The organism is Kitasatospora herbaricolor (assembly GCF_030813695.1).
GTDB classification, from domain to species: domain Bacteria; phylum Actinomycetota; class Actinomycetes; order Streptomycetales; family Streptomycetaceae; genus Kitasatospora; species Kitasatospora herbaricolor.
The window spans coordinates 8,199,361-8,660,733 of the sequence record NZ_JAUSVA010000002.1 but is presented as its reverse complement, the minus strand read 5'-3'; the positions used below and the strand labels follow the sequence as shown (position 1 = coordinate 8,660,733).

The 461,373-nt window shown below is 73.7% G+C and carries 367 protein-coding genes, 12 pseudogenes and 1 riboswitch (2 of these 380 cut by a window edge); of the genes and pseudogenes, 161 read left to right on the top strand and 218 right to left on the bottom strand.

The genetic code is table 11. The features are described 5' to 3' along the window. Positions 1 to 624 carry the 5' portion of a YihY/virulence factor BrkB family protein gene (locus J2S46_RS37445; RefSeq protein ID WP_191294509.1) on the bottom strand. 375 nt of this gene lie to the left of the window's left edge, so only the first 624 of its 999 coding nucleotides appear in the window; its start codon is at positions 622 to 624; the stop codon falls past the left edge of the window. Beyond that, positions 624 to 2,264: a bifunctional phosphatase PAP2/diacylglycerol kinase family protein gene (locus J2S46_RS37440; RefSeq protein WP_191294510.1), complete on the bottom strand. Its 1,641-nt coding sequence runs from the start codon at positions 2,262 to 2,264 to the stop codon at positions 624 to 626. The genes J2S46_RS37445 and J2S46_RS37440 overlap by 1 nt, the downstream gene beginning before the upstream one ends. 218 nt (positions 2,265 to 2,482) lie before the next feature. Here J2S46_RS37440 and J2S46_RS37435 point away from each other — a divergent pair, with 218 nt between their 5' ends. Then, positions 2,483 to 2,704 carry a hypothetical protein gene (locus J2S46_RS37435; protein ID WP_191294511.1) on the top strand — a complete coding sequence of 74 codons (222 nt, stop codon included), beginning with the start codon at positions 2,483 to 2,485 and terminating at the stop codon, positions 2,702 to 2,704. A gap of 119 nt (positions 2,705 to 2,823) precedes the next feature. On the opposite strand, the gene J2S46_RS37430 is transcribed toward J2S46_RS37435, so the two are convergent. Continuing rightward, positions 2,824 to 3,267, bottom strand: coding sequence for a DoxX family protein (locus J2S46_RS37430; RefSeq protein ID WP_191294512.1), 444 nt, complete (start codon positions 3,265 to 3,267; stop codon positions 2,824 to 2,826). Between the two features lie 164 nt (positions 3,268 to 3,431). Then, positions 3,432 to 5,219 carry a thiamine pyrophosphate-requiring protein gene (locus tag J2S46_RS37425; protein ID WP_191294513.1) on the bottom strand — a complete coding sequence of 596 codons (1,788 nt, stop codon included), beginning with the start codon at positions 5,217 to 5,219 and terminating at the stop codon, positions 3,432 to 3,434. Between the two features lie 204 nt (positions 5,220 to 5,423). On the opposite strand from J2S46_RS37425, the gene J2S46_RS37420 reads away from it, so the two are divergent. Further along, entirely contained in the window at positions 5,424 to 5,957 is a 534-nt protein-coding gene (locus J2S46_RS37420) for a SixA phosphatase family protein (protein ID WP_191294514.1), read from the top strand. Between the two features lie 149 nt (positions 5,958 to 6,106). Further along, positions 6,107 to 6,472 carry a PRC-barrel domain-containing protein gene (locus J2S46_RS37415; protein WP_191294515.1) on the top strand — a complete coding sequence of 122 codons (366 nt, stop codon included), beginning with the start codon at positions 6,107 to 6,109 and terminating at the stop codon, positions 6,470 to 6,472. A gap of 535 nt (positions 6,473 to 7,007) precedes the next feature. Here the strand turns inward: J2S46_RS37415 and J2S46_RS37410 are convergent. The 3 genes from J2S46_RS37410 to J2S46_RS37400 form a co-directional block, all read right to left on the bottom strand. Next, positions 7,008 to 7,442, bottom strand: a complete 435-nt coding sequence (locus J2S46_RS37410; protein ID WP_191294516.1) for an ATP-binding protein — start codon at positions 7,440 to 7,442, stop codon at positions 7,008 to 7,010. Beyond that, positions 7,442 to 7,807, bottom strand: a complete 366-nt coding sequence (locus J2S46_RS37405) for an STAS domain-containing protein (protein WP_191294517.1) — start codon at positions 7,805 to 7,807, stop codon at positions 7,442 to 7,444. Before J2S46_RS37405 ends, J2S46_RS37410 begins: the two co-directional genes overlap by 1 nt. Positions 7,808 to 7,933: 126 nt before the next feature. Next, positions 7,934 to 8,860 (bottom strand): SigB/SigF/SigG family RNA polymerase sigma factor, encoded by a 927-nt coding sequence (locus J2S46_RS37400; RefSeq protein ID WP_307352539.1) that lies wholly within the window; start codon positions 8,858 to 8,860, stop codon positions 7,934 to 7,936. 342 nt (positions 8,861 to 9,202) lie between these two features. Between J2S46_RS37400 and J2S46_RS37395 the strand changes: the two genes are divergently transcribed. After that, the gene (locus tag J2S46_RS37395; protein WP_191294844.1) at positions 9,203 to 9,547 is read left to right on the top strand and encodes a hypothetical protein; all 345 of its coding nucleotides are present in this window, start codon (positions 9,203 to 9,205) and stop codon (positions 9,545 to 9,547) included. Between the two features lie 60 nt (positions 9,548 to 9,607). Here the strand turns inward: J2S46_RS37395 and J2S46_RS37390 are convergent, their stop codons facing one another. Next, the gene (locus J2S46_RS37390; protein WP_191294845.1) at positions 9,608 to 10,039 is read right to left on the bottom strand and encodes an ATP-binding protein; all 432 of its coding nucleotides are present in this window, start codon (positions 10,037 to 10,039) and stop codon (positions 9,608 to 9,610) included. Positions 10,040 to 10,397: 358 nt separating this feature from the next. On the opposite strand from J2S46_RS37390, the gene J2S46_RS37385 reads away from it, so the two are divergent. Further along, the gene (locus tag J2S46_RS37385; RefSeq protein WP_191294846.1) at positions 10,398 to 11,351 is read left to right on the top strand and encodes an SMP-30/gluconolactonase/LRE family protein; all 954 of its coding nucleotides are present in this window, start codon (positions 10,398 to 10,400) and stop codon (positions 11,349 to 11,351) included. 220 nt (positions 11,352 to 11,571) lie between these two features. Here J2S46_RS37385 and sigJ read toward each other — a convergent pair whose 3' ends face one another. Continuing rightward, on the bottom strand, positions 11,572 to 12,531 hold the full coding sequence (gene sigJ, locus J2S46_RS37380; protein WP_191294847.1) for an RNA polymerase sigma factor SigJ: 960 nt from the start codon (positions 12,529 to 12,531) through the stop codon (positions 11,572 to 11,574). Between the two features lie 168 nt (positions 12,532 to 12,699). Between sigJ and J2S46_RS37375 the strand changes: the two genes are divergently transcribed. Further along, positions 12,700 to 13,134, top strand: coding sequence for a hypothetical protein (locus tag J2S46_RS37375; RefSeq protein ID WP_191294848.1), 435 nt, complete (start codon positions 12,700 to 12,702; stop codon positions 13,132 to 13,134). A gap of 174 nt (positions 13,135 to 13,308) precedes the next feature. On the opposite strand, the gene J2S46_RS37370 is transcribed toward J2S46_RS37375, so the two are convergent. After that, positions 13,309 to 14,397: an ABC transporter substrate-binding protein gene (locus J2S46_RS37370; protein ID WP_370882344.1), complete on the bottom strand. Its 1,089-nt coding sequence runs from the start codon at positions 14,395 to 14,397 to the stop codon at positions 13,309 to 13,311. A gap of 429 nt (positions 14,398 to 14,826) precedes the next feature. On the opposite strand from J2S46_RS37370, the gene J2S46_RS37365 reads away from it, so the two are divergent. The 3 genes from J2S46_RS37365 to J2S46_RS37355 all read left to right on the top strand — a co-directional run bounded on the left by J2S46_RS37365 (position 14,827) and on the right by J2S46_RS37355 (position 17,444). Then, positions 14,827 to 15,540: a VanZ family protein gene (locus J2S46_RS37365; RefSeq protein WP_191292925.1), complete on the top strand. Its 714-nt coding sequence runs from the start codon at positions 14,827 to 14,829 to the stop codon at positions 15,538 to 15,540. Positions 15,541 to 15,610: 70 nt separating this feature from the next. Continuing rightward, complete coding sequence (locus J2S46_RS37360; RefSeq protein ID WP_191292926.1) at positions 15,611 to 16,348, top strand: response regulator transcription factor; 738 nt, start codon at positions 15,611 to 15,613, stop codon at positions 16,346 to 16,348. Continuing rightward, a complete protein-coding gene (locus J2S46_RS37355) occupies positions 16,341 to 17,444 on the top strand; it encodes a sensor histidine kinase (RefSeq protein ID WP_191292927.1) in 1,104 nt (367 codons plus the stop codon). Before J2S46_RS37360 ends, J2S46_RS37355 begins: the two co-directional genes overlap by 8 nt. 217 nt (positions 17,445 to 17,661) lie before the next feature. Here J2S46_RS37355 and J2S46_RS37350 read toward each other — a convergent pair whose 3' ends face one another. After that, a complete protein-coding gene (locus J2S46_RS37350) occupies positions 17,662 to 20,562 on the bottom strand; it encodes a glycosyl hydrolase family 95 catalytic domain-containing protein (protein WP_191292928.1) in 2,901 nt (966 codons plus the stop codon). A gap of 335 nt (positions 20,563 to 20,897) precedes the next feature. On the opposite strand from J2S46_RS37350, the pseudogene J2S46_RS37345 reads away from it, so the two are divergent. Next, a pseudogene (locus J2S46_RS37345) lies at positions 20,898 to 21,167 on the top strand (helix-turn-helix domain-containing protein); the annotation flags it as partial. 91 nt (positions 21,168 to 21,258) lie between these two features. Here J2S46_RS37345 and J2S46_RS37340 read toward each other — a convergent pair. After that, on the bottom strand, positions 21,259 to 21,759 hold the full coding sequence (locus J2S46_RS37340) for a hypothetical protein (protein ID WP_191292929.1): 501 nt from the start codon (positions 21,757 to 21,759) through the stop codon (positions 21,259 to 21,261). 236 nt (positions 21,760 to 21,995) lie between these two features. Between J2S46_RS37340 and J2S46_RS37335 the strand changes: the two genes are divergently transcribed. Then, the gene (locus J2S46_RS37335; RefSeq protein WP_229913176.1) at positions 21,996 to 23,336 is read left to right on the top strand and encodes a helix-turn-helix domain-containing protein; all 1,341 of its coding nucleotides are present in this window, start codon (positions 21,996 to 21,998) and stop codon (positions 23,334 to 23,336) included. A 68-nt stretch (positions 23,337 to 23,404) separates the two neighbouring features. Continuing rightward, positions 23,405 to 23,716 (top strand): annotated as a pseudogene (locus J2S46_RS37330) (hypothetical protein); the annotation flags it as partial. On the opposite strand, the gene J2S46_RS37325 reads toward J2S46_RS37330, so the two are convergent. Both J2S46_RS37325 and J2S46_RS37320 read right to left on the bottom strand, forming a co-directional pair. Further along, positions 23,703 to 24,683 (bottom strand): zinc-binding dehydrogenase, encoded by a 981-nt coding sequence (locus tag J2S46_RS37325; protein WP_191292931.1) that lies wholly within the window; start codon positions 24,681 to 24,683, stop codon positions 23,703 to 23,705. The pseudogene J2S46_RS37330 and the gene J2S46_RS37325 overlap by 14 nt on opposite strands. Before the next feature lie 139 nt (positions 24,684 to 24,822). After that, entirely contained in the window at positions 24,823 to 25,407 is a 585-nt protein-coding gene (locus J2S46_RS37320) for a TetR/AcrR family transcriptional regulator (RefSeq protein ID WP_191292932.1), read from the bottom strand. A gap of 161 nt (positions 25,408 to 25,568) precedes the next feature. On the opposite strand from J2S46_RS37320, the gene J2S46_RS37315 reads away from it, so the two are divergent. Then, complete coding sequence (locus tag J2S46_RS37315) at positions 25,569 to 26,801, top strand: serine hydrolase domain-containing protein (RefSeq protein ID WP_191292933.1); 1,233 nt, start codon at positions 25,569 to 25,571, stop codon at positions 26,799 to 26,801. Between the two features lie 249 nt (positions 26,802 to 27,050). Here J2S46_RS37315 and J2S46_RS37310 read toward each other — a convergent pair whose 3' ends face one another. The 8 genes from J2S46_RS37310 to J2S46_RS37275 all read right to left on the bottom strand — a co-directional run bounded on the left by J2S46_RS37310 (position 27,051) and on the right by J2S46_RS37275 (position 35,736). Beyond that, on the bottom strand, positions 27,051 to 27,872 hold the full coding sequence (locus J2S46_RS37310; protein ID WP_191292934.1) for an RNA polymerase sigma factor: 822 nt from the start codon (positions 27,870 to 27,872) through the stop codon (positions 27,051 to 27,053). Between the two features lie 687 nt (positions 27,873 to 28,559). Continuing rightward, entirely contained in the window at positions 28,560 to 29,024 is a 465-nt protein-coding gene (locus J2S46_RS37305; RefSeq protein WP_191292935.1) for a hypothetical protein, read from the bottom strand. Continuing rightward, positions 29,021 to 30,049 carry an SCO0930 family lipoprotein gene (locus tag J2S46_RS37300; RefSeq protein WP_229913178.1) on the bottom strand — a complete coding sequence of 343 codons (1,029 nt, stop codon included), beginning with the start codon at positions 30,047 to 30,049 and terminating at the stop codon, positions 29,021 to 29,023. Before J2S46_RS37300 ends, J2S46_RS37305 begins: the two co-directional genes overlap by 4 nt. 142 nt (positions 30,050 to 30,191) lie before the next feature. Further along, entirely contained in the window at positions 30,192 to 31,628 is a 1,437-nt protein-coding gene (locus J2S46_RS37295; protein WP_191292936.1) for an NADH-quinone oxidoreductase subunit NuoF family protein, read from the bottom strand. Next, positions 31,625 to 32,431 carry a hypothetical protein gene (locus J2S46_RS37290; protein ID WP_191292937.1) on the bottom strand — a complete coding sequence of 269 codons (807 nt, stop codon included), beginning with the start codon at positions 32,429 to 32,431 and terminating at the stop codon, positions 31,625 to 31,627. Before J2S46_RS37290 ends, J2S46_RS37295 begins: the two co-directional genes overlap by 4 nt. A 135-nt stretch (positions 32,432 to 32,566) precedes the next feature. Continuing rightward, a complete protein-coding gene (locus J2S46_RS37285; RefSeq protein WP_191292938.1) occupies positions 32,567 to 33,958 on the bottom strand; it encodes a DUF1996 domain-containing protein in 1,392 nt (463 codons plus the stop codon). A 68-nt stretch (positions 33,959 to 34,026) separates the two neighbouring features. After that, entirely contained in the window at positions 34,027 to 34,650 is a 624-nt protein-coding gene (locus J2S46_RS37280; protein ID WP_229913189.1) for a DUF4142 domain-containing protein, read from the bottom strand. Positions 34,651 to 34,965: 315 nt separating this feature from the next. After that, positions 34,966 to 35,736 (bottom strand): helix-turn-helix domain-containing protein, encoded by a 771-nt coding sequence (locus J2S46_RS37275; RefSeq protein WP_191292940.1) that lies wholly within the window; start codon positions 35,734 to 35,736, stop codon positions 34,966 to 34,968. Between the two features lie 484 nt (positions 35,737 to 36,220). On the opposite strand from J2S46_RS37275, the gene J2S46_RS37270 reads away from it, so the two are divergent. The 5 genes from J2S46_RS37270 (at position 36,221) to J2S46_RS37250 (ending at position 40,916) form a co-directional block, all read left to right on the top strand. Next, entirely contained in the window at positions 36,221 to 37,150 is a 930-nt protein-coding gene (locus J2S46_RS37270; protein ID WP_191292941.1) for a LysR family transcriptional regulator, read from the top strand. A gap of 431 nt (positions 37,151 to 37,581) precedes the next feature. After that, a complete protein-coding gene (gene tsaA / locus J2S46_RS37265) occupies positions 37,582 to 37,998 on the top strand; it encodes a tRNA (N6-threonylcarbamoyladenosine(37)-N6)-methyltransferase TrmO (RefSeq protein WP_191292942.1) in 417 nt (138 codons plus the stop codon). An 81-nt stretch (positions 37,999 to 38,079) separates the two neighbouring features. Beyond that, positions 38,080 to 38,886, top strand: a complete 807-nt coding sequence (locus tag J2S46_RS37260) for an SDR family oxidoreductase (RefSeq protein WP_229913179.1) — start codon at positions 38,080 to 38,082, stop codon at positions 38,884 to 38,886. A 144-nt stretch (positions 38,887 to 39,030) separates the two neighbouring features. Then, positions 39,031 to 40,278: a sensor histidine kinase gene (locus J2S46_RS37255; RefSeq protein ID WP_191292944.1), complete on the top strand. Its 1,248-nt coding sequence runs from the start codon at positions 39,031 to 39,033 to the stop codon at positions 40,276 to 40,278. After that, entirely contained in the window at positions 40,266 to 40,916 is a 651-nt protein-coding gene (locus J2S46_RS37250) for a response regulator (protein WP_191292945.1), read from the top strand. The genes J2S46_RS37255 and J2S46_RS37250 overlap by 13 nt, the downstream gene beginning before the upstream one ends. 124 nt (positions 40,917 to 41,040) lie before the next feature. Here the strand turns inward: J2S46_RS37250 and J2S46_RS37245 are convergent, their stop codons facing one another. The 4 genes from J2S46_RS37245 to J2S46_RS37230 all read right to left on the bottom strand — a co-directional run bounded on the left by J2S46_RS37245 (position 41,041) and on the right by J2S46_RS37230 (position 43,728). Continuing rightward, complete coding sequence (locus J2S46_RS37245; protein WP_191292946.1) at positions 41,041 to 41,802, bottom strand: bestrophin-like domain; 762 nt, start codon at positions 41,800 to 41,802, stop codon at positions 41,041 to 41,043. A gap of 203 nt (positions 41,803 to 42,005) precedes the next feature. After that, on the bottom strand, positions 42,006 to 42,356 hold the full coding sequence (locus tag J2S46_RS37240; protein WP_191292947.1) for a VOC family protein: 351 nt from the start codon (positions 42,354 to 42,356) through the stop codon (positions 42,006 to 42,008). 90 nt (positions 42,357 to 42,446) lie between these two features. Further along, positions 42,447 to 42,884, bottom strand: a complete 438-nt coding sequence (locus J2S46_RS37235) for a glutaredoxin domain-containing protein (RefSeq protein ID WP_191292948.1) — start codon at positions 42,882 to 42,884, stop codon at positions 42,447 to 42,449. 115 nt (positions 42,885 to 42,999) lie between these two features. Continuing rightward, a complete protein-coding gene (locus J2S46_RS37230) occupies positions 43,000 to 43,728 on the bottom strand; it encodes a DUF4232 domain-containing protein (RefSeq protein WP_191292949.1) in 729 nt (242 codons plus the stop codon). Positions 43,729 to 43,974: 246 nt separating this feature from the next. Between J2S46_RS37230 and J2S46_RS37225 the strand changes: the two genes are divergently transcribed. Beyond that, positions 43,975 to 44,631, top strand: coding sequence for a class I SAM-dependent methyltransferase (locus J2S46_RS37225; RefSeq protein WP_191292950.1), 657 nt, complete (start codon positions 43,975 to 43,977; stop codon positions 44,629 to 44,631). An 86-nt stretch (positions 44,632 to 44,717) separates the two neighbouring features. Here the strand turns inward: J2S46_RS37225 and J2S46_RS37220 are convergent, their stop codons facing one another. After that, a complete protein-coding gene (locus J2S46_RS37220) occupies positions 44,718 to 45,041 on the bottom strand; it encodes a hypothetical protein (RefSeq protein ID WP_191292998.1) in 324 nt (107 codons plus the stop codon). Between the two features lie 35 nt (positions 45,042 to 45,076). Next, positions 45,077 to 45,676 carry an RNA polymerase sigma factor gene (locus J2S46_RS37215; protein WP_191292951.1) on the bottom strand — a complete coding sequence of 200 codons (600 nt, stop codon included), beginning with the start codon at positions 45,674 to 45,676 and terminating at the stop codon, positions 45,077 to 45,079. Positions 45,677 to 46,078: 402 nt separating this feature from the next. On the opposite strand from J2S46_RS37215, the gene J2S46_RS37210 reads away from it, so the two are divergent. From J2S46_RS37210 to J2S46_RS37180, 7 genes are all read left to right on the top strand, one after another. Further along, entirely contained in the window at positions 46,079 to 46,912 is an 834-nt protein-coding gene (locus J2S46_RS37210) for a PIG-L family deacetylase (protein ID WP_191292952.1), read from the top strand. A gap of 412 nt (positions 46,913 to 47,324) precedes the next feature. After that, positions 47,325 to 48,491 (top strand): ATP-binding protein, encoded by a 1,167-nt coding sequence (locus J2S46_RS37205; RefSeq protein ID WP_191292953.1) that lies wholly within the window; start codon positions 47,325 to 47,327, stop codon positions 48,489 to 48,491. After that, complete coding sequence (locus J2S46_RS37200; protein WP_073928441.1) at positions 48,488 to 48,889, top strand: roadblock/LC7 domain-containing protein; 402 nt, start codon at positions 48,488 to 48,490, stop codon at positions 48,887 to 48,889. Before J2S46_RS37205 ends, J2S46_RS37200 begins: the two co-directional genes overlap by 4 nt. Next, positions 48,886 to 49,263, top strand: coding sequence for a DUF742 domain-containing protein (locus J2S46_RS37195; protein ID WP_191292954.1), 378 nt, complete (start codon positions 48,886 to 48,888; stop codon positions 49,261 to 49,263). The genes J2S46_RS37200 and J2S46_RS37195 overlap by 4 nt, the downstream gene beginning before the upstream one ends. Further along, positions 49,238 to 49,849, top strand: coding sequence for a GTP-binding protein (locus tag J2S46_RS37190; protein WP_191292955.1), 612 nt, complete (start codon positions 49,238 to 49,240; stop codon positions 49,847 to 49,849). Before J2S46_RS37195 ends, J2S46_RS37190 begins: the two co-directional genes overlap by 26 nt. Before the next feature lie 15 nt (positions 49,850 to 49,864). Beyond that, on the top strand, positions 49,865 to 51,214 hold the full coding sequence (locus J2S46_RS37185) for a cytochrome P450 (RefSeq protein ID WP_191292956.1): 1,350 nt from the start codon (positions 49,865 to 49,867) through the stop codon (positions 51,212 to 51,214). Positions 51,215 to 51,440: 226 nt separating this feature from the next. Next, the gene (locus tag J2S46_RS37180; protein ID WP_229913180.1) at positions 51,441 to 52,604 is read left to right on the top strand and encodes a tryptophan dimethylallyltransferase family protein; all 1,164 of its coding nucleotides are present in this window, start codon (positions 51,441 to 51,443) and stop codon (positions 52,602 to 52,604) included. 87 nt (positions 52,605 to 52,691) lie between these two features. On the opposite strand, the gene J2S46_RS37175 is transcribed toward J2S46_RS37180, so the two are convergent. Beyond that, positions 52,692 to 53,969, bottom strand: coding sequence for a flavin-containing monooxygenase (locus J2S46_RS37175; protein WP_503129181.1), 1,278 nt, complete (start codon positions 53,967 to 53,969; stop codon positions 52,692 to 52,694). 288 nt (positions 53,970 to 54,257) lie between these two features. Between J2S46_RS37175 and J2S46_RS37170 the strand changes: the two genes are divergently transcribed. Continuing rightward, the gene (locus tag J2S46_RS37170) at positions 54,258 to 54,671 is read left to right on the top strand and encodes a VOC family protein (RefSeq protein ID WP_191292958.1); all 414 of its coding nucleotides are present in this window, start codon (positions 54,258 to 54,260) and stop codon (positions 54,669 to 54,671) included. Between the two features lie 88 nt (positions 54,672 to 54,759). Here the strand turns inward: J2S46_RS37170 and J2S46_RS37165 are convergent, their stop codons facing one another. The 5 genes from J2S46_RS37165 to J2S46_RS37145 all read right to left on the bottom strand — a co-directional run bounded on the left by J2S46_RS37165 (position 54,760) and on the right by J2S46_RS37145 (position 59,222). Then, a complete protein-coding gene (locus tag J2S46_RS37165) occupies positions 54,760 to 55,077 on the bottom strand; it encodes a putative quinol monooxygenase (protein ID WP_191292959.1) in 318 nt (105 codons plus the stop codon). A gap of 173 nt (positions 55,078 to 55,250) precedes the next feature. Beyond that, positions 55,251 to 57,323 carry a DUF11 domain-containing protein gene (locus J2S46_RS37160; protein WP_191292960.1) on the bottom strand — a complete coding sequence of 691 codons (2,073 nt, stop codon included), beginning with the start codon at positions 57,321 to 57,323 and terminating at the stop codon, positions 55,251 to 55,253. 324 nt (positions 57,324 to 57,647) lie between these two features. Continuing rightward, positions 57,648 to 57,821: a hypothetical protein gene (locus tag J2S46_RS37155; RefSeq protein WP_191292961.1), complete on the bottom strand. Its 174-nt coding sequence runs from the start codon at positions 57,819 to 57,821 to the stop codon at positions 57,648 to 57,650. Then, positions 57,814 to 58,233 (bottom strand): VOC family protein, encoded by a 420-nt coding sequence (locus tag J2S46_RS37150; RefSeq protein WP_191292962.1) that lies wholly within the window; start codon positions 58,231 to 58,233, stop codon positions 57,814 to 57,816. Before J2S46_RS37150 ends, J2S46_RS37155 begins: the two co-directional genes overlap by 8 nt. Positions 58,234 to 58,334: 101 nt before the next feature. Continuing rightward, positions 58,335 to 59,222 carry a LysR family transcriptional regulator gene (locus J2S46_RS37145; RefSeq protein WP_191292963.1) on the bottom strand — a complete coding sequence of 296 codons (888 nt, stop codon included), beginning with the start codon at positions 59,220 to 59,222 and terminating at the stop codon, positions 58,335 to 58,337. 189 nt (positions 59,223 to 59,411) lie between these two features. Here J2S46_RS37145 and J2S46_RS37140 point away from each other — a divergent pair, with 189 nt between their 5' ends. After that, positions 59,412 to 60,587: a cytochrome P450 family protein gene (locus J2S46_RS37140; protein ID WP_191292964.1), complete on the top strand. Its 1,176-nt coding sequence runs from the start codon at positions 59,412 to 59,414 to the stop codon at positions 60,585 to 60,587. 78 nt (positions 60,588 to 60,665) lie between these two features. Here the strand turns inward: J2S46_RS37140 and J2S46_RS37135 are convergent, their stop codons facing one another. Together J2S46_RS37135 and J2S46_RS37130 are read right to left on the bottom strand one after the other, a co-directional pair. Beyond that, positions 60,666 to 62,219, bottom strand: a complete 1,554-nt coding sequence (locus tag J2S46_RS37135; protein WP_191292965.1) for a glycerol-3-phosphate dehydrogenase/oxidase — start codon at positions 62,217 to 62,219, stop codon at positions 60,666 to 60,668. Beyond that, positions 62,216 to 62,794 (bottom strand): TetR/AcrR family transcriptional regulator, encoded by a 579-nt coding sequence (locus tag J2S46_RS37130; RefSeq protein ID WP_191292966.1) that lies wholly within the window; start codon positions 62,792 to 62,794, stop codon positions 62,216 to 62,218. The genes J2S46_RS37135 and J2S46_RS37130 overlap by 4 nt, the downstream gene beginning before the upstream one ends. Before the next feature lie 20 nt (positions 62,795 to 62,814). On the opposite strand from J2S46_RS37130, the gene J2S46_RS37125 reads away from it, so the two are divergent. Together J2S46_RS37125 and J2S46_RS37120 are read left to right on the top strand one after the other, a co-directional pair. Further along, a complete protein-coding gene (locus J2S46_RS37125) occupies positions 62,815 to 64,455 on the top strand; it encodes an FAD-binding oxidoreductase (RefSeq protein ID WP_370882287.1) in 1,641 nt (546 codons plus the stop codon). Further along, complete coding sequence (locus tag J2S46_RS37120) at positions 64,452 to 65,384, top strand: diacylglycerol kinase (protein ID WP_229913181.1); 933 nt, start codon at positions 64,452 to 64,454, stop codon at positions 65,382 to 65,384. The genes J2S46_RS37125 and J2S46_RS37120 overlap by 4 nt, the downstream gene beginning before the upstream one ends. Positions 65,385 to 65,524: 140 nt before the next feature. Here the strand turns inward: J2S46_RS37120 and J2S46_RS37115 are convergent, their stop codons facing one another. The 4 genes from J2S46_RS37115 to J2S46_RS37100 form a co-directional block, all read right to left on the bottom strand. Continuing rightward, the gene (locus tag J2S46_RS37115) at positions 65,525 to 66,325 is read right to left on the bottom strand and encodes an NRDE family protein (RefSeq protein ID WP_229913182.1); all 801 of its coding nucleotides are present in this window, start codon (positions 66,323 to 66,325) and stop codon (positions 65,525 to 65,527) included. A 225-nt stretch (positions 66,326 to 66,550) separates the two neighbouring features. Next, the gene (locus J2S46_RS37110; protein WP_191292968.1) at positions 66,551 to 67,090 is read right to left on the bottom strand and encodes a DinB family protein; all 540 of its coding nucleotides are present in this window, start codon (positions 67,088 to 67,090) and stop codon (positions 66,551 to 66,553) included. A gap of 172 nt (positions 67,091 to 67,262) precedes the next feature. Beyond that, a complete protein-coding gene (locus J2S46_RS37105) occupies positions 67,263 to 67,634 on the bottom strand; it encodes a VOC family protein (RefSeq protein ID WP_191292969.1) in 372 nt (123 codons plus the stop codon). A 151-nt stretch (positions 67,635 to 67,785) separates the two neighbouring features. Next, the gene (locus J2S46_RS37100) at positions 67,786 to 68,214 is read right to left on the bottom strand and encodes an Ohr family peroxiredoxin (RefSeq protein ID WP_191292970.1); all 429 of its coding nucleotides are present in this window, start codon (positions 68,212 to 68,214) and stop codon (positions 67,786 to 67,788) included. A gap of 196 nt (positions 68,215 to 68,410) precedes the next feature. Here J2S46_RS37100 and J2S46_RS37095 point away from each other — a divergent pair, with 196 nt between their 5' ends. The 5 genes from J2S46_RS37095 (at position 68,411) to J2S46_RS37075 (ending at position 74,670) form a co-directional block, all read left to right on the top strand. After that, positions 68,411 to 69,112 carry an alpha/beta fold hydrolase gene (locus J2S46_RS37095; protein WP_191292971.1) on the top strand — a complete coding sequence of 234 codons (702 nt, stop codon included), beginning with the start codon at positions 68,411 to 68,413 and terminating at the stop codon, positions 69,110 to 69,112. Positions 69,113 to 69,286: 174 nt separating this feature from the next. Further along, the gene (locus tag J2S46_RS37090; protein ID WP_191292972.1) at positions 69,287 to 69,727 is read left to right on the top strand and encodes a VOC family protein; all 441 of its coding nucleotides are present in this window, start codon (positions 69,287 to 69,289) and stop codon (positions 69,725 to 69,727) included. Between the two features lie 73 nt (positions 69,728 to 69,800). Further along, positions 69,801 to 70,484, top strand: coding sequence for a winged helix-turn-helix transcriptional regulator (locus tag J2S46_RS37085; protein WP_191292973.1), 684 nt, complete (start codon positions 69,801 to 69,803; stop codon positions 70,482 to 70,484). 336 nt (positions 70,485 to 70,820) lie between these two features. Continuing rightward, positions 70,821 to 72,794 (top strand): lamin tail domain-containing protein, encoded by a 1,974-nt coding sequence (locus J2S46_RS37080; protein ID WP_229913183.1) that lies wholly within the window; start codon positions 70,821 to 70,823, stop codon positions 72,792 to 72,794. Between the two features lie 358 nt (positions 72,795 to 73,152). Continuing rightward, on the top strand, positions 73,153 to 74,670 hold the full coding sequence (locus J2S46_RS37075) for a flavin-containing monooxygenase (protein WP_191292975.1): 1,518 nt from the start codon (positions 73,153 to 73,155) through the stop codon (positions 74,668 to 74,670). Between the two features lie 89 nt (positions 74,671 to 74,759). Here J2S46_RS37075 and J2S46_RS37070 read toward each other — a convergent pair whose 3' ends face one another. Beyond that, positions 74,760 to 75,422, bottom strand: a complete 663-nt coding sequence (locus tag J2S46_RS37070) for a TetR/AcrR family transcriptional regulator (protein WP_073928463.1) — start codon at positions 75,420 to 75,422, stop codon at positions 74,760 to 74,762. 109 nt (positions 75,423 to 75,531) lie between these two features. Here J2S46_RS37070 and J2S46_RS37065 point away from each other — a divergent pair, with 109 nt between their 5' ends. The 8 genes from J2S46_RS37065 (at position 75,532) to J2S46_RS37030 (ending at position 85,316) form a co-directional block, all read left to right on the top strand. After that, positions 75,532 to 76,482, top strand: a complete 951-nt coding sequence (locus J2S46_RS37065; RefSeq protein WP_191292976.1) for an alpha/beta hydrolase — start codon at positions 75,532 to 75,534, stop codon at positions 76,480 to 76,482. Positions 76,483 to 76,809: 327 nt separating this feature from the next. Continuing rightward, positions 76,810 to 78,576 (top strand): ABC transporter substrate-binding protein, encoded by a 1,767-nt coding sequence (locus J2S46_RS37060; RefSeq protein ID WP_191292977.1) that lies wholly within the window; start codon positions 76,810 to 76,812, stop codon positions 78,574 to 78,576. Next, positions 78,573 to 79,499, top strand: coding sequence for an ABC transporter permease (locus tag J2S46_RS37055; RefSeq protein WP_191292978.1), 927 nt, complete (start codon positions 78,573 to 78,575; stop codon positions 79,497 to 79,499). Before J2S46_RS37060 ends, J2S46_RS37055 begins: the two co-directional genes overlap by 4 nt. Positions 79,500 to 79,509: 10 nt before the next feature. Next, positions 79,510 to 80,328 carry an ABC transporter permease gene (locus J2S46_RS37050; protein WP_229913184.1) on the top strand — a complete coding sequence of 273 codons (819 nt, stop codon included), beginning with the start codon at positions 79,510 to 79,512 and terminating at the stop codon, positions 80,326 to 80,328. Further along, positions 80,325 to 82,061: a dipeptide ABC transporter ATP-binding protein gene (locus J2S46_RS37045; protein ID WP_191292979.1), complete on the top strand. Its 1,737-nt coding sequence runs from the start codon at positions 80,325 to 80,327 to the stop codon at positions 82,059 to 82,061. The genes J2S46_RS37050 and J2S46_RS37045 overlap by 4 nt, the downstream gene beginning before the upstream one ends. Then, on the top strand, positions 82,045 to 83,202 hold the full coding sequence (locus J2S46_RS37040; RefSeq protein WP_191292980.1) for an NtaA/DmoA family FMN-dependent monooxygenase: 1,158 nt from the start codon (positions 82,045 to 82,047) through the stop codon (positions 83,200 to 83,202). Before J2S46_RS37045 ends, J2S46_RS37040 begins: the two co-directional genes overlap by 17 nt. A 124-nt stretch (positions 83,203 to 83,326) precedes the next feature. After that, the gene (locus J2S46_RS37035; protein ID WP_191292981.1) at positions 83,327 to 84,352 is read left to right on the top strand and encodes an LLM class flavin-dependent oxidoreductase; all 1,026 of its coding nucleotides are present in this window, start codon (positions 83,327 to 83,329) and stop codon (positions 84,350 to 84,352) included. A 259-nt stretch (positions 84,353 to 84,611) separates the two neighbouring features. Beyond that, positions 84,612 to 85,316, top strand: coding sequence for a CPCC family cysteine-rich protein (locus J2S46_RS37030; protein ID WP_229913185.1), 705 nt, complete (start codon positions 84,612 to 84,614; stop codon positions 85,314 to 85,316). 34 nt (positions 85,317 to 85,350) lie between these two features. Here the strand turns inward: J2S46_RS37030 and J2S46_RS37025 are convergent, their stop codons facing one another. Further along, positions 85,351 to 86,214, bottom strand: coding sequence for a class I SAM-dependent methyltransferase (locus J2S46_RS37025; RefSeq protein WP_191292982.1), 864 nt, complete (start codon positions 86,212 to 86,214; stop codon positions 85,351 to 85,353). Between the two features lie 307 nt (positions 86,215 to 86,521). Between J2S46_RS37025 and J2S46_RS37020 the strand changes: the two genes are divergently transcribed. Next, complete coding sequence (locus tag J2S46_RS37020) at positions 86,522 to 88,630, top strand: cellulose binding domain-containing protein (RefSeq protein WP_191292983.1); 2,109 nt, start codon at positions 86,522 to 86,524, stop codon at positions 88,628 to 88,630. Positions 88,631 to 88,805: 175 nt separating this feature from the next. On the opposite strand, the gene J2S46_RS37015 is transcribed toward J2S46_RS37020, so the two are convergent. Beyond that, positions 88,806 to 89,906 carry a calcium:cation antiporter gene (locus tag J2S46_RS37015; RefSeq protein WP_191292984.1) on the bottom strand — a complete coding sequence of 367 codons (1,101 nt, stop codon included), beginning with the start codon at positions 89,904 to 89,906 and terminating at the stop codon, positions 88,806 to 88,808. Positions 89,907 to 90,184: 278 nt separating this feature from the next. Here J2S46_RS37015 and J2S46_RS37010 point away from each other — a divergent pair, with 278 nt between their 5' ends. Then, a complete protein-coding gene (locus J2S46_RS37010; RefSeq protein WP_191292985.1) occupies positions 90,185 to 91,138 on the top strand; it encodes a 2-hydroxyacid dehydrogenase in 954 nt (317 codons plus the stop codon). 189 nt (positions 91,139 to 91,327) lie between these two features. On the opposite strand, the gene J2S46_RS37005 is transcribed toward J2S46_RS37010, so the two are convergent. From J2S46_RS37005 to J2S46_RS36980, 6 genes are all read right to left on the bottom strand, one after another. Next, on the bottom strand, positions 91,328 to 91,762 hold the full coding sequence (locus J2S46_RS37005) for a DUF7144 family membrane protein (RefSeq protein WP_191292986.1): 435 nt from the start codon (positions 91,760 to 91,762) through the stop codon (positions 91,328 to 91,330). A gap of 205 nt (positions 91,763 to 91,967) precedes the next feature. After that, the gene (locus tag J2S46_RS37000) at positions 91,968 to 93,791 is read right to left on the bottom strand and encodes a glycoside hydrolase family 15 protein (protein WP_191292987.1); all 1,824 of its coding nucleotides are present in this window, start codon (positions 93,789 to 93,791) and stop codon (positions 91,968 to 91,970) included. 75 nt (positions 93,792 to 93,866) lie between these two features. Beyond that, positions 93,867 to 95,231 carry a glutamate decarboxylase gene (gene gad / locus J2S46_RS36995; protein ID WP_191292988.1) on the bottom strand — a complete coding sequence of 455 codons (1,365 nt, stop codon included), beginning with the start codon at positions 95,229 to 95,231 and terminating at the stop codon, positions 93,867 to 93,869. Positions 95,232 to 95,447: 216 nt separating this feature from the next. Further along, entirely contained in the window at positions 95,448 to 95,984 is a 537-nt protein-coding gene (locus J2S46_RS36990) for an NUDIX hydrolase family protein (protein WP_191292989.1), read from the bottom strand. A 255-nt stretch (positions 95,985 to 96,239) separates the two neighbouring features. Further along, positions 96,240 to 97,244: a hypothetical protein gene (locus tag J2S46_RS36985; protein WP_191292990.1), complete on the bottom strand. Its 1,005-nt coding sequence runs from the start codon at positions 97,242 to 97,244 to the stop codon at positions 96,240 to 96,242. Between the two features lie 262 nt (positions 97,245 to 97,506). Beyond that, positions 97,507 to 98,064 carry a TetR/AcrR family transcriptional regulator gene (locus tag J2S46_RS36980; protein ID WP_307352516.1) on the bottom strand — a complete coding sequence of 186 codons (558 nt, stop codon included), beginning with the start codon at positions 98,062 to 98,064 and terminating at the stop codon, positions 97,507 to 97,509. 307 nt (positions 98,065 to 98,371) lie between these two features. Between J2S46_RS36980 and J2S46_RS36975 the strand changes: the two genes are divergently transcribed. Together J2S46_RS36975 and J2S46_RS36970 are read left to right on the top strand one after the other, a co-directional pair. Further along, positions 98,372 to 100,108: an amidase gene (locus tag J2S46_RS36975; RefSeq protein WP_191292992.1), complete on the top strand. Its 1,737-nt coding sequence runs from the start codon at positions 98,372 to 98,374 to the stop codon at positions 100,106 to 100,108. Between the two features lie 383 nt (positions 100,109 to 100,491). Further along, positions 100,492 to 100,611: pseudogene (locus tag J2S46_RS36970) on the top strand (3-hydroxyacyl-CoA dehydrogenase family protein); the annotation flags it as partial. Positions 100,612 to 100,747: 136 nt separating this feature from the next. Here J2S46_RS36970 and J2S46_RS36965 read toward each other — a convergent pair. The 3 genes from J2S46_RS36965 to J2S46_RS36955 form a co-directional block, all read right to left on the bottom strand. Next, positions 100,748 to 101,227, bottom strand: coding sequence for an acyl-CoA thioesterase (locus tag J2S46_RS36965; RefSeq protein ID WP_191293004.1), 480 nt, complete (start codon positions 101,225 to 101,227; stop codon positions 100,748 to 100,750). Positions 101,228 to 101,489: 262 nt separating this feature from the next. Continuing rightward, a riboswitch (cobalamin riboswitch) is annotated at positions 101,490 to 101,712 on the bottom strand. A 328-nt stretch (positions 101,713 to 102,040) separates the two neighbouring features. Then, on the bottom strand, positions 102,041 to 103,303 hold the full coding sequence (locus J2S46_RS36960) for a hypothetical protein (RefSeq protein WP_191292993.1): 1,263 nt from the start codon (positions 103,301 to 103,303) through the stop codon (positions 102,041 to 102,043). Then, entirely contained in the window at positions 103,296 to 104,837 is a 1,542-nt protein-coding gene (locus J2S46_RS36955; RefSeq protein ID WP_191292994.1) for an alkaline phosphatase D family protein, read from the bottom strand. The genes J2S46_RS36960 and J2S46_RS36955 overlap by 8 nt, the downstream gene beginning before the upstream one ends. A 548-nt stretch (positions 104,838 to 105,385) precedes the next feature. Between J2S46_RS36955 and J2S46_RS36950 the strand changes: the two genes are divergently transcribed. From J2S46_RS36950 to J2S46_RS36940, 3 genes are read left to right on the top strand one after another with little or no spacing between them, the layout of a single operon-like run. Then, positions 105,386 to 105,691, top strand: coding sequence for a GNAT family N-acetyltransferase (locus J2S46_RS36950; RefSeq protein ID WP_191292995.1), 306 nt, complete (start codon positions 105,386 to 105,388; stop codon positions 105,689 to 105,691). Beyond that, positions 105,688 to 106,173: an OsmC family protein gene (locus J2S46_RS36945; RefSeq protein WP_229913187.1), complete on the top strand. Its 486-nt coding sequence runs from the start codon at positions 105,688 to 105,690 to the stop codon at positions 106,171 to 106,173. Before J2S46_RS36950 ends, J2S46_RS36945 begins: the two co-directional genes overlap by 4 nt. Beyond that, positions 106,170 to 107,132, top strand: a complete 963-nt coding sequence (locus tag J2S46_RS36940) for a pirin family protein (RefSeq protein ID WP_307352513.1) — start codon at positions 106,170 to 106,172, stop codon at positions 107,130 to 107,132. The genes J2S46_RS36945 and J2S46_RS36940 overlap by 4 nt, the downstream gene beginning before the upstream one ends. 93 nt (positions 107,133 to 107,225) lie before the next feature. Here J2S46_RS36940 and J2S46_RS36935 read toward each other — a convergent pair whose 3' ends face one another. Further along, on the bottom strand, positions 107,226 to 108,197 hold the full coding sequence (locus J2S46_RS36935) for an alpha/beta hydrolase (protein WP_191294827.1): 972 nt from the start codon (positions 108,195 to 108,197) through the stop codon (positions 107,226 to 107,228). A 204-nt stretch (positions 108,198 to 108,401) separates the two neighbouring features. On the opposite strand from J2S46_RS36935, the gene J2S46_RS36930 reads away from it, so the two are divergent. Further along, positions 108,402 to 109,178: a pirin family protein gene (locus J2S46_RS36930; protein WP_229913454.1), complete on the top strand. Its 777-nt coding sequence runs from the start codon at positions 108,402 to 108,404 to the stop codon at positions 109,176 to 109,178. Positions 109,179 to 109,335: 157 nt separating this feature from the next. On the opposite strand, the gene J2S46_RS36925 is transcribed toward J2S46_RS36930, so the two are convergent. Beyond that, positions 109,336 to 109,956: a hypothetical protein gene (locus tag J2S46_RS36925; RefSeq protein ID WP_191294825.1), complete on the bottom strand. Its 621-nt coding sequence runs from the start codon at positions 109,954 to 109,956 to the stop codon at positions 109,336 to 109,338. Between the two features lie 497 nt (positions 109,957 to 110,453). On the opposite strand from J2S46_RS36925, the gene J2S46_RS36920 reads away from it, so the two are divergent. Then, on the top strand, positions 110,454 to 111,749 hold the full coding sequence (locus J2S46_RS36920; RefSeq protein WP_191294824.1) for an ABC transporter substrate-binding protein: 1,296 nt from the start codon (positions 110,454 to 110,456) through the stop codon (positions 111,747 to 111,749). A 344-nt stretch (positions 111,750 to 112,093) separates the two neighbouring features. On the opposite strand, the gene J2S46_RS36915 is transcribed toward J2S46_RS36920, so the two are convergent. The 4 genes from J2S46_RS36915 to J2S46_RS36900 form a co-directional block, all read right to left on the bottom strand. After that, positions 112,094 to 114,058: a DUF5107 domain-containing protein gene (locus tag J2S46_RS36915; RefSeq protein ID WP_307352507.1), complete on the bottom strand. Its 1,965-nt coding sequence runs from the start codon at positions 114,056 to 114,058 to the stop codon at positions 112,094 to 112,096. A 281-nt stretch (positions 114,059 to 114,339) separates the two neighbouring features. Beyond that, positions 114,340 to 115,212, bottom strand: coding sequence for a carbohydrate ABC transporter permease (locus tag J2S46_RS36910; RefSeq protein ID WP_307352504.1), 873 nt, complete (start codon positions 115,210 to 115,212; stop codon positions 114,340 to 114,342). A 20-nt stretch (positions 115,213 to 115,232) separates the two neighbouring features. Beyond that, positions 115,233 to 116,234 (bottom strand): carbohydrate ABC transporter permease, encoded by a 1,002-nt coding sequence (locus tag J2S46_RS36905; protein WP_307352501.1) that lies wholly within the window; start codon positions 116,232 to 116,234, stop codon positions 115,233 to 115,235. Positions 116,235 to 116,236: 2 nt separating this feature from the next. Next, positions 116,237 to 117,427, bottom strand: coding sequence for an ABC transporter substrate-binding protein (locus J2S46_RS36900; RefSeq protein WP_307352498.1), 1,191 nt, complete (start codon positions 117,425 to 117,427; stop codon positions 116,237 to 116,239). Between the two features lie 478 nt (positions 117,428 to 117,905). Between J2S46_RS36900 and J2S46_RS36895 the strand changes: the two genes are divergently transcribed. The 5 genes from J2S46_RS36895 (at position 117,906) to J2S46_RS36875 (ending at position 127,347) form a co-directional block, all read left to right on the top strand. After that, positions 117,906 to 119,252 (top strand): ROK family transcriptional regulator, encoded by a 1,347-nt coding sequence (locus J2S46_RS36895; protein WP_307352496.1) that lies wholly within the window; start codon positions 117,906 to 117,908, stop codon positions 119,250 to 119,252. 778 nt (positions 119,253 to 120,030) lie between these two features. After that, complete coding sequence (locus tag J2S46_RS36890) at positions 120,031 to 122,505, top strand: RICIN domain-containing protein (RefSeq protein ID WP_370882286.1); 2,475 nt, start codon at positions 120,031 to 120,033, stop codon at positions 122,503 to 122,505. 165 nt (positions 122,506 to 122,670) lie between these two features. Continuing rightward, positions 122,671 to 123,837, top strand: a complete 1,167-nt coding sequence (locus tag J2S46_RS36885) for a helix-turn-helix domain-containing protein (RefSeq protein WP_307352493.1) — start codon at positions 122,671 to 122,673, stop codon at positions 123,835 to 123,837. Further along, a complete protein-coding gene (locus J2S46_RS36880) occupies positions 123,767 to 124,552 on the top strand; it encodes a DeoR/GlpR family DNA-binding transcription regulator (RefSeq protein ID WP_191294653.1) in 786 nt (261 codons plus the stop codon). Before J2S46_RS36885 ends, J2S46_RS36880 begins: the two co-directional genes overlap by 71 nt. 308 nt (positions 124,553 to 124,860) lie before the next feature. After that, positions 124,861 to 127,347 (top strand): RICIN domain-containing protein, encoded by a 2,487-nt coding sequence (locus J2S46_RS36875; protein ID WP_191294652.1) that lies wholly within the window; start codon positions 124,861 to 124,863, stop codon positions 127,345 to 127,347. A 110-nt stretch (positions 127,348 to 127,457) separates the two neighbouring features. Here the strand turns inward: J2S46_RS36875 and J2S46_RS36870 are convergent, their stop codons facing one another. The 7 genes and pseudogenes from J2S46_RS36870 to J2S46_RS36840 form a co-directional block, all read right to left on the bottom strand. Continuing rightward, on the bottom strand, positions 127,458 to 129,536 hold the full coding sequence (locus J2S46_RS36870; protein ID WP_191294651.1) for a hypothetical protein: 2,079 nt from the start codon (positions 129,534 to 129,536) through the stop codon (positions 127,458 to 127,460). A 237-nt stretch (positions 129,537 to 129,773) separates the two neighbouring features. After that, entirely contained in the window at positions 129,774 to 131,501 is a 1,728-nt protein-coding gene (locus J2S46_RS36865) for a ricin-type beta-trefoil lectin domain protein (RefSeq protein ID WP_191294650.1), read from the bottom strand. Positions 131,502 to 132,111: 610 nt separating this feature from the next. After that, positions 132,112 to 133,173 carry an LLM class flavin-dependent oxidoreductase gene (locus J2S46_RS36860; RefSeq protein WP_191294649.1) on the bottom strand — a complete coding sequence of 354 codons (1,062 nt, stop codon included), beginning with the start codon at positions 133,171 to 133,173 and terminating at the stop codon, positions 132,112 to 132,114. Between the two features lie 154 nt (positions 133,174 to 133,327). Beyond that, positions 133,328 to 136,468 (bottom strand): annotated as a pseudogene (locus J2S46_RS36855) (type I polyketide synthase); the annotation flags it as partial. A gap of 82 nt (positions 136,469 to 136,550) precedes the next feature. Then, entirely contained in the window at positions 136,551 to 147,071 is a 10,521-nt protein-coding gene (locus J2S46_RS36850) for an SDR family NAD(P)-dependent oxidoreductase (protein ID WP_307352487.1), read from the bottom strand. A gap of 210 nt (positions 147,072 to 147,281) precedes the next feature. Continuing rightward, positions 147,282 to 148,313, bottom strand: a complete 1,032-nt coding sequence (locus tag J2S46_RS36845; RefSeq protein WP_191294605.1) for a 3-oxoacyl-ACP synthase III family protein — start codon at positions 148,311 to 148,313, stop codon at positions 147,282 to 147,284. Positions 148,314 to 148,384: 71 nt separating this feature from the next. Then, a complete protein-coding gene (locus J2S46_RS36840; protein ID WP_229913418.1) occupies positions 148,385 to 148,924 on the bottom strand; it encodes an allene oxide cyclase barrel-like domain-containing protein in 540 nt (179 codons plus the stop codon). 332 nt (positions 148,925 to 149,256) lie between these two features. On the opposite strand from J2S46_RS36840, the gene J2S46_RS36835 reads away from it, so the two are divergent. Next, positions 149,257 to 150,387: a cytochrome P450 gene (locus tag J2S46_RS36835; RefSeq protein WP_307352482.1), complete on the top strand. Its 1,131-nt coding sequence runs from the start codon at positions 149,257 to 149,259 to the stop codon at positions 150,385 to 150,387. A 10-nt stretch (positions 150,388 to 150,397) separates the two neighbouring features. Further along, positions 150,398 to 150,607 carry a ferredoxin gene (locus J2S46_RS36830; protein ID WP_073928505.1) on the top strand — a complete coding sequence of 70 codons (210 nt, stop codon included), beginning with the start codon at positions 150,398 to 150,400 and terminating at the stop codon, positions 150,605 to 150,607. A 435-nt stretch (positions 150,608 to 151,042) separates the two neighbouring features. On the opposite strand, the gene J2S46_RS36825 is transcribed toward J2S46_RS36830, so the two are convergent. The 6 genes from J2S46_RS36825 to J2S46_RS36800 all read right to left on the bottom strand — a co-directional run bounded on the left by J2S46_RS36825 (position 151,043) and on the right by J2S46_RS36800 (position 159,625). Continuing rightward, positions 151,043 to 152,212: an acyltransferase family protein gene (locus J2S46_RS36825; RefSeq protein WP_191294603.1), complete on the bottom strand. Its 1,170-nt coding sequence runs from the start codon at positions 152,210 to 152,212 to the stop codon at positions 151,043 to 151,045. A gap of 255 nt (positions 152,213 to 152,467) precedes the next feature. Continuing rightward, on the bottom strand, positions 152,468 to 153,460 hold the full coding sequence (locus J2S46_RS36820) for an aldo/keto reductase (RefSeq protein ID WP_191294602.1): 993 nt from the start codon (positions 153,458 to 153,460) through the stop codon (positions 152,468 to 152,470). A gap of 328 nt (positions 153,461 to 153,788) precedes the next feature. After that, the gene (locus tag J2S46_RS36815) at positions 153,789 to 155,231 is read right to left on the bottom strand and encodes an MFS transporter (RefSeq protein WP_191294601.1); all 1,443 of its coding nucleotides are present in this window, start codon (positions 155,229 to 155,231) and stop codon (positions 153,789 to 153,791) included. Then, positions 155,228 to 156,493, bottom strand: coding sequence for an NtaA/DmoA family FMN-dependent monooxygenase (locus J2S46_RS36810; RefSeq protein ID WP_191294600.1), 1,266 nt, complete (start codon positions 156,491 to 156,493; stop codon positions 155,228 to 155,230). Before J2S46_RS36810 ends, J2S46_RS36815 begins: the two co-directional genes overlap by 4 nt. A 46-nt stretch (positions 156,494 to 156,539) precedes the next feature. Then, positions 156,540 to 157,607, bottom strand: coding sequence for an LLM class flavin-dependent oxidoreductase (locus J2S46_RS36805; RefSeq protein WP_191294599.1), 1,068 nt, complete (start codon positions 157,605 to 157,607; stop codon positions 156,540 to 156,542). Positions 157,608 to 157,873: 266 nt separating this feature from the next. Next, positions 157,874 to 159,625 carry a helix-turn-helix transcriptional regulator gene (locus J2S46_RS36800; RefSeq protein WP_191294598.1) on the bottom strand — a complete coding sequence of 584 codons (1,752 nt, stop codon included), beginning with the start codon at positions 159,623 to 159,625 and terminating at the stop codon, positions 157,874 to 157,876. Between the two features lie 208 nt (positions 159,626 to 159,833). Between J2S46_RS36800 and J2S46_RS36795 the strand changes: the two genes are divergently transcribed. The 4 genes from J2S46_RS36795 to J2S46_RS36780 all read left to right on the top strand — a co-directional run bounded on the left by J2S46_RS36795 (position 159,834) and on the right by J2S46_RS36780 (position 163,666). Beyond that, the gene (locus J2S46_RS36795; RefSeq protein WP_191294597.1) at positions 159,834 to 160,661 is read left to right on the top strand and encodes a 2-oxo acid dehydrogenase subunit E2; all 828 of its coding nucleotides are present in this window, start codon (positions 159,834 to 159,836) and stop codon (positions 160,659 to 160,661) included. 76 nt (positions 160,662 to 160,737) lie between these two features. Then, positions 160,738 to 161,826 carry an alpha/beta hydrolase gene (locus J2S46_RS36790; RefSeq protein ID WP_191294596.1) on the top strand — a complete coding sequence of 363 codons (1,089 nt, stop codon included), beginning with the start codon at positions 160,738 to 160,740 and terminating at the stop codon, positions 161,824 to 161,826. 134 nt (positions 161,827 to 161,960) lie between these two features. Then, positions 161,961 to 162,848 (top strand): AfsR/SARP family transcriptional regulator, encoded by an 888-nt coding sequence (locus J2S46_RS36785; RefSeq protein ID WP_191294595.1) that lies wholly within the window; start codon positions 161,961 to 161,963, stop codon positions 162,846 to 162,848. After that, entirely contained in the window at positions 162,845 to 163,666 is an 822-nt protein-coding gene (locus tag J2S46_RS36780; RefSeq protein WP_191294594.1) for a thioesterase II family protein, read from the top strand. The genes J2S46_RS36785 and J2S46_RS36780 overlap by 4 nt, the downstream gene beginning before the upstream one ends. Before the next feature lie 163 nt (positions 163,667 to 163,829). Here J2S46_RS36780 and J2S46_RS36775 read toward each other — a convergent pair whose 3' ends face one another. Both J2S46_RS36775 and J2S46_RS36770 read right to left on the bottom strand, forming a co-directional pair. After that, entirely contained in the window at positions 163,830 to 183,116 is a 19,287-nt protein-coding gene (locus J2S46_RS36775; protein ID WP_307352476.1) for a type I polyketide synthase, read from the bottom strand. Between the two features lie 128 nt (positions 183,117 to 183,244). Further along, the gene (locus tag J2S46_RS36770) at positions 183,245 to 183,568 is read right to left on the bottom strand and encodes a DUF6059 family protein (protein WP_191292912.1); all 324 of its coding nucleotides are present in this window, start codon (positions 183,566 to 183,568) and stop codon (positions 183,245 to 183,247) included. A 298-nt stretch (positions 183,569 to 183,866) separates the two neighbouring features. Here J2S46_RS36770 and J2S46_RS36765 point away from each other — a divergent pair, with 298 nt between their 5' ends. From J2S46_RS36765 to J2S46_RS36750, 4 genes are all read left to right on the top strand, one after another. After that, positions 183,867 to 185,786 (top strand): HAD-IIIC family phosphatase, encoded by a 1,920-nt coding sequence (locus tag J2S46_RS36765; protein WP_191292911.1) that lies wholly within the window; start codon positions 183,867 to 183,869, stop codon positions 185,784 to 185,786. Then, entirely contained in the window at positions 185,783 to 186,028 is a 246-nt protein-coding gene (locus J2S46_RS36760) for a phosphopantetheine-binding protein (RefSeq protein WP_073928517.1), read from the top strand. Before J2S46_RS36765 ends, J2S46_RS36760 begins: the two co-directional genes overlap by 4 nt. Positions 186,029 to 186,121: 93 nt before the next feature. Beyond that, positions 186,122 to 186,661, top strand: coding sequence for an NADPH-dependent FMN reductase (ssuE, locus tag J2S46_RS36755; protein WP_191292910.1), 540 nt, complete (start codon positions 186,122 to 186,124; stop codon positions 186,659 to 186,661). Between the two features lie 44 nt (positions 186,662 to 186,705). Then, positions 186,706 to 186,924 carry a DUF5988 family protein gene (locus J2S46_RS36750; protein WP_191292909.1) on the top strand — a complete coding sequence of 73 codons (219 nt, stop codon included), beginning with the start codon at positions 186,706 to 186,708 and terminating at the stop codon, positions 186,922 to 186,924. A 156-nt stretch (positions 186,925 to 187,080) separates the two neighbouring features. On the opposite strand, the gene J2S46_RS36745 is transcribed toward J2S46_RS36750, so the two are convergent. From J2S46_RS36745 to J2S46_RS36730, 4 genes are all read right to left on the bottom strand, one after another. After that, complete coding sequence (locus J2S46_RS36745) at positions 187,081 to 187,608, bottom strand: hypothetical protein (RefSeq protein ID WP_191292908.1); 528 nt, start codon at positions 187,606 to 187,608, stop codon at positions 187,081 to 187,083. Positions 187,609 to 187,696: 88 nt separating this feature from the next. Beyond that, the gene (locus tag J2S46_RS36740) at positions 187,697 to 188,737 is read right to left on the bottom strand and encodes a cation diffusion facilitator family transporter (protein WP_191292907.1); all 1,041 of its coding nucleotides are present in this window, start codon (positions 188,735 to 188,737) and stop codon (positions 187,697 to 187,699) included. 108 nt (positions 188,738 to 188,845) lie between these two features. Then, a complete protein-coding gene (locus tag J2S46_RS36735) occupies positions 188,846 to 190,213 on the bottom strand; it encodes a mycothione reductase (protein ID WP_191292906.1) in 1,368 nt (455 codons plus the stop codon). Between the two features lie 278 nt (positions 190,214 to 190,491). Beyond that, positions 190,492 to 190,902 (bottom strand): VOC family protein, encoded by a 411-nt coding sequence (locus J2S46_RS36730; protein ID WP_191292905.1) that lies wholly within the window; start codon positions 190,900 to 190,902, stop codon positions 190,492 to 190,494. 329 nt (positions 190,903 to 191,231) lie between these two features. On the opposite strand from J2S46_RS36730, the gene J2S46_RS36725 reads away from it, so the two are divergent. Continuing rightward, positions 191,232 to 191,549, top strand: coding sequence for a hypothetical protein (locus J2S46_RS36725; protein WP_191292904.1), 318 nt, complete (start codon positions 191,232 to 191,234; stop codon positions 191,547 to 191,549). A 108-nt stretch (positions 191,550 to 191,657) separates the two neighbouring features. Here J2S46_RS36725 and J2S46_RS36720 read toward each other — a convergent pair whose 3' ends face one another. Beyond that, entirely contained in the window at positions 191,658 to 192,512 is an 855-nt protein-coding gene (locus J2S46_RS36720; protein ID WP_191292903.1) for a helix-turn-helix transcriptional regulator, read from the bottom strand. Between J2S46_RS36720 and J2S46_RS36715 the strand changes: the two genes are divergently transcribed. Further along, the gene (locus tag J2S46_RS36715; RefSeq protein ID WP_191292902.1) at positions 192,511 to 192,999 is read left to right on the top strand and encodes a DUF2000 domain-containing protein; all 489 of its coding nucleotides are present in this window, start codon (positions 192,511 to 192,513) and stop codon (positions 192,997 to 192,999) included. The two genes, J2S46_RS36720 and J2S46_RS36715, sit on opposite strands and share 2 nt — an antisense overlap. A gap of 200 nt (positions 193,000 to 193,199) precedes the next feature. Here the strand turns inward: J2S46_RS36715 and J2S46_RS36710 are convergent, their stop codons facing one another. Then, positions 193,200 to 193,616 carry a nuclear transport factor 2 family protein gene (locus J2S46_RS36710; RefSeq protein ID WP_191292901.1) on the bottom strand — a complete coding sequence of 139 codons (417 nt, stop codon included), beginning with the start codon at positions 193,614 to 193,616 and terminating at the stop codon, positions 193,200 to 193,202. A gap of 119 nt (positions 193,617 to 193,735) precedes the next feature. On the opposite strand from J2S46_RS36710, the gene J2S46_RS36705 reads away from it, so the two are divergent. Further along, positions 193,736 to 194,191 (top strand): MarR family winged helix-turn-helix transcriptional regulator, encoded by a 456-nt coding sequence (locus J2S46_RS36705; protein ID WP_191292900.1) that lies wholly within the window; start codon positions 193,736 to 193,738, stop codon positions 194,189 to 194,191. 161 nt (positions 194,192 to 194,352) lie between these two features. On the opposite strand, the gene J2S46_RS36700 is transcribed toward J2S46_RS36705, so the two are convergent. Further along, positions 194,353 to 195,609: a L,D-transpeptidase gene (locus J2S46_RS36700; protein WP_229913173.1), complete on the bottom strand. Its 1,257-nt coding sequence runs from the start codon at positions 195,607 to 195,609 to the stop codon at positions 194,353 to 194,355. Positions 195,610 to 195,924: 315 nt separating this feature from the next. Here J2S46_RS36700 and J2S46_RS36695 point away from each other — a divergent pair, with 315 nt between their 5' ends. The 4 genes from J2S46_RS36695 (at position 195,925) to J2S46_RS36680 (ending at position 200,156) form a co-directional block, all read left to right on the top strand. Further along, positions 195,925 to 196,776, top strand: coding sequence for a helix-turn-helix domain-containing protein (locus tag J2S46_RS36695; protein WP_229913172.1), 852 nt, complete (start codon positions 195,925 to 195,927; stop codon positions 196,774 to 196,776). Then, entirely contained in the window at positions 196,773 to 197,354 is a 582-nt protein-coding gene (locus J2S46_RS36690; protein ID WP_229913171.1) for a hypothetical protein, read from the top strand. The genes J2S46_RS36695 and J2S46_RS36690 overlap by 4 nt, the downstream gene beginning before the upstream one ends. A 1,037-nt stretch (positions 197,355 to 198,391) precedes the next feature. Next, a complete protein-coding gene (locus tag J2S46_RS36685) occupies positions 198,392 to 198,514 on the top strand; it encodes a hypothetical protein (protein WP_268255727.1) in 123 nt (40 codons plus the stop codon). Between the two features lie 190 nt (positions 198,515 to 198,704). After that, the gene (locus tag J2S46_RS36680; protein ID WP_191292899.1) at positions 198,705 to 200,156 is read left to right on the top strand and encodes a HAMP domain-containing sensor histidine kinase; all 1,452 of its coding nucleotides are present in this window, start codon (positions 198,705 to 198,707) and stop codon (positions 200,154 to 200,156) included. Between the two features lie 90 nt (positions 200,157 to 200,246). On the opposite strand, the gene J2S46_RS36675 is transcribed toward J2S46_RS36680, so the two are convergent. Next, entirely contained in the window at positions 200,247 to 200,924 is a 678-nt protein-coding gene (locus J2S46_RS36675) for a response regulator transcription factor (protein ID WP_191292898.1), read from the bottom strand. A gap of 151 nt (positions 200,925 to 201,075) precedes the next feature. Between J2S46_RS36675 and J2S46_RS36670 the strand changes: the two genes are divergently transcribed. From J2S46_RS36670 to J2S46_RS36660, 3 genes are all read left to right on the top strand, one after another. Then, the gene (locus J2S46_RS36670; protein ID WP_194506028.1) at positions 201,076 to 201,594 is read left to right on the top strand and encodes a hypothetical protein; all 519 of its coding nucleotides are present in this window, start codon (positions 201,076 to 201,078) and stop codon (positions 201,592 to 201,594) included. 164 nt (positions 201,595 to 201,758) lie between these two features. Continuing rightward, a complete protein-coding gene (locus tag J2S46_RS36665) occupies positions 201,759 to 202,406 on the top strand; it encodes a DedA family protein (RefSeq protein ID WP_191292922.1) in 648 nt (215 codons plus the stop codon). Next, positions 202,403 to 203,020: a phosphatase PAP2 family protein gene (locus J2S46_RS36660; protein ID WP_191292896.1), complete on the top strand. Its 618-nt coding sequence runs from the start codon at positions 202,403 to 202,405 to the stop codon at positions 203,018 to 203,020. Before J2S46_RS36665 ends, J2S46_RS36660 begins: the two co-directional genes overlap by 4 nt. A 55-nt stretch (positions 203,021 to 203,075) precedes the next feature. On the opposite strand, the gene J2S46_RS36655 is transcribed toward J2S46_RS36660, so the two are convergent. The 4 genes from J2S46_RS36655 to J2S46_RS36640 all read right to left on the bottom strand — a co-directional run bounded on the left by J2S46_RS36655 (position 203,076) and on the right by J2S46_RS36640 (position 206,933). After that, complete coding sequence (locus tag J2S46_RS36655; RefSeq protein ID WP_191292895.1) at positions 203,076 to 203,744, bottom strand: response regulator; 669 nt, start codon at positions 203,742 to 203,744, stop codon at positions 203,076 to 203,078. Next, positions 203,741 to 204,994 (bottom strand): sensor histidine kinase, encoded by a 1,254-nt coding sequence (locus tag J2S46_RS36650; RefSeq protein WP_191292921.1) that lies wholly within the window; start codon positions 204,992 to 204,994, stop codon positions 203,741 to 203,743. The genes J2S46_RS36655 and J2S46_RS36650 overlap by 4 nt, the downstream gene beginning before the upstream one ends. A gap of 155 nt (positions 204,995 to 205,149) precedes the next feature. After that, a complete protein-coding gene (locus J2S46_RS36645; protein ID WP_191292894.1) occupies positions 205,150 to 205,998 on the bottom strand; it encodes an ABC transporter permease in 849 nt (282 codons plus the stop codon). Further along, on the bottom strand, positions 205,995 to 206,933 hold the full coding sequence (locus J2S46_RS36640) for an ABC transporter ATP-binding protein (RefSeq protein WP_191292893.1): 939 nt from the start codon (positions 206,931 to 206,933) through the stop codon (positions 205,995 to 205,997). Before J2S46_RS36640 ends, J2S46_RS36645 begins: the two co-directional genes overlap by 4 nt. Positions 206,934 to 207,721: 788 nt before the next feature. On the opposite strand from J2S46_RS36640, the gene J2S46_RS36635 reads away from it, so the two are divergent. Together J2S46_RS36635 and J2S46_RS36630 are read left to right on the top strand one after the other, a co-directional pair. Then, positions 207,722 to 207,949 (top strand): DUF1918 domain-containing protein, encoded by a 228-nt coding sequence (locus J2S46_RS36635; protein ID WP_191292892.1) that lies wholly within the window; start codon positions 207,722 to 207,724, stop codon positions 207,947 to 207,949. Between the two features lie 134 nt (positions 207,950 to 208,083). Continuing rightward, entirely contained in the window at positions 208,084 to 208,617 is a 534-nt protein-coding gene (locus J2S46_RS36630; RefSeq protein ID WP_191292891.1) for a flavodoxin family protein, read from the top strand. A 298-nt stretch (positions 208,618 to 208,915) separates the two neighbouring features. Here the strand turns inward: J2S46_RS36630 and J2S46_RS36625 are convergent, their stop codons facing one another. From J2S46_RS36625 to J2S46_RS36615, 3 genes are read right to left on the bottom strand one after another with little or no spacing between them, the layout of a single operon-like run. After that, positions 208,916 to 209,677, bottom strand: coding sequence for an FAD:protein FMN transferase (locus tag J2S46_RS36625; RefSeq protein WP_191292920.1), 762 nt, complete (start codon positions 209,675 to 209,677; stop codon positions 208,916 to 208,918). A 59-nt stretch (positions 209,678 to 209,736) separates the two neighbouring features. Further along, positions 209,737 to 210,213, bottom strand: coding sequence for an FMN-binding protein (locus tag J2S46_RS36620; RefSeq protein ID WP_191292890.1), 477 nt, complete (start codon positions 210,211 to 210,213; stop codon positions 209,737 to 209,739). Between the two features lie 58 nt (positions 210,214 to 210,271). Continuing rightward, positions 210,272 to 211,642: a ferredoxin reductase family protein gene (locus tag J2S46_RS36615; protein ID WP_191292919.1), complete on the bottom strand. Its 1,371-nt coding sequence runs from the start codon at positions 211,640 to 211,642 to the stop codon at positions 210,272 to 210,274. Positions 211,643 to 211,874: 232 nt separating this feature from the next. Between J2S46_RS36615 and J2S46_RS36610 the strand changes: the two genes are divergently transcribed. Both J2S46_RS36610 and J2S46_RS36605 read left to right on the top strand, forming a co-directional pair. Continuing rightward, the gene (locus J2S46_RS36610) at positions 211,875 to 212,600 is read left to right on the top strand and encodes a response regulator transcription factor (RefSeq protein ID WP_191292889.1); all 726 of its coding nucleotides are present in this window, start codon (positions 211,875 to 211,877) and stop codon (positions 212,598 to 212,600) included. Beyond that, entirely contained in the window at positions 212,597 to 214,138 is a 1,542-nt protein-coding gene (locus J2S46_RS36605) for a sensor histidine kinase (RefSeq protein ID WP_229913168.1), read from the top strand. The genes J2S46_RS36610 and J2S46_RS36605 overlap by 4 nt, the downstream gene beginning before the upstream one ends. A gap of 30 nt (positions 214,139 to 214,168) precedes the next feature. Here the strand turns inward: J2S46_RS36605 and J2S46_RS36600 are convergent, their stop codons facing one another. The 4 genes from J2S46_RS36600 to J2S46_RS36585 all read right to left on the bottom strand — a co-directional run bounded on the left by J2S46_RS36600 (position 214,169) and on the right by J2S46_RS36585 (position 217,356). Continuing rightward, positions 214,169 to 214,717: a pyridoxamine 5'-phosphate oxidase family protein gene (locus J2S46_RS36600; RefSeq protein WP_307352459.1), complete on the bottom strand. Its 549-nt coding sequence runs from the start codon at positions 214,715 to 214,717 to the stop codon at positions 214,169 to 214,171. A 221-nt stretch (positions 214,718 to 214,938) separates the two neighbouring features. Then, complete coding sequence (locus J2S46_RS36595; RefSeq protein ID WP_191292887.1) at positions 214,939 to 215,583, bottom strand: Rv1733c family protein; 645 nt, start codon at positions 215,581 to 215,583, stop codon at positions 214,939 to 214,941. Positions 215,584 to 215,664: 81 nt separating this feature from the next. Beyond that, on the bottom strand, positions 215,665 to 216,114 hold the full coding sequence (locus J2S46_RS36590) for a pyridoxamine 5'-phosphate oxidase family protein (RefSeq protein ID WP_191292886.1): 450 nt from the start codon (positions 216,112 to 216,114) through the stop codon (positions 215,665 to 215,667). Between the two features lie 387 nt (positions 216,115 to 216,501). Continuing rightward, the gene (locus tag J2S46_RS36585; protein WP_191292885.1) at positions 216,502 to 217,356 is read right to left on the bottom strand and encodes a universal stress protein; all 855 of its coding nucleotides are present in this window, start codon (positions 217,354 to 217,356) and stop codon (positions 216,502 to 216,504) included. Between the two features lie 262 nt (positions 217,357 to 217,618). Here J2S46_RS36585 and J2S46_RS40960 point away from each other — a divergent pair. Continuing rightward, positions 217,619 to 217,939 (top strand): annotated as a pseudogene (locus tag J2S46_RS40960) (alcohol dehydrogenase catalytic domain-containing protein); the annotation flags it as partial. Next, positions 217,939 to 218,649 carry a zinc-binding alcohol dehydrogenase family protein gene (locus J2S46_RS36580; RefSeq protein ID WP_370882285.1) on the top strand — a complete coding sequence of 237 codons (711 nt, stop codon included), beginning with the start codon at positions 217,939 to 217,941 and terminating at the stop codon, positions 218,647 to 218,649. The pseudogene J2S46_RS40960 and the gene J2S46_RS36580, both read left to right, overlap by 1 nt. 30 nt (positions 218,650 to 218,679) lie before the next feature. Here J2S46_RS36580 and J2S46_RS36575 read toward each other — a convergent pair whose 3' ends face one another. The 10 genes from J2S46_RS36575 to J2S46_RS36530 all read right to left on the bottom strand — a co-directional run bounded on the left by J2S46_RS36575 (position 218,680) and on the right by J2S46_RS36530 (position 229,472). Beyond that, a complete protein-coding gene (locus J2S46_RS36575) occupies positions 218,680 to 220,425 on the bottom strand; it encodes a GAF domain-containing sensor histidine kinase (protein WP_191292884.1) in 1,746 nt (581 codons plus the stop codon). Between the two features lie 191 nt (positions 220,426 to 220,616). Next, positions 220,617 to 221,285: a DUF4389 domain-containing protein gene (locus J2S46_RS36570; protein ID WP_191292883.1), complete on the bottom strand. Its 669-nt coding sequence runs from the start codon at positions 221,283 to 221,285 to the stop codon at positions 220,617 to 220,619. Positions 221,286 to 221,432: 147 nt separating this feature from the next. After that, the gene (locus tag J2S46_RS36565; RefSeq protein ID WP_191292882.1) at positions 221,433 to 222,434 is read right to left on the bottom strand and encodes an Acg family FMN-binding oxidoreductase; all 1,002 of its coding nucleotides are present in this window, start codon (positions 222,432 to 222,434) and stop codon (positions 221,433 to 221,435) included. A 24-nt stretch (positions 222,435 to 222,458) separates the two neighbouring features. Beyond that, entirely contained in the window at positions 222,459 to 222,740 is a 282-nt protein-coding gene (locus J2S46_RS36560) for an SHOCT domain-containing protein (protein WP_191292881.1), read from the bottom strand. Between the two features lie 101 nt (positions 222,741 to 222,841). After that, positions 222,842 to 223,540 carry a response regulator gene (locus J2S46_RS36555; protein WP_191292880.1) on the bottom strand — a complete coding sequence of 233 codons (699 nt, stop codon included), beginning with the start codon at positions 223,538 to 223,540 and terminating at the stop codon, positions 222,842 to 222,844. 139 nt (positions 223,541 to 223,679) lie between these two features. Next, positions 223,680 to 224,282 (bottom strand): CBS domain-containing protein, encoded by a 603-nt coding sequence (locus J2S46_RS36550; protein ID WP_191292879.1) that lies wholly within the window; start codon positions 224,280 to 224,282, stop codon positions 223,680 to 223,682. Further along, complete coding sequence (locus J2S46_RS36545) at positions 224,254 to 224,751, bottom strand: CBS domain-containing protein (RefSeq protein WP_191292878.1); 498 nt, start codon at positions 224,749 to 224,751, stop codon at positions 224,254 to 224,256. Before J2S46_RS36545 ends, J2S46_RS36550 begins: the two co-directional genes overlap by 29 nt. A 306-nt stretch (positions 224,752 to 225,057) precedes the next feature. After that, complete coding sequence (locus J2S46_RS36540; RefSeq protein ID WP_191292877.1) at positions 225,058 to 225,753, bottom strand: CBS domain-containing protein; 696 nt, start codon at positions 225,751 to 225,753, stop codon at positions 225,058 to 225,060. 189 nt (positions 225,754 to 225,942) lie between these two features. Continuing rightward, complete coding sequence (locus J2S46_RS36535; RefSeq protein WP_191292876.1) at positions 225,943 to 226,731, bottom strand: CBS domain-containing protein; 789 nt, start codon at positions 226,729 to 226,731, stop codon at positions 225,943 to 225,945. After that, positions 226,728 to 229,472 carry a bifunctional acetate--CoA ligase family protein/GNAT family N-acetyltransferase gene (locus J2S46_RS36530; RefSeq protein WP_191292875.1) on the bottom strand — a complete coding sequence of 915 codons (2,745 nt, stop codon included), beginning with the start codon at positions 229,470 to 229,472 and terminating at the stop codon, positions 226,728 to 226,730. Before J2S46_RS36530 ends, J2S46_RS36535 begins: the two co-directional genes overlap by 4 nt. A 287-nt stretch (positions 229,473 to 229,759) precedes the next feature. On the opposite strand from J2S46_RS36530, the gene J2S46_RS36525 reads away from it, so the two are divergent. Beyond that, positions 229,760 to 230,425, top strand: coding sequence for a pyridoxamine 5'-phosphate oxidase family protein (locus J2S46_RS36525; protein ID WP_229913167.1), 666 nt, complete (start codon positions 229,760 to 229,762; stop codon positions 230,423 to 230,425). Further along, the gene (locus J2S46_RS36520) at positions 230,422 to 232,836 is read left to right on the top strand and encodes a glycoside hydrolase family 65 protein (RefSeq protein ID WP_191292924.1); all 2,415 of its coding nucleotides are present in this window, start codon (positions 230,422 to 230,424) and stop codon (positions 232,834 to 232,836) included. Before J2S46_RS36525 ends, J2S46_RS36520 begins: the two co-directional genes overlap by 4 nt. A gap of 40 nt (positions 232,837 to 232,876) precedes the next feature. On the opposite strand, the gene J2S46_RS36515 is transcribed toward J2S46_RS36520, so the two are convergent. Both J2S46_RS36515 and J2S46_RS36510 read right to left on the bottom strand, forming a co-directional pair. Next, positions 232,877 to 233,698: an ABC transporter permease subunit gene (locus J2S46_RS36515; protein WP_191292873.1), complete on the bottom strand. Its 822-nt coding sequence runs from the start codon at positions 233,696 to 233,698 to the stop codon at positions 232,877 to 232,879. Further along, positions 233,695 to 235,146: an ATP-binding cassette domain-containing protein gene (locus tag J2S46_RS36510; RefSeq protein WP_229913166.1), complete on the bottom strand. Its 1,452-nt coding sequence runs from the start codon at positions 235,144 to 235,146 to the stop codon at positions 233,695 to 233,697. Before J2S46_RS36510 ends, J2S46_RS36515 begins: the two co-directional genes overlap by 4 nt. Positions 235,147 to 235,343: 197 nt before the next feature. On the opposite strand from J2S46_RS36510, the gene J2S46_RS36505 reads away from it, so the two are divergent. From J2S46_RS36505 to J2S46_RS36495, 3 genes are read left to right on the top strand one after another with little or no spacing between them, the layout of a single operon-like run. Further along, the gene (locus J2S46_RS36505; protein ID WP_191292872.1) at positions 235,344 to 236,222 is read left to right on the top strand and encodes a universal stress protein; all 879 of its coding nucleotides are present in this window, start codon (positions 235,344 to 235,346) and stop codon (positions 236,220 to 236,222) included. Next, positions 236,219 to 238,381: a cation-translocating P-type ATPase gene (locus J2S46_RS36500; RefSeq protein ID WP_229913165.1), complete on the top strand. Its 2,163-nt coding sequence runs from the start codon at positions 236,219 to 236,221 to the stop codon at positions 238,379 to 238,381. The genes J2S46_RS36505 and J2S46_RS36500 overlap by 4 nt, the downstream gene beginning before the upstream one ends. Then, a complete protein-coding gene (locus tag J2S46_RS36495) occupies positions 238,381 to 239,157 on the top strand; it encodes a cation transporting ATPase C-terminal domain-containing protein (RefSeq protein WP_229913164.1) in 777 nt (258 codons plus the stop codon). Before J2S46_RS36500 ends, J2S46_RS36495 begins: the two co-directional genes overlap by 1 nt. 29 nt (positions 239,158 to 239,186) lie before the next feature. Here the strand turns inward: J2S46_RS36495 and J2S46_RS36490 are convergent, their stop codons facing one another. Genes J2S46_RS36490 through J2S46_RS36470 form a run of 5 tightly spaced genes read right to left on the bottom strand, consistent with a single transcriptional unit; the run spans position 239,187 to position 243,828 of the window. Next, on the bottom strand, positions 239,187 to 240,566 hold the full coding sequence (locus J2S46_RS36490) for a Ni/Fe hydrogenase subunit alpha (protein ID WP_191292871.1): 1,380 nt from the start codon (positions 240,564 to 240,566) through the stop codon (positions 239,187 to 239,189). Continuing rightward, positions 240,563 to 241,351: an NADH-quinone oxidoreductase subunit B family protein gene (locus J2S46_RS36485; RefSeq protein WP_191292870.1), complete on the bottom strand. Its 789-nt coding sequence runs from the start codon at positions 241,349 to 241,351 to the stop codon at positions 240,563 to 240,565. The genes J2S46_RS36490 and J2S46_RS36485 overlap by 4 nt, the downstream gene beginning before the upstream one ends. Before the next feature lies 1 nt (position 241,352). Continuing rightward, positions 241,353 to 242,186 (bottom strand): FAD/NAD(P)-binding protein, encoded by an 834-nt coding sequence (locus J2S46_RS36480; protein ID WP_191292869.1) that lies wholly within the window; start codon positions 242,184 to 242,186, stop codon positions 241,353 to 241,355. Further along, entirely contained in the window at positions 242,183 to 242,653 is a 471-nt protein-coding gene (locus tag J2S46_RS36475) for a cyclic nucleotide-binding domain-containing protein (protein ID WP_191292868.1), read from the bottom strand. Before J2S46_RS36475 ends, J2S46_RS36480 begins: the two co-directional genes overlap by 4 nt. Further along, a complete protein-coding gene (locus J2S46_RS36470) occupies positions 242,650 to 243,828 on the bottom strand; it encodes a 4Fe-4S dicluster domain-containing protein (RefSeq protein ID WP_229913163.1) in 1,179 nt (392 codons plus the stop codon). Before J2S46_RS36470 ends, J2S46_RS36475 begins: the two co-directional genes overlap by 4 nt. Before the next feature lie 169 nt (positions 243,829 to 243,997). Between J2S46_RS36470 and J2S46_RS36465 the strand changes: the two genes are divergently transcribed. The 8 genes from J2S46_RS36465 to J2S46_RS36430 all read left to right on the top strand — a co-directional run bounded on the left by J2S46_RS36465 (position 243,998) and on the right by J2S46_RS36430 (position 249,142). Further along, positions 243,998 to 244,501, top strand: a complete 504-nt coding sequence (locus tag J2S46_RS36465) for a hydrogenase maturation protease (RefSeq protein WP_229913162.1) — start codon at positions 243,998 to 244,000, stop codon at positions 244,499 to 244,501. A 127-nt stretch (positions 244,502 to 244,628) separates the two neighbouring features. Next, on the top strand, positions 244,629 to 245,309 hold the full coding sequence (locus tag J2S46_RS36460; protein ID WP_191292866.1) for a CBS domain-containing protein: 681 nt from the start codon (positions 244,629 to 244,631) through the stop codon (positions 245,307 to 245,309). Between the two features lie 55 nt (positions 245,310 to 245,364). Then, on the top strand, positions 245,365 to 245,808 hold the full coding sequence (locus J2S46_RS36455; protein ID WP_229913161.1) for a universal stress protein: 444 nt from the start codon (positions 245,365 to 245,367) through the stop codon (positions 245,806 to 245,808). A 171-nt stretch (positions 245,809 to 245,979) separates the two neighbouring features. Continuing rightward, positions 245,980 to 246,261: a DUF1876 domain-containing protein gene (locus tag J2S46_RS36450; protein ID WP_191292864.1), complete on the top strand. Its 282-nt coding sequence runs from the start codon at positions 245,980 to 245,982 to the stop codon at positions 246,259 to 246,261. A gap of 56 nt (positions 246,262 to 246,317) precedes the next feature. Beyond that, complete coding sequence (locus J2S46_RS36445; RefSeq protein WP_191292863.1) at positions 246,318 to 247,334, top strand: Acg family FMN-binding oxidoreductase; 1,017 nt, start codon at positions 246,318 to 246,320, stop codon at positions 247,332 to 247,334. Beyond that, entirely contained in the window at positions 247,328 to 248,035 is a 708-nt protein-coding gene (locus J2S46_RS36440) for a CBS domain-containing protein (protein ID WP_307352438.1), read from the top strand. Before J2S46_RS36445 ends, J2S46_RS36440 begins: the two co-directional genes overlap by 7 nt. Next, the gene (locus J2S46_RS36435; RefSeq protein WP_191292862.1) at positions 248,019 to 248,462 is read left to right on the top strand and encodes a universal stress protein; all 444 of its coding nucleotides are present in this window, start codon (positions 248,019 to 248,021) and stop codon (positions 248,460 to 248,462) included. Before J2S46_RS36440 ends, J2S46_RS36435 begins: the two co-directional genes overlap by 17 nt. A gap of 149 nt (positions 248,463 to 248,611) precedes the next feature. After that, complete coding sequence (locus J2S46_RS36430) at positions 248,612 to 249,142, top strand: flavodoxin family protein (protein WP_191292861.1); 531 nt, start codon at positions 248,612 to 248,614, stop codon at positions 249,140 to 249,142. A gap of 92 nt (positions 249,143 to 249,234) precedes the next feature. Here J2S46_RS36430 and pflA read toward each other — a convergent pair whose 3' ends face one another. The 6 genes from pflA to J2S46_RS36400 form a co-directional block, all read right to left on the bottom strand. Next, the gene (gene pflA, locus J2S46_RS36425; protein ID WP_191292860.1) at positions 249,235 to 250,011 is read right to left on the bottom strand and encodes a pyruvate formate-lyase-activating protein; all 777 of its coding nucleotides are present in this window, start codon (positions 250,009 to 250,011) and stop codon (positions 249,235 to 249,237) included. A 20-nt stretch (positions 250,012 to 250,031) separates the two neighbouring features. After that, entirely contained in the window at positions 250,032 to 252,299 is a 2,268-nt protein-coding gene (gene pflB / locus J2S46_RS36420; RefSeq protein WP_191292859.1) for a formate C-acetyltransferase, read from the bottom strand. A gap of 93 nt (positions 252,300 to 252,392) precedes the next feature. Beyond that, positions 252,393 to 255,110, bottom strand: coding sequence for a bifunctional acetaldehyde-CoA/alcohol dehydrogenase (gene adhE, locus J2S46_RS36415; RefSeq protein WP_191292858.1), 2,718 nt, complete (start codon positions 255,108 to 255,110; stop codon positions 252,393 to 252,395). A 255-nt stretch (positions 255,111 to 255,365) separates the two neighbouring features. Continuing rightward, the gene (locus J2S46_RS36410) at positions 255,366 to 255,605 is read right to left on the bottom strand and encodes a universal stress protein (protein ID WP_191292857.1); all 240 of its coding nucleotides are present in this window, start codon (positions 255,603 to 255,605) and stop codon (positions 255,366 to 255,368) included. Positions 255,606 to 255,619: 14 nt separating this feature from the next. Beyond that, a complete protein-coding gene (locus tag J2S46_RS36405) occupies positions 255,620 to 256,228 on the bottom strand; it encodes a universal stress protein (protein ID WP_191292856.1) in 609 nt (202 codons plus the stop codon). A 140-nt stretch (positions 256,229 to 256,368) separates the two neighbouring features. Beyond that, complete coding sequence (locus tag J2S46_RS36400; protein ID WP_191292855.1) at positions 256,369 to 257,187, bottom strand: universal stress protein; 819 nt, start codon at positions 257,185 to 257,187, stop codon at positions 256,369 to 256,371. A gap of 584 nt (positions 257,188 to 257,771) precedes the next feature. On the opposite strand from J2S46_RS36400, the gene J2S46_RS36395 reads away from it, so the two are divergent. Next, positions 257,772 to 258,644, top strand: coding sequence for a universal stress protein (locus J2S46_RS36395; protein WP_191292854.1), 873 nt, complete (start codon positions 257,772 to 257,774; stop codon positions 258,642 to 258,644). A 468-nt stretch (positions 258,645 to 259,112) separates the two neighbouring features. Here the strand turns inward: J2S46_RS36395 and J2S46_RS36390 are convergent, their stop codons facing one another. Beyond that, entirely contained in the window at positions 259,113 to 259,907 is a 795-nt protein-coding gene (locus J2S46_RS36390) for a ribosome hibernation promotion factor (protein ID WP_191292853.1), read from the bottom strand. 337 nt (positions 259,908 to 260,244) lie between these two features. Here J2S46_RS36390 and J2S46_RS36385 point away from each other — a divergent pair, with 337 nt between their 5' ends. Both J2S46_RS36385 and J2S46_RS36380 read left to right on the top strand, forming a co-directional pair. Next, positions 260,245 to 260,946: a response regulator gene (locus J2S46_RS36385; RefSeq protein WP_191292852.1), complete on the top strand. Its 702-nt coding sequence runs from the start codon at positions 260,245 to 260,247 to the stop codon at positions 260,944 to 260,946. Between the two features lie 109 nt (positions 260,947 to 261,055). Beyond that, positions 261,056 to 261,472: a pyridoxamine 5'-phosphate oxidase family protein gene (locus J2S46_RS36380; RefSeq protein ID WP_191292851.1), complete on the top strand. Its 417-nt coding sequence runs from the start codon at positions 261,056 to 261,058 to the stop codon at positions 261,470 to 261,472. 67 nt (positions 261,473 to 261,539) lie between these two features. Here the strand turns inward: J2S46_RS36380 and J2S46_RS36375 are convergent, their stop codons facing one another. The 3 genes from J2S46_RS36375 to J2S46_RS36365 form a co-directional block, all read right to left on the bottom strand. Continuing rightward, the gene (locus J2S46_RS36375; protein ID WP_191292850.1) at positions 261,540 to 263,255 is read right to left on the bottom strand and encodes a sensor histidine kinase; all 1,716 of its coding nucleotides are present in this window, start codon (positions 263,253 to 263,255) and stop codon (positions 261,540 to 261,542) included. 412 nt (positions 263,256 to 263,667) lie between these two features. Further along, entirely contained in the window at positions 263,668 to 263,973 is a 306-nt protein-coding gene (locus J2S46_RS36370; RefSeq protein WP_191292849.1) for a DUF3040 domain-containing protein, read from the bottom strand. Between the two features lie 280 nt (positions 263,974 to 264,253). Further along, a complete protein-coding gene (locus J2S46_RS36365) occupies positions 264,254 to 265,222 on the bottom strand; it encodes an NmrA/HSCARG family protein (protein WP_191292848.1) in 969 nt (322 codons plus the stop codon). 331 nt (positions 265,223 to 265,553) lie between these two features. On the opposite strand from J2S46_RS36365, the gene J2S46_RS36360 reads away from it, so the two are divergent. From J2S46_RS36360 to J2S46_RS36345, 4 genes are all read left to right on the top strand, one after another. Beyond that, positions 265,554 to 265,925 carry a hypothetical protein gene (locus J2S46_RS36360; protein WP_191292847.1) on the top strand — a complete coding sequence of 124 codons (372 nt, stop codon included), beginning with the start codon at positions 265,554 to 265,556 and terminating at the stop codon, positions 265,923 to 265,925. Positions 265,926 to 267,139: 1,214 nt separating this feature from the next. After that, positions 267,140 to 269,293 carry an NPCBM/NEW2 domain-containing protein gene (locus tag J2S46_RS36355; RefSeq protein ID WP_191292846.1) on the top strand — a complete coding sequence of 718 codons (2,154 nt, stop codon included), beginning with the start codon at positions 267,140 to 267,142 and terminating at the stop codon, positions 269,291 to 269,293. 849 nt (positions 269,294 to 270,142) lie between these two features. After that, positions 270,143 to 271,294, top strand: a complete 1,152-nt coding sequence (locus J2S46_RS36350; protein WP_191292845.1) for a PAS domain-containing protein — start codon at positions 270,143 to 270,145, stop codon at positions 271,292 to 271,294. Then, the gene (locus tag J2S46_RS36345) at positions 271,291 to 271,863 is read left to right on the top strand and encodes a PP2C family protein-serine/threonine phosphatase (protein WP_229913175.1); all 573 of its coding nucleotides are present in this window, start codon (positions 271,291 to 271,293) and stop codon (positions 271,861 to 271,863) included. The genes J2S46_RS36350 and J2S46_RS36345 overlap by 4 nt, the downstream gene beginning before the upstream one ends. Before the next feature lie 71 nt (positions 271,864 to 271,934). Here the strand turns inward: J2S46_RS36345 and J2S46_RS36340 are convergent, their stop codons facing one another. Together J2S46_RS36340 and J2S46_RS36335 are read right to left on the bottom strand one after the other, a co-directional pair. Continuing rightward, positions 271,935 to 272,186, bottom strand: coding sequence for a hypothetical protein (locus tag J2S46_RS36340; RefSeq protein WP_191292844.1), 252 nt, complete (start codon positions 272,184 to 272,186; stop codon positions 271,935 to 271,937). 197 nt (positions 272,187 to 272,383) lie between these two features. Further along, positions 272,384 to 273,022 carry a hypothetical protein gene (locus J2S46_RS36335; protein WP_191292843.1) on the bottom strand — a complete coding sequence of 213 codons (639 nt, stop codon included), beginning with the start codon at positions 273,020 to 273,022 and terminating at the stop codon, positions 272,384 to 272,386. Positions 273,023 to 273,492: 470 nt separating this feature from the next. Between J2S46_RS36335 and J2S46_RS36330 the strand changes: the two genes are divergently transcribed. After that, a complete protein-coding gene (locus J2S46_RS36330; protein WP_191292842.1) occupies positions 273,493 to 274,437 on the top strand; it encodes a DUF5996 family protein in 945 nt (314 codons plus the stop codon). 5 nt (positions 274,438 to 274,442) lie between these two features. Here the strand turns inward: J2S46_RS36330 and J2S46_RS36325 are convergent, their stop codons facing one another. Then, the gene (locus J2S46_RS36325; protein WP_191292841.1) at positions 274,443 to 274,802 is read right to left on the bottom strand and encodes a UBP-type zinc finger domain-containing protein; all 360 of its coding nucleotides are present in this window, start codon (positions 274,800 to 274,802) and stop codon (positions 274,443 to 274,445) included. Positions 274,803 to 275,094: 292 nt separating this feature from the next. Here J2S46_RS36325 and J2S46_RS36320 point away from each other — a divergent pair, with 292 nt between their 5' ends. After that, positions 275,095 to 275,955, top strand: a complete 861-nt coding sequence (locus J2S46_RS36320; RefSeq protein ID WP_229913160.1) for an NAD(+)/NADH kinase — start codon at positions 275,095 to 275,097, stop codon at positions 275,953 to 275,955. Between the two features lie 234 nt (positions 275,956 to 276,189). Beyond that, the gene (locus J2S46_RS36315) at positions 276,190 to 276,453 is read left to right on the top strand and encodes a GlsB/YeaQ/YmgE family stress response membrane protein (RefSeq protein ID WP_307352430.1); all 264 of its coding nucleotides are present in this window, start codon (positions 276,190 to 276,192) and stop codon (positions 276,451 to 276,453) included. A 235-nt stretch (positions 276,454 to 276,688) separates the two neighbouring features. Here J2S46_RS36315 and J2S46_RS36310 read toward each other — a convergent pair whose 3' ends face one another. Further along, positions 276,689 to 278,056: a lipase family protein gene (locus tag J2S46_RS36310; protein WP_191293252.1), complete on the bottom strand. Its 1,368-nt coding sequence runs from the start codon at positions 278,054 to 278,056 to the stop codon at positions 276,689 to 276,691. A 706-nt stretch (positions 278,057 to 278,762) separates the two neighbouring features. Continuing rightward, a complete protein-coding gene (locus J2S46_RS36305) occupies positions 278,763 to 279,326 on the bottom strand; it encodes a winged helix-turn-helix transcriptional regulator (protein ID WP_229913225.1) in 564 nt (187 codons plus the stop codon). A gap of 59 nt (positions 279,327 to 279,385) precedes the next feature. On the opposite strand from J2S46_RS36305, the gene J2S46_RS36300 reads away from it, so the two are divergent. Next, positions 279,386 to 280,834, top strand: a complete 1,449-nt coding sequence (locus J2S46_RS36300; protein ID WP_191293253.1) for an MFS transporter — start codon at positions 279,386 to 279,388, stop codon at positions 280,832 to 280,834. Between the two features lie 189 nt (positions 280,835 to 281,023). Here J2S46_RS36300 and J2S46_RS36295 read toward each other — a convergent pair whose 3' ends face one another. The 5 genes from J2S46_RS36295 to J2S46_RS36275 form a co-directional block, all read right to left on the bottom strand. After that, positions 281,024 to 281,194 (bottom strand): hypothetical protein, encoded by a 171-nt coding sequence (locus J2S46_RS36295; protein ID WP_191293254.1) that lies wholly within the window; start codon positions 281,192 to 281,194, stop codon positions 281,024 to 281,026. Between the two features lie 7 nt (positions 281,195 to 281,201). Beyond that, positions 281,202 to 281,423: a helix-turn-helix domain-containing protein gene (locus tag J2S46_RS36290; RefSeq protein ID WP_229913226.1), complete on the bottom strand. Its 222-nt coding sequence runs from the start codon at positions 281,421 to 281,423 to the stop codon at positions 281,202 to 281,204. 165 nt (positions 281,424 to 281,588) lie between these two features. After that, a complete protein-coding gene (gene tkt / locus J2S46_RS36285) occupies positions 281,589 to 283,733 on the bottom strand; it encodes a transketolase (RefSeq protein WP_191293255.1) in 2,145 nt (714 codons plus the stop codon). A 286-nt stretch (positions 283,734 to 284,019) separates the two neighbouring features. Further along, positions 284,020 to 286,005, bottom strand: coding sequence for an APC family permease (locus J2S46_RS36280; protein ID WP_229913227.1), 1,986 nt, complete (start codon positions 286,003 to 286,005; stop codon positions 284,020 to 284,022). 435 nt (positions 286,006 to 286,440) lie between these two features. Next, positions 286,441 to 287,427, bottom strand: a complete 987-nt coding sequence (locus J2S46_RS36275) for a helix-turn-helix transcriptional regulator (RefSeq protein WP_191293302.1) — start codon at positions 287,425 to 287,427, stop codon at positions 286,441 to 286,443. Positions 287,428 to 287,760: 333 nt separating this feature from the next. Here J2S46_RS36275 and J2S46_RS36270 point away from each other — a divergent pair, with 333 nt between their 5' ends. From J2S46_RS36270 to J2S46_RS36260, 3 genes are all read left to right on the top strand, one after another. Beyond that, positions 287,761 to 288,030, top strand: a complete 270-nt coding sequence (locus tag J2S46_RS36270; protein WP_191293256.1) for a hypothetical protein — start codon at positions 287,761 to 287,763, stop codon at positions 288,028 to 288,030. A 6-nt stretch (positions 288,031 to 288,036) separates the two neighbouring features. Further along, positions 288,037 to 288,342: a hypothetical protein gene (locus tag J2S46_RS36265; protein ID WP_191293257.1), complete on the top strand. Its 306-nt coding sequence runs from the start codon at positions 288,037 to 288,039 to the stop codon at positions 288,340 to 288,342. Between the two features lie 145 nt (positions 288,343 to 288,487). Continuing rightward, positions 288,488 to 294,685: a DNRLRE domain-containing protein gene (locus J2S46_RS36260; protein WP_191293258.1), complete on the top strand. Its 6,198-nt coding sequence runs from the start codon at positions 288,488 to 288,490 to the stop codon at positions 294,683 to 294,685. A 195-nt stretch (positions 294,686 to 294,880) separates the two neighbouring features. On the opposite strand, the gene J2S46_RS36255 is transcribed toward J2S46_RS36260, so the two are convergent. From J2S46_RS36255 to J2S46_RS36240, 4 genes are all read right to left on the bottom strand, one after another. Beyond that, a complete protein-coding gene (locus tag J2S46_RS36255; RefSeq protein ID WP_229913228.1) occupies positions 294,881 to 296,074 on the bottom strand; it encodes a hypothetical protein in 1,194 nt (397 codons plus the stop codon). A gap of 326 nt (positions 296,075 to 296,400) precedes the next feature. Then, positions 296,401 to 297,162, bottom strand: a complete 762-nt coding sequence (locus tag J2S46_RS36250) for an isocitrate lyase/PEP mutase family protein (protein WP_191293259.1) — start codon at positions 297,160 to 297,162, stop codon at positions 296,401 to 296,403. Positions 297,163 to 297,376: 214 nt separating this feature from the next. Then, positions 297,377 to 297,535, bottom strand: coding sequence for a hypothetical protein (locus J2S46_RS36245; protein WP_191293260.1), 159 nt, complete (start codon positions 297,533 to 297,535; stop codon positions 297,377 to 297,379). After that, positions 297,523 to 297,675, bottom strand: a complete 153-nt coding sequence (locus J2S46_RS36240; protein WP_229913229.1) for a hypothetical protein — start codon at positions 297,673 to 297,675, stop codon at positions 297,523 to 297,525. Before J2S46_RS36240 ends, J2S46_RS36245 begins: the two co-directional genes overlap by 13 nt. Positions 297,676 to 297,724: 49 nt before the next feature. Here J2S46_RS36240 and J2S46_RS36235 point away from each other — a divergent pair, with 49 nt between their 5' ends. Continuing rightward, positions 297,725 to 298,402, top strand: a complete 678-nt coding sequence (locus tag J2S46_RS36235) for a GntR family transcriptional regulator (RefSeq protein ID WP_229913230.1) — start codon at positions 297,725 to 297,727, stop codon at positions 298,400 to 298,402. 415 nt (positions 298,403 to 298,817) lie between these two features. Here J2S46_RS36235 and J2S46_RS36230 read toward each other — a convergent pair whose 3' ends face one another. The 4 genes from J2S46_RS36230 to J2S46_RS36215 form a co-directional block, all read right to left on the bottom strand. Further along, complete coding sequence (locus tag J2S46_RS36230; protein WP_191293261.1) at positions 298,818 to 299,117, bottom strand: hypothetical protein; 300 nt, start codon at positions 299,115 to 299,117, stop codon at positions 298,818 to 298,820. 190 nt (positions 299,118 to 299,307) lie between these two features. Continuing rightward, on the bottom strand, positions 299,308 to 300,213 hold the full coding sequence (locus tag J2S46_RS36225) for a S41 family peptidase (RefSeq protein WP_191293262.1): 906 nt from the start codon (positions 300,211 to 300,213) through the stop codon (positions 299,308 to 299,310). Between the two features lie 387 nt (positions 300,214 to 300,600). After that, positions 300,601 to 301,896 carry a glycoside hydrolase family 6 protein gene (locus J2S46_RS36220; protein ID WP_191293263.1) on the bottom strand — a complete coding sequence of 432 codons (1,296 nt, stop codon included), beginning with the start codon at positions 301,894 to 301,896 and terminating at the stop codon, positions 300,601 to 300,603. A 212-nt stretch (positions 301,897 to 302,108) separates the two neighbouring features. Continuing rightward, positions 302,109 to 303,071 carry a glycoside hydrolase family 6 protein gene (locus J2S46_RS36215; protein ID WP_191293264.1) on the bottom strand — a complete coding sequence of 321 codons (963 nt, stop codon included), beginning with the start codon at positions 303,069 to 303,071 and terminating at the stop codon, positions 302,109 to 302,111. Between the two features lie 394 nt (positions 303,072 to 303,465). Here J2S46_RS36215 and J2S46_RS36210 point away from each other — a divergent pair, with 394 nt between their 5' ends. Both J2S46_RS36210 and J2S46_RS36205 read left to right on the top strand, forming a co-directional pair. Next, positions 303,466 to 304,479 carry a LacI family DNA-binding transcriptional regulator gene (locus tag J2S46_RS36210; protein ID WP_370882284.1) on the top strand — a complete coding sequence of 338 codons (1,014 nt, stop codon included), beginning with the start codon at positions 303,466 to 303,468 and terminating at the stop codon, positions 304,477 to 304,479. 125 nt (positions 304,480 to 304,604) lie between these two features. Further along, a complete protein-coding gene (locus J2S46_RS36205) occupies positions 304,605 to 304,751 on the top strand; it encodes a hypothetical protein (RefSeq protein ID WP_191293265.1) in 147 nt (48 codons plus the stop codon). Positions 304,752 to 304,949: 198 nt separating this feature from the next. Here J2S46_RS36205 and J2S46_RS36200 read toward each other — a convergent pair whose 3' ends face one another. After that, positions 304,950 to 305,693 carry a hypothetical protein gene (locus J2S46_RS36200; RefSeq protein WP_191293266.1) on the bottom strand — a complete coding sequence of 248 codons (744 nt, stop codon included), beginning with the start codon at positions 305,691 to 305,693 and terminating at the stop codon, positions 304,950 to 304,952. 319 nt (positions 305,694 to 306,012) lie between these two features. On the opposite strand from J2S46_RS36200, the gene J2S46_RS40955 reads away from it, so the two are divergent. Further along, positions 306,013 to 306,168, top strand: coding sequence for a response regulator (locus tag J2S46_RS40955; RefSeq protein ID WP_191293267.1), 156 nt, complete (start codon positions 306,013 to 306,015; stop codon positions 306,166 to 306,168). Between the two features lie 75 nt (positions 306,169 to 306,243). On the opposite strand, the gene J2S46_RS36190 is transcribed toward J2S46_RS40955, so the two are convergent. Then, positions 306,244 to 307,152, bottom strand: a complete 909-nt coding sequence (locus J2S46_RS36190; protein WP_191293305.1) for a helix-turn-helix transcriptional regulator — start codon at positions 307,150 to 307,152, stop codon at positions 306,244 to 306,246. 209 nt (positions 307,153 to 307,361) lie between these two features. Here J2S46_RS36190 and J2S46_RS36185 point away from each other — a divergent pair, with 209 nt between their 5' ends. The 3 genes and pseudogenes from J2S46_RS36185 (at position 307,362) to J2S46_RS36175 (ending at position 310,327) form a co-directional block, all read left to right on the top strand. Beyond that, on the top strand, positions 307,362 to 308,096 hold the full coding sequence (locus J2S46_RS36185; RefSeq protein ID WP_191293268.1) for an SDR family oxidoreductase: 735 nt from the start codon (positions 307,362 to 307,364) through the stop codon (positions 308,094 to 308,096). A 70-nt stretch (positions 308,097 to 308,166) separates the two neighbouring features. After that, a pseudogene (locus J2S46_RS36180) lies at positions 308,167 to 309,140 on the top strand (aldo/keto reductase). Positions 309,141 to 309,475: 335 nt separating this feature from the next. Beyond that, positions 309,476 to 310,327 (top strand): aldo/keto reductase, encoded by an 852-nt coding sequence (locus J2S46_RS36175; protein WP_191293269.1) that lies wholly within the window; start codon positions 309,476 to 309,478, stop codon positions 310,325 to 310,327. 78 nt (positions 310,328 to 310,405) lie between these two features. On the opposite strand, the gene J2S46_RS36170 is transcribed toward J2S46_RS36175, so the two are convergent. Next, positions 310,406 to 311,653 (bottom strand): FAD-binding protein, encoded by a 1,248-nt coding sequence (locus tag J2S46_RS36170; RefSeq protein ID WP_191293270.1) that lies wholly within the window; start codon positions 311,651 to 311,653, stop codon positions 310,406 to 310,408. A 405-nt stretch (positions 311,654 to 312,058) separates the two neighbouring features. Then, positions 312,059 to 312,793 (bottom strand): YqjF family protein, encoded by a 735-nt coding sequence (locus J2S46_RS36165; RefSeq protein ID WP_229913231.1) that lies wholly within the window; start codon positions 312,791 to 312,793, stop codon positions 312,059 to 312,061. Between the two features lie 454 nt (positions 312,794 to 313,247). Here J2S46_RS36165 and J2S46_RS40950 point away from each other — a divergent pair. The 5 genes and pseudogenes from J2S46_RS40950 to J2S46_RS36140 form a co-directional block, all read left to right on the top strand. Further along, positions 313,248 to 313,313, top strand: a pseudogene (locus J2S46_RS40950) (CorA family divalent cation transporter); the annotation flags it as partial. 29 nt (positions 313,314 to 313,342) lie between these two features. After that, positions 313,343 to 313,759 carry a hypothetical protein gene (locus J2S46_RS36155; RefSeq protein WP_229913232.1) on the top strand — a complete coding sequence of 139 codons (417 nt, stop codon included), beginning with the start codon at positions 313,343 to 313,345 and terminating at the stop codon, positions 313,757 to 313,759. Positions 313,760 to 313,919: 160 nt separating this feature from the next. Next, a complete protein-coding gene (locus J2S46_RS36150) occupies positions 313,920 to 314,285 on the top strand; it encodes a PRC-barrel domain-containing protein (protein WP_191293272.1) in 366 nt (121 codons plus the stop codon). A gap of 178 nt (positions 314,286 to 314,463) precedes the next feature. Continuing rightward, positions 314,464 to 316,047: an FMN-binding glutamate synthase family protein gene (locus tag J2S46_RS36145; protein WP_370882283.1), complete on the top strand. Its 1,584-nt coding sequence runs from the start codon at positions 314,464 to 314,466 to the stop codon at positions 316,045 to 316,047. 62 nt (positions 316,048 to 316,109) lie between these two features. Next, a complete protein-coding gene (locus J2S46_RS36140) occupies positions 316,110 to 317,840 on the top strand; it encodes a thiamine pyrophosphate-dependent enzyme (protein WP_191293273.1) in 1,731 nt (576 codons plus the stop codon). A gap of 54 nt (positions 317,841 to 317,894) precedes the next feature. Here J2S46_RS36140 and J2S46_RS36135 read toward each other — a convergent pair whose 3' ends face one another. Genes J2S46_RS36135 through J2S46_RS36125 form a run of 3 tightly spaced genes read right to left on the bottom strand, consistent with a single transcriptional unit; the run spans position 317,895 to position 321,426 of the window. After that, complete coding sequence (locus tag J2S46_RS36135) at positions 317,895 to 319,958, bottom strand: xanthine dehydrogenase family protein molybdopterin-binding subunit (RefSeq protein ID WP_191293274.1); 2,064 nt, start codon at positions 319,956 to 319,958, stop codon at positions 317,895 to 317,897. Further along, positions 319,955 to 320,947, bottom strand: coding sequence for an FAD binding domain-containing protein (locus J2S46_RS36130; RefSeq protein WP_191293275.1), 993 nt, complete (start codon positions 320,945 to 320,947; stop codon positions 319,955 to 319,957). Before J2S46_RS36130 ends, J2S46_RS36135 begins: the two co-directional genes overlap by 4 nt. Further along, positions 320,944 to 321,426: a (2Fe-2S)-binding protein gene (locus J2S46_RS36125; protein WP_191293276.1), complete on the bottom strand. Its 483-nt coding sequence runs from the start codon at positions 321,424 to 321,426 to the stop codon at positions 320,944 to 320,946. The genes J2S46_RS36130 and J2S46_RS36125 overlap by 4 nt, the downstream gene beginning before the upstream one ends. Positions 321,427 to 321,653: 227 nt before the next feature. Between J2S46_RS36125 and J2S46_RS36120 the strand changes: the two genes are divergently transcribed. Continuing rightward, positions 321,654 to 323,210, top strand: coding sequence for a CYTH and CHAD domain-containing protein (locus J2S46_RS36120; RefSeq protein ID WP_191293277.1), 1,557 nt, complete (start codon positions 321,654 to 321,656; stop codon positions 323,208 to 323,210). A gap of 48 nt (positions 323,211 to 323,258) precedes the next feature. Here J2S46_RS36120 and J2S46_RS36115 read toward each other — a convergent pair whose 3' ends face one another. Together J2S46_RS36115 and J2S46_RS36110 are read right to left on the bottom strand one after the other, a co-directional pair. Further along, positions 323,259 to 323,630, bottom strand: a complete 372-nt coding sequence (locus J2S46_RS36115; protein WP_191293278.1) for an STAS domain-containing protein — start codon at positions 323,628 to 323,630, stop codon at positions 323,259 to 323,261. Between the two features lie 375 nt (positions 323,631 to 324,005). After that, positions 324,006 to 324,350, bottom strand: a complete 345-nt coding sequence (locus J2S46_RS36110) for a hypothetical protein (protein WP_191293279.1) — start codon at positions 324,348 to 324,350, stop codon at positions 324,006 to 324,008. A 174-nt stretch (positions 324,351 to 324,524) separates the two neighbouring features. Between J2S46_RS36110 and J2S46_RS36105 the strand changes: the two genes are divergently transcribed. Further along, positions 324,525 to 325,325, top strand: a complete 801-nt coding sequence (locus tag J2S46_RS36105; protein ID WP_191293280.1) for a nucleotidyltransferase domain-containing protein — start codon at positions 324,525 to 324,527, stop codon at positions 325,323 to 325,325. A gap of 255 nt (positions 325,326 to 325,580) precedes the next feature. Here J2S46_RS36105 and J2S46_RS36100 read toward each other — a convergent pair whose 3' ends face one another. From J2S46_RS36100 to J2S46_RS36085, 4 genes are all read right to left on the bottom strand, one after another. Further along, positions 325,581 to 326,000 (bottom strand): hypothetical protein, encoded by a 420-nt coding sequence (locus J2S46_RS36100; protein ID WP_191293281.1) that lies wholly within the window; start codon positions 325,998 to 326,000, stop codon positions 325,581 to 325,583. A 115-nt stretch (positions 326,001 to 326,115) separates the two neighbouring features. Then, positions 326,116 to 326,991: a hypothetical protein gene (locus J2S46_RS36095; RefSeq protein WP_191293282.1), complete on the bottom strand. Its 876-nt coding sequence runs from the start codon at positions 326,989 to 326,991 to the stop codon at positions 326,116 to 326,118. A gap of 284 nt (positions 326,992 to 327,275) precedes the next feature. Next, positions 327,276 to 327,998 carry a dienelactone hydrolase family protein gene (locus J2S46_RS36090; protein ID WP_191293283.1) on the bottom strand — a complete coding sequence of 241 codons (723 nt, stop codon included), beginning with the start codon at positions 327,996 to 327,998 and terminating at the stop codon, positions 327,276 to 327,278. Between the two features lie 214 nt (positions 327,999 to 328,212). Continuing rightward, positions 328,213 to 328,851 (bottom strand): carbonic anhydrase, encoded by a 639-nt coding sequence (locus J2S46_RS36085; protein ID WP_191293284.1) that lies wholly within the window; start codon positions 328,849 to 328,851, stop codon positions 328,213 to 328,215. A 110-nt stretch (positions 328,852 to 328,961) separates the two neighbouring features. Here J2S46_RS36085 and J2S46_RS36080 point away from each other — a divergent pair, with 110 nt between their 5' ends. Further along, the gene (locus tag J2S46_RS36080) at positions 328,962 to 329,510 is read left to right on the top strand and encodes a hypothetical protein (protein WP_191293285.1); all 549 of its coding nucleotides are present in this window, start codon (positions 328,962 to 328,964) and stop codon (positions 329,508 to 329,510) included. Positions 329,511 to 329,776: 266 nt separating this feature from the next. On the opposite strand, the gene J2S46_RS36075 is transcribed toward J2S46_RS36080, so the two are convergent. Beyond that, complete coding sequence (locus J2S46_RS36075; RefSeq protein ID WP_191293286.1) at positions 329,777 to 329,974, bottom strand: hypothetical protein; 198 nt, start codon at positions 329,972 to 329,974, stop codon at positions 329,777 to 329,779. A gap of 515 nt (positions 329,975 to 330,489) precedes the next feature. Then, a complete protein-coding gene (locus J2S46_RS36070) occupies positions 330,490 to 330,810 on the bottom strand; it encodes a hypothetical protein (protein WP_191293287.1) in 321 nt (106 codons plus the stop codon). 316 nt (positions 330,811 to 331,126) lie between these two features. On the opposite strand from J2S46_RS36070, the gene J2S46_RS36065 reads away from it, so the two are divergent. Then, the gene (locus J2S46_RS36065) at positions 331,127 to 333,832 is read left to right on the top strand and encodes a SpoIIE family protein phosphatase (protein ID WP_191293288.1); all 2,706 of its coding nucleotides are present in this window, start codon (positions 331,127 to 331,129) and stop codon (positions 333,830 to 333,832) included. A gap of 281 nt (positions 333,833 to 334,113) precedes the next feature. On the opposite strand, the gene J2S46_RS36060 is transcribed toward J2S46_RS36065, so the two are convergent. Genes J2S46_RS36060 through J2S46_RS36050 form a run of 3 tightly spaced genes read right to left on the bottom strand, consistent with a single transcriptional unit; the run spans position 334,114 to position 339,268 of the window. After that, on the bottom strand, positions 334,114 to 334,917 hold the full coding sequence (locus J2S46_RS36060) for a hypothetical protein (RefSeq protein WP_191293289.1): 804 nt from the start codon (positions 334,915 to 334,917) through the stop codon (positions 334,114 to 334,116). A gap of 26 nt (positions 334,918 to 334,943) precedes the next feature. Beyond that, on the bottom strand, positions 334,944 to 337,070 hold the full coding sequence (locus J2S46_RS36055; protein WP_191293290.1) for a protein kinase domain-containing protein: 2,127 nt from the start codon (positions 337,068 to 337,070) through the stop codon (positions 334,944 to 334,946). Continuing rightward, the gene (locus J2S46_RS36050) at positions 337,067 to 339,268 is read right to left on the bottom strand and encodes a protein kinase domain-containing protein (RefSeq protein WP_191293291.1); all 2,202 of its coding nucleotides are present in this window, start codon (positions 339,266 to 339,268) and stop codon (positions 337,067 to 337,069) included. Before J2S46_RS36050 ends, J2S46_RS36055 begins: the two co-directional genes overlap by 4 nt. A gap of 822 nt (positions 339,269 to 340,090) precedes the next feature. Between J2S46_RS36050 and J2S46_RS36045 the strand changes: the two genes are divergently transcribed. Further along, the gene (locus tag J2S46_RS36045) at positions 340,091 to 342,709 is read left to right on the top strand and encodes a CBM35 domain-containing protein (RefSeq protein WP_191293292.1); all 2,619 of its coding nucleotides are present in this window, start codon (positions 340,091 to 340,093) and stop codon (positions 342,707 to 342,709) included. Positions 342,710 to 343,597: 888 nt separating this feature from the next. On the opposite strand, the gene J2S46_RS36040 is transcribed toward J2S46_RS36045, so the two are convergent. From J2S46_RS36040 to J2S46_RS36010, 7 genes are all read right to left on the bottom strand, one after another. Beyond that, positions 343,598 to 344,275: a histidine phosphatase family protein gene (locus J2S46_RS36040; RefSeq protein ID WP_191293293.1), complete on the bottom strand. Its 678-nt coding sequence runs from the start codon at positions 344,273 to 344,275 to the stop codon at positions 343,598 to 343,600. A 91-nt stretch (positions 344,276 to 344,366) separates the two neighbouring features. Continuing rightward, the gene (locus J2S46_RS36035; RefSeq protein ID WP_191293294.1) at positions 344,367 to 345,248 is read right to left on the bottom strand and encodes a class II fructose-bisphosphate aldolase; all 882 of its coding nucleotides are present in this window, start codon (positions 345,246 to 345,248) and stop codon (positions 344,367 to 344,369) included. A 33-nt stretch (positions 345,249 to 345,281) separates the two neighbouring features. After that, positions 345,282 to 346,196: a 1-phosphofructokinase family hexose kinase gene (locus J2S46_RS36030; RefSeq protein WP_191293295.1), complete on the bottom strand. Its 915-nt coding sequence runs from the start codon at positions 346,194 to 346,196 to the stop codon at positions 345,282 to 345,284. After that, positions 346,193 to 346,561 (bottom strand): ROK family protein, encoded by a 369-nt coding sequence (locus J2S46_RS36025; RefSeq protein WP_191293296.1) that lies wholly within the window; start codon positions 346,559 to 346,561, stop codon positions 346,193 to 346,195. The genes J2S46_RS36030 and J2S46_RS36025 overlap by 4 nt, the downstream gene beginning before the upstream one ends. 163 nt (positions 346,562 to 346,724) lie before the next feature. Continuing rightward, a complete protein-coding gene (locus J2S46_RS36020) occupies positions 346,725 to 347,624 on the bottom strand; it encodes a carbohydrate ABC transporter permease (protein ID WP_191293297.1) in 900 nt (299 codons plus the stop codon). Further along, positions 347,624 to 348,565, bottom strand: a complete 942-nt coding sequence (locus J2S46_RS36015; RefSeq protein ID WP_307352405.1) for a carbohydrate ABC transporter permease — start codon at positions 348,563 to 348,565, stop codon at positions 347,624 to 347,626. Before J2S46_RS36015 ends, J2S46_RS36020 begins: the two co-directional genes overlap by 1 nt. A gap of 106 nt (positions 348,566 to 348,671) precedes the next feature. After that, positions 348,672 to 349,946 carry an ABC transporter substrate-binding protein gene (locus J2S46_RS36010; RefSeq protein ID WP_191292118.1) on the bottom strand — a complete coding sequence of 425 codons (1,275 nt, stop codon included), beginning with the start codon at positions 349,944 to 349,946 and terminating at the stop codon, positions 348,672 to 348,674. Positions 349,947 to 350,585: 639 nt separating this feature from the next. Here J2S46_RS36010 and J2S46_RS36005 point away from each other — a divergent pair. The 5 genes and pseudogenes from J2S46_RS36005 to J2S46_RS41060 all read left to right on the top strand — a co-directional run bounded on the left by J2S46_RS36005 (position 350,586) and on the right by J2S46_RS41060 (position 356,367). Beyond that, positions 350,586 to 350,804 (top strand): hypothetical protein, encoded by a 219-nt coding sequence (locus J2S46_RS36005; protein WP_191292119.1) that lies wholly within the window; start codon positions 350,586 to 350,588, stop codon positions 350,802 to 350,804. 114 nt (positions 350,805 to 350,918) lie between these two features. Next, complete coding sequence (locus tag J2S46_RS36000; protein WP_229913042.1) at positions 350,919 to 353,807, top strand: helix-turn-helix transcriptional regulator; 2,889 nt, start codon at positions 350,919 to 350,921, stop codon at positions 353,805 to 353,807. Positions 353,808 to 355,155: 1,348 nt separating this feature from the next. Beyond that, complete coding sequence (locus J2S46_RS35995; RefSeq protein WP_191292121.1) at positions 355,156 to 355,332, top strand: hypothetical protein; 177 nt, start codon at positions 355,156 to 355,158, stop codon at positions 355,330 to 355,332. A 290-nt stretch (positions 355,333 to 355,622) separates the two neighbouring features. Beyond that, positions 355,623 to 355,754, top strand: a pseudogene (locus J2S46_RS41065) (hypothetical protein); the annotation flags it as partial. Positions 355,755 to 356,067: 313 nt separating this feature from the next. After that, complete coding sequence (locus tag J2S46_RS41060) at positions 356,068 to 356,367, top strand: hypothetical protein (protein WP_442358325.1); 300 nt, start codon at positions 356,068 to 356,070, stop codon at positions 356,365 to 356,367. Between the two features lie 159 nt (positions 356,368 to 356,526). Here the strand turns inward: J2S46_RS41060 and J2S46_RS35985 are convergent. Both J2S46_RS35985 and J2S46_RS35980 read right to left on the bottom strand, forming a co-directional pair. Continuing rightward, positions 356,527 to 356,676 (bottom strand): annotated as a pseudogene (locus J2S46_RS35985) (response regulator transcription factor); the annotation flags it as partial. Positions 356,677 to 356,683: 7 nt separating this feature from the next. Beyond that, positions 356,684 to 356,866, bottom strand: a complete 183-nt coding sequence (locus J2S46_RS35980) for a hypothetical protein (protein WP_191292123.1) — start codon at positions 356,864 to 356,866, stop codon at positions 356,684 to 356,686. A gap of 673 nt (positions 356,867 to 357,539) precedes the next feature. Here J2S46_RS35980 and J2S46_RS35975 point away from each other — a divergent pair. Next, positions 357,540 to 359,543 carry an alpha-galactosidase gene (locus J2S46_RS35975; protein ID WP_191292124.1) on the top strand — a complete coding sequence of 668 codons (2,004 nt, stop codon included), beginning with the start codon at positions 357,540 to 357,542 and terminating at the stop codon, positions 359,541 to 359,543. Positions 359,544 to 359,664: 121 nt separating this feature from the next. Here the strand turns inward: J2S46_RS35975 and J2S46_RS35970 are convergent. The 4 genes and pseudogenes from J2S46_RS35970 to J2S46_RS35955 all read right to left on the bottom strand — a co-directional run. Next, positions 359,665 to 359,822: pseudogene (locus tag J2S46_RS35970) on the bottom strand (NF041680 family putative transposase); the annotation flags it as partial. Between the two features lie 74 nt (positions 359,823 to 359,896). Next, positions 359,897 to 360,130 (bottom strand): annotated as a pseudogene (locus tag J2S46_RS35965) (CinA family protein); the annotation flags it as partial. Between the two features lie 171 nt (positions 360,131 to 360,301). After that, complete coding sequence (locus J2S46_RS35960; protein WP_191292125.1) at positions 360,302 to 362,347, bottom strand: glycoside hydrolase family 27 protein; 2,046 nt, start codon at positions 362,345 to 362,347, stop codon at positions 360,302 to 360,304. A 588-nt stretch (positions 362,348 to 362,935) separates the two neighbouring features. Beyond that, on the bottom strand, positions 362,936 to 364,282 hold the full coding sequence (locus J2S46_RS35955) for a hypothetical protein (RefSeq protein WP_191292126.1): 1,347 nt from the start codon (positions 364,280 to 364,282) through the stop codon (positions 362,936 to 362,938). A 1,129-nt stretch (positions 364,283 to 365,411) separates the two neighbouring features. Between J2S46_RS35955 and J2S46_RS35950 the strand changes: the two genes are divergently transcribed. Further along, positions 365,412 to 367,127, top strand: a complete 1,716-nt coding sequence (locus J2S46_RS35950) for an alpha-galactosidase (protein ID WP_191292127.1) — start codon at positions 365,412 to 365,414, stop codon at positions 367,125 to 367,127. Between the two features lie 180 nt (positions 367,128 to 367,307). After that, positions 367,308 to 369,722 (top strand): DUF8189 domain-containing protein, encoded by a 2,415-nt coding sequence (locus tag J2S46_RS35945; protein WP_191292128.1) that lies wholly within the window; start codon positions 367,308 to 367,310, stop codon positions 369,720 to 369,722. A gap of 376 nt (positions 369,723 to 370,098) precedes the next feature. On the opposite strand, the gene J2S46_RS35940 is transcribed toward J2S46_RS35945, so the two are convergent. The 7 genes from J2S46_RS35940 to J2S46_RS35910 all read right to left on the bottom strand — a co-directional run bounded on the left by J2S46_RS35940 (position 370,099) and on the right by J2S46_RS35910 (position 377,696). Beyond that, a complete protein-coding gene (locus tag J2S46_RS35940; protein ID WP_229913044.1) occupies positions 370,099 to 370,842 on the bottom strand; it encodes a hypothetical protein in 744 nt (247 codons plus the stop codon). Between the two features lie 72 nt (positions 370,843 to 370,914). Further along, complete coding sequence (locus tag J2S46_RS35935) at positions 370,915 to 371,553, bottom strand: hypothetical protein (protein WP_191292129.1); 639 nt, start codon at positions 371,551 to 371,553, stop codon at positions 370,915 to 370,917. Between the two features lie 67 nt (positions 371,554 to 371,620). Further along, positions 371,621 to 372,928, bottom strand: coding sequence for a glycoside hydrolase family 16 protein (locus J2S46_RS35930; protein ID WP_191292130.1), 1,308 nt, complete (start codon positions 372,926 to 372,928; stop codon positions 371,621 to 371,623). Positions 372,929 to 373,200: 272 nt separating this feature from the next. After that, positions 373,201 to 374,484 carry a Gfo/Idh/MocA family protein gene (locus J2S46_RS35925; protein ID WP_191292131.1) on the bottom strand — a complete coding sequence of 428 codons (1,284 nt, stop codon included), beginning with the start codon at positions 374,482 to 374,484 and terminating at the stop codon, positions 373,201 to 373,203. Positions 374,485 to 374,548: 64 nt separating this feature from the next. Further along, a complete protein-coding gene (locus J2S46_RS35920; protein ID WP_191292132.1) occupies positions 374,549 to 375,370 on the bottom strand; it encodes a carbohydrate ABC transporter permease in 822 nt (273 codons plus the stop codon). Further along, complete coding sequence (locus tag J2S46_RS35915; protein WP_191292133.1) at positions 375,367 to 376,368, bottom strand: carbohydrate ABC transporter permease; 1,002 nt, start codon at positions 376,366 to 376,368, stop codon at positions 375,367 to 375,369. Before J2S46_RS35915 ends, J2S46_RS35920 begins: the two co-directional genes overlap by 4 nt. After that, a complete protein-coding gene (locus J2S46_RS35910; RefSeq protein ID WP_191292134.1) occupies positions 376,365 to 377,696 on the bottom strand; it encodes an ABC transporter substrate-binding protein in 1,332 nt (443 codons plus the stop codon). The genes J2S46_RS35915 and J2S46_RS35910 overlap by 4 nt, the downstream gene beginning before the upstream one ends. Positions 377,697 to 377,904: 208 nt before the next feature. Between J2S46_RS35910 and J2S46_RS35905 the strand changes: the two genes are divergently transcribed. Next, positions 377,905 to 379,107, top strand: a complete 1,203-nt coding sequence (locus tag J2S46_RS35905; protein ID WP_191292135.1) for an ROK family transcriptional regulator — start codon at positions 377,905 to 377,907, stop codon at positions 379,105 to 379,107. A 563-nt stretch (positions 379,108 to 379,670) separates the two neighbouring features. Here the strand turns inward: J2S46_RS35905 and J2S46_RS35900 are convergent. From J2S46_RS35900 to J2S46_RS35875, 6 genes and pseudogenes are all read right to left on the bottom strand, one after another. Then, positions 379,671 to 379,805, bottom strand: a complete 135-nt coding sequence (locus J2S46_RS35900; RefSeq protein ID WP_268255717.1) for a hypothetical protein — start codon at positions 379,803 to 379,805, stop codon at positions 379,671 to 379,673. Positions 379,806 to 380,699: 894 nt separating this feature from the next. Continuing rightward, the gene (locus J2S46_RS35895) at positions 380,700 to 381,245 is read right to left on the bottom strand and encodes an MOSC domain-containing protein (RefSeq protein ID WP_191292206.1); all 546 of its coding nucleotides are present in this window, start codon (positions 381,243 to 381,245) and stop codon (positions 380,700 to 380,702) included. Between the two features lie 116 nt (positions 381,246 to 381,361). Continuing rightward, positions 381,362 to 381,752 (bottom strand): annotated as a pseudogene (locus J2S46_RS35890) (glycoside hydrolase family protein); the annotation flags it as partial. A gap of 329 nt (positions 381,753 to 382,081) precedes the next feature. Further along, complete coding sequence (locus tag J2S46_RS35885; protein WP_191292136.1) at positions 382,082 to 382,882, bottom strand: maleylpyruvate isomerase family mycothiol-dependent enzyme; 801 nt, start codon at positions 382,880 to 382,882, stop codon at positions 382,082 to 382,084. A gap of 311 nt (positions 382,883 to 383,193) precedes the next feature. Beyond that, positions 383,194 to 383,658, bottom strand: a complete 465-nt coding sequence (locus J2S46_RS35880; RefSeq protein WP_191292137.1) for a DUF8821 family protein — start codon at positions 383,656 to 383,658, stop codon at positions 383,194 to 383,196. Positions 383,659 to 383,784: 126 nt separating this feature from the next. Next, positions 383,785 to 384,504 (bottom strand): flavodoxin family protein, encoded by a 720-nt coding sequence (locus tag J2S46_RS35875; RefSeq protein WP_191292138.1) that lies wholly within the window; start codon positions 384,502 to 384,504, stop codon positions 383,785 to 383,787. Positions 384,505 to 384,930: 426 nt separating this feature from the next. On the opposite strand from J2S46_RS35875, the gene J2S46_RS35870 reads away from it, so the two are divergent. Both J2S46_RS35870 and J2S46_RS35865 read left to right on the top strand, forming a co-directional pair. Next, positions 384,931 to 385,383, top strand: coding sequence for a hypothetical protein (locus J2S46_RS35870; RefSeq protein WP_191292139.1), 453 nt, complete (start codon positions 384,931 to 384,933; stop codon positions 385,381 to 385,383). A 58-nt stretch (positions 385,384 to 385,441) separates the two neighbouring features. After that, positions 385,442 to 385,747 carry a hypothetical protein gene (locus tag J2S46_RS35865; RefSeq protein ID WP_191292140.1) on the top strand — a complete coding sequence of 102 codons (306 nt, stop codon included), beginning with the start codon at positions 385,442 to 385,444 and terminating at the stop codon, positions 385,745 to 385,747. A gap of 142 nt (positions 385,748 to 385,889) precedes the next feature. On the opposite strand, the gene pip is transcribed toward J2S46_RS35865, so the two are convergent. The 5 genes from pip to J2S46_RS35840 form a co-directional block, all read right to left on the bottom strand. Then, on the bottom strand, positions 385,890 to 386,888 hold the full coding sequence (gene pip, locus J2S46_RS35860) for a prolyl aminopeptidase (RefSeq protein ID WP_191292141.1): 999 nt from the start codon (positions 386,886 to 386,888) through the stop codon (positions 385,890 to 385,892). Between the two features lie 113 nt (positions 386,889 to 387,001). After that, a complete protein-coding gene (locus J2S46_RS35855) occupies positions 387,002 to 388,366 on the bottom strand; it encodes an AI-2E family transporter (protein ID WP_229913045.1) in 1,365 nt (454 codons plus the stop codon). A 139-nt stretch (positions 388,367 to 388,505) separates the two neighbouring features. Next, positions 388,506 to 389,720 (bottom strand): winged helix DNA-binding domain-containing protein, encoded by a 1,215-nt coding sequence (locus J2S46_RS35850; protein ID WP_229913046.1) that lies wholly within the window; start codon positions 389,718 to 389,720, stop codon positions 388,506 to 388,508. After that, the gene (locus tag J2S46_RS35845; protein ID WP_191292142.1) at positions 389,717 to 390,478 is read right to left on the bottom strand and encodes a glycerophosphodiester phosphodiesterase; all 762 of its coding nucleotides are present in this window, start codon (positions 390,476 to 390,478) and stop codon (positions 389,717 to 389,719) included. Before J2S46_RS35845 ends, J2S46_RS35850 begins: the two co-directional genes overlap by 4 nt. 166 nt (positions 390,479 to 390,644) lie before the next feature. Next, a complete protein-coding gene (locus tag J2S46_RS35840) occupies positions 390,645 to 391,058 on the bottom strand; it encodes a TOBE domain-containing protein (RefSeq protein WP_191292143.1) in 414 nt (137 codons plus the stop codon). Positions 391,059 to 391,473: 415 nt separating this feature from the next. Here J2S46_RS35840 and J2S46_RS40945 point away from each other — a divergent pair, with 415 nt between their 5' ends. Further along, a complete protein-coding gene (locus J2S46_RS40945; protein ID WP_370882282.1) occupies positions 391,474 to 391,659 on the top strand; it encodes a hypothetical protein in 186 nt (61 codons plus the stop codon). Positions 391,660 to 391,768: 109 nt separating this feature from the next. Here the strand turns inward: J2S46_RS40945 and J2S46_RS35830 are convergent, their stop codons facing one another. Then, on the bottom strand, positions 391,769 to 392,962 hold the full coding sequence (locus J2S46_RS35830; protein WP_191292144.1) for an ROK family transcriptional regulator: 1,194 nt from the start codon (positions 392,960 to 392,962) through the stop codon (positions 391,769 to 391,771). A gap of 145 nt (positions 392,963 to 393,107) precedes the next feature. On the opposite strand from J2S46_RS35830, the gene J2S46_RS35825 reads away from it, so the two are divergent. From J2S46_RS35825 to J2S46_RS35800, 6 genes are all read left to right on the top strand, one after another. Then, on the top strand, positions 393,108 to 394,334 hold the full coding sequence (locus J2S46_RS35825; RefSeq protein WP_191292145.1) for an MFS transporter: 1,227 nt from the start codon (positions 393,108 to 393,110) through the stop codon (positions 394,332 to 394,334). 82 nt (positions 394,335 to 394,416) lie between these two features. Next, positions 394,417 to 395,142, top strand: a complete 726-nt coding sequence (locus J2S46_RS35820; protein ID WP_229913048.1) for a TVP38/TMEM64 family protein — start codon at positions 394,417 to 394,419, stop codon at positions 395,140 to 395,142. A gap of 82 nt (positions 395,143 to 395,224) precedes the next feature. Next, positions 395,225 to 395,749, top strand: coding sequence for a DinB family protein (locus tag J2S46_RS35815; protein ID WP_191292146.1), 525 nt, complete (start codon positions 395,225 to 395,227; stop codon positions 395,747 to 395,749). Between the two features lie 270 nt (positions 395,750 to 396,019). Beyond that, positions 396,020 to 396,412 carry a cell division protein SepF gene (locus J2S46_RS35810; RefSeq protein WP_190215149.1) on the top strand — a complete coding sequence of 131 codons (393 nt, stop codon included), beginning with the start codon at positions 396,020 to 396,022 and terminating at the stop codon, positions 396,410 to 396,412. A 360-nt stretch (positions 396,413 to 396,772) separates the two neighbouring features. Further along, on the top strand, positions 396,773 to 397,327 hold the full coding sequence (locus J2S46_RS35805) for a TetR/AcrR family transcriptional regulator (protein ID WP_229913049.1): 555 nt from the start codon (positions 396,773 to 396,775) through the stop codon (positions 397,325 to 397,327). Further along, positions 397,324 to 398,943: an MFS transporter gene (locus J2S46_RS35800; RefSeq protein WP_191292148.1), complete on the top strand. Its 1,620-nt coding sequence runs from the start codon at positions 397,324 to 397,326 to the stop codon at positions 398,941 to 398,943. Before J2S46_RS35805 ends, J2S46_RS35800 begins: the two co-directional genes overlap by 4 nt. A 99-nt stretch (positions 398,944 to 399,042) precedes the next feature. On the opposite strand, the gene J2S46_RS35795 is transcribed toward J2S46_RS35800, so the two are convergent. Then, a complete protein-coding gene (locus J2S46_RS35795) occupies positions 399,043 to 401,514 on the bottom strand; it encodes a SpoIIE family protein phosphatase (RefSeq protein WP_191292149.1) in 2,472 nt (823 codons plus the stop codon). A 128-nt stretch (positions 401,515 to 401,642) separates the two neighbouring features. Then, positions 401,643 to 401,843: a DUF6011 domain-containing protein gene (locus J2S46_RS35790; protein WP_191292150.1), complete on the bottom strand. Its 201-nt coding sequence runs from the start codon at positions 401,841 to 401,843 to the stop codon at positions 401,643 to 401,645. A gap of 145 nt (positions 401,844 to 401,988) precedes the next feature. Here J2S46_RS35790 and pgm point away from each other — a divergent pair, with 145 nt between their 5' ends. Continuing rightward, the gene (pgm, locus tag J2S46_RS35785) at positions 401,989 to 403,629 is read left to right on the top strand and encodes a phosphoglucomutase (alpha-D-glucose-1,6-bisphosphate-dependent) (protein ID WP_191292151.1); all 1,641 of its coding nucleotides are present in this window, start codon (positions 401,989 to 401,991) and stop codon (positions 403,627 to 403,629) included. Between the two features lie 75 nt (positions 403,630 to 403,704). Here pgm and galK read toward each other — a convergent pair whose 3' ends face one another. The 5 genes from galK to J2S46_RS35760 all read right to left on the bottom strand — a co-directional run bounded on the left by galK (position 403,705) and on the right by J2S46_RS35760 (position 408,968). Further along, entirely contained in the window at positions 403,705 to 404,856 is a 1,152-nt protein-coding gene (gene galK, locus J2S46_RS35780; RefSeq protein ID WP_191292152.1) for a galactokinase, read from the bottom strand. Next, positions 404,853 to 405,995, bottom strand: a complete 1,143-nt coding sequence (gene galT / locus J2S46_RS35775; protein WP_191292153.1) for a galactose-1-phosphate uridylyltransferase — start codon at positions 405,993 to 405,995, stop codon at positions 404,853 to 404,855. Before galT ends, galK begins: the two co-directional genes overlap by 4 nt. Before the next feature lie 160 nt (positions 405,996 to 406,155). Beyond that, positions 406,156 to 406,554, bottom strand: coding sequence for a hypothetical protein (locus J2S46_RS35770; protein ID WP_191292154.1), 399 nt, complete (start codon positions 406,552 to 406,554; stop codon positions 406,156 to 406,158). Positions 406,555 to 406,633: 79 nt separating this feature from the next. Continuing rightward, positions 406,634 to 407,281 (bottom strand): TetR/AcrR family transcriptional regulator, encoded by a 648-nt coding sequence (locus J2S46_RS35765; RefSeq protein ID WP_191292155.1) that lies wholly within the window; start codon positions 407,279 to 407,281, stop codon positions 406,634 to 406,636. Between the two features lie 73 nt (positions 407,282 to 407,354). After that, on the bottom strand, positions 407,355 to 408,968 hold the full coding sequence (locus J2S46_RS35760) for an AMP-binding protein (protein ID WP_191292156.1): 1,614 nt from the start codon (positions 408,966 to 408,968) through the stop codon (positions 407,355 to 407,357). A 193-nt stretch (positions 408,969 to 409,161) separates the two neighbouring features. Here J2S46_RS35760 and J2S46_RS35755 point away from each other — a divergent pair, with 193 nt between their 5' ends. After that, positions 409,162 to 409,881, top strand: coding sequence for a hypothetical protein (locus J2S46_RS35755; protein ID WP_191292157.1), 720 nt, complete (start codon positions 409,162 to 409,164; stop codon positions 409,879 to 409,881). After that, complete coding sequence (locus J2S46_RS35750) at positions 409,868 to 410,566, top strand: class F sortase (protein WP_191292158.1); 699 nt, start codon at positions 409,868 to 409,870, stop codon at positions 410,564 to 410,566. The genes J2S46_RS35755 and J2S46_RS35750 overlap by 14 nt, the downstream gene beginning before the upstream one ends. Positions 410,567 to 410,635: 69 nt before the next feature. On the opposite strand, the gene J2S46_RS35745 is transcribed toward J2S46_RS35750, so the two are convergent. The 5 genes from J2S46_RS35745 to J2S46_RS35725 all read right to left on the bottom strand — a co-directional run bounded on the left by J2S46_RS35745 (position 410,636) and on the right by J2S46_RS35725 (position 418,195). After that, entirely contained in the window at positions 410,636 to 411,856 is a 1,221-nt protein-coding gene (locus J2S46_RS35745; RefSeq protein WP_191292159.1) for an acyl-CoA dehydrogenase family protein, read from the bottom strand. Positions 411,857 to 411,939: 83 nt separating this feature from the next. After that, entirely contained in the window at positions 411,940 to 413,886 is a 1,947-nt protein-coding gene (locus J2S46_RS35740) for an acetyl/propionyl/methylcrotonyl-CoA carboxylase subunit alpha (protein WP_191292160.1), read from the bottom strand. A gap of 14 nt (positions 413,887 to 413,900) precedes the next feature. Continuing rightward, on the bottom strand, positions 413,901 to 415,499 hold the full coding sequence (locus J2S46_RS35735) for an acyl-CoA carboxylase subunit beta (RefSeq protein WP_191292161.1): 1,599 nt from the start codon (positions 415,497 to 415,499) through the stop codon (positions 413,901 to 413,903). After that, a complete protein-coding gene (locus tag J2S46_RS35730) occupies positions 415,496 to 417,184 on the bottom strand; it encodes an acyclic terpene utilization AtuA family protein (RefSeq protein ID WP_191292210.1) in 1,689 nt (562 codons plus the stop codon). The genes J2S46_RS35735 and J2S46_RS35730 overlap by 4 nt, the downstream gene beginning before the upstream one ends. A gap of 123 nt (positions 417,185 to 417,307) precedes the next feature. Further along, positions 417,308 to 418,195: a LysR family transcriptional regulator gene (locus J2S46_RS35725; RefSeq protein WP_191292162.1), complete on the bottom strand. Its 888-nt coding sequence runs from the start codon at positions 418,193 to 418,195 to the stop codon at positions 417,308 to 417,310. 92 nt (positions 418,196 to 418,287) lie between these two features. Here J2S46_RS35725 and J2S46_RS35720 point away from each other — a divergent pair, with 92 nt between their 5' ends. The 5 genes from J2S46_RS35720 (at position 418,288) to J2S46_RS35700 (ending at position 423,419) form a co-directional block, all read left to right on the top strand. Further along, entirely contained in the window at positions 418,288 to 419,025 is a 738-nt protein-coding gene (locus J2S46_RS35720; RefSeq protein ID WP_191292163.1) for an SDR family oxidoreductase, read from the top strand. 245 nt (positions 419,026 to 419,270) lie between these two features. After that, the gene (locus J2S46_RS35715) at positions 419,271 to 420,644 is read left to right on the top strand and encodes an FAD-dependent oxidoreductase (protein WP_191292164.1); all 1,374 of its coding nucleotides are present in this window, start codon (positions 419,271 to 419,273) and stop codon (positions 420,642 to 420,644) included. A 338-nt stretch (positions 420,645 to 420,982) separates the two neighbouring features. Continuing rightward, positions 420,983 to 421,315: a YciI family protein gene (locus J2S46_RS35710; protein ID WP_191292165.1), complete on the top strand. Its 333-nt coding sequence runs from the start codon at positions 420,983 to 420,985 to the stop codon at positions 421,313 to 421,315. Next, positions 421,312 to 422,559: an RNA polymerase sigma factor gene (locus tag J2S46_RS35705; protein WP_191292166.1), complete on the top strand. Its 1,248-nt coding sequence runs from the start codon at positions 421,312 to 421,314 to the stop codon at positions 422,557 to 422,559. The genes J2S46_RS35710 and J2S46_RS35705 overlap by 4 nt, the downstream gene beginning before the upstream one ends. 299 nt (positions 422,560 to 422,858) lie before the next feature. After that, positions 422,859 to 423,419, top strand: a complete 561-nt coding sequence (locus J2S46_RS35700) for a DinB family protein (RefSeq protein WP_191292211.1) — start codon at positions 422,859 to 422,861, stop codon at positions 423,417 to 423,419. Positions 423,420 to 423,469: 50 nt separating this feature from the next. On the opposite strand, the gene J2S46_RS35695 is transcribed toward J2S46_RS35700, so the two are convergent. Beyond that, positions 423,470 to 423,709, bottom strand: coding sequence for a hypothetical protein (locus J2S46_RS35695; RefSeq protein WP_191292167.1), 240 nt, complete (start codon positions 423,707 to 423,709; stop codon positions 423,470 to 423,472). Between the two features lie 248 nt (positions 423,710 to 423,957). Continuing rightward, the gene (map, locus tag J2S46_RS35690; protein ID WP_191292168.1) at positions 423,958 to 424,725 is read right to left on the bottom strand and encodes a type I methionyl aminopeptidase; all 768 of its coding nucleotides are present in this window, start codon (positions 424,723 to 424,725) and stop codon (positions 423,958 to 423,960) included. Positions 424,726 to 424,784: 59 nt separating this feature from the next. Between map and J2S46_RS35685 the strand changes: the two genes are divergently transcribed. Further along, positions 424,785 to 425,060 carry a helix-turn-helix domain-containing protein gene (locus J2S46_RS35685; RefSeq protein ID WP_191292169.1) on the top strand — a complete coding sequence of 92 codons (276 nt, stop codon included), beginning with the start codon at positions 424,785 to 424,787 and terminating at the stop codon, positions 425,058 to 425,060. Between the two features lie 22 nt (positions 425,061 to 425,082). On the opposite strand, the gene J2S46_RS35680 is transcribed toward J2S46_RS35685, so the two are convergent. Together J2S46_RS35680 and J2S46_RS35675 are read right to left on the bottom strand one after the other, a co-directional pair. Beyond that, positions 425,083 to 426,591, bottom strand: a complete 1,509-nt coding sequence (locus tag J2S46_RS35680; protein ID WP_191292170.1) for an MFS transporter — start codon at positions 426,589 to 426,591, stop codon at positions 425,083 to 425,085. A 249-nt stretch (positions 426,592 to 426,840) separates the two neighbouring features. Further along, a complete protein-coding gene (locus J2S46_RS35675) occupies positions 426,841 to 427,815 on the bottom strand; it encodes a class I SAM-dependent methyltransferase (protein ID WP_191292171.1) in 975 nt (324 codons plus the stop codon). A 76-nt stretch (positions 427,816 to 427,891) separates the two neighbouring features. Between J2S46_RS35675 and J2S46_RS35670 the strand changes: the two genes are divergently transcribed. Together J2S46_RS35670 and J2S46_RS35665 are read left to right on the top strand one after the other, a co-directional pair. Continuing rightward, positions 427,892 to 428,476: a helix-turn-helix domain-containing protein gene (locus J2S46_RS35670; protein WP_191292172.1), complete on the top strand. Its 585-nt coding sequence runs from the start codon at positions 427,892 to 427,894 to the stop codon at positions 428,474 to 428,476. A 120-nt stretch (positions 428,477 to 428,596) separates the two neighbouring features. Further along, complete coding sequence (locus J2S46_RS35665; RefSeq protein WP_191292212.1) at positions 428,597 to 429,751, top strand: serine hydrolase domain-containing protein; 1,155 nt, start codon at positions 428,597 to 428,599, stop codon at positions 429,749 to 429,751. A gap of 85 nt (positions 429,752 to 429,836) precedes the next feature. Here J2S46_RS35665 and J2S46_RS35660 read toward each other — a convergent pair whose 3' ends face one another. Continuing rightward, on the bottom strand, positions 429,837 to 430,382 hold the full coding sequence (locus tag J2S46_RS35660) for a VanZ family protein (RefSeq protein WP_370882281.1): 546 nt from the start codon (positions 430,380 to 430,382) through the stop codon (positions 429,837 to 429,839). Positions 430,383 to 430,781: 399 nt separating this feature from the next. Here J2S46_RS35660 and J2S46_RS35655 point away from each other — a divergent pair, with 399 nt between their 5' ends. Next, positions 430,782 to 431,114 carry a YkvA family protein gene (locus J2S46_RS35655; protein ID WP_229913051.1) on the top strand — a complete coding sequence of 111 codons (333 nt, stop codon included), beginning with the start codon at positions 430,782 to 430,784 and terminating at the stop codon, positions 431,112 to 431,114. Positions 431,115 to 431,186: 72 nt separating this feature from the next. Here J2S46_RS35655 and J2S46_RS35650 read toward each other — a convergent pair whose 3' ends face one another. From J2S46_RS35650 to J2S46_RS35630, 5 genes are all read right to left on the bottom strand, one after another. Then, positions 431,187 to 432,140 carry a Gfo/Idh/MocA family protein gene (locus J2S46_RS35650; RefSeq protein WP_191292173.1) on the bottom strand — a complete coding sequence of 318 codons (954 nt, stop codon included), beginning with the start codon at positions 432,138 to 432,140 and terminating at the stop codon, positions 431,187 to 431,189. Between the two features lie 227 nt (positions 432,141 to 432,367). Continuing rightward, the gene (locus tag J2S46_RS35645) at positions 432,368 to 432,523 is read right to left on the bottom strand and encodes a DUF6131 family protein (protein ID WP_191292174.1); all 156 of its coding nucleotides are present in this window, start codon (positions 432,521 to 432,523) and stop codon (positions 432,368 to 432,370) included. A gap of 242 nt (positions 432,524 to 432,765) precedes the next feature. Continuing rightward, entirely contained in the window at positions 432,766 to 434,010 is a 1,245-nt protein-coding gene (locus tag J2S46_RS35640) for a PP2C family protein-serine/threonine phosphatase (protein ID WP_191292215.1), read from the bottom strand. 183 nt (positions 434,011 to 434,193) lie between these two features. Beyond that, positions 434,194 to 435,114: a LysR family transcriptional regulator gene (locus J2S46_RS35635; protein ID WP_073923390.1), complete on the bottom strand. Its 921-nt coding sequence runs from the start codon at positions 435,112 to 435,114 to the stop codon at positions 434,194 to 434,196. Positions 435,115 to 435,211: 97 nt separating this feature from the next. After that, on the bottom strand, positions 435,212 to 435,988 hold the full coding sequence (locus J2S46_RS35630) for a DUF3159 domain-containing protein (protein ID WP_229913062.1): 777 nt from the start codon (positions 435,986 to 435,988) through the stop codon (positions 435,212 to 435,214). 312 nt (positions 435,989 to 436,300) lie between these two features. Here J2S46_RS35630 and J2S46_RS35625 point away from each other — a divergent pair, with 312 nt between their 5' ends. Continuing rightward, on the top strand, positions 436,301 to 437,194 hold the full coding sequence (locus J2S46_RS35625) for an SDR family oxidoreductase (protein ID WP_191292175.1): 894 nt from the start codon (positions 436,301 to 436,303) through the stop codon (positions 437,192 to 437,194). A 175-nt stretch (positions 437,195 to 437,369) separates the two neighbouring features. Here the strand turns inward: J2S46_RS35625 and J2S46_RS35620 are convergent, their stop codons facing one another. From J2S46_RS35620 to J2S46_RS35610, 3 genes are all read right to left on the bottom strand, one after another. Beyond that, the gene (locus tag J2S46_RS35620; protein WP_191292176.1) at positions 437,370 to 438,563 is read right to left on the bottom strand and encodes a glycine C-acetyltransferase; all 1,194 of its coding nucleotides are present in this window, start codon (positions 438,561 to 438,563) and stop codon (positions 437,370 to 437,372) included. 24 nt (positions 438,564 to 438,587) lie between these two features. Then, the gene (gene tdh, locus J2S46_RS35615) at positions 438,588 to 439,616 is read right to left on the bottom strand and encodes an L-threonine 3-dehydrogenase (protein WP_191292177.1); all 1,029 of its coding nucleotides are present in this window, start codon (positions 439,614 to 439,616) and stop codon (positions 438,588 to 438,590) included. 423 nt (positions 439,617 to 440,039) lie between these two features. Further along, positions 440,040 to 440,495 carry a hypothetical protein gene (locus J2S46_RS35610; protein WP_191292178.1) on the bottom strand — a complete coding sequence of 152 codons (456 nt, stop codon included), beginning with the start codon at positions 440,493 to 440,495 and terminating at the stop codon, positions 440,040 to 440,042. 383 nt (positions 440,496 to 440,878) lie between these two features. Between J2S46_RS35610 and J2S46_RS35605 the strand changes: the two genes are divergently transcribed. Continuing rightward, positions 440,879 to 444,130 (top strand): AMP-binding protein, encoded by a 3,252-nt coding sequence (locus J2S46_RS35605; protein WP_229913060.1) that lies wholly within the window; start codon positions 440,879 to 440,881, stop codon positions 444,128 to 444,130. 107 nt (positions 444,131 to 444,237) lie between these two features. Next, on the top strand, positions 444,238 to 445,062 hold the full coding sequence (locus J2S46_RS35600; protein WP_229913052.1) for a 4a-hydroxytetrahydrobiopterin dehydratase family protein: 825 nt from the start codon (positions 444,238 to 444,240) through the stop codon (positions 445,060 to 445,062). Between the two features lie 74 nt (positions 445,063 to 445,136). Here the strand turns inward: J2S46_RS35600 and J2S46_RS35595 are convergent, their stop codons facing one another. The 6 genes from J2S46_RS35595 to J2S46_RS35570 form a co-directional block, all read right to left on the bottom strand. After that, a complete protein-coding gene (locus tag J2S46_RS35595) occupies positions 445,137 to 445,598 on the bottom strand; it encodes a hypothetical protein (RefSeq protein WP_229913053.1) in 462 nt (153 codons plus the stop codon). Further along, a complete protein-coding gene (locus J2S46_RS35590; protein WP_229913054.1) occupies positions 445,591 to 446,361 on the bottom strand; it encodes an SMI1/KNR4 family protein in 771 nt (256 codons plus the stop codon). The genes J2S46_RS35595 and J2S46_RS35590 overlap by 8 nt, the downstream gene beginning before the upstream one ends. Before the next feature lie 203 nt (positions 446,362 to 446,564). Further along, positions 446,565 to 447,128: a hypothetical protein gene (locus J2S46_RS35585; protein WP_191292179.1), complete on the bottom strand. Its 564-nt coding sequence runs from the start codon at positions 447,126 to 447,128 to the stop codon at positions 446,565 to 446,567. 256 nt (positions 447,129 to 447,384) lie between these two features. Beyond that, entirely contained in the window at positions 447,385 to 450,597 is a 3,213-nt protein-coding gene (locus J2S46_RS35580; RefSeq protein WP_191292180.1) for a non-ribosomal peptide synthetase, read from the bottom strand. After that, on the bottom strand, positions 450,584 to 456,163 hold the full coding sequence (locus tag J2S46_RS35575) for a non-ribosomal peptide synthetase/MFS transporter (protein ID WP_191292181.1): 5,580 nt from the start codon (positions 456,161 to 456,163) through the stop codon (positions 450,584 to 450,586). Before J2S46_RS35575 ends, J2S46_RS35580 begins: the two co-directional genes overlap by 14 nt. 211 nt (positions 456,164 to 456,374) lie before the next feature. Next, positions 456,375 to 459,494 (bottom strand): non-ribosomal peptide synthetase, encoded by a 3,120-nt coding sequence (locus tag J2S46_RS35570; protein WP_191292182.1) that lies wholly within the window; start codon positions 459,492 to 459,494, stop codon positions 456,375 to 456,377. 783 nt (positions 459,495 to 460,277) lie between these two features. On the opposite strand from J2S46_RS35570, the gene J2S46_RS35565 reads away from it, so the two are divergent. Further along, a protein-coding gene (locus tag J2S46_RS35565; RefSeq protein WP_229913055.1) for a beta-xylosidase family glycoside hydrolase crosses the window boundary here: on the top strand, positions 460,278 to 461,373 show its 5' portion. Its footprint extends 59 nt past the window's final position; the window shows 1,096 of its 1,155 coding nt (coding positions 1–1,096); the start codon lies at positions 460,278 to 460,280; the stop codon falls past the right edge of the window.

Sequence of the window (461,373 nt, the reverse complement as noted above, 5' to 3'; positions counted from 1 at the left end):
GCGCAGCACCGCCCAGGCGAGAGCGGCCCGGTGACCGCCAGGTCCCCCGGCCTCGGCGACCGCGGCGGCGATCTCCCCGCCCGCCACCAGCAGGACGAACCCGAGGCCGAGCGGCAGGCCCGCGAGCACGGCCATCAGCAGCCCGCGCGCGTACTTGCGGTGGAAGGGCCGGTCGCGCTCGATGCCGTAGATCCGGTTGGCGCCCCGCTCGATCTGGCACATCGCGGTGGCCACGTTGACCAGGGAGAACAGTGCGCCGCCCCACAGGGCGACGCTGCCGCCGTCCCCCGCGCGCTCGCGGCTGCGCCGCAGCACCTCGCCGACCAATTCGGAGCTCGGACCCGCGGTGAGCCGGGAGATGGTCAGCTCGGTCACCCGGCCGAGCCACTGGGTGTGCAGCACGGAGGACAGGCCGACCACGGCGATCGCGAAGGGCACGAGGGCCAGCACGGTCTGGAAGGCGAGGGCCCGGGCGTGGCTGAAGCCGTCGGCGTAGCGGAACCGCAGGAAGGCGTCCCTGAGCAGCTGCCACCCTCCGTACGCGCGCAGGGTCGTGACGGCCTCGTCGGCGGAGAGCTCCTCCTGGGAGCCGTTCCTGCGCCCGACCCGGGTGGCGGTTCCCATCAGCTGCCCCCTTCTCGGGTGCGGACCGCCCCGCTGCCCGCCTGCTGCCGCTCGGCGGCCGGCGGCAGGTGGACGAGCAGGGCGGCGGGCCGCACGGCCAGCCGCAGCGTCCGGCCGGCGGGCAGGGACTCCCCGTCCAGTTCGCGGGGTTGGTCCCGGTCGGCGGTGATGAGTATCCGCCGCCCCCGGAAGTGCTCGAACGGCGCCGCGCTGTCGGCGGAGCCGCCGCCGACCCGCCCGGTGAGCAGCCGCGCCGCCGCCTCGGGCCAGCCGGTCAGACCGCGGGGGTGGACGAGGACGAGGTCGAGCACGCCGTCGTCCGGCCGGGCGTCCGGCAGCAGCCTGATCCCGCCCTGGAGCGCGCCGACGTTGCCGATCACCGCCATCGCGGCCCGCCGGTGGACGGGCGGCGCCTCGTCCAGCGTGACGGTGAGCCGCATCCGCCGGTCGCGCAGGTGCCGGAGCAGCGGCGGCAGGTAGGCGGGCCACCCGTAGCGGTCCTTGGCACTGCGCCGGGTGTCCGCCATCGTCGCGGCGTCGAGGCCGATGCCGGCCATCGCGCTGACCACGGTCTCGCCGATGCCGTCCCCGTCGGCCATCGCGAGGTCGATCCGCCGGGGCTCGCCGCCGAGCGCCGCCGCCAGGGCCCGCGCCGGGTCGGAGGGCAGGCCCAGGTTGCGGGCGAGCAGGTTCCCGGTGCCGCAGGGCACGATCGCGAGGGCGACGCCCGTCCCGGCGAGGGCGTGCGCGCAGGCCGTGACGGTGCCGTCGCCGCCGCAGGCCACCACCAGGTCGGCCCCGGCCTCGACGGCGCCCGTGGCGGCTCCGCGGCCGGGGTCCTCGGCGCTGGTGGCGGCGTGGACCGGCGCCGGCCAGCCGTGCTCGGCGAGCACGCGGTCGATCCGGTCGAGGGTGTCGACGTCGACCAGCAAGGGGTTGAACACCACCACGGCCGCCCGGCCGCCCGACGGACGGGGAGCGGCCGCGGCGGCCGTGGACGGCCCCCGGTCGGCCAGGAAGGCCCGCCACATGACCAGGAGCACCACGACTCCGTTCACCAGGCCCGCCAGGACGTCGGTCGGGTGGTGCATCCCGCGGTACAGCCGTCCGGCGGCGACCAGCATCGGCATGACCGCCGCCAGGGCGCACAGGGGCAGCCGCAGTGGTCCCCGCAGCCGCAGGGCGGCGAGGACCGCCAGCGCGCCGTACAGCGCGACGGCCGCGCCGACGTGGCCGGACGGGAAGCTGGACGTCGGCGGCGCGGCGTCCAGGTGCGGCGCGGACGGCCGGGGCCGGTTGACGCACAGGGTGACCAGCAGGAACACCGCGGACTGTGCCGCGACCGCGCCACCGAGGAACGCCGCCTCCCGCCACCCGGCCCTGAGCAGCAGCACGAGCACCGCGACCGCCGCCAGGGTCACCACGACCCCGGTGCCGGCCAGCACCGAGAGCCAGGAGGTGACGGTGTCCAGTGCGGGAACGCGGCTCGCGGCCAGCCGGTCGGTCACCGTGTTCTCCCCCGGACGCCAGAGGTGCAGCGGGGGGTGGGTGATGACGAGACCGGCCAGCACCATGAGGATCGTCTGGCCGACCAGCGGCGGTGCGATCCGGCGGATCGGGTGATGTACCCCTGTTGTCATGCGCCTCGTGTGCCCGGGTGCGGCCGCTTCATCCATGCGATCCGCGACGGGGTGGGGAACTCGGGCGGCCGGCCGCCGGCGCGGCCCGGTCCGGGTGCGGAGCAGCCTCTCGGCGCTCGTACCCGATCGATCCCGTTCAGGTCCGCCGATCGGGACATCCGAGCGCGAAGTGCGGGCAGGCGCACCGGGACACGCACCCCCGTCCCAGGAGTTCTTCCATGCTCGTGCTCGCTCTGCTGATACCTCCGGTGCTCCTCGCCGCGGTGGTCCTGCTGGCCCGCTTCGAGGAGCGGGTGTTCACCCGGCCCGAAACGCCGCAGCTGCCGGCCCTGCCGCAACGGCCGCAACTGCGGCTGGTCGTCCAGGAACCCGGGACGCCGGGAGCGCCCGGGACGCCCGGGACGCCCACCGGGCAGCTCCCGGCCCGGCACGCGGCCTGAAGCTCCTTCAGCCGCGAGCCGCCGGCCGCCTGCCGCGGCGCCGGACGGCCGCGCCGGACGGGGGCCAGGGCCGGCGCGGCACCTTCGCAGCCGTCGCCGGCCCGGCGGCACGGTGTTCGTCAGCCCCGGTGCAGGCGGTGCCGGGCGCGCCAGGCCAGCGACGGCTGCGCGCCGGTGTCGGCGGCCACGATCAGCAGCCCGCCGAACAGCGACAGGTTCTTCAGGAAGTGGATGCGCTGCTGGGCGCGCCGGTCCTCGTCCCTCTCCTCCCAGAAGCGGTGACCCGCCCAGGTGACGGGGACCAGGGTGGCGGCCAGGGCCAGGGCGGCCGGGCGGGGGAGGTGACCGGTCGCGAGCAGCGCGCCGGCCGTGACCTGGACGGCGGCGTTGAGCCGGATCGCGATGTCGGTCAGCTCCGGCGCGGCGGGTGCGTGCCCGGCGAGGGTGTCGACGACGGGTTCGGCCAGTGGTTCCAGCGGCCGGGGGTTCAGCAGGGCGTCGGCGCCGCTGCAGAGGAACACCGAGGCGAGCATCGGGCGGGCACAGGCTCTCACAAGGGACATGTCCCGCGTCTTTCCGGAACGCCGCCGGCCAATCGGCGTCGGCGCCCCCGGGCGGACGGACCGCACGGGGGCGCCGACGGCGGGCGGATTCCCGGGTCTTTCGCGGGTTCAGCCCCGCTTCCGACCCCGAACGGTCCCCGGGAGGACTGTCCGGCTCACCCGGCTCACTCCTTGCCGTTCCCCGGCAGGAACTCCTGGATCTTCGCCTTGAAGCCCTGCTTCAGCATCGAACCGCGGTCGCTGTCGCCGTGCACGACCGCCGAGGCGGCGGCCGTGATCTGGGCGAGCGAGGCGTGCGGCGGGATCGGCGGCACCGCCGGGTCGGTCCGGAAGTCGATGACGTACGGCCGGTCCGAGGCGAGCGCCTGCCGCCACACCGGCTCCACCTCGGCCGGGTCCTCCACCCTGGTCCCGTAGAGCCCGAGCTGGACGGCGAAGTTGGCGTAGCGGACGTCCGGGAGGCTCTGCGAGGGCTCGAACTGCGGGGCGCCCTGCATCGCCCGCATCTCCCAGGTGACCTGGTTGAGGTCCTGGTTGTTCAGGACGGCGACGATCAGGCGCGGGTCCGACCACTGCTGGTAGTACTTGGCGACGGTGATCAGTTCGGCGAGGCCGTTCATCTGCATCGCGCCGTCCCCGACGATCGCGACGGCGGGGCGGTCGGGGTGCGCGAACTTGGCCCCGATCAGGTAGGGGACACCGGGGCCCATGCTGGCCAGGGTGCCCGAGAGGGAGCCGCGCATCGTGCCGCGCATCCGCAGGTGGCGGGCGTACCAGTTCGCGGCGGAGCCGGAGTCCGCGGCGATCATGGCGTCCTCGGGCAGCAGGGCGTCCAGGGTGTGCACCACCTGCTCGGGGTTGAGCGGGTCGGCGGTGACGGCGGCGCGGCGCTCCATCACCTCCCACCACCGGGCGGTGTTCTCCTCGACGGTCTCCCGCCAGCTCCGGTCCTCCTTGCGCTCCAGCAGGGGCAGCAGACGCCTCAGGGTCTCCGCGGCGTCCCCCACCACGTTCAGCTCGAACGGGTACCGCAGCCCGACCATCGACGGGTCCACGTCGATCTGCACCGCCCTGGCCCGGCCGAACTCGGGCAGGAACTGCGTGTAGGGGAAGCTGGAGCCGATCACCAGCAGGGTGTCGCAGTCACGCATCAGCTCGTACGACGCGCGGGTGCCGAGCAGGCCGATCGCGCCGGTGACGTACGGGAGCGTGTCCGGCAGCACGTCCTTGCCGAGCAGTGCCTTCGCCACCCCGGCCCCGAGGGTCTGGGCGAGCTGCTCGACCTCGGGGCGGGCGTGCCGCGCGCCCTGGCCGACCAGGACGGCCACCTTCTCGCCCGCGTTGAGGATCTCGGCGCAGCGCACCAGGTCCCCGTCGGAGGGCACGGGCGCGTAGCGGCCCACGCCGAGGCTGGAGGGCACCATTTTGAAAGCGTGGGCCGGCGGCCGGTAGTCCAGTTCCTGGACGTCGGCGGGGACGATCACCGCCGTCACCGTCCGGCTCGTCGCGGCGATCCGCATCGCGCGGTCCAGCACGTCGGGCAGCTGCTCGGGGACGGTGACCATCGCGCAGTAGGCCGAGGCCACGTCCTTGTACAGCGACAGCAGGTCGACCTCCTGCTGGTAGGAGCCGCCCATCGCGCTGCGGTCGGTCTGCCCGACGATCGCGACCACCGGCACGTGGTCGAGCTTGGCGTCGTACAGACCGTTCAGCAGATGGATCGCCCCCGGCCCCGAGGTCGCCGCGCACACGCCGGTACGACCGGAGAACTTCGCGTAGCCGACCGCCGCGAACGCCGCCATCTCCTCGTGCCGCGTCTGTACGAACTGCGGCTTGTCACCGGCCCTGCCCCAGGCGGCGAGCAGGCCGTTGATGCCGTCACCGGGGTAGGCGAAGACCTGCTCGACGTCCCACTGCCGCAGGCGTTCCAGGATGTGGTCCGAGACCTTCATCTGAGCGACTCCGTTCGTGAGTGCGGCCCGCGACGGGCCGCGACGGCTGTTCGCCACCGTCTGACCGGCCCGGGCCGCCCGAAACACGGTCCCGGACGGCTGCCGGGCACCCCCGGGCACTCCCGGCCGCGAGCGGCCGCCACGCGCCGCCGGGCGGTCCGCCGGTATCCTCAAGGCGCCCAGGAAAACGTGGGAGGGCCCGAATTGAGCGAGGATCCGACGCGCACGATCGTCCTGCTGCGGCATGCCAAGGCGGACCCGAAGGACCGGACCGTGCACCCGGACCACGAACGCCCGCTGACCGGGCGCGGCAGGCTGGACGCGGCCCGCACCGGACGGTGGCTCGCCGGACCGGGCCCCGATCTGGGCCTGGACCAGGTGCTGGTCTCGACCTCGGTGCGGACCAGGGAGACCTGGGAGCTGACGGCCGCCGAACTGCCCGAACAGCCCCCGGCCGTGTTCGAACCGGGCCTCTACCGGGCCGGGGCCGGCGAACTCCTCACCCTGCTCGGTCGGCTCCCGGAGACCACCGCCACGGTGCTGGTCGTCGGCCACAACCCGGGGTTCCGGGACCTGGCGGACAGTCTCGCCGGCCGCGGGCCCGAGGAGTTGCGGGAGCGCCTGGAGCACTCCGGCTTCCACACCGCGGGCGTCGCCGTCCTCAGCTTCCCGGGGTCCTGGGCGGACCTCGGCCCCGGGCGGGCGAGCCTCGACGCCTACTGGTCCCCGCGCCTCTGACGGCCGGTCGGGTGGGGGCGCCGGCGCGGCCGGCGGGGGGCAGCGGCGCGATCAGCAGGTGTGGGACGCGAGGTCCAGGGCAGGCGGAGGGCCGGGAGCGCGCCGCACCGGGAACAGCCCGAGCGGCGCCGCAACACGAAGGAGACGCGATGAGCAGCATCGAGATCTGGGAGTTCCGCACCACGTCCGGCCACGTCTCCGGCACCGATCTGGTCGGCTTCCACGTGGAGGCGACCGACGGCGCCATCGGGAAGGTCGACAAGCTGTCCGAGGAGGTCGGCGCCCAGTACCTGGTCGTCGACACCGGTCCGTGGATCTTCGGTCGGCACGTGCTGATCCCGGCCGGCACGGTGATCCGGGTCGACCAGGCCGAGAAGAAGGTCTACCTCGACCGGACCAAGGACGAGGTCAAGGGCAGCCCCGAGTTCGAACGGGAGACGCACGACGCGGACACCGGCTACCAGGAGCGGTACGCGGGCTACTACGGCCCGTTCTACGGCGGCCCGGTGATCTGACCCGCCGCCCCAGGACCCGCTGCGGGCCGCCACCGACTCCGGTGGCGGCCCGCACGGCTGTCCGGGGCCGGCTCCACCCGCCGGGACCGGGGCCGGCGACGACGGGGACGGACCGTCCGGTCCGCCGGCCCGGTCGGTGCGGACGGCGAGGACGGTACGGGCCGGGCCCGAGGTGTCGGGCTCCGCGGGCCGGGTAGGCGCCTGGCATGGACGAGCCCGGCTCGCGAGAGCGCCGGGCGGACGAGGCAGGTGAGCGTCATGACCGTTCCCGTTCCCCCCGACCCGGACACCCGTCCGCCGAAACCGGATCCGCAGCCCCCGGTGCCCGACCCCTGGCCCGGTCCCCCGCCCGATCCGCAGGAGCCGCGGCCGACACCGCCGCTGCCCGGTCCGGACCCGGTCCCGCCACCGCTGCCGCTGCCGCTGCCGCTGCCGACACCGCCCACGGCGCGCTGACCGGGCGAGGGGCCCAGCGGAACGGGAGCGGGCCGGAACAGGGGCGCGCAGCGGGACCGGCCCCGGTCGCGCGGCGCGCTCAGCCCGGGGGCCGCAGGTCGGCGGGCGGGGCCGCGATCTCGGACCAGACCGTCTTGCCGTCCTCGTGCGGCCGGCTGCCCCACGACCAGGAGAGCAGGTCGACCACCCGCAGCCCGTGACCACCGGGCAGCACGGGGTCACCGCCGCGCCGCAGCACCGGGGGTTCGGGGTTGCAGTCCGCCACCTCCACCCGCAGCCCGACGGCGGAGCGGGTGAGGCTCAGTTCGACGGGGCCGTCGGCGTGCTGGGCCGCGTTCGTGACGAGTTCGCTGACGACCAGCAGGACGTCCCGGGCGACCTCGCCCCGCTCCCCGTCGCCGGTGAGCGGCCAGTCCCAGCGGACCAGCGCGTCCCGGGCGAACGCCCGACACCGGCCCAGCGCTCCCCGGCCGGAGGCGAGGACCAGCCGTCGGGTGTCGGTGTCCGGGAGCATCAGAGATCCGGTGCGGCGAGCGCCTCGGCGACGGACGGATAGATGTGGAAGACCGCCCTGACACCGGTGATGTCCAGCATCCTGGAGACCATCGGGCCCGGGTGGGCGAGCATCAGCAGCAGCCCGGCTTCCTCGGCGTCGAGCCTGGTGTGCAGCAGCAGGTTCAGCCCGGTGGAGTCGCAGAAGTCGAGCCCGGCGCAGTCGATCACCACCCGGCCGAGGCCCTCCTCGACGGCGCTGCGGAGCGCCGCGCGCAGCGGTTCGGCGGTGTCGTGGTCGAGTTCGCCCTCGGGCCGCACGACCACCCCCTGTGCGGAGGTCCGCACGGCCACCGTCAGCTCGGACGCGGTGCTTTCGGGCTCCATCGGCACAACTCCTCCCGCTCCTCCCGCTTCCACGGGCTCGACAGGCCCCGGTTCCCACCATAGGCCGGGTCCGCCACGACGGGCCCGCTGCGCCACGAGGGGCCGGGTCCGCCGGGGCAGGCCCGGTCAGGGCGCGTCCGACGAGCCCGGTCGGAGCCCGTCCGCGCCCGGTCCGGGTGCGTCCGCCGCTGGTTCCTCCAGCCGGGCGCGGAGCGAGCCGAGGGTGGCGGCGAGCAGCCGGGAGACCTGCATCTGGGAGCAGTCGATCCGCTCGGCGATCTCGGACTGGGTGCAGCCGCCCCAGAAGCGCAGCATCAGGACGGTGCGTTCGCGGGGGGTGAGGTCCGCCAGCAGGGGCCGGACGGACTCGCGGAAGTCGACCAGGGTGAGGTTGCCGTCCTCGTCGCCGAGCCGGTCGAGCAGGGTGCTGCCCGTCTCGTCGTCGTGGTCGTCGTGCAGGGCGTCCAGCGAGCCGGCCCGGTAGGCGCGGCCGACACGCAGGGCGGCGTCCACGTCCGCGACGTCCAGGCCCAGGTCGGCGGCGAGCTCCTCGGGCTCCGGCGACCGGCCGAGGCGCTGTTCCAGCCGGTCGGAGCAGCGGATCACCCGCAGGTAGAGCTCCTGGAGGCCGCGCGGCACCCGGACCGGCCAGGAGGTGTCCCGGAAGAACCGCTTGATCTCGCCGGCGATGGTGGGGATCGCGTAGGTCAGGAACTCCACCCCGCGCCGGTGGTCGTAGCCGTCCACGGCCTTGATCAGGCCGACCGTGCCGACCTGCAGGATGTCGTCCGGCTCGGCGGCGCGGTGGCGGAAGCCGGCCGCGACGAAGCGCACCAGCGGCATGTTGAGCTCGATCACGGTGCCGCGCACGTAGCTGTAGGCGGCGGACCCGCGCTCCAGGCCGGCCAGCCGCTCGAAGAGCGCGTCGCTCAGCTCGCGGGCCTCGGTCTTGCCCATGGCCCGCATCTCCTGGCGGGTCGGCCGGCGGAATTCGACGGACTCCGGGGCCACGGCGGGCGGTACGAAGGTCGCAGGGGTGAGAAGGGCGGACACGGAGGTCTCCCTGGGTCGTCCCCGCAGGGCGTCCCGCCCAGGGCGGGCAGGCAGGCGGGGATCGGGGTGGGAGGCCCTGGCGCCCGGCTTCTTCAGGCAGCGGCGTCCCGGTGTGATGGACGTGTCACGGCCCGGCGGTCGGCCGGGCGGGAGCGGGGGCAGCAGGCCCCGGACGCTCCGTCCCTCCTGATACCCCGCTGGCGCCGGGGCAACCCCCGCCGCCGGGATCTCGGCCGGTCCACGATCCCGTCGAAGGCGCCGGATCAGCCGTGCGAGGTCCCGAAGGGAGCCTCCGGGGCGGTGGAACTGACGTCTGCCGGGCGGTGCGGTGGCGTCACGAGGGTGACCGAGACGACGCGTGATCGATCGCCGCACGCGGCCGGAGCTTCCGGCTCTCCGCCCACCCCCCGGGCCACCGCGCCCAGCGGCCGCGACGAGGTGCCGGCGGAGTACCGGCGACTCTCCGCCGCCTACCCGCAGGACCTCCCCTGCCCGCCCGGCCGGACCTTGTACGCCGTCGTCCCGGGCGAGCCGGGGTTCTGGGAGGCCGGCACCGACCGGATCCACACCCGGGTCCGCCACCTGCGCCCGGCCGGCGGTCGAGGCGGCGTCGCGACCGCTGCCGGGATGGGGGCTCCGGCCCCCGCGGCGCCCGTCGGCCGGCACACGGGGAACCTCTGGCCGTGACCGGCCCGCCCGGACCGGTCCGAGGTGCCGGTGGCGGACCCGGACGTGGAACCGCCCTGGCTAGGCACCCGCCTCGGTGGTCTCCGGGTTCCGGTGGCCGGGGCGGCCGGGCGGGTGGAAGCAGGCGGTCACCGTCTTGCCGCGGTCACCGGTCCGGGTCTGCCAGTTGTCGGCGAGGGCCTCCAACAGGGCCATCCCACGGCCGGAGACCGCTTCGGCGCCGGCCTCACGCGGGCGGGGCGCCTCCGAGGAGGAGTCGTGGACGCTGACGTACAGGCAGGTGCCGTCCCAGGTCAGCACCAGATCGGCGCTGCTGCCGGCGTGCACATGGGCGTTGGTGACCAGCTCGGAGACGATCAGCACCACCGCGTCGGCGGTGTCCGGCGCGGTCGACGTCCAGCCCAGCTCCTCCAGGTGGCGCCGGACCCACTGCCGGCCGGCCCGCACCCCACTGGCGACGGGCAGCGTCCGCGCCCAGCCCGTCGCCCTCATCGATTGACCCTGTCCGTCCACCCTCGCCACCTCCAGCGTCCTGCTCCCACCCCTCGACTGCCCCCGACACGCCGAAGCACGCGTCAACCGCGCACCGACCCGTGCCCGGGCCGCTCCCGCTCACGGATCCACCGGCGGCCGACCCGGGAGCGGCCGGATTGCTCCGCCCCGGTGCCGTCCGCCCGGGCGAACCCGGGACCCGGCCGGCCCTGGCTTCGCCGCCCTGGCGCGGCACCGGCCCGGACGTCCGCCGCGCACCCGCCCGAGCCGCCGGGCCGACCCCGGTCCGCCGTGCTCTGCTGGAAGCGCCGCCGGATCACGCCCCGTCAGCCGGCGCCCCCTCGACCAGGAGACCCCCGTGCCCCGCATTCCCCGTCCGGCCTGCGCCGCAGGCATCGCGGCCGCCGTACTGGCGCTGCTCGCCACCTCGCCCGCCATCGCGGTCGCGCCACCCCTGTCCGACGCCAGGATTCTGGTCCATCTGGATCTGGCGGCCGGTCAGATGCCGGAGAACAGCGCTCCCGAGCCGGACGGCTCCCTGGACGTCACCTTCCTCTCGGCCCACCAGATCGCCCGGATCGCCCCCGACGGCGGCGTGCGGATCCTGGCGACCATGCCGACGGAGGAGCACCCGAACACCCCGCTGGTCGGCTTCGCCGCGGCCACCGGCATCGCCCGCGCGCACGACGGCACCCTCTACGCCACGTACGCCACCGGGACCGAACTGACCGGCGTGTACCGGCTCGACTGCGACGGCACCCTGCGGCGGATCGCGCAGCTGCCGCCGGAGGGCCTGCCCAACGGGCTCGCCCTCGACGAGAAGGCGGGCTTCCTCTACTCCGCCGACTCCGTCCTGGGCGTGGTCCGGCGCATCCCGGTGGACGGCGGCGAGCCGACCGTCTGGGCCACCGGACCCGCGCTGCGGCCGTCCGGCTTCATCGGCGCCAACGGCATCAAGGTCCACCAGGGCGCCGTCTGGGTCAGCAACACCGACCTGGGCACCGTGCTGCGCATCCCGGTCCGGCAGGACGGCAGCGCCGGCCCGATCGGGACGCGGGCGGACGGGCTCGCCGGCATCGACGACTTCACCTTCACCGACGCCCACGAGGACACCGTCCTGGCCGCGGTGAACAGCGCCGACCAGGTGGTACGCCTCGCCCCGGACGGCTCCCGGTCCGTCGTGCTCACCGCCGACGACGGCCTGACCAGCCCCACCTCGGTGGCCGTCCACCGGCACACCGTCTTCGTCACCAGCGCCGCCTTCGCCCCGCCGCCGGACCCCAATGTGCTGACCGCTCGTCTCCACCGCTGAGCCGCGACGGGATCGGTCCCGTCGGCCGCACCCGACGCAGGGCGACCGACAGGACCGACCGAACCGACGGAAGACGCAGAGGCCCACCACCAGGGAGTACGCCGCAGGACCCCACCCGTAGGCGCACGCCGGCCCGGCCCCGGCAACGGCCGGGCCGAGTAGAGCCGGGCCGGTCACGGCCGTCTCCCGGCGCCGACCGTCCGGACCCGGGACCGGGGGTTCAGCCCGACGCCGGTCCGAGCCCGCCCCACGGGCCGAGCTTCTCCGGGTTGCGGACGGCCCAGATACGGGCGATCCGGCCGCCCGCCAGGTCGAAGGCGGCCACGGTCACGGTGACGCCGGTGTGCTGGGCGACCAGCCCGGGCCGGCCGTTCACCGTCCGCTCCAGGAGGACCAGCCCCGGGGCCCTGCCGGCGATGTGGAGCAGGTACTGGGCGATCCGTTCACTGCCCTCGACCGGCCGCAGGGCGGCGCCGACCAGTCCGCCGCCGTCGGCGACCATGGTGGCGTCCGGGTCCAGGAGGCCGACCAGGGCCTTGATGTCCCCGGCCTCCCAGGCCTCCTTGAAGTGCCGGACCAGGCCGGCCTGCCCGGCCTTCGGGGCCGCCGGGGCCTGCGCGGCACGGGTTCGGCGCCGCCCCGAGGAGGCCAGTTGCCGGCAGGCCGCCGGTGTCCGGCCGACGATCCCGGCGATCTCGGCGAAGGGGTACCGGAAGACGTCGTGCAGGATGAACGCCACGCGCTCCGCCGGTGTCATCGACTCCAGGACGACGAGGAAGGCCATGTTCACCGACTCGTCCAGGGTGATCCGGTCCGCGGGGTCGGCCATCGCCACCCCGCCGCCGCCCGCCGGCCCGCTGACCCACTCCGTCCGGTCCGGCAGCGGCTCGGGTATCCACTCGCCGACGTAGCGTTCGCGCCGGGCCCGCGCGGAGCCGAGCAGGTCGAGGCAGATCCGGCTCGCCACCGTGGTCAGCCAGGCGCCGGGCGACTCGACGGCCTCCTGCTGCTGCTTCGTCATCGCGTACCAGCGGGCGTAGGCCTCCTGCACGGCGTCCTCGGCCTCGGCCAGCGAACCGAGCAGCCGGTAGGCGATGTTGATCAGCCGGCGCCGCTCGCCGACGATCGCGCCCGGCCCCGGTCCGGACCCGTCCTGCCCTGCCGCCGGCGGGGTGTTCATGCTGCTGGCCGCTCCCTGTCGCTCTCGTCCGCCGCCGACCCGTCACCTCGGCGGGCGGCGCACCGGACCCTGCGCCCGACGACCCGCCTCACATTTCGCGGGCCTGCGTCGTCAAGCCGTCGAGACACTACCGATCCACCGCCGCGAGGCAGAACAGGGGACCCAACCATGGCCACCCGGACCACGTCAGAACCCGGCGGTCGCACCTTCCTTCAGGTCGCGATCGCCCTGCAGACCCTGGCCATCCTCTTCCAGGCGACCACTGCCGGACTGCTGCTGTCCTCCTCCCACGGCGAGGTGCTGCACAGCGTGGGGGCTCGGGTGATGTACGGCGCGACGATGGTGTACGTGCTCGCGGCGATCCTGGCCTGGCGGCCGGGCGGCGGGAGTCCCCGTCCCGTCCTGCACTCCACCGGCTTCCTGCTGCTCGCCTCCGTCCAGGTGGTGCTGGGCGTCGCGCACCGCCCGGCCTTCCATGTCCCCCTGGGCGTCCTGATGTTCGGCCTGAGCGTGCTGGCGCTGGGCCGGGAGCTGTCGGACCGGACCCGGTCCGGACGGGTGCGGCCGGGCCCGGTGCAGGTGCCCGCTGGCAAGCGGTCGTAGCGGCCCCACCGCGACGCACCGTCACCACGGCGGCGGACCACCGACCGGCCCGGCGGCCCCGATCGCCGGACCGGACACCCCGTCGGGCCGGACACCCCGTCGGGCCGGTCGGCCGGGCCGTCAGGCAGGCAGGCCGACCGACCGGCCCGTCGGTCGGGCAGGGGCGTGGGCCCGTCAGTCGGGCACGGCCGTGGGCCAGTTGGTCCGCACGGTCTCGTGCGCCTTGGCCAGTTGCGCCTCGGTCGGGAAGGCGGGAGTGCCTTCGACGGTCGGCAGCCTGTCGGCGAGTGCGGTGTCGAGAGTGCCGTTCTTCGCCATCGCGTCCATCAGCACCGGGCGGGCGAAGTCCACCAGCCGCAGGTTCTGGCCCTCCGGGCCGGCGAGGTACTCCTCCCACAGGCGGGCCGCGGCGGGGTGCGGGGCGTCCTTGTTGACGGCCTGCGCGTAGTACTGGGAGAAGCTGCCGTCGAACGGGATGGAGACCTTCCACTGCACGCCCGACTTCTTGAGCTCGTCGGCGTGCTGGAGGTTGAGGAAGTCCCACTCGATGACGATGGGTGTCTGGCCGCCGGCGATCGCGCTGACCGAGGCGTTGGCGCGGTTGTAGTTTCCGGCCTTGTCCAGCTCGGCGAAGAAGTCGATCCCCGGCTGGATGTTGTCGAACGAGCCGCCGTTCGCCAGGGCGGCCGCGTACACGGCCGCGAAGGCCGACCCGGCGGTCGCCGGCTTGCCGGTCAGCGCGACCATGCCCTTGTACTCGGGCTTGAGCAGGTCGTTGAACGACACGGGACAGGTGGCGACGCGGCTGGCGTCGCACCCGATGGAGACGTAACCGCCGTAGCTGTTGACCCAGCGGGCCTTGCCGTCCTTCTGGGAGGACGGGATCTGGTCGTACACGACGGTCCGGTACGGGGCGAGCAGGTCCTCCCGCGCCGCGGACTGGGCGAAGGAGTCGCCGAGGTCGAGCACGTCGGGTGCGTTCTCCTGCCCCCGGAGGCGCTTGATGTCGTCGATCTCCTGCTGGCTGGAGCCGTCCGGGTTGTCGTTGACGACCTGGATCCCGTACTTCTTCGCGAACCCGTCCATCAGGGCGCCGTAGCTCGCCCAGTGCGGCAGCAGCGTGGTCGTGTTCAGCCGGCCCTCGGCCTGCGCCGCCTTGACCAGGGCGTCCATCCCCCCCACGTCCGCGGCGGACGCCGCCCGGGAGGGGGCCACCGGTTGCCCGGCCCCCTCCGAGGCGCAGCCGCCGAGCCCGAGGGCCATGGCGCAGAGGCAGGCGGCGAGGGCGTACACGCCGCGCCGACGGGAAACAGCCACGATGCCTGCCTTCGAACGCGTGCCGTCGGAAGGGTTCGGGAGCCTGTCGGAACGCTCCGCCCTTCCGAGGCGGCGGAAACGTCCCCGGTGGCCGCGGGCCACGCGGCGTGGCCTTGAGCACCGAAGGCCGTCGTCACGCCGCGCACAGACCCGGACGTGTCGGCAACGACCTCGCCCGGACGCGCCGCCGGCCGGTCTCCCGGTCGCGGTGACGGTGACGGTGACGGTGAGTTCCAGCATACTCGGGCGACCTGCGGTTCTTCTGCCCGGCGGTCGCGGACGGTAGCCCGCGCCGGGGGCAGCGACCTCCCTGTATCGCGGGCATATCGAAAACCGCATACGCCGTCGCGACGGCCCGCCGTGTGGAATGGAGGCATGAACGACCACCCAGCCCTGTCGGCGCTGCCCGGCCCCGCGCGCCGCCCGCTCCGGATCGTGTCCCTCGGCCTGGCGGTCCTCGCCCTGGCGGGCGCCGCGTTCGTGCTGCGGCGGCCGCTCATGATGTCCGCCCCGACCTGCATGGCCGGGCGGTGGCACGGCTGCTACGACACCTTCAACGGTGTGGTGCTGATGACCCTGGTCGCGGTGCCGCCGGCCCTGCTGGTGGTGTGGGTGCTGGCACGCCTCCGGCGTTCGGCCGGCGTCGCGGCGCCGTGGCGGCTGTCGCTGGCCGAGGCGGGCATGGTCCACGGGACCGTGCCGTTCCTGTGGCTGACCATGATGCCGGGCGCCGGGGCCGGCGTCGTCCCCGGCCGGACGAGCCTGGTGCCGCTGCGGGACCTGGCCACCATGGGGGCGCTCGGCATCGCCGGCAACCTGCTGGTCTTCGCGGCGCTGGGATTCTTCGCCCCGATGCGGTTCGCGCCGCTGGCGTCCGTACCGCGCGTCCTGGCGCTCGGGGCGGGCTGCTCGGTCCTGGTCGAGACCGCTCAGTACGTCCTGCGGCTGGACCGGGTCTCCTCGGTGGACGACGTCCTGGTCAACGCGGCCGGCGCCGCGCTGGCCGCGCTGGCGTCGCGCCGCTGGTGGCGCGGCGCCGCGCCATCGCCCTCGGACCTGTCGCGCCCCGTCCCGGCACCGGCGGGCTGAGCCCGGTGCCCGCCGTGTCCGTCCGCCGTCGCATGCGTCGGCGACAGGTGCCGCTGCTTAGGCTTCGGGCATGCGTGTGCTGATCGTGGAGGACGAGCCCTTCCTGGCCGAAGCCGTGCGGGACGGCCTCCGGCTGGAGGCGATCGCCGCCGACATCGCCGGCGACGGGGACAGCGCCCTGGAGCTGCTCAGCGTCAACTCCTACGACCTCGCGGTCCTCGACCGCGACATCCCCGGCCCCTCCGGCGACGAGGTGGCCCGGCGGATCGTCGCCTCCGGCAGCGGCATCCCGATCCTCATGCTGACCGCTGCCGACCGGATCGACGACAAGGCCTCCGGGTTCCAGCTCGGCGCCGACGACTACCTCACCAAGCCGTTCGAACTGCGGGAGCTCGTCCTTCGGCTGCGGGCGCTGGACCGCCGGCGCGGATACGCCCGGCCACCGGTCCGGGAGCTCGCGGGCCTGCGGCTCGACCCCTTCCGCCGGGAGGTGTTCCGGGACGGCCGCTACGTGGCGCTCACCCGCAAGCAGTTCGCGGTGCTGGAGGTCCTCGTCGCTGCCGAGGGCGGTGTCGTCAGCGCCGAGGAGCTGCTGGAACGGGCCTGGGACGAGAACGCCGACCCGCTCACCAACGCCGTCCGCATCACCGTCTCGGCCCTGCGCAAGCGGCTCGGCGAACCCTGGGTCATCGCCACGCTGCCCGGCGTCGGCTACCGGATCGACGCGCGGCCGGCGGGAGAGGACCGTCGGACGGGCCCGGCGGGAGCCGACGCCGGGACCCGGCCGGCGGGAGACGACCGTGGATAGGGCGCCCGGGTTCAGCATCCGCCTCAAGCTCACCCTCAGCTACGCCGGATTCCTCATGCTGGCCGGGGTCCTGCTGCTCGCGGCGGTCTGGGTGTTCCTGCTGCGGTACGTCCCCGACCGGGCGCTCATCGTTCCCGGCTCCACGGGCACCCTCACCCCCGGGGTCTTCCCCATCCGGTCCAACCTGCTGCACGTCTTCGCCCCGAGGGCGGCCGGGGTGATGGCGTTCCTGCTGGTGCTCGGCCTGGTGGGAGGGTGGATCCTGGCCGGCCGGATGCTCGCGCCGCTGCGACAGATCACGGCGGCGGCCCGGACGGCAGGGACGGGGTCGCTCGGGCACCGGATCCGCATGAAGGGCCGCCGGGACGAGTTCCGCGAACTGTCCGACGCGTTCGACTCGATGCTCGGACAGCTCGAATCCCACGTCGCCGAGCAGCAGCGGTTCGCCGCGAACGCCTCCCACGAACTGCGCACCCCGTTGGCGATCTCGCGGGCGCTCCTGGAGGTCGCCCGCAAGGACCCCGGCCGGGACCGGGGCGAGCTCGTCGAACGCCTGCACGCCGTCAACACGCGGGCGATCGACCTCACCGAGGCCCTCCTGCTGCTCAGCCGCGGCGATCGCGGCGATTTCACCCGCGAGGGCGTCGACCTCTCGCTGCTCGCCGAAGAGGCCGCCGAGACGCTGCTCCCCCTGGCCGAGCAGCGCCGGATCACGCTCGACGTCACCGGCGGGGCGGCGCGGACGAGCGGCTCCGCGGAACTCCTGCTGCGGATGGTGACGAACCTCGTCCAGAACGCCGTCGTCCACAACCTCCCCGCCGGCGGCACGGTGACGGTCCGCACCGAGGCGGACGGCGACAGCAGCGTGCTGCGGGTCGAGAACACCGGCCGCCGGCTGCCGCCGGACCTGGTGCCGACCCTCACCGAGCCCTTCCGGCGCGGCACGGAGCGCGTCCGGACCGGCGAGCACGCCGGCGCGGGCCTCGGCCTGGCCATCGTGCACAGCATCGTCCGCGCCCATGACGGGACCCTCGACCTCCTCCCCCGCCCCGCCGGCGGTCTCCTCGTCACGGTCCGGCTTCCCGGCACGCCGTAGGCACCGACCCGGCCGGGCCACGAACCCGGACCGGACCGGGCCCAGGACGGGGCCCGCACCGGGTTCCGGCGGCCCGTCCGCACAGGTGGGGGCGGTCCGCGCAGGTCGGGGCCGGGTCGCTCCCGTCAGGGCCCGGGCAGCGCGAAGGCGGGCGCGAGCGTGGCTGGCCGCGCCCCCTTCACCGCACCGACCAGGCCTGCTGCTCGGTGGCCTCCGGTCAGATCGCCTCGAGTTTCCACTCCTGGCTGGTCCCGCTGCCGGCGGCCAGCTGCACGACCTGGGCGCCGTCGGCGACGGAGGCCCCGGCCACATCGAGGCAGAGGCCGCTGGAGACGTTGGCCAGCTTGTAGTAGCCGGCCGTCGCGCTGGGGACGAGCTTCCACCACTGGTTGGGGGCCTTGGTGTCGGTCCACTGGTCCAGGGCCTGGCCCGGGGTGGTGGACGCGCCCGGGTTGTCGAGGATCTTGCCGCTGTTCAGGTTGGACAGGCGGAAGGTGCCGTCGTAGCCGGGCACCAGCTGCCACTTCTGGTTGGCGCCGGCGGTCCAGTACCACTGGATGACGGGGGCGCCGTCGGACTGCGAGGTGCCCGAGACGTCCAGGACCTTGCCGCTGTTGCGGTTGATCAGGCGGTAGGTCCCGGCGAGCGTCTTCAGCGTGATCGTGGTGCGGGTGCCCGCGGTCAGGGCCACGTTCCTGGCGTGGGCGCCGAGCGGGGAGGGGGTGACGGTCGCCGCGGTGGCGACCGAGGTGATGCCGCGGCGGCAGACCAGTGAGACGTTCTGGGTGATGTCCGAGGTGAGGATGACGGTGGCGGTGCGGGCGGCGGTGTCCCAGGCGAGGCTCTCGATGCGGAGTCGGCCCCGTCCCTGCACGCCCTTGATGGTGCCCTTGGCGAGCTGGTCGGGCAGGGCGGGCAGGAGTTCCAGGACGCCCGGCCGGGTGTAGAGGAGGGCTTCGGCGAGCACGGCCGGCAGGGTGTTGGCGGCGTCGCAGTTGTAGATGTCCAGGCCGGGGTTGTGGGAGGTCATCAGCGAGCGCCAGACCATGTTGCTGCCGAGGATCTTCCGGATGTTGTCGTAGACGCCGGCGCCGTCCTTCAGCCGGGCCCTGGCCAGCGCCCGGTGCAGGCTGCCGTGCGCCGAGTAGTTCTCGTCGCCGCGCAGGTCCAGCGCCCGGCCGGCGGCGCGGACCAGGTCGGGCCGGTCCTCGGGGTTGATCTCGTGCAGGGGCCAGGCACCGTACATGTGGTGGGCGTGGCGGTGGTTGTAGCGGTCGGTGAGGCCGGGCCAGGACCACTCGGCGAGCGCGCCGTCGCCGTTGACGGTGTAGTCGGGCAGCTGGGCCAGCAACGCCGTCCAGCGTGCGACGCCCTGCCCGGCGCCCTGTTCGGTGCCGAGGGTGTTGGCGGCGTCGACGGCGGCCTGCAGGGCGTGCCGGCCGGCCATGATGTCGCCGGTGGCGTTGACCGAGAGCATCTGTCCGGTGCTGGAGGGGGAGTTCTCCATGGAGAAGGACGGGACGAAGGCCTTCTTCCCGTCGGCGCCGGTCCGGGAGAGGAAGTCCTCGTAGAAGAGGGCGAGCTCCATCAGGGCCGGGCCGAGCTTGTCCCGCAGGAAGGCGGCGTCGCCGGTGACCTGGTAGTACTCCAGCAGCGGGTGGAGGAGCCAGTCGGCGCCGCCGGTCCAGCACTGGCCCGGGAACGAGCCGTCGTTGAAGTGGAGCATGTGCCCGTGTTCGCCGTCGGTGCGGGTCGGGGCGAGGAAGCCGCGGGCACCGTAGATCTTGGTGGCGTTGTCGCGCCAGTCGGCGAGCTGGCCGAGGACCAGGTCGAAGTAGCCCTGCATGGCCGTACCGTGGCTGAGGATGTTGCCGCCGGCGACCTGGAAGTTCACGTTGGCGTCGGTGGTGAAGTCGTCGGCCCACGCCCCGCCCCAGCTGCCGGACCAGATGCCCGTCAGGCGAGGGGGCAGCACCCCGCTGGAGCTCACGAACAGGTACCGGCCGGAGTCGTACATCCGCTCCAGCAGCGCGAGGTCGACCACCGACCGGTTGCCGTTCTGGCGCGCCGTCAGCTCGGCGGTGGACAGCTTGCGGTCGGCGGCGGAGACGTTGAGGTCCAGGCTGGAGCCGTCGAACATCGCCTGGTGCAGCGGCTTGTGCCGGCCGAGCAGCGTGGTGTAGTCCGGGCCCAGGGCCGCCAGTGCGCTCTGCAACGGGTTGCCGCTCCAGCCGCCGGCGGTGTCGTAGCGGGCCAGCTTGGTCAGCAGCAGCACCTTGGCGGCCTTGGCGACGACCAGGGTGGAGCCGGCGACGGTGACGGTGGCCTTGGTGCCGGTGGCGACGAGCCGGGTGACGCCCTCGTAGCCGTAGGCGCCCTGGCCGGCGGGGTAGGTGCCGCGCAGGTTCAGGTAGCCTTCGCGGCCGCTCGCGGTGGCGGTGGTGGCGTAGGAGACGCTGCCCGGCACGCCGTCGAGGGCGGTGTTGACGCTGAGCGTGGTGTCGACGGTGCGGCCGGTGGCGGGGAGCAGCTCGTGGACGACGACCTGGTCGGCCCGGGAGGTGAAGACCCGCCGCTTCCAGGTCCCGGCGCTGTCGGTCCAGGTGTGGGTGACCTCCCCGGTGCGGAAGTCGGTGATCCGGGCGTAGTTGTCGGCGGTGGTGGCACCCGGGGTGCTGAGCTGCAGTTCGTAGCCGGGGTGGAAGGTCTGGGTCCACTGGAGCTCCCACCCGGCGGCGAAGGTGGCCGCCGCACCGCCGTAGTCGCCGGCGAGGGCCATGCTCTGCGCCTGGGACAGCTGGGTGGAGATCCTGGGGGGATCCATGTCGCGGGTGCCGTTGGGCATCACGAAGCGGTGGTGGTTGACGATCACCTTCTCCAGCGTCGGCGACCCGTGGTAGACGGCGCCGTACTCGCCGTTGCCGGTGAGGAAGCCGTCGGTCCACGCCGGCGCGGGGGTGGTGTCGTAGATGCCGCGGGCGGGCAGCGTGACCTGCGGCGGTACGGCGGCCGCGGCCCGGGAGGGGACGAGGCAGCCGTTCAGCACGACGGCACCGGCGGTCAGAGCGGCCCCGCCGAGAAAGTGTCTGCGGCCCAGGGGCAGGTCGGGCATGGTCATGGCGTTGGCTCCGTTCGCCGGAAAAAGGTGGGGCAGCGGTCCCGGGTGCGAGGCGTTGATCGGGCGGTGGGCGTGGCCACGGCGTCCCGGCCGGACCGGCTCACCGCTGACGCGTCGTCACCCCAGGGACGGATGTTTGCGCTGCCATCGCCGCATAGTGCAGCATTCGGGCCAAGGAGTGTCAATATCTGTGGACAAAAGTGCGTATTTGTTTAGTGCGCCGCCGAATGGGACCGGGGGCCACCACGGACCCGGGGCGACGGCCGGCGCACGGAGAGGCGGACGGATCCACCCACCGGGGCTGACGGCTCATCGAATGGCGCACGATCACCGGGGACATGGCCGCCCACGCCGGGATGAGCGTGCGCACCTTCACCCGGCGCTTCCGGGAGGAGGTCGGCACCAGTCCCGGCCAGTGGCTCACCCGCCAACGCGTCGACCTGGCGCGCCACTTGCTGGAGAGCACCCCGTGGCCGGTGGACACCGTCGCCGACCGGGCCGGGTTCGGCACCGGCGTCTCCCTGCGCCGGCACCTCCATGCCGCGATCGGCGTCACCCCGCACTCCTACCGGCGCACGTTCCGCACGGCCGGCACACCCGGCTGACCACACCGGCTCCGGTGATCCGCCCCGCGGATCCCGGAGCCGGAGGGCCGGGCCCGCGGTGCGCGGGCCCGGCTGCGGACGGCGGAGGCGGTCAGTTCCCGCCGGCGCCCGGAGCGCCGATGTGGGTGATCTTGTGATTGCGGTCCAGGTCCACCACGAGCCTGGTGGTGGCCGCCTGACCCCAGGCGAGGGTGATGCCGACCTGGCCGGGGGCGCCGTTCTCCTTCACCGTCCACTTCAGCGGGACGTTCTGGGCACGCAGGATGCCGTCCGCCTGGTTGGCCTCCTCCCACTTCGCCACCTCGCCGAGGTAGTCCGCCCGGACGTAGAACTTCCGGAGCTCGGCGGCCAGGCCGCCGTCCTCCGCGTCGAGCCGGGCGTCGATGTAGGCGCCGTAGAAGTCGGCGACCCGGGTCAGGTCGTCCGAGGACTTGCCGCTGACCGTCCGGTGCGCGACGGCGCCGGCCGCGGCACCGCCCGTGGTCGCCCGCGCCGACGCCGTGAGCCCCGTCGGCAGGGCCACGGCGGCGACCAGGGTGGTGATCAGGACGGTGCGGCGGACGTGCGTGCGGGTGGTCGTGTTGCTGTTCATCAGTGTGCTTCCCCGATGTCGATGGGTTCGGACGTGCGTCGCCGCGTGCGGGCCGGCCCCTTCGACCCCGCTGGTGCGGGGGCGGTTCCGGCGACAACGAGAGCATCGGCGGCCCCGCGGGGCGGGCACAACGACCGGCACCCGATCCGCAACGGTGGAACCGTCCCAGGCCTTCCGACCTCTCCTTATGAGGAGTGCCCGGGATGCCGTCCCGGGACGCGAGACAAGGGGAACGTGTGTCGTCCCAGGACGAGGTGGAGGAGTTCGCGGCGCAGCTTCGGCACCTGAAGGCCCGTACCGGCCGCAGTTACGCGCAACTCGCGCGCCGCCTGGACATGAACGCCTCGACGCTGCACCGGTACTGCTCGGGGGAGGTCGTGCCGCTCGGCTTCGCGTCCGTGGAGCGGTTCGCCGCGGTCTGCGGGGCCGGTCCGGCCGAACGGATCGAGCTGCACCGGCGGTGGGTCCTGGCGGTGGCGGCACGTCAACGGGCCAGAACGGCAGCCGAGTCCGTACCGGAGGCCGCCGGATCCCGCCCGGCGGGCGGCAAGGAACATCGCCCGGCCGGCGGGACGGCCGAGCCGGTGTCCGCGGTGGCGGCCGAGCCGGATTCCGCGGTCGCCGGCGACCCCGTCCCCGCGGTGGCGGCCGGCCCGTCGCCGGACCTCGGGGGATCCCCCGCGGAAGGACGCCCCGGCCCGGCGCACGAGCGGGGCGCGGCCGGGCACCCCGCCACCGGCAGGCCCTGGTACCGGCGTCGCCCCGCGGCCACCGCATCCGTCGCGACGGTGCTGGTCGCCACGGCCCTGGGCGCCCTGTCCACCCTGCCGACCGGATCCTCCTCGGCCGACGTCGGCAGCCGGGCGTCCGGCTCGACGACCGAGCGGCCGGCGGGCGCACCGCCCGGCTCCCCGGCATCACCCAGCTCCCCCGCATCGTCCGCACCCGCCGGGACCGCCGCCGTCGCGCCCCTCACCTGGACTGTGAACTCCCGGCTCTGGGGCACCGGTTGCGGCTACGACTACGTGATCGACAAGGCACCCCGACAGGTCCCCCCGCCCCCGGCCCCGCAGGACGCCGCGCCCTGGGCGCGTGCCGAAGGCGCGGTGCACGGCGGCCGGACGCCGGTGGACATCACCGTGCAGGGACGGACGGAGGCGGCCGTCGTCCTGGAGGCGCTGCGGGTCCGCGTGGTGGGACGAGCCGCCCCGGCACGGGGCACCGTCTACTCCACCGGTCAGGGCTGCGGCGGCGACCTGGATCCCCGCTCCTTCGCCGTGGACCTGGACCTGGACCGACCGATCGCCCGCCCGGTCCAGGGTGCCGAGGCCGGAGCGAGCAGCCCGGCAAGGCAGCTGCCCTACCGGGTCTCCTCGACGGATCCCGAGGTCCTGATGGTCGACGCCCGGGCCGTCGGCTGCGACTGCCTCTGGTACCTGGAACTGGAGTGGTCCTCGCAGGGCCGAACCGGCACCGAGCGGATCGACGACCACGGCCTCCCGTTCCGCACCAGCGGCATCGACGGCCTGCCGCACTACTGGTACGCGGGCCAGGGCTGGGCTCCGCTCACCGGCTGAGCGGGGCCGACGACGACACGTCGGGCCGGCGGCGGCCGGGCTGCGGTTCGTCGTGACCCGTCCCCGACCGCGCCGTCCCCGACCTCGGCGCGATCCTGCCCACCCTGCACCGGCTCGCCGCGCAACTCCACGACGGCGCCCACGTGGTGACCCGCTGCCGGGCCGGCATCGGACGTTCCTCGCTCCTCGCGGCGGCACTCCTCGTCCTGGGCGGTGCCGACCCCGACACCGTCCTGGGCGGTGCCGACCCCGACACCGCCTGGCACCGGATCGAACGAGCCCGCGGGCTCGCCGTCCCGGACACCGCCGAGCAGCGGGAGCGGCCGACGGCACTGCTCGAACAGCGGCGGAAGGCGGGCGGGTTGCTCAGTCGACCGTGACGGTCATCTTTCCCAGGGCCGCACCCGCCTCCAGGACCCGGTGGGCCTCGACGATCTCACCGAAACGGAAGGTCCGCACCGGGCCTGCCGCCAGGGCGCCCGACTCGACCTGGGCGTAGATCGCGTCCAACGGAACGTCGGCGAGCGGAAACTCGGAGCTACCCAGGACGAAGGCACTGCCGAAGAAGCTGAGCTGCACGCCGGACGGAAGGTCGGTGATCGGGTCGAAATCGCGGACCGGCTCGAACCCGCCGAGAAAGCCGAGTTGGCAGACCCGGCCGCGGGGGCGGACGACGGCGAGGGAGTCACGCAGGGCGTTGTTGCCGACGAGATCGAAGACCGCGTCGACGACGAGCCCGCCCCTGCCGACCTGGGCGGCCAGGTACCCGTCGTCGATGAGGACCTCCTCGGCCCCGAGTCCCTTCAGGAGCGGTGCGTGCGCTGGGTTGCGGGTGGTGGCGAGGACGCTCGCGCCGTGGGCGACGGCGAGGTTGACGGCGGCCTGGCCCAGCGAGGACGTCGCCCCGCGCACCAGGACCCGCTCACCCGGGCGCATCCCGAGGTTGCCGAACAGCCCGTTCCACGCTGTCGCGTAGACCTCGGGCACGGCCGCCAGTTCGGCCCAGTCGAGTCGCGAGTCCACGGCGGCCACGTTGCCGGCCGGCACCGTGACCAGCTCGGCGTAGCTGCCGTTCCGGGTGCGGCCCATGCCGCCGAGGATCGCCACGACCCGGGTGCCGGGGGCGAGCCGGCCCGACGGGTCGGCCTCGACCAGCCCCGCGCACTCGATCCCCGGGACGGCCGCGACATCGCCCCAGGCACCCGCGCGCATGTAGGCCTCGGCGTGGTTGAGGCCGAATGCCTTGACCCGGATCAGCACCTCTCCCTGCGCGGGCACCGGGTCGGGCAGGTCGGTGACGCGCAGCATCTCGGGACCGCCGTAGGCGGATATGACGATGGCCTTCATCGAGAAGACTCCATTCCTGAGTGGTCGTTCTTGGACGGTCGTGTTCGGACGTCGTTCTTGGACGGTCGTTCTTGAGTGGTCATTCAAGTATTGGGCCCGAAAAAGAGCCACCGCAGGCGGTGACCCCTGGACGGACCCGTCAGAGGAGGACGGCGAAGGCGTTGTCGACGACCGCGCGCAGCACGGCTTCGTCGGGATTCGCCTTCCCCACGACCATCAGCCCCTGGCAGGTCGCGACCAGCAGCTTGGCACTGCCGCCCGGTTCGACCGAGGCGCGCACCTCGCCGGCGTCGCGAGCGTTGCGAAGCGCGGTGGCCATGCACTGCTCCAGGCGCGCCAGATGGCCACGCACGACGGCGGCGGCCTCGTCGTCCTCGGCCGCATTCTCGATCGCGGTGTTCACCAGCAGGCACCCCTGCCGGCCCTCCGGGCTGAGCAGATCGCTCACCAACCCGTCGAAGTAGCCGCGCAGCTCGGCCAGCGAAGCACCGGGCGCCGCCAGTTCGCCCAGCTTCTGCGGGACGACCAGCTTCGAGTACCGCTCCAGCGACCTCAGGAAGAGCGTGCGCTTGCCGCCGGGGAAGGCACTGTAGAGGCTGCCGGGCTTCACGCCGGTCGCCTTCACGAGATCCTCGATCGAGGTGGCCCGATAGCCCTGCCACCAGAATCGCAGCATGGCCTGGTGCAGCACGGCGTCGGGCTCGAACTCGCGGGGGCGGGGCATGACGCAAAAATACCTGAGCGACCATTCAAGAACAAGCCCGCACGGAGCGAGGGGCGAGAACCACCGCCGCTCCAGCGTCCGCGCGGGCCCGACGGGTGATGTTCGCGCGGGTCGCCGGCCGCCGCGCCGGTTCCCGCACGCCGCCGTCCGATACTGCGGCCATGAGACCCACGCGTCCGACGTCACTGCTCTGCCTCGCCGCGGTCACCGCGCTCGTCTCCCTCAGCACCCCGGTCACGACCGCCACCGGTGCGGCGGGCGAGGGCGGCGGTCACCGCCGGCCCTGCGTCAGTTCCCCGCTGCCGGAGGACGGCCCGGCCCGCGACATCCTGCGGATCGCCGAGCAGGCCAAGGCGGAGATGGGCCTCAAGTCCGTGATCCTGCGGGTCACCGTCGACGGTCGCGAGGTCGTCACGGCCGCGCTGGGCGAGTCGATGACAGGGGTCCCGGCCGACCCCGCCATGCACTTCCGGAACGGCAACATCGCGATCAGCTACCTGGGCACGGCACTGCTGCGGCTGGTCGACGAGGGGCGGGTCGGCCTCGACGACACGGTCGGACGCTGGCTGCCGGACCTCCCGGACCACCTGGGCGACCGGATCACCCTGCGGATGCTCGCCGACTCCACCTCCGGTCTCGTCGACTACGTCACCGCCCCCGGCTTCGGCGACACCGTCTACGCGAACCCGTTCCGCGCCTGGACGGCGGACGAGCTGGTGGCCGTCTCGACCGGCAGGCCGCTGTGGTACGACCCGGGAACCAACTGGAGCTACTCGCACGCCAACTTCGTCCTGCTCGGCGCCGCCCTGGAGAAGATCACCGGGACTCGGCTGGACGCGCTGCTCCAGCAGAAGATCATGGGCCCGCTCGGGCTGGACGAGACCCGCAACAGCTTCACGCCCGACATCCCGACGCCCGTCCTGCACGCCTTCACCTCCGACCGGGGGACGTACGAGGAGTCCACCTTCTGGAACCCCTCGTGGACCACCGCCCCCGGCGCCGTGCAGACCACCGACATCTGCGACCTGGCCCGCTCGGCCGTGGGCATCGGTTCGGGCGAACTGCTCTCGCCGTCCGCCCGCCAGGAGCTGCTGGACCCGGGGACGGTGGGCCTGGGCCGGCCGACCTCCGTCTGCCCGGAGACGGTGTGCCTGGCGCAAACCGAGGCCACCCACTACGGCATGGGTCTGCTGGTGCTGAACGACTGGGTGGTCCAGCACCCGCTGTTCTTCGGCTACTCCGCCTCCCAGGCCTACCTCCCGTGCGAGCACCTGGCCATCGCGGTCTCGACCACGACGGGCCCCGACGCCCCGGGCGGTCACAGCGCCCAGCTGGTCGGCCAGCGGATCGCCGCCGCCCTCGCCCCGGACCACCCGATCCCCGACTTCGGCTGAGCCGACCTGGACCGACCCGGCTCGCGGCCCGGCCGCGCGACGGTCGGACCGGGGGCCAGTCGGACCGGGGGACGGTCGGGCCGGGGACGGGTGATCGCCAGGTGATCGCCGGGGACATCGGGTGGTCACCGGGTGGTCACCGGGAGCGGGCGGGCGCCCGGAGCCGGCGCACCCGCCGGCTCCGGGCCGCCGCGCACCGGCCCTACCGGCCCGAGCCGTGCGGTGCCCCCGCTCCCCCGCCACCACGGCTCAGCAGGACCGCACCGCCTCGGGCTTGGCGGGCTCCGCCGACCCGCTCTCCAGGTGGTGGTTGGCCCGGCGGAAGTCCTCCGCCACCCGCCCGCAGCGCGGGCACTCCCCCAGGTGGCGGGCCAGCTCCCGGCCCCGCCGCCGGCCCGGGCGGCGGGCGGTACCGGTCAGCAGCGAGGTGAAGTATCGGCACTCCGGGGCGGTGTCCTCGTCCACGTGCGCCCGCAGGTACGCCTCGCGCAGCCCCGCGCGGGCGCGGGCGGCGAGGGAGCGTACACCGCTCGGGGTCATGCTCATCCGCTGGGCGACGGTGGCGGCCGACTCGCCCTCCACCACGAAGAACCAGAGCAGCACCTGCCAGCGCTCGGGCAGCGCGCGATAGGCCCTGGCCACCATGGCCGTCTCCTCGGCCGCGAGCAGCGCGCCGTCGGTCTCCGCCTCGTCCGCCAGTCGCTCGGCCCATTCGGTGAAGTCCTCGGGCAGCAGGACGCGGTCCCTGGTCTGCGCGCTCCACTCCATCGCGGTCCGGCGGACGACCGCCATCAGATAGGGGCGCCAGGCGTGCCGGGGGCCGCAGCCGCGGGCGACGGACGAGTAGGTGCTGGCGTAGGCCTCGGCGGCGAGGTCCTGGGCGGTCTGCGGGTCGCGGCAGTAGCCGCGGGCGTAGGCGAGCACGGCGCCGTGGTGGCGGGTGAACACCTCGGCCATCACCTCCCGGATGCGGGAGCCGCCGGTCGCGGTGGAGCCGGCGAGCGCCGCCGAGAGTTCGGCGTCGCTCAGCGCGCTCAAACCCGGTTCACGGGTGCTGGTACGAAGGGTCAACTTGTTCCTCCTCAGCTCTGGCCTTCTCACGGTGGGGAGTTCGCGGGCCTGACCGGCGTGACGGCCGCACGGGCCGGAAACGGGAACTGCCCGGATGAAGGGCATCGACGGCGGTCTGCTGCTGCCGTCGGGACGGTGTGGCAGGAAGGGCCACAGCACACCAGTCCCACGGGTTTCAGGGCAACAGTTCCGGGAACGGCCACCCGCCCGGTGATTCCGGATCCGAATGTGAGGAATCTGCGTGCAGGGCGGCTCGGCGCCGCGCCGCTCCCGCCGCAGGCCCACTGGTGGGACGCGGCCGCGCGCACCGACACCGTGGCGAAGCCCCGTCAAGTGCGGCAGCCGGTGAATAACAGAAAAGTGCATACGGCATTCGCATGGTTGGACACCCCTGCCGCCGGCGGTCCATGACGCCGCGACGGATCGGCGGGCGCTACTTCGACGCTCCGGCACCCCGACGCTCCGGCCCGCAGCGGGCCACAACAGGGCGAGGGCCCCCGCCGGCCCGTGCCGGGGGAGCCCTCGCCCTGTTGTCGTCGCCTGTCGGTTCTGTTGCCGGTTTTCGTGCCCGTTGTCGGTTCGTGCCCGTTGTCGGTTCGGGTCTGCTGTCGGTTCGGGTCTCCTGTCGGTTCGGGTCTGCTGTCGGTCGTGGTCCCTGAAATCGCCGGTCGGCTCCGTTGTCGCTGCTCACCCCCCGTCGGGCAGGTGCGTGCCGACGTGTCCGGCACCGCCGACCACGACCCCGCCGAGCAGCCCGTGCAGGACGTCCGCCGTGGTGTCGGACAGCACCACCACCCACCCGTCGCCCACCAGGTAGGACCCCCCGTAGGCCTGCGCCTCCGAGGTCCAGGCCTCCTGTGCGCGAGCGGTCGGGAAGCTGGCGATCCAGATCTCCTCCCCGGCCGAGGTGCACATGCCCTGCCGGAGGTCGGCCGCGTCGGTGGTGATCTCGGCCGTGCAGCCGATCCGGCGGGCCAGCTCCTCCACCGAGCTCGGTCCTGGGCGCTGCGCCGCCTGCGAGGCTCCGGCCAACCCGCCCGGGCCCCAGAGGAGTTCGACGACTCCGAGCAGGAAGAACAGGATCAGCGCGGCCCACCGGACGGCGGTGCGGTGGATCCGGGGCGGCGCGGGGCCGGTGCCCGGGGCCCTCACCTGCCGGCCGGCTTGCCCTGCGGGTTGATGGCCGACCACTGGTTGTCGATCCCGTTCCCGAGCGCGTCGCCGTAGCCCTGGTCGCCCGAGTAGTAGTACGCGGGCAGGCAGTTGATGCTCAGCTGCCAGGTGCCGTCCGGCCGCTGCAGCTTGCCGATCAGCTTCGGGTCGACGCCCTTGACCTTGTCGGCGTCCACCGGCGGGGCCGGCGGCCAGGTCTTGAGGCACTGCCCCTCGCAGTTGGAGCGCATCGGCCAGGCGGTGTCCTTGCCGAAGTGGTACAGGGTCCGGCCGTGGCCGTCCACCATGATCTGGCCGAGCTGGGGGTTGGTGACGACCGATATCTGGACCTTGACCTGGGGCTGCTGGGACGGCTGCGGCATCATGGTGGCCGTGGCCTGGGCCGTCGGCGCGGCGGACGCCGAGGCGTCGGCGCCGGCGGCCTTGGCCTTCGTCCCGTCGGGCGCCAGGGCGAACCAGGTGCCGCCCACGCCCTGGCCCTTGGTGTCACCGGGTGCGGCGTCCTGCGCGTAGCGGTAGGCCGGCCAACCGCCCACCGTCAGCTGCTGCGTGCCGTCGGCCCGGGCGACCTGACCGAGCTTGCCCTGGTCGATGCCGGTGCCCGGGGCGGTGGTGCTGTCGTTGACGACGGGCGGCCAGGTGCTGGCGCAGGCGCCGGAGCAGTTGGACGCCGGTGGCTTGCTGGTGTCCTTGTCGAAGCGGTACAGGGTGAAACCCTGACCGTCCGTCAGGACCGGGCCGAGCTGGTCGTCCACCCGGACGGCCAGCGCCCCGGCGGGCCGGCCGCCGGCGCCGCCCGCCGAAGGCGAGGCGGAGGCGTCGCCGTAGGAGCCGTACGCGCCGTACCCGCCGGCCGGGGAGGGCGTCGAACCGGCCAGCTGGGTGGAATCGGACGCCCCGGAGGACGGGCTGGCGCTGCTGCTGACGCTCCCGAGGGCCGCCATGAACACGAGGCCGGCCAGCAGGAGGCAGACCGCCACGAGTCCGTATCGTTTCGTTGTCAAGATCTTCCTTGCCTTTCCATCGGTGGAGCCTGGGCCTGCGAGGGATCGCGGGGCAGGGTCGGGTGATCGGCGGGACGGATCAGGGTCCGGCCGGAGCTTGTGGTGAAGGTGGCCGGCGCGCTCGCGGGGCGCCGGGCGGCACTCACCGGATGCGCAGCGCCAGTGCGGGGCAGCGGTCGACCGCCCGGGCCGCCTGCTGGAGCAGCCGCGGCGGAACGGGCATGACGCCGGCGGCCGGGAAGCCGTCCGCCCCCAGGCCGATGACCTCGGGCAGGACGCTGGTACAGAGCCCGTGGGCCTCGCAGAGCGTCCAGTCCACGACGATGCTGCCGGCGCTCTCCATGACCGGCATCGGCAGGACGCCCTCCACGGAGCGGCCGCAGCCGTACTGGTAGGAGTGCAGTTGCAGGTCTTCGTCGAAGACCTCCAGCGCCGAGGCCACGAACCGGGAGGCGGCGTCGGGATGGCTGCAGGCGCCGCGGCCGGTGACGGCCTTCATCCGGGTCTCGACCACGTCCAGGGCGGCCCGGCCGCCGCCCCGCACCACCTCCTCCAGCGCTTTGACCAGGGCGGGCAGTCCGAGGTAGCACGGGCCGCACTGGCCGGCCGTCTCGTCGGCCATCCAGCGGGCGACCCGGAGCGCTTCGCCGAGCGGGCAGGTGGTGTCCGGCAGCGGCAGGATCGCGCCGGCGCCGAGCGCCCCGCCGAGGCTCTGGAAGGACTCGCGGGACACCACCGCCATGGCGGCCGCCGCGGGCGTCAGCCACTTGCCGTGGTAGCCGCCGACCAGGACGCCCTGTCCGGCGTCCAGGCCGAACATCGCCAGCAGTTCGCCGAGCGGGACGCCGGTGGGCGTCTCCACCACCTGGGAGCCGGCCAGGGTGAGCAGGACCGTCCCCGGCTCGGACGGGAGACCGACCTCGCGGTAGGGCAGCGCCCCCAGCCGGGCGGCGACGGCGAGCTGCGCGTACGTCTCGGCGTTGGACAGCAGGGTCGGCATGCCCCCGACCCCGCTGTCGCTGGTCCGTACGCCGCCGCCGCGCGGGAGGGCGATCCCGCTGGTGATGCCGCGGGCCAGCGCGCTCCCCTCGCCGGAGACGAAGCGCTCGGGCAGCCGGGTGACGGTGACGGCCGGCCGGGTGGACCTGCGTTCGCTCAGGGCCCGGCGCAGGGACTGCTCGACGTCGGCCCGGGTGACCCCGAGCACCACCTGCTCCGCGTCGAGCGCGGCGGCCGCCAGCAGCGCACCGTCCAGCACCAGGTGCGGGGTGCGCAGCAGCAGCGCGGCGTCCTTCAGGCAACTGGGTTCTCCTTCCGTACCGTTGACCACCACGACCGGGCGGCCCTTGCGCCGGGCGGCCGCTTTGACGACGGCCCGGACCTTCCTGGCGAACGGGAAGCCGGCCCCGCCCCGGCCGCGCAGGTTGACGTTCTCGGCCAGGTCGGCCAGCTCGTCGGCCGGCATCGCCGTCGGCCGGTCGTGGACCAGCAGGTGCGAGCGGTAGTCCAGCCGCTCCTCGTGCTCCAGCCCGGCGAACAGGACCGGCCGGCCGAGCCAGGCGATGGGTGCGCCGGTCATCCGTCCAGCCACCGCCGAGCGGATCCGGCGCCGACCGGCGGCCGGCCGGCCGCCTCGGGCCGGAGGGGGACGGCGCTGCGGCGGGGCGAACCCCGGTCCTGGAAGGCCAGGCGCAGTCCGAGCGCGACGACCACACCGGCCACCGCGACCGTGTACAGGACGGACACCCAGGGGGCCGGCAGCCGGCCGGCGTTGAGCCCGTGCACCAGCGCGGCGCCCCAGGCGGGGTAGGCGCAGATGTGGACGATCCGCCACCGGCTCGCCTCGCCGGTCCTGGCCAGCACCCCGCGGGCCGCCCCGGCGAGGGCCACGGCCAGCAGCAGGTAGCCGGCCAGCACCCCGAGGCCGAGCACGACCGGCCGGTGCGGGTCGGCGAACGGCACGAAGGCCGGGAGCACGCCGATCCGGTCCTGGATCAGGTTCATCCAGACGTGCAGGACGAGGAAGACCACGCCCGCGACGCCCATCGTCCGGTGCACCGCCTGCGCGGCCAGCCGGTGCACCGGATGCAGCAGCAGCCGGTCGGTCGCCGCGAGGCCCCACAGCACCGCCGCGGAGAAGGACACCAGGGCGAGGACCCCGGCGGCCACTCCGAGGAAGGCCTGCAGCGCGCCGTTGACGACCACGGCCGTAAAGCCCAGTGCCACCGCCAGCAGCGGCAGGAGCGACCACGCCGTGGGTGCCGTCCGGCCGGCGGCCTCGGGCCGGTCTACGGTGGCGCGGTCCGCCGCCTGGTCACCGCGGCGGGCCCGCGACGGTGCCTCGGCCGAACGCCGGGAGCGGCGTCCTTGCCCTGTCGACATCCTTCTGTCCTCCTGTCTTGTCCGTACCGCGGTCCGGTGGGGAGCGCCGCCCGGGTCGGGCGGGGCGCCCGGGTGGGCCGCGCGGGGTTTCGCGGCCCGGGCCGCCGGGGTCCGTCCCGGTGGCGGCCCTCGGGGTCATCCGCAGCGGCGCCCCTCGTTGACGCAGCTCGCCATCTGGTCGAGCAGGTTCTGGTTCATCACGTTGACGAAGTCCCCGTGGTCGGTGATCGGGTTGTGGAGCTGCTCGGGGAAGCTGTCGACGGCGAACCGGACCCCGGACGGCACCTCGTAGGTGACCCGCTCCACCAGCTGGGCGATCGCCCGGAAGTTCTTCGGGCACCCGCCGCTCGCGTTCGAGAAGGCGGTGTGGGAGCGGTGGTTAGCACTGTCGATGTTCTTGCCGTCCCAGCAGTCCGGGAACTTGAGGGTCCGCACCACCCGGCTGCCGCCCGGGCAGATCGGGTACTTGTCGGCGAGCTGCCGGTCCTCGAACCCGGTGCAGCTCCAGGAGGCGTGCGCGTTGACCGGCCCGTTGGTGAGGGCCTTGGCGTCGCCGGTGATGATCCGCAGGAAGCGCTTCATCGGCTGGACCTTGCTCCCGGTGGGTGAGCTGTACGTGATCCCGGCCTCGGCGGGCTGCAGGATCCGGCCCACGTTGCGGTCCTTCCCGCCGCCGGGCGCCTTGAAGTCGCTCTCGTTGGCGCCGTCGAGGAGCCGCAGCACCGGCCAGTAGTAGGCCGACTGGTCCCCGTTCGAACAGGTGGTGCCGGCGGCGGCGAGCTTGCCGTTGGCGGAGAACGCGCTGGTGACGAGGTTCCCGACGTAGTCGTGCATGTGGTGGGCGCCGTTGCTCACGCCGGGGGCCACGATCACGTTGTCGGGGTTGAGGTGGCGGTTCTCGTTGCGCCCGCAGCGGGACGTGAAGGTGCCGGTGGCGGGACCGGTCCGGGAGGGCTTGACGACGTTCGGGGAGACGGACCTGATGTCGACGAAGCCGCGGCCCAGGGCGGACCTGCCGCCGCCCGCGCCCTTGCTCCGGTCGGCCGTTCCGCCCTGGTTCGGCGGGGCGTAGTCCCGGGCGGAGGCGTCGACCACCAGGTCGCGCCGGATCGAGCAGTTCGCCAGGCCGGAGAGGTCCTTGGGCAGCCCGGAGTCCGCTCCGGCGTTCGCGGCGAGCTTGCGCAGGGTGGTCGAGCGCTTCTCGGCGAGCGCGCCCATGACGTTCTGCTCACCGCCCCCGGAACCGGGCTCGGAGAGGGTCCGGTAGGCGTCCGCCACCTGGACGTCGAGGTCCGCGAGATCCTGGTCGACGTCCGCCTGGGCGGCCTCCGGCACCGAGGCCAGGCTCGCGCCGACGTCGCCGCAGGCGACCGTGCCGATCTGGGCGGCGGCCGGTTGCGAGCGCCAGGGCCGCTGGCCGGCGAACGCCGCGGCGGCGAGCACCGACGCGCCGCTGACGGCCAGTACCCCGGCCAGCACCAGGGCCAGCAGTCTCCGCCGTGACCTGCCACGTTTGTGAACCTTCATCATCGCACCCTCGAAACGGGATCGGGCCTGTCGGACAGGCCGTGGACAGCCTCTTCTGCTGCAGGTGTCTAACGCTGGGTTCCGCCGGGCGCCGGGACCGGGCCAGCCGTCGGCGAGGACGTGCCGGCGGGCGGACCGGAAAGCTCGCCGAATCTCACCAGCCTGGTGTCCTCCAGGACCGTCATGTGGTCCAGCACCGTGGAGTTGGCCATGGTCGCCAGGTCACGCACGGTGGAATTCTGGGTACTGGCCCGCACCTGGGCGACGACGGCGAAGACCTGGCCGTGGGCATTGCGCAGAATGTTCGCGAACAGCCGGTCGAATTCCGCGCCCTGGGCGTCGTCCAGCTGTTTCAGCCAGGCCTTCTGCTGGACGGAGGGCTCGCCCGGCACGTCCAGACCCAGTGTCTGGGCGGTGTCCAGGGTGGCCCGGTCGAGTTCCGTGTGCCCGTCCACCAGGTGCTGGCCGGCGGTCCTGACCTCGGTGCTGCCGCCCTTGGCGAGGGCCATCCGGCCGGCCGGGATCTCCCAGAGCCCGGCCAGTCTGACCCGTTTGACGAAGTCCCGGTCGAGTGGTGTCAGCGGCCCGGTCGGCGTCTGCACCGTCCCCGGCGCCTCGTCCGCCCGGGGACTGCGGTACGAGCCCGCCGAGCGCACGATGGGGACGACCAGGGCCCCCGCCGTGGAAATCATGGCCACGATCACGAGAAGAGTGGCGAACGATCGCGGAAGCCGGCTCACCTTGGGAATGCCAAAGGGGGCCTTTCCGGGTCCGCGCTTCTTCCTCGAAGATGACATCGGTTTCCTCATCATGCCGGAATGAGCGAGCGCGCCGGCCCGTCACCGGAATCGGTTGAGGACGGCCGGTGGCCGCGGTGAACACTCGACGAAACGCGGGCCCGCCGGTGGGAGAATTCATCGACGACGGAAGGACTTCCGCGCTCGCAGGTCCCGGTCGAACGTCACGGAATCTGGAAGGGTCGGGAGCGGGTCAGGAGGGGGTACGGCTCAGCGGCCGCCGGGCCGGGCGTCCTGCCCGGGCCGGGACGTACCGTGCGCGGGCAGTTCGTCGGCTCTGCGGCGCAGCCGGGCGCACTCGGCCGCCATGCCGTGGATCTTCAGCGCGAGCAGGATCTCGAACCGGGCCTGCGAGGTGCGCAGGCTGCTGCCGAAGAGCCGCTCCAGCATCCGGAGCCGGTACCGGACGGTCTGCGGGTGGATGCGCAGGAGCAGGGCCGCCCTGGCCGCGCCCCCGCCCTCCAGCCAGGCGAGCAGGGTCTGCTCGGTCCGCTCGCGCTGACGCGGCGTCATGTCCCGTAGCCTGCCGAGCCATTTGACCGACAGGTGGCCGGCCAGCAAGGGGTCCTGGAAGAGCATCACCTTGGCCAGGTGGTCCTCCACGAAGAGGATCTCCCCTGCGGTGCCCGGCCGGTGCGGTGACATCGCCAGCAGGGTGCGGGCCCAGCGGAGCGAGGCCCCGGCGTCGGCGCGCGCCACCACCGGGCCCACCGCCGCGGACCGGCCCTCCAGCCAGCCGACGAGCGTGCGGTGCATCCCCGGGGCCGGGTCGGGGATCAGCAGGTAGGGCTCGGGTCCGTGCAGGTAGGCGACCACCCGCACGGCGGACAGCCCCGGCGGGGGCGGTCCCGGTGCCGCGGCGAGCGCCACCGCCTGGACCGTGCCCGGGTCGTCCCGGACCCGGGCGTCATCGTCGGACTCGGGCGGCCGGCGTCGTACCGGTTCGCCGTGGTCGTCAGCGGGCAGGGCCGGCGCGTGCATGGCGGCTCCTTCCGTACTGTGCCGGGACGGCGCCGCCGGGGACGGGCGCCGGGCCGCGCGGCATCGGCGGCCGGGTGGGGCGGGTGTCCGCCGCGTGGGAGCGTCGGACGGAGGATGCGCTGCGGGTCGACCGCTGGGGCTCGGATGCACCGGATCTCCTCCCGGGAACTGCCGGCCACAGGCGGGCCGGTCATCAGGGAAAGAGGCCCGAATCGAGGTTTCGTCCCGTTGCTTTGCCTATTCTTTACTGACCGGTAGGTGTCGACCCCACACCGGCGGACGCCGGCCGGACCTTGCCCGAACGGACGTCGATGCAGTTCAGAGGTGTCAGGGCGGGCGCGCGCACACCCCCGGTCCGGCCCCGAAGAAGACGGCTCTCCGCTGTGGCACGGGCCCGGCGCACGGTACATTGCCCTACCGGCCAGGCCCGCGAGGCGCCGCGCCGCCCCTGTGTCCCTACCCCCCGGACGCGAGCGAGGCCACGATGCGACTGAACCTCAATCAACTGGCGATCTTCGTACAGGTCATCGAGTGCGAGGGGTTCTCGGCCGCGAGCCAGGTCCTTTTCCTGAGCCAGTCGTCCGTCTCGAAACAGGTGCAGAACCTGGAGATAGCCCTGCGGACCCAGCTGGTCGACCGCTCGGGCCCGAAGATCCGCCCCACCCTGGCGGGCAAGGTCCTGCTGGCGCAGACCAAGGAGGTGCTGGCACTGGCGGACCAGGCCGTCAAGGCCGTCCACGCGGCAGCGCTCCTCGGCGAGGAACCACTGACGATCGGCAGCACGAGCACCATCGGCGGGCACTTCCTGCCGTCGGTCCTGCTGGGACTGCGGCGCCGGGAGCCCGCCCTGCAGTTCAGCGTGGCGGTCAGCACCGCCGAGCAGCTCGCCGAGGCCCTGGAGGAGGGCCGGACCGGCATCGGGCTGACCGGCAGCCCCCTACCGCCCGGCCGGTACCGCTCGGAGCGGCTCCTCGGCGAGGAGATGCTGCTGATCTGCCCGGCCGACCACCCGCTGGCGGGACAGGACCTCACCCCCGCCGACCTGGCGGACGAGACCTTCCTGCTCCGGGAGTGCGGATCGCAGACGCGCCGCCAGCTCACCGACCTCCTGCAGAGCTGGGAGCTGTCCGGCGCCCCGACCCTCGACCTGTGGGGCACCGAGGGCGTCAAGGAGGGGGTGCGGATCGGCCTGGGGGTGGGGCTGGTGCCGCGCCGGTCGGTCCGGCTCGAACTCCGGCACGGAGTGCTGGCCGAACTGCCGGTCCGGCCGGCGCCCGAGAGCCGCGCGGTGACGGTCAGCCGGACCCTGGCCCGGCCCCTGACGGCGTACGAGCAGATGCTGCTGCCGCTCCTTCGGGAGGCCACCCGGGCGCCGGGCCAGGACATCCCGGCTCCGCGGCGGCCCCCGGCGTAGGGGCAGCCGCCGGCGTGGGGGCGGGGCGGGGACGGTGGTCGTGCCCCGCCCCGAGTGCCCTCTCCGCGCATCAAACCAGGCCCAAGGGAGCGTCAGGCGCCGACCCCTGCCGCAAAAGCGCAGGTCAGGACCATGCGAGGATTCTCGCCTGACATTGCCGTGACGACTTACCCTCCGTAGCGTTCAGGGCCACGGGACCGTTGGTCTTTCGGCAAGCTCATCCTCGTCGTCGACACCGCGCTCGTAGCGTCGGTTATCGTGGCGACGTCCGATTCCGGTACCGCACCGGCGGACGCCGCCGTCCTCGCCCGGACCTGGAACGACGACTTCACCGGCGCCGCCGGGACTGCCACCGATCCTGCCAGCCCCGCGCGGCTGCGGCCAGGCCCCCGGGCGGGCCTCCTGGACTCGGCCCGGGCGAGAGGAGAGCCATGGTGGACGAACAGTTCCGGGTGCGGGTGATCGGGCGGGTGGAGTCTCCCCTGCTGGAGCGGGCGGGGGCGCCCAAGCAGGGCGACGAGGGCGGCCCGGACGCCTGGCTGGTCTTCGACCCCTCGGTGGCCCGGGGTCTGCGGGACCTGACGGTCGGACAGGACGTCCTGTTGCTGACCTGGCTGCACCGCGCCGACCGGGAGGTGCTGGCCGTCCACCCCCGCGGGGACCTCTCCCGCCCGGAGACGGGCGTCTTCGCCACCAGGTCGCCGGACCGCCCCAACCCCATCGGCCTGCACCGGGTCACCGTCCTGGCCGTGGACGGCCTGCGGATCCGGGTCAGCGATCTCGAAGCCGTGGACGGAACCCCGGTCCTGGACGTCAAGCCGGTGCTGGCCCGGGGCGGCGAACGCTAGGAACTGATGCTTCGTCAAGACGGTTTTCGGCGTGGCAGAAGTACTTGCCAGATCGCCGCTCATCGCCAACGGTCTCGTGCTGTGACGAACACCCGAGAGACGCACGGATCCGACGGATCCCGACCCCTGGCCCTGGTGACCGGCGTCGGCCGCACCATCGGCATCGGCGCCGGCATCGCCTCCCAACTGGCGGCGTCGGGCTGGAACGTCGCCTTCACCTACTGGACTCCTTACGACCGGCGCATGGCCTGGGGCGTCGAACAGGGCGGGACCGAGGCGATCACCCGCGAGCTCACCGGGCGCGGCGCGGAGACCGCGGCCGTCGAGGCCGACCTCACCGACCCGCACGCCCCCGCCCGGATCTTCGACGAGGTCGAAGGCCGGCTCGGCGCAGTCACGGCCCTGGTGATGTGTCATTGCGAGTCCGTCGACTCCGGGCTGCTCGACACGACGGTCGAGAGCTTCGACCGCCACTTCGCCGTGAACACGCGCGCCACCTGGCTGCTGATCCGCGAGTACGGCCGAAGGTTCAGCGGCGTGCCGGGAACCGGACGCGTCATCAGCTTCACCAGCGACCACACCGTCGGCAACCTCCCCTACGGCGCGAGCAAGGGGGCCCTGGACCGGATCACCCTGGCCGCCGCCCGCGAACTCGCCCATCTCGGCGTCACCGCCAACGCCGTCAACCCGGGGCCGGTGGACACCGGCTGGATGTCCGACGAGGGGCGGGAGGAGCTCATCCGCCAGACACCCCTCAACCGCCTCGGCGTCCCGCAGGACACCGCGAACCTGGTGGACTTCCTCTGCTCACCCCGGGGCCAGTGGATCAACGGGCAGTTGTTGATGAGCAACGGCGGTCTCGCCCAGTACTCCCGCTGCAGATCTTGATCACTACTGTCGGCGGGCCTGACGTTGGTAGTGGCCGCTCCGCGCACGGGCCAAGATCAGGATCTGCTGCTGGTACTAGGTCCACCATGAGATCGGGTACAGGTTTCATGGCACCGTCCTCCTGCGGTGCCCTAGCGTCGTGCCATGACGATCCCAGCTGAACTGAGACGCACGGTCCTCCGGGCGCAGCGGGACACCGGCTTTCTTGCCGCCGGTGTGCTGCCGCACCTGGCGCTGGTGCCCGTGTGGGCCTGGGCGGCGGCGACTACCGCCAGGACGGGGAACTGGCTCCTTACGGTTTCCGTGTCGGCCGCCCTGGTCCTGCTCGGCACCCCGGTGCTGACGGCCGTTCAGCGGGCTCGCTACCGGGTGCTCATCGGTGTGGACGTCCCCCGGCTCACCCCCACCGCGCCGGAACGACGGACGTGGGCCTCGACCGCCCGGTGGCTCGCGGCGACGCGGCCTTGGCGCAGGATCGGCTACCACCTCCTGCTGGGCCCGCTGCTCGCGCTGCTGGAACTGCTGGTGCTCGCGGTGGCGGCGGCGTGCCTGGCGGGCGCCATCGCCTACGCCTGGTCATGGGCGCTGCCAACCGGAATCCGCCAGCACTGGTTCGGCTACCTGACCCAGCTGCCGGCTTGCACGGCGGCCGGACTCCTCCTCCTGTGCGCCCTGCCCTGGACCGCGCGGGCCGTAGCCCGGGCCGAGGCGCGGCTGGCGTTGGGCCTGCTCGGGCCCAGCCGGGCGCAGCGGCTCCAGGAGCGGGTCGATCAGCTGGCCGTGAGCCGGACCGACTTGATCGAGGCCGTCGACGCGGAGCGCCGCCGGATCGAGCGCGACCTGCACGACGGCACCCAGCAGCGGTTGGTGTCTCTGGCGGTCAACCTGGGTCTGGCCATGGCCACCCGTCCGGACCTGCCGAGCGATGCCCGCGAGGTGATCGCGAGAGCGCACCTGGAGGCGAAGGAGGCGATCGCCGAACTCAACGACCTGGTGCGGGGGCTGCACCCGGCCGTGCTCGAGGACCGGGGTCTGGACGCGGCGTTGTCCGGGCTGGCCGCCCGCACGCCCCTGCCGGTGCGGCTGCGGGTCGATCTGGAGGAGCGGGTGGCGCCCGACGTGGAGTCGGTCGCGTACTTCGTGATCTCCGAGGCGCTGACCAATGCAACGAAGCACGCCGACGCGACGCGCGCGGAGGTGATGGTCCGTCAGGTCGGGGAGCTGTTGCGACTACGCGTGACCGACGACGGGCTGGGCGGTGCGGACGCCGCCGCCGGCACGGGGCTGACCGGGCTGTCCAAGCGGGTCGGCTCCCTCGACGGGGCCTTCCACGTCAGCAGCCCCGCCGGCGGGCCCACCACCATCACCGCGGAGCTGCCGTGCGCGCGGTGATCGCCGAGGATTCGGTGTTGTTGCGGGTCGGCCTGATCAAGGTGCTGGAGATGGGCGGGTTCCAGGTCGTCGCGGAAGCCGGCGACGCGCGGGGGCTGTTGGCGGCGGTGGCGGAGCACCGGCCCGAACTCGCCCTGATCGACGTCAGGATGCCGCCCGGCTTCACCGACGAGGGGGTGCGGGCGGCGATGGAGATCCGTCGGTGCTGGCCGGGGACGCCGGTGGTGCTGCTGTCGCAGTACGTGGAGGAGCGGTACGCGGCCGACCTGCTGTCCGCGAACACCAGCGGTGTGGGCTACCTGCTCAAGCAGCGGGTCGCCGATGTCGCCGACTTCGTGGCGGCGGTCCGGCGAGTGGCGGACGGGGGCACGGCCCTGGACCCGCAGGTCGTCGCCCAGTTGCTGCTGCGGCGCGACAGCGACCCGCTCGCGCGGCTGACCCCGCGCGAACGGGAGGTGCTCGGCCTGATGGCCGAGGGGCGCTCCAATGCCGGCATCGCGCAGGCGCTGGTGGTCAGCGAGAGCGCCGTGGCGAAGCACATCAACAACATCTTCGGCAAGCTCGACCTGCCCGTGGCCGACGCGGACCACCGCCGCGTCCTGGCCGTGCTGCGGTTCCTCGGAGCGTCCCGGTCCTGACCTTCCCATCCGTGATCACGATCTACGGCCGGCGTACCGGAACCCTCCGCGGGGGACGCGGGCGAACGGGGCCCGAGGCGGCCGACCGGGCCTCCGACGGCCACGCCTGCCCCCCGGTCCGAGGTCAGATGACGGCGTAGCGGTGCAGCGCGAACTTCAACGCGTCCGGCTCCACATGGATCCCCCCGCTGAACGGGTGGTTCATGGCCGACAGCAGGGTCAGCACGCCGGCCAGGAGCAACCCCAACCCGCCGATCCCGACGATCCCCGGCCACTTGAGGTCGTGGATCTGGAGCGCCGAGGCGGCCACCAGGAGTACCGCGGAGAGGATCAGGCCGATCCAGAGATAGTCGGGGACTTCCTGGGAGACCGCCAGCATCCGTGCCCGCCGGGCGTCGCCCACCTCGCGGAGGGCCACCAACGAGTCCCGTGCGAAGGTCTGTTCCTGCTTGGACTCGCCGGCCGAATCCTGCAGCACGCGCCGCAGATCGTCGTACTGCTCCTGGGCCCGGACGCTGCTCCCGCCCTCGGCCATCGCCGGCCATTCCTCGTCGATCACCGTCATCGTGTACTGGCGAGTCATTTCGCGGACCTGATCGCGGACGGATTGCGACAGGGGGCGCGTCGCCCAGTAGAGATTGACCAGGCTGGCGCCCTCGTTGCTGACCTCGTCGGCGGCTTTGCTCAGACTCGTGCCGGCGGTGACGATGGAGAGCGCCAGGATGAAGGCGAACAAGGTCCTGTTGAGCGTCGCGAAGTGTTCGAGGCCGTCCTTCAGGGTGGATCCCTCGCGCCAGTGCCGAGGAACGTAGCGGACCATGAGGATCAGAAGGAGGATCGAGGCGCCGGCACAGCCTGCGGCCACGGCGATGGAAGCCAATCTCATCCGCCCATTTGATCTCACCTCTCCACGTATACCGAAACGGGTGGTGGTAGATCCATCCCAATGAGTGCACGGGATGGCCGAGGTTCACCGATGCAGCATGTTCGGCTGATATGACCGCCGCCTGTCGGAGCTCCGGGAATCCGGCAGGAATTCACCGTTCGGAACGGCCCGAAGCCGCATTCCTCACATACGGCCGGCGAGTGTCACAAATCGGTGGCCCGTCGGTGCCGGGGCTCGTAGATGCCGACCTCGCCACCGCCCGGCAGCCGGAGCCTGGTCAGTCGGCCCCAGCGCTGCTCGGTGACCGGTTGCGTGAACTCCACGCCCTTCGCGGTCAGCGTCCGCATGGTGGCCTCCAGGTCGTCGCACATCAGAAAGAGCTCCTGGCCCTCCGGCCCGGTGGTGGGGTGGACCGCGACCTCGGCCGGCGGGAGCTTGAAGATCAGCCAACCGCCTCCCGCGTCGACGTGTGGATACTCCAGCACGTTCCTGAAGAAGGCGCGGTCCGCTTCCGCGTCACGGCTGTGGACGACGATGTGAGCACCGTTGATCATGCGCCCAGGGTAGGGGCTGGCGGCCACGCCGGCCCGGGACACACCGGACGGCGGCAACGGCCCCGCCACTTGCCGAACGGGGCCCGGGGGTCACGCCGACGAGGCGAGCTTTCCCCGCACCCACTCCGGATCCGGGTTGACGTACGCCCGGCCTGCCACCACCACGGTCGGGACGGTCTCGTTGCCGTCGTTGGCCGCTCGCACCACCGCCGCCCCGGCCGGATCGCTCCAGATGTCGACCCAGTGCACCCCGCCGGCGCCGCGGCCCAGCCGGAACCGCAGGCGCAGGCAGTACTTGCAGCCCGCCCGCCAGTAGACGACCGGTCGACCGTCCACCGCGCTCCGGCGCTGCGCCTCCAACGCTCCGACCGGACGCGGGAAGGCCAACGGCGAGTGCAGCCCTGCGATCAGGACGAACACCAGGAGCACGGCGGCGGCGACTCCTGGGGACCCGTCGACGACCAGCCCGGCCGCGAGGAGTGCACCGCCGGCCGCGAACGATACGGGCAAGGTCCAGGCGCGCTTCATGGTGGCGCAGACTACCGGTTGATCAGGTCGGGCGGGAGACCGGCCGCCCCGGGAGCAGGTCCGGTGCGCCGCGCTGCCGGCCTGTCCGGCTGCGGCGGAGCGCCTTCGCGCGCCGTCAGGACGACATGATGAAGCGCAGGGCGAGGCCGGAGGCCGTCATCCAGTACGTGACACGGCCACCGTCGTCGACGGTCAGGGAGTCGATGCCGGGCATCCCGGCGCGGATCGACTCGCCCACGTGGCTGCCGAGCCTGGGGCCCTGGAGGGTGAGGGAGACGTACTTCGCCTCGTAGGTGTCCCGGTGGCCGCCGCTGACGAGCAGGGCGGCGTACGCCTTCTCACCCGGCGCGAGGGAGGCGAGCGCCTTGGGGTCGCTGTCCTCGATCACGGCGACCGGTGCCTGGGCGTCGGCGCCCATCTGTACGTAGGGGTAGTTGTAGAGGTTGCACTTCCTGGTGCCGACGTTGGTGACGGTGAGCAGCAGGTGCCTGACCTGCCGGCCCTTCTCGTCCTCGTTCGTGGCGGAGAGCGAGAGGTCGCCCTTGGCGCAGGCGGCGGTGCTCCCGTCGGCGCGGCCCGTGCCCCCGGTGCTGCCGGCACCGGCGGTGGGTGTCGCCGGAGCCGTCGCACCGGGCCTGGCCGGGGCCGTGGAGGTGGGCACCGCCGGGGTCGTGGTGGCGGGCTGCGGCGTCGCCGTGCTGCTCGGCCGGTCCGAGGGCCTGGGGTCGTCGGTGCTCGGCCCGCACGCCGTGGCCGCGAGCAGCGCGGTGCAGGCCGCGGCCCCGAGCGTGTAGGACTTCCAGCCTCTGCGGCTGCGGTGGTTCCTGCCGTTGGCAGTGTTCATGGTGTCCCCCGTGGACAGCTGTTCGTGCCGGTTCCGACCTTCGCCGGCGAGGTGAGGCTTCCCTCAACAGGCCTTCTCCATAGGCCTGTTACAGAATGCGTACCGAAGGCGGGCGGTTGCGGTACACACCGGCTCGACACCGCCGGGACGGGCGGCCCCTGCGAGCCACCTGGTGGGCGGCCGGCCCGGCGACCGGGCGGACGCCGGGCCGTCGGGGTTGTCGGTGCAGGCTGCGAGGATGCGGCCATGAGCGATGGGTCCGCAGCAGTCAGCGACTACTGGAACGCGGCGGCGCCGTCGTTCGACGACGCCCCCGACCACGGGCTGAGGTCCGGGCCCACCCGCGCCGCCTGGACACGGCGGCTCGCGGCATGGATGCCGTCCCCGCCGGTCGACGTGCTCGACGCCGGCTGCGGCACGGGCTCGCTCTCCGTGCTGCTGGCGCGGGCCGGGCATCGAGTGACGGGCGTGGACCTGGCACCCGGGATGGTCGAGCGGGCCAGGGGGAAGCTGGCGGAGGCGGGCCTGCCGGCGCGCTTCCTGGTCGGTGACGCTGCCGTGCCGCCCACCGGCCACGAGACCTTCGACGTCGTTCTGTCCCGTCACCTGCTCTGGACGCTGCCCGACCCCGGGGCCGCCGTCCGGGAGTGGGTCTCGCGGCTTCGGCCCGGCGGCCGGCTGGTGCTGGTCGAGGGTCGGTGGCGCGAATCCGCTCCGGGCGAGGTGCCGTACGCGGTGGGGGCCGACCGGTTTCCGTGGGGCCGTGGGGTCGGCGCGCACGAGCTGGCGGCCGTCGTCCGGCCGTTGGTCGCCGGCGTGAGGATCGAACCGCTCAGCACGGACGACGACCTGTGGGGCGGCCCGGTCGACGACGAGCGGTACGCCCTGATCGCCCGGCTCTGAAGCACCCCGGCGGGCACCGGGCCAGGCCGGGGAGCCTGCGGCGGCCAGGCCCCGGGGGCGTGCGGCGCGGCAGCGCCCGGGCCCGGTCACTCCTGCGCCGTCGCCGCGGGGGACGGCCTGGCGAGGGTACAGACGCCGTCCTCGCACCGGCGCTCCAGCCGTCCGCGGGAGACGGTCTGCGCCAGGCCGACCATCCAGCAGGTGGGGCAGCCGCGGAAGGCGATCAGGGCCAGCGGGGCCGCCAGCAGCGCGACCGGGCCGACCACGGGCACCATCGCGATGGCGCCGCCGACCAGCCCGAAGCCGATCGCGCCGCGGGCCAGATGACGCGGGACGGAGGCGCTGGCGAAGTCCCGCTCGGGCACGGCCGACGGTACGGCGGCCCGCGCCTTCGCCGCCGGATCGGGCAAACCACCGTGCGGACCGGTCGGGGTCTTCAGGGTGTTCACGGTCGGGGTTCTCCTTCGGCCGGTCGGTCGAGGGTTCGATCGGGCGCACGGTCGGTGGCCGCCAACGCGTGACGCAGGGCCGCGCGGGCCCGGTGCAGCCGCGACTTCGTCGCGGCGTCGCTCAGGCCGAGCGCACGGGCGACGGCCTTGCCCGGCAGACCCTGGACGTCCCGCATGACCAGGACCTGCCGCTGGTCGAGTGGGAGCGCGGCGACCGCGGCCGCGATCCGCTCCACCTCCAGCCGGCGCAGCACCGCCTCCTCGGCGGACCGTTCCGCGGACGCCTCAGGTCCGGCCGCCGCACCGTCGCTCCGCGAGGCCGGCAGCCGGACCCGCCGCAGGCATTCGTTGCGCACGATCCGGAACATCCAGGAGGCGAGTGCGCCGGTGGCCCGCAGGGTGCCGATCTTCCGGTAGAGGATGATCAGCGCCTCCTGCGCCGCGTCCTCCGCGTCCTCCGGCGAGGCGCACAGCGACCGGGCGAACTTGCGGACATGGGGCTGCGATTCCATGACGACGGTGGTGAGCGAGGTGACGTCGCCGTTCTGGGCCGCCTTGATCAGCCGCTCGTCCGGCCACCGGAAGCGCAGGTTCATGTGCTCCTCCGCTCCGCCCGGCGGCCCGCGCGGGCGCCGGTCATCGCCGGCCCCGGTAGCGCCGCATCAGGTGCAGGCTGCACGCGCCCACGAGCAGGGCTCCGACCACTACCAGACCAATGATCATCATCAGTTCCTCCCGGTTCCGCCGGCCCGTCCGGCCGGTGCACGGATAAGAGGCGGGGAGGTCCGCGAAGGATTCACCTCCGGCGGGAATTCTCCCCGAAGCACCCGGACGGACGGCCGTGGGCCACGCTGGGTGCCGCTTCGACGGGCCCGGACGGCCGGGTCCGTCCCCATCCGTGCGGGATGTCCCGCCCGCGCACCCGGGCTGCGGTCCGGACTGTCCGAGCGCTGGTTCAGACTGAAGCCGGAACACATTCCGGACGGAGGACGGTTTTCATGGTTGAACGGCCCTTGACACTGATGGCGGTGCACGCCCACCCCGACGACGAGGCCACCGGGACGGGGGGTGTCCTCGCCCGCTACGCGGCGGAGGGGATCCGTACGGTCCTGGTGACCTGTACCGACGGCGGTTGCGGCGACGGTCCGGGCGGGGTGAAGCCGGGCGAGCCCGGGCACGACCCGGCGGCCGTCGTCGCGATGCGTCGCCAGGAGCTCGTGTCGAGTTGCGAGGTCCTCGGGATCGGTCATCTGGAGCTGCTGGAGTACGCAGACTCCGGAATGATGGGCTGGGCCGCCAACGAGGCCCCGGGGGCGTTCTGGCAGACCCCCGTGGAGGAGGGCGCCGCCCGCCTGGCCGAGTTGCTGCGGCAGTACCGGCCCGACGTGGTGGTGACGTACGACGAGAACGGGTTCTACGGCCACCCCGACCACATCCAGGCGAACCGCATCACGATGGCGGCCCTGGCGATGACCGGGATGACCCCGAAGGTGTACTGGACGACGGCGCCGCGCTCGACGATCCGGCGGTTCGGGGAGGTCATGCGCGAGTTCGGCGCGGACTGGGAGGAGCCGGATCCGGCGGAGGCCGCCGCGATGGCCGAGATCGGACTGCCGGACGAGGAGATCACCACCTGGGTGGACGCCACCGAGTTCGGCGGCCAGAAGTTCGACGCGCTGGCCGCGCACGCCAGCCAGGGCGAGAACATCTTCTTCCTGAAGATGGGCAAGGAGAGGTTCACCGAGCTGATGGGGGTGGAGACCTTCGTGCGGGTCCAGGACACCACCGGCGCGGCCCTGCCGGAGAACGACCTCTTCGCCGGGCTGCGCTGACCCGCGGGCCGGAGCCGGAGCCGGATGCGATGTGAGCGGGCCCGCGGGCGACCGGGCCCGCTCACGTCCGGCCCCGGCCTCTCCCGTACAGCGGCTCGAAACCTGCACGGCCCCCGGCGGTCACCGGAGGGCCGCTCCCCCACGACATCCGCGCAATCGGCGCAGACCGGCAACGCTGTCAGGCACCCCGCCGGGGTGCCGCGCACGACCTGGTGCCCGGCCGTCGACCCGGCCGCGGAGCTGCGACAACTCCCTTGTCCTCGGGCGGAAGAGACGCCTTCTCACCTGTCGACTACCCGTCAAAGAATAGGTTTGACCGATGGTATGATCATCGCGCTTGCGGAGCGGCAGGCTCACCCGGCAACAGCAGGGGCTTCAGCAGTCAGCCGTCAGTTCGCCCGAAGAGAGTCTTATGACGAAATACACAGCGAACCCAGTGCTTTGGGGTCTTGCCCTCATCCTTGTGGCCGCGGTCGCCGTCGTCGTCCGCCAACGCAAGGCGGCCCAGGCGTTGCGGCAGGAACTCGCCGGGCTCAGAGATCACTACTCCGATCTTGAGAACCACTATACGCAGTCCGTCGAGGCAGCCCATGAGCAGGCCGACGAGGCGACGAAGACCGTACTGAAGTCCGCGATGCGGACGCTGCAGGGTCTCGCCGCCGAGCAGCAGCTGATCCTCTCCCGGCTGCAGAGCAAGTACGGCGAGTCGGTCATCCTCCAGGACCTGCTGGAGGTCGACCACACCAACTCGCAGTTCGGGCGCCGCGCCCAGTCCATCGCCGTGCTCTGCGGCGGCTGGCTGGGACGTCACCGCGACACCGCCTCGGTCTACGACGTGGTGCGCAGCGCGCAGGGCCGCATCCGGCACTTCCGGCGCGTGGAGATCCTGTCCCAGGTGGACTTCGGCGTCTCCAGCCGGGCCGTGGAGCCGGTCGCGCTCGCCCTCGCCGAGCTGCTCGACAACGCCACCAGCTACTCCAGCCCGGACACCGTCGTCGAGATCAACATCCGGACCGTTCCCAAGGGTGTGGTCATCGTCGTGGACGACGCCGGCGTCGGCATGAACGACGAGGAGCGGGCCCGCGCAGAGAAGCTGCTGAGCAGCGAGCGGGTCTCGGGCGTCGCGGGACTCGGCAATCCGCCGCAGTTCGGCCTCGCGGTGATCGGCGTGCTCAGCGAGCGCTTCGACTTCGAGGTGTCCGTGGACTCCTCCTCCCCCTACGGAGGGGTGCGCGCGGTGCTCCTGCTGCCGCACGAGCTGCTCACCGGCATGCCCGACAAGAGAGTTCCCGCCCCGACCAGGGCACCCGCCCCGGTCGCCGCTCCGAGCGTGACCGAGCCCGAGCCGGCCCTCACCTCGACCGCCGACGGGCTGCCCCTGCGGCGGCGCAAGCGGCCGATGGCCATCGTGCCGCCCAACGCGCCCACCCCGGCCGCCTCGGGCCGCTCCGACTCGCAGACCGCGGCGATCATGGGCGCTTTCCAGCGGGGTACCCGGTCCGGCCGGGCCACACATCCGGACGCGAACCAGACGACCAGCACATCTGGTGCAAGCAGTGAAGGGCCTGAGTTCTCGTGAACGACGATCTGTCATGGATGCTCGACAGTGCCCTGGAGATTCCCGGGGCCCTGCACGCGGTCCTGATCTCCGCCGACGGTCTCCTGATGGCCCGGACGAAGGACTTCGACAAGGACAACGCGGACCGGGTCGCCGCCGCGATGAGCGGCGTCCAGTCGCTCAGCCGCTCGCTCGCGTTCTTCGCCGACAACCCCGGCCAGCGCTGGCAGCAGACCCTGGTCGAGTTCGACGGCGGCTGGGTGTTCCTGATCTCCGCGGGTGAGGGCGCCTACCTCGGCGTCTCCGCCTCCCAGGACATCGACATGCAGGACATCACCTTCCGGATGCAGCAGCTCGTCGGCCAGCTGGGCAAGTTCCTGGCCGCGCCGCCGCGCGAGAACCTGGGGGCCTTCCAGTGACGTCCTCCGAGGAGTTCGAGCTCTCCGACGCCGGCTTAGTCCGGGCGTACGTCATCACCAAGGGCCGCGGTCTGCCCGACGACGACCAGCTCTCGCTGATCACGCTGCTCACCGCGGCGCCGGAGCAGGGCCAGCGGGCTCCGCGCCTGTCCCCGGAGGAGGAGCGGCTGCTGGACATCTGCTCCGCCGGCTACCTCTCGGTCGCCGAGATCGCGGGGCACACCCGCCTGCCGCTGGGCGTGGTGCGGATCGTGCTGGCCGGGCTCACCGAAGGCGGCCACCTGGTCACCCGCCCGCCGGTCCCGCGCGCACGCAAGGCGGACCGGGCGATCCTGGAGGAGGTGCTCAATGGTCTCTACACCAAGTTCGGCTGACCGACAGCGCCTGGACGAGCGGGACTACGTCCACGGCGGGGAGACCCAGACGGCCGTCAAGATCCTCGTGGTCGGCCACTTCGCGGTGGGCAAGACCACGTTCATCGGCTCGATCTCCGAGATCGAGCCGCTGTCCACCGAGGAGACGATGACCCGGGCGGCGGAGAGCGTCGACGACCTGAAGGGCGTCAAGGGCAAGACCACCACGACGGTGGCCATGGACTTCGGCCGGCTGACCATCAGCGACCGGGTGGTCCTCTACCTCTTCGGCACCCCCGGCCAGCTGCGCTTCGTCCAGCTCTGGGAGGACATGGCCCGCGGCGCGCTCGGCGCGCTGATCCTCGTCGACCCCGAGCGGCTCGCCGACTCCTTCGCCGTGATCGACCTCATCGAGCAGTACGGCCTCGACTACGCGATCGCGGTGAACCACTTCGACGGCAACCCGCAGCGTGCCGAGGCCGCGCTGCGGGAGGCGCTCGACCTCCTCGACGACACCCCCGTCGTCACCTGCGACGCGCGCGACGAGAAGTCGTCGGCCGCCGCACTCACCACACTGGTCCGCTTTTTGCTGGACCGTGCCAGCTAGGAGCCACAACCCGACATGGACGCTCGATCCTCCGCCCCGGTGCCCCCGCCCGGCTGCCCCGCCCACGGAGCCGGCGGCCGAGTGCCGCTGTACGGGCCGGAGTTCGCGGCAGACCCGCAGGCCTACTACTCCTACCTGCGCAGTTACGGGCCGGCCGCGCCGGTCGAACTCGCTCCCGGGGTGGAGGCCACGCTCGTCACCGACTACTCCGCCGCGCTGCAGCTGCTGCAGGACTCCGCCTCCTTCCGCAAGGACGCACGCCGCTGGCGGGCGTTCAACGAGGGGCACGTCGCTCCGGACAGCCCGGTCGTGCCGCTGCTGGCCTACCGGCCGAACGCGATGTTCAGCGACGGCGCCGAGCACCTGAGGCTGCGACAGGCCATCACCGACAGCATGGCCCGCATCGACACCCGCCGGCTGAGCCGTACCACCGAGCAGGTGTCCAACTACCTGATCGCCCAGTTCGGCTACCGCGGTTCGGTCGACGTGGTCGGGAACTACGCCCGGCAGCTGCCGCTGTTCGTGTTCAACGAACTCTTCGGCTGCCCCGCCGACATCGGCGACCGGATCCTGTTCGGCATCTCCGGGATGTTCGACGGTGTGAACGCCGAGAAGGCGGCCGAGGTGCTGTTCGGCGCGGTGGGCGAGCTGGTGGCCCTCAAGCGGGCCAGGCCCGGTGACGACGTCACCTCGTGGCTGATGCAGCACGAGGCCAAGCTGACGGACGAGGAGATGGTCCACCAGCTCGCCCTGCTGCTGGCGGGCGGCACGGAACCGCTGTGCAACCTGATCGGGAACACGCTGTTCCGGCTGCTCACCCATGACGAGTACGCGCACACGGGCGGCCTGATCGACAAGGCCATCGACGACACGCTGTGGGAGAACCCGCCCATGGCCAACCTCGCGCCGCACTACCCGGCCGTCGACATGGAGTTCGCCGGACGGCAGCTGACCGCGGGCGAACTCGTGCTGGTCAGCTTCGCCGCCGCCAACAGCAGCCCGATCCTGCGGGCCGAGCGGCAGGCGAGCAGCCGGGCCCACCTGGCGTGGAGCGCGGGCCCGCACGCCTGCCCGTCCAAGGACCCCGCCCGGCAGATCTCGGTGACCGCCATCGAGAACCTGCTCAACGAGCTCCCCGACATCGCCCTCGCGGTGCCGGAGGAGAGCCTCACCTGGCGGCCCGGGCCCTTCAGCCGGGGCCTGTCCGCGCTGCCCACCCGGTTCACCCCGGTGCAGCCCGCACGGCGGCCCGCCGAGCCGGCCCGCCAGGAGGCGACCGTCCACGCCGAGCGCAGCACCCAGGCGCAGCCGGCCCCCGAACGGGCCGGACGGTGGAGCCAGTTCCTCAACTGGCTCACGAAGTGACGTAGGCAACATCCTCCTGAATCCCTCGTTCCGCATGAAGGTTCGATGTGAGGGGTATTCAGCAGCGCGGTAGCCCCCGCGCCGTTGATCAAGAACAGGAGGGCGTCATGGAGCACGTTTCCGCCGATGCCGACTTGAGCCGACCCCCAGCAGCGTCACACCCTCCGATACCCGCCCGAACGGGCGGGTATCTCCTTGTCCCCACCGGTCTCGGGCAGGGAGGCCGGTGATCGACGTCCGGCACAGATCCCCCAGGGGCCTGCTCCCCGCGGCGCCCGCCTCCCCCGCCCTGCCCGCCGCCGGCACGCTCGGCGCCCACACGGCCGGCCAGTTGCTCCGGCTGTGCGAGGTCGCCGGGCTGAACGCGGCCGACGCCGCCGGCTACGCGCAGGTGCTGACCACGGCGCTGGGCCCGGTCGCCCGACGGCCGCTGGCCCTGCCGGCCCCCAGCCGGTCGTTCCTGTCCGACGACCACACGCCGGTGGAGTTCTCGCTCTCCTTCGAGCCGGGCCGGGCCCCGAGCCTGCGCGTGCTGCTGGAGCCCGGGAACGGCGCCGGCAGCCTGGCCCGCAGCGGGCGGGCCGGGCTCCGGGCCGTCCGGGCGCTCGCCCGGCGCTGGAACTTCTCCACCGAGCGGCTGGACGAGCTGGAGGACCTCTTCTTCCCGCTCTCCCCTCAGGGCCCGCTGGCCCTGTGGTGCGCGCTGGAGTTGCGCCCCGGTGGCGTCCCCCGGGTCAAGGTGTACCTGAACCCCGCGGCCTGCGGCGCGCAGCGCTCGGCCGAGACCGTACGGGAGGCGCTGCGCCGGCTCGGCCACCCGCAGGCCTTCGACGCCCTGCCCGAGTCCGACCGCGTCCTGTTCTTCGCCCTGGACCTCGGCGACTGGGACGTCCCCCGGGTGAAGGTGTACACCGCGCACAACGAGATCTCGGCCTCGTCGGCGGGCCACCTGTCCCGCATGCCTGGCGAGCCCCGGTCCGCCGAGATCGAGGCGTTCTTCCGCACGGCCTCCGGCCTCGACGAGGGCCAGGACACCCTGCTCGACCGCCGGCCCGTCCAGGGCTGCCACGCCTTCACCGAGGCGGCCTCCGGACTTCCGGGCGGCTTCACCCTCTACGTCCCGGTGCGCGACTACGTCCGCCACGACGGGGAGGCCCTGGAGCGGGCGTCGGCCCTGCTGCGAAACTACGGCGCCGACCCGGCCCAGCTCCTCGACTCCGTGGCGGCCGTCACCTCGCGGCGGCCGGAGGACGGTACGGGGCTCATCGCCTACCTGGCGCTCGCCCACCAGGCGGGCCGTCCGCCCCGGGTGACGGTGTACATCTCCTCGGAGGCATACCGGGTGAGGCCGCCGGCCGTGCTGGCGCCGCAGGCCGGCGCCGCGCACTGAGCCGTTCACCGGGACGGTCTCGACCGTAGGGAGCTCTCGTGGATCCTGCGCCCCCACGAGAGCTCCGCGGACCGGCCGCCGGCCCGCCTACGCCTCCTGCAGCTCCCGCAGGTACGAGCCGACGTCCACCTGGACGGAGGAGCCCGTGCTCACCCCGTAGCGCTCGGCGATGCCGCCGAGGTAACCGTCGATCTCCTTGTGCATGACGTCGGCCGGCGGCAGGACGACGTCGCCGGCGACGATCCGCGCCACCCAGCGGGCCTGTGCCTCCACCAGGCGCGTGATGGAGCCCACCGGGCGGATCAGGCCCAGGAAGAGCAGCCCGGGCCGGTCCGGGGCGACGATCCGCCGGTACAGCTCGACCGGCCCCTGCGGGGCGGCCGGACAGCCTGCGGGCAGGAAGGGGAAGGCCATGTGGAATCCGGTGCAGTAGACGATCGCGTCCGCCTCGACCGAAGTCCCGTCGGTGAAGGACACCCGGTCGCCGTGCAGGGCCGCGATCGCGGGCTTGGGGGTCACGGCGCCGTGCCGGATCCGGCTGAGGATCTCGTCCGAGATGGTCACGGCCGAGGAGAAGATCTGGTGGTCGGGCTCGGGCAGGCCGTAGTCCGACAGCCGGCCGCGCGCCACCAGCAGCGCCTCCTCGACGAAGCGCCGCTGCTCCTCGAAGGACTTGCCGGTGAACCACGGCGCCTCGGCGATCAGGTCCACCGACATGCCGTAGAGCTGCTTCGGCACGATGTGGAGGCCGCGCCGGACGGAGATCACCGTCTGCGCGGCGTGCCGCGAGAGGTCCGCGGCGATGTCCACCGCCGACGCCCCGAGCCCGACCACGACCACGCTCTGCCCGGCGAAGTCCCTGCCGTCCAGGTAGTCCATCGAGTGCAGGATCGTTCCGGTGAAGGAGTCGGCGCCCGGCGGCAGGGGGTTCGGCAGGGCCGGGACCGAATGGTGCCCGGACGCGACGATCACCTGGTCGAACCGGCGGACGGCCTCGACGCCTCGGGCGTCGCGGCTGGTGACCGTCCACACCTCGTCGGCCCCCTGGCGGACGTCGACCACCTCGGTGCGCAGCTCGATGTGCGGCAGCAGCCCCGTCGACTCGGCGAAGGACCGCAGGTAGGCGGCGACATCGCTGTGCCGGGGGTAGAGGGGCAGCCAGGACGGCATCGGGAAGCCGGCGTACTCGGTCAGCTGGCGGGCGCTGTTCAGGTGCAGGGCCCGGTAGGCGGGGCCCGGCTCACCGGCGCCCGGCATGCGCCAGATGCCGCCGACGTCCGGTGCCTTCTCCAGGCAGACGAAGTCGATCCCCCGCTCCCTGAGCGCGTGTGCGGCAGCCATGCCCGAGAGACCCGCGCCTATCACGCACACGCTCAACGTTTGCCTCCACAGGCGCCCGGCGAGAAGTTCTCGCTCCGATTCGGATCTTGACTGCCCAGCATATTCACGGTTCACACCGGTGACGAGGGCCGGTCCACAGGCCCGCTCCGGCCCCGGCCGGCTGCTCACGGTGGCCCACCGCGGCTCACCGGGCCGGCGGTCGTTGGGGCAACCGGTCGACATCGGCCGGCCGGCCGGGGAGCCACCACGGCCGGCGGCGGGCCTTCACCTAATCTGCCGGCACCGATGCCTCGTCACGAAACGGAGATTCCCGTGCCTTCTCGACTCAATCCGTACATCAGCTTCGACGGCGACGCCCGGCCGGCCATGGAGTTCTACAAGGGGATCTTCGGCGGCACCCTGTCGCTGAACACCTTCGGCGACTTCGGCCAGAAGGACGCCCCGTTCGCCGACAAGATCATGCACAGCATGCTCGAAACCGACCAGGGCTTCACGCTGATGGCCTCGGACCTCCCGCCGGGGATGGAGTACAAGCCCGGGAACAACATCACGGTGAGCCTGAGCGGGGACGACGCCGACGAACTGCGCGGCTTCTGGGCCGAGCTCTCCGGCCAGGGCGTGGTCTCCGTCCCGCTGGAGAAGCAGATGTGGGGCGACGTCTTCGGCATGTGCACGGACCGGTTCGGCATCACCTGGCTGGTCAACATCAGCGAGCAGGCGGCCTGACCGGCCGGGGTGCCCGGGCGGCCGCCCCCGGCTCGCCGTCCGGGCGCCCCGGACCGTCCGGCGCACCCGCCCCGGGTCGGGACGCGGGCTACGTCGCCGCGGGCGGGACCTCCCGCGGCGCGTCGTACAGCCGCACGTCGCGCGCGGTGGTCAGCGGCATCAGCCGGGCCAGGCCGATCGCCCGGAAGTGCTCGGAGTCACGGTGCGCCGCGAACGCGGCGGGGTCGGCGTACCTCTCGATGCTCACGTACCGCTCGGGCGACTCCTCCGAGCGGAACACCTCGTAGGAGAGGCAGCCCGGCTCCGCGCGGCACGCGGCAGCGAACTCGTGCAGGACCTGGCCGAACTCGACGGCGTTCTCCGGGCTGCAGGACACATCGGCGACGACAAGCACGTGCGGATCCATGCCGCCCACCCTATGTCCCACCGCGGCCGACGGTACGTCAGTCGGCCGAGCGAACCCGCGCGGACGGGCCCCGCGGACAGGCCGGAGCGGACAGGCCGGAGCGAACGGGCCGGCGCGGACGGGCCCGGCCGTCGTGCGTCGGCCGGGCCCGCGGATGCCGGGCGACGCCGTCCCTACGGGCAGCCCGTGACGGTGTCGCCGGGGTCGACGGTGCAGGTGTCGAACCCGCTGCCGCCGTTGGCCCCGTCGTTGCCGGCCACGCCGTCGACGGCGTTCAGCTGGTCGTTGTCGTTGCCGCCCGTCAAGCTGTCGCTGCCCGGGCCGCCGTTGAGCGTGTCGGCGCCGCCGGACCCGTTCAGGGTGTCGTTGCCGGTCCCGCCGTAGAGGGTGTCGTTCCCGCTGCCGCCGTCCACCGTGTCGTTCCCGGAGCCGGCGTAGACGATGTCGTTGCCCCCGCCCGCGCTGACCATGTCGTTGCCGCCGAGCGAGCAGATCACGTTGTTGCCGCTGGTGCCGAACAGGTTGTCGGCCCCGCTGGTGCCGATGATCGTGCAGCCGTGGGCGTTGTTGACCGTGGTGGTCGCCGTGGCGCTGTTGTCGGCCGGCACCGGGTCGGGCTGGGCCGCGCCGACCGTGGCACGGTCGGAGAGCGTCCCGGTGGCGGTGGGTTCGACCACCACGGTGACGGTGACGCTCGCCCCCGGTGCGAGGGTGCCGAGGGCGCAGCCGGCCCCGGCGGCGGAGGTGGTGCAGGTCCCCTGGCCGGGGGTGGCCGACAACAGGACGGCGGGCCCGGTGAGGGTGTCCGACAGGGTGACGGCGGTGGCCGGCAGGGTGCTGCTGGTGTTGGTCACCGTCACGGTGTACGAGGCCTGGTCGCCGAGACTGACGGTGGCCGGCCCCGACTTGGTGACCGTCAGGTTCACGTCGGTGGGCACGGGCGCGCCGCCACCGCCCTCGTAGCGGGCGAGCGCGAAGTCGTTGTCGGTCAGCCCGGCCGCGACGATCCGGCCGTCGGCCTGCACCGCGACCCCGTGGGCCTGGTCGAACCCGCCGAAGTCGGTGAGCACCCGCCCACCGGTGCCGAACCCGGTGTCCAGCCCGCCGACGGTGTTGTACCGGGCCAGGACGAAGTTGCTGCTGCCGCCCGTGGCGCCGGACCCGGCGGCGACGATCCGGCCGTCACCCTGCACCGCCACCGCCTGGGCGTTCTCGGACCCGCCGAAGTCGGTGGTCACCCGCCCACCGGTGCCGAACCCGGTGTCGGGAGCCCCGGCGGAGGTGTAGCGGGCCAGCGCGAAGTCGTTGCCGCTCACCCCGGCGGCGACGATCCGGCCGTCCGCCTGCACCGCCACGCCGTTGGCGGACTCGAAGGCCCCGAAGGACGTGGTCACCCGGCCGCCGGTGCCGAAGCCGCCGTCCAGCCCACCCGTGCCGGTGTATCGGGCCAGCGCGAAGTCGTAGTTGCCGACGTTGTTCCCGGTGTAGCCGGCCGCGACGATCCGGCCGTCCGCCTGCACCGCCACCCCGTGGACGGCGCCCGCGCCGCCGGCGAAGTCGGTGAGCACCGTGCCGCCGGTGCCGAAGCCGGCGTCCGGGCTGCCGTCGGTGTTGTACCGGGCCAGCGCGAAGTCACCACCGTTCAGACCCGCCGCGACGACCTTGTTGTCCGCCTGCACCGCCACCGCGAAGGCCTCGTTGATGCCGCCGCTGCCGAAGTCCGTGATCACCTTGCCGCCGGTGCCGAAACCGGTGTCCAGGCTGCCGTCGGCGTTGTAGCGCACCACGCTGAAGAAGTTGCCGCCGGCGCTCGACTCGCTGACGCCCACGGCGACGATCCGGCCGTCCGCCTGGACGGCCACCCCGTTGGCCGCGTCGCCGCCGCCGTCGAAGTCCGTCGTCACCCGGCCGCCGGTGCCGAACCCCGCGTCCAGGCTGCCGTCCGTGTTGTACCGGGCCAGCGCGAAGTCACCGTCCCTGACGCCGGCGGCGACGATCCGGCCGTCCGCCTGAACGGCCAGCGCCCGCGCCTCGTCCCCGCTCCCGCCGAAGTCCGTCGTCACCCTGCCACCGGTGCCGAACCCCGGGTCCAGGTCGCCCGGCGCGGCCCAGGCGACACCGGGCAGGGCCAGCAGCAGCGCCGCGCCCGCGGCGCCCGCCACCCCGGCCCGGCAGAGGCCCGAGCGGCCTCGACAGCCGGCGGCCCGCCCGGACTCCGGTCTTGAATCAGAACTGAACAGGGACATCGGGCCCACGCTGCCTCTCGTCGTCATGGCTTCGGTCGGCGCACCGGGTGACCACCGGCGGCGGCGCCCCGCGCCGGGGCAGCCTCCCGCCGCCCGGGCCGTCGGGCGTCCAGCCAAAGCTTCCGGGCCCGATGCGCGGCGGAGCCCCGACGCCCTGCGCACACTGCGCCCAGTGGCGGGCGGGATCCACCCTCAGGGGTGAGGCCCCCGCCGGACGGCGACCGGCTCCCGTCAGCGGCTCGCGTCAGCGGCCCCGGCAGCAGCTTTCGGGGGCCCGACGACGGCGGGGCCCGCGCAGGGCGCCCCCGCCCCTCGGGGTCACGCTCACACGGGCGGGAGCAGCAGGCCGAACACCGTGTCGGCGACCACCGCGAAGTCCCCGCGTTCCAGCACCTTCCGGTCGTCGAAGGCGGTTCGCAGGGCGCACACCGTGACGGCTGCTTCGGCCTCGTCCGGCATGACGGGCCCGTCGGCCGATGACGGGGAGAGGTCAGTCACGGCCGGCTCCTTCGGTCGTACGGTCCTGCGGGGCGGGCACCGCGCCGGCGGGCGCGCTCCACTCGGCGAGCTGGACGCCGATGCCGTTGGGGTCGGTGAGCCCGAGCGTCCACGCACCCCACGGCTGCAGGGCCAGCGGCGCGGTCACCGTCACCCCCTCCGCGACCAGGCGGGCCGCCTCCGCGGCGATCCCGGTCACGGCGAAGGACACGAAGCCGTCGAGCGGCGGTCCGGGGGCCACCGCGGTGTCCGACGTGACCAGCATGATGTCGGCGGCGCCGTCGGCCCGTTCGAGCTGGATGAGGTCGTCGGTGCGGAGCAGTTCCCGGAACCCGAGGTGCTCGGTGAAGAAGCGGCTGGAGGCGGCCGGGTCGCCGACCGCCAGGGCCACCGTGGTGGACGTGATGTTCATGCCGTTCAGCCTGGTCCCGGCGGCCGGCGCGAACAACGACGGTTCTCGCAACGTTCGTTAACCCGGGTGTTCACGATGGCGGCCCCGGGCGGACGACGCGGTCAGAAGCGGAACGCGCCGAGGTCGCGGACGGTGGCGGCGAGGGCCCGGACGAGGTCGTTCTCGGCCTCGGTGCGCCACACCAGGACGAAGGACAGGGGCGGGAGGCCCCGGATCGGCAGCCAGCGGACGTTGGGCATGCCCCAGTACCGGGTGACGTGGCTGGGGAAGGGCTGGATGATCTCGCCCATGGTGACCATGTCGATCAGTTCGGCGGAGTCCGCGACCTGGTGAACGCGCTCGATCGGACGGCCTCGCGGGGTGGTGAAGGGCATGTAGCCCTCCTCCCAGTAGTCCAGTCCGATCCGGCCGGTGGCGTTCGGGAAGTCGGCGAGCTCCTCCAGCGCGACGGTGGACCGCCCGGCCAGGGGGTGGTCCTCCGACACGGCGAGGATGCGCGGATCGGTGAAGAGGGTCGGGCCGACCGTCAGATCGGGCTCCTCGACGGGCAGCCAGGCGACGAAGACGTCGCACTCGCCGGCGCGCAGCTTGCCGAACGGATCCTCCAGGCTCGACAGCCGGACCTGCAACTCCCACCGCGGGTGGCGTTCGCGGAAGGTCTTCCAGTAGACGTGCAGGTCCACGACGTTGAACGGCATCATCAGGACGCGCAGCCGCCCGCTGACCCCCTGGGCGGCCATCCGGGCGCGCTCCAGCGACTCCTGCAGGCCCAGATAGCACGGCCGCAGGTCGTCCCGGAGTTGCCGGCCGACCTCGGTCAGCCGCACGGTGCGGCTGGTGCGCTCGAACAGCATCGCCCCGACGCTGCGCTCCTGCTTCCTGATGGCCTGGCTGACCCGGGCCGGGGTGACGCGCAGTCGCTCGGCGGTCCGGCCGAAGTGCAGTTCCTCGGCCAGCGCCAAGAAGATCTCGATGTCCCGAAGCTCCATCAGCATCCCCCGACGTCTCAGTGACGATCTTCCGATCGTCCGAACGCGGCGCATTCTACGATGGCCTCAGCCGCACAAGATCATCGAAGACCGGGCGGGCGGCACCCGCTCCGGGGCCGTCGCCGACCGCCGGTGCGAGACGCTGCGGGTCGCCGACGGCGGCCGCCTGAACCCTTGGAGTCCGATCCCATGAACGAGCCGACCGACGACGGAAGTCCGCGCGACCCGTACGCCGCCTACGCCGGCGTCCGTGCGGCGGGCCCGGTCCGGGCCCTCCCCACCGGCCCCGGCGGGCCCGGCGGCTACCTGGTCACCGGGTACGCCGAGGCGCGACAGGCACTCGCCGACCCGCGGCTCTCCAAGGACACCGCAGCCTTCTTCGCCGGCCGGGCCTCGCCACGGCGCCTGCACCCCGCGGTGGCGCACACCATGCTGGCGACCGACCCGCCCCACCACACCCGGCTGCGCAAGCTGGTGACCAAGGCCTTCAGCACGGGCGCCGTGGCCGAGCTGCGTCCGTTCATCCAGGAGACCACCGACGCGCTGCTGGACCGCTGGCCGGCCGGCGGCGAGGCCGACCTGGTGGCCGACCTGGCGGCGCCGCTGCCGGTCGCGGTGATCTGCGAGCTGCTGGGGGTGCCGGCGGCCGACCGGGCCCAGGTACGGCGCTGGTCCGGCGAGCTGTTCGCCGCCGGGGCCCCCGACCGGGTGGACGCCGCCTCGCACGCCCTGGCCGGCTATCTGACCGACCTCGTCGCCGCCAGGCGGCTGCGACCGGGGAACGCCCTGCTGGACCGCCTGATCGCCGCCCGGGACGGCGAGGACCGTCTGGACGAGGAGGAGTTGGTCTCGCTGGCCGCGCTCCTGCTCGTCGCCGGACACGAGACGACCACCAACCACCTCGGCAACGCCGTCCTGGCGCTCCTCCTGCACCCCACCGAGCTGGCGCGTCTTCGCGCCGCCCCGGACGCCGTCGCGAACGCGCTGGACGAGCTCCTGCGCTTCGACTCCCCCGTCAGCACCGCCACCTTCCGGTTCAGCACGGAGCCCGTCACCCTGGGGGGCACCGAGATCCCGGCCGGCGTACCGGTGCTGGTGGCGCTGGGCGCCGCCAACCGGGACCCGGGGCGCTTCCCGTCACCGGACCTGCTGGACCTCGACCGGGAGGCCGCCGGTCACCTCGCCTTCGGCCACGGCATCCACCGCTGCCTCGGTGCGCCGCTGGCCAGGGCCGAGGCCGAGATCGCCCTGCGCGCCGTCCTCACGCGCTTCCCCCGGCTGCGGCTGGCCGTGCCGGCGGACCAGCTGCGGTGGCGGCACACGCGCCTGGTCCGGGGGCCGGCCGCGCTGCCCGTGCTGACCTGAGCGACGGCGGCGCGGGAGGCGCGGACCCGCGGCCGGGCCCGCCGACAGCCCGGCCGGGAGCCGCGACCGGGCGGACCGTCAGGCCCGGTACGCGGCCACGATCTCCTCGACCGCCGGGCGGGCGCGCTCGGCGTCCGCCGGGACGAGCCCGATCCGGGTGCGGCGGTCCAGGACGTCGGCCGCGTCCAGCGCGCCCTCGTGGGTCAGGGCGAACTCCACCTCGGCCCGGGTGACGTCGATCCCGGGGGCGACCGGCCCCAGCGGCCGGGCGAGCGTCGCGGCGTCCAGCACCGCGCGTGACGCCCCGCCGTGACGGGCGGTCAGCGAGGCGGGTGCCCCGTCGCCCGGCAGCGGGGCGCTGTCCCGGTGCCGCGGCGCCCCGACCAACGGGAGGTCCGCCGTCCGGCACGGCCCGGCGGCCAGGCCGCGCGCCCGCACGACGGCGTCCACCGCGTCCTGGGCCATCCTGCGGTACGTGGTCAGCTTGCCGCCGACGACGGTGAGCACCCCGGAGGGCGACTCCAGCACGGCGTGCTTGCGGGAGACGTCGGCCGTGCTGCCGCCGCCGGTGTCGATCAGCGGACGCAGCCCGGCGAAGGCGCCGCGCACCTCGTCGCGGCTCAGCTGCCGTCGCAGGGCCGTGTTGACGGTCTCCAGCAGGAAGGAGATCTCGCCCTCGGTCGGCTCCGGCTCGTCCGGGACGGGGCCGGGCGCGTCCTCGTCGGTCAGGCCGACCACCACCCGCCCGAGCTGCTGCGGCAGCGCGAAGACGAAACGGCTGGTCGATCCGGGCACCGGCACGGTCAGCGCCGCCGAAGGGTGCCCGAAGGCCGCCGCGTCGAAGACCAGATGGGTGCCGCGGCTGGGCCGCAGCCGGATGGAGGGGTCCACCTCGCCGGCCCAGACGCCCGTGGCGTTGACGACGGCCCGGGCCGACACCCGCAGCGTCCGCCCGGTGAGCGTGTCGGTGAGCAGCGCCGAGGTGCCGGTGACCTCGTCCGCCCGGACCCGGGTCAGGACCGCGGCGCCGTGCTGCGCCGCCGTCCGGGCGACGGCGACGACCAGCCGGGCGTCGTCGATCAGCTGGCCGTCGTGGGCGACCAGCGCGCCGGTCAGCCCGTCCCGGCGGACGGCCGGCACCAGTTCGGCGGTCTCGGCCGCGCCGACCCGGCGGACCCGCGGGAGCACCCGGGCCGGCGTGCCGGCGCTCAGCCGCAGCAGGTCGCCCGCCAGGAATCCGGCCCGGACGAGCGCGGCCCGGCCCCTACCCGTCGAGGGCAGCAGCGGTACGAGCTGGGGCAGGGCGCGGACCAGGTGCGGGGCCGTGCGGGTCATCAGGATGCCGCGTTCCACCGCGCTCTCCCGAGCCACCCCGATCCGGCCGGAGGCCAGGTACCGCAGGCCGCCGTGGACGAGCTTGGAGCTCCACCGGCTGGTGCCGAACGCCAGGTCGCGGGATTCGACCAGCACCGTGCGCAGCCCGCGCGAGGCGGCGTCCAGCGCGGTGCCGGCGCCGGTGACCCCGCCGCCGATCACCAGGACGTCGACCGGGCCGTCCCCGGCGGCGAGTTCGTCGAGGTCGCGCGCGCGGCGGCGGCCGTCGAGGGCGGTCGAGCCGGTGGCTGAGGTCATGGCGCGAGGTATCCGTTCAGGGCTCTGGCCAGTTCGCGCCGCCATGCTTCCTCGGGAAGCAGCTGGGCGACCATGCGGTACGACTGGACGGTGGACTGGGCGATGAGCAGCACCATCGCGGCCAGCTCGGTCGGCTCCCCCGCGCGCACCGAGCCGTGCCGCTGGCCCAGCACCAGCGCGCCGCAGAGGGCGTCGAGCAGGCCGCGCTGGCTGGTGCCGAGCCGCTCGGTGACGTACTCGAAGAGCACCTCGGGGTCGGAGTGCAGCAGCGCGCCGAGGACGGCGTGGTCGCGGATCCGTACGGCGACCTCGACGATCCAGGCCACCACGGACTCGCGGTCGTCACCGGCCCGGGCGACCCGCGCCTGGGTGGTGGCGATCTCGCGGGTCAGCAGCGCGCCGATGACCGCGCGGACGTCCGGCCAGCGGCGGTAGACGGTGGGCCGGCTGACCCCCGCCCGGCGGGCGATCTCGGCCAGCTGGGTGCGGCGGGCGCCGAGTTGGGTGATCAGCTCGGCGGCCGCGTCGAGGATGGCGTCGTCGACGCTCTGCGGGTCAGCGTTACTACTTGACATGATGTGTAAAACTGTAACGCATGACTCCCGATGCGCCAACCGGACCGGACCGGACGCCCGCCACCCTGCCGCTGCCCCCGATGAAGTGGGACGCGTGGGGCGACCCCGACCTCGCCAAGCCGCTCTCCGAGGACATCAGGGCGCTGCTGGAGCAGGCGCTCGGGGTGACGCCGGCCGACCACCCCGCGCCCACCGCGGAGGAGGTCGTGCTGCGGCCGTCCGCCCTCGCGCGGGAGGACCTGGACGCCCTCGCCGGGATCGTCGGCGCCGCGCACGTCAGCAGCCACGACGCCGACCGGCTGCCGCGCGCGGGCGGCAAGTCGACCCCCGACCTGCTGCGGCGCCGCAGCCGCGAGGTCCAGGACGCGCCGGACGCCGTCGTGCTCCCGGGCGGCGAGGACGAGGTCACGGCCGTCCTGGCGCTCTGCGCCGAGCGACGGATCGCCGTCGTGCCGTTCGGGGGCGGCACCAGCGTGGTCGGCGGCGTCGACCCGGTCCGCGGCCGCTTCACCGCCGTCATCTCGCTCGACCTGCGGCGCTTCGACCGCCTGGAGTCGCTGGACGAGGTCTCCGGCGAGGCCGTCCTCGGCGCGGGACTGACCGGTCCGCAGGCCGAGGCGCTGCTCGCCGCCCGGGGGTACGAGCTCGGCCACTACCCGCAGAGCTTCCGGTACGCGACCGTGGGCGGCTTCGCGGCCACCCGGTCCTCCGGCCAGAACTCGGCGGGCCACGGCCGCTTCGACGACATGGTGCGCGGGCTGCGCGTGCTCACGCCCGCCGGCGCGATCGACCTCGGGCGTGCCCCGGCCTCGGCCGCCGGGCCGGACCTCCGCCAGCTGTTCCTCGGCTCCGAGGGCACGCTGGGCGTCATCACCGCCGTCCGACTGCGGGTCCACCCCACTCCCGCCGTGAAGATCCACGAGGCGTGGAGCTTCCCCGACTTCGCGACCGGCGCCGCCGCGCTCCGCGAGGTCGAGCAGCAGGGCACCGGCCCGACGGTCATCCGGATCTCCGACGAGACCGAGACCGCGATCAACCTGGCGATGACCGAGCGGATCGGCGGCGCCCAGGTCACCGGCGGCTGCCTGGCGGTGACCGTCTTCGAGGGCACCCCCGAGCAGACCGCCGCCCGCCACCTGCGGACCAGGGAGGTCCTGCTGGCCGCGGGCGGCACCTCGCTCGGCGAGGAGGCCGCGAAGGCCTGGGAGCACGGCCGGTTCAACGCGCCGTACCTGCGGGACTCGCTGCTCACCGCCGGCGCGCTCTGCGAGACCCTGGAGACCGCGACCAGCTGGGCCGGCCTGTCGGCGCTGAAGGCCGCCGTGACGTCGGCGCTGGAGGGCGCGCTGCGCGAGAGCGGTTCGTCCGCCCTGGTGATGTGCCACATCTCGCACGTCTACCCGACGGGCGCCTCGCTCTACTTCACCGTCGTCGCGGCCCAGCAGGGCGACCCGCTGGAGCAGTGGGGCCGGGCGAAGCAGGCCGCGGGCGATGCCATCCTGGCGCACGGCGGCACCATCACCCACCACCACGCGGTCGGCACCGACCACCTGCCGTGGATGACCCGGGAGATCGGCGACCTCGGGGTGAAGATCCTCCGGGCCGTCAAGGACGCCGTCGACCCGACCGGGATCCTCAACCCCGGCAAGCTCATCCCGTGAGCGGGCCCGCGGCCGCGGGGCCGATCCGCGAGGTCACCCTGCTCACCAACCCGGCCGCGGGCGGCGGCCGGGCCGAGAAGGCCGCCCGGCGGGCGGCCGCCCGGCTGCGCGAGCGCGGCGTCGAGGTCCTCGCCACCACCGGCAGCAACGCCGCGCACTCCCTGCGACTGGCCCGCGAGGCGGTCGCCCGGGGCACCGGCGCGCTGGTGGTCGCGGGCGGCGACGGCATGATCAGCCTCGCCCTGCAGGCCCTCGCCGGCAACGGGGTGCCGCTCGGCGTGATCCCGGCCGGCACCGGCAACGACCACGCCCGCGAGTTCGGGATCCCGCTCAAGGCCCCCGAGGCCGCGGCGGACGTGATCGTCGACGGGCGGGTGGAGAGCGTCGACCTCGGCCGGATCCAGGCCGCCGACGGGACCGTCCGGGTCTTCGGCTCGGTGCTGGCCACCGGGTTCGACTCGCTGGTCAGCGACCGGACCAACCAGCTCCGCTGGCCGCACGGCCGGATGCGCTACAACCTGGCCATCCTGGTCGAGTTCGCCAACCTGCGGCCGCTGCCGTTCCGGCTGGTGCTGGCGGACGGCACGGTCGTCGACCGCCCGCTGACCCTGGCGGCCGTCGGCAACACCCGCAGCTACGGCGGCGGGATGGTGATCTGCCCGGGGGCCGACCGCACCGACGGCCTGTTCGACGTCACCCTCGTGCACGCCATGCCCCGCCTGCGGGTGGCACGATTCTTCCCGACCGTGTTCAAGGGCACCCACGTGCGGCGCTCCGAGGTGGAGACCCACCGGACGGCTTCGCTGCGGATCGAGTCCCCGGGGATCAACGCGTACGCGGACGGCGAGTACGTCGGCCCGCTGCCGGCCGAGGTCCGGATCCTGCCGCGGTCGCTCGACGTCCTCGTCCCCGGCGCGACCGCGCGCTGAGGCGCCGGCCCTGCCGGTCGGGGCGGGGCCGGCGCCCGGATCAGGAGAGCCGCACGCCGGCCGGCGTCCTGCTGGGTGGTGATCGTGTACCGGCCGGGAGCGGCCGCGACGTGGAGGCCCGACGTCCGCTCGCCGCGAGGTCAGTCGCCGGCCGGCCGGGTGTCGACCGGGTACCAGGCGGCGTTGCCCGGCGCCGGGTTGAAGTCGTAGCGGACCGCGCTGCGGCCGAGTCCCACCAGCGCGAGCGAGGTGGTCGCCCAGATCCGGCCCTCGCCGAAGTCGCGGCGCTGGACGAGCGCGGCCGGATCCGTGCGGTCCAGCCCGTCGCCGTCCGCGATCGGCGCCCAGTCGCCCCACACATCGGCGGTCGGGGCGACGGCCCCGGGGGCGGCTGCGGTCGGCGGCTCCGGCCGGTGGACGGCCGCCAGCCGGGGCCGGAAGTACGCGAGCCGGGCGGCCATCATCCGCGAGGCGCGCCGGGAGGACGTACGGTGCTCGGCGAGGCCCTCCATCCCGTCGTTGATCACGGCGTGCAGACCCGGCTCCAGCGCCCGGCGGGTGAGCTCGGTGCCGCTCCACCCCAGCATGGACACCGCGTCCGGCCCGGCGGTGATCAGGTGGAAGGGGTCGTAGCGAGGCCAGTCACGGTCGGTGAGACGGTCGCCCTGCGCCGCCAGCAGAGGCAGTTCTCCGCGCGAGAGACGGCCGGCCGGGTCGGCGGGGACCCCGAACCCGTTCAGGACGCAGGAGAGAAGGGGCACCCGGCCCGCGCCGCCCGGGTCCACGGCCAGCCAGGTGCCGCCCGCCAGCAGATCGAGGCCGCCCAGCAGCCGCGGCCGGTCCGGCCAGTGCCGGGCCGGCGGCAGCCAGGCCCGGTCGGCGTACTCGTCCCGGGCTGCGAGGACCAGGACCGGCACCGGCGAGCCGGGATCGAAACTCACGAACACGGTGCACACGGCGCATCCCCTCACCTCGGCGGTCCCTGCCTGTGATCCTCCCACGGGACCCCGGACCGGTGGCCGGGCGCACCGACCCGCCGGGCGCACCGACCCGCCGGGCGCACCGACCCGCCGGGCGCACCGACCCGCCGGGCGCACCGACCCGCCGGGCGGCCGCGAACGCGACTGCGGCCCGGCGGTGGCCGGGCCGCAGCAGTACGGGGAGGGTCAGCCCATGCTCTTGGCGCCGTCCAGGGCCTCGCGGATGATGTCGGCGTGACCGGCGTGCTGGGCGGTCTCGGCGATGATGTGGAGCAGGACGCGGCGGGCCGACCACCGGACGTCGCCGTCGAACCAGGGAGCCTTCGGCAGCGGGTGGGAGGCGTCCAGGTCGGGCAGCGTGGCGACCAGTTCGTCCGTCCGGCGGGCGGTTTCGGCGTAGTCGGCGAGCACCCCCGCCAGCGTCTCACCGGGCAGCAGCCTGAAGCCGTCCCGGCGGTCGGCCAGGTCCTGCTCGGTCATGGCGGTGAAGTCGGGCATCGCGGACGGGCCTTCGAGGATGAACGCGAGCCAGGCCTGCTCCACGCCGGTGACGTGCTTGACCAGTCCGCCCACGCAGAGCTCGCTCACGGTGGAGCGCTCGGCGGCCTGCGCGTCGGACAGCTCGTTCGCGGTGAAGCGCAGGAAGAACCGTGCCTTGCCGAGCTGCTCCAGCAGATCCGCGCGCTCGCCGGTGAGGGCCGGGGTCAGGGTGGTGGTCTCGGTCATGATTCGCCGCCTTCGTGAGGTGCTGTTCCGTCTGTCCGTCTGTTCCGTCGACAAGAGAAACGATAGAAGGGATCTAGGCCAGATCATGGCCTAGATCGAATCCCCCGGGCCGACGGGGACTGACGGCGGCCACGGCCCGACGGTCCGGGGGCCATGGCGGAGTCCCGGGCCGTCAGCCGATCAGGGTCTCCTTCGGACGGACCACGCAGAACTCGTTCCCCTCCGGATCGGCCAGCACGGTCCACGACTCGTCGCCGCGCTGCCCGACCTCCGCCCGACGGGCGCCGAGGGCGAGGATGCGCTCGATCTCGTCCTCGCGGTCCTCCGCGGCGGCGGTCAGATCGAGATGCAGACGGTTCTTGGTGGTCTTGCGGTCCGTCACCGGCATGAAGCAGATGCCCACCGGCGCCGTCGCGTCCGGCCCGATCACGACCTCCCGCTCCCGCTCGGACAGGATCTGCCAGCCCAGTACCCCGGCCCAGAACCGGGCGAGGGCGGGCAGGTCGTGGGCGTCGATGACGATGTGATGCAGTGAAAGAGGCATGTCGGCCAGTGTGCCTTCGATCGCGGGGGCGAAACCCGGGTGATCGGCCTGTCCTCCGCCCTGGATGCGCAGGGGAGCCGGCCGGCGGGCGCGAGGCGCCCGGCTCCGGTGGCGGTGCCCGCTCCCCCCGGCGAGGGGAGCGGGCGGGTTGTCACACCCGGGTGCCGCCGACCACCAGTGCCACGTCGATGTTGCCCCGGGTGGCACCGGAGTACGGGCAGACCTGGTCGGCCGTCCTGACCAGTTCGACCGCCTGCTCGGCGGTGACCGAGGGCAACTCGATCCGCAGCTCGACGGCCAGCTGAAGGCGTCCGCCGTCGGCCGGGACCAGTGAGACCGACGAGTCGATCTCCACGTCGTCCGCCTTGAGCCCGCCGCGCTGCCCGACCAGTGCGAGCGTCGTGCCGAAGCAGGCCGCGAAACCGATCGCGAACAGCTGCTCGGGGTTGGCGCCCTCGCCGTCCCCGCCCAGCTCCTCGGGCTGCCGCAGCTCCAGATCCAGCCGGCCGTCGTACGTACGGCCGTGGCCGCTCCTGCCACCGGTGACGTGGGCCCGCGCCGTGTACCGCGCCTTGGTCATCCTGAACTCCCCTCGTTGCTACCTGATTCAGAATCTGACACTTCAAAATCAAGAAGTCAATGACGTACCATCAGCTCCACGCCCCCGGGCCGACGGGCGGTCCGGAGAACGCCCCATCGACCCGCCGGCCACCGACCGCCGCCCCGGGCGGAGTCCACCGGCCGGGCGCTGCCCCACTTCGTACGGAGGATCCCCGATGACCACGTTCGTTCTCGTCCACGGCGCCTGGCACGGCCCCTGGGCCTGGGACAGGATCGTCCCGCTGCTGCACGCCGCCGGGGCGCGCACGCTCGTCCCGGACCTCAACACCGCCCTGGACCGCGGGCTCCACGACGACGCGGCGGTCGTCGTCGCCGCGCTCGACACCGTGCGGGCCGACGGCGAGGTGATCCTGGTCGGGCACAGCTACGCCGGCCTGGTCGTCCGCGAGGCCGCCGACGCACGGCCCGATGCCGTCGGCCACATCGTGCTCGTCGACGGGTGGGCGGGGCCGGACGGCGCCAGCATGTTCGACCTGGCGCCCGCCGCCTTCGCCGACGCCGCCCGTGCGGCGGCCGGGTCCCTCGGGGAGGGCCGGCTCGTCCCGGCCCCGCCCCCGGCCGCGTTCGGCATCACCGAAACCGCCGACGCGGCGGTGCTGACCGCGCGTCTGCTCCCGCAGCCGCTGCGCACGTTCACCGAACCGACCCGCCTGGGCGGAGCCGTCGACCGGATCCCCGGAACGGCCGTCCACTGCCGGCCGCCGACCTACCCGTTCGCCAGGCTCGGCGAGGCCGTCGGCTACCGGGCGCTCGCCCTGGACGGCCCGCACGACGTGCTGCTGACCGACCCGGAGCCGCTCGCCCGGATACTGCTCCACGCCCGTCCGTCCATCGACGGGCAGACGCGGATTCGGTGACCCCGGGGGGAAGCCGAGCACTTCTCCGGTGTCGCCGGGCGGCCCGCCCGGCAGACCGCCGGCCGGTTCGAGGTCCGCCCGGTCGTCGACCCCTACCACCGGAAGAAGGAGTACTGACGGGTCGGACGGCCGGCCGGGCCGGCACTGTCGGACCTGGCACCTATCCTCGGGGACATGACCATTCAGCGCATGGACAACGTCGGCATCGTCGTCGACGACCTCGACGCGGCCGTCGCCTTCTTCACCGAGCTCGGCATGGAGCTGGAAGGCAGGACGCCGATCGAGGGACGCTGGGCGGGAGAGGTCGTCGGGCTCGACGACATGCGGAGCGAGATCGCGATGATGCGCCTCCCGGACGCCCCGGGCCGGCTCGAACTGGCGACGTACCACTCCCCGAAGGCGATCACCCCGGAGCCGGTGGTCACCCCGCCGAACACCCTGGGCCTGCACCGCGTCATGTTCGCCGTCGACGACCTCCGGGACACCCTCGCCCGCCTCCGCCCGCACGGCGCCGAACTCGTCGGCGAGGTGACGCGCTTCGAGGACAGCTACCTGCTCTGCTACCTCCGCGGGCCGAGCGGAATCATCCTCGCGCTGGCCGAGGAGCTGAGCTGAGACGAGGCAGCCGCCGTCGAGGCCGGCCGCCGACGCCGATCGGATTCCTCACGGAGGACCCTAGAATGACGAAGTGGAACAGCGAACGTACAACCAGTACTGCGCGACCGCACGTACCCTCGACCTCGTCGGGGAGCGCTGGACACTGCTCCTGATCCGCGAGCTTCTGACCGGCCCCAAGCGGTACGGCGACCTGCAGGCCAGCCTGCGCGGCCTCGGCACCGGACTCCTCGCCGCCCGCCTGAAGCACCTGGAGCGCGAGGGGCTCGCGCACAGGGTCGTGCTCCCCCCGCCCGCGCGAACCCCCGCCTACGCCCTCACCGAGGCGGGCGAGGAACTCGGGCCGGCCGTCCTGCAGCTCGCCCGGTGGGGCCTGAAGTGGGCGATGGGCGAACGGCGCCAGGACGAGACCTTCCACCCCGGCTGGGCCGTCCTCGGCCTGCGGGCCTGCTTCGACGCCGAGGCAGCCGCCGGGCTCCACGCTGTCTACGAGTTCCGCGTCGACGACGAACTGTTCCATGCCCGGGTCGCCGACGGGGCCGTCGAGGCGCTGCACGGCCCGGCGCAGCACCCGGACGCGACCGTCACGATCGGCCGGGAGGCGTTCCTCCGGCTGACCGGCCAGACCCTCACCATGGCGGAGGCGATCGAGACCGGCGTGGCGAGCGCCAGCGGCGACCGGGAGGCGCTGCGCAGGCTGAGAGGCCTCTTCCGCCTCCCGTCCCCGCGCACCCGGACGGCGGACCGGACGAGCTGATCCGCATCGCCGTGGCGCGCGAAGGCCGCCGCCGGGGGCGAGGACGGCGCGACGTGCGTCCGACCGTGTCCGGTGCCCGCCCGCCCGCGTGCCGTCGCCTGGGTCCCGGCCGGTCCCGTGCCGTCAGTTCCGCCGGAAGACCGTGACCGCCGGCTTGCAGCGAGGACGGTCCCTCAAGGCCCGCGCCGCACCTGGCCGGCAGCGGCGATGCCGACGCGCCCGGTGGTGGCGACGCGTCGGGTGGTGACCGCGCGCGCCTGGCGTTCCGGTGGCCAGCAGGTGGCATTCAGCCGCAGTACACGCCGGTTCCATGTTGCAACGTCAGAGTTCGGCCTCGTGCCTACCTCACACTCGCGTACCGGCGTCGCCTCCGTCTGCGCCGCGGCTCTGACGTTCTCAGGACTCGTCGTCACCGGGATACTCGCCGCGCAGCCCGCGGCCGCCGCGGACCCGGCCGGCTACCAGAACATCCGGATCAACGAGGTCACCTCGTCCAACAACGACACGGTGGAGCTGTACAACGCCGGCTCGACCGCGCTGAGCATCAGCGGCTGGAAGATGTCCGACGACAGCTTCTCGCCGCAGTCGTTCAGCCCGTCCTCCACCACGATCCCGGCCGGCGGCTTCGTCACCTTCAACTCGCCCAAGGGGCTGGGTGACTCGGACAAGCTGGTGATCTACACGGCCGACGGCACGGTGGTCGACCGCGTCGAGTGGGCGACCAACGCGGCGAAGCCGGCGATGGCCCGTTGCGGCGGCGACGGCACCGGGGCGTGGGTGACCACGACCGTGGCGACGACGTTCGGCGCCGCGAACGCCACGGGCTGCCCGTCCTCGCTCCCGGCGGCGAGCCGGGTACGGATCAACGAGGTCACCTCGGACGGCTCGGACACCGTCGAGCTCTACAACGGCGGCACGAGTGCGGTCAGCATCGGCTCGTGGAAGTACGTCGACAACGACACCACCCACTCCCCGGTGTCGGTCTCGTCCTCCTCGCCGAGCGCGACCAGCATCCCCGCCGGCGGCCACGTCACGTTCAACTCCACCCTCGGCCTGGGCGACAACGACTCGGTCCTCCTCCTGGACGGCAACGGCAGCACCGTCGACTCGGTGACCTGGGCGACCGACGGCGCCAAGCCGTCGGACGAGCGCTGCGCCAACGGCACCGGCTGGTTCCGGACCGCCGTGACGGCGACGCCCGGCAGTGCGAACTCCTGCTCGGGCAGCGGCGGTGGCGGCGGTGGCCAGACCGGCCAGCTGCTCGGCGGCGGCGGTTCGCTGACCAGCGGCTGCACGCCGGAGGCGCCCGGCGGTACGGGCACCACCCCGGCGGGCACCCTGGCGTGGCCGGGCGGGCCGGACGTCACCATCGCCGACAACGTCTGCGCGTTCACCACGTCGACCGGCCCCGAGGGCCGTGACGTGAGCGGCCTGGCGTTCGACCCGACGAACCCGTCGGTGCTGTGGGCCGCCAAGAACAAGAACTGGCTGTACAAGCTGGTCAAGAGCGGCGCCACGTGGGTCCCGGACGCGTCGTGGAGCGCGACCGGCAAGCAGATCCGCTTCGCCGGGGGTTCCGGCCAGCCGGACGCCGAGGGCCTGACGGTCGGCGGCAACGGCCACGTCTACGTGACCTCCGAGCGCGACAACGGCAACAACACCGTCCCCAAGGACACGATCATGGAGTTCGACCCGGCCGCGACCGGCTCCACGCTCACGCCCGTCCACCAGTGGGACATGACCGCGCAGTTCCCGCAGCTGAACACCGGCAGCAAGGACGACGCCAACCTCGGCTTCGAAGGCGTCGGCCACGTCCCGGACAGCTGGCTGACCGCCAACGGCTGGGTCGACCCGCTCACCGGCGCCGCCTACAACCCGGCGAACTACCCGCTGCACGGCTCGGGCCTGTTCTTCGCCGGTCTGGAGTGGGACGGCAGTCTGCACGTGTACGGCCTGAACTCCGACGGCACGTTCGTCACCTTCGGCACGATCGCGACCGGCAAGGCCTCCGTGATGGACGTGACCTTCGACGCCGGGACCCAGCGCGTCATCGCGACCTGCGACAACACCTGCGGCGAGACGCACACCCTGATGAAGGTCAACGCCGCCGGCGCGATCGTCCCCGACGTGACCTACACCAACCCGGCCGTCATGCCGGCCGACAACCTGGAGGGCTTCGCCGTCGCGCCGGCCTCCACCTGTGTCAACGGCTTCCGCGAGGCCGTCTGGAGCGACGACGGCGTCTACGGCTTCGGCTCCGGCACCTCCTCCTACGGACACGCCCTCTACAGCGGCACCTTCCCCTGCTGATCCCTCGCACCGCGCCCGGGCGGCGGCTCACACGCGGAGCCTCCCCCCGGGCGCGGCCGGACGGGGGCCGCTGAGGCACCCGGGCCGTACCGCACGACGAAGCTCCCGGCAGCCCGGGGTCACCGACCGTGACCACCGATGACTGCCGGGAGCTTCGTCGTGCCCGCCTCCGGACCACCGCCGGAATCGTCGCGGGGCCGGCCCACCTGCGAAGCAGCCCGGCGCGGGCGCGGGAGGAGCCAGGCCGGGCTCATGGTGCATAGTGCAGCATGGCGGGACGAGCCACTGCGTCGTGCCGTTCGCGGGGCCGTCCGGTTGGCGACCACGGGCCCCGGGTCTCATCGAGGAGGATCGCATCATGGGAGACCGCCTTCCCACCGAGCACGTCGACGTGCTCGTCGTCGGAGCCGGCATCTCCGGCATCGGCGCGGGGCGCTACCTCCGGCAGGAGCACGGCAGCAAGTCCTTCGCCATTCTGGAGGCCCGGGCGGCGGCCGGCGGGACCTGGGACCTGTTCCGTTACCCGGGCGTCCGCTCCGACTCGGACCTGCAGACCTTCGGCTACGAGTTCAAGCCCTGGCGGGACCAGGAGGCGATCGCCGCGGCCCCGCGGATCCTGGCCTACCTGCGGGAGACCGTCGCGGAGAACGGCCTGGCGCCCCACATCCGCTACCAGCAGAGGGTGCTGGGGGCGGCCTGGTCCTCGGGCACGGCCCGCTGGACCGTCGAGGTGCTGCACACCGGCACCGGCGAGCGCACGCGCATGACGGCCGGCTGGATCTTCTGCGCCGGCGGCTACTACCGCTACGACCAGGGCTTCACCCCGGTGTTCGAGGGCCGCGAACGCTTCGCCGGGGACATCGTCCACCCGCAGCACTGGCCGCAGGACCTCGACCACGCCGGGAAGCGGGTGGTGGTGATCGGCAGCGGCGCCACCGCGGTCACCCTGGTGCCCGCCTTGGCCGAGACCGCGGAGCACGTGACGATGCTCCAGCGCACCCCGAGCTACATCATGGCCCTGCCGCGCCGCGACGCCCTCGCGAACCGCCTGCAGAAGCTGTTCGGGCCGCAACGGGGCTACGCGCTGGCGCGGCGCCGGAACATCGCGATCCAGCGGCTGGCCTGGCGGTTCCTGCGGCGGTTCCCGAACGCCGGCCGCCGGTACATCCGCTTCGCCAATGCCAGGCTGCTGCCCGAGGGCTATCCCGTCGACGAGCACTTCAACCCGCCGTACGACCCCTGGGACCAGCGGCTGTGCCTGGCCCCCGACGGGGATCTCTTCACCGCGATCCGGGACGGCAGGGCCTCGGTGGTGACCGGGACGATCGCCGGCTTCACCGGGACCGGCGTCCTGCTCGCGAGCGGACGCGAACTCACCGCCGACGTCGTGGTCACGGCCACCGGCCTCAACCTGCAGGTCTTCGGCGGCATCGGGCTCACCGTCGACGGACGGGAGGTCTCCTTCCCCGAGACGGTCGCCTACCGCGGCATGATGCTCGGGGACCTGCCCAACTTCGCCTTCGCCATCGGCTACACCAACAGCTCCTGGACCCTCAAGGTCGGCCTGGTCTGCGAGTACTTCTGCCGCCTGCTGCGGCACATGGACGAGCACGGGTACGACACCGCCCGGGCCGTCCCCCGGCCCGGCATGCCCACCCGCCCGTTCCTGGACTTCGACGCCGGGTACGTCAGGCGCTCCCTCGCGGACCTGCCCCGGCAGGGCACGACGTCACCGTGGCTGATGTCCATGAGCTACCAGGAGGACCGGAAACTGCTGCGGGCCGGTGCGGTCGCCGACGAGTTCCTGCAGTTCTCCGGCCCCGGCACCCGCAGCACCGGAAGCATCGGCCGATTGTCCGCGCACGCGGAGGCATGAGCGCCCACCGTCCCGGCCTCGACCTGCGCCTCTGGGGCCCCGCCACCGGAACAGCTGCCACCGGAACAGCCGTCGGCCGCGCCCGCCGGTCAGCCCCGGCGGGGCCGGCGACGGCGCTGGGTGCCGTAGGCGCGGAGGAAGGCGTCCACCCCGGTGCGGACGGCGGCGTCCAGGTCGGCGCGGGCGACCGGGCGGGTGCCGAGCGCGGACAGTCCGGGGAGATTGCCCGAGACCAGGGCGATGAACTGGGTGGCCGCCACAGCGGGATCGTCGAAGTCGAGGTGACCGCGGTTGGCCAGGCCGGCGAGCCGCCCGCAGAGGACGTCCAGCACCGGTTGTGAGCCCCGGGCCACCACCTGGTCGTACAGGTCGGGGAGTCGGGCGGCCTCCGCGTAGAGCAGTCGCTGGAGCCCCCATCCCTCGTCACCGAGCTGACACTCGATCACCCGGTGGGCGACCCGCTCCAGCTCGCCCTCCAGGTCCTGGCCGTCGTCGGGGAGGCTCGCGAGGGCGGCGATGATGCGGTTGGAGGTGCGCTCGGCGCCGTCCCGCATCACGATCCGGAACAGGTTCTCCTTGTCACCGAAGTGGTTGTAGACCGTGGGCTTGGCCACGCCGGCCACCGCCGCGATGGCGTCGATGCCCGCCTGGGCGTAGCCCTCCCGGGTGAACACCTTGACGGCGGCTTCGAGGATGGCGCTGCGCTTGTCGATCCGGCCGCGCCCAGCAGTCGAGCGTCCACTTTCGGTCACATACCTACGGTAGCGCACAGATTACTGCTACAACTCACTTGAACCGATGAGTTCAATTTTGTGTGCCATCGATCGCCCGACCGCCGCCGCAGGAAGAAGGCCAGAACCCATGCAGGACATCACCCCCCGACTGGACCCGGAGCTGCTGGGAGGCTTTCTCTCCCCCGTTTCCGGGATGGCCGCGCTGCGTCCCGGCGCGGCCGCGCCCGAGCGGGAGGACCTGGTGGTGCGCGATCCGCTCGACCCGGACGCGCCGCCGGTGCCGGTCCGGATCTACCGTCCCACCACCCCCGACCCGGACCGGCCCGCGGTGCTGTTCGTGCACGGTGGCGGGTTCACCGCCGGCGAGCGACTGGAGTGGTTCGACCCGCTGTGCGACCTGTACGCCGAGGGTGCCGGCGCGGTGGTGGTCTCGGTCGGCTACCGGCTGGCCCCCCGCCACCCCTACCCGGCCGCCCGGCAGGACTGCCTGACGGCCCTGAACTGGCTGCGCCTGAACGGCGAGCGGCTGGGCGCGGACGGCTCGCGGGTGGCGGTGGCGGGCAGCAGCTCGGGGGCGGCGGTCGCCGCCGGGCTGACGCTGGCGCTGCGCGACACCGGCGGCCCGCTGCCGAGCCTGCTGCTGCTGCACGCCCCCGTGCTGGACGACCGGCACGCCACGCCGTCCAGCCGGTTGGCGCTGGACCCCCGCACCTGGAACCGGGCCGCCTCGCTGGCCGGCTGGGGCGCCTACCTGCACCCGCTGCCGCCCGGCCACCCCGACGTGCCCGCCCACGCCGCCCCGGCCAGGGCGGACGACCTGACCGGGCTGCCCCCGGTCTACCTGTCGGTCGGGGACCTGGAACTGTCCCGGGACGAGGTGATCGAATTCGGCCTCCGGCTGACCCGCGCCGGGGTGCCGCTGGAGCTGCACGTGTTCCCCGGGGCGTACCACGGCTTCGACATCAAGGACCCGCGGGCGGCGGCGAGCCGGCACTCGCTGGCCACGCAGGTCGACGCGCTGCGTCGCGCGCTGCGTCCCGCCACCCGGACAAAGATTGAACAAGTGAGTTCAGTCTGATTAACTGTCAAGGTCAGCAGGCCGGGGACGCACATGGCTCACCGAAACCGCTGACGGTTCATCGACGCTCCGGGTTCCGGAGCCGCAGTCCGAGGAGTACGGAGTGTCCGCCAGCCGTGGCCTGCCAGGCATGCGCCTGCTGCTCGCAGCCACCCGCCGGGCGATCGACCTCTCCCGTACCGACAGCGCGCTGTGTCTTTCGCCGCGTTGAGCCGCCGCACCGCCCCGCACTGACCGAGGGCGGGTGCGGCGGCCCTCGCGGCGATCCCGACACGTCAACCCGGCGGCCAAGGCCGCCGATCCCGCGCCTCGGAAAGAAGCCCTGCCATGCCCACGCCCGGCACAGCCACCACCAGTACCGGTACCACCGGCACCGCAACCGCAACCGCAACCGCAACCGCCGGCACCGCAACCGCTGCCGCCGCCGAACGGCGGCGAACCGCCCCCCGCACCCGGCGGTTCACGTCCAGACCGGGTGTCGCCGTCGCCGCCCTCACCGCCCTCCTGCCGCTGGCCGCCGCCTGCTCCAGCACCGCGAACGGCGCGGCCGACCAGGCGGCCGCCGGTCCGCCGAAGGCCGGGGGCACGCTCACCCTGGCCGTCCCCTACGGCCCGACCTGCCTCGACCCGCACCAGGGGCAGGCGGACGCGCTCTTCTCCCGCGCGGTGCTGGACTCGCTGGTCTGGCAGGACGAGAAGGGTGCCATCCACCCCTGGCTCGCGAAGTCCTGGAAGATATCCGACGACCAGCGGACCTACACGTTCGTCCTGCGCCCCGGCGTCACCTTCAGCGACGGCACGCCCTTCGACGCGGCCGCCGTGAAGGCCAACCTGGACCACGTGGTGGCCCCGGCCACCAAGTCCGCGGGTGCCGCGCAGCTGATCGAGAACTACCGCTCGGCCACCGTGGTCGACGACCACACGGTGGAGGTCACGCTCGCCGCACCCGCCTCCTCCTTCCTCTCCGGGCTCGCCTCCCCGGGCCTGGGCATCGAGTCCCCCGCCACCCTGACCGATGATCCCAAGGCACTCTGCTCGAAGATCGTCGGCACCGGACCCTTCACCAGCGCCGCCGGATTCACCCCGCAACAGGGCATCACCTACCAGCGCCGCGAGGGCTACGCCTGGGCGCCCGAGGGCGCGGCCAACCAGGGCCCGGCCCACCTGGACGGCCTGACCGTCCGCGTCGTCCCCGAGAACTCCTCGCGCCTGGGCGCCCTGACGAGCGGCCAGGCGGACGCCGCCTCGGCGATCGCGCCGGTCAACGTCGCCAAGCTGAAGGCCGACCCCGGGTTCGCCGTGCAGAGCGCCGTCGCCCCCGGTGTCCCGTTCAGCTACAACCCGAACACCGAGAAGGGCGCGCTCAGCGACGTCCGGCTGCGCAAGGCGCTGCGGGCGGGCATCGACTGGCCGCTGATCGTCGAGAAGCTCTACTTCGGGGTGTACCCGGCCGCGCAGGGACCGCTCTCCCCCACCACGCCCGGTTACAGCAAGTCCGTCGCCGACCAGTACAAGTACGACCCGGCGGCCTCCGCCGCACTGCTCGACGAGGCCGGCTGGACCGCCCGGGACGCGGAGAACTACCGCACCAAGGACGGCAAGCGCCTGACCCTCGACTTCCTCTACGTCGGCGACTACTTCGGCCCCCACGTCGCCCTGGCGACCCAGATCCAGGCCGCCGCCAAGCAGCTCGGCATCGAGCTGCGCAACCAGAACCTGGACGCCGGCAGCTACGTCAAGCGCGTCCTCGCGGGCGACTACGACCTGCTCAACAGCAGCAACAACAACTTCTCGCCGGACGGCCTGCGGCTGATCTTCGGCAGCGCGCACATCCCCACCACCAAGATCGACAACAACGCGGCCCGCTACCACGACGCCGGCGTCGACGCGAAGCTCGCCGAGGCGCTGGCCGCGGGCGACCCGCAGAAGCAGAACAGCCTCTACGCCGAGGTCCAGCAGAAGGTCACCGACGACGCCGCGATCCTGCCCCTGTTCAACAACGCCTACGTGCTGGGCAGGTCCGCCAAGGTCCACGGCGTCGTCTTCGAGCAGCAGAGCTTCCCGAACTTCGCCGACGCCTGGCTGTCGCAGTGATCGGCGCCGTCGCCCGGCGACTGGGCGGCTCCGTCCTGGTGCTGTGGGGCGCGGTGACCGTCGCGTTCCTCGCCCTCCACCTCACCTCCGGCGACCCGGTCGACCTGCTCACCGGCCTGCGGGCCAGCAGCGACGGACTACGGGCCGAGATCGTCCGGGAGTACGGCCTGGACCGCCCGCTGGCGCTCCAGTACCTCACCTTCCTGTCCCACATCCTCCAGGGCGACCTCGGCGACTCGTACGTGCTGCACCTGCCGGTGCGCACCGCGATCGGCCAGCAGCTCGGCTCCACCCTCCAACTGCTCGCCGCCACCGTGGTGGTGACCGTCGTGATCGCCGTCCCGGCGGCCCTGCTCGGCGCGGGCCGCCGGCCCTGGGTGCGCACCCCGGTCTCGCTGCTGGAGGGCCTGGGCGTGGCGGTGCCGGCCTTCTGGCTCGGCACCCTGCTGCTCGGGGTGTTCTCGTTCAAGCTCCGCTGGTTCCCCGCCCTCGGCGCACCCGGCATCGACGGCCTCGTGCTGCCGGCGCTCGCCCTCGCGGCCGCACCCGCCGCGGTGATCGCCCGGGTGCTCCGCCGAGGGCTGGAACAGACCCTGGACGAACCCTTCGTCACCACCGCCCGCACCCGCGGCGTCGGCGAGGCGGCCGTGCGGCTGCGGCACGGACTGCGGCACGGACTGCTGCCGGTGGCGACACTGGTCGGCTGGCTCACCGGCTCGCTGATCGGCGGGGCGGTGGTCGTCGAATCGGTCTTCTCCCGGCAGGGCCTGGGCACGCTGGCGGTCACCGCCGTCCGCAACAAGGACCTGCCGCTGGTCATCGGGATCGTGCTGGTGGCCGGCCTGGTCTACACCGTCGTCAACACCGCCGTCGACCTGTCGTACCGCCTGATCGACCCGCGGCTGCGCACCCGAGAGGCCTGAGGAGGAAACCGTGGCAATCACCCGTTGGCGCCCCGGCGTCGTCCTGGCGTTCGTCTCCTGCGCCCTGCTCCTGCTGGCCGCGCTGGCGCCCGACCTGTTCACCGGCACCGGGCCGGACGCGGCCGACCCGGCGAGCACCCTGCTGCCGCCCGGCTCCGGCCACTGGCTGGGCACCGACGAGAACGGGCGCGACATCTGGTCCCGCGTGGTGCACGGCGCCCGGCCGTCGTTGCTGATCGGCCTCTCCGCCTCCGTCCTGGCGCTCGCCGCCGGCACGGTGGTCGGGGTCGTCGCCGCCCAGGGCGGCCGGGCGGCCGACCAGGTGGTGGGCCGGCTGCTGGACGTCCTGATGTCCATCCCCGGCGTGCTGCTCGTCCTGCTGGTCGTCGCGGTGCTCGGCACCGGCACCGGCAACCTGGTGGCGGGCCTGGCGCTGGTCACCCTGCCCGGGTACGCCCGGCTGGTGCGCGCCGAGGTGCTGCGGATCCGCGGCGCCCAGTTCGTCGAGGCGGCGACCGTCCTCGGCTGGTCCAGGCTGCAGGTCGTCCTGCGGCACATCGTTCCCAACGCGGTCGGCCCGCTGCTGGCGCTCGCCACGGTCGGCGTCGGCGGCATGATCGTCACCGGTTCGGCGCTCAGCTTCCTGGGCCTGGGCCCGCAGCCACCGACCGCGGAATGGGGCGCGATGCTCGCCGGCAGCGGCGACTACGTCGACGTCGCCTGGTGGACCGCGGTCTTCCCCGGTGCGGCGATCACCGTCGCCGTGCTGGCCGTCTCGGCGCTCGGGCAGTGGCTGCAGGACCGGGCCGAAGGGCGGGTGACCCGATGATCGGCGACCCGGGAACCGGCACCCGACCGCGTCGCGGCAGCGCGACCGGCGCCGGCACGCCGACCCCCGACCACGGGGCGCAGCCGCTGGTGGAGCTGCGCGGGCTCGACGTCTCCTTCCCCGGCCGCCGGGCGGTGGTCAGGGCGGTGCGCGGGCTGTCGCTCACCGTGCGGGCCGGCGAGAGCGTCGCCCTGGTCGGGGAGTCCGGCTCGGGCAAGAGCGTGACCGCGCGCAGCCTGGTCGGCCTGGCCGGCCCCGGAGCGCGGGTGACCGCCGACACCTTCAGGATCGACGGCCGCGAGGTGGGAGCGCTGACCGGCCGTCAGTGGCGGCCGCTGCGCGGGCGCCGGATCGGCTTCGTCCTGCAGGACGCCCTGGTCTCCCTCGACCCGCTGCGCCGGGTGGGGGACGAGATCGCCGAGGCCCTGCACGCCCACCGCAGCGTCCCGCGCGCCGAGGTGCCCGAACGGGTGCTGCGGCTGCTCGCCGACGCGGGCGTGCCCGACCCGGAGCTACGGGCCCGGCAGTATCCGCACGAGCTCTCGGGCGGTCTGCGCCAGCGGGCCCTGATCGCCTCGGCGATCGCGGCCGGCCCCGCCCTGCTGATCGCCGACGAGCCGACCACCGCCCTGGACGTCACGGTGCAGGCGCAGATCCTCGACCTGCTGGCGGAGCGGCGGCGGGCCGGCATGGCGCTGCTGCTGATCAGCCACGACCTGGCGGTGGTGGCGAAGGTCGCCGACCGGGTGCTGGTGATGAAGGACGGCGAGGTCGTCGAGGAGGGGCCCACGGCCGAGGTTCTGGCGAACCCCGTTCATCCGTACACCCGGCAGCTCCTGGACGCGGTGCCGCACGCGCACGCCCGCGGCACCCGGCTCTCCGGCCCGCGCGCCGGCATCCCGCTGCCGCGGCACGCCGACCCGGCGGGGGCTCCGGTGGTGCTCGCCGCCCGGGGCATCGGCAAGTCCTTCGCCGTGGCGGGGCACGGCCGGCTGACCGCGGTGGAGGACGTCTCGTTCACCCTGCGGGCCGGCCGCACGCTGGGCATCGTCGGCGAGTCCGGCTCGGGCAAGAGCACCACCGGGCGCCTCCTGCTCGGGCTCACCCCGCCGGACACCGGCTCCGTCGAGGTGGAGGGGACGTCCTGGCTCGGCCTGTCCGCCCGGGAGCGGCGCGCGCTGCACCGGCGGGTCCAGGTCGTCCACCAGGATCCGCTCAGCAGCTTCGACCCCCGCTACACCGTGGCCCGGATCCTCGCCGAACCGCTGGCCGCCACCGGCCTGCCGCGCGGCGAGCACGCCTGCCGGGTCGACGAGTTGATGGACCAGGTCGGGCTCGGCCGGGACCTGCTGCGGCGCCGGCCGCGCCAGTTGTCCGGCGGGCAGCGCCAACGGGTGGCGATCGCCCGGGCACTGGCCCCGCACCCACGGATCATCGTCCTGGACGAGCCGGTGGCCGCACTCGACGTCTCCATCCAGGCGCAGGTGCTGGACCTCCTCCTGGACCTCCAGGCCGAACTGGGCGTCGCGTACGTCTTCATCTCCCACGACCTCGGGGTCGTCCACCACATCGCCGACGAGGTCCTGGTGATGAAGGACGGCCGGACGGTCGAGGCCGGCGACGTCGGTGAGGTCTTCGCCGCACCGCGGCACCCGTACACCCGCGCACTGCTCGACGCCGTCCCGCAACTGGACGGCCCGTCCCCCAGGAAGGCCCATGAGCACCGGACGTGAGCTCCACCTCAACCTGCACATGGTCGGCGGCGCCATGGGCGTCCACCCCGCCGCATGGCGTGAACCCGGCTCCGACCCGCACGGCTTCGCCAAGGTGGAGACCTGGGTGGAAGCCGCGCGCCTCGCCGAACGCGGCCGGATGGACGCGGTCTTCCTCTCCGACACGCCAGGCGTCTTCGGCGACATCGACCAGAGCCCGCACGGCGCCTACTACCTGGAGCCGACCCTCATCCTGACCGCGGTCGCCGCGGCCACCGAGCGGATCGGCCTGATCGCCACCGCCTCCACCACCTCCAACGAGCCCTACAACATCGCCCGCCGGTTCAAGTCGCTGGACGTCCTCAGCGGCGGCCGCGCCGGCTGGAACGCCGTCACCACGTACATCCCGCAGGTGGCCGCCAACTTCGGCGGCAGCGGCCTCCCGCCGCGGACCGACCGCTACGCGCGCGCCGAGGAGTTCGTCGACATCGTCAAGGGCCTGTGGCGCAGCTGGGAGCCCGAGGCGCTGGTGGCGGACGTGCGGACCGGGCGCTTCACCGACCCCCGCCGGCTGCGGCCGATCGACCACCGCGGGCAGCACTTCCAGGTCCGCGGGCCACTGCCGCTGCCGCCCTCGGCGCAGGGCCACCCGCTGGTCGTGCAGGCCGGCGCCTCCGAGCCGGGCCGCGAACTGGCCGGGCGCACCGCCGACGTGGTGTTCTCCGGAGCCAAGACGCCTGACGTGGCGCTGGCCTACGCCGCCGACGTCCGGGCCCGCGCGGAGCGGCACGGGCGCGACCCCCGGTCGGTCAAGATCCTGCCCGGGCTGATGACCACCATCGCGGACAGCCGCGGCGAGGCGCTCAGGCGGCTGGAGCGGCTGGACGACCTCGCCGGCCACGCGCCGTGGCGGGGGGCGCACATCGAGGCCGTCGGCACGCCCGAGCACGTCGCGGACGTCGCCGAGGAGTGGTTCGCCTCGGGGGCCGCCGACGGCTTCACCCTGATGCCGGACGTCTTCGCCGACGGGCTGCAGGCCTTCGTCGAACTGGTGGTGCCGATCCTGCAGAAGCGCGGCGTCTACCGGTCCGACTACCGGGGGACGACGCTGCGCGAGCACTTCGGCGTCGCACACCCCTACCCGGCCGCGGCGGGCGTGTGAACCGCCCGGCCCGAGCCGTCGGCCCGCAGGCCGGCCGGCACCCCGGCGGCGCAGCCCTGCCGCCGGGTGCCACCACCGATCCACGCCCCCCGCACGCCGGGGGCCGAACCCTCAGGAAGTCGCCATGACCGCGTTCTCCGTCCTCGACCAGGGGCCCCGCCGGGCCGGCGTGAGCACCGGCGAGCTGCTGGGCGAAGCCGTCCGACTCGCCCGGCACGTCGAGGAGCTCGGCTTCAGCCGGTACTGGGTGGCCGAGCACCACGCGCAGGCGGCGGTGGGCATCTCGGCGCCCGAGATCGTCATCGCCCACCTCGCGGCCCGTACCACCCGGCTGCGGATCGGCGCCGGCGGCATGCTGCTGCCCAACCACGCGCCGCTGCACGTGGCCGAGCAGTTCCGGACCCTGGAGGCCCTGCATCCGGGCCGGATCGACCTCGGCATCGGCCGTTCCAGCGGCACCGAGCACGGGCCCACCGCGGCCGCGCTGCGCCGTTCCTCGCCCGCCCCCGAGATCTTCACCGCGCAGCTCCTCCAGCTCCTGGCCTTCGGCGGACGGGGAACGCTGCCGGCCGGGCACGAGCTGGCGTCCGTCCGGGCGGTGCCGGACGACGCACCGCTGCCCGGGGTCTTCCTGCTGGGCGGCAGCCCGTCCTCGGGCGCCGTGGCCGGCCGGCTCGGCCTGGGCTACGCCTACCTGGCGGCCTACCAGGACCCGGCCAACGCCTTCCTGGCGCTGCGCCGCTACCGGGAGGAGTTCGTGCCCGCGTACGAGGGTGCGCGGCCGTGGGCGATCCTCACCCTGACGGTGGTGGTGGGCCGGGACGACGCGCACGCCGACGCGCTCGCCACGCCGTGGCGGCTCGCGCTGGCGCAGCACGCGGCCGGCAACTCCTCGGCACTGCTGCCGGTGGAGGAGGCGCTGGCGTACCGGCCGACGCCGGCGGAGGCGGTCGCGCAGTCCTCGGCTCCGCTGAACGACCTGCGCGCGGAGGTCGTCGGCGGCCCCGCGACGGTGGCGGCGAAGCTGAAGTCCTTCGTGGCCGAGTCCGGGGCCGACGAGGTGATGGTGGTGGCGAACACCTACGACCCGGCCGACCGCCGGGAGTCCTACACCCGGCTGGCCGAGCTGGTGGGGCTCGTCGGCGCCTGACGCACCGCCGCACACGGACGGTGGGGAGGGGACACCGCGGGTGTCCCGCCTCCACCGTCCGTGCCGGGATCGGCGGCCGGCGGGCAACTCGGCGGCGCCGGTGCACGCCTGAGGCCGCCGCCTGTCGCTGCCGGCCGCACGACGGCGCGGAGCAGGCGGCGGGCCGGTCGGGTACCAGGACTGTCTCCCGGACGGCTACAAATGACCGCCCGCCGAAATCGGGTGGCGGTCGGTGGTCGGTCCGGGAAAGACTGGCGCGGTGGACACCCGTCGGCCCTGCCCCTGCTGCGGCCGTCTCGTCTTCGACCTGGAGGAAGGCTGGCCCGGTTCGGGCATCACGTGCCCGGTCTGCTTCTGGGAGGACGACGCGGCGCAGTTCCGGTGGCCGCTCGAACCGGGCGGCGCCAACCAGGTCCGGCTGATCCAGGCGCAGTGGAACTTCCAGGAGATCGGGGCTTTCGACCACCCGGGCCTGCGGTTCGTACGACCCCCTACGGCCGACGAACCGACGGCTCCCGGCTGGCGCCCGATCGACCTCGCCACGGACCTCTTCGAAGACCGGCGGGACGAGGATCACCGCCCGGAGCCCGATGACCCGTCCGTCCTGTGCTGGTGGCTCCCCTCCTTCTGGGGGCTCCCGGAGGAGCCGGAGCCGGAACCGGACCGACACGTGGTGATCGACGTCGGCCAGGTGCGTGGCGAGCGCGACCTGCACGCCCTCCTCAAGCGCGAGCTCGGCTTTCCCGACTTCTACGGGATGAACTGGGCCGCGCTCTGGGACGCGATCACCGGTCTCGTCGCGATGCCCGACAACCTGAGCTTCGCGCACTGGGCCGAACTGGAACTCCGAGTACCGTCAGCGGCCGCCCTGCTCGGTCAGCAGCTGACCCGATTCCGCGCGTTCGCCGTCACCCACGGCTTCCCCTTCACCGTCGAGTACGACCCGGACGACCGACAGGGCTGAGGTGCCCGGCGCCCGCCAGCGCTGCGGGCGCCCTCTACCGGCGGACCGCCGAGATCAGCCCGCCGGGCCGTTCCTCACGCTGCGGCGGGGTGCTGACCGGGCGGCCGTAGGCGGCGGCGCACTCGCGCAGGGTCCGGCTGTCGGCCTCCCAGCCGTGCCCGGCCAGCCAGCCCACCGGGTCGTCGGGCATCTCCGAAACCCACAGGGACGCCGCCGATCCCGGCGTGGCGTCCGCTCCGAAGCGCTCGATCACGCCGCGCGAGCCCAGGGTCAGCCCCATCCGACTCCCTGCCGCCGAGAGCGCGCCGATCCGGGTCAGCAGCAGCTCCACCGCGTCCGCGGGCAGGTAGATCAGCAGGCCTTCGGCGATCCACACGGTCGGCCGGGCCGGGTCATGCCCTGCGGCGGCCAAGACGCCCGGCCAGTCCTCACGCAGATCCACCGCGACGGTGATCCGCTCGCAGCGTGCGACGGCCCGTTCCTGGCCCAGCACCGAAGCCTTGAAGTCCAGCGGCGCGGCGGTGTCGACCTCGAACAGCCGGGTGTCCTCGGGCCAGTCCATCCGGAAGGCCCGGCTGTCCATGCCGGCGCCGAGCAGCACGACCTGCCGGACCCCGGACGCGGAGGCCTGCTGCAGCAGGTCGTCGAGGAACTTCGTCCTGATGACGATGGAGAAGGACACGGCCAGCCGGCGGCGCCGCGCGGCCTCGTCCTCGTCCCCGTCCTCACGCATCCGGGCCGAGGAGGGCCACAGGCCGCCGGCGGTGGCGAAGGCCTGAGCCACCGGGTCGCGGAACAGCGCGTCCTCCCGCGCGGTCTCCAGCGCCCGCACCCTGGCCACCCCCACCGCCGTGGCCCACACTCCCGACGGCTGCACCCGCTCCTGCTCATCAGTCACCACACCAGCCTAGACGGCCGGTTCCAGGGCCTGATGAGCGGGAGCCGGCTCCATTCGCGGCCGGCCGCACGAAGTGCCGCACGGCCGCGGGCCTCCGGCTCCCGCCCTGTGAGGCTCCTGCGTTTCGGCGTGTCAGGAAGATTGACATGGCCGGCGCACCCTCCCATCATGGGAGCGCTCCCACGCTCCAGCCGTCGCACGCGTCCTCCACCACCGACGCGGCGCCGTGCACCGCACAGTTCCCCGTCCGTCGTCCGGCTCCGCGGCGTGGCCACGGACCGGCGCTCCACCCGGGAGGAACTCCCCCATGCTGTTCCGCAGGAGACGAGACCGGCTCCGTCGCCCCTTCGCCGTGACGGCCTCGGCCGCCCTGGCCGTGCTGGCGGCGGCCCTGCCGCTGTCCACCCCCGCCGTCGCGGCCGACCCGGCCGCCACCGGTGACACCACGGTCACGGTCAACGCGAGCGCGGGCCTGGGCACCGTCAGCCCAGCCGCGCTCGGCGCCAACACCGCCATCTGGGACTCGTCCATGAACGACCCCCAGGTGACCGCCCTGTACAAGGCCGCCGGGATCGGCGCGCTGCGCTACCCGGGCGGCTCCTACTCCGACATCTACCACTGGGTCGACAACACCGCACCCGGCGGCTACGTCGCCCCGGGCACCGGCTTCGACGCCTTCATGGGAACGGTGCAGGCCTCCGGGGCCCAGCCGATCCTGATCGCCAACTACGGCTCCGGCACGGCCCAGGAGGCAGCGGACTGGGTCCGGTACGCCAACATCACCAAGGGCTACGGGGCGAAGTACTGGGAGATCGGCAACGAGATCTACGGCAACGGCGTCTACGGTAACGGCTGGGAGAACGACACCCACGCGGACCGGACACCGGACCAGTACGCCAGGGAGGTCAAGGCGTACGCCACGGCCATGAAGGCCGTCGACCCCACCGTCAGGATCGGCGCGGTGCTCACCATGCCCGGCAACTGGCCGGACGGGATCGTGGCCGCCGGCGACACCGCCGACTGGAACCACACGGTGCTCGCGGCCGTCGCCCACGACATCGACTTCGTCAGCGTCCACTGGTACCCCAACGCCAGCGACGGCGACCAGTCGCTCGCCGCCGTGCGGCAACTGCCCGGTGAGCTGCGCGAAGTGCGCAACCTGGTGGACCGGTACGCGGGGGCCGACTCCGCGAACATCGGCATCGCGATGACCGAGGTGAACTCCAACTCCGGCAGCGGCGCCTTCACCAGCCGCCCCAACGGCCTGTTCGCCGCGGAGGCCATGATCACGGCGCTGGAGAACGGCGTCTTCACCGTGGACTGGTGGGACACCCACAACGGCGCGGGCGCCATCACCACCGTGGGCGGTGAGACGGACTACGGCGACATGGGCATGCTGTCGAACGGCAGCTGCACCGGCAGTGTCTGCGAGCCGGCCGTGAACACCCCGTTCGCGCCGTACTACGGCATCAAGGCGCTCGGCGCCCTCAGTGATCCGGGCGACAGCATGGTGGCCTCCGGCAGCTCCGGCTCCGAGGTCTCGTCGCACGCGGTGCTCCGGGCCGACGGGGACCTCAGCGTCCTGCTGCTGAACAAGAGTTCCACCGCCCCGCACACCGTGGACCTGCGCTACCCGGGCTTCACCCCCGCCGCCGCGGCCCCCTCGGTCCAGCGATGGGCGCCCGGCGACGACGGCCTGGTGGACGCGACCGGCACCGCCACCTCCTCCTCGGCGACCCTGGCCCCGTACTCCGTCACCGTGCTGACCGTCCACCCGAAGCCCGGCACCGGCTCGACCGCCGCCACCGTCGGCACCCCGGGCGCACCGCGGACCACCTCGGTGGGCGCCGGCACCGTCACCCTGAGCTGGCCGGCCGCCGCCGGCTCGGTGGACAAGTACGAGGTCTACGAGCAGCTCGGCACCACCCTGCAGTCGCTCGGCACCTCCACCGGCACCACCGCGACGCTCCACAACCTGCCGCCGGGCACCCGGCACACGGTCAACGTGCTGGCCAGGGACCAGGCGGGGCGCCTCTCCCGGCCCTCCGTGCCGCTGACCTTCACCACCGGCACGCCGAACGACAGCACCTGCACCGTCTCGTACCAGGTGACCGCCGGCTGGGGCAACGGCTTCGTGGCCGGAGTCGTGGTGAGCAACCTCGGCCCCGCGGACATCAACGGCTGGACGCTGGACTTCGACTGGCCGTCGACCGGGCAGTCCGTCGGCTCGTGGTGGAACGCGAGCGTCACCGGGTCGGGGCAGCACGTCCGGGTGACCAACGGCGAGTACAACGCGCGGCTCGCACCGAACGGCGGCAACTCCGCCGACTTCGGCTTCGTCGGCGGCAACAACGGCGCCAACCCGTCCCCGACGGTCTTCAGGCTGAACGGGACGGTCTGCCGGACCGTCGTCTGATCAACCCGCCATCCCTGTTCGGGCGCCGCCCGAACAGGGATGGCGGGGAGGACCGCAGCCGCGGGGGGGACGGGCCGATCCGGTCGAGGCGCACGCGTGGGCCCGGCCCGGACCCCCTCGGGGGAACTCCCCCGCGCCGGCGGGACGCGGCGCCTCCGGGCGGCGTCCCGACCCGTCAAGGGCTGACGGCGAGCACCAGGTACGCCGCGAGGACCGACAGGTGGACGGCCCCTTGGAGCGGTGTCGCCCGGCGCGGGATGACCGTCAGCGTGCCGATCGCCACCGTCAGCGCCAGCAGCACCATGTGCGTCGGGCCCAGCCCCAGGACGAGCGGCCCGCTCAGCCACACGGAGGCCACCGCCACCGCGGGTACGGTCAGTCCGATGCTCGCCAGCGCCGAGCCGAGCGCCAGGTTGAGGCTGGTCTGCACCCGGTTGCCGACGGCCGCCCGCAACGCCGCGATCGTCTCCGGCAACAGGACGAGCAGGGCGATCACCACACCCACCACGGACGCCGGCAGGCCCGCGTCGGCGACGGCCGACTCGATGGTCGGCGAGACGACCTTCGCCAGGCCCACCACGGCGACCAGGGCGACCCCGAGCAGGCCGAGGCTCGTCAGGGCCTCCCGCGAGCTGGGCAGTTCGCCGTGGTCGTCCTCGTCCAGCAGCTCCCCCTCGGCGGTGACCTGGAGGAAGTAGTCGCGGTGGCGCAGCGTCTGGGTGGCGACGAAGAGCCCGTACAGCCCGAGGGAGGCCACGGCGGCGAAGGTGAGCTGGGCGGTGTTGAACTGCGGGCCCGGCGTGCTGGTGGTGAACGTCGGCAGCACCAGGCTCAGGGTGGCGAGCGTCGCGATGGTGGCGAAGGCCGCGCCGGTGCCCTCCGCGTTGAAGACGGCGACACGGTGACGGAGCGCCGCCAGCAGGATCGACAGCCCGAGGATGCCGTTGCAGGTGATCATGACGGCGGCGAAGACGGTGTCACGGGCCAGGGTCGCGTTCTTCACCGGCGCACCGGCCATGAGGGTCACGATCAACGCCACCTCGATGATCGTCACCGCCACGGCCAGCACCAAGGACCCGAAGGGCTCGCCCACCCGGTGCGCGATCACCTCGGCATGGTGCACCGCCGCGAGCACCGCCCCGGCCAGGAACGCCGCCACCACGGCCACCACCGCGCCCGGCAGCGACCGCCCCCACGTCAGCGCCAGCGTCACCAGTGCGAGCAGCGGCACGGTGACGGTCCATCGGGTGAGGCCTGCGCGGATACGGTCGATCATCCGTCGAGCTTCGCACCCCGACCCGGCACCCGGCGGGTACGGCGCCGCCGGGGGTGTCGCGGTCACCTTCCCGGCCCGGACAGGCCCGTCACCGCGAAAGCCGTCGCCGCCGCAGTCGGACACCCCGCACCCGCACCCGCCTCGCTGCTCCCCGCGCGGGGCCGGTCCACCCGGACGGCCCAGCGGCCGGACCGGCCGGGGCCGCCGGAGGGGGACGGACGGGAGCTGCGGCGGCCCGGGTGATTGCGGCGGCGCCGGTCAGCTGCTGGGATCGCCTCATGAGCCGCCTGTCCGACGTACCCGCCGGGTCCCCGGCCGTCCTCCTCCCGTATCCGGCCGAGCAGGTCGGCGCGGCCGGCCTCGCGGCGGCCGTCTGGGACGGCCGGGGCGCTCCGCCGCCCGAACCGGTGCTCCGGTCGGTGGAGTTCTTCGTCGTCCCCTACACCCGGACCGCCGCCGCGCTGCCGTTGCTGGAGCGGATGCCCCGGCTGCGGGCCGTGCAGAGCCTGTCGGCCGGCGTCGACGACCTGCTGCCCTTCATTCCCCCCGGGGTGACGCTCTGCAACGCCCGCGGCGTCCACGACGCGAGCACCGCCGAGCTGGCGCTGACGCTGATCCTCGCCGCGCTGCGCGGCGTGCCCGGCTTCGTCCGGGCGCAGGACCGCGAGGTCTGGCAGGACGGCCCCGGCACCGCGCTGGCCGACCGCACCGTGCTGCTGGTCGGCCACGGGTCGATCGGCGCCGCCGTCGAGGAGCGGCTCGTCCCCTTCGAATGCGACGTCCTGCGGGTGGCCCGCACCGCCCGCGCCACCGCGCGCGGCCCGGTCCGGCCGCTGACCGAGCTGATGGACCTGGTACCGCGGGCGGACGTGGTGGTGCTGACCCTCCCGCTGACCGCGCAGACGCGGGGGCTGGTGGACGCCCGCTTCCTCGCCGCGATGAAGGACGACGCGCTGCTGGTCAACGTCGCGCGCGGGCCGGTGGTGGACACCACCGCCCTGCTCGCGGAGCTGGAGCGCGGACGCCTCGCCGCCGCCCTGGACGTCACCGACCCCGAGCCGCTGCCCCCCGGCCACCCGCTCTGGCACGCCCCCCGCACCCTGATCAGCCCCCACGTGGGCGGCAACAGCTCCGCCTTCCTGCCACGAGCCCTGCGCCTGATCCGCAGCCAACTGGAACGCCACCGCACGGGCGCGCCCCTGGCCAACGTGGTCACCGGACCCGGCCACTGAGGCCGCGCCCCGCGACGTCGGCCCGGCAGGGCCCCCCGTCCGGGGGACACGCTGCCACCGACGGCCGAACGCGCGACGAGCCTCGCCCGGGGGTCGCGACGCCCCGGGCGAGGCCCCACCGGCGAAGACACCGAGTGACCGCCGGGAGCGGCCCCACGGGGACCGGGAAATCCCCCCGCGGGGCCCCGGTCAGACCCGTAGACCCTCGACATGGTGCGGCTCGGCCAGCAGCCCGTAGATCACCAGCACGGACATGAGCATCGTGAACAGCGACCAGTAGGGGAAGGCCGAGATGAACATCATCTGGCCCACCAGGCAGAAGGAGGCCAGCACGATGCCGGTGATCCGGGCCGCTCTGACGCCCAGCAGCACACCCAGGCTGGCCAGCACCTGAGCGATGCCCACGACCACCCAGATCCAGCCCCACGCGGTGTAGTTGAAGATCAGCAGACGATTGCCGTGGTTGGCGGTCGTCTCGTAGTAGCCGTGGTCGAGGATCGCGACGAACCCGTTGATGATGTCGAACAGTCCGCTCAGCATCAGGAGGATTCCGGCGAAGGCCACCCAGTGCGAACGCTCCAGCGGTGGCACCTGTGTCGGGGAGTTCGGAGGAGATGACTGCATGGTTCCATCAGAGGCCGCTCGCCCGCCGAGGTGCAAGGCGTCATGAGCCGTTGGTGTCACGCGCCCGGCGCCGCCGCTGCGCCGGCACCCGCCCGCGGCGTGCAGGGCACGCGGTGGGCACCGGAGGTCGCCCGCGCCCGTGCACGCCGTCGCAGCCGTGACCGCAGAACGGCTGCGCCTGCGCGGCGAACCGGTCGACCTCGGCTCAGGACCGCGCGCGCAGCTTGTCGAGGGCCTCGTCCAGGGTCGACGCCGCCATGATGAGCGACAGGTGGGTGAACGCCTGCGGGAAGTTCCCGAGCTGCTCGCCGCTGGGGCCGATCTCCTCGGCGAACAGCCCCACGTGGTTGGCGTAGGTGTGCATCTTCTCGAAGGTGTACCGGGCCGGGCGGACCCGCCCCGCCCGGGCCAGGGCGTCGACGTAGAGGTAGGTGCAGAGGCTGAACGTGCCCTCCGAGCCGCGCAGCCCGTCCGGGGAGGCCGCCGGGTCGTAGCGGTACACGAGACTGTCCGAGACGAGCTTGCGCTCCATGGCGTCCAGCGTGGAGAGCCACCCGGGGCTCCTCGCGGCGAGGAACCCCACCCGGGGGACGAGCAGCAGCGAGGCGTCCAGGACATCGCCGCCGTAGTGCTGCACCAGGGCCTGCTCGGTCCGGCTCCAGCCCTTGTTCATCACCTGTTCGAGGATGCTGTCCCGGGCGACGCGCCAGCGCGGGATGTCGGCGGGCCGGCTGAGTTCGATCGCCAGGCGCATGCCCCGGTCGAAGGCGACCCAGCACATCACCCGGCTGTAGGTGAAGTCGTTGCGCCCGCCGCGGGTCTCCCAGATGCCCTCGTCCGGGCGGTCCCAGTTGTCGCAGAGCCAGTCGAGGGTCCGGGCCAGGCCCTTCCAGCCGTGGTAGCCCAGCTCGGTGCCGACGTCCAGGCCCTCGGCCATCGCGTAGAGCGCCTCGCCGTAGATGTCCAGCTGGAGCTGGTCGGCGGCGGCGTTTCCGGCCCGTACCGGACGCGAGCCCCGGTAGCCCTCCCAGTGGTCCAGGATCTCCTCGGTGAGGTGCGGGTCGCCGTCGACCCGGTACATGATCTGCAACCGCTCACCGGGCAGGTCGGCCCGGTCGCGCATCCGGTCGCCCAGCCACTTCGTGAACGAGGTCGCCTCCTCGACGAACCCGAGGTCCAGCAGCGCCCGGACGGAGAGCGAGCCGTCCCGGATCCACGAGTAGCGGTAGTCCCAGTTGCGCTCACCCCCCACCTGCTCGGGCAGGCCCATCGTGGCCGCGGCGACCGGGGCACCCGAGGGGTGGTAGGTGAGGAGCTTCAGCGTGATGGCCGAACGGTTCACCATCTCGGCCCAGCGGCCCCGGTAGCGGGAGGTGTGCAGCCAGTTCTGCCAGAAGTCCACCTCGCCCCAGAGCTTCGCCGTGATGTCCTCCACGCTGAGCGGGGGCGGCGGCGCGCCGTCGGCAGCGCAGGTGGTGAAGACGGCGGCGGCGGACTCCCCGATGCTCAGGGTGACGGCGCCGCGGACGTCCTGCCCGTCCCGCTCCAGCGGGAAGCTGGCCTGGAGGTGCCCGGTGATCCCGGGCCCGCGGAAGACCGCGTCCTGCCCGTTCAGCCCCAGCTCGTGCCCGGCCCGGCCGTAGTCGAAGCGGGGCCGGCACTCCAGAACGAAGCGCACGGTGCCGCGCACCGCCCGGATCACCCGCATCAGGCTGTGGCGGTCGGTCGGGGTGCGGTTCGTGTTCGCCGGCATCCAGTCGACGACCTCGCCGACGCCGTCCGGCGACATGAACCGGGTCACCAGCACGCCGGTGTCCGGGTAGTAGAGCTGCTTGCACGACATGTCCGAGTGCTCCGGCGCGAGCCGGAAGTGCCCGCCGCGATCGTGATCGAGCAGCGAGCCGAAGACGCTCGGCGAATCGAACCTCGGCGAGCAGAACCAGTTCACCACGCCCTGCGAGGACACCAGGGCGGCGGTCTGCAGGTCACCCACCAGGCCGTGATCGGCGATCGGAGGATAGCGGTCCATCAGCGTCCAATCCGCAATGGCTACGGTGTGCCCACCGTCCGGCGTGCCAGGTGGGAGAAGGGCGACTCGCCCCGGTCAGTAGCCGGTGCCGCGTTTGACCTGGGCCCGCTCGACGGCGTGGGCCGCCCCCTTGCGGTCCAAGGTGGCACACGCATCGGCGATGTCCTGCGTCAGCCGGTCGATCTGGCCTCGGCTCAGGGTCTCCTTGACCAGGGCCCGCAGGATCTTCACCCGCTCCGCGTTGGGCGGGAGCGTGTAGGCCGGCACCATCCAGCCACGCTCGGCCGAGAGCTGCCAGGCGATGTCGGACTCGTCGTAGGCGTGCTTGCCGGAAAGGCGGAAGGCGACCAGCGGCAACTGCTCAAGACCGCTGCCGATCACCTCGAAGCGGCCGCTGTCACGCAGATTGTCCGCCAGTGCGCGGGCGTTCGTCTGCATCGTCTCCATGACGTAGGTGTAGCCCTCGCGACCCAGCCGGACGAAGTTGTAGTACTGCGCGAGCACCATCGACGCACCGGTCGAGAAGTTCAGCGTGAACGTCGCGTCGGTCTTTCCCAGATAGTTCTCGTAGAACACGAGGTCCTGGGCCAGGTCCGACTCCTCACGGAAGACCAGCCAGCCGATGCCGGGGTAGACCAGGCCGTACTTGTGTCCCGAGACGTTGATCGACCGGACCTGCTCCAGCCGGAAGTCCCACTTCGAGTCCGGGTAGAGGAAGGGCCACACGAAGCCGCCGCTGGCACCGTCGACGTGGATCGGGATGTCGAGGTCCCGCTCCTTGCGGACTCCCCGCAGGAGCTTGTCGATCCCGACGACGTCGTCCATGTGGCCGGTGAACGTGGTGCCGACGACGGCGACCACGCCGATGGTGTTCTCGTCGAGATGGGGCTCCACGTCCTCGGGGCCGATCGTGTACTTGTTCTCGGCGAGCGGCACGATGCGCGGCTCGACGTCGAAGTACCGGCAGAACTTCTCCCAGACGACATGGACGTCACCGCCGAACACCAGGTTCGGCCGCTCGACCGACAGGTTCGCCGCCTTGCGACGCTCCCGCCACTTCCACTTCAGCGAGAGCGCGCCGAGCATGATCGCCTCGGACGAGCCCTGCGTCCGGCACCCGGTGGTCCTGCCCGGCGCGTGGAAGAGATCGGCGAGCATCCGGACACAGCGCTGCTCGATCTCCGCGGAGATCGGGTACTCGGCGTGATCGATGAAGTTCCGGTGGAGGTTCTCGGCGATGATCCGCTGCGCCTCCGGCTCCATCCACGTGGTCACGAACGTGGCGAGGTTGCGCTGCGGGTCGCCCTCCATGACGAGGTCCTCGTCCACCAGCCGCATGGCGTCCGTCGCGGTCATTCCCTTCTCCGGAAAGGTCTCCGAAGGTGCGGGCACGGTCAGGAAGCGGTTGCCGAACAGGTCCCCGAGGTCACTCTTGCTCATGCAGGCGACTCAACCACCGCGAACCGGGAGCTGCGCCCGGGACTCGTGCTCCCGGCTCGAACCTCACCCGAACGGCCCACCTTGCCCGGGGAGTGGACCCGGCCCCGAGTGCGAAGCGGTCGCGGCCGTCCTTCTCGGTCGGCCCGGCGGCGGCCGGCGAAGCAGGCAGCCGCGGTGCCCCCGCCGACGGCTGCCCGCGGACGGGGCCCGACCGGGTCAGGTCAGGCAGCCCACATGCGCGAGGGCACGCTTGAGCAGGACGCCCTGTCCGCCGGGCATCTCCTGCTGGACCACGGGCGACGCGGCTTCCTCGGGGCTGAACCAGACCAGGTCGAGGGCGTCCTGCCGCGGCCGGCAGTCGCCGGCCACCGGGATGATGTAGGCCAGGGACACCGCGTGCTGGCGGGGGTCGTGGAACTCGGTGACGCCCGGGGTCGGGAAGTACTCGGCGACCGTGAACGGCTGGAGCGAGGCCGGGACCCGCGGCAGCGCCACCGGGCCGAGGTCCTTCTCCAGGTGCCGCAGCAGTGCGTCCCGGATCCGCTCGTGGTGCAGCACCCGGCCGGAGACCAGCGTCCGGCTGACCGTCCCGTCCGGAGCCATCCGCAGCAGGAGCCCGACCCGGGTGACCTCGCCTGCCTCGTCGACGCGGACCGGCACGGCCTCGACGTACAGGATCGGCATCCTGGCCCGGGTGCTCTCCAGTTCCTCGGGAGCAAGCCAGCCGGGCGTGGTTTCCGTCGTGTCAGACATTGACCGATCATACGGTTCCCGGCGCACCGCCGTGCCGAGGGCGGGGCTGCGGCCTCATTTCCTGCCCCGGCGACGACTCCCGGCCACCGGGAGCGGGGCCCGGGTCGGATCGGATCGGGTCGGGTCGGGTGGGGTCGGGTCGGGGCAGCCTGACGGTGAACTGCGGGCCGGCTTCGGCCGTCGGGGCGGCCGCGCCCGGGGCGACGCCCGCAGGCGGCGTCCCGGGCCGCGACGGCTCCGTCCTCCTGGCGGAGGTCAGAACTGCCGCGACGGCTTCCAGCTGACCACGCCGTTGTACTGCTGGGCCAGCAGGTAGACCGTGGTCGCGTAGGCGACGAGGGAGATGGCGCTGACCACCCGCCCGGTGTTCTCGGCGTCCCAGTAGCCCTGCCATCCACCGGTCGAGAAGACCGACGTGAGGGAGATCTGATGGCTCCCCAGCCGGCGGGTGGCGAGCTGCCCGTGCGAACCGTCCGCCATCGCCACGGCGGGCTGCCCGTCCGCCGCGACCCCGGGCAGGACGTCGTGGCCCCACCACCAGCTCTCGCCCCAGGACTGGCGGACGAGGTTCATCTGGCTGTCCGTGCCGCGCCAGGCGAGGACGGTGATGTTGGTGCTGCGGCTGAAGGCCAGCGCGGGGGCGGAGTCGCTCCGCGCATCGGTCACGCGCGCGGGGTTGCTCCACTGGTTGCTCGTCCCGCTGAAGAACTGGCCCCAGATCTCGGTGCTGCTGGAGCCTCGGAAGGCCAGGTAGATGCTGTTGTTCGGCAGCGCCGCGGCCGTCACGGGGAAGGTGTTCGGCGTCGCCGCGCCGTTGGGGACCTGGTTCCACCACGGCTGGATGTTGGGGAGGTGGTTGACGCCGACGGTCGACACGTCCGTGTAGAAGACGAATCCGTTGGTGCCGGTGTGGAACACCCGGAAGACCGCGTTGTCGCCGCTCGACCACCGCCACACCACCACGGGGTTGGCGTACGTCGTCGCCCCCGGCATCGGCGTCACCCGGCCGTGGTTGACCGACAGGTAGATCACGTTGTCGTAGCCGCGCCACGTCTGGACGAGGATCCCGTTGTTCGGGTCGCGCGCCTCGACCATGCCGCCGGCGGTCTGGACGGCGACGTTGTTCTCGACCTCCTCGCTCCAGACGACGCCCTCCCCGTTCTGCACGGCGAAGGCCGAGGAGTCGGAGAGGAAGAGGACGGAGAGGGCCGTCAGCAACGCCACGACGGCTGTCCGCCATGGCTTCAGGGAGAGGTTCACACGGACTCCTGGCCTGTGGATGTCATGAAGGGAACGGGTACGGCGCGGCCCCGGAGTGACTGCACACCGGCGGCCGCCCGCCCCGCTGTCCGCCACTGTGCTCCTCGGCAGGCCTCCGCGGCCTCCGGCATCTGACGGTCGGTAAGGCGCTTCGTTTGAGTCGGATGACTTACCGTCGGGTGGCGCCGCGCCAGGGCCGGCTCGCAGCAATTGACATGACGGCACGTCGGTTTTCGACCGGGACCCTGCCCGGGACGTCTCCTCAGGCCACGCCGGCCGGCCGCAGTTCGCGTTCGAGGGCGGACAGGGCGAACGCGTGCGCGGAGGCGTGCTGCCAGCGCGAGCGTCCGAACATCACGTCGCCGGAGAGCCCGTTGAGCATGGCCACGGCCCTGATGACGAACTCGGAAGGGTCCACATCGGCGAACCGCCCCAGCGCCCGCCCCTCCCGGAGGATGGCTTCCAGGCGCTCCTCCCAGGCGTCGGACAACGCGGTGAGGAGGTGCCGGCCGGCGTCGTCGTGGCGCTGGGCCAGCACCTGCGTCCACAGGGCGTAGCGTTCGTCGCCCTGGTGGCGGGGCAGGTAGAAGCGGACGAACAGGGCCAGCTTCTCGGCGGGGGACGCGGCCTCGTCCGCGGCCTGCTGGAACCGGGCGCCGAGGTCCGCCTCGCTCCAGGCGAGGACTTCGAGCAGGAGGCGGTCCTTCCTGCCGAAGTGGTAGAGGATGTGCCCGGTGCTCATGCCGGCCCGCGCCGCGATGTCCGACATCCGCACGGCCGCGGTGCCCTTCTCCGCGATGGCGCTGATGGCGGCCCGCATCGCCCGCCCCCGCGCCTCGTCGCCGCTGGGCCGGCGCTTCCTGTCGGCCGGGGCCCGAAGGGGCTGGGCGGCGGCACCCGGCCCGGTGGCCGTCGCGGGGCCGGTCACGCCTTCCGCCGCGGGGAGGCGTTGCGGCCGTACGGGCTCGGACTCTGGCGGCGGCGTCGGCATGGGCTCATCTCGATTCTGGGACCTAGATCTGTAGTCTAGACTGAAAATCTAGTCAGTGCAGTGGAAGCACGGCGGCCGCACGCGATCGGTTCGACGCCCAGCGGCTCGGCCGACCCGACCCTCAGGAGACACCCGTATGACGCGCCGATTCGACGTTGTGGAGACCGGTATCGCCGACCTGCGCGCGGCGCTGGAGAAAGGTGAGACCACCGCGGTCGGCCTGCTCGACGCCTACCTCGCGCGGATCGACGCGTACGACCGGCCCGGCACCGGCACCGCTCTCAACGCGATGGTGGTGATGAACCCGGAGGCCCGCGCCGAGGCGGAGGCCTCCGACGCCCGCCGCGCGCGCGGCGAGACGCTCGGCCCGCTGGACGGCATCCCCTACACCGCGAAGGACAGCTACCTCGCGAAGGGACTGACCGCCGCGGCCGGCTCGCCCGCCTTCGAGCACCTCGTCGCCCAGCGTGACGCCTTCGCCGTCGAGCGGCTGCGCGCGGGCGGGGCCGTCCTGATAGGGCTGACCAACATGCCGCCGATGGCGAACGGCGGCATGCAGCGCGGCGTGTACGGCCGCGCGGAGAGCCCGTACAGCGCCGACTGGCTCACCAGCGCCTACGGCTCCGGCTCCTCCAACGGCTCCGGCACCGCGACGGCGGCGTCGTTCGGCGCGTTCGGCCTCGGCGAGGAGACCTGGTCGTCGGGCCGGGCGCCCGCCTCGAACAACGCGCTGTGCGCCTACACGCCCAGCCGCGGCGTGATCTCGGTGCGCGGCAACTGGCCGCTGGTGCCGACCATGGACGTCGTGGTCCCGCACACCCGCACCATGGCCGACCTGTTCGAACTGCTGGACGTCATCGTCGCCGACGACCCGGAGACGCGCGGCGACCTGTGGCGTGCGCAGCCCTGGGTCCCGCTGCCCTCGGCGTCGCAGGTGCGGCCCGACTCGTACCCGGCCCTCGCACCCGCCGACGCCCGGACGGCGCACGCCGCACTCGCCGGCAAGCGCGTCGGCGTACCCAGGATGTACATCAACGCCGACCCCGGCGCCGGCACCAACCCCGACGGCGGCATCGGCGGCCAGACCGGGCAGCGGATCGACACGCGCCCGTCGGTGATCGCCCTGTGGGAAGCCGCACGCCGCGACCTGGAGGCCGCCGGCGCCGAGGTGGTCGAGGTCGACTTCCCCGTCGTGTCCAACTACGAGTCCGACCGCCCCGAGGCGCCCTCGCTGCACACCCGCGGCCTGGTCGGCCGCGACTTCCTCGCCGTCGAGATCGAGGACCTGTCCGCCTGGGCGTGGGACGACTTCCTGCGGGCCAACGGCGACCCGGCGCTCGCCACCCTGGCCGAGGTCGACCCCGACCGCATCTGGCCCAAGCAGCAGGGCGAACTCCCCGACCGCTACACCGGCTTCGACGACACGATCGGCGACTACCCGCGCCTGGTGCGCGAGCGCCCGTACGCGTCCTTCACCGACATGCCGCACCTCGAAGAGGGGCTGCGCGGGCTGGAGGAGACCCGCCGGGTCGACCTGGAGCTGTGGATGGACGACCTGCGCCTGGACGCGGTGGTGTTCCCCGCGGTCGCCGACGTGGGGCCCGCGGACATGGACGTCTGCGAGGCGTCCGCCGAGCTGGGCTGGCGCAACGGTGTCTGGGTCGCGAACGGCAACCTGGTGCCCCGTCACCTCGGCATCCCGACCGTGACCGTGCCGATGGGCACCATGGCGGACACCGGCATGCCCGTCGGGCTGACCTTCGCCGGCCGGGCCTACGACGACAACGCGCTGCTGGCCCTCGGCGCGGCCTTCGAGGCGACGGGCAGCCGGCGCACGGTGCCGCCGCGCACGCCGCGCCTGGCGGCGCAGTGAACTGACGGGTGTCGCGGCGCGCCGGGCGCGGGCGGACGGAGGCGGTCGGACGGAGGCGCCCGGCGGCTCGGCGCGCGGTCACGGGTGGCGGCCCGGCGGCGGGGGCACCCTCCCCCGCCGCCGGGCCGAGCAGGGGTGCCGGCCGGTCCCCTCGGGCAGGCCGGCACCACCCGAAGGGGCCGGATCCGCAGGGGGCCGGTTCTGGTCCCGGCCGCCGGAGGCCTCGACGGCACCGGGCCCGTTAATAATTCAGACCTGCACGTGGTACCGGCCGTCCTGGCACCTGGGCCCGGCCCCTCGCAAAGGCCCGAGGACGCCCGCGGCCCGGCCGGAGCGGGACGCCGGAGCGGGCCAGTGCGGCGCGCGGGCGGGCGGGGCGCCCGATGTACGACGAGTACAAGGAGCCGCTCTACGCTCCCCCGCCGATGCTCGCCCGGATGGTCGAGGCCGGACTGCTCGGCCGCAAGAGCGGGCGGGGATTCCACGCCCACCGGGCGGTGTGAGCACGGCCGCACGGCGCACTGCGCGCCCTGGTGACGGCCGGTCCGTCCGGGCCCCGGGTTCCCCTCCGGGTCAGGGCGGGGTCGGGGTCGGGGGCCCGGACGGACCTGGGTGCTGAGGGTCAGCCGGTCGGCCAGGTCAGCCGGCCGGCCCCTTCGCCCGCCGAGCGCGGCGCTCACGGGCAAGACGCTCGCGGCGCTGCTCGACGGTGCTCTCCGGGACCAGCGCCGGCACACGGTGCGGCTGCCCGTCCGCGTCGACGGCGACGAAGACCAGTTGCGCCGTCGCCACCCTCGTCACCGGCCCGGTGAGGTTCCACCGTTCCGCCGTCACCACCACCGAGACGTACATCGAGCTGCGCCCGGCGTGATCGACACGGGCCAGGACCGTCAGGAGGTCACCGGCCCGCACCGGCGCGAGGAAGGACATCTCCTCCACCGACACGGTGACCGCGGGGACACCCGCGTGCCGGCCGGCGGCCGCGGCCGCGGCGTCGTCGATCAGCTTCATCACGACGCCGCCGTGCACCGTCCCGTAGAGGTTGGTGTCGTGCTCGCTCATGATGTGGGCCAGGGTGACCGCCGAGTCCGTCGGGGTCCGGGAGACGGCAGGGGGCATCGTCACCGGGCCACCCCGCCGGTCGTCGGAGCGCCCGGCCGGATCCCGGCCGCGCCGGAGCCGGCGGACCGGCCTGCCGTCGCCCCGCTGTCCGGGCCTCGACGGTTCACGGCCCCGGGGGCACCCGGCCACTCGGTCTGCTGCACGGAACTCTCCTTCGCGAGTTCAGGAGACCCCGGGTACGCGCAGGAGCGGGAGGTGCGCGTGCGCGTCCCTCCCCGCCGCCGACCCGCCCGCGGGGTCCGGTGGGACCACGGACCGTGGCGGTCCGCGGGCAGCGGCAGGTCTTCGGACTCGCGGGCGCGCCCACCCCTGTGAAGGGCGGACTCCTACTGGCCGTCGCTTCCCGGGCCGCCTTGGCCCAGTGCGTATGACGGCGGTCGTTCCCGCTCACCGCTGCGGGGCAGTCCCGGATTCCCACCGGGTTCCCTCTTGCGACGCGCCTGCCTGGCGGACAGGGCGAACCAGCTGCGCAGGCCACTCTACGGTCGTCGCCGCAGATCAGAAGCACCGGGGCAGGGCCACCGGGCCGGCCCCTGCACGAGCGTCCTCCCTCGGCCGTAGCACAATCCTGAAGCCGGCGTGCCGCGCGAGCGCTTGCGGACACCTGGGCTGCGCGCGGGCTCTTGACATCCCTTCAGCACTGGCCGCGGTCGAGCAGGGGCCCACCCCCGGACCCGGACGCCCGCCGGGCCACCCTGTGGAGGTGGTCCGACAGGGGTACCGGAGAACCGCGTTCCCGCGCGGTTCCGGACCCGCCTGCCGGATCTCCCGACCGGGCGGCCCGGCGGACGTCCGTGGATCGAGCGGACGTCACCAGTCCGAGTTGGTCGCCCCCAGACTCAGCAGGACCTGGTCGAAGCTGTTGCCGTCGTTGTCATCGGTGTACGAGATCGCGAGTGCACCGAACGGGGAGGAGGCCACCGCGGCCTGCTCCTGCCGACCGGTCGTGACCTGACTGACGGACTGGGCCGGCAGCCGGCCGGCGAAGGTGCCGTCCGGGTTGAGGCCCCGGGCCCGGACCGCCGGATCGGTGCCGGCGACGCTCCAGCCGACCACGGCGTCGCGCTGGTCGTCGATGCCGACGGTGGGGTTGCCGGCTCCGGGTCCGGCGGAGATCTCGACCTCGGCCGAGCCGGCGGTACCGGCGGCGGTGAACGACCGGGCCCAGACACCGCGGGTACCGGTGTGGTCGGACTCCCATGCCACGGCGAAGTCGCCGTTGAAGTCGGCGGCCACGGCCGGACGCTGCTGCTGGCCGCCGGCGAAACTGTTGGCGCTGCGGCGGGTGAGTGCGACCGCCCCGTTCGCCTTGGCCAGCTTCACCAGACCGATCTGGTAGGAGCCGTTGTTGTCGGTGTCGTCGTCCCAGACGACGACGGCGTCGCCCGAGGCGGAGGTCGCGACGTCGGGGTTGTGGTGCGCGCCGCCGGTCGCGTTGACCGTCACCTCGTAGGCCTTGGTCGTGGTCCCGGTGAACCCGGCCGCCTTCACCGTCGCGGCCGCGGTGCCCTGGATGTCCTCCCACACCACGGAGAACGCCACCGCGCCGGTGCTGCCCGGCGCGCCGTCCGGGTCGACCGCGACGCGCGGATGGATCTGCTGGCCGTCGGAGTTCGCGTTGGCCCGACCGGAGCCGAGGACCGCACCGGCCGGGGAGAGCACCCGGTAGACGATGTTGTAGAACCCGTTGCCGTCCGGGTCCTCCGCCCACACGACGACGGCGTTGCCGCGGTCGTCGAGGCCCACGTCGGGCTGGAGGTGCCGCCAGGCCACCCCCGCCGTCCCGCCGGCCGAGAGCTTCGACTCGTAGGCGGAGACGCCGTTGCGGAACATCCGCACCCACACGTCACTGTGCGCGTCGTCGGCCGGGGCGGTCGAGTCGCGGTCGTCCTCCCAGACCACCGCGACGTCGCCGAGGCGGTTGGCCGCGATCGAGGAGGTGTCCTGGTCACCGGTGGAGTCGCTGTTCGCGGTCACCCAGGACGAGGGCCCGGCCGCCGAGGCCGGGGCGACCATGGCGAGGGCCGCGGCGAATCCGGCGACGACCGCGCCGAGTACGGAGAGTTTACGCATCGGCCAACCCCGGCTGTCCGTCGTGGATGACAAAGGTCCGGGCGGTGGTCGCCGCCGCGCCGTGCTCGGTCACCGTCGCCACCGACCTGAAGTCGGCGGTGATTTGCGCCGGCGTGACGTGCGTGCGGACGTAGCCGCGCTGGTTGGAGTAGAAGCGCAGGTGCGGATTGAGCGATCCGTTGGGGATCGTCGTGGTGGCGCTTCCGTTGCCGCCGCTGGTGATGGATGTGCAGACCAGCTCGGAGCCGATCGTCGCCGAGGACGGGTCGGCGTAGTCGGCCTTCAGGTCGTTGCCCCAGGACGCGTGCACGTCGCCGGTGAGGACGACGGGGTTGCGCACGGCCCGGTCGATGATGCCCTGCTGGATCCGCGTCCGGCTGGCCCGGTACCCGTCCCAGGCGTCCATGTTCATCGCGCCCGCGGAGTTGACGTTGCGGGCGAAGAAGACCTGCTGGCCGATGAGGTCCCAGGTGCTCAGGTGCTGGCCGAGTCCGTCGAGCAGCCACGCCTCCTGGGCCGCGCCGGTGATCGAACGGTTCGCCAGGTCGGCGTCGGCGCAGACCTTCGTCCCGTCGCCGCAGGCCTGGTCGTCGCGGAACTGGCGGGTGTCGAGCATGTGGAAGGTGGCGAGGGTGCCCCAGCGGACCCGGCGGTAGAGCTGGATGCTGTTGCCGGACGGCGTCGCCGCGGCCCGCAGCGGCATGTTCTCGAAGTACGCCTGGTACGCGGCGGTGCGTCGCGCCGTCCACTGCGCGGCCGTCAGCACGGGGCTGCTGTCGGCGCGCACCATGTCGGCGTAGTTGTTCTCCACCTCGTGGTCGTCCGGCACCACCAGCCACGGCGCGATCGCGTGCGCGGCCTGGAGGTCCGGGTCGGTGCGGTAGAGCGCGTAGCGGCGGCGGTAGTCGGCCAGCGACACGATCTCGCTGCCGAGGTGCTGGCGCACCCCGCCGGTGCCGGCGCCGCCCTCGTAGATGTAGTCGCCCAGGTGCAGGATCAGGTCGGGGCGGTCGTCGGCCATCCGCCGGTAGGCGGTGTAGTAGCCGCTCTCGTAGTGGGCGCACGAGGCGAAGGCCATCGTGAAGTCACGCCCGACCGTGTTCTGCGCCGGTGCGGTGCGGGTCCGGCCCACCGAGGAGATGAACCCCTGGGCCCGGAACCGGTAGTAGTACTCCGAGTCCGGGGCGAGTCCACCCGCCAGCACGTGCACGGAGTGGGCCTGCGCGTAGCGGGCGGTGACCGTACCGGAGCTGACGAGGGTGGTGAAGTTCTGGTCGGTCGACAGCTGCCAGTCGACGGCGACGTCGGCGTTGGGCATGCCGCCCTGGCCGTCCGCGTTGGTCGGGGTCGGAGCCAGACGCGTCCAGAGCACCACGCTGTTGTCGTCCGGCTCCCCGGAGGCGACGCCGAGCGTGAAGGGGAAGGGCGTGGTGGCGGCGGCCGACGGCTGAGCCGTCGCCCCGACCTGGAGTGCGGCGGCGCCCGCGGTGGTGAGCCCGCCTAAGATGAAGATGCGGCGACTGAGGTTTCTCATGGCCGCCCATGCTCGCGGATCCAGGTGAACTTCCGCCCTTGCGGCGGGGGCGGTCAAGTGAAGGTGCAGCGGCGCGAGTTGGTCGGTTTCTGCTCGGTGCCGTGCTCCTCCGGGTGACGTAGGGGGCCGGGGGCCGAGACGACGAACGTGGCGTGTCGAGGGTCGATGCGGCGCCGGGCACCGGGCGGTTCGGCACAGCCGGCGGTGTCGCGAGCGCGGGCGGGCGCGGGCTGGGGGCGACTGCCGTCGTGACGGAGGCCCCGTCGCCCCGGGTTTCGCGGATCGCGGCGCGGACTCCGTTGCCCTGGGAGTGAGTTCGCGGACTCCGACCCCGGCGACGAGCCGGCCGGAAGCCCTGGTCGACGGACAGCCCACCACCTTCGGCGGGTGGCCGACGTCAAGGGACCGCTCGATCGCCTGGTCCGACGGGACCCGCACGCACCAGCCGGCGCCCGCGCCAGCCGCCTTCCTTGATCGATAACTTGTTGAATGCTAAATTAACCTCGATGGCGGGCCGGACGCCCGCCACCCACGACCCTGGAGGAACGATGACGACCACCGTCACGGACAACCCCGACCGTTCGCGGTTCGAGATCACGGAGGACGGCGAACTCGCCGGCTTCGCCGAGTACTTCCGGCACGAGAACGAACTGGCCTTCATCCACACCGAGATCGACCCCGCGTTCGCGGGGCGCGGTCTCGCCGGCGTGCTGGCCCGCGCCGCCCTCGACGCCGCCCGGGAGCGGGGCGCGGACGTGCTCCCGTACTGCCCCTTCATCCGCGGCTGGCTGACCAAGCACCCGGACTACGTCGACCTGGTCCCCCAGGCCCAGCGCACCCGCTTCGGCCTGTGACCGCCGCCCCGGCCGCCCCCGGCGCGGCCGCCGACTCCCCCGACACCACCACCGCCGCACCGGAGTTCGTCCGGTCCGCCGCCGTCCTGGCCACCAGCACGGGCGAGGACTACCGCGTGGACATCCGCTCCGGCCGGCACCACCTGACCGCCGACGAGCCGGCCTCGGCCGGCGGCGGCGACACCGCCACCACGCCGGTCGGCCTGCTGCTGTCCGCGCTCGGCTCCTGCACCGCGATCACGCTGCGGATGTACGCGCAGCGCAAGCAGTGGCCGCTGGAGACCGTCCGGGTGCACCTGGGCTACGAGAAGGGATCCGACCGGTCGGCGCGCATCACCCGCCGCATCGACCTGGTCGGCGATCTGGACGAGGCGCAGCGCGCCCGGCTCCTGGACATCGCCGAACGGACGCCCGTCACCCTGGCCGTGGCCGGCGCCACGCCCGTGGTCGCGGCCCGCAGCAAGGGAGCCGATCAGGCATGAGCGAGTCCGACCGGAGGGCCCCAGTCGTGCGCGGCGGGCGGGAACGGGTGCCGGGCGGGCCCGTCAGGGAGTTGCTGGCGCCCCGTGAGACCGCGCTGGGCGGCAGCACCGTCGTGCGCCGGCTGCTGCCGAACCTCGGCCGGCGGATGGTCGGCGCCTGGTGCTTCGTCGACCACTACGGGCCGGACGACATCGCCGACCAGCCCGGCATGCAGGTGCCCCCGCATCCGCACATCGGGCTGCAGACCGTCAGCTGGCTGCACGAGGGCGAGGTGCTGCACCGCGACAGTCTCGGCAGCCTGCAGACCGTCCGTCCGCGCGAACTCGGGCTGATGACCGCCGGCCGGGCCGTCTCGCACTCCGAGGAGTCCCCGCGCGAGCACGCCCGGCTGCTGCACGGCGCCCAGCTCTGGGTCGCCCTGCCCGACGCCCACCGGCACACCGCCCCCGCCTTCGAGCACCACGCCGACCTCCCCGAGGTGACCGCGGCCGGGCTGCACGGCACGGTGATCCTGGGCTCCCTCGACGGCACCACCTCACCCGGAACCGTCCACACCCCGCTGGTCGGCGTCGACCTCACCCTGCGCGAGGGCGGGTCCGTCCGGCTCCCCCTTGAGCCCGACTTCGAGTACGCCGTGCTGACCATGTCGGGTATGACCGAGGTGGACGGCGTCCGCCTGGAGCCCGGATCGATGCTCTACCTGGGCAGCGGGCGCCGCGAGCTGCCGCTGCGCGCCCTCGCCGACGGCTCGCTGCTCCTGCTGGGCGGGGAGCCGTTCGAGGAGAAGCTCGTGATGTGGTGGAACTTCGTCGGCCGGACCGGGGAGGAGATCACCCGGGCCCGGACGGACTGGATGTCCGGCGGCCGCTTCGGAACCGTGCACGGCTACGACGGTCCTCCGGTCCCCGCTCCGCAGCTCCCGGTGACACCGCTGAAGGCCCGCGGCCGGCTCGGTTGAGGCCCGACCGGGGCGGGGGGATTCGCTCTCCCCGCCCCCACCGCACCCCGGGGCGCGGGGACCGGCGCAGGGGCGTCGGCGGGCGCATGGAGGTCAGCCGGTGTGCAGGGCGTCGTGCAGGGTCCGGGCGGCCAGGGTGATCGCGGCCTCGGCGGCGTGGGTCTCCCGCAGGGCGTTGAGCATCACGAAGTCGTGGATGACGCCCTGGAAGCGCACCGCGGTCACCGGGACGCCGGCCGCCCGGAGCTTGTCGGCGTACGCCTCGCCCTCGTCGCGCAGCACGTCGGCCTCGCCGGTGATCACCAGGGCGGCGGGCAGGCCGGCCAGCTGCCCGGTGGTGGCCCGCAGCGGGGAGGCGGTGATCTCGGCGCGCTGCGCCGGGTCGGTCGTGTACTGGTCCCAGAACCACCGCATGCCGTCGCGGCGCAGGAAGTAGCCGGTCGCGAACTGCTGGTACGAAGGGGTGTCGAAGGCCGCGTCGGTCACCGGGTAGAACAGCACCTGGTGCCGGAGCGCCACGTCGCCGCGCTCCTTCGCCATCAGGGTCAGCGCGGCGCTCATGTTGCCGCCCACCGAGTCACCCGCGACGGCCAGCCGCGCGCCGTCCAGCCACCTGCTCGCGCCCTCGCGGACGATCCACTGCGCGACGGCGTAGTTCTGCTCGATCGCGACCGGGTAGCGGGCCTCGGGCGACAGGTCGTACTCGGGGAACACCACGGCCGCGCCCGCCCCGACGGCCAGCTCCCGCACCAGCCGGTCGTGGGTGTGCGCGTTGCCGAACACCCAGCCGGCGCCGTGGATGTAGAGGATCACCGGGAGGACGCCGACCGCACCGGCCGGCCGGACGATCCGGGCCCGGACGCCGCCGGTCGGCCCGCCCGGCACGGTGATCCACTCCTCGTCGACCGACGGCAGCTCCACGGGGCCCGACTGGACCTCGTCGACCGCCTTGCGACCGTCCGCCGGCGCCAGCTCGAACAGGTACGGGGGCTCGGCCGTGGCCTGCGCGAAGGCCGCGGCCGCCGGTTCCAGTACGGGCCGGACCGGCTCGAAGTCGTGCGTCATGGGCGTCTCCATGAGGTGTGGTTCGGTGCCGGCACGCGCCGGCACGCGCCGGCACGGCCGCTCTGCGCCAGCGTACGGGCGGCCTCCTCGTCCCGCCCTTCAAGGCACGGAATAGTTGAAAGATGAACTATGTTCGGTCGTACAGGTGCCGCGAGACACCGTCCGGGCGTGACGAGATCCCCGGACCGCCGAAAGGACCACGTGTTGAACACCACCGCGAACCGTCCGCAGACCGACGTCCGCCGCGCCGGCGACCGCCTCGCCACGAAGATCGACTGGCTGGACTCCAAGCACTCCTTCTCCTTCGGCGGACACTTCGATCCCGCCAACACCCACCACGGGCTGCTGCTCGTCAACAACGACGACATCGTCCAACCGGGCAGCGGCTTCGAGACCCACCCGCACCGCGACATGGAGATCGTCACCTGGGTGATGCAGGGCTCCCTGGTCCACCAGGACTCCACCGGCCACTCCGGCGTGATCTACCCCGGACTCGCCCAGCGGATGAGCGCCGGCGCCGGCATCCTGCACTCGGAGAAGAACGACTCCTGGCGCCTCGGCGGCACCGATGCCCACACCGACCCCGTCCACTTCGTCCAGATGTGGGTCGTCCCCGACGAGCGCGGCGTCACGCCGGGCTACGAGCAGCGCGAGATCGACGACGAGCTGCTGTCCGGCGGCCTGGTGCCGGTGGCCTCGGGCATGGACAGGTACGCCGGCGACTCCGCCATCCGCATCAGGAACCGCCACGCGGCGCTGCTCGTCGCCCGCCTGCAGCCCGGCCAGAGCGTCGAGCTGCCCGACGCCCCCTTCCTGCACCTCTTCGTCCCCCGGGGCAAGGCCGTACTGGAGGGGTCCGGCCCGCTGGGCACCGGTGACGCCGTACGCTTCACCGCGACCGGCGGGCAGAAGGTCACCGCCGTCGAGCCGGCGGAGATCCTGGTGTGGGAGATGCACGCCACCTTGGCCCGCCGATCCTGACCCGCCCGCCCCGGCGCGCGGTGGACCTCGTCCACGGCGCGCCGGCGGCGGCAAGGCGGCGGTCGCGTCGCCCCCTCCGGGGTCGGACCCTGGATCGACTCGTCCGGCGCCACCGTGTCCCCCATTGTCCGCCGGCGCCGCGCGGAGCCGCCGCCGGTCAGTCGATCAGCCGGCGGCCCTGCTCGAAGAAGGTCAGCACACCGTCCACCCCGCCGAGCTCGCGGATCGTGGCCACCGCGCCGAACGGCGCGTTCCAGAACTCCCCCTGCTGCCGGGCGTGCGGGCCTACGTACGCGTACGGCTCCGCCTGGTGGTCGTCGCCCGGGGAGACGCCGTAGTTGACCGCGGCCTCGGTCACGCCGATGTCGAAGTGCTCGGGCCAGATGACCGGATCCGCGCCGGGGAACATCCGGCGCAGTGCGGCATCGCCGGCCGCGAAACAGTGCGCGATCCAGTGCGCCTGCTGCGGATCGACTTCGATCACGTCCTCGGGACCGACACCGGACCCGTCCCGGTAGAGCCCCGCGGGCGCGCCGGCCGCGACCCCGATCGCAGCCGCCAGCTCGGCACAGGTGGTCCGCTCCATGAAGAGCCGCTGCCCCGGCGCCACCAGATCCGCGCCGACGACCTGCACGTTCGGCTCGGCCCTGGTGGCGAAGCCGCCGAGGGAGGCACGCAGCCTGATCGTGCCACTGGTCCGGAACTGCGGGCCGGCCAGGACCAGCTCCGCGACCGCGTGCAAGGCGCGGCGGGTGAGTACGAGCGATTCGATGTCCATGTCGGCATGCTCCCCCAGAGTGCCGCCCGCTTCCCGCACCCCGCGCCCGTCGTTCACGCGCCGAACCGCACGCCTCCCGTGCGACCGTGGCGGCCGGCCCCGATCACCACGTCCGGCCTCCGCGCTCGCCCTGGGCCGGGCCCCCTCCGAGCCTGCGTCCGCGCGTCACAATGAGGCCGCCGGTGCAACATCTTGAGCTTTTCTGTTGACAATTGCTTGATACATGGCTGGATACTGCATGTTATTGCAGAGCTGCCCTTCTCGGCGCATCCGAACCAGCCTCCGCCAAGCCGCAGCGGCCACACCCCGACGCCGCCGCAGCCGCCCCGTGGGAACTCCACGCCGGGGCGCCCCGTGGTGTCGCCCTGCCCGAGTCGGCCGGCTCCTCGATGCCGCAGAACCCGCCGTGCAGGCCCGGCCCTGAGCCCGCGCGGCGCCCCGCACGCGGCGCCGACCGCCCGTCCCGCACGCGATCCCCTCCTCGCTAAGGACCATCCATGTGCAGACCCTCCGCCCGCCGCGCGCTCGCGGCTCTCGCAGCGCTCGCCACCCTCACCGGCATGGCGTCGTGCGGACCCGCAGGAGCAGCCGGGACAAAGCCGACGACCCTGACGTTCTGGGGCTGGGCTCCCGGGTACCAGGAAGCAACAGCGCAGTTCAACAGCACCCATCCCCGCGTCCACGTCGAGTTCCGGAAGATCTCGCCAGGCAGTCAGGGCGGTTACGCCGCAATGCAGACGGCCGTCAAGGACGGCACCGCGCCGTGCCTCATCCAGATGGGCTACGAGTCCCTTCCGAGCTTCGTCGCCGAAGGAGCCCTTCTGCCGATCAGTCAGGGCGTCGTCGGCGAGCGGGTCCAGTACAGCGAGTCCGCCTGGCAGCAGACCAGCGTCGCCGGGGAGGTCTACGGGTTCCCCGTCGATCTCGGCCCGATGGCCCTCTACTACCGCCGGGACGTGTACGCCCAGTACGGCCTGAAGCCGGAGGCCACCTGGCAGGACTTCGCAGCGGACGCCGCGCGCCTGCGGCAGGCCGCCCCGGAGCGCCACCTGACCGCCTTCACGGCCGACGACCCCTGGTGGTTCACCGCCCTCACCGCACAGGCGGGCGGCAGTTGGTTCGACGTCAAGGGGCACACCTGGAAGGTGAACACCACCAACCCGAACGCCACAAAGGTCACCGCGTACTGGCAGTCCCTCCTCGACAAGGACCTGGTGAAGGCCGAAAAGGCCTACAGCGACGACCTGTTCACCGACCTGCAGAACGGAACGGTCGCGGCCGTACCGGCACCCGCCTGGTTCTCGGGTCTGCTCACCCAGAAGGCGGCCGGGGCCGCAGGCCTGTGGGGGGTGGCACCCATGCCCCGCTGGAGCGCGGGCGACGCCTCCACCGGGTTCGACGGCGGATCCGCCACTGCGCTCGTCAAGGGCTGCCGTGAGAGCGAGGCAGCGCTGGAGTTCGCCAACTGGTTCGGCCGCGACCGCAAGTCGCTGGAGATCCTGGTGGACAAGGCCGGCATCTACCCCGCGGCGATCACCGCCGACACCCTCCCCGCGCTCAACCGGCCGGACCCGTACTTCGGCGACCAGGTGATCTTCGACGTCTTCCGGAACGCCCGGAGCAGCACCGACTGGTCCTGGGGGCCGGTGATGAACGAGACCTCCGCCGCCCTGAGCACCGAGCTGACCAAGGCGGTGGCCAACCACACACCCCTCCGAACCGCCCTGGAGACCGTACGTGACCGGACCGTCGAGGCCATGCGGGGCAAAGGCATCGACATCGCCGCCAACTGACCTCTGCCGCGGACGGACACGGCCCCCACCCCACCCGTCAGGCGCCACTCGGCCCGGGCAGGAACCCCCGCCCAGCCCCAGGGCGACCGGGACGGGGGGTGGCGCCTCGCCGACCATGCGACGCCGGATGCCCCGGAGCATCCCGGAACCCGACGCGCCTCGGCGGCTGCGCTCCACCGCAGGCACGGGCACATGGTGGAGCGCAGCCGCCGAGGCGGGGGACGCGCGGAACTGACTTGCCGTCGTGAAACGGTCGGACAGCAGAGGTGGACGGCAGGGTCGATGACGGGCCACCGGCATGCGGTGCCGGTGGTGGCCTCACCTCGGGGAGTGCCCCGGCTTGTTCAGCCGGCCTCGTCCGCGGTGAGCATCCGGAAGTCGTAGGCGCGCGGGAGTGGGAGGCCGGGTGTGCTGTCGCTGGTCGCGCGTTGGTGGGCGAACCAGAGTTCGTGGAGGGAGCTCTCGCCTTCGCGGATGTCGGCGACCTCGATGCCTTCGTGGAGGAGGCGTCCGCAGCGGTCGGTGTCGCCGGTGTCGAGGGCGGCGCGGGCCTCGGTCCAGCGGACCCGGCCGGTTGCGCGTTGGGTGGTGTCGAGTGTGTCGAGGTGCTCCAGTACCTCCTGGGGGTGGCCGGCCCGGAGCAGGAGGCCGGCGCTCTCCAGGACGAGGGGGAGCAGGGTGGGGGCGAGTTGGAGTGCTTGGCGGTAGGCGTGGGCGGCCTCGTCGGGGTCGCCGGTGTGGGCGGCGAGGGTGGCGAGGTTGCGCCAGGCCCAGGGGGTGGGGTGCAGTTCGAGGGAGTGTTGCCAGGCTTTGCGGGCGGCTTGGTGGTCGCCGGTGTGGGCGTGGAGGGTGCCGAGGTGGAGTTGGGCGAGCCAGCCGTCGGCGGCGCGGAGCGGGTCCCCCCAGGCGGGGTCGCTCTGGTGGGAGGCGGGTGCCCGGCCGGGGTCGGCGGTGATGCGTCCGTGGTGGAGGAGTTCGAGCCAGGGGGCCTGTTCGGGGCCGAGGGTGGTGTCGGGGAAGGGTGCGCCGGGGGTGCTGAGGGGGGCTTCGCCGGTTTTGGTGCGGCGGTGGTGTTCGAGGGCGCCCCAGCCGGAGCCGGTGTGGAGGATCTCGTCGGGTTGTTGGTCGATCCAGTGGGTGGCGGCTTGGAGTTCGGCGTCCAGTGCGCTCTGTGGGAGGAGCTGGTCCAGGCTGTGCTGCGCGGCTTCCCGGGCGGTGGTCCAGTCGGTGCTGTGGACGGCGTCGGGGTCGGCTTCCAGGAGGCCGTAGGCCTCGGTCCAGGACCATTGGGCGCCGGCGGGCATGGGGAGGTGTTCGAGTTGGGTGCGGGCGAGGCCGGCCTGGATCTCGAGGTAGGCGTGGCCGGGTTCGGAGAGCCATTCCTGCCAGTGGCGGCCGCCTTCGCCCTGTCCCCAGAGGAAGAGTTTGCGGCCGCGCAGGCGGCGGGTGGAGGTTTGGACCAGGCCGCGGCCGCTCGCGTCGAGGGCGGTGATCCAGTGGCGTCGGTGGTCGGGGATGTCGAAGAAGTAGTCGGCGGCGTCGCGGGAGCGGGTGGTGCGGGTGAGGTCGGTGCCGTGGGGGGCGGGCAGGTCGATGTGGTGGATGCGGCGGTCGTAGGAGAACTGCCAGGCGGCGTCGGCGGGTGCCAGCACGCGCACGTCGGGGGCTTCGGGGACGGCGATGTTGGACCACCAGTACATGGGGACGGTGGTGTCGCGGGGGTTGGTGATGCGGATGTGGACGAGCAGGACCTGGGAGTCGTCGGGCAGGTGGGCGTCGATCTGGTAGACGACGCCGCGGATGCGTTCGTACTCCCACATCCGTAGGACGGGGGTGCCGTCGGGGCGGGTGAGGCGGGCGGTGTGCAGGGGTTCGCAGGTGGTGGGGGTGTGGCCGATGGTGGCGATGTTCCATTCGACGCCGCCGGCCAGCCAGGCGCCGCGCAGGGCGAGGTTGGCGGGTTGGAAGACGGGGTTGCGGAAGAGGAGTTCGCGTCCGGTGGGTTTGTGGATCAGGGACCAGAGGCGGCCGCCGGCGCCGAGCAGGAAGGTGGCCCGCAGCGTGGCGTTCTCCAGCACCGCCACCGGGTGCTCGGCGGGTGCGCGTTCGCGGGTGTAGCCGTCCTGGATGAGGTAGGGCATGACGGAGGGGACGCGGCCGTAGCCGATGTTGTGGCGCATCTCCTCGTCGGCCTGCGAGGTGTCCTCGACCTGGTGCAGGTCGGTGGCGCCGAACAGCGGGGGGAGGGGGTTGACCGGGCCGACCGCGGCGGTCGGCAGGGTCAGGGTGGTCAGCCGCAGCTCACTCATCAGTTGCCATGCCTCTTCGAAGAAATTGTTGGTGGGCCACGAGTCCCGACAACCGCCGACCCGCACCGGCACCGGGCCGGGGCGCGGCAGGCCAGGAGACCCGGCGGACGGGCGGACGGGCGGACGGGCGGACGGGCGGACGGGCCCAGCGGTCGGTGCGCGGGCGGGCCCACCCGGTGGGTCTGGGCGGGCCCACCCGGTGGGTCTGGGCGGGCCCACCCGGTGGGTCTCCTGGCCTGCCGGGTGGGTCCGGGGGGCGGGTTGGTGGGCGGGTTGGTGGGCTACTTGACGCTGCCGGAGGTGAGTCCGGCCTTCCAGTAGCGCTGCAGCAGGAGGAACATCACCACGATGGGGATCACGGAGAGCAGGGCGCCGGTGATGATGAGGTTGTAGGGGACGGTCTGGCCGCGTTGTTCCTTCCAGGCGACCAGGCCGACCGTGACCGGTTGCAGCCGGTCGTTGGCGAGCATCAGGGAGGGCAGCAGGTAGTTGGTCCAGATGGTCACGAACTGGAACAGGAAGATCGTGACGAGTGAGGGCTGCAGGACCCGCAGGGCGATGGAGCGGAAGATCCTGAACTCGCCGGCGCCGTCGATGCGTCCGGCCTCCAGCAGTTCGTCGGGGACGGCGGCTGCGGCGTAGATGCGGGAGAGGTAGACGCCGAAGGGGCTGACGATGCTGGGGATGAACACCGCCCAGAAGGTGTTCACGATGTGGGTGGCGGAGAACATCAGGTAGAGCGGCAGCGCGAACAGCGGCGCGGGGATGAGGATCGCGCCGAGCACGGTGTTGAACACCGCCTCACGGCCCCGGAAGGTGTACTTCGCCAGCACGTAGCCCGCCATCGCGGACAACAGCGTCGCGGCGAGGGCGCCGCCGACCGCGTAGAGGAGGCTGTTCAGCAGCCAGCGTCCGTAGATGCCGTCCTGGACGCCGAGCAGGGTGGAGACGTTCCGCACGATCTCGATCCGGCCGGCGAACCAGAACCCGTTGCTGGAGAACAGGTCACTGCTGCCCTTGGTCGCGGAGACGACCAGCCACCACACCGGCAGCAGGGAGTAGAGCGCGGCGAGCACCAGGACGGCGAGCACTCCGATGCGCCCCGCCGCACGGGTGGCGCCGGCCCGCGCCGGGCCGGCGGACGACTGCTTCACCGGGATCCTCGAAGCCTTGTTCACAGTGCCGCTCCGCGCTTGTTGACGAACCGCATGAATCCGAACGAGAGGACGAAGATCACCAGCGCGAGGAGGACCGAGCGGGTCGCCGCCGCGTGGTAGTTGTTCGCCGCGACCTCGTTCTGGGCCGCCATGATCGGCGTCCAACTGCTGGAGAGGTTCGGGGCGACGGCCTTCATGACGACCGGCTCGTTGTAGAGCTGCGCGGTGCCGATGATGGAGAACACCGTGGTCATCAACAGGGCGGGCCGCACCAGCGGGATCTTCACGTGCCAGGCCAGGCGCCAGCCGGTGCAGCCGTCCAGGGCCGCGGCCTCCGTCAGCTCGCCCGGGATGGCCTTGAGGGCGGAGTGGATGACGATCATGTTGTAGCCGGTCCAGCCCCAGGTGAGGATGTTGCCGACCGACCAGGGCAGCCAGCTGTCCGAGGTGAAGTCGACGTGCAGGCCGATGCCGGCCAGCGCGTCGGCGATCGGGCTGACGTCCGGCTGGTAGAGGAAGGACCACATCAGCCCGCCGATCACACCCGGGATCGCGTACGGCAGGAAGAACGCCAACCGGAAGAACCGTTTGCCGGGCGTGCGGCGCGCATCCAGCAGCAACGCCAGCAGCAGCGCCAGGCCCAGCATCAGCGGCACCTGGACGGCACCGATCAGCAGCACCCGCACCACCGAGGACGTGAACGCCCCGTCCGCCAGCGCGTCCGCGTAGTTCGACAACCCGGTGAACACCGTCGACGGCGGGGTGAGCCCCAGACCCGAGCGGTGCAACTTGAACAGGCTCTGATGCAGGGCGTAGCAGATCGGCGCGACGAAGGTGATCAGGAACAGGGTCCCGAAGGGGAGCAGGAAGCCCAGCGGTGTCCAGCGACGCCAGTCGACGGCGCGCCCCCGTGGGGCGGGGGCTGGCGTCGGGCCGGACGGTTTCGGGGCGGGCCCGGTGCGCTCCTCGTGGGAGCGCACCGGGGCCGCGGTGGTGGGGGTGGTGGGTGCGGGGTGCATGGTCAGCCGATTTCCATGCCCTGGGTCTTCATCTCCGCCAGCGTCTGGGCCTGGGTGTCGGCCAGGGCGGCGTCCAGGGTGGTGGTGCCGGCGCCGGCCTTGCCGAGGCCGTCGCCGAGGGCGCCGGAGGTCTTGGTCATCACCGGGCCCCACTGGAAGCCGGCATCGACCTGGGCGGCGCTCGCCTTGAACACGTCGAAGATCTTCTGGCCGCCGTAGAAGGGGTTGGGCTCGGTGAGCGCCGGGTTGTCCAGGCCGGTGAGGGCGGCGGGGTAGATGCCGGTCTCCTTGATCAGGTTGGTGACGCTGGCGGGGTCGGTGCCGAACCAGTGCGCGAACTCCACCGCCTCCTTCACGTGGGCGCAGCCCTTCAGCACGGCGTTGGGGGTGCCGCCGGCGTTTCCGGAGGCGGGCTTGGCCGCGTCCCAGACCGGCATCGGCGCCACCGCCCAGTTGCCGGAGGTCTGCTTGACGCTGTCGGCGAGGATCGGGGTGTCCCACACCGCGTTGACGTCGGAGAGGATCGTGCCCTCGCCCATGCCCTTGTAGAGGGCGGTGTCGAAGCTCGGGACGACCTTGACGAGCTTCTTGTCGATCAGGCCCTGCCAGAACGCGGCGACCTTCTTCGTGGCGGCGTCGTTCACGTCGACGGTCCACTTCTCGCCGCCGGTGGCGAACCACTTGGCGCCCGCCTGCTGGGCCAGGCCCGCGAAGTTGTAGGCGTCGTTGCCGAAGTAGCCGATGTAGGCGTTCGGGTCGGCGGCGTGGATGACCTGGGCGTCGGCCGCGTACTCCTCCCACGTCCTCGGCGCCTCGTTGATGCCGTACTTGGCGAACAGGTCCTTGCGGTAGATCAGGCCCATCGGGGCGATGTCCACCGGCAGGCCGTAGGTGTGCCCCGCCACCCCGGACTGCGCGAACGCCGAAGCCCCGTACTCCTTCGCGAACGGCGCCGCCGCCGCCGTCGCGTCCTGCAACGCCCCCGCCGCCGCGAACGTCGGCAGCGTCTCGAACCCCACCGAACCCACACAGGGGGCGTTGCCCGCCTTCACCGCGCTCAGCATCTTGGTGTAGCCGCCCTTCGAGCCGGGCGAGATCTTGCTGTACGTGACCTGGACGCCCGGGTGGGAGGCGTTGAACAACTCCACCGACTTCTCGTAGCCCGGGGCCCAACCCCAGAACTCGATCTTCACCGGACCGGACGCCTGATCACTCGCTCCCCCGGAGCCGCAAGCGGCAACGGCGGCAAGCGACGTGATCGCCATAACGAGGGTGGCCGCTCTGAACGGGCGCGACTTCATGGGGAGGTCCTCATCTCTGCCTACCGCGCGAGGGGCTCGGCCCGGCGCGGTGGTGGGGGACCCGCCGAACACTGCGGGTTGTTAGTTCCGCCAGTGTGTTAATTAAGAATCGCGCTGTCAAGAGCCCAGCCGGAACGTGATGCGACCGGGTCCGGCCACCTCCCGCCCCGGACAGCAGCGTGCAATCTCCTGGTCGGGAACGGAATCTTCCAGATGCTTCGCACCCGCAGCCAGCGGCCGGTACGCTTCCCGGACCCGATCCCCGGCGGCCCGAGCCGAACCGCGCGGGTGGTTATTTCAGACCATGCATCAACTAACATGGGTAAGATCAGCACCGGCCTGCGGACAGGCCCCGGAACGAGGAGACCACGTGCGGCAGGACCAGCGCGGCACCACAGGTACGGGCCCGGGCATGGGCGCAGCCGGCCACGCCCACGCGGGCACAGCGGCCCCCTCCGCGGCGAGCGGCATCATGGCGGGCTACCCTGAGCCCGCCGACAAAGCCTCGCTGCGCCGCACCAACTTGAGCGTGATGCTGCGTCACCTGCGGGAGAGCGGTGCGCAGTCCCGCACCCATCTCGCGGCCGCGACCGGCCTGCCCAAGGCGACGGTGTCGGTCCTGGTCGGGGACCTCATCCAGCGCGGACTGGTCCGCGAGGGCGAGCTGGACCGGGCCGGCGCGGTCGGCCGCCCGCACCGGATGGTCGACCTCGACGGCCGCTGGATCTGCGGCGTCGGCGCCGAGATCGGCCCCGACCACATCACCGTCCTCGCCCTGGACCTGCGCGGCACCGTCGTCCACGAGGACCGCCGCGCCCTGGACGTGCCCGCACTCACCCCGCAGGCCGCCCTGCGCGAGGTCGCCGACCAGGTCGCCGACTGCCTCAGCGCGGTGGCCGACCTCGGCATGCACGCCATCGGGATCACGCTCGTCACCCAGGGGTCGGTGGACGCCGCCTCCGGCACGGTCGCGGTGGCCACCAACTTCGGCTGGCGCGACGTACGGGCGGTCCACGAGCTGCGCGCACGGCTCGGGCGGCACGCACCGCCCGTCCTGGTCGAGAACGACGCCGAGTCCGGCGCCCTCGCCGAGTACCTGGCCGCCCCCGGCGCCGACGTCCGCGAACTCGTCTACGTCACCGGCGGGATCGGCGTCGGCGGGGCCAGCATCTCGGGCGGCAAACTGATCCGCGGCTCGGAGATCGGCCACATGAGGCTCGACCGCCTCGACCGGCCCTGCGCCTGCGGACGGACCGGCTGCTGGGAGGTCGCCGTCGGACTACAGGCCTTCCTCAACGCCGCCGCGGACCCCTCCGACCGGGTCCACGACCTGTCCGTCGACCTCGCCGACCGGCTCGACGACCTGCTGGGCCGCGCCGACGCGGGCGAGCCCCGCACGCTCGCCGCCCTGGCCGCCCTCGCCGACGACCTGGCCCTGGGACTCGGCATCCTGGTGGACGTACTCAACCCGCCAAGAATCGTCCTCGGCGGCTACTTCGCCGTGTTCGGCCGCTACCTGGTGGACGCGGCGCAGCGGGTCCTCGACGACCGCAGGATCGCGCCCACCCCCGGGCGGGTGGTCGTGACCGCCTCGACGCTCGGCCTCTCCAACGCCGCCCGGGGCGGCGCCCACCTCGCCCTCGAAGGCATCTTCCAGGACCCCTCCGTCGTTCCGCTCAGGCCGGTGGCGGCGGACGACGAGTACCGGTCCGCCTGAGGTCCGGCGGGGCACCCCCTGCCCCGGCCACCACTCCCGCCCGCCTCCCGCTGTCCCTCCCGCCCGCCTCCCGCTGTCCCTCCCTCCCCCGACCGACCCGGATCACCGGGCGGGGCGGCCGGGCTCGACCACGACCCCGGCGACCCACCGAACCGGGCTCGACCATGCCCGCCACCGGCCCACCGAACCGGGTTCCTCCATGGCCGCTGCCGGCCCGTCAACCGGGCCGCACAGAGCTCCCGCCCGCGGCGAAGGGCTCCCCTGCCGGCCGTGCGGACCCGGCGCTTCCGCGCGCCCGAACGGGGCTCGGAGCGGCGGCGGCCCGCTCTTCTCGCGAGGCCGGGGAGGGCGGCTTCTGCGGAAAGCCTCGGCGGTGACGCTCTTGACTTCACCTGCCGACAGTGCCACCGTTTGCTTCAAGTTGCTCGAATAGAGTCAGCTAAGCGCAACTTGCTGCAAGCAGTAGCCTGTCTTTCCGGCGTGGCCAGGGCACACGATCACCGAACGGGTCACCATCCGACCGTTCCGACGGAGTGTTGCCGGCACGGCGCGCACGACGACAGCAGCTCCGCCACGACCGGCCGGACCGACACGCCTGCGCAGGAGCGATCGCACCGGTCCACTCGGCGTCACCACACCCGATGCCCCCTCCAGCCGTTTCGTCCGGCTGTCCCGTCCGGCCGTCCCGTCCGACACTCGTGCCCCGCTCCCGGACGGCCGAGGCCGCTGCTCACGCACCCCTCCCCCACACTGCGTGTTGCCACCGAAGGAGTTCCCCTTGTCCGCTCTCTCCCGCAGAGCGATGGCGGCGGTCTTCGCCGCCACCGTCCTGACGCTGTCAGGCACCGTTGCGTCCCCCGCATCGGCGACCCCGCCCACCGCCACGTACACCGTCGGCGTCGGGTCCCCCGTCCCGTACACGCACCCGACGGACACCCAGGCCTCCCCGTACGTCGACAAGGACGGCACCTTCTACTTCCAGCAGTCCGCCGCCCTCTACGGCGCCAACGAGGTCCGGTACTGGGACTTCTTCACCGGTACCGACTTCGACACCGCCACCCGCTCCAGCGCGATCAGCAACTACGTGAACCCCGCGAACAGCAGCGACAAGAACAACGACACCACCTGGCGCTGCAACAACAGCCCCACCGGCGTCCAGGCCACGTACGCGCCCAGCGGCTCCAACTACGCCCAGAAGAACTACTGCGACCTCGCCGGGGTGTGGGTCGACCCGGACACCGGCGACTGGTACGGCCTGGTGCACAACGAGTTCAGCCCGCAGCCCTTCGGCGACGGCCTGCACTACGACGCGATCGACTACACGGTGTCCAAGGACCAGGGCAGGACCTGGGACATCAAGAGCCACGTGATCACCTCCCCGTACAGCACCACCCGGGGCGACACCACCGCCTTCCCGAACCAGACCTACTCGTACGGCGACGGCGACCAGCGCCTGTACGTGGACACCGCCTCCGGGTACTTCTACGTCTACTACGGCTCGCGGATCGTCGACAAGAACGGCGGCTGGGCCGCGTTCTACGAGCACGTGGCCCGCGCCCCGATCTCCGGCAAGATGGCACCGAGCTCCTGGCAGAAGTGGTACAACGGCGCCTGGACCCAGCCCGGCGTCGGCGGCCAGGAGAGCAACATGGTCCCGGTCGGATCCGGCAGCACCACCGGCTACACCCCGGTGTCCGGCGAGTACAACCCGGCGAACACCGGCACCGCGGCCCAGCAGATCGCCGCCGGCACGATGCCCGCGACCTCGCCGCTGTTCGTCATGGACATCACCTACAACGCCTACCTGAAGCTGTACATCGGCGAGCCGCAGGCGGTCGATCAGAGCGGTTCGGCGCCCCAGCAGTTCTACGCCACCGACGACCTCTCCACCCAGAAGTGGTTCCTGCTCGGCGACACCGGCAGCTACCACACCGCCTCCTGGTACCGCTCGTTCCTCGACAGCGCGAACAGGACCAACAACACGATCGTCGGCAAGAGCTTCCGGTCCTACTGCTCGTTCGGCTGCTCCAACGGCTCCTCCGGCGAGTACGTCGACGTGAACCTCGGCGCCTCCGCCACCGCCCCCGCACCCGTGGACGAGACAAAGTCCTACCGGATCAGCAGCGGGGCCGGCCGCGTCCTGGCCCAGGTCTCGGGCAGCACCGCCACCACCTCGGTGGCCACCGCCACCGGCACGACCCTGGAGTCCTGGATCTTCGCCGGCAACGGCGACGGCTCCTACCGGATCGTCAACGCCTCCACCGGCCAGCTGCTCGGCGTCGACTCCACCGCCACCGCCGGCCGCGCCTGGGGCGCCCAGCCCACCGTCACCGCCGCCGGACCGAGCGGTCCCAACATCGGACAGCAGTGGTGGGTCATCCCCGGCACCACCACCTCCGGAACGGCCACCGGTACCTTCAAGCTGGTCAACCGCTACAGCGGCCTGGTGATCGGCCTGTCCGCCGACTCCGGCCGCCTCGCCGAGACCACCCCCACCCGCAGCTGGACCAACACCACCGGCAACACGGTCGGCGGGACCCGCACCGCGAACGAGCAGACCCTCACCCTCACCCAGACCGGCCCGGCACCCGAACTCGTCACGGTCACCGGCCCCGGCAACCAGTCCGGCAAGGTCAACACGGCCGTCTCGCTCCAGCTCACCGCCAACGACTCCGTCGGCAAGGCCCTCACCTTCACCGCCACCGGCCTGCCCGCCGGCCTGTCGATCAGCTCCGCCGGCCTGATCACCGGCACCCCGACCACCACCGGATCCTCGACGGTCACCGTCACCGCCTCCTCCGGCACCGCCACCGGCACGACCTCCTTCACCTGGGCCGTCAACCCGGTCCTCAACGGCACCCACACCCTGGTCACCGGCGGCAAGGCCCTCGACGACCCCAACCACTCGCTGAACCAGGGCACCCAGCTGATCACCTGGACCACCAACGGCGGCACCAACCAGAACTGGGTCTTCACCCAGCAGGCGGACGGCAGCTACCAGATCGTCAACGGCCTCTCCAACCTCTGCATGGACGTCAGCGGCGGCTCCACCGCCGCCGGCGCCCAGATCATCCAGTGGACCTGCACCGGCGGCGTCAACCAGCACTGGGTGGTCACCGCCGTCACCGGCGGCTACAAGATCACCTCCAAGAGCAGCGGACTCTCCCTGAGCACCGCCTCCACCTCCGACGGCGCCCTGGTCACCCAGCAGACCGACACCGGCACCGCCCAGCAGCGCTGGACCATCAGCTGACCGTCCGCCCGTACGGGCCGACCTGACCGGCCGTGACGAACGGGCCCTGCGGAGACCCCGCAGGGCCCCTTCGCGCCCGGACGGGACCACTCCCCCGCCCCGGGAGGGCCCGCGGCTCGCCCGCCCTCGGCCGGACGACCACCGAGTGACGCTGGATCGGAGGGTGTGAACGGAGTGCGGTACCAGACCTGGATGCGCTACTTCACCGCAGCGGACGTGCACTGGAAGCTCGGCCTGGTCTGCCTCGGGGTCGGCCTGCAACGCGGACCGCTGCCCGCCGTCGGGCCGCGCACCCTGGACCGTCATGTGGCCGTCGTCGTCTCCTCCGGACGGGGGTGGTTCTCCGCGAACGGCGGCCCCCGTCACCAGGTGCTCGGCCCGGCACTGCTCTGGCTGCTCCCCGGCGTCGAACACCACTACGCGCCGAACCCTGAGACCGGCTGGGAGGAGTCGTTCGTGGAATTCTCGGGTTCAGCCGTCGAGGCGTACTCGGAGCTCGGGCTCTTCTCCCCCGACGACGCACCGGTTCCGCTCAGCGCCACCGGCCGGATCAACGACGCCGTCGGCCGCATCGTCCGGGCCGCCCGTGGCGGCAGTCCGCTGTTCCAGGTCGAGGCGTCCGCCGCCGTGCACGACGTGCTCATCGCCCTCTGGCACGCCCGGACGGACGTCACGGACGACGGTGATCCCCTGCTGCGGAACCTCACCCGCAACGCCCTGCTCCCCATCAGCGTCGAGGATCACGCCGCGCGCTGCGGTCTCGCCCTGCCCGTCCTGCGGGACGTGGTCCGCCGCAGCACCGGGACCAGCCTGAAGGAGTACCTGATCGAGGCCCGGCTCAGCGTTGCCAAGGATCTGCTGACGAACACCGAACTACCGGTCCACGACGTCGCCGTCCGCGTGGGCCACACCGACGCCGCGTACTTCAGCCGCATGTTCGCCAAACGCGTCGGCGTCCCGCCGGTCCGGTTCCGCCGGCAGCAGCGCCGTCAAGTGCCCGGCGGCTGGAGCGAGTCGGTGCCCGGACCGGACGATCCGCCGATGGTGGAGCACGACCGCTCGCAGGTACCCGACCGCTCGGCGACGCCGCCGGCCGCCGCCCCGGTCGCCCAGGAGCGCGACCCCGGCCCCGCCCGCCCGGCATCGCACGCTCAACCGAGCTTCGGGCCTGAGGAGTTGACCTGTCCGGCCCGACCGACGGGCCCGCCTGGACCTGAAGCCCCACCCACGACGAACGTCGGGGCGGGCAAGGAGGAAATCGATGGGTGCGCAAGACCGGTGGACCAGGCTTCTGGACGCCCTCGGCGAAAGGGGCAGTCTGGGCAGCGGTGAAGCCGCCGAACTGGTGGACTGTTCCGTGTCGACCGTCCGCCGGGACCTGGACACGCTGGACCGGCAGATGCTCCTGACCCGAACGCACGGTGGCGCGGCGCTCGGTGCCGTCACCCACGCCCTGCCGCTGAGTTACCGGACGACCAGCCGAGCGGGGCGGAAGGAGCGCATCGCCAAGGCCGCGGCCGATCTGATCCCGCCCGGCTCGACGGTCGGGATCAACGGCGGCAGCACGACTTCCGTGGTGGCCCGCGAACTGTCCGTCCGGTCCGGTCCCGCCGAGGAGACCGGGGCCCCGGCGCTGACCGTCGTCACCAACGCCATCAACATCGCCGTCGAACTCGCGATCCGCCCGCGGATCAAACTGGTGGTCACCGGCGGGATCGCCAGGACCAACTCCTACGACCTGGTCGGCCCCCTCGCGGCGCTCCCCGTCCAGGGGCTCTCGCTCGACTACGCGGTCCTGGGCGTCGACGCCGTCCACCCGCACTTCGGCGCGGCGACCCGCGACCAGGAGGCGGCCACCGCCGACCGCGCCCTCGCCGAGCGCGCCGCGACGGTGATCGTGGTGGCCGACTCCTCCAAGCTGGGCAGGCGGGCCTTCGCCCAGATCTGCCCGACCGGATCGCTGTCGGTCCTGGTGACGGACAGCGGCGCGCCGAAGGAGATCACCGAGGAGTTCGGACAGCGGAACGTCGACGTCCTGTGCGTGTGAACGGTCCGCCCGTCCGGCCCGGCGGCAGGACGCGCGGAAAGTCCAAGTCCTCGCCAGGATTTGTCGATGGACTGAGCCGTCCCGGCCTCACATGATGACTGTGACTCGCATGAGTGATCGCGCGCCGGGCCCGCCCGCGGCCCGTCGAGCACCCGTGCCGACAGGCGACCCCGCCGGACGGACACGCACCGATCTCATGGCCCGCGGCAGGACCCGCGCACCCGCCGCGTCGACCCGTTCGGATGCCCCGGTGGCGCCGGCTCGCAGAGCCCTGCTCGGGCGGACCGTCAAGAAGAAGGAGTTCACCGATGCCAGTTCCCCAGGTGAGAAGGCTCGCCGTCGCGTTCGTCGCCACCGCTCTGGCGGTGGCCGGCGGCACGGCGGCGTCGCCGGCCCCCGCGGCGGCGGCCGCACCCGCCTACACGGTGACCGTCGGGACGACCGGCTCCTACGGGCACCCGACCGACACCCCGGCCAGTCCCTACATCGACAAGGACGGGACGTTCTGGTTCCAGCAGTCCGCGGCGCTGTACGGCACGAACGAGCCCCGCTACTGGGACTTCTTCACCGGCACCAACCTCGACACCGCCACCCGCTCGACCGCGACCAGCAACGCCGTCAACCCGGCCAACGCGAACGACAAGAACAACGACACCACCTGGCGGTGCAACAACAGTCCCACCGGCCTGACCTCGACAGCGGCCCCCGCGGGATCGGGCTACGCGCAGAAGAACTACTGCGACCTGTCCGGCGTGTGGGTCGACCCGGACACCGGCGACTGGTACGGACTGGTCCACAACGAGTTCACCCCGCAGCCGTTCGGCGACGGCCTCCACTTCGACGCCATCGACTACGCGCTCTCCAAGGACCAGGGCCGGACCTGGACCATCAAGGACAAGGTCATCACCTCCCCGTACAGCACCGCGCGCAACGACACCGCGGCCTTCCCCAACAAGACCTATTACTACGGCGACGGTGACCAGCGCCTCCTGGTGGACACCGCCTCGGGCTACTTCTACGTCTTCTACGGCTCGCGCCTCGTGGACAAGTCCGGCGGCTGGAAGGCGTTCCACGAGCACGTGGCGCGAGCACCGATCGCCGGCAAGATGGCGCCCGGCACCTGGCAGAAGTGGTACGACGGCGCCTGGTCGCAGCCCGGTGCGGGTGGCAAGGAGAGCAACCTGGTACCGGTCACCGGCGCGGGCGACACCGGCTACACCCCGGCGGCGTCCGAGTACAGCCCGGCGAGCACGGGTACCGTCAGCGAGCAGGTGGCGGCCGGCAAGGCCCCGGCGACCTCCCCGCTGTTCGTGATGGACGTGACCTACAACGCCTATCTCGGGCTGTACATCGGCGAGCCCCAGCAGGTCGACCAGAGCGGCAACGCCCCGCGGCAGTTCTACGCCACCGCCGATCTCGCCACGCAGAAGTGGACCCTGATCGGCGACACCGGCAGCTACCACGACGCCTCGTGGTACCGCTGGTTCCTCGACGGTGCGAACAGGACCAGCTCCACCATCGTCGGCAAGACCTTCCGGGCGTACTGCTCGATCTCCTGCGCGAGCTCCTCGGGCGAGTACGCCAACATCACCATCGACTCCCCCACGCCCGCCGCGGCGCCCTTCGACCCGGCCAAGACCTACAGGATCGCCAACGGGTCCGGCCGGATCCTCGCCCAGACCTCCGGCGGCGCCACGACGACCTCACTGGCCACCGGCACCGGATCGGCCCTGGAGGCCTGGTCGTTCACCTCCAACGGCGACGGCTCGTACCGGATCGGCAACTCCTCCACCGGCGGGCTCCTGGGTGTCGACTCCTCGGCGACCTCGGGCCGGGCCTGGGCAGCCAGGCCGACCGTCAACGCGCCCGGAACGGGCGGCCCCACGGTCGGGCAGCAGTGGTTCGTCATCGCCGACAAGTCCGCGACGGGCGCCAAGGACGGCACGTACCGCCTGGTCAACCGCTACAGCGGCCTGGTGATCGGCCTATCCTCGGACACCACCCGGCTCACCGAGACCACGCCCGCCCGCTACTGGACCAACAGCACGGGCAACTCCGTCGGCGGCACCCGTGCCTCGGACGACCAGACCCTCACCGTGACCGCGACCGGGACGGCCGCCGAGACCGTCCTGGTCACCGACCCCGGCTCCCGGACCGGCACCGTGGGCACCGCGGCCTCCGTCCAGATCGCTGCCGCCGACTCGCAGAACAAGGCTCTGACCTTCTCCGCGACCGGCCTGCCCGCCGGGCTGTCGATCTCCTCCTCCGGCCTGATCACCGGCACGCCGACCACGGCCGGCACCTCGACCGTGACGGTCACCGCCTCGTCCGGCACGGCCGCCGGCTCGGCCACCTTCAGCTGGACCGTCAACCCGGCCGGCACCGACCTCACCGGGACGCACACCGTCGTGACGGGTGGCAAGGCGCTGGACGACCCGAACCACAGCACGGCCGCCGGCACCCAGCTCATCACCTGGACCGCCAACGGCGGGACGAACCAGAACTGGCAGTTCACCCGCCAGTCGGACGGCTCCTACCAGCTCGTCAACGGCCTGTCGGGGCTCTGCGCCGACGTCAGCGGCGGCTCCACCGCCGCGGGTGCCCAGGTCATCCAGTGGACCTGCACCGGCGGCGCGAACCAGCGCTGGATCCTCACCAAGCAGACGAGTGGGGCGTTCACCGTCGCGTCCGTCAGGAGCGGACTGCTGCTCACCACCGCCTCGACCTCCGACAACGCACCGGTGACCCAGCAGGCGAGCAACGGGTTGGCCACCCAGCAGTGGACGATCCAGTGAGCGCGGTGACCTGACCGCCTCCCCGGCACGACGCGTGGGGGCCGCCTCCTCGGGCGGCCCCCACGTCGGCCGACGCGCCGTGCGACACAGGTCCAGGAGCAACCCCGGGATCAGATGGCGGCCAGGGCGGCGCGCAGTCGCTCGTCCTCGCGGATGATGCCGCCCGCGACACCCGAGCCGACGATGCGCCGGTCCCTCTCCGCGAGTTCGGCGACGCGCCGCCGCTGGTGGACGCTCAGGGCGGTGGCGCCGAGGGCTTGGAGAGCCTCGCAGGCGCCGGGGACGTCCGCTCCCGTCTCGGCCGAGTGGAGAGCCGCTTCGGCGAGTCGGACGGGGTCGACGGCGTCCGGGCCGGCGACGGCGAGCAGGGCGAGGGCCGCGGCGGGCGCCTTCTCGGGGTCGGCGAGCAGCTGTTCCACTCGGGGGATCAGGAGCCGGGCGCCCGCGCCGAGGAGGGCGGCGGCACGGAGCGCGCGGACGACGGTCCACCGGTACCAGAGCTGGTTGCCGGCGGTGCGGTCGAGGACGGAGGCCAGGATCGTGACGGCTTCCTCGGCATCGCCGTCGATCTGCCACAGGGCCGTGGCGACAGCGATGTCGCCGTCCAGTTGCGGGACGGTCGTCCCGCCGTCCTCGCCGACCGCCGCCCGCAGGGCGGGGAGCAGTCCGACGGCCGCCGCGCCCAGGGCGGCGGCGCCTTCGGCGGCCTCCGCGCTCACGCGCGGGCCGGCGAGCGCCTCGGCGACGGCGTCGAGCAGGACGTCGGTCTCGGCGGTGAGGTCGTGGTGGGCCCGAGCCACCGCCAGCGAACCGCCGGCACCCCGGAGCACGCTGCCGGCCCGCTCCCGCTCGGCCTGCGGACCTGCGGCGGCGACGGCGGTGATGGCGGTGGCGGCGTACGGGAATCCGGGCAGCACGGCGTACAGCTCGGGCAGGGCGGCGGCCGCCTGCGGACCCCACCGGCGCAGCAGGTGGACCAGTCGGGCCGTCTCGTTGTTGTCGAGCCCGGCCGTGGCCAGCCGGGCGCGGACGGCGGCGAGCAGGGCCGGGTCGTAGGGGAAGCGGGGAGCCTGGAAGTCGGCTGCGGCGGCGAGCGCGCGGGGGCGTCGGTCGAGGTCCCCGGCCAGCAGCGGGGCGGCCTGGCGGGGCGCGACCCGGACCAGCGCGGCCAGCGCATCGTCGGCCGCCTCGTCGTCGGGTCGGGCGGCAAGTCCGGCGAGGACGGGCGCGGCCTCGGCGCCGGCCGGGCCGAGGCCGCCGAGCAGGGCCGACGCCTGGGGCGCGGCCGCGAGCGGGGCGATGGCCGGGACGAGCCGTTCCGGGGCGCTGCGGGAGAGGTGGCAGGCGCGGTGGGCCGCGGAGAGCGCCTCGGCCCGTACCTCGGGGTCCTCGTCGCGCAGGGCGGCGTCCAGCAGCGCGAACGCGCTCTCGTGGTCGGCCTCGCTCTCGCGGTGCAGCAGGGTGTCGACGATCGCGGGCAGCGGGTCACGGTGGTGCAAGCTGTAGCGGTCGACGGTGAATTGGCGGGCGGGCAGCAGGCCGAGCGCGGCGTCGTGGTGGGCCTGGGTCCACGGCTCCGCGGCGTCCAGGGCTATGCGGAGCGCGGCCAGTCGCAGCGGCGCGGGCGTGGCCGGGCCGAGCAGCGCGGGGGCTTCGACGGTGGCGCCGGGGAGGTCCACCCGGCCGAGCGCGACGAGCAGTTCGGCCCGGACGCCGGGATCGGCCTCGGCCGTCCACCGCCCCCGCAGGGAGGCCAGGGCGGCATCGGCGTCCCGGGTGTGGCCGAGTGTCCAGGCGGTGACCAGCCGGACGTCCACGTCTTCGTGTGCCAGCAGCGTTGTCAACAGCGGGATCTGATCGGCGACGGCGCTCCGGACGGCGCCCGGCGCGATCTCCCATTCGTCCTCGCTCTCGGCCAACCCGCCGAGCAGGCACAGGACTTCGGTCGCTCCGGCGCCCGCTGCCACGGCGATGCGGGCGAGGTACGGGACGGCGTCCACGCTGGCGGGGTACACCGTGCCCTGGTGGAGGATGCACGAATACAGCTCGGAGATCGCCTCCTCGGCGCTCTCCCCGCCCTCGGCGAGGGCGCGCAGCAGGTCGGGCAGGTCCTCCGCGGGGCCGTAGGCGTGCGAGACGCGGGCCCAGGGGTGGGCGTCCAGGCCGGCGAGGGCGTCAGCGAGATCCATGGACGCGATCCTCGCAGCCGGGTCCGACAGAACGGCCGGGCGGCCGGGCGGCCGGCTCGTTTCCCGTCCCCCGCTCCACCCACGCCCGCTTTCGGCGCAGGTGGAGCGTGCGCTGCTGCGGGGCGGAGCTGCCCCGCAGCAGCCACGACCGCGCCGGCCGGGCAAGGGCCGTGCGCGAGGTCGCGGAGGGCGGTCTCCGGCCGCCCTCGCCGTACCCGGCTGCAGTCCCGCGCCGGCTCAGGCCAGGGAGAACTTCTGGGCGCCGGAGCCGTTGCAGTCCCAGATCTGCAGCCGGGTGCCGTTCGCGGTGGCTCCTGACGGGGAGTCGATGCACCGGCCGCTGGTCGGGTTGGACAGCGAACCGTCGGCGTTGGCGACCCAGTTCTGGTAGCCGCCGCCGTTGCAGGTGGCCAGTTGGAGCTGCGTGCCGGCGGCGCTGTTGCCGCCGGCGATGTCCAGGCACCGGCCCAGCGTGCGCAGGGTCTGGCCGCTCCAGGTCCACTTCTGGTCGAGCGAGGTGGCCTGCTGGCAGTCCCAGAGCTGGACGGCGGTGCCGTCGCCGCCGGTGTCCTCGCCCGCCACGTCCACGCACTTGCCGCCCGGGCCGTAGATCGGGGTGCCGATGGTGAACTTCTGGGCGCCGGAGCCGTTGCAGTCCCAGATCTGCAGCCGGGTGCCGTTCGCGGTGGCTCCCGACGGGGAGTCGATGCACCGGCCGCTGGCCGGGTTCCGCAGCGAGCCGTCGGTCTGCCGCACCCATGACTGGTAGCCGCCGCTGTTGCAGGTGGCGAGTTGCAGCTTCGTCCCCCCGGCGCTGTTGCCGCCGGCGATGTCCAGGCACTTGCCGAGGGTCTGCAGGGTCTGGCCGCTCCAGGTCCAGTGCTGGTCCTTGGCGCCCGACTGGCAGTCCCACAGTTGCACCGCGGCGCCGTCGCCGCCGACGTCGTCGCCTGCCACGTCCACGCACTTGCCGCCGGGGCCGGTGATCGTCCGGCCCGTCGCCGAACCGCCTCCGCCACCACCGCCGGGGCCCTTGTTGTACACGGCCACCGAGTCGATGACCAGCTTGCCGCCCGAGACCGTGGCCGCGTTCGGGCCCCCGCCGTAGGCGTCCGGGAAGCCGCCGCCGATCGCCAGGTCGTAGATGATGAAGAACGGGTGGTCGATCGCGTTGGCCCAGGTCGCGGCGTCCACCTGGCCCGCGTTGACGGTGAAGAAGTTGTTCCCGTCGAGGTAGAACCGGATCTGCTCCGGCGACACCGAGCGGTCGATCTCCGTCGCGTAGTCGTGGAAGCCGGTCTGGCAGCCCGGACAGGCGCGCTCGCCCGAGCCGATGCCGGTCGACTCGTTGCACGGACCGCCCGGGTTCACCCCGCAGTGGATCGTACTGAAGACGGAACCGCGGCCGTTGATGTCCTCCATGATGTCGATCTCGCCGGACTTCGGCCAGGTCACCCCGTCGCGCAGGGGTGCGCCGAGCATCCAGAACGCGGGCCAGTACCCGGCCCCGTTGGCGGTGTTGACGTTCGGCTGCTGCAGGACGGACTCGATGCGCACGACTCCGCCCGCCGGTGCGCCGAAGTTCGCCGACTGGGTCTCCACGCGCCCGGAGGTCCATCCGCTCCGCGGGTCGGAGCCGGAGTGCAGGGCCTGGAGGACCAGGTGGCCCTGGCCGTCGTAGTAGACGTTCGAGGTGCTGCTGGTCATGGTTTCGATCTCGCCGGTGCCGAAGTTGCTGCCCGGCCCGGTGTCGTACTTCCACAGGCTCTGGTCGATGCCGGCCCCGGACGCACCGTTGAAGTCGTCGCTCCAGGTGAGCGAGAAGCCCGACGGGGTCGGGGGCAACGCCGCCTCGACGTTCGCCGTCCCGACGACGGTGGCCGCCACCGTGACCGCGACGACGGGTATCAATGAGAGCGCTCTCTTCCACGCGCGGCGTCGTGGCCGCGCCATGAGAAATGTCATGGATGCATCATGGTGATCGGGCACCCGTTCGACAAGAAGCCCGACGCATTCATCTTCCGGCGGCCTCGCGCACTCGTCCCGCACAGCGACCCGGAGAGACTGCGGGGCGCCCGTTGCGACCTGGAACCGGCGTGCCACTCCCGACCTTACCCCGAACCGGGTGCCAGCAGTCTTCCAAGGTCACAACTCCCTTCCACGACAGGGTGGTTCGCTCGTGGTCCTGCCCGGGGAGTCGCACATGCAACAACGGGCACGACGGGTCGGCATGCCGGCCGCGGGTCCGGCCCTGTCACTGGTGACGGCGGCGGCAGCCCTGGGACCGGCCGCCGCGGCCGCCGCGGGCCGAGGCGGCGGCTCAGGCCCGCCGTCCCGTCGGCGGGACGGTGATCGGGCACCGACGCACCGGTGCACACCGCCACCGACGCCGACGCACCGACGGCCGCCCCCTGACCCGCGTCACCCGGCCGGTCCGGCGACCGCGGTCACGCCGCCGGATCCCCCTCACTCCACCCCGGCCGCACCGTCCGTTCCGCCGGCGCCCTGCCTCGCGGCCGGGGTGGACACCAACGCCGGACGCCGCCCGGGACCGTCCGGGCGGCGCTCGGGCTTCTCAGGAGGCCGGGACCGCACGGTCGGCGACGGGCTGCTCCGCCAGGGCCGGGATCACGTCGGAGGCGAACAGCCGCATCGACGCGAACGCGGTCTCCGCGGGCAGGGTCCCGTACTCGAAGGCGGCGTTGACCTGGGTGACGCCGGCGGCGGCGAGCTCCCGGAGCTGCTCGACGATCTGCTCGGGCGAGCCCGCAAGCAGCCGCTGGTAGGCGAGTTCCTCGTCGGCCGGATCGATGGCGGCGGGGATCGGCGGGACACCGCCGGTCGGATAGGCGCCCTGGGCGAGCGCCCGGGAGGTCTGGATCTGCCGGGCGACCTCGCGGGCGGCCGCCCGCCGCCCGGCCGGATCGGTGCCGACGTGCACGAAGCGGTTGACGGCGTACTGGCGGCCCTGAGCCGCCACGCCCTCCTCGGCCGCGAGCGCGGCCACCGTCCGCCACTGTTCGGCGACTTCCTCCGGCGTCGACAGGGCCAGACCCAGCAGGTGGAAGCCGCGCCGGACGGCGTGGCGGGTCGACTCCGGGCTCACGGCGGCCGCCCAGACCGGTGGGTGCGGGGCCTGGAAGGACGGCGGCAGCACCGAGACCGGGGCGTCGATCCGGTGGAACTCCCCCTTGTGGGTGACCTCGGTCTCGGTGAGCAGCCGCAGCGCCAGATCGACGGACTCCTCGTAGGCCGCCCGGCTGCTCTCCAGGTCGCGGCCGAAGCCGAGGAACTCGTGCGGCTGGTAGCCGCGCCCGATGCCGAGGTCCAGCCGACCGCCCGAGAGCTGGTCGAGGCTGTTGACGTCGGCGACGAGCCGGACCGGGTCCCAGAGCGGCAGCACCAGGATGCCGGTGCCGATCCGCAGGTCGGGGGCGAGCGAGGCGGCGTGTCCGAGCAGCAGCAGCGGTGAGGAGCTGAGGCTGTAGCCGGAGAAGTGGTGCTCGGTGACCCAGATCCCGGCGAAGCCCTTGTCGTTGGCCCATTCGACCTGGCGGCCGAACTCCAGGTACTTCTGCCGTGCGGACGCGCGGTCCACCGAGGGCGAGATGCTCAGATAGGTGATTCCAAGGCGCATGACCGGGACTCTCTCCTCGACGACGGGTACGGGTACGGCTACGAGTGCGGCTACGGGTACGGGTGACGTGCGGGACTGCGGATCCGACGGACGAACGGGCGACGGACGAACGGGCGACGGACGAACGGGCGCCGGGCGAACGGGCGCCGGGCGATCAGGCCGCGGGTGCGGCGGCGCCCAGCAGCCCGTGCAGGTGCGCGGCCAGTTCGGCCGGGGTCGGATGGTCGAAGGCCACCACCGGGCGCAGCTCCAGGCCGGTCGCCGTGGCCAGCCGGTTGCGCAGGTCCAGGACGCTGAAGGAGGAGAAGCCGATGTCCTGGAAGCGGTCCTGGTCACCGATCTCCGCCGGGTCCTCGTGACCGAGGGCGGCCGCGGCCTGCTCCCGGACCAGCGCCAGCAGCAGCTCGGTGCGCTGCGCCTCGGCCGCCTCCTCCCACTGCCGCCTCAGCGCGCCGGGGTCGTCGGGGGGCAGTCCGCCGGCGGCCTTGGCGGGATGTCCGCCCTCCACCCGGGCCGAGGGCCCGGCCCCGGTCGGGAGGGGCGTGGCCAGCCAGTGGCGGTCCGCGGCGAACGGATGCCCGGGGACGGTGTCGGGCGCGCTGCGGGGCCCGGGGCCGGGCGCCGGCCGGGCCGGCCGGCTCACCGGCAGGCCGTGCACCTCGGCCCCGGCGAGGACCGCCGCGAACGCCCGCGGCTGCGGCAGCTCGCGCCGCTGCGCCGCCAGGTGCACCGCCTCCGGATGGACGACGGCGGTGAGCGCGCTGAGCGTGGCGGTCGGGCCGATCTCCACGTACGCGGTGATGCCGAGCTGGTCGCGCAGGCTGCGTACGCCCTGCTCGAAGCGGACGGTGGCCCGGATGTGCTCGGTCCAGTGGTCGGGGCCGGCGATCCGCTCCGGGTCGGCGGGCTCGCCGGTGAGGTTGCTGATCACCGGCAGCCGCGGCGGCCGGTAGGAGATCCGGGCCGCCTCCGCACGGAACCGCTCCAGGACCGGGTCGAGGTGCGCGGAGTGGAAGGCGTGCGAGACCGTCAGCCGGCGGGTGCGCAGGCCGATCCCGGCGCAGGTCCGTTCCAGGGCGGCGACCGCCTCGGTGTCGCCGGACACCACGGTGGACGCGGGGCCGTTGACCGCGGCGAGGCCGAGCGCGTCCCCGTGGGGTTCGAGCAGCTCGACGACCTGCTGCTCGGCTGCCAGGACGGAGAGCATCGCCCCGGCGCCGGCCGGGAGTTCGTCCATCAGCCGGGCCCGGGCCGCGACCAGGGCGGCCGCCGACTCCAGGTCGAACACGCCGGCCAGGTGGGCGGCCGAGATCTCGCCGATCGAGTGGCCCAGGACGGCGGCCGGCGGCGCGAGCCGGGTGCCGAGCAGCCGGGCCAGGGCGCTCTGGTGGGCGAACAGCGCGGGCTGGGTGTAGCGGGTGCGGTCCAGCAGGGCGGCGTCCGGGGTGCCCGGTTCGGCGAACAGGACGTCCCGCAGCGGGCGTTCGAGATGCGGGTCGAGCGCGTCGCAGGCCTCGTCCAGGGCTTTGGCGAACTCCCGGTACTCCGCGTACAGTTCGCGCCCCATCCCGGCCCGCTGGGAGCCCTGGCCGGAGAAGGTCCAGGCCGTCCGGCCGGGGAGCCCCGCCGTGCCGCGCACCAGCGCGGGGTGGGCGCGGCCGGCCGCGAGGGCGTGCAGGGCGGGGGCGATCTCCTCCGGCTGGTCGGTCAGCACGGCCGCCCGGTGGGGGAAGCGCGCCCGACCGTGGGCGAGCCAGTGGGCGGTGTCGCCCGGCACCCGGTGGGCGCCGGCCGCCGCGTGCGCGGCGAGGGCCAGCGCGTGGGTGCGCAGGGCCTCGGGGGTACGGGCGGTGAGCAGCCAGGGCAGTTCGGCGTCGGCACGCGGGTCGGCGGCCTCCTCCACCGGCAGGTCCTCGTCGGCCTCCGGTCCGGGTGCCTCCTCCAGCACGACGTGGGCGTTGGTGCCGCTGATGCCGAAGGAGGAGACGGCGGCCCGGCGCGGCCGGCCGGTCCGCGGCCAGGGCACGGCCTCGGTGAGCAGTTCGACGGATCCGGCGGACCAGTCGACGTGCGGGGTGGGCGCATCGACGTGCAGGGTGGCGGGCAGGGTGTCGTGCCGCAGGGCGAGGATCATCTTGATCACGCCCGCCACCCCGGCGGCGGCCTGGGTGTGGCCGATGTTGGACTTCAACGATCCCAGTCGCAGCGGCCGTTCGCGCTCGCCCTGCCCGTAGACGGCGAGGACCGCGCCGGCCTCGATGGGGTCGCCGAGGGTGGTGCCGGTGCCGTGCGCCTCGACGGCGTCGACCTGTTCGGGGGTGAGCCGGGCGTCGGCCAGGGCCTGCCGGATCACCTCCTCCTGGGCGGGACCGCTCGGGGCGGTGAGCCCGTTGCTGGGCCCGTCCTGGTTGACGGCGGAGCCGCGCAGCACGGCCAGCACCCGGCGGCCGTTGGCCCGGGCGTCGGAGAGCCGCTCCAGCAGCAGCAGGCCGACGCCCTCGGCGAGTCCGGTGCCGTCCGCGGCGGCGGCGAACGGCTTGCAGCGCCCGTCCGGGGCCAGGCCGCGCTGGCGGCTGAACTCCAGGAAGACCCGGGGGTGGGCCATCACGCAGGCGCCGCCGGCCAGCGCGAGGTCGCTCTCGCCGGACCGCAGGGAGCGGGCGGCGAGGTGCATGGCCACCAGTGAGGAGGAGCAGGCGGTGTCGACGGTGAGGGCGGGCCCGAGCAGCCCGAAGTGGTAGGCGAGCCGGCCGGAGGCGATGCTGCCGGCGTTGCCGGTCATGAAGTGGCCGTCCAGCTCGCCGTCGACCTCGTGCGGACGGGGTGCGTAGTCCTGCGCGATCATGCCGACGTACGCCCCGGTCCGGCTGCCGCGCAGCGCGGCCGGGTCGACGGCGGCGGACTCGAAGGTACGCCAGGCGGTCTCCAGCAGCAGTCGCTGCTGCGGGTCCATCGCCAGCGCCTCGCGCGGCCCGAGGCCGAAGAAGGAGGCGTCGAACTCCCCCGCGCCCTCGATGAATCCGCCCTCCCGGGCGTAGGAGGTGCCGGGGTGGGCCGGGTCCGGGTCGAACAGCGTGCCGAGGTCCCAGCCCCGGTCGTCGGGGAACCCGCCGACGGCGTCGCGGCCGTCGGCGAGCAGCCCCCAGAGTTCCTCGGGGGTGCGCACCCCGCCGGGCAGCCGGCAGGCCATCCCGACGACGGCGATCGGCTCGTGCGCGCGGTCCTCCAGGCTCTGGATGCGGCGCCGGGCCTGGCGCAGATCGGCCGTGGCCCGCCGCAGGTAGTCGCGCAGCTTGTCCTCGGCGACGGCGGCGCCGGTCGTGGTCGGTGCGGTCGTGGTCGGTGCGGTCGTGGTCGGTGCGGTCGTCCCGGGCATCTCAGAACTCCGTTCCGGGTCGGTCGAACTCGTCGTCCAGGGCGGCGAACAGTTCCTCGTCGGTGGCCGTCGCCAGGTCGGCCGCCGACTCGGCGGCGGTTTCGGCCGGACCGTCGTCGAAGCGCCAGAGCAGTTCCCGCAGCCGCCGGCCGACCGCGCCGCGGGTGCCCTCGGCGGCGGCCAGCGCCGGCAGCAGGGCCTCCAGTCGGTCGAGTTCGCGCAGCAGCGGGTCGGGGCCGTCGTCCTCGGGGGCGAGGGTGCGGTGCAGATGACCTGCCAGGGCCTGCGGGGTGGGGTGGTCGAACACCGTGGTGGGAGGCAGCCGCAGTCCGGTCGCCGCGCCGAGCCGGTTGCGCAGCTCGACGGCGGTCAGCGAGTCGAAGCCGATCTCCTTGAACGCCCGGTCGTCGGCGACCTCCTCGACGGTGCCGTGTCCGAGGACGGCCGCGGCCTGCGAGCGCACCAGCCGCAGCAGGGCCTCGGCCCGGCCGGCCGCGTCCAGGGCGGCCAGGCGCGTCGCCAGCGACCCGGGTGCCCCGGCGGCGGGCCCGGCGGCGGCGCTGCGCCGGGCCGGGGCGCGGACCAGGGACCGCAGCAGCGCCGGGACGTCGTCCGGACCGGCGTCGGCCCGCAGGTCGAACCGGGCCGTCACGACGGCCGGCCGCCCCGTCCGCCGGGCCGCGTCCAGCAGCGCCAGGCCCTCGCGGTCGCCCAGCGGCACCAGGCCGCCGCGGGCCAGCCGCGCCCGGTCGGTGCCGTCCAGGTGGCCGGTCAGACCGCTCGCCTGCTGCCACAGGCCCCAGGCGAGCGAGGTCGCGGGGAGGCCGTCGGCGGCGCGGCGCTGGGCGAGGGCGTCCAGGTAGGCGTTGGCGGCGGCGTAGTTGGCCTGCCCGCCGCCGCCGAGCACGCCGGAGACGGAGGAGAACAGCACCAGGTCGGCGAGGTCCGCCTGCCGGGTCAGCTCGTCCAGGTGTCCGGCCGCGCGGGCCTTGGGGCCGAGGACGGCCGCCAGCCGCTCCGCGTCGAGGGACTCCAGCACGCCGTCGGCCAGGGCGCCGGCGGCGTGCACCACCAGGGTGAGCGGGTGCTCGGCGGGGACGCCGGCGAGCAGTTCCGCCAGAGCGTCGCGGTCGGACACGTCGCAGGCGGCGACGGTGACCTGCGCGCCCAGTCCGGTCAGTTCGGCGGCCAGCTCGGCCGCGCCGGGGGCCTGCGGTCCCTGCCGGCCGACCAGCAGCAGGTGACGGGCGCCGTGCTCCCGGACGAGGTGGCGGGCGGTCAGCGCGCCGAGGGTGCCGGTTCCTCCGGTGACCAGGACGGTGCCCGCCGGGTCGAGCGGCGCCGGGACGGTGACCACGACCTTGCCGGTGTGCCGGGCCTGGCCGAGGTGGCGGATCGCCTCGCCGGCCCGGGCGAGGGGCCAGACGGTGACCGGGGGCAGGGTCAGCGCGCCGCTCCCGAACAGTGCCAGCAGTTCGGTGAGGAGTTCGCCGATGCGCTGCGGCCCGGTCTCCAGCAGGTCGAAGGCGCGGTACGTCACCCCGGGGTGCTGCCCGGCCACGGTGGCCGGGTCCCGCAGGTCAGCCTTGCCCATCTCGACGAACCGGCCGCCGCGCGGGAGGAGTCGCAGGGAGGCGTCGACGAAGTCGTCGGTGAAGGAGTTCAGCACCACGTCCACGCCCTCCCCCGCCGTGGTCCCCAGGAACTGCCGCTCGAAGTCCAGCGTGCGCGAGGAGGCGGTGCGGGCCGGGTCGATGCCGAGGGCCGCGAGCGTCTCCCACTTGCCGGGCCCGGCGGTGCCGAACACCTCGGCGCCGAGGTGGGTGGCGAGCTGGACGGCCGCGATGCCGACCCCGCCGGCCGCCGAGTGCACCAGCAGCCGTTCGCCGGGGCGCAGGGCGGCCAGGTCGACCAGCGCGTAGTAGGCGGTGAGGTAGGCCGCGGGCACGGCGGCGGCCTGGGCGAAGGTCCAGCCGTCGGGGATGCGTGCGAGCAGCCGGTGGTCGGTGACCGCGACCGGACCGATGCCGCCGTTCACCAGTCCGGTGACCCGGTCGCCGGGGGCGAGCGTGCTGACGCCCTCGCCGACGGCGGTGACCAGACCGGCCGCCTCGGTGCCGAGCTGTGCCTGGTCCGGGTAGACACCGAGGGTGATGAGCACGTCGCGGAAGTTCAGCCCGGCGGCGCGGACGGCGATGCGCACCTCGCCGGGCAGGAGCGGCCGTTCGGCGTCCGGTGCGGGCAGCAGGGCGAGGGCGTCGAGGGTGTCGCCGGTCGGGGTGAGCCGCCAGGCACCGCCCTCGGCGGGCGGGGTGAGGTCCGGTTCGGCGGGCAGCGGGACGACCGCCGGGGTGAGGACCTCACCCCCGCGCAGGGCGAGTTGCGGTTCGTCCAGCGCGAGGGCGGTGCCCAGCACGTCCGGGGAGCCGGGCCGGTCGTCGGTGTCGAGCAGGGCGAAGCGGCCGGGGTGCTCGGTGGCGGCGCTCCGCAGCAGGCCCCAGAGAGCCGCGGCCACGGGTTCCACCCGGCCGTCGGCGGGGCCGGTGGTGACGGCGTGCCGGGTCAGCACGGTCAGCCGGGTGCCGGCCAGGTGCTCCTGGGCGGGCCAGCTCCGGACCAGGCCGAGCAGCTCGGCGGTGGCCGCGACGACATCGGTGCCGGGCGGGACGGTGAGCGGCAGGACGGCGCCGGCGGGGGCCTTCGCGTCACCCTCGGTGAAGAGCGCGGCCGCGTCGGGCAGGGCCGCGCCGGACCCGAGGACGTGCTCGGGCAGCCGGACCCAGTCCGCGCGGTCCGCGGGGAGCGCGCCGGAGGGCTTCCAGGCCAGGTGGTGCAGCCCGTCCTGGTGGCGGCCGGACGGGCGGGCCGCGGCCAGCGCGCCGGCGGCCAGCGGTCGCAGCGCGATCCGCTCGACGGCCGCGACCGGGCCGCCCGCCGGGTCGGTGGCGGTCAGGGCGACCGAGTCGGGGCCCGTCCGCTCCAGGCGCACCCGGAGCGTGGTGGCGCCGGTCGCGGCCAGGGTGACGCCCGTCCAGGCGAAGGGCAGGGCGGTGGCCGGGGCCTCGGCGCCCGGTGCGCCGTCGGCCAGCAGGCCCGCGGCCAACGGGTGCAGGGCGGCGTCGAGCAGGGCCGGATGGATGCCGTACCGGCCGGCCTCCGCCGCCCGGTCCTCGGGCAGGGCGATGTCCGCGTGGACGACACCGTCCAGCCGCCAGACGGCGCGGACCCCCTGGAAGGCGGGACCGTAGTCGTAGCCGTGCCCGGCGAGCGTGTCGTACAGCGCCGTGGTGTCCACGGCGACGGCGCCGGGGGGCGGCCAGGCGCCGGCCGGTTGCGGCCCGGCGGGCGCGTCGGACTGCGGGACGAGCAGGGCGGTGGCGTGCCGGGTCCACGGATCGTCGGGCCCCGCGGTGGCGGGCCGGGAGTGGACGGCCAGCGCCCGGGCGCCGGAGTCGTCGGCGGGTTGCACGGTGGTCTGGACGTGCACGGCGCCGTCCCCGAGCAACAGGGCCGCCTCCAGGGTGAGTTCGGCCAGCTGCGGGACGCCGCCGCGGTGGCCGGCGTGCAGGGCCAGCTCCACGAAGGCGGTGGCGGGCAGCAGCGGGGTGCCGGTGACGGCGTGGTCGAGCAGCCACGGGTGGGTGCTCGCCGAGATGCGGCTGGTGTAGAGGGTGGTGCCGTCCGTGAGGTCGGTGGTGGCGTCGAGCAGCGGGTGGCCGGCGGTGTGCAGGCCGAGGTGCCCGGGGTCGCTGATGTCGGGGGCGGCGTCGAGCCAGTAGTGGCGGTGCTGGAAGGGATAGGTCGGCAGACCCGGCGGGGTCGCCGGCACCTCCACCGGCCACGTCAGCCGGTGACCGTGCAACTCCACCGCCGCCAACGCCGACAGCAACGGACGATGATCCTCCCGCCTACGCCGCAACGTCCCCGTCACCAACACGTCCTCACGCCCCGCAAGGGTCTCCTGCACCCCCACCGTCAACACCGGATGCGCACTCGCCTCCACGAACGTCGTGAACCCGTCCCCCGCCAACACCCGCACCGTGTCCTCGAACCGCACCCGACCCCGCAGATTCCGGAACCAGTACTCCGCGTCCAACGACCCACCGTCCACCACCCCACCCGACACCGTCGAATAGAACGGCACCGACGACGCCCGCGGACGAACCCCCTTCAACACCTCCAACAACTCACCACGCAACGACTCCACCTGCACCGAATGCGACGCGTAATCCACCGGAACCCGACGAACCCGCACCCCCGCACCCTCACCCCACTCCACCAACCCCGCCACCGCACCGACCGAACCCGACACCACCGTCGACGACGGCCCGTTCACCGCCGCCACCTCCAACCCCCCACCCCACCGCGACAACAGACCCTCGACCTCGACCACCGACAACGGCACCGACGCCATCCCACCCCCACCCGACAACGCCCGGATCGCCCGCGACCGCAACGCCACCACCGCCGCCGCATCCTCCAGACTCAACGCCCCCGACACCACGGCAGCCGCAATCTCCCCCTGCGAATGCCCCACCACCGCATCCACCCGCAACCCCGCCGAACGCCACAACTCAGCCAACGACACCATCACCGCCCACAACACCGGCTGCACCACGTCAACCCGCTCCAACAACACCGGATCGACCAACGCCTCGTCCAACGACCAATCCGTGAACGGCGCCAACGCCCGCCCCGCCTCCGCAAGACGCCCCGCGAACACCGGCGACACACCCGCCAACGCCACACCCATCCCCACCCACTGCGAACCCTGACCCGGGAACACCAACACCACCCGACCCGGCGACCCACCAGCACGCCCCGACACCACCGCCGGATGCGCCACCCCCGACGCCAACGCCCGCAACCCCGCAATCACCTCACCACGATCACCCGACACCACCGCCCCACCAAACCCATGCCGCACCCCACGCACCACCGACCACCCAGCAACCTCCGACAACCCCACACCCGAACCCGCACCCTCCAACCAACCCGCCAACCGACCAGCCGCCACACCCAACGCCACCTCCGACCGACCCGACACCACCACCGGAACGGGCAGCGGGCTCGCGGACTCCTCCGCGGGGACGGCAGGAACGGGTACGGCGGGCGCCGGGGCCGCGGGCACCGGGACGGCCGGCGCCTCCTCGATCAGGACGTGCGCGTTGGTACCGCTCATGCCGAAGGCGGAGACACCGGCCCGGCGCGGCCGGTCGCCCCTGACCCAGGGAACGGGCTCGCGGAGCAGCTCGACGGCGCCGGCCTCCCAGTCGACCTGGGCGGTGGGCTCGCCGACATGCAGGGTGGCGGGAAGCACCTCGTGCCGCAGCGCCTGCACGACCTTGATCACACCGGCCACCCCGGCCGCCGCCTGCGCGTGCCCGATGTTCGACTTGATCGAACCCAGTCGCAGCGGGCGGTCCTCGGGGCGGTCCTGGCCGTAGGCGGCGAGCAGGGCCTGCGCCTCGATCGGGTCACCGAGCCGGGTGCCCGTCCCGTGCGCCTCCACCGCGTCCACGTCCGCCGCGGTCAGCCCCGCCGACGCCAGCGCCGCCCGGATCACCCGCTCCTGCGAAGGACCGTGCGGAGCGGTCAGACCGTTGCTGGCGCCGTCCTGGTTCACCGCCGAACCGCGCACCACCGCGAGCACGGGGTGCCCGTTGGCCTGCGCGTCCGACAGCCGCTCCACCAGCAGCAGGCCCACGCCCTCGGCGAATCCCGTGCCGTCCGCGTCGGCGGAGAACGCCCGGCAGCGGCCGTCCGGGGAGAGCCCGCGCTGACGGCTGAACTCGATCAACGTGTCCGGGGTGGACATCACCGTCGCGCCGCCGACCAGGGCCAGCGTGCACTCGCCCGAGCGCAGGGCCTGGCCCGCGAGGTGCAGGGCGACCAGCGAGGACGAGCAGGCGGTGTCGACCGTCACCGCCGGGCCCTCGAACCCGTAGGTGTAGGCGATCCGGCCGGAGGCGACGCTGCCCGCACTGCCGGTGCCGAGGTAGCCCTCCGCGTCGGGTGCGGAGCCGCGGACCCGGCCCCCGTACTCGGTGTAGATCAGCCCGGTGAAGACGCCGACCGGGGTGGCGCGCAGCGCCGCCGGGTCCAGGCCGGCGCTCTCCATCGCCTCCCAGGAAGCCTCCAGCAGCAGCCGCTGCTGCGGGTCCATCGCGAGGGCCTCGCGCGGGTTGATCCCGAAGAACCCCGGGTCGAAGTCGGCGGCGCCGGCCAGGAATCCGCCGTGCCGGGTGTACGAGGTGCCGGTGTGGTCCGGGTCCGGGTCGTAGAGACCGTCGAGGTCCCAGCCACGGTCCGTCGGGAACTCCGACAGCGCCTCACGCCCCTCCGCCACCAGCCGCCACAGGTCGTCCGGCGAGGCGACACCCCCCGGGTAACGGCACGCCATACCGATGATCGCGAGCGGTTCGTCGGCGGCGGCCCGGGTGCGGACGGGGGCCCGGTCGGCCTCGGCCCGGGTGCCGCCCTCGTGCAGCAGGCCGTGCAGATGCGCGGCGAGGGCCCGCGGGCTCGGGTGGTTGAACACCAGCGTGGGGGGCAGCCGCAGGCCGGTGGCGGCGGCGATCCGGTCACGCAGCTGGACGGCGGTCAGCGATTCGAAGCCGAGGTCCCGGAAGGCCCGGTCCAGGTCGAGCTCCTCGGGAGTGGCGTAGCCCAGCACCGCGGCGACCTCGGCGCGGACGAGGGAGCTCAGCTCCCGCTCCAGCTCGGCCGCGGGCAGCCGCTGCAGGCGGTCGGCGGTGGAGCCGCCGGAGGTGCGGCCGGCGGCGCGGCGGGCCGGGGCGCGGGTGGGCACCGCCGGTCCGCGCGGGGCGGCCACCGGGGAGGTCAGCCGGTCGGGGTCGACCGGGCGCAGGGCGAGGCCCTCGACGGTGAGCACGGGCTCGCCCTCGGGGTCGACGGCCAGGACGCGGAGCGTGTCCGGGGCCGGCCGGTCGAGGCGTACCCGCAGCAGGGTGGCGCCGACGGCGTGCAGGGTGACGCCGGTCCAGGCGAACGGCAGCCGCAGCGCGGGGGCGCCGCCGTCCTCGCCGGGCCGGTCGGTCAGCACGTCGGCCTGCAGGGCGGCGTCGAGCAGCGCGGGGTGGATCCCGTAGCGGGCGGCGTCCGGGTGGGCGCCCTCGGGCAGCTCGACCTCGGCGTAGACGGTGTCCCCGTGCCGCCAGGCGGCCCGCAGGCCCTGGTAGGTGGGGCCGTAGGTGACCTGGACGGCGTCGAAGCGGTCGGCGGCGACCGCGAGGTCGAGCGCGACGGCCCCCGGCGGCGGCCACTGCTCGGGGAAGTCCGCTGCGGTGTCGAGGGGTTCGCCGACGAGGGTGCCGGTCGCGTGGTGGGTCCAGTCCTGCGGACCGCCGTGCTCCGGGCGCGAGTAGACGTCGAAGGTGCGGCGGCCGTCGCTGTCCGCGGCCGGCAGGGTGACCTGGAGGTCGAGCACGCCGTCGGCCAGGGTCAGCGGCGCCGACAGGACGAGTTCACCGACGCTGCCGAGGCCGGCCGCCCCGGCAGCGGCGGCGGCGAGTTCGGCGAACGCCGTCCCCGGGAAGAGCGTGCTGCCGCCGACCGCGTGCTCGGCCAGCCACGGGTGGCTGCGGGTGGAGATCCGGCCGGTGAGGACGAGGCCCTCGTCGTCGGCCCGTTCGACGACCGTGTCCAGGAAGGGGTGCGCGGAGGCGTCACCGCGACCGGTGCTGGTGGGGGCGTCGAGCCAGTAGTGGCGGTGCTGGAAGGGATAGGTCGGCAGACCCGGCGGGGTCGCCGGCACCTCCACCGGCCACGTCAGCCGGTGACCGTGCAACTCCACCGCCGCCAACGCCGACAGCAACGGACGATGATCCTCCCGCCTACGCCGCAACGTCCCCGTCACCAACACGTCCTCACGCCCCGCAAGGGTCTCCTGCACCCCCACCGTCAACACCGGATGCGCACTCGCCTCCACGAACGTCGTGAACCCGTCCCCCGCCAACACCCGCACCGTGTCCTCGAACCGCACCCGACCCCGCAGATTCCGGAACCAGTACTCCGCGTCCAACGACCCACCGTCCACCACCCCACCCGACACCGTCGAATAGAACGGCACCGACGACGCCCGCGGACGAACCCCCTTCAACACCTCCAACAACTCACCACGCAACGACTCCACCTGCACCGAATGCGACGCGTAATCCACCGGAACCCGACGAACCCGCACCCCCGCACCCTCACCCCACTCCACCAACCCCGCCACCGCACCGACCGAACCCGACACCACCGTCGACGACGGCCCGTTCACCGCCGCCACCTCCAACTCCCCACCCCACCGCGACAACAGACCCTCGACCTCGACCACCGACAACGGCACCGACGCCATCCCACCCCCACCCGCCAACGCCCGAATCGCCCGCGACCGCAACGCCACCACCGCCGCCGCATCCTCCAGACTCAACGCCCCCGACACCACGGCAGCCGCAATCTCCCCCTGCGAATGCCCCACCACCGCATCCACCCGCAACCCCGCCGAACGCCACAACTCAGCCAACGACACCATCACCGCCCACAACACCGGCTGCACCACGTCAACCCGCTCCAACAACACCGGATCGACCAACGCCTCGTCCAACGACCAATCCGTGAACGGCGCCAACGCCCGCCCCGCCTCCGCAAGACGCCCCGCGAACACCGGCGACACACCCGCCAACGCCACACCCATCCCCACCCACTGCGAACCCTGACCCGGGAACACCAACACCACCCGACCAGGCGACCCACCAGCACGCCCCGACACCACCGCCGGATGCGCCACCCCCGACGCCAACGCCCGCAACCCCGCAATCACCTCACCACGATCACCCGACACCACGGCCCCACCAAACCCATGCCGCACCCCACGCACCACCGACCACCCAGCAACCTCCGACAACCCCACACCCGAACCCGCACCCTCCAACCAACCCGCCAACCGACCAGCCGCCACACCCAACGCCACCTCCGACCGACCCGACACCACCACCGGGGCGACAAGCTCACCCAGCACCGGCTCCGGCGTTTCGGCAGGCGTCCCGGCAGGCGTCCCCGCAGAGGTCCCGGCAGACGTCCCGGCAGGCTCGGCGTCGTTCGGCTCGGCTGCGGCCGGCTGCACGCTCGCGGGGGCCTGTTCGAGGATCACGTGGGCGTTGGTGCCGCTGATGCCGAAGGCGGAGACACCCGCCCGGCGCGGCTTTCCGGCGGTGGCCGGCCACTCCACCGACTCGCGCAGCAGCTCGACGGCGCCCGCCTCCCAGTCCACCTCGCCGGTCGGCTCTCCCACATGCAAGGTCGCCGGCAGCACCTCGTGCCGCAGCGCCTGCACGACCTTGATCACACCGGCCACCCCGGCCGCCGCCTGCGCGTGCCCGATGTTCGACTTGATCGAACCCAGATACAACGGCCGCCCCGCCGAGCGCCCCTGACCGTACGTCGACAGCAGTGCCCGCGCCTCGATCGGGTCACCGAGCCGGGTGCCCGTCCCGTGCGCCTCCACCGCGTCCACGTCCGCCGCGGTCAGCCCCGCCGACGCCAGCGCCGCCCGGATCACCCGCTCCTGCGAAGGACCGTGCGGAGCCGAGAGCTGGCTGCTGGTGCCGTCCTGGTTCACGGCCGAACCGCGCACCACCGCAAGCACGGGGTGCCCGTTGGCCTGCGCGTCCGACAGCCGCTCCACCAGCAGCAGTGCCGCACCCTCGCCCCAGCCGGTGCCGTCCGCATCCGCGGAGAACGCCTTGCAGCGGCCGTCCGGGGAGAGCCCGCGCTGACGGCTGAACTCCACGAAGGTGTTCGGGGTGGACATCACGGTCGCGCCGCCCGCGAGCGCGAGCGTGCACTCGCCGGAGCGCAGCGCCTGCGCGGCGAGGTGGAGGGCGACCAGCGAGGACGAGCAGGCGGTGTCGATCGTCACCGCCGGGCCCTCGAACCCGTAGGTGTAGGCGATCCGGCCGGAGGCGATGCTCGGCGCGCTGCCGATGCCGATCTGCCCCTCGACCGCCGCGGGCAGCGGGTTGAGGCGGGAGCCGTAGTCGTTGTACATGATGCCGGTGAAGACGCCGACCGGGGTGGCGCGCAGCGCCGCCGGGTCCAGGCCGGCGCTCTCCATCGCCTCCCAGGCCGTCTCCAGCAGCAGCCGCTGCTGCGGGTCGATGGTGCTGCTCTCGCGGGGGCTGATGCCGAAGAAGTCGGCGTCGAAGTCGGCGGCGCCGGTGAGGAATCCGCCGTGCCGGGCGTAGGACGTACCGGTGTGGTCCGGGTCCGGGTCGTAGAGACCGTCGAGGTCCCAGCCACGGTCGGCGGGGAACTCCGACAGCGCCTCACGCCCCTCCGCCACCAGCCGCCACAGGTCGTCGGGCGAGGCGACACCCCCCGGGTAACGGCACGCCATACCGATGATCGCGATCGGCTCCGTGTACCTGGCCTCGGCCTCCTGAAGGCGCAGGCGGGTGTCCTGCAGGTTGGCCGTGACGCGCTTCAGGTAGTCGCGGAGCTTCTCGTCGTTCGACATGCGTGCTCTGCCCTTCGGGAGTTCGCGGTGACGGGGTGCGGGGGACGGGGAGTGCGGGGGAGTGCGGGGGGGGTGCAGGAGTGCGGGGGTGACAGGCGTGCGGGGTCCCGGGTGGGGCCGGGGTCCCGGGTGGGGCCGGGGTCCCGGGTGGGGCCGGGGTCCCGGGTGGGGCCGGGGTCCCGGGTGCTGCGGGTCGGACCTGTCGGACGGTCAGACGTGTTCCAGGGCGAACCCGGACTTGATCCACTTGCTGCTCTCGACCGCGATGGCGGCCACCCGGTCACCGGGTGTGAGCCGGGGCAGCAGCTGCTCCAGCTGGAAGAAGACCAGGGCGTTGCCGGTGTTGGCGGTGTCGCCGACGCAGCTGATCTCCTCGGCGCCGCTGAGCGCCAGCCGTTCGACGATCCGCTTCGTCATCTGGGTGGAGAGCTGCGGCGGCAGCAGATGGGTCAGCTCGCTGCCCTTCCAACCGAGGTCGTCGAGCAGCCGGTGCAGGATCTCCTCGGACAGCACCGGCACCGACTCCTCGATCGCCTTGTAGTCCTCCTGGGCCGACGGCCGGTCACTGTGCCGGTCGACCGGCCCGAACCACTCCAGGACCTGCCCCGGCGGCCGCCCCAGCCCGACGAGTTGGACGAAGGAGGTCCGCACGGCGGTCCGGCCGGCGGCCGGGTCGCCGCTGAGCACCGCGGCCCCCGCGGCGTCGCCGAAGAGCACGTAGTTGACCAGTTCGGCCGGCGGGACGGTGCGCAGGTCGACCGAGAGGTCGTAGTGCTTGGCGATGACGTCCCCGCCCAGGACCAGGGCGGTGCGGTGCCGGCCGGTGGAGAGCAGCTGCCGGGCCAGGTCGAGCGCCTGCACCGCGCCGGAGCAGCCGGACTGCAGCTGGTAGGTGGCCACCCCGTCGATGCCGAGCCGGTCGGCGATCTGGTTCACCGTGGCGGGCATGAGGGAGTCGGGGGTGGCGGTGCCGAGGATGACGAGGTCGATCTCGGCGGGGTCGGTGCCGGCCGCGGCCAGGGCCTGGCGGCCGGCCCGCTCCCCCAGGCCGGCGAGGGTGTCGCGCTGCTCGCCGGTCTCCAGATCGAGGGCGAGGTGGCGGGAGCGGGTGCCGATGAAGACGTCCACCCACTGCTCCCAGAGCGCGTCCATCCCGAAGCGGCGGCCCAGGGTGGCGTTGTCGATGGGCGGGCCGGGCAGCGCGGTGCCGGCCGCCAGGATGCGGATCTCTGCGGGGTCCATACGGTCTGCTCCCGGTGTCGTGGCTCGGTCGTGCGGGTGGCCCGGCGGGCCGGCTCGCGGCCGGCGCCGGCTCAGCGGCGGTAGAGGACGATCGCGGAGGCGTACGACTTGTGGGTCTCCACCGGGCGGAACTGCCGGAAGCCGATGGCGCCGCGCAGCGGCCCCGCCACCGCGACGGCCTTGATGGTCTGCTGCTCGCCGGCGGTGAGCCGGGCGTCGTCGACGACGCCGCCGGTGCGGATGACGGTGCCGTCCAGCAGCCGGATCTCCTCCGAGAAGTAGGCCAGGAAGTTGCCCTCGGGGCCCTTGCGCAGCATCTGGCCGATGCCCTTCGTGGCCCCGAGCAGGACGCCCTTCTGGTCGCGCAGCTCGTAGCGGACGTGGGCGAGGTCGTCCAGGGTGGGCGAGGCGCCCTCGAAGTCCTCGTTGTTGGAGTCGTAGCTGACCAGCGTCTCGACCAGGTCGGTGAGGTACAGCAGGTTCTCGGGCTCGCCGACGGCGGGGTTGGGGCCCTTCGGGCCGAACGGCGGCACCGTCAGCCGGGCGAGCAGCCAGCCCCGCAGGGTGTCGGCGGCGGTGCCCAGCGGGCCGGGAAGGGTGATCGATGCCATGCCACAACTCCGTTCGCGGATATTCCTGAGGCGCCGGAAAGCAGCGCGATGATCACCCTAGGCAGCGTCCCTAAACCGGCCCGGCGTCACCTCTAAATCGTCCCGGCGCCCGTGCTGAACCACCTGCTAAAGCGGCGACAATGCGGGGGTTAATGCCGACCAGATGGGGCGTGGCCCCATTCCCGGCAACAGAACTAGCATGCGCCGGAGATACCCGACTTCTTCCCGGTGGTCATTCCGGGAACGTCCGCTCGGAGGCCGCGTTGTCCGTCAGTTCCGTCGAAGCACCGTCCTTCCCGGTGCGCCGTACTTGCCCTTATCAGCCCCCGGACGTGTACCGCGAGATCAGCGAACGCGGCCCGATCAACAAGGTCACCCTGTGGGACGGCCGCCAGGTGTGGCTGATCACCGGCTACGAGGAGGGTCGCCGCCTGCTGGCGGACGACCGCCTGTCCTCCGACCGCAGTTACGACGAGTACCCCACGATGGCCCCGCACCTGGGGGCCCCGGCGGCCCGCAAGCTGGTGCTGGTGGGCGAGGACCCGCCGCTGCACAACCACCACCGCCGGCTGCTCAACCCCGAGTTCAGCCTCAAGCACGCCCGGGCCCTGCGGCCGGACATCGAGCGGATCGTGAACGGCCTGATCGACGGCATCGAGGAGATCGGTGCGCCCGCCGACCTGGTGGAGCACTTCGCCGCGCCGATACCGTCCCTGGTGATGTCGGCGCTGCTGGGGATCCCCTACGAGGACCACGCCTTCTTCCAGGCCGCCACCGCCGGCATCATGCAGGGCAAGGACCCGGCCAGCACCGAGGCCGCCGCGGCCGAACTGGTGCGCTACCTCGACCGGCTGGTGACCGCGCAGGAGGAGGAGCGCGGCGAGAGCCTGGTGGGCCGGCTGGTGGAGCACGTCGACACCGGCGAACTCTCGCACGACGAGGTCGTGCAGCTGACCATGGTGCTGCTGATCGCCGGCCTGGAGACCACCTCCTCGATGATCCCGCTGGGCGTGCTGGCCCTGCTGGACCACCCCGAGCAGCTGGCGGCGCTGCGCGCGGGCGAGGTGCCGGCGGTCACGGCGATCGAGGAACTGCTGCGGATCACCGCGGTGACCGACTTCGCCGGGGTGCGCTGGATCACGGCCGACATCGAGATCGACGGTCATCTGCTCAAGGCCGGCGACGGCCTGGTGATCTCCTCCACCATGGTCAACCGGGACGAGCGGGTGCACGAGGACCCGTACGCCTTCGACATCACCCGGGGCAGCCGCCAGCATGTGACCTTCGGCTACGGGATCCACCAGTGCCTCGGCCAGAACCTCGCCCGGCTCCAGCTGGAGATCGCCTTCGAGACGCTGGTACGACGGCTGCCGGGGCTGCGGCTGGCGGTGCCCGCCGAGGAGCTGCGGATGCGCCGGACCGGCACGATGCAGAGCGTGGAACGCCTGCCGGTGGCCTGGTGAGGGGGCGGACATGCTGATCACCGCCGACCGCGACCGCTGCATCGGCGCGGGCCTGTGCGTGCTGACCGCGCCGGACGTCTTCGAGCACGACGACGACGGCCTGGTCCACGTGCTGGAGCAGGAGCCCGACGCCCGACTGGAAGGGGACGTACGGCTGGCCCAGCAGCTCTGCCCGGCCCGCGCCCTGGCACTGGAGACCGCCTCGCCGCAGTCGACCTGAAGTCTCCGCAAGCCCCTCCGGGCGGGGATCCTCGGGAGTAACCACCGGTCATGAGCGCCTGAATCGCCCGGCGGGCGCCCCGGCGGAGGCCGCCGATCCGAATATTCGGATCGGCGGCCTCAAGCGCTCCCCCGGGCCGACGGCCCCGGACCGCAAATTTGTTCATGCGCCCTTTCGTGCACCGCCGTTTCGGTGCACCGCCCTCTCGCCGCACCGTCGCGGCCCTCGGTGCACCGTCGTATTCCACCGGCGGCGGCACCGGCACCGTCCTGACCGCCCGACGGGCCCGGCCCCGGACCGGAGCGGCCGTACCCCCCTGGGTACGGCCGTCCGGCCCCGGGGCCGGGCCCGGCCGGCGCCCGGTCGGGCGCCGGGTTCGAGAGTCGGGTTCGTTCGAGGGCCGGGTTCGTTCGAGGGCCGGCTCGGGTCGGACGGTCAGCTCGGCGCCGAGGTCCCGGCCACCGCGCCGACGCACACCGGCTCAGGCACCCCCGAACGGACCGCCGGGTCGCTCCACCGGCGTACGGCCGGAATCTCCACGAACCGGTAGGACAGCCAGGACACCCCGATGGTCACCACCAGCAGCACGGCTCCCAGCCCGACCACCTCCGGCACGCTCCACACCCGGGTCCCGCCCAGCGCCACCCGGACGTAGTGCAGCACCAGGTGGTGCGTCATGTAGAAGGCGAAGGAGATCTCGCCCAGCCGCACGGCCGTGCGGCTGCGGAACGGTGACGCCTTGCCGGCGACGTCGGCCTGCGCGGCCGCGGCGACCAGCAGCGCCAGCGGCAGCGCGACGGTCGCGGTGAACCCGTACACCGTCGGCACCAGTGCGAGCTGGAGGGCCGTACCCGCCGCCACCAGGACAGCCGCCCCGGGCAGACCGAGCGGGATCCAGCGGCCGGCCAGCACGATCCTCGCCAGCAGGATGCCGAGCACGAAGTCCAGCGCCCGCACCAGGGGCAGGGCGACCAGGAACCAGTTCTGCAGCAGGGACATCTCCATCCCGGGCAGCTGCGGGCTCCCCGGGACGAACGCGTCGTCCGCGAACGGCAGCAGCACGATCACGGCCGTCAGGGCCAGCACCCAGGCCCAGAGCCGGTCCACCCGGATCCGGTCGGTCAGCGCCCTCAGCCAGGGGAACGCCAGGTAGAAGGCCAGCTCGCAGCTGAGCGACCAGCTCGGCAGGTTGACGGCCCGCATGACGTCCAGCTCGGGCACCCAGGCGTGCACCAGGAAGAGGCTCGGCAGCAGGCGGCCGCCCGTCAGCGTCTCGCCGGCCCAGAGCGCCAGCAGCAGCGCGGCGACCCAGGTCAGCAGGTGGGTCGGGAAGATCTTCACCAGCCGGCGCCGCCAGAACCGGGATCTGCTGTCGTCCTGCCGGGCCGACCAGGTCAGTACGAACCCGCTGAGGATGAAGAAGAACTCCACCCCGACCCAGCCCAGGCCGAAGGCGTAGCGGAACACCGCGGAGGCCGGCCCGGGAGCGAGGTAGCCCTCCACGGACAGGTGGGTGAAGAAGACCAGCAGGGCCGCGACGAACCGCAGCCCGGTGAGGGACGGCAGGCGGGAGAACGCGGCCGGTTGAGCAGTGCGCTCGGACATGGCGAATCCTTTGCGTGCGAGGTGGACGGGACGACGGACGACCGGTGGACGGTCGTCGGCCAGCCTCTGCCGCCCGTCTAAAGCACCCCTGCCCAGCTCCTAAACGCCACCGGGCCCCTCGAAATCGCCGTCCTCGCCGCCCGTGCCTGTGCCCCGGGCCTCCCCGCTCCGGGCATGCGGCATACCCGGCGGGGCCCGAGGCCCTGCCGGTGCTGCCGCATACCCGGAGCCGGTGCCGGCCTCCCGGGGCGGGCGTCAGAGGTCGACGAACTGCAGGCTGAAGTCGGTCAGCCGGGCGCCCGCGACCTCGCCGGCGGGGACCGCCGCCTCGATGGCGGCCAGCTCCTCGGGGCCCAGCGAGAGGGTGGCGGCAGCCAGGTTCTCCTCCAGGTGGTCGATGCGGCGGGTGCCCGGAATGGGGACGACGTCCTCCCCCTGGTGCTGCACCCAGGCCAGGGCGAGCTGGCCGACCGACACCCCCAGCTCGATCGCCAGCGGCTCCAGCCGGTCGACCAGGCCCAGGTTGCCGGGGAAGTTCTCGGGAGTGAAGCGCGGCTGCGCCACGGTACGGAAGTCGGTGGGCCCGAAGGCCTCGGTGGAGCGGTACCGCCCGGTGAGCAGGCCACGCCCGAGCGGCGCGTTGGGGACGATACCGATGCCCAACTCGCGTGCGGTCGGGGCTACTTCATCCTCCAGCTGGCGGGAGAACAGTGACCACTCGGTCTGCACGGCGGCCAGCGGGTGGACGGCGTGCGCGCGGCGGATGGTCTCCGGAGCGGCCTCGGAGAGCCCGATGTACCGGACCTTGCCGGCCTGCACCAGCTCCGCCAGCGCTCCCGCCGTCTCCTCGATGGGCACGGAACTGTCGACCCTGGCCTGGAAGTAGAGGTCGATGTGGTCCAGCCCGAGGCGCTTGAGCGACGCGTCGGCGGCCTGCTTCACGTATTCGGCGTCGCCGCGGACGGCCTGTCCGATGCCGTCGCCGGTGCGCAGCACGCCGAACTTGGTGGCCACCACGGCCTCGTCGCGGCGGCCGGCGACGGCGCGGCCGACCAGTTCCTCGCTCAGCCCGTGGCCGTAGACGTCGGCCGTGTCGATCAGCGTGACGCCGAGGTCCAGGGCGCGGCGGATGGTGGCCACCGCCTGGTCGGGGTCGGTCGGGCCGTAGAACTCGCTCAGGCCGAGCGCGCCGAGCCCTTGGGCGCCGACTTCGAGCCCTCCCAGCCGGCGGGTGGGAAAATCGTTCACGAGGATTCGCTCCGTCTCACGTCGATGGGCCTGCCGGCTCCAGCGTGCTGACGAGGGCTAAACCGCATCCAAACCGTGCCCGGCCCCGGTGGTCGGGGCCGGACGTCCGGGGCGCTGCGCCGCAGGTCGCGCGGCCGGTGGGAGGCCGGGGGCCGGGGGTGCGTCGAACACCGCAGCGCGCCGTGTACCGGGCCACGCCGAGTACCCCGGGCACGTCAAGACCGGGGCGCGCCGAGCACGGGGGTGCGCCGAGCACGGGGGCGCGCCGAGCACGGGGGCGCGCCGAGCACGGGGGCAGGCCGAACACCGGGGACGGCCCCGCCGCTCCTCATCCCACGGCCCCGTCCCCGGCGGCGGGCGGCGCCGTGCCGGACGCCCCGACGGCGGGCGGCGCCGTGCCGGGCGCCTCCACCGGCGGGCGGGCGGCGAACGGGACCAGCGCGACCGTGGCCAGGGTGTAGAGCAGGACGACCACGAAGGCGGAGCCGAAGCCGCCGACGGCCACCAGTACGGCCAGCCCGAGCGTGCCGCCGAGCCGCTGGGAGACGTTCAGCAGCCCGGCCGCCGCTCCGGTGAGCTCCGGCGGCGCCACCAGCCCGGCCCGGGTGACGGCGGCGAAGGCCAGACCGATGCCCAGGCCGAAGAGGCAGAGCGCGGGCAGCACGCCCTCGGCGTAGCCGCCGGGGGTCCGGCCGGCCAGCAGGGCGGCGCCGGCCACGGTGGCCGTGCTGCCCGCCAGCAGCGCGGCGCGCGGCCCGGCGCGGGCCTCCAGCGGAGCGGCCAGCCGGGCGCCGGCGAAGACCAGCAGGCTCCACGGGAGGAAGGCCAGTCCGGTCGCCGCCGGGCCGAGGCCGAGGCCGCGCTGCAGGTACTGGGTCAGCAGGTAGCCGGAGCCGAAACTGGTCGCGGAGAGCAGGGCCAGCAAGGCGTTGGCCGCCGCCCGGCGGCGGTCGGCCACCAGCGCGCGCGGCACCAGCGGCTGCGGGGCCCGCCGCTCGGCCACCACGAAGGCCACCAGCAGCAGCGGCGCGGCGGCGGCCGGTGCCAGGGTGCCGGCCGACGTCCAGCCGTGTTCGGAGCCGTGCACGACGGCGTAGGTGAGCGCGAAGCAGCCGAGGGTGGCCAGCACCGCGCCCGGCACGTCGAACCGGCCCGGGGTGCGCGGCGACTCGGGGATGTGCCGGCGGGCGAGCAGGGCCGCGGCGGCGCCCGGCAGCACGGTCAGGAACATCACCGCCCGCCAGGACAGCGCGTCGGTGAGCACCCCGCCGAGCACCAGGCCGATCGCCCCGCCGACGCCGGACACCGCCCCGTACACGCCGATGGCCCGGGCCCGGGCCGGGCCGTCGAACAGGGTGCCGATCAGGGCGAGCGCGGTCGGTGAGGCGACGGCCCCGCCGACGCCCTGGAGGGCGCGCGCGGCGATCAGCACGGTGCCGTCGGGGGCCGCGCCGGCGAGCAGGGAGGCGGCGGTGAAGGTCCACATCCCGGTGAGGAACATCCGCCGCCGGCCCAGGACGTCGCCGGAGCGCCCGCCGAGCAGCAGCAGTCCCCCGTAGGTGAGCACGTAGGCGTTGACCACCCAGGACAGCCCCGCGTCGGTGAACCCGAGGTCCTCCCGGAGCCGGGGCAGCGCGACGTTGACGGCGCTGGCGTCCAGCACCACCATCAGCTGGCAGGCGGCGAGCGCCGCGAGGGCCGGCCCGGGGCGGGGCGCCGCGGGGCCGCGGCCCGCCGGGCGGGGCCGGCCCGCACGGGGCGGCGCGGTCACCGGGCGACGCCCGGCCGCCGGGTGGTCAGGCCGAGGTTCTCCCGCAGGGTGGCCCCCTCGGTGTAGGCGGTGCGCAGCACCCCGCGCTCCTGGAGGTGCGGCACCACCCGGTCGGTGAACTCGTCGAAACCGACGGGGTTGAGGTGGCCGGCCAGGATGTAGCCGTCGGCGGCGCCGGTCCGGACGTTCTCGTCGATCCGGGCGGCGACCTCGGCGGGGGTGCCGGTGAAGGTGTGCCGGAGCAGGCTGCGGATGGCGAGTTCGCGGATCGACAGGCCTTCGGCGACGGCCCGGTCGTACATCGCCGCCGCGGGTGAGCCGGGCGGCCCGGCGGGCGGTGGCGGTGGGTCGTCGGGGTCGCGGCCGGACAGGTCGGCGCCCCAGAGCTGCCCGATCCGGGTGAGGGCGACCACCGGGGTCACCTGGCGCAGGGCCACGTCGCGGGAGCGCTCGGCGGCGTCCCCGGCGGTGTCGCCGAGGACGAACCCCGCGCCGGGCATCACCTTGAGCGAGTCCGGGTCGCGGCCCAGGGCCCGGGCGCGGGCGCGGATCGCGGTGCGGAACCGGCGCCCCTCGGCGGGCCGGTCGTGCAGCGAGAAGACGATGTCGGCGTGCCGCACCGCGAAGGCCTGTCCGTCGGCCGAGTCGCCGGCCTGTACGAGGACGGGGCGGCCCTGCGGCCCCGGCGGCAGGGTGAACGTCCCCTCCAGGTCGATGTGGGTGCCCCGGTGCCGCTGCGGGGTGGTGGTGCCCCCGGCCCAGAGGGCGGTGGCGGCGCGGACGAACTCCTCGGCCCGGGCGTACCGGTCGGCGTGGGCGAGGTGGGCGCCGCGGCGGAAGTTCACCCCGGCCTCGGGGTCGGCGGTGGTGACGATGTTCCAGCCCGCCCGGCCGGCCGAGAGGTGGTCGAGGGTGGCGATCTGGCGGGCCAGTTCGTACGGCTCGTTGTAGGTGCTGCTCATGGTGGGCACCAACCCGATGTGCCGGGTGACGGCGGCCAGCGCGGACATCACGGTCGGGCTGTGCGGTCGGCCGGCCACCTCCAGGTCGTCCAGCCGTCCGGCGTGCTCGCGCAGCCGCAGGGTCTCGGCGATCAGGAAGAAGTCGAAGCGGCCGCGCTCGGCGGTCCGCACGGCGTGCCGGAACGACGCGAAGTCGATCTGGCTGCCGGAGCGGGGGTCGTCCCAGACCACCCAGACGCTGTGCGGGAAGGTGGCGGCGAGCAGGACCTGACGGCGGGCGCCGGGCGGTGGTACGGGCATCGGGGGCTCCTGTGGGCCGGGCGGCGGACGCGGTCGGTGGGCAGGATCAGCGGCCGGGGCGGGCGGCGGGGCGGGGCAGGCCGAGGCGGGCGCGGAGGGTGCCGGCCTCCTGGCGGCGGCGGAAGGCGCCGCGGGCCTGCAGGGCGGGCACCACGCCCCGGGTGACGGCCGGCAGGTCGCGGTCGACGGAGGCGGGCAGCAGCCGGACGCCGTCGAGCCCGGCGGCCTGCCAGTGCGCCAGGGCGGCGGCCAGCGCCTCGGGTGTGCCGGCGAACGCGCCGGGGCCGGCCGGGCGGCGGGCGGCGGCCCGGCGCGGGTCGCCGTCGAGGGCGACCGGCAGGTCGGCGAAGATCAGCAGGGGCGGGCCGGGCCGGCCTGCGGCGGCCTCGGCAGCGCGCAGCAGGGCGGCCTGCGCGCGGGCGTCGTCCGGGTCGGCGGCGTCGAGGAGCGCCAGATCAGCGCCGCGGACGGCGAGCCGGCGGGTGCCTTCGTCCCGGACGGCGGCCAGGACCGGCGGTTGCCCCTGCGGCGGGCGCGGGGTGACGGACGGGCCGCGGACGGTCAGGTGCGGGCCCCGGTGGGCGACGGGCCTGATCCGGGTGCGGTCCAGGAACAGGCCCCGTGCGGTGTCGCGGATCTCGGCGTCGTCGTCCCAGGAGTCCCAGAGTGCGCGGATCACCTCGACGGCCTCCGTGGTCTCGGCGAGCCGCTCCTCCGCGCTGCCCGGGGTGCGGCCCGCCGTCCCGTCCTCGGCCCGGTCCAGGCCGGCCCTGACCAGGCAGCCGGCCCGGCCAGTGGTGACGAAGTCCAGGGTGGCGACGGCGGTCGAGAGATGGAACGGTTCACTGTGCGTCGGGGTGACGGTCGGCACGATCCCGATCCACCGGGTCAGCGCCCCGAGCGCGGCGGCGAGTTGGACGGCCTCCGGGCGGGCTCCGCCGCCCGGCGGGGGCGCGTGGGCGTCGTCCAGGGTCAGCAGGTCGAGCAGTCCCCGCTCGGCCTCGGCGGCCCGGTCCGCCCAGACCGCCGCCGGCGCGGGCACGGCCGGTGGCGGCTCGCCCCCGGGTGCCCCGTCCAGGGCGACCGCCAGGTGCAGCGAAGTCCCGACGTCCACGAACCCACCGTGCTCTCCCCCGGCCGCGCCGCGACGGGATGGTCCTTGCCGCCCGTCCCCGGCGGGCGGGGGCAGCGCAGCACGGGACGCTAGCCGGGGAGCGGGAGCGGGGACAATCGCCGTTCAGGGCCGCTTCAGCGGGAGTTCAGCGGGGCACCGGCAGCCGCCCGGCCGACGGCGCGGCGGCCGACGGGGCGGCGGCCCGGGGCGGCGGCCCGGGGCGGCGGCCCGGGGCGCCGACGGCGGCCGGCGGCCCGGACCGCCCGTCAGGCCGCCGACTGCACGACCATCCGGACCAGGGCGGCCCGGGAGCCGATGCCCAGCTTCCGGTAGGTGCGGGCGAGGTGGACCTCGACGGTGCGGGCGCTGAGGCCGAGGCGGTCGGCGATCTCGCGGGTCCGCAGGCCGGTGCCGACCAGTTCCGCGATCTCGCGTTCGCGGCCGGTGAGCACGGAGAGCGCCGCGTCGCCGGCGGGCTCCGGGCGGGCGGCGGGCAGCGCGCGGACGGCCCGGCGGGCGGTGCCACCGCCCCGCCGGGGCGCGGCCGCCGCCCCGGCCGCCGGGACCTCCGCCCGTACCTCGCGGTCCGCCCGGGCCCTGCGGCCCCGGCGGTCCGCGTGGCCGAGCCGGGCCGCCGTCTCGGCGAGCAGGGCACGCGAGCCCGTCCGGGCCGCCACCTCGGCCGCCGTGTCCAGCAGTTCGCGGGCGACCCGGTGGCCGGGATCGGTCTCCGGGCCGGCGCGGTCGACGGCCGCCAGGGCCGTGGAGAGCCAGTGGCCGGCCAGCGCGATGTCGCCGCCGCGCAGGGCGGCCCGCGCCGCGGCGGTGAGGACGGCCGCGTCCTGCGGGTCCCGGCCGGGGGTGGCCCGTTCGGTGTGCAGGGCGCGCCGTTCGACCGGGGCCCCGCGGGCGGCGAGCACGGCGATGGCCCTGCGGTGCGCGTCCTCCCGCCAGCAGGCGTCGGTGCCGTCGTACACCAGCCAGCGCACCAGCGGGTGCCGGAAGACGCTGCGCGGGGTACCGGAGAGCGGGCGCAGCAGGTCGACCCGGCGCAGCCCGTCGAGCAGACGGCAGACCTCCGGCTCGGGGAGCCGGGCGACGGCGGCGACCGTGCCGGCGTCGATGTCGTCGCCGAGCACGGAGGCCGCGGCGAGCACGGTCTGCTGCTTCGGGTCGAGGGCGCTGAGCTCGGTCACCAGGTGGCGGGCCAGCACGTCGGGAAGCCCCGCGTCGGAGGGCAGCCCGCGCAGGTCGGCGAGCAGCCCGTCGGGGCGGCCCACCTGCCGGCTGGGGCAGATCCGGGCGAGCGCCTGCAGGTAGAGCGGGTTGCCCTGGGCGTCCCGGTGCAGGATGCGCAGCCGCGGGTCGGTGGCGTTCAGGTCCAGCAGGTCGGCGGCCTGGGTGAGGCCGAGCGGGGCGAGTTCGGTCCGGCGGACGGTGCCGAGCTGGCTGCCGCGGGCGAGGGTGGCGCGCAGCCGCTCCGGGGCCTGCCGGGGCCGGTAGGAGACGACCAGGGCGAGCGGCGCGTTCACCGGCCAGCGCACCAGCCGGTCGAGCAGGGCGAGTGACGCCGGGTCGGCGGCGTGCACGTCGTCCAGCACGATCAGCAGTCCGCGACAGGTGTGCTGTTCGAGGAGTGCGCGTAACCGCTCGGGCGTCGGGCACCCCGCGGCGTCGTCCACGGAGGCGGCGATCCGGCGGATCACCGCGAGCAGTTCCTCCCGCAGCCCGGCGCGGTCGGCGAGGCCGAGCCAGCCGCGCAGCACCTGGATGAAGAGGCTTCCCGGCAGGTCCTGTTCGGCCGGGTCGGCGAGGCCTCTCAGGACGGTGAAGCCGCGGCCCGCGGCGGTCTCGGCGAGCCCGGCGAGCAGCCTGGTCTTGCCGCTGCCCGGGTCGCCGGCGAGTTCGACGGCGGACGCCCGTCCGTCGGCCACGTCGTCGAGGACGGCGAGGAGCTGACGGTTCTCGGTCTGCCGGACGGTTTCGGTTCGGATGCAGATGTCTCGGACTGCGATCACGGCTGGGTCATCCCTCCCCCGGTGCCCGGCGGAGCTGGCGGGTCCGCCCAAGGCTGCGTTCGATCGTAACCACGCACCGGGGCCACCCGAACGGATGACACAAGGATTTCACAGTCGCCGGTCGCGGACCGGCCCCCGGGATTCAGTCACCGATTAGCCGGATCCGACAGGCTCGGCACCTCTGCCGGTACGACGGAGGGACCATCCCATGGGCAGTCCGACCGGGCGCGCACCCCAGCTCGCGCCGCCACCGCGGGAGCGGCGGCACACCCTGTTCTTCCTGGAGGCGATCCGGGACTTCTCCCCGGTGTTCCTGGACACCGAGATCGACGCGACCAGGCTGCTGGCCGACCGGGAGCGGGCCCGCGCCGACGGGCTGCGGCGTTCGGTGACCGGCTACGTCCTGGTCGCCGCCGGCGGTGTGCTGGCCCGTCACCCGGAGGCCAACGCGGCGTACCGGGGCGGGCTGCGCCCCAGGCTGGCCAGGTTCTCCACGGTGGCCGGGAAGATCACCCTGGACCGCACCCTGGACGGCACCCGGGTGGTGCTCTCCACCGTGGTTCCGGAACCCCACACGGCGGGGCTCGCCGAGGTGCAGCGCCGGCTGGACCGGGTGCGGGAGGGCGATCCGGCCGAACTGCCGGAGTTCGCCGGGATCCGTGCCCTGCACGCGCTGCCCTGGCTGCGCGGCCGCCGGCGGTTCGCCCGCGCCGCCCGCGACCTGACCCTGCGTCCGCTGATCACCGGCACCTTCGCGGTGACCTCGCTGGGCCACCGGCCGGTGGACGGCTTCCACTCGGTGGGCGGCACCACGATCACCCTCGGCGTCGGCCGGATCGTCGAGCGGCCGGTGGTGCGCGACGGCGCGATCGTCGCCGCCCCGGTGCTGCGGCTCAGTCTGGCCTTCGACCACCGGGTGATCGACGGGGCGGAGGCCGCCGACGTGCTGGCCGAGATCCGTGAGGCGCTCCAGGAGTGGCCGGCCCCGGCGGACGCACCGGACCGGCCGCCGGCGGACGCCCGGACCGCCGGATGAGCGGGGCGCGGCGCGGGGCCGGCGGCGCGGGCCGACGGCGGGAACGGGGACGGGCGTGACGAGCGGAGTGCACAGGGTGACCAGCAAGGCGCCGGCGAACGACCTCGCCGAGCTCAAGCAGTTCGTGGTGGCGCAGGCCACCTCGCAGGGCATCACCCCCGAGCAGTACGGGGCGGTGCTGGACGGCGTGGCCGACGACGGCGACGGCGGCCCCGGCTCCTGGGTTCGGGGCTGGACGGAGGCCGGGGAGCGGCTGGAGAAGGAGGGCAGGCTGCTGGAGGCCGGCCGGTTCTACACCATGGCCCGCTTCCCGTACCCGTCCGGCTCCGCGCGCCGGGAGGCCGAGGAGCGGGCCCGCAGCGTCTTCGCGCGCTGGGCGTCGGACTTCCCCGGCATCGAGCGGCTGGAGGTGCCGACGCCCGCGGGCCCGGTGGCCGCCTGGGCGGGCGGGCTGTCGGCGGAGGACCCCAAGCCCCTGCTGCTGATGTCCGGCGGGATCATCAGCCTGAAGGAGCAATGGGCGCCGGTGCTGCTCCAACTGGCCGAGTTCGGCCTGGCCGGGGTGGTGACCGAGATGCCGGGGGTGGGCGAGAACCCGCTCCCGTACGACCTGTCGGCGCCCGCGCTGCTGCCCGCCGTCCTGGACGCGGTCGCCGGACGGGCCGACACCGCGCGGACGTACGCGCTGGCGCTGAGCTTCAGCGGCAACCTGGCCCTGCACGCCGCACTGGGCGACCGCCGGATCCGCGGCATCGTCGGCGCGGGCCTGCCGGTGCACGACTTCTTCACCGACCGGGCCTGGCGCGCCAACGTCCCGCGGGTCACCGTGGACACCCTGGCGCACCTCGCCCGCACCACCTCCGACCGGGTCTTCGAGGAACTGGGCCCGCTGGCCCTGGACCACCGGCTGCTGAGCGCGGTGGACGTCCCCGTCGCGCTGGTCGCCAGTGCCCGCGACGAGATCATCCCGCCCTCGGACACCGAGCGTCTGCGGCGCTCGCTGCGCAGCCTGCGGCTGCGGGTGCACGACGACGTCCACGGCTCCCCCCGGTACTTCCCGCAGACCCGGCTCTGGACCTTGCTGTCCGTGCTGCGGATGACCGGGGAGCACCTCCCGCAGCGCCTCGCGCTCGCCGAACAGTTGCGAACCCTCGACCGGGGGTGATCCCGGTCACGGGCCCCGTACGTACCCCCGGTACGTACGGGGCCCGCGCCGCTACGTATACGTGAATACGCTGATGCGCGGCGAGGTCCGGCGCGACAACCTGAGGTGGCCGACACACACTCAGGGAGTCCGCATTGAGATACGAAATTCTCGGAAGCCTGCGCGTCGACACCGGGAGCAGCACCTCGACCGTCAACGCCCGGAACATGGAGGTCGTGCTGGCGACGCTGCTGGTCAGGACGGAGGAAGTGGTCCCGATACCGCAACTCGCCCACGAGATCTGGGGGGACGCCCCACCCCGCCGCCATCTGGCCGCGATCCACGTGTACATCTCCCAACTGCGCAAGCTGCTCGCCGACGCCGACCGGCCGGAGAGCGTCATCGCCACCCGCTCCCCCGGGTACGTCCTGCGGCTGGGCCCGGACGACCGGCTGGACTCCGAGGAGTTCCAGCAGTTGATGCAGAGCGGGCGCAAGGCCGCCCGGGCCGGGAGGCCGGAGGAGGCCGCCGTCGCCTTCGAGGCGGCGCTGGAGCTGTGGCGCGGACCCGCGCTCGGCGACCTGCGGGCCGGCCCGATCCTGGACGGCTTCACCACCTGGGCCGAGGAGGCCCGGCTGGAGTGCGTCGGCATGCACATCGACGCCGGGCTGGCCTCCGGGCGGCACCGTGAACTGATCGGCCGGCTCTACTCGCTGGTTGCCGAGCACCCGCTGCACGAGGCGTTCCACCGTCAGCTGATGATCGCGCTGTACCGCTCGGAGCGGCAGGCGGACGCGCTGCGGGTGTACCGCTCGGCGCACCGGATCCTGACCGCCGAGCTGGGCATCGAGCCCGGCCGGGCGCTGCGCGAGGTGCAGCGCGCGATCCTGGCCGCCGACCACCGCCTGGACCTGACCGGCCCCGCCCGGGGTGATCGCGCGGAGCAGCCGTCGGACCTCGACGACCGGGCCGACCTCACCGAACGAACCGTCGCCCGCCGCACGGCCGGCGACGCCCGCACCGGACGCCGGGAGGCGGCATGAGCACCACGGACACCGCGCACCGCTCGTGGCCCACTGACGGCACCACGGCGGCCGGCACCGCGCCGGAGGAGACCTCGCTGTGGGTACGGCACTTCCACCGCCGGCCGGACGCGCCCGTCCGGCTGCTCTGCCTGCCGCACGCCGGCGGCTCCGCCTCGGTCTTCCGGCCCTGGGCGACCGCGGCCGGCCCCCATCTGGAGGTGCTCGCGCTCCAGTACCCGGGCCGTCAGGACCGCTACCGCGAAAGGCCCGTGGAGGACATCGCCGAACTCGCCGACCGTGCCGTCCCCGCGGTCCGCGCGGCGGTCGGCGACCGGCCCTACGGCCTGTTCGGGCACAGCATGGGCGCCCTGCTCGCCTTCGAGCTGACCCGCCGGCTGGAAGACACCGGCCACGGCCCCGACCTGCTCGCGGTCTCCGGCCGCCGGCCGCCCTCGGCCGTCCGCACCGGGGAGTACGCCCACCTCGTCGACGACGCCGCGCTCACCGCCCACCTGCGGGAACTCAGCGGCACGGACCCGCGCCTGCTCGCCGACGAGGAGGCCCTGCAGATGATCCTGCCCGCCGTCCGCGCCGACCTGACCGCGGTGGACCGCCACCAGGCCGCCCCGGGCGCCACCGTCGACGCGCCCGTCCTCGCGATCACCGGGGACAGCGACCCGTGGGTGACCCCCGGGGAGGCCGCGGCGTGGCACCTCCGCACGACGGCCTCCTTCGATCTGCGGGTGTACTCCGGCGGCCACTTCTACCTGGAGAACCTCCAGGAGGAGCTGCTGGCCCTGCTCGGCGGCCGCCTCGCGCCCGCCGGCGCCCGCTGATCCCGCTCGCCCCCGTACGCCGAAGCCGGGGTGGCAGGTCGGTCCCCTCCGACCTGCCACCCCGGCTTCGGTGTGTCCGCGCCGCCCCGGTTCGGGTGCGTCCGCGCTGCCACCCGGTTCGGGTGCGTCCGCCCCACCGGCCCGGGGCCGGTGGGGCGGTGCCTCACTGGAGGCCGAGCTCCCCGTCGATCAGGTCGAACAGCTCGTCGTCGTCGGCCCCGTCCAGCCGGTCGGCGAACCCGGAGGCGTGCTCGCCGCGGGCGGCCCGGATCCGCTCCAGGACCGACTGGAGACGGTCCGCCAGTAGGTCGAGCTCGCCGCCGTCGGCACCGAGCGCGGCCGGGTCGGCGAGCGCCGACTCCAGCTCCGCCATCCCGGCGAGCACCGGCGCGACGACGCCCGCCCGCTCGGCCGGCGGGGCCAGCAGGCCCTCCAGGTGGCGGGCCAGGGCGCCGGCGGTCGGGTGGTCGAACAGGAGGGTGCTGGGCAGCCGCAGGCCCAGCGCGGCTCCCAGCCGGCCACGCAGTTCGACCGCCGTCAGCGAGTCCAGGCCGAGGTCCAGCAGGCCCCGGTCGACCGGCACGGCCCCGAGGTCGGCGTGGCCCAGCACCTCGCCGACGTAGCGGCGCACCAGGTCCAGCACGGCGCGGCCGCGGTCGGCCGGGTCCAGCCCGTTGAGCCGGTCCGCCTGTTCCCGGCCCGCGGGGGCGCCGGTGCCGGCCGGACGGCCGGCGGCGGCGCCGGTGCCGGCCGGACGGCCGGCGGCGGCGCCGGTGGCGGGGAGCAGGGCCCGCAGCGCCGCGGCCGGCCCGGAGCCGGGCCCGCCGGCTCCGGGCGCGGCCAGCCGCACGGCGACCGCGACCGGCTGACCCGCGGTCAGCGCGGCGTCCAGCTGGTCCAGCGCGCTGGTGGGCGACAGCGGGGCGATGCCCACCCGGGCGATCCGGGCCCGGTCGGCGGCGCCGAGCGCGCTGCCCATGCCCTCGCCCTCCCAGAGTCCCCAGGGCAGGGACAGCGCGGGAAGCCCCTCGGCGTGCCGGTGCAGGGCCAGCGCGTCGAGGAAGGAGTTGGCGGCCGCGTAGGCCCCCTGCCCGGCGGTGCCCAGCACCCCGGCGACCGAGGAGAACAGCACGAAGGCGGCGAGCGGCAGCTCCCTGGTGGCCTGGTGCAGCGCCCAGGCGCCGCCGACCTTGGGCCGCAGCACGGCGTCCACCCGTTCCACGGTCAGCCCCTGGACGAGCCCGTCGTCCAGCACGCCCGCGGCGTGCAGCACCCCGGTGACCGGCGGACCGGCCGGCAGCAGGCCGAGGACGCGCGCGACCGCGGCCGGGTCGGCCACGTCGCAGGCGGCGGCCAGCACCTGGACGCCCTGCCCGGCCAGTTCCTCGGCCAGGCCGGGGGCCACCGTGCCGCCGCGGCTGAGCAGCAGCAGGGAGCGCACCCCGTGGACGGCGGCCAGGTGGCGCACGACGGTCGCGGCAAGGGCCCCGGAGGCGCCGGAGACGATCACCGTGCCGTCGCCGAAGGCGCCGGAGGCGGGCCGGGCGGGCGCGGACGCCCCCGGGCCGGAGCGGCCCAGCCGGGGGACGAACAGCCGGCCCTCGCGGAGCAGCACGTGCGGTTCGTCGTCGGGCCACCGGACGGCCGGCACCCGCCCGAGGTCGTCGGCGGGCAGGTCGGTGTCGACCAGCAGCACCCGGCCGGGGTGCTCGGTGGCCGCCGAGCGCACCAGCCCGCCCACCGCGGCGGCGGCGAGGGCCTGCGGCGTGCCCGGCTCGGTGCCCGGCAGCAGTACGGCCAGCCGGCCGGACTCGAACCGCTCCTCGGCCAGCCACTCCTGGAGCGCCGTCAGCGCCCACGCGGTGGCGGCCCCGACCAGGTCGGGCACGGCGGCGTCCACCGGCCCGGCCGGGAGCGGCAGCAGCACCGTGGGCGGCACCGGGTGGCCCGCGTCCGCGGCCAGCTCCCGCAGCGCCGGGTACGGCCGGACCGGGCGCCCCGTCGCGATGATCACCTCGGCGAGCCGGGGCGCGCCGACGACGGCGACCGGGTCAGCCGTGGCCGGCAGGGCCAGCTCGGCGGTGCCCGGCACCAGCAGCGGGTCGCCGCCGCCCGCCGCGACGAAGCGCTCGGCCGGGACCTCGGCGAGTTCCAGCGCCCCGGCGTGCAGCAGCGGGGCGCCCGACCCGTCGTACAGCGTGACGGCCGCGCGGTGCGCGTCCTCGGGGACCACCCGTGCCCGCAGCGGCCCGGTGGCCGTCCCGGGGTGCAGCCTGACGCCGCGCCAGGCGGACGGCAGCAGCAGGGTCGGCCGGCCGTCCTCGGGGAGGCCGGCGTGGGCCCAGGGGTGCAGGGCGGCGTCCAGCAGGGCGGGCGGTACGGCGAAACGGCGGTCGGCGTCGCGTCCGCCCTCGTCGGGCGCGGCGAGTTCGGCCGACAGGCTGCCGTCCGGATGGCGCCAGGCCGCGGTGACGGCGCGGAAGGCACCCGCGTACCCGAGGCCGTGGGCCGCGAGCGCCGGGTAGAGCGCGTCCGGGCCGACCGGCTCCGCACCGGGCGGGGGCCAGCCGCCCGCCGCGACGGACGGTTCGGTGCCGTCGGCCGGGGCGAGGACCCCGGAGGCGTACAGCACCCAGGGTGCCTCGGCCGCCGTGTCGGGGCGGGCGTGGACGCGGATCTCCCGCTCACCGTCGGCGCCGGCGGGGGCGACCGTGATCTGGAGCCGGACGGCCTCCTCGGGGTGCGCCAGCAGCGGCGCGTGCAGGTCCAGGGCGGCGACGACCGGCACGCCCGTGCTCCGCCCGACGTGCAGCGCCAGGTCGAGCAGGGCGGTGGCGGGCAGCACGGTCGCACCGGCGACGGTGTGCCCGGTGAGCCACGGGTGCTCGCGCAGGGCGAGCCGCCCGGTGAAGAGGCTGCCGGCGCCCTCGGCGAGTTCCACGGCCGCGCCCAGGAAGGGGTGGTCGGCGGCGGTGAGACCGGCGGCGGTCACGTCACCGGCCGGCGCGGGGGCGTCGAGCCAGTGCCGGGTGCGCTGGAAGGGGTAGGTCGGCAGCTGGGCCGCCGGGTCGGCGCCGGGCCTCGGCGTACCGAACAGGGCATTCCAGTCCACCCGTCCGCCCGCCGTGTGCACGGCGGCCAGCGCGCCCACCAGGGTGGCCGGTCCGGGCCGGCCGCGGCGCAGCGCGGCCGCCGCGAGGGCGGGAGGCTGCTGCGGGTCGGCGGCCGGGTCGGCGGCGAGGATGTCCGGGACGAGGGTGGTGAGGACGGTGTCCGGGCCGATCTCCAGGTACCGCGTGGTGCCGAGCTCGTGCAGGGCCCGGACGCCGTCGGCGAACCGGACGGCCCCGCGTACGTGCCGGGCCCAGTACTCGGGTGCGGCGCTCTCGTCGGGGTCCGTGCTGCGGCCGGTCAGGTCGGAGACGAAGGGGACGGCCGGCGGGGCGAAGGAGAGCCCGGCGAGGGCCGTCCGGAAGTCGTCCAGCATCGGGTCCATCAGCGGGGAGTGGAAGGCGTGACTGACCTTCAGCCGCTTGGCCTTCACCCCCTGGGCGGAGAGCCGGGCGGCGACGGCCAGCACGGCGTCCTCGTCGCCCGACAGGACGGTGGCGAGCGGGCCGTTGACGGCGGCCACCGAGACCTGGGCCTGGTAGCCGTCGAGCGCGGCGGCGACCTGGGCCTCACCGGCGCGGAAGGAGAACATGGCCCCTTCGGCCGGCAGCGCGTCCATCAGCCGGCTGCGGGCCGCGACCAGGGCGACCGCGTCGGCCAGGGTGAGCACCCCGGCGGCGTGGGCCGCGGCGACGGCGCCGATCGAGTGGCCGAGGACGGCGTCGGGCCGCACCCCGAACTCCGCGAGCAGTCGGACGAGTGCGGTCTCGACGGCGAACAGGGCGGGCTGGGTGTAGGCCGTCCGGTCCAGCAGACCGGTCTCCTCGAACACCACCTCCCGCAACGACCGCTCCAGATGGGGATCGAACGCCGCGCACACCTCGTCGAAGGCCGCCGCGTACACCGGGAACGCCTCGTACAACTCACGCCCCATACCGACCCGCTGACTGCCCTGACCGGTGAACACGAACGCCGTCCGGCCACCCAGCACCCCGCCCGCGACCACCGCGGCGGACTCAGCCCCCGACGCCAACGCCGCCAACCCGGCCACCAACTCGCCCCGGTCCGACCCCAGCACCACCGCCCGACGCTCGAACGCCGACCGCGACGACACCAACGCCCGCCCCACACCCGAAGCCTCCAGCTCCGGCCGATCCGCCACGAACGCCAGCAGACGCCCCGCCTGCTCCCGCAACGCACCCTCCGTACGCGCCGACACCGGCCACACCACCACCGGAGCCACCACCGACTCCGGCCCAGGGACGGACTCCACCCACTCGACCGGCGGCTGCTCCAGGATCACGTGCGCGTTCGTCCCGCTGATCCCGAACGACGACACCGCCGCCCGCCGCGGACGCCCCACCTCCGGCCACTCCCGCGACCGCGACAGCAACTCCACCCCACCCGACGACCAGTCGACGTGCGGGCTGGGTGCGTCCACGTGCAGGGTCGCGGGCAGGAGCCCGTGCCGGATCGCCTCGATCATCTTGATCACGCCGGCCGCACCCGCGGCCGCCTGGGTGTGACCGATGTTGGACTTGATCGACCCCAGCCACAGCGGCTGGTCCCCGGGCCGTTCGCGGCCGTAGGTGGCCAGCAGCGCCTGCGCCTCGATCGGGTCGCCCAACCGCGTCCCCGTCCCGTGCGCCTCCACGGCGTCGACGTCCCCGGCGGACAGGCCGGCCGACGCCAGCGCCGCCCGGATCACCCGTTGCTGGGCAGGGCCGTTGGGGGCGGTGAGGCCGTTGCTGGCGCCGTCCTGGTTCACGGCGGACCCCCGGACGAGCGCGAGCACGGGGTGCCCGTTGCGCCGGGCGTCGGAGAGCCGCTCCAGGACGAGCAGGCCCGCGCCCTCCGCCCAGCCGGTTCCGTCGGCGGCCGCCGCGAAGGGCTTGCAGCGGCCGTCGGGGGCAAGGCCGCGCTGCCGGCTGAACTCCACGAAGGTGGCCGGCGTCGCCATCACGGTGACACCACCCGCGAGGGCGAGCGTGCACTCGCCGGAGCGCAGCGCCTGGCTGGCGAGGTGCAGGGCCACCAGCGAGGACGAGCAGGCCGTGTCGACCGTCACCGCCGGCCCCTCCAGGCCGAGCGCGTACGACACCCGGCCGGACGCGACGCTCCCGGCGCTCCCACTCACCAGATAGCCCTCGTAGCCGTCCGGGGCCACCGGGGCCTGGCTGAGCCGGGAGCCGTAGTCGTCGTACATGACGCCGGCGAACACACCGGTCCGGCTGCCGCGCAGGGCGGCCGGGTCGATCCCGGCCCGCTCCACGGCCTCCCAGGCGGTCTCCAGCAGCAACCGCTGCTGCGGGTCGGTGGCCAGTGCCTCGCGCGGGCTCATGCCGAAGAAGGCGGGGTCGAAGTCGGCGGCGTCGTACAGGAATCCGCCCTCCCGGGCGGCCGAGGTGCCGGGCCGCTCGGGGTCGGGGTGGTACAGCCGCTCCAGGCTCCAGCCGCGGTCCTCGGGGAAGGGGCCGACGGCGTCGACCCCACCCTCGACCAGCCGCCAGAGGTCCTCCGGCGAGCGCACCCCACCGGGGTAGCGGCAGCCGATGCCGACGATCGCGATCGGGTCGTCGTCGGGCGCTCCCGGGCCTGCGGCCGGCCCCGACGGTTCCTCCGCCCGCTGCTGCCCGCCGTCGGGCCCTTCCTCGGGCAGCAGTTCGGCCCGCAGGTGCTCGGCCAGCGCCGCCGGGCTCGGGTGGTCGAAGACGAGGGTGCTGGACAGCCTCAGGCCGGTCGCGGCGTTGACGCGGTTGCGCAGCTCGACCGCGGCCAGCGAGTCGAAGCCCTGCTCGGTGAACGAGCGGTCCTCCTCGACCGCGTGCGGCCCGCTGTGGCCGAGCACGGCGGCCGTGGCGCCGCGCACCAGCTCGCGCAGGAGCAGGCCGCGCTCGGCCACGGGCAGGGCCGCCAGCCGCGCCGCCAGGGTGGCGGCGCCGGCCGGGGCGGCCGCACGGGCGGCCGCGGCCCGCCGCGCGGCGGGACGGACCAGTGCCCGCAGCAGCGCCGGCAGCGTGGCGACAGCGCCGCCGGTCAGGTCGAGCCGGACGGGTGCGAGCAGCGGCTCGGGTGCGGTGAGCGAGGCGTCCAGCAGGGCGAGCGCCTCGGCCGGCGGCAGCGGGGCGATCCCCGTCCTGGCGAGGCGAGCCAGGTCGGCGGCGGCCAGCCGGCTGCCCATCCCGTCGCCGTCCCACAGGCCCCAGGCCAGCGAGAGCGCGGGCAGGCCGAGCCGTCGCCGGTGCACGGCGAGCGCGTCCAGGAAGGAGTTGGCGGCGGCGTAGGGGCCCTGGCCGGCGGTGCCGAGCAGGCCGGCGACCGAGGAGAACAGCACGAAGGCGGCGAGCGGCAGCTCCTTGGTGGCCTCGTGCAGCGCCCAGGCGCCGTCGGCCTTGGGCCGCAGCACACCGGCGATCCGGTCGGCGGTCAGCCCTTCGGCCACGCCGTCGTCGACCACTCCCGCGGCGTGCAGCACGGCCGTGACCGGCAGGCCCTCGGGGGCCCGGGTCAGGGCGGCGCGCACGGCATCCGGGTCGGCGACGTCGCAGGCGGCGGCCACCACGACCGCCCCGGCTGCCGTCAACTCCTCGGCCAGGCCGGGTTCGACGGTGCCCCGGCGGCTCAGCAGCAGCAGGCCGCGGACGCCGTGGCGGTGCACCAGGTGCCGGGCGACCAGGCCACCGAGTGCGCCCGAGGCTCCGGTGAGCACGACGGTGCCCGCGCCGAACGCCGGGGCGTCCTGGCGGGCGTCGCCGGCCGATGTCTCGGCGCGGACCAGCCTCGGCACCAGCAGTTCGGTTCCACGTACCGTCACCTCCGGCTCGCGGTCGGGGTGCCAGGCCGCGGGCGGTACCGGCACCCCGGGCTCGGCGTCCAGCAGGGCGACCCGGCCGGGGTGTTCGGTGGCCGCCGAGCGGAACAGGCCGCGCACCGCGGCGGCGGCGAGGTCCGGCCGGTGCCCGGCGTCGGCGGTGCCTACCGCGCCCCGGGTGAGCAGCACCAGCCGGGAGCCGGTGAAGCGCTCCTCGGCCAGCCACTCCTGGAGCACCGGCAGCAGCTGCCGCACGGCCTCCCGGGCGGCCGCGGCCGGGTCGGCGACGTCGGCCGGCGTCGCGTAGGGCAGCAGGACGGCCGGCGGCAGGGCGCCCGCTTCGGCGCTGTCGCGCAGGGCGGCCAGGCCGGTGACGGCGACCGTCCGCGGCAGCAGCGCGAAGTCCGGCTGCTCCCCGGCCACGGCCAGCACGGCGGCCTCGCCGCCCGGTGCCGCGGACGGTTCGGGGACGAGCGGCCCCGTGGGCTCCGGCTGCCAGGCCAGGGTGTACAGCGAGCGGTCCGGCGGGCGGTGGGCAGTGCTCCGAAGGGCCCGGGTCAGGGCCTCCGGCTCGACCGGGCGCAGGTCCAGCCTGCGCACCGAGGCGAGCGGGGCGCCCTCGGCGTCGGCGAGGGTCAGCGCGTACCCGCCGTCGACGGGACGCAGCCGGACCCTGGCGGCGGCCGCGCCGACCGCCTGCACGGCGACGCCGCTCCATGCGAAGGGCAGCACCAGTGCGGGGGCGCCGTCGGGTACGGCCGCGCGGCCGTACCGGGCGACCAGGTGGAGGGCGGCGTCCAGCAGCGCCGGGTGCAGGCCGTAGGCGGGGGCCGTACCGGCCTGTGCCTCGGGCAGCGCGACCTCGGCGTAGAGGGTGCCGTCCTCGGCCTGCCAGCCGGCCCGCAGACCCTGGAAGGCCGGGCCGTAGTGGTACCCCTCGTCGGCGAGCCGGTGGTAGACGTCGTCGAGCGGCAGGGCGGCCGTTTGGGCGGGCGGCCAGGACGGCAGGCCCTCGTCGTCGGCCGGGCCGGTGGTGGCGAGCACCCCGGAGGCGTGCCGGGTCCAGGGTGCCTCGTCCTCCCCGGCGGGGCGGGAGTGCACCGCGAGCGCCCGGCGGCCGTCGTCGGCGGCGGCCACGGAGAGCTGGATGTGGACGGCGCCTTCGGCCGGCAGGCCGAGCGGCGCCTCCAGGGTCAGCTCCTCCAGGTAGGGGGCGTCGGCCCGCTCGCCCGCCCGCAGGGCCAGTTCGACCAGGGCGGCGCCGGGCAGCAGCACACCGCCGCTGACGGCGTGGTCGGCGAGCCAGGGCAGGGCGGCGAGCGAGAGCCGGCCGGTGAGCAGCAGGCCTCCGCTGTCGGGCAGGTGGAGTTCGGCGCCGAGCAGCGGATGCCCGGCGGCGTCGAGGCCCACGCCGTGCGGGTCGGCGGGCGTGGCGTCGGGGTCGAGCCAGAAGCGACGGTGCTCGAAGGGGTAGGTGGGCAGGTCGGGGGCGTCGGCGATCCGGCCGGACACACCGGTCAGGGCCGCCCAGTCGACGTCCGCGCCGTCGGCGGCGTGCCGGGCCAGCGCGGTGGCCAGGGTCTGCGGCTCGGAGCGGTCGCGGCGCAGGGCGGCCGCCGTGCCGACCGGTCCTTCGTCGCCGAGGGCGGCCTGCACGAAGGCGGTGAGTACGGCGTCGGGGCCGAGTTCCAGGAACCGGGTGGCGCCCTGGGCGTGCAGGGTGCGGACGGCGTCGTGGAAGCGCACGGCGGAGCGGATGTGCCCGGCCCAGTAGCCGGGGTCGGCCAGTTCGGCGGCCGTGGCGAGGGCTCCGGTCACGTCCGAGACGACGGGGAGCAGCGGCTCCTGGTACCCGATCTTCTCGGCGGTGGCCCGGAACTCCGCCAGCACCGACTCCATGTGCGGCGAGTGGAAGGCATGACTGACCGTCAGCTTCCTTACCCGGCGACCGCGTTCGCGCCAGGTGTCGGCAATCTGAAGGACGGCCTCCTCGTCACCCGAGAGCACCACCGAGCGCGGCCCGTTCACCGCGGCGAGCGACACCTCACCCTCGCGGCCGGCCAGTTCGGCCAGCACCTCCTCCTCGGCGGCCTCGATCGCCACCATCGCCCCACCGGCACGCGCCGACTCCATCAACCGGCCGCGACCGGCCACCAGCGCCGCCGCGTCCGCCAGCGAGAAGACCCCCGCCACGTACGCCGCCACCACCCCGCCGATCGAATGCCCCGCCACCAGGTCGGGCAGCACCCCGGCGGACGTCACCAGCCGGTGCAGCGCGACCTCGACGGCGAACAGGGCGGGCTGGGTGTAGGCCGTCCGGTCCAGCAGACCGGTCTCCTCGAACACCACCTCCCGCAGCGAGCGCTCCAGATGGGGATCGAACGCCGCGCACACCTCGTCGAAGGCCGCCGCGTACACCGGGAACGCCTCGTACAACTCACGCCCCATACCGACCCGCTGACTGCCCTGACCGGTGAAGAGGAAGGCGGTGCGCCCGGGGGCGGTCCGGCCGCGCAGCACAATGGGGCTCTCCTCGCCGGCGGCCAGCGCACGCAGCCCGTCGAGCAGGTCGGACCGGGACGGGCCCACCAGGACGGCGCGGTGCTCCAGCGCGCCGCGGGTGGCGGCGAGGGCGTGGCCGACCCGGCCGGCGTCGACACCGGGCTGCCCGGCGAGGTGCTCGTGCAGCCGTCCGGCCTGCGCGCGCAGCGCGCTCTCCGTGCGGGCCGACACCGGCCACACGGTGACCGGGGCGGCCGGGGTGATCTCCGGTTCGGGCTCGACGGGCGGCTGCTCCAGGATCACGTGCGCGTTCGTCCCGCTGATCCCGAACGACGACACCGCCGCCCGCCGCGGACGCCCCACCTCCGGCCACTCCCGCGACCGCGACAGCAACTCCACCCCACCCGACGACCAGTCGATCAACGGCGAAGGCTCCTCCGCGTGCAAGGTCGCCGGCAACACCCCCTCCGACATCGCCCGCACCATCTTGATCACACCACCGACACCCGCCGCCGCCTGCGCATGCCCGATGTTCGACTTCAACGACCCCAGCCACAACGGCCGATCCTCCGCACGACCCCGCCCGTAGGTGGCCAGCAGCGCCTGCGCCTCGATCGGGTCACCCAACCGCGTCCCCGTCCCATGCGCCTCCACCGCGTCCACATCACCCGCCGACAGACCCGCCGCCGCCAACGCCGACCGGATCACCCGCTCCTGCGAAGGGCCGTTCGGCGCCGTCAGACCGTTGCTCGCACCGTCCTGATTCACCGCCGACCCACGCACCACCGCCAACACCCGATGACCCCTCGCCCGAGCATCCGAAAGCCGCTCAAGAACGAGAACACCCACCCCCTCACTCCACCCCGTCCCGTCCGCACCCGCCGCGAACGACTTGCACCGACCGTCCGCCGACAACCCCCGCTGCCGACTGAACTCCACGAAGGTGTCCGGCCGCGCCATGACGGTGACACCACCGGCCAGGGCGAGCGAGCACTCGCCGGAGCGCAGCGCCTGGCTGGCGAGATGCAGGGCGACGAGCGAGGAGGAGCAGGCCGTGTCGACCGTCACCGCCGGCCCTTCCAGGCCGAAGGTGTAGGCGATCCGGCCGGAGATCACGCTGGAGGTGTTGCCGGTCAGCAGGTATCCCTCGTACCCCTCGGGGGCGCGCTGGAGCCTGGAGCCGTAGTCGTTGTACATCACGCCGGCGAAGACGCCGGCCGGGGTCCCGCGCAGGGTGGCCGGGTCGATCCCGGCCCGCTCCAGCGCCTCCCAGGACGACTCCAGCAGCAGCCGCTGCTGCGGATCCATCGCCGCCGCCTCCCGCGGCGAGATCCCGAAGAACTCCGCGTCGAAGTCGGCCGCACGGTGCAGGAATCCGCCCTCACGGGAGTAGGACGTGCCCTGGTGGTCGGGGTCGGGGTGGTACAGGTTGTCGAGGTCCCAGCCGCGGTCGGTCGGGAACCCGGAGATCGCGTCCCGCCCCTGCGCCACCAACCGCCACAGATCCTCGGGCGAACCCACCCCACCCGGATAACGGCAGGCCATCCCCACGATCGCGATCGGCTCGTCCACCGCCACCGCACGCCGAACAGCCCGCGGCTGCACGGAGGTTCGGGCACTGTCGAGTTCGTCGAGCAGCCTGGCGGTGAGCGCCGCCGGCGAAGGCTGGTCGAAGACCACGGTGCTGGGCAGGCGCAGGCCGGTCACGGCGTTCAGGCGGTTGCGCAGTTCGACCGCGGTCAGCGAGTCGACCCCGAGGTCCTTGAAGGGCCGGCCGGCCTCGACCACGCCGGAGCCGTCGTGCCCGAGGACGGCACCGACCACGGAGAGCACCAAGTCGCCTGCCACCCTTGCCCGTTCCGCCTCGGGCAGCGAGGCGGTGCGTTCGGCCCACCCGCCGGCCGCCGCACCCGCGCCCCGGGCGGCGCTGCGGCGGACCTGACCGGGGACGAGGCCGCGCAGCGGCGCGGGCAGCGGACCCTCGGCGGCCCGGGCCCGCAGCGCCGCACGGTCGATCCGGGCCGGCACCAGCAGCGGGGCGGGGTCGGCGAGGGCGGCGTCGAAGAGCTCCAGGCCGCGCGTGACGTCCAGCGGCGGCAGGCCGCTCCGCTCCCAGCGGCGGATGCCCGCCGCGTCCAGCGCGCCTGCCATACCCTCCTCCTGCGCCCAGAGCGACCAGGCGAGCGACGTGGCGGGCAGGCCGCGGGCCGCGCGGTGCTGGGCGAGGGCGTCGAGCAGCGTGTTGGCGGCCGCGTAGCCTCCCTGCCCGGCGGTGCCGGTGATGCCGGAGACGGAGGAGAAGAGGACGAAGGCCTTCAGGTCCGCCCCGGCGGTCAGCTCGTGCAGGTGCCAGGCGCCGTCGGCCTTCGGGCGGAGCACGCGGTCGAGCCGCCCGCCGTCGAGGGTGGCGAGCGTGCCGTCGTCCAGCACGCCGGCCAGGTGCAGGACGGCGGTGAGCGGCCGGTCCGCCGGCACGGCCGCGAGGACGGCGGCCAGGGCCTCGCGGTCGCCGGTGTCCGCGGCGGCGAACCGGACCTCGGCGCCCTGCCGGGAGAGTTCGTCGGCGAGCGCTTCGGCGCCCTCGGCCGCACCGCCGCGGCGGCCCGCCAGCAGCAGGTGCCGCACCCCGTGCCGGTTGACCAGGTGGCGGGCGAGCAGGACGCCGAGTCCGCCGGTGCCACCGGTGATCAGGACGGTGCCGGTGCCGAGGTCGGGCGGACCGGCATCGGGCGCCGGGTCCCTGGGAGCGGGGGCGGCGGGCACCAGGACGGGCAGGAGTGCGGCTCCCCGGCGCAGGGCGAGTTGGGGCAGCCCGGTGGCCAGGGCCGCCGGCAGGGCCGCCGCCGAGGACGGCTCGTCGTCGAGGTCGGCGAGTTGCAGTCGGTCCGGGTTCTCGGTCTGCGCGCTGCGGACCAGGCCCCACACACCGGCGGCGGCGGGTGCGGGCACGGTGTCCTCGGGCAGGGCACCGACGGCCCCACGGGTCACGAAGGCCAGCCTGCTGCCGGCCAACCGGTCCTCGGCCAGCCAGCGCTGGGCGAGGAGCAGGGCCTCGCGGGCCAGGCCGCGGGCGGCCCCGGGGACATCGGGGCCGGCACCGCCCGGGCGGGCGCTGTCCGGGCCGGCGCTGTCCGGGCCGGCGGTCTGCGCGTCGGGCGCGTCCTGACCGGCGGCGGGCAGGAAGGCGAGGACGGCGTCGGGTGCGGGCTCGCCCGCTGCCAGGGCGGACAGCAGCGTCTCCAGGTCGGGTACGGCCGGCAGGTCCGTCAGACCGTCCGGCGCCCGGCCCAGAACCAGCACCCGGCCCGCGGCGTCGGTGTCACGCACGGGGGCGCCGCCGGGCAGCGGCTGCCAGTCGACGCGGTGCAGGGCGCCCCGGCCGTCGGTGGTGGCGGTGGCCGCAAGTGGGGCGCTGCGCAGGGACAGTGACCCGACCGACAGCACCGGCCGGCCTTCGGCGTCCGCGGCGTTCAGCGTGGAGCCGCCCTCGGCGGCGGGCGCCCAGTGGACGCGCAGCACGTCCGGTCCCTGGGCGTGCAGCCGGACCGCCCCGAACGAGAACGGCAGCGGCAGGCCGGCCGTGCCGATGTCCTGCCCGGCCGCCTCGGCGTCGACGAGCGGGTGCAGGGCGGCGTCCAGCAGGGCGGGGTGGACGCCGTAGCCGGCGGCGTCCCGGGCCTGTTCGTCGTCGAGCGCGAGTTCGGCGAACAGCTCCGGGCCGCGCCGCCAGGCCGCGCGGACGCCTTGGAAGGCCGGCCCGTACGCGTAGCCGTGGCCGAGCAGCCTGGCGTACAGCGCGTCGACGTCCAGCGGTTCGGCCTCGGCCGGGGGCCAGGTGGTCACCGCCTGCGCCGGCGGGCCGGCCTGGGGAGCCGCGAGCAGACCGTCGGCGTGCCGGGTCCAGCCCTCGGTGTCCTCCGGGGCTCCGTGGTCCGGCCGGTGCGGGCGGCCGTGGATCGCCACCGTCCGGCGGCCCCGCTCGTCCGGCGGGCCGACCGCGATCTGGAGTTGGACCGGGCCGCCGGCGGGCAGCGGCAGCGGGGCGTGCAGGGTCAACTCGTCCACCCCGTCCGTCCCGAGGCGCCCGGCGGCGGCGAGGGCGAGTTCGAGGAACGCCGTGCCCGGCAGCAGCGGTGTGCCGAGGATGTCGTGGTCGGCGAGCCAGGGCCGGTCTGCGAGCGAGATCCGGCCGGTGAGCAGCAGTCCCCCGTCGTCGGCGAGTCCGACGGCCGCCGCGAGCAGCGGGTGGTCCGCCTCGGACAGGCCGAGGGCGGCGGCGTCGGTGGCCGGCCGGGGCACCGACCAGTAGTGGGTGTGCTGGAAGGCGTAGGTGGGGAGGTCGAGGGCCGGCGTCGGCCCGGGAAGCAGCGGGAGCAGCACGCCGGCCGGGGCGCCGGCGGTGTGCAGCCGGGCGAGTGCGGCGGCCAGTCCGTGCGCCTCGGGCCGGTTGCGGCGCAGGAGCGGGACGGCCGCCGTGCCGGTGTCGTCGTCCAGCGTGTCCCGGACGAAGGCGCTGAGGACGGCGTCGGGGCCGACCTCGACGACGGTGGTGGCGCCCTGGGCGTGCAGGGTGCGGACGGCGTCGTGGAAGCGCACGGCGGAGCGGATGTGCCCGGCCCAGTAGCCGGGGTCGGCCAGTTCGGCGGCCGTGGCGATGGCTCCGGTCACGTCCGAGACGACGGGGAGCAGCGGCTCCCCGAACCCGACCGTTTCTGCGGTGGCCCGGAACTCCGCCAGCACCGACTCCATGTGCGGCGAGTGGAAGGCATGACTGACCGTCAACTTCCGTACCCGACGACCGCGTTCGCGCCAGGTGTCGGCAATCTGAAGGACGGCCTCCTCGTCACCCGAGAGCACCACCGAGCGCGGCCCGTTCACCGCGGCGAGCGACACCTCACCCTCGCGGCCGGCCAGTTCGGCCAGCACCTCCTCCTCGGCGGCCTCGATCGCCACCATCGCCCCACCGGCACGCGCCGACTCCATCAACCGGCCGCGACCGGCCACCAGCGCCGCCGCGTCCGCCAGCGAGAAGACCCCCGCCACGTACGCCGCCACCACCCCGCCGATCGAATGCCCCGCCACGAGATCCGGGGTGATGCCGTGCGACTCCAGCAGTCGGACGAGTGCGGTCTCGACGGCGAACAGGGCGGGCTGGGTGTAGGCCGTCCGGTCCAGCAGACCGGTCTCCTCGAACACCACCTCCCGCAACGACCGCTCCAGATGGGGATCGAACGCCGCGCACACCTCGTCGAAGGCCGCCGCGTACACCGGGAACGCCTCGTACAACTCACGCCCCATACCGACCCGCTGACTGCCCTGACCGGTGAACACGAACGCCGTCCGGCCACCCAGCACCCCGCCCGCGACCACCGCGGCGGACTCAGCCCCCGACGCCAACGCCGCCAACCCGGCCACCAACTCGCCCCGGTCCGACCCCAGCACCACCGCCCGACGCTCGAACGCCGACCGCGACGACACCAACGCCCGCCCCACACCCGAAGCCTCCAGCTCCGGCCGATCCGCCACGAACGCCAGCAGACGCCCCGCCTGCTCCCGCAACGCACCCTCCGTACGCGCCGACACCGGCCACACCACCACCGGAGCCACCACCGACTCCGGCCCAGGGACGGACTCCACCCACTCGACCGGCGGCTGCTCCAGGATCACGTGCGCGTTCGTCCCGCTGATCCCGAACGACGACACCGCCGCCCGCCGCGGACGCCCCACCTCCGGCCACTCCCGCGCCCGCGACAGCAACTCCACCCCACCCGACGACCAGTCGATCAACGGCGAAGGCTCCTCCGCGTGCAAGGTCGCCGGCAACACCCCCTCCGACATCGCCCGCACCATCTTGATCACACCACCGACACCCGCCGCCGCCTGCGCATGCCCGATGTTCGACTTCAACGACCCCAGCCACAACGGCCGGTCCTCCGCACGACCCCGCCCGTAGGTGGCCAGCAGCGCCTGCGCCTCGATCGGGTCACCCAACCGCGTCCCCGTCCCATGCGCCTCCACCGCGTCCACATCACCCGCCGACAGACCCGCCGCCGCCAACGCCGACCGGATCACCCGCTCCTGCGAAGGGCCGTTCGGCGCCGTCAGACCGTTGCTCGCACCGTCCTGATTCACCGCCGACCCACGCACCACCGCCAACACCCGATGACCCCTCGCCCGAGCATCCGAAAGCCGCTCAAGAACGAGAACACCCACCCCCTCACTCCACCCCGTCCCGTCCGCACCCGCCGCGAACGACTTGCACCGACCGTCCGCCGACAACCCCCGCTGCCGACTGAACTCCACGAACATGCCGGGGGTGGCCATCACGGTGACACCACCCGCGAGCGCGAGCGAGCAGTCCCCCGAGCGCAGGGCCTGGGCGGCCTGGTGCAGGGCGACGAGCGAGGACGAGCAGGCCGTGTCGACCGTCACCGCCGGCCCCTCCAGGCCGAGCGCGTACGCCACCCGCCCGGAGATCACGCTGGTGGTGCTGCCGGTCAGCACATAGCCGTCCCCGCCGTCCGCGCCTTCGTACAGGCGCGGGCCGTACTCCATCGCGGTCGCGCCGACGTAGACGCCGGCCGGGGTCCCGCGCAGGGTGGCCGGGTCGATCCCGGCCCGCTCCAGCGCCTCCCAGGACGACTCCAGCAGCAGCCGCTGCTGCGGATCCATCGCCGCCGCCTCCCGCGGCGAGATCCCGAAGAACTCCGCGTCGAAGCCGCCGGCGCCGTCAAGGAAGCCGCCGTGCCGGGTGTACGCGGTGCCCGGCCGGTCGGGGTCCGGGTCGTAGAGGCCGTCGAGGTCCCAGCCGCGGTCGGTCGGGAACCCGGAGATCGCGTCCCGCCCCTGCGCCACCAACCGCCACAGATCCTCCGGCGAACCCACCCCACCCGGATAACGGCACGCCATCCCCACGATCGCGATCGGCTCGTCCACCGCCACCGCACGCCGAACCACCACCTCGGCGCGGTCGTCCCCGCGCAGGTGCTCGGCCAGTGCCTCCGGCGTCGGGTGGTCGTAGACGACGGACGCGGCGAGGTCGAGCCCGGTGGCCGCCGCCAGGCGGTCGCGGAGTTCGACGGCGCCGAGCGAGTCCAGGCCGAGGTCCTTGAAGGTCCTGCCTCCGCCGAGGGTGTGCGGGGTGACGTGCCCGAGCACGACGGCCGCCTGGGCGCGGACCAGTTCGAGCAGGTCGCGCCCGGGCCGCCGGCGCGGCTCCGGGGCAGCCGTGGGCGCGGGTTCGGCGACGGCCTGCACCGCCTCCTCGGCGGGGAGTTCGGGCCCGGCGGCCAGCCAGTGCCGCTCCCGTTGGAAGGCGTAGGTGGGCAGCGCGGTCAGCCGGGCCGCAGCGGGGGCCGCCCCCGGGCCGAAGTACGCCTGCCAGTCGACCTGGCCGCCCCGCACGTGCAGCAGTCCGAGCGCACCGAGCGCGGTCGCCGCCTCCGGCCGCCCGGAGCGCAGCAGGGCCGCCCCGCGCACCTGCGCACCGAGCCCGTTGGCCACGGCGGTGTTCCGGGCCAGGGCGCTGAGGACGGCGTCCGGCCCGAGTTCGAGGTGGGTGCGCACGCCGAGGCCGTGCAGGCTGCGGACCCCGTCGGCGAAGCGTACGGCCTGCCGCGCGTGGCGGACCCAGTGCTCGGGGTCGGCCAGGGTGTCCGGCCCGACCGGCAGGCCGGTGAGGGTGGAGACCAGCGGCAGCACGGGCGGCGCAAGGGTCAGCCCGGCGGCCACGTCGCGGAAATCGGCCAGGGCTGGCGCCATCAGCGGCGAGTGGAAGGCGTGGCTCACCCGCAGCCGGCGGGTCCGGCGGCCGAGCGCGGCGAGTCGCTCCGCCACCTGGGACACCGCCTGCTCGGTGCCGGAGAGCACGACGGCGAGCGGGCCGTTGACGGCGGCGATGCCCACCTCCTCCTCCCGTCCGGTCAGGAGGGGCAGCACCTCCTCCTCGGCCGCCTCGACCGCGACCATCGCGCCGCCCCGGGGCAGCGCGGACATCAGCCGGCCGCGGGCGGTGATCAGCGCGGCCGCGTCGGCGAGGGTCAGCACCCCGGCGGCGTGCGCGGCGGCGATCTCCCCGATCGAGTGCCCGGCGACGGCGTCCGGCACCACCCCCCAGGAACGCAGCAGCGCGTGCAGGGCGGTGCCGAGGGCGAACAGGGCCGGCTGGGTGTAGGCGGTGTCGTCCAGCAAACCGGCCTCGGGGGTGCCGGGTTCGGCGAAGAGCAGCGGGCCGAGCGGGCGGTCGAGGTGCGGGTCCAGGGCGGCCACGGTCTCGTCCAGCGCCTCGGCGAACGCCGGGAAGCGGCGGTGCAGTTCGAGCCCGGCGCCGGGGCGCTGGCTGCCCTGGCCGGGGAAGAGGAAGGCGGTGCCGCCGGCCGTTCCGGCGCTGCCGACGGACAGGCCGGGCGCGTCCTCGCCCCCGGCGAGGGCGTCCAGGGCGGCGAGCAGCGCGGAGCGGTCCCCGGCGACGACGGCGGCCCGGTCCTCGAAGGCGGTGCGGGCGGTGGCGAGCGGGGCGGCGAGCTCGGCGGCGCCGAGCTCGGGGTGGGCGTCCAGGTGGGCGCGGAGCGCGGCGGCCTGCCCGCGCAGGGCCTGCGGGCCACGGCCGGAGAGCAGCACGGGCACGGGCAGCTCGGCGGGCGCGGCCCAGGCCGCGACGGGCGCCGGCGGGGCGGCGGTCAGCACCACGTGGACGTCGGTACCGCCCATGCCGAAGGAGCTCACACCGGCCAGCGGGCCGGCGTCGGCCGGCGGGTCCGGCCAGGGGAGGAGGTCGGTCGCGACGCGCAGCCGCAGCCCCGCCAGGTCGACGGCCGGATTGGCGTTCTCGTGGTGGAGGGTGGGCGGCAGCTCGCGGTGGTGCAGGGAGAGGACGGTCTTCAGCAGGCCGACCAGCCCGGCGGCACCCTCCAGGTGACCGACGTTGCTCTTCGCGGAGCCCACGAGCAGGGGCGCTCCGGGATCGCGCCCCGCACCGAGCACCCGGCCGAGGGCGGCCGCCTCGACCGGGTCGCCGACGGCGGTTCCGGTGCCGTGGAGTTCGACGTACTGGACGCGCGCCGGGTCCACCCCGGCCTGCCGGTAGGCGGCCTCCAGCACCAGGGCCTGGCCGTCGGCGCCCGGAACGGTGAGCCCGTCGGTGGCGCCGTCGTTGCCGGTGGCGCTGGCGAGGACGACGCCGTACACCGGGTCGCCGTCGGCGAGCGCCGCCGCCAGCGGCTTCAGGAGGACCGCGACCCCGCCCTCGCCGCGCGCGTAGCCGTCGGCCGCGGCGTCGAGCGGCCGGCTGCGGCCGTGCGGGGAGAGGCCGCCGAAGCGGGCGGCCCCGAGCGTGCTGTCGGGCCCGGCGATCAGGTTGACGCCGAGGGCGACCGCGAGGTCCGACTCGCCGCTGCGCAGGCTCTCGCAGGCCAGGTGCACCGCGACCAGCGAGGAGGACTGGGCGGTGTCCACGGTCAGGCTGGGCCCGCGCAGGCCCAGCAGGTAGGAGAGTCGGTTGGCGATCATGCCCCGGTTCAGGCCGGTCAACGTGTGGCGGTCCACCGCGTCCGGGCCGCGCCGGTGCACCAGCGCGGCGTAGTCGTCCAGGAAGGCGCCGACGAAGACACCGGTACGGCTGTCGCGCAGCCGTCCGGGCACGGTGCCGGCGTCCTCCAGCGCCTCCCAGCCGAGTTCGAGCGCCAGCCGCTGCTGCGGGTCCATGGCGGCGGCCTCGCGCGGCGAGATCCCGAAGAACGCGGCGTCGAAGGTGTCGATCCGGTCCAGGAACGCACCGGCCCGCGGCACGCCCGGGGTGCCCTGCGGCCACCGGTCGGCGGGCGGCTCCCCGACGGCGTCCCGGCCTTCGCGCAGCAGCGTCCAGAACGCTTGCGGCCCGGAGGCCCCGGGCAGGCGGCAGGCGAGGCCGACCACGGCGACGGCGAGGGGCGGCGACGGGACGGCGCGCGGGCCGGTGGCTTCGGCGCCGGACGCGGCGGGGCGGGCAGGGACGGGGGCGGCTGCGGAGTGCTCGGGCTTGGCGGTCATCGCGGGGTGCGTGCTCCTCGTCGAGGCTCTGGGGGGCACGGGCGGCGCCGGTGGGCCCCGCCCGTGCGGTCATGGTCGGCGGGTCGGCTAAACCGCCCCTGAACGTCGGTCCTGCGGCCGGCTGCGGGTCAGGAGAGCCTGGCGAGCCGCTCCCACAGGTCCCGTTCGACCGGAGTGGGCGGTACGCCGGGCACCAGCCGTTCGGGGTGCCCGGCCGGCGGGCCCGCGAGGGTGGGCGCCTGCGGGCCGGGCGACCGCGGACCAGGAGTCCGCGGGTCGGACGTCCGCGGGTCGGGCTGCTCGGTGCCGTCGAAGAGCGGCACCGGCACCCCCCAGCCTGCGGCGTACCACCGCATCGGCAGCAGGAGGTGCTCCAGCGCCCATCGTCCGGCTCTTCGCCGGCGCGGCGGCCGCACGGGTTCCAGCGGGTCCAACCGGTGCCTCCCGGTCATTCGTGAGGTCCTGAGGTGCGGCGGCGCGCGCACCGGACCACCTTCCGGGCGGCCGCCAAACCACCTCTCAACCGCGGCCAAAGCAGCTCCGTCCCGCGCGGATCCGCCGAATCCCCGCCCCGCGCGGGGCCGCCACGGCGATTCAGACTCGCTTCAGCCGGCCCGCCCACGATGGGCGCTGCGGCCCCGGCCTGCTCCCGAAGCCGCGCCCCGCACCGGACACCGGGCGGAGCGCCGGGCGCAGCACGGACACCCGTACCGGACCCGCCCGGCCCCGACGCACCCAGGAGACCACCCGATGGAGACGCCCGTGGCCGCCGACCCGGCGCGCACCCTGCTCGACCTCCGCCGCGACGGACGGCTCGCCGCCGAGTACCCGGCCGTCCGTGCCCTGCTCGCCGAGGCCGACACCCGCCGGACGGCGCACGCGGGCCGGGTACTGGCCGCACTCGACCCCGACGAGGTGCTGGCCGCCCACCCCGACACCCCCGCCCTCACCGTGGCCGTCGTCGGTCACGGCACGGTCGGCCCGCTGTTCGGCCCGCTGACCGGCGAGCTGGCCCGGCACGGCCTGCTGCTGCGCCCGTACCAAGGTGTCTTCGACAGCTGGGTGTTCGAGCTGTCGGACCCGGGCAGCGCGCTCTACGCGGCCTCCCCCGACCTGGCGCTCTGCCTGCTGGACCCGGCCGTGGTCTTCGACGAGGTGCCGCTGCCCTGGCGCCCGGCCGACGTGGCCCGGGTGCTCGCGGAGAAGACCGCCCTGGTCGAGAAGCTGGCGGCCCGCTTCGCGGACACCGCGCGCGGCACCCTCGTGCTCAACACCCTGCCGCTGCCCCGCAGCCACTCCGCCCAGCTGATCGACCACCGCTCGCGCGCCGAACTCGGCGCGCTCTGGCGGGAGGCCAACGCCCGGCTGCTGCGCCTGGGCACGGACAACGCCTCGGTGGTCGTGATCGACCTCGACCCGCTGCTCGCCGAGGGCGTCCCCGCCGCCGATCCCCGGCTGGACGTCTACGCCAAGGTGCACCTGTCCGAGCCCCTGCTGGCCGCCTACGCCCGGGAGATCGGCCACCTGGCCCGCCATGTCGCCGGCCTCACCAGCAAGGTGCTCGTCCTCGACCTGGACCAGACCGTGTGGGGCGGGATCCTGGGCGACGACGGCCCGGAGGGCATCGAGGTGGCCGGCGGCCACCGGGGCGAGGCGTTCCGGGCGTTCCAGCGGGTGGCCAAGCAGATCGGCTCGCAGGGCGTGCTGCTGGCCGCCGTCAGCAAGAACGACCGCGAACCGGTGCTGGAGGTGCTGCGCGACCACCCCGACATGACGCTGCGCGAGGAGGACTTCGTCCGGGTGACCGCCGACTGGCGGCCCAAGTCGGAGAGCATCACCGCCCTCGCCGACGCGCTCAACCTCGCCACCGGCGGCTTCGTCTTCGTCGACGACTCCACCTTCGAACGCGGGCAGGTCCGGCGCGAGTTGCCCGAGGTGGCCGTGGTCGCCGTCGACGACGAGCCCGCCCTCCACGTCGAACGGCTGCTCCGGGACGGCTGGTTCGACGTCCGCCGGCTGACCGGCGAGGACAGCGCGCGGGCCGAGCTCTACCGGGGCGAGGTGGCCCGCAGCGACTTCCTGCAGGGCTTCGCCTCGGTCGCGGACTACCTGGACGAGCTCGGCGTCCAGGTCCGGCTGCGGCCGGTGACCTCGGAGGAGCTCCCCAGGGTCTCCCAACTCACCCTGCGGACCAACCAGTTCAACCTGACCACCCGCAGGCTGCAGCCCGCCGAGGTGGCCGCCTACGCCGCGGCGGAGGGGTCCGGCATCCTGACGGTGCGCTCCGCTGACCGGTTCGGCGACAACGGCCTGGTGGGCGCCGTCTTCCTGGAGCGCCGCGACGGCGAACTGCGGATCGACAACTTCCTGCTCAGCTGCCGGGTGTTCTCCCGCGGCATCGAACAGGGCGTGCTCTCCGCCGTCCTGGCCCTCGCCGCCGACGACGCCGGCCTGCACGCCGTCACCGGACACTACCGGCCGACCCCGCGCAACCACATCGTCAAGGACCTCTTCCCCCGCTACGGGTTCGCCCCCGCGCCGGAGGAGGCCGACCCGTCCGGGGCCGAGGGCCTCGCCTTCCGCCACGACCTGAGCACCGCACTGCACCCGCCCGGCCACCTGCGACTCGACGCGGACCCGGCCGGCCTACTGGAAGGAGCGCATGCATGAGCGACACCGACGGACTGCGGGATCTGATCACCGTGGCCGCAGACGAACTGGGCCTGGACATCGCGCCGCAGGACGCGACCGTGGACTTCGACGAACTCCCCGGCTGGGACTCCCTGCACCTGCTGACCCTGCTCACCGCCCTGGAGCGGACCACCGGCCGCAGGCTCTCGCTCCCCGACCTGCTGGAGGCGCGGACCATCGCCGAGATCTTCGAGATCGCCTCCGCCCGGCCCGCCGCCTGACCACCCCGCCACCCGACACCCAGCCGCCCGACACCCCGCGGCCTTCGCGCCACCGACGCCCACCCCGCCGCGCCCCACTCCCCCGAGGTTCCCATGGCCCGTGTCCTGACCCTCTCCGGCAGCCCGTCCGCCGTGTCCAGAACGACCCGGCTGCTCGGCGAGGCCGCCCGCCGCCTGGACGCGCAGCACCACCAGGTCACCGCGGTGGAGGTCCGCAGGCTGCCCGCCGACGTGCTCACCGGCTCCGACGTGCACCACCCGGCGATCGCCGAGATCGCCGAACTCATCCGCGAGGCCGACGGCGTGGTGGTCGGCACCCCCATCTACAAGGCCGCCTACTCCGGGCTGCTGAAGTGCCTGCTCGACCTCCTGCCGCAGTACGCGCTGGCCGGCAAGACCGTCCTGCCGCTGGCCACCGGCGGCTCCGCGGCGCACGTCCTGGCGGTGGACTACGCGCTGCGCCCCGTCCTGTCCTCGATGGGGGCGGCGCACGTCACCCAGGGCTGGTTCGTCCTGGACAGCCACATCCTCGCCTCGCCGGACGGCAGCACCGATCTGGCGCCGGCCGCCGCCACCGCCCTCGACGACCTGGTGGACCGCTTCTCCGCCGCCCTCGGCACCTCCGTCGGCTGAAGCACGGGCCGCCCCCGACCCCCGCGTCGACCGAAAGGTTCAGCATGAGCGACAAGCATCCCAACGTGATCCTGCTCGGCGGCCCCGCCGGCGAACTCCCCGACGACCACCGGATCCACCACGTCACGGACCTCGACACCACCCTGAAGCTGTTCCGCGGCAACCGCTACGAGCACTACCGTCCGACCCCCGAGACCCTGCGGTCCGGGGCCGACCGCCTGCGGGTCTTCACCTGGAGCCACAGCACGTTCGTCGCCGAGTAGCCGCTGAGGGCGGCCCGGGGGCGGCGGCGAGGGCGCGCACCCGGACCGCCCTCCCCCGAGGCCTGCGGGCCGCATGACCAGGCGCGTTGCCAGGCGCGTAACCAGGCGCACCACCAGGTGCATGCGGCCCGCGAGAGCATGCCCGCGCCGGGGTGCTCACGGGAAGTACAGTGCCGCCTTCTGCAGCACGTGCCCGGTGAACATCCCGCCCCAGGCGACCCCGCCCCGGTACATGGAGATCCGGGCCGTCCCGGGGGCCCGGGTCTCCACCGTGATCGGCCGGCCGAGCAGGGTGGTCCCCAGGAGCCGGGCGTCCGCCACGGCCCACTGCGTCGCGGACGGGTGGACGCTGCCGCTGACCAGGGCCGGCAGCACCGTCGCCGCGTTGCGGGCACCGGGCAGGCCGCTGCGGATGCCCTTGGCGCGGTCCATCGCCCACCCCGTGAACTCCCTCAGCACGGCCGCGTCGATCTCCGGCACGGCGGCGGCGAGGACGAACAGCTCCGCCTTGGTACCGAACCACCGTGCCTTGCGGTCCGACCGGCTGCCGACCACCACGTGATGGTCGCGCCAGGTGGTCGCGCTCAGGTGGCAGCCGTCGACCCTCAGCCGCTCGCCCAGCCCCTCCAGATACCTGCCGGCCGCGTCGACCGGCGATGCCCCGTTCCCCTGCTGCTGTGTCATGCCGTAGATCCTCCAACGCCGGTACGACATCCGGAAGGCCGACGGTGCATCGGATCACCCCGGGGCGGTCCGTGCGCGATGGAGCGGCTCAGTCGCCGTCTCCCTTCCCGCTCCCGCCGGGCCGGTCCGCTCGACCTGCGGGGCCCCGTCGGCCGGGGGTCGGGTCCAGGTAGACCCGTGAGACCGCGGGGAAGGCCGAGCGGATCACCTGTTCGGCGTGCTCGCAGGCCAGCTCGACGTCGTGCGCCGTCGCGGGTGACTCGAAGGCGACCTTCGCCGCGACCAGGATGTCCTGCGGGCCGTGCACCAGCGTCACCAGGTCCACCACCTGGCGCACCTGCGGCAGGTCGCGCAGGGCACCCGCGATCCGCTCCTCCACGGACCCCGGCAGGGCGCGGCCGATCAGCAGGGAGCCGTTGGCACGGGCGAGCACCACCGCGACCCAGGCCAGCAGGGCGCCGATCAGCAGCGAGGCGCAGCCGTCCCAGACCTCCGAGCCCGTCACCGTGGAGCCCAGCAGGCCGCCGAAGGCGAGCAGCAGGCCGATCAGCGCGGCGACGTCCTCCAGGTAGACGGCCTTGACGGCGGTGTCCGGCGTGAGCCGCAGGTAGCGGCGCTGCGAGACGCCGAGCCGCCCGGCGTCCCCGCGCACCTGACGGACCGTCCGGGCCAGCGAGACCGATTCCAGGGCGAAGGCGATGCCGAGGACCACGTAGGAGAGCACCGGGCTGCCCGGCTCCTTCGCGCCGCCGGTCAGGGTGTGCACGCCGTCGTTGACCGAGAAGACGGCGCCGCCGACGAAGGTCGCGAAGGAGGCCAGCAGTGCCCAGACGTAGCGCTCCCTGCTGTAGCCGAAGGGGTGGGTGTCGTCGGCCGGGCGGGTGCTGCGCTTCAGGCTGAAGTAGAGCAGCACCTCGGTGACCGTGTCGGCCAGCGAGTGCGCCGCTTCGGAGAGCATCGCCCCGGAGCCGCCGATCACGCCGGCGGCCGCCTTGGCGATGCTGATGCCGAGGTTGCACAGCCCGGCGACGATCACCGTGACGGTGCTCTCGGAGGACTCGCCGGCGCCAGGGGGGCCGGCCTCCACCGGGTGTTCGGCGCGCCCGGTCGCGGGAGAGGTGTTCGGCATGTCTTTGCCTGTGCCCCGTCCGCCGCGACCCATGCGCGCGGGGCGGCGCCGGGACGGCGGGGGCCGCTCCAGCTCCGTTGGCCGCGCGGGGCGCGTCCCGCCCCGAGGTCAGAGGTCCAGGTCGAGCAGGGCGTTGGCGACCACCTCGGTGAGCGCCGGATGGATCCAGTACGGGGTGCGGGCCAGGGTGGTGGCGTCGATGCCCAGGCTCATCGCGATGACCAGCGGCTGGATCAGGGTGGACGCCTGCGGGCCCAGGATGTGGGCGCCCAGCAGACGGCCCGTGCCCGGGTCCGCGATCACCTTGCAGAAGCCGGTGGTGTCCTCCAGCGCCCATCCGTAGGCGACGTCCGCGTACCGGCGGGTGGCGGTCCGGTGGTTGAGGCCCTCGTCCCGGCATTCCCGCTCGGTACGGCCGACCTGCGCGATCTGCGGGCGGGTGAAGACCGCGGCGGGTACCGCCCGGTGGCTGGTGGCGATCAGGTCGCCGGGGTGCAGCAGGTTGTGCGCGACCACCTGCGCCTCCCGGTTCGCCACGTGCTTGAGCGGCACGGGGGTGCACACGTCGCCCAGCGCGAAGACGCCCGGCGCGGTGGTCCGCTGCTGGGCGTCCACGACGACGCGCCCGTCCTCGTGCAGGGCGATGCCGGCCCGGTCGGCGCCGACGGTGTCGCTGTTCGGGGTGCGGCCCACCGCGACGAGCAGGGTGTCGGCCTCCACCGTGGAGCCGTCGTCGAGCAGCAGGCGCAGCCGTCCCGGCTCTCCTTCGAGCCGGCCGAGTGCGACGCCGGTGCGGACGTCGAACCGGGAGCGGGCGATGCGGGTGTAGGCCTCGGACACCGACTCGTCCTGCGGGGAGAGCAGTGTCTGCTCCTTCTCGACGACGGTGACCCGGCTGCCGGCCGAGCGGAAGACCTGGGCCAGTTCGGCGGCGATGTAGCCGCCGCCGAGCACGGCCAGGTGCCGGGGCGGGACCGGGAGCCGCATCACGGTGTCGGAGGTCTCGTAGGGCAGGCCGCTGTCGCGCACCGGTGGCGGGACGACGGGACGGCTGCCGACGGCGACCACGACCTGATCCGCGCTGAACCGGACCTCGCCCCCGTCGCCCTCGACCACCAGCGTCCGCTCCCCGGTGAAGCGGGCCCGGCCGCGGTGGACGGTGACCGAGCCGGAGCGGCGCCGGGCCCGCTCGCCGTCGGCCGCCTCCTGGTCGAGGCGCCCGAAGACCCGGTCGCGCACCGCTGCCCAGCGCACGGCGTCCAGGGTGGCGTCCACGCCGAACCGGCCGGCCTCGCGCACGGTGTCCGCGACGTCCGCGGTGTGGGCGAGCATCTTGCTGGGGATGCAGCCCCGGTTCAGGCAGGTCCCGCCGAAGGGTCCCTCCTCGACGACGGCGACGTCCAGGTCCGCGAAGCGGTCGTCGATCACCGCGTTGCCGGAGCCGGCGCCCAGGACGACAAGATCATGATGTCGCATGCCGGCAGGCTACCCCCGACGACCGTCCGGACGCGGGATCACGTCAGCCGCCCGGCCGGTGTCGCCGGAGCTCCGCCGACGCCGGTCGCCCGGCGGGACGGCACCTCCCGTCGCGGTCCGGCACGACAGTTCGGGCCCCCGGCTCCCGGCTCCCGGCTCCCGGCTCCCGGCTCCCCAGGGCAGGATGCGGTGGCCGGGCCGGCGGGTCGGGAGTCGGCCCGGCCACGGCGGCGGGTTCGGGCCTGCCTCGGCCCCGCGAAGGGCCCGTCGTCGGGACCTTACGCGTCGGCGCCGCCCGGCGCGGTCGGAGCGGCGACCTCCCAGATGTGGCCGCCCGGATCGCGGAAGCTCGCCGTGCGCAGCCCCCAGGCCCGGTCCACCGGCCCGTTGAGCAGGGCGACGCCTCGCTCGGCCAGGCGCCGGCAGACCTGGTCAACGTCCGTGACTCCCAGCGTGAACTGCGCGCGCACGCCCTGGTCCGGGGCGGCGACGGGAGCGGGCGCCACGAGTTCGGGCGCGGAGGTGACGGCCAACAGGTTGATCATCGTCACCCCGAACCGGAAGACGGCGGAGTTCTCGTCCTCGTAGTGGACGGGGAGTTCGAACACCTCCCGGTAGAACGACTTCGCCTTCGCGAGATCCTCCACGAACAAGGTGACGGCTTGGATGTCTCCGGGCCAGGCGACCATGCGGGGCTTCCTTCCACGACGAGAACGAGGACTTCGCTCGCGCCGATGCTCACACGCGGCACTGACAATGCCGGCCGCCGACCAGGCCGCCGATCCGCCGCAGCCCACCGCCGCCGGGCCTCGCCGCCGGTGCCGATCCGCCGCAGCCCACCGCCGCCGGGCCTCGCCGCCGGTGCCGGTCCGCCACCGGTGCGGCGGCGGGACGCCCCGTGCCCGTCCCGTGGAAGAACGCTGACGCATGCGCGGCGCCGCCCGGGGTAGCCGCCGCAGCACGGAGAACTCAACGGCCGGGACACCTTCCCGGCCCCGCCCGAGGACAGGGGACAGCCGTGAAGAACCAGGCACAGGACGCCGTCGCGAGTGCCGCCACAGCGGTACGCGACACGGTCGCCCACACCGTCCACACCGTGCGGGACCACGCACCGCAGGATGTCCTGGACCGCGCCGGACACCTCGCGGACCTGGCCCGCGGGACGGCCGCGCACGCCCGGCACGTCGCCACCGACCACACCTCGCCGCAGCTTCGCTCGCAGGCCGCGCATGCGGTGGGCGTGGCCCGCGCCAATCGCACACCGATGCTGATGGCCGCCGCCGCGGCCGTCCTCACGGCGGCCCTGCTCCACCGCCTGCTGTCCGGGCGCCGCTGACCGTCGGCCGCCCGTCCGCCGCCCGCCGGCCCGCCGGCCGGGCCACCTCGTCCGTCGCCCGCCGGCCGGGCGGCGGCCCGCGGGCGACGGGCGGGCGGGGCGGCCGCGCTACGCGGTGCCCGTGCCCCTGGCGTACCGGCCCGGCGTGGTGCCCACCACCCGCTTGAAGTGCCGGGTGAGGTGGGCCTGGTCGTAGAACCCGGCGGCGATCGCGACCTCGCGCGCGGGTTGCCCGGCGAGGAGCAGGCGGCGGGCCAGGTCGATCCGGCGGGACAGCACGTACTGGTGCGGGGCGATGCCGAAGGCGCCGCTGAACGCGCGGACGAGATGCGCGGGGTGGGCGTGGACCAGGGCCGCGGCCTCGTCCAGGGCGATTCCCCGGACCAGCCGTTCGTCCAGGAGGTCACGCAGGCACCCGGCGATCCCGTGGTCGGGCACGGCACTGCCGAAGGCCGGCCCGGGGCGCAGTTGCCCGCGCAGCCGTTCGGCGATCAGGGCCAGCCGGCTCTCCGCCTCGAACTCGTCGCCCCGGTCGGCCAGCACCGCGTGCAGTTGTCCGACGCGCCGGCGCAGGAGCGGGTCGACGATGTCGGGACTGTCCACCGCGGGCCCGATGAACCGTTCGTCCAGCTGCGTCATGTCGAGGTACACCACGCGCTTGCGGAAGCCCTGCTCGGTGGCCGGTGAACCGTTGTGCGGGACCTGCGGGGGCAGCAGGCTCACGGTGTCGTTCGGGGTGCCGCGCCGGTGACGGTCCAGGTCGTAGCGGACCGCGCCGTCGTCGACGATCAGCAAGGTCCAGGCGTCGTGGACGTGCATGGGGTACGCGTGCTGGGTGAAGTGGGCGTGGAAGACCTCCACGACACCCGCTACGGGCGGGCGCCAAGCACGGATCCTCTGCCCGGTCGTCACGCAAAGAACGTACAAGACGCGGATCGCGCGCACCCGGCAGTCTCGAAGCATGAGAACCGAGAACGAACCCCGCCGGAACGAAGCCGAGACCGGAGCCGGTAGCGAGCCGGGCGACGAGGGTTCCCCCGTCCGCTTCGACACCAAGATCGCCGTACTGCTGCGGGACGACCTGGAGCCCTGGCAGCGGCTGAACGTGACCGCCTTCCTGGTCAGCGGGCTCGGCACGACCTCGCCCGAGGTGATCGGCGAGCCGTACGAGGACGCCGACGGAACCCTGTACCTGCCGATGTTCCGCCAGCCCGTGCTGGTCTTCCAGGGGACGAAGGAGACACTGACCGCCGCGCACGGTCGTGCGCGGTCCCGCTCGATGCCGAGTTCCGTCTTCACCTCGGACCTGTTCGGCACGGGCAACGACCGGGACAACCGGGCGGCGGTCCGAGCCGTGGGACGGGACCGGCTCGACCTGGTGGGGATGGCCGTGTACGGGGCCCGCAACGCGGTCGACAAGGTCCTCAAGGGCGCGCGGATGCACGCCTGAACGAGGCGCCCCAGGACGGGCAGAAGGTCAACTCCGCCTGGCCCTCCGGGCGGAGGGCACGGGCGCTCCGCCCCGGACCGGACGCGGCCGCCGCCCGGCGTCCGGCTGCACGCCGCGGTCCGGCCGCACGGGGCACCGGGGGCCGCCGGGGTGGCGGTCGGCCTCGCGCCCTGCCCGCACCGGGACCGGAACGCCGGGGCTCAGCGGGCGCTGCCGAGGTCACGGTCGGCGTCCGAGCCTTCGAGCAGCAGGGTGGTCTCCTCGATCCGGCGGAAGCGGCCGTCGGGGGCGAACTCGGCGAAGAGGTAGACCTCCATGCGGACGGTGGACCCGTCGGTCTTGACGACCTCCATGGTGTGGCGGTCGGCGTAGCGGTCGCCGTCGGCGAGTTCGTCGTGGACCTGCACCGAGCCGCCGGCCACGAGCGTGCGCAGGTGCGCGATGTGGGCGAGGAACTCGGTGCGGTCCGCCCAGCTGCCGTCGGTGCGCTGGCGGTAGTCGGGGGCGAAGTGCCGGTCCGCCGCCTCGTCCAGGGCGAGGCCCGGGGTGAGCAGCAGGTCGGTGAGGGCGGCGCGGATGTCGGTGCGGACGCCGGTACGGATGTCTGTGCCGTTCATGGGGATTCCTCCGGTCGGGTACGGGAGCGGGCCGAGGCGGTACCGCTCACAGATGCGTGCCTTGAGCACGCTTATGACTGTAGCAGGAAAGCGTGCGGCGCACACGCTAATCTGAGGGGGTGACCGACTCGACCGGACAAGACATCGCCCACGCCCTCGGACTGCTCCTGCGCCGCAGCACCCGCGCCCGCCTCTACACCCGGCTGACGGAGGGACTGGGCGAGGCGGTCGACGACCTCACCTACCCCGTCCTCAGCGGGCTGGCCCGGACCGGCCCGCGCAGCGCCGCCGACCTCGGCCGTGAGATCGGACTCGACCGCACCACCGTGACCCGCCGCGCCGACCGCCTGGAACAGGCCGGACTGCTGGAACGCCGACCCGACCCCGCCGACGGCCGCGCCACCCTGCTCGCCCTCACCGACGACGGCCGCACCGTCGTGGCCGCCACCCGGCAGCGGCTCACCGACGCCGTCCAGGACTCGCTCACCACCTGGCCGCAGTCCGACGCCCGGACCTTCGCCCGCCTGCTGCGCCGCTTCGTCGAAGAGGGACCCTTCGCCACCGACCGGAACTGACCGCCCGCCACCCGCGACGAACCGGCGCCGGCCGACAGGCGAGGCCGCCACCGCGAACCGCGCCGACAGCGACGGCGACGGCGACAGCGACAGCGACGAGCGGATCCGGCGAGCAGGCGCGGCGAGCGGATCCGGCGAACGGGCGGGGCGCGCGGGTCGGGCTACCAGTTCGCCCAGAGGAGGTTCCAGCCGCCGAGTCCGTTGTCGGGGGAGACGTTCTTCTCCTTCGAGTTCACGACCGTGACCACGTCGCCGATCATCGAGCTGTTGAAGAACGCGCCCGCGACGGACGTGTCGCTGCCGCCCTCCACGTCCTTGAGCGAGACGCAGCCGTGGCTGGTGTTCGCCTTGCCGAACGGGTCGCCCTTGTACCAGTAGTTGCCGTGCAGGTAGGTGCCGCTCCCGGTCAGCCGCATCGCGTGCGGGACGGCGGGGATGTCGTACTCGTCACCGAGCCCGACGGTCCGGGAGTTCATGTGGGTGACCTTCTCCTTCGACATGATCACCATGGTGCCGCCCCACGACGGGTGCTTCTCGTCTCCGAGCGTGGCCGGCACGGTGCTGGACCTGCCGTCCCGGACGATCGTGAGCTGGTGCGCGGCCGCGTCCGCGGTGGACACCTGCGAGCGGCCGATGACGAACGGCTCGTCCTTGTCCACGTCGCCGTAGACGCCCGGCGAGACCTCGACGTTCTTCAGCCGGTAGTGGATGGTGACCTTGGTGCCGGGCTTCCAGTACTCGGCCGGGCGGAAGTCCAGCCGGGCGTCACCGAACCAGTGACCCTTCACCTCGGTGCCGTTGTCGGTCGTGAAGGTGATGCCCTGGGCGACGGCGTCCTTGTTCGCGATCTTCGCGCTGAACTCCACCTTGACGATCATGCCCACGCCGTAGGTCTGGCCGTCGGCGATGTTGTCGTTGGTGGAGACCTGCTTGTCGGGCGTGCGCGTGGTGAAGGCGGTGGTGGCGGCGGCCGCCAGGCCGTCGGCGTCCGTCGCCTGGGCGTTCACCGTGTACGCCGTGCCGGGTGCCAGCGCGGCGGCGGGCTTCCAGCCGGTGCCGTCCGGGGTCATCGAGCCGGGGACGGGCTTGCCGTTCTTGTCGGTCACGTCGACGGCGGTGAGTTTGCCGTGGGCGACGGACACCTGCAGCGCGTTCGGAGGGACGCCCTGGGCGCCGTCCTTCGGCTCGACGTCCAGCACCGCCGCGGAAGTCGTCGGCGCAGCCGCGGGCCCGGTCGCTGCCGCCTGCCCGCCGGCGGCAGCGGTGCCCGTCGCCCGGGAGGCCTCGGCGACCTCGCTGTGCGGGTCGCCGCAGGCGGCGGTCATCAGCAGGATGCCGCCCATCGTCAGCGCCACCGCGCCGCGGTTGAATCGGTCGCCGGTACGTATCGCGGTCCGGGCCGTCTGAACGTTGCTCACTGTTGCTCCTTCTCGGTGATCACCGGAAGCTTCTCCGCCGGTTCGTCCCAGGGGCAACGGCCTGCGCCCGATCTGGGACGCAGGGACGCCTTTACCTGCTTTGAGCTGGGAAGACGTAACCTTCCTGGGACGCGTCCCCGGGACGGAGGCGCGGTGTGGCCGGTGATGGGAACCGCCGGAGCGTGAGCGGCGTGCTTCAGTCCCGAAGATCGCTTCACGGCGGTCCGGCCGCAGAGGCGCGACAGCGCCGGGCCCGACCGCCGGTGGCGGCCGGGGAACGCGAGGCGCGATCACTACGGGCAGATCACCAACGGGATGCAGGAACGGGGCGGAGGAACGGTGTCGGAGGGGGTCCGGGATTTGAGGGAGCGGGACGAGATCACGCGGCTGCTCGGGGAGCTGAAGAGCCGATCGGGGCTCAGTTACGGCGCGCTGGCGAAGCGGCTGCACCTGAGCACCTCGACGCTCCACCGCTACTGCAACGGCGATGTGGTGCCGACGGAGTTCGCCCCGCTGGACCAGCTCGCGCGGCTGTGCAGGGCGACGCCGGAGGAACTCGTCGAGCTGTACCGGCTGTGGGTCGTCGTCCGCGCGGCGCGTGGAAGCAGGACATCACCTGCGTCCGATGCGTCCGATGTGCCCGAGCCGACTGGTCGAACCGGGCAGACGGGTCCGACCGGTCCGACGGGTCCGACGCAGGCCGAGGCGAAGGCGACGACGGAGGCGACCGAGGCAGAGGAAGAGGCAGAGGCAGAGGCAGAGGCGACACCGGACAGGAGCGGTGGTGTCGGGCCCGGACCGGTCCTCGCCGCCCGTGCCGAGGAGGACCCGGGCCCCGGGGCCGCGCGGCTACGGCGGCGGGTCCGCCGCCGGGCGATCCTGGCCGCGGTGGCGGTCACCGTGGTGCTGGCCACCATCGGGGCCGTCGCCACGGCGCTGAAGCCGGCCGGCGGTGACACCGACGCCCGGCTGGCGGCGGACGGCGGGCCGTCCGCCGGATCCCCGGCCCCGGGCGGCATCGGCTCGCCCTCCTCCCCCGCGCCGGCCTCCACCCCCCGGCCTCCACCGCCCCGGCCGTGGACCCGGGCAGGGGCACGGGCACCGGCACGGGCACGCCGGGGCCGACCGGCGGGACGGACACGAGCGCTCCGATCAAGGTTGCGGTGAAGCCTTCCGGGTGGGACACCGCCTGCGACCAGTACCTGGTCGACCGCCCGCCGTCCGAAGTCCCTCGGCCGCCCCAGGTGGCGGACGTGGCGGCCTGGACCGCCCGGCTCGGGGCCGTCCCCGGCCACTACCAGTCGATCGAGCTCGTCGTCCAGGGCACCGGTAGGGACACGGTGGTGCTGACGGGCCTCAACGTCCGGGTCACCCGGATCGGGGCTCCCCTCGCCTGGAACGCCTACTCCATGGGCGAGGGCTGCGGCGGCGGGGTCGACGTCCTCTCCTACGACCTCGATCTGGACGCGGCCCGCCCGCGGCCGGTCGTGACCGAGGGCAGCACCGGCCTGCCGGTCAAGGTGAGCGAGGGCGACCCGGAGGTCATCGAGGTCACCGCCGTGACCACCTCCCACGACGTGTCCTGGTACCTGGAACTGGAGTGGGCCAGCGGCGACCGGCGGGGGACGCTCCCCGTGGACCTCGGCCACGGCACGCCGTTCCGCACGAGTGCGGTGAAGGGCCGGCCGCTGTACGTCCACCCGATCGGCGGACACGCCTGGGAGCCGAGCCCGTTCCAGCCGTGACGGCGGAGCGGCGGAAGAGGGCGACCGCTTCGCCGTCGGCGGCGGGTTGATGCTCGCGATGATCATGAGACTGGCCACGCTCGTCGGCTGACCCCCGCCGCACCGTCCCGCGCGCGCTCGTCGGATCGGTCGTGGCGGCCGGACTGCTGGGCATGCAATCAGCACCGACGGCTCACAGGTCTCGGCCATCATGCGGTGGCGGCTCGGCCCGGCGACGGAGAAGACGCTGCTGGTCGCGATCACCCCCGCGTTCTTCGGTGCGGGGCTCGTCGTGCCGGTCGCCTGCTCTTCGTCACCTGGAGGTCCGACCCCGAGTCGCCGGAGACCGAGCCGGGAGAGGTGGACGCCTTCAAGCACTGACGCGGAGGCGAGAGCGTCCGCCGCACCGGGCGCGGGGGTCGTCCCCTCGGCACCCTCAACCCGGTACCCGGCTCCGGGCAACGGGCTCCGGCCTCCGGGCCGAAACGCCGCAGGGTCACCACCGCACGAACACCGAGCGGGCCGGCCACGGGGCCGACGCCCCGGCCGACGACGAGCACGGACAGGCGCACCGCGGTGGCACCGGTGTCCTCAGGATCCAGGTGGCCCCGGCCGCCGCGCCCGGGACGGGCCGGGGCGTGGGTGGCGGTGTCGGGACCGGCCACGTGTTCCGTGTCGTCCACGGGCTCGTCCACTGGCTCGTCCACCCGGCGGGCGTGACAACGGGGTGGGGCGTACGGACGACCCGGGCGGGGCGGGCGGGCCGCGCGGGTGCGATGGGGTTCGTGGTCAGGCAGGTCACAGCGTTCATGCCACCCTCCAAGTGCCGTCGACGGTCGTGCCCGTCGCGAGCGGGGACGGCCGCGGGGTACCGGGAGTTCCGGCCGGCGCCTCGGCGGGACCGCAGAGGCGAGCCGGCCGACCGTCCTGTCATTCACGCTAGCCACGGGGCGACGGCAGACCGTGGTACCCGGGGCGGAACCTCGCGGTCGGGGCGGTACCTGGGTCCTACGCCGGACGGGTGCGGACGCCCGGTGGCGCGGTGCCCGGGTGGCGCGGTGCCGGGTGCGATCGCCGGCGTCCACCAGGTCGCCCGGCTGTCACCGGTCACCGGCATCGGCGCGCGCGAGCGCGAGCGGTACGGGCCGCCGGCCGTTGCTGAAGGAACGCTGAAGACCTGAAGCCACCTTCAGCTGTAGTGCCCCGTGACCTGCCACTCTGGGGACATGCGAGTACTGGTGGAGGGCGAAGGCCGGCCGGCCCGGGCGGGGCGGCACGGCCGGACGGCCGCAGGATCCGTGACCGGCGGAGCCCCCGGACGCGCCGAGCCGCAGCCCGTCGGTGGGGCCGGCCACCGGCCGGCGGTGGAACATGGCTGAACCGACCCGGCCCGGCCCGCTCGGACCGATCCACCGCCACGCGCGTGCCGCGCTGCACCGCCTCACCCGGCATCCCCGCGTCGCCCCCCTGGTCGAGCGCCTGGCGCCCCGCTCCGTCCGGACCCGCACCACCCTCGCCGCCTGCGCCAGCGTCGCCTTCGTCCTGCTCGCCGCATCCGCCGCCGTACTCCTGCTGCTGCGCGCCAACCTCGAACGCACCGTGGAGGCGGGCGCCCGCGAGCAGGCCCAGGTCGTCGCCCGGCTCGCCGGCGACGGCCACCTCACCACACCGCTGCCGCTGGACCACGACACCGACTTCATCCAGGTCACCGACTCGGCCGGCCGGGTCCTCGCCGCCAGCCAGAACCTCACCGGACACCCCGCCCTCGCCCCCACCGCGACCAGGGACGGCCACGACACCTTCGACCTCCACGCCCTCGGCGAGGAGCACCACCAACGCGTGACGACCCTCACCGCCGACACCCCCACCGGCCCGGTCACCATCCGCGTCGGAGCCTCCCTGCGCACCGCCGACACCGCCGAGGACCTCACGACCGCCGCGCTGGCCGGCCTCAGCGCCGTCCTGCTGCTCACCGTCGCCACCCTCACCTGGCGGGCGACGGGCCGGGCCCTGGCCCCGGTCGAGGCCATCCGCGCCGAGGTCGCCGCCATCGGCGACCGCGACCTCGACCGGCGGGTCCCCGAACCCCGCAGCGACGACGAGATCGCCCGCCTGGCAGGCACCATGAACGCCATGCTCGACCGCCTGGAGACCGCCGGCGCCCGGCAGCGCCGCTTCATCGCCGACGCCTCGCACGAACTGCGCAGCCCCCTCGCCGTCCTGCGCACCCAGTTGGAGGTCGCCCTCACCCACCCGGACCCCGCGGTGCGCACCGACCTCGTCGCCGGGGCCCTGGAGGACACCGGACGCCTCCAGTCCCTCGCCACCGACCTCCTGCTCCTCGCCCGCCTCGACGCCACCGGCAGCGACCGCCCGGAGCAGCCGGTCGACCTCACCGAACTCGTCCGCACCACCGTGGAAGGCCGCGGGCCCCGACCCCACCCGGTCGTCCCGCACACCGAGGACGGGATCACGGTCGCGGGCAACCCCCTGTGGCTCGGCCGGCTGCTGACCAACCTGCTCGACAACGCCCAACGCCACGCCCGCGACCGCGTCACCGTCCGGCTGTCCCCCGATCCCGGCACCGGGCACGCCGTCCTCGACGTGGCCAACGACGGCCCCCTGATCGCTCCCGCCGACCGGGAGAGGATCTTCGAACGCTTCACCCGCCTGGACGACGCCCGCAGTCGCGACGACGGGGGCACCGGGCTGGGCCTGCCCATCGCCCGCGACATCGCCGCCATCCACGGCGGCACCCTGACCGTCGAGGACGGACCGGACGGCACCACGTTCCGCACCCGCCTGCCCGGCGCCGGGCTCTGACCCGCAGCCGGCGGGCCCCGGGAGGGGCCGGGGCCCGTCCCGGCGGATCCGGCCGGGCAGGCCCTGGGTGACGGCCCCCGTGGCGGCCGGTCAGCCCCCGTCGGCGGCGAGCCGGTAGCCGGCGCCGCGGACGGTCTGCACCGCGGCCCGCCCGAAGGGGGTGTCGATCTTGCGGCGGAGGGCGCTGACGTGGACCTCGACCGTGTTGGGATCGCTGTCCAGGGCACTGTCCCAGACGGCGTCGAGGATCTCCCGTTTGGACACGGCTTCGCCGGCGCGGCGGGCGAGGTGATCCAGCACGGCGAACTCGCGGGGGGTGAGGGCGATCACCGTCCCGGCCCTGGTGCAGGTGCGGGCCGCGGAGTCGACGACGAGGTCGCCCAGGACGGTGCGGCGCGGCGCGCGGCTGCCGATCCGGCGGGCCAGCGCCTTGAGGCGGGCCACCAGGACGACGAAGGAGAACGGCTTCGACAGGTAGTCGTCGGCCCCCGTGTCCAGCGCCTCGGCCTCGTCCCATTCACCGTCCTTGGCGGTGAGCATGAGGATGCCGACGTCGCTGCCGGCGGCTCGTAGCCGCGAGCACACCCGGTAGCCGTTGAGACCGGGCAGCATGATGTCGAGCACGATCACGTCGTAGCTGTGGTCCATGGCCTTGGCCAGGCCGGTCAGCCCGTCGTGCGCCAGATCGACGGTGAACCCCTCCGCGGCCAGTCCGAGCTGAACCGCCCGGGCCAGCCGGCGTTCGTCCTCCACCACCAGTACGCGCATGCCCACCAGGGTGACAGGTCCCGCGGGCGGGAAGCTGAAGGCGTCTTCAGATCTTCAGCCGATCTTCAGCAACTCCCCGACAAGCTGGCCATGTCGCCCGGGTACGGACCCGGGCCCGTCGAGGATCGGGGTGGGTACCGTGAGCGAGCCCATGGGAACAGGGGATCGACCGGAGCCGGCGAAGGCCGCGGACAGGACCGGCACCGGTTCCGGCCGCGCCGGACGCTGGGTGCGTGGCCGGACGGGGCGCTGGGTCGCGGCCGGCGCGGCGGTGATCGTGCTGGGCGGCGGCGCCGCGGCGGTGGCCCTCCACCACGAGGGCGAGGACCGCGGCGACCGCAAGATCGCGGGCGAGCGGGAGCGGCACGACGGCCGGGACCGCCGGGACGGCGACGAGCGTGGAGCGCAGCACCAGGGCGACCGCGCGGAGCCGGGTCGGCGCACGAACGAGGTGCCCGCCCCGCTGCCGTCGACCGACGCCGCGGACGCGGTGACCAAGGCTTCGTCGGCGGTGCCCGGCGGCAAGGTCGAGTCGCTGTCCCCGGCCACCGAGCAGAGCGGCGGCCGCGCCTGGCAGGCCGTGGTGCTCGGGCCGGACGGGGTGCGCCACCTGGTGACGCTGGACGGCACCAGCGGCGCCGTCACCGGCAACACCGTGCTGCGCGGCTGACCCACCGCACGGGGCGACCCGGCGCCGGGCACCGGGACCGGGCCGGTCGGCCTCGTCCTCGCGGCCGCCGTCGTCGTCGCGGCCGCGACCGTCACGGCCACGGCGACCGTCCGCGGCATCCACCGGACCTACTCCCTCCACTCCCCCGAAGAAGGGCGCAGATGATGAACCCGTCGTCGAGCCTGCTGGCTCTCAACCCGCTGGACGCGGGATCCCTCCTCGGCGCCTTCGGCGCCCTGGGCATCGCCGTCGTGCTGTTCGCGGAGACCGGCCTGCTGGTCGGCTTCTTCCTGCCCGGCGACTCGCTGCTCTTCACGGCGGGCCTGCTGTGCACCACCGGTGCGCACAGCGGCCCGCACCTGGAGCTGGCCCAGGTCCTCGCCGCCTCCGCGGTCGGCGCCCTCGCCGGAGCCCAGGTCGGGTACGTGCTCGGCCGGCGCGGCGGCCGCACGCTGCTGGCCCGCTCCCGCAACAAGCGCCTGCACGACGGGGCGCTGCGGGCCGAGGAGATCCTGCACCGCTACGGGCACGCGAAGGCCGTCGTACTGGCGCGCTTCGTCCCGGTGGTGCGCACCGTCCTCAACCCCCTCGCGGGCGCGCTCGGCGTGAGTTCCCGCACGTTCACGCTCTGGCAGGTCGTCGGCGGCCTGCTGTGGACCTTCGGCCTCGTCCTGGCCGGCTACGCGCTGGGTTCCTCGGTGCCGAACGTCGACCACTACCTGCTGCCGATCGTCGCCGTGGTGGTCGCGGTGTCCCTGCTGCCGCTCGTGCTGGAACTGCTCCGCTCGCGCCGACAGGCCGGCGCCCGATGACGGCCAGCCCCCGCGCGCTCGCCTTCGACGGCCGCCCGCTCGACGGCCGCCTCTATCTGGAGATCGACCACTGGGCCCAGCACCTTCCCGCCCCGGTGCGGGCGGTGATCGCGGCGTTCTCGGCCTACGGCCTGGGCCTGCTGGCCGTCCTGATGCTCGCGGCGTGGTGGCGGGCCCGGCGCGCGGACAGCACCGCGATGGCCCGGGCCGTCGCCGCCCCGCTGTGCGTGGTCGTGGCGTTCGTGGCCGACACCCTGCTCAAGGGCCTGCTGCGGGAGCCCCGTCCGTGTCAGGTCCTGCCCGCCGCGCCGACGCTGGAGGCCTGCCCCGGCGCCGGCGACTGGGCCCTGCCCAGCAACCACACCGTCATCGTCTTCGCGGGCGCGGCGGTGCTGTGGCTGGTGGACCGGCGCATCGGCGCCGCGGCGGCGCTCCTGGCCGTGGCGATGGGCGCGTCCCGGGTGGTGGTCGGCGTGCACTACCCCCACGACGTGCTGCTCGGCGCCGTGGTCGGCACGGCCACGGGCCTGGGCCTCGGTCTCCTCGCCGCGCGCGGCCGCCACCTGGTCGCCCGCCTGGGTGACGGCTCGCTGCGCTGGTGGATCACCGCCTGACCGCGGGCGACCGCCGTGGTGCCCTGTCCGGCACCGGAGGTCCTCCCCCGCCCGGTCACCCGGGCCGGGTCAGCCCCAGGTCGTAGGCGAGGATCACGGCCTGCACCCGGTCCCGGGCGCCGATCTTGGCCAGGACCCGGCCGACGTGCGTCTTGACGGTGGATTCGGCGAGGACCAGGCGCTGGGCGATCTCGCCGTTGGTCCAGCCCCGGGCCATGGCGACCAGGATCTCCCGCTCCCGTCCGGTCAACGCCGCCAGCCGCGGGTCGTCGGCCGGGCCCTCACCCGGCCCGCGCACCGGAAGGTGGTGCGCATAGGTGTCGAGCAGCCGCCTGGTCAGCCCGGGGGCGATCACCGCGTCGCCCGAGGCGACCGCGCGGATGCCGGCCAGCAGTTCCTCCGGCAGGGCGTCCTTGAGCAGGAAGCCGCTGGCCCCGGCCCGCAGCGCCGCGTGGGCGTACTCGTCCATGTCGAAGGTGGTCAGCACCAGGACCCGGCTGCGGCCGCCCGCGGCCACGATCCGGCGGGTGGCCTCGATCCCGTCCATGCCCGGCATCCGGACGTCCATCAGCACCACGTCGGGCCGCAGTTCGGCGGCCCGGCGCACCGCGTCGGCCCCGTGCCCGGCCTCGCCCACCACCTCGGTCCCGGGGCTGCTCTCCAGCAGCATCCGGAAGCCCAGTCGCTGGAGCGGCTGGTCGTCGACGATCAGCACGGTGGTCACGGCGCGGAGCCTCCGGGGTCGGCGGGCGGGGTGAGACTGAGCAGCGCCTCGACCGTCCAGCCGCCGCCCGCCGCGGGGCCGGAGAGGACCGTCCCGCCGTAGAGGGCCGCGCGCTCGCGCATGCCCGCCAGGCCGTGCCCCTCCTCGTTGGGCGGTGCGGCGCCGGGGCCGTCGGGCGGGCCGGAGTCCTGGACGCGGATCAGCACCGTACGGGCCTGGACCGCGACCTGGAGTTCGGCACGGGTGCGGGTGCCCGCGTGCTTGAGGGTGTTGGTGAGGGCTTCCTGCACGATCCGGTAGACGGTCAGCTGGGCCGCCCGGTCGAGCGCCTCCAAGTCCCCGCTGGTCCGGTAGCGGACGTGTGGACCGGCGGCCCGCACCCGTTCGCAGAGTTCGTCGAGGTCGGCGACGCCGGGCTGCGGGCTGAGCTCGGGCCCCTGCCGCTGCTCGCGGAGCACGCCGAGCATCCGGCGCATCTCGCCGAGCGCCTGCCGTCCGGTGCCGGCGATCAGCTGCAACGCCTCCTTGGCCCGCCCGGGGTTGAGCTCCGCCGCGTACGCGCCGCCGTCGGCGAGGCCGATGATCACCGACAGGTTGTGGCCGATGATGTCGTGCATCTCGCGGGCCACCCGGGCCCGCTCGGTCGCGGCGGCCAGCTCGGTGCGCTGGTCGCGCTCGATCTCCAGCCGGACGGCGCGCTCGCGCAGGGCGGCCAGGTGCGCCTGGCGGATCCGCAGCACCAGTCCGAGCGCGACGGACGCGGTGGCGGCGCTGGCGAGGAAGAAGAGGGCGTCGCCGAAGAACACCGCGCTGGACAGCCGCACGGCGGCCACCCCGAGTGCCGCGGCCATCACCGCACAGGCCCAGGGCAGGTGCCGCAGCCGGCCGTGCAGCGCCAGGCTGTACAGCGCGATCAGCAGCGCCACGTCGGCGCGCAGCCAGACCATCGCGGCCCACTGCGCCGTGAACACCGCCACGATCACCGCGAAGGTCGCCGACGGTGCCCTACGGCGCCACCACAGCGGCAGCACCAGCGCGAGCTGCCACAGCACGGTGGCCGGGCCCGACAGGTGCGCGATCCGGACCCGCAGCTGGTGCGGCCCGCCCTCGTGCACCAGGTCCGGCACGCAGAACAGCAGGAGGACGGCGGCCACCACCGCCGTGTCGAGCAGCCACGGGCGCCGTTCGTCCAGCCCGCGGAGCCGCTGGCCGAACCGGGCCAGCCGGACCACCACGGGGTGCGCCCACAGCGTTTCGAGTCCCTGGGGCGGCGGCGCCGGGGCGGTGGCGGGGCCGGCCGGGGTGCCGGAGCGGTCAGTGGTCACGGAGGTCACCTGTCCATAGTGGGCGATGGCCGGCGGCCCGCCGCCGAAGCGTGCCGCCGGCCGCCGCCCGGTGCCGGGCGTCAGGCGTCCGTGCGCACCAGGCGCCGGGCCGCGGCGCCCAGCGCCAGCGCGGCCCAGGCGAGCAGGACCAGCAGTCCGGCGGTCGGGCTCAGCACGGTGCTGTCGTGGTGCAGGGTGAACATCGCCTCCCCCGCGTTGCTGGGCAGGTAGGGGCCGATGTGGTCCTGCCAGGAGGTGGGCAGCAGGCTGACCAGGCCGGGGATCAGCATCAGCACGGCGACCAGCAGCGAGATCCCGCCCGCCACCGAGCGCAGCAGCGCACCGAGGGCCGCGCCGAGCACGCCGACCAGCGCCAGGTAGAGGCCCGCGCCGAGCAGGCTGCGCACCACGCCGGGGTCGGAGAGGGTGAGCGCGGCCGGGGTCCCGGCGACGATCCCGCTGCCGATCAGGAAGGAGACGAACGCACCTGCCGTGCCGACGACCAGGGCGACCGCCCAGTGGACGGCGGCCTTGGACCACAGCACCGGCAGCCGGCGCGGTACGGCGGCCAGGGTCGAGCGGATCATCCCGGTGGAGTACTCACCGGCGGTGACCAGCACTCCCAGCACGCCCAGCGCGAGCTGGCCGAAGTTGGTGCCGAACAGGGACAGCCGGACGGCCGTGGCACCGGCGAAGTCCCGGTCCAGATGCCCGCCGGAGGTGATCCGGTGCTTGTACTGCGCGGAGGCGATGATCCCGAAGGCGATCACGAAGAGCAGCGCCAGGCCCAGGGTGATCCAGGTGGAGCGCAGCGACCACAGCTTGGCCCACTCGGCGCGCAGCACCCGGCGGCCGGTGACCCGGTACGCCGGGCGGGCGGGGCGGGCCTCGGACGGCTCCGCGGGGTGGATCGGGGCGATGGTGGTCATGCCACCCTCCCAGGGGTCTCGATACCGGTGGTGGTCCCGTGGTACTCGACGGCGTCCCTGGTCAGGTCCATGAACGCCTCCTCCAGGGACACCGCCCTGGCGGTCAGCTCGAACAGCGCGATGCCGTGCTCGGCGGCCGTCAGCCCTATCGAACGGGGGGTCAGGCCGGTCACCTGGAGCTCCTCCGACCCGGCCCGGCCGGTGATCTCGACGCCGGGCCCGGCCAGCACCTCACGCAGCCTCGCCGGATCGGCGGTGGCGACCTTGACGGTGTCGCCGCCGGCCTGCCGGACCAGCTCCTGCACCGTGGTGTCGGCGAGCAGCCGGCCGCGCCCGACGATGATCAGGTGCTCGGCGACCAGCGCCACCTCGCTCATCAGGTGCGAGGAGACGAAGACCGTACGGCCCTCGGCGGCGAGGGCGGTCAGCAGGTTGCGGATCCAGAGCACGCCCTCCGGGTCCAGTCCGTTGACCGGCTCGTCCAGCATCACCGTGGCCGGGTCCCCGAGCAGCGCGGCGGCGATGCCCAGCCGCTGGCCCATGCCGAGCGAGAACGCGCCGGCGCGCTTCTTCGCCACCGTGCGCAGCCCGGTCAGCTCGATCACCTCGTCGACCCGGCGGCGTGGGATGCCGTGCGTGTAGGCCTGGGCCATCAGGTGGTCGAAGGCGGAGCGCCCCGGGTGGATCGACTTGGCCTCCAGCAGCGCGCCGACCTCCTGCAACGGGGAGGCGTGCTCGGCGTACCGGCGGCCGTTGACCGTCACCGTCCCCGCCGTCGGGGCGTCCAGGCCGACGATCATCCGCATGGTGGTGGACTTGCCGGCCCCGTTGGGGCCCAGGAAGCCGGTGACCGAACCCGGTCTGACCGTGAAGTCCAGCCGGTCGACCGCCGTCTTCTCGCCGTACCGCTTGGTCAGCTGGTGCGCCTCGATCATCGGTGCTCCCTCGCGCTCGGGGCGCCGGCCGTCCCGGGCCGCCTCACCGGCCACGCTAGACGCGCCCGCCCCGCGAACCGTGGTACCCGGGGCGGGAACCTCCCCCGGCCGGTGGTACCGCGGTACTACGCCACCTGCGGCGCGACCTTCGGCGGGCCGGCGTCGGGCGGCCTCGGACCGAGCGGCCGGCCGCCTGGCCCCCGTCGCCCGGGAAACACGACGGCGATGCCCCGACGCCGCAACAGGCGGCGGATCGCCCGAGCATCGATGCGCACTCGTCGAGTACCGGGGCGGTACTCGCGGTCGGAGGCGGGTCGGGCACGGGCGGATCCGGCTTGGCCGGAACCGTGAGGACGGTCGGTGCGTCCCGCCTACGGGTGGGGCGTGCTGCCGGGCCGGAGCGTGTCGGGAGGGGTGATCCGGTCGGCCTGGGCCTGCATCGTCGTCCGGACGGCTGGACTCGGCGTGTTGACGAGCGCCGTGGTGTCGCTGGTGAGGCTGAAGCGTTCGGCCCGCCCCTGCTGACTCGCGAAGCAGGCCGTGCCACCACCCCGTGGTCGACGCGGCGCGCTCCGGAAGGCGCGTCGGGACCCGGGGACGACGTGCGTGCCGTGGTCCCGCCCGGGTGCCGATCGACCGCGGCACCGGTCGTACGGTCGACGCCGCAGGGCCGGTCGGGCCCCGTGCCGGGGACCGTTCGGCACATGACGGGTCCACCGCCCGGTGGTGCCATGGAGGCACGGGAACCGGGCAGCGCCCCCGCGTTGCGCCGAACCAGGGAGGACGGCATGAGAGCCACCGTGGGAGACCGCATCATCGTCCAGGGCACGAGGCCGGGCACAACCCGTAGGGACGGGGAGATCGTCGCCCTGCACCATCCGGACGGGAGCCCCCCGTACGACGTGCGCTGGTCGGAAGACGGCCGGGTGACCGAGTACTTCCCGGGGCCGGACGCCCGGATCCACCAGATCGACCACGAGTCCGTGGCGCCCCAGCCGCATCTGTTCGCCGACTGAAGGGTGGCCCCACGGCACTCGGTGCCTGGCGTGGAAGCGGGTTCCGGGCACGGCGGGCGTGCCCGTCCGAGCCGAACAGCCGATCTGCACAAAGGACTTCCAGCACCAACCGACGGTGACGAAAGGCTACGACGATGCATGCTGTGATCGTGTACGAGAGCATGTACGGCAACACCAGGGAGATCGCCGAAGCGATCGCCGAAGGCGTCCACCAGGCCGACCCCGCCGCGGCCGTCGACTGCATCCCGGTGGCCGAGGCCAACAGTGACGCCACCCGCTCCGCGGACCTGTTGGTGGTGGGCGGGCCGACCCACATGCACGGCATGTCCTCCGGCCTCAGCCGCCGGATGGCCGCTTCGGCCGAGGGGCACAAGGAGGGCCGCGAAGAGGCCGCCGCCGAAGCGCGGGAGACCGTCGAGGGACCGGGTCTGCGGGCCTGGTTCCATGACCTTCCGGCGACCGATCCCGGAACCTACGCCGCCGCCTTCGACACCCGCGTCGACGCGCCCCGGTCCGGCGGCGCGGCCAACGGCATCGCCCACCGGCTCTCCCGTCACCGCTTCGACGTGGTGGCCGAGCCGGAGGGTTTCATCGTGGAGGGCAACGACGGTCCCCTGCGCGCCGGCGAGCTCGACCGGGCCCGGGCCTGGGGCGCCGGACTCGTCTGAGTCCGATCGTCCGGCGCGAGCGGCGCGCGCCGCCGTCCACATGGGCGAACCCATCCTCATGGATGCCGAGTTCGACAGGCGACGCCGGGCCGTCCGCTCCTTCCTGACGGACCTTCCATTCGTGATCGAGTCCACTGGTCCACGCCTCACCAGCACGGAGGCCGAACCGCTCCACCTTCTCACCGTCGTCCTTCACCACGAGCTGCCGGCTTCACCACGAGGTGCCGGCGGGGCGGCACTCGGACATGGTCACTCATGGTCGGCCCGCGCTTCACCGGGTGCTCGCCACAGGCCCCCGTCACCCGCTGGGCGGAAGCCTCCACCGTGCCGGCCCGGCGGCTGACGGTAGCGAAGGAGCGAGGTACCGGGGCAGGCCGGAGGTCCCCCGCCGGGTGCCGTCGGCCAGGACGGCGAGGGCTTCCGTCCCCCGGCTCCGTTCGACCCGGTCAAGGGCGCGCGCGGGGCCCATGGCAAATGCGGCGGTGGCCCAGGCGTCCGTGCGGGCGAGGTGACGGCCGACCAGGGTGAGCGAGAGCATGCCCTCGGCCGGGCGGCCGGTGTGGGGGTCGATGATGTGGGCCCCGCGTTCCGTGACCCCGGAGGTGGCTACCGCGAGGTCGTGGCCGGTCAGGACCGCGGCGAGGCCGCCAGGGCGCAGGGGGTCGGCGACGCCGATCCGCCACGGGCCGCCGCAGGTCTGGATGTCACCGCCGCCGCCCACGCTGTGCCGGGTGGAGCCGGCCGCTCGCAGGTCGCGGGAGGCCTCCTCGACGGCCCAGCCCTTCACCCACCCGCTCGGGTCGAGCCGGCCCCCCGGGTGGTCGGTGAACCAGCCGTCGGTCTCGGCCGCGGTCTCGCGGCACCGCTCCAGCACCTCGGCGACATCCGGATCGCACTGGGCGAGTGTCAGTTCGCCGCGCCCGAGCCTGCTGATGTCGGACGTGGGCCGGTAGGTGGAGAACACCTCGTCGATCCGGTGCAACCTGCGGACGATCCGGCGCAGCGCAGGGCCCGTCTCGGCGGTGGGGTCGTGGACGGTGAACGAGAACACCGTCCCCATGACGTGTTCGGCGTGCCTGAACACGGCCGGCGGCGCGGCGGGGGCGTCGGCGGCCACCGTCACAGTCCGGCCTGGTCGAGGGCGCTCTGCAAGGACCGGGTGTACCCGTCGCTGGTGTAGGTCGCGCCCGAGACGGCGTCGATGTGCGCGCTCTGGGCGGTGATCGCCTCCTGGTTGAGCTGCGGCAGCGCGAAACCGTTGATCTCCTGGTCGCGGCGGTCGCGGTTGGGGTACCGGATCACGTCGATCTTCGAGATCCTGCTGCCGTCCAGGGTGACCTTGACCTGGACGGCTCCGTAGCGGGTGTTGGCCGCGTCGCCGGTCACCGAGCGCGAGGCACCGGTGGTGACCTGGGCGGACGGCGCCGACGGAGCCGGTGCGGAGGCCGCGGGCGCGGACGTGGCCGCCGGGGCCGGTCCGGCTGAGCCGCCGGAACTGATGACACCGCCGCCCGTGGCCGTGTCGTGCGGTTTGAGCGAGAGCAGCAGGATCACCCCTGCCACGGTGGCACTGCTGGTGATGACTGCTCTGCGCACGGGACTTCTCCTCGACGGTCGGGTGGTTCGGGACTGCCGGCGGGTCGGAGCCGGCGGGTCAGAGTTCGAAGGATTCGAGGTGGATGCGCGAGCGGCGGACCCCGGCGGTCCGCAGGGCCCGTACGGCCTCGGTGGCGAAGGCCGGCGGTCCGCACAGGTAGACCTCGTGGGCGGCGAGGTCCGGCACGAGCCCGCTGAGCGCGGCACCCAGGTCGCCGATCCGGGCCCGGGTGCCGAGCAGTTCGTGCGCCCGGGCCCCGCGGTCGGCGGCGATGCTCGCCAGTTCGTCCCGGAAGAGCACGTCCTGCGGCCGGCGGGCGCGCTGGACGAGGGTGACCCGGCCGGGCAGGGTCTCGAACAGGGCCCGTAGCGGGGTGATCCCGACGCCGGCCCCGAGCAGCAGCACCTTTCGCCCCCGGCGCTGCCCGGCGGTGAACGCTCCGTACGGGCCCTCGGCGTGCACGCGGGTGCCGGGCTTCAGCCGGGCGACGGCGGCACTGTGACCGCCGAGGTCCTTGACGGTGAAGCGCAGGTACCGCGGGTGCGGCGGCGCGGAGAGCGAGTACGGGTTGGCCGCCCAGCGGAGACCGGGGGCCTGGAACTGGAGACGGAAGAACTGGCCTGCCTCGGCTCCGAGTTGGTCCAGGCGCTCGCCGGTGACGAACAGCGAGACCACCCCCGGGCCCTCGGGCCGGACTTCGGCGACCCGCATCCGGTGACGGCGGTCGCACAGGAACGGGACGGCGAGGCGGTACCAGCCGAGCAGGGCGGCGGTGCCCAGGTAGAGCGCGTACCAGGCGGCGCGCTCGGGGCCGCCCCCGAGGTCGGCGCCGTCGGCCAGCTGGTGGCCGAAGCCGAGTGCCACGGCCAGGTACGTCGCCAGGTGCAGGTAGTACCAGACCTCGTAGCTCACCCGGCGGCGGGCGGCCCGCGCGCTCACCAGGCCGGTGCCGAACATGATCAGGGTGGCCAGCGTCGCCTTGATCATCTCGGGGTAGTGGAACACCAGCCGCACACCCTCACCGACCAGCCCGCGTCCGTCGGTCAGCGCGTAGCCCCAGGTGATGGTCAGGACGTGCACGGCGACCAGACCGACCAGGTAGCGACCGCCGGCCGCGTGCCAGCGGGCCAGGCGGTCCGCACCCACCTCGCGTTCCAGCAGGGGTATGCGGGCCATCAGGAGCAGCAGGACCGGGGCGGCGTACCCGGCCAGCAGCCCGGTGATCCGCCCGGCGCCGGTGAGCCAGTCCGCCGTGCCGCTCACTCCGGCCGTGCCCTGCCACCAGATCGTCAGGACTCCGGCGGCACCGACCGCGATCGCGGCCTGCACGGCCCGTGCCACCGCGCCCGGCGGGAGGGCCCGCCCGGGCGTGCCGTGTCGGGCCGGGCTCGCCGGCCGGGTGCCGCGCGTCCGTGTCGGTGCGCCCATCCCGACCTCCTCGCCTTCGCTGTCGCTGTCGCTGTCGCTGTCGCTGTCGGCCACCCTGGCACCGCAAGCTCTCAGTTCCCTCTGAACGTGACCCTGCCGATCCCCGCCGGTCGGCGCGTTCTCGCAGGTCAGGGACGTCCCGCCGGACCGTCGGGCAGAAGTGGATCTCATCGGCTTCTCATCGGGGAGCGAGATTGGATCCAGCCGCCACCCCCAGAGCCCTTGGACCCACATGGACACCGCCCCCGCCGCCGCCCGGTCACCCTGGCGGATCCTGGTCGTGGACGACGAGCCCGACCTGGTCGAGGTGCTCTGCGGAGCGCTCAGGTACGAGGGCTGGCAGGCGCGGGGCGCCGAGGACGGGCCGAGCGCCGTGGCGCTCGCCGCCGAGTGGGACCCGCACGCCGTGGTGCTGGACATGATGCTCCCCGACCTCGACGGCATGCAGGTGCTGGAGCGGATCCACGCCACCCGGCCCGAGGTGCGCGTGCTCTTCCTCACCGCCAAGGACGCCGTGGAGGACCGGATCGCCGCGCTGGCCGCCGGCGGGGACGACTACGTCACCAAGCCCTTCAGCCTCGCCGAGGTGGTGGTGCGCCTTCGCGGCCTGCTGCGCAGAGCGGCCCCCTCGCAGTCCGGGCAGGCCGGCCCCCCGGCGCACGCCCTGGTCCTGGGGGATCTGGTGCTGGACGAGCAGGCCAGGGAGGTCACTCGTGCCGGGGACACCGTCGACCTGAGCCCCACCGAGTTCGCCCTGCTCCACCTCCTGATGCGCCACCCCCGGCAGGTGTTGAGCAAAGCGCAGATCCTGGACGCCGTCTGGTCGTACGACTTCGGCGGCCAGGCCCATGTCGTCGAGCTGTACATCAGCTACCTGCGCAAGAAGATCGACGCCGGCCGGCCACCGATGATCCATACCGTCCGCGGCGCCGGCTACCTGCTCAAGGCACCGCAGTGATCGGCCCGAGGGCGCGCCGGGCCGCCGTACGCCTGCCCGTGCCGCGTACCCTGCGGGCCCGTCTGATCGCCGGCCTGCTCGCGCTGCTCCTGCTCACCTGCGGCGGCGTCGCCCTCGCCACCACCGACGCGCTGCGTCACTTCCTGGTCGCCCGCCTGGACCAACAGCTCTCCGACACCTCCGGCCGCTACGCCGCGAGCCTGGAACACCGGGACAGCCGGGCCCCGGGTGCCACCGGGAGCCGCAGTGACACCCGGGCCCAGGCACCGGGCACCTTCGGCGCCAGGCTGCTCGACGGGAGGGTGACCACCGCCGGGGTGGTCGACGGCGACGCCGACGACGCCGAGGTGGCCGCCGGTAACGCCCCGGCCGACACCGACGACCTGGTCCAACTGACCTCCACCGACCAGCGGTCCCTCGCCGCGCTGCCGGTCGACGGCGCGGCCCGAAGCGTGCACCTGTCCGGACTCGGTGGCTACCGGCTGCGCGCCATCGCCGGCCAGGACGGCGACGTCCTGGTCACCGGCCTGCCACTCCATCCGGTGGAGGCCACGACCCATCAGCTGATCAGCGTGGAACTGGTGGTGTTCGGCGCCGCACTGGCAGCCGCCACCGCGGCCGGCGCGTTCTGGATCCGCCTCTCGCTGCGCCCGCTCGGGCGCGTCGTGGCAGCGGCCGAGCACGTCGGGGCCCTGCCGCTGGCGAACGGGGAGGTCGAGCTCGATGTCCGGGTGAAGGACGACGACAGCCGCACCGAGGTCGGGCGGGTCGGTGCGGCCCTCAACCGCATGCTGGGCCACATCGAGGACGCCCTCGCCCAGCGCCAGGCCGTGGAGGAGCGGTTGCGCGCGTTCGCCGCGGACGCCAGTCATGAACTGCGCACCCCGGTGGCCACCGTCCGGGGCCATGCCGAACTGGCGCTACGGCACCAGGGCCCGATGGCCGAGCCGGTACGCCACTCGCTCATCCGCATCGACGCGGAGTCCCGGCGGATGGGCGCCATCGTCGAGGACCTGCTCCTGCTGGCCCGGCTCGACGCCGGCCGGCCACTGGCACCCGGCAGCGTCGACCTGACCCGGCTGGCCCTGGACTGCACCGACGACGCCCGCGCCGCCGGACCGCGTCACCGCTGGCGGCTCGTCCTGCCCGAGGAGCCGGTCACCGTCCCCGGGGACGGTGACCGGCTGCGCCAGGTGGTGGCCAACCTGCTCACCAACGCCCGCACCCACACCCCCGACGGCACCGAGGTCACCCTGACACTCGGACGGGAAGAGGGCCGGGTGCTGCTGACCGTCACCGACACCGGCCCCGGGGTCGACCCTGAGATCGCCCCCAGGGTCTTCGAACGCTTCGTACGCGGCGACCGGGCCCGCGCCCGGACGCACGGGAGCACCGGTCTCGGACTGGCGATCGTCGATGCCGTCGTAGCCGCCCACGGCGGCACCGTGGCGCTCACCAGCCACCCCGGGAAGAGCACCTTCACCGTGGCACTGCCTTCGGGGACACAGCCGTCCCGGCCCGAGCCGGCCGGGGCATGACAGGCGAGGCACCTCCGTGAGGCGATCAGGTCAGGACGTTCTGATCCGGCGGCCGGTCACCCGGGTGGGGCGGATCCGTACCCAGAGATCGCGGGCTCCGGCCGCCCAGGGCTCCGCTCCGGGCTGCGCGGCGAGCTCCCGCGCGGTGTCGTCGTCGATCCGTTCGGCCGTGCCGACGACGAGGACGCTCCAGCCCTCACTGTGAGGTTCGTCGAGGTGGTCCACCTCGAAGGCGACCTCGTTGCCCCCCACAGCCCCGGCGGCGCCCCTGGGGGAAGTCCGGTAGACGACCGAATGCGCGTCGACGAGGTAGTTGACCGGCAGGATGGCGGGACCGGACCGCGAGGACAGGGCCAGCCGCCCGATGCCGTGGTCCGACAGCAGGTCCCAGCACTCGTCCGGGGTCAGCTTGGCCAGCGTGGGGTGCGGTCCCGGTGGAGGCTGCCCGGGCGGGAGTTCGGTACGCCCGTGCAGGAGTTCGTCGTAAGTCATCCGCAGAACGGCGGCCAGTCGCACGACGGCGGCCGGGTCGAAGTCCTCGCCGAGTTCCTCCAGGTGCTGGAGGTATCGGAGTGACATGCCTGCTCCGTTCGCCAGCTCTTCGCGCGTGATTCCGAGCTGTCGGGACCGTAGGGCGATGCGTTCGGCGACACCGCCCGGAGCGGGCGGGGCCCCGCCCGGGTCCTCGGGCAGGAAGCTGCTTCCGGTCATGCCATCCACCTCCTGCGGTCCAGCATGTCATCGGTGGCAGGTACGGACCTGTCGGCCGCTCCCGTCCGGGCAGGGCGAGCGGCGGGCCCTCACGGGTCGCCCGAACCCCGGTGGCGGGGACGGCCGGACCACTCGGGTTCCACCCCTTCCCACTCCTTCGCCCAGGCCGCCGAGGCGCGGCGGTCGATCCGGCGGATCCCGAGCCGGTAGGCCGCGAAGGCGGCGCCCGACAACAGCGTCATGGTTCCCGTCCCGGTCAGGACGGCCGTCGTGACGATCTCCGTCCCCGGGCGGGGTGCGGCCACCCGTCGCCCGTGGTCGTCGACCCAGATCCTGATCTCCGCACCTGCGGGGGCGGCCGAAGCGACCGCGACCGGACCGCTGCCGCGCACGCCGGCCGGGAACTGCCACACGGCCTGCGCGTGGAAGCCACCGGCTCCGGAGCGTGAGCCCGTCCTGTCCGCCACGGCGGCGTCGACGGTGGTCGCGGTGACGCGATGGCGGTGCTGCCCCTCGTACCGTGCCTCGCGCTGGCCGACGCGGAGAGCGGCCAGCGCCGCCGGCAGCGTGAGCGCGAACGAGAGGAGCAGGGCGACCGTGAGGGCCACCACGAGACGGCTGCGTTGCAGGTCGCTGCGGCGGCCCAGGGGGTTCGGCTCGCGGCCGGCCGCCCTGCGGACATGCGTGCGCAGCGCGGTGCTGAAGGCTGCTGCTGCGGGACGTCCGGGTGCCATGGCGCCCCTCCTCTCCGGGGACCGGCCCTGGCCGTCGCGCGTGGGCGGCCGGGACCGCTGTGCCCGACGGCGTCGGTGAGGTCATGATCCGAACCGTTGACCGGTGACGAGCTCCGGGTGGATGCTCAGGTACCCCCTGGTGGGCCGGTGCCCCCAGTGCAGGGGCCCTCCGTCCTTCAGGGCCTCGATCTTCCCGGGGTCGGTGACCAGGCGGGAGCGACCGACGACGAGCACGGTCCAGCCTTGGAGCGTCTGCTCGTCGAAGCGGTCCGTCTCGAAACCGACCACCTCCCCGTCCATCAGGTCCGCCCGCCAGCTCGCCGGCAGGGGGATGACCACCTCGCCGAGGCTGTCCAGGGTGAAACAGGAGGGTGTGACGGCGGGCATCGCGTCGTCGGTGTGGATGAGTCGCCCGATCACCGTCTGGCGGAGCAGCTCAAGACTCTGTTCCCGCGTGCACTCCTCGGCTCCGCGGCCCTCCGCCGACCGCGTCCCGGGGGCTTCGCCGTTCGGACTGTCAGAGCTGGCCACCGGGCTCACCTCCCGATACCGCGGCCGCGAGGCACAGTGCAGCGGCCTCCCCGACGCGCGGGGGCCGGGACGGTCGGGGCCCTCTGGCGATCCCCCGGACAGCCGGGCAGCGACGCACGGGTGCGACGGTTCTTGTCGGCATCGAGGGCGGGTGGCGGGGGGAATTCCTGCACATGACGCCAACCTCTCCGATGGATCCCTGGACGGAGTTTCCCCGCCCACTCACCAGCGTGCGCGTCCCGGTCGCCTCGTCCCGGGGGCCGCCCGGGCCGCCGGGTGCGCCGAACGGCCCTATTCGCCCGCCCCCCACGGCACTGATCCACCGGTCCCCGCCCCACCGATCCGGTGGCGGGAGGTCCCGACCGCCGACCCGTCGCGGGGCGGGGCTCAGGCGGAGGGGATGACGGCGACCGGGCAGTGGGCGTGGTGGACGACGGCCTGGCTCACCGACCCGAGCCGGCCGAAGGGGCCCTCCGGCTTCCCTGGCCGGCCCACCACGACGAGCTGATGCGTCCTGGAAAGCGCCACCAGGTGCTTCGCCGGGCCGGATCGCACGGCATCCTCCTCGACCGGCACCTCGGGATACTTCGCCTGCCATCCCGCCATGATCTCGGCCAGCAACCGCCGCTCCTCGGCCTCCACGTGGCCGGACTCGTAGACGGGCGGCAGGGCGTGGCCGGGGCCGAGGACGAGCGGCAGGCTCCAGGCGTGCACGGCGCGCAACGGCAGACCCCGCCTGCGGGCACTGTCGAAGGCGAATTCGAGCAGCTCGTCGGAGGGGTCGCGCCCCTGCACCCCGACCGCGACGCCGTCCGTGGCCTCGGGGCCGGCCGCCCGGACCACGACGACCGGGCAGGAGGCGTGGGCGGTGACGTGCAGGCTGGTGGAACCGACGAGCAGCCCATGGAACCCACCGGCTCCCCGCGATCCCACGACGAGCAGGCCGGCCGCGGCGCTGAGAGCGACGAGTGCCTCGCGCGGGCTCGAATCCACGACCCCGCTGGTGACCTCGACCTCGCGGTGCCGCTCGGCGGCCCGCTCCGCGAGCACCCGCAGCGACTCCTCCCCCGAGCGCCTGGCCGCCTGCGCGTCCAGCGAATCCGGTGCCTGATCCGGCTCCCAGAGCCACGCGTGGACGAGGTGCAGGCGCGTGCCCCGGGACCAGGCCTCGTCAGCGGCCCAGTCGACGGCCTCGACCGCGCTGCGGGGATCGTCCACTCCGACGATCACTGGAAGTGCCATGACATGCTCCCTCGCTCAGGACGGTCTCCCGCGGAGGTGTCGCGGTCGTTCGAGGGCCGGAACACAGCCCGCGTGATTCCACCTTCCCGCGCGTCGTCCCTCCCGGCACCCGGGCCCTCAGGTCCGATCGGGGGCCGTTCGGCCCTCGCCCCCGAGGACCCGAGCCGGTGGACGATGAAGTGAGCGGCGGGCCTCGTGCCGGTCCGGCGCGACCCGGCCACCCGGGTCGGGCGGAGGGGAAGCCGCGGGAAGGGAGCCGACGATGCCGACACCCGACGTCGCCTCGACCGACACCGGGGCCTGGGTGGTGAACCGTCCGGGCCCGATGGCGTCGGCACCACTCGAACGTGTCGAGCGAACCGTCCCGGAGCCAGGTCCGGGGGAACTGCTGATCGAAGTGGCCGCCTGCGGCGTGTGCCGTACCGATCTCCACCTCGCCGAGGGCGACCTCGCACCGCGCAGGCCACGGTGCACGCCGGGCCATCAGATCGTGGGTCGTGTCGTGCGCCGCGGCCCCGGGGCTAAGGACTTCTCCCCCGGCGACCGGGTGGGCGTGGCCTGGCTGGCGGGCACCTGCGGCCGGTGCCGTACTGCCTGGCCGGCCGGGAGAACCTCTGCCCGGCCTCCCGGTACACGGGGTGGGACGTCCACGGCGGCTACGCCGGGTACACGGTGGCCGACGCCCGGTTCGCCTACCGGCTGCCCGAGGGGCCGCCGGACGAGGAGCTGGCTCCGCTGCTGTGCGCCGGGATCATCGGCTACCGGGCCCTGGAGCGGGCCGAACTGCCACCGGGCGGCCGGCTGGGCATCTACGGGTTCGGGGCGTCCGCCCATCTGACCGCCCAGCTCGCCCTCGCCCGGGGCGCCTCCGTGCACGTCCTCACCCGGGCCGAGAAGGCCCGGCGGCTGGCGCTGGAGCTGGGTGCGGCCTCCGCCGGCGAAGCGTACGGCGCTCCGCCGGAGCCGCTCGACGCGGCGATCCTCTTCGCGCCGGTCGGCGACCTGGTGCCGGTGGCACTGTCCGCCCTGGACCGCGGCGGCACCCTGGCGGTGGCCGGAATCCATCTCACGGACATTCCCGGGCTCGACTACCAGCGCCACCTCTTCCAGGAGCGGACCCTGCGCAGCGTCACCGCCAACACCCGGGAGGACGGCCGCGCCTACCTCGCCGAGGCCGCCCTGCACCGCCCGGCCGTCCATGTCCAGCGGTACTCCCTGGACCGGGCCGACCAGGCACTGGCGGACCTGGCGGCCGATAGGGTCACCGGCGTCGCCGTTCTGATCGCGGACTGACGCCGGGTGGACTCGCGGCGGGCCGGGCCCCTACGGGTCGGCCGGCGGCTTCCCCCGTTCCGGCACGGGGAGCGGTACCCGCCATTCCAGCCGGGTCCCGCCGTCGGGGCCCGCACCGGCCCGGAAGCTCCCTTCGAGGCGTCGTGCCCGCTCCGCGAGGTTGGCCAGCCCGCTTCGGGGGCCGTCCGGCGGGAGGCCGATCCCGTCGTCGGTGACCGTCAGGTTCAGCTCGCCGTCCACGCTCAGGTCCACCTGGACCGTGCGGGCGCGCGCGTGGCGGACGGCGTTCGACAGGGCCTCCTCCAGGACCGCGACCAGCGCGTCCGCCACCGGCGGGGGCACCCGGAGGTCCAGCAGACCGTCCATCCTCAGCGCGGGTGCGAATCCGAGGCCGGCTGCCGCCCGGTCGACCGTGGCGACCACCCTTCCCCGCAACCCGTGCGCGACCGGTCCGCGGTCCTTGGCCCGCAGTCCGAAGATGCTGGAGCGGATCGTCCGCACCGTCTCGTCGAGGTCGTCGATCGCCCGCAGCACCCGCGCGGACGCCTCGGGGTGCTCGATGAAGCGGGCGGCGCCCTGCAGGGTCATCCCGGTGGCGAACAGGCGCTGGATCGCCAGGTCGTGGAGGTCCCGGGCGATCCGGTCGCGCTCTTCGAGGAGTGCGACCTGCTCGGAGTCCCGGCGGCGCTCGGCCAGTTCCATCGCGACGGCGGCCTGCCCCGCGAAACCCGCCAGCGGGGTGGACTCCTCCGGCCCGAAGGCGGGCTTGCCCTCCGCCCGGGCCAGCATCAGCACACCGCGAACGCCGCCCGCCGCCGTGCCGATCGGCACGGCCACGGCCGGCCCGAGCCCGGACCACCGCGGCGGCCCGGCGGTGATCCTCGGGTCCTTGCGCACGTCGGCGGTGGTGACCAGCCCGCCGGTCCGGACGGCGGCGCCGACGAAGGAACCCTCCCTCGGCAGGACGAGGCCCCGGTGCACCTCCGCGTCCAGCCCGACGGCCACTCTCACCTCCAGGCTCCGGCCGTCCGGGGAGGGAAGCGCCACGACCGTCAGGTCCGCGCCGGCGATGTCGGCCGCCCGCGCGATCAGGAGGTCGAACACCTCCTGCTGGGAGCTGCCCGACAGCAGACCGTTGGTGACCTCGGCGGTCGCTGCCAGCCAGCGCTCGCTCAGCCGCGCCTGCGTGTACAGCCGGGCGTTGTCGACGGCCACGCCGGCCGCCGCCGCCAGGGTCTCAAGGACGGCTTCGTCCTCGGCGTCGAACTCCGCGCCGCCGCGCTTCTCGGTCAGGTAGAGGTTGCCGTAGACCCGGTCGCGGACCCGGATCGGCACGCCCAGGAAGCTGTGCATCGGCGGGTGGTGCTCCGGGAAGCCGTACGAGGCCGGGTGCCCGGAGATCTCCGCCAGGCGGAGCGGCCGGGGACGGCGGATCAGCTCGCCCAGCAGGCCGTGCCCGCTCGGGAACGGGCCGATGCGCCCGATCCGCTCCTGGTCGATCCCGACGGGGACGAACCGGGACAGCCGCTGGTCCTCACCGATGACACCGAGCGCTCCGTACTCCGCGTCCACCAGGCTGACCGCGGCCTCGACGATGTGCCGGAGAACCTGGTCGAGGTCGAGGTCGCGACCCACCACGAGCACCGCCTGCAGGAGGTCGTGGATCCGGCGTGCGGTGTCCTGTGCGGTGTCCAGACGCGACTGAAGCGTCCGTAGGAGGTCGTCGAGACCCGGCTGCGCCGAGGCGGTGGGGCCCGGCTCCGAGGGTGAGCCCACCGCAGTTCTCCGTTCGCATGTGTCACGACGTCCACGGCCCCCGGTCCCAGACTAGGGCGGGCGGCCCGGACTGTCCCTCCGGTCTGCTTCCGCCGGGTGGTGAAGCGCGGGGAAGGTCTCGGCCGGTGGCGTGTCCTGCCGCGACCCTGGTCACCTCGGCCCCCGGTCCGGGCGGGGGCGGTGCCCGGGCGTCACCGCGGTCCTGCCACGTCAGGGCTGGAGCCGGGTTCGGATCCGCCCTGGTCCAGGCGGAACGGCGGGTAGGCGTCGGTCATCAGTGCGGCGTAGGCCGCGACCCTCAGCACCCAGCGGTCGAGGCCGACCACGAGGTCGAAGATCCCGAGCGGGTAACGGCCGGTCACGGCCAGGGCGACCCCGGCGAACAGCACCAGCAGGCCCACCAGGCCCCCGCCGGCCCAATTCTCCCGGCCTCCGCCCGCGAATATCGCTACGAGGGCGTACTGCGGGATCGCCAGCAGCCACCACTTGACCAGTACAAGTCCTCGCGAGAGCTGCTCGGGGTAGGCGATGTCCAGGTGCGCGGGGTAGTCGGCCTCCTCGCCCAGGGTGAAGGGAGGGTACCGGTCGGTGCCCAGCGCCCCGTAGGAGTAGTAGGACACCCGCCAGGACCATCGCAGCACGCCGAGGTTGAAGTCGAAGACCGGGCGCGGGTAGCGGCCGGTGAAGAGGATCGCGAAGAAGGCGACCACGCTGAGGAGGACGAAGGCGATCCAGAGGAAGAACAGGGCGATCCAGTGCGGGATCGCCAGGATCCATTTCACCAGCCACAACCAGCGTGACAGCGGCAGGTCCAGCCGCGCGTCGACGCGTACCGGATGCCCGGTCGCGGAGAAAGCCATGGGGATCATCTCCTTCGGATCCGCCCCGGGGACGACTGCCACGCCGGTCCCGCGCCGTCCGCGCCTCCGGGGGCCGGGAACGGCAGCCCCGGCCGGGCCCGGGCCGGTCGTTCGGCCACGTGCGGTACGGAAGGCCTCCCGTAACGTTCACGGCCGGCCAGGACCATGGTCCTCGGGGTCGAGGACGTCGGCGACCGCGAGCCGGGGCGTCGGTGAGCCTTCCGGCCCGTGGCCGAGGCGGATCAGCACCTGGGCGTGGTCCGGGCCGTGCCGGGGGCCGCCAGCGCCGCGGCGCAGTTCAGGCCATTCCATCGCCTGGTGCAGGAGCGAGGCCCGGACCTGATGCGTGGTCGCGACCAGCAGCACGTGCTCCAGCGCCATGCCGGCGTGCAGCCAGTCCACCGGCGCGTCGTCCCGGGTGGCGAGGACGGCGATGCACGGCTCGGTCTCGAACGGAACCGGCGGCAGAGGGTCCACAGGGCCGATCGCCGCGAAGTCCCGCATCGGCATCCGGCCGGCGCTGTCCTGGGGACCGAGCGCGGCAGGGGGGATCCCGTAGGCGGGAGCGTCCGGCCCCTGGACCCAGCTGCGGCTCTCAGAACTGCGTACGGGGTCAGTGGTGTTGCGCCACTCGGCTTCGGCGGTCAGCTGCAGCAGCCGGCTGCGTTCCGCACCGACCGGGAAGCGCAGCAGTGCCTCCTCCGCCAGGGCGGTCTCGGCGAGTCGGTCCATCACCGCGGCGGTGACCGGCTGCCCGGTGAACGGGGTCCGGACGCTGTGGCGTCGCCAGATCGCGTCGTAGAGCTCGGCGGTACTGGCGAGCCGGGCGCGGGACATCTCGTCCAGCTCGACCGCGGCCAGCAGGTCGGGTTCGGTGGAGTCGGGCAGCAGCCGGACCAACGGCGCCCAGCCCATCCGGCGGGCGGCGACGCGAAGGTTGAGAACCGCGGCCCCCACCGAGATGTGCAGAGCCCTCCCGTCCGGATCGGTGACCGGCAGCCCGCGCTCCCGAAGGGCCCGCACCTGGATCGTCGAGGTGCCCGGGTCCAGCCGGAAGTGCCACGGCTGGCTGTTGTGGACGGACGGCGCGGCGACCGCGGCGGCGAGCAGTTTCTCCAGCGCCGCGTCGTCGAGAGCCAGGATGTCCATGGCGTCCTCCCTGCGTCGGCGGGGTCAGCCGGAAACCGGCCCGGTGGGGCCCGATCTCAGGGTGTCGAGGCGGTGGCGGTACTCGTCCGAGTCGATCTCACCCCGGGCGAAGCGCTCCGCGAGCAGTTGTTCCGGCGACGGTGGTGCGGTGGCCGGCCCATCGGGTGGGCGCTGCGGGGGCACCTGGCCGAGGTGGCGGGTCAGGAGGACGGTGACGACGACCAGCAGCCCCAGGACCAGCAGGATGCCGATGGCCATGAAGCCGTAGCCCCAACCACCCATGTCGTGGTCGTTCCAGTACCTCATCGCTGGCTCCCGGTGGTGAGGGGAGGCTGTTGCCTCACTCCCCACGGTGCGCCCGCTCGCGGCTCCTGGCTTGGGCCGACCGGCTCAATCAGGCGGGCCGATCAGGGTCGGTGCGGCCGGGTCGGGTGCTGCTCGTCGTCGGCGTGGGCGGCGATCACGGCTGCCTGCAGCCGGCGTTCGACACCGAGCTTGGCGAGCAGCCGCGACACGTGGTTCTTCACGGTCTTCTCGGCGAGGTAGAGCTCCTGGCCGATCTCCCGGTTGGTCCTCCCCTCCCCCACCAGCGCCAGGATCTCCCGCTCACGCGGGGTCAGCTGGGACAGGGCGGCCTCCGCGTCGGACTCGTCGTGGTGGCGCAGGCTCTCCATCAGCCTGCTGGTGGTGGCCGGGTCCAGCATCGACTGCCCGGACGCCACGGTGCGCACCGCGCTGACCAGATCGGCGCCCTTGACCTGCTTCAGGACGTACCCGGCGGCGCCGGCCATGATCGCGTCCAGCAGGGCCTCGTCGTCGTCGAAGGACGTCAGCATCAGGCACACCAGCCCGGGCATCCGGTCCCGGAGCTCCCGGCAGACGGTCACCCCGTCGCCGTCCGGCAGCCGTACGTCCAGCACCGCGACCCGTGGCCGCAGGGCGGGCACCCGGGCCAGTGCCTGCGCACACGTTCCGCCTTCGCCGACGACCTCGATGTCGGGCTCGGCCTCCAGCAGGTCCCGCACCCCGCGTCGCACCACCTCGTGATCGTCCAGCAGGAACACGCGCAAGGGCTGCCCGGCCTCGCGGGCCTCGGTCACGTCCATCGATCGTCTCCTGAACCGGACGGCGGACACCTGCCACGATTGTCCCCGTGCCCCGGCCCCGCCGCAGGACGCGGAACTCCCGATCCGCCGGCCCGCCGGCCCCACCGACCCCGGTGAGGACGGCGGCCGCCCCGTAACGTCAGGCAGGGGCGAGGGCCCGCACGTCGACGTCCACCACCCCGGGAACCGCCCGGACCAGCCGCTCCAGGACGGGAAGGGCCGAGGCCTCCGGCAGGGTGCCGCTCAGGATGATCCTGCCCTCCTCCGCCCGGACGTCGACCGCCACCGTCCGCTCCGGGGCAAGGGCCGCGAGCAGCTCGAACCTCACCTGGCCGGCCAGGTCCTCGTCGTCCCGGAGGTGGATCTTGAGGAGGTCACCGCGGCTCACGATCCCGACCAGATAGCCCTCGTCGTCCACCACGGGGAGCCGTTTGAGGTGGCCGCGCGCCATGGCCCGGCCCGCTTCCGCGGTCGGGCTCGCCGCATGCACGGTGACGGCCGGCTCCGACATCATCTCCCCGGCGGTGAACGCCTCGGCACGGTCCGGTTCCCGGTCCTGGGTGGTCAGCAGGTCGGCCTCGGAGACGACGCCGATCACCCGGCCGTCACCGGCGAGGACGGGAACGGCGCTGACCTTCCAGCGTCGGAGCGTGTCCAGGATCTCTCGGAAGGTCGCATCACGGCCCACGGCGACGACGGCGTGGGTCATCACCTCACCGACGGTGTTCCACCGGCGTGTCATGGCGTGCTCCTGAGGGGATCGGGGTGTGTGCTGCGGGGCCGGGGCCGGCGCTGCCTTCCCGCAGCACGCTGAACGACAGCGGCCCGAGCAGGTCGGAAAGGCGTTGCAGGACGTCGAGGAAGAGGTCGTCGACGGCCAGGAGCCCGACCAGCCGGTGCCCGTCCAGCACGGGCAGTCGCCGCACCCCCGTCCGGCGGAAAACCCGGTAGGCGGCCTCCAGGTCGTCGGCCACGTCCACCGTGACGGCGGGGGCTGACATGAACTCGGACACCGGTGTCTCCAGGTCGGCGCGCGGGGCCAGCGCCCGGACCACCAGGTCACGGTCGGTGAGGATGCCGTGGAGGGTGTCGCCCTCGGCGACGAGCACGCAGCCGACCGCCTCGCGGTCCATACGGCGGGCAGCCTGTCGCGCGGTGGCGTGCGGCGGCACCGCGATCGGCGGGGTGATCATCAAGTCGGCGACTCGCATCTCTCCTGCTCCAGGGGGATCGAGATCTCGGGTTCGTGGAGTGCGGATCCCGCGCCGCTCGTGCGCGGCCTCGACGGCCGCCCCGGTACGCCCCCTCGGGCCACCTCCTGGTCTCCAGGAGACTGTCCGGCGCCGTGGCGAGGCCAGGGCTGCCCGGTACCGATCGGGTGGGCCGGTCGGCCCTGGCGGGCGGCAGGCTCGGGTGATCTGCCGGAGAAGGCGGGCGACGCAGCGAGTCAGGGATCCGGAGTTGCCCGGGCAGTGCCGTCCGGCACAGCGCCCTGTGCACTCCGGTCCGGCCGCAGGTCATCTCCCCGCGCGGTATGCGCGAGGGTGCTCCACCTGGACGTCGGTGTCGTCCTCGGCCCAGTCGAGGGTCTGGTGCACGGCGACCACGCCGTCCACCGCCCGGCAGAGCTGCTCGGCGAGCGGGACCAGGCTCCGGCGCGGCAACCGGCCGGTGAGCGTCACCACGCCGTCCTGCACCGTGACCCGCACGTCGTCGGGGGCCAGCCAGAGGGTCTGGCCGAGCACGTCGTGACTGATCTCCTCGCGGATCGCGGCGTCATGGCGCAGGAAGACCTGGAGCAGGTCACGGCGGCTGACGATGCCGACCAGCCGGCCCGCCTCGTCGACCACCGGGAGCCGCTTCACCTTGTGGCGGTCCATCGCGCGGGCGGCCTCGGGAATCGTCCACCCCGCGTGAGCGGTGACGGCGGGGCTCGTCATCAGACCGCCGGCGGTCTCCGCCTCCGCCCGTGCGCGGTCGTGCGCGTCCAGCCAACGGCCCGGAGCGCGTCCGTCGGGGTCGGGCAGGACGGCTTCCTTGCGGATCAGATCGGCTTCCGAGACCATCCCGATCGGGCGCCGCCGGTCGTCGACGACCGGAAGGGCGGTGATGTCGTTGCGGTGGAAGAGCCCCGCGATCTCCTTGAACGACGTTCCAGGCCCGGCGGTCACGACCTCCTGGGTCATCACGTCACGGACGCTGCGGTGCTGCATGGTCCTCACCCCTTCGCGGGTAGTGCCTTCCGTCCTCCCACTGTCCGCCCACCCGTGGCGGTCGCACAGGGCCGTTCGGTCCAGCCACCCGGGCCGGAGCGGCCCAGGACACCGGGCCGTTCCGGCGTCACGACGGGCATCGGACCCACTCCCCCGGGAGGCAGCGATGACGGCGGTCGGCAGTACCCCTCACCCTCCGGAGCCCCGCCCTGGCCTGCTGACCCTCCTCGGCGGGGTCGGCACGGTGACCGGCAGCAAGTTCTCCCCGGCCGGGGCGTCGTTGACCGGGATGTCGCCCGAGCCGTCGTCGAGGTCCCAGGTGAGACGGTGGGTGAACCCGGCGATTCCCTCCACGGCGGCGATTCCCAGGCACAGGGCCGCCGCGTCGGCCCGGACGCGGGTGCGTCCGGTCACGGCGACGTGGCCTCGTTCGCACCGCACCCGCAGGGAGTTCGGCACCACTCCGGAGCCGGGGGTGAGGGCCAGGGCCAGCACCTGCGTGCGGATCGCCTCGTCGTCCGCGCGCAGCGAGTCGAGCAGGTCGTGCGGCGACAGCATCCCTGTCAGCCGTCCGTCCTCGTCCACCACCGGGAGGTGGTGCACGGACGCCTGCCGGGCGACGCGGACGGCCTCGCCGACCGTCCGGTCCTGGGTCACGGTGACGGCGGGGGAGGTCATCAGGTCGCCCGCGGTGACCCCGGCCCCGTGCCCTGCCCCGCTTTCCTCGCCCGCGTAGGCGGCGAGGAGGTCCGAGGCGGCGACCACACCGACCGGTGCGCCGTCCGGCGAGACCACCGGAAGCACCCCGCGCCGGGACGCGGTGATCGCCGTGACCATGGTGGCGAAGTCCGAGGTCGGGACAACGGCTACGACGGGCCCGCTCATCCAGTCGCGGACCGGGGCCCGGCCGAGCACCCGAGCGGCGTCGGTGTGGGCGAAGGACTCGGCCGGCACGCCGTCTAGCATGCTGCGGTTCATCGTTCCTCCGGTGCGTCCGTGTCCGGCGCCCGGCGCAGCCGGCGCAGGTACGGGTCGAAGACGGGCAGCGGTTCCAGGCGGATTCCGGCATCCACGCACACGATTCCGTCCGGCCCTGCGATCAGCGGGTTGAGGTCGGCCTCGGCGAGCTGGGGGAGATCGGTGGCCAGCGCGGACAGTGCGGCGAGCACCCGGCGTACGGCGGCCAGGTCGACCGGTGGCATCCCCGGACGGCCCAGGAGCATCGGAGCGCTGCGCAGGTCCGTCACCATGGTGGTGAGGTCCCGTTCGGTCAGCGGGGCGAGCCGGGTCGACCGGTCGTCGAGCACGTCGGTGGCGGTGCCGCCGAGCCCGAGGACGACCAGGGGGCCGAAGACGTGGTCCTGCACGATGCCGGCGAGCAGTTCGAGACCGGGCCCGGCCATCGGCTGCACGACGACACCGGCCATCCGGTCGCCGAAGCGCTCGGCGAACTCGTGCCAGACCGCCCGGATTTCGCTCTCCCGCGCCAGCCCGGTGCGGACGGCCCCGGCCGCGCTCTTGTGGACCTGCTCAGGCCAGTAGGCCTTCACCGCGACCTTGCCGTCGTGGCCGAGCTGGCGCAGCGACCGCGCGGCGAGGACGGCGGCGTGTTCGTCAGGGGCCCAGAGGGAGGTGGTGAGCGGGATTTCGTAGGACTCCAGGAGTTGGGCGGTCGCGGACGGGTCGAGCCAGCCGCCGTCCGGGTGGGTGGCGAGGAAGTCGTCGGCGAGCGCCCCGGCCGCCCCGGGGTCGGTGGCGCCGGCCTCGGCGTCCGGGCCGGCCGGCTCCGCCAGCCACCGTGCCCGGTCGCGGGCGTGGGCGAAGGCCCGGGCGGCGGCGACGGCGTCGGCGTAGACGGGGAGGAGCCCGCCGTCGGCGCAGGTGAGGTACTGCACCGGGACCTCCTGGCTGATCCGGACGGCGGCGACCGGGATCCGGCGGCGGGCGGGTGCGTCCAGCAGGGCCCGGACCGGGTCCTGCTGCGCGTCGACGGTCAGAGCGGTCGGCACCAGGCACACCAGCAGCGCGTCCACCGCTCCGCTGTGAACCAGCGTGTCCACGCACGCGCGCAGTTCGCCCGGACCGGCGGCCGCGGTGGTGTCCACGGGATTGGTGACACTCGCACCGTCGGGAAGACCGGCGAGCAGGCCGTCTGCCAGGCCGGCGGGAAGCGTCGGCAGGTCCAGCCCGGCCTCGACGCAGGCGTCGGCGGCCAGGATGCCCACGCCCCCGGCGTTGGAGACCACGGCGACGGTGCCGCGGGTGCCCGGCAGGGGCTGGCTGTGCAGGAGGGCCGCGGTCTCCACCAGCTCCGCTATGCCCCGGGCCGCGGTGATGCCCGCCCGGCGGAACAGTGTCTCCCGGGTCACGGTCGGCGTGGCCGCGGCCGCGGTGTGCGAGGCGGCTCCCCGGCGTCCGGCGGCGGATCGCCCGGCGTCGACGGTCAGCACGGGGAACCTACGGGTGACGCGGCGGGCGGTGCGGGCGAAGGCCCGCGGACTGCCGAAGGATTCAAGGTGCAGCAGGGCCAGGTCGGTACGACCGTCGCTCTCCCACCACTGCAACAGGTCGTTCCCGCTGACGTCGTACTTGTCCCCGAGGGAGACGAAGCTGGAGACGCCGATGCCGAGCCAGGTGAGCCGCTCGATCAGGGCGATGCCGACGCCGCCCGACTGGGCGGCCACCCCGGCGGTGCCGGGCAGCGGGAAGGCACCGCCGAACTCGGCGTCCAGCGCGACCTCCCGGTCGGTCTGCGCGACACCGAGGCTGTTCGGGCCGACCAGGCGCATGCTGTGACGGCGACAGGCGTGCATCAGCTCCCGGGCGGTCGCGGCGTCCAGACCGGAGGTGAGCACCACCAGGGCCCGGACCCCGGCCCGGCCGCACTCCTGCGCGACGCTCGCCACCGCGGCGGGAGGCACGGCCAGCACGGCGAGGTCGGGCACCGCGGGGAGGCTGGTGACCGAAGGATGGGCGGGTGCGCCGGCGACTGTCCCGGCGTGCGGGTTGACGGCCCACACCGGACCGGTGAACCCACCCTGTCGGATCTTGAGCAGCACCGCCTGACCGACCGAGCCTGGCCGCCGGGAGGCGCCGACCACCGCCACGGAGCGGGGCCGCAGCAGCGCGGTGAGACTGGCCACGTCGGCGGCCCGGCCGCGTTCGTCGACAGCCTCGCGGTAGTGCTCGTCGGCCTCGTCCAGCGCGACTCGCACCCGGATCCCGCCCGGCTCGAAGCGGCGGTGGACGGGGAGCCCGAGGTCGGAGAAGACGCGGTGGACCGCCCGGTTGCCGGCGAGGGTGTCGGCCTCGATCGAGTGGATGCCGCGCTCGCGCGCCGCATGGATCAGGTGCTCGATCAGCAGGGTCCCGACGCCACGGTGCTGCCAGGCGTCGGCGACGGCCAACGCCAGCTCGGCGGTGTCCTCGTGCCCCTCCTCGATCTCGTAGTCGGCCTCGCCGACCAGCTCGCCGCCCGCCCAGGCGCCCAGCCTCAGGAAGCCGGGACGGGGCGGCCCGCACAGGCGGTCGGCGGCCGTCCGCGGTGCCAGGCGGCTGACGCCGAAGAAGCGCATCCGGCGGCTCGCGTCGGACATCCGCAGGGCGTGCAGGTCGAATGCGGCCGCCCGGTCCGCCGGGACGAGTGGCCGGATGAGCGCGGTGGACCCGTCGGCCAGCAGGGCCTCGGCGGCGGACGGCAAACGCTGGACGGTGGACATCTGCGGCTCCCTGGGTGCGGCCCGGCCGCGACAGGCGCCCGGTGGTGGCCGACTCCAGCGTCCGCCCGTACGGCGGGCCGGGGCCAGGGCCGGTCGCTCCTCCGGCCGCCCCCGTCAGGTCCGTTCGCGTTGTCCCGGGGAGCCGAACGGCCCTGGTACGGGCCACCGGCCCGGCGAAGGATGGGAGTCGGGGAGGTGACAGCCGTCGGCAGGCGACGGGTGCCCAGGACCGGAGAGGGATGATGTTCGTGAGTACAACGGATCGCGGTCGCGCCCGGGGAAACCCCGTGCACCCCGGCGACGTCGGCCGCCGCGTCGCGCACCGCCGTGAGCAACTGGGCCTCACTCGCGAGCAGGTGGCGGTGCGGGCCAGGATGGACGTCAGCTACCTCGAGTACCTGGAGTCGCAGCCGGCCGCCGTCGACCTGGAGACGATCACGGCGCTGGCCGGCGCGCTCGGCACCTCGGTCCGGTATCTGCTCGGCGGCGGACTCGACTCACCGCCCGGACAGGCCACGCCGGTCCTCCGGCCGGTGGTGGAGGAGCTGCAGGCCTGGGAGTGCTGGGCGAAGATGGAGCCAGGTGGCGTCGGCCGGGTCGCCCGGTCCACGCCCGAGGGTCCGGAGGTCCTGCCGGTCAACTACCGCGTCCTGGACGGCACCGTGCTCTACCGCACCACGGCGCGGAGCGCCGCCGCCGCCGCGGTGGGCGAGCGGGTCGCCTTCGAGGTCGACCAGCTCGACGGGGCGTTCGGCGTCGGCTGGAGCGTCCTCGTCACCGGCCCGGCCCGTCAGGTCACGGAGGCGGATGCCATGGAATGGTTCGGGAAGCACGCCGATCCCCAGCCCTGGGTGGGCGGCCGGCGCGACACCTGGGTGCGGATCCGCCCGGACAGGATCACCGGACGCGTCATCCGCACCGCCGAGTCGACGCCCTCCGACGACACGTCGTGAGCGACAGGCACGGGCGCTCCCGGGGCTCCGCGCCCTCCGATCCCTGGCGACTCGGCTACGAGGGCTTCGACCCGGCCGACGAGGGCGTCCGCGAGGTCCTCTGCGCGGTCGGCAACGGCTACCTGGTCAGCCGCGCCGCCGCGCCGGAGAGTCACGCCGACGGCGTCCACTACCCCGGCACCTACCTGGCCGGCTGCTACGACCGGACGATCTCCGTGGTCGGCGGCCGCACCGTCGAGAACGAGGACCTGGTCAACTGCCCGAACTGGCTGCCCCTCACCTTCCGGCCGGAGGGGGGCGACTGGTTCACCGGACCCGCCGCGTCCGAGAGCCTGGAACTCGATCTGCGCGCCGGTGTACTGACCCGGCGGGCGCTGGTCGTGGACGGGCACGGCCGCCGGACCAGGCTGACGCAGCGCCGGATCGCCAGCCAGGCCCAGCCGCATCTGCTCGCGCTGGAGACGGAGCTGGTCCCCGAGAACTGGTCCGGCCGGCTGGAGGTCCGCTCGGCGCTCGACGGGGACGTGTCCAACACCGGCGTCGCGCGCTACCGGGGCCTGAACGGCCGCCACCTCGTACCGGACGGGCAGGGCGTGGACGCCGACGGCACGCTGTGGCTCCGGACGGCCGCCACCGGATCGCCGCTGCGGATCGCGCTGGCCGCCCGGACCCGGCCGCACCGGGCCGGCGTCCCCCTGCCGTCGACCCGTGGCGACCGGATTCAGGACGGCTCGGCCACCCAGATCCTCGTACTGGAGGCGGTGCAGGGATCACCGGTCACCGTGGAGAAGACCGTGGCGGTGTACACCTCCCGCGACGTGGCCATCGGCGCTCCGCTGCGCGCCGCCCGGACGCTGGTACGGCAGGCACCCGGCTTCGGCGACCTCGCCCGTGACCACGCACTGCGCTGGACGGAGCTGTGGCGCCGCTGCCGGATCGACGCGGACTTCGACGGCATCGGCACGGTGCGCCTGCACCTGTTCCACCTGCTGCAGACCTACTCCGAGCACTCCGTCGACCTCGACGTCGGCATCCCGGCGCGCGGCCTGCACGGAGAGGCCTACCGCGGGCACGTCTTCTGGGACGAACTGTTCGTCCTCCAGCTCCTCAACCTGCGGTTTCCGGAGCTGGCCCGGGCCGTGCTGCGCTACCGCCACCGCCGGCTCGACGCCGCCAGGCAGGCCGCCCGGGCCGTCGGCCTGCGGGGCGCGATGTACCCGTGGCAGAGCGCCTCCGACGGCCGGGAGGAGTCCCAGCAGCTGCACCTGAACCCGCTCTCCGGGCGCTGGCTGCCCGACCACAGCCATCTCCAGCGCCACGTCGGATCCGCCGTCGCCTACAACGTCTGGCAGCACTACCAGGCCACCGGCGACCTGGACTTCCTCGCCGGCACCGGCGCGGAGACGCTGTTGGAGATCGCCCGCTTCTGGTCCTCGTCCGCGGTGTACGACCCGCACCGCCAGCGGTACTCGATCCGCGGCGTCCTCGGGCCGGACGAGTACCACGACGCCTACCCCTGGTCCGACCGGCCGGGGCTGGACGACAACGCCTACACCAACGTGCTGGCCGCCTGGGTGCTGGCTCGCGCCCTCGACGCCGTGGAGGTGCTGCCGGACTACCGGCGCGACGAACTGCTGGAGCGGCTGGGGCTCGGCCAGGGTGAACTGGACCGCTGGCAGGAGGTGAGCCGCCGCCTGCGCGTGCCCTTCCACGACGGCGTGCTCAGCCAGTTCGACGGCTACGAGCGCCTCGCCGAACTCGACTGGACGGCCTACCGCCGGCGCTACCCCGACCTGCGGCGACTCGACCGGATCCTGGAGGCCGAGGGCGACACGGTGAACCGCTACAAGGCGTCGAAGCAGGCCGACGTCCTGATGCTGTTCTACCTGTTCTCCGCGCACGAGGTGCGCGGCCTCCTGCGCCGGCTCGGATATCCGGCCGGCCACGAGCTGTTCCGCCGTACGACCGACCACTACCTGCGGCGCACCGTCCACGGCTCGACACTGAGCGCGGTGGTGCACGCCTGGGTCCTGACCCGCAGCGACCGCCGCGCCTCCTGGCGGTTCTTCCGCGACGCCCTCGACGGCGACCTCACGGACGTGCAGGGCGGGACCACGGCCGAGGGCATCCATCTCGGTGCCATGGCCGGCACCGTCGACCTGCTGCAACGCTGCTACACGGGTCTGGAGATCCGCCAGGACACGATCTGGCTCGACCCCCGGCTGCCGTCGGCGATCGGCCGGGTGGACCTGGACCTCCGCTACCGCGGCCACTGGGGCATCGCGCTCTCCGTCGACCGGCGCTCCGTCCAGGTCAGCCTTCGCGAGAGCCTCCAGGAGCCGGTCCGGGTCGGTTTCCGCGGCTCCTCGACGATCGTCCGGCCCGGCGGGAGCCACCGGTTCTCCCTCTGAGCCCGGCCGCTGCCGACGGGCGCCGGCGACAGCCTTCGGGTCACGGGGCGAGGTCCCGACGGGCCAGGATCCGGAACGCCGCCGCCACCCCGGCCAGACCCACGGCGACGAGCACGCCCGCGGAGAACCACGGCACGGCGCCGTGGGCCAGCGCGTCGCCCGGCGTGTAGTAGTGGAACGGGCTGAGGAAGCGCAGCGGCGCCGCCTTCGACCAGGCGAGCGCGACGAAGTTCAGGGCGAACCCGACCGCGCCCAACGCGATGACGATCCCGACCACCTGGGAGCGGCGGCGGCCAGCCGCGGACACGGCCAGCGCCGGGCCGGTGAGGCACAGGGTGAAGGCGCAGCCCAGCAGCCCGGCCGCGAACACACCGCTGATCGGCACGGCCCGGTGCAGTTGCGGTGACAGGGCGACACCGATCGCCACGGTGACCGTCGCCGCGAGGTTGAGCAGCACCGAGGCGGCCGCCACGGCCGCGGTGCGTTCGGCCAGCAGCCGGTTGCGGGTGACGGGCCGGGCCATCAGGAGTTCGATCGTCCCCGACTCCACGTCGGCCGCGACGGCGGCCGCCGTCAGCGCGCCGACGGCGGTGAGCTGGATCGCGATCCAGAACGGGTGGGTGAGCCCGGCGCCGAGCAGCCCGGGGTAGCCGGCGATCGAGACGTCGCCGCTGGACCCGCTGAACGCCCGGAACGCGCTCGGCGGTGTGCGCCCGCCGCCGGCGAAGAGCTGGGCCGGCGAGAGCGTGTCGGCGATGACCACGATGAGGGTCTCGAAGACCACCATGCCCAGGACCAGGGCGACCAGCATCCGCCGGCGCCGGTACAGGGCCAGCCAGAGCAGCGGGAAGCGGCTGCTCACGGCGGTGACCCCGGGTCGGCGTGCCGGTAGAGGTCGAGGAACGCCTCCTCCAGGCCGGCCTCCTCCACCGCCAGGTCGGCCACGGGGAGGGCCAGCAGGCCGCGCAGCGCGTCCACCACCCGTCGGGGCGGCACCAGGAGTTCGACCTGGTCACCGTTCCAGCGCGGCGCCCAGTGTTCCGCCTCGCCGAGCGAGCGCCGGCCGCGGCCGTCGGTGAAGGTCAACCGGATCTTCCTCGCCCGCGCCTCGCGCAGGGCCGCGACGCTCTCCACCGTCACCAGCTTCCCGTCCCGGATGATCGCCACCCGGCCGCAGGTCCGTTGCACCTCGGGCAGGACGTGGCTGGAGAGCAGGACGGTGCGACCGGCCGCCCGCGCCTCGGCCAGCAGTTCGAAGAAGGTCTCCTGGACCAGCGGGTCAAGGCCCTCGGTCGGCTCGTCCAGCACCACGAGGTCGGGGTCGTGCTGGAGTGCCTGCACCAGGCCGAGCTTCTGCTTCATGCCCCGCGAGTACTCCTGGACGGTGCGGCGCAGGTCGGAATCCGGCAGGGCGAGGCGCTCACACAGCTCCGCGCGGCGGGGTGTCGGGGCGCCCTGCAGATCGGCGAGCAGCCGGAGGGATCGGTGGCCGGTCAGTTCCGGGTGGAGGCGCAGCTCGCCGGGCAGGTAACCGAGCGCGGGGGCGAGCCGGCGGTGGTCCGCTACGGGGTCCAGGCCCAGGGCCCGGACCCGCCCCTCGGTGGGCCGCAGCAGGCCGATCAGGCAGCGCAGCGTGGTGGTCTTGCCGGCCCCGTTCGGTCCGAGGAAGCCGAAGACCTCGCCGGCGGCCACGGTGAGGTCGAGCCGCTCGACGCCGACCGTCGGTCCGTAGCGCTTGGTCAGCGAAGTGATCTCGATAGCCGGCTCCGGGGTGGGCACGGGACGCACGCTCCCCCGGACCTGTTCCGGGCCCTGGGAGCGCAGCTCGCTGCCGATCTCGTGGGCCCCGGTCCGGATGCGTTCCGGATTCCGGAAGTCGCCGCCCTTGCCGTGCTTGACCATGGTGCGGGCGATCCGGCCGGCGGTCTCGGAGGTGAGGCTGCCGCCGAAGGTGGCATGCCCGCGGGCACGCAGGTGTGCCATCGTCCCGGCCGCGCCGGGCACCGGCGGGATCTCGTGCTGCTCGGCGGAACCGTCCACCTGGCCGCTGCTGAACAGCCGGACCGGGCGGTGGGCGAGGGCGTCGGCGTTGCGGCCGGCGCACCGCAGGGCCTCGCGCTGCCAGTGGCCCGCGTGCAGCGAGCTGCCCGGGACGACGGCGTCGAACCCCGTCACGTCCTGGACCGCGGAGGCGGGGCGGACCTCCGCGTCGAAGCCGTCCTGCTCCAGCGTGCGGCCGATCTCCTCGGCGATGCCGCCGGTGGTGCCGTGCTTGCTCCCGTATGCCAAGAGGATCTTCTGCTTCTTCATGGCGGCCCTCCTGCGGGTGGCGGACACGGTCGTGGCCGTTCGCCGACAGGTCCAGGGTGGACCTGCACAGGTGTTCCCTGCCAGGGCCGCCCGCCCTGCACCCGGGGCCGGTCGGCCCTGCCCCTCGGCGCAGGCCGTGCCTACGGTACGAGCAGGGCCCGGAACTCGGCGAGCCCCCGATCCCCTGTGGAGGAGCCATGGCACCCGCCGGCGCACGCCGCCCGATCGTCCTCGGCGTGGACGCGGGAGGCCACGGTCTGCTCGCCACCTCATGGGCCGCCGACGAGGCGGACCGCCGTCGACTGCCCCTGCTGATGGTCCGCGCCGTGCCGCAACCGGGCTCCGACCGGCGCGGCCTCGAGAAGCGCTACCACGAGGAGCTTCGCTCCGACGGTCGTCAGGCGCTCGACAAGGCCGCGGCCCTTGCGGGCGAACGCCACCCCCGGCTGGAGCTGGCCACCACCCTGGTGGACGGAAACCCTGGCCAGGTCCTGTGCCTGGCGTCGGCAGGGGCGGAACTCGTCGTACTCGGCTCGCTCCGGCTCAGCCGCGCCGAGGAGTTCCTCAGCTCCTCCTCGGTGGCCGTCCCGGTCAGCGCGCAGGCCACCTGCCCGGTGGTGGTCGTACGCGAGCCCGAGCACATCACCCAGGACCCGCCCTACCTGGTGGTCGGCGTGGACGGCAGCCCTTCGTCGGCCGCCGCGGTCGACCTCGCCTTCGACCTGGCGGCCCGACGCGGCGCCGCCCTGCGTGCCGTCCGGGTGAGGCAGTCACAGCCCTTCGGCCGGACCGACGGACTCCTGGCCGACCAGGAGCCCAGGCGACTGCTGACCGAGACCACCGCCGGCCGCTCCGGCAGGTACCCCGACGTGAAGCTGACCCATGAAGTGATCCACGGCCACCCTGTGGAGGAGCTGGCCAAGGCCTCGGAGCACGCGCTGGCCGTCGTGGTGGGGCGCCGCGGACGCGGCGGATTCACCGGCATGCGCCTGGGCTCCGTGCCGCACGGCCTGCTGCACCACGCCCACTGCCCGGTCGTCACGGTGCCCCGGCCGGCCGCCGAACCGCGCGGATGAGGATCGACAGCCCCGGCACCCTGCGGCAGTCCACGGACCGACCGCCGGACGGCGGGGACGCGCCGGACCCGCGTGAACCGATCGCCCTCCTCTTCCGGGACCTACGCACCTCGGCGCAGGGCCTGCCGGATCGCGAGGCGGACCGCCGCCAGGCCGTGTACGGTCCCAACACGCTGACCGCGCGCGGCGGACGACGCCGGCCCCGGGAACTCGCACAGCAGTTCACCCACCCGCTCGCCCTGCTGCTGGCGCTCGCGGCGGTCCTCGCCGCCGTCAGCGGGGCGCCGGCCCTCGCGGTGGCGATCGCGGCCGTGATCCTGCTGAACGCCGCGCTCGCCTTCGCGCAGGAACAGCAGGCCGAGAAGGCCGTGGAGGCGCTGGCCGCCTTCCTCCCGGAACTGGCGACCGTGATCCGCGACCGGGTGCGACGGGAAGTACCGGCCACGTCGCTCGTCCCCGGCGACGTGCTGGTGGTCGAGGAGGGCGAGCGGATCTCCGCCGACGCCCGGCTGCTGTCCGGAGGCGTGGAGGTCGACCTGTCGGCGTTGACCGGTGAGTCGGCGCCGGTTTTCCGCTCCGCGGAGCTGGTGGACGTCGAGGGTTCCCTGCTGGACGCGCGCGACCTGCTGTTCTCCGGAACGTCCTGCACCGGCGGCCAGGCGCAGGCCGTGGTCACCGCCACCGGGATGCACACCGAGCTGGGCAGGATCGCCGCGCTGAGCCAGCGCACCCGGCGTGAGGAGAGCCCGCTGGAACGCCAGGTCAAGCGGGCCGCGCGGCTGATCGCACTGGTGGCGATCGGGGTGGGGTTCACCTTCCTGCCGGTCGGCCTCGCCGCGGGCCTGTCACTCGCCGCCGCGGTGAGCTTCGCGATCGGCCTGCTGGTCGCCAACGTACCCGAGGGACTGCTCCCTACAATCACCCTGTCGCTCGCCTCCGGTGTCCGGGACCTCGCCAGGCGTGGGGCAGTGGTCAAGCGCCTCTCCGCCGTCGAGACCCTCGGTTCGACCACGGTCGTCTGTACCGACAAGACGGGGACCCTGACCGAGAACCGGATGCTCGCCACGGCCGTCTGGACGCCGGGCGGCCAATGCGCCGTAGACGTCCCGGTGCCTGCACCGCCGGAGGTCCGGCTGCTGGCGGCCTCCGCGGCGGCCTGCACGACGGCCCGCCCGGAGGCCGGTCATGGCGACCCCACCGAGCTTGCGCTGCTCGACCTGGCCGAACGGCTCGGCGTGGCGTGCCCGCCCGAGCGACGCGACACCGACCGGCGGGCGATGTTCCGCTTCGATCCCCGGATCAAACTGATGACGACGGCGGACTCCGAGGACGGCACGGTCGTCCTGCACACCAAGGGCGCGCCCGAGGAGGTCCTCGCCCGCGCCGACCGCCTCCTCGACGAGGGTTCGCAGCGGCCCCTCACCCCGGCCGACCGGAGCGGGGTGGTCAGCGCCGTCGGCGACCTGGCAGCCCGGGGACTGCGGGTGCTCGGCGTGGCCCGACGGCCGCTGCCACCCGGCCAGGCACCCCCCGGCCGGCGCGAGGACGCCGAGCGGCACCTGTGCCTCATCGGCCTGATCGCGATGGCCGACCCGGCCCGGCCCGAGGTCGCCGGCGCGATCACCCTCGCCCATCGCGCCGGGATCACCGTCCACGTCGTCACCGGCGACAACGGCATGACCGCCGCCGCGATCGCCGGCCAGGTGGGTATCGGCCGTGGCGGATCCCGGATCGTCACCGGAACCGAACTGACGGCCATGGGCGAGCGGGAGCTGGACACGCTGCTCGCCCGCGGCGAGGAGGTGATCTTCGCCCGCACCTCCCCCGAGGCCAAACTGCGGATCGCGGACGCGCTGCGCGCCGAGGGCCACACGGTCGCGATGACCGGCGACGGGGTGAACGACGCACCCGCCCTGCGGCGCGCCGACATCGGCGTGGCCATGGGACGCTCCGGCACCGACGTCGCCCGCGAGTCGGCCACCATGGTGCTCACCGACGACAACTTCGCCACCATCGTCGCGGCCGTCGAGGCGGGCCGGCGGACGTACGACAACATCCGTAAGTTCATCGTCTACATCTTCGCCCACGCCGTCCCCGAGGTGGTGCCGTTCCTGGTCTTCGCCCTCGCGGGCGGCACGATTCCGCTGCCCTCACGGTGATGCAGATCCTGGCCGTCGACCTGGGCACCGACACCCTCCCCGCACTCGCGCTGGGCCGTGAACGCGCCGAACCCGGCCTGATGGACCGCCCCCCGCGCCGGCGGGACGAGAAGGTGATCCAACGCTCCATGCTGGCACGGGCCTGGGGCTTCCTCGGCCTGGTCTCGGCCTGCCTGGTGATGGGCGGCTTCCTGCTCACCCTGACCCTGGGCGGCTGGCACCCCGGCGACCCGACCGGCCCCGGCACCGCCCTGCACCTGACGTACCGGCAGGCCACCACCGTCACCTGGCTCGGCATCGTCGCCTGCCAGATCGGCACCGCCTTCGCCGCCCGGACCGAGCGCGCCTCGCTGCGCTCCATCGGTGTCCTGAGCAACCGGCAGCTGCTGGTGGGCATCGGCTTCTCGCTCGCCTTCGCCGCCACGATCGTCTACCTCCCCCTGCTGCACCACGTGTTCGGAACGGCGGCGCTCAGCCCCGCGCAACTGGCGTTCGTGGCACCGTTCCCCTTCGTCGTCTGGGGCGCGGACGAGCTGCGGAGGGCTCTGGTGCGCCGCCGCCCGGCCGCTGCCGCGAAGCCCGCGGGCACAACCGCAGCTCCGGCGCACACCCCCGTCACGGCTTCGGCCCATCACCCGGTCGCCGTCCTGCTGGCACGCCACGGCTGGAGCGCGCACCGGCTCCACCACGCGCTCGGCGTCAGCGAGGAGGCAGCGAAGGACATCGTCTCCCATGCCCGTCAGGTGGCCGCCGAGCACGGGCGCCGGCCGCCCTGACGAGGCAGGCGGGCCCGGGCGCGGGACGGTCAGTCGCTGTGCGCGGCCCGGTCGACGGTGAGGTCGAGGAAGTGGGTGGAGCAGGAGATGCACGGATCGTGGTTGCGGACGGCCCGTTCGCACAGCGCGGTCAGCTCGGCGTCGGTGGGCTCCCCCGACCGCAGGTGTTCCTGCACGGTGCGGCGGAGGTCCTCCTCGATCGCGTCCTGGTTCTGCGCGGTCGGCGGCACCAGGACGGCGTCGGTGACGGTTCCTTCGGCGTCGAGGGTGTATCGGTGGTGGAGCAGGCCACGTGGCGCCTCGGTCGCCCCGTGGCCGGTACCGGCGCGTGGCGGTACGTCGACGTACGGGCGTGGCGGGGGTTCGTAGGCGTCGATGAGGCGCAGCGCCTCGTCGACGGCGTGCAGCACCTCGACCGCCCGGACGACGATGCTGCGGTAGGGGTTGCGGCAGACGACACCCTGCCGGGGGTCGCCGAGCCCGGCGTCCTGGGCCGCCTGGAGGGCGATCGGGGACAGCAGGCGTCCGCTGATCGCGTACCGGGCGAGCGGGCCGGTCAGGTGGCGGCGGCCGTCGAGCCGGGCGTGCAGGGCGGTGGAGTGCGGGACCTGGCGCTCGACGACGTGGTCTCCGAACTCGCGGACGCCGAAGGTGCGGGTGGGCAGGGCTCGCCGGCTGGTGGCGGGCAGTCCGGCGGTGTGCGGAGCGGGCATGACGGTCGGTGTGCCCGATTCGACGGCGTAGCGGTCCGGCTCGGCCAGGGCGAGCAGGTCGTGGTCGCACCCGGCCTCGGGGAAGTCGAAGCCGGCCACCCAGCGCACGGTGAGCGCGGCGTCCTCGCGGGCCCGGCGCAACTGTTCCTCCAGCGGGCGCAGTTCGGACCTGCTGGGCACCCGGTGGAAGCCGCCCAGGCGGACGTTGACCGGGTGGACGGCCCGGCCGCCGAGCAGCTCGATGATCGCGTTCCCCGCCTGCTTGAGGCGCAGTCCTCGCTCGACGTCGGCCCGCCTGGACCGGGCCAGTTCGACGACGTTCGCGCAGCCGTGGAAGTCGGGTGCGTGGAGCAGGTGGACGTGCAGGGTGTGGCTCTCGATCCATTCGCCGCAGTACATCAACCGGCGCAGGGCGGCCAGTTGGCCGTCCACGGTGACACCGCAGGCGTCCTCGATGGCGCGGCAGGCGCTCAGCTGGTAGGCGACCGGGCAGATCCCGCAGATCCGGGAGGTGATGTCGGGCGGTTCGGTGTAGGAGCGTCCGCGCAGGAAGGCCTCGAAGAACCGCGGGGGTTCGAAGATGGCGAGCCGCGCCTCGGCGACCTCCTCGCCCCGGATCCGCAGGTGGAGGGAGCCCTCGCCCTCGACCCGGGAGAGCGATCCGACGTGCAGCACCCTGGAGCCGCGATGGGTCACCGTTCCAGCTCCTTGCGGGAGGCCGCGTCGAACTCGGGCGCGGCGGTGTTGAAGGTGCGCAGGACCCGCACCACGTCGAGGGTGTCCATCCCGTCGCGGCGCAGCAGCGGGACGAAAGCCGGGAAGTTGGTGGAGTCGCTGGGGCCGAAGCAGCCGTAGCAGCCGCGCCCGAAGGTCGGGCAGACGGCGCCGCAGCCGGCATGGGTGACCGGGCCGAGGCAAGGGGTGCCGTGGGCGACCGTCACACAGACCGTGCCGCGCTGCTTGCACTCGAAGCAGACGCTGTGCGCGGGGACGGCCGGTCGGCGCCCGGCCAGGTGGGCGGTGATGACCTCCAGGAGCTGGCGGCGGTCGACGGGGCAGCCGCGCAGTTCGAAGTCGACGGGGACGTGGGCGCTGATCGGGGTCGAGGTGGCGAGCGTCGCGACGTAGTCGGGCCGGGCGTAGACGGCGGCCTGGAACTCGGCCACGTCGGCGTAGTTGCGCAGCGCCTGGACGCCGCCGGCGGTGGCGCAGGCTCCGATGGTCACCAGGCGCCGGGAGACGGCGCGGATGTGGTGGACCCGCTCGACGTCCTGCGCGGTGGTCACCGAGCCCTCGACCAGGGACAGGTCGTAGGGGCCCGGCGCGCTCGCGCTGGAGGCCTCCAGGAAGTGCGCGATCTCCACCTGCTCGGCGAGGCCGAGCAGTTCGTCCTCGCAGTCCAGCAGGGTGAGCTGGCAGCCGTCGCAGGAGGCGAACTTCCAGACCGCGAGCCTGGGGCGCCGGCGGGGCTCGGCATTCATCTCACAACTCCCTTACCAGAAGGAGTGGCTCGGCTGTCGTCCAACTGACCACGGGGCCGTCGCGGCACAGCAGGAGCGGCCCGAGTTGGCAGTGCCCGCAGTGGCCGGTGGCGCAGTGCATGGTCCGCTCCAGCGAGACCATGATCCGGCCGGGGTCGGCGCCGCGGTGCACCAGTTCCGCCGCGGTGGCGCGGATCATCGGCTCGGGGCCGCAGACGAAGGCCGCCACCGTCCCCGGGGCGAAGGCGGCGCGGTCGAGCAGGGCGGTGACGACACCGACGTCACCGCGCCATCGCTCGTCGGGCCGGTCGACGGTGACCAGCACGCGGGCCCGCGGCGCCCATTCGCGGGTCTCGGGGAGGTAGAGCAGGTCCCGCGGCGTGCGGGAACCGATCAGGACGTTCAGCCGCCCGTACTCCCCCGGTGCGGCGAGAGCGGCGCGCACCAGTGGACGCAGCGGTGCCAGACCGATGCCGCCCGCGACCACCAGCAGGTCGCGCCCGGCCGCGGCGGGGAGACCCCAGCCCGTGCCGAACGGGCCACGCACGCCGACCGTGGCACCGGCCTCCAGCCCGTGCAGGGCGGCCGAGACCGCGCCGACGCTGCGGACGGTGTGCGTCAGCCGGTCGCCGTCGATCCCGCTCACCGACAGCGGGATGTCACCGACACCGAACGCGTACACCATGGCGAACTGCCCGGGTACGAAGAGCGGCAGGGCCGATCGGACGGGCTCCAGCACGATCGTGGCGATGCCGGGCGCCTCGGCCGCGCGGAAGGCCACCCGGTAGGGAACCGGAAGGGCGGCGGAGCGCGCGACCGCACCGGGCGGCGTCATCGTCCGCCTCCGTCGGCCCCGGTGCCGGGCGGCCCGTAGAGGTCGAGCAGGCGGGTGCGGGTGGCCTTCAGCCGACGGGCGATCACCGCTGCGACGGCGCCGGTCACCGCCAGGCCGAACGCGGGGTCCTGCCCGCACGCCGCACGGACGCGCGCCGCGTCGAACTCGACGGCCAGCAGTGTGCCACGGGCCTGAGCACCCAGGTGCCACCGGTAGGGCTCGAAGAGCCAGGACCAGCCGAGAAGATCACCTTCGCCGAGGGTCTCCACGACGGGCGGCGGCCCGCCCGGGACGTGGACGTCCAGCGCCGCGCCCCCCGAGCGGATGATCCAGAACCGGTCCGCGGACCCGCCCTCCTCGAAGATCCGGGCGCCCGCGGGGATCTCGACCTCGTGGGCGAACGCGGCCAGCAGGTCCCGGTGGGCGGGCGCCAGGGCGCCGAGGAAGCCGTGCTGCGAGGTGGTCATGTCGGGCTCTCCGGACCCGTCGGGCGGCCGGCCCGGCTCTCCCGCTCCCGCTCCCGCTCCCGGTGGAGCGCGTGAGCCTCCTCGGTGATGTCGATGCCGACCGGGCACCAGACGATGCAGCGCCCGCAGCCGACGCAGCCCGAGCTGCCGAACTGGTCGAACCAGGTACCGAGTTTGTGGGTGGCCCACTGGCGGTAGCGGCTGCGCGGCGACTCCCGGACGGAGCCGCTCGCGAGGTGGGAGAAGTCGAGGTCGAAGCACGACTCCCAGTGCCGCCAGCGCTCGGCGTGGTCGCCGGTCAGGTCCGTGACGTCCTCGGTGCTGGTGCAGAAGCAGGTCGGGCAGACCATGGTGCAGTTGCCGCAGGTCAGGCAGCGGGCCGCGACGTCGTCCCAGCGATCGGCCGTGAGGGTCTCGCGCATCAGGGTCCGCAGGTCCACCGGCGGCATGCTGCGGCCCATCCGGTCCGCCGCCTCGGCCACGCGCTCGTGGGCCGCCTGCCGGGTCGCGGGGTCGGCCGGGCTCCGGGGAAGCGCGGCCAGCACCGACTCGCCCTCTTCACTCCCCGCACGCACCAGGAAGCGGTGGCCTTCCGCGTCCAGCACCTCGGTCAGGGCCAGGTCGAAGCCGGGACCCGCGGCGGGGCCGGTTCCCATCGACACGCAGAAGCAGGTGGCGCCCGGCTCGGTGCACTCCACCGCCACCAGGAAGGCCCGCTCCCGGCGCCCGCGGTAGGCCTCGTCGGCGTGCCTGCCCCCGGTGAGGACCCGGTCCTGGATCGCGATGGCCCGCAGGTCACAGGGGCGCACCCCGAGAAAGGCGTACGAAGGAGGTGTGCCGGTGTCCTCGGTGACCACGAGGTCGCCGTCGGCGCCGCGGTCGGCGCTCCATTCGCGTACCCGGGGCGGATGCAGGAAGGTCTTCCAGGACTGCGGCCCCGCGCTGTGCGCGAAGGCGGCGCCGTCCCCGCGGGCCCGCAGCCGGTACGTCCCGGCCTCCAGTTCGACCCCCCACCCGTAGGGCAGGTCCGCACCCGAGCCGAGTTCCGCCAGCACGATCGCCCCGTCCCGCACGGTCGGGCCGATGACCGTGCGGCCACGGCCGGCGAGGACCGCGACCAAGGCGTCCAGGCCGTCCTTGTCGATCACCGCGGAGCCGCCGGCGTCCGTCGCCACTCAACCTCCCAGGCAGATGCCCCCGCTTCCCCAAGTATGGGGAAGGAGGCGCCCCGGGGCAGGGGAAGACCGGTCCGGTGTGCTCCAGGTGGCTCTCTGCCGGCCTCGTGCGGGCCTCGCCGAGTCCCGACACGGCTCGGGAACACCCCGGGCGGGGACAACAGGAGATGTGGACAGCACCCCCCGCGTCACCGTCATCGGTGTCGGCAACGAGTACCGCCGTGACGACGGTGCCGGCTGGGCCGTCGTCGCCCGGCTGGCGGAACGCGCCCGAACGCGCCCGTTGCCGGGCCGGACCTCGCTCGTGGTGTGCGACGGCGACCCCGCGCGGCTCATCTCCCACTGGGACGGCGCGGACCTCGCGATCGTCGTGGACGCCGCCCACACCCACCCCGGGCAGCCCGGCCGGGTGCACCGCCTCGTGATGGACGGCGGGCGGATCGCGGCGGCCGACCGCGCGACCAGCTCCCACGGGCTGGGCCTCGGCGACGCCGTGGAACTGGCCCGCGAACTGGACCGCCTGCCGCGCCGCCTGGTCGTCTACGCGGTGGAGGGAGCCGACTGCTCCCCGGGAATGGGTCTGTCGGACCCGGTCGAGGTGGCAGTGGCCCACCTTGCGGAGCAGATCACGAAGCAGGTCGCGCGGTGCCACCACGGGGTCCGCGACCGCTGAGCCCTGCCCGGACAGGGCCGTTCGGTGCCCGCCGGCCGGCCGGACAGGGCCCGAACGGCCCTGTCCGGGGGGACCCGGCAGGCGGACAGTGTGAGTGCAGGAGGACCCCGGAGAAGGAGTGAGGACCATGCAGCACCGCACCGTCCGCGACGTGATGACCCCCGGAGTCGTCACCGCACGGCCCGGCACCCCTTTCAAGGAGATCGCCGAGCTCTTCGAGCGCAACGGCATCGCCGCCGTCCCGGTCGTCGACGACCGGGACCAACCGCTCGGGATCGTCTCGGAGGCGGACCTGCTGCGCACGCAGGCACGCCTCCCCGACCCGCAGGGCCACTCCGTCGGCCGCCCGACGGACTCCCGCGACAGCGGCGCCACCGCGGCCGAGACCGCGGAGGGCCTGATGACCAGCCCGGCGGTCTGCGCGCGCCCCGGGTGGAGCATCGTCGAGGCCGCCCGGACCATGGACCGCGAAGGGATCAAACGCCTCCCGGTCGTCGACGAGACCGGGCGGCTCACCGGCATCGTCAGCCGCTCCGACCTCCTGCGGCTCTTCCTCCGGCACGACACGGCCATCCGTGAGGAGATCGCCCGCGACATCCTCGACCGGACCCTGCACCTCGCTCCCGGCGCCGTACGGGTCACCGTCCGGGACGGTGTGGTGACCCTGGCCGGGCGGGTGGAGGAGCCGGGCCTGGTCCCCGTCGTCGAGCGCCTCTGCGCGTCGGTCGACGGGGTGGTCTCCGTCCACCAGGCCATCGAGCATCCCTCGACGGCATCGCCTGCCGGGGCCACCGCCCCGACCGCCTGAGGTCCCGTGACCGCCACGGCCGGCGGGCGGCCCGGGCCGAGAACGAGGTATGGCGATGCGCAGGGTGGAACCGGTGGGGCAGCGGACCGTGGTCGGCGTGGACGGCTCCCCCTCCTCCGAACAGGCCCTGCGGTGGGCCGTCACCCAGGCACGCCTGACCGGTGATCCGGTCGACGCGGTGATCTGCTGGACCTCGCCGACGGTGTACGAGCGGGCGCCGACGTCGGTGGATCGGGAGCTCGGCCACGCCGCCGGGAAGGTGCTGGACCAGGTGGTCGCCCGTACCTTCGGCGGGGTCCGGCCGGAGGAGGTCCGCACGACGGCCCTGCCGGGGAACGCCGCCGAGGTGCTGGTCGCGCGCTCACGGGGAGCCGACCTGCTCGTGGTGGGCAGCCGGGGCCGCGGCGGCTTCGGCGCCGCCCTGCTGGGGTCGGTGAGCCAGTACTGCGCGCAGTACGCGCCGTGCCCGGTCGTCGTGCTCCGTGGCGGCGCCGGATGATCAGCGGATCTCCCCCGGCCCGGCCCGGGGCCGTCCGGCGGCCTTTCAGGGCCGGAGGGCCCATGCCCGCGTTCCGGACGCGGAGCAGGATGAAAGGCGGGACCGGACGAGGAGACGGGTGTCGACGCCCCGCAACCGGTCCGCAGGAGCGACCGGAAGGATGTCCCGGCCATGACCGTCACCGGCAGCATCGATCAGCACCGGACCAAACAGTGGACGCTGCACCTGCAGTTGTTCGAGGAGGGCGACCTCACCACCGTGCACGCCGTCCTCGACACCGGTGACAACACCCTCCGCAGCCGAGCCACCGCACGGCGCAGCCCGAAGGACCCGGACGTCCCGGAGATCGGCGACGAGTTCGCGGCGGGGCGGGCCCTGGTCGACCTCGGTCACCAGTTGTTGCGCGCGGGCGAGAGCGACACCGCGGCCTTCGACCCCGGCCTCCGCGGATGACGCCGGGCCGGCCGCCCACCGTTGACGAAGTGAGTCGCACCAGGGAGCGGTCCACCATGAACGACCCAGCACTGACCGTGGCCCAGCTGCGGTTCCTGGCCTCCGCCGCCGGCGCGGCGCCCTCGCTGCACAACAGCCAGCCGTGGCGCTTCGCACCCACAGCCGACTCGTCCGGCCTACGGGTCCATCTCGACCGCGCACGGGCCGTGCCGCTGACCGACCCGGACGGCCGGGCGCTGCACATCTCGGTGGGCGCGGCGCTGTTCAACCTGCGGGTCGCCGCACCGCGGCTCGGACGGGACCCGGAGGTGCGGCTGCTCCCCGATCCGGCCGAAGCGGACCTGGCCGCCGTGGTCGGTCTCGCCCGCCCCGCGCCGTCGGCGCCGCCGCCCGGGCCGGACCTCTACGAGGCGATCCGGCACCGCCACTCCAGCCGCCGGCCGTTCATCAACCGGGACGTGCCCGAGGCCGTCCTCGGCGAGCTGACGACGGCCGCCCTCGGCGAAGGCGCGGTGCTGTCCCCCCTGGAGGAGGACGGGGTGCGCCGTGTGCTCGCCCTGACCCGCGACGCCGAGCGCCGCACCGGCGCCGACCTGGCGCGCACGGCCGAGACCCGCAGCTGGTTGCGGCTGGAGGAACCCGCCGCCGACGGGATACCCGCGGCGGCGCTGGGCCCGCAGGACCACGACGCCCGGGTGCCCATGCGCGGCTTCACCGGCCGGACGCAACCCACGACGCCGCCCGAACGCTTCGAAGCGCTGCCCCAGCTGGCCCTCCTCACCACTCACGGCGACACACCCGCCGACTGGCTCCGCGCCGGCCAGGCCATGCAGCACGTCTGGCTGCTGGCGACGGTCCACGGCCTGCGCGCGTCCGTCCTGCACCAGGCCGTCGAGTGGCCCGACACCCGGTGGGGCCTGCGGGACCCGGCCGAGGGGGTCGGCCACGTCCAACTCGTCCTGCGTCTCGGCTACGGCCCGCCCGGACCCGCCACACCACGCCGCCCGGTCGACGAGACCCTCGACCTGACGGACCACCGGGCCGCCGCTGCCCGCGGGGAGTCGTCGTGCTGACGCACCGCACCGTCCGGGACGTAATGACCCGCGATGTCGTCCGCGTCGCACCGGCGACGGGATTCCGTGCGATCGTCGAGCTTCTCCAGGAGCACGGCATCACCGCCGTGCCGGTCGTGGACGAGGACGACCGGCCGGTCGGCATCGTCTCGGAGGCGGATCTCCTGCGCACCCAGTCCGCCCAGGAGGACCCCGGCGGCCTGCGACCGCCGCCGGCCGAGGAGCCGGGAACGGCCGGGGCGGACACCGCCCAGCAGTTGATGACCAGCCCGGCCGTCTGCGTCGAACCCGGATCCACCGTGGTGGCCGCTGCCCGCCTGATGTCCGGGCGGCACATCAAAAGGCTGCCGGTGGTGGACGAGGAGGGCCGGCTCGCCGGCCTGGTGAGCCGCGGCGACCTCCTCAAGGTGTTCCTCCGGGACGACCGGGCCATCAGGCAGGACGTCGTCGAGGAGGTGCTCAGCCACGTGGAGGGGGTGAGCCCGGCAGCCGTCGGTGTGGAGGTCGCGCAGGGCCGGGTCGTGCTGAGCGGCACGATAGAGCCCCCGTACCTCGTGCCGGTCGTGCTGCGCCTGTGCCGGTCGGTGGACGGCGTCGTGTCGGTCACCGACCGGACGAGCTCGGTACCCGAGCAGATGTCCCCCACCACCCACCCGAAGCACCACCGGAGCACGGAGGTCCGCCATGGGAACCACGTCTGAGAACACGCACCCCGTCATCGTCGTCGGCGTCGACGGATCGCCCTCCTCCCGGGCGGCGCTCCGCTGGGCCCAGGGACAGGCACGGCTGGAGGACGCCTCGGTCGAAGCCGTCGCTGCCTGGGACTACCCACCGATGAGCGGCTGGGGGCTTTCCGTCCCGGGGCCCGAGATCGAGGAGGCGGCCCGGCTGGCTCTGGCCGACACCGTGAAGCAGGAGCAGGCCCCCGCCCGGCCCCCCGTCCGACAGCGCACCGAGTGCGGCCACCCGGCGGACGTCCTGCTGCGGGCCGCCCGTGGAGCGCACCTCCTGGTGGTCGGCAGCAGGGGGCTGGGCGGATTCACCGGGACCCTGCTCGGCTCGGTCAGCCGGCACTGTGTGGAACACGCGCCCTGCCCCGTCGTCGTGGTGCGTGGCACCGGCAGCTGACCGGCGGAGGACACGCGGAAGGAGCGGTGGCGCAGACCCGCGACCCAGCACGCTCCCTGCCGCGTCGTCGCCCACCGCTGACGCCGCCGCCGCGACGGCTGCGCGCGGCGGTCGACGTTCCGAACCGACTTCCGGAGAGGTGAGCGGTCGTGCAGGCAGTGATCGTGTACGAGAGTGTGTACGGCAACACCCGGACCGTTGCCGAGGCGATCGCGGAAGGTCTGCGGGGCGCCCGGCCCGACGCCGTGGTGCGTTGCGTCCCGGTGGCCGGGGCGGGACCTGAGGTGACCGGCAGGGCGGATCTCCTGGTGGTCGGCGGGCCCACCCACGTGTACGGGATGAGTTCCGGGCCGACCCGCAGGATGGCTCGGCTCGCCGCCGGGACACCCGCGGGGAACGAGCCGGGGACGCACGGCCCGGGATCCGACCCGGGCCCCGGGCTGCGGACCTGGTTCCGGTCGCTCCCCGAGCCCCGGCCGGGCGCCCGCGGTGCTGCTTTCGACACCCGTGCGGACATGCTGATCAGCGGCGGAGCCGCCCACGGGATCGCCCGCAGGCTGACCCACCACCACTACGACCTGGTGGCCGCCCCGGAGGGATTCGTGGTGGAGAGCACCGGCGGCCCGCTGCGCCCGGGCGAGCGCGAGCGGGCCGCGGCGTGGGGAGCCTCACTGGCCTGACCACCCGCCGGGGGCCGCACGGCCCCCGGCCGGACGCGCCCTCGGGCCGCGGGAGCGGCGGGGCTCGGAGGACGGTGCACGGCGCCCCCGCGTCACACCGCGTGCAGGCCGTGGTCGGCGAACACCGACCGGGCTGCTTCCAGTTGTTCAGCGTTCGGCGCCGGGGTGCCTTCGAGCGGGAACGGCCTCCCCCGGGCCCGGTACTTCGCGGAGCCCAGGTTGTGGAAGGGCAGGACGTCCACCCGTGCGACGTTGCCGAGCGAGGCGGCGAAGCCCGCGACGCCCTCGACGTTCGCCGGCCCGTCGGTCAGCCCGGGGACGAGCACGAACCGGACCCACACCTCCTTGCCGAGGTCGGCCAGCCGGCGGGCGAAGTCCAGTGTGGGTTCCAGGTGCTGTCCGGTGAGGCGCAGGTAGAGGTCGCGATCCCAGGACTTGACGTCGAGCAGGACGAGGTCGACGTCGGCCAGCAGCCCGTCACCCGCGCGGGCGCCGAGGAAGCCGGAGGTGTCCAGCGCCGTGTGCAGCCCGAGCTCGTGCTTGAAGCGGTGGAACAGTTCGGCGCAGAAGGCGGGTTGGAGCAGCGGTTCGCCGCCGGTGAGGGTCGCCCCGCCGCCGGCCGCGTGGATGAAGGCGGCGTGCCGCCTGGCCTCGGTGACCACGGCGTCGACGCCGGTGCGGGTGCCGTCCGGCATCCGCCAGGTGTCGGGGTTGTGACAGTAGAGGCAGGTCAGCGGGCACCCGGCCAAAAAGACCACGAACCGGGTGCCGGGGCCGTCCACGCCGGTGGACACGTCCCAGGAGTGCACCGAGCCGGTGCGGGCCGGAGGCGGCCCGACCGGGACTGCGGTGCCGAGCGTGACAGCCATGGGGAGTCCTCCTGGGCCGGCTACAGCGAGCCGTGGAAGGTGCGGTTGACCACGTCGAGCTGCTGCTCGCGGGTCAGCCGGACGAAGTTGACGGCGTAGCCGCTGACCCGGATCGTCAGCTGCGGGTACTTCTCCGGGTGCTCCATGGCGTCCAGCAGGGTGACGCGGTCGAGCACGTTGACGTTCATGTGGAATCCGCCCACCGTCGTGAAACCGTCCAGGACGCCCGCCAGGTTGGCGATCCGTTCCTGCGGGGTGCGGCCGAGCGCCTCGGGGGTGACGGTGTTGGTCAGCGAGATGCCGTCCTGGGCGTGCTCGTACGGCAACTTGGCGACCGAGAGAGCGCTGGTCACGTAGCCGTGCCGGTCCCTGCCGTTCATCGGGTTGGCCCCCGGGGAGAAGGGTTCGCCGGACCGGCGCCCGTCGGGGGTGTTTCCGGTCTTCTTGCCGTAGACGACGTTGGAGGTGATGGTCAGGACGGACTGGGTGTGTTCGGCCCCCCGGTACGTGGGGTGCCTGCGGACCTTCGCCATGAACCGCTCGACCAGGTCGACCGCGATCGAGTCCGCACGGTCGTCGTTGTTTCCGTAGGCGGGGTATTCGCCGTCGATCCGGTAGTCGGTGGCCAGGCCCGTCGCGTCCCGCACCGGGGCGACCCTCGCGTACCGGATGGCGGCGAGGGAGTCGGCCGCGACGGAGAGACCGGCGATCCCGCAGGCCATCGTCCTGCGCACGTCGCGGTCGTGCAGCGCCATCTCCAGGCGCTCGTACGCGTACCTGTCGTGCATGTAGTGGATCACGTTGAGGGCGTGGACGTACGTCTCGGCCAGCCAGTCCATCTGCCGGTCGAGCTTCTCCAGCACCTCCTCGTGGTCGAGCACCTCCGAGGTGAGCGCACCGGTGTCCGGGCCGACCTGGGCCCCGGACATCTCGTCCCGGCCGCCGTTGATCGCGTACAGCAGGGTCTTGGCGAGGTTGACCCGGGCGCCGAAGAACTGCATCTGCCGGCCCACCGCCATCGCCGACACGCAGCAGGCGATGGCGGTGTCGTCGCCGGTCCGCGGGCGCATCAGCTCGTCCGACTCGTACTGGATGCTGGAGGTGTCGATCGACGCCTTTGCGCAGAACTCCTTGAATCCACGCGGGAGTCGCGGCGACCAGAAGACGGTCATGTTCGGCTCGGGCGCCGGGCCGAGGTTGTACAGGGTCTGCAGGTAGCGGAAGGAGGTGCGGGTGACCAGCGGGCGCCCGTCCTGGCCGATGCCGCCGATCGACTCGGTGACCCAGGTCGGGTCGCCCGAGAACAACTGGTCGTACTCGGGGGTGCGCAGGAAGCGGACGATCCGAAGCTTGATGACGAAGTCGTCGACCAGTTCCTGGGCGCCGCTCTCGGTCAGCCGGCCCTCGGTGATGTCCCGTTGGAGGTAGACGTCGAGGAAGGTGGAGGTGCGGCCGAGCGACATGGCCGCACCGTTCTGCTCCTTCACCGCCGCCAGGTAGGCGAAGTACAGCCACTGGACGGCCTCCCGACCGGTCCGCGCCGGGCCGGAGACGTCGTAGCCGTAGGCGCAGGCCATCTCCTTGAGTTCCTGCAGGGCCCTGATCTGCTCGGCGAGTTCCTCACGGTCCCGGATGACGGCCTCCAACCGGCCCGGGTCGGCCGGCGCGGCGTCCAGCTCCGCCTTCTCCGCCCGCTTCGCGGTGATCAGCCGGTCCACGCCGTAGAGCGCGACGCGGCGGTAGTCGCCGATGATCCGGCCGCGACCGTAGGCATCGGGGAGCCCGGTGATGATCCCGGCCCGGCGGGCGGCCAGGATGTCGGGGGTGTAGGCGTCGAAGACGCCCGCGTTGTGGGTCTTGCGGTACGTGGTGAAGACGGTCGCCAGTTCGGCGGAGACCGGGTAGCCGTAGGTCTCCAGGGCTCCGGCCACCATCCGCCAGCCGCCGTTGGGCATGATGGCGCGCTTCAGCGGGGCATCGGTCTGCAGGCCGACGATCAGTTCGCGGTCCCGGTCGATCCAGCCGGGGGCGTGCGCGGTGATGGTGGAGGGGATGTCGTGGGCGACGTCGTACACGCCCTTGGCCCGCTCCTCGGGGAACCTGTCGGTGATCTTCCTCCAGACCGAAGAGGTGCGCTCGGTGGGGCCGGTCAGGAAGCCCCCGTCGCCGTCGTACGGGGTGTAGTTGTGCTGGATGAAGTCGCGCACGTCGATCGCGTCGCGCCACAGGCCGCCCTTGAATCCGGCCCAGGCACTGCCGGCGGTCGTCTCCGCCTGCTCGGTGGTCATGGTCGCCGTTCCCCTTTCGGTGCCCTCGGCACCTCGCTGGTCCCGCCGGCGGATCCGCACGGCCGGGGCGGCCCCGGGTGGGGCCGGTGGTGTTCAGATCCGGTGGCCGTAGTAGGCCTGACGCATCAGCTGCCGCATGTCGTCGAGCATCGGCATCCGGGGATTGGCCGGGGCGCACTGGTCCTCGTAGGCGTTCATCGCCTGCTGCGGAAGGGCGGCCAGGAAGGCTGCCTCGTCCACTCCCGCCTCCTTGAACGAGCGGGGGATGCCGACCCGGTCGCGCAGTCCCTCGACGGCCTGCGCCAGCGCCTCGACGCCCTGCTCGGGGGTGTCGGCGGGCAGACCGAGCGTCCGGGCGACGGCCTGGTAGCGCTCCGGGGCGATGTAGCTCCGGTACTTGGGCCAGCCGGTGACCTTGGCCGGCGCCCCGCCGTTGTAGCGGATGACGTGCGGCAGGAGCAGTGCGTTGGTGCGACCGTGGGCGAGGTGGAAGGTGCCGCCCAGGGTGTGGGCCATGGCGTGGACGACGCCCAGGAAGGCGGAGCCGAAGGCCATCCCGGCGATGGTGCCGGCGTTGTGCATCTTCTCCCGGGCGACCGGGTCGTTCGGCCCGTCGGTGACGGCCCGTTCCAGGTTCTCGAAGATCAGCCGGATGCCCTGGAGCGCCAGGCCGTCGGTGAAGTCGTTCGCGTAGACCGAGACATAGGTCTCGATGCAGTGGGTGAGGGCGTCGAAGCCGGTGTCCGCGGTGACCGCGGCCGGCAGGTGGGTGGTGAGTGCCGGGTCGCAGATCGCGACACTGGGGGTGAGGGCATAGTCGGCGAGCGGGTACTTCTGACCGGTGGCGCTGTCGGTGATGACCGCGAACGGCGTGACCTCGCTCCCGGTGCCCGAGGTGGTCGGGACACAGACCAGCTTGGCCTTCTCGCCGAGGTCGGGAAAGGTGAACGCGCGCTTGCGGATGTCGAAGAACTTCTCCTTCAGGTCGGCGAAGTCCACCTCCGGGTGCTCGTACATCAGCCACATCACCTTGGCGGCGTCCATCGGCGACCCACCGCCCAGCGCGATGATGGTGTCGGGCCGGAAGTCGCGCATCAGTTCGGCGCCCCTGCGCACGGTGTCGATGCTCGGGTTGGGCTCGACGAAGTCGACCACCCGGACCTCGACCGGCGCGGGCCGCCGGTCCAGGATCGCGCGGATCCGCTCCAGGTGGCCGACCTCGACCATGGTCCGGTCGGTGACGACGACGATCCGGTGGGCGTTCGGCATGCTGGCCAGGTACTTGACGGAGTTGCGTTCGAAGTAGATCTTCGGCGGGACCTTGAACCACTGCATGTTGGTGTTGCGCCGCCCGATCCGCTTGATGTTGACGAGGTTGAGCGCCGAGACGTTGCCGGCCACCGAGTTGTGGCCGTAGGAACCGCAGCCGAGCGTGAGCGAGGGCATGAAGGCGTTGTAGACGTCGCCGATCCCGCCCTGGGAGCTGGGTGCGTTCCAGATGATCCGGCACGCCTTCACCGCGTGCCCGAACTCCTCGACGAACGCCTCGTCCTGGGTGTGCACCGCCGCGGAGTGCCCGAGGCCGTTGAACTCCACCATGGCGGCCGCGAGTTCGATTCCGCGCCGGCGTGAGTCGGCGGTCAGCACGGCCAGCACCGGGCAGAGCTTCTCGCGCGTCAGCGGCTCGGACGGTCCGACCTCCTCCGTCTCCACCAGGATGACGGAGGTGTCGGCGGGCACGGTGAACCCGGCTGCCGCGGCGATCTGTACGGCGGAGCGGCCCACCACCGCGGCGTTCAGCCGGTCGCCGGTGCAGGCGGCCCCGTCGCCGACGCCGAACAGGTACCGCTCCAGGAGGGCCTTCTCCTCCGCCGTGGAGAGGTGGGCCTTCAGCCCGCGGAACTCGGCGATCGCCGCGTCGCGGATCTCCGCGTCCAGGATGACGGCCTGCTCCGAGGCGCAGATCATGCCGTTGTCGAAGGACTTGGACAGCACGATGTCGTTGACCGCCTGCCTGAGGTCCGCGGTCCGCTCGACATAGGCGGGCACGTTGCCCGCACCGACGCCGAGGGCGGGCTTGCCGCACGAGTACGCGGCCCGGACCATCGCGTTGCCGCCGGTGGCGAGAATGGTGGCGACGTCCGGATGGTTCATCAGGGCCTCGGTGGCCGGCATCGACGGCCGCTCGATCCACTGGATGCAGTGCACCGGCGCCCCGGCCGCCACCGCCGCGTCCCGCACGATCCGGGCCGCCTCGGCGGAACAGCGCTGCGCCGCAGGGTGGAAGGCGAAGACGATCGGGTTGCGGGTCTTGAGGGCGAGCAGGCACTTGAAGATCGTGGTGGAGGTCGGGTTCGTCACCGGCGTGACGCCGGCGACCACGCCGACCGGCTCGGCGATCTCCACGATCCCGTCGATCTCGTCCCGCCGCACCACCCCCACCGTCCTCACGCCGGCCATCACGTGGGTGACGTTCTCGCAGGCGAAGACGTTCTTCACCGCCTTGTCCTCGAACACCCCGCGCCCGGTCTCCTCCACCGCCAGCACCGCGAGTCCGGTGTGCTGGGCGAGCGCCGCCAGCGATGCCTTCCTGACGATGTGGTCGACCTTCTCCTGGGTGAACGAGGCGTACTCCTGAAGGGCGGTCACCGCTCCGGCGACCAGCCGGTCCACCTCGGCGGCGACCGGTCCCCGGACCGGCCGGTCGGCGGCCGCCGCGGGCGGGACGACCGGGGCGGGGACGGGGATCCGCGCGGGCTCGGCACTCTTCGCGTGCTCGGCGCTCTTCGCGGTCAGCGGGCTGCGGGGCATGGTGGACCACCTTTCGGTTCGTCGTCCGGGTGGGGCGTTTCCGGTCACCCGGCGCCTCGTCACACAGCTTTTCGTGGCGGCCGCGGCGGCGGCCCCTGCCGGACGGGGCAGGCCTTCGGGCCGAAGGTCCCTTGTCCGCCGGGCGGTTGGGCCCGCCGGCACTGCCGCGCACCGTGGCCGTGCCCGGCCGGCACCGGTCCGGCCCGGTCCGCCCCGGACGCGCCGTCGCCCCGCCGCGGCCACCGGCGGCCGGCCTCAGTCGTGCGGTACGACGGCGACCGGGACGTGGGCGCGGTGGAGGACGACATGGGTCACCGGTCCCAGGCGGGGTGCGGCCATGGGGAGCCCGGGCGCCCGCCGTCCCAGCACGACCAGGGCCGCACTGTTCGAGGCTTCCAGCAGCGCCTCGGCCGCGCCGCCGTGCACCACTTCGGCCCGCGTGAGGACGTCGGGGAACCTCTCCCGCCAGCGGCCCAGCGCGTCCTGGAGGTGCACCAGCCGATCCGCCGTCAGCGACCGCGTGATCGCCTGCTGGTCCAGCGGAGCCTGAGTCCGGTACGGGCCCCGGCGGGGGTCGTCCGGGCCTCCACCGCGCGCAGGACGGCCCCGCGACGAGCCGCTTGGTCGAAGGCGAACGCGAGCACCGCGTCGCAGGGCCGGTCGCCCTGCACTCCCACCAGGACTTCGCTCCGCTCTGCGGCCGTTCCGCCGGCGCCGTCCCGGACCAGGACGACGGGGCACCTGGCGTGGGCCGCCGTCCGAAGTCCGACGGAGCCGACCAGCAGGCCTGTGACACCCCCGAGCCCTCGGGAGCCGAGGACGAGCAGGCCGTCCCGCTCCCCCGCGGCGGCCAGCGCGTACGCAGGGGTCCCGGGGACCTGCTCGCAGGTGGTCCCCAGTTCGGGCAGCAAGGCCGAGATCCGGTCGCGGATCTCGGCCACGGACCGGGGCAGCCCGTCCGCCGGCCGCCCCGCCCGGGCGAAGTCGCCGCCCTCCGCGTGCACAACGTGGACCATGCGCAGGCTTCGCCCGGTTCGACGAGCCTCCTCGGCCGCCCATCCGGCGGCCGCCGCACTCTGCGCCGATCCGTCGATCCCCACCACTACGGCGTGCTTCATGGCCGTGTCCTCCATCGCCTCGACCGGCCGCGGCGCGGATTCGCGCGGCCGTTGTCCATCGGCACTCTCCTGCCGCGTCCCCGGCCCGGCCCAGGTGCCGGCCGGCCCCGCCACGGGCCCGAAGGTCCCGGTGTCCGGGCTCAGACGCCCGGCACCACGGCGACCGGGCAGGCCGCGTGGTGCAGGACGGCGTGGGCGACGGGGCCCAGCCGCCCGTCCGTGGCGCCGGGCCGTCGCCCGAGGATCAGCAACCGGGCCTTGGCCGAGGCCTCGACCAGCGCCAGCCCCACGCCGCCGGGCTCGGCGTCCCGGGCGACCTCGACATCCGGATGGGCGACCTTCCACGGGGCGAGGGCGGAGGCGAGCAGCGCGGCCTCGGCCTCGCGTCCGGCGGCAGGTCCGGCCGGCCCCGCAGCCGGAAAGACGTGCAGGACCCGGAGCGGCAGACCGTGGCTGCGCGCGGTCTCGAAGGCGAAGTCGAGCGCCGGGCCGTGCGGACGGCGGGCGTCGACGGCGACGGCGAGGTGATCGCGCAGGCCCGCGTCCACCGCCTCCGCCGGCAGCAGCACCGTCGGGCAGGAGGCCCTCGCGACCACGTGGAGGGCGGTGGATCCGACCCGGAGCCCGGGGAAGCCGCCGTCGCCACGTGCCGCCAGGACCAGGAGTTCGGCGGCCTCCGCGGCAGCCACCAGGGCTGCGGTGGCGACGTCGTGGACCTCTTCGGTGTGCGCGCGCACCTGCGGGTGCCGCACCGCGAGGACGTGTTGGACCTCGTGGAGCAGACGGCTGCCGTCCAGCTGCGACCGGCGCGTTCCACCCGGCAGCAGGTGCGGCATCAGGGGCAGCGCGTGCAGGACACGCAGCGGGCGATCGCGGACGGCCGCCTCGGCCGCGGCCCAGTCGGCCGCCGCCAGGCTTGCCGTCGAGGTGTCCACGCCGACGGCTACGGGCAGGTCCATGGTGCTCAGCTCCTTGTGGTCGGATCGATCCGGGTCGAGCTGTCCGGGTACGGCCGGTGGCCTCGGGCGGGCCGGCGCCGTGCCTCCCGCCCGGACTGCCGGTCGTGATGCCCTGTCACCCCTCGGCCGCCGGCGGGCAGCACGGACAACAGGAACCGGATGTGCGTCCGTCTGACGCCGATTCACCCGACGGGTCGGGGCCGGGGCGCCTCGGACGGACCGAACCGGCCCCGGTCCCGGCCCCGCGGAGGCACAGGTCCGCGTCCGCGAACGCCTGCCCGGGCCCGCGGCACGGCGCCGGTCCCCACGGCCGCCCGGGCACGACGTCGGCGCCTGGGGCGGGCTCCAGCGTCACGCTCCCGCCCGAGTCGTGCACAGGGCCGGCCGGGCCCGACCCGCGGGCGGAGCCCGGGACCTACGGCCCTGGGCCGGAGGCCGGCCGGCCCCTACCCGCCGCTGCCCCGGCCGGCGGAAGCTGGCGGGGCATTCCGACCGGTGCAGGTGCGCCGCACGGCGCGGGCCCCGGATCTCAGCACCACCGCCCTTCCACCCCAGCCCCACCACAGCGCAGGAGACCAGTTCCCATGACCCAGTACCTGCTTGCCGGCGTCGACGGCTCGTCGCAGAGCACCGCAGCAGCCCGATGGGCAGCCGGCGAGGCCTTCCGCCGGGGGATCCCCCTGCGGCTGGTCCACGCGCGGACCTGGCTCGACGACATCCACGCGGACCCGTCCCGTCCGACGGACGTGCGCGCCCTCTCACTGCGGATGCTCTCCGACGCGCGGACGGAGGTCCGGCGCTCCCACCCGGAGTTGGAGGTGCACACCGAGCTGATCGGCGGCGGCGATCCGGTCGACGAGCTGGCCGAGGCCGCCACCGCAGCCGAGATGCTGGTCCTCGGCTCGCGGGGCCTCGGGGGGTTCGCGGGGCTGCTGGTCGGCTCGGCCGGCCTCGCCCTCGCCGCCCGCTGCGAGGTGCCCACCGTGCTGGTCCGCGCCTTCGAGGACGAACGCCCCGGCGGTCCGGACGCACGGGAGGTCGTCCTCGGCGTCGACTCCCGCTCCCCCTCCCCCGACGTCATCGACTTCGCCTTCCAGCAGGCCGCCCGGCTCGGGGCCGTGCTGCGTGCCGTCCACGGCTGGGCGCCGCCGGCCGTCTGGGGGTACGCCGGGTGGGTGCCCCCGCAGGCCGAGGCGGACCAGTTCCGCGCGATCGAGGCCGAGTTGCTCGCGGAGGCGTTGACCGGCTGGCGGGAGAAGTACCCGGACGTCGTCCTGGTCGAGGACTGCCGCGTCGGCACCGGCTCCTCGGCCCTGGTGGACCTGTCCGCCGACGCCGCCCTCGTGGTGGTCGGCCGGCGGCGCCGCCCGCACCATGCGGGGATGCGGATCGGGCCGGTCGCCCACGCCGTCCTCCACCACGCACAGGCACCGGTCGCCGTCGTCCCGCACGACTGAGCGGAGGCGGGTCGGGCGCACCGAACCGGGTCCTCCCGGCGCGGTGGCGCGACCGCCCGGTGTGCGCCCGCCACGCGTCCCGCGCGCCGGCGTCCGCAGCGAGCGCGCAGGGCGTACAGGAAGGCGGTGGGTCCCGGTTGAGCCCCGGGACCCACCGCCTTCTGCGTCCCGCGGCGAAACGCGCGCCCGTCGGCTGTCCCGCTTCGCTCCGGTGCGGTCGCCGGTGTCCGGGCGGCCGCGGGCCCGGGTGGCACCCGATTCCCACATCGGCCCGGGAACACCGGCTGCGCGCGGTCGTCGGGAACCGCGTCGGGGGGCCGGCCGCGTCGCAGGGACGTGCGGGTGTCCGGTTCGCACCTTCGGCCGGGCACGCGAAAGGGGTGCGGGACCGCAGACGGCCCCACCCGTCTCCGGTCCCGCACCCCTGGCCGGGCGTACCCCACAGCCGCCCGGCCGGTCCGGTGGCCGCTACCTCGCCGGAGCGATCAGCCCGTAGTGGCCGTCGTGGCGGTGGTACAGGACGTTGCCACGGCCGGTGGCAACGTCGGTGAAGAAGAAGAACGGCAGGCCGGTGAGGTCGATGCGCTCGACGGCCTGGGCCACCGCAAGCTCCGGAACCCTGGCCGTATTCACGGTCAGGCCCCGCTCGGCCCGGGGTTCCGCCGGTCCGGCGCAGGCGAGGCGGAGGTCGCCGGTGCCCTCGTCCCGGTAGACCACGCTGTCACGTCCGGCCCCGGCCTCGGTGAACAGGTGGAAGTCGTAGTCCATCGCTTCCATCTCCAGCACCGCGGCCCAGACTGCCTGGCGGGACAGACTGCAGGTCTTGTGCCGGACGATCCGCCGGTCCTCCGGCGCGCGGACGCGGTGGTGCGGGCGGTGCCCGCGGCGCTCGGCGCCGTCCCCGGCCGCCGGTCCGGCCGGCGGGACCCCGTGGTGGCGGCGGGGGTCCGTGTGCTGCCGGATCCTGGCCAGCCGGGCGACGAGACGTTCCTGCACCAGGTCCACGGCCTCGCGCATGGTCGCGGCCGCGACGTGGGCCCGGACCGGACGGCCGTCGAGATCGATCACGACCTGGGCCAGGGCCGGCTTGAGGATGGCGTGGTTGGCCTCCTGGGTGAGCTTCACCCGAACCGCGAGGACGGGCTCGTGGAGCCGCTCGACCACGGCCAGTACCTTGGCCTTGGCGTAGTCGGGCGCACCGAGCGACACCTCCCCCCTGGTCTCCAGCCGGATGTCGACGGGCGGGGTCTGCAGACGGATCATCAGAGATTCCTTCCTTCGTGGGTTCAGACTGCCGCGCGAAGGGTGGGTGCGCCGAGGGCCGAACGTCCCCCCGGCCGGGCCCTGTGGCCCGTTCTCCCGGCGTCCGGGCCCACGGCACACCGAGGGCCGAGCACCACGCGCCACGGGCGTTGCCGAGGGTGACGAGGCCACCGGCGCGGTCGAACCGCCGGCGGGAGCGTCCCCGTCCCGGGCTGCCGACGCCACGTCAGCCGGACATAGGGCCGTCCGGCCCTACCGACTTCGCCGCGGCCGGGCCAGACTCTTCCCAGGTTTCCTCCGCCCGTCGTGTCGACGGGCCCCCGAGTGCGGAGATGTGATGGCGGACAGTGCGGCGGGCCACGCGGGCGACCCGGTGAGGGTGTTCCTCCTCGACGATCACGAGGTCGTCCGCCGCGGCGTGCACGACCTCCTGGACGCCGAGCCCGACCTCACCGTGGTCGGCGAGGCGGCGACCGCGGAGCAGGCGATCGCCCGCGTCCCCGCGCTGCGTCCGGACGTGGCCGTGCTGGACATGCGGCTGCCGGACGGCGACGGCGTGAGCGTCTGCCGGGAACTGCGCTCGCGGATGCCCGGCCTCGCCTGTCTGATGCTCACCTCCTTCGACGACGAGGAGGCCCTGCTCGACTCGATCATGGCGGGCGCCGCCGGCTACGTGCTCAAGCAGATCAGCGGCACCGACCTGGTCTCCGCCGTCCGTACGGTCGCCTCCGGGCAGTCCATGCTGGACCCCGGTGCGACCACCCGTCTGATGGCGCGGCTGCGCGGCGACACCGGGCCGCAGGCCCCCTCGGCGTTCCCGGATCTCACGGACCGGGAACGCGAGATCCTCGCGCTGGTCGGCGAAGGCCTGACGAACCGGCAGATCGGCCAGCGGCTCTACCTCGCCGAGAAGACCGTCAAGAACCACATCTCGCGGCTGCTGGCCAAGCTCGGGGTGGAACGGCGCGTACAGGCCGCCGTCATCGCCACCCAGGCCACGGCCGCCCACGAACGCGCGACCGGGCACCACGCACGATGAGCGGGCCGGACCGGTGAGCACGACGGATTCGCCCCCGGGGCCTCCCGGCGGCCCGCGGGGGACCATCGGCCCCTCACCCGCGGGCCGGCCCGAGGCCACCATCGATGCCATGAAGCCGGATCGGATCCCCTCGTTCGAGCACTCACCGCTGGACCAGAGGCAATGCCTGCGACTGCTGGCGGCAACCCGGGTGGGCCGTGTCGTCTACACGGTCGGAGCCCTGCCGGCCGTCCTGCCCACCCGCTACCGCCTGGACGCCGACGGCAGCGTGCTGCTCTCCGCCGCCGCCGGGTCCGAGCTGGTCCGGGCCGTGTCCGGCGCACTGGTTGCGTTCGAGGCGGGCGAGGTCAGCGAGTCGGACGGCAGCGGCTGGAGCGTCACCGTGCTCGGCCGGGCGGACGTCAGCGAGGCGCGGCCGCCGCACGAGCCCGTCCTCCCGCGCCTCCCCGGCCAGGTGTCCATCCGGATCCGCGCCGAACTGGTGACGGGGCGCCTCCTGCCGGACGTCGGAGCCGGCCGGCCGTGACGGCCGGTCGTGACGGCCGGTCGTGACGGCCCGGCAGGCGGGGGCGGGCACGCGGGCCGGCCTCCGCTCAGTCCCCCAACGGGACCGACCAGACCAACCGCGCCCCGCCGCCGGGCGGGCTCGCCAGCTCCATCGAGCCGCCCAGGCCCTCGGCCCGCTCGGCGAGGTTGCGCAGGCCGCTGCGCCGGCCCTGCGCCGGAATGCCCACACCGTCGTCCTGCACCGTCAGCACGACCTGCGTCCCCGTCGCCTGCAGCGCCACCTCCACCCGCCGGGCCCCGGCATGGCGGGCCGCGTTGCTCAACGCCTCGCCCAGGACCGCCACCACGTGGTCCGCGACCGCCGTGGGAACGTCGGTGTCCAGCAGGCCCTCCATGCTCAGCCGTGGCGCGAACCCCAGGGCCGGCTGTGCCGCCTCGACCGTCTTGACCGCCCGGGCCCGCAGACCGCTGCCGGACGCCTCGTCCCGGGCCCGCAGCCCGAAGATGGTCGATCGGATGATCTTGATGGTCTCGTCCAGGTCCCCCACCGCCCGCAACACCCGGTCCGACGCCCCGGGGTGCTCGATGAACCGCGCGGCGCTCTGCAGCGTCATCCCGGTGGCGAAGAGCCGCTGGATCGCCAGGTCGTGCAGGTCCCGGGCGATCCGGTCCCGGTCCTCCAGCATCGCCAGCTGTTCGGCGTCCCGGCGCCGTGAGGCCAGTTCCAGGCCCAGCGCGGCCTGGTCCGCGAACCCGAGCAGCGGGCCGATCTCCCGGTCGGTGAAAGCGGCCTCCCCCGGCCCGCGGGCCAGCAGCAGCACGGCATCGATGTGCCCGGCGCTGCGCCCCAGGGGCACCGCCACCGCCGGGCCCAGCCGCTCCCGCCGTCGCGGATCGCCCGTCAGGCGCGGGTCGGTGGCCAGATCCGTCGTCGTCACGGGCGTGCCCCGGGTGCACGCCGCCCCCGAGAGCGTGCCCTCCCGCGACACCACCAGGCCCGCCCTGCCGGCGGCGTTCCCACCGAGCGCGAGTTCGAGGCGCAGCATCTCCCCGGCTTCCGGCACGACCACGTCCGCCAGCTCCGCGCCGGTGATCTCGCGCGCCCGCTGCGCGATCAGCTCCACCACCTGGGCCCGCGAACTCCCCGACAGCAGGGCGCGGGTGATCTCCCCGCTGGCGCTCAGCCAGCGCTGCTGGCGCTGCGCCTCCTCGTACAACCGCGCGTTGTCGATCGCCACCCCCGCCGCTACCGCCAGCGTCGCGATCACCGACTCGTCGTCGGCGTCGAACTCCCCGCCGCCGCGCTTGTCGGTCAGGTACAGGTTGCCGAACACCTCCTCCCGTACCCGTACGGGCACCCCGAGGAAGGTGCGCATCGGCGGATGGTCGGCCGGGAACCCGTAGGACGCCGGATGCTGCGACAGGTCGGCCAACCGCAGCGCCTTCGGATGGCTGATCAGCTCACCGAGCAGGCCCTTTCCCGTCGGGTAGGGACCGATCCGGGCGATCTCCTCCGCCGACAGCCCGACCGTCAGGAACTGCGACAGCGACTCGCCGTCCGGACCGATCACCCCGAGTGCCGCATGGCGGGCGTCGACCAGGACGGCGGCGGCCTCCACGATCCGCCGCAACGCCTGGGTCAGGTCCAGCTCACGCCCGACCGACAGCACCGCCTCCAACAGGCTGTGCACCCGGTCCCTCGTCCCACGGGCAGCGTCGATCCGCGCCTGCAGTTCCTCCAGCAGCTCGTCGAGCCGCAACTGCGGAATCCGCGAGCGCGCCACATCGTCGTCCCCACCCACCGCGGCCTCCTCCGGTACTGATACCCGGGACCGATTCTGGCAGAGCCTCGGACGGGCCCGCCTGGACTCCCTCCCATCGGGTCGCCCCGCCCTGTGGCGGATCGGCAGCCGGCAGGTGCCTGCTGGAGGAGCACGACCGGAGCACCCCGGCGCCGAACGGAACGTGGGGGCGGCACTCTCAAGGCCCGGCAGGCCGTGCTCCTTCAGCGGGTGACTCCTCGGTCCGGGTGTCCCGGACCGACGTACGGGCACGGACCGCTCGATCACACCCGGACCGGCCCCGACCTGGTGGTCGACGAGCCGCGGCGGATCGGGAACCGGGGCGGACCGCCGGCCGGGCAGCGCCACGGCTCCCCGGTCAAGGGGTGCACCGGCCACCGCGCCCTGGGTCCACGCCCGCACGGCAGGACTTTCAGCGCGCCTCCCGCCGGTGGCGTTCGAAGGCCTCGGCAGCCGACCAGAGGCAGCTCGGGCCCACGCCGACCAGGAGAACGACGGCCAGGACGGCCCCGACCCCGTGCACGGCCAGCGCGGCCAGGAAGAGGGCGGCGCCTGCCACGACGAGAAGGACGTACCCCGCGGCCTGCCTGCGGTGTCGGGCCGGGCCGCCCTCCGGCATCCGTTGCGAGAGGGCACGGGCGAACTCGGGGTCCTCCTTCGTCAGCCCGCGTTCGATGCCGGCGAGGGCCCGGCGTTCGTGGATCGACAGGTGGGACATCACCGTCACCTCATCAGGACGCAACCGCCTCCGACAGCCATTGTCCCGCGGACGGTCCCTCCGTGGCGTGCTCAGGAGTGCGGCGGGGTGGCGCGCTCAGGAGTGCGGCGGGCCCGGCGATCCAGGGGCCGGTGCCGGCGCTCGGGCCCGCTCCGGTGTCCCCGGCGCCGGCCCGGAGCCCGGCCGACGGGTCGGGGCTCGGAGCCTCCGCAGCGGCGCGTGGAACGGACGTCCCGGCCGGGCCCGGTCCGCCGGGCGGGCCGGGGTCCGTGCTCGCCGCTCAGGCGCCGCCGCTCCCGCTCCAGGCCGCGCGCAGCTCGTCCCGGTGGGCCGCCAGCCAGGTGGCGAAGGTCTGGAGTTCCGGGTTGAGCTCCCGCACCGCCGCCAGGTCCCGCGCGGCGGTGAACCGCTCCTCGCAGTCGGCGTAGTACTGGAACATGTTGCCGCCCTCGTCCGCGCCGGGGAAGCCGAGGGCGCGGAAGGCGTCCGGGGTCGGGGGAAGGTACTTCACCGGCTCGCCGACGGCCTCGGTGAGGGCCTCGGCCATGTCGGCGAGCCGCAGGTGCTCGCCGGCGATGCTGACGGTCGCGCCGATGAGGTCGGTGCCGCGCTCGAAGACGGCGAGCGCCGTCCTGCCGATGTCGTCGACGGCGATCCCCGACAGCCGGTGGGTACCCATCGGGAAGATGATCTGGAGGGTGCCGTCCGCCCCACGCTGCGGCGCGAAGGCGCCGAGCAGGTTCTCCCAGTAGAAGGTGGTGCGCAGGAAGGTCGTCGGCGCGCCGGCATCGGTGAAGTAGTGGTCGGCCTCCGCCTTGCCGTCGAAGTGCGGCACCTTGTAGGAGCCCTGCAGGGTGGGCATCCGGTCGTCGTCGAGCGGGATGCACTCGCGGGTGTCCTCCAGGGTGGACCAGACGGCGTGCTGCAGACCGGCGTGCCCCGTGGCCGTGGCGAGGGCCGCGGCCTGGGCCTTCTCCCGCTCGGCGGACATGTGCTCCCAGAAGTTGGTGACGAGGTACGCGCCGTACGCCCCCTCCAGGGCGGGGCCGAGGGTGTCGGGATCGTCCATGTCGGCCCGGACGACCTCCGCCCCCAGCCGCTCCAGGGCCTTCGCCCGGTCGGTGTCCGGGTCACGGGTCACCGCCCGGACGGCGAACTCGCCGCTCGGGTCCGCCAGGATCGCCCGTGCCAGCCCGCCACCCTGGGAGCCGGTCGCACCGAACACTGTGATGATCTTCTTCTCGGCCATGAACGCCGTCTCCTCGCTACGCTCCGTGTCCCGGTCAGCACCTCAAGCGCACCCCATCCGGCGGTTCCGGGCAAGCCGGGCGAGGCCGGACCGAGGCGCGGCACCGCTCGCGGCGAACGCCCCGCGCCGGCCGGCCGTCACCTCCGCCGGGCACCCGCGACGGACCTTGCGCGGCACCGGCCGCGTCGTCCTGCCGCCCGCTCCGTGATGCCACCGGGGGCGGTGGCATCCATCCTGAAGGTGCCGGGCGGCGACGGCTGCGAGTTCGCGCGTCCCCCGGGCAGCCGGCACGTGCGGGCCGGTCTGCGCGACCGGAGAGATTGGTGTCGTCTTGCCCTCCAACGAATACGTGATGGTTCACCTGAACGGCGGCTCGAAGGAGACGGCGCTCGACGTGCACCGGGCCCTGGGCGGAGCGTTCGTCCCCCAGCCGAACACCGACGTCTTCCTCGCGCCCGGCGATGCCGCCGACCCGGCGGAGCCCCCGCACGCCTGGGTCCGGGGGTTCCGCGTCGACGGCCCCGGGCGCCGGATCGGTACGGAGCACCGGCTGCGCGGCGAGATCATCGCTGAGGTCGTCGGCCCGCGCGACCGCGTCGAGCACGTCGTGGCGGCCCTGCGGTCCTTCGCCGACGTGGGGGATCCGAGCACCGAGGTGCGGGGCGCGGAGGTCAGGACGGTGGTGCGGCTGAGCCCGGCGTGAGGGCAGCCTGTCACCGGCGCTCGCCCGCACCGCGCCCGCACCGGCTACGCGGAGGACGGGGCCCGGCGTGACGATCCGGCGCCGATCGGGCAGCCGCCGCAGGCGACCGCGCGGCCACCCGGGAAGAGCGGGGTCCAGCCGGTAGGGCTGCTCCTGTCGTGGGAGGGGTTGGTCCCCCCGGCCACGGTCCGGCGGCCGGCCGGCCGCCGGAGCAGCGGTTCAAGCGGGAGGCCTGGACTGCGGCAGAGGTGGCATCGAGTCAGTTTCCGGAGGCGGGCGGGGGGTGTGGTGAAGCGCCGGCTGCTACCCGCTGCTGCGGCGGCGATTGCGCTACTGGCGGCTTCTGTGATTCTCGCCGCCGCGGGCCCGATGATCAACGTCCGCTCCGCGGAGGGTAGTTCGGCCAGCGCGGGGCGGCCCGCCAGCAAGCGGTGGAGCACCGCGAATCCCGGCGGGGGCCGACGGGGGACGGCCCGGACGCGGAGTCGGCCCCGGGGGCGGTCATGGTGATCCTGAAGCGGGCCGCCCGCCGACGACCGGCACTCCCGGGCAGCGGATTAGCCGGCCCCCTCGAGTGCGCTCGCCGTCGGCCCGGCCGACGTGATCACAGGGCCCCGGACGCAGCCTGATCGTCTTGCCCAGGGGTGGCGCGCGGGCGGCGGACAAGCGGCCGAGCATCGCTGCCGCCCGGTGGTCGAACACTCCCGGCCGGGCCGCCGCGGACGGTCGCCGGCCCCTTCGCGAGAGGTTTACCGGCCAGCCTGTTGACTCCGCGCGCCACTGGTTGTTTCATGTGCACATCCCTGTTTGACTTTGTTTGCTTTAGGTCTCATGGCGTTTGCTTCTGAGGCCGCCGCTTGCCCCCGGCGCCCATCCCCGCGTCCGGCCCGCGATCGTCCGCGCCACTGCTCGACCGTCACCCCGGGGCCGCCCGCACCTCCCCGTCGCGCGCCGGCGCTCTCTTGTGCGATCCGCGCTTCCGGGCCGGTCGACGGGAAGGCGAGTCCCCCGACGCACCGGACTCGCTCGCCCCAACGAGACGACGCCTCCACCGCTCGCCGCTGCCATCCGGACCAAGGTCTCCATCGCCCCGCTTTCACCCCCTGGACAAACCCGTCAGCGATGCGTCCGGTGCGTCCTGACGCCCCTCGAAGCACCACAGAAAACAACAGAACACCCCACCCACGCTCACCAACCGCATCGATCGGACCGAAATGACCGACCCTCGCTCCACCGTCCGGCGGCGCCTGGCCGCCACCGCCTCCGCCGTCCTCGTGGCCACCGGCGCACTCGTGGCCACCACCGCCGTCCAGCTCGTGTCCGCCCCGCCCGCGGCCGCGCTCGACAACCACCTCGGACGCACCCCGCAGATGGGGTGGAACAGCTGGAACGCCTACCGCTGCGGCATCGACGAGACCAAGATCAAGGCCGCGGCCGACGCCATCGTGTCGAAGGGCCTTCAGACGGTTGGCTACCAGTACGTCAACATCGACGACTGCTGGCAGGCCGCGACCCGCGGCACCGACGGCGCTCTGCAGGCCGACCCCGTCCGCTTCCCCTCCGGCATCAAGGCACTCGCCGACTACATGCACGGCAAGGGCCTCAAGCTCGGCCTCTACGCCACCCCCGGCAGCCGCACCTGCGCCAACATCTGGGACGGCTACCCGGGCCAGCTCGGCAGCCTCGGCCACGAGACCCAGGACGCCAAGGCCTTCGCCGCCTGGGGCGTCGACTACCTCAAGTACGACTGGTGCAAGGCGGACGAGGACGGCGTCGACGCCCAACAGGCCTTCACCACGATGGGCAAGGCGCTCAACGACACCGGGCGGCCGATCTTCTACAGCATCCACCGCGAACCCCAGCAGCCCGTCGATCCCTGGCGGCCCGCCGTCGCCAACTCCTGGCGCACCACCTCCGACATCTCCGACACCTGGTCCAGCATGATCAGCAAGGCACAGGCCAACCAGCCGCTCGCCGCCCTCGCCCGGCCCGGCGCCTGGAACGACCCCGACATGCTGGAGGTCGGCAACGGGGGCATGACCACCACCGAGTACCGCACCCACATGAGCCTCTGGGCCCAGATGGCCGCCCCACTGCTCATGGGCACCGACCTGACCGATCCGGCAAAGGCCACCACCGCCAACCTCGGCATCCTCGGGAACACCGACGTCATCGCCGTCGACCAGGACCCGCTCGGCCGCCAGGGCACGGTCGTCTCCCGCGTCGGCGGCCTGGTCGTCATGACCAAGCCCCTCACCGACGGCTCCAGGGCCGTCACCCTCACCAACGAGACCACCACCGCCGCGACGATCTCCACCACCACCGGGGCGATCGGCGCCGGCGGCGCCGCCACCTACCAGCTCAAGGACCTCTGGTCCAAGGCCGTCACCTCGACCACCGGCGCCGTCAGCGCCACCGTCGCCCCGCACGACACCGTGATGTACAAGGTCACGCCCGCCACCAGGGTGGCGCCCCCCACCGGCCTCAACCAGCTCTCCGACCTCGCCTGGTCGGCCGCGGCCGGCGGCTGGGGCCCGGTGGAACGCAACCTCAGCAACGGCGAGCAGGCCGCCGGCGACGGCAGCACGATGAGTATCGGCGGCACCAGCTACACCAAGGGCCTCGGCACCCACGCCGCCTCCGACATCACCTACTACCTCGGCGGCACCTGCACCTCCCTGACCGCCACCGTCGGCATCGACGACGAGGTCGCCAACAACGGCTCCGTCGTCTTCCAGGTCCTGCGAGACGGCGTCAAGATCGCCGACAGCGGCCCGGTCACCGGCGCCGACGCACCCAAGCCCCTGCAGGCCGACCTCACCGGCGGCCAGAACGTCACCCTTCGCGTCACCGACGCCGGCAACGGCAACGCCTACGACCACGCCGACTGGGCCGACGCCAAGCTCTCCTGCGGACACGGCCCCGCCGCCGGCGCCAACGCCGTCTCCGGCCTGACCTGGACCTCCGCCACCAACGGCTACGGCCCGGTGGAACGGGACACCAGCAACGGCGGATCGGGCGCGGGCGACGGCACGTCGATGAAGATCGGCGGTACCGGCTACACCAAGGGCCTCGGCACCCACGCGAACTCCGACATCACCTACTTCCTCGGCGGCGGCTGCACCTCCCTGACCACCACCGTCGGCATCGACGACGAGGTCGGCAACAACGGGTCCGTCGTCTTCCAGGTCCTGCGTGACGGCGTCAAGATCGCCGACAGCGGCCCGGTCACCGGCGCCGACGCGGGCAAGGCCCTGCAGGCCGACCTCACCGGCGGCCAGGAAGTCACCCTGCGTGTCACCGACGCGGGCAACGGCAACTCCTACGATCACGCCGACTGGGCACAGCCCGTCATCACCTGCACCTGACCCCGACCAGCGGGAGGACCGTTGCCGCACCGCCCACCACCCCGGGCGGTGCGGCGACACCCCGCCCGGCCGGGACCGCAGCCGGCCGTCATCGCACCTACCCCTCTCCCTGCGCGCCGGGCACGGCAGGTGAGGGAGTGAACCTGCTCGCGGCTTCCCCGCACCTCGCCATGACTGCCGCGGCGTGCCCGGCATCCCGGGGCCCGGCGCCGGCGCCGGCGCCGGGACCTGAGGCGGGCCTCGATGCGGTTCGGCCCAGGCGGAGTCGGCAGGATGCAGGTGATCTCGACAGTGCTGGTGAACGCCGTCCTAGACCTGATCGGCACGCCGTGCAGTGCGCGCCGGACAACCTGCCGACGTCACGCCGTCGACGAACCGGGCGGCGTCGCGCACCTGTCGGGCCGGATGCCCTTCATGCGGCCGCGGCGGCAGCCTTGCGACGGTCGTGGCCGGTCCCGTCCGGGGCGTCGCGATGCGTACCCGCGGCACCGCTCCGGCTCCGGCAGCAGCGACCGCACGTCCGGCGTCAACAGCGGCATCGGTTCCGGGGAACCGCGTCGGCGGGGGTGTCACCTCGGACGGGCGGGCACGAGGACGGGAAAGACCGCAGGATGGAACCGTCCTGGCGGCCCGGACGGCCGGCACCGGGCGGATCGTCGGAGTGCTGAGGAGAGGCGGTGGAACGGACCGGGCCTCGTCCCCCGGATTTCCCGGCGGCGACCAGGCGACCTGGTGCCCGGGCGGTTGCCGAGGGCGCCCGACGGGACCGGTCCACGACCAGCGACGTCGGGGCACGGGGCATCTGCGGCCCGGACCGGCGGTTGTAGCCGTTGCAGGAGGTGGCGTGCGGTGACGTGGGGCCCGGTAGAGGACTTCGGTGGGCCGGCGGCCGGCCAACGGTTGCTCACCTCGGCGTTCGAGGGGCTGTCGGCGGGGGTGCTGCTGGTCGACGCGCAGGGGCGGATCCTGGCCGCCAATCCGCGGGCCGAGGAGCTGCTGGGTCGCCGGGCCACGGCGATGGCGGGAAGGGACGCCCACGACCTGCTGCACCGCGGCCCCGACGGTGCCGTCATCCCGCGCGCGCAGTGCGTGCTGCTGGCGGTCGCCGAGTACGGCAGGCCGGCCTGGGGCGACAGCGACACCTTCCTGACCGGTGACGGCCGGGCCCTGCCGGTGCGCTGGTCGGCGGCGCCCGTCGTGCACGCCGGCCGGACGGTCGGCCTGGCCGTCCTGTTCGCCGACATGGCGGGCAGCAGCGCACCCGTCGGGCGGGAGGCCGCCCGGGTCGACCTGCTGGAGGACCTGACCGAGCAGCTCACCCTGGTGAGCGCGATCACCGAGGTGCTCTCCGAGACACTGGACGTCGAGGAGGCGGTGGGCCGGCTCGGCCCCCTGCTCGTACCGAAGCTGGCCGACTGGGTGGCGGTGGACCTGCGGACCCCCGAGGGTGAGGTCCGCCGGGTCGCCGTGCTCGGCCCACAGGGCCGGGACACCGCCCTGGAGGCATGGCGAGGGCCGCTGCCGCCACCGACGAACCTCTCCCGTTCGGCACTCGTACGGGTGCTCCACGGTGCGCAGCCCGTACTGCTCGGCCCGCACGAGATGGCCGAGCCGCCGGACGCCCCGCTCGCCGCCGTCCAGGCAGGGTTCCTGCGCGTCCTGGGCGCGACCTCGGCGGCCGTCGTCCCGCTGACCAGCGCCCGCGAGGTCACCGGAGCGATCACAGCGGTGCGCACCCGCCCGGACCGCCCTTCACCGACCGCGAACTCGCGCTGCTCGCGGACATCGGCCACCGGGCGGGCGTCGCCATCGACAACGCCCGGCTGTTCGGGGAGCAGCGCGACATCGCCACCGCCATGCAGCGCCACCTGCTCACCGAGCTTCCGCAGAGCCGGGGCCTGCAGCTGGCCGCCCGGTACCGGCCCGCCCCGGCCGGCTCGCGGGTCGGCGGCGACTGGTACGACGCGTTCGAACTCAGGGAGGGCGGCACCGCGTTGGTGATCGGCGACGTGATCGGGCACGACCTTCAGGCCGCCGCCCGGATGGCACAGCTGCGCAACCTCCTACGGGCCCTGGCCTGGGACCGCCACGAAACACCGGCCGCCGTCGTCGAACGGCTCGACGACGCCATGACGAGCCTGACCGACATACCGATGGCCACCATGGTCCTCGCCTATGTGGAAGGGACCCCGGGTGGGCCGCGGCGGTTGCGGTGGACCAGCGCGGGACACCCGCCACCGCTGCTGCTGCCCGCGGCCGGGGACCCGTCGGGCGGCCGGGCGCGCTACCTGGAAGCCGGCCAGGGGATCATCCTGGGAGCCGGCGGCGACCCCGAACGCCCTACCGGCCGGCTGCGTCTACCGGCCGGCTCGACGCTGCTGCTGTTCACCGACGGCCTGGTGGAGGTGCCGGGAGCCGATCTCGGGGCCGGCCTGGAGGAGCTGCGCCGTCTCGCGGCCGACCTCGCGCGGTACCCGCTGGAGGATTTCTGCGACCGGATCCTTGAGGCCGTACCGCTCGGCAGCACCGACGACACCGCCCTCCTCGCGGTCCGGGTGCCACCGAAGTGAGCAGGCCGCCCAGGTCCGGGGCGCGGGCTCGGCCGGCCAGGGGTGTGCCCCCGGGGCCTGGGCCGGGTACGTCACTCGCGCGACCACTCGGTCTCGGCCTCGGGCTCGCCCACGGCATCGGTCCCCTCCCAGATGCGGACCCTGACCGCCCGGGGACCGGGGGCGGGCCGGGAGAGCGAGCGCACGAACACGTCCCGCAGGTGGTTGGCCGCCCGCTGAGGCGTCCCTTCGTACTCCAGCGGATTCGGCAGGAGGGCAGCGTCCTGCCGGGACCAGCCGCCGTCGTCGTCCTGTACCTCCAGAACCCACCTGAACTGCCTCATTCCAGCCTCCCGTGGCGACAATCCCGCCCGGGACAACGCTATGAGCGGGGCGGGTCGACCGCGACCGGTGCACGTGCCGCCCGCCCTGCCGGGCGGGTCGCACCGGCCGTACCGATGCCGACCCGCCGGCGGTGGAACGGCCGGGGTCCCACGAACGCCCGGCCGACATGGGTGGGGGCCGGGCGCCGCGGTCGGGGTCAGTGCAGGGGGCCGCAGAGGGCGGGGGCGGTGGCTTCCTGGGGAAGCATGGGGTTGAGTTCGCTGGCTCCCAGGACGGTGTCGTACTTGCCGTTCTTGTTGTAGTCGATGCCGTGGACGACGACCACGGCGTTGTCGCGGCGGACCTGTTGGGCGACGTCGTCGGTGATCTGGATCGTGCGGGAGTAGGTGTAGGTGCCGGCCGACGGGAAGCGGTCGATCGCGAGCGCGCTGTTCGGGCTGGTGTCGCCCGTCGTGGTGAGCGAGGTGCCGATGGCGCCGTAGGCGCGCAGGCCGTCGGTGGTGGAGGTCGCCAGGTGGCCGTTGTGCAGGCGGGAGTCGTCGGTGGTGGGGCACTCGCCCGAGCCCTTGACGTGGATGTGCATCGCGTGCGGCGCGTGGTCGAGCAGGCCCCGCACGTGGATGGTGATCTTCGCATCGTGGCCGTGCAGGACGACGGTGGCGGTGCCGATGCCCTGCACGCGGTTGTTGGCGACGGGCAGCAGCAGCGCGTAGGTGAAGGTGTTGCGCTGGTCCTGCTTCGGGGACGGGTGGTGGCCGGTGTCGGCGGAGGCCACGGCCACGCCGAACGGCATGACCAGGGCGGCGACGGCGGCGGGAATCAGGAGCTTCCTCATCAGGACGTCCTTAGGGAGAGAGCGCGTAGGGGGCGATCCGGGCCGCGGCCGGAGCCGTGCGGAGCCCGGGCGGAACGACGGCTGGGCGCCTCCGCTCGCTGTCACGCGCTTCTACCAGGCATTCGGCGCACCCACGCGAACGGATGGGCCTGGCCCGCACATTCCTCCCGACCTGCCCGCCTGGGTCGCCCCGGGGTTCGAGTGCTCGCCAAGGCACCTGTGCCCCATCGCAGTTGATCGACCTGCCCGCTCGACACCCCCTTGTCTGCCGGCGGACTCCAGCGACGAGTCCGACACCCGGTGCGACCTCCGGGGCTCCGCGCCGGACGGCCGGGCACTCCTGGGACGCGGAGCGAGCAGGACACGGAGCGAGCATGACGCGACCGGCAGCCGGGGAGCGGGCCTCCGCCTGCGCGGCCGGACCGGCGCGGTCATCATGGAATGCGGTGGACGGGCAGGAAGGACACGCGATGGAGCTGTTCCCACCGATGCCGCTCGCGCAGTGGCGGGACACCATGGAGACGCTGCACCGCTTCACACAGGTGGTGGGCAAGATCCGCCTCGCGGCGAGCGTGCGACGCAACCACTGGTGGAACGTCCCGTTCCACCTCACCGGACGCGGGCTCACCACGCGGCCCATGGGACAGGTCGACGGCAACCCGATCTTCACCATCGACTTCGACTTCGTCGACCACCGGCTGGTCGTCGCGACGGCGGACGGCAGGACGGATTCCTTCCCGCTTCCCGGCCGGTCCGTGGCCTCGTTCCACCGGCGGACGCTGGAGGCGCTGGACGCGCTGGGCGTCCGGGTGGAGATCGGGAATCCCCGGCCCTACCGGCTGGCCGACTCGGACCGCCCGTTCGCCGAGGACTTCGAGCACGCGACGTACGATCCCGTGTGGGCGAATCGCCACTGGCAGGTGCTCGGCCAGGTCGGGTCGGTGCTGGAGGAGTTCGCGGCCCGGTACTCCGGCAAGGTCAGCCCGGTCCACGTCTTCTGGCACTCGTACGACATCGCCCACACCCGGTTCCACGAACGCGCCGTGGACCAGCCCGCGCAGGTGGACCGGGTGACCCGCGAGGCCTACTCCCGGGAGCTGATCAGCTTCGGGTTCTGGTTCGGGGACGCCACGCTGGGCGAGCCGGCCTTCTACTCCTACACCGCACCCGAGCCGGCGCACCTGGCCGAGGACCGGCTCACGCCCGCGTCCGCACGGTGGATCGTGCTCGGCGGCAGCCACCTGGCGGTGCTGCCCTACGACGCGGCGCGTACCGAGCCGGATCCGCTGGCGGCCGTGCTCGCCTTCTACGAGAGCGCGTACCGGGCCGGCGCCGTCCGCGCCGGCTGGGACGTCGGCCGCCTCGCCTGCCCGGGCGGAATCACCGACCCGCTTCGGCCGCCCTCGCCGCTCTGAGCACCTCAGTGCAGGTGCAGCTGCCAGTCGGCAGGGACCTTGCCGTGCGGGCCGGGGGTCGGCTGCGACGCCGGGTGCGCGGCCGGTGCCGCCAGGTCCGGCCCCTCGTAGTACTCCTCGGTCTCCACGTTCCACAACCACGCCTCACCCGGCTCGAAGCTCGCCAGGAACGGGTGCCCCGCCTCCCGGGCATGCCGGGTGCCGTGCTGCGAGGGTGAGGAGTCGCAGCATCCGATGTGCCCGCACGCGGCGCAGCGCCGCAGGTGGAACCACCACCCGGGCCCGTCCCCCACCAGGCACTCCACACATCCGTCACCGCTCGGGGTCGCCGAGGGATCGATCCCCCGGACCGGGGTGTCAGTCATCGGACACGCCTTCCGTCGAAGGTTCGGCCGGGCGCGGGTTCGCCACCTCGACGCCCGAACCGTCGGACCACCTCTCCCGGTACCAACGGGACCACTCGCACGGAGATTCCGTGCGGAGCTGCGACGGGCCGTCCCGTCGTGCGCGCTCCCACCCTGCGGCGACCGGCCGTGCCGGCGGGAGGTGACACGGACCGACCTGCTCGCGCGGGCCCGGCGCCGGCCTTGAAGGTCGCGACCGGCTGTGCGTGACTGGAGGGAGCAACAGCGGCCCGGCCGACAGCGAGGTGCCCGGATGGGATTCATCGGCACGGTGGGACTGGTACTCCACCCCGAGCGCACCTGCGCGCCCACCGTGGAGGCCGTGGTCCGTTGGAGCCGGGCCCGGGGGACGAAGGTGCTGGGGCTGGCGGCGGAGGTGGCCAGGATCGGCTGCGAGGCCATTCCGGTGGAGGCCGAGGAGATGGCCACCGGCGCCGACCTGATGATCAGCCTCGGCGGGGACGGCACCATGCTGCGCGCCATGCGGCTCGCCACCGGGGGGCACGCCCCGGTGCTGGGCGTCAACGTCGGACGCCTGGGCTTCCTCGCCGAGGTCGACATTCCGGAGCTCCCGGCCGCACTGGACGCCATCGACGCCCGCCGTTTCACCGTGGAGGCCCGCTCCGGCGTCCGGGCCCGCTTCGGCGGCTCCCAGGAGACGGCCCTGAACGACGTCGTGCTCCTGCGCAGCCCGGGGCACAGGTCCGCGGCGGTCGCCGTACGGGTCCAGGGCGAGCCCTTCGTGGCCTACACGGCCGACGCGGTCGTCGTCGCCACGCCGACCGGCTCCACCGCGTACAGCTTCTCCGCCGGCGGGCCGATCGTCTCCCCGAACGCGGAGGGGCTGCTGATCACCCCCGTGGCTCCGCACGCCGCGTTCAACCGCTCCGTGTTCCTCTCCAGCGGCGAGCGGCTCGACCTGGAGGTCCTGCCGCAGAGCGGCGACCTCGCCGTCGAGGCGGACGGCCTGCTGGCCGGCCGGGTCTCACCGGGCGACGTCGTCGAGGTGACCATGCTGCCCGGCGCCGCACGCGTGGTGCGACTCGGGCACACCACGTTCTACCAGCGGGCCCAGCGCAAGCTCCGGCTCACCGGCTCGGCGGAACACGGCTGACTCGCGGGACCACGTGCCCACGGGCCGTCGACGGGCCGTGCCCGTCGGTCCCGTGCCCGTCGGCCGGCGCCGGCGGTCGAGCCGCCGGGCACGGGTCCCGTGCGAGGGCGGCGGCGGTCCTCCGGCACCCGGGCGCGGACCTGCGCGCACACGGCCGGGACGCGGGTGGTTTGGGGCCGGCCCGAGCGAGCAGACGGGAGCCACACAACGGCACTACCTGAAGGGCGGCACCTCATGGGCGTCATCGCGTGGATTCTGATCGGCCTGCTGGCGGGTGCCATCGCCAAGGCCCTGATGCCCGGCCGCGACCCGGGCGGCCTCATCGTCACCATACTGATCGGCATCGCCGGCGGCCTCCTCGGCGGCTGGCTCGGCAAGGTCATCTTCGGCGTCGACTCCATCGACGGCTTCTTCGACCTCTCCACCTGGGTCGCCGCGATCATCGGCTCCCTGCTGGTCCTGGTCGTCTACCGCGCCGTCGCCGGCCGACGCGCCTGACCCCACCCGGCACGCACCGGCGCACCACCCACGCGCGGGCCTGCCGAACGGACCACCGGCGACTCCGAGCCGATGGAGCAGCTCGCAGAACGGGACCCGAACGCGTAGATCGCGCACTTGTGACGCATCGGCCGGTCGTGCGCGCGCTCCCGCGGGCGGCTCGCGCACGACCGGCCGCGCTGCGGCCACCCCGGGCCGGAATCCCGGGGTGGCCGCAGTTCGCAAGTCGTGGGCGTCAGTGGACGATGCGCTCCACGATCCAGTCGACCAGCGGCTTGGTCACCTGGCTGTGCACGGTGTTCTCGCTGTCGCACTTGAACTCGTCGAGCGCGCTCTTCTCGTCGGCCCCCTCGACCTTCTCGTACGGGTCGACGTCCCACGCGGCCGGGTCGTAGTCGAGCGCGACCGCGCTGACGGAGGGGACGAAGCAGCTGAACTCGTAGGCCTCCGGGATGGTGGCGCCCAGCGCGCCCGCGATCTTGCCGAAGGAGTCGAGGGTTCCTCCGGGCGCACCGTCGAGGCCCGGGACGTACGAGGTGAAGCCCCGTCGCACCTGGCCGGCGGCCCGCATCTCGCCGATCGGCCTGCGCGCGCCGCCGTCGGGCTGGAAGTTGGCCTGGGCGTAGACGACCAGCGGAACCTGGTACTTGAACACCTCATCGCCGGGCGGCAGGTCGCGGCCGGTGCCGGTCCCCGTGCCGTTGGCCACGCCCAGCTTGCGCGGTCGCCGCGGGAACTGGCCGAGCTCGCGCAGCTCGTGCAGGAACTGGGTGCGCAGTTCGCTGGAAGTGGCGACCGGGCCCTCGAACTTCGCATCCGGGACCCAGGCGTACAGCAGCTGCTGCGCAGCCGGGCTCCTGATCAGCTCGGCCTCCTTGACCTTGCCGGGCCCGGCCGGCAGCGACTCGAAGAAGTAGGCCATCTGCTGGAGGACCAGCGGGATCCAGGCGCCGTTGTGCGGGGAGTCCCACGAGAGGTAGGTCCCGGTCTCGTGGTCCTGCTCCTTGTCCTCCATCTCGGCGAGGGCGTAGCGGGTGATGATGCCCCCCATGCTGACCCCGCCGACGATCAGCGGCGCCTTGCCCTGCCGCCGCTGGATGACCTCCTGGACGGCGCTGATCACCACACCGGCGTTGGCCTGGATGTAGGTGTGCCGCTCCTCGAACCCGACCAGGACGACGTCGATGCCCGCGGTGAGCAACTGGTCGAGGAAGCCGACGCTGCTGCCCGGGTAGGGCGCGTTGAAGTGGGCGAACAGCCCCGGCAGGTCACTACGGCCGTAGTTGAAGCCGTCCGCGAAGATGAACGGCCTTTCCAGCTCCTCGTGGCCGTCGGCGAGGTACACCGCGGCCTCTCCGAGTGCCACCTCCCGCCGGTACGGCCGGGCGGACCGCAGCGGCAAGGTGTACTTCGGCTTCCGGCCGCCGGCGCGCGCCGCGCCGAGGGGGGTGCCGAACCAGGGGCCCTGCGGCAGGTGATCGGCGAACTCCGCCGCCTTCTCGACCGAGAACGTCTCCTCCGTCTGATTCCATGTCGTTTCGACATCGATCCTGGCTTCCTGCGCCATGGGGACAGCCACCGCCTCTTCGCTGGTGTTGTTCACGAACCGGACACGGCGCGCACCGCACTGACATGCGAACAGGCCTGAAGTGCCCAGGAGTTGTCAGACCCGGCGGACATGCCGAGTTCCACCTCCGACCCTCGCGGTGACTCACCGCGGTGGCGCCATCACGCAATGTGCCGCAAGTTCGCACAAAAACCGAATCGCCGCGCCGACCGTTCGACCCGCGGCACGTGGGGGAACACGTCGGCGGCGACCGGCCGTCCGGGGCGCGAAGTCACAACTCGGCCGCACCAGTACGGCTTTCGCGGCGCCGACTCTCGATCCGCGGCCGACTCCGGCAGGCCGCGTGGATCCCGGCCCCGAGTGCCGCAGCTCCTGCCCCTCGGACCGGCCAGCGGGCGGGAATCGACACAAGGGGCGGGTGGACGACCGGGGTTCGGGGCGCCCGACCCGCGCGGGCGAGGCACGGGCAAGGCGAACGGGCCGACGCCACGAGCCGCCGACGACGCGAAGGCCGTCGGTTCCGCGTAGCGCAGCGGCGGGGGCGGAAGCGGCACTGCCCCCGGCGGTACCTTCCCGCCGGGGGCAGTGCCCACCCGCACGCGCCGACGCGCAGGCCCCGGACGAAGCATCGGCCGGGACCTGATCCGGCGGCAGGGCCCGCCGACGCGGAAGCAGCAACGACGCGAAGAGGCGGGCAGGGCAGGCAGCCGACGGTTCACGGGGGCAGCGGGCCGCCGCTGACTCAGGAGCCGTCGACCGGCCCGGCCCGGTCCCATCCGGGCGCCCGCACCTCGATCGTGAGACTTCCCGACCCGACCTCCTCGCCGCAGGTCCGGCAGGTCGACATCAGGTCGAGGTCGTGCTCGGCGCCGTGCGCCGGGTCGCGCCCGGCCGCATACCCGGCCTCGTGCCCGGAGCCCGGCCCGGCGCGATGCCGGAAGGCGACCGGCGGCGTGTCCACCGCCCAGCGATCGCCCCAGGCCAGCAGCGCGTGCATCACCGGTGCGAGGTCGCGGCCGGCCTCCGTGAGGTGGTACTCGAAGCGCAACGGGCGCTCGCTGTAGGCGTGGCGCTCGACCACGCCCACCTCCTCCAGTGCGCGCAGCCTGGCGGCGAGGCGGTCGCGGGGGGCGCCGGTGTTGCGGACGATCTGCTCGTAGCGCCGGTTGCCGTAGAAGATCTCGCGGATCGCGAGGAGGGCCCAGCGTTCGCCGACGAGTTGCAGCGCGGCGGCCGCGGAGCACGGCCGGCCGGGCACCCGGGGGTGCGGAACCGCAGTCTCGCCCTGCTTCCTGTTCGAGGTCACGCACCCATCTTCCCCCGAGTCCGTTGCGTTTTCAAACTCACATGGCTAGCCTCCCGTCCATGACAGTTGGATTTTCAAACTCACCAAGGGCCGCCCGCGCCGTGTTCGCGACGGTCGCGGCCGCGGTCTTCATGTCGAACCTCGACCTCTTCATCGTCAACGTGGCCCTCCCCGCGATCGGCCGCTCGTTCGGCGGCAGCGGCCTCGGCTCCCTCTCCTGGGTCCTCAACGGCTACGCGATCGTCTTCGCGGCGCTCCTCGTGGTCGCCGGGCGCGTCGCCGACCGCTCCGGCCACAAGCCGGTCTTCCTGACCGGGCTGGCGGTCTTCACCCTCGCCTCGGTCGGCTGCGCACTGGCTCCGGAGGTCGGGACGCTGGTCGCGGCACGGCTCGTGCAGGCCGCCGGCGCCGCGCTGCTGATGCCGACGTCACTCGCGCTGCTGCTCGACACGACGGCGCCCGAGAAGCGCGCCGGGGCGGTGCGGGCCTGGGCCTCGATCGGGGGGATCGCCGCCGGACTCGGGCCCGTGGCCGGCGGACTGCTGGTCGAGGCCGGATGGCGCTGGGTCTTCATCGTCAACGTGCCGGTGGGGCTCGCGGCGTTCGCGCTCGGTGCCAAGGTGCTGCCGTCGCCCGGCCGCGCCGGGGCGCGGAAGAGTCCGCTCCCCGACCTGCTCGGCGCCACCCTCCTCACCGGATCGATCGCCACGCTCGCGCTCGGCCTGGTCAAGGCTCCCGACTGGGGCTGGACGAGCGCCGGGACCCTCGGCAACCTCGCCGGCGCGGTGCTGCTCGGCGTCTGGTTCGTCCTGCGCTCGGCCCGCCACCCCGTACCGATCGTCGAACTGCCGCTGCTTGGGGTGCCGGCCTTCGCAGCCTCCGCCGCCGCCCTGACGCTCTTCACCGTCGCCTTCGCCGGCATGCTGCTCGGCGCGGTGCTGTGGTGCCAGGACGTCCGGGGCTACTCGGCTCTGCTCACCGGCCTCGCCATCGCGCCAGGCCCCCTGCTCGTCCCGCCGGTCGCGCTGCGGATCGGGCCCGCCGTCGCCAGATTCGGCGCGGGCCGCATCGCGCTGGCGGGGACCGTCCTGTTCGCGGCCGGCATCCTGTGGTGGGCCGCGACCCTCGACACCGGCTCGGCCTACGCGGCCTCGCTCCTGCCCGGCATGCTGCTGACCGGCCTCGGCGTCGGCATGACCGTCCCGGTCCTGACCGGGGCGTCGGCGGCCGCCCTGCCGCCGGCCCGCTTCGCCACCGGCTCGGCCATCACCTCGATGGGCCGCCAGATCGGCGCGGTCCTCGGCGTCGCGACCCTGATCGGCATCCTCGGCACCCCGGCTCCCGGACACGCCGTCGCCGCGTTCCGGCACGGCTGGTACGCGATCGCCGCCGCCTCCCTGCTCGCCGCGTGCGCGACCGTCCCGCTCGTCCGCACGCCACGACCGGTCTCCGCCGAACCGGCCGTAGCCGCAGGGACGGCGAAGAAGGCGAAGATCGGCACCACCTGACATCTGAAGGGCCAGGTCCGGCCCGGCCCTCGCGGCACGGCCGGGGCCGGGGGTCTCGTCGGAGCGGGGCGAGCGCCGCCGCGCCCCCCGGCCGCACGCGGTCGTGAGGTCCGCGGGGGTGGCGGCGTGGTCGTGCGGACCCGGAAGGCTCCCGGTGCGCCGAGCGGTCGGTGCGCCGAGCGATCGGCGTCAGCGCAGCGCGTGCCGGCCGGGGCCTCGGCGCAGCCGCAGAGCGGCGTAGGTGAGGTCGGCGACGAGGAGGGCGATCGCGATGATCAGCAGGGGAAGGAGTCCGTGGGCGACGGCGCCGATGACGCCGAGCACGATCGCCAGCAGGAGCAGGATCAGGAAGAGGACCATGGCGTGGCTACCGTTCTCCTGGGGGGTCGGTGGGCCGGGGCAGGGCGAGCGCTTCGGTGAGCTGCGCCAGTTCCTCGGGTGTGGGGCGGACGGGCCCGTCGGTGCCGTCCTCGGCGAAGGCGCGGATGCGGGGGGTGCGGATCCCCGTGAGGTCCGCGACGGCCTGCGCCGTGAGGTGCCGTCGCCGCATGGCGCGGCTCAGGATCCGGGCAAGATCGGTGTCGGTCACAGCGGCCCCTCGTCATCGGGATCCTCGTCCCCGCTCGTCTGCCCGGCTGCCGGGCAAGTAAGCCGGTCGCCGGGCTGCGGGAGAGGGGAGGGTGGGGGCGGCCCGCGCGGTCGGGTCGAACGCGCGGGCCACCGGAACCACCTCCGCCTTACCGGGGGCCGGGCGTCATCCCGTCCCCGCGAGGCTCTCGCGTGCGGCGGCGGCCACCGCCTCGGCGGTGAGGCCGAACTCGGCGTACAGCCGCCGGTGGTCGGCGGAGGCGCCGTAGTGGTCCAGGCTGACGATCCGGCCCCGCGGGCCGACCAGCTCCCGCCAGCCGAGGGCCACGCCGGCCTCCACACTCACCCGCGCGGTGAGGGCGGGCGGGAGGACCTCCTCGCGGTAGGCGCGGGGCTGGGCTTCGAACCACTCCAGGCACGGCAGGGACACCACCCGGCTCGGCACCCCCTCACCGGCCAGCAGGTCCTGGGCCGCCAGGGCCAGGTGCACCTCCGATCCGGTGGCCAGCAGCAGCACCTGCGGCCGCTCGCCGCCGGCCGGGTCGCGCAGCACGTAGCCGCCGAGGGCGGCGCCCTCCGCCGGGGCGCAGCCGTCCGGGCCGCGGTCGAGGACGGGCACCTTCTGCCGGGTCAGGGCCAGGCCGGTGGGCCGGTCGGTGTGCTCCAGCACCGCGCGCCAGCAGGCCGCCGTCTCGTTGGCGTCGGCGGGGCGCACCACGTCGAGTCCGGGAATCGCCCGGAGCGCGGCGAGGTGCTCGACCGGCTGGTGGGTGGGGCCGTCCTCGCCGAGGCCGATCGAGTCGTGCGTCCAGACGTAGATGGTCGGGAGCTTCATCAGCGCGGCCAGCCGTACGGCGGGCCGCATGTAGTCGCTGAAGGTGAGGAAGGTACCGCCGTAGGGGCGGGTCAGACTCTGCAGGGCGATCCCGTTGAGGATCGCGCCCATGGCGTGCTCACGGACGCCGAAGTGCAGGGTGCGGCCGTACGGACCGCCCTTCCACTCGGTGGTCTCCACACCCTCGGGCAGGAAGGAGGGCTCGCCGTCCATGGTGGTGTTGTTGCTGCCCGCGAGGTCGGCGGAGCCGCCCCACAGTTCGGGCAGGACGGGTGCGAGGGCGGTCAGCACCTTGCCGGAGGCGGAGCGCGTGGCGAGCCCCTCGGGGTCGGCGGGAAAGGCGGGAATCCGGGTGTGCCAGCCGTCGGGCAGCCGGGGCTCGCTCAGTCGGTCCAGCAGTGCGGCCCGCTCCGGGTTCTCGGCGCGCCAGCGCTGGTAGCGCGGGGTCCAGGCCTCGTGGAGCTCGCGCCCGCGGTCGCGGGCACGGCGGGTGCGCGCGAGGACCTCGTCCTCGACGGTGAAGGTGCGCGCGGGGTCGAAGCCGAGGAGTTGCTTCGTGGCGGCGACCTCGTCCGCCCCGAGGGCGGAACCGTGGGCCTTGCCGGAGTTCCGCAGGGTGGGTGCGGGCCAGCCGATGACGGTGCGCAGCACCAGCAGCGACGGCCGGGTGGTCTCGGCGCGCGCGGCCTCCAGCGCGTCGAGGACGGCGTCGACGTCCTCGACGTAGCGGCCGGTGCTCGTCCAGTCCACGCTCTGCACGTGCCAGCCGTACGCGCGGTAGCGGGCGGCGACGTCCTCGCTGAAGGAGACGTCGGTGTCGTCCTCGATCGAGATGTGGTTCTGGTCGTAGACCATGACGAGGTTGCCGAGGCGCTGGTGGCCGGCGAGCGAGCTGGCCTCAGCGGTGACGCCCTCCATCAGGTCGCCGTCCGAGGCGAGCACGTAGACGTGGTGGTCGAAGGGGCTCTCTCCGTCCGGGGCGTCCGGGTCGAGCAGACCGCGTTCGCGGCGGGCGGCCATGGCCATGCCCACGGCCGCGCCGAGGCCTTGGCCGAGCGGCCCGGTGGTGATCTCCACACCGCGGGTGTGCCGGTACTCCGGGTGGCCCGGGGTGGCGGAACCCCAGGTCCGCAGGGCCTTGAGGTCGTCGAGTTCCAGGCCGTAGCCGGTCAGGTGGAGCTGGACGTAGAGCGTGAGGCTGGTGTGGCCGCAGGACAGCACGAAGCGGTCGCGGCCCAGCCACCGGTCGTCGGCGGGGTCGTGGCGCAACACGTTCTGGAAGAGCAGATGGGCGAGCGGTGCCAGGCTCATGGCGGTGCCGGGGTGGCCGTTGCCGGTGCGCTGCACGGCGTCGGCCGCGAGCACCCTGGCGGTGTCGACGGCGCGGAGGTCGACGGCGTCCCAGCCGGCCCGCTCCGCGACGGGGTCGGCCAGGGACTGGTGGCGGTGGTGCGCGGGTGTGGTGCCGGGTGTCATGGGTGTACTCCCGAGGTGGTCGGACGAGGGGTGCCGCGCGGTCGGTCCGACGGCCGGGGGCGGGTCGGGCCCGTCCGCGCGTCCACCGGCGCCTACCCGGGCAGCGCCCCGCCATGAGCGCATCGGCCCGCCGTCCTGGCCGGCTTCCTCCACGTCGCCCCACCGGGCCCGCGGCAGCGGCGCAACCCCTGAGCGGAGTGCCGCTCGGCCCGATCCGGCGCCTCCACGGGAACAGGCCGCGCGACCGCGACCGCCGGCGCCGGGAGGGCGCCGGCCGGCCGTGGGCTCAGCCGCCGACGTGGATGCGCGGGCGGCGGCCGGGATCGGGTTCGTTCCTGCGGATGATCTCGCGGGTGACGGGGGCCGTGTCACCGCGGCCGAGCAGGAAGTAGCGGAACATGTGCTTGAGGGGGCTGCCCTCGGCCCAGGCGAAGTAGCAGTGCGGCCGGATGTCGGTGGTGTCGCGCAGCGCGAGCAGCAGCGCGGCGATGGCGTTGGGCGCGGCGGGTGCCTCGGCGCGCAGCACGCGGTAGCCCTCGACCTCGACGCCGTGGACGGTGAGGGTCTCGCTGAAGTCGGAGGGGTCGACCACGTCGATCTCCAGGAACAGCACGTCCGCGGCGCCGGGTACCGGGTTGTTGCCCCGCTGCTCGGCCTCCTTGTCGGCGTACTCGGCCCGGTCGCCGGCCTCGCGGCGGTTGGCGATGATGTTGATCGCGTGGTCGTGGGCGATGGTGTCGGCGAGGAACCGGCGGGCGTCGGGATCGAACACGATGCGGTCGGCGCGCAGTTCGGTGGTGCGGGTGACCCGCGAGATCACCGACACGGTGATGATGCCGGCGATGAACAGCCCGGAGATGGCGATGCCGTCCGGCTTGTCGACGATGTTGGCGACGAGCGCGTACAGGAGGACGGCCGTCAGGACGGCGAAGCCCGCGGTCGCCGCTCGCCGGTGGCGGCGCAGGGCGGAGACGGTGACGGCGAAGGCGCCGGAGACCATCATCGCGAGGACGCCCGTGGCGTACGCGCCGGCCTGGGCGTTGACGTCGGCGCCGAAGGCGATCGTGATGACGACGCACAGGGCCGTGTAGACGAGGACGACGGGGCGCACCGCGCGGGCCCACTCGGGCGCCATGCCGTAGTCGGGGAGGTAGCGGGGGACGATGTTGATCAGCCCGGCCATGGCGGAGGCGCCCGCGAACCACAGGATCAGGATCGTGCTGATGTCGTAGACGGTGCCGAACGCCGCACCGACGTGCTCGTGGGCCAGCCAGGCCAGCGCCCGGCCGTTGGCCGCCCCGCCCGCTTCGAACTCCTGGCGGGGGATGAGGACGGTGGTGACGAAGCTCGCGGCGAGCAGGAAGACGCTCATGACGACGGCCGCGGTGGTCAGCAGGCGCCGGGCGTTGCGGATCCGCGAGGCGAGCCGCTGCTCGGCGTCGGCGCCGTCCGAGGCGATGAGCGGCATCATGCTCACCCCCGTCTCGAATCCCGACAGGCCCAGCACCAGCAGCGGGAAGGCCAGCAGGGCGGGGCCCGCCAGCGCACCGACGCCGCCTCCGCCTTCGACGAGCGCCTGGGTCCACGCCGACCAGGCGCCGGGTGTGGTGACCACGTCGACCACGCCGACCGCGATGACGACGGCGTTGAGCAGCAGGAACACCGCCACCAGGGGGATCGCGACGCTGACGGCCTCGCTGAATCCCAGCAGGAACACCCCTCCCAGCAACAGCAGGAGCCCCACCGTGATGGCCACCTCATGCCCGTGCAGTGCCGTGGGGAACAGCGGGTTCTCCACCACGTGCACCGACGCGTCCGCCGTCGAGAGCGTGATCGTGATGATCCACGATGTGGCCACGAAGCCCAGCAGGACCAGCACGAACAGCTTGCCGCGCCAGAACGGCAGCAGGTCCTCCAGCATCGCGACCGATCCCGCGCCGTTCGGGCTCTCGTGCGCCACCCGCCGGTACATCGGCAGCATCCCCAGCAGCGTCAGCGCCACGATCAGCAGCGTCGCCAGCGGCGAGACCTTGCCCGCGGCCAGCGCGGCGATCGCCGGCACGTAGGCCAGGCTGGAGAAGTAGTCCACGCCGGTCAGGCACATCACCTTCCACCAGGCCTGCTTCCGGGAACGGTCCTCCCCCGCCGCCGGACCGGCCGGCTGGACCCTGTCGTGCAGCAGCCACCCCGCCAGTCCCCGGGCCGGCCGCGCCCGCAACGCGGGGTGCTCGACCACCTCGGGCACACCGAGCCCGTCCAGCGTCTCTGCCACGTCCGCCACAACCCTTCGTTCGCCCGGACACCGCGGCGGGCGCCGCGGCCCACCGGGAGGTGGCCCCGGAGCGGGCCCCGTGAGGCGGGGTACGGACCGGGTGGTCCACGGACACCCGTGTGCCCCGTGCGCGGCGCCTCATCCGTCGCCGCGCGCACCGGGCGCTCCCGTCGGGCGGTTCGCCCGCGTGGAGATCACGTCCTCACCCGGCTCCGCCCGGCCGGCCGCCGCTCGGGAGCGCACCGGCACCGGCAGCGGTTCCGGGTGCCCGGACCGCGCCGCCCGCCGGCTCAGGAGGCGCCGCGGGCCGAGACCGGCACCGACCTGCCGGGCCGGCCTCCCGGGCCGGGCGACGTGGCGACCGCGGCCGGGCCGATGCCCCCGCTCGTCCGGCCGGCGTCACCGGGCGGTCCGGACCCAGGCCAGGGACGAGGCCTACAACCAGCCCCGCTGGGCCGCCTTCAGTCCCGCCTCGAAGCGGCTCGCCGCGTCCAGCCGCTCCATCAGTGCGGCCATCTGACGCCGCACCGTACGCACCGAGACCCCCAGCCGCCGGCTCGCCATCTCGTCGGTCAGCCCGGTGGAGAGCAGCCGCAGCAGCTCCCGCTCCCCGGCGTTCAGACCCGTCCGGCCGTCCTCGGGACGGTCCGCGCCGAGCGGGACAGCGTTCTCCCAGGTCTGCTCGAAGAGCGCGACCAGCGAGGCGACGATCCCGGGTTCCTCCGTGCAGAGGGCGCCGAGCTTGGTGTGCTGCGGGTCGATCGGCACCACCGCGGTGCGCCGGTCGAAGACCAGCATCCGCGGCGGCAGCACCGGCGCGGTCCGCACCCGGCCACCGAGATCGGTCATCCACTGCGCGTAGGCGAACGTCTCCGGGTCGTTCCGGACACTGTCCTGATAGATCGTCAGCAGCCGTACCCCGCGCCGCAGCGCGTCCTCGTCCAAGGGCCGTGAGGCCGCCAGGCTGGCCGCGGACTGGGCCCCGCCGGGCATCACGGCGAGGCACTCGCCGGCGAGCCGGCCGGTGAGCACCTCCAGCTTCGCCTGGATGGCGTCGAGGCCCACCAGCCGCTCGGCACCGTCCACCAGGGTGTTGGGGCGCAGCACGGCGTACTCGGCGACGGCGCGCGCCACGGCGGCCCGGCTGACCTCCAGTTCCTGCTGGCGACGCGCGAGTTCCTCCTCCTGGCGGCGCAGCAGCAGTTCCAGGCCGCGCTCGGGGCTGACCGGCCAGAGGGCGCCGGGGCGTTCACGCGAGGCGCGCAGCAGGGTGAGGTCGGCCAGGCGGTCCAGAGCCGCGCGGATGTCGGGTTCGGGCAGGTCCAGCCGTTCGCGGAGTTCGGCGACCCCGCCTTCGGGGTCGGCCAGCATCTCGCGGTAGACGGCCTCCGCGGTTGCGTCCAGGCCCAGCAGCTCCAGCACTTCTAGACCCCTGATCGCGACGGGTTGGTGTCCGGTCGGCCCAGCCGGGCCGATCTTGTCAGCCATCGCCGGCGGCCAGCAAGGCATGATCCGGTCAAGGGTGCGCCGGGGGTGCGCCGGCGCGCCGCAGGGGGGTTGCAGCAAGCTGCCTGTCCGCTTGCTGCCGGGCGGTACCCCTCCCCCGGCGGGGTTGGCGCCGGAAGGATTCGGGTGGGCCCCCGAGGTGCGCACCACCCGCGGGGACCGTCCCCGGGAACCCCGCCCGACCCTTCGGCGCCCTGCGTCGGATGCCTCACCGCCCTCCTCCCGCCGCCCGACAGAACGGGAACCACCGTGTCCACGTCCGCCCGACTGCTCGCCGCCGCCGCCCTGGCGCTCACCCTCGCGACCGCCGCCACCCCGGCACTCGCCTCCTCACCGGCCTCGTACGCCTCCGCCGTCACTGCCGCCCCGGACACCCCGTCAGACCCGGCGCTCCCGGCCGACACGCGCGTCGACCCGGACAACCTGCCTGCTGGCGCGCCGGTTGGAGGCGCCGCACCGGCCGGGGCAGCCCTCCTCGCCACGGACAAGCCGGGGATCGGCTGGGACGACTGGATCTGACCCGCCGTGTTCGCCGTGTACCTGACCCTCCGTCCGGACCGCCCGCCGGACGTCCCTGCGGCCCCGTCGACCGACGGGGCCGCAGCGACCGGCGACGGGGTGGCCGCCGCGGTCCAGCAGGCCCTGTGGGGGTACGCCGGGCCCGCGGACGGTCTGGAGCACATCCGGGCCAGGAGCGGGCCGCGGGGGCTGGGGCTGGTCCTGTTCGTCCGGGCCCCCGACCGCTCCGAGGCCGAACGGCGGGCGAGGGCCCTGCTCGGCCGGGCGCTCGCCGAAGGGGCCGTCGGAGCCTTCGCCCTCGCTCCGCCGTAGCCCGTCCGGTCACGGATCCCCTCCTGCCCCGCAGGCGATTTCCTACCGCCCGTCCGCTTTCCACCGATCCTCGACGACCCGGAGTTTGGCCGGTTCGTATCGGACCTTTACCGATCCATCGCTGTCCTTCACACCAAGGAGCCCCATGGCACGCCAGCACGGTCCCGGACAACGCTCCGGGGACGTACCACCACCCTCCGCCCGGCGGCGGCACGGAGCACTGCTGCGCCGCACCGCCATCGCCCTGTCCATCGTGATCGCCGCCGAGTCGGCGGCCGTCATCATGGCGACCGGCCAGGCCGTCGCCGTCACCCCGCGGTCCCCCGCCTCGCCCGCGGCCACCGCCCACGGACCGGCCGAGGCCCAGGACATCGCCACCGCCCACCTCAAGGCCCGGCTGGAGAACCGCCGGATCGAGGTGGTGGGCGAGCGGACCGAGTCGAGCACCACCTGGATCAACCCGGACGGCACCACCACCCTCGACATGGCCTCCGGCCCGATCCGCTACAAGGACAGGTCCGGCCGGTTCCAGCCGATCGACGTCGACCTCGCCCCGCAGCCGGACGGCGGCGTCAAGGCCAAGGGCCACCCGCTGGGCCTCACCCTCGCCGGGGCCACCCCGGCCGCCGCCGTCTCCCGCTTCAAGGCCGCCGGTGCCCCCGCCGGGGACCAGCGGGCCCCAGCCGTGCCGCTGGTCTCGCTGGACAACGGCGCGGGCACCGCGATGTCCCTGTCCTGGCGCGGCGCGCTGCCCGCCCCGAGCATCGACGGCCACCGGGCCCGCTACGCGGACGCGTTGACCGCCACCGACCTGGTCGTCGAGTCCACCCGGACGGGCTTCGAGCAGTTCCTGGAGCTCAAGGACCGTTCGGCGGTCGCCGCCAACGGCACCGTCACGCTCACCCTCGACGCGGCCGGCCTGCGGGCCCGGCAGAACGACGACGGTTCGGTGTCGTTCATCGATCCGAAGAACGGCCAGGAGGCCGGCCGGCTGCCCGCCCCCATGATGTGGGACGCCCAGGTCGACGAACGCTCCGGCGACCACACCCGCACCGCGCCGGTGGGCCTGAAGGTGACTCAGACCGGTGACTCCGTCGACCTGACCCTCACCCCCGACGCGGCCTTCCTGAACGATCCGAGGACCAAGTACCCGGTGACCGTCGACCCGGCGGTCAACATCGGCGTCGGCTTCGACACCTTCGTCCAGCAGGGCTACGCCACCGACGTCTCGGCGCAGACCGAGCTGAAGCTCGGCAACAACGGCTCCGGCCAGGTGGCCCGCTCGTTCCTGCAGTTCCCGATGGCGCAGATCAGCGGCAAGCAGATCACCAGCGGCAAGCTCAACCTGTGGAACTTCCACTCCTGGTCCTGCACCGCGAAGAGCTGGGAGGTCTGGGACACCAACTCCGCCTCCACCACCACCCGCTGGACGGCGCAGCCCACCTGGAACCGCAAGTGGGCCACCACCACCGCGACCAAGGGCTACTCCAGTTCCTGCAACGACGGCTGGGTGAACACCGACATCACCTCCCTCGTGCAGGCCTGGGCCGGCAACGGCAAGGGCGCCAACACGCTGGGCATCCGGGCCACCGACGAGAGCGACCCGTACGGCTGGAAGAAGTTCAACTCCGGCAACGCGTCCTCCAACACGCCCTACCTGTCGGTGACGTACAACACCCCGCCGGCCGTCTCCACCCTGCTGACCCCGGCCGGCGGCGCCCTCACCGGGGACGCCACCCCGGCGCTGTCCGCCAAGGCGACCGACCCCGACGGCGGCAACGTGGCGCTGGACTTCGAGGTCTGGACGGCCAACGGCACCGCGGCCCTGCAGTCCGGCCGCTCCGCCTACGCCGCCTCCGGATCGACCGTCGCCTGGTCCCCCGCGACCGCGCTGGCCCCCGGTGCCTACAAGTGGCGCTCGCGCTCCTGGGACGGCACCGCCAACAGCGCGTGGTCGGCCTTCCGCACCTTCACCGTGGACACCACCGCACCGGGCACCACCACCGTCTCCTCCGGCGACTTCCCGGCCGGCCAGTGGTCCGGCACCCCGGACGCGGGCGGCTCGTACACCGGCACCTTCACCTTCACCCCGCCGTCCTCCGACGTGAAGGACGTGCAGTACCGGCTGGACGGCGGCGCCTGGGTGACCGCGGCGACCACCGGCGCGGCGGTGACGGCGGCGCTCACCTTCAAGGCCGGCGCGCACACGGTGACGGCGCACACCCGCGACGCGGCGGGCAACGTCTCCGCCGACAAGACGTACACCTTCTACGCGGGCAAGGGTTCCGCGCTGGTGGCGCCCGGCGCGGGCGAGCGCCCGGCCCGCCGCACCTCGCTGCAGGCCGAGGGCAACAGCACCTACACCGGCGTGCGCTACCAGTACCGCCGCGGCGAGACGGACGCCTGGAAGGACGTCCCGGTCGCCAACGTCACCACCACCGACGGCAAGGCGGTGGCCGGCTGGCCGTTCGCGGCGGCCGCCGGCAAGCCGGCCCCGCTGAACTGGAACATCACCGACACCCTGGCCGAGAACGGCCCGGTCGACGTCCGCGCGGTCTTCACCGACGGCGCCGCCACGGACGCCACCGAGCCGAACACCGTCACGGTGGACCGCAACGCGGGCGACGCCCCCCAGACGCCGGTCGGCCCCGGCGAGGTGAACACCCTCACCGGTGACCTCACCCTGTCGGCCACCGACGCCGAGGGCTTCGGCCTCAGCGCGGAGCGTTCATTCTCCTCCCGCCGGCCCGTCAACGGCTCGGCCCAGGAGGGCCAGGCGGCGATCTTCGGCCCGCAGTGGAGCTCCGGCACCAGCGCCGAGATCACCGACGCCGACTACACCTACGTCCGCCAGACCTCGGCGACCTCCCTCTCGCTGGTCTCCGCGGACGGCTCCGAGGTCGGCTTCACCGCCACCGGCGCCGGCGGCTGGAAGCCCGAGCCCGGCGCCGAGGACCTCACCCTGACCGGGGCGCTCACCGGTGCCTTCACCCTGAAGGACACCGCCGGCACCACCGTCACCTTCGCCAAGGTCGACCCGGCCGCCACCACCTGGCAGGCAGGCGGCTCCTCGCTGCCCAGCGACAACTCCACCACCTCGGTGGTCTCGGAGAAGGTCGTGGCCGGCGGCAAGACCCTGGCCCGACCGAAGTACGTGGTCGCGGCGACCTCGGCGACCGCCTCCGCCAACTGCGCAGCCGCGCCCTCCACGGTCGGCTGCCGGGTGCTGGAGTACGTGTACGCCGGCGCCACCACCGCCACCTCCTCCGCCACCGGCGACTTCACCGGCCAGGTGAAGCAGATCCGGCTCTGGTCCACCGACCCGGGCGCCTCCGCGGCCACCCCCGTCGTCGTCTCGCAGTACGCCTACGACGACCAGGGACGGCTGCGCGAGGTCTGGGACCCGCGCATCAGCCCCGCGCTGAAGACCACCTACGGCTACGACGCGTCCGGCCGGGTCACCACCGCGGCCGAGCCCGGCGAGCTGCCGTGGACCCTGGAGTACGGCAAGGCCGGCAACGCCGCCACCGCGGGTGACGGCATGCTGCTCGCCGCCTCCCGCCCCACCCTCAAGCAGGGCAGCACGGACGTCACCGACGGCACCGCCACCACCTCGGTGGTCTACGACGTCCCGCTGAGCGGCAACAACGCGCCCTACCCGCTGGGCCCGAGCGACGTCGCCGCCTGGGGCCAGAGCGACGCCCCGACCGACGCCACCGCCGTCCTGCCGCCCGACGCCGTCCCGGCGGGCCACGACGGCAAGGCCCTCGGCACCGCCGCCTACAACCGCGCCTCACTGACCTACACCAACGCCTCCGGGCGCGAGGTCAACACGGCCACCCCCGGCGGCGGCATCACCACCACCGAGTACAACGCCTTCGGCAGCCAGGTCCGCACGCTCTCAGCCGAGAACCGCGTCCTCGCCCTGGCCACCACCGGCACCGACCTCGCCAAGCTGCGCGCCCTCGGCATCGCCGGCCGCTCCACGGCCGACCGCGCCCAGGTGCTCTCCTCGGCCTCGGTGTACTCGGCCGACGGCAAGCGCCTGGTCGAGAGCTACGACCCGCTGCAACTGGTCACCCTGGAGCACGACCTGGCCGCCTCCGGCAGCAGCCCGGCGCTCGCCGCCGGCGCCGAGGTCGCGGCCCGCGCCGCCACCGTGACCGCCTACGACGAGGGCCGCCCGGCGGGCGCCTCGGTCAGCGACCGCGCCACCTCGGTGACCACCGGCGCCCGGATCGACGGCTACGCCACCGACGCCGACACCCGCACCACCGCCACGGCGTACGACTGGGCCCAGGGCCTGCCCACCCAGTCCGTGCAGGACCCGGCCGGCCTCAGGATCACCACCGGCACCGGGTACGACACCAGCGGCCGGGTGACCACCCAGAGCCGGCCCAACTCCACCGGCTCCGACGCGGCCACCACGGTGACCACGTACTACGGCGCCTCCGGCACCGGCGCCTGCGCCGGCCACCCCGAGTGGGCCGACCTGGTCTGCTCCACGGGCCCGGCCGCCCAGGTCACCGGCGGCGGCAGCAACCCGACGCAGACCCCGACCAGGACCTTCCAGTACGACCGCTGGGGCAACGTCTCGGTCGTGACCGAGGTCGCCAACGGCGTCACCCGCACCACCACCCGCACCTACGACGCCGCCGGGCGCCCGCTGAAGGTCTCGATCACCGGCGGCACCGGCACCGCCGTCCCCGACATCACGTTCGGCTACGACCCGGCCACGGGCGAACTCGCCACCCTCGCCAACGGCAGGGCCACCGTCAAGCAGGGCTACGACAAGCTCGGCCGCCTGGTCTCCTACGACGACGGCGCCGGCAACGTCGCCACCACCGAGTACGACAAGCTGGACCGGGTGGTGAAGAAGTCGGACTCGGTGCCCTCCAGCACCACCTACGGCTACGACACCGCCAAGGACCCGCGCGGACTGCCCACCTCCCTCACCGACTCGGTCGCGGGCACCTTCACCGCCGGCTACGACGTCGAGGGCCGGCTGGTCACCCAGACCATGCCGGGCGGCAACACCCTGACCAACACCTACGACAGCCGGGGCATCCAGACCGGTAAGACCTACACCACCCAGTCCGGCACCGTGCTGCTCGCCGACACCGCGGACTTCACCGTCCACGGCCAGCAGGCCGGCATCACCCAGGCCGACGGCAACACCACCGGCACCACCTACACCTACGACGCCACCGGCCGCCTCACCAAGGCCGCCGCCACCACCGGCCTCGGCTGCGCCACCAGGTCCTACACGTTCGACAGGAGCAGCAACCGGACCAACCGCACCACCGTGACCGACGACTGCGACCCGGCCACCGCCGACGCCGTCACCAAGTCCGAGAACCACGGCTACGACACCGCCGACCGCCTCACCGACGCCGGCTACGTGTACGACGCCTACGGCCGCACCACCGCCCTGCCCAAGGGCACCCAGCTGAGCTACTACGCCAACGACCTGGTCCGCGGCGAGAGCCTCGGCGACACCCGCAAGACCTGGGACCTGGACGCCTCCGGCCGCCTCGCGGTCACCACCACGGAGACCAGGGGCGCGGACGGCACCTGGGCGATCACCGGCCTGTCGACCAACCACTTCGACGCCGGCGAGGACACCCCCGCCTGGTCGAAGGACGCGGCCGGCATGCTCACCCGCAACGTCCAGGACCTGACCGGCCAGCTCACGGCCGCCACCGGGACCGACGGCGGCGCGATCCTGCTGCTGACCAACCTGCACGGCGACGTGTCGGTCCAGATGTCCCCGGACGGCACCGAGGACCTCGCCGTCTACCACTACGACGAGTACGGCAACGTCGTCGACGCCACCGGCTCGACCGAGTACGGCTGGCTCGGCGGGGCGCAGCGCGAGGCCGACGGCCTCTCCGACCTCACCCTGATGGGCGTGCGCCTGTACGACGCGACCACCGGCCGCTTCCTGCAGCCGGACCCGGTGCTGGAGGGCTCGCCGAACGCCTACGGCTACCCGGTCGACCCGATCACCATGGACGACCTGACCGGGATGTCCTGGCGGAAGAAGTGGACCGCCTACTTCAGCCGCTCCGAGGGCAACACCATCGGTGTGCTGCTGTACGTCTCCGGCAAGATCAGCCAGGGCATCTCGAAGATCCTGCGGCGCCTGCCGCACATCGCGGCCCGGGCCGCCGGCTACGTCCTGTGGGCGCTGTCCTACCTGATGAAGAAGGTCGGCAAGCAGTTCATCAAGGCCGCCAACAAGCGGGGCAGCCACGGGGTGAAGTTCACCTTCGGCATCTGGAGGTCCAGCCACTTCTGGGTGCCGGACCGCCCGATCTACCGGGTGAACCCGCGGTACTGAGCCGCGGGTGACGCTCCGCCGGGGCGGAGCGGGCCGGGGTGACACCGGCCGATGAAGGACAGGTGGGCCGGCCCGGGAGAGTTCCTCTCCCGGGCCGGCCGTCGTCGGTGGGAGCGACGAGGCCCGGCCGACGCACCGCGCGGAGCCGGCCGGCGGCCGGTACGGGCCGGGCCCGCCGGCGCCCGGGGGGCGCGGTCAGCCCTTGGTGACGCGGGTCCAGGTGAACGGGCCGAAGGAGGCGGCGGTGGTCGGGTTGTGGGCGCCGGGGGTGACGGTCAGCTTCAGCCACTCCAGCGGGACGGTGCTGCCGTGGACGACGATGCGGTGGAAGTTCGGCACCCGGTAGCTCGGGTGACTGTTCCAGGCGTCGTAGGAGCAGACACCCTCGTCGCCGGTGCAGGCCGAGCCCTGGGTGAGCGGGTTGTCCGAGCGGTAGACGTGCGAGTCGCCCATCAGCAGCAGGACCGGCTTGCCGAAGGCGGTGGTGTGCGATGCCAGCGCGGCGACCAGCGGCTCGTAGTTCGCCACGTGCGAGGCCGGCTTGCCGTCCAGGTCCCACATGTCGGCCTGGGCCGTGACCACCACGCTGGAGAGGCCGCCGGCCCGGGCGAGGGTGAAGGCGGTGTCCAGCCAGCGCAGGTCGGCGGCGGTGCGGTGGGCGGCCTCGTCGAGCTGCTCCTGGGAGGCGGTCGGCGCGCCGTACCAGGGGTCCGCGTCGTTGTTGGAGCCGCCGGGGAGGTTGACCGTCACGAACAGGGTGCCGTTCTTGACCCAGAGCACGTTCTCGACGTACTCGGCGTCCTCGGGGTGCGCCCGGTGGGGCAGTTGGGCCTGCGACAGGACGCGCAGGGTGTCACTGCCGAGGGTGTGGCCGGGCCGGGCGAAGAACGTCCGGCGGACCAGGTCCAGGTTCTGCACGGGGTTGCCGGCGGCGTGGTCGACCGGCCGGCCGGTGGCCGGGTCGAGGACCGGATCGATCTGCCCCGTGGCGGCGTTGTACTTGCCGCCGCCCTCGGCGGCCTTGTGGCAGTCGGACCACTCGTTGTCGCCGGGCGTGTAGACCAGCGGGTCGGCGAAGGTCCTCCAGAGCGCGGCGATCGACCGGTCGTACGCCTCGGTGCAGTACTGCTTGCCGGAGTGGATGTCGCCCACGTGGATCACGGTGCTGACGTCCCGGTCGGCGTTGACGGAGGCGATGAACGCCGGGGTCGCCTCGAACTCGGAGGTGTCGGTGGGCGAGGTGCCGTACGGGGCGTCGCCGTACACGGCCAGCGTGAACGGCGCGCGGGCGCCGTGCGCGGCGCGGCCGTCGTCCGCCGTCGCGGCGGTGGCCGGCACCACGGTCATCGCGAGGGTGAGGCCCGCGGCCGCACCGATCCTGCTGAACATGCTGTCTCCCGGTGGGTCGCCCGATTCGGGAAGCAGTATCGACCCGGCCCCGGCGGTGGCGGGCAACGCCCGGATGAACGGGAGTTCAAGAGCTGACGGTGCCCGGTCGGGTGAGGCGGCGCGAACGGCCCCCTGGGGCTGCGCCCGCCCGGCCGGGACGGCCGGGCCGCGGGCGACGGGTCCGGGCGACGGGTGCGGGCGGCCGGTGCGGGCGGCCGGTGCGCCCATGCCCGGCCGCCGGCGGCCGTACCCGCATGCTCACGGCCGGTCGGCCGAGGCGGTCGGGCGGCTCGGGCACCAGCTCGCCCGGCCGCCCGGCCGGTTGCTCAGGGACCCCACGGGCGGAGCATGTCCTTCATCGCATCCGTCAACGCGATCTGCAGCAGCGGACCGTAGGTGATCCGGCCGACGCCGAGGCGACGGAAGCGCTCAAGGTCGTGCCTGACGGGATGCGCCGTGGAGTTCACCGGAACGGCGACGGCGCCGGTCACCGCCGTGAGCAGGTCGTCGTTGTCCTGGATGCCCACCGGGTAGACGCTGTCGGCGCCGGCCTGCTCCATGGCCCGCAGCCGCTCGATCGCCTCGTCGAGGACTCCGGCGGCGTCCTCGGCATGGATGAACAGGTCGGTGCGCCCGTTCACCCAGAGCGGGATCCCCGCGTCGTCGGCCGCCGCGCGCAGGCCGGCGATGTAGCTCGCGTGCTCCTGCGTGCTGCGCACACGTCCGCCGTCCGAGTGGACGGTGTCCTCGATGTTGAGACCGACGCCGCCGATCTCGGTGAGTCCGGCGACGAGGTCCGCGGGTTCCTGTCCGTATCCGGCTTCCAGGTCGACGGACACGGGGACGTCGACCGCGGCGATGATCGGCCTGACGGCGGCGAGCACCTCCTCGAAGGTCTGCCCCTCGTGGTCCTCGGCCCCTCGGGAGTCGGCGAGCGGATGGCTGCCGATCGTCAGCGCCGGGAACCCGGCGCCGACTGCCGTCCGCGCGGACCAGACGTCCCAGACGGTCGGCAGCACGAGCGGCCGGTGCTGGGCGTGCAGCTGCTTGAGGCGTTGAGCGCGCTCAACGGTGGTACGAAGGTCCATGCCGAAGACGCTACCCCCGGACGACCCCGAACGACGGCCCGGCAGGGCGCTGCCCGGGCATCGCGTCCCGCGACGGTCGGGACGCACGACCCGGACGACGCCCGGGACCCACCACGGACGGGTGCTCCCCTGCACGGCCCCGCACCCACCGGCCCGGCCGGCGCTTCGACGGACCGGGCGATTCCGCCGCCGGCGACGAGACCCTGGTGGACGGTCAGGCCCCGACGGCGAGCCCCGGGGCGAGCGGCCGGCCGCGGGCGGTGCCGCCGGGTGCCGGCCCGTCAGCTCCCGCCCCGGCCGTCCAGGGGTGGCGCATCCAGGCGACCAGGTGCGGCGACATCCGCGGCCCGTGCTCGTCGATCAAGCGCCGCATACCGTCGACCCGGAGTCGACGGTGAGGACGGGTCGGTCGGCCGCGGTCGGCAGAAGGCCCCAGGAGACGGTGTCGGGGGTCGAGGGGAGGTACGCGTCGCCGTCGATCGGGCCGGTACCTGGTTGTAGTACGTTCGCCACGCCAGCTCCTTCGCCGAAGGAGCGGCGATTGCATCCGATCGAGGTTTCCGTGGAAGACGAGGTTGCACGGCCTGCGACGGGCCGTGGGCGGGTCTCGCCGCAGGCAGTCGTCCGGGCCATCCGCGAGGACCTGATCCGGGGCGTCCACCGCCCCGGCCAGCGGCTGACCGAGGAGACCATGGCGGCGCGGTACGGGGTCTCCCGGGTGCCGGTCCGCGAGGCGCTGCGCTCGCTGGAGGCCGAGGGCTTCCTGGTGAGCCGGCCCTACGCGGGCATCGCCGTGGTGGAGTTGAGCGACGACGAGGCCGAGGACCTGCTGGAGATCCGGGCCCTGCTGGAGCCGCTGGGTGCCGGCCGGGCCGCCCTGCGGCGGACGGCGGAGCAGGTCGGGCGGATGAAGGAGCTGGTGTCGCTGGGCATGGAGGCCGCGGAGGACGGGCGGCTGGAGGAGCTGGCCCGGCTGAACAGCCGGCTGCACGAGGTGATCGCCGCCGCCTCGGGCAGCCGCACGCTCGGTCAACTGGTCACCCAGCTCAGCGACAAGATCGCCTGGGTGTACGCGGCCGAGCTGCCGCGCCGGGCCACGGACTCCTGGCGGGAGCACGCCGAGATCGTGGCGGCCATCGACGAGGGCGACCAGGAGCGGGCCCGTGACCTGGTGGCCCGTCACATCGCGCTCGCCCAGTCGGCGTACCGGCGGCGGAGGCCGGACCCGGACGCCGGGTAGGTCGCACCGTCCGGCACCCGGATCCGGCCTCCGCCGGGGCTGGGCACCCCGATCCGGCCTCCGCCGGAACGTGGGCATTGCGCGACCGACGATCTCCCGCAACACAGAGCTTGTACACAACCGGTGGACAGCTTCTCGACATCGCCCACCCACCGCCTCCGGCAACCCCCCGCACGGAGGCCGGGTCGATGACGGCACCGTCCCCGGCCCGGATCAGGTGGCGGGCGTCGGGCCGGCGGTCCTCGCCGCGGGTGCTGCTCCGGTCGCCCCCGCCCGTACGTACGGTGCCGCACAGCGATCACGCTTGGTCAGGGCATCGCCGCGCTCGGGCGGGCGCGGCGAGGCCGTGCGTACCGGCCCCCCGTCGAAGCCGGCCACCGCGCCTGCGGGTACAGGCCGATCCAGGGTTCGCCGGTCAGGGTCCGGGCCACTGTCCGGGCTGCTGCTGCCGTTGCAGGGCGTCGCGCTCGATCTGCTCCAGGCGCTCCAAGGCGTCCAGTCGCCCGCCGGCGAGGCCGGCCGCAACCTCGACCAGATGCGCCGCCAGCGTGCGCAGACCCCCCTCGTCGGACCTGGCCTCGAAGCGGTCGAGGATGTCCGAGCACGCCTTCGCCGCCGCCGGCCGGGACCCGGCCGCGAGGCGCGCCTTCAGCAGGGCGATCGCGAACATCTCGGCATCGTCGCTCAGCGACTTCGGTCCCTGGTTGTCCGTCATCCCGCCATCATCGACCAACGGCGCCGGCACCCGCCCGGACTTCCCGAAGCCCGGTTGCCGGGCCCGGCAGCCGGGCCCGACTGCGAAGTGCCCCGGCGTCCCGGTGGGTCCGCCCGAAGAGCGGGGCGGTGACGTTCGCCGATCTCGATCGGTACCGCCGCCCGCGGTCCTGTCGACGAGTCCGCCCGGGTCAGCCGGCCAGCCGGGCGAGGGCCAGCTCGTGCGCCCGGTCGAGGGACTCGGCCGCAGTGCAAGGGACGTCCGGCTGCACGCCGGTGCCCTCCCAGTTCGCACCGGAGACGGGGTTGACGGCGCGGCCCATGGGGACGGTGACCTCCAGGTGCGGGTGCACCGTCCAGCCCCTGCAGGGGTGTGCGCCGCCGCGGCTGCGCTCACCGACGACGACGGCGCGGCCGAGTTGCTGCAGGTCGTACGCCAGCTCCTCGGCGGCGGAGAAGGTGCTGTCACTCGACAGCACGTACAGCGGCTTGCTGCCGCCGAAGCGAGCGCCGGGAACGTACGGCAGGCTCCAGGACTGCTCGCTGCGCTCGTTCTCGCGCCATTCCATGGTGTTGAGGTGGGTGCGCTCGTCCAGCAGGTAACTGCAGACGAAGGCGACCGTGTCCGGGTCACCGCCCCGGTTGCCGCGAAGGTCCACGATCAGCGCCTGGGCGCGGGAGGCCAGGGTGAGCGCGGCGCTCAGCGGTTCGGCGGCCCACTCCAGCGGAAACAGCATCGGCGCCAGCTCCACCACCGCGACCCCGCCGGCGAGCAACTCCACCCGGGGCGCGCCGCCCAGCGAGGTCTCGAAGTCCCGGCGCATGGCGTCCCGGCTGGCGGCCCCCTGTTCAGGGGAGACCGGGTCGGCGTGGTGCTTCAGTCTCAGGTGTCGGTCGCCGTTGAGGGACTGCAGGTCGGCGGTGACCAGACGGGCGAGCTCCTCGGCACCGTCGACGTCGTAGGCCCCCTCGGCGAGGCGTCGTCGTAGCAGGCCGGCGAGTTGCTCGGCCGTCCCGGCGAAGACGTAATGCTCGGTCAGCAGCCGGACCGTCTCGTCGATGACGGGTGTCGGCTGAAGCTGCGTCAGAGTTGTCATGGCTGGGAGTAGAGCACTGCCCCGGCAAAAGCGTCAAGGAAGTTCGACCCTTTCGGCAGGCGAGATCAGGCGTCCCGTGTGCCACCTCCTGAGGACGTTCCGGAGACCGACGCGAGGGGAGGGCAATCGTGCTCAGGCTTGCCGCGGCGAGGAGTTGGGCCGCCGGGAGGGCCGGCGGGGCCGGCACGTCCCGGCCGCTCCGGCCACCGCGCCGTCACGGAGCCACAGAGCCGGAGCCGGTGCCGAGCACGGTACCCGCGGGGCCGAGGGGAACACCGGCCGGGCGGGCACCGCGCTCCGCACCCCTCGGCCCCGCCGGACCGAACTCGCCCTGCCCGGCGGCCTGACCGGCGGAGATCCCCGGCTGCGCCCCCCGGTACCGGCCGCTCAGTGCAGGTTGAGGTTGAACGTCAGGGCCGGGACGGCGTTCCGGACGAGGGACTGCGCCTGCTCGGGCCACCAGGCGCCGGCAGCGGGGTCCACGACACCGTACTCGGGGTCGACGGTGCCGCCGGGGATGCTGCGGTTGCACTGGCCGTCCGACTGGCCGACGGTCTTGACCCAGAGGTAGGCGTCCACCAGGGGGACGCCGGTGTCGGCGGTGGGCCGGGCACCGACGCCGCGGTCGGGTGCGTTGCACCAGATCTGCGGGTCTCCGGTGTACTTGCCCGGGGGCGCGGTCCAGGCGCCGCGGCCGTTGCGGCTGGTGTCGACGACGAAGTGGGTGAGCTGGTCGGTGGGCGGGGTGCCGACGTTCTGCCGGAACCACTCGTCGGTCCAGTGCCAGGTGCTCGGGTCGTCCGGATCGACGGCGTTGCCGGGCTGACCGTCGTTCGGGGCGGCCGAGGAGTAGTACTGGCCGGCGCAGGACTCCGGGTGCCCGTTGGCCCAGGCCGGGCCTTTGGTGGCGAACCAGAGGCAGTGGGAGACCCAGGTGCCGTAGTGGGTGTTCAGGTCGGTGGCCAGGTTGTTGGAGACGTTGAGCGAGAACCCCTGGGTGCGGGCCGCACCGGCCTGCAGCAGGCGCTGGGCGATGTCGCCGACGCTCTTCCAGTGGCTGTTGCCCGCGTCCAGGTACACCGAGGTGCCCGGCCGCCCTTCCAGTGCGTCGACGGCGGTGTTGAGGTCGGCGATGCGGCCGGCGGTGAGGACACCGGTGGGGTCGGATGCGGGACCGCAGTCGGACGGCAGGTTCGCGAGGCCGTCCGGTTCCAGCACCACGACGGCCTTGCCGTTGCCGATGCCCTGGGCGAAGGCCTTGATCCACGCCTGGTACTCGGCGTCGGACTGCGCGCCGCCGGCGGAGTAGAGCGAGCAGTCGCGCAGCGGGATGTTGTAGGCGACGAGCGTCGGCACCGTGCCGGTGCGTCCGGCGTCCCGCATCAGCTTCGCCACCTGGGCCCTGACCTCCGCGGGGGTGCCGCCGGTGAACCAGGTGGCCTCCGGCCAGCTCGCCAGTTTCGCCATGGCCGCGGCGCCGGCCAGGTCGTGGTTCTTCAGGTCGGTGACGGCCTGGTGGGCGGCGTCGCTGTCGGGGTCGACGTAGAAGCGGGTGCCCGCGGGCAGGGTGTGGCCGGCCGCCGTCGCCGGCGGTGCGGGCGCGGCTGTCGCGGGGGCGGCGAGGCCGAGCACCAGGGCGACGGCAGCGGCGGGGAGGACGGATCTGGGCAGGCGGTGGGTCATCGGGTTCCTCGGGTGGTCGGCGCTGGTGGTGTGGTCGGAACTGGTGGTGTGGTCGGCGCCGGTGGCAAGGTCGGCGCCGGCGGCGAGGTCGGAGCTGGTGGCGAGGGGGCCCGGCGCACCGGGCGGCAGGTACCGGGGGCAGGGCTGCCGGGGCGCAGGGTGCGCCGGGCCGGGTCGTACGTACGGCTGCGGTCTTCGGCCGTGGGCGTGGTTCAGTAGCCGTAGATCATCTTGTAGGCGACCTCCGGCAGGAACTGGCCCGCCGCCGAGCCGGCTCCCACACCGCAGTTGCCGTCGGACTCGCCCGGCGTCTTGATCCACAGCAGCATCTCGGCGCCGCCGCCGAGCTGGGTGGGAGTACCGGTCCTGCGGCCGGCGGGGTTGCACCAGGCGCCGTTCGAGCCGTTCCCGTTTCGGCTGGTGTCGACGGTGAAGGGCTTGGTGTAGCCGTAGGAGGATTTGAGGGTCGCGTTGACCGAGCCGGCGTAGCCGGTGTTCTCGGCGGTGGTGAAGAAGTTCGAGACGTTCAGCGCGAAGCCGTGGGCCCGGCCGAGGCCCGCGGCGTTCAGGTGCTGGGCCATCGTGGACGAGCTGATCCAGCCGGGGTTCCCGGCGTCCAGGTAGACCCAGGTGTTGGGTGCCTTGTTGTTGAACTGCGTGATGGCGTTGTTGAGCAGGGCGTTGCGGCTGGAGATCTGCGCGGACGTCATGCAGCTCTGGTCGCCGAGCGCGTCGGGTTCCAGGACGACCACGGCAGGACGGCTGCCGATGCCGCTTGCGAAGGCCGCGATCCAGGTGTCGTAGGCGGCGGCGGATCCCGCGCCGCCGGCGGACTGGCCGCCGCAGATGTCGCGGTCCGGGATGTTGTAGGCGACCAGGACCGGCAGCTTGCCCGCGGCCTGGGCCGCGCCGACGTAGGCACCGGTGGCGGTGCCGATGGCGCCGCTCCAGTTGCCGAACCAGCGCGCCATCGGGACGGCGGCGATGGAGGCCTTGATCGCGGCGGCGCGCCCGTCGCTCGGGTTGGCGGCCGCCCACGCGGCGGCGCTGGAGTCGGGGTCGACGTAGAAACCACTGGTGCTGGACACGGGGTCCGCGTGCGCGGCGGTGGGAGCTGCGAGCACCAGCGGGAGGGCGAGCAGGATCGCCGCGGTCGGACGGGAGGGTCTGCGCATGGGGGAACCTCTTCTCGGGTGGGGTCGCCGCACGGCCGTGTGAGGACGGCGGTTCGACGAGGAGTGAGGTGCACGACGACGGGGTGACCGGGGCGTCGCGGCCGGCCGGCGTTCAGCTCCCGGGGCTGACCGCCGAAGCGCGTCCGGTGTCCGTGGGCCAGTGACTGGAAGCGCATTTTTTGGAAGCGCTTCCAGTCTTGGCCACAGCCACCCGTCGCTGCCGGGCAATCGTGGATCCCCCATCAAGACTGTGTCAAGGGCAGTGCAGCAACTTGCCCTTCACGCGGATGTCGAAGCCGTATACAGTCCATACCGGAAGCGCTTCCGGACATGCGTCGACCCGACAGGTCGAGGGAGCTACCCTCCTGAGGTACCGAGATCGGGGAGAGACGCCGTGACAGACGAATCGATGCGCCGACGGCCGACCCTGGACGAGGTGGCCGAGCGCGCGGGCGTCTCGCGCACCGCCGCGTCCAGGGTGCTCAACAACGCGCCCCACGTCAGCCGCGACAAACGCGAGGCCGTGCAACGCGCGATCAGGGAGCTGGGCTACGTGCCCAACCCCACCGCGCGCGCACTGGCGACGCAGCAGGCGGGCGCGGTGGCCCTCATCGTGGCCGGCGACGACCCCGCGGTCTTCGCCGACCCGTTCTTCGGCCAGGTCGTCGCCGGCGCCGCCACCGTGCTGGAGGAGACCGATCTCCACCTGATGCTCTGTCTGGCCACTTCCGCCCGGGGCCAGTTGCGGGTGCAGCAACTGCTGCACACCCGCGCCGTGGACGGCGTCATGCTGATGGCGCTGCGCGAGGGCGACCCGCTGACACGGCTCGCCCTCGACGCGGACATCCCCGCCGTCTTCGGTGGCCGGCCGCTCGGACAGGACGTTCCCTCCTTCGTGGACGTGGACAACGTCGGCGGAGCCCGGGCCGCGACCGAGCACCTGATCTCCCTCGGCCGCACACGCATCGCGATGATCACCGGACCGCTGGACACCGACGTCAGCCGCGCCCGCCACCGCGGCTACCGCGAAGCCCTCACCCTGGCCGGGCTCACCCCGCACGGCGAGGAACCCGGCGACTTCACCGAACTCGGCGGGATCACCGCCATGGAGGCCCTCCTGGCCCGGCACCCGGACACGGACGCCGTCTTCGCCGCCAACGACAACATGGCGGCGGGCGCGCTGCGAGCCCTGCGCCGCGCCGGCCGCGCGGTGCCCGGCGACACCGCCGTGATCGGATTCGACGACCTGCCGGTCGCCGAGGTCTCCGACCCGCCGCTCACGACGATCCACCAGCCCATCCAGGCCCTCGGCCGGGAGATGACCCGGATGCTCCTGACCCTCGTCGCGGGCGGGAGCCCGAGCCCACTGCTCCTGCCCACCCGGCTGGTCCGGCGCGAATCCGCCTGACGTCGTCGACGCGGCCGGAAGGCCCTTCTCCGAGAACTCGGAGTGCCGCCACCGATGCACCCGCCGACGCCGCCTTCTCCCCCCGTCGCGCCGACACCCCGGGGCTGCACCGGCTCGCCCTGTTCATGCTGGGCGCCTCCGTCGTGCTGCTGACGGTGGTCCTGCTGGACCACTCCCTGCGCCGGACCGGCAGCGGACCCGATCCCACCCCGGGTACCGGCTCCAGCACGGGCTCCGCCCCGGCGGACCGGCAGGACGCGGTACGCCCCTGATGCCTGCCTGACGAATGAGGGCACCGTCGACGCGCGAGGAACGGCTGCCGAGCGCGGGGTGGCGGGGCAACGGAGGGCGGCCCAGGGCACCTTGCGGCTTCACGGTGGGATGCGCTGCGGCCGGACCGCCTCACCGAACGCCAGCGGCCCGGCCGCACCCTGCTGGCAGCCGCCTGCTGCCCGTTGCCTGCCTCCGGGCTAGCGCGGCACGTCCGCGCCCTTGGCCCAGTGCCGGTCGAAGTACGAGCGGAAGTAGGCCGCCGCCTCACTGCCCTCGATGCGCATGCCGGCCACCCGGTCGTCGGTGGTGAAGGCGAGGAACACCGCATCACCCATGATGGCCATGCTCATCAGGTCGGCCTCGATCGGCCAGCTCACCTCCCTGATGTGATACCTGCTCAAGTCCCGGGTGTCCTGCCGGTGCCGCGCGGTCCAGCGCGCGTACTCCGGCGACGGACCCGAGCAGAACAGCCGGCGCACGGAGCCACCCTGCTCGGCCCAGAGGAGCACGGCCCGGAAGTATGCGGCGAAGGCCGGCGTCGACTCACTGAAACTGTCGGGAGTCCCGATCCTCATGTACCAGGTGTCGAGATGGCTGGGATTGTGCTTGCGCAGGTAATCGGTGGCCGCCCGGTAGAACTCGGCGGCATCCCGGTAGTGCTCCACCCGGGAGAACGCCGCGGAACTGAACTCTCGCCGCAGCAGCGCCAACTCGGAGCGCAGATCGGCGATCTCCCCTTGCGTCCCCTTCAGCGGCAGCAGCAGCCGCAGGATCGCGTAGACCGCCGCGAACAGGAACGGCATCAGCCAGGCCGGCGGCACGTCGAACACCGCCGCGACGGTCGACCCGAGAACGACCAGCGCGCAGGCGACGGTGAACCCCCGCTCCTCCCACCGGTCGATCAGGCTGCCTGCATTCGGTGCTCCTTGCGGATGAGCCATGAATCCCCCCACGCCACTCTTCGACAGGTGGTCAGATCATAGGTCTGGCAAGGCAGTTAGAGCCGAAGGCGCGTCGAACCCGCTGAAGGCCGGGGCCCGCCGCGCTTCGACCTGCCGCGGGCAAGGGTCGCGCCGACGAGGAGGTTCCAGCCGCCGCCGGTGGCCTGCACGGCGGTCCGGATGAACAGGGAGGTCTCCAGACTCGCCGCCTGCCGGGCCGTGCAACTTTGCGGGCACGGCCCGCGGCGCCGCGGTCCCGGGTGGCGGCCCGGGGACGGACAGGCTGTGGGCCCCGCGCCTGTCCGGTGTTCGCGCTCCGGTGCCGGCACGCGGCCGCCGCGAGCAGCGCTCCGGCGCCGGCGACGGCGGGGACGGGGCTCTCGACGCCATGCGGCCCGGCCCCGACGGACGCCGGGTGTGCTCCCGGCTACGGGCCGCCGGCAGCGACGCCGGGATCCTCATCGCCACCGCCTGACCGAGGGCACTGGATCGGGCAGCACATCCCCGCCGCAACCACGCACGGGGCCGCCGACCCGGCGGCTCGACCGGCTCACCCCTCGGTGAGGGCGTCCCGGTCGTCCGGCCGGAGGACGGGTGCGGCGGCCCGTCCGTCGCCGGCGGTGGCTGCGAGGCTGCCGAGGAGCTTGACCCGTTCCTCGGTCGGGGAGCCCGCCTCGCTCGTGTAGGCGTACAGGGTCCAGCCGGGGTGATCGGGCAGCTCGACACCCTCGTAGACGAATTCGAGGTCGCCGACGTCGGGGTGGTGGATGTGCTTGGTGCCGGTGCGGTGCAGACGGACGGCGTGGGCCGCCCAGCGGCTGCTGAAGGCGTCGCTGCGGGCCGCGAGTTCCCCGATGAGGTCGGTCAGGTCCTTGTCGCGCGGGTTGCGTCCCACGGCCGTCCGCAGGTTCGCGGCGGAGGCGTCCGCGGCGCGCTCCCACTGCGGGTAGAAGGTGCGGGCGGCGGGGCAGAGGAAGATGAACCGCGCGCCGTTGTTCCGGGCGTCCGGGTCCTCCAGCAGCGGGGCGAGCAGGGCCCGGGCGAGCGGGTTGGTGGCGAGGATGTCGCCCCGCTGGTTGACGATCCATGCGGGTGCGCCCGTGATCGCGTCGAGGAAGCGCTGGAGCGAGGACCGGACCGTCGATCGTGGAGGGCCGGAGCGGCGTCGGCCCGGTGAGGGGTTCGCCGCCCTGGCGAGGTCGTGCAGGTGCTCGGTCTCCGCCTCGTCGAGGCGCAGCGCCCGGGCGAGGGCGTCGAGCACCTCGGGAGAGACGCCGGCGAGGTTCCCGCGTTCCATCTTCGCGTAGTAGTCGCTGCTCATACCCGCGAGCATGGCGACCTCCTCGCGGCGCAGCCCGGGCAGGCGTCGACGGCCGCCACCGACGATCCCCGCCTGCTCGGGGGTGATCCGGTCGCGTCGTGTGCGCAGGAAGTCCCGCACCTCGGCCTGGTTGTCAATGCCGTCCACGGTACGGCCCGTCGGGGATCTGTAGGAGTGACTGCCAGTACACGTACAAGCCGTCCCTCGCGCCCTCTGCGGGCCGGTGCTGGAATGGCGCCGTCGGGGAGGTCCGAACCCTTCGGACCGCAGAACCCTTCGGACCGCCGAACGCCGGCCGCCGGCCCGTAGCCGGTCACGCATTGTCACCACGAGGAACGGGACACACGATGAGCCAGGACCAGAAGCCCGGACGGGTCGCCGTCATCACCGGGGCCTCCTCCGGCATCGGCGCCGCGACCGCCCGGTCCCTGCACGCGAGGGGCTACCGGGTGGCGCTTCTCGCCCGCCGCAAGGACCGCATCGAGTCCCTCGCCGACGAGCTCGGCGACGGTGCGATCGCCTGCTCCGCCGACGTCACCGACCGTGACACCCTGGTGGCGGCGGCGGAACGGGTGAAGCGGGAGTTCGGCGGTACGGACGTGCTGGTGAACAACGCCGGGGTCATGCTGCTCGGACCGTTCTCCGCCGAGCGGCGCGACGACTACCGCACCATGATCGAGGCCAACCTGCTCGGGGCGATCACGGCCACCGAGGTGTTCCTCGACCAGCTCAAGGACGGCGGCGGCGACCTGATCAACATCTCCTCCGTCGCCGGCCGGATCGCCAACGTCGGCAGCGGCGTGTACGCGGCCACCAAGTTCGGCATCAACGGCTGGTCGGAGTCGCTGCGCAAGGAACTGCTGCCCGACGTCCGCGGCACCGTGATCGAGCCCGGTGTCGTCGCCACCGAGCTGCCCACCCACATCACCCACGAAGCGACCCGCCAGAGCGCCCGGCAGCTCTACGACGTCGCCGAGGTCACCGCCGAGGACGTAGCCGAGGTCATCACCTTCGCCCTCGGGCGCCCCCGGCACCTGGCCGTCCACGAGATCCTGCTCCGCCCCGCCGGCCAGGTGCTCTGATCCGCGCGCACCCGGCCGCACCCGGCGCTCGCCGCACCGGCATCGACCGCCAAACGAAAAGGACCTTCCCGTGAAGCACATCCACCTGCGCGACCTGGACGTCTCCCGCATCGGCCTTGGAGCCATGGGCATGTCCCACGGCTACACCGGCGCCGGCACCGACGACGCGGAGTCCGTCCGCACCGTCCACCGTGCCCTGGACCTGGGCGTCACCCTCGTGGACACCGCCGAGGTCTACGGCCCCTACACCAACGAGGAGCTGGTGGGCCGCGCGGTCAGGGGCCGCCGGGACGAAGTGGTGCTCGCCACCAAGTTCGGCCTGATCTCCCACACCGGCCGCCCCGGTGCCTGCGACAGCAGCCCGGCCAACGTCCGTGCCGCCGTCGAGGGCTCCCTCACCCGCCTGGGCACCGACCGCATCGACCTCTACTACCAGCACCGCGTGGACCCGGGCACGCCGATCGAGAAACCGTCGGCGCGCTGGCCGAACTGGTGGCCGAGGGCAAGATCCGGCACATCGGCCTCTCGGAGGCCGGCCCCGACACCATCCGCCGCGCCCACGCCGTCCATCCGATCACCGCGGTGCAGTCCGAGTACTCGCTGTTCACCCGCGACCCCGAGGCCCGCGTCCTGCCCGTGCTGCGGGAACTGAACATCGGCTTCGTGCCCTTCTCCCCGCTCGGGCGCGGCTTCCTGACCGGCGCCATCCGCTCCACGGGCCAGTTCGACCCCACCGACTTCCGCGCCGACAACCCTCGCTTCACGGGCGAGAACTTCCGGCACAACCTGCGCCTGGCCGACCAGGTCGCCGCCACCGCCACCGAGATCGGAGCGACCCCGGCGCAGGTCGCGCTGGCCTGGCTGCTCGCCCAGGGCGACTTCATCGCGCCCATCCCCGGCACCCGCCGCGTGGCCCGGGTCGAGGAGAACGCCGGTGCCGACGCCGTCCACCTGACCGAGGACCAGCTCGCCCGGCTCGGCAGCCTGCCCCCGGCCGCCGGCGACACCCACAACGAGGCCGGCATGCGGATGATGGAGCGGTGACGACCGGGACCGACCCGCGCACCGCGCCGGACCTCGTCGGCCGCCACGCCCCGAGCCCGCCGACCTCATCGGCGGCGTCCTGTTCGCCGACGTCCGCCGGCGCCCCGACCTGTCCCGGCGCGCACGGCCTGATCACCGTCGCCGCCCCGGTCGCCCTCGGGCGCGACGCCCCCAGCTGCCCGGCCACCTGCACCGCGGCCTCGACAAGGCCTGCCCCCGCGAACGCGCCGAGGCGATCACGCACCTCGCCCTCCAGGGCGGGCGGCCCGCCGCCATGAGCGCCACCGCCGTCCTGGCCCCGCCCCCTTGACCACCCGTCGTTCCAGGAGAGTCCCATGCAGTACGTCACCCTGAACAACAGCGTCCAGATGCCGATCCTCGGCTTCGGCGTCTACCAGATCCCCGCCGACCGGACCGAGCAGGCCGTCACCGACGCCCTCGCGGCCGGCTACCGCCTGCTGGACACCGCGGCCGCCTACGGCAACGAGGAGGCCGTCGGCCGCGCGATCAGGAACAGCGGCATCCCCCGCGCCGACCTGTTCGTCACCACGAAGCTGTGGGTCCAGGACGCTCCCGCCGAGGAGAACACCCGCCGCGCCCTGGAGTCCTCCCTGGCCGCGCTGGGCCTGGACCACGTCGACCTGTACCTGATGCACCAGCCCTACGGCGACGTCTACGGCCAGTGGCGCGCCATGGAGGCCGCCCTGCGCGAGGGCCTCGCCAGGGCGATCGGTGTCGCCAACTTCCACCCCGACCGGCTGCTGGACCTGGTCCTCAACAACGAGACCACCCCGCAGGTCAACCAGATCGAGACCCACCCCTTCTTCCAGCGCGACCCCGACCACGCCCTGATGCGCGAGCACGGCGTCCAGCACCAGGCATGGGGCGGCTTCCCCGAAGGCAGGAACGACCTGTTCACCCACCCCGTCCTCAGCAAGATCGCCGAGGCGCACGGCAGGTCCGTCGCCCAGGTCGTGCTCCGCTGGCTGATCCAGCGCGAGATCGTGACCATCCCCAAGTCCGTCAACGCCGACCGGATGGCGCAGAACATCGACGTCTTCGACTTCCGCCTCACCGACGAACAGATGGCCGCCGTCGCCGCCCTGGACACCGGCACGACCCTCTTCTTCGACCACCACGACCCCGAGATGGTCGCCTGGCTCAGCAAGCGCCGCCTGGACAGCTGAGCCCCAGGAACAGGTACGGGAGGTAGCGTAGGCCCGGAATCCGCCGGGCCTCACCGTTCGTGCCGAGGCGGGTCGGATCTACCGGGGGAAGAGCCGGTCGACGTAGCAGTTGCGGAACTTCCCCGCGGGGTCGGACGTGGCCATCAGCTCCCCGAAGCTTTCGAAGCGGGGGTACAGCGCGCGGATCGCCTCCGGCGCGGTGCCGTGGACCTTGCCCCAGTGCGGTCGCGCGCCGAACGGCTCCAACGCTGCTTCGACCGCCCGCACGGCCTCCCGCACGGCGGTGGGCTCCGGGTGCCAGGTGAAGTGGAACGCGACGCAGTCACGCTCGAAGGCCGGGCTGAGCCACAGGTCGTCGCCGGCCACGGTGCGGATCTCGCTGATCTGCAGGGGCGGGCTGATCTGCTCCCTGACGGCGTCCAGGGCGTCGAAGGCGGCCGTGGCGTCCGAGCGGTGCACGAAGTACTCCGACTGCAGCTCGTCGCCGCTGCTGGGTGTGAAGTCCAGCCGGAAGTGCGGCAGTCGGGCGTGCCACGGCCCCATGACCCCGAGCTGCTCGGTGCAGGGCTCGGGTTCCAGGCCCGGGACGGGGTGGCGCGGGCCGTCGGCGAGCGTGGCGTCCAACCAGGTCGCCGGAGCCGTCCCGGTGCCGGTGCTCTTCAGCCACACCTGGTTGATCCGGTCGTCCCGCCAGTCGGTGAAGAGGCTGACGCTGTACGCCGCGGCCAGCACCTCGTCGAAGCGCTCGCGCAGCAGGGCGGCCGGCAGGTTCTCGTACACCCACTGCCGAAGGCCGAACGCGGGCACCAGGTCCAGCGTCAGCCGGGTCACGACACCGAGGGCACCCAGCGCCACCACCGAGCCCGCGAAGCCGCTGTCACCCCGGCCGATCGTCCTCAGGGTCCCGTCGGCCGCCACGAGTTCGAGCGACCGCACCGCGGTGGCGATGCAGCCGTTCGTGACACCGGATCCGTGGGTGCCGGTCGCGCAGGCGCCGGCGATCGAGATGTGCGGCAGGGACCCGAGGTTGTGGAAGGCGAAGCCCGCACGGTCCACCGCGGCGGTGACCTCCCCGAACCGCAGGCCCGCCGACACGGTGACGCCCGCGGTCCGCTCGTCGATGTCGATCACGGGTGGCAGACCGGCCACCGAGACGAGATCGCCCTCGGTGTCCGCGACGGTGTTGAACGAATGGCCGGTACCCAGAGCGCGGACCGACCGGCTCGAACCGACGATCCGCCGCAGCTCGTCGACGGACTCGGGCCGGTGGAACCGTTCGGCACCGAAGGCGATGTTCCGGGCCCAGTTCGTCCTGGCCACTGTCATGGGACGGGTCCTCCGTTGCTCGGGGTTCCTCGAAGCCGCACGCCGGCCACCGGCGACGCTCACCGCGCGCGATCGCTCGGCGGGGGCGGGCGAAGCCGAAAGGATATCCAGGGCGTCGGTCCCGGCCCCCCGAAGAACTGGACGGACCGGGAGTGTTCACGCACGCGGCCGACCCCGGCCCGGGTCGTCCGCCTCGGGCGCGACGAGGACCAGGAGCGGAAGCCGGTCGGGACGGTGGGAGCCCCGCCGCCGGGACGGGGCCGGTGGTGGGGCCGACGAGGATGCCGGCCGCCGAGCGACCGCGGCGGCCGGGCGTTCCGACGGGCGAGGGAGGGGAACGACTCACGGGCCCTGCGGCGGGTGGGGACCGTAGTGGAGTGACGGGCGTTCCGCGCGTGGGGGCACTCAGGCCGGTCGCGGGCAGCGGAGCGCGGCACCGAAGCGCACCGGGACGCCCGGGGAGTACAGGACGCTGACCGGCGGCCCCATGACCTCGATCCCGGCCGCCTGGACCAGACCGTCGGCCAGGAAGGTGAGTTCCGCCTCGTGCAGCGGCCAGGGCGGGTGCTCGGTGGGCAGGTAGACGGTGCGGCCGAACCGGTCGACGTGCAGTCCCCAGCGGGCGGTGAGGAAGGCAGCCAGCGGGCCCGGGCGGGCGAGCGGGTGCCCGATGCGCGCGGTGAGCACGCTGCCGGGCCCGCCGCAGCGGGCACGGGTGGTGACGGCCACGGTGCCGTCGTCGACGGCGAGGCGGGCCGACGCCCAGCGGTAGGGCAGCCGGAAGGCCGCCCGGGCGACCAGGACGGGCAGCAGCCGCTCGCACTCCAGCGACCGGAAGACGACACCGCGCCGGCCGAGGCCGTCCACCGAGTAGAGCCTGACGTTGACCTCCGTGAAGGAGCCGAAGTAGGGGACGGCCCCGAGGCGGCCGAGGCCGAGGCCCTCCATGCCGAAGGAGACCAGGCCCACCCAGCTGGTGCCGTTCCAGACGTCCGGCACGACGCCCGGTGGCAGCAGGGGTGCGACGGCCGCCGGGCTGACCGGCCAGTGCACGAAGAGCACGTGGCGCCAGTACTGGGAGAGCAGCGGGCGGCCGGTACCGCGGGGCGGCACCGCGCTGACGGGTTCGAGGGCGACCACGGGCTGCTCCTGGGCTCGGAGGACGCGGGCGGGCCGGCCCGCACGTCCCATGCTCCTCAGGTCGGCACGCGGCTGCTGCTTGCATCATTCGTGCACGGGATCCCGGGCACCGGGCGCGGTGTCCGGCGCCTCCCGCGCGCCGGCGGCCCGACCCGGGCAGCGCGTCACCGACGCCGCCCACGGACCCTTCCGTCCGTGGGCGCGTCGGTGTCGGAACGGGGTTCCGGCGGCCGCGCGGCGGCTCGTCTCAGCAGCGGGACCGTGGGGCCGACCGCGACGCCGCCGTCCAGGGTCCACGTCCGGCACGGTTGCCGCCGCGCCGGACGGGCGGACGAGCGGCGATCCGATCCCCGAGAGCCCGAGGTGGTGACGTGAAGGACCTCTCAGCACTGGCAGCCGGCATGTCCGGCTCCGCCGGATCAGCGCCACCGCCGCGCTGATCGCCGTACCCACCATGGTGGCGGGGAACTACGGGATGAACTTCGACCACATGCCGGAACTCGCCTGGACCTTCGGGTACCCGCTGGTGGTGGGCGTGACGTTCATGGTGTGCGCGGGCCTCTGGGTCCACCTGCGGCGCCGGGGGTGGCCCTGGCGGCCGGCGGAGGCGTGCTGGTCCTGGTGGGCGTGGCCCTGCTGGTGCTTACCGGCCCCGGGCTGCTGCTGGTGTTCGCCGGCCTGCTGCTGTCCCGAGCCGTCCCGGCCCTGGCCCGGTACGTCGAGCCGGTACGGGCACGGGCGATGCAGGGGGCCGAGGCCGGCGTCGCCTCAAGGTGGCGGATCGCCGGATCGGTGCTGGCCGGTCTCGGTCTGCTCGGCGCGGGGGTGGCGTGGGCGCTGCTGCCGTGGCTGCCCTTCGCCGGCCGAGGCACCGGCTCCAGCCTGATCCTTTCGGGCGTCGTGCTGCTGGTCCTGCTGGCCTGGAGCCACCGCCGGGTCCGCGGCCGGCGCTCACGGCGGACCTGAGCGGCCCCCCGGCGGGGCCCCACACATTCCCGGATCCGCACCAGGGGTGTGACCGGGCGGGAACGGGGCAGCCGCGAAGCGGGGAGCGCGAACGACGGGACCGGCGCTCGGACGCCGACCCACGCACCCACCACGACACGACCCACCACGAGGAGGCGGCATGAGCGGCATCGAGATCTGGGAGTTCCGCGGCACGTCCGGCCACGTTTCCGGCACCGACCTGGTCGGCTTCCGCGTCGAAGCGACCGACGGCCACATCGGGAAGGTCGACAAGTTGTCCGAGGACGTGGGCTCCCAGTACCTGGTGGTGGACACCGGCCCGTGGATCTTCGGCAAGCACGTCCTGCTCCCCGCCGGCACCGTCGTGCGGGTCGACCGGGACGAGAAGAAGGTCCATGTGGACCGCACCAAGGAAGAGATCCGGGAGAGCCCGGAGTACGACACCGACAAGCACGACCCCGCCGACAGCCTGTACCGGGACGCGTACGCGAGCTACTACGGCCCCTACTACGGCGGCCCCGTCTGACCGGACCCGCCGTGCACGGCTGCGGGCCGCCACCTCCTCGGTGGCGGCCCGCAGCCGTACGCGCGTGCGGCTGCGGCAGGTGCCGCAGTGCGCTCCGGAGGAGTTCCGCCGGTGTCGTCGGCCGACGTCCCGCCCGCCGGTGGGCTTGGCGGGCCCGATCGGGGACAGACGACGGATCGTGCTGAGAATATTCTGGGTCGCCCTGCTGGGCTGCGCGGCCGTGGTCGCCGTCGCGATGAGTGTGCTGGTGTCGCCATGGTGGTGGTGGGCGGCCGGTCCGTCGGCTGCCGTGCTCCTCCTGGCCGTACGGGACCTGCTCCAGCGGCGGCACTCCGTCCTGCGGAACTACCCGGTGCTGGGCCATCTGCGGTTCGCGCTGGAGGCCGTTCGCCCCGAGTTGCAGCAGTACTTCGTGGAGCGCAACGTCGACGGTCGTCCCTTCGACCGTGACACCCGCAGCATCGTGTACGAGCGGGCCGAAGGAACCGATGCGGAGGAGCCGTTCGGCACCGAACTCGACCTGTACGCGGCCGGCCAGGAGTTCCTCGTCCCGTCGATGGCCCCGCGCGCGGTGCGCTCCGACCCGCCGCGCGTGCGGATCGGTGGCCCGGACTGCACCCGGCCGTACGACATGGCGCTGCTCAACGTCTCGGCGATGAGCTTCGGATCGCTGTCGGCCAATGCGGTGCTGGCTCTCAACACCGGTGCCGCGCTGGGCGGTTTCGCCCATGACACGGGCGAAGGCGGCCTCTCCGAGTACCACCTGCGCCCCGGCGGCGACCTCGTGTGGGAGATCGGCACCGGGTACTTCGGCTGCCGGACGAAGGACGGCGCCTTCGACGAGGCCGAGTTCGCCGCGAAGGCCGCCCACCCTCAGGTCAAGTGCGTGTCCCTGAAGCTCAGTCAGGGGGCCAAGCCCGGCATCGGGGGCGTGCTGCCCGGCCCGAAGGTCAACGCCGAGATCGCCGAGGTCCGGGGGGTGCCGCAGGGCCGAACCGTCGTCTCGCCGCCCTACCACCAGGTCTTCTCCACCCCACGGGAACTCGTCCGCTTCATCGCCCGGATGCGTGAACTGACCGACGGCAAGCCGGTCGGCTTCAAACTGTGCGTCGGCTCCCGCCGCCAGTTCCTGGCCGTCTGCAAGGCCATGCTGGAGGAGGACGTCACGCCGGACTTCATCGTCGTCGACGGCTCGGAAGGCGGCACCGGCGCCGCCCCCCTCGAATTCGCCGACAGCATGGGCATGCCCCTGACCGACGGTCTGCTGACCGTCCACAACGCCCTGCTGGGGACCGGGCTGCGCGACCGCGTCCGGATCGGCGTCAGCGGCAAGGTCGCCACCGGCAGCGACCTGGTCAAACGGCTCCTCCAGGGGGCCGACTACACCAACGCCGCACGCGCCATGATGTTCGCCGTCGGCTGCATCCAGGCGCAGCGCTGCCACACCAACACCTGCCCGACCGGCGTGACCACCCAGGACGCCCGCCGGGCCCGCGCCCTGGACGTCGGCGACAAGTCCCGGCGCGTGCACCGCTTCCAGGAGGCGACGGTCAAGAGCGCCCTGCAGCTCATGGCCGCCATGGGCGTCGACGACCCCTCCCAGCTGCGTCCGCACATGCTGCAGCGAAGGACGGACCCGCAGACCGTCCGCTCCTGGGCCGAGCTGTACCCGGAACTCAGCCCGGGACAGCTGATCGACGACGCCCCCGAGGCGTGGGTTCAGGACTGGCACGCAGCCGATCCCGACCACTTCACGGTGTAGCGGCCGCGCCCGCCCGAACTCCCCGAGCCTCTCCACCCCGCAACGAACCGGAGGAACCGCCTGTGGCACGCACCGTCGCCCATGTGATCGTCGACGCCCTGCAGGAACTCGGCGTGCGCCATGTGTTCGGCGTCGTCGGCGACGCGCTGAACCCGCTCACCGACGCCATCCGCTCCACCGAGGGCATCGACTGGATCGGCTGCCGCCACGAGGAGGCCGCCGCCTTCGCCGCAGGCGCCCAGTCCCAGTTGTCGGGGACCCTGGGCGTGTGCATGGGCACCGTCGGCCCCGGCTCCGTCCACCTGCTCAACGGCCTCTACGACGCCGCCAAGAGCCGCACCCCCGTCCTCGCCATCGCCGGACAGGTGCCGCTCGCCGAACTGGGCGGCGACTACTTCCAGGAGGTCGACAACGACCTGCTCTTCCGCGACGTCGCCGTCCACCGGACGACCGTCACCTCCCCCGACCAGATGCCGCGGATGCTCGAAGCCGCCGTGCGAGCGGCGATCAGCGAGAACGCAGTGGCCGTCCTCACGGTGCCCGGCGACCTCGGCGACCGCGAAGCGACCGACGACCGCCCCGCCCGCTTCCCCCGCGCCCACCCCGTCACCCGCCCGGACGAGTCGGGCATCCGCGAGGCCGCCGACCTCATCAACGCCGGCGGCAAGGTCACCCTGCTCGTCGGCCGCGGCGCACGCGACGCCCGTGACGCGGTCTTGACCCTGGCCGAACGGCTGGCCGCGCCGATGGTCCTCACCCTCAAGGCCAAGGAGGGCTTCGAGGGGGAGAACCCGTACCAGGTGGGCCAGACCGGCCTGATCGGCAACCCCGCCGCCGTCCACGCGCTGGACTCCTGCGACACCCTGGTCATGCTCGGCACCGACTTCCCCTACCGGGACTGGTACCCCACCGGCTGCAAGGTCGTCCAGATCGATGTCCGGGAGAGCAACCTCGGGCGACGGACACCGATCGACACCGGACTTGCGGGCGACGTCGGCGCGACCCTCCAGGCGCTGCTCCCCCACCTGGACGCCGCCGAGGACCGCTCCCACCTGGACGCCGCCCGCCGGCGCTTCGAGGACTGGCGCGTCGGACAGCGGCGCCTCGCCGACCCCGGCCACGACCAGCACGGCCTGGGACGGCTGCGCAGTGCTCTGGACAACCGCGGCGGCGACGTCCGTCCCGAGGCGCTGGCCGCCGCCGTGAACGCCTGCGCGAGCGACGACGCGATCTTCACCTCCGACACCGGCATGGCCACCGTCTGGCTCTCCCGGTTCGTCACCCTGCACGGGCAGCGGCGCCTGCTCGGTTCCTTCAACCTGGGCTCGATGGCCAACGCCATGCCGCAGGCCCTCGGCGCCCAGCTCTGGGCACCGGACCGGGAGGTCGTCGCCTTCTGCGGCGACGGCGGCCTGAGCATGCTGCTCGGCGACCTCATGACCATCAAGGCGTACCGGCTGCCGGTCAAGCTCGTGGTCTTCGACAACCGCCGGCTGGGCATGGTCGAACTCGAACAGGAACAGACCGGGCTGGCCGAGTTCGGGACCGAGCTGGACAACCCCGACTTCGCAGCCGTCGCCACCGCCCTCGGGATCACCGGCATTCGCGTCACCGACCCCGCCGACCTCCAGGAGAGCGTCCGCCGCGCCTTCGCCACGCCGGGCCCCGTCCTGCTGGACGTGCTCACCAACCCCCGGGAGCTAGCCGTCCCCGGCAGGCCGACGCTCCAGCAGGGCTGGGGATTCGCCGTCGCCAAGGTGAAGGAGGTACTGCACAAGGGCCAAGCGGGGTGAGGGCCTGCGGCGTGCCCCCCGCCCCGGGGGGCACGTTCGGGCCGGGACGCCCCGTCAGGCCAGCGCCTCCCCCAGGCGCCGGGAGACCACCGGCAGCTCCCGCACCCGCAGGCCGGTCGCGTGGTGCACGGCGTTGGCGACGGCCGCGGCCGTGCCGACGATCCCGATCTCCCCGATGCCCTTCGACCCGAGCGGGCTGACGTGGGTGTCCTCCTCCTCGACCCAGTAGGCCTGCACGTCCGGCACGTCCGCGCTCACCGCCACGTGGTACGAGGCGAGATCGCGCTCCGTGTGGTCGCCGAAGCCCGGGTCCATCGTGGACTCCTCCAGCAGGGCCATCGAGGCCCCCATCACCATGCCGCCCACCAGTTGTGAGCGCGCCGTGCGGACGTTGAGGATCCGCCCGGCGGCGAACACCCCGAGCAGCCGGCGCAGGCGCACCTCCCCGCTGTCGGTGTCCACCTGGACCTCCGCGAACTGCGCGCCGAACGCGTGCCGGGCGAACTCCGTCCCCCGCCCGACGAGCTCCCGGGTGTCGGCCCGTTCGGACAGGCCCCGCGCGGGGACCGGCGCTCCCCCGGCCAGGCGGCCCCGGAGCCGGGTCGCGGCCTCGTGCACCGCCCAGCCCCAGGACGAGGTCCCGCTGGAGCCCCCGGCGACCGAGCCGTACGGCAGGTCGGTGCGTCCGACCTCGATCCGGACCCGATCCGACGGCACGGCGAGCACCTCGGCGGCGACCAGGGCCAGTACCGTCCGGGCCCCCGTCCCGATGTCGGCGGCGTTCACCCGGACCAGGTACCCGCCGTCCGGCTCGGCCCGCACCTCGGCCGAGGAGGGGGCGATCAGCACCGGGTAGGTCGACGCGGCAACCCCCGTGCCGACCAGCAGCCGGCCCTCGCGCCGGACACCCGGCCGCGGGTCCCGGCCCGCCCAGCCGAAGCGCCGGGCGCCCTCGCGCAGGCAGGCCGTCAGGCTGCGGCTGGAGAACGGCTTCCCGCTGTCCGGTTCCACCTCGGGCTCGTTGCGCAGCCGCAGCTCCACCGGGTCCAGCCCGCAGGCCGACGCCAGCTCGTCCATCGCCGACTCGAGGGCGAACATGCCAGGGGCCTCGCCGGGCGCCCGCATCCACGACGGTGTCGGCACGTCCTGCCGCACCACCCGGTGGGTGGTCAGGGAGACGGCGGAGCGGTACATCACCCGGGCGGGCACCGCCGCCTGTTCGACGAACTCCTTCAGCGTCGAGGACCTGGTCAGGATCTCGTGCGCCAACGCCTCGATCCGCCCGTCCCGGCCGGCCGCCAGCCGCACCCGCTGCACGGTCGGTGCCCGGTGGCCGACCAGCGCGGGCAGCTGCGCCCGCGGCAGGGCGAGCCGGACCGGCCGCCCGACCACCCGGGCCGCCATGGCGGCCAGCACCACGTTGGGCCGCGCCGTGCCCTTGGACCCGAAGCCCCCGCCGACATGCTCGTTCACCACCAGCACCTGGTCCTCCGGCAGCCCGAACAGCGTCGCGAGGGTCTTGCGGACCCCGTGGCCGCCCTGGCTGGAGTCGTGGACGGTCAGCCGGTCGCCCTGCCATTCGGCGGTGGAGGCGTGCGGCTCCATCGGGTGGTTGTGCAGCGGGCCGATCCGGTAGGTGGCGTCGATCCGCAGCTCGGCGGCGGCGTAGGCGGCCCCGAAGTCGCCGCGCACCCGGTCCGCGGGGTGGCCCCCGTTGGCCTCCTCCGGTGCGTAGACGCCCGGGTGGTCCTCCACCAGTGTCACGTCGTGCGGCTCCTCGGCGTACTCCACCCGCACCTGCGCGGCGGCGTGCCGGGCGGCCTCCGGCGTCTCGGCGACGACCAGCGCCACGATCTGGCCTCGGTGCGCCACCCGGGCGGACTGCAGCACCGCCAGCGTGGGGTCTCCGGCGTCGGCGAGCCGCGGCGCGTCCAGGTGGGTCAGGACGGCGAGCACGCTCCGGTCGGCCGGGCCCGGGTCGACGGCCGTGACCTCGCCGCGGGCGACGGTGGCCGGCACCGGGCAGGCGTGCACGGCGCCGGGCGGGCGACGGTCGTCGGCGTACCGGGCCGCGCCGGTCACCTTGGCGCGGCCCTCCAGACGGACGTGGTCGGTCATCGGACGCTCTCCAGGGCGAGGTCGGACAGGACGCGCACCGCCAGGTTGCGGGCCAGCGGCACCTTGTGGCCGTTGTCGCGCAGCGGCCGGGCGGCGGCCAGTTCGGCCTCCGCGGCGGCCCTGAAGGACGCTTCGTCGGCGGAGGCGCCGAGCAGCATCGCCTCGGCGGTCCGGGCCCGCCACGGCTTGGCCGCGAGCCCGCCGAAGGCGATCCCCACCCGCTCCACCCGGCTCCCCCGGACGACGAGCACGGCGGCCACCGAGGCCAGCGCGAAGGCGTAGGACGCCCGGTCGCGGGCCTTGCGGTAGGCGGACCGGGCACCGGGGGCAGGCGGCGGCAGGGTGACGGCGGTGATCAGCTCGCCGGGCAGCAGGCGGTGTTCCAGGTCGGGCCGGTCACCGGGGAGCCGGTGCAGGTCGGTGACGGGAAGGGTCCGGGCGCCGTCGGGGCCGAGCAGTTCGACCGTGGCGTCCAGCACGGCAAGGGCGACCGCCAGGTCGGACGGGTGGGTGGCCACGCAGTGCTCGGAGGCCCCGAGCACCGCGAGGTCGCGGTGGACGCCCTCGCGGGCCGGGCAGCCGGTGCCCGGCAGCCGCTTGTTGCACGGCTTGGCGGTGTCCTGGAAGTACGGGCAGCGGGTGCGCTGGAGCAGGTTCCCGGCGGTGGTCGCCACATTGCGCAGCTGGCCGGACGCACCCGCCAGCAGCGCCTGGGACAGCACCGGGTAGGACGCGCGCACCCGCGGGTCAGCCGCCAGGTCGGCGTTGCGTGCCAGGGCCCCGATCCGCAGGCCCCCGTCCCCCGTCGGCCCGATGTCGCGCAGCGGCAGCCGGCCGAGGTCGACCAGCAGCCGGGGCCGCTCCACGCCCAGCTTCATCAGGTCGACCAGGTTGGTGCCGCCGGCCAGGTAGCGGGCACCTGGGTCGGCCGCGAGCAGTTCAACCGCCTCGGCCACGCCGGTGGGCCGCAGGTAACCGAACTCCCTCACGGCGCCACCTCCAGCACGGCCCGGACGATGCCCGGGTAGGCGCCGCACCGGCAGATGTTGCCGCTCATCAGCTCGCGCACCGACGCCTCGTCCAGCCGTTCGGCCGCCCGCGCGGCCTCCGCGAGCAGGCCGACCGCCGAGCAGAGCTGCCCCGGGGTGCAGAACCCGCACTGGAAGGCGTCGTGGTCCAGGAAGGCCTGCTGCACCGGGTGCAGCTCCGCGCCGTCGGCCAGCCCCTCCACGGTGGTGACCGAGGCGCCGTCCAGGCTGACGGCCAGCAGCAGGCAACTGTTCACCCGCCGCCCGTCCACCAGCACTGTGCAGGCCCCGCACTGCCCGTGGTCGCAGCCCTTCTTCGGCCCGGTCAGCGCGAGGTGCTCGCGCAGCACGTCCAGCAGGGTGCACCGGTTGTCCAGCAGCAGGGTGCACGACTCGCCGTTCACCTCCAGGCGGGTCTGCGTCGCCGTGGTCCCGAGCATCGGCTCACCTCTCGTCCGGACAGTTCGTCGGATCAGCCGTCCCACCCCGTGCCCCACCCGACACCTCCACCCGCCGCCTACCACCGGTTCGCCGCGTCAGCGGGCGTGCCCGTGCCCGACGGGGCCCCGACGACCGGCGCCCGCGGCGGGCGCCCGGACCGCGTCCGGGCGCCGCCACCCCGGCCCGGCGCGCGGTTGGAGCCTGCCCGGCCGGGCAGACGGACCGTATGGCCACTGTGCACAAGGAGATCGAGCGCACCTACGCCGGCGCCCTCGCCCATCCGCTGTCGACCGAGCGGCTGCCGCAGGTGGCCGGGGTGCGGACCGGCGGCACGGAGCGACTCGACGCCGTCTACTTCGACACCCCCGACCTGCGCCTGCTGCGCCGGGGAGTCACCCTGCGCCGCCGCACCGGCGGCCACGACGCGGGCTGGCACCTCAAAACACCCGGGGAGGACGGCAGCCGGACCGAGACCCGCCTACCCCTGGCGGACGGCTCCGCCGGGCACCCGCCACCGGAACTGCTGGTGCGAACGGCTCTGGACGCCCGCGGCCGGTCCGTGGCGCCGGTGGTGCACCTGCGGACCCGCCGTGATCTGACCCTGCTGGTCGACGAGGACGGCCACACCCTGGCCGAGCTGGCCCGTGACACGGTCTCCGCCCGCGTCCTCGACGCAGCGCCGCCCTCGCCCGGGCCCGCCACGTCGCCGGACGCCGTCGACTGGGTGGAGACCGAGGTCGAACTGGTCGACGGCGGCACCGACCTGCTGGACGCGGTCGAGGCGGAGTTCCAGCGGTCCGGGCTGGAGAGGGCCGCCCGGCAGTCCAAGCTCGGCCACGCCCTCGCCGGCCGGCTCCCCGAGGGGGCGGACGCCGGCGGGTGGGCGCGCCCCGCCGACGGCGACTCCGTCGGGGGCCCGGCGAAAAGCGGCTCCGTCGGGGAGGCGCTCACCGGCTACCTGCGCGTGCAGGCGGCCGCGCTGCGGACACTGGACCCGGCTGTCCGGCTCGACGAACCCGACGCGGTCCACCGCATGCGGGTCCACGTACGCCGGCTGCGCAGCGCGCTGGCAGCCCACCGGCGGATCCTCGACCGGACGGCCACCGACCCGCTCGACCACGAGTTGCGCTGGTTCGGGAAGGTCCTCGGCCGTGCCCGGGACACCGAGGTCATCACCGAGCGTCTCGGCGGACAGGCCGAGGACCTCCCACCGACGGGCCACCCCGCCGAGACGGCGGCCCGCGTCCGGAGCTGGTCCGGCGCGCGGTACCGGGAGGCCCACCGTGCCACGGTGCGGGTGATGCACGGCCGGCGTTACTTCGACCTGCTCGACGCCGTGGACCGGCTGGCCGCACGTCCTCCGCTCAAGGGCCGGGCCTCCCGCGGCCGGGCCGAGGCGCGCCGCATGCTCGACCGGCAGCGACGGCGTACCGCCCGGCGGCTGGAGCAGGCGCTGGCCCTGCCGCCGGGCACGCCGCGGGACGGCCGGCTCCACCGCGCCCGCAAGGCCGCGAAGCGGGCCAGGTACGCGGCCGAGAGCGTGACCCCGTTCGCCGGCCGGCCTGCCGACCGGCTGCGCAAGCGGGCCAGGGGGATCCAGCAACCGCTCGGCGCCCACCAGGACGGTGTCATGGGCGAGCAGGCCCTGGCCGAGATCGCCTCCGCCGGCCCGGCCGACGACCGTTCCGCCTTCGGCCTCGGCATCCTGTACGCCCGGCAGCGCGCGGACGCGGCCCGGCAGGTCAAGCAGGCCGCCGAAGCCCGCAAGCGGCTCGCCGGCTGAACTCGAGCGGCCCGGCCCGGCCGGCGCACGGTGCCGTCAGCGGTGCCGTCAGTCGGCGCGGGAGTCCGGCAGGACGGCAGGGAGGTCGGGGTCGACGGGGAACACCTGGTCGGCGCCGGTGATCTCCAGTACTCGGGCCACGGCCGGGGTCGGACGGGCCAGGTGGAGCACCGTGCCCTGGCGTTCGGCGTCGATGCGGGCCTGCAGCAGGATGTTGAGGCCGGTGGAGTCGCAGAACGTGAGGCCGGCGAGGTCGAGCACCAACCTGGGTGGGACGGGACGGGCCGCCAGGGCCCGGTGCAGCACGGTGCGCAGGCGCGGCGCGCTGTCGTAGTCGAGTTCGCCGGTGATTTCGACGACCGGGCCGGCAGGGCTGTCCCGGTCGCCGGCGGCGAAGGGGCCTGCGGTGCTGTCGGTCATCGTTCAGCTCGCCCGCAGAGTGATTGCATGGGACAACCGTACTTGTCAGGAGCGGGCGTGCCTACACCGGCGCCGGAGCTGCTGTGTCCGCCGAGCGGGTGGGTGGGTCTTGGCCTGTCGCAGAGCCGGAGCGCTCCGGGGCGCTCCGGCGGCGGGAGCGGGCAAGGTGTCGGTGTGTCCGAGCACCCCAACCGTCGTCGTAGCCGTCCGGTGCGCAGCGGTGGCGGCGTGATCCTGTGGACGCGACACGCGCCTCGGCCCGGACGCGTCCTTCGGCGTGGGCCGGAGCAGGGTGGGCCGGAGCCGTCGGCGGTGGACACCCGCACGCCCTGACAACGGGGCGTGCGGCGAAGCTGCGGGCCCCGGTCCGTCCGGTCATGGACGGCCGCGCCCGTCCCGGACAGGGGCGGCGTCCTCCGACCGTGGGGATGCCGGTGAAGCGGCAGCGGTCGGAGCGGAACCGGCGCTGTCGCCCGACGCCGGGACGCTCGACGCCATGCCTGCGGGCCCGCCGGCCACCACGGCTGCTCCCCCGGCCCGTTCGTCGTCCGGCATCAGGCCCAGGGCCCGCAGGAGCAGGCGGCAGTCGTCCGCGTCGTGGGCGTAGCCGGCCACCACCGTCAACGCCCTGCGCGCCACGGGCCCGGGCACCGGCAGCATCTCACCGGTCACCGACTCCACCGTGTCGATGAGCGTCTGCAGGTCACGAGAGCGGGCCACGGACATCACCCCCTGGCAGTCAACTTCGGCCGGGTGGCCTTCCAGCCTACGACGCCTGCCGGGAGGCGTGAGAGGGGGCGCGCGGCCCCGCCACACCGGCGTCCGCCGAGGGCTGCCCGGCGCGCCCGGCCGAGGGGCGTCCGTGGATCCCGCGCCACGGCGGAGACTGGCCCCATGTCCCGAGACGCCCAAGGCACGCAGTCGCTCCCCGACCACGTCCGTCCCTACCTGCGCGAGCTGGTGGGGCGCACCCGCCGGATCTGCGGGGCCGATCTGGTCAGCGTCCTGGCCGTCGGCTCGCTGGCCCTCCGGGACTACCGGCCGGGGCGCAGCGATGTCGACGTGACGGTGGTGGTGGAACCGTCCGTGTCCCGTGCGGTGCTGCGTGGGCTGGTCGAGATGCTCGCCCACCCCCGGCTGCCGTGCCCGGCCGCCGGGCTGGAGCTGGTGGTGTACGACCGTGACTTCGCCGGCCGCGCGTCGGGCCGGGCCGGGTACCTGCTGGACCTCAACACCGGCCCGCTGCTGCCCGGGCGGGCGAGCTTCGACCCCGAGGACTCCCCCGCGTTCTGGTACGTCATCGACCGGTCCGTGGCCTGCCAGGCCGGGCTGACCCTGTTCGGCAGGCCGGCACGCGAGGTGATCGCACCCCCGACGGCGGCGGACCTGCTCGCGGCCGTCCGGGCGTCCGTCCGCGAGCACAGCGAGGGCGAGGGGCATCTGGCGGACAACCGCGTCCTCAACGGCTGCCGGTCGGTGGTGTTCTGCCGTACCGGGCGCTGGACGGCCAAACGCGCGGCGGGACGCGCGATCCGGGCGGCCGAGCCCGGCTTCCGGCCGGTCGTCGAGGCGGCGCTGGCCGCTCTGGAGCGCCCTCGCGGCGGGGCGACCGACCTGCCGGCCCCGGAGGTGCGGACCTTCCTGGCCTGGGTGCGCGAACGGGTGGACGAGGCCGCGGGGGCCGCCGGGCGCTGAGGCCGGCAGGGTGCGGCGGTGCTGGTCAGGATCCCGGGCACGGGGCGGGTGTCCACCCCGTGCCCGGGCGGCTCGGCACGGTCGCGCCGTCGGCCGCGGTGGCGCGGACAGCGCAGCGATGACGGGAACAGCGCTGCTTCGGGAGTGCGGACTTCACAGTCGCTCTCCCGCGGCGTCGCCCTCCTGCGGCCGAGTGACTGTCCGCGGGTCTGCCAGGCTGCACTTGGCCTGCGTACCCGCCCTCGGCGCGCCGGGTCAGTGCCCGAAGTGGAGTCGCCGGCGTGTGCGCGGCACGGCGCTGCCGCCGACCTCGTCGGTCGGCTTCGGCGCCGCCGGCTGTCCGGGAGCTCGGTCGCCCTGGCCGGCCCTCCCCGCGACGGCGACCCGGGCGGAGCGGATGAGCTGCCGACGCCGGCTCGCCCGGCCGGCGCCCAGCTTGATCATGGCGAGGGCGAGGCCGACCACCAGGGTCAGCGCCACACCGGAGAGGAAGATCGCGAGGCCGGTCATGGTGGCGATCTGGTGCCCGAGGATCGTCACGTCGTAGGTGGGACCACCGGTGTTGTCAGCGATCAACAACCCGACGAAGGCTCCGGTCGCCCCGAGCAGCAGAAGGCCGAGCAGCAACAGCATGGCGTACACCCTTTCGTCGAACGCCCCCCGGCTGTCCGGCATGCGTCTACCCGCCGATCGGGCCCTGAAGCCTCCGCCCGTCCGCCGCACCTCGCGGGGCGCCCCGGCGAAGACGGCCGGCCCCGACGGGCGACCGGGGCGAGGGAACCGGGCCCCGTCAGAAGTGGTCGGCTCCTGACCAGCTGTACCACCCGTCAGCGACCCGGGTGTACGCGTTGCGGTGCTGGGCGGGGCCGCCCAGCGGGAAGTAGGCGAATCCGTGGCGGGCGAACATGCCGGTTCCCGAGACGGCGAACTTCACTCCGCCGTCCACCAGTTCGGTGTCCCGCACGGAGTAGCCGCCGATCCAGGCCGGAGCGGTGGCGACCGAGCCCGTCGCGACCGCCCGTTCGGCGAAGGAGGTGAGCGCGGGCCGGGAAATCGCGAAGCGGGCCTCCCGCGGGACGTTGTTGCCGATCAGCAGCACAGCGATGCCGACGAGCAACGGCGCTGCCGCCCAACGCCACAGGCTGAACCGCTGCCCCGTGCCCCTCGCCACGACCGGGCTCGCTGCTTCCGGCTCCGGCTGTCGGGCGAGGATCACCTGCCAGGCGATCCAGGCGAAGGGCATCAGCACGAGTACTGCCAGGCCGACCGCCAGCAGGCCGTAGTCCTCGCCCGGGACGCTGAACCCCAGCACGAGCGCACCGGACGCCAACAGGCAGCCCGACAACACACTGTTGCCCGGCTGCCGGAATCGCTGCATGCCCCTGCGAGGGGTGGCCAACGGCGTAGCCGCCTCCGTCGGACCCGCGGCCGGCACCCCGGCCGCCGGAGCTCCGACCGCGCCGAGCAGCAGGGTCAGTGTCGGCACCAGGATTCCGGCACCGGCCGCCAGCACCACAAGCCTCCCGTGCCCCGGGCCCTCCGGCGTCGTGGCGAGGCTACCCAGCACCACCGCCAGAAGGAGCGGGCCCCAGTACCCGAACCTGAGCAGCCTGCGGACCACGGCGACCGTCCGTTCAGCGCCCGAGGAAAGAGAGTTCGCGATCATGGCGACCTTCCTACCAGGCATCGGTCCCCGCCCGAAAGGCCTGCCGGCGACGTCCTCGGGCGGGCCCGGCCCTGCTCGGTGCTTCCGTCCGACGGCCGAGCCGCATCCGGCAGAGCAGGCGCCGCGCGTCGATCAGCAGGCGCCGCGCGTCGGTCAGCAGGACCCGCTCCACGTACGCCCGGCCGGGGGTCCGGGTGAAGAGTCCCGATCGATGCCCGCGCCGCCGCGGTCGAAGTCGCCGAAGTCCTTCCGGGGCGCCGCAAGTGTGCGGTTGGGATTCCCGATCATTGCGTTACGGGAAGGCACTCGGCGAGCAGATCGACGACGTCGCGCCAGGCTCGCTGCGCGTGGCGTGGGTGATGGCCGACGCCGGGGACCACGGGGTGGTCGACCGGCGGGTGGTGGAACGCGTGCAAGGCGCCGCCGTAGACCACGAGCCGCCAGTCGACGCCCGCGGCCTGCATCTCGGCGGTGAACGCGTCCCGTTGCGCGGGCGGCATGATCGGGTCGTCCGACCCGACCCCGGCCCACACCGGGCAGCCGATGCGCGCCGCCTCACCCGGTCGGCCCGTGGTCACTGCGTTGACCGTCCCGATCGCGCGCAGGTCGACGCCGTCACGGCCGAGTTCCAGCGCGATGGCGCCCCCGGTGCCGTAGCCGACGGCGGCGATCCGATCGGGGTCGGTCCGCGGTTCGGCGCGCAGCACGTCGAGTGCCGCGTGGCCGATGTCCCGCATCCGGTCGGGGTCGGCGAGCAGCGGCATGCATCGGGCCAGCATCTCCTCGGGGTCACCCAGATAGCGCCCTCCGTGAAGGTCGAAGGCCAGCGCCACGTATCCCAGCTCGGCGAGGGCATCGGCCCGGTGGCGCTCGACGTCGCTGAGCCCCATGCCCTCGGGTCCGAGCAGCACCGCGGGCCGGCGGCCGACACCGGCCGGGACGGCGAGGTGCCCGATCATCGTCAGGCCGTCGGCCGGGTACTCGACCGTGCGCGTCGTCATCGTCATGTGACTGGACCGTAGTGACGGTCGAGTTCGGCCGGACCGGTGTTCACCGCCGGCGGAACAGCGCGGGTACGCCTCTGGAATGAGGCGACGGCTCACCGGATCCGTCCCGGACCCGTTCCCGGCACCCCGGTTCCCGAGCCGGTCACAGCGGTCCCCCGGCCGTCGATGACGTCCTGGCCCTCCCCGAGGACGCTGCCGGCGGTCCCACCGGGGCTCAGACGGGCGGGGCCGTCCTGTCCAGGCCGCGGGCGGCGACCAGGTGGGCACTGCCGTCGACCAGCCGGTAGGACAGGCCGACCACGGCCGTGCGGCCGGCTGCGACCGCGTCGGCGAGCGTGCGGGAGCGGTCGAGCAGCAGGTCGACGGTGTGTCGTATGTGCTCGGCGATGAAGTCGGCGTCCCCGGTGTGCCCGGCGGCTCGGGCTGCCAGCACGCTGGGTGTCACGCGCTCGATCACGTCCCGTACGTACCCGTCCGCAGTGGTGCCGTTTTCGACGGCGGCGCGGGTGGCAGCCACTGCGCCGCAGGAGTCGTGACCCAGCACGATCACCAGGGGGGAGCCCAGCACGCTCACCCCGTACTCGATGCTGCCCAGCACCTCGGGGCCCATGACGTGTCCGGCCGTACGGACGACGAACAGGTCACCGAGGCCACGGTCGAAGATGATCTCCGCCGCCAGTCGGGAGTCGGAGCAGCCGAACAGCACCGCGAACGGGCTCTGGCCCGGTGCGGTCTCGGTGCGTCGGGCGGCATCCTGGTTCGGGTGCTCGGGCACGCCGGCGACGAACCGCCGGTTGCCCGCCAGCAGCATCGCGAAGGCGTCGTCGGGCTCGATCTTCGGGGCGTTGTCCATGACGGCAGCCTACGATCAGGCCCGCAAGCCGGCCCGCCGGGGTCGACCTCCTGCGGGTCTGCGAAGGCGCAGCCTTTCGATCCGGTGCGGCCGCATGATCCAATGAGTCCATGGGGGATACACGAAGGACCTACGGACCGCTGGAACTCGTCCAAGGGCACTGGGTGGTGGGAGACTCCCAGCGGCCGGACGGTCGCTGGGTGGAGTTCCGGGCAGAGGGAATGGTCCGGCACGCCGGCGGCCCGGAGGAACAGTTGATCCCCTGGTCCAGGGTCATGCTGGGGATGACTGTCCAGATAGGGCATGGGACGAAGGGCTCGGCCTACCAGGGTGAGCTCGGGCTGACCGGCATACTCGGTGGTCTCCCCGGTCCCTTCAAGGGACGTGGGGGCGGCCACCTCGGTATGACCCTCCGCCACCCTTACGAGGACCGGAAGCTGACCTTCGACCGGCACGCCCGGTGGTACAGGCCGACACACATCCTGCTCCTGGCCGAGCTGATGACGCAGACGGTCGCCGCCGGCGACGCCCACCGGCTCGGCGACGCCGACTGGCTCGAACGGGCGGTCGGGCGCCTGGAGCTCGTGACGTCCTGGCCGATCGGCAGTCAGCCGGCGGCAGTGGTGGAAGCAGCCCTGAAGGACCGGCCCACGCCCTGACCGGCCGGGGCGGGCCGTCTTCGCAGGCGCGGGCCGTCGACCGGCGACGTCGCGGGCCGAGTCGACGGGCCGCGGATCGGCCCCGGACCGCTCTGGTGCTGCCGTCCCACCGTAGAACCCGGCACGCACCCGCACCCGCACCCGCACATGGCCGGAGGCCCCGGCCACGGCCCGAGCCGGGCTCACGATGTGCCGCACCTGGTCGTCGACCACCTCGACGTCGGCCCCGACGACGCCGGACCACCCGCCTGACCGCCGCCGCGTCGTCAGCCGCTACCGGTGGTGTCCGGCTCGCCCATGGCTCGCCGCAGCGCTCCGTCGACGTTCGCCGTGATCAGCCGGTTCAGTGCCCTGTCCAGCCGCGCCGCCGCCCGGTTCAGGCGGCGCGCGAGGCGGTCCGGGAGCTTGGGGATCGGGCGGTGGAAGAGCCGCGCGAGGGCCGCGGCCTGAGGGGGGTTCGTCACATCGGATGAACGCCGCTCGGCCCTCACCGGTTACGCGCCCCGCGGCAGTGCGCCGCCGATTGCACCGTCAGCTCCTTCGGACCCATGGAAGGCCCGGTCATGCAGGCGGCCTTCTCGGTGCCGGGGCGAACGGGGTGCAGGCGCCTCCTGCCCGGCCCCGGGCTCCCGATGCGAAATGATCGTAGGGGGCGCCAAACCCTCAAGGGGGCATGACGGGCGAACAGCGCATCGACACCCGACTTCTCGAAGAACTCGGCGAGCAGTGGCAGGACTTGAACAGCGACGCGCTGCGGATGACCCGGACCGGCCTCGCGGACTTCGCCGGACTTCACCTTCCGGCCCCAGGAACTGACGGTCGCCCCGGGGACCACGGTCACCGTCGTCAACGAGGACCGCACGCCGCACACCATCACCGCCACCGGGACCGCTCCCCGGGCCTTCGACACCCGACCATCGCCGGCGGCGCCGAGACCTCCTTCCCCGCGCCGACCGATCCGGGCACCCGCCGGTGTTCGTCAGGGGATGTCGCCGGCCCAGCGCAGGGCTCCGGGCCGGCCGGGTACGGGGTCGTAGAGGGACCGGCCGCGGGGGTAGCCGCAGCCGGGGCAGGTGAGGGCGAGGCCCTGTTCGCGTTCCTCCGCGCACAGCAACGCCGCGTCGACGAAGGCTCCGTCGAGGGGCCCGCCGATCAGCTCCAGGACGCCCGGGTCCTCGCCGGGCCGGCCCTCGTCCGCATCGGCTACGGACAGCCACTCCTCCAGCTCCGGCAGCCAGGACGGCCAGGACGGCTCGACCGGCCGCTCGCCGTCCTCCCCGGCGCTCATGGGGTCAGGCATCTGCATCCTCCTTCACAACCACGGCCGCCTCACGGGGCGCCCGGTGGGTCGCGTAGTGGGCGGCCTTCCACGGTAATGGATGTTCGAATATTTGTGCGAACGGAGACGGCGTGTCGGCGCGCCGGGTGGCGAGGAGGACGAGTCCCCCACCGGGGCCGGGTCCGGGCGTGCCCGGACGCTCGTGGATCGTCGGACACCTGCGGGTCGCAGCTCCCGTCGGAACCGGCGGCACGATCTCGCGATTCCGGCCGGGCCGCCCTCGAAGGAGCGCGCCTACGCTTCGTGGTCGCCCTCGCCACGGTGTTATCAATGACACATGGTCGAACAGCCCGACCGAGTCCGAACCGTATCGAAGCGGTCGCTGGCGGCGAAGAATCCTCTCGGGAAGACTCCTCGGAGCGTTGCCGGCCAGGTCTTCGTGCTGCAGGTCGTGGTGGTGGTGCTGCTCGTCCTCGGGGCGATCCTGGCGCTGGTCCTGGAGTCGCGGCACGCCAGCGACGCCGAGGCCCGAAATCGTTCGGTCGCCGTCGCGGAGACCTTCGCGCACTCCCCCGGCCTCCGCGAAGCACTGAAGTCCCCGTCGCCGACGGCGGTGCTCCAGCCCTTGACGGAGGAGACGCGCCAGCAGGCCGGGGTGGACTTCATCGTGGTCATGGACACCCACGGGATCCGGTACACGCACCCGTTGCCCGACCGGATCGGCAAACAGTTCGTCGGAACCATCGGCCCCTCGCTGGCCGGCCAGGTCTACACCGAGAGCGTGCACGGCCCGCTCGGCCACGAGGTCCAGGCGGTGGTGCCCGTCAAGGCCCCCGACGGGTCGGTCGTGGGTCTGGTGTCGGCCGGGCTCAAGGTCAAGAACGTCGCCTCGGCCGGCAACCGGCAGCTGCCCGTCATTCTCGGCACCGGCGCAGCCGCCCTCGCGGTGGCCACGACCGGGACCGCCCTGGTCGCCAGGCGGCTCAAGCGCCAGACGCGCGGCCTGGGCCCGGCCGAGATGACCCGCATGTACGAGCACCACAACGCCGTCCTGCACGCCGTCCGGGAGGGCGTGGTCATCGTCGGGCAGGACAAGCGGTTGCTCCTCGCGAACGACGAGGCGAGGGAGCTGCTCGGACTGCCGGCCGACGCGGAGGGCCGGTACCTGGGCGAGCTGCGGGGTCTCGACCCCGACACCGAGGAGCTGCTGCTCTCGGGCCGGGTGGCCACGGACGAGGTGCACCGGGCCACCGGCCGGTTGCTCGTGGTGAACCAGCGGCCGACCGACCGGCACGGCGGTTCGATGGGGACGGTCGCGACGATCCGTGACTCCACGGAACTCCTCGCGCTGGCCGGCAAGGCCGAGGTGGCCGGCAGCCGCCTCGCCCTCCTCTACGAGGCCGGGATCGGCATCGGTACGTCGCTCGACGTCGTGCGCACGGCCGAGGAGCTGGCCGGGCTCGCCGTTCCCGGCTTCGCGGACTTCGTCACCGTCGACCTCGCCGACCCCGTCCTGCACGGCGACGAGCCGAGCGGCACCAGGCTGGACCTGCGCCGGGTCGCGGTCAGCGGGATCCAGGAGGACCATCCCTTCTACCCGCGCGGCAAGCTGATCGACTTCGTCCCTTCGACCCCTCAGGCCCAGGGCTTCGGCAGCGGCCGGTCGCAGGTGGTGCCCGACCTGTCGGTCGCCCACGGCTGGCAGGCCCAGGACCCGGAATGGACGCGGCGGATCGTCGACCACGGCGTCCACTCGCTCCTCACCATTCCGGTGACCGCGCGTGGCATCATCCTGGGCGTCGCCAACTTCTGGCGGTCGCGCAAGCCCGGGCCGTTCGACGACGGGGACCGCTCGCTGGGCGAGGAACTGGTCGCACGGGCCGCGGTCAGCATCGACAACGCCCGCCGCTACACCCGCGAGCACGCGATGGCCGTGACCCTGCAGCGCAGCCTGCTGCCGCGCGCCCTGCCGGAGCAGAGTGCTCTCGACGTCGCGCACCGCTACCTGCCCGCACAGTCCGGAGTCAGCGGCGACTGGTTCGACGTGATTCCGCTGCCCGGCAGTCGGGTCGCCCTCGTCGTGGGCGACGTCGTCGGTCACGGGTTGCACGCCGCGGCCACCATGGGGCGCCTGCGCACCGCCGTGCACAACTTCTCCACCCTCGACCTCCCCCCGGACGAGCTGCTCGGTCACCTGGACGAGCTGGTGAACCGCATCGACCAGGAGGAGAGCGACAGCGGTACCGGGACGGGCGTCACCGGGGCCACCTGCCTGTACGCGATCTACGACCCGGTCTCCCGGCTCTGCACCATCGCGACGGCGGGACACCCCGTGCCCGCGCTGGTCGGGCTCGACGGCGGCGTCGTCTTCCCCGAGCTCCCCGTCGGCCCCCCGCTGGGGGTGGGCGGCATGCCGTTCGAGACGACGCAGGTGCGTCTGGCCGAAGGCACCCAGATCGTGCTCTACACGGACGGCCTGATCGAGGAGCGCACCCGCGACTTCGACGTCGGCATGGAGCTGCTGCGCGAGGCGCTCTCGCACCGCGACCGGCAGCCCGAGGAGAACTGCCGGGCCGTCCTCGACGCCCTGCTGCCCGAACGGCCGCAGGACGACGTCGCACTGCTGATCGCGAAGACCCGGGTGCTCGACGCCGACCGGATCGCCGAGCGCGAGGTCCCGTCCGATCCGGCCGCCGTCGCCGACGTGCGTGCGTGGATCACCGCGACGCTGGACCGGTGGGACCTGGCCGATCTGACGTTCGGCACCGAACTGGTTCTCAGCGAACTGGTCACCAACGCCATCCGCTACGGCTCCCCGCCGGTGCGGGTGAGGCTGCTGCGCGACCGCAGCCTGATCTGCGAGGTCACCGACGGCAGCAGCACCTCCCCGCACCTGAAGTACGCGGCGACGACGGACGAGGGCGGCCGCGGGCTCTTCCTGGTGGCCCAGCTCACCGAGCGCTGGGGCACCAGGTACACCTCGCAAGGCAAGATCATCTGGGCGGAGCAGCCACTCCCCGCCCCTGACGAGGCCCGGGCGTGAAGAGGAGGGGACCGGACCCCCCGGCGGCACGTCCGCCGGCGGGACCTGCGCCCGGAAGCTCCCGGCGCCCAGAGCCGGCGGACAGCGGAGACGGCCGCGACCGAACGCGTTGTGGGGGCCGGCCGGGCCAGCCGCCGTGGGACCCCACTCGGCGGATCACCCGGACACGGTCCGGATCCTGCGGCAGCTGCTCCTGGTCCGTGGTCCGGGCGGCCTGCTCGATCGGCTGGGTGCGGCCGTGCGGAACCGGCGCCGGTGCCGGTGCAGGTCGAGCGCCGGGTTCACGAAGTGGTGAGGGTGCCGAGTACGTCCTTGGCACAGGCGATGGCGGCGGCCTCGGCGGTGTCACCGGGCACGTCCTTGAGGGCCGGGCCGGAGTGGGTGGACGCGGAGTACCTGACGGTGACGAGCGCGTTGTGCCGGACCGCCGTGAGGTCCACGTGGCCGAAGCCGCTGTAGGAGATGTAGAGCAGGGTCGCCTGGTCGCCGAGGCCGGGAACGGCCCGGTCGTCGGTGATCTTCGCACCGGTGCCGGTCGCCGTGGTCCGGCCGGTGGTCAGCATCTGCTGGTAGAGGCTCACCGCGAGCGGGGACAGCATGACGCCGACCTGCGCGTCGACGTAGCCGGAGTCCTTGCTCGTCCACATCCCCCTCGACGAGGTCGCACCACCGACGGGGGTCGGCGCGGTGCAGGTGCCTCCCTTGATGTAGCGCTCGACCGTCTCGGGGCGCAGCAGCGCACAGCCGTCGACCAGCGTGGTGTAGTCCGCGGTGGCCGGGCCGGCCGGACCGGAGGAGGCCGGCGGCCCGCCGGGGACGGTCGCCGCAGTGGTCACCGCGGCGGTCGGCGTGGCGGTCGGCGCCGGGTCGACGAGGTTGGCCACCAGGCTCAGGGTGAGGGCGACGGCGCCGGCCCCGGCGGTGAGGCCGCCGAGCAGCCAGGTCCACCGTCGTGCGGGGCCGGCGGGGCGCAGGTCCGCCGGGTCGGGGAGGGTGGCCGGGGTGGGCTGCCCGGGCAGGAGGCGGGTGGCCGCGGCGGTCGGCAGCGGCTGCGTCGCGGGCGGTGTGTCCTCGATGTCGGCCATCTCGTGGTGAACCTTTCGGAGGCGGGTCAGCTGCTGGGCAGGTGGTAGGCGGTCAGCGTGGCCCCGTAGCCGACCAGCAGGGCCGAGTCCTGGAGGAGGACCTGCGGATCGCCCGGCTGCCGGGCGAAGGTCTGCTGCCACTGCGGCGTGCCGCCGGCGGCGGTGAGCGCCTGCAGGGTGGTCCCGCCGGCGGCGGTGGGTGCGGTGAGGAGGACCTGCTTTCCGGCGGAGCCCCGGACGGTGGCGGCGCCCTGGGACGACTGCCAGGTCCAGACGCTGCGCCCGGTGCGCAGGTCGGTGCCGGACGCGCCCCGTGGCCCGCCCAGGACGAGCACCCCTGCGGCGTCCGCGATCCCGGTGACGGAGCCGCTGTGCGGGCCGCTCCAGAGCCGGGTGCCCTCGGCAGGATCGAAGGCGGCCGTGTCGACCCGCCCGTCCGGGGCCGTCGCGGTCCCGTACGGCAGGCAGGTGATCACGCCCTCGCGGAGCGAGAGCGAACCCTGGTAGGCGCCGGCGTACATCGTCGCGGAGGCGGACGGAAGGCCGGTGGGCCGGCTCCATGCGGTGGCGCCGTCCTGGCCGTCCACCGCGGCGAGAGCCAGGTCCGAGGTCAAGGCGTACAGCCGGCCGCCGGTCGGCGGTGTGTACAGGTCCTGGGCGTCGAGCGACCAGCGCCGGCGCCCGGTCGCGCGGTCGAGCACCGTGAAGTGGAACGCGCCGCTCGTGGCCTGGTCCGAGAGCGTCGTCACGACCAGCAGGCCCGCCGAGGCCATGCCCTGGAGACGGTAGGAGGTGCCGAGCGCGGCGCCGGTCCAGAGCCGGTCCCCGCCGGTCGCGTCGTAGGCGTGCAACGCGCCGTCCTTGCCGGTGACCAGCAGCAGGCCGGACATGGGCAGGGCGAGGGACTGCGCACCGGGAACGGTGTCGGCCGAACGCCAGAGCGTCGTGCCGTTGCGGGCGTCGCGCGCCTGCACCAGGCCGGCCGAGTCCACGGTCCACACCCGGCTGCCGTCGCCGACCGGGAGGATGCCGGTCTCCGCGGTGCTGCTCCACAGCGTGTGCCCGTCGGTGCGGTCGTAGCCGACCACTCCGGTGCGGTCCGCGCACACCACCGCCGCCGGTCCGCAGCCGACCGGAGTCATGCCGGCCCGGGGGAGCGTGACCGACCAGGCCTTCGGGGGCGCGCCGGCGCCCGGGCCGGGCCACAGCAGCTTGGCCGCGCCTCCGGTGGCGGCCGTGGCGAGCAGGGCTCCGCCGAGGACGAGCAGGCGCCGCCGGGTGCCGTTCGGGTCCCTCAGCACCCGGTCCAGGTCCCGCTCGCGTCGGCGCACCGTCCGCTCGGCCCCGCCCATCCAGTCGGTGCCGACCGCCGGACCGTACCGGAAGGCTGCGGCGAGTTCGGCCGGAGCGGGCCGCCGGGCCGGGTCCCGGTCCAGGCAGCGCACCAGCAGTCCCACCAGTTCCGGCGGCACCCCGTCGAGGTCCGGGAGCTCCTCGGCGGACCGGTAGATCAGCACCGCCGCCGGCCCGTCGCCGAAGGGTGGGCGTCCGGTGGCGGCGAAGGCCAGGACGGCGCCCAGTGAGAACACGTCACTGGCAGGGGTGAGGTCCTCACCCGCCGCGTGTTCGGGGGACATGAACCCGGGGGTGCCGATGATCTCACCGCTCGCGGTGGGCAGCGAGTCCACCATCGGCTTGCTGATGCCGAAGTCGATGACCCTCGGACCGTCCCGGGTGACCATGATGTTCGAAGGCTTCAGGTCGCGGTGGATGATCCGGGCACGGTGGATCGCGGCCAGCGCCTCCACCAGCCCCGCCCCCACGACCTGCAGCGCGGGACCGGTGAGCGGGCCGTGCCGCTTCACGGCCTCGTGCAAGGACGGGCCGACGACGAACTCGGTCGCCAGCCAGGGGATTTCCGCCTCGGTGTCGGCATCCACCACCGCCACGGTGTAGGCCCCGTTGACCGCCCCGGCCGCCGCCACCTCCTGGGTGAACCTGCGCCGGAACTCGGCATCGGCGGCGTACTGCGGCTGCACGGTCTTCACCGCGACGGGGCGTCCGCTGTCGGTGGTGGCCAGGTACACGTCGCCCATGCCGCCCGCGCCGAGCCGCCGAAGGACGCGGTAGGGGCCGACGCTCTGCGCGCTCATGCGCCGCCTGCCCGGAAGGCGCGCAGCGTGGTGGCGGAGCCGCAGTAGAGCGTTCCGCCCTTGGCCGCGGTGGTCCACGGGCCTTCGTCGGAGGCGGCCTTCGCCACCCAGCGGATCGTGCCGTCGGCTGCGTCCAGGACGGCTGCCCCGGACGTTCCGTCACGCAGGGGCACACCGAAGAAGCCGTCCCCGGCCGACGGTGTCCGGAAGTCGACGCCTGTGCCCGCCCCGGTCGTCGCCATCACGGTGGTGTGCCACAACCCCTTGCCGGTCGTGACGTCCAGACAGTAGGCGCTGCCCTGGGCCCCGGAGAGCAGCAGCCGGCCGTCGCCGAGGGCGCAGCCGAAGACCGCCTGCGGGACGGCGGGAGCCGCCCAGCGCTGCTGCCCGGTGGCCGGGTCCAGCGCGGCGACCGCGGTGCCGCGGAGGATCAGCAGCAGTTCGCCGGTGCGCAGCAGCCGCAAGGGTGTCCCGGTGCCCCCTGACGTGAGGCCGGTGACCTGCCAGTGGGGCGTGCCGGTGCGCAGGTCGACCGCGTGGATGACACCGCTGTCCTCGTAGTAGCAGCGGCCGTCGGCCACCAGGCCCATCGAGCTGCCCGAACCGCCCTGCATGCTCTCCATGTCGTGGGCCATGGCAACCGCCATGCTCTGGGTGATCTCCTGCTCCCACAGCACCGCCCCGCTGCTCAGCTCCGCGCCGGCCAGGACCCCGCCACCGGTGAGGGAGGTCTGGCGGGCGAGCACCACCGTCCGGCTGTCCGCGCCGAAGACCCGCAGGTTCATCGCGGCTTGGCCGCGCTGATCGGCGGGCACGGTGAGCGGGCCCTGGTGGCTCTCGCCCCCGGCGTTCAGCCACACCAGGTTCGCGAAGCCCGGGGACGTTCCGTAGATCAGGTCGTTCTGCACCTGGAAGAACTGCACGTCCTGCCGGGACCAGGCCTGACGCCCCGTCGCCCCGTCGAAGCCGGTCGCGGCCTGCCCCTGGTTCCACCACACCGGGGTGGCGCCGAGCACGGACAGTTGGTGGCCGATCGTCAGACCGCTGATCGGAGTGCTCCACAGTGGTGCCGGAGCGGCGGGCGGCGGGCCGGAGCCTGCCGCTGCGGCTCCCCACGCGTCCACGGCCTTGCCCACCGTCGCCGCGCGACCGGCCGACCGGGCGCGATCGGCGAGCAGCAGCGGCACGCCGACGGCGGCGGCCACACCCGCGCCGAGCCCGGCGCCGAGCCCGAACAGGCCGCGGCGGCTGAGCGACTGCCAAGTCCGCACCGGCAGCGGGGGCGGGTCGGCCTGCGGCGCGCCCAGATCGCTCTCCGCCTGCCGCTCCCGGGTGTCGAGGTCGGCGAGCAGCGACGGGCTCAGCAGCGCCGCCGGATCGGCCGGGGCCAGTGCGCTCAGCACGGCCTTCGCGGTGGGCCGTCGGGCAGGGTCCTTGGCCAGGCAGGAGGCGACCAGGGCGAGCAGCGTGGCGGGCACCCCGGAGAGGTCCGGCTCCTCGTACACGACCCGCCGGTTGACCTGGGCGGACTCACCGCTGCCGAACGGCGTGCGGCCGGTGAGTACGTACACCAGCAGGCAGCCGAGCGAGAACACGTCGGCCGCACCGGTGGTGGCGGAGTCGGCGACGATCCGCTCGGGGGCGACGTAGCCGGGTGTGCCGCACACCATGCCGGTCCGGGTCAGGTGCGCGGCGTCGAAGGCGCGGCTGATCCCGAAGTCGATGACGCGTGGGCCGTCCCGCGCGATGAGCACGTTGCCCGGTTTGAGGTCACGGTGCACCACCCCCGCCGCGTGGATCGCGGCCAACGCCTCGGCGAGGGCGGCTCCGAGGGCCCGTGCTCCCGCCTCGCCGAAGGTGCCGAACCGCAGGACCACCTCGGCGAGGTCCGGCGCGGGTAGGTAGGACGTGGCCATCCAGGGCCGACGACCGCGCGGCTCCGCGTCCACCACCGGCGGCGTGTGGAACCCGGTCACCCGCCGCGCGGCCTCGACCTCCTGCTGGAAGCGGCGCTGGAACTGCGGGTCCTCGGCGTACTCGGCCCTGATCACCTTCACCGCGAGCAGTCGCAGTCCGGGCGAACGGGCCAGGTACACCTCCCCCATCCCGCCTGCACCCAGCAGCCGCAGCAACTGGTGCGGGCCCACGAACACAGCCTGCTGCGTCCGCATGCCCTCGGCGTTCCTGTCGGCCGCCACCAAGCCTCCCCAAGCGTCCAGCCGTCATTGCCGACAGACACAGTGACACGTACAACTCATCCGGCGGGCCCCTTTCGCACAGTCGAAGGACTGCTCCGGCGCGGGCACGAAGTCACCGGCGACGTCGGCGGCGCGCGAGCGGGACGAGGGGAGCCTGGCCCCCGCAGGGCACCCCCCGCCGGGCCTGGCGTGCCGCCCCAACTCCGCTGCACGTCTTGCGGATGTCCCTGACACGTGACTGCTCACCCGTGAAGATGCCCGTACGGCAGACAGCGCAGCGCTCTTAGGTCTGACCGGGGGAACCGTACCGGCAGCGGGGGCCGCCCTGTTCTCCCCCCTTGCGATCACCTCGGGCGCCCCAGGCGCTCGGTCGGCCCGATCGATCCGATCGACCCGATCGACCCGGCAACGGACCGTAACGATCTCGCAACGGAGTTTGAACTTCCCGCCCCCCATGGCGGATCCTCCGACATGAAGGCTCCATGCTCAAACATGCTTGACATGCTCTCATATTGAGCATGTTTAATCATCTGAGCTCCACTCATGGATGCCAGCCCTTCCGCTCGAAAGCCCTGCATTCCCTGTGCGCAGACCTGCCCCCGGAACCGGTCCGAACGTGCAGGTACGGCAGCGGCGGTGAAAGCGAGCCTGTCGACCGACGTCAACGAGCAGCTTCGGGGCAGCGGTCCGGAGTGACCTGGCCCCGGACATCCCGCGGACGGCGTTGCGCCGACCAGGCCGCTACGACCTGGACCGATCCGGACCGGCTCGCACCGACGAGGGACCGTCGGCGCACCCGGCCACCTACTGAAGGAGCCCGGTTTGAAACGTTCTCTCCGACTCTGGCCGCTCACCACCTGCGCGATCGTGCTGGCCGGTCTGGTGCTGGCCCCGCCGGCCGCTCAGGCCTCGACCACCGCGACCAGTGCCTCGGGCGGCGCACTGGCCATCACTCCCCCCATGGGCTACAACAACTGGGCCAGCACGGGCTGTTCGACCAACAACCCGAACGCCGGCGACGTCGGACCGTCCGAGACGCTCATCCTGAGCCAGGCCACATCCCTGGTCAGTTCAGGCCTGGCCGCCAAGGGCTACAAGACGGTCACGATCGACGACTGCTGGATGACCGGCTCCCGCGGCGCAGACGGCAACCTGGTGGTGGACCCCGCCAAGTTCCCGAACGGCATGGCCCACATCGGCCAGCAGCTCCACAACCAAGGCCTGGCGTTCGGCATTTACGAAGACATCGGCAACTGGACCTGCGGCGGCTTCCCCGGCGACTACAACCATTTCCAGCAGGACGCCGACCTGTTCGCCTCCTGGGGTGTGGACTACGTCAAGCTGGACGGCTGCAACATGCCTTCGGCCGACAACAACCTCGCCGGCTACGCCAAGGACTACGCCGCCTTCGCCGCCGCGCTCAAGAACAACGCCAGCCACCGCGACATGGTCTTCTCCAACTCCGCCCCCGCCTACTTCTCCATCGGCCCGAACGACCTGAGCCCCTGGTACTCGATCATCGACGCCTCCACCGCCAGCAGCCAGCTCTGGCGCAGCGGATACGACGTGAAGATGGCCCACGCCGCCGGAAACGCCTGGACCAAGACCGGCAACCAGGCCGGCGTGCTGACCCAGTACGGCTACAACACCGAACTGGCCCGCTACTCCGGCCCCGGAAACTGGAACGACCCGGACTTCCTGATCCCCGACCAGCTGACCGACGCCGAGACCCGCAGCCAGATCGCGCTGTACTCGGTGACGTCGGCGCCGCTGATCCTGAGCACCGACATCCCCACCCTGTCCGCGGCTTCGCTGACCGCCCTGAAGAACTCCGACATCGTCGCCGTCGACCAGGACGCCCTGGGCGCCGGCGCGGTGCGGATGAGCGACGGACCGGCCAACTCCGGCAGCGGCACCGAGCTCGTCGCCAAGCCGCTGTCCGACGGCAGCCTGGCCGCCGTCGTGATGAACAAGGGCTCCGCAACCCAGACCAGCTACAACCTGAGCCTGTCCGCCCTCGGCCTGGACACGGCCACCAGCGGTTGCAGCTACACCGTCAAGGACTTGTGGGGCAACCAGGGCTGGACCGGCAACTCATCCACCGCCTCCACCGGATCGGTGGCGCTGGCGAACATCGTCAGCCACGACAACGCCATGCTGAAGATCACTCCGAACAGCAGCTGCACCGCGTACAGCCCCACGGGCCAGATATCCTCCAGCCCCCGCGGCATCAGCAGCGCCCCGCTGTGCCAGGAACGGTACGGGTCCACCACCGCGGTGGACATCGCCGCCTGCACCGGTGCGACCAAGCAGCAGTGGCAGATGAAGGCCGACGGCACCGTCCGTCTGGTGGAGCCCGGCGCAGGCGGAACCGCCCAGTGCCTGACCGCCCCGTCCGGCACCACGACCAGCGCCGTCAACGGCCAGTCCGGCATGTGGCTGCGGGTCGACACCTGCGGCGCCGCCGGGGACGCCGGTTACCAGAACTGGACCTACGGCCGCGACGGCAACCTGATCCTGGCCGGATCCACTGCCAACGCGGGCCGGTGCGCGGACGTCTACGGCGGAACCACCGGCGCCCCCGGCACTCCGGTCGACCTCACCGTCTGCGCGGCGGCCCCGGACTCCCTCAAGGCGGCCCAGGTCTGGGCGGCACCGGTCGGCGCCACCACCTATCAGGCCGACCGCGCCGGCACCCTCGGCGGCCAGGCGCAGGTCTCCTCCTGCGGCACCTGCCCCGACGGCAAGCTCGTCGGCTTCATCGGCGGCACCACCAACAGCGGCACCTTGACGTTCGCCAACGTCAAGGTCGCCACCGCCGGTACCTACCAGCTGCAGATCGACTACATCAACGGCGACACCAGCGCCCGCACCGACGACATCACCGTCAACGGCGGCACCGCGACCCCCGTCAGCTTCCCCACCGACAACAGCTGGACCACCGTCCAGTCGAAGCTGGTCACCGTCGGCCTGCACGCCGGCACCAACACCATCAAGTTCAGCAACCCCAACGGCTGGGCCGCATCCGTGACCACCCTCTCCGTCCCCACCCTCCCCACCGGCCGGCTGTACTACGCCGACACCGCCGGAACCCTCGGTGGTGGCGCCCAGGTGGCCGACTGCTCGACCTGCCTCGACGGCAAGCTGGTCGGCAACATCGGCGGCACGAGCAACACCGGCACTCTGACACTCAACGTCACCGCCGAAACCGCCGGCACCTACCAGCTGCAGATCGACTACATCAACGGCGACCCCGCCCCCCGGACCGGGAACATCACCGTCAACGGGGGCACCGCCAACCCCGTCAGCTTCCCCAGCAACGGCAGCTGGACCGTCCTGCAGAACAAGACCGTCACCGTCATCCTCCAAGCCGGAAACAACACCGTCCAGTTCGGCAATCCCACCGGCTGGGCCGCCTCCGTCTCCACCGTCACCGTCTGACGGCGGACACCGGACCGTTGCCGCCCGGCGCGCTCGCCCGGGCGGCAACGCCTTGCCATGTTCCGCCCACCGAGCGACCGCCGGCCAGGGTCCGCCGCGAGACCCGGACGGACCAGCCACCAAGGGCCTCGTGACGCCCACGCGCGGCGGAGCCGTGTCGGGCGCAGTCGCCCACGCCCTGCCACAGTTCCTCGCGCTGACGACGGCGTCTCCCAGCCGGCCGCCAACTTCGCAGCATCACCACCAACCAGGCCTGGGTTGCCCCGTACGGCGCCCCTCCCGGCGGCTGACCCTCACCAGTCCGCCTTCTGCGACGGTCGCACCGTCGCAGAAGGCCCTTCCCCGTTGTGCGCGGGAGTATCGGGAATTCGGCTGGTCAGGTCGTTGCGGCGCCGTCGGCGACGAGGCCGTCCACGGCGAGGTAGATGGCAGGTGGGGTTTCCCGGCGGTGGGTCCAGCGAGCCAGGCCGCCGGCCCGAGCGTACGCGAAGCCGGCCGCCAGGGTCCGCAGCCGGCTCCCGGGCCTGTCGGGAACTGCGAAGCCCCGGGTGAACGGACCGGATCTGGTTCCCGGGACCGTAGCGGGAGTCCGCCGGCCCGGTACGCCCCGAGGTCGGTGACCAGCGCGACTGACGGACGGCTTCTCCGTGGTCCAGTTTGGTGACGTCCACCAGCGGTCCGTCCAACGGGCCACCCGCCTGCTCCCCACCCGCCTACTCCCCCACCCGCGGTCTCCAGGCTTGTGAGGCCGCGGAACGGTGCAGCCGGCGGGGCCCAAGGCGGAACTGCCGGTGCCGCGCGCTGTACGCACGGCAATCGACCGGAGCCGACCCGCCGCGCACCGAGGCGGGCGGGGCGGACCCTCTCCGGGCTGACGGAAGATCACCATCACCCTCGGTCGGTCCCTACGCGTGGTCGAGGCACCTTCGTGTCGGGCCTCCGATCCGTCTCCCCGCGCCCCGCTTCCGTCGACTCACCGTAGCTCTGGTTCCACTGCGCAACGACAGGCCTGCCGTGTTCGACGGACAGCCGACTGACGGTGGCGGTGTCCAGGCGGAACAGACTGCCGGCTGCCGGGGGAAGGCCGAGCCGACGGGCTGCGAGCACCCGCAGGAAGTGCCCGTGGCCGACCACGACGACAAGGCGCCCAGCTGCGTCGAGGTCACTGTGCAGGGAGGCCAGCACGCGGTCCGCGCGCGCACCCACGTCTTCGGGGCCCTCGCCCGGCTGGTCGTTGCCGGGCGGTACTCCGTCGCGCCAGAGGCTCCATTCGGGGCGTCGTCGGAGGATGTCGGCCGTACGCAGTCCTTCGTACGCCCCGTAGTCCCATTCGCACAGGTCGTCGCAGATCTGCGGGTTCGGCAGGCCTGCCAGCTGTGCGGTGTGCGTCGCCCGGGTACGGGGGCTGGTCAGAACGCGCGCGATGTCGAGAGTCCGCAGTGGCATGGCGAGTCGCATCGCCTGCTGCTCTCCGCGCGCGGTGAGTGGCACATCGGTGATGCTGGTGTGCCGGCGGTTGACGGTCCATTCGGTTTCGCCGTGGCGGACGAGGAGGAGGTCACCCATCGGGCGCACCGGATTCCCCCCCCCCGAGAGTGATCGTCGGTGGCGGCCGACGGGCGCGGGACGCCGGTCCCGGTGGCGCCGCGCGGGCCGGTCATGGAGTCACGCTCCACAGTGTGTCGACGGGGGCCGCGATCGCGCTGAGGAGGCGCGTGGTCGCGACGGTCATGGCTGTGCGGGCGTCACTGAGGTAGCCACGAGGGTCGCCCCCCGGTGGTTCGTTGCTGAGGCGCGTACAAATGGCTTGTGTCATGGCGATGTTGAGGGCGGTGCCGAAGTTGATTTTGGTGATGCCGCCCGCGGCGGCGGCAAGAAGTTCGCTGTCGGGCAGGCCGGAGGAGCCGTGCAGGACGAGCGGCACACGGACGCTGTCGCGCAGCCGGCCGAGGAGGTCGCGGTCGATGGTCCCGGTGCCGGGGGTCATGGCGTGGGTGCTGACGACGGCGACGGCGAGGGCGTCGATCTCCGTGTCCTCGATGTACCGGGCAGCCTGGGCAGGGTCGGTGCGCGCGCCCGGTGCGTGGGCGTCGGGCGGGCCCTGGCCGTCCTTGCCGCTCACTTCGCCGAGTTCTGCTTCGGCCCAGATGCCGTGGGCGTGGGCCCAGTCCGCGGCACGGCGGGTGGCCGCCACGTTCTGGTCGTACGGCAGGTGGGCCGCGTCGATCATCACGGAGCTGATGCCGCAGTCGGCGGCGGCCGGGAGCAGGTCGAGATTCCTGACGTGGTCGAGGTGCAGCGCCACCTCGACGCGGGCGGCGCGGGCCACCGCGACGGCTGCGGCGGCCAAGGGAGCGAGGCGGCCGAGCCGGTACTTGACGGTGCCCTCGCTGATCTGCAGGATGACGGGTCGGCTGGCGGCTTCGGCGCCACTGACGACAGCCTCGATGTGTTCGAGGGTGATGACGTTGACGGCGGCGACCGCGGTGCCGCTGGAGGCTGCGCGGTCGATGAGGTCGCTGGTGGCGGCGAGGGGCATGGTGCTCCGGGGCGGGTGAGGGTGGGCGGCGGGTCAGAGGGCTTCGACGCGGACCGCGGGCAGGAGAGCCTGGTGGAGTTCGCGGTCGAAGTGGCCTGCGTAGGGCGCGACGACGGTGGCGGCCGACAGGGCGACGGCGTCGGCGAGAGCCTGCGGCCAGGGGGCGGCCGCGGAGAGCGAGGCGGCGAGGGAGGCGACGACGGCGTCGCCGGCACCGGTGGGATGGCCGCGCATGGTGAGGGAGCCGGGCAGGGAGGCCCGCCATGTGCCGTCGGTGGTGACGGCGAGGATGCCGGCCGGTCCCACTGAGGCGACGACGTTGCGGGCTCCGCGGTCGGTGAGGGCCCGGGCGGCGGCCAGTGGGTCGGTGGTTCCGGTGGCGGCGAGGAGCTGGGTGGCCTTGAGCTTCACGAGGGTGGGCCGGGCATCCAGTGCGCCGGTCAGGGGCGGCCCGTCGGCGTCGAGTATGACCGGCAGGCCGCGTTGGCCGGCGAGGACGACGAGCGTTCGGTAGGAGTTCGGGGGCAGGCCTGCGGGAAGACTGCCGGAGACGACCAGGGCCCGGGCGCCGGGCAGCAGGCCGTGGACGACACCGGTGAGAGCATGCCACCAGCCGTCGTCGGACGTCTGCGCGGCCTCGTTGAACATGGTCATGTCGTGGTCGTCCACGACGGCGACGCTGCGGCGGGTCGGTGCGCCGCCCGGGACCAGGCAGTGGGTCACGCCCGCGCGCTGCAGGTCGTCCTGGACGGCGATGCCGTTTGGGCCGGCGAGCGGGAGCACGGCCGTGGTGCGGCGTCCCAGCGTGGTCAGCACACGGGAGACGTTGACGCCCTTGCCGCCGGCCTGTTCGTGCGCCGCGACGACACGGTGCGTGGGGTTCGCGCGGAGGCCCCTCACGTTGTACGTGACGTCGAGTACGGGGTCGGCGGTGACGGTCACGATCATCGAAGGCGTCCTCCCACGTCGGCGCGGACGGTGATCAGGTCGAGCGCCGCCAGGCCCGCACCGAGGCAGCCGGCCCGGTCGCCGATTTCGGCCAGGGCCAGGGCCGGGACGACGGTGACGACGGCCCTGGAGGCCATCGCGGCTCGCAGGGGCGACAGGAGGAGGTCGCCGGACTCGGCGAGCCCTCCGCCCAGCACGATGAGCGGAGGGTCGAGGATCGTCGCGGTCTGGAGCAGTGTGTCGGCGAGCGCGTCGACGGCCTGCTCCCAGACGCGGAGGGCGGCTTCTTCGCCGTCGGCGAGCGCGGCCTTGATACCGGTACCGCCGACGTCGATGGCGATGGCCCTGGGGGCTGCGGCGCTCATGCCGCGGTCAGGACGACGGAGCGGGTGCGGCGGCGGGTTCGGTCCGGGTCGAGGCCGCGGGCCCTGGCCAAAGTGGCGGCGCGCCCCCGGTGGTGGGGCCGGCTCGCACGCTCGGCTTCTAAGCGGGACAAGGATTCTCCAGATGGTGGTGGCGGTGCGGGTGCTACTTGACGGATCCGGCGGTGAGGCCGGAGACGACCTTGCCTTCGATCAGGCCGAACAGGACGATGACGGGGAGGATGGCGACGACGGATCCGGCGAAGAGGTAGTTCCACTGGACGGTGTAGTTGCCGATGAAGTTGTTGATGCCGACGGTGAGGGGCTGGCCCTCGGGGACGGTGGTGAGGCGCAGGCCCATCACGAACTCGTTCCAGGCCGAGATGAAGGTGAAGATCAGGGCGGTCACCAGGCCGGGCATGGCCAGTGGCAGGGTGACACGGCGCAGGGCGCCGAAGCGTCCGAGGCCGTCGATCTGGGCGGCCTCCTCCAGTTCGACGGGGATGGAGGAGATGTAGGCGGTGAGGATCCAGATCGCGAACGCGAGGTTGAAGGCGGCGTTGCAGATGATCAGGGTCCAGAGCGAGTTGAGCATCCCGAACTGGTAGAACTCGCGGTAGAGGCCCACGATCAGCGAGGTGGGCTGGAACATCTGGGTGACCAGGACGAGCAGCAGGAAGAGGCTGCGGCCGCGGTACCGGACACGCGCGGTGTAGTAGGCGGCGGGCAGGGCGACCAGCAGGACGAGCAGGGTGGAGCCGGCCGCGACGAGCAGGGTGACGCGCAGGTTGGCGCCCAGGGTCGACTCACGCCAGACGTCGATGAGGTTGGACCAGGCGAAGTGGCTTGGTAGGTAGGTGGCGTCGCGCAGTTCGTCGGCGGGCCGGAGCGCGGTGATGATCATTTCTGCGTACGGCAGCAGGAACAGCAGCGCGAGGAACCAGGCCGTGACGGCGAGCAGAGCGGTGCGGCGGCTGATCGCCGGCCGCTTCGTACCCGCGCGGCGCGGGGACGCAGAGACGTGGGATGTCGTGCGGGGCCGGGCGGCGGCAGTGTGAGTGGTCATCAGTTCTCCTCGTTCCAGCGGCTGGCCTTGAGGAAGGCCAGCACCATGACCACGATCAGGCCGAAGTTGACGACGGACATGGCGGCGGATTCGCCGATGTCGGTGTTCATCAGCTGGAAGGCGAAGACGGTGGTGGTCGCGGTCGCGCTGTTGGGGCCGCCCTGGGTCATGCCCCAGATGACGGGGAAGGAGTTGAAGACGTTGATCAGGTTGATCACCAGCGCGACGAGCAGGGCCGGGCGCAGCATGGGCAGGGTGATCAGGCGGTAGGTCTGCAAGGTGCTGGTGCCGTCGACCTTGGCGGCCTCGTAGACCTCGGCGGGGACGGTCTGCAGGCCGGCGAGGATGGTGTAGGTGGTGAACGGCAGCGACACGAACACCGCGACCAGGACCATCCAGGGTTTGGCGGAGCCGGGGTCGCCGAGCCAGTCCTGCGGGCCGTCGATGATCCCGAGGTCGGTCATGACGGTGTTGAGGACGCCGGCGGTGCGGTCGAGCATCCACTTGAAGCCGATGGAGGTCATCAGCACGGACGCGGCCCAGGGGGCGATGAGTGCCCAGCGGGTGAGGCGGCGGCCGGGGAAGTTCTGGTTGAAGAGCTGGGCCAGGGCGAGGGAGAGGACGATGGTGACGGTGACGACCGCGACGGTCCACAGGGCGGTCCAGAGGAGGACCGGGGCGAAGCCGGGTTCGTCGAAGAGCTTGCGGTACTTGTCGAGGCCGGCGCTGCCGCGGACGAAACCGCTGGTGCTGATCCGCAGGAACGAGGTGCGGACCATCTCGACGACGGGCCACAGGACGACGAGCAGGATCAGGGCGATGGCCGGCCCGATCCACGGCAGCGGGCCGGCGCCGCGGCGTCGGCGGGCCTTCGCGTCCGGGCGAGGAGGGCAGGGGCCCTTGGGATCCTTGAGGTCCTTGGGTGGAGTGTGTGATGACACGGGGATGGTGCCCTTCGAGGGTGCGGGTCGAGCCGGGCGCCGGCCGGATGGGTCAGGGACGGCGGCGCCCGGGCTCGGGCTCGGTGCGGCGCTCGGCCGCGGGCCGCTACTTGTCGGCAGCTGCCGCTTCGGCCTTCTTCTGGAGGTCGCCGAGAACCTTCGCGGGATCGCCGGAGACGGCGGTGCCGCCGCTCTTCTTGATCTCCGCGGAGACCGCATCCCAGCTGGTGTCACCCAGCGGGTAGAACTTCGCCTGCGGGAGCAGGGCGAAGAACGGGGCCAGGTCGGCGTGCTTGCCGCTGTTCGTCATGTCGGCGAGGGTGTCCTTGGTGACCGGCATGAGGTTGTACAGCTCGTCGAATTTGAGGGTGTTCTCCTTGTTGAAGGCGAAGTCGAGGAAGGTCCTCACCTGCTCCTGGTGGCCGTTCTTCTTGAACGCCATCACCCAGTCGGCGACGCCGAGGGTGGAGGCCAGCGGGCCGTCCTTGCCGGGGATCGGCGCCACCGCGTAGTCGACCTTGCCGTCCTTGGACATCTGGATCAGCGACGGGTGGCCGTTGAGCATCGCGGTCTTGCCGGCCGCGAAGTCCGCGAAGGCGGTCTTGCGGTCGGTGGTGGCCGGGTTCGGGTAGGTCAGCCCGCCGTCGACCAGGTCGGCCTTCAGCCAGCGGAACGTCTCGATGTTGGCTGCGGAGTTGATGGCGTACTTGCCTGCGGCGTCGGTGACGCCGCCGCCGTTGCCGAGCTCCCACATCATGCTCTCGCCCTGCGCCTCCTCCGGGCCCAGCGGCAGCGCGTACGGGGTCACACCCGGCACCTTCGCCTTGATCAGCTCGGCGTCCTTCTTCACCTCGTCCCAGGTCTTGGGGGCGTCGGTGATGCCGGCCTGTGCGAAGAGGGCCTTGTTGTAGAAGAACGCCCGCGCGGAGGACACGAACGGGATGCCGTACTGCGTCCCCTTCACCTGGCCCGCCTTGGAGAAGGTGTCGATGAAGTCGGCCTGTGTCGTGGGTGACAGGACGTCAGTTGCCTTGTACAGCAGGTCGTCGGCGACCTTGTCGGCGTAGCCGCCGGTCTGCAGCACGTCCGGGACGTTGCCGGACTGGATCATCGTCTTGACCTGCTTGTCGATGTCGTTCCAGTTGACGACCTGGACGTCGACCGTGATGTCGGGATTGGCCGCGGTGAACGCGGAGGCAACGGCGTCCCAGTAGGCCTTGGAGCTGTTGGAGGCCTTGTCGCCGTAGTCGGCGGCCACGAGCTTGATCGTGGTCTTCGAGGAACCGGCGGCCGGGGAGCCGGAGCCGCCGGAGGTGCAGGCCGAGAGCGCGAGGGCACCGGTGAGACCGATGGCCGAGAGGCACAGCAGACGTCGCTTCATGACATTTCGCCTTTGTGCGCGGACCGTGGTTGCTCGGTCCGGAGGGATGGGCGGGGACGACGGCTTCGCCGAAGTGAGGATGGCGCCGGGGGGTTACGGCGAGCGGAGGGCACAGTCGTGCCGTCCGGCCGGCTTGCCGCTGCGGGGCGTCGTCCCGCGGTGAGCGCAAGTCTTAACGGGTTCCGACCGCGATCTCCAGCTCGGTTATCCAATCGTTGCGGCAGCAACGTGACAAAACGGGCATAGTGCCCGTAAGTCCAGATCACTTGCTCATTTCTGCACTCTCAGCGGCCATATAGAGCATAATGCGTCATGACATGAAGCCTTTGCATGCAAGGACGGGCAACACCACGGCTCCCCGGCCAATCCGGCTGTGCGGGGCACCCACACCCCACGATGACCACGCATTCGTGACGGGAGGCCGTTGTGACGGCTGATCAGAACCATCGCGCCGCCCACCCTGACCACACACGTGCCGCAGACCGCACGCACCCCGCGCCGGCCCGGTCGCGACGAAGCGCCGCGCGGTGGGACGAGCAGTCCGGCGGTTCAAGCCCGCACAGGGCAGAGAGCTCACTGCCTTCGCCCGCTCGTCCACCCGGGACACCTGTCGGCGGCACTCCTGAAGCGCAGCGGACGGTGATCGCTGTCGACAGCCGCGCGGAGCGGATCACCGGTGCCCTGCCGCCCTCCTCCGGCACCGGCGCCGTCGAGCAGTGGTTCATCCGCCCCGACCGGGCGGACGACGAGATCATCGACACGATGCCCAACCGCCCGTACGTGAAGTACTCGGAGTGGCCGGCCATCTCCGGGGCGCAGGCGTCCGGGAAGCAAGCGGCCGGAGGACGCCCTACCTGACGTGCCGGGACTCAAGATCCAACGCGCACTTGTCCGCCTCGGCGGAAGCTCACGGGGAGTAGTTTGAAGGAGGGGTCACGGACACCGAGCCCCACGGAGGTCAGGAGTGTGGCAGTGACGCACGCAGCTTCGGGGCGCGGATTCGCCTGCGTCGGCCGGGGCCGGGAACTGGGCCTGCTGCTCGCAGCACTGGAGATACCGCCGGCCGTGGTCCTGGTGGAGGGCGAACCCGGTGTCGGTAAGTCCCGCCTCATCCAGGAGGCGACAGCGGCGCTCAGCGACCGCCGGACACGTGTGGTGACCGGCATGTGCCATCCGCTGCGCGAACCCCTGCCGTTCGGCCCGGTCCTGGACGCCCTCAGCGGCACCGGCGACTGGCTGCCCCCGCCCGAACGCCTCAACCCCCAGGCCGGCGCACTGGCCCCGCTGCTGCCCGCGCTCGCCCACCGACTGCCCCCGCCCCCCGCCCTCCCGGACGACACCCGTGCCGGACGCTTCCAGCTGATGGGCGCGGTGCGCTCCGTGCTCGACGCCGTGAGCCCCCTGGTCCTGGTGGTGGAGGACCTGCACTGGGCGGACGAAGCCACCCGCGAGCTGCTCCTGCTCCTCGCCCGGGACCTGCCCGAACGGCTCGGGGTGGTGCTGACCTACCGCCGCGAGGACCTGCCCGCCGACGTCCCCGTCCTCGGGGTCCCCTACCGCCGCCCACCGGGAACCGGCGGCGCGGAGATCCATCTCGGCCCCCTCACCGAACACGACGTGCACGACCTCGCCACCGCTGTCCTCGGCCCACGTGCCAGCACCACCCTGAGCCAGACCCTGTTCGAACGCAGCGCGGGCCTGCCACTCATCGTGGAGGAGGACCTGCTCACCCTCACCACTCAACCGCGCCCGAGCCGTCCGAAGGGCGTCGCCCCTGCCGCGGTCGACGTGTCGGTCCTGAAGGAAGCAGAGGTCCCACGGGGACTGCGCGAAGCAGTGAACGAGCGCATGGCGACCCTGTCCGAGCCGGCCGTCGCGTTGGTCGAGGCCGCCGCCGTCCTCGCCGTACCCGCCGACCAGTCCCTCCTCGCCGAAGTCGCCGGCCTCGACCCCCGCCGGGCAGGGCCGCCCCTCACCGAAGCCCTGCAGGCCGCCGTCCTGCGCGAAGCCGCCCCCGGCCGTTACACCTTCCGCCACGCCCTCGCCCGGCAGACCGTCCACCAGGACATTCCGGGCCCCCAGCGCCTCGACCTCCACCGGGAGGCCGTCCGGGCCCTCATGTCCCGCCCTTCCCCGCCCCTGGTCCAGATCGCCCACCACACCCGCGCCCTGGGCGACACCGCCGCCTGGCTGCGCCAGGCCGAAGCCGCCGCCGACCAGGCCATCTCCCTCGGCGACGAAGGCACCGCGTCCACACTCATCCACGAGATCCTCGCCCAACCACGACTCGAAGGCGACCTTCGCACCCGCGCTGCCCTGGCCCTGTCCCGGATCGCCGTCAACGGCGTCGACCACACCACCAGCGCCACCGCCCTGCGCCGCATCGTCTCCGCGCCACGCCTGCCGAACGCCGCCCGCGGCGAGATCCGCCTCGCCCTCGGCCTCCTCATGGTCAACCAGGGAGGCGACGCGGCGGTCGGCGAACGCGAACTGGAACGGGCGATCGAGGAACTGGCCACCCGGCCCGATCTGGCCGCCCGGGCCATGGTCGCCCTCGCCGTGAACCCGAACCGGACCCAACAGGAAGCACAGGCGTGGATGCGGCGCGCGCAGGAGGCCGCCGACGACAGCCCCAACCGTGGCGCACGTGCCGCCGTCCACGCCACCCGCCTCACCCTGATGGCCAGGGCCAACGACCCGAACGTCTGGGACCTCGTCGAGCGACTGCCCCGCGACGACCCCGACCCCGAAGTCCTGCGCCAGAGCGCCCGCGCCCTGTTCAACGTCGCCTACTACGGTCTGGCGGTCGGGCACGACCGACGCGCCGAAGCACTGCTCCGGGAGAGCCTCGACCTCGCCCGACGCCTGGGCACCGCTGCGCTCATCGAGTCCTACAGCGCCAGCCAACTCCTGCGGCTGGACTGGCAGGCAGGCCGCTGGGACCACCTGGAGGCGGACCACACAGCCCTCCTCACCCAGTACCCCGACACCGCCGACATCCAGATGGAGGCCTACCTCGGCCGCGGATACCTGGCAGCCGTCCGCGGACAGTGGGCCCTCGCCCTGGAGCAACTGCGCCACGCCGCCCACCTCGGGGAAACGGCCCTGGAGCCGGACTGCGCACTGCGGGCCGCGGCCGGCATCGCCCACGTCCTCCTCATCCGGGGTGAGGCCCAGGACGCCTGGGCCGTCATCGGTTCCGCCCTCGACAGGCGGCGCAGGGAGGCCACCTGGTCCAGGTCCGCCCTCCTGCTGGCGGTTGCCGTACAGGCCGCCCTCGCCAGCGGCCGCCCCCAGGCCGCACGGGAGATCATCGCCGAGGCCGAGCAGGCCCTGGAAGGCGAGGACGCTCCCGCCGCCCGCTCCGCGCTCGCCTTCGCCCACGGCCGCCTCCTGCAGTACGACGGCGACAACGCCGGCGCCGCCGCTTTCTTCGACAGACAACGCCGGATCATCGCCGACATCGGCCGCCCCTACTACGCGGCCCGCGGCCTCGAAGAGACCGCCCGGACCCTGACCTGCGCGGATCCCCACACCGCCGCCCGCCACCTCACCGACGCCGCCACCACCTTCGCCGCCCTCGGCGCCACCGCGGACGCCGCCCGCTGCCAGCACACCCTGCGCGAACTCGGCCTCGACCGTCCCGTCCCTCGCGGCCGCCGCAGCTACGGCGACGCGCTCTCCCCCCGCGAGACGCAGGTCGCCGGCCTCCTCGCCACCGGCGCCACCAACAAGGACATCGCCCAAGCCCTCTCCCTCTCGTCCCGCACCGTCGAACATCACGTCGCCAGCGTCCTCAAGAAACTCCACACCACCCGCAAAGACATCAGCGACCCCCGCACCGCCGTCGCCAACTCCTGATCACCCGGGCAAAGCGGGGCCTGACCCCTGACGTGCAGGTCGGGCGGCCCAGGGACGGGGACGGGCATGCCCTGGGACCGGCCGGAGCCCACGCGGTCAACGGCCGGCGGCCCCGCACAGGTTCCGTCCTCGCATGAAGCGGCATCGGCAGGCCGGAACACTGTCATCTGCCCAGGGGGCAGCCGGCCCACTCGCGAGTTCCGGTTCCGCTTCCCCGTACTGCGACCGCCTCAAGGATCTCCTGGGCCTATCGGCCACGGATCACGTGGTCAGCCATGTTGTGGGTCGGCGCGAGGTCTCCCGTCGGCCACCGGTCTTGCCGGACGGGCAGCGGCCAGATCCGGTTCTGCCGACTCGACCGACAGGTCCCGCCGGTGGCAACGATGAACGGGTGCCCTTTTTCGGTGCTGGAGAAGTTGTGGTCATCGAGACGCGCATGTGGCCCACTCCCGCGCCTGGTCCCCAGCTGGCCGGCACCAAGGCCCCGCGACCATCAGGTGACTTACCGGCCCGACAAGTTGGGAGAACCATGGCTGCGGGAATCTGGCGGCCACCGGATTCCGGGCTTCGACGCCCCTCTCGCGCGACTGACCACCGCCTCCACCCCTGCCAACGGCACAGAAGGCCCGCAACACGAGAGAAGTCCGCCTCGACCCTTTCCGACGCCTGGTACTACCACCTGCCCGCAACTGCGCAACGATGCGGTCCTCTACGCACCCTTCCCGCAATGATCGGGGCAGACCGTAACCGCACCGGGACGTGCGGGCCGTGTGAACCTCCGCAGGGGTCTGGAATCGTGGATCCCAAGGATTCCTCCTGACCGCTGAGCACCGAATCAGCCCGCGCCGACCGCCGCATCACCCACCCCGGCGACGGCGGCCGGGCATGGTCGGGGACACCAGCGAACCAGCCCCCGCCGTTCCGACGTCAGCACCACCTCCATCGAGCACGCCCTGCCGCCGATCGCCCTTCACTCCGACCGACCCACCCACCACGGCTACGCCATTCCTGCGCATCGACCAGACCGACGGCGGCCCCGCCGTCCACACGGGCGACGGGACCGCCGAGCGCACACCGGACGACCTGTCCTTAAGGCCCCGGCAGGGGCGCTTCTCCGAGCCCTCCGGGGAGCACTCACATGCACACATCCGACCCCCTCGCCGTTCTGCCGCCTGCCGCCTACCTACGCCGTCCGCTCCATGGCCCGACCTCGCTGGAGAGCCAGCGCGATGCCTTGCGCCGTTTCGCCGCCTGCCTCGGAATGCCAGCCCCGGTGCTCTATCTCGACAACCTCCCACCAGCCGACAGCCGGCGACCTCGGCCCCAATTCGAAGCCCTGGTCCACGCCATGAAGGACGGCTCCCATCAGGTGCTGCTGATACCGGGGTCCTGGGTCTTCTCCAGCAACGAGTACCGCGCCCACCTCGCCCACCAGGTACTGACGGCCGCCGGGTGCCGCCGCATCCTGACCCTGCCCACGCCGCTCGCGACCATCTGGCGCCGGCGGTCAACCGTGGCCAACTGACGTGAGGCAGTGCCAGGACGGCCGGCGCACCGCGGTGTTCCAGTCGTCGTCCCGCATCCGCGACCGACTTGCCTGACGGTGGTTCTCACGTCACGCCTCCGTTCCGGCGAAAGGCGACGTCGTCCCGGATCATCTCTTCGCGCAGCCGTTGCAGCCCACAGCGGGTCTGTACGGTCATCGGCTCTGTCCCGCAGTCGGTGGTAACGAAGTGTCACTGCCGCCGTCGGCATGGTGTGCACGATGTCAACGAGCTTGTGGGTGTGGTGCTTTCGGGACTGCCGACCCTCGTCATGGAGGGCGTGACGGACGAGAGCGGGGTCATCCGGGTGTCGGCCCGGACCCGGGAGGATCCGGTGCCGTGCCAGGCGTGCGGGCAGGCGACGGGGCGGGTGCACGGCTTCCGCGGGCGGGTGGTCGCGGACGTGCCGGTGGACGGACGGCGGGTCTTGGTGCTGGTGCGGGTCGGGCGTCTGCTCTGTCCGGTGCTCGGCTGCCCGCGGCAGACGTTCCGCGAGCGGACCACCCTCGATCGCTGGCAGCGAGTCCACCATCTGCTCGACCAGGGCGTCGGACTGCTCGAATGCGCCCGCCGCCTCGACGTCGACCTGAACACCGTCAAGCGGTACGCCCGTATGAAGGAGCCCACCGGCGACCGGCGCACACCCCTCTACGAGCCCACGCTCGTCGCCCCCCTACCGCGACCACCTGCGCAGGCGTCGGGCCGAACACCCCGCGGTGTCCGTCACCCACCTCCTGCTCGAGAGCGAGGAACTGGGCTACACCGGCAGCGCCAACCTCCTGGTCCGCCACATCACCCAGGGCCGCGCCGAGGGCGACAGACCGGTCACCACCCCGCAGCGCTTCGCCCGCCTCCTCCTCAGCCGCGCCGAGGACCCGCGAGACAAGGACACCACTCAGCTGTGGAAACTCTGCGAGGCCTGCTCGGAGGGGACCGAACTCGCCCATTTTAGCAGGGCTTTCGCGCAACTTATGATGCCGGCCGAGGGCAACGACGCCACGCTTCTCATCCAGTGACCGCCACACAGCGCTACCACGGATGACGGGACAGGGCCTGGCTGTACAGACCCGGCCCGGAGGCAGCGGGCTGCCGGTCGCCGGGGGTGACGACGCCCTTTGGCGCCTCGTGGGGGGATGGTGTGCGGTCCTTGCGGTTCGGACGACCCAGGAGGCGATCTGTGTACGGGAGGAGGAGCCGAGCTTGGTGAGGCTGTGCTCGATGTGGCCCTCCGCGGTGCGCTGGGAGATGACCCGCTCTGCCGCGATCCGCTTGCTCGACAGGCCCTCGGCCACGAGATCCGAGACCTGCCGTTCGCACCCGGTCAGCGGACTGTCACTCCGGCGGGGCCGTGGCCACGCCGTCGGCGCCGCGGGCGAACGCGACGGCCTTGTCGAGGTCGAGCCCGGTGCCGCGGGCCACCGCCCGCCGGAGCTCGGTTTCGCCGAGCCCGGCGACGGCTGCGGTTTCGAGTCGCTTCATCGTCGGGCTGAAGACGGCCGCGACGCCGATGGACATGCCCGCCTTGCTGCCAGATGCCGTGGCGGATTCCCGTGAGCACGGCGCCCCGACGGTGATCTCCGACGGTCGTGCGGTCCTCGAAGGGGGGTGCGTTCGTTCGACAGGAAGCTCCATTGATGACGCATCATGCTTTATTCACGTCATCTTAATGCAAGACTAAGCAAATTTTGAGCTCTTTTGACATAATTTGTCCGATTCAATGGACGAATCTCTGCAACGAATTGGTAACCGGGCTGGAGATCGCAGTTCCCAGGGGTCAACACTTACGCCCATCGCAGCGTGACGCCGCAGAACGGCAGCCGGCTCGGGCAACGGGCCCACCACGCTTCCACCCCCGGTACGGAACCAACCTGCCTCCGACGAAGCCACCACCCCATCCCCCGAATCGCGCCCTTCCGTGTGAGTCGCGCACATCCAGGGCGGGGCTCCGCAGACCGCAACCCACGGACGGTGTCCTGTGATTCGGCTTACCGGGCCCCGTGTCATCCCGTCAGATGTCCGCCGGTCCACGCCCGGTTCGTCCCGCGCCGGATCGCCGGCAACCCACCCCGCACCCGCCCCATCGACGTCGCTCCCGCGCCGCTCCGCTCTGACGGCCGCAAGCCCGAAGTGCATCATCGAGCGGCGAAAAGTGCACATCAGATCACTTCTTGAGAGAGGCTCCCCCACAGTGATCCTTCCCGCACACCGCCCGCGCAAGGCAGCACCCCTGCTGCTGAGCGTCACCCTCATCCTGACCGGCACGGTCCTGAACGCAGCCCCGGTGTTCGCCAACGACGGCGTCTCCCAGCCGGCCGCCAACTTCTCACCGTCGGCCACCCCCGGCGGACCGATCGCCGCCCTGCCGCCCATGGGCTACAACAACTGGGCCCGTACCGAGTGCCGACCCCAGGCCCCGCTCGACGGGTCCGCACAGCTCAACTACTCGTTCCAGCAGTACATGCAGGACAACGCCAAGGGCCTGTCCGACGCCGGGCTGATCGCCAACGGCTACAAGACCATCACCGTCGACGACTGCTGGATGTACCGCAACAGCTCCGGCTACCTGCACGGCGGCCTGAACTGGGGCGGCGCGACCGACGTCCGCAACACCAGCAAGCAGCCCGGCTTCGACTACGAGCTCACCGCGTACGGAAACTACCTGCACAGCCTGGGCGCCAAGTTCGGCATCTACGAGACCTCCGGCACCCACACCTGTTCCACCGCCACCCCGACCGCGCCCAACCTGCCCAACGGCAGCGAGTACTACGAGCAGGTCGACGCCAACTCCTTCGTCTTCTGGGGCGTCGACGCGCTCAAGTACGACAACTGCGGCAACGTGGAGGGCCACAACGTCACCGCCCCGAGGATGGCGGGCGCCCTCAAGACCGCGGTCACCAACAAGAACAACGGCGGCACCGCCAGGCCGAACGTCATGTTCAACATCTCCGCCCCGGCCGGGTACGGCAACAGCCCGACCAAGTCCGCCCTCATGAACATGGTCCGTTCGAACGGCCAGCTCTGGCGCGTCGGACCGGACATCTTCAACGACCGGGACAACGGCGCCACCGACCCGTGGAACCAGCCGCTCGGCGTGCAGTCCGGGTACAACTTCGGCGCCTACCAGAGCTTCGACGCCGTTCAGGAGCTCGCCCGCTACCAGGGGCCGGGCAACTGGAACGACGCTGACATGCTGCTGATCGGCGACAACGGCATGACCACCGCCGAGGAGCGCAGCCAGATGTCGCTGTTCTCCGCGATGGCGGCCCCCCTGGTCATCTCCACCGACGCCCGCAAGTTCTCCCCGTCCTACATCGCCGCCCATCCGGCGGAGGCGGCCCACCTGAACGCCTCGATCGGCATCCTCGGCAACACCGAGGTCATCGCGGTCGACCAGGACACGCTCGGCGCGGGCGGCCAGCGGGTTTCCGGCGGCGCAGCCAACGCGGACGGCACTCCTGCCGCGAACAGTGGCATCGATGTCGTGGTCAAGCCGCTCGCCGACGGCGGCAAGGCCGTGGTCGTCCTCAACAAGGGTGCCGCGTCCGCCAACTACACCCTCGACCTGAACGCCGTCGGCTTCGACACCACCGGCGGCAGCTACACCGTCCGCGACCTGTGGGCACACACCACCAGCACGTCGACCGGAACGGTGGCGCTCACCGTCGCCTCGCACGACAGCGCCATGTTCAGGATCACCCCGCCGGCCGGCAGCACCTCCACCCCGCGCGGCCAGATCACCGCCTCCCGCAACAACTGGGGCAAGGCCGCGCTCTGCCTGGAGAACTACCAGTCCCGCACCACCAACACCGCCATCGACCTCGCCTCCTGCAACGGTGGCTCCAACCAGCAGTGGCAGATGAACAGCGACGGCTCCGTCAAGCTGCTCCAGGCCGGGGCCTCCAACCTCTGCCTGACCGCGCAGGCCACCACGACCAACGGGGTGGTCAACAGCGCATCGGGCCAGTGGGCCGCTGTGGCGACCTGCGGCTCCGCCCCCGGCTACCAGACCTGGACCTACAACCGCGACGGCAACCTGAAGCTCGCCGGCACCACCAAGTGCCTGGACGTCTACGGCAGCGCAACGACGACCCCGGGCACGCCCGTCGACCTCTGGACCTGCGGCGCCGCCCCCAACAACATCCAGACCAACCAGACCTGGGCCGCCCCCTTCAACACCCCGCCGGCCCCCTGACCCCCGCCGGGCCCGCAACGGGCCCGGCCCCTCACCACCGGGCACTCCGGGACAGCGCGGGACGCTGCCCCGGAGTGCTTCGCACTGTCAGCCGAGATCCCGGGGCGGCGCAGACGCGGCGGCGCCGGACCCGGGCGGGGGAGATCCGTTCGGCGGGCTGGGGCCGCTCCCAGGGTCGGCGTAGGTCTGCGCCAGGGGTCTGCCGAGGCGGAGCTGGGTGTGGACGGCAAGGACCAGGCAGGTCCGGCGGTCGGCAGCCGCGGGTTCGCGCGGGCGGGGACGGGACCGTCGCCGACGGTTGTCACGGACGGGGGCCGCGACGTTCGCAGACCGGCCGGACGGCGAAGAAGCGGTCACCATGTCCTCCCAGGACTCTCGGAGGGGCGGAGGTGGTCGTGGAGCGCCGGCCCGAAGCCCGCGGTGGCGAGCGCGCAGGGGGCGCGCATGAGGGTCCGAACGCCCTGCGCCATCTGTTGCGCGACCTCGCCGTCGACGGGGCCCCTGCTGTCCAGCAGGTCGGGCGCCACGTGCAGGACCTGCGCCTTGACGTCGGTGGCGTAGGCGGTGACCGAGCCCTTGAAGACGCTGGAGGCGCCGGGCGCCTAGGCCGGCGCCACGGCGGGGCGGCCGCCGGTGAGTGACTCGGCGACGGCCAGGGTGCTGCCCGCCGCGTCAAGGGCCGCGTGCAACTGCCGTGCCAGCACCGAGGCCCGCACGCAGATCCGTGCGGGCCTCAGGCTGCTTCGACCACGGGTGGGTCAGGTCACCTGGATGGCGAAGATCCGCACGTCGGGCGCGTTCGGCAGGGTGACCGACGACAGGGTCTTGCCGGCCGTGACCGGTACCGACCTGGTGTAGAGGCAGTATCCCGTTCCCGTGTTCTCCGGGCCGCTGGTGCCGTTGCGTCCGAACACCTTGAACGCAACCGTCGCGGGGTAGGTCGCGGCGTTCGCGCAGCTCCAGCTGGGGAATCCCCAGGTCGACGTGGAGGACGTGCCGTCGGTGTAGTTGAGGCGGATCGTTCCGCCGGCCTCGCCGGTGCCAGAGGCGCCGAGGAAGTTCACGTTCGAGCCGGTGTGGCTGTAGTCGACCGTCTGGCCGACCGGCTTGACGGAGTCGAACTGGCCGGAGGTGGTGTTCGGCCAGGCGTAGTTGACACCGCCGACCGTGACGGCCCGTCCCGCCTTGACGCTGATCGCGGTTCCGTCGGGCAGCTGGGAGTTGTTGGCCAGGCGGTCCGAGGAGAGGGTGCTGCCACTCGCGTCCCAGCTTCCTGCGGTCGGCGCGTCGCCGTCGGTGATCGCAGTGGCGTTGCGGGCGGTCGAGCCGTTGGGCCCGAAGCTCCAGCCACCGTACGCGGCGGTGCCGGCGGCCTTCAGGCGGTACATGACCGCTGTTCCCGCCGGTACGGTGACGCTGAAGTTGCCGCTCGCGTCGACGGAGGTGATGTCCGGTCCGATGATCGTCGAGAGCGTGAACGCCTTGGCGGACGTTCCGACCACCGACCCGCCAGTCGTCGCGGTGACCGGCGCGGTGGCCGAGCGGTTCATGATCGCTACCGCGTAGTCGCCGTTGCTCAACGGCCTGGCGAACACGTCGTACCCGCTGCCCCGGGCGACCCGCTTTGCCGGCGTGGCCAGCGCGTCCTGCCCCACCGCGATGATGCCAGGCTTGTTCATGAGGGCTGCCTGGGCCGCCGAGACGGCGCCGCTGAAATTGGAGTTGTTGCGGATCATCGCGACCATGTGGCTGTTCTGCATCGCCCACATCACGTAGCCGCCGAGCTTGTTGTCGGTCGTGAGGGTCGTGTCGTCGAAGTACAGCCGGTCGGCGTCGAGGACATGGCCCTGCTTGCCGTACGGGCGCAACTGCTCGACCATGTCGACGAGCGAGACAGCACCCGCCCAGCTCGTCCCGCCGACGTCGCCGCCGATGCGGTAGGCCTGGCCGGCAGGCACGATGCCGTTCAGCATGCGCTGGAACAGCGGTGTGTCGTAGGTGTCGTTCTTCCAGTTCGCGTAGGCCGGCGCGGAGAGGTTCATCACGATCGACCGGCGCTTGCTGAGGTCGGCGTCGGTCCTGATCGCGTTGATCGCGGTCGCCGCCCGGCGCGCCGACTCGACGGCGGTGTCGATCTCGGCGTCGGTGTCGAGGACGGTGAAACCGGACTTGCTGGTGGTGTTCGGCTCGCCGCAGTAGTCGACCTTGACGTAGTCGGCGCCGACGCTCGCGAAGTACCTGAAGTCCTGGTCGAAGTAGTCGTAGCTTCCGGGTGCGGCCGTGCTGCGCCCCCCGGGGTCGCACATGTACTTGCCGCCGCTGGTGTAGACGCCGAAGAACATTCCCTTGTTGTGCAGGTGGTCGCCGACGTCCTTCAGGCCGTTCGGGTACTTCGTCGGCGACGGGATGAGGTTGCCGGTGGCCGTGTCGCGTCCGTTCGTACAGTTCGGCACGATCGTGGCGTTGGCGTCCCAGTCGGTGCAGTCGGCCCGCACGGCCCAGGTGTCGTCGAACGAGACCGTGTTCCAGCCTGCGCTGGCGAGGCCGGTGGCGACGGCGTCGTCGGCCGTCTTCTTCATGCTGGCGGCCGTCGTCCTGTTCCACGACTCCGAGCGGAGGATCATCCGCGGCGTCCTGGCGTAGGAGTGATCGACGTTGACCGTGTTGCTCAGGACGGTTCGCGACAGTGCGGCGACCGGTTGCGCGGTGGTCGTCACGGCGATGGTGGTGAGAGTCGCCGTCATGGCGAGAAAGGCGGCGGCCCTGCGGTGGGGGGCGCGGTGACCCGGTCGGGAGGGGTCCATACGGAACTCCTTGATGTCTCCGGAGTGGATGCCATGCGCATCCCCTCTGAACGGGTTCGTGGGAGATCGGCCGGCCGGTGCGGCGTACCGTGCATCTCGGCGGTCTGGAAGGACGGATGCCGGCTCCCCCCGACAGACCTCGACTCGAGTCGATTCCTACCGCCAGTCCGATGCGCAGAACTCTAGGATCGGCCGTTCCCGCGGACAACACGTTCGGTGCACCTGAATTCCACATGACTGGCGCACGCCTCGACAGCAATGGATGCGCGAGGCGCCGTAGCTGCCCCGCGAGGTCGAGTGGACCTCGGTGACAGGCGTCCCACCGTCCGAGGCCGGCGCAACGTCGACAGCTCGATGCCGTCCGCGCGGCCGGGGAGGCCCTGGCACCCGAGCACCTCATCCACGAGGCCGGCCCAGGCCGTGGGAGCGCGGCGAGGGCCGCCGCAGCCTGCCGACGTCGATGCGACCGCGGTTCAACGCGTCGTACGAGGCGCGGTGGCCGCGGCGGCCCTCGGCCCGGCCGGCAGTGTCAGGCGCACCGGGGCGGTGTCACCCTCCCCGTCCGAGGCCGGACCAGAACGCACAAGCTCAGTGCTTGCGGTGCGTACGGCGCCTGCGCAGGAGGAAGAGGGCGCTGCCACCGACGGTGATGAGGACGGCGATGACGCCGGCCCCGATGTTGCCGCCGCCGGTGTGGGCGAGCCATCCGCCGTCGGTCTGCGCGGCGGCCGGGGTGGTGTCGGGTGTGGCGGTGGAGTCGATGGCGGTGTGGTCGTCCGGCTGGTCGGAGGCGGGTGGGGCCGGTGGTGTGGCGGAGGGGAGGGGTTGTGCCGGGGTGTTCCCCGGGTCGGTGGGCGTCGGGGTGGTGGGCTTGCCGGTCGGCTGGGTGCTGGGGTCGTCGCCGAACTGGATGCGGATGTCGGCGCCGGAGGTGGTGGCCTGGGTGATGCTGATCGAAAGGTGTGCGGAGGTGTCGGTGAGTGCGGTGCCGGTGGTGGCGAAGGAGCCGGTGGCGGCCTTGTTGTCGTGCTTGGTGTTGCTGATCATGACAGCGCGGTCGTAGTGGCCTGCCGGGATCCGGTAGACGTCCACGCCATTGGCGACGTCGCGGTCCGCGGTGGCGGGGTCGGGCACGCGGAACTCGACGACGATGCGGTCCTTGCCGGTGCCTAGCGGGAGGTCGACCGCGCGCACTCCCGAGGTGCCGGGTGCGTGGAGCGGGGTGAGGTGCACGGTGGTGGTCGTCGAGGGCGTGGTGACCTGCTGAGCGGTGAGCCACTTCTGGGACAGGAGCTCGGGAGCGGTGAGGCCCTTCTTCTCACCGCCTCCGCCCATGGGGGTGCGGTTGCTGTAGCCGTCCGGGGCGCAGGTGGTGAAGCTGCCGGCCTTGCAGAGTTGGCGTTCCTGGTGAGCGAAGCCGAGGTTGTGGCCGGACTCGTGGACGATGGCGGCCTTGTCGGCCACGGCACCCTCGTGGTACCAGCTGTTGGGGCCGGAGACCGAGCCGAGTCCCCACCAGTCGCTGCAGTAGGCGCTGTTGAAGACGACCGAGATGTGGTCGAAGGTCACGTCGGGGATCGCCTTGCGGGCGAGGTCGTTCATCTGTCCGGTGTCGCAGCCGGAGGGGTCGTCCATGTCGATCGTGAACGGTCCGAAGACGCCGTCGCCTTTGGCTGGGACGATGCTCAACCGGTTTCCGGAGTTCGCGGCGTAGTAGGTGGCGAGGGAGTCCTTGGCGCCGAAGAAGTTCTGTGCGGCTTGGTCGTGGGCCTTTTGGGGGTCCGCGAGTGCGCGGTTGCGGAAGTTGACGAGCACCACGGCGCGGTGGTCGACGCTCTGGGAGGCGGGTTCGGCCGCGGCCGGTGCCGCGAGGACGGCCGATCCGACGGTCACCGCGCAGGCAGCGGCCGCGCCGAGCAACACAGGGATCTTCACCGCGGTGGCTCCCGCCGAGCGGGTCGCCGGGACTGCACATGCGGGTCGGGCCGGGAGTAGGCGGAATGCCATGAGTAGGAAGTCCTTGGTCGTTCGGTCCGAGGGCGGTCGCGCAGAGGGCCCTCGGCATGGCGAGGTACCGCGATCCGCCCTTCGGGGGTGAGGCAGGAAGGGTGAGCCCCAGCCGTTGCGATCGGGGCTCACCGATCTCCGCGTCGGTGCGGAGGTGAGACCGAGCTGCGAGTTCCCTCCTGCATCAGGGGAGATCCCGGGAGGGGCGTCGGATAACAGAAAACGGGCAAGGGCAAGGACGGGTTTGGCGGCGGGAAGGATCGCTGCCACCGGCGTCACGACGAGCAGGCACGCGTCAGACGCATGGGCCGGGACTCGGTCGAACGGGTAGGCGGCCCATCTGGTCCAGGCCAAATCCTCCGAGGCGATGCCTCACCGTACAGGCCGCATGCCTGCATCGTGACCTCCTGGTCACCGATACTGCGCCCGCTGGAGCCCCGCCCCGGCCAACGACGGAGGACCTCCTGTGCGCTGTCGCAGTGCCCGCGCCCCGGCCCCCGTCCGCGCGACAGTGCGGGGGGCTTGTTGCCGTTGGGGTCTCGGTCGAGGGCGACCTGCGGGTCGCCCCGGGGGGCAATGGCGGCAGCTGTCATCCATCGATGATCCGGCGAAGCATCCCTTGACTTCGACCCCGACTGCTGCCACGGTTTGCTTGAACTTGCTCTAAGTAGCCCTGAAATGAGCATCTTGACACATGCTCAGTGTCGCCTCGCAGGGCATTCGCAGGGGCGGCGCGCAGATTCGCCGGGCACGCCTGGCCGTCTCTTCGGAGCACTGCCGGGGGGGAGCCGGCCCGCTCCTGCGGGCTGTCCGCTGCTGTGCCTCTCCGGTGTGCTGTTCGGGCGATCCGCCGCTCACCACCATCGGGGCCGCGGTGGACAGTCGTCCGTGCCGACGCGGTACTGGCCACCCAGCTGGTCGATTCTGTTGGGCTCAGTCGACCTGGCGCTCGCTGTCCTGCATTTCTGTGCGGCCGTCATTCTCCGTCGGCCAGATCCTCCACCGGCCCGCCGTCAACCGTCGGTCTCCTCCGTCCTCACCGTCCGACAGGAAATCCATGATGCGTCTTCACCGTCCCGCCACAAGGATCCGGCTCGGCGTAGCCGGCTCCGCTCTGTCTCTGCTGCTCGGGAGCGGCGCGCTCACCCTGGGTGCGGTCGTCACCCAGGTCGCCACCGCACCGGGCGCGGCAGCCCTCGGCAACGGCCTGGCCCTCACTCCACCGATGGGCTGGAACAGCTGGAACAGGTTCGGCTGCAGCATCACCGAGGCCAAGGTCAAGGCGGTCGCCGACGCGATCGTCAGCAAGGGCCTGAAGGACCTCGGCTACACCTACGTGACCGTCGACGACTGCTGGATGGGCAGCGCGCGCGACGTCGACGGCAACCTGGTCGCCGATGCGGTGAAGTTCCCGAGCGGCATGAAGGCGCTCGGAGACTACCTGCACGGCAAGGGCCTGAAGTTCGGGCTCTACGAGTCGCCCACCGAGGGCACCTGCCAGCACCGGCCCGGCAGTTACGGCCACGAGACGGCGGACGCGGCCTCCTTCGCCGCCTGGGGCGTCGACTACCTCAAGTACGACTGGTGCCAGACCTCCACCACCGAGTCCCCGAACATGTGGGCCGACTTCCCCGGCTTCACCGAGAAGCAGCTCGCCCAAGCCCTCTTCCCGCGAATGCGCGACGCACTCGCCGCCACCAAGCGGCCGATCGCCTACAGCCTCTCCAACTGCTGCGCGGCGCTCGACCTCCCCTCCTGGGCGGGCCCGGTCGCCAACCTCTGGCGCACCTCCACCGACATCACCGACAGCTGGAGCAGCGTCCTCTACAACTTCGGAAGGGCCGCCGCGATCCCGGCCGCCGCCAAGCCCGGCCAGTGGAACGACCCGGACATGCTCGAGGTCGGCAACGGCGGTATGACGGACGCCGAGTACCGCAGCCACTTCAGCCTCTGGGCCCAGCTCGCCGCGCCCCTCATCATGGGCAACGACGTGTCGGCGGCCACCACCGCGACCCTCGCCGTCCTCGGCAGAACCGACGTGATCGCGGTCGACCAGGACTCCGCGGGCAAGCAGGGCACCGTCGTCTCCGACTCCGGCGGCCTCCTGGTGATGAGCAAGGTCCTCGCCAACGGCGACCGCTCGGTCACCCTCACCAACAAGAACGCCTCCACGGCCACCATCAGCACCAGCGCCAACGCCGTCGGCATCGGCGGCGCCGCGACCTACACCCTCAAGGACCTGTGGGCCGGCACAAGCACCACCAACACCACCGGCGTGATCAGCGCGCAGGTCCCGTCCCACGGCACCGTGATGTACCGCGTCACCGGCACCGGCACGGCCACCTCCCCGATCGTCTCCGGCGGCGTCTACGAGATCGCCACCGGCACCACCCAGGCCGTCGACGTCCCCAACTCCTCCACCAGCGCCAACACCCAGCTGATCACCTGGGCCTGGCACAACAGCGCCAACCAGAAGTGGACCCTCACCGCCAACGGCGACGGCTCCTACCAGATGAAGAACATCAACTCCGGCCTGTGCGCGGACGTCAGAGGCGGTGCCACCACCGCGGGCACCGCCGTCATCCAGTACGGCTGCCACACGGGCGACAACCAGAAGTGGCTCCCCGTTTCCTCCGGCGGCGGCTACCAACTCATCGGCAAGGGCAGCAACCTCGCCCTGACCACCGCCTCCACCACCAGCGGCGCCGTTCTCACCCAGGAGAGCGCCACCGGCACACCCAACCAGACCTGGACCTTCACCAAGGTCGACTGACAGCGACGATGTGCGCGGTGCTGTCGTCGACGCCTGCTCCACCGACCCTCGCCTGTTCCGTGCCGTGACCAGCCGTCCCGTTGTCGCGATCGGCCGGCTGCTCACCCCAGGTCCGACCACGGCCTGTGGATGACCGCCCCCACCCCATGGCCCCGTGATCTCAACCACCCAGGAGCTCTCATGTTCCCTGCCTCCGTACGCTCGGGCAGCCCCGGCCTGACGATCGCCGGCTCCCCCCGCCGGCCCGTTCGACGAATCTCCAGCCTGGTGTTGAGCGCCGGGGTGCTCGTGGCGGGGTCGCTGACGGTGACGGCCGTCAGCATCCCGACTCCCGCCCGGGCGATGGTGCCGCCCGGCGTGTACGGCGCGACGGCCCCGCCGATGGGCTGGAACTCCTGGTTCTTCTACGGCACCAGCATCTCCGCCAAGAGCATCGCCGATCAGGCGGCCGGCATGGCGACGCCGAACGCGAACCTCCCGATCGACGACTCGGGCGGGCACAAGAGCCTCGCCGACCTCGGCTACCGCGACATCGGCATCGACGACGGCTGGGGACCCGACAACGGTGCCGGACGCGACGCCACCGGCACCCTCACCACGAAGACCGGATTCCTGACCGGCGCCCAGACCAGAGCGGTCACCCTGTCCAACGGCAGCACGGTGCCCGCGCGCGCGTTGAACACCATGAAGGACCTCACCAACTACATCCACGAGCTCGGCCTCAAGGCCGGCATGTACACCGACACGGGCACCCGGGGCTGTGGCGGGATGAGCGGCAGCGGCGACCACGAGGCCAGGGACCTGACCACGTTCGCGGACTGGGGCTTCGACTTCCTGAAGCTGGACCACTGCGGCGGCACGCCGACCAAATACAGCACGGTCATGGCGGACTACAAGGACTGGGGCAGCCTGGCGGCCAACGCCAAGACCTCCGCCGGCCTCGCCCACCCGATCGCCCTGGACATGTGCCAGTGGGGCGCCGGTTCCCCGGACGGCCCGTGGGTGTGGGGCGGGTCCGCCGGCCGCGCCTGGCGCACCGGCCGCGACCTCTCGGGCAACGTCGGCTGGGGCACCCCGTCCAACGGCGGCTCGACCTGGGTCAACTTCAGCCAGGTCACGGGCAACTTCGACCTGAACGACCACCCCAGCAATCACGCCACCGGCCAGTACAACGACCCGGACTACCTGATGGTCGGGCCCGGCTTCGGCAACAACCCGGTCACCGGGCGGCAGCAGACCCACGGGACGGACACCACCACGCAGTGGGGCCTCACCCCGAACGAACAGCAGTCCTACTTCGGGATGTGGGCCGTCCAGGGCGCCCCGCTCGTGCTGGCGAGCGACCTCACCGGCCTGGACACGGCGACCGCGGGCATCGTCGGCAACCAGTCGGTGATCGCCGTCGCCCAGGACAGTGCCAACCACCAGGGACAGAAGGTCCTCGACAACGGCAAGGTCCAGGTCTGGTCCAAGCAGCTCGCCACCGCCGGCACCCGGGCCGTCCTGCTCCTGAACCGCAGCACCAGCTCGCAGACCTACGCCTTCACCACCCAGAACCTGGGCCTCAACGGCACCGCCACGGTGCAGAACCTCTACACCGGCTCGAACCTCGGCACCCTCGCCTCCGTCGGCTCGCAGTCCTTCACCCTCGCCCCCCACCAGTCCGTGCTGCTCAAGCTCACCGGCACCGCCGAACAGTGGCCGGACACGGTCGTCGTCCCGACCGCGACGGGTCTCAGCACGAAGACCTGGAACAGCAGCACCTGGTCGGCGTGGCAGACCGTGTCTCTGAGCGCTGCCGGGTCCACCGGGCCGGGCTCCGTCAAGGGCGAACCCGCCGTTGTCTCCTCCCCCGGCGGCACCGACGTCTTCGTCCGAGGCGCCGACGACGCCCTGTGGACCAACACCTACAAGAACGGCGCCTGGGGCACCTGGACCAGCCTCGGCGGGACGCTCACTGCCAGCCCCGCGGCGGCGAGCCTCGGACGCGACCGCATCGACGTGTTCATCCGCAGCACCGACGGCAAGGTCTACCAGAAGACCTTCCAGCAGACACCGGGCCAGAACGACCTCCCGGCGTACTGGCCCGACGTCAAGTGGACCACCAGCTGGGTGAGCCAGGACGCACCCGATTCGACCACCATCGTCGGCACCCCCGCTGCGGTGGCCTCGCTCAACCGCATCGACCTCTTCGCCCGCGGCACCGACAACGCGCTCTGGCAGAAGAGCTACGTCAGCGGCGAATGGACCGGCTGGACCAGGCGCGGCGGCACCCTCGCCTCCTCGCCGACGGCGGCCAGCGGCGGGCCCGGCCAGATCGAGGTCTTCGCCACCCTCGCCCCCACCGACAAGATCGGCCAGCTCAGCTGGACCGCCGCCGGTGGCTGGTCCTCGACCTGGTACGACCTCGGCCGCGCCGGCATCGGAGCCCCGAGCGCGACCCAGGTGGACTACCGCGTCAACGTCTACATCCGCGCCACCGACAACACCCTCTGGCAGTGGTACCGCATCGGCACCGGCCCCACCGGCGTCTGGCAGCAGCTCGACAACACCCTCGCCCTCACCGCCGGCCCGGCCGCCGCAGGACACCCCTAGACATCATCGTCACACCGCACTGACCACTGAGACGGCCCGTCGCGCTCCCCCGGCCCGCGACGGGCCATCCGCACGAGGACAAACCCGAATCAGGCGGGGGAATCGGGTCTGTCCCTTGAACGGCTCCGGCACGTACTCGTCGGTAACGAAGGGTGACGACTGTCGCTGTCATGGTGTGCGCGATGTCAATGAGCTTGTCGGTGTGGTGTTTTCGGGGTTGTCGGCCCTCGTCGCCCTGCGGCGGGTCTGAGCGCCTCGGGCACTATCCCTCCGCCGGGCGGCGTGGTGGGCACCCGCCGGGGTGACCACGCTGACGGCAGCGTCCAAACGCTCTGGAGATCTCCTCGGGGTCCACCTCGCCGGCCGGTGCGTCGTGTCATCTGTAGTGGGCGAACACCCGCTTCTGTTCCGTCTCCCAGGTCCAGTCCGGTTGGTCCCCGCGCCGGAACGGTTCCGTCTTGGCGAGCACCTCGAACTGTTCGGAGGGCCGCTTGCTCTGCTTGTTCACCACGATGGCGGTCAGCATCACGGGCACGTCTCTGGCCGCCTCGACTCGGCACGCGGCCTCAAGAAGGTTGCTCATCAGCGTGCCCCGGGGCGGGACCGAGTAGCCCGCGTCCCTCAGTTCCTCGCTCAGCCTGCCGTAGGTGTCGGGCCTGCCATCCGTCGCCCAGCCCTTGATGATCTCGACCATGCTGTCCCGGGCCGCGAGCCATGCGGCAGAGCCGTGCTTCAACCGGGGGAATTGAGTGTCAGTCACCCGGATATCGCAGCACAGGAACTGCTGGGACGAAAGGGGGTGGCACCTACGTGGAACCCCGCACCGCCGGCCGGAACGCCAGCGCGCGGCCGGCGGGCGGGCAGGTGGCGGCCCCTGCCGACCCTGGCGGCTCCCGCCGGCTGATGCCCGGCGGTGGTGGCCGCCGCTGTCCGGGGATCGTCGATTCCCGCCGAGGCCGGATGCCCGGAGGTCGGACAGGGGGATGGCGGTGACCACGGCGTCCGTGCCGTGCTCCCGCCCGGTCGGTCGGCGTGCTTCGAACAGCACGGAGCCGTCCTGGGCGAGCAGCGCGGCCTTCATGCCGGTGCCGCCTACATCGAGTGCGATGACGTGCTTCACGGCGGACGTTCTCCGGTGCCTGGTGGACGGTTCCGGTGGGGGCGTACTGGGTTGCTTCGAGGTCTTCCGCTGTCAGCTGGTCGGCTTGGGTGGGGCGGGTGCTTCGAGGGGGTTCTTCTCGATGGCGGTGATGGTCCAGGTGTCGCCGGTCTTGGTGAGGCTGATGGTGCGGTGCTGGGTGTAGGGCTTGTTCAGTTCGAACTTGTTGGTGCTCAGATAGGCGGGGTCGGCCTCGGTGAATTCGATGGTGCTGTCCATCTGCACCTTGGCGGTGGTCATGTCCTCGGGGAATGTGGATCGGTACCAGGCGATGCTGACCTGACGCGTCGTGAGGTGGTTGGCGGTGAACAGGGCGGCGAGTTTGGTGTCGTACTGCTGGGAGCGGAGCTGGTCGGCGAAGCCCTTGTTGTAGAAGGTGAACTCCTGTGTGGTGCTTTCGCCGATGGTCCGGTGGTCGCGGTTGTCGACCGCTCCGGAGTGCAGGACGACTGTCTTGCGGACGGCGGTGACGACGGGGTCGTCGTCCCCCAGCTGGGTGACGGTGTTGCCGTTGCTGTCGATGACGTGCCAGAGGCTCTGCCCGGAGTGGTCGGGTGCTGTCGGAGCGGCCGAGGTTCCGGCGGCCGGGGGCACGGGGGCCGTGTGGGCGGAGGAGCATCCTGCGCTGAGCAGGAGGGCGGCCAGGATCGGCGCAGCGGTTCTCCTGAGCATGGCGGCTTCCCTTCGGTGGGGGTGCGGGCCGCCCGCGGACGGGGCGGCCCGCACCGGGGTCAGGGGGTCAGGGGGCGGGTTCGAAGGTCCACTGGCTGGTCCACCAGGTGCTGGGGGCGGCGCCGTGCTGGAGGTTTCCGGTGAGGTTCTCGGTGTGGGCGTAGGTGCCGGTGGAGCGGTTCTTCAGCCGCTTGTAGCCGGAGACGGTCTCTTCGGTCCACTGGCTGGTGGTGTCGGTGGCGGTGAGGTTGCCGTAGTGGACGATGGCGTCGGCGGTGGTGGTGTTCATGTACTCGCCGGTCCACCGGTTGCGGTAGCGGGCGTAGCCGTCGGTGGTGGTCTCCCTGGACCACTGGGAGCTCCAGGCTGTGGCGGCGATGCTGCTGTACTGGACGTTGCCGGTCTTGTTCTCGATGTTGAGGTACTGGCCGGTCTGGTGGTTCTTGACCCGCTGGTAGCCCTCCGCGTAGCCCGCGTTGTTCTTGAACACCCGGAGGTAGTCGACGTTCCAGGTCTTGGGCCAGACGTTGTTGTGGACGCCGGAGCCGGCGTCGGTGTAGAGGCCGAGGATCATGCCCATCGGCGAGTTGGGGGCGTCGTTGATGGTCTTGTAGAGCTGGTTGTCGTAGTAGAAGTTGAGCTGGGTGGGGGTCCAGTCCATGCCGTAGAGGTGGTACTCGGTGGTGGGGCTGCCGCTGGGCACGGTGGTGTCCGACAGGTACCAGGAGGAGAGGAAGTCGGGGTCGCCCCAGCCGTAGGCCGCGATGCGCCAGTTGGACGGGTTGGAGAAGAACGTCTCGACCATGTCGATCTCGGAGTTGGCGTTGCCGAGGGTGGTGTCGTCGGTTCCGACCAGCCACAGCGCCTGGTGACCGCCGCCTCCGACGTCGGAGTTCTTCGCGCGCATCTCGAAGTAGCCGTACTTGGTGGAGTAGCCGTTGAAGTCCGGCTCGTGGTGGTCGTTGGGCATGGAGCCGTTGAAGCGGTGCCAGTTGTCCTTCTCGTAGGACTGGATGCTGGAGATCTTCACCGCGCCGTCGTACTGGGCGTTCCAGGCGGGGGTGTCGGCGTCGAGGCGCTCGGTGAGGGTGCCGTTGGCGATGGTGTAGCGGGCCTGGGCGTTGGCGGGGGTCGACGTCCAGTGCGGGAGGTAGGACGGCAGCCACTTGCTCGTGTTGAGCGAGGTGCCGTCGAACTCCTCCTGGAAGTCCAGGGTGTAGCCGGACTTGGTGGTGGGGTTGGGCGGGGTTGCGGCGGCGTGGGCGACGGCGGGCAGCAGGAGGGCTGCCGCTGCCGCCATGCAGATGAGGGCGCTGTGGGTGAGGGGCCGGCGGCGCCGGGTGGGGGCCGGCGTGGTGCCGGGGGTTTGGGCCATGACGCGTTCCCTTCGGGGGTGGGGGTGGGGTGGTGCATGGCGGCCGGCTGCGGGCGGGGCGGCGGGGCGCTCTGTCCGGAACCGGGGTTCTGGGGCCGACGCTTGCCGGCCTGGGGGGTGAGGTCCGGGGCCTTCTGCCGGCTGGGGGCGGGGCGGGGCTCGTGGCGGGAGGGGGTGCCGGCCGGGGCCGGTGCGGCGGTTCCGGCCGGCGCCTTGGGTGTCCGGCCCGTGCGGGTCGGGGCCTCGGGGCCGGAGACGGAGGGGGCGGTGCCCTAGTTCGCGAGCGCCTGGACGGTGTCGGTGCGGCGGGCGCGTTCGGCGGCCCAGGCGACGAGGTGGCTCTCCAGGCTGGTGACCGGGTCGGAGAGGATGTGGGCGGGGTCGCCGCTGGTCAGGGCGTCGAGGAAGGCGTCGACCAGGCGTTCGTCGCCGCCTCCGTGCCCGCTTCCGGCGTCGGGGCCGTCCACGCCCAGGAGCAGGGTCTCCTCCCGGCCGGTGACGAAGTCGGTGACGGTGGCGTGGACGCCGTCACCGTCGAGGCTGCCCAGGGTGCCGAAGATGCGGGTCTTGCGGTGGGTGAACGGGGTGAAGGCGGTCATGGTGAAGGAGGCTGTGGCTCCGCCCTCGTATTCGAGGTTGACGACCTGGTGGTCGACGACGTCGTTGTCGCAGGCGTAGACGCAGCGTCCGTACGGTCCCTCGCGCAGTGCCTGCTCGATGCCGTCGGGGGTGCGGGCCTCGGTGACGGCGTTCAGCGGCCAGCGTTCCCGGTCCGCGTCACCGAGGCAGCCGAGGTAGAGGCGCTTCGCGGAGTAGGGGCAGGTGGATTCGACCGGGCAGTCCAGGCAGTTGTCGGCCGCTTCGGCGGGGCGGTTCTCGGGGCGGAAGTGCATGAGGGAGCCGAAGGAGGACACCTTCCGCACCGGCGCACCGATGATGTAGGAGATCCAGTCCAGGTCGTGGGACGACTTGGCGAGCAGCATCGGGCTGGCCTGGTCCTCGCGCCGCCAGTTGCCGCGGACGTAGGAATGGGCCTGGTGCCACCAGCCGACCGGCTCCAGGTGCTCGACGCTGACGATGTCGCCGAGCCGTCCGGAGTCGACGATCTCCTTCACCCCGGTGGTGTAGGGGGTGTAGCGCAGGACGTGGCAGACGGCGAGCATGACGCCGGCCTTGGCCACGGCGTCGGAGATCTGCCGGGCGTCCTCCTCGCTGGTGGCCATCGGCTTCTCCAGCAGGATGTGGTATCCGAGTTCGGCGAAGCGCACGGCCGGCTCGACGTGCTCGACGTCCTGTGTGGTGATCAGAACCGCGTCGGCCTCGGGTGCCTGCTCCGCGAGGGCGCGCCAGTCGTCGAAGACCTCGGCGCCCGGGTGGCGCTCCCGCGCGGCGGTGGCCCGGGCGACGTCGGGCTCGGCGATCGCGACGATCCTGGCACGGCCGGTGGTGGCGGCGTAGGTGGCGTAGGTGGTGCCGCGTCCGCCGGCTCCCACCAGGATCAGGCGCAGTGGTGGAGCGGGGGTGGGGGCCGCGTCGGGTGTGAGGGCATGGCTCATGGCGGTGTGTCCTTTGGGGACGAGGTGAGGAGAGGCGGGCAATGGTGCGGTCGTGGGCGGGCGGTCAGCCCTTGACGGCGCCGGAGAGCATGCCGGCGATGAAGTGCCGCTGGAAGAAGAGGTAGACGGCGACGACCGGGGCGATGACGATCAGCGTGGCTGCGGACAGCAGGGGGACGTCGATGTTGTGGGCGCCGACGAAGAAGCCGAGCCCGGCGGGGGCGGTGCGCCCGCGGGGGTCCTGGATGAGGATGAGGGCGAGCAGGAACTGGTTCCAGGCCCACAGGAAGTAGAGCAGGCCGAGGGTGATCAGTGCGGGCTTGGCGCAGGGCAGCAGGACCTTCCACAGCACCGTCCAGCTGCCGGCGCCGTCGACGGCGGCCGCCTCGGTCATCTCCTTGGGCAGGGCGAGGAACTGCTCACGCATCCAGAACGCTCCGAACGGCATGAACAGGCCGACCAGGGCGAGGATCAGGGCGAGCGGGGTGTCGGTGAGGCCGAATGCGCGCAGGTCGTAGTACAGGGGGACGACGGCGGCTTCGTAGGGCAGGGCCAGGCCCAGCAGCAGGAAGCCGAAGAGCACCTTGCGGCCGCGGAACTCCATGGTGGCGAAGGCGTACCCGGCGAGTGAGGCGCAGACCAGCGCGATGGGGACGACGCCGAGGGCGACGACGGCACTGTTGCGCAGCAGCTGGCCGAAGCCGGCGTCGGACCAGGCCCGGCCGAAGCTGTCCAGGGTGGGGTGTTCGGGCCAGTGGAGTCCGTCGACGACGGTGCCGGGCGGGTTGAGGGCGGCGAGGACGATGCCGGCGAACGGGACGATGACGGCCAGGGTGAAGGCGGCCATCACGGCGCGGCCGGCGAGGCCTTCGAAGCGGCGGTTCATGTCTTCTCCCGGGTGATGCGGCTGATCGCGAGGACGATCAGGGCGATCAGTGCGCTGAGTACCACGGCCAGGGCGCAGGCGGCCCCGACCTCGCCGTTGGTGAAGGCGAGCCGGTAGATGAGCACACCGGGAACGGTGGTGGAGTCGCCCGGTCCGCCGCCGGTGGTGACGTAGACGACGTCGAAGCTGGCGAGCGCGGAGATGACGGTGATGGTCAGGGCGACGCCGATCTCGGCGCGCAGCCCCGGCAGGGTGACGGCGAAGAACTCCTGGACGGGGCCTGCGCCGTCGAGGCGGGCGGCCTCGTACAGGCTGCTGTCGATCTTCTGGATTCCGGCCTGGAAGACGATCAGGCACAGGCCGAGCATCACCCAGGTGCCGACCAGGCCGACGGCGACGTAGGCCCAGGTGAAGTCGCCGAGCCAGGCGCGGGTGATCGAGCCGAGGCCGACGGCGCGCAGTACCTGGTTGACGATGCCGTCGGTGGAGTACATCCACTTCCAGGTGACGCCGACGGCGACCAGCGGGATGATCTGCGGCAGGAACAGGACGGTGCGGCTGACGGGGTAGCGGCGCCCGCCCCGGCCGCCGATGACGGCGGCGAGGAGCAGGCCCAGCGCGATCGGCAGCAGCGAGTAGAAGCCGATGAAGCCGAGCGCGTGCACGATCGAGGAGCGCAGGGCCGGGTCGGTCAGTACCTCGCGGTAGTTGGCGAGGCCGGCCCAGGTGCCGACTGTGACGCCGTCCCACTCGAAGAAGGAGAGCCACATGGTGTGCAGCCATGGCAGCACGACGAAGGCGGTGTACAGGGCGAGCGCCGGCGCGAGGTACAGGTAGGCGATGCGGCGGGATCGGGGCCGGCCCGGGCCTGCGCGCAAGGTGCGCGCCGACCGGCCGCTCTGGGCCTGCGTCCGGTGACCGCGCGGTGCGTCCCCTGTCGGGTCGGCCGCGCGCCGGGTGGTGGCGTCGCGCCGGTGGGAGGGGGTGGTGGTGCTCACTGGTGCCCCTTGAGCCAGTCGGCCTGGAGTGCGGCGAGGTAGGCGTCCGGGGTGGTCTTGCCGCCGATGAGCTGCTGGCCCTGGGAGGTGAGGGTGTCGTTCATGGTGGCGTCGGTGTTGGCGAAGAAGTTCACCAGGCCGTTGTCCGTGTTGACCTTGCCCCAGGCGGCCGTGACCTCGTTCATCACGTTGCCCTCGGGGGCCTTGACCTGGTCGGCGTGGGCGACGGGCAGGAAGCCGGTGGAGAACTGGATCTGCGCGGCCTCGGGGGTGTTCATGAAGTCGAGGAAGGCCGCCGCCAGGTCGGGGTTCTTGGACTTGGCGGGGATGGCGTAGGCGACGGAGGTGCCGATGCCGGTGGCCTTGGAGGCGGCGTCGGCGCCGGGGAAGGGCAGGAAACCCACCTTTCCGGGTGCGGCCTTGTCGATGACCTGTGCGTCCCAGCTGCCGTCGAACAGGAACAGCCCGGAGCCCTTGGTGAAGGCGGCGACCGAGCCCGGCAGGTCGGTGCCGTTGGCGCCCTCGGGCAGGTAGCCCTTCTTCGCCCAGTCGGAGAGGGTGGTCGCCGCGTCCGCGCCGCCGCGGGTGTCGACGGTCGAGCCCTGCTTGCCGTTGACCCAGTCGCTGGTCTTCGCCGCGCCGTCGACGGAGTCGACGATCGACTGGACGACGAAGGAGGAGTGGCCCTGCAGGTTGCCGAGCTGCACCGGGAGCTCGCCCGCGGCCTTCGCCTTGGCGAGTGCCGCCTCGAACTCCGCCCGGGTCTTCGGCACGCCGATGCCGAGCTTGGCGGCGATCTCCTTGTTGTAGTAGACGCCGACCACCGAGAACCCGGCCGGCGCGGCCCACAGGTGGCCGGCGCCCAGCTGCTTGCCGTCGTCCGAGGCGCGCCACTGGTCGAGCTGACTGCTGGGGTACTTGGTGTCCCAGCCGTAGGCCTGGGTGTAGGGGTCCAGGTCGCGGATGAGGTTGCCCTTGACGGTGGTGCCGAGCTTGTTCAGCAGCGCCAGGTCCGGGGCGTCGTCCGAGGAGAGCTTGAGGTTGAGGCTCTTGTCGTAGTCGTCGGGGCCGGTGTACTGGAAGTCCACCGTGATGTTCGGGTGCTTGGCGTGGAAGGCCTCGGCCAGGGCCTTGGTCGTGCCCGCGTTCTCGGAGCTCACGACGGTCAGCGTGGCATTGCCGGTGGGAAGCGCGGTGGAGACCGGGCCGGAGGGAGCCGCGCTCTTTGTTCCGCCGCCGGGCGTCAGGCCGTTGCAGGCGGTCAGGCCGGTGGCGGCAACCAGCAGGGCGCACATCGCCGCGGTGCGGCGGGGGAATCTTGCGGACATCGGGGGCTCCTCGAAGCAGGGCCGGCCTGCGGGGGTGTGGTCAAAGTTAACGCCCGACCAAGTTACGTCGAGCTGTTGCGAAACTGGGGCGATGCTAGAAGTGGCCTGCATCTTTGGTCAAGACTGTTATGCAATACCATTACGTAACTGCTTGTCGTAAGATGAGGGCGCGGTCGCAGGGGGCGACCCGGACAAGAAGCGAGGACTCGTGAACGGCACTGGCCTCACCGGCGGTGATCCCGCCCTGCTGCGGCGGTTGAACGTCGAAGCCGTCCTGCGCGTGCTGCGCAACGCCGAGCCGATGACGCTCACCCAGATCGGGCGGGCGGCTTCGCTGTCCCGGCAGACCGTGGACGTCGTGATCGCCGAGCTCGACGAGGCGGGCTGGATCGAGGAGGTCGCCCCCGAGCGGAGCATCGGCCGTCCGGCGCGCCGCTACCGCTTCCGCGCCGAGGCCGGCCACGTACTGGGCATCGACGTCGGCGTCGCGAGCGCCCGCATGGTCCTGGCCGACCTCGACGGCACCGTGCTCGCATCCCGCAGGACAGAGATCGCCCCGGGCCTCGGTGGCCCGGGGCGCACGCAGCGCATGCACGACTGCGCCGCCGCCTTCCTCGCCGAGCACCCCGGCGCCCGGCTGCGCGGGCTGTGCCTCGGTGTGCCCGCCATCGTCGACGCGCACGGCCGCATCCGCCTGTCCACCCCGCTCCCCGAGTGGAGCGGCACCGACCTCGCCACCATCGCGGGCACCTGGTTCGGCTGCCCCGCCCACGTCGAGAACGACGCCAACCTGGCCGCCCTCGCCGAGCACTGGCGCGGCGCCGCCCGCAACGCCGACGACTTCATCCAGCTCATCGCCGGCAAACGCTCCGGTGCGGGCATGATGCTCGGCGGACGCCTGCACCGCGGCCGGGGCGGCGCGGCCGGAGAGATCGGCGCCCTCGCCGTCCTCGGCTGGGAGGGCGACGCCATGAACGACGTGCGCGCCGCGCCCGACCCCGCGCAGATCTTCGCCGACGCGGCCGCCGGTGACACCACCGCCGCTGCCCGTGTCGACCGTTTCGCCCGCGTCCTCGCCCAGGGCATCGCCGCCATGGTCCTGACCGTCAACCCCGACCTCGTCGTCATCGGCGGCGGCCTCTCCCAGGCCGGCGAGGCACTCGCCGGGCCGGTGCGCAGCCACCTCGACAAGCTCTGCCTCGACCCGCCGCAGGTGGCCGCCTCCACGCTCGGCACCGAAGCGGTCGCCCTCGGCGCCGCACGGCTGGCCCTGGAACACCTCAATGTCGAACTGTTCGGCATGCAGATCTCTCCCGGGGCCGGCTCCTCGCGTCAGTCCGGGACCCCGGTCACAGGCCGCCCGCTCAATGCCGGGGCATTCGAGCCGCCCATGCCGCACCTCCCGCGCTGACCCGCAGCATCCGCCGATGCGGCCCGCCCCGGCGGTGTCGGCCCTCGCTGCCACCGGCGCCTCGCGCCGCAGCGGGAGCCGCAGACGGCAGATCGGCGACCGGCGATCCATGACCGCTCACCACCACGGCACGGACGCACCGGCAACAGCGCCCCGCTTCCTGGGGCAGGCCGGCCCGGCCGCCCGGTCCCAGGAGGCAGGGCGAGGGCTCGGCAGCTCCACGACCCGGCAGCCCAGCTCCTCCAGCCGGCCGACGACGGCCCGCGCCTGTGATGCCTGCCCTCCGCAGGATTCGGCGTGACACCGCCACGGCACACGGCAATCCGGTCAGGGCGGTGCCATGACTTGGCATGTCCGCCTGGCTTCAAGGACTCGAACCGTAGCCAGGCCGCTCCGGTGCCTGCCGCAGGCTCAGTGGTCGACCTCGGAAGTCCCTCGGGGGTTGACGTGCGGCCAGGGCATGCGTGAACCGTGGATCACGGATCCGGAGGCGCCGCGAAGCCGCCGTTGGGCGAGATCCTGTCCTCGAACTCGTTGCCGGTCGGGTAGCGGGCGCGGAAGTGTCAGGTGTTGGCCGGGTCGACGTGGTCGATGGGCTCGTCCAGCAGTTCGCTCGCCGACCGGTGGATCTTCGCCAGCGCACTCAAGAGGGCCTCACGCTCGGTTTCGGTGAGGTCCGCGGTGACCTTCGCCTCCATGAATCGCCGCTCTGCCTCGATCGGGTCCTGCAGCGCCCGTCGGCCCGGGCCGCTTCGCGCCGATCGACCCCGCCGACATCGCCGCCGTCGCAGCCCTCGTCCTCACCGAAAACGGCCACCAAGGCGAGGAATGCGTCCTCACCGGCAACGAGGCGCTCACCGTCACCGAGCAGGTCCAGATCATCGCCGAGGCGGCCGGCCGCGACATCGAGGTCCGTGAGGCGGCCACACCGGCTCAAGCCGTCCAGTCCCGCTTCCCCGACGGAGCACCCCAGGCGCTTGCCGACGCCATCACGGAGGGGTACAGGCTCATGCGCGCCGACACCGTCGGTTCCGGACCGACACGGTGGAGCGGCTGCTCGGACGCAGGCCACGAACGTTCGCAGACTGGTGCGCGCGCAACGCCGACGTCTTCCGGAGGCCGACCACCGTCCGAACGGGCCGGTAATTGCCCCTACTTCCCCTTCGCCTGCATGTATCACCCGCCCGACCGGGTGACTCCCTCGGGCTCCCCGACCCTCCTCCTCCGCCGATCGGCCTGCCCGCCATGCCCGCCTGCGCCGCCCGCCCGACAACCCCGACCGCCACCGAACGCGCACGGCTGCAGAAGGCCGCCTACGGTCACAAGACCGAGCACGGACGACGGGTACGCGCGCCCAGGTCGTACTGCAAGCGGCGCGGTCAGTCCAACACGCGCATCACCCGGGAGACGGGGCTGCATCTGGCACGGTACGGAAGGTGGCGGGGCCGGTTCGCCGACCTGGGCCTTGCGGGCCTGGCCGACGCAAGCGTCCGGGCCGTCCGCGGCACTTCACCGCGCTGCAGGCTACCCAGGCCGCACTCCACCTCGCCGCCATCCTCATCTGGGCACGCCGATGACCACGGAACAAGAACCTAGACCCGTTCCAGCGGGCGGTGAGGGGGTGGCGGGAGCTCGACCTGGATGGAATCGCCGGGGCGGACGGTCCCTCCACGGCGGACCACAGCCATGACGCCGCACTTGAACGTGAACTCGCCGGACAAGGGTTCCATGGCGAAGACCTCACCGAGCAGCCCCTTGCGGAAGTCGTTGATCTTGGCACACGGGTTACGCAGTCCGGTCACCTCAAGCACCGCCCGCTCCCCCAGATGGAGCAGGGCACCGGTGGGCAGGCCCAACAGGTCCATCCCACGCGTGGTGATGTTCTCGCCGAGCTGGCCCGCAGAGACCCTGAAGCCCTTGAGCGCGAGTTCGTCGAAGAGTTCCTCGTGCATCAGGTGGACCTGGCGCAGGTTGGGCAGGTTCGGCTCGTAGGTCATGCGGAACTGGTGGCGGATCGTCTCACCTGCGTGAACGTCTCCTTCCACTCCGAGCCCAGTGAGCAGCCTGACGGAATCGCGATTGGGCTTGCTGAACGAGTACCCCTCGTTACGGCTCACTGCGGTCACCTGACCAGGCATCACGCCCTCCACCTGTCGTCATTCTGCGGCCGGTCGATCATAGAGGCGGTGCAAGCAGCCTTGCGAGGGAAGCGTGCAGTGAACGGACCTCATCAGGCGGATGGGTCATGTCCGGGGTCCGGGCACTCCCACAGGCCGCCGGTGGCGCCGGCGGGTCCGAAGTCGCTGAGCTTGGTCCAGGTCCTCAGGTTCGGGGAGGAGTAGAAGCTCACCTTGTGGTCGGCGGACAGGGCGACCGTCATGAGCCAGCTGTTGGTCCGGGCGTTCCAGAAGACTTTGGGGTCGCGGAAGTTCTGGGAGCCGATGTTGAGGACGGGGTTGCTGGCGTACTTGGTCCAGGTGGTGCCGCCGTCGGTGGAGTAGGCGAGCGACTGGGCCTGCACGCCGTCGGACTTGCGGTAGCTGGTGCAGATCGCGACCAGCGGGGGGGTTGGTGCCGGTGCCGAAGCCGGTGGTGTTGTCCTTGTCGAGGACGACTCCGCCGGAGAAGACCATCTCGTTGGTGTCCTGGGGAGGGCGATCGGCTGCTCGACCACAGGGCCTCCTGGCCGGCACGTTGGATTCGACACCCTTCGAGCTGCCAAGAGGCCCTGCTCTCATGCACGGCGGCCGCCGCAGTCACCCGATCGACTGACTTCCCGACGAGATCGGGACGACGGCAGTCGCGTCGCTTCTCGTGATCGCTGGGACGGACAATCTCGCACGGCCGTCCAGGTGGACGGACGGCTTGGTGACGCCCCGCCCTCACGGGTTTGAGCCCGGTGCCGCGGATGACGAACCCGGCGCAGAGTCGTGTCCTACCGGTTCGAGGCGCGGCCAACCGCCCCCGCTACGTCCTACTTCTCCTCCGGCTCCCAGGCGCGGAGCAGGTCGAGCAGCCCTGGGTCTCCGTCAACGTGCAAGGAGTCGGCCTGGATCCGGTCGTACAGGTAGAGGACCAGCTCACTGGCCGTACCGTGGACGGAGGCGCCGGCTGCGTCCGAGTCTTCGCCGGTCGCGGCGGTGGGCGCGGGAATGCTGGTGATGCGTGCGCCGTCGCCGTCGACGGTGAGGCGCCAGGAGCGGCCCTCGGCGGCGTGGAAGTCGAAGGCCGTGGGCTTGTGCGGCCAGGCACTCGGCGTTGCGCAGACGGTGAACAGGAACTCCTCCACACCGTCGAGTGCCAGCTCGACCGGCAGCGGCTGCGGGGAGCCCCCGGCGAGCTGGGCGTCGTAGGTGTGCACCGCGGTCTCCTGGACCCGGTGCCGGGCGGTGCCGCCGGCGGTCTGCGGTGACTGCGACGCGGGCCACCACGTCCAGCAACCGCTCTCCGGTCCCGCCTCGCGCAGGGCGCCCAGCAGAAGCTGCGTCGACGCGTCCAGCCAGGCCAGCAGGGCCTCACGCTCCTGCGGCACTTCCAGCGCGGCACGCGCGGCGACGGCCTCGGCCGGGGGAGCGTCGGCAGGCCCCGCGCCGACGATGGCGGCCCAGAAACGGTCCCCCCCACCCAGGTGCTTCACCAGATCGAACAGCGTCCACCCGGGGCAGGACGGCACCTGCGCGTCGAGACCGGGCGCGGCGGCGACCACGGCGCGGAAGGCCGTCGACCGTTCATCGATCAGTCGCAACAGGTCAGGGAACTCAAGATTCTTTTCCACGCCGGATGTCTATCACCGTGCTCCCGTGATCGGACAGCGATTTTCACAGTCCCGCCGGTTGGCCATTGCAGACGTCCTCGCCTCCCACCGCCGGGGCGACAAGCTGCGCACTGCTGCGAGGACGCTGGTGGTGGCGGTACGCCAAGCGTCCAGCCTATGGGTGCTCCGGCCTATGGGCGCTCCGGCCTCGCCGTGCGGCCGGGCACTCGGCGACGTCACGTCCACCCGGTGCGCGCGGTCGTGCTGCCGCTCGATGCGATGGACGCAGAGGTCACAAGCGGCCCGAAGCGCCGGACTCGAAGGTGTCGCGGTCAGTACTCGTTCTTGACGACGAAGTACGAACCGCGGATGGTGCCGGCGAGCTTCGACTTCTGGCGTGCGAACTTGAACCGGGAGGCGAGCTCCTCCGGGACGTCCATCCCCTCGGACAGCTTGAACCCGACGGCCCGCTTCTTGGCGTCGTCGACGGTGTACATCACGTTGACCGACAGGCCGCTCTCGTAGAAGACGTAGGCCATCCGGATGTCCTCGACCTGGAAGGCCGTGGCTTCCAGCGGCCGGGAGGAGATGACGATGTCCCGTTCCTCCTTGAGGATCCGGTGCACCCAGTCGACGGCCGCCTTCGCCTCGCCCGCCGGCTCCACCGTGAAGACGTGGTCGTACTTGTTCTTGAAGTAGCGGGCCTCGTTCGCCCGCAGACCGGCGAGCGCGTCCGCGACCGGCGACGACTCCAGACCGACGGTCGAGACGGTGACGAAATCCACGGTGTAGGTCATGACAGGCTCCTTCTCATGAGCGTCGGTGGGCGACAGCGCTTCGGCCGGGCGCCGAGCCCGCACGGACGGCCCCGGCGGGCACCCGCCCGGACCGCCGGGGACCAGGCCCCGTCCCGTGTGCCACGCTCACCGGTGCTCGGGGTTCTCGAAGTCGAAGCGGCACCCCGCGTCCCACTCCGAGCGCTGGTTGCCGTGCGCCGGGATACCGCCGGCGTCCTTCAGCATCCGCGCCATGTGCAACAGGTTCCACGTCATGAAAGTCGTGTTCCGGTTGGTGAAGTCGTTCTCCGGACCGCCCGACCCTTCGTCCAGGTACGACGGCCCCGGCCCCGCCTCCCCCACCCACCCCGCGTCCGCCTGCGGCGGGATCACGTACCCCAGGTGCTGCAGGCTGTACAGCACGTTCATCGCACAGTGCTTCGCACCGTCCTCGTTGCCCGTGATCAGACAACCACCCGTCCGGCCGTAGTACGCGTACTGGCCCTCGGAGTTGAGGATCGACGAGCACGCGTACAGCCGCTCGATCACCTGCTTCATCACCGAGGAGTTGTCACCCAACCAGACCGGGCCGGCCAGGACGAGGATGTCCGCGGCCATCACCTGCGAGTAGATCACCGGCCACTCGTCGGTCTCCCAGCCGTGCTCGGTCATGTCCGGCCAGACGCCGGTGGCGATGTCGAGGTCGACGGCCCGGAGCACGTTGGTCGTCACGCCCTGGCGCTCCATGATGCCGAGGCTGACGTCGATGAGCCCCTGCGTGTGGCTGCGCTCCGGCGAGCGCTTGAGCGTGCAGTTGATGACGAGGGCGCTCAGGTCGGCGTAGGACGTCGGGGTGGTGGCTGCCATGGACGTGTCTCCTCGGGGGGATGCCCGGAGCGGCCGGCGACCTGCCGTCCGCCCACGCCGGACCTCGGTCGGGCTCCGCCGTCCAGTCCACCAGTCCGGGCCGGACGGGGCGCGCCGGACTGGGCCACCTGCCTGGTGCCGGGCTCCCGACCGGCGAGGCGGCTGGGCCAGGAGGGTGGGCCGTCCTCCGCCCGGCGGCACGGGCGCTTGGCGCCGGGGACGGCACCGGAGAATCGCGGGCGGCGGACGAAGGGAGCGGACGGTGGCCGGGAACCGGGACAGGGCTGTACGGGACGGGGCGTTACGGGCCGGGGCCTTCGTGTCGGTGGCCGTGGCGCTGTTCTGCATCCAGCTCGACTTCTTCGCCCTGAACCTGGCCGTCCCCGGCATGGCGGCCGAGCTGGATGTCACCGTCTCGGCCGCTCGGTGGACGCTGTCCGCTACATGCTCGCGGTCGGGTGCTTCTTCATCGTGGGCGGGCGGCTGGGCGACGTGTTCGGCCGGCGGCCGGTGCTGCCGACCGGGACCGCGCTGTTCGCGGCCTGGACCGCCGCCCGCACGCTCGTCCTGCTCGCGGTCGCCGCGGTGAGCGGGGTGCTCTTCGTGCTGCGCGAGCGGACGGCCCGGCACCCCCTGGTCGACCTGCGGCTGTTCCGCGACGTCTCCTTCGACCTGATCACCACCATGGGGTCGGTCTTCAACATGGGGTACGCGGTCACGGTGTTCATCGCGACGCTCTACCTCCAGGGTGTCCGGGGCCTGTCCGCGCCGGCCGCGGGGACGGTCTTCCTCGCCCCGGCCGTCGTGGTGGCGCTGGCCGGTCCGACGGGACCGGTGGGCACCCCGGTTGCCGCGGCGAACGGCGGACGGGGTGTGTGATCGCCCCGCAACGGGGTACGGAGCGTCACACAGCGTGTGACGAGACGAGGAGAAGCCGGTGAAGACGGATCAGGACGGCGGAACGCTCGCACAGGCACTGAAGGACCGGGCCGGGGCTTTCGTCAACAGCCATGTCGACCTCTGGGTCGGGGTGGAGCCCGACGCGACTCTGGTACTGGCCGGGAACGACGCCCAGGCCCTGTTCCAGGCCGCCGCCGACTGGCTGGCGGACGACCCGCAGGACGTGGACGTGGTGGACGTCAGCTGGGAGCGCCAGGCGGCCGAGCCGACCCAGGCGCTGCGGATCCGGCTGGCACCGCGCGGCGCCGCCGGAGCCACCATCCCGGCGCCCGCCGGCGGCTGAGCGGGGCGAATGCCCAGGGCCGGAGGTGCCAGGGCCGGAGGTACCAGGGCCGGAGGGCGGCCGGAACGGGCCGGCCTCCGCCCCTGGGCATTCGGGTGATCCTGCGGGACCGTCGAGACGGACCCGATCATCCGACGGACGGTCAGGGACGCCCGGCGTACCGGGCGATCGCGGCCAGCACGGCCCGGCGCAGCGCGGGGCTTCCGGTGTGGCCGGAGTCCTCGACGATCACGAGTTCGGCGTCCGGCCAGGCCGCGGCCAGTTGCCAGGCCGTCCGCAGCGGGGAGCCCAGGTCGAGGCGGCCGTGGATCAGGGTGCCCGGGATGCCGGACAGCCGGTGGGCGTCGCGGAGCAGCGCGCCGTCCTCCAGCCAGGCGTCGTGGGCGAAGTAGTGGGCGGTGATCCGGACGAAGGCCTGGAGTGCCTCGCTGGGGCGGTCGCTGTACTGGCCGGGTTTGCCGAGCACCTCGTGGGCGATGACGGCGTCCTCCCAGGCGGCCCAGTCGCGGGCCGCCGCCGTCCGGGTGGCGGCGTCCGGGTCGTTCAGCCGGCGGTTGTAGGCGGCCACCAGGTCGCCGTGGCGCTCCGGTTCGGGCAGGGCGTCCCGGAAGGCCTCCCAGGGGCCGGGCAGGAATCGGCCGACGCCGCGGTAGAGCCATTCGGTCTCCTCCGGACGGGTCATGGTGACGCCGTTGACGACGATCTCGGAGACCCGCTCGGGGTGGCGCTCGGCGTAGGCGAGGATCAGGGTGGAGCCCCAGGAGCCGCCGTACAGCAGCCAGCGGTCGATGCCGAGGTGTTCGCGCAGGCGTTCCATGTCGGCGATCAGGTGCTCGGTGGTGTTGTGCTCCAGGCTGGTTGCCGGGTCGGCGGCGTGCGGGAGGCTTCGGCCGCAGCCGCGCTGGTCGAAGAGGACCACCCGGTAGCGGGCCGGGTCGAAGAGCTGCCGGTTGCCGGGTTTGCAGCCGGAGCCGGGGCCGCCGTGCACCACCAGGGCGGGCTTGCCTTGCGGGTTGCCGCAGGCCTCCCAGTAGACCTGCTGGCCGTCGCCGGCCTCCAGGAGTCCGTGCGCGTAGGGCTCGATCGGGGGGAAGGGCTCGGTGGGCGGCGCGTGCCCGGGGGTGGGCTGGTGTGGGTCCACGGCGGCGGTCCTCCGGATGGGTGGGGGCGACCTCGCGAGGCTACCGCCGGGGGAGCCGAAGGTGCGCGGGGTTTCCCGGGCGCCAGGGCGGCGGGGAGGCGGCAGACGGACGGTCAGACGCCTTCGCCCGTACCGGAATCTCCGGGGCGTCCGGAACCGGGCCCGCCGGTACCGGCCTCACCAGAGCCGGTCTCACCAGAGCCGGATCCGTCGTTCCCGGACCCGCCGTTCCCGGACCCGCCGACGGAGAGGCGGTCGGTCGCCGGGCCCCCGGTGCCGCGCAGCACGGAGATGATGCCGAGCACGGCGGCGCTGATCGGGACGGCCAGCAGGGCTCCGATCACGCCCGCGACTCCCCCGCCGGCGATGACCACCACCATGATGGTGGCCGGGTGGAGCTGGACGGTCCGGCTCTGGATCAGCGGTTGGAGGATGTAGCCTTCGAGCGCCTGTACGGCCAGGACCACGCCGAGCGCCCAGAGCGCCGTGGCCAGCCCGCCGTCCGCCAGGGCGACCAGTACGGCGACGGTGCCCGAGAGGAAGGCTCCGACGTACGGGATGTAGGCGCCCATGAAGACCAGGGCGCCGAGGCCCGGAGCGCCCGGCACCCCCAGGATCACCAGGCCGACGGTGATGAAGAAGGCGTCGATCAGGGCGATCACGGTGGTGCCGCGCATGAAGCCCGCCGTCGCGGCGAAGGCCTCCTGCCCGCAGGCGATGACGGTGTCGGCCCGGTGCGCGGGCAGGAAGGACCGGATGCTGTCGCCGGCGCGGTGACCGTCCCGGAGGAAGAAGAAGACCAGGGCCAGCGAGAGGATCGCCCCGGTCAGCAGCTGGACGGCGACACCGAGTCCGGAGAGCAGGCCGCCGGCCAGCGAGCTCACCAGCGAGCTGCCCTCGCCCGGGGCGCTCTGCAGGGCCTGTTCGATCTTCTGGCCGGTCGGGCCCAGCCAGTCCGCCAGCCGGCTGCCGGCGTCCTGCAGCGCCGAGCCGATCTGCCCGGCGCTGTGGGAGAGCGAGTTCACCAGCAGGGCCAGCGCGCCGCCGACCGCCAGGACGAGTACCACGCAGGTGAGGGCGGCGGCCCCGCTGCGGCCGAGCCCCCGTCGGGTCAGCCAGGGCATCACGGGGTAGAGCAGTGCGGTGCCGAGCAGCGCCAGGATCAGCGGGACGGTCGCGGCGCGCAGTTCGACGACGGCGAAGACGAACAGGACGGCGACGGTGATGAAGAGGATGACCGCCGCCGACCAGGCCGCGGCGGCGCGGACCGGCCGGGGCAGCAGGGCGTACGGAGGGCTGCCGTCATCGGGCCCGTTCGGATTGTCCGGGCCGTCCGGCCTGTCCGGCCGGGCGCGGTCAGGGACGGCGCCGGGCGCGTCGGCGCTCGCTCCGTCGCGGCGGGCGGCGGCCCCGGCACGGGCCCGGTCCGGGGGTTCCCCGGGCGGCGTGCCGTGGTCCGGTGTGCCCTCTGCCGCCATCCCGCCTCCGCCCCCGTCCGGTGTGCCCTGGGTGACCCGATGGGGACATACCAGCACACAATCTGACGGAAAGCCCGGTCCGTGGCCCTCCGGCGTGGCCGCACTCGCTCGGCGGGCCGTCAGCCGCGGGCGGGCGCGGCTACCGCAGGTCCGGCGGTTCGATCCGCAGCACTCCGGTGCCGCCCGCGAACTCCAGCAGCCGCCCGGCCTCGTCCTCGACGGCCGCCGCGTCCCGCCGGCCCAGCGCGGTGAACGGCCGGACCCGGACCGCCCAGGCGCCCTGGCCGACCGGGGCCTCACCCCGGCCGCCGCCCTGGCCCTCACCCCGGCTCCCGCCGTGGCCCTCGGCCCGGTCGGAGCGGCGGGAGCGCTCGGGGCGGACCTCGGTCAGCTCCCAACTGCCCGCCACCAGGCCGTCCACCAGCAGGCTCCCGGCGATCAGGCCGTTCACGGTCATCACCCGGGAGCGGACCTCCTCGGGCAGGATCCGGCTGCGGTCGGCGTGCGAGAGCAGCAGGTTGTCGAAGGGGGCGACCAGCCGGACGGGCGCCGGGGTGGCGGCGTCCGGGCGCGGGGCGTCCGGCAGGTCGTACAGGATCCGGCCCTGCTCGTCCCGGAAGGTCGTCAGCTGGGGCGCGAGGGCGGCCAGGACCTTGCCGAGCCGGGTCAGGCCGCACCACTTCTGCACGTCGGTGGCGGTGGCCGGGCCGAAGGCGGCGAGGTAGCGCAGGACCATCGCGTCCAGCGAAGGGTGCTCGTCCGGACGGCGGCCCAGCCAGTGCTCGGCCGTGGTGTGCGCGGCCGGGCCGCTGCGGCCCCAGATGCCGCGCGGCGGGACCTGCACCAGCGGCAGCCGGCAGCGGACGGCCTGGGCCAGCGCGGCCGGGTCGTGGTCGGGCAGGCCCTCCCCGAGCAGCGCGCCGAGCTGCTGGAAGGTCCGCGGCTCCTGCTCGACCAGGGCCCGGCCCGTCTCGGCGAGCTTGTCGACGTCGACGCCGGCCAGCCGCTTTCCGTAGGTGTTGCGCAGCGCCTGGTCGAGGACGGGCTGCAGCAGCGGGCGCAGCGTCAGGCAGTCGTCGGCGGTGACGAGGTGGATGGTGCCGCGCTGGAGGGCGATCCGGACCACCGCGCGGCTTTCCATCAGCTCGGTCAGCTGCTCGGGGGTGAAGCCGTCGAGGCGGGACCAGAGCCCGAGGTAGGGCGGCTGCGAGACGGCCTGGGCCTGCAGTCCGAGCAGGTGCCCGATCATCCGGGCGGGCGTGGTGGCAGCGCGCTCCAGGAGATGCTGGCGGGCCAGCAGGGCGCGGTTCAGCTCCCGGGTGCTGAGGGTGGCGGCCGGGGTGCGGGCGGTCACCGGGTGCCGTCCAGGACGGACCTGAGCACCGTGATCCGGTTGCTGGTGATCGAGTCGACGCCGGCCTTCCGCAGCCTGCGCATGGTGCGGCGCAGGTCGGCGGTCCAGGTGCTGACGGCCAGTCCGGCCTCGTGGGCACCCGCGACGAACGCCGGGTCGACCAGGCCGAACGGCGGGTTGATCCAGTGCGGTCGCAGGTCGGCCAGCAGGGCGGCGGCGGGCAGTCGGGGCTGGGTCCAGGTCAGGGCGATCTCGGCGCCCGGGTCCAGCTGCCGGACGGCGAGCATGGCGGTGACCGGCCCGCACCAGGCCACCCGGTCCGCCAGGCCGAGGCCGCCGACGGCGGCATGGGCGGCGGCGGCCGGGGCGGCGGCGTCCAGGTCGATCAGCAGCCGGGCCGCCGGGGTGTCGGCCACCGCCTTGAGGGCGGCGGCCAGCGTCGGCACCCGGAGTTCGCCGGCGCCGACGGCGTCCAGCTGGTCGAGGGTGACCGAGCGGAGCGGGCGCGGGTCGCCCCAGAGGCGCTCCAGGGTGGGGTCGTGCAGCAGCACGGGCACCCCGTCGCGGGTCAGCCGGACGTCCACCTCGACCGCGTCGGCGCCGGCGGCCAGCGCCGAGGCGACCGAGTCCAGGGTGTTCTCGCGGTAGCGGTACGGGTCGCCGCGGTGGGCCACGGCGAGGACCCGCGGGCGGGCCCCGAGGGCCTCCACGGCGGGCACCGCGGGCTGCGCGGAGGACAGGGACGGGTGGGCGGGCATGGGTGCGGCGACCTCTTCCGATTCCTGGGCTGGCGTTCCTGGGCGGGCGTTCCTGGGCGGTGGTGCCAGGGCGGTACGACCGTCGGTGCGGCGGTCCGGGCCCTTCGGCCGGGCCGACCGTCCGGCGGCGGCGGACAGAAGGACGCCTACCCCTCCTCGGCCGCGGTCAGCCCCGCTCGACCATCACGTTGGTCGACTTGATGACGGCGGTCGCGGCGGCGCCGGGCACCAGGCCCAGCTCCTCGGCCGACTCCCGGCTGATCAGCGAGACCACCCGGAACGGGCCGGCCTGGATCTCCACCTGCGCCGCCACGTCCCCCAGCACCACGTGCGTGACGATCCCGGGGAAGCGGTTGCGGGCCGAGGACGGGCGGCCCTCGGCCTCGGGGTTGTCGCTGCGGGCCAGCTCGCGCGCGAAGGCCGCCAGCTGGGCGCCGGGGATGATCCGGTGGCCGTGCTCGTCCCGCTCGGCGGCGACCCGCCCGGCGTCCACCCACCGCCGCATGGTGTCGGCACTGACGCCGAGCATCGCGGCGGCCTCGCCGATGCGGTACGGGTTGACCGGCGCGGGCAGGCCCATGTGCAACTCCTGGCGGTGTGTCGGCAAATCCGTTGTCGCCGCCATCCTGCCGTACGGCACCGACCGATCGCGAAGCGGAGCGCCGCCCGTCCGCCGCGCGCGGGCCCGGCCGGTGGCGGATGTTCAGCCACGATTCCCCCGTAAACTGCATCATTCGGACAGAGGGTTCCGCCGGCCCGCGGTCGGACCGCCTGTCGGCCCCGGACGAAAGGCAGCGATGTACGGGTCATCGAGGCGCGGCTCACCGGATCACGGCGCCGCACGGTTCGGCCGCGCACGGATCGGACCGTCGGGGATCGGCCCGCTACGGGCGCCCGGCGGCCGGGCGAGCGCCCGGGCCGCCGAACCGGTGCCGTTCGCGTTCGCCGCCGAGGCTCGGCAGGGTGGCCGGCCCGACCGGGGGTACGCGAGCAACGTGGCGCGGCCGGCCCGCGAGCGGGTGTCGCTGCGGACCGTCTGCGGGCGGGCGGCGATCGGCCTGCTGCTGCTGGCCGGCCTGGTGGCGGCGGCGGTCCTGGGCACCCCCGCCCTGTCCGCGCCGGGCCCCGGCCCGGCCGCCCCGCCCGGCGCTCAGCTCGCACCGGCCCGCGGCCACCACTGAGGGCACGGGCCCGGGGGGCGTCGGTGCTCCCGGCAGCCGTACCGCCGTCCGCACCCTCCCCGAGGCGGTACGGCAGGAGGACGGGCCGGGCTCACCACCCGCAGCAGGCTCAGGGCCCGCCGAAGAGGTCCCGGCGGGCGGCGTCGCAGGCGAGGAGGACGGCGCCGCCGAGCACCCCGCCGCCGCCGACCGCCCCGACCCGTACCTCGGTGCGCAGCGGTGAGAGTTCGGCCAGCTTCCGGGCGACCCGGCCGGCCAGTTCGGCGCCGCCGGCCCGGCCGACCTCCCCACCGAGCACCACGCAGCCGGGGTCGAGCACCACGCAGATCGCGGCGGCGCCGACGGCCACCCGGCCGGCGAACGCGTCCAGGAAGGGCGCACCGGCGGGCCCCGCCGCGACGGCGGCGTGGACCACCGCCTCGGCGGCGGCCGCGTCGCCGGCGGCGTCGGCGGGCAGTCCGAGGGCGCGGGCCAGCGCGCAGACGGCGCTGCTGCCGACCAGGGCGTGGAAGCCGCCGTCGCAGTCGGAGGCGTTGGGCAGCCGGTCCGTCCCGGGGACGGGCAGGAAGCCGATCTCGCCGGTGCCGCCGGAGGCGCCGCGCCGCAGCCCGCCGTCCAGCATGACGCCGGCGCCGGTGCCGTGGCCGAGCCAGAGCAGGACGAAGGTGTCGCGGTCGCGGGCGGCGCCCGTGCGGTGCTCGGTGATGCAGGCCAGGTTGACCTCGTTCTCCAGGATCAGCCCGGTGCCTGGCAGTTCGCGCAGTGCGGCGATCAGCTCGGTGTGCCAGCCCGGCAGGCCGCCGGTGTTGTCGAGCCGCCCGGTGGCGGGGTCGACCAGGCCCGGGATGCCGACGGCCACCGTGTGCAGCTGCTCGACGCCGGCCCGGCGGGCGGTGTCGAGCAGGGTGCTCACGGTCCGTCCGGCGAGTCCTTCGGCGCCGTGGCCGGCCTCGGGGCCGGCCGGGATCTCGGCGGTGGCCAGGGTGTGGCCGGCCAGGTCGGCGATGACGATGCTGACGCCGACGGAGCGGACGTCGATGGCCGCGATGTGGGCGCGGGAGGTGACCAGCGCGTAGAGCCGGGCGTTCGGGCCGCGGCGCGCCTCCCCGCGCTCGCCGGCCAGCGCGACCAGGCCGCCGCGTTGCAGCCGGTCCAGCAGGTCGGAGACGGTGGGCCGGGAGAGGCCGGTGAGTTCGCGCAACTCGGTCGCCGTGAGCGGGCCCTGTTCGAGCAGCAGGTTGAGTGCCAGCCGGTCGTTGATGGCCCGGGCGGTGCTCGGTGTCGCCGTTCGAACGGTGCTCATGAGGTTGCATCCTTCCAGACTGCGTCGCCACAACTGTTTCTATCAGGGTCCCTTCCTGATAATTTATCGGACCGGGCGCCCATCCGGGTTCCCCGACCATGGACGGCACCGTCGCGACTGCCCCGCGACTCGGAGGGAACGTGGAATGCCCGAGATACTGAAGGACCCACGCCGGGCCCGGGTGAGCATCGCCCTGGTGTTCGCCCTGCACGGCTCGGTCACCGGTACCTTCGCCACCCGGATCCCGTGGATCCAGCACCACCTCGACCTGGGCCCGGGCCAGCTCGGCCTCGCCCTGGTGATGCCGGCGATCGGGTCCTCGCTGGCCATGCCGCTGGCCGGGCGGATCGTCCACCGGTTCGGCGGCCGGGCCGCCACCGGCGCGCTGGTCACCCTGTGGTGCCTGTCGCTGGCCCTGCCCGCCCTTGCCCCCTCGCTGCCCTTCCTCTGCCTGTCGCTGCTGGTCTACGGCGCCACCGCCGGCATGGCGGACGTGGCGATGAACGCCCAGGGCGTCGAGATCGAGGAGCGGCTCGGCCGCTCGATCATGTCCGGCCTGCACGGCATGTGGAGCGTGGGCACCTTGCTCGCCTCCGCCGTGGGTGTGCTGGCCGCCCACCAGAACCTGGACGCCAGGCTCCAGCTCGCGATCACCGCCGGCGTGCTGGCCGTCCTCGCCCAGCTGGTCTCCCGGCAACTGCCGGACATCCGGTCCAAGCCCGGCGAGGAGGCGCCGCCGCACTTCGCCCTGCCGCCGCGCAGTGCGCTCGCGATCGGGCTGGTCGGGTTCTGCGCGGTCTTCGCCGAGGGCGCCTCGATGGACTGGAGCGGCGTCTACCTGCGGGACGTCACCGGGGCCTCGGCGACCGTCGCGGCCGCCGCCTACACCGCCTTCGCGCTCACCATGGCGGTCAGCCGCCTGGCCGGCGACGCGGCGATCCGCAGGCTCGGCCCGGTGCCCGCGACCCGGGTCAGCGGGGCGATCGCCACCGTCGGCGGCCTGCTGGTGGTCCTCGCCGACACGCCCTGGCTGGCCATCCCCGGCTTCGCGCTGATCGGGATCGGCATCGCGGTCGTGGTGCCGCTGGCCTTCGCCGCGGCCGGGCGGACCGGCGGGAACCCCAGCCAGGCGATCGCCGGCGTGGCGACCGTGACCTACACCTCCAGCCTGATCGCGCCCGCCGTGATCGGCGTGCTCGCCGAGGCGACCTCGCTCAGCGTGTCCTTCGCCCTGGTCACCCTGCTCGCGGCGGCGCTGATCCTCAGCGCCGGGGCCCTGCGCCGGCCGGCGGCCCCCGCCGACCCGGCGCAGCCGCCGGCGGGGGCCCCGCTGGACGCCGTCGAAGGCGTACCGAGCAACGCCCGGCGCTGACCCGCCGCCTCCCCGCGACAGGCGCACGTCCCGCCCCCGGCCGGCTTTCCGCCCGGCCGGGGGCGGCGGCTAAGCTCGCCCGGTGCTCGCTCCCCCGCCCTCCCCGCCGGCCGCGCCCGCCCCACCGGCCGGGCCCTGGCCGCACCGCATGGCGCTGTCGCCCTGGACCAGGTTCGCCCTGCTGGTGGTGATCCTCGGCGCGGCCGCCGGCTCGCTCCTCCTCTGGGACCCGGCCGCCCTGCTGTCCGGCGGCCTGACCTCGACCGTGCCGGGGACCTGGCAGGCACCGGCCTTCCTCGCGGTGTACGCGCTGGGCACGCTGGCCTTCGTGCCGCGGCCCGCCCTGAACGCCGCCGCCGGCCTGCTGTTCGGCATCGAGCAGGGGCTGCTGCTCGCGGTCCTCGGCACCACCCTGGGCGCCGCGCCGGCGTTCGGGCTCGGCCGGCTGCTCGGCCGGGACGCACTGCGCCCGCTGCTGCGTGGCCGGACGCTGACCGCGCTCGACCGCCGGTTCACCGAACAGGGGTTCCGCAGCGTGCTGCTGCTGCGGCTCTTCCCGGGGCTGCCGTTCCAGGCCGGCAACTTCGCCGCCGCGTTCTCCGGGGTCCGGTTCGCGCCCTTCCTGGCCGCCACCGCGATCGGCGTGGTCCCGTCGACCGCCGCGTACGTGGTCGCCGCCGCGAGCGCGCGGACGCCGGGCTCGGCGGCCTTCGTGGTCTCGTCGGGCGCGATCGCCCTGATGGTGCTGGTCAGTCTCGCGTCGGTGTGGCGGGCCGCCCGGCGCCGGCCGCGCGCCGAGGCCGTCTGAGGCCTCGCCGCCCGGGCAGCACCGGGCGCGCCGCCCGACTATTCGGTCGCCTCTGTCGGTGCTCTGCGCCAGGATGGCCGCCATGACCACCACCACGAGCGGCACCGACCGCATCGAGCCCCCGTTCGCCGCCGACGAGAACGCCATGCTGGCCTCCTGGCTCGACTTCCACCGGGCCACCCTCGCCGTGAAGTGCGAGGGCCTGACGGACGAACAGCTGCGGCTGCGCTCCGTCCCGCCGTCCACGCTCTCGCTGCTCGGCCTGGTGCGTCACATGGCCGAGGTCGAGCGGCACTGGTACCAGGGCATCCTGCTCGGCGAGGAGCACAGCGAGGGGCTCTACTGGTCCGCCGAGGACGAGGACGGCGACTTCAACGGCGTGGACACCGCGGACACCGCCGAGGCCTTCGCGACCTGGCAGACGCAGATCGCCCTCGCCCGCCGGGCCGCCGAGGGCCTCCCGCTGGAGACGGTCGGACGGCGCAAGCGCCGGGGCGCGGACGTCACCCTGCGCTGGATCCAGGTGCACATGATCGAGGAGTACGCCCGCCACAACGGGCACGCGGATCTGCTCCGGGAGCTTGTGGACGGCACCACGGGGGAATGAATCCCCTTCACCGACGTTGACGGACGGTCAATTTCGTGATGACCGGAAACGGTGTCTTCCGCGCGCGCAACCATACGGCGAGCTGGGGCGTCGCATCTGTTGTCCGGGTCGGCCCGGATTCGCGGCGCGCCACGACCCGTACGGCGGTCGCGAGCGGGCACCGAACCGGTGATCAGTGCGATACTCGGACAGTTCCGACGAGTGGATGACGTGTCAAAAGGGCATGCGCACCCGGGGGGACGCGTTCGGGACGAGACAGGGAGGCGCGGCATGGGAGCACTTCGCGACGAGCACCACAACGGGTGGCTGATGCCCTCCGGAAACTACCCGGCCGCGGCGTACGACGATCCCTGGGCGGACCAGGAGACGATGCCGGCCGCACCGGCTCCCACGAAGATCGTCTCCCTGCGGCCCACCGGGTTCGAGGCGGCCCGCACGGTCGGCGAGCACATCCGGGCCAGCACGCCCGTGGTGATGGACCTGACCGAGATGGACGACGCCGAGGCCAAGCGCATGGTCGACTTCGCCTCCGGTCTGATCTTCGGCACCTGCGGCGGGATCGAGCGGATCGCCCGCCGGGTCTTCCTGCTCACGCCGGCCGACGTCGAGGTCATGGTGATCGACCGGCCGCTGGACGAGACCGGGTTCTACAACCAGAGCTGAGCGGTACACGAGGCGGGACACCCCACCGGGGACGGCAGAGCGGGCGCCGTCCCCGGTTTTTGCCGTTCCGGCGGCCCGGCACGCCGGACAGCGGGCGCACCGGCGGCCCCGCGGACCGCCCGCAGCCCTAAGACCGGCCCAGCTCCGCCTTAAGTGATCCCTATGACCCCGGCCCGGCCCGACCGTGCCCTCCCCGGCAACGGACCCGGCCCGGACACCCCCGGACACCCCCGGACACCCCCGGACTCCCCCGGGCACCCGGGGCCCCGGGCACCCTCACGTCCTCGGCATGAGACCTGCAGATGAGGCACTCCGCGATAAATTGAGACATGGATGTCTCATCTGATCTACACTTGCCCCATGGCCACCGACCGTGACTCCGTGCTCGAAGCCGCCGTCGGCGTGCTCTCCCGCCGCCCGACCGCGCACCTGGACGAGATCGCCCGCGCGGCCGGCATCAGCCGCGCCACCCTGCACCGGATCTTCCCGGGCCGGGAGGCACTGATCCGCGAGGTGGGCGCGCACAGCCTGCGCAAGTTCGCCACCGCGCTGGACACCGCCGCCGTCGAGGAGGGCGACGCGCAGTCCGCACTGCGCCGGCTCATCGACGCGGTCGTCCCGGACGCGGCGCTCTGCGCCTTCATCGCCGGGGAGAACCAGCTCTACGACGACCCCGGGATCAACGAACTCTGGGAGATCCAGGACGCCCGGGTGCGCGCGCTGTTCCTGCGCGGGCAGCAGGAGGGCGTGTTCCGGATCGAGCTCTCGGCCGGCTGGCTCAGCGAAGCCTTCTTCGACCTTGTGGCCGGTGTCGGCTGGGCCGTCCAGGACGGACGCCTGGCCCCCCGCGACAGCGCATTCTCGCTCGCCGAACTCTTCCTCGGCGGCGCACTCAGGAGAACTGAAACACCATGAGCACCACCATGCTCCCCACCACCCCTCCCTCCAACCCCGGGCAGCGCTGGGTCGGCCTGGCCGTCCTCGTCGTGGCCGTCACCCTGGTCGCGGTCGACGCCACCGTGCTGTCGCTGGCCATCCCCTCGATCAGCGAGACCCTGCGGCCCAGCGGCACCCAGCTGCTCTGGATCGGCGACGCCTACTCCTTCGTGCTGGCCGGCCTGCTGGTCAGCATGGGCGCGCTCAGCGACCGGATCGGACGCAAGAAGCTGCTGCTTACCGGCTCCGCCGCGTTCGGCGTGGCCTCGCTGCTGGCCGCCTACGCGCCCGGCCCGGGCTGGCTGATCCTGGCCCGCGCCCTGCTCGGCGTGGCGGGCGCGACCATCATGCCGGCCACCCTCTCGCTGATCCGCGTGCTCTTCCCCGACGCCCGCGAGCGGGCCACCGCGATCGGCATCTGGGGCGCGGGCGCCGCCGCGGGCGCCGCACTCGGCCCGGTGGTCGGCGGCGTGCTGCTGGAGCACTTCTGGTGGGGCTCGGTCTTCCTGCTCAACATCCCGGTCGTGGTCGTCCTGCTGGTCCTGGGCGGCTGGCTGCTGCCGGAGTCCAAGGACCCGAACCCGGGCCGCTGGGACGTCACCAGCGTGCTGCTCTCGATGGCCGGGGTGATCGGCGTCGTCTACGCCGTCAAGGAGGCGGCCGCCCACGGCCCGCTCCGCTGGGACGTGCCTCTGACGGCGGTGCTGGGGGCGGCGGCGCTGACCGTCTTCGTCCGCCGCCAGCTGCGGCTGACCACCCCGCTGCTGGACGTCCGGCTGTTCACCGACCGGCGCTTCACCGCGGCCGTGCTGGCCTCGCTGACCGCGCTGGTCGGGCTCTCCGGTGTGGTGTTCGTGATGTCGCAGTACCTGCAGCTGGTGCGCGGGTACGAGCCGTTGCGGGCCGGGCTGGCCGAGCTGCCGGCCTTCGCCGGCGCGGTGGTGGGCGGGCTGCTGACCGCCCGGCTGGCCCGGCGGGCCGGGGTCCGGGCCGCGCTGACCGGCGGGCTGCTCGCGATGGGCACCGGCCTGGGCATGCTCGGCCGGGTGAGCGAGGACAGCACCTACCTCCTCGTCGCCGTCGCCTTCCTGATCGTCGGCACGGCCGAGGGCATGGTCTACGCCCTCTCCGCCGACATGGCACTGGGCGCCGCGCCGGCCGAGAAGTCCGGCGCCGCCTCGGCGGTCTCCGAGACCGCCTACGAGCTGGGCGCCGCGCTCGGCATCGCCCTGGTCGGCTCGGTGGTGGGCGCCGTCTACGCCGGGGCGCTGGTCGTGCCGGCCGGCACCGACGCGGCGACGGCCGCACAGGCCGGCGAGTCGCTCGGCGGCGCGGTTGAGGCTGCCGGGCACCTGCCCGCGCAGCTGGGCGGGCCGCTGCTGGCCGGCGCGAACGATGCCTTCGTCCAGGGCCTGCACCTGGCCGCGCTGCTCGGGGCCGGACTGCTGCTGGCCTCCGCCGGGCTGATCTGGGTCCTGCTGCGCGGCGCCGCCGCGAGCCGCGGGGGCGAGGGCGGGCAGCACCCGGAGCACCGGGAGGCAACGGTGGGCGAGGACAGCGCCCCGGCCCCCGCCGAGGTCCGCCCGGCGGCCTGAGCCCCACAACCTGAGCCCCACAGCCTGAGCCCCGCAGCCTGACCCCTGCCGGCCCGCGGTCCGGGCGACCTGGTCGTCCGGGCCGCGGGCCGCCGTCGGTCAGCTCCCGCTGCCCAGCGGCAGCTCCAGCTCCGCCCACACCACCTTGCCGTCCTTGGTCAGCCGGCTCCCCCAGCGGTGGGCCAGCTCGCCCACCAGGTACATCCCGCGCCCGCCCTCGTCCTGCTCGCCGAACTCCCGCAGCCGCGGGGTCTGGCCGCCGGCGTCGGCGACCTCGACGGTCAGCACGCGGTCCCGGAACAGCCGGAGCCGGCGGGGGGCGTCGGCGTGCAGCAGGGCGTTCGTGACCAGCTCGCTGACCAGCAGCTCGGCGTAGTCGGACACCACCGACAGGCCCCAGCGGCGCAGGGTGTCGCGGGTGAACCGGCGGGCGTGGCCGGGCAGCCGGCCGTCGCCGTTCAGGTGCAGGGTGGCGATCCGGTCGGCGGGGACCGGCAGCACCCGGCCCATGATCATCGCGATGTCGTCCTCGGTGCCGTCGGTCACCAGCGCGGCGAGCACCGCGTCACAGCTCTCCTCCAGCGTCCGGCCCTGCTGGGCCAGGGTGCGGGCGAGCCGGTCGATGCCGACGTCGAGGTCCTCACCGCGCCGCTCGACCAGGCCGTCGGTGTACAGCGCGACCACGCCGCCCTCGGCGACCGTGAACTCGGTGCTCTCGAAGGCCACCCCGCCGACGCCCAGCGGCACCCCGGGCGGCAGGTCGATCCGGCGCGCGCTGCCGTCCGGCGCCACCCAGACCGGCGGCAGGTGGCCGGCCGAGGCCACCTTCACCGACCGGTCCACCGGGTCGAAGACGGCACAGATGCAGGTGGCGAACTGGCCGTCGCCGATTCCCGTGGCCGTTTCGTCCAAGCGGGTGAGGACCTGCTCGGGCGGCATGTCCAGGGTCGCCAGCGTCCGGGCCACCGTCCGCAGCTGGCCCATCGTGGCAGCGGCCCGGATGCCGTGGCCCATCACGTCGCCGACCACCAGCGCGACCCGTCCGCAGGACAGCGGCACCACGTCGAACCAGTCGCCCCCGACCTCGCTGACCACGCTGCTCGGCAGGTAGCGGTAGGCGATCTCCAGGCCGAGGGTGCGGTGGATCTCCTGCGGCAGCAGGCTGCGCTGCAGGGTCAGCGCGGTCTCGCGCTCCCGCCGGTACAGCCGGGCGTTGTCGATCGCGATGGCGGCCCGGGCGACGAGCTCCTCGGCGAGCGCCACGTCGGCCGGGGTGAACGGCTCGGGGTTGCGCATCCGGATGAACTCCGAGCCGCCGAGCACCATGCCCCGGGCCAGCAGCGGCACCATCAGGTACGAGTGGATGCCGGCCTCCATGCCGGGCCCCACCCGGTCGGGCGAGGCCACCAGGCTGGCCAGCACCGCCTCGTCCACATGGGACCGCAGCAGGGGGCGGCCGCTGCGCAGGCACTGGGTGTACACCCGCTGGGCGTCGTACTCGGAGGTCTCCCCGACGGTGTCCACGGCGTGCGCCATCCCCGACTCGTAGGCCTCGCCGACGGCCACCGCGTTCAGCCGGACGGTGCGGTCCGCCGCCAGGTGGACGGGCTCCTCCCCCAGGAGGACGGGCTCCAGCAGGTCGACGGTGGCGAAGTCCGCGAAGCGCGGGACGACCGCCTCCACCAGCTCCTCGGCGGTGCGCTGGAGGTCCAGGGTGGTGCCGATCCGCGCGGTGGCCTCGGCGATCATGGCCAGCCGCTCCTGGGCCCGGGCCGCCCGGGCCTCGGCCTGGAAGCGCTCGGTGACGTCGATGATGGACGAGCTGACGCCCAGCACCCGCCCGGTGGAGTCCTCCAGCCGGAAGTACGAGGCGGACCACGCGCGGTCCCGGCGCGGGTCGCCCGGGGTGCGGCCGTGCGAGCGGGCGTCCACCACCGGCCGGCCGGTGGTCAGCACCCGGCGCATCACCTGCTCGATCTCCGCGCTGTTTATCCCGGGCAGGATGCCGCTGATCCGACGGCCGAGGTGATCGGCGACCGGCATCCCGTTGATCCGGGCGAGCGCCTCGTTCAGCCGTACGAAGCGCAGGTCGGGGTCGTAGACGGCCATCCCGATCGGGGACTGGCTGAAGAAGCCGTTCAGGATCGCCAGGTCCGACTCCACCTGGCGCAGGGAGCTGACGTCGGAGGCGGTGGCGAGCAGCAGCAGCGCACCGTCCGGGCCGACGATCGGGTAGGTGCGGAACTCCAGCTCGACCACGTGGCCGTCGCGATGGCGCAGCGGGAAGACCCCGGACCAGCCTCGGCCCTCCATGATCTGGCCGAAGAGCTCGGCCACCCGGGGCCACTCCTCCTCCCCGACCAGCAGCCGGGCGGCGTAGCTGCCGACCGCCTCCTCGGCGGTGTAGCCCAGCAGGGCCTCGGCGTCCTCGCTCCAGTGCAGGATCAGGCCGTCGCCCTGCAGCAGCGCGGTGGCGAGCGGGACGAGCCGGTGGCCGTCCAGACGCGCCGGATCGCCGCCCGGCCGTTCGCGGCGGGCGTCGTCAGGCGTGTCCCACTCGAATCCGCGCATGCTCAGGAACCACCCAGTCGGCACGTGCCCGGGATGGGCGATCCGCGCCCGGCCGGGTTCCCCTCAAGGGTGCACGGTGATCGGCCCGAGGGCGACCCCTCCGACACCACCGGAGGCCCCGGATCGGCCTAGAGGCCGGGCAGGGCGTCCTGCTCGCCCGCGACCACCTGGACCGGATCGGCCGGGCCGCGGCACTCCCGGCCCAGCCGCAGCATCCTGGCCTCGGGGTCGTGCAGCGGCCGGCCGCAGCGACGGCAGCGGACGGTCGGCGGCAGCAGCCGGGGGACGGGTGGGGTGAGGGCCGGTGGGTCCTGCTCGGGAACTGCCACCCGGACAGTCTGCCGGGTGGCCGGTCAGGCGTGGGACGCGGCCCGCCCGGGTAGGCGGCGTGGTGGAGCCCGGCGGTGGTGCGCCGGCCCGGGCGTGGGCCTAGCCTGCGGGCAGGATTTCTGACAATCGGTGAAGGAGATCGCGATGGTGCACGCACGAGCCGGTTCCCCGGCGCAGCCCGGGGATCTGGTGGACGTCGCCAGGCTGGTCACGGCGTACTACACGTTGCGTCCGGATCCGGGGGAGGCGGGGCAGCGGGTGGCGTTCGGTACGTCGGGGCATCGTGGTTCTTCCTTGGACACGGCGTTCAACGAGGATCACATCGCGGCGACGACGCAGGCGATCTGCGAGTTCCGTGCCATCCAGGGCACCGACGGGCCGCTGTTCCTGGGTGCGGACACCCACGCGTTGTCGGAGCCGGCGAGCGCGACCGCCCTGGAGGTGCTGGCCGCCAACGGCGTGGAGGTCCTGCTGGACAGCGACGGCGGCTGGACACCCACTCCCGCGGTCTCGCACGCCATCCTCACCCACAACCGTGCGCACCCCCGCGGCCGCGCCGACGGCATCGTCGTCACCCCCTCCCACAACCCGCCCCGCGACGGCGGCTTCAAGTACAACCCGCCCCACGGCGGCCCGGCCGGCTCCGAGGCCACCGGCTGGATCCAGGACCGCGCCAACGAACTCATCCGCACCAAGCTCACCGCCGTGCGCCGCATCCCCTACACCCGGGCACTGGCCGCCGCCACCACCGGCCGCCACGACTACCTCACCCAGTACACCCAGGACCTCCCCCACGTCCTGGACCTGGACGCGGTGCGCGCCGCGGGCGTGCGGATCGGCGCCGACCCGCTGGGCGGCGCCGCCGTCGCCTACTGGGGCCGCATCGCCGAGACGCACCGCCTGGACCTCACCGTGGTCAACCCCCTCACCGACCCCACCTGGCGGTTCATGACACTGGACTGGGACGGCAGGATCCGGATGGACTGCTCCTCCCCCTACGCGATGGCCTCCCTCATCGGGCGCCGGGAGGAGTACAACATCGCCACCGGCAACGACGCGGACGCCGACCGGCACGGCATCGTCACCCCCGACGGCGGTCTGATGAACCCCAACCACTACCTCGCCGTCGCCGTCGACTACCTCTACCGCCACCGTCTGGACTGGTCCCTGACCGCCGGAATCGGCAAGACCCTGGTCTCGTCCTCGATGATCGACCGCGTCGCACAGGAACTGAAACGCACCCTCGTCGAGGTGCCGGTGGGCTTCAAATGGTTCGTCGAAGGGCTCACCGAGGGCACCGTCGCCTTCGGCGGCGAGGAGTCCGCCGGCGCCTCCTTCCTGCGCCGCGACGGCGAGGTCTGGACCACCGACAAGGACGGCATCCTGCTCGCCCTGCTCGCCGCCGAGATCACCGCCGTCACCGGCCGCAGCCCCTCCGAACGCTACGCCGACCTCACCGCCCGCTTCGGCGAACCCGCCTACGCCCGCCTCGACGCACCCGCCGACCGCGAACAGAAGGCCCTGCTCGCACGACTCGGCGCCGAACAGGTCAAGGCCGACACCCTCGCCGGCGAACCCATCACCCAGATCCTCACCCAGGCCCCCGGCAACGGCGCCCCCATCGGCGGCCTCAAGGTCTGCACCGACAACGCCTGGTTCGCCGCCCGCCCCTCCGGCACCGAGGACGTCTACAAGATCTACGCCGAAAGCTTCCACGGACCCCGACACCTCGCCCAGGTCCAGGACGAGGCCCGCACCCTCGTCAACGACGTCCTCGGCGCCTGACAGTACGACAGGGCCGCCGCGCCGCCCCTGAAGGCCGGGGTGGGGCGGCGGTCCTGTCGTGCGGCGGCGATCGGCTCAGGCCAGCCGGCGGGCGCCCTGGGCGGCGAGGGCGGTGAAGACCCGCGGGGCGGTGTACCCGGCCGCGGCGAAGGCCGCGGTGACGGCCTCGGCCACGCGGTCCGCGTCGGCGTCGGCGACCAGGGCGATCACCGAGCCGCCGAAGCCGCCGCCGGTCATCCGGGCGCCCAGCGCCCCGGCGGCGTTGGCGGTGGCGACCACCAGGTCGGTCTCGGCGCAGGAGACCAGGAAGTCGTCCCGCAGCGAGGCGTGGCCGGCCGTGAGGATCGGCCCGAGGGCGGCCGGGTCCCCGGTGAGCAGCGCCTCGACGGCGGCCTCCACCCGGGCGTTCTCGGTCACCACGTGCCGGGTCAGGGAGCGCAGCCCCTCGTCGGGGAGGGTCTCCAGGGCGGCGGGCAGGCCGGCCAGGTCGAGGTCGCGCAGCGCGGCCAGGCCGAGCAGTTCGGCGGCCTTCTCGCAGCCCGAGCGGCGCTCGGCGTAGGCGCCGTCCGCGAGGTCGTGCTTGACCTGGGTGTCGATCACCAGCAGCCGCAGCCCGGCGGCGGCCAGGTCGACCGGCAGCTGGCGGGCGGTCAGCGTGCGGGTGTCCAGGAAGAGGGCCCGTCCGGCCTCGCAGCAGGTGGAGGCGAGCTGGTCCATCGCGCCGCAGGGCACGCCGACGAAGACGTTCTCGGCGCGCTGGGCGAGCAGGCCCAGCTCGACGGGGCCGAGCCCGAGGTCCCACAGGTCGTTGCAGGCGACGGCCACCACGCACTCCAGCGCGGCCGAGGAGGAGAGGCCGGCGCCGGTGGGCACGTCGCTGTCCAGGTGGACGTCGACGCCGCCGACCGGGTGCCCGGCGTCCCGCAGGGCCCAGACGACGCCCGCCGCGTACCGGGCCCAGCCGGGCACCGTGCCGGGCCGCAGCTCGTCGGCGGTCAGCTCGACCACCGCGCCGTCGGCCTGGGCGCTGTGCAGGCGCAGCAGGTCGTCCTCGCGCCGGCGGACGGCCGCCCGGGCGGCGTGCGGCAGGGCGATGGGCAGCACGAAGCCGTCGTTGTAGTCGGTGTGCTCGCCGATCAGGTTGACCCGGCCTGGTGCGGCCCAGATCCCGTCGGGGGCGCCGCCGTGGACGGCTGTGAAGGCATCGGTCAGCTGGTTGTCGGTCATCGGGCCACCTCGCGCAGGCGCCGGGCCGCGGCCTCGGGCGAAACATCGTTGACGAATGCATCCATGCCGGACTCGACGCCGGCCAGGTACTTCAGTTTGCCCGCCGTCCGGCGCACGGTGAAGAGCTCCAGGTGCAGGGCCAGCTCGTCCAGCCCGGGGCGGTCGTCGCCGGACGGAGCCTGGTGCCAGGCCGCGATGTACGGGGTGGGCGAGGCCTGGACGGTCTGACCGGGTTCGACGAACAGGCGGTCGAAGCGGCCCAGCAGGTCCAGGTAGAGGCCGGGGAACTCGGCGCGTTCGGCCTCGGTGAGGGCGGTCAGGTCGCGGACCCGGCGGTTGGGGTAGAGGTGCACCTCGTACGGCCAGCGGGCGGCGAACGGGACGAAGGCCGTCCAGTGCTCGCCGGCCAGCACCACCCGGTCGTGGTCCAGGTCGCCGGCGGCGACCGCCCGGGCGTGCTGGTCGAGTTCGGCGGCCAGCAGGTCCTCGAAGAGGTTGCGGCCGGTGCCCTCGCGGTGGGCGGCGGCCTGCCCGGCCATCCGGGCGGTGCGCGGGGTGACGAAGGGGAGGGCGTAGATCTGGCCGTGGGAGTGGGCCAGGGTGACGCCGATCTCCGCGCCGCGGTTCTCGAAGCAGTAGACCTGCCGGACGTCCGGCAGCGTGGACAGCTCCGCGGTGCGGTCCGTCCAGGCGTCCAGGACGAGGGCGACCCGCTCGGGGGTGAGGTCGGCGAAAGAGGCCTCGTGGTCGGGGGTGAAGCAGACCACCTCGCAGCGTCCGGTGCCGGCGGCGGCCGTGTGCAGCGGGTCCTCGGCCTGGCCGCCGGGGGCGTCGGCGCCGAGCGAGGGGAACCGGTTCTCGAAGACCACGACCTCGTAGTCGGCGTCCGGCACCTCGCTGGTGCGTCCGCCCCGGGAGGGGCAGAGCGGGCACTGGTCGGCCGGCGGGTGGTAGGTGCGGCCCTGGCGGTGGGCGGCGACGGTCACCCAGTCACCGGTCACCGGGTCGCGCCGGACCTCGGAGAGGCTGGCGACCGGCTCCAGCGCGCGGGAGTCGACTGCGGTACGTACCGTACCGGGCCGCGCGTCGTAGTAGATCAGCTCGCGGCCGTCCGCCAGCTTGGTGATGGTCTTGTTCACGGCTTCCGCTTTCTGGCTGCGCTCGGTCTCGGCCCGCAGGGGCGAGCGTTGCCAACATATTCGAACCCGATGCGACAAAAGTCAACATCAGACGGCGATATGTTTTTTCGGCCACCGAATACCGGCCCGCGCAGGCCTCCCCCGCAGGCCAGGGGGCGGGTCAGCCGGCGGCCGCCGCGCTCTCCCGGAAGCGGCGCAGCAGCTCACGGGCCGGCGCGCTGGTGGTGTCGAAAGCCTGACTGGCGATGTCCGGGGCGACGGCCGCACCGAGGAAGAACGCCCACCGGCAGCTGAAGCAGAAGGCGATCTCGAACAGGACCTGGCCCTCGAAGAGGCCCCCGGCAGCGGCATGCGCCCGGATCCCGAACCCCGGGACGAAGCAGCGCATCGCCGGGCCGACGGGCAGCGCCGACACGAGGCCGAACACCTCCTGGGCGTCCTCCCAGCGGTCGACGGTCTCGCCGGCCACGGTGCCGGCTTCGGTCCGCCAGGCGGACGGATCGGTGATGCGGACGGCCTCGACGTAGCCGGCCATGGCGGAGGTGGTGGGTATCAGCATCCGGGCAGTCTCCCGAAGGACCGGCTCGGCGGCCAGTGCGATTCCCGCCCCCCGCCACCGGGGATCCCAAGCGCGCCGGCTATCCGGCCGCGCCGAGGGTAGCGTCCAGCACCCGCGCCCACTGGCGGACCACACCGGCGCGGCGGGCGCTGTCGTCGGTGAGCAGGTTGGCCAGGCCCAGGCCCCGGGCCATGTCCATGGTGGCCTGGACGGTCTCCCGCACGCCCGGGGTGCTCTCGTCGACGCCCAGGAAGTCGACCGCCGCGCGGTGCGACACCCGGCCGACGTGGTTCTCCAGCGCCACGATCCGCTCCCGCAGCGGCTCCTCGGTCGCGGCGGCCACCCACAGGTGCAGCGCGGCCCGGAACAGCGGGCCGGTGTAGAGCCGCACGATCATGTCGACGACCGCCTCGGTCCGCCGCGGGCCGGGCGCCGGCAGCTCGTCCGCGTGGGCGCGGACGGCTGCCAGACGCTCGGCCGTGACGTGCTCGACGGCCGCGGTGAAGAGATCCTCGCGGGTCGGGAAGTGGTGCTGGGCCGCCCCCCGGGAGACCCCGGCGCGCTCCGCCACCACCGAGACCGTGCTGCCGTTCCAGCCCAGCTCGGCCAGGCACTCCACGGCCGCCTCCAGCAGCCTGCGGCGGGTGGCGCGACTGCGGTCCTGCTGCGGCGCGCGGGCGGCGGCCTGGCCGGCCTGCGGCGGGGTGGTGGTCGGCGGGGTGGTCATCGGCAGTCGGCGTCCCTGTGGGTGCGGGTGGAGCTGCGGGCAGGTCCTGGGCGGACGCCCCGATCCTCCCAGATCACCCGGCCGCCGCCCGTTCGCGGTCCCGCAGCTCCCGCCGCAGGATCTTCCCGCTCGCCGACTTCGGCACCGCCTCCAGGAACTCCACTGCCCGCACCTTCTTGTACGGGGCCACCTGCCCGGCGACGAAGTCGGCGACCTGCTGCTCGGTCAGCCCGCTGCCGGGCGCGCGCACCACGAAGGCCTTCGGCCGCTCGACCCCGTCCGGGCCCTGGACGCCGATCACGGCCGCGTCGGCGATCTGCGGATGGGTCAGCAGCAGCGCCTCCAGCTCGGCGGGCGCCACCTGGTAACCCTTGTACTTGATCAGCTCCTTCACCCGGTCCACCACGAACAGGTAGCCGCGCTCGTCCACGTACCCGACGTCGCCGGTGTGCAGCCACCCGTCCGCGTCGATGGTGGCGGCCGTGTCGGAGGGCCGGGCGAAGTAGCCCTTCATCACCTGCGGCCCGCGGACCAGGATCTCCCCCGGCTCGCCCGCCCCCAGGTCGGCGCCGGCGGCCGCGCCGCCCGCGTCCTCGCCCTCCAGCGCGGCGATCCGCAGTTCGGTGGAGGGCACCAGCCGGCCGACCGAGCCGCGCGCCGGGTCCGGGTCGTACGGGGATACGACATGGGTGACGGGCGACAGCTCGGTCATGCCGTAGCCCTGGAGGATCCGCGGCAGGCCGAGCCGGCGGGCGCAGGCCTCGGCGAGGTCGGCGTCCAGCGGCGCGGCGGCGCTCAGCACGTACCGCAGCGAGGACAGGTCGTACCGGCCGACCAGCGGGTGCTTGGCCAGCGCGAGGACGATCGGCGGGGCGACGATCAGCGCCTCCACCCGCTGCTCCTGGATGGTCCGCAGGAACTGTTCGAGATCGAACCGGGGCAGCACCACCACGGTCGCGCCGCAGCGCAGCGGCTGGTTGAGCAGTGCGGCCAGCCCGTAGATGTGGAAGAAGGGCAGCACGGCCAGCACCCGCTCACCGACCGCCGGGCGGTAGAGCGCGTCCGTCTGGGCCAGGTTGGTGGCGATCGAGCGGTGGGTGAGCATCACGCCCTTGGGCAGGCCGGTGGTGCCGCTGGAGTAGGGCAGCACGGCGATGTCGGCGGCCGGGTCGATCACCGGCGTGGGCTCGGGCGCGGTGGACGCCAGCAGGTCGGCCAGCGAGCGGTGGCCCTCGGCGCCGTCGCAGACGATGATCTCGGCGATCGGCTCGCCCTCGGCGGCCAGCGCGTCGGCGGCGGCCCGGGCGACCGGCAGGAACGGCGAGACGGTGATGATCCAGCGGGCCCGGCTGTCGCGGAGCTGGGTGGCCAGTTCACCGGCGGTGGTGAGCGAGCTGACGGTGGTGACGGTCGCGCCCGCCGCCGTCGCGCCGAAGTAGACCACCGGGTAGGCGATGGTGTTGGGGCTGTACAGGGCCACCACGTCGCCGGGCCGCACCCCCGCCTCCGCCAGCCCCGCGCTCGCCCGCCGGACGGCCCCGGCCAGCCGGCCGTAGCTCACCGACTCCCCCGTGACGCCGTCTATCAGGGCCGACACGTCCGGGTGCTCGCCGGCCGCGCCGAGCACGGCCAGGTGGACGGGCAGGTCGACGGGCTCGACGTCGGGGTACTCGCTGCGGAACACCATGCATGCCTCCTGGGTGGATCCTGACGACTGCTCACAGGGTGGCGCCGATCCGGCCCGGTGGACAGATGCCCGCCGATGATCCGAACTGACGAAAAATCGGCACGGGAGGCGCGGCGCGCTTGCCCGGCCACGGAGCGCGGCTGACGGTGAGAACTCCCCTGCGCCCGCCCACCGCACCACTGGAGTCCCCGACGTGACGTCCTGCCACCGCCCCGAACCCCCCGCCGGCTCCGCCGCCGGACGTGCCCTCACGGTGGGCGCGCTCACCGCCCTGCTCGCCCTCGGCGCCGCCCCCGCGGCCCACGCCGCGCCGGGCGACAACGGCGACATCAAGGTGCACGGGAGCACCACGCCCGTGACGGACCGGCGCGACGAGCCGCAGGTCTGCCGGTTCTACCTGGACGCCTTCGACTTCGACGACCTGCAGCTGGTCGACTGGACGATCGAGCAGCAGCCGCCGACCGGCACCCAGCAGGTGAGCACCGGGGTGCTGGCCCTGCTCAGCGGCACCGGCCAGACCCAGATCATGTCCCTCCCGGACGGCCACTACCGGGTCAACTGGACCTTCGTGGGACAGACCGGCAGCGCCAAGCACAAGGTGTTCACGGTCTCCTGCCCGCCGGCCGGCGGCCCGAGCGACGTCGCCGCGCCCGTACCCCCGCCCGGCCCCGGCGGCCCGAGCAACCTCGCGGTCCCCAGCACCTCGCCCCGGCCGTCCGGCAGTCCCGCGGCCGGCGGCGGCCGCCCGCCGGGCACCGGCGGACCGCACGGCGGACTGGAGGCCGGCGGCGGCGGCACCTCGCACGACCCGCACGCCGTCGAGGTCGGCGCCGGATCGGCGCTGCTGGCGCTCGTGGCGGTACTGGGCATCCGCGCCGTCCGCCGCCGCACCGCCCGCAATGCCGCATCCTGAGGCCAGGAACCAGGAGCCGGGGCGTCGTGCCCAGGCGCGGCTGACCGCCGCGGCCGTCGCACTCGCCCTGGCCCTCGGCATCTGGCTGGTGCACGACGGCGCGGGGGCGAGCGGCCCGCCCGCGCCCGGGCCGGCCGCCGCGCCGGGGCCGGACACCACCGGCGCACCGGCCGCAGGTTCCACGCCCACGGCGGGCCCCCGGCCGGGCAAGCCGCCCCCCGCGCCGCTGCCGCCCTCGGTGCCGACCGGCGTCCGAATCCCCTCGATCAAGGTCACCGCTCCCCTCCTCGGACTGGGCCTGGACGGCGCCGGACACCTGGAAACACCTCCGCTGAGCGCCCCCGGCCAGGCCGGCTGGTACCGGGACGGCGCCTCCCCCGGCACACCGGGCAACTCGATCGTCGCGGGGCACGCGGACACCCGCTCCGGGCCGGCCGTCTTCTACCGGCTGGGACTGCTGCGCCCGGGCGACACGGTGGAGATCACCCGGCAGGACCGCCGGACGGCCGTCTTCAGCATCGACGCGGTGCGGACCTACCCCCGGTCGGCCGTGCCGGACACCACCGTCTACGGCCCCACCGAGCGTCCCGAGCTGCGTCTGATCACCTGCGGGGGCAAGTACGACAAGAAGGCCGGCTACTCGGACAACGTCGTGGTCTTCGCGCACCTCACCGCGACCCGCTGAGCCGGGGCCTGCTGCGCCGCGACCTGCCGCGTCGCGACCCGTCGAGCCGGGGCCGGGCCGGGCGGCTCCTCAGTACGAGCGCGGCAGCCCCAGGGTGTGCTGCGCCACGTAGTTGAGGATCATCTCGCGGCTGACCGGCGCCACCCGGCCCACCCGGGTGGCGGTGAGCAGCGCGCCGAGCCCGTACTCCTGGGTCAGGCCGTTGCCGCCGAGGGTCTGGACGGCCTGGTCCACGGTACGGGCGGCGGCCTCACCCGCCGCGTACTTGGCCATGTTGGCGGCCTCGCCGGCGGCCAGGTCGTCGCCCGCGTCGTAGAGGTGGCCGGCCTTCTGGGTCATCAGCCGGGCGAGTTCGATCTCGATCGCGCAGACGGCCAGCGGGTGCGCCAGGCCCTGGTGCGCGCCGATCGGAGTGTCCCAGACCGTACGGGACTTGGCGTAGTCGACGGCCTTCGCCAGCGCCTGCCGGGCCAGGCCCAGGGAGAACGCGGCGGTCATGATCCGCTCCGGGTTGAGCCCCGCGAACAGCTGGAGCAGACCGGCGTTCTCGTCACCGACCAGGGCGTCGGCCGGCAGCCGGACGTCGTCCAGGAAGACCTGGTACTGCTTCTCCGGGGCGACCAGCTCCATCGGGATCGGCCGGTACTCGAAACCGGGGGTGTCGCGCGGGACGACGAACAGGGCGGGCTTGAGCTTGCCCGTCCGCGCGTCCTCCGTCCGGCCGACGAACAGCACGGCGTCGGCGTGGTCGATGCCGGAGACGAAGACCTTGCGGCCGGTGAGCAGCCAGTCGTCGCCGTCGCGGCGGGCGACGGTCGAGATCCGGTGGGAGTTGGAACCGGCGTCGGGCTCGGTGATCCCGAAGGCCATCCGGCGGGTGCCGTCGGCGAGCCCCGGCAGCCACCGCTGCTTCTGCTGCTCGGTGCCGTAGCGGGCGATGACCGTGCCGCAGATCGCGGGTGAGACGATCAGCAGCAGCAACGGGCAGCCGGCGGTGCCGAGTTCCTCCAGCACGATGGCGAGGTCGGTGATCCCGCCGCCGCCTCCGCCGTATTCGACGGGCAGGTTGACGCCGAGATATCCGGCCTTCCCGGCCTCCGCCCAGAGTTCGTCGGCGGGCAGGCCCTGGCGGGCCTTGTCGAGGTAGTAGGCGGAGCCGTAGCGGCGGCCGAGGTCACCGACCGCGCGGCGCAGGGCCTGGCGTTCGGGGGTCTCGATCAGCGGGCTGGTGCTCCCGGGCGAGGCGTCGGCGGGCTGGGCGGAGGTGGTCGTGGTGCGCGGTGCGGACATCCTGGGGGTCCTTCCGGGCGGGTCGAGGGTGGTGGGTGACGGGCTGACCAGATGGACGGCGGGCTGGGATCCGGGCCGAGCAGTCAGGGTGCCGGGTCGGCCGTGGGCTTCACCACGGCGAGCAGCGCCCCGAGTTCGACCTGCCGGCCGGGGGCGGCGTGCAGTTCGGTGAGGACGCCGTCGACGGGGGCGGTGACGCGGTGCTCCATCTTCATCGCCTCCAGCCAGAGCAGGGGCTGGCCCGCCGTGACGGTGTCCCCCGGGGCGGCCGCGACGCGCACCACGATGCCCGGCATCGGCGCGAGCAGCGCGCCGGGGTCGGTGTGCGCGGCGGGGGCGGGGAAGCGGTCGAGGGCGGTGAAGGCGGTGGATCCGGCCGGCTCGTCCACGTGCACGAGGTCGCCGTAGCGGGCGACGTCGAAGCTGCGGCGCAGCCCGTCGACGGCGAGCACGACCTGCTCGGACGTGGCCGAGAGCAGGGTGGTGGCGGGGTGCCCGTCGGCGTCCAACTCACCTCGGCGGCCCAGGCGGTAGCGCACCTCGTGCTCCGTCCCGTCCGGCGCCCGGTAGCGCTTGGACTGCGGCTGGGAGGGCAGGTTGCGCCAGCCGGAGGGCAGCGCGGTGCGGCGGGCGGCGGCGTCCGCGAGGGCGGCTGCCAGCGCCCGCAGCGGGTCGCTCTTCGGGCCCGCGGGCAGCAGGGCGTCGGCGTGCTCGGCGAGGAAGGCGGTGTGCACCCGCCCTTCCAGGAAGGCCGGGTGGCGCAGCGCCGCGACCAGCAGGTCCCGGTTGGTGGTGAGCCCGTGGACCCGGGCGCGGGCCAGGGCGGTGGCCAGCCGGCGGGCGGCGGCGGCCCGGGTGGGGGCCCAGGCGACGACCTTGGCGAGCATCGGGTCGTAGTGGATGCCGACGGTGCTTCCGGCCTCGGCGCCGGAGTCGAGCCGCAGACCGGTGTCGCCCGGCGTGGTGCCGAAGGCGACCTGGACGGAGGGCAGTTCGAGCGCGTGCAGGGTGCCGGTCTGCGGGGCCCAGCCGGCTGCCGGGTCCTCGGCGTAGAGCCGGGCCTCGATGGCGTGGCCCCGGGTCGGCGGGGGCTCGGCGGGCAGTGCTTCGCCCTCGGCGACGCGGAGTTGGAGGGCGACCAGGTCGAGGCCGGTGACGCATTCGGTGACCGGGTGCTCGACCTGGAGGCGGGTGTTCATCTCCAGGAACCAGAACCGGCCGTCCGGGCCGAGCAGGAACTCGGCGGTGCCGGCACCGGTGTAGCCGATGGCGCGGGCCGCGGCGGTGGCGGCGGCGTACAACTCGGCGCGGTCCGCCTCGGCCAGGCCGGGCGCCGGTGCCTCCTCGATCACCTTCTGGTGGCGGCGCTGGAGCGAGCAGTCTCGCTCGCCGACCGCCCAGACGGTGCCGTGGGTGTCCGCCATCAGCTGGACCTCGATGTGCCGGCCGGTGGGCAGGTACGGCTCGCAGAAGACCTCGTCCGAGCCGAAGGCCTTCGCCGACTCGGCTCGGGCGGCGGCGAGTTGGCCGGCCAGTTCGTCCGGCGTGCGCACCACCCGCATGCCGCGTCCGCCGCCGCCGGCCGCCGCCTTGACCAGCAGCGGATAGTCGGACGGGGCGGGGTTCTCGACCGCGCCGAGGACGGGGACGCCGGCGGCCGCCATCAGCCGCTTGGCCTCGGTCTTGGAGCCCATCGCGGCGATCGCGGCGGGTGGCGGGCCGATCCAGGTGAGGCCGGCGTCCAGCACGGCCTGGGCGAATCCGGCGTTCTCGGAGAGGAAGCCGTAGCCGGGGTGGACGGCGTCGGCGCCCGCGTCCAGGGCGGCCCGGACGATCAGGTCGGCGCGCAGGTAGGTGTCGGCGGCGGTGGCCCCGGGCAGCCGGACGGCGGTGTCGGCCTCGCGGGTGTGCGGGGCGTCCGCGTCGGGGTCCGAGTGCACGGCGACGGTGGCGATGCCCAGGTCGCGGCAGGTGCGGAAGACCCGGCGGGCGATCTCGCCGCGGTTGGCGACCAGCAGAGACGTGATCATGTTCGGTGAGTCCCTCACATCCGGAAGACGCCGTAGCCGCGCGCGCCCTCGACGGGAGCGTTGTGGATCGCGGAGAGGCAGAGGCCGAGCACGGTACGGGTGTCGCGCGGGTCGATGACGCCGTCGTCGTAGAGGCGCCCGGAGAGGAAGACCGGCAGCGACTCGGCCTCGATCTGCTGCTCGACCATCGCCCGGATCGCGGCGTCCGCGTCCTCGTCGTAGGGCTGGCCCTTGGCCGCGGCCGACTGCCGGGCGACGATCGACAGCACCCCCGCGAGCTGCTGCGGGCCCATCACGGCGGACTTGGCGCTGGGCCAGGCGAACAGGAAGCGCGGGTCGTAGGCCCGCCCGCACATCCCGTAGTGCCCGGCCCCGTAGGAGGCGCCCGTCAGCACCGAGATGTGCGGGACCTTGGAGTTGGAGACCGCGTTGATCATCATCGCGCCGTGCTTGATGATGCCGCCCTGCTCGTAGTCCTTACCGACCATGTAGCCGGTGGTGTTGTGCAGGAAGAGCAGCGGGATGTCGCGCTGGTTGGCGAGCTGGATGAACTGGGCGGCCTTCTGCGACTCCTGGCTGAACAGCACCCCCTGGGCGTTGGCCAGGATGCCGACGGGGTAGCCGTGCACGCTCGCCCAGCCGGTGGCCAGGCTGGCGCCGTACAGCGGCTTGAACTCGTCGAAGTCGGAGCCGTCCACCACCCGGGCGATCACCTCGCGCGGGTCGAAGGGCACCTTGAGGTCGCCCGGGACGATGCCGAGCAGCTCCTCCTCGTCGTACTTCGGCGGGGCGGCCGACCGGTCGGGGCCGGGGCCGGCCTTGCGGTGGTTCAGCCGGGCGACGATCCGCCGGGCGAGCCGCAGCGCGTCGGGCTCGTCCAGGGCGAAGTGGTCGGCCAGGCCCGAGGTGCGCGCGTGCATCCCGGCGCCGCCGAGCGACTCGTCGTCGGACTCCTCGCCGGTGGCCATCTTCACCAGCGGCGGCCCGCCGAGGAAGACCTTGGCACGCTCCTTCACCATCACGGTGTGGTCGGACATGCCGGGGACGTACGCCCCGCCGGCGGTGGAGTTGCCGAAGACCACCGCCACCGTGGGGACGCCGGCGGCGGAGAGCCGGGTGAGGTCGCGGAACAGCGCGCCGCCCGGGATGAAGATCTCCTTCTGGCTGGGCAGGTCGGCACCCCCGGACTCCACCAGGTTGACCAGCGGCAGCCGGTTCTCCAGTGCGATCGCGTTGGCCCGCAGGGCCTTGCGCAGCGTCCAGGGGTTGCTGGCGCCGCCGCGCACGGTCGGGTCGTTGGCGGTGATCACGCACTCCACGCCCTCGATCACGCCGATGCCGGTGACCAGCGCGGCGCCCACCGGGTAGTCGCTGCCCCAGGCGGCGAGCGGCGAGAGTTCGAGGAACGGGGAGTCCGGGTCGACGAGCAGTTCGATGCGTTCGCGGGGCAGCAGCTTGCCGCGGGCGCGGTGGCGCTCGACGTACTTGGGGCCGCCGCCGGCCAGGGCCTTGGCGTGCTCGGCGGCCAGCGCGTCGAGCCGCTCCCGCATCGCGTCGCGGTGCTCGGCGAACTCGGGGCCCGCCGGGTCGAGGCGGGTGGGCAGGACGGTCACAGCAGCGCCTCCGGGATGTCGAGGTGGCGGGAGCGGAGCCACTCCCCCAGGGCCTTGGCCTGCGGGTCGAAGCGCACCTGCGCGGCCACGCCCTCGCCGAGCAGGCCCCGCACGGTGAAGTTGACCGCCCACAGGTTCGGCAGCAGATGCCGGGTGACGGGCAACTCGGCGATCTCCGGCAGCAGTTCGCGCAGTCGTCGGACGGTGAGGGTGTGCGCCAGCCAGCGCCAGCCGTCCTCGTCGCGGGCCCAGACGCCGAGGTTGGCGTCGCCGCCCTTGTCCCCGCTGCGGGCGCCGGCCACCCGCCCGAGCGGGGCCCGGCGGGTCGGGCCGGCCCCGGGCGGCGGCGGCAACGGCGGTACGGCGAGCGGCTCCAGGACGCGGGTGGCCGGCGCGGGCGGGACGGCGACGCGGGTGCCGTCGGGGAGCACCGCCGTGTGCTCGACGGCCGCCGGGTCGACGTACGCGGCCTCGAAGACGCCGTAGGGGGCGCCCGGGCCGGGCGGGGCGGTGAGGTGGAAGCCCGGGTAGCTGGCCAGTGCGAGCCCGACGGCGGCGGAACTCACCGGGCGGCCGACCTTGTCCCGGTCGCGGTCGCGGACGACCAGCCGCAGCAGGGCGCTCGCCTCCTCCTCGCCCGGGGCGTCCGGACGGTCGGTGCGGGCCAGGGTCCAGCGCAGTTCGGCCGGCCGGTCCTCCCCCAGTTCCTGCTCCAACTGCTCCCGGACGAGGGCGGCCTTGGCCTCGATGTCCAGCCCGGTGAGCACCAGGACCACCTCGTTGCGCCAGCCGCCGAGCCGGTTCAGGCCCGCCTTCAGGGTCGGCGGCGGGGCCTCACCGCGGACTCCGCCGATCCGGACCCGGTCGGGCCCGTCCCCGGTGAGCCGGACGGTGTCCAGCCGGGCCGTCACGTCGGGGCCGGCGTAGCGGGCGCCGTCCGTCTCGTACAGCAGCTGTGCGGTGACCGTCCCGATGGTGACGGCGCCGCCGGTGCCGGGGTGCTTGGTGATCACACTGCTGCCGTCGGCGTGCAGTTCGGCGATCGGGAAGCCCGGGCGGCGCAGGTCGTGTTCGAGGAAGAAGGCGTAGTTGCCGCCGGTCGCCTGCGCCCCGCACTCCAGTACATGGCCGGCCACCACCGCCCCGGCGAGGGCGTCCAAGTCGCCCGGCCCCCAGCCGAAATGGGCGGCCGCCGGGCCGGCGACCAGGGCGGCGTCGGTGACCCGGCCGGTGACCACCACCTCGGCGCCGGCCCGCAGGCAGTCCGCGATGCCGAAGGCGCCGAGGTAGGCGTTGGCCGCGAGCAGCCCACCGGGGAGACCCAACTGCGCCGCCCTGGGCAGCAGATCGTCCCCCTCCACGTGCCCGACCCGGACGGTGAGCCCTTGGTCGGCGGCGAGCTCGCGCAGTGCGGCGGCCAGCCGGGCGGGGCTGAGCCCGCCGGCGTTGACCACGATCCGCACGCCCCGGTCGAGCGCCAGCGCGAGGGACTTCTCCATCTGCCGCAGGAAGGTCTTGGCGTACCCCGAGGCAGGGTCCTTGGCGCGGTCCCGGGCCAGGATCAGCATGGTGAGTTCGGCGAGGTAGTCGCCGGTCAGGACGTCCAGCGGGCCGTCGGTGAGCATCTCGTGGACGGCCTCGAAGCGGTCGCCGTAGAAGCCCGAAGCATTGCCGATCCGCAGCACCGTGGCGCCTCCCCTGCCGTGCCGGTTGCCTTCGGGCAGCAGCGTGGCACCGGCCCCTGGAAAAAGCAAGCATGCATGCTTGTTTATCCGCGGGCAGGTGGGAGTGCGGTGGTGGTCGGACACTCACCGTTTCGCGTGCTGACCTGGCCATAGCCGTGCGGCCGTGCCGACCAGGCCGGCCAGGGCGAGGGAGCGGCTGTGCGCGGGCCAGGCGATGTGCGTCACGACGGGAGGTGCGTCGGCCAACGGAACGGCCGCGTGCTCGGCCCACAGCCAGGAACGGGCGGAGTCGGGGGCGACCGCCACAATGCGTCCGAGAGCGATCAGCTGGGCCAGTTGTGTCTGGTTGTGGATCTCGGGGCCAGGGCCGGGTGCGTAGGTGCCGCGGCTGGGCCAGCGGGCGAGCGGCAGACCGGGCACGTCCCTGACATCGGCCAGGGACAAGGTCTCGCGGGCGGCGAGGGGGTGCCCGGCGGGCAGGACGGCGACCTGACCCTCGGCCACCAGCGGCTCGCTGTCGAACCCGGCGAGCGAGTTCCACGGCGTGTGCATGAGCGCGACATCGGCGCGTCCGTCGCGCAGCAGCTCTTCCTGCTCGCAAATGCCGCACGGCAGCACCTCGATCTCGGCGCTGTCGGGCTCGGCCGCGTAGGCGTCGAGAAGCTTCCGCAGCAGTGCGTGGGACGCGGCGGCCTTCACCGCCAGGACCAGCCGGCCGCGGGGGCCGCCAGGACTGTCGGCGCCCCCGGCGCGCCGGGTGCGGCGGACGGCGGCGGCGGCGGCGTCGAGAGCCGCCCGGCTCTCCTGCAACAGCACCTCCCCGGCACCGGTCAGGCCGACACCGCGGCGGTCGCGGTCCAGCAGACAGACCCCCAGGCGCCGTTCGAGCTGCTGGATCGCCCGTGACAGCGGCGGCTGGGCCATGCCCAGCCGCTCGGCGGCCCGGCCGAAGTGCAACTCCTCGGCCACGGCCACGAAATACCTCAACTCGCGGGTCTCCAGGGTGTCCACGGCCGCAGCATACGCGGTGATACCCGCCGGGTATGACAGGGCACCGTACCGGTGTTGGCCGCACCACCCGCCCACGGGCCAACATCATCTTCATGAGCGAAACGAACACCGCGCTGGTGACCGGCGCGAACAAGGGCATCGGCTACGAGATCGCGGCCGGACTGGGCGGCCTCGGCTACCGCGTCGGCGTGGGAGCCCGCGACGCGGCCCGACGCGAAGCCGCCGTCGACAAACTGCGCGCCGCCGGCGTGGACGCGTTCGGGGTACCACTGGACGTGACCGACGACCGCAGCGTCACCGCCGCCGCGGAACTGGTCGAACGACTGGCCGGACGCCTGGACGCCCTGGTCAACAACGCCGGCATCCCGGGTGAGATGGGCCCCGGATGGCTGCAGGAGCCGACCACGCTCGACCTGGAGGTGCTCCGCACCGTCGTGGACACCAACGTCATGGGCGTCGTCCGGGTCACCAACGCGATGCTGCCACTGCTGCGGCGCTCCGCCTCCCCGCGCATCGTCAACGTCTCCAGCAGCGTCGGCTCCCTGGCCCGACAGGCGGACCCGGACACCGAGGTCGGCCCCGTCATGGCGGCCTACGCACCGTCGAAGTCCTTCCTCAACGCCCTCACCCTGCAGTACGCCCGGCACTTCGAAGGCACCAACATCCTCATCAACGCCGCCTGCCCGGGCCTGGTCGCGACCGACTTCACCGGCTTCCACGGACCGCGCACCCCCGCGCAGGGCGCGGCCACCCCGATCCGGCTCGCCACCCTCCCCGACGGCGGCCCGACCGGCTCCTTCTTCGAGGACGACGGCGTCGTCCCCTGGTGAGGTGCGGCGGTCGTCATCCACGGGGTGAGGCGGCCTCGCCCGCACACCTCGGGGAGGTTCGTCGCCTGCGGAGCGCTGCCCCGACCGACGCCCCGGCGCCCGGGGCAGCGCTCCGCTGCGTCCCCGTGAAGGTCCCCCGCAGCGCCCCGTCCGGGTTGCCCGCACCGCGACGGACGAGGCCGGTTCCCGCCCGGAGATCGCCCAGCAGTAAGATCGTTCCGCAACACGACGTCAAGGGGAGCTCAGTGGCGCAGGTTGCGGTGATAGGCGGGGGAATCAGCGGGCTGGGGACGGCGCTCATGCTCGGCCGGCGGGGCCACCTGGTCACGTTGTTCGAACAGGACGCACGGGAGGCCGGCGAGGACCTGAACCGGGACTTCTTCCACTGGAACAGGCCCCGGGTCCCGCAGGCCGTCCAGCCGCACTCGTTCCTCGCCCCCGTGCGTACCGTGCTGCGCGCCGAGATCCCTGACGTCCACGCGGACCTGTTGGCGCGCGGAGCTCGGGAGTACCACGACTTCGATTGGTTCGGTGAGCATCCGCCGCATCGGGCCGGCGACGAGGACCTGGTGACCCTGCGCACCCGCCGCATCGTGCTGGAGGCCGCCCTGAGCGCGGCCGTGCGGCGGGAACCCACCGTGGACGTGCGGCGAGGCTGCCGGGTGCGCGCCCTCACCTTCGGGGAGGGCCGCCCTGCCCGGGTCACCGGCGTGCAGGTGGGCGCGGAAACGCACCGGGCGGACCTCGTCGTCGACGCGTCCGGTCGTCGCTCACCGGTCCCCGCCTGGCTGATCGCGGCCGGCTGCCGCCCGCCCGTGGTCGACAGCCACCGGACCGGCATCGCCTACCTGTGCCGCTGGTACCGCCTGCGGGCCGAAGGCCCGCGTGACCCCGGGCGGGTGAAGACCGGCTCGGCCGCACCCTTCGCGCTCGCCGGCGTCTTCCCTTCCGACAACGACACCTTCGCGGTGCACCTGGTGCTCTCCACCGGCGATCCGACCCGCGGCGCGCTCACCGACCCCGCCGTGTTCGAGGCCGCCGCCCGCCGCTTTCCCGCCACCGCCGCCTGGCTCGACCTGGCCCCCGAACCGCACTCCGCCGTTCTGGCGATGGCCGGCCTGGACAACCGCTGGACCTCCCTCGTCGACGAGGACGGACCTGTCGTCACGGGTCTGGTCAACGCCGGGGACAGCCTCGTCCACACCAACCCCACCCTGGGCCACGGCGTGGCCCTCGGCCTGCTCGCCGCCCAGCAGCTGGCCACCCACGTCGACCGGTTCGTCGTGGACCCCACCGGCTACCATGCCTGGACAGCGCAGGCCCTCCGCCCGTGGTTCGACGCTCAGGTGACGGCCGACCGGGCCAACGCGCAGCGCCTCGCCGAGAGTTCACCGTCCTCGGACCGGCGGGCCGCCGCCCTGGCCGCCTGCGCCTTCGACGACCCCGTCGTCATGCGGGCCCGAGCCCAGGTGCGCCACCTCCTGCGACCGGCCGACGACGCCTACGGCACCGAGGAGGTGGACCGACACGTAACAGCCTGGCTGGCGGCCCACCCGGACTTCTCACCGGAACACGACGGCCCGACCCGGGACCAATGGGATGCGCTCGTCCCGGGCTGAGCACTTGCAAAACCGAGGCGGCCCGACCGGCAACGGCAGCAGCCGGCGTCACCGCGGGTGCGGGAAGCTTCGGGCCGGCCGGGCCCGGGTAACGGACTCCCGGGCCCGGCCCGTGACCCGGCTGGCTGTCACCGCCGCGTCCGGCGTGACGGCGGCTCCTGACCGGCGCTGACCGGCGCGAACGCCCCTCGGCGGCGCGTCCGGCGAACGAGCACGGGCCGGGCGTAGGAACATTCCCGAAGAGATCCCGGCCGAGGTGTCCGATCGGGGCCGCGGCGTTCGTAGTAGGGGTGAAGGCGGCCCGAGGAGCGGTCGCCCGACGACAGGAGATGGTCCCGATGGCGCAGTACCTGGTTTCCGTTCTCGCCGACTCGTCCCAACTCGCCACCGAGCAGGAGATGGCCGCGATCGGGGCGTTCAACCGGCAGCTCAAGGCCGAGGGCCACTGGGTCTTCGCCGGCGGCCTCAGCTCGCCGGACACCGCCACGGTCGTCGACGGCCGGGACGGCGAAGCACTGTTCACCGACGGCCCGTTCCTGGAGTCGAAGGAGTACATCATCGGCTTCTGGATCATGGAGGCCCCCGACCTCGACGTGGCGCTCCGGCTCGCCGGCCAGGGGTCGAAGCACTGCAACCGCAGGGTCGAGGTCCGGCCGATCCTGGGCGCATGACCGACGTCGACGCGGTGCTCACCCGGGTCCACCACGAGGAGTGGGCCCGGGTCGTCGCGACCCTGGCCAGGCGCTACGGGGACCTCGACATCGCCGAGGAGACGGCCGCCGAGGCGTTCGCCACCGCCGTCGAACGCTGGCCGGTCGACGGAGTCCCGCCGAACCCCGGCGGGTGGCTCACCACCACCGCCCACCGCAAGGCCATCGACCGGATCCGGCGCGAGGCCCGGCGCACGGAGAAGCACAAGGAGGCACTGATGCTCTCCGACACCCCCCAGCCGGTCGACGCGGTCGAGCCGGTCGAGCCGGTCGACGCCGTCGAGGACGACCGGCTCCGCCTCGTCCTCGTCTGCTGCCACCCCGCCCTGGCCGTGCCGGCGCAGGTGGCACTGACCCTGCGGATGGTCGGCGGGCTGACCGTGCCCGAGATCGCCCGGGCGTTCCTGGTCGAGGAGAGCACCCTGGGCCGACGGATCACCCGCGCGAAGGCGAAGATCAAGGCGGCGAGGATCCCCTACCGCGTACCGTCGCGCGAGGACCTCCCGGCCCGGGTGACCGGGGTCCTCGCCGTCCTCTACCTGATCTTCAACGAGGGCTACCTGGCCACGGACCCGGCGCAGCACGCCGTCCGTGGCGACCTGACCGCCGAGGCGATCCGGCTGGCCCGTCTGGTCCACGGCCTGCTGCCGGAGGACGGCGAGGCCGCCGGACTCCTGGCCCTGATGCTCCTGACCGAGGCCCGCCGGCCAGCTCGGGTCTCGGCGAGCGGTGAACTCGTCGCCCTCGGCGAGCAGGACCGCGGCGCCTGGGACCGCACGCTGATCGCCGAGGGCCACGCCCTGGTCCGCGCCCGGCTGGCCTGCGGCCAGGCGCCGGGGCGCTATCAGGTGCTCGCCGCGATCAACGCCGTCCACACCGACGCCCCCGACGTCCGTGACACCGACTGGTCGCAGGTCCTCGCGCTCTACGACCGGTTGGTCCGCCTGGACCCCTCCCCGATCGTCCGGCTCAACCGGGCGGTCGCCGTCGCCGAACTCGACGGCCCTCAGGTCGCGCTGGCCCAGCTGGACGGCCTCCCGCTGGAGGGCTACCACCCCTTCCACGCCACCCGCGCCGACCTGCTGCGCCGGCTGGGCCGGAGCGAGGAGGCGAGGGCGGCGTACGACCGGGCCATCGCCCTGGCGGGCAACACCGCCGAGACGGCGTACCTGGTCCGCCGGCGCGACCAGCTGGCCGGCGGATGAATGGGACGACACCCTCGTCGCGGGCGATCCCCTGGTCGGTGCCGGATTCCGAGCCGGCGGGCCGATCGCCCCCCGTTCAGCCGCCGAGGAGGCGTCCACGCGCGGGACGCGCGGGTCCTGCGGGACGAGTGGTCGGCCCGGGATCCCGTCCGCACAGCCGTGCGCGGGAGCCCGCACGGCCAGCCGCTCAAGGTCGAACAGGTCGAAGACGGTCCGGGCGTCGGCGACGCCTCGGGCCTCGCGCCTCGCACGTGATTAATCACTTGCCAGTCGGAGCGACGCTCAGAATCATGCGCATGATGAGCGACCTACCCGAGCGTTGGAGCCAGGCAAGCGTCTACCCCGACATGTGGGCGGACCCCGACAAGGACCCTCGTAACAACGAAGGCCCCAGTCCGGACGGCGAGTTGGCCACGCTGCAGGACTATCTGACGAGCTATCGGCTGACCCTGCGGATGAAGTGCGAGGGGTTGACGCCGGAGCAACTCGCGCGGCGGTCGGTACCGCCGTCGACCATGTCCCTGCTGGGGCTGGTCCGTCATCTGGCCGAGGTGGAGCGGGACTGGCGCAACTGGATCACGCCGGGTGACCCGGAGCCCAAGCTGTACGGAGCGCGGGACGGCGACTTCGAGGGGGCGGCGGCGGAGCAGGAGCTGGTCGACGGCGCGTTCGCCGACCTCGTCCGCGAACAGGCCGCCACCGACGCGGTGCTGGCCGAGTACCCGGATCCGGCCGTGCGGGTGGGGCGCCACGGCGACTCCGTCCGGGGGCTGCTGGTCCACCGGATCGAGGAGTACGCGCGTCACTGCGGGCACGCCGATCTGCTCCGCGAGTGCGTGGACGGCCGGGTGGGGCAGTAGCCCCCTCGGCCCGGACGGTGCGGACCGGGCCGAGCCGGCGGACGGCGAGGTCACCACTGCACCGCCGCCCGGGGGCCGTACCGGTGGGCCGCGCGCCCGGCCGGCGGCATCGCGAGGAAGGCACCGACGGCGGGTGCGAGCAGCGCGATGCCGAGCTGGCCGGCGTTCAGGTGCAGGTGGAGCCGGATCCACGGGATCCGGGTGACGAAGCTGCCGGTGACGGCCCCGTGGATCGCGAACACCAGGCTGAATCTCACCCTGGCCCGGCGGGCCTCCTGTTGGTCGCCCATGAACCGGGCCCTCCCCTTCTGTGCAGGTGGGCATCGACGGCCAGGAGGTGGCTCCGACGATGTGGACCTCGCGAGCGCCCTCGGTGGTGCGACAGAATCTATCAAGCAGGGTTCCTGATAGATAACGGGTGGACGCGTTCCTTGCCCGAGGACCGGGAGCCGCAACGGCGATCCGGCCGCGACCGCAGCGCGCGGCGGGAACGGGAGCGGGAGCGGGACCAGGACGACGACCGGGACCGGGCCCGGAGTCAGAGCAGGGTCAGGATGCGGGGACCCTCCTCGGTGATGGCGACGGTGTGCTCGATGTGGGCGGCCCGGCTGCCGTCGACCGTCCGCAGGGTCCAGCCGTCGGGATCGGTGCGGTAGTCGTCGCGCCCGCCGGCCGTCAGCATGGGTTCGATCGCGAGGGCGAGCCCGTGGCGCAGCGGATAGCCGCGGCCGGGCCGGCCGCGGTTGGGGACGTGCGGGTCCTCGTGCATCGTGCGGCCGATGCCGTGGCCGCCGAAGCCGTCGAGCAGGCCGCAGTCCGCCTTGCGGGCGACCGCGCCGACGGCGTGGGAGATGTCGCCGATTCGACGGCCGACGGTCGCGGCGGCGATGCCGGCGTCCAAGGCCTCCTGGGTGGCGGCGATGAGCGCCAGGTCGGCGGGGCGCGGGGTGCCCACGGTGAAGCTGATCGCGGCGTCGCCCGTCCAGCCGTCGAGCCGGGCGCCGCAGTCGATGCTGACGAGGTCCCCGTCGCGCAGGCGGTAGTCGCCGGGGATGCCGTGCACGACCGCGTCGTTGACGGAGGCGCAGATCACCGCGGGGAAGGGCACGGGGGCGAAGGAGGGCTGGTAGCCGAGGAACGGGGAGCGCGCCCCGGCCTCGTCCAGCACGGTGCGGGCGGCCTCGTCCAGCTCGCGGAGGCTGACGCCCACGGCGGCCGCGGCCCGGACGGTCGCGAGTGCGCGGGCCACGACGCGTCCGGCTTCCCGCATCGCCTCCAGCGCCCTGTCGGTCTTGATCTCCACCATGTTCCTGACACTCCCCTGCGATGCGAACCAATACTTATACCGGTATTAGTATCACGGGTATGGTGAGAGTTCCTTTGAGTCCGCAGGAGCGGGAACGCGGCGAGCGCTTCGGAGCCCTGCTCCGCCGGGCCCGCGGCGAGCGCAGCATGGTGGACGTGGCGGCGGCGGCCGGGGTGTCCGCGGAGACCCTCCGCAAGATCGAGACCGGCCGGGCCCCGACCCCGGCCTTCTTCACCGTCGCGGCGCTGGCCCACGCGCTGGGCCTGTCGCTGGACGTCCTGGCGGCGGCCTGTGCGGAGGACGCCGACCACGGGGAGGAGGCCCTGTCCGCGTGACGGGCCCCCGCCGGCCGCGCCCTCAGGCCCGGCCGGCCGGCTCGGACCGCCCGGCGCCGTCCACCATGCCCTCCCCCGCGGCCGACCGCCCGCTGTCGCCCCGACGGGCCGTCAGGCGGCCGGCGAACGCCACGGCGAGCGCCAGCACGATCAGGGCCGCCGCCACCGCGAAGGTGATCCGCATGCCGGTGGCCACCGCGTCCGGACGCGCCGTCGTGACGTCGGCCGCCGCCGAGGCGAGGGCGAACACGGCGCCCATCACGGACGCGCCGGTGACCAGCCCGAGGTTGCGCGACAGGTTGAGCATGCCGGAGACGACACCCCGCCGGTCGGGGCGGACGTCCGCCATCACGGCGGTGTTGTTGGCCGTCTGGAACACCGCGTAGCCGGCCGTGACGACGACGATCGGCCCGAGGTAGCCGGCCACGCCGGACCGGGCCGGCAGCAGGGCCGGCGCCAGGCAACCGGCGGCCACGGCGGTCAGCCCGAGCACGGTCATCCGGGCCGCGCCGAAGCGGTCCGCGACCCGCCCGGCCGGCACCCCCGCCACCGCCGCGACCAGCGGTCCGACGGACAGCACCAGGCCGACCGGCGCCTCGCCGAGCCCCAGCCCGCGGGAGAGGTAGAACGGCCCGACCACCAGCGTGGCCATCATCACCGTGGAGACCAGCGCGCTCATGGCGAGGCTCGAACTCAGCGCCCGGTCACGGAAGACGGCGGGCCGGATCAGCGGCGAGGCGGCCGTGGCCTCGACCCGCAGGAAGAGACCGGCGCCGAACACGGCGGCCACCAGCAGAGCGAGGGTGAGCGCGCCGAAACCGCCGCGCCCCAGCGTCATGGCGAGTGCGTACGCCCCGAGGGTCAGGGCCAGCAGCACCGTACCGGCGTGGTCGAAGCGCGCCCGGCCGGTGGCCGCCCGCGGCCGGTCGACGGGCAGGTGGCGACGGGTGAGCAGCAGGGCCGGCAGTCCCAGCGGCAGGTTGACCAGGAAGATCGCCCGCCAGCCGAGCCCGGAGATCAGCAGCCCCCCGAGCGAGGGGCCGAGGGCGGTGCCGATCGCGGACATCGTCCCGAGCAGGCCCATCGCGCGGCCGGTCCGCTCCTGCGGGACGGTCTCCCCCACGAAGGCCATGGTGAGGGCCATCATCACGGCCGCCCCCACGCCCTGCGCGGCGCGGGCCGCGATCAGCAGCCAGAGGGCGGGAGCGAGCCCGCAGAGCACCGAGGCCGCCGTGAAGAGGGTGATGCCGGCCAGCAGCAGCCGGCGGCGGCCGATGAGGTCGCCGAGCCGTCCGACGCTGACGATCAGCGTGGTGACGGCGAGCAGGTAGGCGAGGACGATCCACTGGACCGCCTGGAACGAGGCGCCGAACGCGTGTGCCATGGTCGGCAGGCCGACGTTGGCGATGCTGGTGCCGAGCGAGGGAAGCAGCACGGACAGCGAGAGGCCGGCGAGCACCCACCGGAGGGACGTCTTCCGTCCGGCTCCTGGGGCCGCCGCCCCGTACCGCCCCGGGTCGGGCTGGGTCACGATGGACTCCGATCTCTCTGGTGGGTCCTGAAGCCCGGCCGCCGATCGGCGGGGGCGGGCCCGGTCGTACCCGGCCGGGCGGGTGGGCGCGGGCGCTGCACGGGATCGACCCGGCAGATGCACGGGGGCCGCCGGGGTGTGGTCGACCCGGCGGCAGGTGGCGGGGGCCGGTGGAATCGACCCGGCAGATGCGGCGGGGGCCGGGGGGTGACCGCTCCCCCGGCCCCCGCCGTCAGCGCTCCCGGGCGGTCACGCGGCCGGGCGTACGCCGGTGAAGACCGTGGTCGCGGCGAGCAGGAAGGCGTCCGGCCGCCGGAGGACTCCCTCGGGGGCCGACGGGTCGAGCAGCAGGTCGACGGTCCCGCGGTCCTCCTCGTCCAGGAACTCGCCCATCGCCTCCCGCAGCCGGGTGAGATGGGCGTGCAGGAAGGCCCGGGCCGTCCCGCCCAGCGGGGCCGGCAGGTGGAGCAGGGTGGTGAAACCGCGTGTCCCGACGAGGCCCGCGCGGCCGAGCATGGCGGCCCAGTCCTCGACCACGCCGGTACTGCCGGGCAGTTCGGCCCGCATGGCCTCGAACCAGTCCTCCTGGACGGCGTCGAGCCGGGCCTGCAGGCCGGGCCGGCCGATCCCGATGTCGCGCGGGAGGAAGCGCATCGGCAGCCCGCCCTCCGCGACGGCGAGCAGGCCGCCGGGCCTCAGCACCGCGGCGAGAGCGTCCAGGGCGCCCTGCTGGTCGCCGAGATGGTGCACCGCCCGGCTGCTCCAGACCAGGTCCGCGGTGCCGGGGCCGCCGTCCTCCTCCGGACCGGCCAGGCCCTCGGGCAGTTCCGCGTGCCGGACGGACACCCGGCCGGCCAGGCCGAGCCGCTCGGCGCGGACCAGGGCCCGGTCGAGCAGCCCGGGCGCGCCGTCCACGGCGACGGTCTCGGCGGCCGGGAAGGTCTCGGCCAGCAGGCAGGCCATCACGCCCGGCCCGCTGCCGACGTCGAGGATCCGGCGGACCTCGCGCTGCGGGCCGAGCAGGTCCTTCAGGTGGGCCGCTGCCCGGCGCAGCGCCGGGAGTTGGATCTCACCGTTGTTCTCCAGGTGGGTGGCCATCACCTCCCAGTCGATGTCGGTGCTGCCGTGGGCGTGGCCGTGGCCGTTCCCGTGGCCGGTTCCGTGGTCTTTGCCGTGGCCGTGGCCTTTGCCGTGGCCGTGTTCGGGGTCCTGGTGTGCGCTCATGGGGGAAGCGTGCCCCCGGGTTTCAGGGGCGGCAATTATTGTTGCCAATACCGGGACAGCGGGTTGGAATGGCCGCATGGAAGAAGCACCGACGTACCAGGCGGTCCTCGACGAGGTGGGCCCGCGGCTGAGGCGGCTGCGGGCGAAACGCGGGCTCACCCTGGCCGCGCTCGCCGAGACCACCGGCATCTCCAAGAGCACCCTGTCCCGGCTGGAGTCCGGGCAGCGGCGGCCCAGTCTGGAGCTTCTGCTGCCGCTCGCCGGTGCCTACGACGTGCCGCTGGACGACCTGGTCGGCGCCCCCGAGGTGGGGGATCCCCGGGTGCGGCTGACGCCCCGTCCGCTGGCGCACGGCGGGACCTTCGTCCCGCTCTCCCGTGGCCCGGGGCCGTTGCAGGCGTACAAGATGGTCATCGCCGACCGGGGGACCGAGCCGAACCTCCGCAGCCACGAGGGGTACGAGTGGCTGTACGTGCTGGAGGGGCGGCTGAGGCTCGTCCTCGGCGAGCACGACATCGTCCTCGGCCCGGGTGAGGTGGCGGAGTTCGACACCCGGGTACCGCACTGGTTCAGCGGCGCCGAGGGCCGGCCGGTCGAGGTGCTGAGCCTGTTCGGGCGGCAGGGCGAGCGGATGCACGTCCGGGCCAAGCCGCGGTCCTGACGGTGCGGCGGCCCGGCGGTGCCGCCCGGGTCACGGGGAACCGGAGGCGGGTCCGCGGGAATCGCCCGGGACCGGCCGGTGGTTGGCGCCTGCGGAACAGTGATCACGAAGGGGGACGCGATGGCGGGCGGGATCGGCATCCGGGGGACGGTCGCGCCGGGATTCGAAGCGGTGCGCGAGGAGTTCGCCGCCGCCCTGGCCGACGACCCGAACGAGCCGGGGGCCCAGCTCGCGGCATACCTGCACGGTCGGCAGGTGGTGGACCTGTGGGCGGGCGAGGGCCTGACGGGCGACTCCCTGACCGGCGTCTACTCCTCCACCAAGGGCGCGGCCTACCTGGTGGTCGCCCTGCTGGTGCAGGAGGGCGTCCTCGCCCTCGACCGGGAGGTCGCCGTCCACTGGCCGGAGTTCGCCGCCGGGGGGAAGGGCAGGCTGACGCTGCGCCAACTGCTGGAGCACCGCTCCGGAGTGGTCGGGGTGCCCGGCGGATTCACCCTGGCGGAGCTGGCCGACGACCGGGTGCTGGCCCGGCGGCTGGCGGCCCAGCGGCCCTGGTGGACGCCCGGCGAGGGCTACGGCTACCACGCGCTGGTGATCGGCGCGCTGACCGGGGAGGTCGTGCTCCGGGTCACCGGGCGGAGCGTCCAGCAGCTGTTCGAGGAGCGGATCAGGGCGCCCTACGGGCTGGACCTGCACCTCGGACTGCCCGAGGCACTGGAGCCGCGGTTCGTCGCGATCCGCCCGATGCGGCCGAGCGAGCAGGAGCTGGCCGCCTTCGAGGGTCCGGTCCCCGCGCCGGACAGCCTGACGGGGATCGCCTTCAACCTGCACGCCACCCCGCCGACCGACCTGGTCGAGTACGCCAACGCCCGGACGGTCCGGGCCCTGGGCCCGGCCTCCGGCGGCGGCATCGGCAACGCGCGTGGCCTGGCCCGGATGTACGCGGCGGCGATCAGCGGCGTGGACGGCCGGCCGCCGCTGCTGAAGCCCGACACCGTCGCCGAGTTCGGCCGGGTCCGCACCCCGGGCACCGACCTGGTGACCGGCGAGGCCGACCACTTCGGGCTCGGGTTCGAGGCGGAGAGCTCACGCTTCCCCTTTCTCGGGCCGGACGCCTTCGGGCACTGCGGCGCGGCCGGCTCCGAGGCGTTCGCCGACCCGCGCAGCGGCGTCGCCTACGGCTACACCCGGCGGCGCTTCGCCTTCCCCGGCGGCTCGGCCGTGGAGAACCTCCGGCTGGCGGCGGCGGTGCTGCGGGCCGCCGGCAGCGCGTAGCGGCCGGCGGGGCCGGGTAGCGCCTCGCGGACCGGACGGGCCCGGAGGCCCGGGCCCGGTCGCGGCGCCGTCGCCCGTACCGGCCTCAGGCCGGGTCCGTCACCGTGCCCGCCGAGGGGCCGGCCGGCGGTGCCGGCACGGGCACCGGCACCGGTCGGCGGTGCACCGCCCGGCCGGCCCGCCGGCCGAGCAGCAGGTAGCCGAGCAGCGCGCCCGTGGTGTTCAGGATGACGTCGTCGATGTCGAAGGCCCGGCCGGTGATCAGCGCGCCCTGGACGAGCTCGACCAGCAGCATCACCCCGGCCGTCCGGACCAGCACCCCGAACAGGCCGCGCGCCTTGGGCACCAGCACCGGCAGCAGTACGCCGAACGGCAGGCCGAGCAGGATGTTGCCGCCGACCTGCCGGGCCGCGTCCACGGTGGTGGCGTGCAGCAGGTAGTGGCGCAGCGAGTCGCCGGGGCGGACGTTGCTGTGCACCTGGCCGACCGCGCCGGGGACGGAGACCAGGGTGAGGCGGGCCAGCACCACGGCGAAGGCGACCATGCCCACGAACGCCGTCAGCAGCGCGAGCGCCCTGAGCAGGGCCGCCCGCCAGGAACGCCCCGGCGCCTTTGCCGGCGGCCCGGCCACGGCAGGACGGCGCCGGCGCCACCTCGCCCACCCGGCCGGGCCCGGCCGGCCCGCGTCCGTCCGTGCTCTGCCCGATTCCGCCCCGGCCATCTGCTTGATCATGACACCCCTCCGGTCACCGCTCTCCAGGGCTGGCCGTCTACCCGGGCTCGGCCGCGCCACTCCCCTGGCCTTGTCCCCGGCCCCGTCCCTTCCCCTGCCCCCGGCGGGCGGACGCCCGGTGCTCGGGGCGGGTCCGGCCGGACGGCCGGAATTCCGCCGGGGACGAGGTGCACCGGGCGCGATCCGGGGCACACGCGGAGCGGGCGACCGACGCGGCCGACGCGCTCAGGGCCCGCCGTGACGCATACTGGCCGGTCGGGGGGAACGCGGTACGGGAGCGGACGAGAGGAGGCCCACGTGGACGGTTGGGACGTGTTCTGGCTGGTGGCCGCCGGGGTGGTCATCGCGGCCACCCTCGCGGTGGCGGTCACGCTGCTGGTCAAGCTGGTGCGGGCCCGGCGGCTGCTCGGGGCGTCGGGGATCCCGATGTCGAGCAAGGTGCTGTTCTGGGCGTCCCTCGTGTACCTGGTCAGCCCGGTCGACCTGCTGCCCGATCCGGTGCTGCTGGACGACATCGGCTTCCTGCTGGTGGCCCTGCGGTCGCTGCACAAGGCCGCGGAGCGCGCGGGCGTGACCGGGCGGGTCCGTCCGGAGGGCGGCCCGGACGCGGTTGGCGGCCCGCTGGGGTGAGGCAGACGGGGCAGACGGGGTGAGGCCGGGGCCGGACCGCCGGTGCGGCGGTCCGGCCCCGGGCCCCGGGTGTCAGCGGGCCTGGGCCTCGATGTCGAGGACGATCCGCTCGCACAGCTCGTGGGTGCGCAGCGCGTCCCGGCCGGAGATCGTCTTGCCGGTCCGGACGGCCTCCAGGAAGGTGAGCACGACCTGCTCGATTCCGCGCTGGCGGGCGACGGAGACCCAGTCGCCCCGGCGGCGGACGGTCGGCTGGCCGCGGTGGTCGATCACCTCGGCGAGGTTGACCACCTCGCGCTTGGAGTCGCCGCCGGAGACCTGCAGCACCTCCTCGGTGGAGCCGCTGACCCGGTTCATGATGCCGAGCGCGGTGAAGCCGTTGCCCGCCAGCGTCAGCACCAGGTGCTCCATCAGTCCGGCCCGGCTGCGGGAGCGGACGTCCACGTGCTCGATCTCGCCGGGGACGAGGAAGCGCAGGGTGTCGACGACGTGGATGAAGTCGTCGAAGACCGCGGTGCGGGCGGCCTCGGGCAGGCCCTCGCGGTTCTTCTGCAGGACGATCAGGTCGCGCGGACGCTCCTTGGCCTGCACGTAACCGGGGGCGTGGCGGCGGTTGAAGCCGACCATCAGCGACCGGCCGGTCTGCTCGGCCAGGTCCACCAGCCGGCGGGCGCCGGCCAGGTGGTGGTCGAGCGGCTTGTCGACGTACACGTCGACGCCGGCCTTCAACAGCTTCTCGGTGATCGGAACGTGCTGCTCGGTGACGGCGTGCACGAAGGCGGCTCGCACACCGCTGCCGATCAGGGCGTCGAGATCGGTGTACCGGTGGTCGATCCGGTAGGTGTCGCCGATCCGGTCGAGCTTGGCACGATCACGGGTCATCAGCCGCAGGTCCAGGCCGGGCTGCGCGGTGAGGACCGGGAGATAGGCCTTCTGCGCGATGTCCCCGAGGCCGATCACGGCCACGGGGAGCTTCTGATCGTCGGTCACCGGGAGGTCGAGGTCGTCGAATTCGGTGTCGGTCATCGGGGGCTGCTCCTGCGAGGGTGATGGTGGCCGCCCGCTCCGTCACGGGCGCCGAGCCTCCGGCAGCATATGCCAGAACGCCCCGTGAGCAGTCGGAACGCCCGGATCGGGGGCCCGGGTACCGGGCGGGCCCGGCCGGGGCAGTGGCGGCACTGCCCCGGCCGGGCCTCCCGGCCGTGACTGCCGGGCGGTCCTGATCCGTGGTCCCGATCCGTCGCGGGCCGGCCTCAGTAGTAGTGCTTCCGGCCGCCGACGGCGTGGCCCAGCGCTCCCATCACCCACAGGACCAGACCGATGGCCACCAGGATGATCCCGATGGTCCACAGGATTCCGATCCCGGCGATGAGGCCGATGACGAGGAGGATCACTCCGAGCACGATCATTGACGTCTCCCTACGATGCCCCCGGTAGGACTGTGCTGTTCCGGGCCGTGCCGTTCCAGGCCGGCCGGTTCGGGCCGTGACGGCCAGGGTCGTCCTGGTCCGGACGTTTCCGGCCGACCGGCGCGGGCTCCCGGGGCGCGACAGTCCCGGATCGACTGCCTTCTCGGGTTCGACGGGAGCCCACGCCAGGCGTTTGCCCGAATTGTCCGGATCAAACCGCCGGCGGCCTGCGAACAACGCCGTCAGGACGGCACGCCCGCGAGCGCCCTGACCTCCGACGAGGGGAACGGGCTGGAGCCGTGCCACTGCAGGAGCAGCACGGTGGCGTCGTCGCCGAGACGGCCCTGGTGGAGGTCCAGGATGCTCCGGACCAGACGGCGCAGTGTCTCGGGCACGGGGCGGTGGTCGGCGTGGTGGCGGATCAGGACGTCGATGAAACGTTCCAGGCCGAACTCCGGGCCGCCGGGGCGATGGGCCTCGGTGATGCCGTCGGTGTACAGGACCAGGCGGTCACCCGGCTCCAGCTGCTCGTGGCACACCTGGCTCCGCAGCCCCAGGGCGGTACCCATGGGGTGGGCCGGCGGGCAGTGCAGTTGGGTCTCCCACCGCCCGGCGCGGATCACGACCGGCGGGTGATGACCGCGGTTGACCCAGGACAGCACGCCCGTCCGCAGATCCAGTTCGCCCAGGATGCCGGTGACGAACCGGCTCCGGCCGAACTGCTCCAGCACCGCCTGCTCGATGGCCTCACCGGTCTCGGCCAGGCCCCGGCCCTTGCGGCGGTGGTTGCGGCAGGCCGCCACCGCGAGGTTGGCCGTCAGGGCGGCGGCGGTGTCGTGGCCCATCGCGTCGAACACCGACAGGTGCACGGTGTCACCGGCGGTCGCGAAGTCGAACGCGTCGCCCCCGACCTCGTAGGCGGGCTCCATGACGCCGCCGATCACCACCCGCTCGTCGGCGTAGATGCGCGGCGGCATGAGGTTCCACTGCATCTCGGCGGCCACGTTCATCCGCTCGGTGCGCCGCAGCCGGGCGTAGGCGTCGCTGGTGCCGCGCTTGCTGACGATCAGCAGCCCGATCAGGGCGGCGAGGCCCAGCAGGTCGTGCTGGGCCCGCGGGTCGTCGTGCGCGGTGTCCACCCGCAGGACTCCCAGGCGCTCGGTGCCGTCCAGCACCGGCACCCACCAGCGGTGCCCGTCCCCGTCCGTTCGTCCGGCGGCGACCGTGCGTCCCTCCTGGAAGGCCCGGCCGGGCAGCGTGCCCTCGACCCTCAGCTCGGCCTCGTCGGCCGCCGACCCGCTGCCCGGGGCCCGGCCCCGGTGGGCGTCCGGGCCGTTGCCGGTCAGCAGCCGCAGCACGCTCTCCCGCAGATCGCAGAGGTAGATCGCGGTGTTTCGCAGCCCCGCGGGCGCCGCGTACTCCGCGACCCGGTCCGGCACCTGCTCCAGCGGCATCAGGTGGCTGGCGTCGAGCAGCCCGACCAGCATGTGCCGGCTGTCCCTCTCGCGGTCCGTCACAGCTGCGCTCCTCGCCTGGGCCGCCGGCCCGACGGCAGGCGCGGCACCCCCAGTCTCCTCCCCGAAGGGCCCGGACGGTCGGAGCACCGCGCGGCGCGCGCCCCGTAGGACGCCGTCGGCCGGTGCGTCCGGTACGGCTGCACGGGCCGGGGCTCAGCCGGCCTCGGCCGCCGCCGTGGCGAGCGCCCGCAGCACCGGCCGGAGCAGCGGGTGGCTCTCGGCCCCGCTGCGGACGGCGGCGAAGACCCTGCGGGTGGCCAGGGCGCTGTCCACCGGGCGGACGGCCACCCGGGCGAGGTCGGCACCGCGCAGGGCGGAGCGGGGCACCAGCGCGACGCCGGCGCCGGCCGAGGCGAGCGCGACCACGGCGTTGAAGTCGTCCGAGGAGTGCACCAGCCGGGGCTGGAACCCGGCGTGCTCGCAGGCGAGCAGCACCACGTCGTGGCAGGGGTTGCCGGGGTAGGGGCCGATCCAGGGCTCCGCCGCGAGGTCCGCGAGGTCGACCACCTCGCCGGCGCGGTCGGGCGCGGCGAGCGGGTGGGTGAGCGGCAGGACGGCCTCGAAGGGCTCGGCGTAGAGCGGGACGCGGGTCAGCCGGGCGTCGTCCGCCCGGAGCGCGCCGCGGTACTCGACCGCGACCGCGAGGTCGGCGCGGCCGTCCAGCAGCATCGGCAGGCTGGCGTCGCCCTCGGTGTCCAGCACCTTCAGCCGCAGGCCGGGGGCCTCGGTGGCGAGGGCGCGGATGGCGGGCACCAGGACGAGCGCGATCCCGGTGGCGAAGGAGGCGACGGTGATCTCGCCCTCGACCCCGCCGCTGTAGGCCGCGAGGTCGGCCTCGGCGCGCTCCAGCTGGGCGAGCACGGCGTCGGCGTGCCGGAGCAGGATCTCCCCCGCGGCGGTGAGCCGCACGCCCCGTCCGTCCCTGGCCAGCAGGTGGTGGCCGGTCTCCTGTTCGAGCGCGGCCAGCTGCTGGGAGACCGCGGACGGGGTCAGGTAGAGGGCGGCGGCGGCTGCCGTCACGGTGCGGTGGTCGGCCACGGCCCGCAGGGTCCGCAGCCGTCGGGCGTCGATCACACCGCAATTCTGCCAGCGCCGCGGCCGGCCCCCGTACCGCCGGGCCCGGGCCGGGCGGCCGCGAGGTGCACGGCGACGGACCGCCCGGACGCCCGGGTCAGTGCAGCCGCTGCCGGACGGCGCGGGCCCGGACCTGCTCGGGGTACCAGCGGGTGACCTTGACCCCGACCACCAGCAGCGCGACCGGGAGGACCCAGTTGAGCCAGTCCGTCCCCGAGGAGACGTGCAGGGCGAGCAGCCCGAGCAGCGCGATCACCGCGAAGATCGAGCCCCACATGGCGGTGAGCACCCGGTTGGTGCGCTTGAACGCCGCGGTGCGCCAGAGCGCCGGCGGGGTGGACTCGCGGGCGTACTGCTCGGTGAACGGGACGAAGGCCAGGGACCCGAGCGCCGCCACCGCCACCACCCCGTTGGCGATCACCTGGGCGTAGGTCTCCAGCCAGAGCAGGTCGTCCCGGTCCAGCACCAGCGCCAGCACGCAGACGACCGCGAAGAACAGGATGCCGACGATCTCCAGGATCTTCGGACGGCCCCGGAGCACGTCCGGTCCGTTCAGCAGCAGGGAGGTGACCAGGCCCGCGACGGCGGCGAGCCCCCAGGTGCTCGGGCCGGCCACCGCGGCGAAGACGATCCAGGGCGCGAAGGCCCAGAGCACGTTGCCGCCGGCCGGTCCGCGGGAGGGCCCGTCCGGGCCGTGGTCCGGCTGCCCGGCCCCGCCGGTGGCGCGGTCGCCGCCGCTGCCGGGCGCACCGCCGGTGGGGGCGCCGCCGAGGGCGGTGCCGGCCGGCCGGGGCCGGGCACCGTTCACACTGTGCGGGGGAAGGGCACCGGGCGGGGCGCCCGGGAGCGGGTCGTCGGAGTACGGGCTCGTCATCGCACACCTCCGCGGCGGTGGCACCGTGCGGGTGGGGGCACCGCCTCGGCCGGAGGGGCGCCGGGGGTCGAGAGGTCCCTCCCCCATCGTGCGCGGCGCGCCGCCCGATCGCATCTCGCCCGCCGGCCGGCGCTCGGCACACGAACCGGAGCACGGCGTACCGCCCCCGCCACCCACTCCGACCTGCGGACGGACCCGGCCGTGCGCCCCTCGCGCGCCGGTCGCACCCCGCGCGCCGCCGTCCGCTCCCGCGCCGGGCAGGTCACCGCCTCCCTATCGTGGGGCCCTTACTTCTCGGCGAAGGGCATCGACATGACGAGACGTTGGCTGGTGACGGGCTGTTCGTCCGGGCTGGGACTGGCACTCGCCGAGGCGGTGGCGCGGGCCGGTGACACGGTGGTGGCGACCACCCGGCGGCCGGGTGCGCTGGACCCGCTGGCGAAGGCCTTTCCCGGCCGGGTCGTCGAGGCCGTGCTGGACGTCCGGGACGCCGCGCGGTGCCGGGCCGTGGTGGAGTTCGCCGTGGAGCGCCTGGGCGGGGTGGACGTCCTGGTGAACAACGCCGGCTGCGGGGTGTTCGGCGCGGTCGAGGAGATCTCCGACGACGAGCTGCGGGACCAGCTGGAGGTGCTGGTGGTGGGCCCCTGGCGGCTTACCCGGGAGGTGCTGCCGCTGATGCGGGCCCAGGGCGGCGGGCACGTCGTCAACGTCTCCTCGCTCGCCGGCCGGACGGTCTTCCCCGGGCTGGGGGCCTACAGCGCCGGCAAGTACGCCCTGGAGGCGATGAGCCAGGCGCTCGCCGCCGAGGCGGCGGCCTTCGGCGTCCGGGTCACGGTGCTGGAGCCCGGCGGCTACGACACCCGGTACGGCACCTCCGTCGTCCCGGCGGCCGCCGCCGTCCCGGCCTACGGAACGGTGACCGGCCCGATGCTGGACGGGCTGCGCGGGATGGCGGGCAACGCCGAGCTCGGACGGCCGGAGGAGTTCGCGGCCCTGGTGCGGCGGGTCGTCTCGGACGGCTCCGCGCCCCTGCGGCTGCCGGTCGGCGAGGACGCCTTCGGGTACCTGGGCGTGCTCACGGCGGGGGCCGCCGAGGAGCTGGCCGCCGCCCGGGCCTTCGTCACGGCCGGCGCCCCGCCCGAGGGCTCGGTCGCGGGCGCCCCGGTGCCCGGGGCGCGGGCCGCCGCCGTGGAGCACCCGGCCTGACACGCGCGCCGGCCCGGCCCGGGGAACGGGCCGGGCCGGGCAACGGGCCGGGCGAACCCGGGCGTGCGGACGCTCCGGGTGGGGTGGAGTGCCTCGTGGCCCGGCGGGTTCCGGGCCGCCGGGCCACGAGGCGGTTCAGGGGGCGGGACGTGGGCGGTCCCGCCGGGCCGGGGGCCTACTCCCCCAGGGCCGCGCGGGCGTCGACGAAGGCCGCGACGGCCCGCTCGACGTCCTCGGTGGAGTGCGCGGCGGAGAGCTGGACGCGGATCCGGGCGGCGCCGTGCGGGACGACCGGGAAGGAGAACCCGATCACGTACACCCCGCGCTCCAGCAGCAGCTCGGCGAGGCGGCCGGCCTTCGCGGCGTCGCCGATCATGACCGGGGCGATCGGGTGGTCGCCGGGCAGGATCTCGAAACCGGCCTCGGTCATCCTCGAACGGAACAGCGCGGTGTTGGCGGCCAGCCGCTCGCGCAGCTCGTTCGACTCCTCGACCAGGTCCAGCACCTTCAGCGAGGCGGCGGCGATCACCGGGGCGAGCGAGTTGGAGAACAGGTAGGGGCGCGAGCGCTGGCGCAGCAGGGCGACGATCTCCCGGCGGGCCGCGACGTATCCGCCGGAGGCACCGCCGAGGGCCTTGCCGAGGGTGCCGGTGATGATGTCGACGCGGTCCATCACGCCGTGCAGCTCGGGCGTGCCGCGGCCGCCGGGGCCGACGAAGCCGACGGCGTGCGAGTCGTCGACCATGACCATGGCGTCGTAGCGGTCGGCCAGGTCGCAGATCTCGCGCAGCGGGGCGACGTAGCCGTCCATCGAGAAGACGCCGTCGGTGACGATCAGGCGGCGGCGGGCGTCCTGGGTGTCCTGGAGCTGCTTCTCCAGGTCGGCCAGGTCGCGGTTGGCGTAGCGGTGGCGGCGGGCCTTGCTGAGCCGGATGCCGTCGATGATGCTCGCGTGGTTGAGCGCGTCGGAGATGACCGCGTCGCGGTCGTCCAGCAGGGTCTCGAAGACGCCGCCGTTGGCGTCGAAGCAGGAGGAGTACAGGATGGTGTCCTCCTGGCCGAGGAAGGTGGAGAGCCGGTCCTCCAGCTGCTTGTGGACGTCCTGGGTGCCGCAGATGAAGCGGACCGAGGCCATGCCGTAGCCCCAGCGGTCCAGCGCGTCCTTGGCGGCGGCGAGGATCTCGGGGTGGTCGGCGAGGCCCAGGTAGTTGTTGGCGCAGAAGTTCAGCACCTCACCGGGACGGCCGCCGCCGGTGACGGTGACGGCCGCGCTCTGCGGGGTGCCGATCACCCGCTCCGGCTTGAAGAGGCCGGCCTCGCGGATCTCGTCGAGGGTGGTGGCGATGTCGTCGCGCACGGAGTCGAACACGGCTACGGGCTCCTTGTGAGAGGGTCAGACGGTCCAGTCGAGGATGATCTTGCCGCAGCGTCCGCTGGCGGCGTCGTCGAAGGCGGCCTCGAAGTCGCCGGCCGGGTAGCGGCCGGTGATCACGGGGCTGAGGTCCAGCCCGCCCTCCAGCAGCACCGACATCGCGTACCAGGTCTCGAACATCTCGCGGCCGTAGATGCCCTTGACGGTGATCATCGAGGTGACGATCCGCGCCCAGTCGACCGGGAAGTCCTCGGCCGGCAGGCCCAGCATGGCGATCTTGCCGCCGTGCGTCAGGTTGGCGATCATCTGCTGCATCGCCTCGGGGCGGCCGGACATCTCCAGGCCCACGTCGAAGCCCTCGCGCAGGCCCAGCTGCTGCTGGCCCTCCTCGATGGTGTGCTCGGCGACGTTCAGCGCCAGCGTCACGCCCACCTTGCGGGCCAGGTCCAGGCGGTACGGGCTGACGTCGGTGATCATCACGTTGCGGGCGCCGGCGTGCTTGGCGACGGCGGCGGCCATGATGCCGATCGGGCCGGCGCCGGTGATCAGCACGTCCTCGCCGACCAGCGGGAAGGACAGCGCGGTGTGCACGGCGTTGCCGAACGGGTCGAAGATCGCGGCCACGTCCAGGTCGACCGGCACCCGGTGGACCCAGACGTTGGAGGCGGGCAGCGCCACGTACTCGGCGAAGGCGCCGTCGCGGCCGACGCCCAGGCCGATCGTGTTGCGGCACAGGTGGCGGCGGCCGGCCAGACAGTTGCGGCACTTGCCGCAGACCAGGTGACCCTCGCCGCTGACCAGGTCGCCGACGCTGACGTCGGTGACGGCGGCGCCGGTCTCGGCGACCTCGCCGACGAACTCGTGACCGAGCGTCAGCGGCGTACGGATGGTCTGCTGCGCCCAGCCGTCCCAGTTGCGGATGTGCAGGTCGGTGCCGCAGATACCGGTGCGGAGCACCTTGATCAGCACCTCGCCGGGGCCGATGGCGGGCTTCGGGACGTCCATCAGCCAGAGTCCCGGCTCGGCCTTCTGCTTGACGAGTGCCTTCACTGCGGCGGCTCCTGACGCACGATGGGGGCGGCCTGGTGTGGGCAGGCCGGCGGGGCCCGGCGGGGCGGCGGCTGCGCATACTGCTGCTGGGCACCGCACCGGGCAATGTGCAATCTGCCTGGTGGGGGCCGGTCCGGTCCATCGAGGAATTCTTAAGGGCCGCCACAGCTGGGCTTCACGATGGTGCCCGAGCGACGCCCGGCCGACCCGGCGGCGTGCCGCGCGCCACCCGTACGGAGGATGCGGCGCGGTGCGCGGGGGCGGCTGCGGCGCGGCGGGAGGGGCCGGGCCCGGTGGGTCCGGGGACGGTGGGTCCGGGGACGGTGGGTCCGGGGACGGTGGGTCCGGGGACGGTGCGCCGGGCGCGGGCCGGTCGCCGGGCGCGGGCCGGTCGCCGGGGGCGGCCGGTGGCGGCCGGAAGCCTTAGCGAGCTGCCGGGGTGGAGGCGGCAAGGGCGGCGGGATCGGCACCGGGGTCGGGCCGGCCGTCCAGGAGGTCCCAGAGCCGGGCCTCGTCGGCGCCGGTCATGTCGAAGGCCGCGACGAACAGGCGCAGCGTGGCGGCGGAGAGCGCCCGGCCGCCGAGCGCCCGGGAGACCCGGTCCCGCAGGGCGCGCGGCAGGATGTCACCCTCGGAGGCCTCGCCGCCCAGCCAGAGCCACTCGGCGAGGACCCTGGTGACGGCCGCCTGGTTGATCCGGCCGGGGGTGGCCCGGGCGACGTGCCGGAGCCAGCGCGTGCGGTAGCGGCCGGGCGCGGCGAGCAGGGCGGCCAGCTGGCGGCCGGCCGCGGCGGAGGCGGCGGGAGCGGGGGCCGGCGGGACGGCGGCGGGAACAGCGGCCGGCGGGGCGGAGGCGGCCGGGGCGGTGCTGGCGGGCATGGTCGGTCGTCCCCCTTCGTCGGGCCCCCGTCGCCCGCTCCGGTCGGTCGGTGGACCGGTCCGGCGGCGCGGGCGGCGACGGCACGGCAGACATGTGGAAGGTGTGTGCGAGGAGCATCGAAGACAGGCGGAAGGCGTGTGGGAATCGTGCGACAGAACCGCGACACAGGCGCGCTATCATCCCCCCGGCACATAGTGGTCCAGACCATAACCGAACCGGGCCGATCGGCGCCACACCTCGTCAGACTGCCCGTACCGGGCAGGAGTTCCGCAGGGCCGGCCGGTCGCGTCGCACCGCGCGTAGGGGAACCGCCGGACCGGCCCCGGCGGGACGGCATCCCGGACCAGCCGTCCGCCGGACCGTCACCACACCTGGAGTCGTCATCGATCCCGCCCAGAGCCCGCTGACCCTGCCCGACCTGCTGGACCACCGCGCCGGCACCCACCGCGACCGGGTCGCCCTGCTGGTCCGGGGCGGTGGCAGCGTGACGTACGGGCAGTGGCGGGCGAGCGCCGTCCGCGCGGCCCACGGGCTGGCCCGCGCCGGGGTGCGCCCCGGCGACCGGGTGGCGCTGCTGTTCACCAACCAGGAGTGGGAGCGGTACGCGGTCGCCTTCATGGCCGTCCAGTACGCGGGCGCCGTCGCGCTGGCCGTCCGGGAGGACCACTCCGCCACCGACACCGCCCGCCTGGTCGAACTCGCCGACGCCCGGACGGCGCTGCGCGGCGCGGCCCGCCCGGCCGTCCCCGGTCTCGCCGACCTGCTGCTCGACCACCTGACGGACGCGAACGGGACGGGCGCGAACGGGACGGCCGGCGGGGACGCCCCGGACGGGCCGCCGCCGCACCGGCCCGCGCCCGAGGACCCGGCGCAGATCATCGGCACCTCCGGCACCACCGGCGCGCCCAAGGGCGTCCTCGCCGCCCACGCCAGTCTCACCGCGGGCCAGGTGCTCAACCCCCGCCCACGCCCGTACGCCCATTCCGGCCACGCCCTGCACGCCTTCCCCATCGGCACCAACGCCGCCCAGGTGGTCCTGGTCAGCGCCCTGACCGGGCACCCCACCACCGTCTGCCTCCCCCGCTTCGACGCCGAGGAATTCGCCCGCGCCGTCGCGGAACTCGCCGTCGGCACCGTCTTCCTGGTGCCCTCGATGGCCGTCGAACTGGTCAACAGCAAGGTCGCCGAACGGCACGACCTCACCGGCATCCTGCTGGTCAGCTGCTCCGCCGCGGCGCTCCCCGCGCCGGTCGCCACCGCCCTGGCAGCCGCCCTGCCCAAGGCCACCGTGGTCAACACCTACACCTCGGCCGAGGCCTCCCCCGCGCAGATCTCCACCATCGTCGACCCCACCAGGCCCGGCTCGGTCGGCCGCCCCGCCGACCCCGCCGACCTGCGGATCCTCGACCCCGACGGCCACCCCGTGCCGCCCGGCGCCACCGGCGACATCTGGCTGCGCCAGCCCGGCCCGCCGCGCCGCTACATCGGCGCCGGCGCCCCCGGCGGCGCGGTGTTCCAGGACGGCTGGGTCCGGATGGGCGACCTCGGGCGGCTCGACCCGGACGGCCACCTGTACCTGGTCGACCGGGAGAGCGACATCATCAAGTCCGGCGCCCTCAAGGTCTCCACCCTGCGGATCGAGGAGGTGCTGCACGAGCACCCACGGGTCGCCGACGCGGCGGCCCTCGGCGTGCCGCACCCCGTGATGGGCAGCGTGCCGGTCGCCGCCGTCGTCCCGGCCGCCGGCGGCCTCGACCTGGACGACCTGCGGATCTTCCTCGCCGCCCGACTCAGCCGCCCCGAGCTGCCGGTGCGGATCCTGCTGACCGACACCCTGCCGCGCAACCCCAGCGGCAAGGTGGTCAAGCACCTGCTGCGGGCCCGGTTCGACACCCCGCAGGCCGCTCCGGCGGCCGGCCCCGCCCCCGGCACACCGACCGAGCTCGCCCTGGCCGCGCTCTGGCGCCGGGTGCTCGGCCGCCCGGTGCGCAGCGTCGAGGAGGAGTTCTTCGCCGCCGGCGGGGACTCCTTCCGCGCCGTCCAGCTCGCCGCCGCCATCTCCGCCGAGTTCGGTGCAGCCGCCGGCACCGCGCTGGTCTTCGAACGCCCCTCCCTGCGCGCCCAGGCCGCCTGGCTCGACGCCCCCGGCCGCCGCGCCGGTGCGGCGGGCGGCGCGGCGGCGGGCCAGGACGCAGCGGGCGACACGGGCCGGTCGGGCGAGGCGGCGGGTGAGGTGGCGGGTGAGGTGGCGGGTGAGGTGGCGGGTGAGGTGGCGGGTGAGGCGGCGGGTGAGGTGGCGGGTGAGGCGGCGGGGCAGCCGGAGGCCGCGCCGGCCGTCGAGGTCTCCCCCTTCCTCGCCGAACTGCGGGCCCAGGCCCACGACCTGCCGCTCACCTCCCAGCAGGAGAACTTCCTGCGCTGGTCGGCCGAGGCGCCCGGCCGCGACGCCGGCACCGTCACCGTCCAGTTCCGGGTCACCGGCGCCCTGCAGCCCGACCTGCTCGGCCGCGCCGTCCTGGAGGTGGTCCGCCGCCACCCCGCACTGCGCACCGCCTTCCTGCCCGTGGCAGGCCGGCCCGGCATCGTCCGCGCCGTCCTGCACCCCGAACCCCGCGCCGACATCACCCTCCTCGACCTGGAGGGCGCGGACGACGCCCGGGTGAACGCCCGGCTGATCACCGAACGTGACCGGCTCACCGACCTCGCCCGCGAGCCGCTGACCCGGCTGCTGGTGGCCAGCCGGGGCCCGGCCGACCACATCGTGATGCTGGGCGTGCACCACATGGTCAGCGACGGCTGGTCGCTCGGCATCGTCCTCCAGGACCTGGGCATCGCGTACTCCGCCCTCCGCCGCCGGCGGCCCGTCCCGGCGCCCCGGCCCGGGACGGGCTACCGGGAACTCGTCGCGGACGCCAACGCCCGGTGGCCCGCGAGCCGGGCGCACTTCACCCGCGCGCTGGCCGGGGCGCCCGCCGCCCTGGACCCCTTCCCCGGCCGCCGTCAGGCCCGGACCCTCCTCACCGACGCCCAGGAGTTCACCGTCCCGCCGGCCCGGGCCGAGGCCCTGCGCGAGCGCGCCGCCGAGCTGGGCGCGACTTCGTTCCTGGCCGTCGCCGCCCTCTGGAGCGCCGTCCTCGCCGAGCACGGCGGCCGATCCGACCTGGTGCTGATGACCCCCGTCCCCGGCCGCACCACCCCCGAGTCCGAACGCACCGTCGGCTGCTTCGTCCAGTCCCTGCTGCTGCGGGTGGACGCCTCCGGCGCCCCCGGCCACGCCGAACTGATCGACCGGATGCGCCGCACCTACGTGGCCGCCCTCGACCACCAGCTGTACCCCTTCGCCGAGTTCAGCCCGCAGGCCCCGTTCGCCGCCTGGATCCGCTACGAGAGCTGGAACGCCCCCGCCCAGCTCCCCGGTCTCCCCTGCGCCCCGTGGGACCTGCCGCGCAGCAACACCGTCCCGGTCCCGATGCCCGAGGGCGACCTGCACGTGCCCGAACTCATGGCCGCCGAACAGCCCGACGGCAGCCTCCGCTGCTGGCTCCGCTACAACACCCACGCCTTCGCCGCGGAGACGATCAGCGCGCTCCGCCAGGCCTTCGAGGCCGGGCTGGGCGCGGTGACGGGCAGCTGAGCCCGGTCGGCCCAGGCGCCTGCCCGGGGCGGGCGCCGGGGCGGGCTCCCCGCCCCGCCCCGGGCGTGTGCCGGACACGGCGGGCGCGGGACTGCCAGGATGACGCCGTGGAGCGGACGCTGAGCGGACCGGAAGCCTCGGACGCGCTGAACGACACCGGCTGGCGCTACCTGCTGGACAGCCTGCGGACATCGGTCCCGGCCCGGTCACTGGCCGAGGGTGTCGAGCTGGCGGCCCGCGCGGCGACGGCCTGCGGCGAACACGCCGACGGGCACCTCCAGGCCGACGTCCGGCGCGGGCAGGTGCTGCTCACCCTGCAATCGCCGGCCGAGGCCGCGGTTACCACGCGCGACATCGATCTCGCCCACCGGATCTCCGCCGCCGTCCGGGCGGCCGGCTCGCGCACGGAACCCGGGGCCGAGTCGGAGGCCACGCGGACGGTCCAGCTCCTGGAGATCGCGATCGACGCGCTGGACCCCGCGGCGGTCCGGCCGTTCTGGAAGGCCGTGCTGGGCTACGCCGACGCGCCCGGGGCGAGCGGCCCCGCCGCCCCGCTGGCCGACCCGGTCGGACAGGGGCCGGCGCTCTGGTTCCAGCGGATGGACCGGGCCCGCCCGCAGCGCAACCGCCTCCACCTCGACATCTGCGTGCCGCACGACGAGGCACCCCGGCGGATCGAGGCCGCCCTGGCCGCCGGCGGCCGGCTGCTGTCCGCGACCCGGGGCGCCGGCGTTCTGGGTGCTCGCCGACGCCGAGGGCAACGAGGCCTGCGTCACCACCTGGCAGGGGCGGGACTGACGAGGCGCACCGCCGGTGGACGCGGTACCGGTGGTGCCGCCCCCGGCCGAGGTGCCGGAGCAGGGGGCGGGACCCCGGGTCGGCCCGGGCCTGCTCCGAGGGTGCCTGCACCGCGTCCGCGTCCGACAAGGTGACGACGCGCGGGTTCCCGTCGGCCGTAAAACCTTCGACCGACGGCCCGAGATCACCGGACTCCTCGGAAGGCCCGCTACTGCCGGCCGTCCGGCGCGGGACACCCGTCGGCCAGGTCGGCGGCGAGGTCGTCGCGCCAGCGTACCGACAGGCGCCGGCTCAGGACCGTGGCCGCAGCGGCCGGCAGCGGCAGCTCCACGAACTCCCGCAGGGCCCCGGCCGCGGAGTCCCGCACGACCCACGCGGCGAGGTCGGCCGCCGTCACCGGTGCCGGGCCCGGTTCGTTCCGGGCCGCCTCCAGCAGTCCCCGGGCCGCCCGGACCTCCGCCGCGAGCGTCCGCATCCGCAGGTCCAGGGCGCCGTCGGCGGAGAGATCCACCGGTTCGTCCCGGCGGATCCGCTCCAGCGCCTGCGCGATCTCCGGACAGGTGTCGATGCCGGACTCGGACGCCAACCGGGCGAGCTGCGCCGCCGTCGCGGAGCGCAGGCGCTGCGGCGGCGTCCGGTCGACGAGCCCGCCGAGGTCGAAGTCACGCACCGAGGGGACCGGGGTCCGCGTCGGCGGCACGTCGTCCAGGACCGGCAGCAGCAGTGCGCTCGCCGGCGGCTCGTCGCGGTCGGCCTCCGGATCCCACCTGATGCCGTGGTCCGTCGCCAGGGCGGCCAGCAGCAGGGCGTAAGGCGCCGTCGAGCCGGGCCAGGGCTCGACGCCGATCCGCTGCCACTGCTGACCCCCGCGCCCGGACACGGGCTGCCCGTCCGGCCCGGTCAGCCGGCCAAGGGGTGAAGGAAGGGATGTCCTCGTCGAAGTACCGGCCGACGCGCCCCTGGTGCGGGCCGGGACGGGTGACCAGGAAGAGCCCGTCGGAGGACTGCCATCCGATGCCCAGGGTGATCAGCAGCCGTTCGTGCGGCCCGTTCGCGTACTGGCCGCGTTCCTCCTCGTCGAGATCGGCTCCGCCCTCGCCCGCGTCCTCGCCCTCGCCCTCGCCCGCGTCCTCGTTCTCGGCGAGGCCCGCGCCGACGTTCCGCAGGAACTCGGTGCTCCGGACGATGTCATCGACGCCGGAAAGCGGCCCGTAGTATCCCAACGTCGGCGTTCCGTCCTGGAGCTGGACACCGTCGTGGCGCAGCAGCGAGTCCTTCAGGTCCGGCGGGAACTTCACGCCGAGGCGGAGTTCGGCAGCGGCGATGTCCGCCGGGAGTGCCGCCGGCCGGAGCAGCCGACGGCTCACGGCCGTGTGTCGTGCGAGCCAGGTCTCGATGCGGGTCCAGGACTCTTCGACGGTGAGCGTGGTCATGTCGGCACCCTGGACGCGCGCTCGGACACTCCCCCCGCCTGCCACAACGGCCGTCGACGACGGGCGGAACGGGCCGGACGCGTTCGCGCTCGACGCCGCTCGCCCTCGACACCGTTCGCCCTCGACACCGTTCGGGCCAGCCGCTCCGTGTCCGTTCCAGCACCACGGACACGGAGCGTTCACAGCGGGTCGGCCGGCCCGGACTAGCTGGGGAACGGCCAGACCGGGCACCACGGCGGAATGTACTGGCCGGGGTAGGGCGGGCCCCACGGCGGGCACGGGTAGGGGTTCGGGGCGGGCGGGGCGGAGGTCCATAGGACCTTGCCGTTCAGCTCGACCGCGATGGCGCCCTCGTTGTAGACGGTCAGTTCGGCACCGGGGTGGCCGCCGGTGCCGCTCCACCAGAGCGGGGTGCTGTCGGCGGCGTACACCACGAGGTTCCCGTCGCCCTGCATGGCCAGGATGTTGCCGTTGGGCATGGCGCCGCGGGCCACCCAGATCGGGGTGGTGTCGCGGTACAGCACGACGTTGCCGTCGCCCTGCATGGCCAGCTGGACACGGCCGTTCGGCGAGTACCAGGCCTGGTTCCGGTAGAGCACACTGTTCATCGGGATGCGGGTGGGCGCGGACGGCGCGGCGGCGGGGGCTTCGGCGACCATGGCGGCCGAAGGGGCGGGGGCGGCCTGGGCGGTGCCCGTGGTGAGGGCGCCGAGCCCGATCGCTGCGACGGCCGCCAGCGCGGCGGCCCGTGAGCGGATGCTGGACATGGGTGGGTATCGGATCCTTCCGGTGACAGCGGCCTGGTGAGGCCGCGTGTTTGACGACGCGTCACAGGGTGTCGGCGCGTCGACCGTCAGGCTATGCAGCTGCGGTAGGGGTCTACGGCAGATCGACCGGCAGCTTGGGTTCCGGCCCGCGCAGGGGGCCGAGGCGGCGGCCGGTCGGGTGGACCGACCGCCGGACCACGTCGACGCCGGCCCGGGAGTTGTCCCGGGCCGGCGTCGGCATGGTGAGGGCGGCCGGTCAGTCCGTGAGCCGCCCGGCGGCCTCGTCCTCGGACAGGGCGTCGATCTCGGCGATCAGCAGTGCCTCGATCCGGGCGGCCAGGGTGGCCGGGGTGGCGCTCTCGAAGACGTCGCGGATCGGGACGTCCAGGCCGATGGTGGCGCGGATCCGGGCCACCACCCTGGTCACCAGCAGGGAGTCCCCGCCGAGTTGGAAGAAGTCGTCGAGGGCGCCGACCTTGGCGACCCCGAGCACCTCCTGCCACAGCTCCACGACCAGCACCTCGGCGTCGGTCCGCGGTGCCAGGTACTCGCCGCCGAGCCCGCCGGCCGGGTCCGGCTCCGGCAGGGCGGCCAGGTCGGGCTTGCCGTTGGCGGTCAGCGGCAGCGCGTCCACCAGGACCAGCGCGTCCGGGACCATGAAGGCGGGCAGCCGGGCGGCCAGGTGCTCGCGCAGCGCGGCGGTCGCGGGTTCGGCGCCCTGCCGGGGCACGGCGTAGCCGATCAGCCGGCGCCCGTCGCGGACCACGACCACCGCGCGGGCCACCGCCGGGTGGGTGGTGAGGGCGTTCTCGATCTCGGCGGGCTCGATCCGGTAACCGCGGATCTTCACCTGGTCGTCGGCCCGGCCGAGGTAGTCCAGCCGGCCGTCGGTGCGCCAGCGGGCCCGGTCGCCGGTGCGGTACATCCGGGCGCCGGGGCCGGCGAACGGGTCGGGCCGGAAGTGCTCGGCGGTCAGCTCGGGGCGGGCCAGGTAGCCGCGGGCCAACCCGCTGCCGCCGAGGTGGAGTTCACCCTCCGAGCCGGGCGCCAGCAGTTGCCCGCGCCGGTCCAGGACGTAGCAGCGCACGCCGGGCAGCGGGCGGCCCAGCGGCGGGCGGCCGGCGGTGTCGGCGGCGCCCAGGTCGGCGCTGGTGACGATGACGGTGGCCTCGGTGGGGCCGTAGGTGTTGACCAGGCGCACCCGGTCGCCGTGCCGCTCGCGCCAGCGGGCGACGGCCTGCGCGGAGGCCTCCGAGCCGCCGAGGATGACCAGCCGCAGCGCGGCCGGCCACGGCGTCTGCTCACCCAGCGAGACCAGTTCGTGCCAGTAGGCGGTGGGCAGGTCCAGCACGGTGACCGTGCTGCCGTGCGGCGAGCGCAGCAGGTCGGGGAGCATCCGGCCGCCGCCCGGCAGCAGGACGCAGCAGGCGCCGGCGGTCAGGGCGGGCCAGATCTCCTCGGCGTGGGTGTCGAAGCCGATGGAGGCGAACTGGACGACCCGGTCGGAGGGTTGCAGGTGGTAGCCGTCGCCGGCCATCCAGTCGACGCGCTCGGCGAGCGCGCCGTGCTCGACCACCACGCCCTTGGGGGTGCCGGTGGAGCCGGAGGTGTAGAGGATGTACGCGACGCCGTCCGGGGCGGTGCCGGGGAGGGCCTCGGGCGCTGCTTCCCCGGCCGGCCACTCGGTCGGGACGACGAGGACGGGCAGGCCGAGGTCGGGGGTGTCGCCGCCGGTGAGCAGCAGGCTCGCGTCCGCCTCCCGGGTCATCAGCCGCTGGCGCTCCTCGGGGTGCGCCGGGTCGAGCGGGAGGTAGCCCGCGCCGGCCTTCCAGATCGCCAGCAGGGCGGTCACCAGGGCGAAGGAGGGTTCGATCCGGACGGCGACGGCGTGTCCCCGCCGGTCGCCGAGCCGCTGGGCCAGCAGGGTGGAGCGGCGGTCGAGTTCGGCGTAGTCGAGGGTTTCGCCGTCGTACTCCAGGGCGGGTGCGCCGGGCCGGGCGGCGACCTGGGCGGCGAAGCGTTCCAGGATCGGGCGGGCGGGGCCCGCGGCGGGGCCGGTGCCCTGGGCGAGCAGCGCCGCCCGCTCGTCCGGGTCGAGGAACCAGTCGCCGTGCAGCGGGAGTTCCGGGTCCTCGACGACCCTGCCCAGCAGCGAGGTGAAGCGGCCGGCCAGGGCCTGGACGGTGGAGTGCTCGAAGACGTCCAGGTCGTAGCAGAAGGAGAGGGTCAGGCCGCCGCCCTCGGTGCGCCAGCTGTCCAGCAGGAGTTCGGTCTTGGCGCGGGCGAAGCCGGAGTTCATCGGGGCCAGCCGGACGCCCGCGGGCCCGGGGCCGGCGCCGGCGGCGGTCAGGTCGTGCTGGCTCTGGTGCACGAACATGGTCTGGTAGAGCGCCGAGTGGCCCGGCAGGCTGGGCAGTTCGAGCTCGGTGGCCAGCCGCTCCTCGGGGATGTCCTGGTGGCTGAGCGCCGCCATGGTGGCGGAGCGGACCCGGCGCAGCACGGTCCGGAAGTCCGGCTCGCCGGTGAGGTCGGCCCGGACGACGGCGGTACGGCTGAAGTACCCGAGCAGGGCCTCGTGGGCGACCTCGTTGCGGCCGGCCAGCGGGGTGCCGACGGCGAAGTCCTCCTGGCCGGTCCAGCGGGCCAGCACGCTCTGGTGGACTGCGAGCAGCACCATGAACGGGGTGCAGCGCTGTTCGCGGGCGAGCCGGTCCAGGCCGGCGGTGAGTTCCGGCCCGAGTTCGACGTCGTGGAAGGCGGCGGGGTGGGTCCCGCCGGCGGGCCGGGGGCGGTCGGTGGGCAGGGTCAGCGCAGAGATGCCCTGCAGCCGCCCGTACCAGTAGCGGTAGGCCTCGTCGGGGTCCGCGGCGGCCGTCCTGGCCTGTTCGGCCCGCGCGAAGTCACCGTACTGGAGGGCGAGTTCGGGCAGATCCGCGGGCGCCTCGCCGATCTCCTCGCGGTAGAGGGCGAGCAGCTCGCGCCACATCGTGCCGGCCGACCAGCCGTCCGAGACGATGTGGTGCAGGACGACGACCACGGCGTGCTCACCGCCGCCCTTGGCGGTGAACAGCAGGGCGCGCAGCGGCGGGGCGGCGGCCAGGTCGAAGGGCGTGTTGACGTACGGGGCGGCGGCCTCGGTGAAGCGGCGCTCCAGGTCCTCGGCGGACTCCCCGGCCTCGGTGGGCAGTTCGCGGACGGCGAGGTCCACGGCGGCGGGCGGGCCGACCACCTGGACGGGCTCCTCGCCGCGCAGTTCGAACCGGGTGCGCAGGATGTCGTGCCGGGCGGTCAGCCGGGCCAGTGCGGCGCGCAGGGCGCCCTGGTCCAGCGGCCCGCTCCAGCGGTGCGCCAGGTACATGTTGAAGCCGGCGTCGTCCGGGTCCAGTTGCAGGAGGAACCAGAGCCGGCGCTGTTCGGCGGTCAGCGGGTGGGTCAGGGCGGGGCCGGCCGCCGGGTCAGGACCGGTCACGGGTCACCTCGTTCTTCGGGTCGGCCGCCGGGCCGGCGGTGCGGGCGGCGGTCGCGGCGCCGGGCGCGGCGCGCTTCGCGCGGGCTTGCAGGGTCTCCAGGCCAACCAGGTCGTCGGACTGGGCGTCGGGCACCTCGCGGTCGAACCGCGCCAGGACGGGGATGCAGAGGCAGACCAGCACGAGCACCGCCATGGCGAGGCCGAACAGCAGGTAGATCAGGCCGATGCCGCGGCCCTCGCCGGTGCCGATCACCCGGCCGACGGTGGAGGCGAGGGCGCCGCCGTCGTCCATCAGCGGCTGGGCCAGCCGGGGGCCGAAGGGCGCGACCACGGCGAAGCCGATCGGCAGGGTCGACCAGGCGACCATGGTGTTGACGGCGATCACCCGGCCGTGGAACCGCAGCGGCACCTTGGTCTGGATGATGGTGGCGTAGACGCCGTTGACCAGGGCCAGTCCGAAGGCCATGCCGAAGGCGCCGATCGCGACCACCGGCAGGCTCGGGCCGAGGCCGGTGACGAAGCAGGCCGCCGCCAGGCCGAGGGTGGCCAGCAGCACGCCGCGCAGCCGGTGGTGCCGGGGGCCGCCCCAGACCAGCAGGGTGAGGCCTCCGAGCACCGCGCCGAGGCCGCCGCCGGTGGCGACCCAGCCGGTGTCGTGCAGTTCGCCGAAGGAGAGCACCAGCGGGGTGGTGAGCAGGAAGAGCGGGGAGAGGAAGATGTTGAGGACCGCGAAGTAGAGCAGCATCGAGCGGAAGTGCCGGCTGCCGAGGGACCGTTGGAAGCCGGCCCGGATCTCGGCGGTGACCGACTCGCGGCGGGTCCAGGCCATCGCCTTGGGGAAGCGTACGGCGAGGGTGATGGCCGTGGCGGCGGTGTAGCTGAGCACGTCGATGCCGAGGATGCCGCCGAGGCCGATGCCGGCGAGCAGTCCGACGGCGAACAGCGGTACCAGGAACTGCGCGAAGCCGAAGGCCATCTGGACCACGCCGTTGGCCCGTCCGAGGAAGCGCTTGGGCACCAGCTGCGGGACGGCGGAGCCCCAGGCGAGGCGCTGGAAGGTGAGGGCGGTGGAGAGCACGCCGATGAGGACGTAGGCGTGCCAGACCTCCAGGCTCCCGGCCAGGTAGAGGACGAGCATCAGGGCCTGGGTGAGGCCGGCCGCGATGTCGCCGCCGATCATGATCTTGCGGCGGTCGCCCCGGTCGATCACGGCGCCGGCGACGGGTGCGGCCAGGATTCCGGGGACCAGGCCGCAGGCGGCGAGCAGTCCGAACTGGACCAGCGAGCCGGTCTGCAGGTAGATCCAGACCGGCAGGGCGAACTCGGTGAGCGCCGAGCCGATCATCGAGATCTGCTGGCCGGTGGCGACCGTGAGGAAGCGCCGCATGCTGGGGCGGATCACCTCGGCGCTCTGCTGCGGGGCGGCCAGCGGCGAGCGGGAGACGTCCTGCAGCCACCAGGTGTCGTCCTCACCGCGGCGGTGCTCGTCCTCGGTGCCGGCCGCGATCGAGCGGTGCACGGCGGTCAGGACGGTGGCCAGCTCCTCGGCCCGGTACTTGAGGTAGAAGTGCCCGGCCTCGTCCAGCACCACCACGGCGGCGGTGTCGGTGATCCGGTGCCACTCGCGGAACCGCTCCTGGTAGAACTCGGTGGCCGGGTCCCGGTCGCCGACGACGGAGATCACCGGCGCGCGCAGCCGGCCGCCACCCTCCTCGGCGAAGAGCCGGGTGAAGTAGCGCTCGGCCTCCTTGGTACCGACCCGCCGGTTGCGGACGATCAGCCGCAGCTGCTCGGGGTCCACCTCGTCCACGTCGAGTCCGGCGGCGGCGAGCGCGTTGACCATGCCCTGGTCGCTGCGCAGCTTCTCGGCCAGCTCGGCGAAGCGCTCGGCGACGGCGGAGCCGCGGCCCTTGGGGCGGGCGAACGGGTAGATGCCGCCCAGGTGCACGGCCTCCACCTCGCGGCCGGCCGCCTCCAGCCGGCGGGCGATCTCGACGGTGAGCATCACGCCGAGGCCGCAGTGCCCGTAGAGCACGATCCGGCCCTCGATGCCGTCCAGGATCTCCTGCGCGGTGTGCTCGGCGACCTCCTCGATCGGCATCGCCTGCTCGCCCAGCTCGTGGCCGGGGACCGCGATCGAGTGCAGCGCCCACTCCTCGGGCAGCGCGTCGGCGAGCGGCTTGTAGATCAGCGCGCTGCCGCCGCCGTAGGGGGCGCAGACGATGCTGGCGGTGGTGCGGCGCTGCGGGGTGAGGCGGTGCAGCAGCTTGCGCGGGCCCCGGTCGGTCCGCGGGGCGGAGACCAGGGCGGCCAGGGCCCGTACGGTGGAGTGCTGGAAGAGGTCCATCACCCCGATCGGGGTGGGGAGTTCGGGGTAGGCGCGACGCATCCGGGCGACCACCTGGGTGGCCAGCAGCGAGTGGCCGCCGAGTTCGAAGAAGTCGTCCAGGGCACCGATCCGGGGGGCTTCGAGCAGCTCCGCCCACATCGCGGCGACGAACTCCTCGACCTCCCCGGTGGGCTCCTGCCACTCGGCCGAGGAGGCGCCGGCCCCCTCCTCGGGCGCGGGCAGCGCCTTGCGGTCGACCTTGCCGTGGGCCTGCAGGGGCAGGCGGTCCAGCACGACGAACCGGGCCGGGATCATGTAGTCCGGCAGGACGTCCAGCAGTGCGGCGCGCAGCTCGCCGGTGCCCGGCGCGGCGGCCGGCTCCGGGTGCTCCAGGTAGGCGACGAGGGTCTGCTTGACGCCCTCGCCCCGGGCGACCACCACGGCCTGGGTGACGCCGGGCAGCGCGGTCAGCGCCGCCTCGATCTCGCCGGGCTCCACCCGGTACCCGCGGACCTTGATCTGGTGGTCGCCGCGGCCGAGGAAGTCCAGGGTCCCGTCGGCGCGCCAGCGCGCGAGGTCGCCGGTGCGGTACATCCGCGCGCCGGGGGCGGCGAACGGGTCCTCCAGGAAGCGCTCGGCGGTGAGGTCGTCCCGGCCGAGGTAGCCCCGGGCCAGCCGCTCGCCGCCGAGGTACAGCTCGCCGGTGACGCCCGGCGGGACGGGTCTGCGGTGCTCGTCCAGCACGTAGCAGCGGGCGCCGGCAAGCGGGCGGCCGATCGGGGTGCTGCCGGTGACCTCGGTGCCGTCGGCGGGCGGCACCTCGTGCACGGTGACGCCGACGGTGGCCTCGGTGGGCCCGTAGTGGTTGAAGACGGCGCAGACGCCGAGCGCGGCGAGTTCGCGTGCCCAGGCGTACGCACTGGCCTCGCCGCCCAGTACCAGGGCGCGGCGCGGCAGCAGCTGCCGGGCCTCGACGTCGGCCGTCAGCGCGGCCAGGTGCGAGGGGGTCATCTTGAGGTAGTCGATGCCCAGCGTCTCGATCCGCTCGGCCAGTTCGACGCCGGCGATCCGGCGCGGCAGCAGGTGGACCCGCCCGCCGGTGGCCAGCGCCAGGTAGAGCATGGTGATGCTGAAGTCGAAGGACAGCGACTGCAGCAGCCCGTAGCTCGCGCCCGGCACGATGCCGAGCCGGTCGCCCGCGCCCGCCAGGTAGTTGAGGATCTCGCGGTGCTGGACGGCGACGCCCTTCGGGGTGCCGGTCGAGCCGGAGGTGTAGATCACGTAGGCGAGGTCGTCCGGTCCGGAGAGCTCCGGCAGGGGCGAGCCGTCCCCGTCCCCGGGCTCGGTGTCGACCAGGACGGCGGCGCCGGCGAACCGCGGCAGCCGGCCGCGCAGGCCGGTGTCGGTGATCAGCACCGGTGCGCCGGCGTCGGCCACCAGGGCGTCCAGCCGGGCGGCGGGGGCCTCCGGGTCGAGCGGCAGGTAGCACCCGCCGGCCTTGAGCACCGCCACCAGGGCGACCGCCAGTTCCGGCGACTGCTCCAGGCAGACCGCGACCCGGGTGTCAGGACCGACCCCGAGCCCGCGCAGCCGCCGGGCCAGCCGGTTGGCCCGCAGGTCGAGTTCGCCGTAGGAGAGCGTGCGGTCCTCGAAGACCAGCGCCGGGGCCTCCGGGGCGGCCGCCACGCTGCGGGCGATCAGTTCGGTGAGGGTGGCGGGGCCGTCGGCGGGCAGCTCCGGGCCGGCGGCCCAGCTGCCGAGGACGGCGGCGGACTCGGCCTCCGTCAGCAGCGGCAGGCGGGAGACCGGCAGGTCGGGGTCGGCGAGCGCGGCCGACACCAGCACCTCGAAGCGGTCGGCCAGCCGGGCGATGGTGTCCGCGTCGAAGAGGTCGGTGCGGTAGGTGAGGACGCCGAGCAGGCCGTCCTCCAGCTCGTTCATGTAGAGCGCGAGGTCGAAGTGGGTGGTGGTGCTCTCGTAGCCGAAGCCCTCGTTGCCGAGCGGCATGGCGGGGCTGCCGGGGGCGGCGCGGTCGCCGTAGTTCTGGAAGGCGAAGGTGGTCTGGAAGACGGCGGAGCGGCTGACGTCCCGCTCGACGGCGAGGTCGGTGACCATCTGCTCGAACGGCACCTCCTGGTGGGAGTACGCGTCCAGGGTGGTCTCGCGGACCCGGCTGACCAGCCGGCCGAAGGTCAGCTCCGGTTCGAGGGCGGCGCGGATCGGCAGCATGTTGACGAACGGGCCGACCACGTCCTCCAGTTCGCGGTGCAGGCGGCCCGCCACCGGCGAGCCGATCGCGAAGTCCGACTGCCCGCTGTGCCGGGACAGCAGGGCCTGGAAGGCGGCCATCACCACCATGTACCGGGAGGCGCCGTAGGCGCGCGACAGCTCCCCGATCCGGTCGGACACCCCGGCGCTCCAGCGGAAGCGGTGCACCGCGCCCTCGAAGGTGAGCACCGGCGGGCGCGGCCGGTCGGCGGGCAGCTCCAGCGCCGGGACGCCGTCCAGTTCCTCGCGCCAGTACGCGCGGGAGGCGGTCAGCGAGCCGTCGGCCAGCCGGGCCCGCTGCCAGCGGGCGTAGTCGCCGAACTGGACCTCCGGCTCGGGGAGGGCCTCGCCGGTGCCGTCGGCGTGGCGGGCGTAGAGGGCGGACAGCTCGCGGTTGAGGATGTCCACCGACCAGCCGTCGCAGGCTATGTGGTGCATCACCAGGGCGAGGACGTGGTCCTCGTCGGCGATCCGGACCAGCAGGGCGCGCAGCAGCGGGCCGGTGGCGAGGTCGAAGGGCTCGGCGACGGCCCGCTGGATGGCGGCGGCGGCACGGCGCTCCGGGTCCGGCTCCGGGTCGCCGGCCTCGGCCGCGGAGACGTCCAGGAAGCGGGCCGGGAAGGGCCCCGGCTCGGCGACGGTGACTTCGGCGATGCCGTCGTCGTTGGTGGGGAAGGCCATCCGCAGACCCTCGTGCCGGGCCACCAGGTCGGCCAGTGAGGCGTCCAGCGCGGCCCGGTCCAGCGGCCCCCGCAGCCGGCGGGCCGGGGCCAGCGCGTACGCCGTGCTGCCGGGCGCGAACTGCTCCATGAACCAGAGCCGCTCCTGCCCGCTGGAGAGCGGCGGCGTGGCGCCGGCAGGGCGGCGTCCGACGGTCCGCGCCGGTGCGGCCGCGCCCTTCAGTCGCTGGGCGAGCAGGGCCCGCTTGGTGGCGGACCAGTCTGCCGGGAGGTCCTGCGTATCACTCATCGGTTTCCTGTTCGGGACGCGCGGAGGGGAGGCGGATGGGGTGCGCGGCGAGGGGCGCTCGGCACCGGTGGGTGTCGGACGGTGCGGCCGGTGCCGGGCCCGGGCGGCCGTGGGCCCGGGCGGCCGTGGGCCGGGGAGATCGAGGGCCAGGGAGGTCGAGGGCCGGGGCGCCGGGGCCGGCCCGGTGGCGGGCCGGGGCCCCGGCGGGCGGTCAGAGCCGCTCGCGGACGGCGTCGGCGATCCCGGCCACCGTCGGGGTGTCGAAGAAGATGTCGAAGTCGACCTCGACCCCGAGTGCCTGCCGGATCCGGGCGCTGATCTGGATGATCGTCAAGGAGTGCCCGCCGAGGTCGAACAGGTCGTCCTCCGGGCCGACTTCGGGCAGGCCCAGCACCTCGGCCCAGATCCCGCACAACTGCTCCTGGAGCTCGTCCGCCGGAGCCGGCCGGCCCTGCGGGGCGGCGGGCGCCTCCGGGGGCGGCTCGGGCAGGGCCCGGCGGTCGAGCTTGCCGTTCGGGGTGAGCGGCATCGCGGGCAGCGGGACGAACACCTGCGGCACCATGGCGGCGGGCAGGGTGCCCAGCAGGTGCTCGCGCAGTTCGGCGGCGGTCGGGCCGGGGGCACCGGTGGTCACCAGGTAGCCGGCCAGCCGGGGTTCGCCCGCCTGGTCCGGGCGGACCGCGACCGCGGCCTCGGCGACGGCCGGGTGCTCCAGCAACCGGGCCTCGATCTCGCCGAGTTCGATCCGGTGGCCGCGGATCTTCACCTGGTTGTCGGCGCGGCCGAGGAAGTCCAGCTCGCCGTCGGGCGTCCAGGCCGCGAGGTCGCCGGTGCGGTAGCGGCGGGCGCCGGGCGGGCCGTACGGGTCCTCGACGAAGCGCTCGGCGGTCAGCTCCGGGCGGCCCAGGTAGCCTTCGGCGACGCCGTCCCCGCCGAGCAGCAGCTCGCCGGGCACGCCGATCGGCACCGGCCGCAGGGCGGAGTCCACCACCTGGGCGCGGGTGTTGGCGATCGGGCGGCCGATGGTGACGCCGGTCGGGCCGGCCGGGATCTCCGCGCAGGTGGACCAGATCGTCGTCTCGGTCGGCCCGTAGACGTTGAACAGCCGGCCCACCACCGCCCGCAGCTCCCTGGCCAGCGGCAGCGGCAGCGCCTCACCGCCCGCCAGGGCGACCAGACCGGTGCGCTCCGGGCCCGCCGACAGCAGGACCCGCCAGCCGGAGGGGGTGGCCTGCGCGTGGGTGACGCCCTCGCGCCGGATCAGGTCGAGCAGCCCCGCGCCGTCCACCGCCAGCCCGTCGGTCGCCAGGACGAGCCGGCCGCCGGTGATCAGGGGGAGGTAGATCTCCAGTGCGGAGATGTCGAAGGAGAGCGAGGTCAGGCCGAGCCAGACGTCCTGCGGCCCGGATTCCAGCCGGCCCGCGAAGGAGTGGAGCAGGTTGACCAGCGCGCGGTGCCCGACCGCGACGCCCTTGGGCCGGCCGGTGGAGCCGGAGGTGTACAGCACGTACGCGGTGTCCGCCGGGCCCGCCGCCGGGGCGGCCGGGTCGGTGCCCGCGGCGGCACCGGCCGCCAGGGCGGCGTCCAGCCGGACCACGGCGGGCGCGACGGCGGCGAGGGCGGGCGCCGGGTCCTGGTCGGCGAGCAGCAGCGCGGCGCCGGAGTCCGCCAGGATCGCGGCCAGGCGCGGCTGCGGGTAGCCCGGGTCCAGCGGCAGGTAGGCGGCGCCGGTGGCGAGCACCGCGAGCAGGGCCACGGGCAGGTCGCCGGTGCGGTGCAGATGGAGGGCGACCAGGGTGCCGGGGCCGGCCCCGGCGGCGCGCAGGCCCGCGGCCAGCTGATCGGTGCGGCGGGTCAGCTCGCGGTAGCTGACCCGCTCGGGGCCGGCGCTGACAGCGACGGCGTCGGGGGTGGTGGCGGCCCGCTCACGGACCAGGTCCAGCACGGTGCGGTCGGCGGGGTAGGGCTGCTCGGTGGCGTTGAACGCCTCGGTGACCAGCCGGTGCTCCTCGGCGTCCAGCAGCGGCAGGTCGCCGAGCGGGGCCCGCGGGGCGGCGACGGCGCCGGCCAGCAGGGTGGCGTAGTGGCGGGCGATCCGCCGGGCGGCGTCCGGGGCGAGCACCGCGGGGTCGTGCTGGAGGGAGAAGCCGGTGCCGTCGGGCGCGTCGACGACCTGGAGGTTGAGGGTGTTGCGGGCGGTGCCGTTGAACACCGCCCAGTCCACCCGGGCCGTGGTCCCGGCGAAGTGCGCCTGCGGCCCGCGCCGGCGGTAGCCGAAGGAGACGGGCGCCAGCCCGACCCGCGGGCTCAGCGCGCCGACCGCCGCGCCGAACGGCACGCCGCGGAAGGGGTAGCCGCCGCGCAGCTCGGCCCGGACGGCCCGGGCCCAGTCGTCGAAGCCGATCGCGCCGGCCGGGTCGGTGTCACTGCCGGCGCCGTCGAGGACGGGGGCGTGCACGGGCAACTCGTTGACGAACAGGCCGATTTCGCCGGCCTGACCGGCGGTCCGGGTCGACAGCGGGACGGAGACCGGCACGGCCTCACCCCCGTAGCGGCGCAGCAGCCCGTGCAGGGCGGCGAGCAGGAACTCGAACACCGTCACGCCGCTCCGGGCCGCCGCGTCGGCCAGGGCCTCGCGGGCGGCCGCGTCCAGCGCCCAGGTGACGCTCTCGCCGGGGCCGGCTGCGGTGGTGGCGCGGGCGCCGCCGGGCAGCACCGGCTCGGTGGCGGCCGCCCAGCGCGGGCCGAACCACTCCGCCGCCCGGCGGACCGTCTCCGGGTCGGGGGCCGGTGCGGCGACGACCGGAGGACCGGCCGGGGCCTGGGGACGCTGGTGGACGGCACCGGGCAACGCGGCGGCGTAACCGGCGGCCAGGTCGTTGACCAGGATCTCCTTCGAGGCGCCGTCGAACACGGCGTGGTGGGCCACGGCCAGCAGTTCGGCCCGGCCGTCCGGCCGCAGGTAGAGCGTGAACCGGGCCGTCGGGCCGGTGCCGAGGGTGAACGGACGCGCGGCGTCCTGTTCCACCCGCTTCTCGAAGTCGGCCGCGGAGTCCAGCCCGGCGTCGACCCGCTGGAGCGTGGGCCGCCGCCCGGCCGGCACCACCAGGACCTCGCCCTGCTGCTCCACCAGGGCCGCGGCGAGCAGCGGATGCCGGTCCACCAGCGCCGTGACGGCCTGCTCCAGGGCGTCCGGGTCGACCGCGTCGAAGGCGATCCGCACCGGCAGGTGGTAGGCCTCGTGGGCGGCGAGCAGCCGCTCGGTCAACCAGACGCCCTGCTGGGCCGGGCCGGCCGGGATCGCGCTGCGGTCAGGGAGCTGTTCGGGCATGAGCGACTCACTTTGACGGTCGGGCTGCGGGAGCGCGTGCCCGATGACGGTTCGGGCCGGGTCCGGGGCGTTGAAGGGGGCGATCGGACGAGGTCCGCACGGCCCACAGGGGTGGCCGTCGGCTCGGCGGCCCGGAGCGGGCGCCGGTGCGGCGCACCCCCACTGCTGAGCCCCCGACGGACCCGGGCTCCTTCCGTGGAAGACCTCTGGTCCAGACCTTCCGAGAGATTGGCATAGACCAAATGGCCAGTCAAGGACTGTCCGTCATCTCTTGACGACACGTCATTCACTTTGCTGTACAGCAACAATGACTACAGGCCACCCGACCGGCCGCCCGAACGACGGATCGTCCCCGAACGCCCTCGGACCCCAGCCGCCCGCGAAGGGAGCACCGGGAACATCCGCCGACGCACCCGCCGGGAACCCCGGCGAGGGCACGCACCGGCACGAAGCCGCCCCGCGCACGGTGCACCCACCGCCCGGGCACCGGCCGCCCACCCGGCACACACCCGCTCTCCGCAGGCCCGGAGCAGGCCCGCGAGCAGGCCCGGAGCAGGCCCGCGACCGGCCCGGGAGCGGCGTGCATCGGAGGGCCTGCCCACATGACCGGGGTTCGGTTCCGGACCTGACGGATCGCCGGCCGCCGCTCGGGGAGATCTCCGCCCGATCCCCGCAGAAGACGGACTTGACGGCCGCTCGGGGCCCACAGGCCCGGCCCCGCTGCTCCTGCCTTCCCGTCACTTCTCGGCCCTCGCGCGACGGCGCCCCCGGAGCCGGCGACGAGTGCCGATCATTGCGGCACATTGCGGCGGCGACAGCGGCACCGCCGCCGCCCACCTGGTCAGCAACGCGACCGCACCCGCGAACGTCCGCGCCGAGGCGGACCTGCGGGTCACCGCCGGCGGCGCCGCGGGCCTGACCCTCGCGTACACCGGGCCCGGCGACCGGGTCACCGCCTGGATCGACCGCGCGCGCAACGCCCTCGTCACCGAGGCGATCGTCGGCGGTGTCTCCTCGGGTGAGCAGATCACCGCCCTGCCGAGCGGCTTCACCTGGAACACCTGGCACAGCGTCACGGCCGAACTCCGCGGCACCGCAATGACGGTGGAGGTCAGCCACGACCGCCTCCACGACCCGGTCGCCGTCCAGACCCGGACGCTCCCCACCGGCGCGGCCCACGGCGGCTCGGTCGGCCTGTCCGCCAAGGGCGCCGGCGCGGCCGGCGACAACGCCACCGCCACCGCGCTGTACAACCCCGTCACCACGCGGGTCGCCGACCCGACGCCCGGTGCCCTGCTGCCCGCGTACAGCGACGAGTTCGACAGCACGGCGGTGCCCGGCACCACGGCGGGCTCGCCGTGGAGCTGGGTCCGCGGCCCGGCCGCCGGTGTCACGGCCGGCTCCGGCTCCCTCAGCTGGCCCACCCAGGACGCCGAGCTCCACCTGGGCACCAACACCGCCTCGGTCCTGCAACGCCCGGCGCCCTCGGGCGACTTCACCGTAGAGACGAAGATGCTCTTCGCGCCGGGGCAGAGCGCGCAGCAGGCCGGTCTCGTCCTGTACGAGAACGACGACCGGTGGTTCAAGCTCGTCCACTCCGTGCTGCCGCTGAACAACGGCAACGGCGCCCTGCTGCACGTCACCGAGTTCGGCAAGGAGGGCGAGCGTCCGACCACCACCCCGCCGACCGCCGTCGCCAACGCCCCGATGTTCGGCGGGCCCGCCGCCGACACCCTCTGGCTGCGGCTGGTCCACCACACCGACACCGGGCACAACGAGCACGAGGTGCGGGCCGTCACCAGTCGCGACGGCGTCACCTGGTCGTACGCCGGTGTCTGGACCCTGCCGGTCGGGGGCGCGCTGAAGATCGGCCTCGTCT

What these genes read in the sequence shown, in the direction of transcription:
- J2S46_RS37440 (WP_191294510.1), bottom strand. Translation starts at nt 2,264, where the DNA reads ATGACAACAGGGGTACATCACCCGATCCGCCGGATCGCACCGCCGCTG.
- J2S46_RS37435 (WP_191294511.1), top strand. Translation starts at nt 2,483, where the DNA reads ATGCTCGTGCTCGCTCTGCTGATACCTCCGGTGCTCCTCGCCGCGGTG.
- J2S46_RS37430 (WP_191294512.1), bottom strand. Translation starts at nt 3,267, where the DNA reads ATGTCCCTTGTGAGAGCCTGTGCCCGCCCGATGCTCGCCTCGGTGTTC.
- J2S46_RS37425 (WP_191294513.1), bottom strand. Translation starts at nt 5,219, where the DNA reads ATGAAGGTCTCGGACCACATCCTGGAACGCCTGCGGCAGTGGGACGTC.
- J2S46_RS37415 (WP_191294515.1), top strand. Translation starts at nt 6,107, where the DNA reads ATGAGCAGCATCGAGATCTGGGAGTTCCGCACCACGTCCGGCCACGTC.
- J2S46_RS37410 (WP_191294516.1), bottom strand. Translation starts at nt 7,442, where the DNA reads ATGCTCCCGGACACCGACACCCGACGGCTGGTCCTCGCCTCCGGCCGG.
- J2S46_RS37405 (WP_191294517.1), bottom strand. Translation starts at nt 7,807, where the DNA reads ATGGAGCCCGAAAGCACCGCGTCCGAGCTGACGGTGGCCGTGCGGACC.
- J2S46_RS37390 (WP_191294845.1), bottom strand. Translation starts at nt 10,039, where the DNA reads ATGAGGGCGACGGGCTGGGCGCGGACGCTGCCCGTCGCCAGTGGGGTG.
- sigJ (WP_191294847.1), bottom strand. Translation starts at nt 12,531, where the DNA reads ATGAACACCCCGCCGGCGGCAGGGCAGGACGGGTCCGGACCGGGGCCG.
- J2S46_RS37375 (WP_191294848.1), top strand. Translation starts at nt 12,700, where the DNA reads ATGGCCACCCGGACCACGTCAGAACCCGGCGGTCGCACCTTCCTTCAG.
- J2S46_RS37370 (WP_370882344.1), bottom strand. Translation starts at nt 14,397, where the DNA reads ATGGCCCTCGGGCTCGGCGGCTGCGCCTCGGAGGGGGCCGGGCAACCG.
- J2S46_RS37365 (WP_191292925.1), top strand. Translation starts at nt 14,827, where the DNA reads ATGAACGACCACCCAGCCCTGTCGGCGCTGCCCGGCCCCGCGCGCCGC.
- J2S46_RS37360 (WP_191292926.1), top strand. Translation starts at nt 15,611, where the DNA reads ATGCGTGTGCTGATCGTGGAGGACGAGCCCTTCCTGGCCGAAGCCGTG.
- J2S46_RS37350 (WP_191292928.1), bottom strand. Translation starts at nt 20,562, where the DNA reads ATGACCATGCCCGACCTGCCCCTGGGCCGCAGACACTTTCTCGGCGGG.
- J2S46_RS37340 (WP_191292929.1), bottom strand. Translation starts at nt 21,759, where the DNA reads ATGAACAGCAACACGACCACCCGCACGCACGTCCGCCGCACCGTCCTG.
- J2S46_RS37325 (WP_191292931.1), bottom strand. Translation starts at nt 24,683, where the DNA reads ATGAAGGCCATCGTCATATCCGCCTACGGCGGTCCCGAGATGCTGCGC.
- J2S46_RS37320 (WP_191292932.1), bottom strand. Translation starts at nt 25,407, where the DNA reads ATGCCCCGCCCCCGCGAGTTCGAGCCCGACGCCGTGCTGCACCAGGCC.
- J2S46_RS37315 (WP_191292933.1), top strand. Translation starts at nt 25,569, where the DNA reads ATGAGACCCACGCGTCCGACGTCACTGCTCTGCCTCGCCGCGGTCACC.
- J2S46_RS37295 (WP_191292936.1), bottom strand. Translation starts at nt 31,628, where the DNA reads ATGACCGGCGCACCCATCGCCTGGCTCGGCCGGCCGGTCCTGTTCGCC.
- J2S46_RS37290 (WP_191292937.1), bottom strand. Translation starts at nt 32,431, where the DNA reads ATGTCGACAGGGCAAGGACGCCGCTCCCGGCGTTCGGCCGAGGCACCG.
- J2S46_RS37285 (WP_191292938.1), bottom strand. Translation starts at nt 33,958, where the DNA reads ATGAAGGTTCACAAACGTGGCAGGTCACGGCGGAGACTGCTGGCCCTG.
- J2S46_RS37280 (WP_229913189.1), bottom strand. Translation starts at nt 34,650, where the DNA reads ATGATTTCCACGGCGGGGGCCCTGGTCGTCCCCATCGTGCGCTCGGCG.
- J2S46_RS37275 (WP_191292940.1), bottom strand. Translation starts at nt 35,736, where the DNA reads ATGCACGCGCCGGCCCTGCCCGCTGACGACCACGGCGAACCGGTACGA.
- J2S46_RS37270 (WP_191292941.1), top strand. Translation starts at nt 36,221, where the DNA reads ATGCGACTGAACCTCAATCAACTGGCGATCTTCGTACAGGTCATCGAG.
- tsaA (WP_191292942.1), top strand. Translation starts at nt 37,582, where the DNA reads ATGGTGGACGAACAGTTCCGGGTGCGGGTGATCGGGCGGGTGGAGTCT.
- J2S46_RS37255 (WP_191292944.1), top strand. Translation starts at nt 39,031, where the DNA reads ATGACGATCCCAGCTGAACTGAGACGCACGGTCCTCCGGGCGCAGCGG.
- J2S46_RS37245 (WP_191292946.1), bottom strand. Translation starts at nt 41,802, where the DNA reads ATGAGATTGGCTTCCATCGCCGTGGCCGCAGGCTGTGCCGGCGCCTCG.
- J2S46_RS37240 (WP_191292947.1), bottom strand. Translation starts at nt 42,356, where the DNA reads ATGATCAACGGTGCTCACATCGTCGTCCACAGCCGTGACGCGGAAGCG.
- J2S46_RS37235 (WP_191292948.1), bottom strand. Translation starts at nt 42,884, where the DNA reads ATGAAGCGCGCCTGGACCTTGCCCGTATCGTTCGCGGCCGGCGGTGCA.
- J2S46_RS37230 (WP_191292949.1), bottom strand. Translation starts at nt 43,728, where the DNA reads ATGAACACTGCCAACGGCAGGAACCACCGCAGCCGCAGAGGCTGGAAG.
- J2S46_RS37225 (WP_191292950.1), top strand. Translation starts at nt 43,975, where the DNA reads ATGAGCGATGGGTCCGCAGCAGTCAGCGACTACTGGAACGCGGCGGCG.
- J2S46_RS37215 (WP_191292951.1), bottom strand. Translation starts at nt 45,676, where the DNA reads ATGAACCTGCGCTTCCGGTGGCCGGACGAGCGGCTGATCAAGGCGGCC.
- J2S46_RS37210 (WP_191292952.1), top strand. Translation starts at nt 46,079, where the DNA reads ATGGTTGAACGGCCCTTGACACTGATGGCGGTGCACGCCCACCCCGAC.
- J2S46_RS37205 (WP_191292953.1), top strand. Translation starts at nt 47,325, where the DNA reads ATGACGAAATACACAGCGAACCCAGTGCTTTGGGGTCTTGCCCTCATC.
- J2S46_RS37190 (WP_191292955.1), top strand. Translation starts at nt 49,238, where the DNA reads ATGGTCTCTACACCAAGTTCGGCTGACCGACAGCGCCTGGACGAGCGG.
- J2S46_RS37185 (WP_191292956.1), top strand. Translation starts at nt 49,865, where the DNA reads ATGGACGCTCGATCCTCCGCCCCGGTGCCCCCGCCCGGCTGCCCCGCC.
- J2S46_RS37165 (WP_191292959.1), bottom strand. Translation starts at nt 55,077, where the DNA reads ATGGATCCGCACGTGCTTGTCGTCGCCGATGTGTCCTGCAGCCCGGAG.
- J2S46_RS37160 (WP_191292960.1), bottom strand. Translation starts at nt 57,323, where the DNA reads ATGTCCCTGTTCAGTTCTGATTCAAGACCGGAGTCCGGGCGGGCCGCC.
- J2S46_RS37150 (WP_191292962.1), bottom strand. Translation starts at nt 58,233, where the DNA reads ATGAACATCACGTCCACCACGGTGGCCCTGGCGGTCGGCGACCCGGCC.
- J2S46_RS37145 (WP_191292963.1), bottom strand. Translation starts at nt 59,222, where the DNA reads ATGGAGCTTCGGGACATCGAGATCTTCTTGGCGCTGGCCGAGGAACTG.
- J2S46_RS37140 (WP_191292964.1), top strand. Translation starts at nt 59,412, where the DNA reads ATGAACGAGCCGACCGACGACGGAAGTCCGCGCGACCCGTACGCCGCC.
- J2S46_RS37135 (WP_191292965.1), bottom strand. Translation starts at nt 62,219, where the DNA reads ATGACCTCAGCCACCGGCTCGACCGCCCTCGACGGCCGCCGCCGCGCG.
- J2S46_RS37130 (WP_191292966.1), bottom strand. Translation starts at nt 62,794, where the DNA reads ATGTCAAGTAGTAACGCTGACCCGCAGAGCGTCGACGACGCCATCCTC.
- J2S46_RS37125 (WP_370882287.1), top strand. Translation starts at nt 62,815, where the DNA reads ATGACTCCCGATGCGCCAACCGGACCGGACCGGACGCCCGCCACCCTG.
- J2S46_RS37110 (WP_191292968.1), bottom strand. Translation starts at nt 67,090, where the DNA reads ATGACCGAGACCACCACCCTGACCCCGGCCCTCACCGGCGAGCGCGCG.
- J2S46_RS37105 (WP_191292969.1), bottom strand. Translation starts at nt 67,634, where the DNA reads ATGCCTCTTTCACTGCATCACATCGTCATCGACGCCCACGACCTGCCC.
- J2S46_RS37100 (WP_191292970.1), bottom strand. Translation starts at nt 68,214, where the DNA reads ATGACCAAGGCGCGGTACACGGCGCGGGCCCACGTCACCGGTGGCAGG.
- J2S46_RS37095 (WP_191292971.1), top strand. Translation starts at nt 68,411, where the DNA reads ATGACCACGTTCGTTCTCGTCCACGGCGCCTGGCACGGCCCCTGGGCC.
- J2S46_RS37090 (WP_191292972.1), top strand. Translation starts at nt 69,287, where the DNA reads ATGACCATTCAGCGCATGGACAACGTCGGCATCGTCGTCGACGACCTC.
- J2S46_RS37075 (WP_191292975.1), top strand. Translation starts at nt 73,153, where the DNA reads ATGGGAGACCGCCTTCCCACCGAGCACGTCGACGTGCTCGTCGTCGGA.
- J2S46_RS37065 (WP_191292976.1), top strand. Translation starts at nt 75,532, where the DNA reads ATGCAGGACATCACCCCCCGACTGGACCCGGAGCTGCTGGGAGGCTTT.
- J2S46_RS37060 (WP_191292977.1), top strand. Translation starts at nt 76,810, where the DNA reads ATGCCCACGCCCGGCACAGCCACCACCAGTACCGGTACCACCGGCACC.
- J2S46_RS37045 (WP_191292979.1), top strand. Translation starts at nt 80,325, where the DNA reads ATGATCGGCGACCCGGGAACCGGCACCCGACCGCGTCGCGGCAGCGCG.
- J2S46_RS37040 (WP_191292980.1), top strand. Translation starts at nt 82,045, where the DNA reads ATGAGCACCGGACGTGAGCTCCACCTCAACCTGCACATGGTCGGCGGC.
- J2S46_RS37035 (WP_191292981.1), top strand. Translation starts at nt 83,327, where the DNA reads ATGACCGCGTTCTCCGTCCTCGACCAGGGGCCCCGCCGGGCCGGCGTG.
- J2S46_RS37020 (WP_191292983.1), top strand. Translation starts at nt 86,522, where the DNA reads ATGCTGTTCCGCAGGAGACGAGACCGGCTCCGTCGCCCCTTCGCCGTG.
- J2S46_RS37015 (WP_191292984.1), bottom strand. Translation starts at nt 89,906, where the DNA reads ATGATCGACCGTATCCGCGCAGGCCTCACCCGATGGACCGTCACCGTG.
- J2S46_RS37010 (WP_191292985.1), top strand. Translation starts at nt 90,185, where the DNA reads ATGAGCCGCCTGTCCGACGTACCCGCCGGGTCCCCGGCCGTCCTCCTC.
- J2S46_RS37005 (WP_191292986.1), bottom strand. Translation starts at nt 91,762, where the DNA reads ATGCAGTCATCTCCTCCGAACTCCCCGACACAGGTGCCACCGCTGGAG.
- J2S46_RS37000 (WP_191292987.1), bottom strand. Translation starts at nt 93,791, where the DNA reads ATGGACCGCTATCCTCCGATCGCCGATCACGGCCTGGTGGGTGACCTG.
- gad (WP_191292988.1), bottom strand. Translation starts at nt 95,231, where the DNA reads ATGAGCAAGAGTGACCTCGGGGACCTGTTCGGCAACCGCTTCCTGACC.
- J2S46_RS36990 (WP_191292989.1), bottom strand. Translation starts at nt 95,984, where the DNA reads ATGTCTGACACGACGGAAACCACGCCCGGCTGGCTTGCTCCCGAGGAA.
- J2S46_RS36980 (WP_307352516.1), bottom strand. Translation starts at nt 98,064, where the DNA reads ATGCGGGCCGCCATCAGCGCCATCGCGGAGAAGGGCACCGCGGCCGTG.
- J2S46_RS36975 (WP_191292992.1), top strand. Translation starts at nt 98,372, where the DNA reads ATGACGCGCCGATTCGACGTTGTGGAGACCGGTATCGCCGACCTGCGC.
- J2S46_RS36965 (WP_191293004.1), bottom strand. Translation starts at nt 101,227, where the DNA reads ATGCCCCCTGCCGTCTCCCGGACCCCGACGGACTCGGCGGTCACCCTG.
- J2S46_RS36960 (WP_191292993.1), bottom strand. Translation starts at nt 103,303, where the DNA reads ATGCGTAAACTCTCCGTACTCGGCGCGGTCGTCGCCGGATTCGCCGCG.
- J2S46_RS36955 (WP_191292994.1), bottom strand. Translation starts at nt 104,837, where the DNA reads ATGAGAAACCTCAGTCGCCGCATCTTCATCTTAGGCGGGCTCACCACC.
- J2S46_RS36950 (WP_191292995.1), top strand. Translation starts at nt 105,386, where the DNA reads ATGACGACCACCGTCACGGACAACCCCGACCGTTCGCGGTTCGAGATC.
- J2S46_RS36940 (WP_307352513.1), top strand. Translation starts at nt 106,170, where the DNA reads ATGAGCGAGTCCGACCGGAGGGCCCCAGTCGTGCGCGGCGGGCGGGAA.
- J2S46_RS36935 (WP_191294827.1), bottom strand. Translation starts at nt 108,197, where the DNA reads ATGACGCACGACTTCGAGCCGGTCCGGCCCGTACTGGAACCGGCGGCC.
- J2S46_RS36925 (WP_191294825.1), bottom strand. Translation starts at nt 109,956, where the DNA reads ATGGACATCGAATCGCTCGTACTCACCCGCCGCGCCTTGCACGCGGTC.
- J2S46_RS36920 (WP_191294824.1), top strand. Translation starts at nt 110,454, where the DNA reads ATGTGCAGACCCTCCGCCCGCCGCGCGCTCGCGGCTCTCGCAGCGCTC.
- J2S46_RS36915 (WP_307352507.1), bottom strand. Translation starts at nt 114,058, where the DNA reads ATGAGTGAGCTGCGGCTGACCACCCTGACCCTGCCGACCGCCGCGGTC.
- J2S46_RS36905 (WP_307352501.1), bottom strand. Translation starts at nt 116,234, where the DNA reads ATGCACCCCGCACCCACCACCCCCACCACCGCGGCCCCGGTGCGCTCC.
- J2S46_RS36880 (WP_191294653.1), top strand. Translation starts at nt 123,767, where the DNA reads ATGGGTGCGCAAGACCGGTGGACCAGGCTTCTGGACGCCCTCGGCGAA.
- J2S46_RS36875 (WP_191294652.1), top strand. Translation starts at nt 124,861, where the DNA reads ATGCCAGTTCCCCAGGTGAGAAGGCTCGCCGTCGCGTTCGTCGCCACC.
- J2S46_RS36870 (WP_191294651.1), bottom strand. Translation starts at nt 129,536, where the DNA reads ATGGATCTCGCTGACGCCCTCGCCGGCCTGGACGCCCACCCCTGGGCC.
- J2S46_RS36865 (WP_191294650.1), bottom strand. Translation starts at nt 131,501, where the DNA reads ATGACATTTCTCATGGCGCGGCCACGACGCCGCGCGTGGAAGAGAGCG.
- J2S46_RS36860 (WP_191294649.1), bottom strand. Translation starts at nt 133,173, where the DNA reads ATGCGCCTTGGAATCACCTATCTGAGCATCTCGCCCTCGGTGGACCGC.
- J2S46_RS36850 (WP_307352487.1), bottom strand. Translation starts at nt 147,071, where the DNA reads ATGTCGAACGACGAGAAGCTCCGCGACTACCTGAAGCGCGTCACGGCC.
- J2S46_RS36845 (WP_191294605.1), bottom strand. Translation starts at nt 148,313, where the DNA reads ATGGACCCCGCAGAGATCCGCATCCTGGCGGCCGGCACCGCGCTGCCC.
- J2S46_RS36840 (WP_229913418.1), bottom strand. Translation starts at nt 148,924, where the DNA reads ATGGCATCGATCACCCTTCCCGGCCCGCTGGGCACCGCCGCCGACACC.
- J2S46_RS36830 (WP_073928505.1), top strand. Translation starts at nt 150,398, where the DNA reads ATGCTGATCACCGCCGACCGCGACCGCTGCATCGGCGCGGGCCTGTGC.
- J2S46_RS36825 (WP_191294603.1), bottom strand. Translation starts at nt 152,212, where the DNA reads ATGTCCGAGCGCACTGCTCAACCGGCCGCGTTCTCCCGCCTGCCGTCC.
- J2S46_RS36810 (WP_191294600.1), bottom strand. Translation starts at nt 156,493, where the DNA reads ATGCCCGTACCACCGCCCGGCGCCCGCCGTCAGGTCCTGCTCGCCGCC.
- J2S46_RS36795 (WP_191294597.1), top strand. Translation starts at nt 159,834, where the DNA reads ATGGGCAGTCCGACCGGGCGCGCACCCCAGCTCGCGCCGCCACCGCGG.
- J2S46_RS36780 (WP_191294594.1), top strand. Translation starts at nt 162,845, where the DNA reads ATGAGCACCACGGACACCGCGCACCGCTCGTGGCCCACTGACGGCACC.
- J2S46_RS36775 (WP_307352476.1), bottom strand. Translation starts at nt 183,116, where the DNA reads ATGACCGCCAAGCCCGAGCACTCCGCAGCCGCCCCCGTCCCTGCCCGC.
- J2S46_RS36770 (WP_191292912.1), bottom strand. Translation starts at nt 183,568, where the DNA reads ATGACCGGGAGGCACCGGTTGGACCCGCTGGAACCCGTGCGGCCGCCG.
- J2S46_RS36765 (WP_191292911.1), top strand. Translation starts at nt 183,867, where the DNA reads ATGGAGACGCCCGTGGCCGCCGACCCGGCGCGCACCCTGCTCGACCTC.
- J2S46_RS36760 (WP_073928517.1), top strand. Translation starts at nt 185,783, where the DNA reads ATGAGCGACACCGACGGACTGCGGGATCTGATCACCGTGGCCGCAGAC.
- ssuE (WP_191292910.1), top strand. Translation starts at nt 186,122, where the DNA reads ATGGCCCGTGTCCTGACCCTCTCCGGCAGCCCGTCCGCCGTGTCCAGA.
- J2S46_RS36750 (WP_191292909.1), top strand. Translation starts at nt 186,706, where the DNA reads ATGAGCGACAAGCATCCCAACGTGATCCTGCTCGGCGGCCCCGCCGGC.
- J2S46_RS36745 (WP_191292908.1), bottom strand. Translation starts at nt 187,608, where the DNA reads ATGACACAGCAGCAGGGGAACGGGGCATCGCCGGTCGACGCGGCCGGC.
- J2S46_RS36740 (WP_191292907.1), bottom strand. Translation starts at nt 188,737, where the DNA reads ATGCCGAACACCTCTCCCGCGACCGGGCGCGCCGAACACCCGGTGGAG.
- J2S46_RS36735 (WP_191292906.1), bottom strand. Translation starts at nt 190,213, where the DNA reads ATGCGACATCATGATCTTGTCGTCCTGGGCGCCGGCTCCGGCAACGCG.
- J2S46_RS36730 (WP_191292905.1), bottom strand. Translation starts at nt 190,902, where the DNA reads ATGGTCGCCTGGCCCGGAGACATCCAAGCCGTCACCTTGTTCGTGGAG.
- J2S46_RS36715 (WP_191292902.1), top strand. Translation starts at nt 192,511, where the DNA reads ATGAGAACCGAGAACGAACCCCGCCGGAACGAAGCCGAGACCGGAGCC.
- J2S46_RS36720 (WP_191292903.1), bottom strand. Translation starts at nt 192,512, where the DNA reads ATGCTTCGAGACTGCCGGGTGCGCGCGATCCGCGTCTTGTACGTTCTT.
- J2S46_RS36710 (WP_191292901.1), bottom strand. Translation starts at nt 193,616, where the DNA reads ATGAACGGCACAGACATCCGTACCGGCGTCCGCACCGACATCCGCGCC.
- J2S46_RS36695 (WP_229913172.1), top strand. Translation starts at nt 195,925, where the DNA reads ATGCAGGAACGGGGCGGAGGAACGGTGTCGGAGGGGGTCCGGGATTTG.
- J2S46_RS36680 (WP_191292899.1), top strand. Translation starts at nt 198,705, where the DNA reads ATGGCTGAACCGACCCGGCCCGGCCCGCTCGGACCGATCCACCGCCAC.
- J2S46_RS36675 (WP_191292898.1), bottom strand. Translation starts at nt 200,924, where the DNA reads ATGCGCGTACTGGTGGTGGAGGACGAACGCCGGCTGGCCCGGGCGGTT.
- J2S46_RS36670 (WP_194506028.1), top strand. Translation starts at nt 201,076, where the DNA reads ATGGGAACAGGGGATCGACCGGAGCCGGCGAAGGCCGCGGACAGGACC.
- J2S46_RS36665 (WP_191292922.1), top strand. Translation starts at nt 201,759, where the DNA reads ATGAACCCGTCGTCGAGCCTGCTGGCTCTCAACCCGCTGGACGCGGGA.
- J2S46_RS36660 (WP_191292896.1), top strand. Translation starts at nt 202,403, where the DNA reads ATGACGGCCAGCCCCCGCGCGCTCGCCTTCGACGGCCGCCCGCTCGAC.
- J2S46_RS36645 (WP_191292894.1), bottom strand. Translation starts at nt 205,998, where the DNA reads ATGACCACCATCGCCCCGATCCACCCCGCGGAGCCGTCCGAGGCCCGC.
- J2S46_RS36640 (WP_191292893.1), bottom strand. Translation starts at nt 206,933, where the DNA reads ATGATCGAGGCGCACCAGCTGACCAAGCGGTACGGCGAGAAGACGGCG.
- J2S46_RS36635 (WP_191292892.1), top strand. Translation starts at nt 207,722, where the DNA reads ATGAGAGCCACCGTGGGAGACCGCATCATCGTCCAGGGCACGAGGCCG.
- J2S46_RS36630 (WP_191292891.1), top strand. Translation starts at nt 208,084, where the DNA reads ATGCATGCTGTGATCGTGTACGAGAGCATGTACGGCAACACCAGGGAG.
- J2S46_RS36625 (WP_191292920.1), bottom strand. Translation starts at nt 209,677, where the DNA reads ATGGGGACGGTGTTCTCGTTCACCGTCCACGACCCCACCGCCGAGACG.
- J2S46_RS36615 (WP_191292919.1), bottom strand. Translation starts at nt 211,642, where the DNA reads ATGGGCGCACCGACACGGACGCGCGGCACCCGGCCGGCGAGCCCGGCC.
- J2S46_RS36610 (WP_191292889.1), top strand. Translation starts at nt 211,875, where the DNA reads ATGGACACCGCCCCCGCCGCCGCCCGGTCACCCTGGCGGATCCTGGTC.
- J2S46_RS36600 (WP_307352459.1), bottom strand. Translation starts at nt 214,717, where the DNA reads ATGTCACTCCGATACCTCCAGCACCTGGAGGAACTCGGCGAGGACTTC.
- J2S46_RS36595 (WP_191292887.1), bottom strand. Translation starts at nt 215,583, where the DNA reads ATGGCACCCGGACGTCCCGCAGCAGCAGCCTTCAGCACCGCGCTGCGC.
- J2S46_RS36585 (WP_191292885.1), bottom strand. Translation starts at nt 217,356, where the DNA reads ATGGCACTTCCAGTGATCGTCGGAGTGGACGATCCCCGCAGCGCGGTC.
- J2S46_RS36570 (WP_191292883.1), bottom strand. Translation starts at nt 221,285, where the DNA reads ATGGCTTTCTCCGCGACCGGGCATCCGGTACGCGTCGACGCGCGGCTG.
- J2S46_RS36565 (WP_191292882.1), bottom strand. Translation starts at nt 222,434, where the DNA reads ATGGACATCCTGGCTCTCGACGACGCGGCGCTGGAGAAACTGCTCGCC.
- J2S46_RS36560 (WP_191292881.1), bottom strand. Translation starts at nt 222,740, where the DNA reads ATGAGGTACTGGAACGACCACGACATGGGTGGTTGGGGCTACGGCTTC.
- J2S46_RS36555 (WP_191292880.1), bottom strand. Translation starts at nt 223,540, where the DNA reads ATGGACGTGACCGAGGCCCGCGAGGCCGGGCAGCCCTTGCGCGTGTTC.
- J2S46_RS36550 (WP_191292879.1), bottom strand. Translation starts at nt 224,282, where the DNA reads ATGACACGCCGGTGGAACACCGTCGGTGAGGTGATGACCCACGCCGTC.
- J2S46_RS36545 (WP_191292878.1), bottom strand. Translation starts at nt 224,751, where the DNA reads ATGCGAGTCGCCGACTTGATGATCACCCCGCCGATCGCGGTGCCGCCG.
- J2S46_RS36540 (WP_191292877.1), bottom strand. Translation starts at nt 225,753, where the DNA reads ATGCAGCACCGCAGCGTCCGTGACGTGATGACCCAGGAGGTCGTGACC.
- J2S46_RS36535 (WP_191292876.1), bottom strand. Translation starts at nt 226,731, where the DNA reads ATGAACCGCAGCATGCTAGACGGCGTGCCGGCCGAGTCCTTCGCCCAC.
- J2S46_RS36530 (WP_191292875.1), bottom strand. Translation starts at nt 229,472, where the DNA reads ATGTCCACCGTCCAGCGTTTGCCGTCCGCCGCCGAGGCCCTGCTGGCC.
- J2S46_RS36510 (WP_229913166.1), bottom strand. Translation starts at nt 235,146, where the DNA reads ATGAAGAAGCAGAAGATCCTCTTGGCATACGGGAGCAAGCACGGCACC.
- J2S46_RS36505 (WP_191292872.1), top strand. Translation starts at nt 235,344, where the DNA reads ATGGCACCCGCCGGCGCACGCCGCCCGATCGTCCTCGGCGTGGACGCG.
- J2S46_RS36500 (WP_229913165.1), top strand. Translation starts at nt 236,219, where the DNA reads ATGAGGATCGACAGCCCCGGCACCCTGCGGCAGTCCACGGACCGACCG.
- J2S46_RS36495 (WP_229913164.1), top strand. Translation starts at nt 238,381, where the DNA reads ATGCAGATCCTGGCCGTCGACCTGGGCACCGACACCCTCCCCGCACTC.
- J2S46_RS36485 (WP_191292870.1), bottom strand. Translation starts at nt 241,351, where the DNA reads ATGAATGCCGAGCCCCGCCGGCGCCCCAGGCTCGCGGTCTGGAAGTTC.
- J2S46_RS36480 (WP_191292869.1), bottom strand. Translation starts at nt 242,186, where the DNA reads ATGACGCCGCCCGGTGCGGTCGCGCGCTCCGCCGCCCTTCCGGTTCCC.
- J2S46_RS36475 (WP_191292868.1), bottom strand. Translation starts at nt 242,653, where the DNA reads ATGACCACCTCGCAGCACGGCTTCCTCGGCGCCCTGGCGCCCGCCCAC.
- J2S46_RS36460 (WP_191292866.1), top strand. Translation starts at nt 244,629, where the DNA reads ATGCAGCACCGCACCGTCCGCGACGTGATGACCCCCGGAGTCGTCACC.
- J2S46_RS36455 (WP_229913161.1), top strand. Translation starts at nt 245,365, where the DNA reads ATGCGCAGGGTGGAACCGGTGGGGCAGCGGACCGTGGTCGGCGTGGAC.
- J2S46_RS36450 (WP_191292864.1), top strand. Translation starts at nt 245,980, where the DNA reads ATGACCGTCACCGGCAGCATCGATCAGCACCGGACCAAACAGTGGACG.
- J2S46_RS36445 (WP_191292863.1), top strand. Translation starts at nt 246,318, where the DNA reads ATGAACGACCCAGCACTGACCGTGGCCCAGCTGCGGTTCCTGGCCTCC.
- J2S46_RS36435 (WP_191292862.1), top strand. Translation starts at nt 248,019, where the DNA reads ATGGGAACCACGTCTGAGAACACGCACCCCGTCATCGTCGTCGGCGTC.
- pflA (WP_191292860.1), bottom strand. Translation starts at nt 250,011, where the DNA reads ATGGCTGTCACGCTCGGCACCGCAGTCCCGGTCGGGCCGCCTCCGGCC.
- pflB (WP_191292859.1), bottom strand. Translation starts at nt 252,299, where the DNA reads ATGACCACCGAGCAGGCGGAGACGACCGCCGGCAGTGCCTGGGCCGGA.
- adhE (WP_191292858.1), bottom strand. Translation starts at nt 255,110, where the DNA reads ATGCCCCGCAGCCCGCTGACCGCGAAGAGCGCCGAGCACGCGAAGAGT.
- J2S46_RS36405 (WP_191292856.1), bottom strand. Translation starts at nt 256,228, where the DNA reads ATGAAGCACGCCGTAGTGGTGGGGATCGACGGATCGGCGCAGAGTGCG.
- J2S46_RS36400 (WP_191292855.1), bottom strand. Translation starts at nt 257,187, where the DNA reads ATGGACCTGCCCGTAGCCGTCGGCGTGGACACCTCGACGGCAAGCCTG.
- J2S46_RS36395 (WP_191292854.1), top strand. Translation starts at nt 257,772, where the DNA reads ATGACCCAGTACCTGCTTGCCGGCGTCGACGGCTCGTCGCAGAGCACC.
- J2S46_RS36390 (WP_191292853.1), bottom strand. Translation starts at nt 259,907, where the DNA reads ATGATCCGTCTGCAGACCCCGCCCGTCGACATCCGGCTGGAGACCAGG.
- J2S46_RS36385 (WP_191292852.1), top strand. Translation starts at nt 260,245, where the DNA reads ATGGCGGACAGTGCGGCGGGCCACGCGGGCGACCCGGTGAGGGTGTTC.
- J2S46_RS36380 (WP_191292851.1), top strand. Translation starts at nt 261,056, where the DNA reads ATGAAGCCGGATCGGATCCCCTCGTTCGAGCACTCACCGCTGGACCAG.
- J2S46_RS36370 (WP_191292849.1), bottom strand. Translation starts at nt 263,973, where the DNA reads ATGTCCCACCTGTCGATCCACGAACGCCGGGCCCTCGCCGGCATCGAA.
- J2S46_RS36365 (WP_191292848.1), bottom strand. Translation starts at nt 265,222, where the DNA reads ATGGCCGAGAAGAAGATCATCACAGTGTTCGGTGCGACCGGCTCCCAG.
- J2S46_RS36355 (WP_191292846.1), top strand. Translation starts at nt 267,140, where the DNA reads ATGACCGACCCTCGCTCCACCGTCCGGCGGCGCCTGGCCGCCACCGCC.
- J2S46_RS36340 (WP_191292844.1), bottom strand. Translation starts at nt 272,186, where the DNA reads ATGAGGCAGTTCAGGTGGGTTCTGGAGGTACAGGACGACGACGGCGGC.
- J2S46_RS36335 (WP_191292843.1), bottom strand. Translation starts at nt 273,022, where the DNA reads ATGAGGAAGCTCCTGATTCCCGCCGCCGTCGCCGCCCTGGTCATGCCG.
- J2S46_RS36330 (WP_191292842.1), top strand. Translation starts at nt 273,493, where the DNA reads ATGGAGCTGTTCCCACCGATGCCGCTCGCGCAGTGGCGGGACACCATG.
- J2S46_RS36325 (WP_191292841.1), bottom strand. Translation starts at nt 274,802, where the DNA reads ATGACTGACACCCCGGTCCGGGGGATCGATCCCTCGGCGACCCCGAGC.
- J2S46_RS36320 (WP_229913160.1), top strand. Translation starts at nt 275,095, where the DNA reads ATGGGATTCATCGGCACGGTGGGACTGGTACTCCACCCCGAGCGCACC.
- J2S46_RS36315 (WP_307352430.1), top strand. Translation starts at nt 276,190, where the DNA reads ATGGGCGTCATCGCGTGGATTCTGATCGGCCTGCTGGCGGGTGCCATC.
- J2S46_RS36300 (WP_191293253.1), top strand. Translation starts at nt 279,386, where the DNA reads ATGACAGTTGGATTTTCAAACTCACCAAGGGCCGCCCGCGCCGTGTTC.
- J2S46_RS36295 (WP_191293254.1), bottom strand. Translation starts at nt 281,194, where the DNA reads ATGGTCCTCTTCCTGATCCTGCTCCTGCTGGCGATCGTGCTCGGCGTC.
- tkt (WP_191293255.1), bottom strand. Translation starts at nt 283,733, where the DNA reads ATGACACCCGGCACCACACCCGCGCACCACCGCCACCAGTCCCTGGCC.
- J2S46_RS36260 (WP_191293258.1), top strand. Translation starts at nt 288,488, where the DNA reads ATGGCACGCCAGCACGGTCCCGGACAACGCTCCGGGGACGTACCACCA.
- J2S46_RS36255 (WP_229913228.1), bottom strand. Translation starts at nt 296,074, where the DNA reads ATGTTCAGCAGGATCGGTGCGGCCGCGGGCCTCACCCTCGCGATGACC.
- J2S46_RS36250 (WP_191293259.1), bottom strand. Translation starts at nt 297,162, where the DNA reads ATGGACCTTCGTACCACCGTTGAGCGCGCTCAACGCCTCAAGCAGCTG.
- J2S46_RS36245 (WP_191293260.1), bottom strand. Translation starts at nt 297,535, where the DNA reads ATGCGGCGCTTGATCGACGAGCACGGGCCGCGGATGTCGCCGCACCTG.
- J2S46_RS36230 (WP_191293261.1), bottom strand. Translation starts at nt 299,117, where the DNA reads ATGACGGACAACCAGGGACCGAAGTCGCTGAGCGACGATGCCGAGATG.
- J2S46_RS36225 (WP_191293262.1), bottom strand. Translation starts at nt 300,213, where the DNA reads ATGACAACTCTGACGCAGCTTCAGCCGACACCCGTCATCGACGAGACG.
- J2S46_RS36220 (WP_191293263.1), bottom strand. Translation starts at nt 301,896, where the DNA reads ATGACCCACCGCCTGCCCAGATCCGTCCTCCCCGCCGCTGCCGTCGCC.
- J2S46_RS36215 (WP_191293264.1), bottom strand. Translation starts at nt 303,071, where the DNA reads ATGCGCAGACCCTCCCGTCCGACCGCGGCGATCCTGCTCGCCCTCCCG.
- J2S46_RS36205 (WP_191293265.1), top strand. Translation starts at nt 304,605, where the DNA reads ATGCTGGGCGCCTCCGTCGTGCTGCTGACGGTGGTCCTGCTGGACCAC.
- J2S46_RS36200 (WP_191293266.1), bottom strand. Translation starts at nt 305,693, where the DNA reads ATGGCTCATCCGCAAGGAGCACCGAATGCAGGCAGCCTGATCGACCGG.
- J2S46_RS36185 (WP_191293268.1), top strand. Translation starts at nt 307,362, where the DNA reads ATGAGCCAGGACCAGAAGCCCGGACGGGTCGCCGTCATCACCGGGGCC.
- J2S46_RS36175 (WP_191293269.1), top strand. Translation starts at nt 309,476, where the DNA reads ATGCAGTACGTCACCCTGAACAACAGCGTCCAGATGCCGATCCTCGGC.
- J2S46_RS36170 (WP_191293270.1), bottom strand. Translation starts at nt 311,653, where the DNA reads ATGACAGTGGCCAGGACGAACTGGGCCCGGAACATCGCCTTCGGTGCC.
- J2S46_RS36150 (WP_191293272.1), top strand. Translation starts at nt 313,920, where the DNA reads ATGAGCGGCATCGAGATCTGGGAGTTCCGCGGCACGTCCGGCCACGTT.
- J2S46_RS36135 (WP_191293274.1), bottom strand. Translation starts at nt 319,958, where the DNA reads ATGACCGACCACGTCCGTCTGGAGGGCCGCGCCAAGGTGACCGGCGCG.
- J2S46_RS36125 (WP_191293276.1), bottom strand. Translation starts at nt 321,426, where the DNA reads ATGCTCGGGACCACGGCGACGCAGACCCGCCTGGAGGTGAACGGCGAG.
- J2S46_RS36120 (WP_191293277.1), top strand. Translation starts at nt 321,654, where the DNA reads ATGGCCACTGTGCACAAGGAGATCGAGCGCACCTACGCCGGCGCCCTC.
- J2S46_RS36115 (WP_191293278.1), bottom strand. Translation starts at nt 323,630, where the DNA reads ATGACCGACAGCACCGCAGGCCCCTTCGCCGCCGGCGACCGGGACAGC.
- J2S46_RS36105 (WP_191293280.1), top strand. Translation starts at nt 324,525, where the DNA reads ATGTCCCGAGACGCCCAAGGCACGCAGTCGCTCCCCGACCACGTCCGT.
- J2S46_RS36100 (WP_191293281.1), bottom strand. Translation starts at nt 326,000, where the DNA reads ATGCCGGACAGCCGGGGGGCGTTCGACGAAAGGGTGTACGCCATGCTG.
- J2S46_RS36095 (WP_191293282.1), bottom strand. Translation starts at nt 326,991, where the DNA reads ATGATCGCGAACTCTCTTTCCTCGGGCGCTGAACGGACGGTCGCCGTG.
- J2S46_RS36090 (WP_191293283.1), bottom strand. Translation starts at nt 327,998, where the DNA reads ATGACGATGACGACGCGCACGGTCGAGTACCCGGCCGACGGCCTGACG.
- J2S46_RS36085 (WP_191293284.1), bottom strand. Translation starts at nt 328,851, where the DNA reads ATGGACAACGCCCCGAAGATCGAGCCCGACGACGCCTTCGCGATGCTG.
- J2S46_RS36080 (WP_191293285.1), top strand. Translation starts at nt 328,962, where the DNA reads ATGGGGGATACACGAAGGACCTACGGACCGCTGGAACTCGTCCAAGGG.
- J2S46_RS36070 (WP_191293287.1), bottom strand. Translation starts at nt 330,810, where the DNA reads ATGCCTGACCCCATGAGCGCCGGGGAGGACGGCGAGCGGCCGGTCGAG.
- J2S46_RS36065 (WP_191293288.1), top strand. Translation starts at nt 331,127, where the DNA reads ATGGTCGAACAGCCCGACCGAGTCCGAACCGTATCGAAGCGGTCGCTG.
- J2S46_RS36060 (WP_191293289.1), bottom strand. Translation starts at nt 334,917, where the DNA reads ATGGCCGACATCGAGGACACACCGCCCGCGACGCAGCCGCTGCCGACC.
- J2S46_RS36055 (WP_191293290.1), bottom strand. Translation starts at nt 337,070, where the DNA reads ATGAGCGCGCAGAGCGTCGGCCCCTACCGCGTCCTTCGGCGGCTCGGC.
- J2S46_RS36040 (WP_191293293.1), bottom strand. Translation starts at nt 344,275, where the DNA reads ATGGGTGACCTCCTCCTCGTCCGCCACGGCGAAACCGAATGGACCGTC.
- J2S46_RS36035 (WP_191293294.1), bottom strand. Translation starts at nt 345,248, where the DNA reads ATGCCCCTCGCCGCCACCAGCGACCTCATCGACCGCGCAGCCTCCAGC.
- J2S46_RS36030 (WP_191293295.1), bottom strand. Translation starts at nt 346,196, where the DNA reads ATGATCGTGACCGTCACCGCCGACCCCGTACTCGACGTCACGTACAAC.
- J2S46_RS36025 (WP_191293296.1), bottom strand. Translation starts at nt 346,561, where the DNA reads ATGAGCGCCGCAGCCCCCAGGGCCATCGCCATCGACGTCGGCGGTACC.
- J2S46_RS36020 (WP_191293297.1), bottom strand. Translation starts at nt 347,624, where the DNA reads ATGACCACTCACACTGCCGCCGCCCGGCCCCGCACGACATCCCACGTC.
- J2S46_RS36010 (WP_191292118.1), bottom strand. Translation starts at nt 349,946, where the DNA reads ATGAAGCGACGTCTGCTGTGCCTCTCGGCCATCGGTCTCACCGGTGCC.
- J2S46_RS35995 (WP_191292121.1), top strand. Translation starts at nt 355,156, where the DNA reads ATGAAGGACGGCTCCCATCAGGTGCTGCTGATACCGGGGTCCTGGGTC.
- J2S46_RS35980 (WP_191292123.1), bottom strand. Translation starts at nt 356,866, where the DNA reads ATGTCCATCGGCGTCGCGGCCGTCTTCAGCCCGACGATGAAGCGACTC.
- J2S46_RS35960 (WP_191292125.1), bottom strand. Translation starts at nt 362,347, where the DNA reads ATGGACCCCTCCCGACCGGGTCACCGCGCCCCCCACCGCAGGGCCGCC.
- J2S46_RS35950 (WP_191292127.1), top strand. Translation starts at nt 365,412, where the DNA reads ATGATGCGTCTTCACCGTCCCGCCACAAGGATCCGGCTCGGCGTAGCC.
- J2S46_RS35945 (WP_191292128.1), top strand. Translation starts at nt 367,308, where the DNA reads ATGTTCCCTGCCTCCGTACGCTCGGGCAGCCCCGGCCTGACGATCGCC.
- J2S46_RS35935 (WP_191292129.1), bottom strand. Translation starts at nt 371,553, where the DNA reads ATGCTCAGGAGAACCGCTGCGCCGATCCTGGCCGCCCTCCTGCTCAGC.
- J2S46_RS35930 (WP_191292130.1), bottom strand. Translation starts at nt 372,928, where the DNA reads ATGGCCCAAACCCCCGGCACCACGCCGGCCCCCACCCGGCGCCGCCGG.
- J2S46_RS35925 (WP_191292131.1), bottom strand. Translation starts at nt 374,484, where the DNA reads ATGAGCCATGCCCTCACACCCGACGCGGCCCCCACCCCCGCTCCACCA.
- J2S46_RS35920 (WP_191292132.1), bottom strand. Translation starts at nt 375,370, where the DNA reads ATGAACCGCCGCTTCGAAGGCCTCGCCGGCCGCGCCGTGATGGCCGCC.
- J2S46_RS35910 (WP_191292134.1), bottom strand. Translation starts at nt 377,696, where the DNA reads ATGTCCGCAAGATTCCCCCGCCGCACCGCGGCGATGTGCGCCCTGCTG.
- J2S46_RS35900 (WP_268255717.1), bottom strand. Translation starts at nt 379,805, where the DNA reads ATGGAGGCGAAGGTCACCGCGGACCTCACCGAAACCGAGCGTGAGGCC.
- J2S46_RS35895 (WP_191292206.1), bottom strand. Translation starts at nt 381,245, where the DNA reads ATGCCTGGTCAGGTGACCGCAGTGAGCCGTAACGAGGGGTACTCGTTC.
- J2S46_RS35880 (WP_191292137.1), bottom strand. Translation starts at nt 383,658, where the DNA reads ATGACCTACACCGTGGATTTCGTCACCGTCTCGACCGTCGGTCTGGAG.
- J2S46_RS35875 (WP_191292138.1), bottom strand. Translation starts at nt 384,504, where the DNA reads ATGGCAGCCACCACCCCGACGTCCTACGCCGACCTGAGCGCCCTCGTC.
- J2S46_RS35855 (WP_229913045.1), bottom strand. Translation starts at nt 388,366, where the DNA reads ATGGCGGCAGAGGGCACACCGGACCACGGCACGCCGCCCGGGGAACCC.
- J2S46_RS35845 (WP_191292142.1), bottom strand. Translation starts at nt 390,478, where the DNA reads ATGCCCGCCCACCCGTCCCTGTCCTCCGCGCAGCCCGCGGTGCCCGCC.
- J2S46_RS35840 (WP_191292143.1), bottom strand. Translation starts at nt 391,058, where the DNA reads ATGGGCCTGCCCGCGCCGGTCAACCCGTACCGCATCGGCGAGGCCGCC.
- J2S46_RS35830 (WP_191292144.1), bottom strand. Translation starts at nt 392,962, where the DNA reads ATGAGCACCGTTCGAACGGCGACACCGAGCACCGCCCGGGCCATCAAC.
- J2S46_RS35825 (WP_191292145.1), top strand. Translation starts at nt 393,108, where the DNA reads ATGCCCGAGATACTGAAGGACCCACGCCGGGCCCGGGTGAGCATCGCC.
- J2S46_RS35815 (WP_191292146.1), top strand. Translation starts at nt 395,225, where the DNA reads ATGACCACCACCACGAGCGGCACCGACCGCATCGAGCCCCCGTTCGCC.
- J2S46_RS35810 (WP_190215149.1), top strand. Translation starts at nt 396,020, where the DNA reads ATGGGAGCACTTCGCGACGAGCACCACAACGGGTGGCTGATGCCCTCC.
- J2S46_RS35805 (WP_229913049.1), top strand. Translation starts at nt 396,773, where the DNA reads ATGGCCACCGACCGTGACTCCGTGCTCGAAGCCGCCGTCGGCGTGCTC.
- J2S46_RS35800 (WP_191292148.1), top strand. Translation starts at nt 397,324, where the DNA reads ATGAGCACCACCATGCTCCCCACCACCCCTCCCTCCAACCCCGGGCAG.
- J2S46_RS35795 (WP_191292149.1), bottom strand. Translation starts at nt 401,514, where the DNA reads ATGCGCGGATTCGAGTGGGACACGCCTGACGACGCCCGCCGCGAACGG.
- pgm (WP_191292151.1), top strand. Translation starts at nt 401,989, where the DNA reads ATGGTGCACGCACGAGCCGGTTCCCCGGCGCAGCCCGGGGATCTGGTG.
- galK (WP_191292152.1), bottom strand. Translation starts at nt 404,856, where the DNA reads ATGACCGACAACCAGCTGACCGATGCCTTCACAGCCGTCCACGGCGGC.
- J2S46_RS35770 (WP_191292154.1), bottom strand. Translation starts at nt 406,554, where the DNA reads ATGCTGATACCCACCACCTCCGCCATGGCCGGCTACGTCGAGGCCGTC.
- J2S46_RS35765 (WP_191292155.1), bottom strand. Translation starts at nt 407,281, where the DNA reads ATGACCACCCCGCCGACCACCACCCCGCCGCAGGCCGGCCAGGCCGCC.
- J2S46_RS35760 (WP_191292156.1), bottom strand. Translation starts at nt 408,968, where the DNA reads ATGGTGTTCCGCAGCGAGTACCCCGACGTCGAGCCCGTCGACCTGCCC.
- J2S46_RS35750 (WP_191292158.1), top strand. Translation starts at nt 409,868, where the DNA reads ATGCCGCATCCTGAGGCCAGGAACCAGGAGCCGGGGCGTCGTGCCCAG.
- J2S46_RS35745 (WP_191292159.1), bottom strand. Translation starts at nt 411,856, where the DNA reads ATGTCCGCACCGCGCACCACGACCACCTCCGCCCAGCCCGCCGACGCC.
- J2S46_RS35740 (WP_191292160.1), bottom strand. Translation starts at nt 413,886, where the DNA reads ATGATCACGTCTCTGCTGGTCGCCAACCGCGGCGAGATCGCCCGCCGG.
- J2S46_RS35720 (WP_191292163.1), top strand. Translation starts at nt 418,288, where the DNA reads ATGAGCGAAACGAACACCGCGCTGGTGACCGGCGCGAACAAGGGCATC.
- J2S46_RS35710 (WP_191292165.1), top strand. Translation starts at nt 420,983, where the DNA reads ATGGCGCAGTACCTGGTTTCCGTTCTCGCCGACTCGTCCCAACTCGCC.
- J2S46_RS35705 (WP_191292166.1), top strand. Translation starts at nt 421,312, where the DNA reads ATGACCGACGTCGACGCGGTGCTCACCCGGGTCCACCACGAGGAGTGG.
- J2S46_RS35700 (WP_191292211.1), top strand. Translation starts at nt 422,859, where the DNA reads ATGAGCGACCTACCCGAGCGTTGGAGCCAGGCAAGCGTCTACCCCGAC.
- J2S46_RS35695 (WP_191292167.1), bottom strand. Translation starts at nt 423,709, where the DNA reads ATGGGCGACCAACAGGAGGCCCGCCGGGCCAGGGTGAGATTCAGCCTG.
- map (WP_191292168.1), bottom strand. Translation starts at nt 424,725, where the DNA reads ATGGTGGAGATCAAGACCGACAGGGCGCTGGAGGCGATGCGGGAAGCC.
- J2S46_RS35685 (WP_191292169.1), top strand. Translation starts at nt 424,785, where the DNA reads ATGGTGAGAGTTCCTTTGAGTCCGCAGGAGCGGGAACGCGGCGAGCGC.
- J2S46_RS35675 (WP_191292171.1), bottom strand. Translation starts at nt 427,815, where the DNA reads ATGAGCGCACACCAGGACCCCGAACACGGCCACGGCAAAGGCCACGGC.
- J2S46_RS35670 (WP_191292172.1), top strand. Translation starts at nt 427,892, where the DNA reads ATGGAAGAAGCACCGACGTACCAGGCGGTCCTCGACGAGGTGGGCCCG.
- J2S46_RS35665 (WP_191292212.1), top strand. Translation starts at nt 428,597, where the DNA reads ATGGCGGGCGGGATCGGCATCCGGGGGACGGTCGCGCCGGGATTCGAA.
- J2S46_RS35650 (WP_191292173.1), bottom strand. Translation starts at nt 432,140, where the DNA reads ATGACCGACACCGAATTCGACGACCTCGACCTCCCGGTGACCGACGAT.
- J2S46_RS35645 (WP_191292174.1), bottom strand. Translation starts at nt 432,523, where the DNA reads ATGATCGTGCTCGGAGTGATCCTCCTCGTCATCGGCCTCATCGCCGGG.
- J2S46_RS35640 (WP_191292215.1), bottom strand. Translation starts at nt 434,010, where the DNA reads ATGCTGGTCGGGCTGCTCGACGCCAGCCACCTGATGCCGCTGGAGCAG.
- J2S46_RS35630 (WP_229913062.1), bottom strand. Translation starts at nt 435,988, where the DNA reads ATGACGAGCCCGTACTCCGACGACCCGCTCCCGGGCGCCCCGCCCGGT.
- J2S46_RS35625 (WP_191292175.1), top strand. Translation starts at nt 436,301, where the DNA reads ATGACGAGACGTTGGCTGGTGACGGGCTGTTCGTCCGGGCTGGGACTG.
- J2S46_RS35610 (WP_191292178.1), bottom strand. Translation starts at nt 440,495, where the DNA reads ATGCCCGCCAGCACCGCCCCGGCCGCCTCCGCCCCGCCGGCCGCTGTT.
- J2S46_RS35590 (WP_229913054.1), bottom strand. Translation starts at nt 446,361, where the DNA reads ATGACCACGCTCACCGTCGAAGAGTCCTGGACCCGCATCGAGACCTGG.
- J2S46_RS35585 (WP_191292179.1), bottom strand. Translation starts at nt 447,128, where the DNA reads ATGTCCAGCATCCGCTCACGGGCCGCCGCGCTGGCGGCCGTCGCAGCG.
- J2S46_RS35575 (WP_191292181.1), bottom strand. Translation starts at nt 456,163, where the DNA reads ATGAGTGATACGCAGGACCTCCCGGCAGACTGGTCCGCCACCAAGCGG.
- J2S46_RS35570 (WP_191292182.1), bottom strand. Translation starts at nt 459,494, where the DNA reads ATGCCCGAACAGCTCCCTGACCGCAGCGCGATCCCGGCCGGCCCGGCC.